The 456586-nt window shown below is 63.8% G+C and carries 427 protein-coding genes, 9 tRNA genes and 5 pseudogenes (2 of these 441 only partly in view); 234 read left to right on the top strand and 207 right to left on the bottom strand.

Annotated features, from left to right (window positions below):
* The 8 genes from nuoL to L0963_RS07375 all read left to right on the top strand — a co-directional run.
* Window positions 1-924, top strand: partial view of an NADH-quinone oxidoreductase subunit L gene (gene nuoL / locus L0963_RS07410; RefSeq protein WP_234178989.1) — the 3' portion only. 1110 nt of this gene lie to the left of the window's left edge; the window shows 924 of its 2034 coding nt (coding positions 1111-2034); its start codon lies off the left edge, out of view; its stop codon occupies window positions 922-924.
* A complete protein-coding gene (locus L0963_RS07405; RefSeq protein WP_234178988.1) occupies window positions 921-2486 on the top strand; it encodes an NADH-quinone oxidoreductase subunit M in 1566 nt (521 codons plus the stop codon). The genes nuoL and L0963_RS07405 overlap by 4 nt, the downstream gene beginning before the upstream one ends.
* The gene (gene nuoN / locus L0963_RS07400; protein ID WP_234178987.1) at window positions 2483-3913 is read left to right on the top strand and encodes an NADH-quinone oxidoreductase subunit NuoN; all 1431 of its coding nucleotides are present in this window, start codon (window positions 2483-2485) and stop codon (window positions 3911-3913) included. The genes L0963_RS07405 and nuoN overlap by 4 nt, the downstream gene beginning before the upstream one ends.
* Complete coding sequence (locus tag L0963_RS07395) at window positions 3835-4638, top strand: biotin--[acetyl-CoA-carboxylase] ligase (protein WP_234178986.1); 804 nt, start codon at window positions 3835-3837, stop codon at window positions 4636-4638. The genes nuoN and L0963_RS07395 overlap by 79 nt, the downstream gene beginning before the upstream one ends.
* A 2-nt stretch (window positions 4639-4640) precedes the next feature.
* Window positions 4641-5426: a type III pantothenate kinase gene (locus L0963_RS07390; RefSeq protein ID WP_003051630.1), complete on the top strand. Its 786-nt coding sequence runs from the start codon at window positions 4641-4643 to the stop codon at window positions 5424-5426.
* A complete protein-coding gene (locus tag L0963_RS07385) occupies window positions 5423-7057 on the top strand; it encodes a ribonuclease J (RefSeq protein WP_234178985.1) in 1635 nt (544 codons plus the stop codon). Before L0963_RS07390 ends, L0963_RS07385 begins: the two co-directional genes overlap by 4 nt.
* A gap of 3 nt (window positions 7058-7060) precedes the next feature.
* On the top strand, window positions 7061-7321 hold the full coding sequence (locus L0963_RS07380; protein ID WP_003051636.1) for a DUF1467 family protein: 261 nt from the start codon (window positions 7061-7063) through the stop codon (window positions 7319-7321).
* Window positions 7322-7461: 140 nt separating this feature from the next.
* Window positions 7462-7776 carry a hypothetical protein gene (locus L0963_RS07375; RefSeq protein WP_062902423.1) on the top strand — a complete coding sequence of 105 codons (315 nt, stop codon included), beginning with the start codon at window positions 7462-7464 and terminating at the stop codon, window positions 7774-7776.
* Window positions 7777-7866: 90 nt separating this feature from the next.
* Here the strand turns inward: L0963_RS07375 and L0963_RS07370 are convergent, their stop codons facing one another.
* On the bottom strand, window positions 7867-10224 hold the full coding sequence (locus L0963_RS07370; RefSeq protein ID WP_234178984.1) for a hypothetical protein: 2358 nt from the start codon (window positions 10222-10224) through the stop codon (window positions 7867-7869).
* Window positions 10225-10292: 68 nt separating this feature from the next.
* Here L0963_RS07370 and L0963_RS07365 point away from each other — a divergent pair, with 68 nt between their 5' ends.
* Both L0963_RS07365 and L0963_RS07360 read left to right on the top strand, forming a co-directional pair.
* The gene (locus L0963_RS07365) at window positions 10293-10589 is read left to right on the top strand and encodes a hypothetical protein (RefSeq protein ID WP_003051763.1); all 297 of its coding nucleotides are present in this window, start codon (window positions 10293-10295) and stop codon (window positions 10587-10589) included.
* A 160-nt stretch (window positions 10590-10749) separates the two neighbouring features.
* Window positions 10750-12042 (top strand): tetratricopeptide repeat protein, encoded by a 1293-nt coding sequence (locus tag L0963_RS07360; protein ID WP_234178982.1) that lies wholly within the window; start codon window positions 10750-10752, stop codon window positions 12040-12042.
* Between the two features lie 61 nt (window positions 12043-12103).
* On the opposite strand, the gene L0963_RS07355 is transcribed toward L0963_RS07360, so the two are convergent.
* Complete coding sequence (locus L0963_RS07355; protein WP_003051752.1) at window positions 12104-12577, bottom strand: Lrp/AsnC family transcriptional regulator; 474 nt, start codon at window positions 12575-12577, stop codon at window positions 12104-12106.
* A 167-nt stretch (window positions 12578-12744) separates the two neighbouring features.
* Here L0963_RS07355 and L0963_RS07350 point away from each other — a divergent pair, with 167 nt between their 5' ends.
* The 6 genes from L0963_RS07350 (at window position 12745) to L0963_RS07325 (ending at window position 19126) form a co-directional block, all read left to right on the top strand.
* The gene (locus tag L0963_RS07350) at window positions 12745-14364 is read left to right on the top strand and encodes a histidine kinase dimerization/phospho-acceptor domain-containing protein (protein ID WP_234178981.1); all 1620 of its coding nucleotides are present in this window, start codon (window positions 12745-12747) and stop codon (window positions 14362-14364) included.
* A 119-nt stretch (window positions 14365-14483) separates the two neighbouring features.
* On the top strand, window positions 14484-15425 hold the full coding sequence (locus L0963_RS07345) for a polysaccharide deacetylase family protein (protein WP_231292951.1): 942 nt from the start codon (window positions 14484-14486) through the stop codon (window positions 15423-15425).
* Window positions 15426-15435: 10 nt separating this feature from the next.
* A tRNA-Ile gene (locus L0963_RS07340) sits at window positions 15436-15511 on the top strand.
* A 60-nt stretch (window positions 15512-15571) separates the two neighbouring features.
* Entirely contained in the window at window positions 15572-17047 is a 1476-nt protein-coding gene (locus L0963_RS07335; protein WP_234178980.1) for a M20 family peptidase, read from the top strand.
* Between the two features lie 38 nt (window positions 17048-17085).
* A tRNA-Pro gene (locus L0963_RS07330) sits at window positions 17086-17162 on the top strand.
* 104 nt (window positions 17163-17266) lie between these two features.
* On the top strand, window positions 17267-19126 hold the full coding sequence (locus L0963_RS07325; protein ID WP_234178979.1) for a CshA/CshB family fibrillar adhesin-related protein: 1860 nt from the start codon (window positions 17267-17269) through the stop codon (window positions 19124-19126).
* A 113-nt stretch (window positions 19127-19239) separates the two neighbouring features.
* On the opposite strand, the gene L0963_RS07320 is transcribed toward L0963_RS07325, so the two are convergent.
* Together L0963_RS07320 and L0963_RS07315 are read right to left on the bottom strand one after the other, a co-directional pair.
* A complete protein-coding gene (locus L0963_RS07320) occupies window positions 19240-19491 on the bottom strand; it encodes a hypothetical protein (RefSeq protein ID WP_003051737.1) in 252 nt (83 codons plus the stop codon).
* A 146-nt stretch (window positions 19492-19637) separates the two neighbouring features.
* Window positions 19638-20999, bottom strand: coding sequence for a M28 family peptidase (locus tag L0963_RS07315; RefSeq protein WP_234178978.1), 1362 nt, complete (start codon window positions 20997-20999; stop codon window positions 19638-19640).
* 134 nt (window positions 21000-21133) lie between these two features.
* Between L0963_RS07315 and ettA the strand changes: the two genes are divergently transcribed.
* From ettA to L0963_RS07300, 3 genes are all read left to right on the top strand, one after another.
* The gene (ettA, locus tag L0963_RS07310) at window positions 21134-22813 is read left to right on the top strand and encodes an energy-dependent translational throttle protein EttA (RefSeq protein WP_003051732.1); all 1680 of its coding nucleotides are present in this window, start codon (window positions 21134-21136) and stop codon (window positions 22811-22813) included.
* A gap of 5 nt (window positions 22814-22818) precedes the next feature.
* Complete coding sequence (locus tag L0963_RS07305) at window positions 22819-23262, top strand: PaaI family thioesterase (RefSeq protein WP_003051729.1); 444 nt, start codon at window positions 22819-22821, stop codon at window positions 23260-23262.
* Window positions 23263-23368: 106 nt separating this feature from the next.
* Complete coding sequence (locus L0963_RS07300; RefSeq protein WP_202988283.1) at window positions 23369-23659, top strand: hypothetical protein; 291 nt, start codon at window positions 23369-23371, stop codon at window positions 23657-23659.
* An 83-nt stretch (window positions 23660-23742) separates the two neighbouring features.
* On the opposite strand, the gene L0963_RS07295 is transcribed toward L0963_RS07300, so the two are convergent.
* The gene (locus tag L0963_RS07295) at window positions 23743-25086 is read right to left on the bottom strand and encodes a chloride channel protein (RefSeq protein ID WP_234178977.1); all 1344 of its coding nucleotides are present in this window, start codon (window positions 25084-25086) and stop codon (window positions 23743-23745) included.
* A gap of 48 nt (window positions 25087-25134) precedes the next feature.
* Window positions 25135-25773: a carbonic anhydrase gene (locus tag L0963_RS07290; protein WP_003051719.1), complete on the bottom strand. Its 639-nt coding sequence runs from the start codon at window positions 25771-25773 to the stop codon at window positions 25135-25137.
* A 36-nt stretch (window positions 25774-25809) separates the two neighbouring features.
* On the opposite strand from L0963_RS07290, the gene lipA reads away from it, so the two are divergent.
* Both lipA and L0963_RS07280 read left to right on the top strand, forming a co-directional pair.
* Window positions 25810-26763, top strand: coding sequence for a lipoyl synthase (gene lipA, locus L0963_RS07285; RefSeq protein ID WP_003051716.1), 954 nt, complete (start codon window positions 25810-25812; stop codon window positions 26761-26763).
* A gap of 7 nt (window positions 26764-26770) precedes the next feature.
* Entirely contained in the window at window positions 26771-27250 is a 480-nt protein-coding gene (locus tag L0963_RS07280) for a type II toxin-antitoxin system RatA family toxin (protein WP_062902435.1), read from the top strand.
* Here the strand turns inward: L0963_RS07280 and L0963_RS07275 are convergent.
* Window positions 27193-27750: a CinA family protein gene (locus tag L0963_RS07275; protein WP_040590758.1), complete on the bottom strand. Its 558-nt coding sequence runs from the start codon at window positions 27748-27750 to the stop codon at window positions 27193-27195. The two genes, L0963_RS07280 and L0963_RS07275, sit on opposite strands and share 58 nt — an antisense overlap.
* Before the next feature lie 3 nt (window positions 27751-27753).
* Window positions 27754-28938 carry a 2-C-methyl-D-erythritol 2,4-cyclodiphosphate synthase gene (ispF, locus tag L0963_RS07270; RefSeq protein ID WP_234178976.1) on the bottom strand — a complete coding sequence of 395 codons (1185 nt, stop codon included), beginning with the start codon at window positions 28936-28938 and terminating at the stop codon, window positions 27754-27756.
* 96 nt (window positions 28939-29034) lie between these two features.
* Here ispF and dusB point away from each other — a divergent pair, with 96 nt between their 5' ends.
* The 7 genes from dusB to hflX all read left to right on the top strand — a co-directional run bounded on the left by dusB (window position 29035) and on the right by hflX (window position 38278).
* Entirely contained in the window at window positions 29035-30033 is a 999-nt protein-coding gene (gene dusB, locus L0963_RS07265) for a tRNA dihydrouridine synthase DusB (protein ID WP_062902437.1), read from the top strand.
* Window positions 30030-31133, top strand: a complete 1104-nt coding sequence (locus tag L0963_RS07260; protein ID WP_234178975.1) for a two-component system sensor histidine kinase NtrB — start codon at window positions 30030-30032, stop codon at window positions 31131-31133. Before dusB ends, L0963_RS07260 begins: the two co-directional genes overlap by 4 nt.
* A complete protein-coding gene (locus L0963_RS07255; protein ID WP_234178974.1) occupies window positions 31130-32551 on the top strand; it encodes a sigma 54-interacting transcriptional regulator in 1422 nt (473 codons plus the stop codon). The genes L0963_RS07260 and L0963_RS07255 overlap by 4 nt, the downstream gene beginning before the upstream one ends.
* Before the next feature lie 105 nt (window positions 32552-32656).
* Window positions 32657-34948 carry a sensor histidine kinase gene (locus L0963_RS07250; protein ID WP_234178973.1) on the top strand — a complete coding sequence of 764 codons (2292 nt, stop codon included), beginning with the start codon at window positions 32657-32659 and terminating at the stop codon, window positions 34946-34948.
* Window positions 34938-36317, top strand: a complete 1380-nt coding sequence (ntrX, locus tag L0963_RS07245) for a nitrogen assimilation response regulator NtrX (protein ID WP_003051693.1) — start codon at window positions 34938-34940, stop codon at window positions 36315-36317. The genes L0963_RS07250 and ntrX overlap by 11 nt, the downstream gene beginning before the upstream one ends.
* A gap of 117 nt (window positions 36318-36434) precedes the next feature.
* Window positions 36435-36929, top strand: a complete 495-nt coding sequence (gene hfq / locus L0963_RS07240; protein WP_003051691.1) for an RNA chaperone Hfq — start codon at window positions 36435-36437, stop codon at window positions 36927-36929.
* 8 nt (window positions 36930-36937) lie between these two features.
* Entirely contained in the window at window positions 36938-38278 is a 1341-nt protein-coding gene (gene hflX, locus L0963_RS07235) for a GTPase HflX (RefSeq protein ID WP_234178972.1), read from the top strand.
* Here the strand turns inward: hflX and mazG are convergent.
* The 10 genes from mazG to L0963_RS07185 form a co-directional block, all read right to left on the bottom strand.
* Window positions 38256-39029 carry a nucleoside triphosphate pyrophosphohydrolase gene (gene mazG, locus L0963_RS07230; protein WP_234178971.1) on the bottom strand — a complete coding sequence of 258 codons (774 nt, stop codon included), beginning with the start codon at window positions 39027-39029 and terminating at the stop codon, window positions 38256-38258. The two genes, hflX and mazG, sit on opposite strands and share 23 nt — an antisense overlap.
* 76 nt (window positions 39030-39105) lie before the next feature.
* Entirely contained in the window at window positions 39106-39282 is a 177-nt protein-coding gene (locus L0963_RS07225) for a hypothetical protein (protein WP_186403311.1), read from the bottom strand.
* Window positions 39279-40043: an MBL fold metallo-hydrolase gene (locus L0963_RS07220; protein WP_062902442.1), complete on the bottom strand. Its 765-nt coding sequence runs from the start codon at window positions 40041-40043 to the stop codon at window positions 39279-39281. Before L0963_RS07220 ends, L0963_RS07225 begins: the two co-directional genes overlap by 4 nt.
* Before the next feature lie 13 nt (window positions 40044-40056).
* A complete protein-coding gene (locus L0963_RS07215; protein WP_062902443.1) occupies window positions 40057-40833 on the bottom strand; it encodes a TatD family hydrolase in 777 nt (258 codons plus the stop codon).
* Window positions 40833-42401: a methionine--tRNA ligase gene (gene metG / locus L0963_RS07210; protein ID WP_186403312.1), complete on the bottom strand. Its 1569-nt coding sequence runs from the start codon at window positions 42399-42401 to the stop codon at window positions 40833-40835. The genes L0963_RS07215 and metG overlap by 1 nt, the downstream gene beginning before the upstream one ends.
* Window positions 42402-42439: 38 nt before the next feature.
* Window positions 42440-43432 (bottom strand): DNA polymerase III subunit delta', encoded by a 993-nt coding sequence (locus L0963_RS07205; protein ID WP_234178970.1) that lies wholly within the window; start codon window positions 43430-43432, stop codon window positions 42440-42442.
* Window positions 43420-44046 (bottom strand): dTMP kinase, encoded by a 627-nt coding sequence (tmk, locus tag L0963_RS07200; protein ID WP_186403314.1) that lies wholly within the window; start codon window positions 44044-44046, stop codon window positions 43420-43422. Before tmk ends, L0963_RS07205 begins: the two co-directional genes overlap by 13 nt.
* Window positions 44043-45155 (bottom strand): D-alanyl-D-alanine carboxypeptidase family protein, encoded by a 1113-nt coding sequence (locus L0963_RS07195; RefSeq protein WP_186403315.1) that lies wholly within the window; start codon window positions 45153-45155, stop codon window positions 44043-44045. Before L0963_RS07195 ends, tmk begins: the two co-directional genes overlap by 4 nt.
* 117 nt (window positions 45156-45272) lie before the next feature.
* Window positions 45273-46283, bottom strand: a complete 1011-nt coding sequence (locus L0963_RS07190) for a septal ring lytic transglycosylase RlpA family protein (protein WP_234178969.1) — start codon at window positions 46281-46283, stop codon at window positions 45273-45275.
* A complete protein-coding gene (locus L0963_RS07185) occupies window positions 46267-47259 on the bottom strand; it encodes a lytic murein transglycosylase (protein WP_186403316.1) in 993 nt (330 codons plus the stop codon). Before L0963_RS07185 ends, L0963_RS07190 begins: the two co-directional genes overlap by 17 nt.
* 226 nt (window positions 47260-47485) lie before the next feature.
* Here L0963_RS07185 and L0963_RS07180 point away from each other — a divergent pair.
* Window positions 47486-47575, top strand: a tRNA-Ser gene (locus L0963_RS07180).
* Window positions 47576-47588: 13 nt separating this feature from the next.
* On the opposite strand, the gene L0963_RS07175 is transcribed toward L0963_RS07180, so the two are convergent.
* Window positions 47589-48287 (bottom strand): 2OG-Fe(II) oxygenase, encoded by a 699-nt coding sequence (locus L0963_RS07175; protein ID WP_186401722.1) that lies wholly within the window; start codon window positions 48285-48287, stop codon window positions 47589-47591.
* Between the two features lie 183 nt (window positions 48288-48470).
* Between L0963_RS07175 and L0963_RS07170 the strand changes: the two genes are divergently transcribed.
* From L0963_RS07170 to L0963_RS07155, 4 genes are all read left to right on the top strand, one after another.
* On the top strand, window positions 48471-51674 hold the full coding sequence (locus L0963_RS07170) for an autotransporter outer membrane beta-barrel domain-containing protein (protein WP_234178968.1): 3204 nt from the start codon (window positions 48471-48473) through the stop codon (window positions 51672-51674).
* A gap of 96 nt (window positions 51675-51770) precedes the next feature.
* On the top strand, window positions 51771-52454 hold the full coding sequence (locus tag L0963_RS07165) for an RNA polymerase sigma factor (RefSeq protein WP_313906801.1): 684 nt from the start codon (window positions 51771-51773) through the stop codon (window positions 52452-52454).
* Window positions 52444-53385 (top strand): FecR family protein, encoded by a 942-nt coding sequence (locus L0963_RS07160; RefSeq protein WP_234178966.1) that lies wholly within the window; start codon window positions 52444-52446, stop codon window positions 53383-53385. Before L0963_RS07165 ends, L0963_RS07160 begins: the two co-directional genes overlap by 11 nt.
* Window positions 53386-53387: 2 nt before the next feature.
* Window positions 53388-55772 (top strand): TonB-dependent receptor domain-containing protein, encoded by a 2385-nt coding sequence (locus L0963_RS07155; RefSeq protein WP_234178964.1) that lies wholly within the window; start codon window positions 53388-53390, stop codon window positions 55770-55772.
* A gap of 22 nt (window positions 55773-55794) precedes the next feature.
* Here L0963_RS07155 and L0963_RS07150 read toward each other — a convergent pair whose 3' ends face one another.
* Together L0963_RS07150 and L0963_RS07145 are read right to left on the bottom strand one after the other, a co-directional pair.
* Window positions 55795-56934: an acyl-CoA dehydrogenase family protein gene (locus L0963_RS07150; RefSeq protein ID WP_058811631.1), complete on the bottom strand. Its 1140-nt coding sequence runs from the start codon at window positions 56932-56934 to the stop codon at window positions 55795-55797.
* A 111-nt stretch (window positions 56935-57045) separates the two neighbouring features.
* Entirely contained in the window at window positions 57046-58239 is a 1194-nt protein-coding gene (locus L0963_RS07145) for an acyl-CoA dehydrogenase family protein (RefSeq protein WP_003051642.1), read from the bottom strand.
* 170 nt (window positions 58240-58409) lie between these two features.
* Here L0963_RS07145 and L0963_RS07140 point away from each other — a divergent pair, with 170 nt between their 5' ends.
* Window positions 58410-59486: an MBL fold metallo-hydrolase gene (locus L0963_RS07140; RefSeq protein ID WP_062902455.1), complete on the top strand. Its 1077-nt coding sequence runs from the start codon at window positions 58410-58412 to the stop codon at window positions 59484-59486.
* Between the two features lie 66 nt (window positions 59487-59552).
* Here L0963_RS07140 and L0963_RS07135 read toward each other — a convergent pair whose 3' ends face one another.
* The 6 genes from L0963_RS07135 to L0963_RS07110 all read right to left on the bottom strand — a co-directional run bounded on the left by L0963_RS07135 (window position 59553) and on the right by L0963_RS07110 (window position 65403).
* Complete coding sequence (locus L0963_RS07135; protein ID WP_186401726.1) at window positions 59553-59918, bottom strand: hypothetical protein; 366 nt, start codon at window positions 59916-59918, stop codon at window positions 59553-59555.
* Window positions 59919-60031: 113 nt separating this feature from the next.
* Window positions 60032-60832 (bottom strand): PAS domain-containing protein, encoded by an 801-nt coding sequence (locus L0963_RS07130; RefSeq protein WP_234178962.1) that lies wholly within the window; start codon window positions 60830-60832, stop codon window positions 60032-60034.
* 190 nt (window positions 60833-61022) lie between these two features.
* On the bottom strand, window positions 61023-62645 hold the full coding sequence (locus tag L0963_RS07125; RefSeq protein WP_186401728.1) for a TadG family pilus assembly protein: 1623 nt from the start codon (window positions 62643-62645) through the stop codon (window positions 61023-61025).
* Window positions 62646-62647: 2 nt separating this feature from the next.
* Window positions 62648-63007, bottom strand: coding sequence for a TadE/TadG family type IV pilus assembly protein (locus tag L0963_RS07120; protein WP_082819954.1), 360 nt, complete (start codon window positions 63005-63007; stop codon window positions 62648-62650).
* A gap of 261 nt (window positions 63008-63268) precedes the next feature.
* Complete coding sequence (yghU, locus tag L0963_RS07115; protein ID WP_003044038.1) at window positions 63269-64147, bottom strand: glutathione-dependent disulfide-bond oxidoreductase; 879 nt, start codon at window positions 64145-64147, stop codon at window positions 63269-63271.
* Between the two features lie 77 nt (window positions 64148-64224).
* Window positions 64225-65403 (bottom strand): CaiB/BaiF CoA transferase family protein, encoded by a 1179-nt coding sequence (locus tag L0963_RS07110; protein ID WP_234178960.1) that lies wholly within the window; start codon window positions 65401-65403, stop codon window positions 64225-64227.
* 142 nt (window positions 65404-65545) lie between these two features.
* On the opposite strand from L0963_RS07110, the gene L0963_RS07105 reads away from it, so the two are divergent.
* From L0963_RS07105 to hspQ, 3 genes are all read left to right on the top strand, one after another.
* The gene (locus L0963_RS07105; RefSeq protein ID WP_186401730.1) at window positions 65546-68782 is read left to right on the top strand and encodes an amidohydrolase family protein; all 3237 of its coding nucleotides are present in this window, start codon (window positions 65546-65548) and stop codon (window positions 68780-68782) included.
* 91 nt (window positions 68783-68873) lie between these two features.
* Window positions 68874-68963, top strand: a tRNA-Ser gene (locus L0963_RS07100).
* An 89-nt stretch (window positions 68964-69052) separates the two neighbouring features.
* Entirely contained in the window at window positions 69053-69436 is a 384-nt protein-coding gene (gene hspQ, locus L0963_RS07095; protein ID WP_062902462.1) for a heat shock protein HspQ, read from the top strand.
* 33 nt (window positions 69437-69469) lie between these two features.
* Here hspQ and L0963_RS07090 read toward each other — a convergent pair whose 3' ends face one another.
* Window positions 69470-70354 (bottom strand): ABC transporter permease, encoded by an 885-nt coding sequence (locus tag L0963_RS07090; protein WP_003044048.1) that lies wholly within the window; start codon window positions 70352-70354, stop codon window positions 69470-69472.
* 108 nt (window positions 70355-70462) lie between these two features.
* Here L0963_RS07090 and L0963_RS07085 point away from each other — a divergent pair, with 108 nt between their 5' ends.
* Both L0963_RS07085 and L0963_RS07080 read left to right on the top strand, forming a co-directional pair.
* Window positions 70463-71158, top strand: a complete 696-nt coding sequence (locus tag L0963_RS07085; RefSeq protein ID WP_062902463.1) for a GcrA family cell cycle regulator — start codon at window positions 70463-70465, stop codon at window positions 71156-71158.
* Window positions 71155-71553, top strand: coding sequence for a PaaI family thioesterase (locus tag L0963_RS07080; protein ID WP_186401731.1), 399 nt, complete (start codon window positions 71155-71157; stop codon window positions 71551-71553). Before L0963_RS07085 ends, L0963_RS07080 begins: the two co-directional genes overlap by 4 nt.
* A 57-nt stretch (window positions 71554-71610) precedes the next feature.
* Here L0963_RS07080 and L0963_RS07075 read toward each other — a convergent pair whose 3' ends face one another.
* Window positions 71611-72456, bottom strand: a complete 846-nt coding sequence (locus L0963_RS07075) for an outer membrane protein (RefSeq protein ID WP_186401732.1) — start codon at window positions 72454-72456, stop codon at window positions 71611-71613.
* A gap of 182 nt (window positions 72457-72638) precedes the next feature.
* Here L0963_RS07075 and parE point away from each other — a divergent pair, with 182 nt between their 5' ends.
* The 4 genes from parE to L0963_RS07055 all read left to right on the top strand — a co-directional run bounded on the left by parE (window position 72639) and on the right by L0963_RS07055 (window position 77175).
* Window positions 72639-74618 (top strand): DNA topoisomerase IV subunit B, encoded by a 1980-nt coding sequence (gene parE / locus L0963_RS07070; protein WP_186401733.1) that lies wholly within the window; start codon window positions 72639-72641, stop codon window positions 74616-74618.
* An 82-nt stretch (window positions 74619-74700) separates the two neighbouring features.
* Window positions 74701-75225, top strand: a complete 525-nt coding sequence (locus tag L0963_RS07065) for an RNA polymerase sigma factor (protein WP_186401734.1) — start codon at window positions 74701-74703, stop codon at window positions 75223-75225.
* Window positions 75222-75815, top strand: a complete 594-nt coding sequence (locus tag L0963_RS07060; protein ID WP_186401735.1) for a hypothetical protein — start codon at window positions 75222-75224, stop codon at window positions 75813-75815. Before L0963_RS07065 ends, L0963_RS07060 begins: the two co-directional genes overlap by 4 nt.
* A gap of 1 nt (window position 75816) precedes the next feature.
* The gene (locus L0963_RS07055; protein WP_234178958.1) at window positions 75817-77175 is read left to right on the top strand and encodes a serine hydrolase; all 1359 of its coding nucleotides are present in this window, start codon (window positions 75817-75819) and stop codon (window positions 77173-77175) included.
* Here the strand turns inward: L0963_RS07055 and L0963_RS07050 are convergent.
* From L0963_RS07050 to uvrC, 7 genes are read right to left on the bottom strand one after another with little or no spacing between them, the layout of a single operon-like run.
* Complete coding sequence (locus L0963_RS07050; RefSeq protein WP_058811395.1) at window positions 77144-77935, bottom strand: LysR family transcriptional regulator; 792 nt, start codon at window positions 77933-77935, stop codon at window positions 77144-77146. The two genes, L0963_RS07055 and L0963_RS07050, sit on opposite strands and share 32 nt — an antisense overlap.
* Window positions 77932-78333, bottom strand: coding sequence for a Co2+/Mg2+ efflux protein ApaG (apaG, locus tag L0963_RS07045; RefSeq protein WP_040590068.1), 402 nt, complete (start codon window positions 78331-78333; stop codon window positions 77932-77934). The genes L0963_RS07050 and apaG overlap by 4 nt, the downstream gene beginning before the upstream one ends.
* A 17-nt stretch (window positions 78334-78350) precedes the next feature.
* Complete coding sequence (locus L0963_RS07040) at window positions 78351-79556, bottom strand: trans-sulfuration enzyme family protein (protein WP_186401737.1); 1206 nt, start codon at window positions 79554-79556, stop codon at window positions 78351-78353.
* 6 nt (window positions 79557-79562) lie between these two features.
* Window positions 79563-80609 carry a 3-isopropylmalate dehydrogenase gene (gene leuB, locus L0963_RS07035; protein WP_186401738.1) on the bottom strand — a complete coding sequence of 349 codons (1047 nt, stop codon included), beginning with the start codon at window positions 80607-80609 and terminating at the stop codon, window positions 79563-79565.
* A gap of 50 nt (window positions 80610-80659) precedes the next feature.
* Complete coding sequence (recO, locus tag L0963_RS07030) at window positions 80660-81397, bottom strand: DNA repair protein RecO (protein ID WP_186401739.1); 738 nt, start codon at window positions 81395-81397, stop codon at window positions 80660-80662.
* On the bottom strand, window positions 81385-81777 hold the full coding sequence (locus L0963_RS07025; RefSeq protein ID WP_082813210.1) for a PaaI family thioesterase: 393 nt from the start codon (window positions 81775-81777) through the stop codon (window positions 81385-81387). The genes recO and L0963_RS07025 overlap by 13 nt, the downstream gene beginning before the upstream one ends.
* Window positions 81778-81787: 10 nt before the next feature.
* Complete coding sequence (gene uvrC / locus L0963_RS07020; RefSeq protein ID WP_186401745.1) at window positions 81788-83722, bottom strand: excinuclease ABC subunit UvrC; 1935 nt, start codon at window positions 83720-83722, stop codon at window positions 81788-81790.
* A 66-nt stretch (window positions 83723-83788) separates the two neighbouring features.
* On the opposite strand from uvrC, the gene L0963_RS07015 reads away from it, so the two are divergent.
* On the top strand, window positions 83789-84508 hold the full coding sequence (locus L0963_RS07015) for an SDR family oxidoreductase (RefSeq protein ID WP_058811863.1): 720 nt from the start codon (window positions 83789-83791) through the stop codon (window positions 84506-84508).
* 76 nt (window positions 84509-84584) lie between these two features.
* A complete protein-coding gene (locus L0963_RS07010) occupies window positions 84585-85022 on the top strand; it encodes a surface-adhesin E family protein (RefSeq protein WP_003044095.1) in 438 nt (145 codons plus the stop codon).
* Window positions 85023-85085: 63 nt separating this feature from the next.
* Here L0963_RS07010 and L0963_RS07005 read toward each other — a convergent pair whose 3' ends face one another.
* The 8 genes from L0963_RS07005 to L0963_RS06970 form a co-directional block, all read right to left on the bottom strand.
* The gene (locus L0963_RS07005) at window positions 85086-85637 is read right to left on the bottom strand and encodes a F0F1 ATP synthase subunit B family protein (RefSeq protein WP_003044099.1); all 552 of its coding nucleotides are present in this window, start codon (window positions 85635-85637) and stop codon (window positions 85086-85088) included.
* Window positions 85630-86130, bottom strand: coding sequence for a F0F1 ATP synthase subunit B family protein (locus L0963_RS07000; RefSeq protein WP_003044101.1), 501 nt, complete (start codon window positions 86128-86130; stop codon window positions 85630-85632). Before L0963_RS07000 ends, L0963_RS07005 begins: the two co-directional genes overlap by 8 nt.
* Before the next feature lie 87 nt (window positions 86131-86217).
* The gene (locus tag L0963_RS06995) at window positions 86218-86445 is read right to left on the bottom strand and encodes a F0F1 ATP synthase subunit C (RefSeq protein ID WP_003044110.1); all 228 of its coding nucleotides are present in this window, start codon (window positions 86443-86445) and stop codon (window positions 86218-86220) included.
* A 40-nt stretch (window positions 86446-86485) separates the two neighbouring features.
* Window positions 86486-87271 carry a F0F1 ATP synthase subunit A gene (locus L0963_RS06990; RefSeq protein ID WP_003044113.1) on the bottom strand — a complete coding sequence of 262 codons (786 nt, stop codon included), beginning with the start codon at window positions 87269-87271 and terminating at the stop codon, window positions 86486-86488.
* Window positions 87272-87339: 68 nt separating this feature from the next.
* On the bottom strand, window positions 87340-87660 hold the full coding sequence (locus L0963_RS06985) for an AtpZ/AtpI family protein (RefSeq protein ID WP_003044116.1): 321 nt from the start codon (window positions 87658-87660) through the stop codon (window positions 87340-87342).
* Window positions 87661-87864: 204 nt separating this feature from the next.
* Window positions 87865-88260, bottom strand: coding sequence for a YdbL family protein (locus L0963_RS06980; protein ID WP_058811390.1), 396 nt, complete (start codon window positions 88258-88260; stop codon window positions 87865-87867).
* Between the two features lie 15 nt (window positions 88261-88275).
* Complete coding sequence (locus L0963_RS06975) at window positions 88276-88437, bottom strand: YnbE family lipoprotein (protein WP_371830003.1); 162 nt, start codon at window positions 88435-88437, stop codon at window positions 88276-88278.
* Window positions 88438-88490: 53 nt separating this feature from the next.
* Window positions 88491-91619, bottom strand: coding sequence for a YdbH domain-containing protein (locus tag L0963_RS06970; RefSeq protein ID WP_234178956.1), 3129 nt, complete (start codon window positions 91617-91619; stop codon window positions 88491-88493).
* Between the two features lie 224 nt (window positions 91620-91843).
* Between L0963_RS06970 and radC the strand changes: the two genes are divergently transcribed.
* Together radC and rnk are read left to right on the top strand one after the other, a co-directional pair.
* Window positions 91844-92536, top strand: a complete 693-nt coding sequence (radC, locus tag L0963_RS06965) for a RadC family protein (RefSeq protein ID WP_186401911.1) — start codon at window positions 91844-91846, stop codon at window positions 92534-92536.
* A 229-nt stretch (window positions 92537-92765) separates the two neighbouring features.
* On the top strand, window positions 92766-93194 hold the full coding sequence (gene rnk, locus L0963_RS06960; RefSeq protein ID WP_082657299.1) for a nucleoside diphosphate kinase regulator: 429 nt from the start codon (window positions 92766-92768) through the stop codon (window positions 93192-93194).
* Window positions 93195-93263: 69 nt separating this feature from the next.
* On the opposite strand, the gene L0963_RS06955 is transcribed toward rnk, so the two are convergent.
* A complete protein-coding gene (locus tag L0963_RS06955; protein ID WP_186401912.1) occupies window positions 93264-93767 on the bottom strand; it encodes a calcium-binding protein in 504 nt (167 codons plus the stop codon).
* A 215-nt stretch (window positions 93768-93982) separates the two neighbouring features.
* Here L0963_RS06955 and purB point away from each other — a divergent pair, with 215 nt between their 5' ends.
* The 8 genes from purB to L0963_RS06915 all read left to right on the top strand — a co-directional run bounded on the left by purB (window position 93983) and on the right by L0963_RS06915 (window position 101477).
* On the top strand, window positions 93983-95296 hold the full coding sequence (purB, locus tag L0963_RS06950) for an adenylosuccinate lyase (protein WP_186401913.1): 1314 nt from the start codon (window positions 93983-93985) through the stop codon (window positions 95294-95296).
* Window positions 95297-95382: 86 nt separating this feature from the next.
* Window positions 95383-95730: a lipopolysaccharide assembly protein LapA domain-containing protein gene (locus tag L0963_RS06945; RefSeq protein ID WP_058811860.1), complete on the top strand. Its 348-nt coding sequence runs from the start codon at window positions 95383-95385 to the stop codon at window positions 95728-95730.
* Window positions 95727-96401 carry an orotidine-5'-phosphate decarboxylase gene (gene pyrF / locus L0963_RS06940; protein WP_234178954.1) on the top strand — a complete coding sequence of 225 codons (675 nt, stop codon included), beginning with the start codon at window positions 95727-95729 and terminating at the stop codon, window positions 96399-96401. Before L0963_RS06945 ends, pyrF begins: the two co-directional genes overlap by 4 nt.
* A 139-nt stretch (window positions 96402-96540) precedes the next feature.
* Complete coding sequence (locus L0963_RS06935; RefSeq protein ID WP_062902479.1) at window positions 96541-97173, top strand: phosphoribosylanthranilate isomerase; 633 nt, start codon at window positions 96541-96543, stop codon at window positions 97171-97173.
* 99 nt (window positions 97174-97272) lie between these two features.
* Window positions 97273-98493, top strand: a complete 1221-nt coding sequence (gene trpB / locus L0963_RS06930; RefSeq protein WP_062903211.1) for a tryptophan synthase subunit beta — start codon at window positions 97273-97275, stop codon at window positions 98491-98493.
* Window positions 98490-99281: a tryptophan synthase subunit alpha gene (gene trpA, locus L0963_RS06925; protein ID WP_186401915.1), complete on the top strand. Its 792-nt coding sequence runs from the start codon at window positions 98490-98492 to the stop codon at window positions 99279-99281. Before trpB ends, trpA begins: the two co-directional genes overlap by 4 nt.
* The gene (accD, locus tag L0963_RS06920) at window positions 99278-100129 is read left to right on the top strand and encodes an acetyl-CoA carboxylase, carboxyltransferase subunit beta (protein ID WP_003044151.1); all 852 of its coding nucleotides are present in this window, start codon (window positions 99278-99280) and stop codon (window positions 100127-100129) included. Before trpA ends, accD begins: the two co-directional genes overlap by 4 nt.
* 31 nt (window positions 100130-100160) lie before the next feature.
* Window positions 100161-101477 (top strand): bifunctional folylpolyglutamate synthase/dihydrofolate synthase, encoded by a 1317-nt coding sequence (locus L0963_RS06915; RefSeq protein WP_186401916.1) that lies wholly within the window; start codon window positions 100161-100163, stop codon window positions 101475-101477.
* On the opposite strand, the gene L0963_RS06910 is transcribed toward L0963_RS06915, so the two are convergent.
* The 3 genes from L0963_RS06910 to L0963_RS06900 form a co-directional block, all read right to left on the bottom strand.
* A complete protein-coding gene (locus tag L0963_RS06910; RefSeq protein WP_234178953.1) occupies window positions 101474-102871 on the bottom strand; it encodes an MFS transporter in 1398 nt (465 codons plus the stop codon). The genes L0963_RS06915 and L0963_RS06910 overlap by 4 nt on opposite strands.
* Before the next feature lie 80 nt (window positions 102872-102951).
* Window positions 102952-103689: a DUF1223 domain-containing protein gene (locus tag L0963_RS06905; RefSeq protein ID WP_186401917.1), complete on the bottom strand. Its 738-nt coding sequence runs from the start codon at window positions 103687-103689 to the stop codon at window positions 102952-102954.
* 58 nt (window positions 103690-103747) lie between these two features.
* On the bottom strand, window positions 103748-104185 hold the full coding sequence (locus L0963_RS06900; protein WP_003044165.1) for a response regulator: 438 nt from the start codon (window positions 104183-104185) through the stop codon (window positions 103748-103750).
* 157 nt (window positions 104186-104342) lie between these two features.
* Between L0963_RS06900 and L0963_RS06895 the strand changes: the two genes are divergently transcribed.
* On the top strand, window positions 104343-105197 hold the full coding sequence (locus tag L0963_RS06895) for a pseudouridine synthase (protein WP_040590028.1): 855 nt from the start codon (window positions 104343-104345) through the stop codon (window positions 105195-105197).
* Entirely contained in the window at window positions 105197-105739 is a 543-nt protein-coding gene (rsmD, locus tag L0963_RS06890; RefSeq protein ID WP_186401918.1) for a 16S rRNA (guanine(966)-N(2))-methyltransferase RsmD, read from the top strand. The genes L0963_RS06895 and rsmD overlap by 1 nt, the downstream gene beginning before the upstream one ends.
* On the opposite strand, the gene L0963_RS06885 is transcribed toward rsmD, so the two are convergent.
* Together L0963_RS06885 and L0963_RS06880 are read right to left on the bottom strand one after the other, a co-directional pair.
* Window positions 105736-106842, bottom strand: a complete 1107-nt coding sequence (locus tag L0963_RS06885) for an aspartyl protease family protein (protein WP_186401919.1) — start codon at window positions 106840-106842, stop codon at window positions 105736-105738. The genes rsmD and L0963_RS06885 overlap by 4 nt on opposite strands.
* A gap of 131 nt (window positions 106843-106973) precedes the next feature.
* Window positions 106974-108212 (bottom strand): MFS transporter, encoded by a 1239-nt coding sequence (locus tag L0963_RS06880; RefSeq protein WP_082819959.1) that lies wholly within the window; start codon window positions 108210-108212, stop codon window positions 106974-106976.
* 235 nt (window positions 108213-108447) lie between these two features.
* Between L0963_RS06880 and L0963_RS06875 the strand changes: the two genes are divergently transcribed.
* On the top strand, window positions 108448-109251 hold the full coding sequence (locus tag L0963_RS06875) for an enoyl-CoA hydratase-related protein (protein WP_003044180.1): 804 nt from the start codon (window positions 108448-108450) through the stop codon (window positions 109249-109251).
* A gap of 89 nt (window positions 109252-109340) precedes the next feature.
* On the opposite strand, the gene L0963_RS06870 is transcribed toward L0963_RS06875, so the two are convergent.
* The 3 genes from L0963_RS06870 to L0963_RS06860 form a co-directional block, all read right to left on the bottom strand.
* Window positions 109341-109943: an HD domain-containing protein gene (locus L0963_RS06870; RefSeq protein WP_186401920.1), complete on the bottom strand. Its 603-nt coding sequence runs from the start codon at window positions 109941-109943 to the stop codon at window positions 109341-109343.
* Between the two features lie 71 nt (window positions 109944-110014).
* Window positions 110015-110728 carry a hypothetical protein gene (locus tag L0963_RS06865; RefSeq protein ID WP_186401921.1) on the bottom strand — a complete coding sequence of 238 codons (714 nt, stop codon included), beginning with the start codon at window positions 110726-110728 and terminating at the stop codon, window positions 110015-110017.
* Complete coding sequence (locus tag L0963_RS06860; RefSeq protein WP_058811854.1) at window positions 110712-111275, bottom strand: hypothetical protein; 564 nt, start codon at window positions 111273-111275, stop codon at window positions 110712-110714. The genes L0963_RS06865 and L0963_RS06860 overlap by 17 nt, the downstream gene beginning before the upstream one ends.
* Window positions 111276-111437: 162 nt before the next feature.
* On the opposite strand from L0963_RS06860, the gene L0963_RS06855 reads away from it, so the two are divergent.
* On the top strand, window positions 111438-111884 hold the full coding sequence (locus tag L0963_RS06855) for an RrF2 family transcriptional regulator (RefSeq protein WP_058811379.1): 447 nt from the start codon (window positions 111438-111440) through the stop codon (window positions 111882-111884).
* 74 nt (window positions 111885-111958) lie between these two features.
* On the opposite strand, the gene L0963_RS06850 is transcribed toward L0963_RS06855, so the two are convergent.
* Window positions 111959-112034, bottom strand: a tRNA-Ala gene (locus L0963_RS06850).
* A gap of 121 nt (window positions 112035-112155) precedes the next feature.
* A complete protein-coding gene (locus L0963_RS06845) occupies window positions 112156-112476 on the bottom strand; it encodes a TIGR02300 family protein (protein ID WP_003044196.1) in 321 nt (106 codons plus the stop codon).
* A gap of 124 nt (window positions 112477-112600) precedes the next feature.
* Between L0963_RS06845 and aroA the strand changes: the two genes are divergently transcribed.
* The 6 genes from aroA to L0963_RS06815 all read left to right on the top strand — a co-directional run bounded on the left by aroA (window position 112601) and on the right by L0963_RS06815 (window position 117964).
* On the top strand, window positions 112601-113929 hold the full coding sequence (aroA, locus tag L0963_RS06840) for a 3-phosphoshikimate 1-carboxyvinyltransferase (RefSeq protein ID WP_234178951.1): 1329 nt from the start codon (window positions 112601-112603) through the stop codon (window positions 113927-113929).
* A complete protein-coding gene (locus L0963_RS06835; protein ID WP_062902490.1) occupies window positions 113926-114582 on the top strand; it encodes a hypothetical protein in 657 nt (218 codons plus the stop codon). Before aroA ends, L0963_RS06835 begins: the two co-directional genes overlap by 4 nt.
* Window positions 114579-114854 (top strand): CBU_0592 family membrane protein, encoded by a 276-nt coding sequence (locus tag L0963_RS06830; protein WP_231737183.1) that lies wholly within the window; start codon window positions 114579-114581, stop codon window positions 114852-114854. The genes L0963_RS06835 and L0963_RS06830 overlap by 4 nt, the downstream gene beginning before the upstream one ends.
* The gene (locus L0963_RS06825) at window positions 114851-115480 is read left to right on the top strand and encodes a (d)CMP kinase (RefSeq protein WP_186401923.1); all 630 of its coding nucleotides are present in this window, start codon (window positions 114851-114853) and stop codon (window positions 115478-115480) included. The genes L0963_RS06830 and L0963_RS06825 overlap by 4 nt, the downstream gene beginning before the upstream one ends.
* Window positions 115481-115773: 293 nt before the next feature.
* Entirely contained in the window at window positions 115774-117486 is a 1713-nt protein-coding gene (rpsA, locus tag L0963_RS06820; protein WP_003044206.1) for a 30S ribosomal protein S1, read from the top strand.
* A gap of 199 nt (window positions 117487-117685) precedes the next feature.
* Window positions 117686-117964 (top strand): integration host factor subunit beta, encoded by a 279-nt coding sequence (locus L0963_RS06815; protein ID WP_003044209.1) that lies wholly within the window; start codon window positions 117686-117688, stop codon window positions 117962-117964.
* 86 nt (window positions 117965-118050) lie between these two features.
* On the opposite strand, the gene L0963_RS06810 is transcribed toward L0963_RS06815, so the two are convergent.
* Genes L0963_RS06810 through L0963_RS06800 form a run of 3 tightly spaced genes read right to left on the bottom strand, consistent with a single transcriptional unit; the run spans window position 118051 to window position 120472 of the window.
* Window positions 118051-118716 carry a hypothetical protein gene (locus tag L0963_RS06810; protein ID WP_186401924.1) on the bottom strand — a complete coding sequence of 222 codons (666 nt, stop codon included), beginning with the start codon at window positions 118714-118716 and terminating at the stop codon, window positions 118051-118053.
* 44 nt (window positions 118717-118760) lie between these two features.
* Window positions 118761-119528, bottom strand: coding sequence for an ABC transporter permease (locus L0963_RS06805; RefSeq protein WP_003044212.1), 768 nt, complete (start codon window positions 119526-119528; stop codon window positions 118761-118763).
* Complete coding sequence (locus tag L0963_RS06800) at window positions 119525-120472, bottom strand: ABC transporter ATP-binding protein (protein WP_062902493.1); 948 nt, start codon at window positions 120470-120472, stop codon at window positions 119525-119527. Before L0963_RS06800 ends, L0963_RS06805 begins: the two co-directional genes overlap by 4 nt.
* 90 nt (window positions 120473-120562) lie before the next feature.
* Here L0963_RS06800 and L0963_RS06795 point away from each other — a divergent pair.
* From L0963_RS06795 to L0963_RS06780, 4 genes are all read left to right on the top strand, one after another.
* Window positions 120563-120649, top strand: a tRNA-Leu gene (locus L0963_RS06795).
* 28 nt (window positions 120650-120677) lie between these two features.
* Window positions 120678-122186 carry an ABC transporter substrate-binding protein gene (locus tag L0963_RS06790; protein WP_062902494.1) on the top strand — a complete coding sequence of 503 codons (1509 nt, stop codon included), beginning with the start codon at window positions 120678-120680 and terminating at the stop codon, window positions 122184-122186.
* Between the two features lie 41 nt (window positions 122187-122227).
* Window positions 122228-122650: a DUF4112 domain-containing protein gene (locus L0963_RS06785; RefSeq protein WP_003044221.1), complete on the top strand. Its 423-nt coding sequence runs from the start codon at window positions 122228-122230 to the stop codon at window positions 122648-122650.
* Between the two features lie 66 nt (window positions 122651-122716).
* Complete coding sequence (locus L0963_RS06780; RefSeq protein WP_186401925.1) at window positions 122717-124825, top strand: prolyl oligopeptidase family serine peptidase; 2109 nt, start codon at window positions 122717-122719, stop codon at window positions 124823-124825.
* Window positions 124826-124833: 8 nt separating this feature from the next.
* On the opposite strand, the gene L0963_RS06775 is transcribed toward L0963_RS06780, so the two are convergent.
* The gene (locus tag L0963_RS06775) at window positions 124834-125601 is read right to left on the bottom strand and encodes a COG4705 family protein (protein ID WP_062903216.1); all 768 of its coding nucleotides are present in this window, start codon (window positions 125599-125601) and stop codon (window positions 124834-124836) included.
* A 91-nt stretch (window positions 125602-125692) separates the two neighbouring features.
* Here L0963_RS06775 and L0963_RS06770 point away from each other — a divergent pair, with 91 nt between their 5' ends.
* Window positions 125693-126235, top strand: a complete 543-nt coding sequence (locus L0963_RS06770; RefSeq protein WP_186401926.1) for a helix-turn-helix transcriptional regulator — start codon at window positions 125693-125695, stop codon at window positions 126233-126235.
* Window positions 126236-126512: 277 nt separating this feature from the next.
* Here L0963_RS06770 and L0963_RS06765 read toward each other — a convergent pair.
* Window positions 126513-127322: pseudogene (locus L0963_RS06765) on the bottom strand (IS3 family transposase); the annotation flags it as partial.
* A gap of 75 nt (window positions 127323-127397) precedes the next feature.
* Between L0963_RS06765 and L0963_RS06760 the strand changes: the two are divergent.
* A complete protein-coding gene (locus L0963_RS06760) occupies window positions 127398-128504 on the top strand; it encodes a 2OG-Fe(II) oxygenase (protein WP_186401928.1) in 1107 nt (368 codons plus the stop codon).
* A gap of 15 nt (window positions 128505-128519) precedes the next feature.
* Here the strand turns inward: L0963_RS06760 and L0963_RS06755 are convergent, their stop codons facing one another.
* The 5 genes from L0963_RS06755 to L0963_RS06735 all read right to left on the bottom strand — a co-directional run bounded on the left by L0963_RS06755 (window position 128520) and on the right by L0963_RS06735 (window position 135871).
* A complete protein-coding gene (locus L0963_RS06755) occupies window positions 128520-128936 on the bottom strand; it encodes a helix-turn-helix domain-containing protein (RefSeq protein ID WP_186401929.1) in 417 nt (138 codons plus the stop codon).
* Between the two features lie 258 nt (window positions 128937-129194).
* Window positions 129195-131444, bottom strand: a complete 2250-nt coding sequence (locus L0963_RS06750) for a BamA/OMP85 family outer membrane protein (RefSeq protein WP_234179116.1) — start codon at window positions 131442-131444, stop codon at window positions 129195-129197.
* A 64-nt stretch (window positions 131445-131508) separates the two neighbouring features.
* Window positions 131509-132774, bottom strand: coding sequence for an HlyD family type I secretion periplasmic adaptor subunit (locus L0963_RS06745; RefSeq protein ID WP_234178949.1), 1266 nt, complete (start codon window positions 132772-132774; stop codon window positions 131509-131511).
* A 95-nt stretch (window positions 132775-132869) separates the two neighbouring features.
* On the bottom strand, window positions 132870-134666 hold the full coding sequence (locus L0963_RS06740; protein ID WP_186401932.1) for a type I secretion system permease/ATPase: 1797 nt from the start codon (window positions 134664-134666) through the stop codon (window positions 132870-132872).
* A gap of 2 nt (window positions 134667-134668) precedes the next feature.
* A complete protein-coding gene (locus tag L0963_RS06735) occupies window positions 134669-135871 on the bottom strand; it encodes a helix-turn-helix transcriptional regulator (RefSeq protein WP_186401933.1) in 1203 nt (400 codons plus the stop codon).
* 377 nt (window positions 135872-136248) lie between these two features.
* Between L0963_RS06735 and L0963_RS06730 the strand changes: the two genes are divergently transcribed.
* From L0963_RS06730 to L0963_RS06685, 8 genes are all read left to right on the top strand, one after another.
* On the top strand, window positions 136249-137820 hold the full coding sequence (locus L0963_RS06730; RefSeq protein ID WP_186401934.1) for a TolC family protein: 1572 nt from the start codon (window positions 136249-136251) through the stop codon (window positions 137818-137820).
* A gap of 282 nt (window positions 137821-138102) precedes the next feature.
* Window positions 138103-140292 carry a calcium-binding protein gene (locus tag L0963_RS06715; protein ID WP_267960525.1) on the top strand — a complete coding sequence of 730 codons (2190 nt, stop codon included), beginning with the start codon at window positions 138103-138105 and terminating at the stop codon, window positions 140290-140292.
* Between the two features lie 462 nt (window positions 140293-140754).
* On the top strand, window positions 140755-141741 hold the full coding sequence (locus L0963_RS06710) for a M23 family metallopeptidase (RefSeq protein ID WP_234178946.1): 987 nt from the start codon (window positions 140755-140757) through the stop codon (window positions 141739-141741).
* A gap of 459 nt (window positions 141742-142200) precedes the next feature.
* Window positions 142201-150414, top strand: coding sequence for a DUF5801 repeats-in-toxin domain-containing protein (locus L0963_RS06705; protein ID WP_234178944.1), 8214 nt, complete (start codon window positions 142201-142203; stop codon window positions 150412-150414).
* A gap of 99 nt (window positions 150415-150513) precedes the next feature.
* Entirely contained in the window at window positions 150514-151911 is a 1398-nt protein-coding gene (locus L0963_RS06700; protein ID WP_234178942.1) for a TolC family outer membrane protein, read from the top strand.
* Window positions 151908-154094 carry a type I secretion system permease/ATPase gene (locus L0963_RS06695; RefSeq protein ID WP_234178940.1) on the top strand — a complete coding sequence of 729 codons (2187 nt, stop codon included), beginning with the start codon at window positions 151908-151910 and terminating at the stop codon, window positions 154092-154094. The genes L0963_RS06700 and L0963_RS06695 overlap by 4 nt, the downstream gene beginning before the upstream one ends.
* The gene (locus tag L0963_RS06690; RefSeq protein ID WP_234178939.1) at window positions 154091-155152 is read left to right on the top strand and encodes a cell wall hydrolase; all 1062 of its coding nucleotides are present in this window, start codon (window positions 154091-154093) and stop codon (window positions 155150-155152) included. The genes L0963_RS06695 and L0963_RS06690 overlap by 4 nt, the downstream gene beginning before the upstream one ends.
* A complete protein-coding gene (locus L0963_RS06685) occupies window positions 155149-156426 on the top strand; it encodes an HlyD family type I secretion periplasmic adaptor subunit (RefSeq protein ID WP_062902508.1) in 1278 nt (425 codons plus the stop codon). Before L0963_RS06690 ends, L0963_RS06685 begins: the two co-directional genes overlap by 4 nt.
* Window positions 156427-156528: 102 nt before the next feature.
* Here the strand turns inward: L0963_RS06685 and L0963_RS06680 are convergent, their stop codons facing one another.
* The 3 genes and pseudogenes from L0963_RS06680 to L0963_RS06670 all read right to left on the bottom strand — a co-directional run.
* The gene (locus L0963_RS06680) at window positions 156529-157269 is read right to left on the bottom strand and encodes a response regulator transcription factor (protein WP_234178938.1); all 741 of its coding nucleotides are present in this window, start codon (window positions 157267-157269) and stop codon (window positions 156529-156531) included.
* Between the two features lie 520 nt (window positions 157270-157789).
* Window positions 157790-158893, bottom strand: a complete 1104-nt coding sequence (locus L0963_RS06675) for a transglutaminase-like cysteine peptidase (RefSeq protein WP_234178936.1) — start codon at window positions 158891-158893, stop codon at window positions 157790-157792.
* A 247-nt stretch (window positions 158894-159140) separates the two neighbouring features.
* Window positions 159141-159380, bottom strand: a pseudogene (locus tag L0963_RS06670) (SDR family oxidoreductase); the annotation flags it as partial.
* Window positions 159381-159409: 29 nt separating this feature from the next.
* On the opposite strand from L0963_RS06670, the gene L0963_RS06665 reads away from it, so the two are divergent.
* The 3 genes from L0963_RS06665 (at window position 159410) to L0963_RS06655 (ending at window position 161486) form a co-directional block, all read left to right on the top strand.
* Window positions 159410-159649, top strand: a complete 240-nt coding sequence (locus L0963_RS06665; protein ID WP_267960524.1) for a GNAT family N-acetyltransferase — start codon at window positions 159410-159412, stop codon at window positions 159647-159649.
* A 166-nt stretch (window positions 159650-159815) separates the two neighbouring features.
* The gene (gene asd, locus L0963_RS06660; RefSeq protein WP_234178932.1) at window positions 159816-160679 is read left to right on the top strand and encodes an archaetidylserine decarboxylase; all 864 of its coding nucleotides are present in this window, start codon (window positions 159816-159818) and stop codon (window positions 160677-160679) included.
* A 195-nt stretch (window positions 160680-160874) separates the two neighbouring features.
* Window positions 160875-161486 (top strand): flavodoxin family protein, encoded by a 612-nt coding sequence (locus L0963_RS06655; protein ID WP_062902513.1) that lies wholly within the window; start codon window positions 160875-160877, stop codon window positions 161484-161486.
* 107 nt (window positions 161487-161593) lie between these two features.
* Here L0963_RS06655 and L0963_RS06650 read toward each other — a convergent pair whose 3' ends face one another.
* Window positions 161594-162145 (bottom strand): GFA family protein, encoded by a 552-nt coding sequence (locus L0963_RS06650; RefSeq protein ID WP_234178930.1) that lies wholly within the window; start codon window positions 162143-162145, stop codon window positions 161594-161596.
* Between the two features lie 133 nt (window positions 162146-162278).
* On the opposite strand from L0963_RS06650, the gene L0963_RS06645 reads away from it, so the two are divergent.
* Window positions 162279-163073 (top strand): class I mannose-6-phosphate isomerase, encoded by a 795-nt coding sequence (locus tag L0963_RS06645; RefSeq protein WP_234178928.1) that lies wholly within the window; start codon window positions 162279-162281, stop codon window positions 163071-163073.
* Window positions 163074-163106: 33 nt separating this feature from the next.
* Here the strand turns inward: L0963_RS06645 and L0963_RS06640 are convergent, their stop codons facing one another.
* Genes L0963_RS06640 through L0963_RS06635 form a run of 3 tightly spaced genes read right to left on the bottom strand, consistent with a single transcriptional unit; the run spans window position 163107 to window position 164529 of the window.
* The gene (locus L0963_RS06640) at window positions 163107-163967 is read right to left on the bottom strand and encodes an ROK family protein (protein WP_442800553.1); all 861 of its coding nucleotides are present in this window, start codon (window positions 163965-163967) and stop codon (window positions 163107-163109) included.
* The gene (locus L0963_RS19875; protein ID WP_442800552.1) at window positions 163852-164364 is read right to left on the bottom strand and encodes a CinA family protein; all 513 of its coding nucleotides are present in this window, start codon (window positions 164362-164364) and stop codon (window positions 163852-163854) included. The genes L0963_RS06640 and L0963_RS19875 overlap by 116 nt, the downstream gene beginning before the upstream one ends.
* Window positions 164365-164382: 18 nt before the next feature.
* A complete protein-coding gene (locus L0963_RS06635; protein ID WP_234178927.1) occupies window positions 164383-164529 on the bottom strand; it encodes a hypothetical protein in 147 nt (48 codons plus the stop codon).
* A 199-nt stretch (window positions 164530-164728) separates the two neighbouring features.
* Here L0963_RS06635 and L0963_RS06630 point away from each other — a divergent pair, with 199 nt between their 5' ends.
* Entirely contained in the window at window positions 164729-165244 is a 516-nt protein-coding gene (locus L0963_RS06630; RefSeq protein WP_186401948.1) for a DUF421 domain-containing protein, read from the top strand.
* Complete coding sequence (locus L0963_RS06625) at window positions 165241-165618, top strand: DUF202 domain-containing protein (RefSeq protein ID WP_186401949.1); 378 nt, start codon at window positions 165241-165243, stop codon at window positions 165616-165618. The genes L0963_RS06630 and L0963_RS06625 overlap by 4 nt, the downstream gene beginning before the upstream one ends.
* 143 nt (window positions 165619-165761) lie before the next feature.
* On the opposite strand, the gene L0963_RS06620 is transcribed toward L0963_RS06625, so the two are convergent.
* The 6 genes from L0963_RS06620 to L0963_RS06595 all read right to left on the bottom strand — a co-directional run bounded on the left by L0963_RS06620 (window position 165762) and on the right by L0963_RS06595 (window position 171234).
* On the bottom strand, window positions 165762-167012 hold the full coding sequence (locus L0963_RS06620) for a cation:proton antiporter (RefSeq protein WP_234178925.1): 1251 nt from the start codon (window positions 167010-167012) through the stop codon (window positions 165762-165764).
* Between the two features lie 469 nt (window positions 167013-167481).
* Window positions 167482-167739: a hypothetical protein gene (locus L0963_RS06615; RefSeq protein WP_234178923.1), complete on the bottom strand. Its 258-nt coding sequence runs from the start codon at window positions 167737-167739 to the stop codon at window positions 167482-167484.
* Window positions 167740-167939: 200 nt separating this feature from the next.
* Window positions 167940-168920: an NAD(P)/FAD-dependent oxidoreductase gene (locus L0963_RS06610; RefSeq protein WP_234178921.1), complete on the bottom strand. Its 981-nt coding sequence runs from the start codon at window positions 168918-168920 to the stop codon at window positions 167940-167942.
* Window positions 168917-169612, bottom strand: coding sequence for an MgtC/SapB family protein (locus L0963_RS06605; protein WP_062902521.1), 696 nt, complete (start codon window positions 169610-169612; stop codon window positions 168917-168919). Before L0963_RS06605 ends, L0963_RS06610 begins: the two co-directional genes overlap by 4 nt.
* Window positions 169605-170486 (bottom strand): NAD(P)H-hydrate dehydratase, encoded by an 882-nt coding sequence (locus tag L0963_RS06600; protein ID WP_234178920.1) that lies wholly within the window; start codon window positions 170484-170486, stop codon window positions 169605-169607. Before L0963_RS06600 ends, L0963_RS06605 begins: the two co-directional genes overlap by 8 nt.
* On the bottom strand, window positions 170479-171234 hold the full coding sequence (locus L0963_RS06595; protein ID WP_234178918.1) for a histidine phosphatase family protein: 756 nt from the start codon (window positions 171232-171234) through the stop codon (window positions 170479-170481). Before L0963_RS06595 ends, L0963_RS06600 begins: the two co-directional genes overlap by 8 nt.
* A 309-nt stretch (window positions 171235-171543) precedes the next feature.
* Between L0963_RS06595 and L0963_RS06590 the strand changes: the two genes are divergently transcribed.
* The 3 genes from L0963_RS06590 to L0963_RS06580 all read left to right on the top strand — a co-directional run bounded on the left by L0963_RS06590 (window position 171544) and on the right by L0963_RS06580 (window position 173537).
* The gene (locus tag L0963_RS06590; RefSeq protein ID WP_062902524.1) at window positions 171544-172290 is read left to right on the top strand and encodes an HAD-IIB family hydrolase; all 747 of its coding nucleotides are present in this window, start codon (window positions 171544-171546) and stop codon (window positions 172288-172290) included.
* Between the two features lie 231 nt (window positions 172291-172521).
* Complete coding sequence (locus L0963_RS06585; RefSeq protein ID WP_234178916.1) at window positions 172522-172665, top strand: hypothetical protein; 144 nt, start codon at window positions 172522-172524, stop codon at window positions 172663-172665.
* Between the two features lie 293 nt (window positions 172666-172958).
* The gene (locus tag L0963_RS06580) at window positions 172959-173537 is read left to right on the top strand and encodes a DUF1989 domain-containing protein (protein ID WP_186401955.1); all 579 of its coding nucleotides are present in this window, start codon (window positions 172959-172961) and stop codon (window positions 173535-173537) included.
* Between the two features lie 62 nt (window positions 173538-173599).
* On the opposite strand, the gene L0963_RS06575 is transcribed toward L0963_RS06580, so the two are convergent.
* The 6 genes from L0963_RS06575 to L0963_RS06550 form a co-directional block, all read right to left on the bottom strand.
* The gene (locus L0963_RS06575; protein ID WP_234178915.1) at window positions 173600-173935 is read right to left on the bottom strand and encodes a hypothetical protein; all 336 of its coding nucleotides are present in this window, start codon (window positions 173933-173935) and stop codon (window positions 173600-173602) included.
* Window positions 173936-174064: 129 nt separating this feature from the next.
* The gene (locus L0963_RS06570; protein WP_234178913.1) at window positions 174065-175282 is read right to left on the bottom strand and encodes a zinc-dependent alcohol dehydrogenase; all 1218 of its coding nucleotides are present in this window, start codon (window positions 175280-175282) and stop codon (window positions 174065-174067) included.
* A 27-nt stretch (window positions 175283-175309) separates the two neighbouring features.
* Window positions 175310-175981, bottom strand: a complete 672-nt coding sequence (locus tag L0963_RS06565) for an SRPBCC family protein (RefSeq protein ID WP_234178912.1) — start codon at window positions 175979-175981, stop codon at window positions 175310-175312.
* Between the two features lie 244 nt (window positions 175982-176225).
* On the bottom strand, window positions 176226-176861 hold the full coding sequence (locus L0963_RS06560) for a PRC-barrel domain-containing protein (RefSeq protein WP_326490180.1): 636 nt from the start codon (window positions 176859-176861) through the stop codon (window positions 176226-176228).
* A 213-nt stretch (window positions 176862-177074) separates the two neighbouring features.
* Window positions 177075-177272: a hypothetical protein gene (locus L0963_RS06555; RefSeq protein WP_062902527.1), complete on the bottom strand. Its 198-nt coding sequence runs from the start codon at window positions 177270-177272 to the stop codon at window positions 177075-177077.
* A complete protein-coding gene (locus L0963_RS06550; RefSeq protein ID WP_186401958.1) occupies window positions 177269-178018 on the bottom strand; it encodes a Crp/Fnr family transcriptional regulator in 750 nt (249 codons plus the stop codon). The genes L0963_RS06555 and L0963_RS06550 overlap by 4 nt, the downstream gene beginning before the upstream one ends.
* Window positions 178019-178352: 334 nt before the next feature.
* On the opposite strand from L0963_RS06550, the gene L0963_RS06545 reads away from it, so the two are divergent.
* From L0963_RS06545 to L0963_RS06515, 7 genes are all read left to right on the top strand, one after another.
* Window positions 178353-180566, top strand: coding sequence for a catalase (locus L0963_RS06545; RefSeq protein ID WP_234179111.1), 2214 nt, complete (start codon window positions 178353-178355; stop codon window positions 180564-180566).
* 4 nt (window positions 180567-180570) lie between these two features.
* Entirely contained in the window at window positions 180571-181710 is a 1140-nt protein-coding gene (locus tag L0963_RS06540; protein WP_234178910.1) for a glycosidase, read from the top strand.
* 192 nt (window positions 181711-181902) lie between these two features.
* On the top strand, window positions 181903-182190 hold the full coding sequence (locus L0963_RS06535; protein WP_234178909.1) for a hypothetical protein: 288 nt from the start codon (window positions 181903-181905) through the stop codon (window positions 182188-182190).
* Between the two features lie 11 nt (window positions 182191-182201).
* Complete coding sequence (locus tag L0963_RS06530) at window positions 182202-182531, top strand: hypothetical protein (RefSeq protein WP_234178908.1); 330 nt, start codon at window positions 182202-182204, stop codon at window positions 182529-182531.
* Window positions 182528-183283 (top strand): SDR family oxidoreductase, encoded by a 756-nt coding sequence (locus L0963_RS06525; protein WP_234178907.1) that lies wholly within the window; start codon window positions 182528-182530, stop codon window positions 183281-183283. Before L0963_RS06530 ends, L0963_RS06525 begins: the two co-directional genes overlap by 4 nt.
* Window positions 183284-183303: 20 nt before the next feature.
* Complete coding sequence (locus L0963_RS06520) at window positions 183304-183882, top strand: hemerythrin domain-containing protein (protein ID WP_234178906.1); 579 nt, start codon at window positions 183304-183306, stop codon at window positions 183880-183882.
* A gap of 121 nt (window positions 183883-184003) precedes the next feature.
* On the top strand, window positions 184004-184264 hold the full coding sequence (locus L0963_RS06515) for a DUF6894 family protein (protein ID WP_186401964.1): 261 nt from the start codon (window positions 184004-184006) through the stop codon (window positions 184262-184264).
* Between the two features lie 14 nt (window positions 184265-184278).
* Here the strand turns inward: L0963_RS06515 and L0963_RS06510 are convergent, their stop codons facing one another.
* From L0963_RS06510 to L0963_RS06495, 4 genes and pseudogenes are all read right to left on the bottom strand, one after another.
* Entirely contained in the window at window positions 184279-185586 is a 1308-nt protein-coding gene (locus L0963_RS06510) for a glycoside hydrolase family 130 protein (RefSeq protein ID WP_234178905.1), read from the bottom strand.
* Window positions 185540-187888: a glycosyltransferase family 4 protein gene (locus tag L0963_RS06505; protein ID WP_234178904.1), complete on the bottom strand. Its 2349-nt coding sequence runs from the start codon at window positions 187886-187888 to the stop codon at window positions 185540-185542. The genes L0963_RS06510 and L0963_RS06505 overlap by 47 nt, the downstream gene beginning before the upstream one ends.
* Window positions 187889-188839: 951 nt before the next feature.
* Window positions 188840-189526 carry a guanitoxin biosynthesis heme-dependent pre-guanitoxin N-hydroxylase GntA gene (gene gntA / locus L0963_RS06500; protein ID WP_234178903.1) on the bottom strand — a complete coding sequence of 229 codons (687 nt, stop codon included), beginning with the start codon at window positions 189524-189526 and terminating at the stop codon, window positions 188840-188842.
* A 159-nt stretch (window positions 189527-189685) separates the two neighbouring features.
* Window positions 189686-189793: pseudogene (locus L0963_RS06495) on the bottom strand (nucleotidyltransferase); the annotation flags it as partial.
* A gap of 535 nt (window positions 189794-190328) precedes the next feature.
* On the opposite strand from L0963_RS06495, the gene L0963_RS06490 reads away from it, so the two are divergent.
* Window positions 190329-190556, top strand: a complete 228-nt coding sequence (locus L0963_RS06490; protein WP_062903226.1) for a helix-turn-helix transcriptional regulator — start codon at window positions 190329-190331, stop codon at window positions 190554-190556.
* Window positions 190557-190645: 89 nt separating this feature from the next.
* On the opposite strand, the gene L0963_RS06485 is transcribed toward L0963_RS06490, so the two are convergent.
* Window positions 190646-190969 (bottom strand): DUF736 domain-containing protein, encoded by a 324-nt coding sequence (locus L0963_RS06485; protein WP_217372236.1) that lies wholly within the window; start codon window positions 190967-190969, stop codon window positions 190646-190648.
* A 704-nt stretch (window positions 190970-191673) separates the two neighbouring features.
* On the opposite strand from L0963_RS06485, the gene L0963_RS06480 reads away from it, so the two are divergent.
* On the top strand, window positions 191674-193029 hold the full coding sequence (locus L0963_RS06480) for an RHS repeat-associated core domain-containing protein (RefSeq protein WP_234178901.1): 1356 nt from the start codon (window positions 191674-191676) through the stop codon (window positions 193027-193029).
* Between the two features lie 193 nt (window positions 193030-193222).
* A complete protein-coding gene (locus tag L0963_RS06475) occupies window positions 193223-193546 on the top strand; it encodes a hypothetical protein (RefSeq protein ID WP_234178899.1) in 324 nt (107 codons plus the stop codon).
* Window positions 193547-193655: 109 nt separating this feature from the next.
* Here the strand turns inward: L0963_RS06475 and L0963_RS06470 are convergent, their stop codons facing one another.
* Entirely contained in the window at window positions 193656-194036 is a 381-nt protein-coding gene (locus tag L0963_RS06470) for a TrbC/VirB2 family protein (protein ID WP_234178897.1), read from the bottom strand.
* A 177-nt stretch (window positions 194037-194213) separates the two neighbouring features.
* Here L0963_RS06470 and L0963_RS06465 point away from each other — a divergent pair, with 177 nt between their 5' ends.
* From L0963_RS06465 to virB11, 8 genes are read left to right on the top strand one after another with little or no spacing between them, the layout of a single operon-like run.
* Window positions 194214-194528 carry a TrbC/VirB2 family protein gene (locus tag L0963_RS06465; RefSeq protein WP_442800551.1) on the top strand — a complete coding sequence of 105 codons (315 nt, stop codon included), beginning with the start codon at window positions 194214-194216 and terminating at the stop codon, window positions 194526-194528.
* Between the two features lie 3 nt (window positions 194529-194531).
* Entirely contained in the window at window positions 194532-194816 is a 285-nt protein-coding gene (locus L0963_RS06460; protein WP_234178895.1) for a type IV secretion system protein VirB3, read from the top strand.
* A complete protein-coding gene (locus L0963_RS06455) occupies window positions 194795-197164 on the top strand; it encodes a VirB4 family type IV secretion/conjugal transfer ATPase (RefSeq protein WP_234178894.1) in 2370 nt (789 codons plus the stop codon). Before L0963_RS06460 ends, L0963_RS06455 begins: the two co-directional genes overlap by 22 nt.
* A complete protein-coding gene (locus L0963_RS06450; RefSeq protein WP_234178892.1) occupies window positions 197164-198387 on the top strand; it encodes a type IV secretion system protein in 1224 nt (407 codons plus the stop codon). The genes L0963_RS06455 and L0963_RS06450 overlap by 1 nt, the downstream gene beginning before the upstream one ends.
* Window positions 198384-199142: a virB8 family protein gene (locus tag L0963_RS06445; RefSeq protein ID WP_234178890.1), complete on the top strand. Its 759-nt coding sequence runs from the start codon at window positions 198384-198386 to the stop codon at window positions 199140-199142. Before L0963_RS06450 ends, L0963_RS06445 begins: the two co-directional genes overlap by 4 nt.
* Entirely contained in the window at window positions 199139-199837 is a 699-nt protein-coding gene (locus L0963_RS06440; RefSeq protein ID WP_234178888.1) for a TrbG/VirB9 family P-type conjugative transfer protein, read from the top strand. The genes L0963_RS06445 and L0963_RS06440 overlap by 4 nt, the downstream gene beginning before the upstream one ends.
* A complete protein-coding gene (locus tag L0963_RS19815; protein WP_326490179.1) occupies window positions 199834-200928 on the top strand; it encodes a TrbI/VirB10 family protein in 1095 nt (364 codons plus the stop codon). Before L0963_RS06440 ends, L0963_RS19815 begins: the two co-directional genes overlap by 4 nt.
* Window positions 200925-201926: a P-type DNA transfer ATPase VirB11 gene (gene virB11 / locus L0963_RS06430; RefSeq protein ID WP_234178886.1), complete on the top strand. Its 1002-nt coding sequence runs from the start codon at window positions 200925-200927 to the stop codon at window positions 201924-201926. Before L0963_RS19815 ends, virB11 begins: the two co-directional genes overlap by 4 nt.
* 169 nt (window positions 201927-202095) lie before the next feature.
* On the opposite strand, the gene L0963_RS06425 is transcribed toward virB11, so the two are convergent.
* Both L0963_RS06425 and L0963_RS06420 read right to left on the bottom strand, forming a co-directional pair.
* Window positions 202096-202392, bottom strand: a complete 297-nt coding sequence (locus tag L0963_RS06425) for a hypothetical protein (protein ID WP_234178884.1) — start codon at window positions 202390-202392, stop codon at window positions 202096-202098.
* 1 nt (window position 202393) lies between these two features.
* The gene (locus L0963_RS06420; protein WP_234178882.1) at window positions 202394-207103 is read right to left on the bottom strand and encodes an RHS repeat-associated core domain-containing protein; all 4710 of its coding nucleotides are present in this window, start codon (window positions 207101-207103) and stop codon (window positions 202394-202396) included.
* A 342-nt stretch (window positions 207104-207445) separates the two neighbouring features.
* Here L0963_RS06420 and L0963_RS06415 point away from each other — a divergent pair, with 342 nt between their 5' ends.
* The 3 genes from L0963_RS06415 to L0963_RS19805 all read left to right on the top strand — a co-directional run bounded on the left by L0963_RS06415 (window position 207446) and on the right by L0963_RS19805 (window position 208296).
* Window positions 207446-207733, top strand: a complete 288-nt coding sequence (locus L0963_RS06415) for a helix-turn-helix domain-containing protein (RefSeq protein ID WP_053553476.1) — start codon at window positions 207446-207448, stop codon at window positions 207731-207733.
* A gap of 68 nt (window positions 207734-207801) precedes the next feature.
* Window positions 207802-207990 (top strand): hypothetical protein, encoded by a 189-nt coding sequence (locus L0963_RS19810; protein WP_326490178.1) that lies wholly within the window; start codon window positions 207802-207804, stop codon window positions 207988-207990.
* Window positions 207991-207996: 6 nt separating this feature from the next.
* Window positions 207997-208296 carry a HEPN domain-containing protein gene (locus tag L0963_RS19805; RefSeq protein WP_326490177.1) on the top strand — a complete coding sequence of 100 codons (300 nt, stop codon included), beginning with the start codon at window positions 207997-207999 and terminating at the stop codon, window positions 208294-208296.
* A 268-nt stretch (window positions 208297-208564) separates the two neighbouring features.
* On the opposite strand, the gene L0963_RS06405 is transcribed toward L0963_RS19805, so the two are convergent.
* From L0963_RS06405 to traA, 5 genes are all read right to left on the bottom strand, one after another.
* Window positions 208565-208807, bottom strand: coding sequence for a hypothetical protein (locus L0963_RS06405; RefSeq protein WP_234178880.1), 243 nt, complete (start codon window positions 208805-208807; stop codon window positions 208565-208567).
* A gap of 694 nt (window positions 208808-209501) precedes the next feature.
* Entirely contained in the window at window positions 209502-213668 is a 4167-nt protein-coding gene (locus L0963_RS06400) for an RHS repeat domain-containing protein (protein WP_234178878.1), read from the bottom strand.
* Window positions 213669-213710: 42 nt separating this feature from the next.
* Entirely contained in the window at window positions 213711-213926 is a 216-nt protein-coding gene (locus tag L0963_RS06395) for a hypothetical protein (RefSeq protein ID WP_234178876.1), read from the bottom strand.
* Between the two features lie 340 nt (window positions 213927-214266).
* Complete coding sequence (locus L0963_RS06390; RefSeq protein ID WP_234178874.1) at window positions 214267-214728, bottom strand: hypothetical protein; 462 nt, start codon at window positions 214726-214728, stop codon at window positions 214267-214269.
* A gap of 9 nt (window positions 214729-214737) precedes the next feature.
* Window positions 214738-217674, bottom strand: a complete 2937-nt coding sequence (traA, locus tag L0963_RS06385) for a Ti-type conjugative transfer relaxase TraA (protein WP_234178872.1) — start codon at window positions 217672-217674, stop codon at window positions 214738-214740.
* On the opposite strand from traA, the gene L0963_RS06380 reads away from it, so the two are divergent.
* Together L0963_RS06380 and L0963_RS06375 are read left to right on the top strand one after the other, a co-directional pair.
* Window positions 217673-218170, top strand: coding sequence for a conjugal transfer protein TraD (locus tag L0963_RS06380; protein ID WP_442800549.1), 498 nt, complete (start codon window positions 217673-217675; stop codon window positions 218168-218170). The two genes, traA and L0963_RS06380, sit on opposite strands and share 2 nt — an antisense overlap.
* 16 nt (window positions 218171-218186) lie before the next feature.
* Window positions 218187-218417, top strand: coding sequence for a conjugal transfer protein TraD (locus L0963_RS06375; protein ID WP_234178870.1), 231 nt, complete (start codon window positions 218187-218189; stop codon window positions 218415-218417).
* Here the strand turns inward: L0963_RS06375 and L0963_RS06370 are convergent.
* From L0963_RS06370 to L0963_RS06355, 4 genes are all read right to left on the bottom strand, one after another.
* Window positions 218389-218613: a hypothetical protein gene (locus L0963_RS06370; protein ID WP_234178868.1), complete on the bottom strand. Its 225-nt coding sequence runs from the start codon at window positions 218611-218613 to the stop codon at window positions 218389-218391. The genes L0963_RS06375 and L0963_RS06370 overlap by 29 nt on opposite strands.
* A gap of 3 nt (window positions 218614-218616) precedes the next feature.
* Window positions 218617-219546, bottom strand: coding sequence for a HEPN domain-containing protein (locus tag L0963_RS06365; protein WP_234178866.1), 930 nt, complete (start codon window positions 219544-219546; stop codon window positions 218617-218619).
* Window positions 219547-219609: 63 nt separating this feature from the next.
* Window positions 219610-219858 (bottom strand): sigma factor-like helix-turn-helix DNA-binding protein, encoded by a 249-nt coding sequence (locus L0963_RS06360; RefSeq protein WP_234178864.1) that lies wholly within the window; start codon window positions 219856-219858, stop codon window positions 219610-219612.
* Window positions 219855-220748 (bottom strand): ArdC family protein, encoded by an 894-nt coding sequence (locus L0963_RS06355; protein ID WP_234178862.1) that lies wholly within the window; start codon window positions 220746-220748, stop codon window positions 219855-219857. The genes L0963_RS06360 and L0963_RS06355 overlap by 4 nt, the downstream gene beginning before the upstream one ends.
* A gap of 558 nt (window positions 220749-221306) precedes the next feature.
* On the opposite strand from L0963_RS06355, the gene L0963_RS06350 reads away from it, so the two are divergent.
* Window positions 221307-221534 carry a helix-turn-helix transcriptional regulator gene (locus L0963_RS06350; protein ID WP_234178860.1) on the top strand — a complete coding sequence of 76 codons (228 nt, stop codon included), beginning with the start codon at window positions 221307-221309 and terminating at the stop codon, window positions 221532-221534.
* Window positions 221535-221599: 65 nt separating this feature from the next.
* Here the strand turns inward: L0963_RS06350 and L0963_RS06345 are convergent, their stop codons facing one another.
* Window positions 221600-221923 carry a DUF736 domain-containing protein gene (locus tag L0963_RS06345; protein WP_217372236.1) on the bottom strand — a complete coding sequence of 108 codons (324 nt, stop codon included), beginning with the start codon at window positions 221921-221923 and terminating at the stop codon, window positions 221600-221602.
* A gap of 362 nt (window positions 221924-222285) precedes the next feature.
* Window positions 222286-222960 carry an excalibur calcium-binding domain-containing protein gene (locus L0963_RS06340; RefSeq protein WP_234178858.1) on the bottom strand — a complete coding sequence of 225 codons (675 nt, stop codon included), beginning with the start codon at window positions 222958-222960 and terminating at the stop codon, window positions 222286-222288.
* Between the two features lie 409 nt (window positions 222961-223369).
* Between L0963_RS06340 and L0963_RS06335 the strand changes: the two genes are divergently transcribed.
* Entirely contained in the window at window positions 223370-223966 is a 597-nt protein-coding gene (locus L0963_RS06335; RefSeq protein WP_062902553.1) for an Npun_F0296 family exosortase-dependent surface protein, read from the top strand.
* Between the two features lie 111 nt (window positions 223967-224077).
* On the opposite strand, the gene L0963_RS06330 is transcribed toward L0963_RS06335, so the two are convergent.
* Complete coding sequence (locus L0963_RS06330; RefSeq protein ID WP_234178856.1) at window positions 224078-226315, bottom strand: sialidase family protein; 2238 nt, start codon at window positions 226313-226315, stop codon at window positions 224078-224080.
* 290 nt (window positions 226316-226605) lie between these two features.
* On the opposite strand from L0963_RS06330, the gene L0963_RS06325 reads away from it, so the two are divergent.
* The 6 genes from L0963_RS06325 (at window position 226606) to L0963_RS06300 (ending at window position 233464) form a co-directional block, all read left to right on the top strand.
* Window positions 226606-226857: an XrtV sorting system accessory protein gene (locus tag L0963_RS06325; RefSeq protein ID WP_186401999.1), complete on the top strand. Its 252-nt coding sequence runs from the start codon at window positions 226606-226608 to the stop codon at window positions 226855-226857.
* A 161-nt stretch (window positions 226858-227018) separates the two neighbouring features.
* Window positions 227019-228434: an exopolysaccharide biosynthesis polyprenyl glycosylphosphotransferase gene (locus tag L0963_RS19800; RefSeq protein ID WP_234178854.1), complete on the top strand. Its 1416-nt coding sequence runs from the start codon at window positions 227019-227021 to the stop codon at window positions 228432-228434.
* Window positions 228435-228463: 29 nt separating this feature from the next.
* Window positions 228464-229891, top strand: coding sequence for an O-antigen ligase family protein (locus L0963_RS19795; RefSeq protein ID WP_234178852.1), 1428 nt, complete (start codon window positions 228464-228466; stop codon window positions 229889-229891).
* Between the two features lie 6 nt (window positions 229892-229897).
* Entirely contained in the window at window positions 229898-231322 is a 1425-nt protein-coding gene (locus tag L0963_RS06310) for an oligosaccharide flippase family protein (RefSeq protein WP_234178851.1), read from the top strand.
* Window positions 231315-232286 (top strand): glycosyltransferase, encoded by a 972-nt coding sequence (locus tag L0963_RS06305; RefSeq protein WP_234178850.1) that lies wholly within the window; start codon window positions 231315-231317, stop codon window positions 232284-232286. Before L0963_RS06310 ends, L0963_RS06305 begins: the two co-directional genes overlap by 8 nt.
* Window positions 232283-233464: a glycosyltransferase family 4 protein gene (locus tag L0963_RS06300; protein ID WP_234178848.1), complete on the top strand. Its 1182-nt coding sequence runs from the start codon at window positions 232283-232285 to the stop codon at window positions 233462-233464. Before L0963_RS06305 ends, L0963_RS06300 begins: the two co-directional genes overlap by 4 nt.
* A gap of 57 nt (window positions 233465-233521) precedes the next feature.
* Here the strand turns inward: L0963_RS06300 and L0963_RS06295 are convergent, their stop codons facing one another.
* The 5 genes from L0963_RS06295 to L0963_RS06275 are packed head-to-tail and all read right to left on the bottom strand — an operon-like array spanning window position 233522 to window position 238691.
* Window positions 233522-234589, bottom strand: a complete 1068-nt coding sequence (locus L0963_RS06295; RefSeq protein WP_234178846.1) for a glycosyltransferase family A protein — start codon at window positions 234587-234589, stop codon at window positions 233522-233524.
* The gene (locus L0963_RS06290; protein ID WP_234178845.1) at window positions 234586-235374 is read right to left on the bottom strand and encodes a CpsD/CapB family tyrosine-protein kinase; all 789 of its coding nucleotides are present in this window, start codon (window positions 235372-235374) and stop codon (window positions 234586-234588) included. The genes L0963_RS06295 and L0963_RS06290 overlap by 4 nt, the downstream gene beginning before the upstream one ends.
* A 19-nt stretch (window positions 235375-235393) precedes the next feature.
* A complete protein-coding gene (locus L0963_RS06285) occupies window positions 235394-236833 on the bottom strand; it encodes a GumC family protein (protein ID WP_234178843.1) in 1440 nt (479 codons plus the stop codon).
* Window positions 236833-238044, bottom strand: coding sequence for a hypothetical protein (locus L0963_RS06280; protein WP_234178841.1), 1212 nt, complete (start codon window positions 238042-238044; stop codon window positions 236833-236835). Before L0963_RS06280 ends, L0963_RS06285 begins: the two co-directional genes overlap by 1 nt.
* A gap of 26 nt (window positions 238045-238070) precedes the next feature.
* Entirely contained in the window at window positions 238071-238691 is a 621-nt protein-coding gene (locus tag L0963_RS06275; protein ID WP_234178840.1) for a polysaccharide biosynthesis/export family protein, read from the bottom strand.
* A 233-nt stretch (window positions 238692-238924) separates the two neighbouring features.
* Between L0963_RS06275 and L0963_RS06270 the strand changes: the two genes are divergently transcribed.
* Both L0963_RS06270 and L0963_RS06265 read left to right on the top strand, forming a co-directional pair.
* On the top strand, window positions 238925-240439 hold the full coding sequence (locus tag L0963_RS06270; RefSeq protein WP_234178838.1) for a tetratricopeptide repeat protein: 1515 nt from the start codon (window positions 238925-238927) through the stop codon (window positions 240437-240439).
* Entirely contained in the window at window positions 240436-241227 is a 792-nt protein-coding gene (locus L0963_RS06265) for a WecB/TagA/CpsF family glycosyltransferase (RefSeq protein WP_234178836.1), read from the top strand. The genes L0963_RS06270 and L0963_RS06265 overlap by 4 nt, the downstream gene beginning before the upstream one ends.
* On the opposite strand, the gene L0963_RS06260 is transcribed toward L0963_RS06265, so the two are convergent.
* Together L0963_RS06260 and L0963_RS19870 are read right to left on the bottom strand one after the other, a co-directional pair.
* Window positions 241184-242347 (bottom strand): glycosyltransferase family 2 protein, encoded by a 1164-nt coding sequence (locus L0963_RS06260; RefSeq protein ID WP_234178834.1) that lies wholly within the window; start codon window positions 242345-242347, stop codon window positions 241184-241186. The two genes, L0963_RS06265 and L0963_RS06260, sit on opposite strands and share 44 nt — an antisense overlap.
* Entirely contained in the window at window positions 242344-242670 is a 327-nt protein-coding gene (locus L0963_RS19870) for a hypothetical protein (protein ID WP_442800554.1), read from the bottom strand. The genes L0963_RS06260 and L0963_RS19870 overlap by 4 nt, the downstream gene beginning before the upstream one ends.
* Between L0963_RS19870 and L0963_RS06255 the strand changes: the two genes are divergently transcribed.
* Window positions 242554-243438 (top strand): UDP-glucuronic acid decarboxylase family protein, encoded by an 885-nt coding sequence (locus tag L0963_RS06255; protein WP_367652038.1) that lies wholly within the window; start codon window positions 242554-242556, stop codon window positions 243436-243438. The genes L0963_RS19870 and L0963_RS06255 overlap by 117 nt on opposite strands.
* Here the strand turns inward: L0963_RS06255 and L0963_RS06250 are convergent, their stop codons facing one another.
* Window positions 243439-244521 carry a glycosyltransferase family 4 protein gene (locus L0963_RS06250; protein WP_234178832.1) on the bottom strand — a complete coding sequence of 361 codons (1083 nt, stop codon included), beginning with the start codon at window positions 244519-244521 and terminating at the stop codon, window positions 243439-243441.
* Between the two features lie 152 nt (window positions 244522-244673).
* Window positions 244674-245468 (bottom strand): FkbM family methyltransferase, encoded by a 795-nt coding sequence (locus tag L0963_RS06245; protein ID WP_234178830.1) that lies wholly within the window; start codon window positions 245466-245468, stop codon window positions 244674-244676.
* Between the two features lie 533 nt (window positions 245469-246001).
* On the opposite strand from L0963_RS06245, the gene L0963_RS06240 reads away from it, so the two are divergent.
* Both L0963_RS06240 and L0963_RS06235 read left to right on the top strand, forming a co-directional pair.
* Complete coding sequence (locus L0963_RS06240; protein ID WP_234178828.1) at window positions 246002-247195, top strand: hypothetical protein; 1194 nt, start codon at window positions 246002-246004, stop codon at window positions 247193-247195.
* A complete protein-coding gene (locus tag L0963_RS06235) occupies window positions 247192-248253 on the top strand; it encodes a glycosyltransferase family 2 protein (RefSeq protein ID WP_234178826.1) in 1062 nt (353 codons plus the stop codon). Before L0963_RS06240 ends, L0963_RS06235 begins: the two co-directional genes overlap by 4 nt.
* On the opposite strand, the gene L0963_RS06230 is transcribed toward L0963_RS06235, so the two are convergent.
* A complete protein-coding gene (locus L0963_RS06230) occupies window positions 248149-248583 on the bottom strand; it encodes a GtrA family protein (RefSeq protein WP_234178824.1) in 435 nt (144 codons plus the stop codon). The two genes, L0963_RS06235 and L0963_RS06230, sit on opposite strands and share 105 nt — an antisense overlap.
* Before the next feature lie 294 nt (window positions 248584-248877).
* On the opposite strand from L0963_RS06230, the gene L0963_RS06225 reads away from it, so the two are divergent.
* Together L0963_RS06225 and L0963_RS06220 are read left to right on the top strand one after the other, a co-directional pair.
* A complete protein-coding gene (locus tag L0963_RS06225) occupies window positions 248878-249513 on the top strand; it encodes a PEPxxWA-CTERM sorting domain-containing protein (protein ID WP_234178822.1) in 636 nt (211 codons plus the stop codon).
* Complete coding sequence (locus L0963_RS06220; RefSeq protein WP_234178820.1) at window positions 249513-250169, top strand: L,D-transpeptidase; 657 nt, start codon at window positions 249513-249515, stop codon at window positions 250167-250169. The genes L0963_RS06225 and L0963_RS06220 overlap by 1 nt, the downstream gene beginning before the upstream one ends.
* Window positions 250170-250360: 191 nt before the next feature.
* Here the strand turns inward: L0963_RS06220 and L0963_RS06215 are convergent, their stop codons facing one another.
* Window positions 250361-250633: a hypothetical protein gene (locus L0963_RS06215; protein ID WP_234179125.1), complete on the bottom strand. Its 273-nt coding sequence runs from the start codon at window positions 250631-250633 to the stop codon at window positions 250361-250363.
* Here L0963_RS06215 and L0963_RS06210 point away from each other — a divergent pair.
* A pseudogene (locus L0963_RS06210) lies at window positions 250541-250831 on the top strand (CAP domain-containing protein); the annotation flags it as partial. The gene L0963_RS06215 and the pseudogene L0963_RS06210 sit on opposite strands and share 93 nt — an antisense overlap.
* A gap of 137 nt (window positions 250832-250968) precedes the next feature.
* Here L0963_RS06210 and L0963_RS06205 read toward each other — a convergent pair.
* Window positions 250969-251964: a cell wall hydrolase gene (locus L0963_RS06205; RefSeq protein ID WP_234178818.1), complete on the bottom strand. Its 996-nt coding sequence runs from the start codon at window positions 251962-251964 to the stop codon at window positions 250969-250971.
* 185 nt (window positions 251965-252149) lie between these two features.
* On the opposite strand from L0963_RS06205, the gene xrtV reads away from it, so the two are divergent.
* Genes xrtV through L0963_RS06190 form a run of 3 tightly spaced genes read left to right on the top strand, consistent with a single transcriptional unit; the run spans window position 252150 to window position 254601 of the window.
* Entirely contained in the window at window positions 252150-253055 is a 906-nt protein-coding gene (xrtV, locus tag L0963_RS06200) for an exosortase V (RefSeq protein ID WP_234178816.1), read from the top strand.
* Window positions 253048-253752 carry an exosortase-associated protein EpsI, V-type gene (epsI, locus tag L0963_RS06195; protein WP_234178814.1) on the top strand — a complete coding sequence of 235 codons (705 nt, stop codon included), beginning with the start codon at window positions 253048-253050 and terminating at the stop codon, window positions 253750-253752. Before xrtV ends, epsI begins: the two co-directional genes overlap by 8 nt.
* A 12-nt stretch (window positions 253753-253764) precedes the next feature.
* Window positions 253765-254601: a SurA N-terminal domain-containing protein gene (locus tag L0963_RS06190; RefSeq protein WP_234178812.1), complete on the top strand. Its 837-nt coding sequence runs from the start codon at window positions 253765-253767 to the stop codon at window positions 254599-254601.
* Window positions 254602-254625: 24 nt separating this feature from the next.
* On the opposite strand, the gene L0963_RS06185 is transcribed toward L0963_RS06190, so the two are convergent.
* Window positions 254626-255981 (bottom strand): hypothetical protein, encoded by a 1356-nt coding sequence (locus L0963_RS06185; protein WP_234178811.1) that lies wholly within the window; start codon window positions 255979-255981, stop codon window positions 254626-254628.
* Window positions 255982-256040: 59 nt separating this feature from the next.
* Between L0963_RS06185 and L0963_RS06180 the strand changes: the two genes are divergently transcribed.
* Window positions 256041-256520, top strand: coding sequence for a hypothetical protein (locus tag L0963_RS06180; protein ID WP_234178810.1), 480 nt, complete (start codon window positions 256041-256043; stop codon window positions 256518-256520).
* Between the two features lie 306 nt (window positions 256521-256826).
* Window positions 256827-257885 carry an acyltransferase family protein gene (locus L0963_RS06175; protein ID WP_234178809.1) on the top strand — a complete coding sequence of 353 codons (1059 nt, stop codon included), beginning with the start codon at window positions 256827-256829 and terminating at the stop codon, window positions 257883-257885.
* A 450-nt stretch (window positions 257886-258335) separates the two neighbouring features.
* On the opposite strand, the gene L0963_RS06170 is transcribed toward L0963_RS06175, so the two are convergent.
* On the bottom strand, window positions 258336-259013 hold the full coding sequence (locus L0963_RS06170) for a PEPxxWA-CTERM sorting domain-containing protein (RefSeq protein WP_234178808.1): 678 nt from the start codon (window positions 259011-259013) through the stop codon (window positions 258336-258338).
* A gap of 391 nt (window positions 259014-259404) precedes the next feature.
* Between L0963_RS06170 and L0963_RS06165 the strand changes: the two genes are divergently transcribed.
* On the top strand, window positions 259405-260184 hold the full coding sequence (locus L0963_RS06165; RefSeq protein WP_234178807.1) for a helix-turn-helix domain-containing protein: 780 nt from the start codon (window positions 259405-259407) through the stop codon (window positions 260182-260184).
* A gap of 277 nt (window positions 260185-260461) precedes the next feature.
* Window positions 260462-261175: a PEPxxWA-CTERM sorting domain-containing protein gene (locus tag L0963_RS06160; RefSeq protein WP_234178806.1), complete on the top strand. Its 714-nt coding sequence runs from the start codon at window positions 260462-260464 to the stop codon at window positions 261173-261175.
* A 117-nt stretch (window positions 261176-261292) separates the two neighbouring features.
* On the opposite strand, the gene L0963_RS06155 is transcribed toward L0963_RS06160, so the two are convergent.
* On the bottom strand, window positions 261293-261451 hold the full coding sequence (locus L0963_RS06155; protein WP_186402028.1) for a hypothetical protein: 159 nt from the start codon (window positions 261449-261451) through the stop codon (window positions 261293-261295).
* Between the two features lie 210 nt (window positions 261452-261661).
* Between L0963_RS06155 and L0963_RS06150 the strand changes: the two genes are divergently transcribed.
* Window positions 261662-262222 (top strand): J domain-containing protein, encoded by a 561-nt coding sequence (locus tag L0963_RS06150; RefSeq protein WP_234178804.1) that lies wholly within the window; start codon window positions 261662-261664, stop codon window positions 262220-262222.
* A gap of 153 nt (window positions 262223-262375) precedes the next feature.
* Here the strand turns inward: L0963_RS06150 and L0963_RS06145 are convergent, their stop codons facing one another.
* Window positions 262376-262750 (bottom strand): glycine zipper 2TM domain-containing protein, encoded by a 375-nt coding sequence (locus L0963_RS06145; protein ID WP_062902567.1) that lies wholly within the window; start codon window positions 262748-262750, stop codon window positions 262376-262378.
* Window positions 262751-263108: 358 nt separating this feature from the next.
* On the opposite strand from L0963_RS06145, the gene L0963_RS06140 reads away from it, so the two are divergent.
* The 3 genes and pseudogenes from L0963_RS06140 (at window position 263109) to L0963_RS06130 (ending at window position 263924) form a co-directional block, all read left to right on the top strand.
* The gene (locus L0963_RS06140) at window positions 263109-263375 is read left to right on the top strand and encodes a hypothetical protein (RefSeq protein WP_186402030.1); all 267 of its coding nucleotides are present in this window, start codon (window positions 263109-263111) and stop codon (window positions 263373-263375) included.
* A 21-nt stretch (window positions 263376-263396) separates the two neighbouring features.
* Window positions 263397-263480 (top strand): annotated as a pseudogene (locus L0963_RS19660) (Fic family protein); the annotation flags it as partial.
* Window positions 263481-263537: 57 nt separating this feature from the next.
* On the top strand, window positions 263538-263924 hold the full coding sequence (locus L0963_RS06130) for a hypothetical protein (protein ID WP_234178803.1): 387 nt from the start codon (window positions 263538-263540) through the stop codon (window positions 263922-263924).
* A 137-nt stretch (window positions 263925-264061) separates the two neighbouring features.
* Here L0963_RS06130 and L0963_RS06125 read toward each other — a convergent pair whose 3' ends face one another.
* Together L0963_RS06125 and L0963_RS06120 are read right to left on the bottom strand one after the other, a co-directional pair.
* The gene (locus L0963_RS06125; RefSeq protein ID WP_234178802.1) at window positions 264062-265285 is read right to left on the bottom strand and encodes a tyrosine-type recombinase/integrase; all 1224 of its coding nucleotides are present in this window, start codon (window positions 265283-265285) and stop codon (window positions 264062-264064) included.
* Window positions 265286-265444: 159 nt separating this feature from the next.
* A tRNA-Tyr gene (locus L0963_RS06120) sits at window positions 265445-265531 on the bottom strand.
* Window positions 265532-265610: 79 nt separating this feature from the next.
* On the opposite strand from L0963_RS06120, the gene rlmB reads away from it, so the two are divergent.
* On the top strand, window positions 265611-266378 hold the full coding sequence (gene rlmB / locus L0963_RS06115) for a 23S rRNA (guanosine(2251)-2'-O)-methyltransferase RlmB (RefSeq protein ID WP_234178799.1): 768 nt from the start codon (window positions 265611-265613) through the stop codon (window positions 266376-266378).
* Window positions 266379-266474: 96 nt separating this feature from the next.
* Here the strand turns inward: rlmB and L0963_RS06110 are convergent, their stop codons facing one another.
* Complete coding sequence (locus L0963_RS06110) at window positions 266475-266792, bottom strand: 2Fe-2S iron-sulfur cluster-binding protein (protein ID WP_003043571.1); 318 nt, start codon at window positions 266790-266792, stop codon at window positions 266475-266477.
* 99 nt (window positions 266793-266891) lie between these two features.
* Between L0963_RS06110 and L0963_RS06105 the strand changes: the two genes are divergently transcribed.
* Window positions 266892-267509: a DNA-3-methyladenine glycosylase family protein gene (locus tag L0963_RS06105; RefSeq protein WP_003043574.1), complete on the top strand. Its 618-nt coding sequence runs from the start codon at window positions 266892-266894 to the stop codon at window positions 267507-267509.
* Window positions 267510-267630: 121 nt separating this feature from the next.
* Here L0963_RS06105 and tig read toward each other — a convergent pair whose 3' ends face one another.
* Window positions 267631-269217: a trigger factor gene (gene tig / locus L0963_RS06100; RefSeq protein WP_062902569.1), complete on the bottom strand. Its 1587-nt coding sequence runs from the start codon at window positions 269215-269217 to the stop codon at window positions 267631-267633.
* An 88-nt stretch (window positions 269218-269305) separates the two neighbouring features.
* A tRNA-Leu gene (locus tag L0963_RS06095) sits at window positions 269306-269390 on the bottom strand.
* A gap of 169 nt (window positions 269391-269559) precedes the next feature.
* On the opposite strand from L0963_RS06095, the gene L0963_RS06090 reads away from it, so the two are divergent.
* Together L0963_RS06090 and L0963_RS06085 are read left to right on the top strand one after the other, a co-directional pair.
* A complete protein-coding gene (locus L0963_RS06090) occupies window positions 269560-269769 on the top strand; it encodes a hypothetical protein (protein ID WP_062903227.1) in 210 nt (69 codons plus the stop codon).
* Window positions 269770-269830: 61 nt separating this feature from the next.
* The gene (locus tag L0963_RS06085) at window positions 269831-271525 is read left to right on the top strand and encodes an amidohydrolase (protein WP_234178797.1); all 1695 of its coding nucleotides are present in this window, start codon (window positions 269831-269833) and stop codon (window positions 271523-271525) included.
* A gap of 37 nt (window positions 271526-271562) precedes the next feature.
* Here L0963_RS06085 and gatB read toward each other — a convergent pair whose 3' ends face one another.
* The 4 genes from gatB to L0963_RS06065 all read right to left on the bottom strand — a co-directional run bounded on the left by gatB (window position 271563) and on the right by L0963_RS06065 (window position 276918).
* Complete coding sequence (gene gatB, locus L0963_RS06080) at window positions 271563-273029, bottom strand: Asp-tRNA(Asn)/Glu-tRNA(Gln) amidotransferase subunit GatB (protein ID WP_062902571.1); 1467 nt, start codon at window positions 273027-273029, stop codon at window positions 271563-271565.
* 97 nt (window positions 273030-273126) lie between these two features.
* Entirely contained in the window at window positions 273127-274608 is a 1482-nt protein-coding gene (gatA, locus tag L0963_RS06075; RefSeq protein ID WP_186402034.1) for an Asp-tRNA(Asn)/Glu-tRNA(Gln) amidotransferase subunit GatA, read from the bottom strand.
* Window positions 274609-274735: 127 nt separating this feature from the next.
* Window positions 274736-275038: an Asp-tRNA(Asn)/Glu-tRNA(Gln) amidotransferase subunit GatC gene (gatC, locus tag L0963_RS06070; RefSeq protein ID WP_058811578.1), complete on the bottom strand. Its 303-nt coding sequence runs from the start codon at window positions 275036-275038 to the stop codon at window positions 274736-274738.
* Window positions 275039-275139: 101 nt separating this feature from the next.
* On the bottom strand, window positions 275140-276918 hold the full coding sequence (locus L0963_RS06065; RefSeq protein ID WP_234178796.1) for a DUF4153 domain-containing protein: 1779 nt from the start codon (window positions 276916-276918) through the stop codon (window positions 275140-275142).
* Window positions 276919-276997: 79 nt separating this feature from the next.
* On the opposite strand from L0963_RS06065, the gene L0963_RS06060 reads away from it, so the two are divergent.
* The 8 genes from L0963_RS06060 (at window position 276998) to L0963_RS06025 (ending at window position 284398) form a co-directional block, all read left to right on the top strand.
* Window positions 276998-278287: a DUF3089 domain-containing protein gene (locus L0963_RS06060; protein ID WP_234178794.1), complete on the top strand. Its 1290-nt coding sequence runs from the start codon at window positions 276998-277000 to the stop codon at window positions 278285-278287.
* A 58-nt stretch (window positions 278288-278345) separates the two neighbouring features.
* Window positions 278346-278804 carry a Holliday junction resolvase RuvX gene (gene ruvX / locus L0963_RS06055; protein WP_062902574.1) on the top strand — a complete coding sequence of 153 codons (459 nt, stop codon included), beginning with the start codon at window positions 278346-278348 and terminating at the stop codon, window positions 278802-278804.
* Window positions 278805-278845: 41 nt separating this feature from the next.
* Window positions 278846-279196, top strand: a complete 351-nt coding sequence (locus tag L0963_RS06050; RefSeq protein WP_186402038.1) for a DUF1294 domain-containing protein — start codon at window positions 278846-278848, stop codon at window positions 279194-279196.
* Between the two features lie 13 nt (window positions 279197-279209).
* On the top strand, window positions 279210-280205 hold the full coding sequence (locus tag L0963_RS06045; protein ID WP_062902575.1) for an aspartate carbamoyltransferase catalytic subunit: 996 nt from the start codon (window positions 279210-279212) through the stop codon (window positions 280203-280205).
* On the top strand, window positions 280196-281410 hold the full coding sequence (locus L0963_RS06040) for a dihydroorotase (RefSeq protein ID WP_234178792.1): 1215 nt from the start codon (window positions 280196-280198) through the stop codon (window positions 281408-281410). Before L0963_RS06045 ends, L0963_RS06040 begins: the two co-directional genes overlap by 10 nt.
* Before the next feature lie 108 nt (window positions 281411-281518).
* Window positions 281519-282910, top strand: a complete 1392-nt coding sequence (locus tag L0963_RS06035; RefSeq protein WP_082819980.1) for a peptide MFS transporter — start codon at window positions 281519-281521, stop codon at window positions 282908-282910.
* 31 nt (window positions 282911-282941) lie between these two features.
* Complete coding sequence (locus L0963_RS06030) at window positions 282942-283193, top strand: hypothetical protein (protein WP_234178790.1); 252 nt, start codon at window positions 282942-282944, stop codon at window positions 283191-283193.
* Window positions 283184-284398 carry a sulfotransferase family protein gene (locus tag L0963_RS06025; RefSeq protein WP_234178789.1) on the top strand — a complete coding sequence of 405 codons (1215 nt, stop codon included), beginning with the start codon at window positions 283184-283186 and terminating at the stop codon, window positions 284396-284398. Before L0963_RS06030 ends, L0963_RS06025 begins: the two co-directional genes overlap by 10 nt.
* A gap of 20 nt (window positions 284399-284418) precedes the next feature.
* Here the strand turns inward: L0963_RS06025 and L0963_RS06020 are convergent, their stop codons facing one another.
* The 9 genes from L0963_RS06020 to L0963_RS05980 all read right to left on the bottom strand — a co-directional run bounded on the left by L0963_RS06020 (window position 284419) and on the right by L0963_RS05980 (window position 294007).
* Window positions 284419-284790 carry a tRNA-binding protein gene (locus L0963_RS06020; protein ID WP_186402043.1) on the bottom strand — a complete coding sequence of 124 codons (372 nt, stop codon included), beginning with the start codon at window positions 284788-284790 and terminating at the stop codon, window positions 284419-284421.
* Between the two features lie 91 nt (window positions 284791-284881).
* A complete protein-coding gene (locus L0963_RS06015) occupies window positions 284882-286903 on the bottom strand; it encodes an acetyl-CoA carboxylase biotin carboxylase subunit (protein WP_234178787.1) in 2022 nt (673 codons plus the stop codon).
* On the bottom strand, window positions 286903-287295 hold the full coding sequence (locus tag L0963_RS06010; protein ID WP_186402045.1) for a lysozyme inhibitor LprI family protein: 393 nt from the start codon (window positions 287293-287295) through the stop codon (window positions 286903-286905). Before L0963_RS06010 ends, L0963_RS06015 begins: the two co-directional genes overlap by 1 nt.
* A complete protein-coding gene (gene bioB / locus L0963_RS06005) occupies window positions 287292-288302 on the bottom strand; it encodes a biotin synthase BioB (RefSeq protein ID WP_186402046.1) in 1011 nt (336 codons plus the stop codon). Before bioB ends, L0963_RS06010 begins: the two co-directional genes overlap by 4 nt.
* The gene (locus tag L0963_RS06000) at window positions 288299-289579 is read right to left on the bottom strand and encodes an O-acetylhomoserine aminocarboxypropyltransferase (RefSeq protein WP_062902582.1); all 1281 of its coding nucleotides are present in this window, start codon (window positions 289577-289579) and stop codon (window positions 288299-288301) included. Before L0963_RS06000 ends, bioB begins: the two co-directional genes overlap by 4 nt.
* Window positions 289576-291723 (bottom strand): methylmalonyl-CoA mutase, encoded by a 2148-nt coding sequence (scpA, locus tag L0963_RS05995; RefSeq protein WP_234178785.1) that lies wholly within the window; start codon window positions 291721-291723, stop codon window positions 289576-289578. The genes L0963_RS06000 and scpA overlap by 4 nt, the downstream gene beginning before the upstream one ends.
* 111 nt (window positions 291724-291834) lie before the next feature.
* On the bottom strand, window positions 291835-292275 hold the full coding sequence (gene mce / locus L0963_RS05990) for a methylmalonyl-CoA epimerase (RefSeq protein ID WP_186402048.1): 441 nt from the start codon (window positions 292273-292275) through the stop codon (window positions 291835-291837).
* Window positions 292272-292463: a hypothetical protein gene (locus L0963_RS05985; protein ID WP_186402049.1), complete on the bottom strand. Its 192-nt coding sequence runs from the start codon at window positions 292461-292463 to the stop codon at window positions 292272-292274. The genes mce and L0963_RS05985 overlap by 4 nt, the downstream gene beginning before the upstream one ends.
* An 11-nt stretch (window positions 292464-292474) precedes the next feature.
* Window positions 292475-294007, bottom strand: coding sequence for an acyl-CoA carboxylase subunit beta (locus tag L0963_RS05980; protein WP_062902586.1), 1533 nt, complete (start codon window positions 294005-294007; stop codon window positions 292475-292477).
* A 210-nt stretch (window positions 294008-294217) separates the two neighbouring features.
* Here L0963_RS05980 and L0963_RS05975 point away from each other — a divergent pair, with 210 nt between their 5' ends.
* Entirely contained in the window at window positions 294218-295627 is a 1410-nt protein-coding gene (locus L0963_RS05975; protein ID WP_062902587.1) for a helix-turn-helix domain-containing protein, read from the top strand.
* A gap of 42 nt (window positions 295628-295669) precedes the next feature.
* On the opposite strand, the gene L0963_RS05970 is transcribed toward L0963_RS05975, so the two are convergent.
* From L0963_RS05970 to pgi, 3 genes are all read right to left on the bottom strand, one after another.
* Entirely contained in the window at window positions 295670-296686 is a 1017-nt protein-coding gene (locus L0963_RS05970) for an NAD-dependent epimerase/dehydratase family protein (protein ID WP_234178783.1), read from the bottom strand.
* Window positions 296687-296743: 57 nt separating this feature from the next.
* The gene (gene gor / locus L0963_RS05965) at window positions 296744-298090 is read right to left on the bottom strand and encodes a glutathione-disulfide reductase (RefSeq protein ID WP_062902589.1); all 1347 of its coding nucleotides are present in this window, start codon (window positions 298088-298090) and stop codon (window positions 296744-296746) included.
* Between the two features lie 98 nt (window positions 298091-298188).
* Window positions 298189-299694: a glucose-6-phosphate isomerase gene (gene pgi, locus L0963_RS05960; RefSeq protein ID WP_234178781.1), complete on the bottom strand. Its 1506-nt coding sequence runs from the start codon at window positions 299692-299694 to the stop codon at window positions 298189-298191.
* 205 nt (window positions 299695-299899) lie between these two features.
* On the opposite strand from pgi, the gene lepB reads away from it, so the two are divergent.
* Genes lepB through L0963_RS05940 form a run of 4 tightly spaced genes read left to right on the top strand, consistent with a single transcriptional unit; the run spans window position 299900 to window position 302698 of the window.
* Complete coding sequence (gene lepB / locus L0963_RS05955; protein WP_186402054.1) at window positions 299900-300778, top strand: signal peptidase I; 879 nt, start codon at window positions 299900-299902, stop codon at window positions 300776-300778.
* Window positions 300775-301458, top strand: a complete 684-nt coding sequence (rnc, locus tag L0963_RS05950) for a ribonuclease III (RefSeq protein WP_234178779.1) — start codon at window positions 300775-300777, stop codon at window positions 301456-301458. The genes lepB and rnc overlap by 4 nt, the downstream gene beginning before the upstream one ends.
* Window positions 301455-302348 (top strand): GTPase Era, encoded by an 894-nt coding sequence (gene era, locus L0963_RS05945; protein ID WP_062902591.1) that lies wholly within the window; start codon window positions 301455-301457, stop codon window positions 302346-302348. Before rnc ends, era begins: the two co-directional genes overlap by 4 nt.
* A gap of 8 nt (window positions 302349-302356) precedes the next feature.
* The gene (locus L0963_RS05940) at window positions 302357-302698 is read left to right on the top strand and encodes a hypothetical protein (RefSeq protein ID WP_234178777.1); all 342 of its coding nucleotides are present in this window, start codon (window positions 302357-302359) and stop codon (window positions 302696-302698) included.
* Between the two features lie 33 nt (window positions 302699-302731).
* Here the strand turns inward: L0963_RS05940 and topA are convergent, their stop codons facing one another.
* The 5 genes from topA to plsY form a co-directional block, all read right to left on the bottom strand.
* A complete protein-coding gene (topA, locus tag L0963_RS05935) occupies window positions 302732-305290 on the bottom strand; it encodes a type I DNA topoisomerase (RefSeq protein WP_186402057.1) in 2559 nt (852 codons plus the stop codon).
* Window positions 305291-305392: 102 nt separating this feature from the next.
* Window positions 305393-306274, bottom strand: coding sequence for a hypothetical protein (locus tag L0963_RS05930; protein WP_234178776.1), 882 nt, complete (start codon window positions 306272-306274; stop codon window positions 305393-305395).
* Window positions 306275-306508: 234 nt separating this feature from the next.
* Entirely contained in the window at window positions 306509-308077 is a 1569-nt protein-coding gene (locus tag L0963_RS05925; RefSeq protein ID WP_234178775.1) for a VWA domain-containing protein, read from the bottom strand.
* Window positions 308078-308165: 88 nt separating this feature from the next.
* Complete coding sequence (locus tag L0963_RS05920; RefSeq protein WP_234178773.1) at window positions 308166-308372, bottom strand: hypothetical protein; 207 nt, start codon at window positions 308370-308372, stop codon at window positions 308166-308168.
* On the bottom strand, window positions 308369-308971 hold the full coding sequence (plsY, locus tag L0963_RS05915) for a glycerol-3-phosphate 1-O-acyltransferase PlsY (protein WP_186402061.1): 603 nt from the start codon (window positions 308969-308971) through the stop codon (window positions 308369-308371). The genes L0963_RS05920 and plsY overlap by 4 nt, the downstream gene beginning before the upstream one ends.
* A gap of 126 nt (window positions 308972-309097) precedes the next feature.
* On the opposite strand from plsY, the gene murI reads away from it, so the two are divergent.
* The 4 genes from murI (at window position 309098) to L0963_RS05895 (ending at window position 312685) form a co-directional block, all read left to right on the top strand.
* A complete protein-coding gene (gene murI, locus L0963_RS05910; protein ID WP_234178771.1) occupies window positions 309098-309904 on the top strand; it encodes a glutamate racemase in 807 nt (268 codons plus the stop codon).
* A 107-nt stretch (window positions 309905-310011) separates the two neighbouring features.
* Window positions 310012-311232, top strand: coding sequence for a 5-aminolevulinate synthase (gene hemA / locus L0963_RS05905; RefSeq protein ID WP_062903231.1), 1221 nt, complete (start codon window positions 310012-310014; stop codon window positions 311230-311232).
* Complete coding sequence (locus L0963_RS05900) at window positions 311229-311918, top strand: nitroreductase family protein (protein ID WP_186402062.1); 690 nt, start codon at window positions 311229-311231, stop codon at window positions 311916-311918. The genes hemA and L0963_RS05900 overlap by 4 nt, the downstream gene beginning before the upstream one ends.
* 56 nt (window positions 311919-311974) lie before the next feature.
* Window positions 311975-312685, top strand: a complete 711-nt coding sequence (locus tag L0963_RS05895) for an NAD(P)H-dependent oxidoreductase (protein WP_186402063.1) — start codon at window positions 311975-311977, stop codon at window positions 312683-312685.
* Here L0963_RS05895 and L0963_RS05890 read toward each other — a convergent pair.
* The 5 genes from L0963_RS05890 to L0963_RS05870 form a co-directional block, all read right to left on the bottom strand.
* On the bottom strand, window positions 312682-313284 hold the full coding sequence (locus L0963_RS05890) for a GNAT family N-acetyltransferase (RefSeq protein ID WP_186402064.1): 603 nt from the start codon (window positions 313282-313284) through the stop codon (window positions 312682-312684). The genes L0963_RS05895 and L0963_RS05890 overlap by 4 nt on opposite strands.
* Window positions 313285-313326: 42 nt before the next feature.
* Complete coding sequence (locus L0963_RS05885) at window positions 313327-313968, bottom strand: class I SAM-dependent methyltransferase (protein WP_186402065.1); 642 nt, start codon at window positions 313966-313968, stop codon at window positions 313327-313329.
* On the bottom strand, window positions 313965-315191 hold the full coding sequence (locus tag L0963_RS05880) for a DUF3419 family protein (protein WP_186402066.1): 1227 nt from the start codon (window positions 315189-315191) through the stop codon (window positions 313965-313967). Before L0963_RS05880 ends, L0963_RS05885 begins: the two co-directional genes overlap by 4 nt.
* Window positions 315192-315350: 159 nt before the next feature.
* The gene (locus L0963_RS05875) at window positions 315351-315806 is read right to left on the bottom strand and encodes a hypothetical protein (RefSeq protein WP_186402067.1); all 456 of its coding nucleotides are present in this window, start codon (window positions 315804-315806) and stop codon (window positions 315351-315353) included.
* Between the two features lie 56 nt (window positions 315807-315862).
* Complete coding sequence (locus L0963_RS05870) at window positions 315863-316852, bottom strand: threonine ammonia-lyase (protein WP_234178769.1); 990 nt, start codon at window positions 316850-316852, stop codon at window positions 315863-315865.
* 67 nt (window positions 316853-316919) lie between these two features.
* On the opposite strand from L0963_RS05870, the gene L0963_RS05865 reads away from it, so the two are divergent.
* The 5 genes from L0963_RS05865 (at window position 316920) to L0963_RS05845 (ending at window position 322189) form a co-directional block, all read left to right on the top strand.
* On the top strand, window positions 316920-318128 hold the full coding sequence (locus L0963_RS05865) for a saccharopine dehydrogenase family protein (protein WP_186402069.1): 1209 nt from the start codon (window positions 316920-316922) through the stop codon (window positions 318126-318128).
* A gap of 103 nt (window positions 318129-318231) precedes the next feature.
* Entirely contained in the window at window positions 318232-319320 is a 1089-nt protein-coding gene (locus tag L0963_RS05860) for an alpha/beta fold hydrolase (protein ID WP_062902607.1), read from the top strand.
* The gene (locus L0963_RS05855) at window positions 319317-319667 is read left to right on the top strand and encodes a DMT family protein (protein WP_003043688.1); all 351 of its coding nucleotides are present in this window, start codon (window positions 319317-319319) and stop codon (window positions 319665-319667) included. The genes L0963_RS05860 and L0963_RS05855 overlap by 4 nt, the downstream gene beginning before the upstream one ends.
* Before the next feature lie 13 nt (window positions 319668-319680).
* On the top strand, window positions 319681-320853 hold the full coding sequence (locus tag L0963_RS05850) for a carboxynorspermidine decarboxylase (RefSeq protein WP_186402070.1): 1173 nt from the start codon (window positions 319681-319683) through the stop codon (window positions 320851-320853).
* Between the two features lie 145 nt (window positions 320854-320998).
* Window positions 320999-322189, top strand: a complete 1191-nt coding sequence (locus L0963_RS05845; protein WP_062902609.1) for a type III PLP-dependent enzyme — start codon at window positions 320999-321001, stop codon at window positions 322187-322189.
* A 79-nt stretch (window positions 322190-322268) separates the two neighbouring features.
* On the opposite strand, the gene L0963_RS05840 is transcribed toward L0963_RS05845, so the two are convergent.
* Together L0963_RS05840 and L0963_RS05835 are read right to left on the bottom strand one after the other, a co-directional pair.
* A complete protein-coding gene (locus L0963_RS05840; protein WP_234178768.1) occupies window positions 322269-322700 on the bottom strand; it encodes an EF-hand domain-containing protein in 432 nt (143 codons plus the stop codon).
* A 91-nt stretch (window positions 322701-322791) separates the two neighbouring features.
* A complete protein-coding gene (locus L0963_RS05835; protein ID WP_186402071.1) occupies window positions 322792-323301 on the bottom strand; it encodes a hypothetical protein in 510 nt (169 codons plus the stop codon).
* A 172-nt stretch (window positions 323302-323473) separates the two neighbouring features.
* Here L0963_RS05835 and L0963_RS05830 point away from each other — a divergent pair, with 172 nt between their 5' ends.
* The 5 genes from L0963_RS05830 (at window position 323474) to L0963_RS05810 (ending at window position 327730) form a co-directional block, all read left to right on the top strand.
* Window positions 323474-324184 carry a response regulator gene (locus tag L0963_RS05830; RefSeq protein WP_186402072.1) on the top strand — a complete coding sequence of 237 codons (711 nt, stop codon included), beginning with the start codon at window positions 323474-323476 and terminating at the stop codon, window positions 324182-324184.
* Window positions 324177-325463: an ATP-binding protein gene (locus tag L0963_RS05825; protein ID WP_234178767.1), complete on the top strand. Its 1287-nt coding sequence runs from the start codon at window positions 324177-324179 to the stop codon at window positions 325461-325463. The genes L0963_RS05830 and L0963_RS05825 overlap by 8 nt, the downstream gene beginning before the upstream one ends.
* A 138-nt stretch (window positions 325464-325601) precedes the next feature.
* Complete coding sequence (locus L0963_RS05820) at window positions 325602-326762, top strand: CaiB/BaiF CoA transferase family protein (RefSeq protein ID WP_186402074.1); 1161 nt, start codon at window positions 325602-325604, stop codon at window positions 326760-326762.
* A gap of 91 nt (window positions 326763-326853) precedes the next feature.
* Window positions 326854-327285 (top strand): MAPEG family protein, encoded by a 432-nt coding sequence (locus L0963_RS05815; protein WP_058811540.1) that lies wholly within the window; start codon window positions 326854-326856, stop codon window positions 327283-327285.
* A 10-nt stretch (window positions 327286-327295) separates the two neighbouring features.
* Entirely contained in the window at window positions 327296-327730 is a 435-nt protein-coding gene (locus tag L0963_RS05810; protein WP_186402075.1) for an MAPEG family protein, read from the top strand.
* On the opposite strand, the gene L0963_RS05805 is transcribed toward L0963_RS05810, so the two are convergent.
* The 8 genes from L0963_RS05805 to L0963_RS05770 are packed head-to-tail and all read right to left on the bottom strand — an operon-like array spanning window position 327731 to window position 337555.
* Window positions 327731-328930, bottom strand: a complete 1200-nt coding sequence (locus L0963_RS05805; RefSeq protein ID WP_442800548.1) for a class I SAM-dependent RNA methyltransferase — start codon at window positions 328928-328930, stop codon at window positions 327731-327733. It abuts the gene before it with no gap.
* A 14-nt stretch (window positions 328931-328944) separates the two neighbouring features.
* Window positions 328945-330303, bottom strand: a complete 1359-nt coding sequence (locus L0963_RS05800) for an NAD(P)H-hydrate dehydratase (protein ID WP_234178766.1) — start codon at window positions 330301-330303, stop codon at window positions 328945-328947.
* A gap of 34 nt (window positions 330304-330337) precedes the next feature.
* Complete coding sequence (locus tag L0963_RS05795) at window positions 330338-330724, bottom strand: hypothetical protein (protein ID WP_058811537.1); 387 nt, start codon at window positions 330722-330724, stop codon at window positions 330338-330340.
* Window positions 330721-332580: a dihydroxy-acid dehydratase gene (gene ilvD / locus L0963_RS05790; RefSeq protein ID WP_186402078.1), complete on the bottom strand. Its 1860-nt coding sequence runs from the start codon at window positions 332578-332580 to the stop codon at window positions 330721-330723. Before ilvD ends, L0963_RS05795 begins: the two co-directional genes overlap by 4 nt.
* A 60-nt stretch (window positions 332581-332640) precedes the next feature.
* Entirely contained in the window at window positions 332641-333372 is a 732-nt protein-coding gene (locus L0963_RS05785; protein ID WP_186402513.1) for an N-formylglutamate amidohydrolase, read from the bottom strand.
* Window positions 333369-334217: a 4-(cytidine 5'-diphospho)-2-C-methyl-D-erythritol kinase gene (locus L0963_RS05780; protein ID WP_234178765.1), complete on the bottom strand. Its 849-nt coding sequence runs from the start codon at window positions 334215-334217 to the stop codon at window positions 333369-333371. The genes L0963_RS05785 and L0963_RS05780 overlap by 4 nt, the downstream gene beginning before the upstream one ends.
* Before the next feature lie 7 nt (window positions 334218-334224).
* A complete protein-coding gene (locus tag L0963_RS05775; protein WP_234178764.1) occupies window positions 334225-335856 on the bottom strand; it encodes a hypothetical protein in 1632 nt (543 codons plus the stop codon).
* A 43-nt stretch (window positions 335857-335899) separates the two neighbouring features.
* Window positions 335900-337555: an electron transfer flavoprotein-ubiquinone oxidoreductase gene (locus tag L0963_RS05770; RefSeq protein WP_186402081.1), complete on the bottom strand. Its 1656-nt coding sequence runs from the start codon at window positions 337553-337555 to the stop codon at window positions 335900-335902.
* A gap of 118 nt (window positions 337556-337673) precedes the next feature.
* On the opposite strand from L0963_RS05770, the gene L0963_RS05765 reads away from it, so the two are divergent.
* The 4 genes from L0963_RS05765 (at window position 337674) to L0963_RS05750 (ending at window position 341917) form a co-directional block, all read left to right on the top strand.
* Window positions 337674-338459 (top strand): uracil-DNA glycosylase family protein, encoded by a 786-nt coding sequence (locus L0963_RS05765; protein ID WP_234178763.1) that lies wholly within the window; start codon window positions 337674-337676, stop codon window positions 338457-338459.
* A gap of 3 nt (window positions 338460-338462) precedes the next feature.
* The gene (locus L0963_RS05760; protein ID WP_234178762.1) at window positions 338463-340235 is read left to right on the top strand and encodes a lytic transglycosylase domain-containing protein; all 1773 of its coding nucleotides are present in this window, start codon (window positions 338463-338465) and stop codon (window positions 340233-340235) included.
* A complete protein-coding gene (moaB, locus tag L0963_RS05755) occupies window positions 340225-340749 on the top strand; it encodes a molybdenum cofactor biosynthesis protein B (protein ID WP_186402082.1) in 525 nt (174 codons plus the stop codon). The genes L0963_RS05760 and moaB overlap by 11 nt, the downstream gene beginning before the upstream one ends.
* Window positions 340750-340828: 79 nt before the next feature.
* Entirely contained in the window at window positions 340829-341917 is a 1089-nt protein-coding gene (locus tag L0963_RS05750) for a PA0069 family radical SAM protein (protein WP_186402083.1), read from the top strand.
* A gap of 125 nt (window positions 341918-342042) precedes the next feature.
* Here L0963_RS05750 and L0963_RS05745 read toward each other — a convergent pair whose 3' ends face one another.
* The 7 genes from L0963_RS05745 to mutL all read right to left on the bottom strand — a co-directional run bounded on the left by L0963_RS05745 (window position 342043) and on the right by mutL (window position 352653).
* Window positions 342043-343647 (bottom strand): long-chain fatty acid--CoA ligase, encoded by a 1605-nt coding sequence (locus L0963_RS05745; RefSeq protein WP_442800547.1) that lies wholly within the window; start codon window positions 343645-343647, stop codon window positions 342043-342045.
* 68 nt (window positions 343648-343715) lie between these two features.
* A complete protein-coding gene (dnaE, locus tag L0963_RS05740) occupies window positions 343716-347204 on the bottom strand; it encodes a DNA polymerase III subunit alpha (protein ID WP_217372329.1) in 3489 nt (1162 codons plus the stop codon).
* 181 nt (window positions 347205-347385) lie between these two features.
* Complete coding sequence (locus tag L0963_RS05735) at window positions 347386-347862, bottom strand: glutathione peroxidase (RefSeq protein ID WP_186402086.1); 477 nt, start codon at window positions 347860-347862, stop codon at window positions 347386-347388.
* A 47-nt stretch (window positions 347863-347909) separates the two neighbouring features.
* On the bottom strand, window positions 347910-348587 hold the full coding sequence (locus L0963_RS05730; RefSeq protein ID WP_186402087.1) for an ABC transporter ATP-binding protein: 678 nt from the start codon (window positions 348585-348587) through the stop codon (window positions 347910-347912).
* Window positions 348580-349830 carry a lipoprotein-releasing ABC transporter permease subunit gene (locus L0963_RS05725; RefSeq protein ID WP_062902626.1) on the bottom strand — a complete coding sequence of 417 codons (1251 nt, stop codon included), beginning with the start codon at window positions 349828-349830 and terminating at the stop codon, window positions 348580-348582. Before L0963_RS05725 ends, L0963_RS05730 begins: the two co-directional genes overlap by 8 nt.
* A 528-nt stretch (window positions 349831-350358) precedes the next feature.
* Window positions 350359-350694, bottom strand: coding sequence for a hypothetical protein (locus L0963_RS05720; RefSeq protein WP_234178760.1), 336 nt, complete (start codon window positions 350692-350694; stop codon window positions 350359-350361).
* A 144-nt stretch (window positions 350695-350838) separates the two neighbouring features.
* On the bottom strand, window positions 350839-352653 hold the full coding sequence (gene mutL / locus L0963_RS05715) for a DNA mismatch repair endonuclease MutL (RefSeq protein ID WP_186402089.1): 1815 nt from the start codon (window positions 352651-352653) through the stop codon (window positions 350839-350841).
* Between the two features lie 199 nt (window positions 352654-352852).
* Between mutL and L0963_RS05710 the strand changes: the two genes are divergently transcribed.
* The 5 genes from L0963_RS05710 (at window position 352853) to rodA (ending at window position 358406) form a co-directional block, all read left to right on the top strand.
* On the top strand, window positions 352853-353899 hold the full coding sequence (locus L0963_RS05710) for a rod shape-determining protein (protein WP_003043744.1): 1047 nt from the start codon (window positions 352853-352855) through the stop codon (window positions 353897-353899).
* 17 nt (window positions 353900-353916) lie between these two features.
* Window positions 353917-354816: a rod shape-determining protein MreC gene (gene mreC, locus L0963_RS05705; RefSeq protein ID WP_062902629.1), complete on the top strand. Its 900-nt coding sequence runs from the start codon at window positions 353917-353919 to the stop codon at window positions 354814-354816.
* Complete coding sequence (locus L0963_RS05700) at window positions 354813-355334, top strand: rod shape-determining protein MreD (protein WP_234178758.1); 522 nt, start codon at window positions 354813-354815, stop codon at window positions 355332-355334. Before mreC ends, L0963_RS05700 begins: the two co-directional genes overlap by 4 nt.
* 61 nt (window positions 355335-355395) lie before the next feature.
* Complete coding sequence (mrdA, locus tag L0963_RS05695) at window positions 355396-357303, top strand: penicillin-binding protein 2 (protein WP_062902631.1); 1908 nt, start codon at window positions 355396-355398, stop codon at window positions 357301-357303.
* On the top strand, window positions 357300-358406 hold the full coding sequence (gene rodA / locus L0963_RS05690) for a rod shape-determining protein RodA (RefSeq protein WP_186402090.1): 1107 nt from the start codon (window positions 357300-357302) through the stop codon (window positions 358404-358406). Before mrdA ends, rodA begins: the two co-directional genes overlap by 4 nt.
* Before the next feature lie 33 nt (window positions 358407-358439).
* Here the strand turns inward: rodA and L0963_RS05685 are convergent, their stop codons facing one another.
* The 4 genes from L0963_RS05685 to L0963_RS05670 are packed head-to-tail and all read right to left on the bottom strand — an operon-like array spanning window position 358440 to window position 363083.
* Window positions 358440-359639: an ABC transporter permease gene (locus L0963_RS05685; RefSeq protein WP_062902633.1), complete on the bottom strand. Its 1200-nt coding sequence runs from the start codon at window positions 359637-359639 to the stop codon at window positions 358440-358442.
* Entirely contained in the window at window positions 359639-360361 is a 723-nt protein-coding gene (locus L0963_RS05680) for an ABC transporter ATP-binding protein (RefSeq protein WP_003043762.1), read from the bottom strand. The genes L0963_RS05685 and L0963_RS05680 overlap by 1 nt, the downstream gene beginning before the upstream one ends.
* Window positions 360358-361662: an efflux RND transporter periplasmic adaptor subunit gene (locus tag L0963_RS05675; RefSeq protein ID WP_186402091.1), complete on the bottom strand. Its 1305-nt coding sequence runs from the start codon at window positions 361660-361662 to the stop codon at window positions 360358-360360. The genes L0963_RS05680 and L0963_RS05675 overlap by 4 nt, the downstream gene beginning before the upstream one ends.
* Window positions 361659-363083 carry an efflux transporter outer membrane subunit gene (locus tag L0963_RS05670; protein ID WP_186402092.1) on the bottom strand — a complete coding sequence of 475 codons (1425 nt, stop codon included), beginning with the start codon at window positions 363081-363083 and terminating at the stop codon, window positions 361659-361661. The genes L0963_RS05675 and L0963_RS05670 overlap by 4 nt, the downstream gene beginning before the upstream one ends.
* 343 nt (window positions 363084-363426) lie before the next feature.
* On the opposite strand from L0963_RS05670, the gene L0963_RS05665 reads away from it, so the two are divergent.
* The 6 genes from L0963_RS05665 to L0963_RS05640 all read left to right on the top strand — a co-directional run bounded on the left by L0963_RS05665 (window position 363427) and on the right by L0963_RS05640 (window position 368243).
* Window positions 363427-363502, top strand: a tRNA-Lys gene (locus tag L0963_RS05665).
* Between the two features lie 626 nt (window positions 363503-364128).
* Window positions 364129-364863, top strand: a complete 735-nt coding sequence (locus L0963_RS05660) for a LytR/AlgR family response regulator transcription factor (protein ID WP_234178757.1) — start codon at window positions 364129-364131, stop codon at window positions 364861-364863.
* A gap of 110 nt (window positions 364864-364973) precedes the next feature.
* Complete coding sequence (locus tag L0963_RS05655) at window positions 364974-366419, top strand: acyl-CoA thioesterase/bile acid-CoA:amino acid N-acyltransferase family protein (protein ID WP_234178756.1); 1446 nt, start codon at window positions 364974-364976, stop codon at window positions 366417-366419.
* Between the two features lie 87 nt (window positions 366420-366506).
* Complete coding sequence (locus L0963_RS05650; protein ID WP_234178755.1) at window positions 366507-367430, top strand: AraC family transcriptional regulator; 924 nt, start codon at window positions 366507-366509, stop codon at window positions 367428-367430.
* Window positions 367423-367872: a DUF4199 domain-containing protein gene (locus L0963_RS05645; RefSeq protein ID WP_234178754.1), complete on the top strand. Its 450-nt coding sequence runs from the start codon at window positions 367423-367425 to the stop codon at window positions 367870-367872. Before L0963_RS05650 ends, L0963_RS05645 begins: the two co-directional genes overlap by 8 nt.
* A complete protein-coding gene (locus L0963_RS05640; RefSeq protein WP_234178753.1) occupies window positions 367869-368243 on the top strand; it encodes a hypothetical protein in 375 nt (124 codons plus the stop codon). The genes L0963_RS05645 and L0963_RS05640 overlap by 4 nt, the downstream gene beginning before the upstream one ends.
* Before the next feature lie 13 nt (window positions 368244-368256).
* Here L0963_RS05640 and L0963_RS05635 read toward each other — a convergent pair whose 3' ends face one another.
* On the bottom strand, window positions 368257-370185 hold the full coding sequence (locus L0963_RS05635) for a S9 family peptidase (RefSeq protein WP_234178752.1): 1929 nt from the start codon (window positions 370183-370185) through the stop codon (window positions 368257-368259).
* 74 nt (window positions 370186-370259) lie between these two features.
* Between L0963_RS05635 and L0963_RS05630 the strand changes: the two genes are divergently transcribed.
* Window positions 370260-371114 (top strand): helix-turn-helix domain-containing protein, encoded by an 855-nt coding sequence (locus L0963_RS05630; RefSeq protein ID WP_234178751.1) that lies wholly within the window; start codon window positions 370260-370262, stop codon window positions 371112-371114.
* A 13-nt stretch (window positions 371115-371127) separates the two neighbouring features.
* Here the strand turns inward: L0963_RS05630 and L0963_RS05625 are convergent, their stop codons facing one another.
* From L0963_RS05625 to L0963_RS05615, 3 genes are all read right to left on the bottom strand, one after another.
* Window positions 371128-371577, bottom strand: a complete 450-nt coding sequence (locus L0963_RS05625) for a VOC family protein (RefSeq protein ID WP_234178750.1) — start codon at window positions 371575-371577, stop codon at window positions 371128-371130.
* Window positions 371574-372200 carry a LuxR C-terminal-related transcriptional regulator gene (locus L0963_RS05620; protein ID WP_267960521.1) on the bottom strand — a complete coding sequence of 209 codons (627 nt, stop codon included), beginning with the start codon at window positions 372198-372200 and terminating at the stop codon, window positions 371574-371576. Before L0963_RS05620 ends, L0963_RS05625 begins: the two co-directional genes overlap by 4 nt.
* 68 nt (window positions 372201-372268) lie before the next feature.
* Window positions 372269-372460 carry a hypothetical protein gene (locus L0963_RS05615; RefSeq protein WP_234178748.1) on the bottom strand — a complete coding sequence of 64 codons (192 nt, stop codon included), beginning with the start codon at window positions 372458-372460 and terminating at the stop codon, window positions 372269-372271.
* A gap of 133 nt (window positions 372461-372593) precedes the next feature.
* Here L0963_RS05615 and L0963_RS05610 point away from each other — a divergent pair, with 133 nt between their 5' ends.
* From L0963_RS05610 to L0963_RS05595, 4 genes are all read left to right on the top strand, one after another.
* The gene (locus tag L0963_RS05610; RefSeq protein ID WP_234178747.1) at window positions 372594-373418 is read left to right on the top strand and encodes a MerR family transcriptional regulator; all 825 of its coding nucleotides are present in this window, start codon (window positions 372594-372596) and stop codon (window positions 373416-373418) included.
* A gap of 3 nt (window positions 373419-373421) precedes the next feature.
* Window positions 373422-374420: an acyl-CoA thioester hydrolase/BAAT C-terminal domain-containing protein gene (locus tag L0963_RS05605; RefSeq protein WP_234178746.1), complete on the top strand. Its 999-nt coding sequence runs from the start codon at window positions 373422-373424 to the stop codon at window positions 374418-374420.
* A 112-nt stretch (window positions 374421-374532) separates the two neighbouring features.
* On the top strand, window positions 374533-375240 hold the full coding sequence (locus tag L0963_RS05600; protein ID WP_234178745.1) for a hypothetical protein: 708 nt from the start codon (window positions 374533-374535) through the stop codon (window positions 375238-375240).
* Window positions 375241-375454: 214 nt separating this feature from the next.
* Window positions 375455-376102: a VOC family protein gene (locus L0963_RS05595; protein WP_234178744.1), complete on the top strand. Its 648-nt coding sequence runs from the start codon at window positions 375455-375457 to the stop codon at window positions 376100-376102.
* Between the two features lie 268 nt (window positions 376103-376370).
* Here L0963_RS05595 and L0963_RS05590 read toward each other — a convergent pair whose 3' ends face one another.
* The gene (locus tag L0963_RS05590) at window positions 376371-376601 is read right to left on the bottom strand and encodes an AlpA family transcriptional regulator (RefSeq protein ID WP_234178743.1); all 231 of its coding nucleotides are present in this window, start codon (window positions 376599-376601) and stop codon (window positions 376371-376373) included.
* A gap of 203 nt (window positions 376602-376804) precedes the next feature.
* On the opposite strand from L0963_RS05590, the gene L0963_RS05585 reads away from it, so the two are divergent.
* Both L0963_RS05585 and L0963_RS19655 read left to right on the top strand, forming a co-directional pair.
* Window positions 376805-377368, top strand: coding sequence for a hypothetical protein (locus L0963_RS05585; RefSeq protein ID WP_442800546.1), 564 nt, complete (start codon window positions 376805-376807; stop codon window positions 377366-377368).
* Between the two features lie 142 nt (window positions 377369-377510).
* Window positions 377511-377897 (top strand): STAS domain-containing protein, encoded by a 387-nt coding sequence (locus L0963_RS19655; RefSeq protein ID WP_326490182.1) that lies wholly within the window; start codon window positions 377511-377513, stop codon window positions 377895-377897.
* 2 nt (window positions 377898-377899) lie between these two features.
* On the opposite strand, the gene L0963_RS05575 is transcribed toward L0963_RS19655, so the two are convergent.
* Both L0963_RS05575 and L0963_RS05570 read right to left on the bottom strand, forming a co-directional pair.
* On the bottom strand, window positions 377900-378379 hold the full coding sequence (locus L0963_RS05575; RefSeq protein WP_234178741.1) for a hypothetical protein: 480 nt from the start codon (window positions 378377-378379) through the stop codon (window positions 377900-377902).
* 303 nt (window positions 378380-378682) lie between these two features.
* On the bottom strand, window positions 378683-380038 hold the full coding sequence (locus tag L0963_RS05570; protein WP_003168745.1) for an IS1380-like element ISKpn23 family transposase: 1356 nt from the start codon (window positions 380036-380038) through the stop codon (window positions 378683-378685).
* 693 nt (window positions 380039-380731) lie between these two features.
* On the opposite strand from L0963_RS05570, the gene L0963_RS05565 reads away from it, so the two are divergent.
* From L0963_RS05565 to L0963_RS05550, 4 genes are read left to right on the top strand one after another with little or no spacing between them, the layout of a single operon-like run.
* Entirely contained in the window at window positions 380732-381370 is a 639-nt protein-coding gene (locus L0963_RS05565) for a TetR/AcrR family transcriptional regulator (RefSeq protein WP_234178740.1), read from the top strand.
* Window positions 381363-383045, top strand: coding sequence for an MFS transporter (locus tag L0963_RS05560; RefSeq protein ID WP_234178739.1), 1683 nt, complete (start codon window positions 381363-381365; stop codon window positions 383043-383045). Before L0963_RS05565 ends, L0963_RS05560 begins: the two co-directional genes overlap by 8 nt.
* Window positions 383042-384187 carry an HlyD family secretion protein gene (locus tag L0963_RS05555; RefSeq protein WP_234178737.1) on the top strand — a complete coding sequence of 382 codons (1146 nt, stop codon included), beginning with the start codon at window positions 383042-383044 and terminating at the stop codon, window positions 384185-384187. The genes L0963_RS05560 and L0963_RS05555 overlap by 4 nt, the downstream gene beginning before the upstream one ends.
* Window positions 384184-385563, top strand: a complete 1380-nt coding sequence (locus L0963_RS05550) for an efflux transporter outer membrane subunit (RefSeq protein WP_234178735.1) — start codon at window positions 384184-384186, stop codon at window positions 385561-385563. Before L0963_RS05555 ends, L0963_RS05550 begins: the two co-directional genes overlap by 4 nt.
* 194 nt (window positions 385564-385757) lie before the next feature.
* Here the strand turns inward: L0963_RS05550 and L0963_RS05545 are convergent, their stop codons facing one another.
* Together L0963_RS05545 and L0963_RS05540 are read right to left on the bottom strand one after the other, a co-directional pair.
* Window positions 385758-385988, bottom strand: a complete 231-nt coding sequence (locus L0963_RS05545) for an AlpA family transcriptional regulator (protein ID WP_234178734.1) — start codon at window positions 385986-385988, stop codon at window positions 385758-385760.
* Between the two features lie 46 nt (window positions 385989-386034).
* On the bottom strand, window positions 386035-386496 hold the full coding sequence (locus L0963_RS05540; protein ID WP_234178733.1) for a transcriptional regulator: 462 nt from the start codon (window positions 386494-386496) through the stop codon (window positions 386035-386037).
* Between the two features lie 350 nt (window positions 386497-386846).
* On the opposite strand from L0963_RS05540, the gene L0963_RS05535 reads away from it, so the two are divergent.
* The 18 genes from L0963_RS05535 to L0963_RS05450 are packed head-to-tail and all read left to right on the top strand — an operon-like array spanning window position 386847 to window position 404939.
* Window positions 386847-387176: a hypothetical protein gene (locus L0963_RS05535; protein WP_011445803.1), complete on the top strand. Its 330-nt coding sequence runs from the start codon at window positions 386847-386849 to the stop codon at window positions 387174-387176.
* Window positions 387177-387202: 26 nt separating this feature from the next.
* Window positions 387203-387490 carry a type IV conjugative transfer system protein TraL gene (traL, locus tag L0963_RS05530; protein WP_020819170.1) on the top strand — a complete coding sequence of 96 codons (288 nt, stop codon included), beginning with the start codon at window positions 387203-387205 and terminating at the stop codon, window positions 387488-387490.
* Window positions 387491-387501: 11 nt separating this feature from the next.
* A complete protein-coding gene (locus L0963_RS05525; protein WP_234178732.1) occupies window positions 387502-388074 on the top strand; it encodes a type IV conjugative transfer system protein TraE in 573 nt (190 codons plus the stop codon).
* A complete protein-coding gene (locus L0963_RS05520) occupies window positions 388074-388829 on the top strand; it encodes a type-F conjugative transfer system secretin TraK (protein WP_234179102.1) in 756 nt (251 codons plus the stop codon). Before L0963_RS05525 ends, L0963_RS05520 begins: the two co-directional genes overlap by 1 nt.
* Window positions 388822-390162: a TraB/VirB10 family protein gene (locus L0963_RS05515; RefSeq protein WP_234178731.1), complete on the top strand. Its 1341-nt coding sequence runs from the start codon at window positions 388822-388824 to the stop codon at window positions 390160-390162. The genes L0963_RS05520 and L0963_RS05515 overlap by 8 nt, the downstream gene beginning before the upstream one ends.
* The gene (locus tag L0963_RS05510) at window positions 390159-391073 is read left to right on the top strand and encodes a DsbC family protein (RefSeq protein ID WP_066554244.1); all 915 of its coding nucleotides are present in this window, start codon (window positions 390159-390161) and stop codon (window positions 391071-391073) included. The genes L0963_RS05515 and L0963_RS05510 overlap by 4 nt, the downstream gene beginning before the upstream one ends.
* Window positions 391074-391077: 4 nt before the next feature.
* The gene (locus L0963_RS05505; RefSeq protein WP_234178730.1) at window positions 391078-391887 is read left to right on the top strand and encodes a conjugal transfer protein TraV; all 810 of its coding nucleotides are present in this window, start codon (window positions 391078-391080) and stop codon (window positions 391885-391887) included.
* Window positions 391887-394430 carry a type IV secretion system protein TraC gene (gene traC / locus L0963_RS05500; protein ID WP_234178729.1) on the top strand — a complete coding sequence of 848 codons (2544 nt, stop codon included), beginning with the start codon at window positions 391887-391889 and terminating at the stop codon, window positions 394428-394430. The genes L0963_RS05505 and traC overlap by 1 nt, the downstream gene beginning before the upstream one ends.
* 29 nt (window positions 394431-394459) lie before the next feature.
* Complete coding sequence (locus L0963_RS05495; RefSeq protein WP_234178728.1) at window positions 394460-394852, top strand: hypothetical protein; 393 nt, start codon at window positions 394460-394462, stop codon at window positions 394850-394852.
* Window positions 394849-395256: a type-F conjugative transfer system protein TrbI gene (locus L0963_RS05490; protein WP_234178727.1), complete on the top strand. Its 408-nt coding sequence runs from the start codon at window positions 394849-394851 to the stop codon at window positions 395254-395256. The genes L0963_RS05495 and L0963_RS05490 overlap by 4 nt, the downstream gene beginning before the upstream one ends.
* Window positions 395243-395779: a S26 family signal peptidase gene (locus L0963_RS05485; RefSeq protein WP_234178724.1), complete on the top strand. Its 537-nt coding sequence runs from the start codon at window positions 395243-395245 to the stop codon at window positions 395777-395779. Before L0963_RS05490 ends, L0963_RS05485 begins: the two co-directional genes overlap by 14 nt.
* Window positions 395776-396423: a type-F conjugative transfer system protein TraW gene (traW, locus tag L0963_RS05480; RefSeq protein WP_326490176.1), complete on the top strand. Its 648-nt coding sequence runs from the start codon at window positions 395776-395778 to the stop codon at window positions 396421-396423. The genes L0963_RS05485 and traW overlap by 4 nt, the downstream gene beginning before the upstream one ends.
* Window positions 396420-397448 carry a conjugal transfer pilus assembly protein TraU gene (traU, locus tag L0963_RS05475; RefSeq protein WP_234178720.1) on the top strand — a complete coding sequence of 343 codons (1029 nt, stop codon included), beginning with the start codon at window positions 396420-396422 and terminating at the stop codon, window positions 397446-397448. Before traW ends, traU begins: the two co-directional genes overlap by 4 nt.
* Complete coding sequence (trbC, locus tag L0963_RS05470) at window positions 397445-398209, top strand: type-F conjugative transfer system pilin assembly protein TrbC (RefSeq protein ID WP_234178718.1); 765 nt, start codon at window positions 397445-397447, stop codon at window positions 398207-398209. The genes traU and trbC overlap by 4 nt, the downstream gene beginning before the upstream one ends.
* Window positions 398206-399933, top strand: a complete 1728-nt coding sequence (locus L0963_RS05465; RefSeq protein ID WP_234178716.1) for a conjugal transfer protein TraN — start codon at window positions 398206-398208, stop codon at window positions 399931-399933. Before trbC ends, L0963_RS05465 begins: the two co-directional genes overlap by 4 nt.
* Window positions 399914-400765 (top strand): conjugal transfer protein TraF, encoded by an 852-nt coding sequence (locus tag L0963_RS05460; RefSeq protein WP_234178714.1) that lies wholly within the window; start codon window positions 399914-399916, stop codon window positions 400763-400765. Before L0963_RS05465 ends, L0963_RS05460 begins: the two co-directional genes overlap by 20 nt.
* 1 nt (window position 400766) lies before the next feature.
* Entirely contained in the window at window positions 400767-402203 is a 1437-nt protein-coding gene (locus L0963_RS05455) for a conjugal transfer protein TraH (RefSeq protein ID WP_234179099.1), read from the top strand.
* A gap of 33 nt (window positions 402204-402236) precedes the next feature.
* Window positions 402237-404939: a conjugal transfer protein TraG N-terminal domain-containing protein gene (locus tag L0963_RS05450; RefSeq protein ID WP_234178713.1), complete on the top strand. Its 2703-nt coding sequence runs from the start codon at window positions 402237-402239 to the stop codon at window positions 404937-404939.
* A gap of 10 nt (window positions 404940-404949) precedes the next feature.
* Here the strand turns inward: L0963_RS05450 and L0963_RS05445 are convergent, their stop codons facing one another.
* A complete protein-coding gene (locus tag L0963_RS05445; RefSeq protein ID WP_216313633.1) occupies window positions 404950-405168 on the bottom strand; it encodes a hypothetical protein in 219 nt (72 codons plus the stop codon).
* Between the two features lie 389 nt (window positions 405169-405557).
* On the opposite strand from L0963_RS05445, the gene L0963_RS05440 reads away from it, so the two are divergent.
* From L0963_RS05440 to L0963_RS05405, 8 genes are all read left to right on the top strand, one after another.
* Window positions 405558-406889: a DNA cytosine methyltransferase gene (locus L0963_RS05440; RefSeq protein WP_234178712.1), complete on the top strand. Its 1332-nt coding sequence runs from the start codon at window positions 405558-405560 to the stop codon at window positions 406887-406889.
* Window positions 406890-406917: 28 nt separating this feature from the next.
* Window positions 406918-408723 (top strand): DUF262 domain-containing protein, encoded by a 1806-nt coding sequence (locus L0963_RS05435; RefSeq protein WP_216313637.1) that lies wholly within the window; start codon window positions 406918-406920, stop codon window positions 408721-408723.
* A gap of 1 nt (window position 408724) precedes the next feature.
* Window positions 408725-411574 carry a Z1 domain-containing protein gene (locus L0963_RS05430; RefSeq protein ID WP_234178711.1) on the top strand — a complete coding sequence of 950 codons (2850 nt, stop codon included), beginning with the start codon at window positions 408725-408727 and terminating at the stop codon, window positions 411572-411574.
* Window positions 411571-412647, top strand: coding sequence for a PD-(D/E)XK motif protein (locus L0963_RS05425; protein WP_234178710.1), 1077 nt, complete (start codon window positions 411571-411573; stop codon window positions 412645-412647). Before L0963_RS05430 ends, L0963_RS05425 begins: the two co-directional genes overlap by 4 nt.
* Before the next feature lie 366 nt (window positions 412648-413013).
* On the top strand, window positions 413014-413655 hold the full coding sequence (locus L0963_RS05420) for a S24 family peptidase (protein ID WP_234178709.1): 642 nt from the start codon (window positions 413014-413016) through the stop codon (window positions 413653-413655).
* A 12-nt stretch (window positions 413656-413667) separates the two neighbouring features.
* Entirely contained in the window at window positions 413668-414093 is a 426-nt protein-coding gene (locus L0963_RS05415) for a thermonuclease family protein (protein WP_234178708.1), read from the top strand.
* Window positions 414090-414395 (top strand): DUF5818 domain-containing protein, encoded by a 306-nt coding sequence (locus tag L0963_RS05410; protein ID WP_234178707.1) that lies wholly within the window; start codon window positions 414090-414092, stop codon window positions 414393-414395. Before L0963_RS05415 ends, L0963_RS05410 begins: the two co-directional genes overlap by 4 nt.
* Window positions 414395-414592, top strand: a complete 198-nt coding sequence (locus tag L0963_RS05405; RefSeq protein ID WP_234178705.1) for a DUF6961 family protein — start codon at window positions 414395-414397, stop codon at window positions 414590-414592. The genes L0963_RS05410 and L0963_RS05405 overlap by 1 nt, the downstream gene beginning before the upstream one ends.
* A 23-nt stretch (window positions 414593-414615) precedes the next feature.
* Here L0963_RS05405 and L0963_RS05400 read toward each other — a convergent pair whose 3' ends face one another.
* The 5 genes from L0963_RS05400 to L0963_RS05380 form a co-directional block, all read right to left on the bottom strand.
* The gene (locus L0963_RS05400) at window positions 414616-414855 is read right to left on the bottom strand and encodes a hypothetical protein (RefSeq protein WP_234178703.1); all 240 of its coding nucleotides are present in this window, start codon (window positions 414853-414855) and stop codon (window positions 414616-414618) included.
* A 70-nt stretch (window positions 414856-414925) separates the two neighbouring features.
* Window positions 414926-417853, bottom strand: a complete 2928-nt coding sequence (gene mobF / locus L0963_RS05395) for a MobF family relaxase (protein WP_234178702.1) — start codon at window positions 417851-417853, stop codon at window positions 414926-414928.
* 37 nt (window positions 417854-417890) lie between these two features.
* On the bottom strand, window positions 417891-420287 hold the full coding sequence (locus L0963_RS05390) for a type IV secretion system DNA-binding domain-containing protein (RefSeq protein ID WP_234178700.1): 2397 nt from the start codon (window positions 420285-420287) through the stop codon (window positions 417891-417893).
* Window positions 420277-420609 carry a hypothetical protein gene (locus L0963_RS05385; RefSeq protein WP_109798783.1) on the bottom strand — a complete coding sequence of 111 codons (333 nt, stop codon included), beginning with the start codon at window positions 420607-420609 and terminating at the stop codon, window positions 420277-420279. The genes L0963_RS05390 and L0963_RS05385 overlap by 11 nt, the downstream gene beginning before the upstream one ends.
* A gap of 230 nt (window positions 420610-420839) precedes the next feature.
* The gene (locus L0963_RS05380) at window positions 420840-421049 is read right to left on the bottom strand and encodes a hypothetical protein (RefSeq protein ID WP_234178698.1); all 210 of its coding nucleotides are present in this window, start codon (window positions 421047-421049) and stop codon (window positions 420840-420842) included.
* On the opposite strand from L0963_RS05380, the gene L0963_RS05375 reads away from it, so the two are divergent.
* Window positions 421048-421242, top strand: a complete 195-nt coding sequence (locus L0963_RS05375; protein ID WP_120218992.1) for a hypothetical protein — start codon at window positions 421048-421050, stop codon at window positions 421240-421242. The two genes, L0963_RS05380 and L0963_RS05375, sit on opposite strands and share 2 nt — an antisense overlap.
* A 102-nt stretch (window positions 421243-421344) precedes the next feature.
* Here L0963_RS05375 and L0963_RS05370 read toward each other — a convergent pair whose 3' ends face one another.
* Window positions 421345-421581 carry a hypothetical protein gene (locus tag L0963_RS05370; RefSeq protein WP_234178696.1) on the bottom strand — a complete coding sequence of 79 codons (237 nt, stop codon included), beginning with the start codon at window positions 421579-421581 and terminating at the stop codon, window positions 421345-421347.
* Window positions 421582-421937: 356 nt separating this feature from the next.
* Here L0963_RS05370 and L0963_RS05365 point away from each other — a divergent pair, with 356 nt between their 5' ends.
* Complete coding sequence (locus L0963_RS05365) at window positions 421938-422135, top strand: DUF6437 family protein (RefSeq protein WP_234178694.1); 198 nt, start codon at window positions 421938-421940, stop codon at window positions 422133-422135.
* Window positions 422136-422250: 115 nt separating this feature from the next.
* Here the strand turns inward: L0963_RS05365 and L0963_RS05360 are convergent, their stop codons facing one another.
* The 7 genes from L0963_RS05360 to L0963_RS05330 all read right to left on the bottom strand — a co-directional run bounded on the left by L0963_RS05360 (window position 422251) and on the right by L0963_RS05330 (window position 428809).
* Entirely contained in the window at window positions 422251-422640 is a 390-nt protein-coding gene (locus tag L0963_RS05360; RefSeq protein ID WP_054587174.1) for a single-stranded DNA-binding protein, read from the bottom strand.
* Between the two features lie 359 nt (window positions 422641-422999).
* Window positions 423000-423425: a DUF6915 family protein gene (locus tag L0963_RS05355; RefSeq protein WP_234178692.1), complete on the bottom strand. Its 426-nt coding sequence runs from the start codon at window positions 423423-423425 to the stop codon at window positions 423000-423002.
* A 10-nt stretch (window positions 423426-423435) separates the two neighbouring features.
* Window positions 423436-423897: a DUF6878 family protein gene (locus tag L0963_RS05350; protein ID WP_234178690.1), complete on the bottom strand. Its 462-nt coding sequence runs from the start codon at window positions 423895-423897 to the stop codon at window positions 423436-423438.
* Between the two features lie 121 nt (window positions 423898-424018).
* Window positions 424019-424972 carry a DUF2493 domain-containing protein gene (locus L0963_RS05345; RefSeq protein ID WP_234178688.1) on the bottom strand — a complete coding sequence of 318 codons (954 nt, stop codon included), beginning with the start codon at window positions 424970-424972 and terminating at the stop codon, window positions 424019-424021.
* Between the two features lie 305 nt (window positions 424973-425277).
* Window positions 425278-425700, bottom strand: a complete 423-nt coding sequence (locus L0963_RS05340) for a hypothetical protein (RefSeq protein ID WP_234178686.1) — start codon at window positions 425698-425700, stop codon at window positions 425278-425280.
* Window positions 425701-425711: 11 nt separating this feature from the next.
* A complete protein-coding gene (locus L0963_RS05335) occupies window positions 425712-426653 on the bottom strand; it encodes an ArdC family protein (protein WP_234178684.1) in 942 nt (313 codons plus the stop codon).
* 167 nt (window positions 426654-426820) lie between these two features.
* The gene (locus L0963_RS05330) at window positions 426821-428809 is read right to left on the bottom strand and encodes a ParB/RepB/Spo0J family partition protein (protein ID WP_234178682.1); all 1989 of its coding nucleotides are present in this window, start codon (window positions 428807-428809) and stop codon (window positions 426821-426823) included.
* Between the two features lie 189 nt (window positions 428810-428998).
* Between L0963_RS05330 and L0963_RS05325 the strand changes: the two genes are divergently transcribed.
* The 3 genes from L0963_RS05325 to L0963_RS05315 are packed head-to-tail and all read left to right on the top strand — an operon-like array spanning window position 428999 to window position 432520.
* Window positions 428999-430249 (top strand): CBASS cGAMP synthase, encoded by a 1251-nt coding sequence (locus L0963_RS05325; RefSeq protein ID WP_234178681.1) that lies wholly within the window; start codon window positions 428999-429001, stop codon window positions 430247-430249.
* Window positions 430242-432026, top strand: a complete 1785-nt coding sequence (locus L0963_RS05320) for a ThiF family adenylyltransferase (RefSeq protein WP_234178680.1) — start codon at window positions 430242-430244, stop codon at window positions 432024-432026. Before L0963_RS05325 ends, L0963_RS05320 begins: the two co-directional genes overlap by 8 nt.
* Complete coding sequence (locus L0963_RS05315; RefSeq protein WP_234178679.1) at window positions 432026-432520, top strand: Mov34/MPN/PAD-1 family protein; 495 nt, start codon at window positions 432026-432028, stop codon at window positions 432518-432520. Before L0963_RS05320 ends, L0963_RS05315 begins: the two co-directional genes overlap by 1 nt.
* Before the next feature lie 85 nt (window positions 432521-432605).
* On the opposite strand, the gene L0963_RS05310 is transcribed toward L0963_RS05315, so the two are convergent.
* Together L0963_RS05310 and L0963_RS05305 are read right to left on the bottom strand one after the other, a co-directional pair.
* Window positions 432606-433340: a hypothetical protein gene (locus L0963_RS05310; protein ID WP_234178678.1), complete on the bottom strand. Its 735-nt coding sequence runs from the start codon at window positions 433338-433340 to the stop codon at window positions 432606-432608.
* On the bottom strand, window positions 433337-433828 hold the full coding sequence (locus L0963_RS05305) for a diadenylate cyclase (RefSeq protein WP_234178677.1): 492 nt from the start codon (window positions 433826-433828) through the stop codon (window positions 433337-433339). Before L0963_RS05305 ends, L0963_RS05310 begins: the two co-directional genes overlap by 4 nt.
* A 178-nt stretch (window positions 433829-434006) precedes the next feature.
* Here L0963_RS05305 and L0963_RS05300 point away from each other — a divergent pair, with 178 nt between their 5' ends.
* Window positions 434007-434519, top strand: coding sequence for a DUF6933 domain-containing protein (locus tag L0963_RS05300; protein ID WP_234178676.1), 513 nt, complete (start codon window positions 434007-434009; stop codon window positions 434517-434519).
* Between the two features lie 50 nt (window positions 434520-434569).
* On the opposite strand, the gene L0963_RS05295 is transcribed toward L0963_RS05300, so the two are convergent.
* The 4 genes from L0963_RS05295 to L0963_RS05280 all read right to left on the bottom strand — a co-directional run bounded on the left by L0963_RS05295 (window position 434570) and on the right by L0963_RS05280 (window position 440981).
* Window positions 434570-435304, bottom strand: coding sequence for an RES family NAD+ phosphorylase (locus L0963_RS05295; protein WP_234178675.1), 735 nt, complete (start codon window positions 435302-435304; stop codon window positions 434570-434572).
* On the bottom strand, window positions 435301-435714 hold the full coding sequence (locus L0963_RS05290) for an MbcA/ParS/Xre antitoxin family protein (RefSeq protein WP_234178674.1): 414 nt from the start codon (window positions 435712-435714) through the stop codon (window positions 435301-435303). Before L0963_RS05290 ends, L0963_RS05295 begins: the two co-directional genes overlap by 4 nt.
* Window positions 435715-435767: 53 nt before the next feature.
* Window positions 435768-440009: a strawberry notch family protein gene (locus tag L0963_RS05285; RefSeq protein ID WP_234178672.1), complete on the bottom strand. Its 4242-nt coding sequence runs from the start codon at window positions 440007-440009 to the stop codon at window positions 435768-435770.
* 75 nt (window positions 440010-440084) lie between these two features.
* A complete protein-coding gene (locus L0963_RS05280) occupies window positions 440085-440981 on the bottom strand; it encodes a DUF7146 domain-containing protein (protein WP_234178670.1) in 897 nt (298 codons plus the stop codon).
* 125 nt (window positions 440982-441106) lie between these two features.
* On the opposite strand from L0963_RS05280, the gene L0963_RS05275 reads away from it, so the two are divergent.
* Window positions 441107-441763: a lytic transglycosylase domain-containing protein gene (locus L0963_RS05275; RefSeq protein ID WP_234178668.1), complete on the top strand. Its 657-nt coding sequence runs from the start codon at window positions 441107-441109 to the stop codon at window positions 441761-441763.
* Between the two features lie 86 nt (window positions 441764-441849).
* Here L0963_RS05275 and L0963_RS05270 read toward each other — a convergent pair whose 3' ends face one another.
* Window positions 441850-443121, bottom strand: coding sequence for a tyrosine-type recombinase/integrase (locus L0963_RS05270; protein WP_234178666.1), 1272 nt, complete (start codon window positions 443119-443121; stop codon window positions 441850-441852).
* Between the two features lie 289 nt (window positions 443122-443410).
* Window positions 443411-444787, bottom strand: a complete 1377-nt coding sequence (locus tag L0963_RS05265) for a spinster family MFS transporter (protein WP_186402208.1) — start codon at window positions 444785-444787, stop codon at window positions 443411-443413.
* Between the two features lie 190 nt (window positions 444788-444977).
* Here L0963_RS05265 and L0963_RS05260 point away from each other — a divergent pair, with 190 nt between their 5' ends.
* Window positions 444978-447119 carry a TonB-dependent receptor gene (locus L0963_RS05260; RefSeq protein WP_234179097.1) on the top strand — a complete coding sequence of 714 codons (2142 nt, stop codon included), beginning with the start codon at window positions 444978-444980 and terminating at the stop codon, window positions 447117-447119.
* 59 nt (window positions 447120-447178) lie between these two features.
* Window positions 447179-447649 carry a DUF3237 domain-containing protein gene (locus L0963_RS05255; protein ID WP_186402210.1) on the top strand — a complete coding sequence of 157 codons (471 nt, stop codon included), beginning with the start codon at window positions 447179-447181 and terminating at the stop codon, window positions 447647-447649.
* Between the two features lie 61 nt (window positions 447650-447710).
* Here L0963_RS05255 and L0963_RS05250 read toward each other — a convergent pair whose 3' ends face one another.
* The 4 genes from L0963_RS05250 to tpiA all read right to left on the bottom strand — a co-directional run bounded on the left by L0963_RS05250 (window position 447711) and on the right by tpiA (window position 451447).
* The gene (locus L0963_RS05250) at window positions 447711-448397 is read right to left on the bottom strand and encodes a Crp/Fnr family transcriptional regulator (protein WP_003043848.1); all 687 of its coding nucleotides are present in this window, start codon (window positions 448395-448397) and stop codon (window positions 447711-447713) included.
* Between the two features lie 24 nt (window positions 448398-448421).
* Window positions 448422-450053, bottom strand: a complete 1632-nt coding sequence (locus L0963_RS05245; protein ID WP_040589978.1) for a CTP synthase — start codon at window positions 450051-450053, stop codon at window positions 448422-448424.
* 109 nt (window positions 450054-450162) lie between these two features.
* Window positions 450163-450594: a preprotein translocase subunit SecG gene (gene secG, locus L0963_RS05240; RefSeq protein ID WP_040589980.1), complete on the bottom strand. Its 432-nt coding sequence runs from the start codon at window positions 450592-450594 to the stop codon at window positions 450163-450165.
* A 100-nt stretch (window positions 450595-450694) separates the two neighbouring features.
* Window positions 450695-451447: a triose-phosphate isomerase gene (gene tpiA, locus L0963_RS05235; RefSeq protein ID WP_186402532.1), complete on the bottom strand. Its 753-nt coding sequence runs from the start codon at window positions 451445-451447 to the stop codon at window positions 450695-450697.
* Between the two features lie 180 nt (window positions 451448-451627).
* Here tpiA and L0963_RS05230 point away from each other — a divergent pair, with 180 nt between their 5' ends.
* The 4 genes from L0963_RS05230 to L0963_RS05215 all read left to right on the top strand — a co-directional run.
* Window positions 451628-453574, top strand: coding sequence for a peptidylprolyl isomerase (locus L0963_RS05230; protein ID WP_186402211.1), 1947 nt, complete (start codon window positions 451628-451630; stop codon window positions 453572-453574).
* Between the two features lie 5 nt (window positions 453575-453579).
* The gene (gene trpE / locus L0963_RS05225; protein WP_234178665.1) at window positions 453580-455097 is read left to right on the top strand and encodes an anthranilate synthase component I; all 1518 of its coding nucleotides are present in this window, start codon (window positions 453580-453582) and stop codon (window positions 455095-455097) included.
* Window positions 455098-455133: 36 nt separating this feature from the next.
* A complete protein-coding gene (locus L0963_RS05220) occupies window positions 455134-456195 on the top strand; it encodes an alpha/beta fold hydrolase (RefSeq protein WP_234178663.1) in 1062 nt (353 codons plus the stop codon).
* 68 nt (window positions 456196-456263) lie between these two features.
* Window positions 456264-456586, top strand: partial view of an anthranilate synthase component II gene (locus tag L0963_RS05215; protein ID WP_003043867.1) — the 5' portion only. 268 nt of this gene lie beyond the right edge of the window; only the first 323 of its 591 coding nucleotides appear in the window; the start codon lies at window positions 456264-456266; the stop codon falls past the right edge of the window.

The raw sequence follows: 456586 nt of genomic DNA, 5'->3' as shown, positions 1-456586 counted from the left end.
GGCGGCCTTCGGAAGCATATCCCGCTGACCTATTGGGCGATGATGATGGGGACGCTGGCAATCACCGGCGTCGGCATTGCGGGCGTGGCGGGTTTCGCCGGTTTCTATTCGAAGGACGGGATCCTCGAGGCAGCGTTCGCTGCTGGCGGTGGCGGCCAGATCGCCTTCTGGGTCGGTATTTTCGCCGCGTTGCTGACGAGCTTCTACTCATGGCGTCTCGTCTTCCTGACCTTCTATGGCAAGCCGCGGTGGGAGCAGAGCGAGCATATCCAGCATGCGGTGCACGACGATCATGGCCACGGCCATGACGATCACGCCCATGCGCCTCACCAAGACGCGCACGGCGATGGCACGGCGGGCTATCATCCGCACGAAAGCCCGATCAACATGCTGATCCCGCTGGGCGTGCTGTCGCTCGGCGCGGTGTTTGCGGGGATGCTCTTCAACCACCAGTTCATCTACCCGGAAGAGGGCGCGGCTTTCTGGAAGGGCAGCTTGGCGTTCAACGAACATTTGATGCACGCGGCGCACGAAGTGCCGCTGTGGGTCAAGTGGATGCCGTTCACGGTGATGGCGATCGGCCTGTTCCTTGCCTGGAACAGCTATATTCGCAACACGACGCTGCCTGCGCGGTTCGTGGCGCAGTTCTCGCTGCTGCACAAATTCCTGTTCCACAAATGGTATTTCGACGAGCTCTACAACTTCCTCTTCGTCAAGCCGGCGTTCGCGATCGGCCGCTTCTTCTGGAAGCGCGGGGATGAAGGCACCATCGACCGTTTCGGTCCCAATGGTGTGGCGGCACTCATCCAGGGGGGCACCCGGCTCGCGGTCCGGCTGCAATCGGGTTATGTTTATGGATATGCGTTCGTGATGCTGCTCGGTCTTGTCGGCCTCGCCAGCTGGGCCATGGTGAAGTTCCAGTGAGCGGTCTTCCGATCCTTTCGCTGATGCTGGCGGTCCCTGCGGTCGCCGCCATCGCCTGTGTCTTCGCCGGCGATCGCAACGCGCGCCTGATCGCGCTCGCGGCGACGCTGATCGACTTCGCGCTCGGCGTCATGCTGTGGGCGAATTTCGATATCGGCGGCGCGCAGTGGCAGTTTCAGGAGATGCATCGCGGCATCTTCGGCCCGTTCAACTATGCGCTCGGCATTGACGGCATCGCGCTGGTGCTGATCATGCTCAGCGTCTTCCTGATGCCGTTGTGCATCCTGGCGAGCTGGCAATCCGTGACGAAGCGCGTCGGCCTCTACATGGCGATGTTCCTCGTCATGGAAGTGGTGATGATCGGCGTCTTTGCGGCGCAGGATCTGCTGCTCTTCTATATCTTCTTCGAAGCCGGCCTGATCCCGATGTATTTCATCATCGGCATCTGGGGCGGCGCGAACCGCATCTATGCGGCGTTCAAATTCTTCCTCTACACGCTGCTCGGCTCGGTGCTGATGCTGATTGCGATGATCGCGATGATCCGTGAAGCGGGGACCACCGACATCCCGACGCTGCTCGTCTACAATTTCCCGCCGGAAATGCAGACGTGGCTGTGGCTCGCCTTTTTCGCCAGCCTCGCGGTGAAGATGCCGATGTGGCCGGTCCATACCTGGCTTCCCGACGCGCACGTCCAGGCGCCGACGGCGGGTTCGATGATCCTGGCGGGCGTACTGCTCAAGATGGGCAGCTATGGGTTCATCCGGTTCATGATGCCGATGTTCCCCGATGCCTCGGCGCAGCTGATGTGGATCGTCTTTGCGCTGTCAATGATCGCGGTGGTCTACACCAGCCTCGTCGCGCTGGTGCAGAGCGACATGAAGAAGCTGATCGCCTATTCGTCGGTCGCCCACATGGCGATCGTGACCGCGGGCCTCTTCGCCTTCAACCAGCAGGGCATCGAAGGCGCGATGATCATCATGCTCAGCCATGGGATCGTTTCGGCCGCGCTCTTCTTCTGCGTCGGCGTGATCTATGACCGGCTGCACACGCGCGAGATCGACCGCTACGGCGGCCTCGCGGTGAACATGCCGGCCTATGCGCTGTTCTTCATGCTCTTCACCATGGCGTCGATCGGCCTTCCGGGGACCAGCGGCTTCGTCGGCGAATTCCTGAGCCTCGCCGGTATCTACGAAGCGTCGAGCTGGGTCGCGCTGGTTTGCACGACCGGGATCATCCTGGGCGCCGCCTATATGCTTTACCTCTATCGCCGCATCGTGTTCGGCGAACTGACCAAGGACGATGTGAAGGCCATGCCCGACATCAATCCCCGCGAATGGGCGATTTTCGTGCCGCTGGCCGCGGTGGCGCTGTGGATGGGCGTCTATCCCGAAAGCTTCCTCGCCCCGATCCGCGGCGACGTGACCACGGTGGTCGCGCGCCTTGCGCCCGCCAAGCCCGCCGGCGATGCCCACGTCACCGCCGGCAAGCCCAAGGCGGCGCACGACGCGCATGGAGAGGCCGCCGCCGCCGGCGAAGCGCATCATGCGGGAGGCGTCCAATGACCGCCGATCTCGCCCTCATCTGGCCCGAACTGATCCTGACGATCGGCGGGCTCGTTACGCTGCTGCTCGGCACCTTTGGTGGTGACCGTCAGGTTGGCCTTTATCAGCTCGCGGCGCTCATCACGCTCGCTGCCGCGGCGGCGGCGGTCGTCGCGATGTTCGGGACGCAGGCTTCGGTCTTTTCGAATACGCTGGAAGTCGACGCCTTCGGCGGCTTTGCCAAGCTGCTCATCTATGCCGCAAGCTTCATCTGCATCCTGATCGCGCCGCGCTTCTTCAAGGACGCGATGCGCGCCGAATATCCGGTGCTGATCCTGTTCGCGGCGCTCGGCATGGGTATCATGGCGTCGGCGCGCGACCTGATGACGCTCTACGTCGGGCTCGAGCTCAACAGCCTTGCCGCCTATGTGCTTGCCAGCTTCATGCGGTCGGACGACCGGTCGAGCGAGGCGGGGCTCAAATATTTCGTCCTTGGCGCGCTGGCTTCGGGGATGCTGCTTTACGGCATTTCGCTGCTCTACGGCTTTTCGGGAACGACGCAGTTCGCCGGCATCGCGCAGGCGATGGGCGGCGGCATGAACAACGGTCTGCTGTTCGGCCTCGTCTTCGTGATCGCCGGTCTGGCGTTCAAGATCAGCGCGGTGCCCTTCCACATGTGGACGCCCGACGTCTATGAAGGCGCGCCGACCCCGGTGACGACCTTTTTCGCCAGCGCTCCCAAGGTCGCGGCGATGGCGCTCATGACGCGCGTCGTCATCGAAGCCATGGGTCCGGCGACCGCGGCGTGGCAGCAGATCATGATCTTCCTCGCGCTCGCGTCGATCATCCTCGGCGCTGTCGGGGCGATCGGGCAGAAGAATATCAAGCGCCTGCTTGCCTATTCGTCGATCAACAATGTCGGCTTCATGCTCGTCGGCCTGGCCGCCGGCACCCAGCAGGGGGTCGAGTCGGTGCTGACCTATCTGCTCGTCTATGTCGTGACGACGATCGGCAGCTTCCTCGTCGTGCTTCAGCTGCGCGATACCGAGGGCAATCCGATCGAAAGCATCCCGGCGCTCGCGGGCTTTTCGCAGCGGCGCCCGGGGCTTGCCGCGGCGATGGCGGTGTTCCTGTTCAGCCTCGCCGGCATTCCGCCCCTCTTTGGCTTCTGGCCGAAATATCTGGTGTTCCAGGCCGCGGTCGACGCCAATCTGCTGCCGCTGGCGATTGCCGGGATCGTCGCGTCGGTGATCGGTGCTTTCTATTATATCGCGGTGATCAAGACGATGTACTTCGACGACAAGTCGGAGGTCGAATTCGGCACCGGCGGCGTCGTGGTCGAGGATGCGGTCATTACCGCCAGCGCCCTGTGGCTGTCGGTCGTCGGCTATTTCTTCATTCCGGTGCTGGCGGTCGTCTCCGCCACCGCGGCTGCGGTGCTGTTCTGATCCCGCCGATCGAGCGGATCGCGCAGACAGGTTCGACCAACGCCGACCTGCTGGCGCGGCTGGCAGCAGGCGAGCATGTCGGCGAAGGGCATTGGCTTGTCGCCGACCGCCAGACCGCCGGGCGCGGGCGACTGGGCCGCGCATGGGGCGATGGTCTGGGCAATTTCATGGGATCGACGGTGGTGCAGCTGCGCGCCGGCGACCCGCTCGCCGCGACGCTCGCGCTGGTCGCCGGGGTCGCGCTGGCGAAGACGATCCGCGCGCTCGCGCCGGCGATCGACTTCCAGCTCAAATGGCCGAATGATGTCCTGGCCGACGGTGCCAAATGCTCGGGCATCCTGCTCGAACGCAGCGGCGACAGCGTGGTGACCGGGATTGGCGTCAATCTGGTTTCCGCGCCCGATCTGCCCGACCGTGCCACCGCATCGCTCGCCGAAAAGGGCGCGGTCATCGAGCGTGACCGCTTTGCCGATGCGCTGGCGGTCGCCATGGCCGATGCGCTCTGGACCTGGCGCCAGGAAGGCGTCGAAAGCATCGTGCGCGCCTGGTTGCCGCTGGGGCATCCCGTGGGCACGCCGCTACATGTGTCCGAACAGGCACTCGACGGATATTTCGACGGCCTCGCGCCCGACGGAGCGCTGCGCTTGCGCCGCGCCGACGGGGAGGTCATGCTGGTGCATGCGGGTGACGTCGAATTGCGGCGACCCGTAGAGGAGGGGACATAACCGTGCTGCTCGCGATCGATGTCGGCAACACCAACGCGAAATTCGCTGTTTTCCGCGACTCGATGGCGGTCGCGCGCTGGCGCATCGCGACCGACGACCGGCGCACCGCCGACGAATATATGGTGTGGCTCGATCAATTGCTGCGGCTCGAAGGGCTCGACCGCGCTGAAATCGACGCCGTGATTATCTCGACCGTCGTGCCGCGTGCGCTCCACAATCTGCAACTGCTCGCCGACAAATATTTCGGTGTCGAGGCACTCGTCGCCGGGCGCGAACCGGTAAGCTGGGGCATCGCGCTCAAGGTCGACGAGCCGCAGGCGGTGGGCGCCGACCGCGCCTGCAACGCCATTTCGGCGCAAGCGATCGAGCCGGGCAGGGACAAGCTGGTCATCAGCTTCGGCACTGCGACGACCTTCGATCATATCGGGCCCGACGGTGCCTATCTCGGTGGCATCATCGCGCCCGGGGTCAATCTGTCGCTCGAAGCGCTCGTCAATGCCGCCGCCAAGCTGCCACGCATCGCGATCGAAGCACCGGCGTCGAACAGCGTCATCGGCCGCACCACCGAAAGCCAGATGCTGATCGGCGTCTATTGGGGCTATGTCGGGATGATCGAGGGGCTTATGCACCGCATGAAGGCGGAAATCGGCAAGCCTGTCACCGTCATCGCGACGGGCGGGCTCGCGATATTGTTTCAGGAACAGGCGCATCTGTTCGACCGGGTCGAACCCGATCTGACGCTCAACGGGTTGATGCACCTCTATAATCAGAGAGGCATTTCGGCATGACCGTTCCCGGCAAGGAACTGCTTTTCCTCGCGCTCGGCGGCTCGGGAGAGATCGGCATGAACGCCAATCTCTATGGCTGCGACGGCAAGTGGATCATGCTCGATCTCGGCGTCAGCTTCGGGTCGCAGGATTATCCCGGCATCGACATCGTCATGCCCGACCTTGAGTTTATCGAGGATCGCAAGGCCGACCTGCTCGGCATCATCCTGACCCACGGGCATGAGGATCATATCGGCGCGATTCCCTATCTCGCCGCCGACCTTGGCGTGCCGCTCTATGCCAATCGCTTCACCGCCGGCCTGATCGCGCACAAGCTCGCCGAGGAAGGGCTGGAGAAAGAGGTCGAGCTGAAGGTTGTCGATATCGATGCGCAGTTCCGCATCGGCCCGTTCGGCATCCGCCTGATGCCGCTCGCCCACTCGATCCTCGAGATGAGCGCGGCGGTGATCGACACACCCTACGGCCGCGTCTTCCACACCGGCGACTGGAAGCTCGACGACGATCCGGTCATCGGCACCCCGTCGAGCGCGGCAGCGCTGACCGCGGTGGGCGATGAAGGCGTCGATGTGCTCGTCTGCGATTCGACCAATGCCTTCAATGCGCAGGCGTCGGGCACCGAAGGCGGTGTACGCGACGGGCTGCTCGCCGCCGTCGGCGCGGCAAAGGGCAGGGTGGTCGTCACCACATTCGCCTCCAACGCGGCGCGTCTCGACACGCTGGGGCAGGTCGCGAAAGCCACCGGGCGCACCCTGTGCGTCGCGGGGCGGTCGCTCGATCGCATTTTGGGCGTTGCACGCACCGCGGGGTATCTCAAGGATTTCCCGGCGACGGTCGACTTCGACGAAGCGATGCGGCTGCCGCGCGACAAGGTGATGATCGTCGCGACGGGCGGGCAGGGCGAACCACGCGCCGCGCTCGCGCGCATCGCCGAAGGGATTCACCAGATCAAGCTCGAGGCGGGCGATACGGTCGTCTTTTCGTCGAAGCAGATCCCCGGCAACGAGATTGCGATCGGACGGATCATGAACCAGCTCGCCGCGCGCGACATTCTGACCGTGACCGAAAAGCAGGCGCATATTCACGTCAGCGGCCATCCGGGGCAGCCGGAACTTGCGGCGCTTTATGGCTGGCTGCGCCCCAGGCTGATCGTCCCGGTGCATGGCGAGATCCGCCATATGCACGAACAGGCGCGCTTCGCTCTCGAACAACGCGTCCCCGACGCGCTGGTGCAGGAAAATGGCGATCTGGTGCGCTTGGCCCCCGGTTCCGCTCGTATCCTCGAGCGCGTGCGCTCGGGCCGACTGATCCTCGACGGCGACGTGATCCTGCCCGCCGATGGCGAAACGATCAATGAGCGGCGCAAATTGTCCTTCTACGGCCAGATTTCGGTCGCGGTCGTGCTGTCCAAGGGCAAATTCGCGGACAGTGCGATCCAGTATCGCGGCGTACCGGTCGAGGACGAGCGCGAGGTCTTTCTCGACGAAATGAACGCCGCTGCAGAAAAGGCAGCCAAATCCCCGGCGCGCGACCGCGACGCCCTCAAGGAAGCGATCCGTCTTGGCGTCCGGCGCATCGCAACCGACTGGACCGGCAAAAAGCCGATCGTCGATGTGCTGATTCTGGATATCTGACCGATGAAATGGACCTCGGCGCTCGCCATCTACCTGCTTATCTGGGCGTTCAGCACCTTCTTCGTACTGCCCTTCCACGGCCGCCGTGCCGAAGATGATGCCGTGCCCTTGATCGATGGCCAGGAACCGGGCGCACCCGCGCGCTTCCACCCGCTGCGCATTCTGATCCAGATCACGATCGTCGCCACGATCGCCTTCGGCCTCTTCTATGTCGCCTATATCAACGGCTGGACAAACCCTGACGTCCTGAGCGGCCGCGCCTGACGCGACGCGGGCAGCGGCTTCGGGTCGAAGGGCCGGTTTGGGGTGGAGAGCAGAAAGGCGGCTTTCGGCCTTAGATCGGTGCAAAGGGGACGTTAAGACTGATTGCCTATGCCCCTACCGAGCCGCTTCGGAGCCAGACCGTGTTTGACGTTCATCTAGACATATCACTGTTCACCACGAACGCCGCGTTTGGCATGATCTCAGGCAGCATGCGCTTACCCCTGATTCCTCAGGTCGGCGATGTATTGTCATTCCGGATTACAAGGTCGGTCGAAGCCTTCTGCGACACCCACCCATTCACCGGAGTTTTGCGAGTCACTAATCGGATCATCAGCCCAGATGGGGTCAGTGTCGCTCTGGAGGATTTGACCGCCGCGACACCCGGAGATGCTCAGTCGATAATTGAAATTTTCGAAGAAAATCACGGGCTAAAGGGAGATGTTTGGGAAAACTAACGACGGCTATTAGGATCGTTGGTACCTTGGAATGACGACCAAAATCGGTCGTAGCAGGCCCATCCACTGCCGCGCGCCCCGGTTCCGCAATCAGCTCCGCAGGCGGTCGATCGCCTGTGCCAGTGCCACGTAAAGCTTGCCGATGTCCGACGACAGCAGCGTCACGCTGATCGCGGATCCGTCGCGCGCGCCGATCAGCAGGCGCAGCATCGCTTCGAAGTCATGGATGAACTGATTGACTGCTGCGTGGAAACCATCGTCATTCTGGTAGAGGCGCAGAATTTCCTTGGTTTCGCTGTTGTCGAGCAGCTTCACCGCGCGCCGCGCGAAGATGCCGCGGTCTCCCTTCAGATAGGCGTCCCACGCGGCGTCGCTGACCTCGCTCGACATCACCTTGGTAATATCGATCGCGCTAGATTTGAGCGCTTCGGTGAGGATACCGACCTGCTTTGCGAGCGAATCCCGGTCCGATGCGGCGATGGCCTGCTCGGCTTCGGCGACGCGCTGTTCGACGCTGGCGCTGGTGTCCATGATCGTAATGAGCTGGCGCATGAGCCGATCGGCGGCGCCATTCGCCGCTTCCACCGCGCGCTGCGAGGCATCCTCGACCGCCTTGAGCTGCGCCGTCACTTCGGTCTTGAACGCCGCGTCGATGGCCTCGGTCGCGGTCGCCTGCATCGCATCGCGGGCATTCCCGACCAGTCGCTCGAGCGTCTGCCGCGCTTCGTCGGCTGCGGATTCGGCGGTGGACTTAACTTCGGCGAGGGTAGCGATCATGCGCGCGCCGCCCTGATCGGCAAAATCGTCCGCCCCCGCACGCAGCCGGGCCAAGGCCGCATCGGCGTCGGCAAGCGCTGCGTTGACCCGGTCGGTCAGCGCCTGTTGGCTTTCGCCATGCTCGGCCATCTTGGCTTCATTCGCCTGCAACGTCGATTTGACTGCGTTGACGTGTGACAAGGTCGATTGCGCGACAAGTTCGGAGGCTTCGAGCAGCGGCTTGATCTGCCCGAGCGCACCTTGGGTCGCCTTGCCGTGCGAGGCCATGCGGTCGAGCGCATGCGGCAGCGTTTCGTCGAGTTCGCGCGTCACCGCATCGAGCGCGAGCAACAGCGACTCGGCGTGAGTGATAAGCTGATGCGCCGAATTATTGCCGGTCTGCACATCGGCGATGAAGGCGCCCAGTTGGGCCTTGGTATCGTCGATCGCGCGACCGATGACACCGGTGCTGGCCGATACGCTGACATCGAGCACCTCGAGCTGCTGCCGCGTTTCGGTGACATGCGCCGTAATCCGCGCCGCCAGTTCCTCGCTCGCCGTGCCATGCGCCGCGAGCTGGTCGCCAAGCGCCGCGCCGGCTGCTTCTGCCGACGCAAGACGTGCATCCATCTGGTCTGCGGCGGCATCGACCCGGTCGCGATATTGCTGCCAGGTGGTATCGAGGCGCGCGCCCAGATTATCGACCGTCGTCTGTAGCGTATCGCGGATCGAGGCCGAGGATTGGGTGATTTGGGCCAGCGCGACGCCATGCGCGTCGGTGACTTGCGACGCCGCGGCAATCAGCCCCGATTCGGTTTCCTGCGTCTGCTGTTGCAGCGCGCCGAGCGCTTCGTGGAGGCCCGCTGCGGCGGCTTCGCCGGTCCGCGCGGCCTTGGCCGCCTCTTCGCCGAGTTCGGCGAGCTTGGCTTCAAGATTCGCGCCCTGCTGATGTGCGACGAGCCCCGCTTCGCGGAAATTGACCGCGAGCCGCTGCGCCACATCGTCGATGCGCGGCAGCCCGGCGAGCAGGCCGTCCATGCGCTGCATCGCGACGTCGCCCGATCGCGCGAGCTGATCGTGGGCATTGGCGATGACCGACGCATTGGTTGCGAGCTTGTCGCTGCTGTCGTTGAGCCGGAGCACGGCATCGACGCCCAGCTGCTGAACATTGCGCGCCTGTTCGGAAAGCTGACGCTGAGCCTCGCCGAGTTTCTCGCCAAGCACCGCCATCGATTGCGCAAGCGCATCATTTTCATGGCGCAGCGCCGCGGCGAGGCGAGCAAAGCGCGCCTGTTCGGACCGGCTCGACCGCAGCAACGCCATCCAGAGCAGAGTCAGCAAAACGAGCGGCATCGACAGGGTCGCGACAAGCGCCGGCCATTGATCGAGCGCGACCGGACGCGCAAAACCCTTCGTCGCGGTAAACAGGGCGAACAGGCACCAGCCGAGGCCGATGATTACCAACAGCGTCGGCATCAGCCGGTCGCGCCACGCGCCGCTCTGCGGATCGGGCATATCGTCGTCATCGGTCGCGAGCGGCGTCATATCGAGCCATTCGCGCTCGACCGGAACCTCGGCTTCGAGGGCGGACGCGGCTTCACTCGCCGGTGCATCGGTCTGCGCCGGCTGCTCATTCTCCCGGTTTGCCGCGGACTCCCGCCACAGACCGACGATTTTCTTTTCCCCCGTCATCAGGCCATCTTAGCATCAAATGCCCGCCATGAAACGGAAACTTAACCATGGGCTGTCAAGGCTGTGGAATGTCGTTCGACAGCGGCCCTCTCGATCGCTTTCTCTCTTCGGCCATCGGCGACGATGCGGCGATGGCGATGGATCTGCGCGCCGTTTTTGCCGACAGCGCCCGCGAGCTTGCCGACCTGATGCGCCGGTCGCGCTGCGATGCCAACTGGCATATGGCGGCGCTGCGGCTCAAGAGCCTCGCCGCGACCTTCGGGGTCATCTCGCTGATCGAGCTAGCGGAAGGCGCGATGGCCGGGGTCCCGGGCGATCCGGCAGTGCTGCGCGATATCAACGCCGCCATCGACGCCATCGGCTGACCCGGTTTCGGGTTCAAACGCCGTTCAGGCGGCAATCTCCATTGGAAATATCGACCGTGCTCGTCTTGCCATGGCAACGCGACGGGGCTAGCCGCGTTGCTGAACGTGGCCGGACCTGTTCGTGCGGGAAACCGGCGGCCGATACAAAGGAGAGATTTCGATGTTCAAGCGTTTCCGCCAGACGTCCGCAACCGCCGTTGCCGCCGTCCTCGGCTGCGCCCTGATTGTCGCCGCGCCCGCCGCCGCGAAGGAAAAGCCGAAAAAGGAAGAAGAGGAGAAGGGCGCGCAGCTCAAGCCCAGCAAGGAATTCAGCCCTGCGCTCAAGAAGCTGACCGAGGCGGCGAAGGCAAAGGACATGGCGGCCCTCGAAGCCGCATTGGCCGAAGGGCAGGCGAGCGCGACAAGCCCCGACGACAAATATCTCGTATCTTTCTACGAACTCCAGCTCGGAATCGGCAAGAGCGACAAGGCGATCCAGGGCAAGGCGCTCGACGGCATGCTCGAATCGGGCCTGACGCCGCCGGAAAGCCTGGCCGCCTATAATTTCTTCTCGGGCAATTTCGCCTATGGCGACAAGGATTATGCGAAGGCCGTCAAGCGTCTGGAAGCCGCAAAGGCCGCCGGTTCGACCGAGCAGGGCCTGCCGGTTCTTCTGATGGACAGCTATCTCAAGCTGAACCAGGTCGATCAGGGGCTTGCTGTTGCGAAGGAAGCGATCGCTGCGGCGCGTGCCGCGGGCCGTGTGCCGTCGGAAGAACTTTATGTTCGTCCGGCAGGCGCCTTGCAGGCGGCGAAGCGCAATGGCGAACTGCTCGATATGCTGGCGATGCGCCTGGAGGACTATCCGCAGCCGGTGATTTGGCGGAACACGCTTTTCATCCTGCTGCAGCAGGAAGCGAGCGACAAGGTCATGAACCTCGACACGTTCCGCCTGATGCGTGCAACCAAGTCGATGACGCAGCGTCCCGAATATCTTGAATATGCCGCGCTGGCGACCGAGGCGGGCTATCCGAGTGAAGCGGTTGCCGTGATCAAGGAAGGTCAGGCTGCGAACGTCATCCAGACGTCCGACGAGCGTTTCAACACGATCCTCGAATCGCAGGAACCGCGGGCCAAGGCCGACGCCGTCGCGCTCAAGGCGGACGCGGCCAAGGCCGCAACCGCGGCGAACCCCAAGCTGGCGCGCCAGACCGCCGACGGCCTTGTCGGCATCGGCGACTATGCGACCGCGATCTCGCTGTATGAAAAGGCGGCTGCCGGCGGCGACCCGCTTGCGCAATATCGCCTCGGCGTGGCGCAGGCTCTCGCGGGACAGAAGGATGCGGCGATCGCCAGCTTCGCGAAGGTGCAGGGTGACCGGGCGCGTCTCGCGAATCTGTGGACCATCCACCTCTCGGCCAAAGCGCCCGCTGCAGCCGCAGCAGCGGCTCCCGCCGCCGCACCGGCGAACTGATCGGACATAAAAAGGGGCGCCCTCCCGCTGGGGAGGGCGCCCCTTTTCGTGCGCGTCGCGATTATGGCTCGACCGGGATGCCGGCGAGTTGTTTGGCGGTGCGAATCGTAAGCGACGTCTTCACGCTCGTGACATTCGGTGCCGAGGTGAGATGCGCCGTCAGGAACGACTGAAAGCTCTGCAAGTCGCGCGCGACGACCTTCAGCAGGAAGTCGATTTCGCCGTTGAGCATGTAACATTCGCGCACTTCGGCCAGTCCGCCGACATAATCCTCGAACGCCTTGAGGTCGGATTCGGCCTGACTGCGCAGGCTGACCATCGCGAAGACGGTGATCCCGTAACCCAGCTTCGCGGCATCGAGATCGGCGTGATAGGATCGTATCACGCCCGACTCCTCCAGCGCGCGGACGCGGCGCAGGCACGGGGGAGCCGTCAGCCCCACCTGCTGTGCCAATTCCACATTGGTTATCCGCCCGTTTTTCTGCAGCTCGTTGAGGATCTGCAAATCAATTTGATCGAACTTCTGGCTTGCCATCATTGAAACATCCGCTTTCCCCGATTGCCCTCACCATAATATTATTTCAGGCGATTGCAATTGTCCCACAATGTGACGTGGTGCCCTTACCCTCTTTCGTGAGCGATTGATTCACGCTAGCCGCTAAGCTTCCGCTAACCAACAAAACGGGAATGGGCTGGCCTCGCGTGACCGCTGACTCGATGATCGCGACCATCTTGCGGCAAGCGCCGGCGGACCGCCGTGCGAGCACCGCCGCGTGGCGCCAGCTCACCGATATTCTGGCGCAGCGCGGCAATCAACTGGATACGACCGATATACGTCGCGCCTTCCACGCGCTCGCGGTGCTGCGCCGCGATGTGCCTGAAAAGGTGCGGCGCGATTGCGCCGTTGCGGTGGCCCGCCACGGGCGCTTTGCGCCGCTGGTCGCTTTTTACGCGAATGACGTTCCGGCCGTCTCCGCGACGATGCTACGCCGCGCGCGGCTGGCGGAGGCGGACTGGTTGGCGATGCTGCCGACGACCGCCGCCACCGCGCGTTCAATCCTCGCCGGGCGCAGCGATCTGCCCGTGAGCGTGCGCCGCGCGCTGGACAGCCTGGGCGCGGGATCGGTCGCACTGCCGCAACCCGCCCTCGCGGCCGCCGACGTCGCAGCATCGGACGTCGTCGACGAGGCACCTCCGAGCCAGATCAGCGAACTGGTACGGCGGATTGACAAATATCAGTCGTCGCGCAGCAAGCCCGCTCCGGCACGGCCGCGCACGAGCTTCCTGTTCGAAACCGGACCCGACGGCGTGATCCGCTGGGTCGACGGAATAACCCGCGGCGCGGCGATCGGTCTGTCGATCGCCGAGAGCGCCTTGGGCGGCGAGCCAGGGACCGATGGCGCCGCAGTGGGCGCGTTTCGCCAGCGTGCCGAAATCGTCAACGCCCGTATGATCCTTGAAGGGTCGGCAGCTGACGCCGGCGAATGGCGCTTTTCGGCATTGCCCTGGTTCGATCCCGCGACCGGCCAGTTTTGCGGCTATCGCGGCACCGCTCGGCGGCCGCAGCACAATGAATTGCCTTATGGCCGCCCGGAATCGAGCGATTCGGGCGACTCTATCCGGCAGTTGATCCATGAACTGCGCAGCCCGCTCAATGCGATCTCGGGCTTTGCCCAGATTATTTCGGGACAGATGTTCGGTCCGGTCAGCGGCGCCTATCGCAAGATGGCCGATTCGATCATCGCCGACGCGGGCGCGGTTCAGGACATCATCGACGATCTTGACGTCGCGGCACGTTCGACAGGCGTCGTTGAGACGAAGGCGAGCGACGAGGTCGCCGACCTTGCGACGGTGATGGCGCAGATCGAAGGCGACCTCGCGCCGCTGCTGGCCGACCAGCGGATCGATCTCAGCATTTCGCGCGTCGGCGGCCCCTTCCTGGCCCATGCCGACGATGCCAATTCGCGGCGGATGGTTGGCCGACTGCTCACCGCACTCGTCGATATTTGCGAAGCCGGTACGACGCTTGTCGGGCAACTGGTTGCGGAGGCCGGTCCCGATGACATGCTGCAACTGCGCATCGTGCGTCCCGCCGCGATCCGCTTCGCATCGGCGGCCGATCTGCTTGATCCGGGCTTCAGCCCCGAAGGCGAGGCGCCCGGCGCCGCGATCCTCAGCCTCGGCTTTTCGTTGCGACTGGTCGACAGCCTGGCGCGCGGCGCCGGGGGACGACTCGATATCGGTCATAATGCCTTGACCTTGTATCTTCCCTCGGCCAACCCAAGGGCCGACACCGAACTAGGTGCCCAACACGGCGAATAGCCGAACCGCATAGGGGCGGGGTAAAGGGGAATAAGGTGGGTTCTGCGGCCAATATTCAGGCCTATCCTCCGGAATCCGGTCAAATTGCACTCAAGGACGGTGAGGCGCCGCGCTTTTGGGTGACGATCGATACCGAGGAAGATTTTGACTGGAACGGACCATTTTCTCGGACCGATTTCCGGCTCGATTCGGTCCCCGCGCTGTCCGCCTGCCAATCCTATTTCGAACGGGCCGGGGTGCGTCCCATCTATCTCGTCGACTGGCCGATCGTGCAGGACGACCGGGCGGTCGCCATTCTAGCACCGGCGCTGGCGTCAGGCCGCTGCGACATCGGCGCCCAACTCCATCCCTGGGTAACGCCGCCGTTCGACGAGGCGGTGAACGATCGCAACAGTTACACCGGCAATCTCCCCGAAACATTGCAGCGCGCCAAGATGCAAACGCTCCGCGATGGCATCCGCGACCGGTTCGGCACCGCGCCGCTCGCCTATCGTGCGGGGCGTTACGGGCTGGGACGCAGCAGCGCCGCGATGCTCGCCGATCTCGGCTTTCGGCTCGACACCTCGGTCCGGTCGGGCTTCGACTATCGTCCCGGCCATGGTCCCGACTATCGCTGCGCGCCGCTGCGGCCCTGGTGGGTGGGGCAGGGGAGCGATGCCATTCTGGAAGTCCCCGTCACAACCGTCTTCGGGGGCGCGCTCGGCCGTCTCGGTCCGCCGGTCTATCACCGGGTGGCGCGCGATGGCCTGCGCGCCGGCGCCGCGCTCGCGCGCCTGGGGCTCGTCGAACGCATCGCGCTGACGCCCGAAGGAATTCCCGCCGACAAGGCGTGCCGCGCAATCGACATCGCGATCGAGCAAAGCCTGCCCATCCTCAACTTTTCGTTTCACTCGCCCTCGCTGCAACCGGGAAACACGCCCTATGTGCGCAGCGACGCGGACTTGGACCTCTTCTACCGCTGGTGGGACGTGGTGCTCGACCATCTGGCGCGGCGCAGCATCGCCGCAATCGATACCGACGGCATATTGGCAATGGCGACGCGCTCGGCTATCGCCCGCTGATCCCTCTCGGGGGCCTGTAGCTCAATGGTTAGAGCTGGCCGCTCATAACGGCTAGGTTGCGGGTTCGAGTCCTGCCGGGCCCACCATTTCCCTTGCAAATTGCAACCGGTCGCTGTCCATTGGGCCGAGTTGAAAGGGAGAGGGACATGGCAAGCAAGAAGACGATCCTGCTCGGCGGGCTGGCGGTCATCGTGGCGGTCGGGGCTGTCGTCGGCGTGCGAACCGCGACCTTTGCGCCCAAGGACATCGCCGACGGCAGCGACGTGACGCTCGCGCCCGCGCCTACGTACGACCTGCAGGCCGCCGTCCGGCACCTCAGCGAAGCGGCACAGATTCCGACCGTCTCGCATCAGGATGCCGCCGACAACGACGGGGCGCAGTGGGACCGGCTGCACGGCTGGCTCGCGGCGAGCTATCCGGCGGCCCATGCGGCGATGACCCGCACCATCCTGCCGAACAAGACGTTGATCTACCAATGGCAGGGCAGCGATCCCGCCGCGGCGCCGATCATCGTCATGGCGCATCAGGATGTCGTGCCGGTGACCCCGGGGACCGAGAAGGACTGGAAATATCTGCCCTTCGCGGGGACGATTGCCGATAACGCGGTATGGGGCCGCGGCACCGTCGACGACAAGGGATCGCTCGTCGGCCTGTTCGAGGCGATCGAGGCGCTGGCAGTGCAGGGTTTCAAGCCGGGGCGCAGCATCTACCTCATCTCCGGCCACGACGAGGAGGCGGGTGGATCGGGTGCCATCACCGCGGCGGCGCAGCTCAAGGCGAAGGGCGTCAAGGCGATCTTCACTATAGACGAAGGCAGCATCGTGCTCACCGACACGCCGGTCATCAACGGCCCGGCCATCCTGATCGGCGTCGGCGAAAAGGGCTATGGCACGCTGAAGGTCACGACCAATGCCCCCGGTGGGCATAGCTCGATGCCGCCGGCCCAAACCGGGGTCGAAACGCTGGCCAAGGCGATCCTCGACATTACCGGCGATCCCTTTCCGATGGAGGTGCGCGGCCCCGGTGCCTCGATGATCGAAGTGCTCGCCGCGAAGAAAGGCGGCGTTACCAAGATGGCGGTCGCCAACCAGTGGCTGTTCGGGCCGATACTCAAGCGCCAGCTCACCGGCTCGCCGTCGACCGCGGCGGCGTTTCACACCACGATCGCGCCGACGATGCTCGAGGGCAGCCCCAAGGAGAACGTACTGCCGCAATCGGCCAATGCGCTCATCAACTATCGCATCGCGCCGTGGAACCGGTCGTCGGACATCATGGCGCGCGCGAAGGCGGCGGTGGGCGATGCCAAGGTCGATCTCGCCTGGGTCAAGCCGCCGCGCGAACCGTCGCGCATCTCTTCGTCAACGTCGCAGGGCTGGAAGTGGATCGCTGCAGCGGCACGCGCCGACGCGCCCGAGGCGGTGCTCAGCCCGATGCTCGTCGTCGGCGGCACCGACAGCCGCAGCATGGAGGGCGTGTCCGAGGACGTCTATCGCTTCATGCCGATGCATTTCACGCTGAAGGAATCGGCAATGATCCACGGCACCAACGAGCATATGGCGATCGACAGCTTCAAACGCATGATCGATTTCTATGCGCGGTTGATCGCGACGTCAGCGGGATAGACTTGCGCCCCAAGCCTGTCTAAGGCGCCTTCCACGGTCGGGGAGTAGCGCAGCCCGGTAGCGCGCCTGCTTTGGGAGCAGGATGTCGCAGGTTCGAATCCTGTCTCCCCGACCAATGCTTCACCGCAGCGCCCCCTCTGGCTGCGCGCGGCCATGCTTAACCCGCTGCTAAACAATCCTCTCTATGCTCGCGGGTCGAGATAGGGACCAGATATCGAGATGACCGGCGGCCGTCTGAAGAAACTGTTCGCGGCGCTGGCGGCGCTGTTTGCGGCGCTGTGCGCTGCAAGTCCCGCAATGGCGGCCAATTGCTATTACGCGACCGCTCAGGGATCGACCGGGCCTGCCGATTGGCAGACCTATTGCTGGCTCGACTTTACCGGTTACAGCGAAACGACGGCGCGATCGGCGTCCGGACAGAATTTTTCCTTCACCCTGTCCGACGGCACGGTGATGAGCTTCAATCTCAAGGTGTCGGGAGCGGCGATGACCGCCGCTACATCGCCGTCCTGGTCGGGCAGTGCGGTCGGCAATACGGCTTTTCTTGGCATCGCCGGGCGTCCGATCATGTATCAGACCGCGGCCGGGACAACGACCATCGCGATCAGCAGCATCGCGCTGACGCCGCCCGCAGCCGGGACGATCAGCGCCTATATGTTTGTCGCCGCCGACGGCGAGTCGAGCAACGAAGGCGAATCGCTGCGATTCCAGACCAATGGCGGCAATTGGCAGGAGCTCGATCGCGCCGGGCCGATCAGCGGCAGCACCTATCCGACGACGACCGGGACGGGAACGAACAGCTTCACCGAAACGGGCGCTGCGGGAACCGTGGGCGCCTATATCATGGGGTCGACATCGCCGACGTCGGTAACGACGACTTTGGTGGGCGGGGGGCTGCAAGGCGCGATGTTCGCGGTGCGCTTCGCCTCGATCCGGCTGAACACGCAGATTTCGGGCGCACGCGCCAACCCGGCCGACCAGTTCACCTTTTCGGTCAACACGACGGGAACGGGATCGACGCTGGCAACGGGGACGTCGAGCGGCACCGGCCTCGGTCCCTTTACCTCGGCCGCGCTGTCGAGCTCGGCGGCGATCCCGCTGACGCTGAACCAGACGATGGCCGCCGGCAGCGTCAACAGCCTGTCGCATTATCGCTCGGCGCTGACCTGCACCAATACGGCAACCGGTTCGAGCACGCCGCTGCCGACCAATGTCGTCACCACCGCCTATAATTTCGGATCGCTCCAGTTCGGCGATGCGGTGCAATGCACCTTTACCGAGACGCCTTATCCGCATCTGACATTGACCAAGGCTCTGGCAGCGTCCGGCCGTCAGTTCAGCGGCGACCAGTTCACCTTGACGATCGCGCAGGGTGCCACGGTGGTCGGCACCACCACCACGACGGGCAGCGGGGCGACCGTGTCGAATGGTTCGACGCCGCAGGTGCAGCTCAGCGCCGGCACGGCGTACAGCCTGTCGGAAGCGGCCGCAGGGACGACGACGCTGGGCCAGTATACGGCGACGATGAACTGCACCAATGCCGCCGCCTCGTCGACGCCTCTGCCGACAAGTCCGGGCGGCAGCGTGACGCCGCAAATGGGCGATGTGATCGCTTGCGTCATCACCAATACCAAGCGCGGATCGAACGCCACGCTGGCAATCGCCAAAAGCTCGACGCTGGTATCGGATCCGGTCAACGGCACGACGAACCCGAAAGCGATACCGGGGGCGGTCGTGCGGTACAGCTTCACGGTTCAGAACAGCGGACCGACCGCGACCGACAGCAACAGCGTGTTCATCGTCGACAGCTTGCCGGCGCAGATCAGCGTCGGGACCGCGGCATCGCCGGTCTTCACCCAGGGATCGCCGACGAGCGCGCTCAGCTTCAGCGCCGCGAGCGATATCCGCTATTCCAATGCTGCAACCGCGCCGGCCAGCTTTGCCGCCTGCACCTATTCGCCGGTCGCCACCTACGACCCCGCGGTCCGCTATGTCTGCCTGCGGCCGCAGGGCAGCATGGCGGGATCGACCGGCACGCCCACCAGCTTCACGCTGAGCATCGAGGGCGTGGTCAACTGAGCTGTGCGCGCACCCAGGCTGACAGAGGTGAAAAAGCAGCGCGCAAAGAAAAAGGCGGCCTTCCCGAAGGAAGACCGCCCTTTGTTTCGGTCATTGCCCCGAAGGGCTGTGACTTACTTCTTTTCTTCTGCCGTGGCAGCGGTCGCAGCCGAGTCAGCAGCGGCAGCGGCGGTGTCAGCAGCCATAGCAGCCGTATCGGCAGCAGCAGCAGCCGAGTCAGCAGCCATAGCGGCGGTGTCCGCACCAGCTTCAGCGGCGGTGTCAGCAGCCGGAGCTTCGGTGGTCGCTTCTTCAGCAGCCTTTTCACCGCAAGCGGCGAGGGCGAACATGCTGGCAGCAACAGCGATAGCAGCAAACTTCTTCATGATGTGTGGGCTCCCTAAAATGCCATTCCGCGCTGGGGAAACTTTCCCGTCCCGCGAGCGGCGGGATTTAGACGTTCCGTACCAATCGTCAACAAAAATAATTGAGATGGCAGGCGCGCCCTGTTCTGATTACCCCGCGCTGTCCGTCATGGTAGCTCGGCATCGGCGCTATTTGCAAGCAGCCCGATCGTGACCGTCCAGGCGACCACATTTTGGCGGATTTGCGCGGGATCCACCTTGTCGAACGTGTCATCGGGCGTGTGGTGAATATCGAAATAGCGTGTCCCATCTTGTTGCAGGTCGATGGTCGGCACCCCCGACTCGATCAGGGCGCCGACATCGGCGCCGCCACCCGCAGGCTGCTTTCCGCGGGTGATTCCATAAGGCGCGAGTGCCGCGGCGATGCGGTCGGCAAGCCCGGCTGCGCCCTCGGGCAGCTTGAAATCGACGCGCCAGACGCGGTCTGCACCGAAATCCGACTCCATGGCGACCGCGTGGCGTTCCTTGCCATGGGCATCGAAATAGGCCTTGCCGCCGAACACGCCGACTTCTTCGGCACCGGCCCACAGGATGCGGATCGTCCGCCGCGGCTGCCCCGCGGCCATGATATGCTTCGCCGCGGCCGTTATGATGCCGCAGCCCGCCGCATCGTCGATCGCGCCGGTGCCGAGATCCCAGCTGTCGAGATGGCAGGCGATGATGACCGGGCTCGCCTTGGGATCGCTGCCAGGGACTTCGGCGATGACATTGCCCGACGGCTGGTCGCCCAGCGTTTTCGGGGTCAGCAACAGCTTCAGGCCCAGCGGCTTGCCGTGCTGCCACTGCCGGACCAGCAGGTCGGCGTCGGGATTGGAGATGGCACCCGCGGGGATCGGCGTGACACCGGCTTCGAAATTGGTCACGCCGGTATGCGGATTGCGATGGCTGTCGGTGCCGATCGATCGGATGACGATGGCGATGGCGCCCTTTTTGGCGGCCGCGTTTGGCCCGACGAAGCGCCCGCGTCCGAAATAGCCATAGCCGCTGCCGTCCTGCGCCGCCTTCATCTGGTTGTCGATGAAGACGATCTTGCCTTTGACCGCGGCATCGGGCGCGGCCTTCAGCGCGTCGAAGCTCGGGAAATAGGCGATGTCGCCCTCGATGCCGTCGGCTCCGGTCGAGCCGCTGTTGCCCAGCGCGGCGATCGCGAGCTTCTGGGGGTGGAACGGTCCGGTGAGTTCGGCCGTCTCGGCGCCGCGGACCCAGACCGGCATGGTATAGGCTTCTTCACGAACATTGGCGAAGCCCATTGAACGCAGCCGTTCGACCGCCCATTTACGGGCAGCGGTCTCGGCTTCGGTCCCCGCCATGCGCGGTCCGATCTCGGTCGTAAGGTCTTCGGTGATCTTGAGCGCCGGGTCTTCGCCCGTTTGCGCCATCTCGACGGCGCTCGGCGCGGCAAAGGCGGCGGTGGACAAAAGACAGGCGGCGAGGCCGGTCAGGCGAGCGATTGTGCGGCGATGTGTCATGCCTCTGTCCTAACCAGCCAATACGCCCTGCCGCAAGCGTCGATTGCCAAGCGCGCGCCCATTCGCTAACCGGCCCGCGACCTCATTCTCTTCCGGCCGCGCGCTGCGCGGCTCAGCCAGTTTCGGAGCATTTCATGGCCGCCCAATATAGTTTCGTGATGAAGGGTCTGACCAAGACCTATCCCGGCGCGCAAAAGCCGGTGCTCAACGGCATCAATTTGCAATTCTATTCGGATGCGAAGATCGGCATCGTCGGGCCCAACGGCACCGGCAAGTCGACGCTGATGAAAGTCATGGCGGGCATCGATACCGATTTCACCGGCGAAGCGTGGCCGGGCGAGGGGATTACCCTCGGCTATCTGGCGCAGGAACCCGAACTCGATCCGACGAAGACGGTGAAGGAAAATGTCATGGACGGCGTCCGCCCCGTCGCCGACATGCTCGACCGCTTCAACGAGATCAGCGCGCTGATGGCCGATCCGCCCGAGGATGCCGATTTCGACGCGCTGATGACCGAAATGGGCGAGTTGCAGGAAAAGATCGACGCGGTCGACGGCTGGACGCTCGACAACCAGCTTGAAATCGCGATGGAAGCCCTGCGTTGTCCGCCGGGCGACTGGGGCGTCGAAAGCCTGTCGGGCGGTGAAAAGCGCCGTATTGCGCTGACGCGCCTGCTGCTCGAAAAGCCATCGATCCTGCTGCTCGACGAACCGACCAACCACCTCGACGCCGAAAGCGTTGCCTGGCTCGAAAAGCATCTCGTTGATTATCCGGGCAACGTCATCCTCGTCACCCACGATCGCTACTTCCTCGACAATGTCGTGAACTGGATCCTCGAACTCGATCGCGGTCGCTATTTCCCCTATGAGGGCAATTATTCGACCTATCTGGAAAAGAAGGCGAAGCGCCTCGAACAGGAATCGCGCGAGGAAGCGGGCCGCCAGAAGGCGATCCGGGACGAACTCGAATGGATCCGGCAGTCGCCCAAGGCACGCCAGGCCAAGTCGAAGGCACGTATCAAGAGCTTCGACCAGCTCGTTGAAGCGCAGGAGAACCGCACCCCCGGCAAGGCGCAGATCGTCATTCAGGTGCCCGAACGTCTGGGCGGCAAGGTGATCGAGGTTCACAATGTCTCCAAGGCCTATGGCGACAAGCTATTGTTCGAAGATCTGTCCTTCACCCTGCCGCCGGGCGGCATCGTCGGCGTCATCGGGCCGAACGGCGCGGGTAAGTCGACGCTGTTCAAGCTCATCACGGGTCAGGAAACCCCCGACAGCGGCGAGGTCGTGATCGGTGACACCGTGCGCCTCGGCTATGTCGACCAGAGCCGCGATGCGCTCGACCCCAATAAGAATGTCTGGGAAGAAATCTCGGGCGGGCACGAACTGATGACGATCGGCAAGCATCAGATGCAGACCCGCGCCTATGTCGGCGCCTTCAACTTCAAGGGCGGCGACCAGCAGAAGAAGGTCGGCATGTTGTCGGGCGGCGAACGCAACCGCGTTCATATGGCCAAGATGCTGAAGGAGGGCGGCAACGTCCTTCTGCTCGACGAACCGACCAACGACCTCGACACCGAAACGCTCGCGGCGCTTGAAGAAGCGCTCGAAAATTTCGCCGGCTGCGCCGTGGTCATCAGCCACGACCGCTTCTTCCTCGACCGTCTGGCGACCCACATCCTGGCGTTCGAGGGCAACAGCCACGTCGAATGGTTCGAAGGCAATTTCGAAGCCTATGAGGAGGACAAGATCCGCCGCCTCGGCGACGAAGCGACGCGCCCGCACGCGACGACCTACAAGAAGCTGTCGCGCTAAAAATCGTGGCGGGGGAGGCGCCTATCTCGGCGAGCGCGATCCGCATGGATGCGGACGCGCTCAACGCCTTCATGGCCGAAGCCTTCCCCCACTCCGAACCGGGGTCGCGTGGCCATGTCGTTGCGGCCGCGCCGGGCCATATCCAGGCGCGCATCGATCCCAACGACAAGGCGCTGCGCCCCGGCGGGCTGATTTCCGGCCCGACGCAGATGGGCTTTGCCGATATGGCCGCCTACGCCCTCGTCCTCGCCCATATCGGCCCCGTCGCGATGGCGGTGACGAGCGCGCTCAACTATCAGTTCCTGCGCCCGTGCCGACCGGGCCCGGTCATGGCCGACGCCTATATGCTGCGCCTTGGCAAGCGGCTCGCGGTGATGGATGTCCGCGTGTGGACCGACGATCCCGACAAGCCGGTCGGACAGGCGAACGTGACCTACGCCATTCCCTAGGCGGGCGTGCATCCTGGCAAATGGCCGGTTACGACCAATTGTTGCCGCTTAAGGCGAATTGTTCGGCCGCCATTGCAGACATTGTCGAGGTATGAGATTAGCAGCTATGGGCGCTCTCTATTCCATCACTTTCGACCCGAGAAGCGGCAGACCTATTCCCCCTATGTGGTGGAAACTCGTTCCGTTCTTTACAGTTCAGGCTTGGGTTGTGGCCGCCCTGATGGCATTTGCGGTCGGCCTAGCCATTCGTGATGGCCAGACAGATTGGATCGTCGGGCCGTCTGTCGCCGGGGTGGCGGTATTGCTGTTCACTTATTGGCACCGAGCGTGCATTGCCCGAGCAAAGCTTCACTTTGCCGATCTGATTGCGAGATACGAATCTGCGCTGTCACAATAAGGTGATGTCAGCTTTGGCGGTCCGATTATTCCATAGCTGCCGGTCGCCTTCCCACCCCAAAGCCGCCACCTGGCGCCCGGAATTTAGCCCTCCGATGGCGCCGCTGTTGCTTTCTGCTTCGTCGGCATCATCCGCTTCGACAGCCCATGATAGAGGCGGGTGGGGCAGACCTGCGCGCTTGTCCAGTCGGCGATCAGCGCCGTCGCGAACAGCGACAGGATCACGCCGCGCGCGGCGGTCGCCTCGATCAGGATGATGACGGCGGTCAGCGGCGCGCGCACGACCCCGACGAAATAGGCGACCATGCCCATCATCACCACCGCGCCGGTCGGGCTATCGGGGAAGGCGGGCGTCAACAAATTGCCGAACCCGGCGCCGACCGCGAGCGAGGGCGCGAAAATGCCGCCCGGCGCGCCGCTCAACGTCGAGGCGAGCGCGGTCACGAACTTGGCGGGAAAGAACCACAGCTTGCCGTGGTTGCCTTCGACCAGGAATTTGGTGACGTCGTAGCCGGTGCCCCACGTCGCGCCGCCGGTCGCGATGCTCACCCCCGCGACGACGAGGCCGCAAACGGCTGCGAAAAGGATCGGGCGCGCCGCCGCCTTGCGCGCCCAGCCGGCGGACCGGTCGCTCGCCGCCAGCACGAGCCGCGCAAAGAGCCCGCCGGCCAGGCCGCCGCCGATCCCCGCGATTGGCGCGATCAACAGCACGTCGGCCACGGGGAGCGTTTCGCGCATCGCGCCGAAATAGACATAGTCGCCCGCCACCGACAGGCTGACGAGACCGGCGATCATCACCGCCCCCATCGTCAGCACCGCGACGCGCTGTTCATAGGCGGATGCGAGTTCCTCGATTGCGAAAGCGATCCCGGCGAGCGGCGTGTTGAAGGCTGCGGCGACCCCCGCGGCACCGCCGGCGATGAACACCCCGGCGGAAATGCGGACCTTGAGCAGCCGATGCATCGCGACCATGATCGCCGCGCTGACCTGAACCGTCGGCCCCTCGCGTCCCACCGATCCGCCCGCGGCGAGCGTCGTCAGCGTCAGCGCAAGCTTGGCAAAGGCGGTCTTGAGCGACACCAGCGGGCCGTCGGCCGCCTGATCGGGATAGCGACCCGCCGCGATGATCTGCGGAATGCCCGACCCGCGCGCGTCGGGGACATAGCGGTTGGTCAACCAAACGATCAGCGCGAATACCGATGGCGTGATGAGCAGCGGCAACCACCAGGCGACCGCCGATATCTGAAAGATCAGCCGCTGAACCTTGTCGCCCGCCGCTGCAAAGACGAGGGCAACGAAGCCGAGCAGCAGCGCCCCGCCCACCATCGCGACGCGCCGCCGGATATCGACGACCTCGCTGCGCGCGCGCCGGCCGGCGCGCAACTGCCACAGACGCATCCAGCGCGGCAGGTTGGGCTTGGAGAGCATGGCGCGCCTGTTGGACCCCCGCGCGGGGGAGCGCAACCCCTGGCGGGGTCAGGCGGGCGAAAATTCTCCAGTTTTTTCATCGAGAATGTGGAGAACGCCGTCGCTGATCGCAAAAAAGGCGCCGCGCAGCCGCAACGTGCCGCGCTTTTCCTTCTCCTCGATGCACGGGAAGGTGCGCAGATTGTCGAGGCTGACCTTCACCCCCGCCATCTCCATCGCACGGCCCGCTACGCGATTGTCATAGTCGGGATGCGCCGCACGCACGTCGGCGCTCGCATCGTCGAGCAGCGCGATCCAGTCGGCGATGAAACCGCCGCGGCCCGGTTCGGCACCCTCCATCGTCCGGTGCAGCGCCGCGTGGCAGCCGCCGCACATCCCGTGGCCCATCACGACAATTTCCTCGACCTTCAGAAACTGCACCGCAAATTCGAGCGCGGCCGATACGCCGTGACGGCCCGGCGTCGTTTCAAAGGGCGGGACGAGCGCGGCGACATTGCGCACGACGAATATCTCGCCCGGATTGGTGTCGAATATCTGCGACGGTTCGACGCGGCTGTCCGAACAGGCGATCACCATCACCTTCGGCGACTGGCCCTCGGCCAATTCATCCCACCGGTCGCGCTGTTGCTGCCAGCCGGTGGCGCGGAAACGGCGATAGCCGTCGATCAGTTCTGCAAAGCGAGTCATGACGCGCGCTTTAGCACAGGATGGACGGTTGAGAAGATGTGCGTGTGCGCCTATGTGGGCGCCATGAACGCTCCGCTGCAAAAACCGTCCGATCGCGCCCGCAAACCCGACTGGATTCGCGTCAAGGCGCCGACCAGCCCCGGCTATGCCGAAACACGCAAGCTGATGCGCGATCTCAATCTGCATACGGTGTGCGAGGAAGCGGCCTGCCCGAACATCGGCGAATGCTGGACCAAAAAGCACGCGACGGTGATGATCCTCGGCGATACCTGCACGCGCGCCTGCGCCTTCTGCAACGTCAAGACCGGCATGCCGCGCCCCGTCGATCTGCTCGAACCCGAACATACGGCGGCCGCGGCGGCGAAGATGGGGCTGACCCATATCGTGATCACCTCGGTCGACCGCGACGACTTGCCCGATGGCGGCGCCAGCCAGTTCGTCAAGGTGATCGAGGCGCTGCGCCGCGAAACGCCGCAGACGACGATCGAGATTCTGACCCCCGATTTCCGCAACAAGCCCGACGATGCCGTCGCCGCGATCGTCGATGCGCGGCCGGACGTCTACAATCACAATCTGGAGACGGTTCCGCGGCTCTATCCGACGATCCGTCCCGGCGCGCGCTATTATGCGTCGCTCCGCTTGCTCGAAAGCGTCAAGCGCCGCGATCCGTCGATCTTCACCAAATCGGGCATCATGCTCGGGCTCGGCGAAGAGCGGATGGAAGTGCATCAGGTGATGGACGACATGCGCAGCGCCGACATCGACTTCATGACGATGGGGCAATATCTCCAGCCGACCCCCAAGCATACGAAGGTGATCGACTTCGTGACGCCGCAGGCGTTCGATGCCTATGCCCAGATCGCCCGCGCCAAGGGCTTCCTGCAGGTCGCTTCTTCGCCGCTGACGCGGTCGAGCTATCATGCGGGCGACGATTTCGCGAAGATGCGCGCCGCGCGCGAAGCCCAGCTCGCGCGCGCCAAGGCGGACTGACGCCGCATTGCCGAGGCATCACGAAACGCGCGAGCTGCCCTATAGCGCCGAACAGATGTTCGCGCTCGTGACCGATGTCGCGCGCTATCCCGAATTTCTGCCGTGGGTGGTCGCGCTGCGTGTCCGCGCCGACAGCGATCGCGAGGCGGTGGCCGACATGATCGTCGGCTTCAAGGGATTGCGCGAAAGCTTTTCATGCCGCGTCCACAAGCGCGCGCCCGACAAGGTGGTCGTCGATTATATCGACGGCCCGATGCGCCACCTCAACAATGAATGGCATTTCACGCCGCTCGACGGCGGCGGGTGCAAGGTCGACTTCATGGTCGATTTCTCGTTCCGCAGCCGCGTCTTCGAGGCGCTGGCCGGGCAGATGTTCGACAAGGCGCTCCGTAAGATGATCGCGGCGTTCGAAATGCGCGCCGATGCGCTTTACGGTGCGGGAAGCGTGACATCCTCCGACGGACGCAGCGCGTCCTTGTCGGGCTGAAGCAGGTCGAGCGCGAACATCGTCGCGTGATGGCGGATCGTCGCGCGATCGGTCGAATCGAACTGCACCCGCTGGGTGAAATAATCATCGGGATCCTGGCCGCGCAGCGCGCGCGCAAACACGACGATGCCCACCGGTTTCTTATCCGATCCGCCGCCGGGACCCGCGATGCCGGTGATCGATACCGCAACGTCGGCATCGCTGTTCGCCAGCACGCCCGCGGCCATCGCCCAGGCGGTCGCCAGCGACACCTCACCGAAGGTTTCCAGAATTTCGCTACTGACGTCGAGCTGGCGCTTCTTGGCGTCGGCCGAATAGGTAATGAATCCGGCGCTGAAGACATCGGAACTACCGGGAATGTCAGTGAGCGCCACCGACACCATGCCGCCGGTGCAGCTTTCGGCGATGGCAACGCGGCGCCCCGCCGCGCGATTGGCGGCAAGAACGGACGTGGCGGCTTCTTCGCGCGCGGTCTGGCGCGTTTCGACGGCGGACGGCAAGGTTCAATTCTCCGGAAGTTCTAAAGTCGCGATGGCCTGTGCGGCGATCCCTTCGCGGCGGCCCGTAAAGCCCAGCCGCTCGGTGGTTGTTGCCTTCACACTAATGGTTTTAATCGAAATCGCAAGAATTTCGGACAGGCGCGCGCGGATCGCGGCGCGATGCGGGCCGATTTTCGGCGCTTCGGCGATGATCGTCAGATCGACATGGGCGATCCGTCCGCCCCGGGCCGCGACCCGTTCGGCGGCAAAGGCCAGGAAGCGCCATGACGCCGCCCCGCGCCATTGCGGATCGCTCGGCGGGAAATGGTCCCCGATATCGCCATCGGCCAGCGCGCCGAGGATCGCGTCGGTCAGCGCGTGGAGCGCGACATCGGCATCGCTATGCCCTTCAAGCCCATGACTATGCGCGATTTCAATCCCGCCGATCCACAGCGGCTTGTCGGGAACAAGGCGGTGAACGTCATAACCCATGCCGACGGCTGTACGCATCGCGGCTTTGCCTCCTCCGAGCAGGGCGGACAGAATGATGAGATCGTCGGCATAGGTCAATTTGTGCAGCCGCGCGTCGCCCGGAACCGTTGCCACAGCATGACCAAGCCGGCGGACGAGTTGCGCATCGTCGGTCGCCGCCTCGTCGCCGGTACCCGCGTGAGCACGGCGCAGAGCACCGAGCCGGAAGGCCTGCGGCGTCTGGACGCGCGCGAGTCGGCTGCGGTCGGTGACGTCACCCGCCACCCCGTCAACCTCGCTTATCAGCGTATCGGGAACGGGCAGCGTCGGCGTCGCCGCGACAGCCCCCTCCGCCACGGCGGCGAGCAGCCGGTCGATTACCGCCGCCGAAACGCCGGGGCGCGCCGCATCATGGACGAGGAGGATCGCATCGTCGCTCCAGTCGGCCAGTGCGCCCAGCGCATTCGCGACCGACTGCTGGCGTTCGATGCCCGGCGCAGCGGTCGTCCAGCCGGCGGGAAGGGGGCCTGTCGCCGCCACGACGTCATCATCGCCGACGAGCACGCCCGCACCGATGGCGGGGTGCGCGGCGAACGCATCGAGGCTCCAGCGCAGCACGGATTTGCCGCCGATCGGGACAAGCTGCTTGGGAAGCGCAAAGCCAGCGCGCGCGCCGACGCCGCCGGCGAGCAGCACGACAGCGACGGAGCCGGACGGCAGGGGCGCGGAGTCGGTCATGACGCGCGCCGGTTAGCGCAGCCGCGGCTTGCGGAAAAGCGCCTTAGCGTGTAGTGGCTGCACAAAATTTAGGCAATTCAACGAAAGCTCCCCGTTATGGCGCCGCTCCGGCCCATCCAGATCGGCAATATCACCATCGCGGATCCCGTGATCCTCGCGCCGATGACAGGCGTCACTGATCTGCCGTTCCGCAAGATCGTCCGCTATTACGGCTCGGGGCTCAACGTCACGGAGATGATCGCGAGCCAGGCCGCGATCCGTGAGACGCGGCAATCGATCCAGAAAGCTGCCTGGGATCCGGTCGAGGAACCCGTTTCGATGCAGCTTGTCGGGTGCACGCCTTATGAAATGGGCGAGGCCGCGAAGCTCAATGAAGAGCGCGGCGCGGCGATCATCGACATCAACATGGGCTGTCCGGTGCGCAAGGTCACCAACGGCGATGCCGGATCGGCGCTGATGCGCGATCTCAAGCTGGCTGCGGCGCTGATCGAAGCCTGCGTCAAGGCGGTCAGCGTGCCGGTGACGGTCAAGATGCGCATGGGCTGGGACCATGACAGCCTCAACGCCCCCGAACTCGCGCATATCGCAGAGGATTTAGGCGCGAAACTGGTGACCGTCCACGGCCGCACGCGCAATCAGATGTATCGCGGCAGCGCCGACTGGGCCTTCGTGCGCCGGGTCAAGGATGCAGTATCGATCCCGGTGATCGTCAATGGCGACATCTGTTCGGTCGACGATGCGCGCTCCGCGCTCGATCAGAGCGGCGCCGATGGCGTGATGATCGGCCGCGGCGCCTATGGCCGGCCGTGGTTGCTGGGGCAGGTGATGGCGGCGCTGCGCGGCGAGGGCGAGCGCCCCGACCCTGGCATCGACGAACAATATGACGTTATTACATCGCATTATCGGGCGATGATCGACCATTATGGCGAAATGACCGGCGTCAATATGGCGCGCAAGCATCTCGGCTGGTATGTAAAGGGGCTCCACGGTTCGGCGGAATTCCGCAACCGCGTCAACCAGATCCCCGACAGCAAGGGCGTACTCGATGCGCTCGAGGAATTTTACGCGCCCTATCTGAGCAAGGCGGCTGCGTGAGCGCGTTGACGTCGAGCATCCCGACGTTCGACCATGACGAAATCATCCAGTCGCATCCGGTCGCGACGCTGCTGATCGACCGCGGGGCCGTCGTCCTGTTTGTCAACGCGGCCGCCGAACAGCTTTGCAATATCAGCCGCTCGGCGATGGTCGGGCGCGTCGTCTATGACGTCATCGGCATGGACCGCGGCTATCGTCAGCGCATGAACGATCCCGACACCTCGGCATTGTTCGCCCATCGCGCCGAAATCCGCATCGGCGGCGGCAAGTCGATCTTCGTCGATATGCAGATGGTGCCCTATGGCAGCAACGGGCACCGCATCCTCGCGCTCGTTCCGTCGCAAAGCGAAGCCGAACTGATGGGCGGCGCGATCGGACGGTCGGGCCGTGCGGCGGGGGCCGCCGCTTCGATGCTGGCACACGAAATCAAGAATCCGCTCGCCGGGATCAAGGGCGCCGCGCAGCTTCTCGCGCGCAAGACCGATGCAAGCGGCGAACGCTTCACGACGCTGATCTGCGCCGAGGTCGACCGGATCACGACGCTGATCGACCAGATGGAGCATTTTTCGCGCGGGCAGCCGATCGCCTGCACGCCGATCAACCTCTATCAGCCGATCCATCAAGCGCTGGAGGCGGTGCGCGCGCGGCAATTGCCCGGGGTCCGCTTTTCAGAGGATTTCGACCCTTCGCTGCCGATGGTGCAGGGCAACCATGACGCCATGGTCCAAATATTGCTGAACCTCGTCACCAATGCCGGCGAGGCGCTCAGCGGGCGTGACGATGGCGTCATCCGCATCGCCACCGCCTATCGCCACGGCCTGTCGATCGACAATGGCGACGGTCGCGGCCGCATTGCGCTGCCGATCGAGGTCAGCGTCAGCGATAATGGCCCCGGCGTGCCCGCCGACATCCGCGACGACCTGTTCGACCCGTTCGTGACGACGAAGCGCGAGGGCAGGGGACTCGGTCTCGCGCTCGTCGCGAAGCTCGCGCGCGACATGGGCGGCACCGTCCAGCATGTCCGCGATGGCGAGTGGACGCGCTTTCGCGTTAATCTGCCCGCCGCACAGTCATCGGCGCGCAAGGAGCCGCGGCCATGACCACCGACAAGACGATCCTGCTGGTCGAGGACGATCCCGCGATCTCGCTCATCATCCGCGAGACGCTGGATGACGAATGCGCCCTGTTCGCCGCGGTCGGCAGCATCGCCGAGCGTAATGCCTGGCTCGCCGATCATCGCCCCGACCTCATCATCACCGACGTCGTCCTGCCCGACGGCGACGGCATCGATTCGCTGCCCGGCGCGGGCGTGGCGCCCGAAACACCGGTGATCGTTCTCTCGGCGCAGAACACGCTCGACACCGCGGTCCGCGCGCAGGGGATCGGCAGCTACGACTATCTGCCCAAGCCCTTCGATCTCGAGGAGTTGACCGCCAGCGTCCGCGCCGCCCTGGCACGGGGCCGGCAACCGCTCGGCAAGGTCGACGCGGCCGAAACCGACAGCCACGGGCTGATCGGCCGCGCCCCGGCGATGCAGGCGGTATATCGCACCATCGCGCGGCTCGCCTCGAACGACCTTGCTGTCCTGATCCTCGGCGAATCGGGGACGGGCAAGGAGGTCGTCGCGCGCGCGATCCATGCGACGGGCCTGCGCCGCAATGGCCCCTTCGTCGCGATCAACATGGCCGCGATCCCGCGCGAACTGATCGAGGCCGAATTGTTCGGTCACGAAAAGGGCGCCTTCACCGGCGCACACAGCCGCAGCGCCGGGCGGTTCGAACAGGCGTCGGGCGGCACCCTGTTCCTCGACGAAATCGGCGACATGCCGCTCGAGGCACAGACGCGGCTGCTGCGCGTCCTGCAAACCAACGAATATTCGACCGTCGGCGGCAGTCAGGCGCTGAAAGCCGATGTCCGCGTCGTCGCCGCGACCCACCGCGAGATGCGCAGCCTCGTCGCCGAGGGGCGCTTCCGCGAAGATCTTTTCTATCGCCTCAACGTCATTCCGGTCAGCCTGCCGCCACTCCGCGACCGGCGCAGCGACATCGCCGCGCTCGTCCGCCATTTTGTCGAGACAGGGCGCCAGTCGGGGCTGCCCGACCGCGAATTCGCGCCCGAGGCGATGCAGTTGCTCGAACGCCACGACTGGCCAGGCAATGTTCGCGAACTCGGCAATGTGGTCCAGCGTCTCGCCATTCTGGCGCGCGACACCGTCGTCACCGCCCGCGATGTCGAGACAGTGCTGCGCGAAAGCGGCGGCATGGCGCCCGCCTTCACCGCGCCGGCGGACCTGATCGCGCACGCGGTCGACGATTGGGTGCGCGAACGGCTGGCGGGCACCGACGGCGACGGCGCCATCCACAGCGACCTAGAAGCCATCGTCGAGGCGGCGTTGTTCCGCCGCGTGCTGCGCGAAGTACGCGGCAACCAGCTCGAGGCAGCCCGACGGCTCGGGATCAACCGCAACACGCTGCGCAAGCGATTGGGGCAACTCGACATCGATCCGGCGCATCCCTAGGCGCCGCATCGCACGTGCTCCCGTTGACCGGAAAAGCACACTTATCGGCGCGCCGGCGCATATTGTGTGTTTTCTATGCAACAGGATTGTCGTATCGCAGCCACAATGACGCAGCCTTTCCCCTCGGCTCTTGACGGCGAACCCGGTGATACGGACGCGCGGAGCGGCTGGTGGCGGTTCGGCGCGCCCGAATATTATACGCTCGCCCTGATCGCGAGTGTTGCGATCGGCACCTATATCTTCGTCACCGGCGACGCGCAGAGCGAGCGGTTGCTGACCCCGGCGCTCGTCGCGGCAATCATGGTCGCCAACCTCGTTCCCGCGATGGCGCTCATCGTCCTGATCGGCAGCCGCGTGGCCCGTGCGCGCGCCGAACGGACGATGAGCGGCGGCAACGGGCGGCTGCACGTACGCCTCGTCGCGCTCTTTTCGCTGATCGCGGCAACGCCGACATTGCTGGTGGTGATATTCGCTTCGCTGCTGTTCCAGTTCGGGGTCGATTTCTGGTTCTCGGACCGCTCGCGCGGCATGTTCGAAAACGCGGCCAATCTTGCCGAAGGCTATTATCAGGAGAACCAACGACAGGTCGGGGCCAACACATATGCCATGGCGACCGACCTCGGTAAGCAACTGACCCAGTTTCCCGTCGATAGTCCCGGCTTCTATAATTACTATCTGCAACAGGTCGTGGTGCGCAGCCTCAATGAGTCGGCGATTATCGAAGTCGGAAAGGACGGGGTCGTCCGGACCGCCGCAGCCATCGATCCCGACAAGCGCGCGGCCGAGAGTCGCCTGACGCCGACCATGGTGAACCGCCTCAAGGCGGGTGAGGATGTCGTCGTTGTCCGTCAGGCCGACCGCGTCGAGGCAGCCGCCCGCTTGCCGGGAACGGAGAGTGCCTACGTCTATGCGTCTCGCGACGCCAATGTGCCGGGCTTTCAGCAATCCGCGCGGGCGGGGGCCGTGCTTGCCGACTATAACGACCTGTTCCAGCGATCGCAGCAGCTCCAGTTGCAGTTCAACGGCGCGCTCTATCTCGGTTCGCTTCTGTTGCTGGCGCTGGCGGTGGTGGCCGCGATCGTCGTCGCGGACCGCATCACGCGGCCGCTCGGCACCCTGATCGGCGCGACGCGCACCGCGGCGGGCGGGGATCTGTCGGTGCGCGTCACGCCGCCGGCCCGCGACGACGAGATTGCCGTGCTGACGCGCGCCTTCAACCGCATGACCGAGCAGCTCGAGGGGCAGACGAGCGCGCTCGTCAACGTCAATGAGCAGCTCGAAACGCGGCGCAGCTTCATCGAAGCAGTGCTGAGCGGCGTCTCATCGGCGGTCGTCTCGGTCGATGCGCAGCATCGCATTCTTCTCGCCAACGCCGCCGCCGAAAGCCTGATCGGGCAAAGCGCCGAAACCTTGACCGGGCAACCGCTCGGCGATGTCGCGCCCGAACTGGCCGCGCTCCTGAGCGGCGGGGAGCAGGAAGGGATCGTTCAGCTGGCCCGCCGCGATGCCGAACCCGCGACGCTCGCGGCGAAGGCGGTCGCGCAAGGCGACGGCTTCGTGCTGAGCTTCGAGGATATAACCCAGCAATTGCTCGATCAGCGCCGCGCCGCCTGGTCTGACGTCGCGCGCCGCATTGCGCATGAAATCAAGAATCCACTGACCCCGATTCAGCTCGCCGCCGAACGATTGCAGCGCCGCTTCGGCGAAAAGATCGAGGGCGATGCCGCCACTTTCCGCAAATTGACCGACACGATCGTACGGCAGGTTCACGATATGCGCCGCATGGTCGACGAATTTTCCAGCTTTGCACGGATGCCGAAGCCGACCTTCGGGGTCGAGGATATCCGCGACATCCTGCGCCAGGCGGTGTTCCTGTTCGAGGTAGCGAAGCCCGACATCATATTCAGCGTCAAGACGCCGAACGAGATCGAGCCGCTCGTCTGCGACCGCCGCCTGCTATCGCAAGCGCTGACGAACATCGTCAAAAATGCTGTTGAAGCCATCGAGGAAAATACGAAAAAATCGGATGGCCCGGTTTCGGGCCATATCCGCGCCGAACTCGACATCGGCCCGCAGGATGCGGTGGTCATCCGCGTCACCGATGATGGCATCGGGCTGCCCGAGGCGCGCGACGCGATCGCCGAACCCTATATGACCACGCGGCAGGGCGGGACGGGGCTCGGCCTTGCGATCGTCAAGAAGATCGTCGAGCAACATTATGGCGAGCTTGAATTTTCGGACAATCCGGAAGGGCGGGGGACGCAGGTCACGTTGACGCTGCACGCCGATCGCCTGCGGCCATTGGCTGGCAAGGGCGGGGGAGTTCCAACAGGGCAGATCGAATCGGTGCCGGGGCGCATCAGAAACCGGCAGGACAGAGAAGAACATGGCGCTTGATATTTTGATCGTCGACGACGAACGCGACATTTGCGAACTGGTCGCCGGCGTCATGGAAGACGAAGGCTATGAAGCGCGGACCGCCTCCGACAGCGATGCCGCACTCGAAGCGATCCGCCAGCGGCGCCCGTCGCTCGCGCTGGTCGACGTGTGGCTGCAGGGGTCGCGGCTCGACGGATTGGGGCTGGTCGAGGCGATCAAGGAATTCGACCCGACGCTGCCGATCATCGTCATTTCGGGCCATGGCGGTCTCGACACCGCCGTCGCGGCGATCCGCCGCGGCGCCTACGACTTCATCGAAAAGCCGTTCGAGGCCGAGCGTCTGTTGCACCTCGTCGCGCGCGCGACCGAAAGCGAGCGGCTGAAGTTCGAATATGAACAGCTTCGCGAAAAGGCCGGTCCCGCCGACGAACTCACGGGCAGCAGCACCGCGATCAACAATGTCCGCGCGACGCTGAAACGCGTGGCGGGAACCGGCAGCCGGGTGCTCGTCACCGGCGCTCCCGGCGTCGGCAAGGAGGTTGCGGCGCGCGTCCTCCATGGCTGGAGCGGGCGACAGAATGCGCCGTTCCGCGTCATCTCGTCGGCCCGGATGGACCCCGAAACGGTCGAGATCGAATTGTTCGGGTCGGAAAGCGACGACGGGGCGATCCGCGTCGGTCTGCTCGAACAGGCGCATGGCGGGACGCTCTTCCTCGACGAAGTCGCCGACATGCCGCTGACGACGCAGGGCAAGATCTTGCGCGTCCTGACCGACCAGAGCTTCACGCGTGTCGGTGGGCGAACGATGATCCGCGTCGATGTGCGCATCATTTCGGGCACCGCGCGCGACTTGATGAGCGAAATCGCCGAAGGGCGCTTTCGCGAAGATCTCTATTACCGGCTCAATGTCGTGCCCGTGCATATTCCGCCGCTGCGCGAGCGGCGCGACGATATTGCAAGCCTCTGCGACCATTTCGTCGGCCGTTATGCCGCCGAACGGCGCGTGCCGCCGCCCGAGATCAGCTCGGAGGCGATGGCGGCGCTCCAGGCGCATGAATGGCCCGGCAATGTGCGCGAATTGCGCAACGTGATCGAGCGGGTGATGATCCTCGCGCCGAGCGATCGGCTCGGCCGGATCGATGCCGATATGCTGCCTTCGGAGCTGGTCCGCGGCGGCACCGACATCCTGCCCAACAGCGAATCGATCACCGCGATTCCGCTCAAGGAGGCGCGCGAGAATTTCGAACGCGAATATCTGCGCATCCAGATCAACCGTTTCTCGGGAAATATCTCGCGCACCGCAGCCTTTATCGGGATGGAGCGTTCGGCTCTCCATAGAAAGCTGAAGCTGTTGGGATTGACCGAGAATCAGGACGGCGAAGGGTAGTGGCTTTACCCTAGACCTGATCCGCTCTTTGCCGCATATTGCGGCTGCGAAGACGACAAGGGGCTCATCGTCGGCGCATCGAACCCGCGGCTCGGCCGCCAAAAACAGGAGGCAAATGTGTCCGATAAAAACCAGAATCTTCAGGATCTTTTTCTCAACGCTCTGCGTCGCAGCAAGACCCCGGTGACGATGTTTCTCGTCAAGGGCGTGAAGCTGCAGGGAATAATCACCTGGTTCGACAATTTCTCGCTCTTGCTCCGCCGCGACGGCCAGTCGCAGCTCGTGTACAAGCACGCGATCTCGACGATCATGCCGTCGCATGATTTCGACCTGGCCTCGCTCGGCGCCGATGTGCGCGAAGTTCCCACCGCCAAGGGCAAGGCGCTTCAGGACGTTTTCCTGAATGCGGTGCGCCGTTCCGAAGAGTCGGTGACGATGTTCCTTGTCAACGGCGTCATGCTGCAGGGCGATATCGTCGCCTTCGATCTGTTCTGCATGCTGCTCGAACGCGAACGCCAGGTGCAGCTTGTCTACAAGCACGCCATTTCGACGGTTCAGCCCAACGGCCCGATCAATCTGACCGACAATGGCGAAGCCGACGGCGACGCCTGATCGACCCGATGTCCGATAGCGCCGAAGAGGTAACGCGCGGTGCGCCCGCGCTGCTTGTCGTGCCCGAATGGCACGGCCAGCGCCTGTCGCGCGATCTCGACGCGCGCGTTGAGGAAGCAAAGGGGCTCGCGGTCGCGATCGGGCTCAAGGTGGTGGCAGCGCATCCGCTGCGCCTCCGCCAGACGCGCGCGGCAACGCTGATCGGCGTCGGTCAGATCGAGGCTATCAAGCCCGCGATTGCGGCGCACGACGTGCAACTTGTCATCGTCGACGCCGCGCTGACCGCGATCCAGCAGCGCAATCTGGAAACCGCCTTCGGAACGAAGGTGATCGATCGCACCGGCCTGATCCTCGAGATATTCGGCGAGCGCGCCGCGACCGCCGAGGGGCGGTTGCAGGTCGAACTAGCGCATCTCGACTATCAGGCGGGACGGCTGGTGCGAAGCTGGACCCACCTCGAGCGCCAGCGCGGCGGCTTCGGCTTCCTCGGCGGCCCCGGCGAGACGCAGATCGAGGCCGACCGCCGGATGATCCGCAATCGTATGGCGCGCATCCGCCGCCAGCTCGACGATGCGCGGCGCACGCGCCAACTCCAACGCGCCAAGCGGCAGCGGGCACCTTGGCCCGTCGTCGCGCTCGTCGGCTATACCAACGCCGGAAAATCGACGCTTTTCAATCGCCTGACGGGAAGCGACGTCATGGCGGAAGATATGCTGTTCGCGACGCTCGATCCGACGATGCGCGAAATCCGCCTGCCGGGGATTGACAAGGCAATCCTCTCCGACACGGTCGGCTTCGTCTCCGACCTTCCGACCGAACTCGTCGCCGCCTTCCGCGCAACGCTAGAGGAAGTGACGACGGCCGATCTGATCGTCCATGTCCGCGACATCGTCCATCCCGACAGCGACGCGCAATATGACGACGTCAAGGCGATCCTCGACTCGCTCGGGGTCAATGGGCCGCAGGACGGGGAAGGGGAGGACGCCGCCGACCCGATTCCGCAGATCGAAATCTGGAACAAGATCGACACTGCGGGGCCCGAGCGGCGCGCCGAGATCGTCGAGATTGCCGCACGGCGCAGCGACGTCGCGGTCATTTCGGCCTTCACGGGTGAGGGCGTCGAGGCGGCGCGGACGCTGATGGCGGCGCGGCTAACCGAAGGCCACGAAATACAGCAGATTTTTCTTGGCTTTGACGAAGGGGAGGCGCTTGCCTGGCTCCACGCCCGCGGCGAAGTCCTTGATAACAGGGCAGAGGGTGAGGGGCATGTGCTCACCGTTCGGCTCGATCCCGCCGATCAGGCCCGCTTCCGCCGCCTCTGGCCGGCTAAGGGGCTTCCGAAGCCTTGACCGCCTGCCAATGCGCTTCGAGCGCATCGAGCGGCATATGCGCCATGTCGGCGCCAGCGCGTGCTTCGACGGCCATGAAGCGGCGCGCGAACTTGGCGTTGGCGTCACGGAGTGCGCTTTCGGCATCGACGCCGAGGTGCCGCGCATAGTTCACCACCGCGAAGAGCAGGTCGCCGACTTCCTCCGCCCGCGCTGCGTCGTCAGGGGCCGTTTCGACTTCTTCCAGTTCTTCGGCGATCTTGGCGCGCGGTCCGTCGGCATCGGGCCAGTCAAATCCCGCCCGCGCAGCGCGGCCTTGCAGCTTTTGCGCGCGCAGGAGCGCCGGCAGTGACAACGCCACGCCGTCGAGCACGCTTTTGGCGCCGTCGGCGCTGCGCTCGGCCGCCTTGATCTGTTCCCATTGCTGGCGAACGTCATGCGTCGTTGCATCGCCGAAGATATGCGGGTGGCGCCGTTCCATCTTGTCGCTGATCGCATTGGCGACGTCGTCGAACCCGAACAGGCCTTTGTCGGTAGCGATCTGGGCATGAAAAACGACCTGGAGCAGCAAATCTCCAAGCTCGTCGCAAATCGCATCGGGCGATCCGGAGGCTATGGCGTCGGCAACCTCATAGGCTTCCTCGATCGTGTAAGGTGAGATCGTTGTGAAGTCCTGCGCCAAATCCCACTCACACCCACCATCGGGATTGCGCAACTGACGCATGATCGCGAGCAGTCGATCGATGGGGGACAGCGAAGGCGTATTCGACATAAGATTATCCGATAATATATATTATGTTAACTTCAATATAACAGGGAGACCCGTTTGCCCCCCTCTCGTTGAATCGTCAGGCAAAAAGCTGCCACGTCCGAACGACGAGAAATACGAGCGCAAAGATCGCCACCCACGTGAGCGCCATCTTCAGGCCGTCGGCCAGATTGAGCCGTCTGGCCGCGAGCGAGCTCAAGACCAGCGCAAAGGCCCCGACGAACCAGATCATCGGCACCGTGGTATCGCCGTTCACAATTCCACCTCCAGCCCGTCGTACCCAGGCTCGACGCCGTCAGGCAGCTCGCCGGCCAGATCGTCATAATCCATCGTATTGTCCATATGCGTGATAATGGCCCGCGGCTGGCCGACCTTGGCGAGCCCTTCGAGCGTCATCGCGAGATGCGGATGCGTGGGGTGCGGATAGCGGCGGAGCGCGTCGATCACGAACAAGTCGACCCCCTGGAAGAAATCGACCATTTCCTCCGTAAATCGTGAAAAATCCGTCGCGTATCCGATCTTGTGCGCACCGTCGCTGAAGATCAGGCCGCTGGCCTTTATCGGGCCGTGCGGCATTTCGAGTGCCGATACTTCGATCGGTCCGATCCACTGATGATCGGCCAGTTCGATCGGATCGACCGATGCCGGATAGCCTGCGTTGCCGGCAAAGGCATAGGTGAAGCGCCATTTCAGAATATCCAGAACATGCGCGCGGGCGTAGGCCGGCACGGCCGAACCGCGCAGATGCATGATCTGACGCAAATCGTCGAGGCCGTGCGTATGATCGGCATGTTCGTGGGTCCATATCACCCCATCGACCTCGCCGATCCCGGCGTCGAGCAGTTGCAGGCGCATGTCGGGGCTGGTATCGACGATCAGCCGGTATCCGCCGAGCGAAATCATGATCGAGGCCCGGCTGCGCAGGTTCCGCGGATTGTCGGGGTCGCATTGCCCCCAGTCGTTACCGATCCGCGGTACCCCGGAAGAGGTACCGCACCCTAGAATGCGAACCTTCATGGCGCGTGTGACGTCATGGCGCCGCCTTGTTGAAAAGCGCGTAGAAATTCGCGCTTGTCGCCGCTGCCAGCGCTTCGCGATCATCGCCGCGCAGGTCGGCCAGAAAAGCCAGCGTATCGGCCACAAAGGCCGGCTCGCCGGTCTTGCCGCGATGCGGGACGGGGGCAAGGAAGGGGGAATCGGTTTCGATCAGCAGCCTGTCCTGCGGCAGCCATTTTGCCGTGGCCTGAAGATCGGCGGCATTTTTGAACGTCACGATCCCCGAGATCGAGATGAACAGCCCAAGGTCGAGCGCCGCTTTGGCGAAGTCGTCGCTCGCGGTGAAGCAATGAATCACACCGGTGTAAGACGCCCTTTCCATCTCTTCGCCGAGCAGCGCCAGCGTGTCGGCTTCGGCATCGCGGGTGTGGACTATGATCGGCAGGCCGGTCTGCTGCGATGCGTGGATATGGCGGCGAAAACTTTCCTGTTGCCGCACGCGATCGCTCTTGTCGTAATAATAGTCGAGCCCCGTCTCGCCGATCCCGATCACGCGCGGATGCGCGGCGCGCTCGACCAGCTTGGCGGTGTCGACATCGGGATGATGATCGGCATCGTGCGGATGGATGCCGACGCTAGCCCATACATCGGTATTGGCTTCGGCAGCAGCCAGGACGTCGTCCCACTCGCTCTCGCGCGTTGCGATGTTGAGCATCGCGGTGACGCCGCGCGCCCGCGCGCGCTCCAGCACTTCACCCTGCTGCTCGGCAAGCCCCTTGTAATTGAGGTGGCAGTGCGAATCGACGAGCATCAGGCCTCCCCTTCCCCTTCGGGCAGTTCAAGGCGTGGAAAGATAGGAACCGGCTGGCCGACCGCAAAACCGCTGGCAGCAAGCTTCGCAAACCATTCGGTGTCGGCAAGCGCGGCGAAGTCGCGCGCATCGTCGGCGATTCCCATCTGGTTGAGCAGCGCGTCAGCCGCGGACGGCACCACCGGACGGATCGCAATCGCGAGTGTGCGAATAGCCCGAAAGAGAGTCATCAGCACAGCACGCATCCGTTCTGGATTGGTCTTGCGCAGCGCCCACGGGGCCTGCGTATCAACATACTGGTTGCAAGCAAAAACTGCGCGGAGCCATTCCTCAATGCCGACGGAAAATGACAGCTCTTCAAACTCACGAGGAAGCAAATTTACTGCGGCGTCGCGAACGGCGCTCCTAAGAGCCAAATCCTCCTCACTCGGAGAGTAATCGTTCGAAATCTCGCCGTCCAAATTCTTGAAAATCATCGACAAGCTGCGCTGCGCAAGATTGCCGAAGCTGTTGGCGAGGTCGGCATTCGCGGTGCGCACGATCGCTTCGGCCGAATAGCTGCCGTCCTGCCCAAAGCTGACTTCGCGGAGCAGATAATAGCGCAGCGCATCGACGCCGAACTGTTCGGCGAGCGTCATCGGATCGACAACGTTGCCGAGCGATTTCGACATCTTCTCGCCGCGGTTGAGCAGAAAGCCGTGACCGAACACCTGGCGCGGAAGCGGCAGACCGGCACTCATCAGGAAGGCCGGCCAGTAAACAGTATGAAAACGAACGATATCCTTGCCGATCATATGAATGTTCGCCGGCCAGAATCGTGCAAAATCGCCGTCCATGTCAGGATAGCCAATGCCCGACAAATAGGTCGTGAGCGCGTCGACCCAGACATACATCACATGCCCGGGGCTGCCCGGCACCGGGACGCCCCAATCGAAACTCGTGCGCGATACCGACAGATCCTTTAATCCGCCCTCGACGAAGCGCAGCACCTCGTTGCGGCGGCTTTCGGGGCGGATGAAGTCGGGATTGTCGTTATAGAGCGCGAGCAAACGGTCCTGATAGGCCGACAGGCGGAAGAACCAGCTTTCCTCGACGGTCCATTCGACCGGCGTCCCCTGCGGCGACAGGCGAACGCCCCCCTCCCCGTCGGTCAGTTCGCTTTCATCATAGAAAGCTTCGTCGCGAACCGAATACCAGCCTTCATAGCGGTCGAGGTAGAGGTCGCCATTGGCTTCCATCGCCCGCCAGATCGCCTGCGATGCGCGATGGTGCGCCGGGTCCGACGTGCGCATGAAATTGTCATAGCTGATATTCAGTTTTCTATACATCTCACGGAAATATCCCGACATTTCGTCGGCAAGATCGATCGTCGCACGGCCTTGGTCGCGCGCGGTCTGATACATTTTCAGCCCATGTTCGTCGGTACCGGTGATCAGGCGCACGTCGCGGCCGCGCATCCGCTGGAAGCGCGCCATCACGTCGGTCGCGATGGCCTCGTAGGCGTGACCGATATGCGGACGGCCGTTGGGATAGCTGATGGCGGTGGTGATATAAAATGGTTCGGACATGCGCGCGCCTTAGCCGCTGGCGCGGCCAAGGGAAAGCGTCAGCGTGCCGCCTGCCCGCCGCGCGGCGCGAGTTCGGCGAGGCAGTTGCCGATCTCGAACCCCACCATCGCCCCGTCATATGACCCGCGCACCGCATCGCGCACCGTCCGCTGGATGCGGTCCCATTGACCGAGCACCGGTGCGATCTCTCCCAGCGGGCGTTCGCGCGCCAGCCGTGCCAGCAGGCCCGGCACGATGTCGATCACCAATTCGAGCCGCGCCCGGTTGCTGGTGCCGCCGACTTCGCGCGCCAACGCTTCGCGTAGCCGGTTGTCGCGATCACCGCCGGTCGCGATCGCCAGCAGTTTCTTTTCCATGACCGCGACGTCGCTGTCGATGAGCGCCAGCGCCTTGCCGGGAACCCCGCCCGACGCCACGACGATCGCGCGCACCTCGGCCATGTCGAGCATCGGGCGCAGCTCGTGCAGCCACGCCGTCATGACGTCACGCTCAACTGGTTGAAAACGCAGGATTCGGCAGCGTGACCGGATCGTGGGCAGCAGGCGTCCCGGCGAATGACTGACGAGCAGGAACAAGGTTTGCGCCGGCGGCTCTTCGAGCGTCTTGAGCAGCGCATTGGCGCCGTCGGTTTCCAGATCGTCCACCGCATCGATGACGACGACGCGCCACGCGCCGAGCGACAGCGACAGATGCAGGCGGCGGATCATGCCGCGCACTTGATCGATCGTGATGTTGCGCGCGAGATCCTTGCTCTTGTCCTTCACCTGCCGCGTCAGATGGATGATCTCGGGGTGATTCCCCGCCGAAACGAGCCTGCCCGCCTGCTCATCACCGGGATCGTCGAGCGACAGCGGCGCCCCTCCCTCGCCCGCCCGGTCGTGCGTGACCAGAAAGCGGGCGACCCGTGCGGCAAAGGCGCCCTTCCCCATTCCCTGCGGGCCGGCGAGCAGCCAGGCGTGGTGGAGACGGCCGCTTGTCCAAGGCTCAAGAAAGGCCTTCTCGGCGTCGTGATGTCCGATCATGGCAGCCATTCGGCAAGCTCCGACAACAGGGCCGCGGTAACGGCGGTTGCCGGCGCATCGGCTTCGACCAGACGCCAGCGTAGCGGCTCCGCCGCTGCGATCTCCGCAAAGCGCGCGGCGAGCCGGGCCTGATAATCGGCGGGCTTGCTGCCCATGCGATCGGCGCCGGCGGCATCGCGCGCCGCCAGTCGCCGGCGCGCCTCTGCCGCGGAAACGGTCAGGAGGAAGGTCCGGTCGGGCAACAGTCCAAGCGAGCCGAAGCCGTGCAGCATCATGATATCGGCGTCGGTGATCCCGCCTCCGGCCCCCTGATAGGCGCGGGTTGAATCGACAAAGCGATCGCAAAGCACCCAGGCGCCACGTTCGAGCGCGGGCCGGATCGTGCGCGCGACATGATCGGCGCGCGCGGCGGCGAAGAGCAGCGCTTCGCTACGCGCGTCCCACCGATCGTCGTCTCCCTCCATCAGCAGCGCGCGGATCGCCTCGGCGCCGGCGCTGCCGCCTGGTTCGCGTGTCGCGACGACGTCGATCCCGCGTTCGGCAAGCGCCGCGGCCAGCGCGCGAATCTGCGTCGATTTGCCAACCCCTTCGCCGCCCTCGAGCGTGATGAAACGCCCCCTCATCGCCCGGCGAGCCGATAAAAACCGCTGCGCAGCCGTGTCCAGACGCCATCGACCGGCGCCACGTCTTTCGCCGCCAGCAATGGCGTGGTTTGCGGCGGCAGGCCGTCGGGCGTCACGATCAGACGCGCGATCGGAGTGCCGCGTTCGATCGGGGCGTTTTGCGGGCTGCGGCTCTGCATCGCGGCGCGATAGCCGCCGGCATAGCCCTTGGGAACCGTCATTCGGACCGCAATACCAGCTTCGGCCATCACGCTCGGCCGTGCGCCGCGTTGCACCTCGACCGCCCCGACCTTGGTGCCCGCGGGCACCAGTTCGCGGCCTTCCCAAGCGTCGAAGCCCCAGCGCATCAGCCGTTCGGCCTCGTCGCGCCGCGCCTTTTCACTCTTCATGCCCGCGACCACCATAATCAGGCGCCGGCCATCGCGCTTTGCCGAACCGAGAAAGCAATAGCCCGCTTCAGCGGTGTGGCCGGTCTTGAGGCCGTCGGCCCCGGCAAAGCGCCCCAGAATGGGGTTGCGGTTCGGCTGGACGATCGGCTTGCCTTCTGGCGACACGCCATGCTGCAAGCGCGGGATCGAAAAATAGCGTGCATAACCATCGGGATGGTCGCGGATCAGCCGGTCCGCCAGCGTGATAAGATCGGCAGCGCTTACCTTGGTCACGCCGCCATCGGGCCAGCCGTTCGGCGTTCCGAACTTGCTCGACGTCATGCCGATTTTGGCCGCCATCGCATTCATTCGCTTGACGAAATCGGCTTCGCTGCCATCGATCCCGACCGCCAGCGCCGCGGCTGCGTCGTTCCCCGACACGGTGATCAGGCCCTTGAGCAATTCATCGACCGAAATCTTCTCGCCGGCGCGCAGGAACATCGTCGACCCGCCGTTGCTGCCGTTCCATTTGCGCCAGGTCGCTTCGCTGATCGTGAAGACCTTGTCGCGCGACAACTCGCCGCGCTTGATCAGGTCGAGCACGACATAGGCGGTCATAACCTTGGCCATCGAGGCCGGCGCGAAGCGTTTGCCCGCGCCGCGGGAAAAAAGGATCGCGCCCGAATCGAGATCCTTCAACATCACGATCGGCGCTTCGGTTACGTAGAGCGGCCTGCTCACTGCGCCCGGCTTCGGCTTGTCATTCCCCGCCGAAGCCGCCGGAAAGGTGCTTGCAAGCGCCGTTACCGCCAGTCCGGCGCCTATAGCACGCGCGATTCCGTTGCGACGCTGCACGGCTTAGCGGTCGCGCAGGACGGTCGCGTCGCGGAAGCCTTTGGCTTTCGCCTTGTCCTGTGCGGCTTTTGCTTCGCCGTCACTGGCAAAGGGCCCCATGCGGACGCGCCACAATTTGCCGGCTTTGTCGACATGGCCGCCGACCGATTTCGCTGCGACATTGGCCCGCGCTTCGCTGCTAAACGCGCCGACCTGAACGACGAAGCTTCCCGCAACCGCTTTGGGTGCCGGTTCCGCCTTCTTTTCGGGTGTAGCCGGCTTGGCCGCCGGGGCCGGCTTGGAAGGTTCGGGCTTTTTGCTGCTGGTTACCGCCATCCGGTCGTCGCCGGGTTTGGCCTGAGCCGATGCCGTCGGCGGCGCCGGTTGATCGGGAACCGTGGCGGCCGCCGCTTTGGGCACGGGCACCTGCTTGATCTTGGTCCGCAGGATCGACAGCAGCGATTCGGGCGTTGCCAGCCGCTCGGGTACCGGCCTGCCAGCGCGAAGCTGCGCGCGCTCGGCGGCGGGCGGATTGGTCCGGCGCACGCGAACCGCGCTCACCGCATCGGTCAGCCCGAGCTGTGCGGCGGCGCCGCGCGAAAGGTCGATCAGCCGGTCGTTGCTCGTGGGTCCGCGATCGTTGACACGAACCAATATCGTGCGCCCGGTATCGAGCGCCGTTACCTCGACATAGCTGGGCAACGGCAGCGTCTTGTGCGCCGCGCTGATACCGTCGGGGTTGTATATCTCGCCATTGGCGGTCGGCTTGCCCGCCGCTTCATCACCATACCAGCTTGCATAGCCGACATCGTCATAATCGGCGACATCCGCGGGCGTGTAGGTCGTGCCCGCGATGGTATAGGGATCGCCGAGTTTCACCGGCACGTCCGATACGCCATTGTCGGCAGGTGCCGTCGCGGGCGCAGCGGCGACCGCCGTATTGCTCTTGCCGTCAAAGCTGCCGCATGCCGCCAGCGCCAATGCCGTTCCTGCGACCAGCGTGGCCGCGCCCCCGCCCCTAACGATCGATTTCATCCGCCAGCAACCCCACAGAAAGTGCGTAAAAGTTCGAACAATTATAGTCGAGTATCGCACGATAATTACCGGTCAGCAAATAGGCGGTCTTTCCCGGGCCGTCGGGTTCGAGCAAGGTCGCCTGAATATGGTCCGCCGGCCAGCGTCCGCTCACTGGCTGGAACCCGGCGGCGCGCCATTCAGCCATCGACCGCCAGCGGCTGTAGCGGGCGAAAACGCGCGGGCAGCGTGTCGGCTCGAGCCGGGTTTCCATTGCCGAACGGTCGAAGCCGTCGGGAACGCGTACGGCAACGCCCCATGGTTCGCCCGCATGCCAGCCTGCCCGGCGCAGGTAGGAACCGATCGACTCGACCGCGTCGGCCTCGCTCGACCAGATGCGGGCAACGCCGTCGCCGTCGCCGTCCTCGGCAATCTTGAGATAGACCGAGGGGAGGAATTGGGGATAGCCGAACGCGCCCGCCCAACTGCCCCTCAGGACGTCGCGCGGAACGCCCTTTTCGACCATTTCGAGCGTCGCAATGAATTCGGGTTCGAACAGGCTGCGGCGGCGTCCCTCATAGGCAAGCGTCGCCAGCGCTTCGGGCAGGTCGAAATTGCCGGTTACCGCCCCATAAGCGGTTTCATGTCCGAAGATCGCGATCATGATGCTCGTCGGGACGCCCGTTCGCTCCTCGATCCGCGACAGCAGCGGCAACAGGCGATCATGCACGCGGCGTCCGCCATTGATGCGCGCGGCATCGACATGCTTCGCCTTGTACGGCGCAAAAGCCGGGATCGGCGTATCGGGACGCGGCGGCGCCCCCAGATTGTCGCGATCGAGCGCCACGACGCGCGCATTGAAGCGCAGCCCGCCCGTCACCCGATCGAAGGTCGCACGCGAAACACCGCGCGCCTGTGCCTTGGGCCATAGCGACTGGACATAGGTATCGAAGCCGGGATCGGCCGCCTGTGCGTGCAGCGGTGCCGACGCGGCCATGGTCCAGGCGGAGAGGAGGACACCGATCCGGGCGAGGAGGCGTCCGATTCTGAATGGTTTAGCGTGCATATGTCCCACCCTATAGGGCGTGTCTGCCACGGATACAGCCCCCTTGGCCAGCCGCCGGCGGGACAGGACGAGTCATTCGCGCGCCGGACCGTTCGCACCGCGCGCGCCAAAGGTTTCGCTTGCCGCGCGCCGCCGCCGCGCTATGTCGGCGCCGCAAGGACAGGTGGCCGAGTGGTTTAAGGCAGCGGTCTTGAAAACCGCCGTGGGTGCAAGCTCACCGTGGGTTCGAATCCCACCCTGTCCGCCATCGCCGCACGCGCCTAACGCGCGTCGTGAAATATGATGCCGAGCGTTAAGCGCTCGCCTCTGCGAATTTCGCTGACGCCGTGGCGCATTTTGACGCGGTAGGTGCCGCGTGTTCCGGCTCGCGGTGCTTCGTTGACCGCGAACACGACCGCGTCACCCATCCGCAGCGGCACGACATGTGCGCGCGACTGCATTCTCGGGCGCTGTTCGGTCAGGACGAATTCGCCGCCGTCGAAATCGACTTCCGGCTCGGACAGCAGGACCGCCACCTGAAACGGAAAATGGAGGTCGCCGTAAAGATCCTGATGGAGGCAATTATAGTCGCCGGCGCGGTACCGTAGCAGCAGCGGCGTCGGCCGAACCTGACCCGACGCGTGGCAAAGGCGTGTGAAGGCCGACAGATCGGCGGGAAAGGAAGCGCTCGCTCCCAAACGCGCCGCCCATCGGTTCGCAAGCGGCGCCAGGCTTTCATACAGGCGCTGCCGCAACCGTTCGAGGACAGCGGGAAAGGGATAAGCAAAGTAGCGATATTCGCCGCGGCCGAAACCATGACGCTGCATCGTCACCGTGCTGCGAAAGCGCTCGTCGGCGTCGAACATCGCGCAAAGATCGGCGCAATCGGACGGGGTGAGCAGCTTCGGAAGCCGGTGCCACCCCTGCCCTTCCAGATCAGATTCAGGCTGCGGCGTCCGTATTTCCGGTTCGGCGGTCATTGGCATTCTTCCCCTTCGTCGTGCGGTGAGAGGCGGCGAATAGCGGGACCGTGCATCCGATCCGTTCCGTTTCTTGCGGCCAAAAGCCGGCGCGCGACTTTTTTCCAAGGTCGCGCGCGGCGCGCTCCGTCTTGTGTTCGGTTCCGGGCCATCGACCCGGGGGGACATCAAAAGAGGAACTCCATGCGCAAGACCCTGCTGGCATCGACCTGCCTGGCGACGATCATCGCCATGCCTGCATACGCCGAAACGAGCATCACCACCGCGACGACAACGCCGGTCAGCACCTCGACCGTCAAATCGGGCGCAGCCGACGATATCAAGATCGGCTCTGCAGGCTCGATCAAGCCGACGAGCGGCACGGCGGTCACGATCGACAGCAACAACAAGGTCACCAACGACGGCACGATCCAGATCACCAATTCGGACGGCGCGCGCGGCATTTTTGCCAATGCGGGCGTGACCGGCACGATCACCAATTCGGCGACCGGCAAGATCATCATCGACGAAAGCTATACCCCCACCGACATCGACAATGACGGCGATCTCGACGGGCCCTTTGCGGTCGGATCGAACCGCGTCGGCATCGCAACCGGCGGCGCCTTTACCGGCAATATCGTCAACAGCGGCGAAGTGACGGTCGAGGGCAATGATTCGGCGGGCATCCGGCTTGGCGGACCGCTCACCGGCAATTTCACGACCGACGGCAAGGTATCGGTCATCGGCGACCGCGCACTCGGCGTCGGACTGCAGGATGTCACCGGCAATGTCCGCCTCGCCGGCACGATTACCGCGCAGGGCGTGGATGCAGTCGCCGCGCGGCTTTCGGGCAACATCAACGGCGCGCTTGTCGTGCAGGGCACGCTCACCGCCACCGGCTATCGCTACACGGCGGCGCCATCCGACCCGGCGAAGCTCGACGCCGACGATCTGCTGATCGGCGGCCCGGCGCTGTCGATCGAAGGCGATGTCAGCGGCGGCATCGTCCTGGCTGTCCCGCCCAAGGACACGAACGCTGCCGACAAGGATGAGGACAAGGACGGCATCGACGACGACAAGGAAGGATCGGCGGTCGTCCGCTCCTTCGGTTCGGCCCCCGCGATGCGGATCGGCTCGGCGGACCGCGACATCGCGATCGGTGCCGTTGCCGGAACGGGAACCGGCTTCGGCCTGATCATCGACGGTTCGGTGCAGGGAAACGGCCTTTATGCGGGCAAGGACGCGACGGCGATCCAACTCGGCGGCATGGGGCATAATGTTACCATCGCCGGCGGCGTGGGTATCAGCGGCAGCGTTCAAGCCACGTCGAAGGATGCGTCGGCAACCGCGATCCGCGCCGGTGCGGGAACGATCACGCCGGAAATCCGCAACGCGGGCAAGATCGAGGCGACGGGCGGCAGCAGCGCGACCTCGTCGATCACCGGCATCCTGGTGGAAGCGGGCGCCGACGTGGCGCTGATCCGTAACAGCGGGTCGATCTCGGCCAAGGCCGGCGGCGATGCCGCGACCGCGCGCGCGATCGTCGATCTGTCGGGCAATGTCGACATGGTCGAGAACAGCGGCGCGATCAGCGCCAGCGGCGCGCTCGCGTCGTCGGATCGCAATGTCGCGATCGACCTGTCGGCCAACGGCGGCGGTGCGACCGTCAAGCAGACGGCGGTTGCATCGGGTGTCACCGCGCCGTCGATTACGGGCGACGTCCGCTTCGGTACCGGCAACGATATCTTCGACATCGCCGACGGTTCGGTGAAGGGGAACAGCTATTTCGGCGCCGGCGACAACCGCCTCGCGCTGTCTGGCGACGCCACCTATGCCGGCAATGCGCGCTTCGGCAGCGGCAATGACACGATGGCGCTGACGGGAACGTCGGTGTTTACCGGCAATGCCGACTTCGGCGGCGGCACGGACATCTTGTCGATCGGCGGCACCGCCCGCTTTGCGGGGCAACTCGCCAATGCGCAGGGTCTTGCGGTGTCGGTCGACGGCGGCACCTTCGACATTGCCGGCGCGGCCACCATCTCGTCGCTCGCGGTGACCAACAAGGGCATCGTCGCGGTCACGCTCGACAGCGGCAGCACCGGCACGGCGTTGCAGGTGACCGGCACGGCCAGCTTTGCCGCCGATTCCAAGTTGGCGCTGAAGCTGTCGAGCATCGAGGATGCCGAGGGTGACCACGTCGTCCTGACGGCAGGAACGCTGACCGGCGCGGACAATCTGACGGCCACATCGACGCTCGTGCCCTTCCTCTACAAGGGCACGCTGACCTCGACGGCGAACGAGCTGCGCGTCAACATCGCGCGAAAGAGCACGAGCGAGCTTGGCCTCAACCGGTCGCAGGCGTCGGCGTTCAACGCGGTCGTCGATGCGCTTTCGGCCGACCAGGTGGTCGAAGGCGTCTTCCTCGACATCGTCGATGGCGACCAGTTCCGCAATCAGCTCAACCAGATGCTGCCCGAACATGAAGGCGGCGTCTTCGAAACCGTCACCTCGGGCTCGCGCGCGCTCGCACGCTATCTGCAAGACCCCAACGCGCCGTTCCAGGACGAGGGCAAATGGGGCTATTGGGTCAACCAGGCCGTATGGGGCACGTCGAAGAGCATCGGCGATACCGCGGGTTATGATGTCAGCGGCTGGGGCATTTCGCTCGGCGCCGAGATCAAGAGCGGCATCGGCAATTTCGGTGCGTCAGCGGCCTTCCTCAGCGGTAAGGACGGCAACAGCAGCAACGACAGCGAGGTCAGCTCGACCCAGTGGGAAGGCGCGCTCTACTGGCGCCTGAATTCGAACGACTGGCTGGCCCATGCGCGCGTTTCCGGCGCTCCGATCCGGCTCAAGGGCACACGCGTGTTCAGCGCCGAAGCCGGTGCCGAGGATATTCGCGAAACGATGCGCGGCAAATGGGATGCGACGCTGTGGTCGGCATCGGGCTCGATCGCGCGCGACGCGCAGCTTGGCGGGATCAGCTTCCGGCCCACGCTCGCGGTGGATTATTTCAAGCTCAAGGAAGACGGCTATGCCGAAACCGGCGGCGGTGACGCGCTCGATCTGACCGTCGCCGGCCGCAGCAGCGACGAATTGTCGGTCAGCGGCACCGTCGCGCTTGGGCTCGAGTTCGGGGGCGCCGACGAATATGACGGCTGGACACGCTTCGAAATCGAAGGTGGCCGCCGCCAGATCGTCAGCGGGTCGCTGGGTGCGACGGTCGCGTCGTTCAAGGACGGCACGCCGTTTACCCTGGTCCCCGATGATCGCACGAGCGGCTGGGTCGGCCGCATCCGCGGCATCGTCGGCAATTCGGCCTTTCAGGCCGGCGCCGAAGTGTCCGCGGAAGAACAGCAAAGCCATATCGGCTGGGCGTTCCGTGCAAGCCTGCGCGTCGGCCTCTAAGCCCCCCATCGGGGCCGGTCGCAGCCGCAAGGGGGAGGCACTCCCTACCCCCGCCTCCCCCTTGCAAAGGCCGACAGAATGACAACCCCCGGAACCATGCCGATGCGCGCGTTCGCACTGGTACCGGTGCGTGGCCGCGCTCGACCGCGGTTGCAAGCCTCCTCGCTGCCGCTATATGGCGGCATCAGCGGGGGGGCGTATGGTGCCGGTCGGGCGGGCCGGGATCGAAAAGGAATGGCGTTCCGAAACAAGTTCAGAATGACCGAGGCAAATGACCGATCCGACGCGGCCCACGGCATCGAGGGCGTCCTGCTCGCCAACCGCGACCGGATCATCCGGTTTCTGACGGTTCGCGGCGCGGGCGATGCTGCCGAAGATCTGTTTCAGGATTTGTGGATGCGCCTGACCGAACGCCACAGCGGCCCTGTAGCCGACCCGCTCTCTTATGTCATGCGCGCGGCCAATAATTTGATGCTTGACCGCTATCGTTCGGTGCGTCAGAGCCAGTTGCGTGACAAGGCGTGGGGCGAAGCGAGCGCAGCGCAGAAACCCGGCGCCGAGGCGGTGCTTATCTCGCGCGAGCAATTGGCAATGACCGAGCGCGCCATCGCTGCGACCGGCGATCGCCCGGCACAGGTCTTTCGTCGATTCCGCTTCGACGGGGTATTGCAACGCGATATCGCCGCCGAAATGGGCATCAGCATAAGTACGGTGGAGGCCGATCTCCGCAAGGTCTACGCCGCGCTCGCTGCCGTCAGGAGGCAATTCGATGCCGGCTGACCATGTGACCGCGAGCGAAGCCCAGGCGATCGACTGGATCGTCCGCCAACGCGCGCCCGACTTTGCCGATTGGGACGGCTTTGCCGACTGGCTTGCCGAGGACCCAGGACATGCCGAAATCTACGACGCGTTGGCGAGCCTCGACCTCGATCTCGATGCGTTGCCCCCCGCTGCGCCGTCGGTATCCCCGGCGAATGATCCGGCTGAACTCGATCGGGGCATGCCGCGTCGCTGGTGGCTTGGCGGAGCGGTCGCCGCGGCGATCGTCGGGGTCGTCGCCCTCCCCTCGCTCGACCTGTCGGGCGGCCGGAACGTGATCCAGACCGCCGCGGGTGAGCATCGCACGATCACCCTTGCCGACGGCTCGCGGATCGAGATCAACGGCGGCTCGACCCTGCGGCTCGACAAGGACCATCCGCGCTTTGCCCGGCTGGAAAGCGGCGAAGCGATGTTCCATGTCGTGCACCGCACCGACAGCCCTTTCGTCGTCGAAACGGGCGGAACGCAGATCATCGATCTCGGGACGGCCTTCAATGTGGTGCGCGCCGGCAATCGGACCGCGGTCGCGGTTTCGGAGGGCGTCGTGCTCTATTCCCCCGATCGCAGCAAGCTGCGCCTGGTGGCTGGGCAAGCGATCGACGCGCGCGACGGCGATACGCAGCCGCCACGCATACGGCGCGTCGGTACGGTCACGGTCGGTGGATGGCGGAGCGGCCTGCTGGTCTATGACGGCGCGGCGCTTCAGACCGTCGCCGACGATCTGAAGCGGACGGCTGGGATATCCGTGCAGATCGATCCCTCGGCGTCGCGCTTGTCGTTCCGCGGTACCCTCGTCGTCGACAAGGCGAGCGATCGCACCGTGGCCGACCTTGCGGCGCTGTCGGGCGCCAAAGCCGAGCGGCGCGGCGATGGCTGGGTGGTCAGCCGCTGACGATGCACGCGCGCCTGTCTCTTGCGCTGGGACTCGCGACTATCATCCTGCCCGCGCAGGCGATGGCGGCTGAAGAACGCGCGTTCGACGTGCCCCGCGCCAGTCTTTCGACCTCGCTTCCGTTGCTCAGCCGTCAGGGCGGTGTCAGCATCAGCGTCAGCGACCCGGCGCTGTGGCGGACGCGGATGCGCCCGGTGCGCGGGCGGATGTCGGTCGACGAAGCGATCCGGCAGATGCTCGACGGCACGGGCGTGCGCGCAGTGCGGGTCAGCGCCACAAGCTGGCGAATCGAGAAGCAGGTCGCCCCGCGCTCCGTACGTCGCCCGCCCCCGCCTGCGGTGCCTGCGGCAGCGCCGCCGCCCGAAGCGCCGCCGTATGAATTCATCGTGACCGCGACAAAGGCCGACCTGCCCTATTCCAGTTTTGCGGGCGTCGTCACCCGGATGGATGGCGACGATCTGGCATTCGGCGGCGAGCGCGGTACGGAATCCATCCTGTCGCGAATGGCCACCGTGTCGTCGACCCATCTGGGCTCGGGCCGCAACAAGCTGTTCATCCGCGGAATCGCCGATTCCAGCTTCACGGGGCCGACACAGGCAACCGTCGGGCAATATTTCGGCGACATTCGGCTGAGCTACAACGCCCCCGACCCCGACCTGCGCCTCTATGACATCGACAGCGTCGAGGTGCTCGAAGGGCCGCAAGGCACCCTCTACGGCGCGGGATCGCTTGGCGGCATCATCCGCGTCGTGCCGCGCGCACCCGACGCGCGAGAGGCGAGCGTACAGGCGATCGCCGGTCTGACCGCAACCCAGCATGGCGAACCGGGCGGCGACATCGGCTCCATCGCCAATGTCCCGATCGGCGACAGCGGCAGCGCACTGCGCCTTGTCGGCTATATGATCACCGATGGCGGCTATATCGACAATTCGCTGCTCGGCCAGAATGACGTCAATCGCGTCACGGTGCGCGGCGGCCGCGGGACATTGCGCCTTGTCCCGGCGGCCGACTGGACCGTCGATATCGGCGGCGTCTATCAATCGACGACCGCCGACGATGCCCAGTATGCCGACAAGGATGCACCGCCGCTGACGCGCAATTCGCTCGTCGAGCAGAATGCGCGCGGCCGTTACGGGATGGGCACGCTCGTCGTTACACGCGACTGGGACAATCTGCGCCTGCAATCCTCGAACGCCTATATCGATCACCGGCTTTACGAGCGCTTCGACGCCACCCCCGCGGGCGGCGACCCGCGCGTTCTGGACCAGTTCAACGATACGCGCATGTGGGCGAGCGAGACGCGATTGTCGCGCCCCTATAGCGACGGTTGGGGTTGGGTGGTCGGCGCGAGCATCGTCGACAATGAAACGCAGCAGCGCCGCGAATTCGGCGGCATCCAGATGCGGTCGGCACTGACCGGCGTCACCAACCGCGTTACCGAATATACCGGCTATGGCGAGCTGACGGCCGAACTTTTGCCCGATGTGATTGCTATGGCGGGGCTGCGTTACTCGCACGCACGCTTGGGCGGAAGCGGCGAAGACGTCGCCCTCGCTCTGGCGCTCGCAGCGTCGGGCAAGGCGATCACCGCGCATCGCAACGAAAGCGACCTTCTTCCTTCCTTCGCCATTCTCGCGCGGCCGCTATCGAACCTGACGCTTTATGCGCGGTATCAGGAGGGGTTTCGGCCCGGCGGCCTTGCCGTCGACGGCAATTTCGTCCGCCGTTATCGCAACGACCGGGTTCATACGTGGGAAGGCGGCATAAGGCTCGGCGAGCGCGGCCGCACCCCGTTCGATGCCAATATTTCGGTATCGCACACGCGCTGGTTCAACATTCAGGCCGACTTCATCGACGGCAACGGCTTTCCGACGACCGCCAACATCGGCGATGGGCGTATCACCAGCATCTCGGGTTCGCTCGCCGTCCGCGTGACGCCCACTCTCTCCTTCGATCTGGGCGCGGTCTATAACCATAGCCGCGTCGATGATCTGGCTCCCCAAATCGCGCTGGTTGCCGATTTTGCGCCGGGCCGGCTGGGGCGGATCCCCAATGTCGCAAGCCATGCGGTGCGCGGAGCGATCACCTATGCGGCGCCCGTCGGCGACGACGAGGAAATCCGGATCAACGGCTGGGCCAACTATATCGGACCGTCGCGGCTCGGGATCGGGCCGGTGCTTGGCGAGGGCCAGGGCGATTATGTCGATACCGGCCTTGCGATGCGGCTCGGCAACGGGCGGCGCGGCCTGTCGGTGACGCTGACCAATCTGCTCGATTTAAAAGGGAATCGGTTCGCGCTCGGAACGCCCTTCGTCGAGGGGAGCCCCGGCTATCTGACGCCGCTGCGGCCGCGGACGCTGCGGGTCGCCGTCGACATCGCTTATTGAGCGCGATGCCGACGGCACACCCTCATTCGGCGAGGGTCAGTTGCTCGAACCTGTCGAGGTGATAGTCAGCGCTGCCGAACTGCCCCTCGATCATCGTCGCACGCTTGAAATAATGGCCGATCGCCAGTTCCTGCGTGATGCCGATGCCGCCGTGCGTCTGGATCGCATTCTGGCCGACGAATTTCGCGCCGCGGCTCACCTTCGACTTGCACGCAGAAACAGCCGCCTTGCGCGCATCGGCCGCGAGGTCGAGCTTCAGCGTGCCCATGATCGTCATCGACCGCGCCTGTTCGACTTCCATGAACATGTCTACCATGCGGTGCTGCAGCACCTGGAACTTGGCGATCGGAACGCCGAACTGCTTGCGTTGCTGGGTATATTCCAGCGTGCCTTCGTGCAGCTTCTGCATCACGCCGGTCGCCTCGGCACAGACCGCGACGGTCGCTTCATCGACGATCTGTTCGATCAGCGGCAGCGCGGCGCCTTCGCCGCCGAGCAGCGCATCGCCCGGGACCGCGACATTTTCGAAATAGATTTCCGATGCGCGGTTGCCATCGACGGTGGGATAATCGCGGCGCACGATGCCGGGAAGATTGGCGTCGATCAGGAACAGCGACACGCCATCCTGGTCGCGCTGGCCGCCGCCGGTCCGCGCCGTGACGAGCAGATGGGTCGCCCAAGGTGCGGCATAGACGACGCCCTTGTGACCGTTCAGGACATAGCCCGCTCCATCCTTCTTCGCAGTCGTGCGTAGATTGGCGAGATCATAGCGCCCCTGCGGTTCGGCGTATGCAAAGGCAACGATGGCGTTGCCGCCGATGATTTCGGGGATCATCGCATCGGCCTGCGCGCCGCCAACGGCCTTCAACGCGCCGCCCGCGATCACGACGGTCGGCAGATAGGGCTCGATCCCGATGACCTTGCCCAGTTCCTCCATGACGATCGCATTTTCCAGCGCCCCGCCGCCAAGGCCGCCCTGTTCTTCCGAAAAGGCAGCGCCAAGCATTCCGAGTTCCTGCGCCAGCGCCGTCCAGATCGCCGGATCGCGCCCGCTGTCCGAATTGATGAACTTCTGACGCGTCTCGAAATCATAGGTGTCCGAGAGGAAGCGCGACAGCGTGTCGCGGATCATGTCCTGCGTTTCGGTATAGGTGAAATCCATTGTCGTTATCCTCGATTTCATCGTCATCCCGGCGAAAGCCGGAATCTCACTGCCGCATCATGGCAACAGGTCGAGATCCCGGCCTCCACCGGGATGACGTTGATTATGTGATCAGAGTCCCAGAACCATCTTCGCGATGATGTTGCGCTGGATCTCGTTCGACCCGCCATAGATCGTGGTCTTGCGCATGTTGAAATAGGTCGGCGCGGCGCGGTGTGCATAGTCGGGACCGATCGGGTGCTCGTTATCGCCTTCCCCGAAGCCGCGGAAATAGGGCGCCCCGTAATGGCCGACCGCTTCCAGCGTCAGTTCGGTGAGCCGCTGCTGGATTTCGGACCCCTTGATCTTGAGCAGGCTCGATTCCGGTCCCGGTCCCTTGCCGGCATTGGCGCCGGCCAGACTGCGCAGTTCGGTGAATTCAAGCGCGGTCAGGTCGATCTCCAGTTCCGCGACCTTGCGCTTGAAGAAGGGGTTCTGAAGCAGCGCCTTGTCGCCGTCGAGTTCGGTGCGCGCGATCGCCTTGACGCGTTCGACGCCGCGCTTCGACGAGGCGACACCGGCGATGCCCGTGCGTTCGTGCGCGAGGAGGAATTTGGCGCAGGTCCAGCCTTTGTTCTCCTCATAGACGCGCTGCTCGACCGGCACGCGCACGTCTTCGAGGAAGACTTCGTTGACCTCATGCTCGCCGCCGAGCGTGATGATCGGACGCACGGTGATGCCGGGCGACTTCATGTCGATCAGCAGGAAGGAAATGCCCTCCTGCTGCTTGGCGTCCTTGTCGGTGCGAACTAGGAAAAAGCCCCAGTCGGCATGCTGCGCCATCGTCGTCCAGGTCTTCTGGCCGTTGACGACATATTCATCGCCGTCCCGCACCGCGACGGTACGCAGCGAGGCAAGGTCCGATCCCGAACCGGGCTCCGAATAGCCCTGGCACCACCAATCCTCGCCCGACAGGATGCGCGGCAGGAAGCGCGCTTTCTGTTCGGGGGTTCCGAAGGTGTAGATGACCGGGCCGACCATCGACAGGCCGAATGGCATCAGGCGGATACAATCGGCGCGCGCGGTTTCTTCCGAAAAGATGAAACGCTGCGTCGGGGTCCAGCCGGTGCCGCCATATTCGACCGGCCAGGCCGGCGCGACCCAGCCCTTTTTGTAGAGAATCTTGTGCCACGCAAGGAAGTCTTCCTTGGTCAGTTCATCCCCTTCGTCCTGCTTGCCGCGCAGCTCGGCGGGGTAATTTTCGGCGATGAAGTCGCGCACTTCCTTCTGGAAAGCGAGATCTTCGGGGCTGAACTCCATGTCCATTTTCTGATTCTCCCTTGGGCTATGGCGCCCTTATAGAAAGCGCTCACGTTTACGTAAAGGTAAGTTGCGCGACGAAACGCAGTCGTCCGGAGACTGCGCCGAACATCGGCCCTTGTCCAGACGCCCGCGTCGTCGCATGAAAGGAGCGGACCAAGGGGCGGGAGAGGAAAATGCGGAAATCTTTGCGGCTGCTCGTCGCGCTTGCGGTGCTGATCGCGCTGTGCGGCGGCGCGGCAATGCTGTTCCAGCAACAGATCGGCATGTGGGTGTTCAAGCGCGGCGTCGAGCGCGGCGTCGGCCGCGACCATCTCGCCGGTCTGCCCGACGGTCTGCATGTGGCGCTGTGCGGCACCGGATCGCCGCTCCCCAACCGCGATCGTGCTGGCGCCTGTACGGTGGTGATTGCCGGCAAGGCGATGTTCGTTGTCGATGCCGGCGAAGGCGGCGCGCGCAACATCTCGCTGATGGGGCTGCCCAATGGCCAGATCAAGGCGCTGTTCCTGACCCATTATCATTCGGATCATATCGACGGCATGGGTCCGATGATGCTGCTGCGCTGGACGGGCAGCGGCAACAAGGCGCCCCTGCCCGTCTACGGCCCGACGGGACTCGATCAGGTGATCGGCGGCTTCGACGCGGCCTATGCGCTCGACAATGGCTATCGCACAGCGCACCACGGGCCGGTCGTGACCCCGCCCGCCGCGGCGGGTGCGACGGCCCTCCCCTTCGCGACGCCCACCGAACCGGTCGTCGTCTATGAAGCGGACGGCCTCCGCGTGACCGCCTTCCCGGTCGATCATCGCCCGGTGCAACCCGCGGTCGGCTATCGCTTCGATTACAAGGGGCGCAGCGTCGTGCTGAGCGGCGATACGGCGCCATCGAAAATGGTAGAACGGGTTGCCAAGGGCGCCGATCTTCTGGTGCACGAAGCGCTGCAACCCGAAATGGTCAAACTGATCGCTGCGCAGCTCAAGGCGTCGGGCCGACCGCAGACCGGGCAGATCATGGACGACATCCTCGATTATCACGCCAGCCCCGCGCAAGCGGCGGACAGTGCGAAGGTCGCCGGGGTGCGAATGCTCGTCCTCAGCCACATCGTCCCGCCCTATCCGTCGCGCTACCTTGACGCCGCGTTTCTAGGTGATGCGAAGCGGCGCTATCCGGGGCCGATCGTCGTCGGCGAAGATGGCGACTTTTACTCGCTTCCCGCGGGCAGCACCGCGATCACGCGGGGGAACTGGTTCTAGCAAATCGGGGACGGGAGTCGGAATGGCGGAGAGCGACCGGTTGCGGACGATGCGAGATGGCCGCGCCTATCGCCTCCGCTGGTGATACATCACGATAACCGATTGTAGCTTGCCGTCATCTGTCCAGCCGTATCGATCTACCATGTTCTGCGGCTGCGGGAGCTCGTTAAGAAAGTGGGCCACAACTTCAAAAGAGCATTCCGGCGCGGCGATGTAATAGTCGCACCGCACATTATTCACAGACACTAAAACGGGCTTCTGCGACGGGCGAGACGCAAATCGAGCAAATCGTGGGCCGTAGTCCGTTTCCCACTGCAAGCGGATATAGGCGGCAACCTCGTCAGACGTTGGAAGCCTCTCTTCTGCACGAGCCTGCTCCATCGAGATTGCATAATTTGCACACCCGGAAAAGCAAAGCAGGGCGAGGACCATTGGGACACTCTTCATTCGCCTAGATGTAGCAGGCATAGGCCGACTTTCCACCCAGTAACCGCCGTTCGCCGCCGATTTGGAGGGAATGACCGGAATCGATCGTTATCGACCGCTCACCCCGCCCGCGGCGACCTTGGTACCGCCACGACCACCGCGCCATCGCTGGCATAGGCGCCGCGCCGTTCGGCGATCGACAAGGTTACGGGCACCGCCTCGCCTTCGCGGCTGATCAGCTCGGCCTCGACGCGCGCGGGTTCGCCGGTGCGGAATACGGTTTCGAGCGCTTCGGCAAAGCAGCGCCGCGTCGCGATCGACAACAGCGCCGAAAAGCGCACGCGCCGGATCGCCAGCGCGTCGACGCCTACCATCGAAATCAGCGCAGAATTGGCGTCCTCGATCGCCTCGCGCACCGAAAGGCGGGCGTGGCCGATCATTCCCTGCGCCTCGATCGCCGCAATCGTCGCGGCGCGCGTGTCGCCTTCGACCGCCCCCTCGAAGGTCGCGCTTGTGTCGCGAAGGATCATCGCGCCGCCCGCGGGAACCGGCACCAGGTCGACGCGCAGCCACTGGCGCGGATGCAAAAGACCAGGCACCTCGCCCGCAAAGCGTTCGCGGCATTCGATCAGCCGGGCGACATGGCTCGCCGCCAGACTTGCCCCGAAACCCGGAAATATATCGACCAATTGGCGCCCGAGCAGATCGTCATCACCGGCGACCAAATCGCGCGCGGCGGGGTTGAGCGCCACGATACGCCGGTCGCGATCGAACAGCAGCACCGCATCGCGGATCGCCTCGACGAGGTTCGCAAGCGAGGCCTGCAGCGCGTCGACCGCTTCGCCGCTCGCGGGCTTGCGCAGCCGCCGGTAATCATCGTGCGAGATCAGAACGTGCGCGTCCTTTCCATGGTGTGTCACTACAACCGGACGCCGCGCCGACCGGAGCCGCCAGCTTGCAAATCCCCGGATGAAGTCCGCCGCCGATACCCGTTCGGGTTCCTGTGCCGTCGCCAAATTCGCCTCCCCTTCGAAGCCATGGACATATTATGGGAGGAACGCGGGGCGGCTGGCGGCGCGGCGTACCGGCAATGGCGCTGAAACGGAGCGATCAGACCAATCGCGCCTTGCCGCACCGCAGCGCGTTGACCCGCGCATCCGCCTCGCCCAGATGCAGCCCCAGCGTCGCGGTGACGCTCTCAAGCACGCCGTCGAGCACGGGCGCGGCCAGCCCGACCGTGTCGCCGACAAGGCTGGTCAGCGCCTTGGCGTTCAATCCGATCCCGAGGATGTTGACCGACAAATCCATCCGATCGGCGAGTGATTTGGCGGCGCCCGATACCAATCCGCCGCTTTCGACCGTCTTGACGCGGCCAACGTCGATGTCGTCGCGCGTGAAGCGTGCGGGCTTTTCGGAAAGATCGGACAGCACCAGTTCGGCCTTTGCGTTTACGCTCGCGAGCGGCAGGCTGAGCAGCTTGACCGGCTGCGGGTTCAGTGGGCGCTGTATATTCTGAAAATCGATCGCATTGACCTTGCCGATCGACAAGGTTGCGGGGGCCGTCTTGATCCCCAGTGTTACCGCGTCGCTGCCGTGGTGGCAGTCGATGTCCGAAATGCGCGCTTCGGCCGATCCCAATTCGGTATAGACCGGGATATCGATTGCGGCGAGCGGCGTGTTGACGCTCGCCGCCAGCTTGAGCCTGACCTGCGCAGTGCGCACGATGACGTCCTGCTTTTCGGTCACCGCGATCAGCGGCGAGTTGGCCGGCGGCTCGCCGATCATCAACGCCACATCGACCCCCGAACCCCCGGGAATGGTGACGCCGGTCGCAAGATCGAGCTGGCGATTGGCGTTGGCGAGCAACAGCATCGTTCGCACCATGCTGAGCGCGTTGACCTTCACCGGATTGGCTGGGTCGATCCGGATGCTCGATGCGCGCGGGCCGAGGTCGATTGCGCGCGACGGCAGGAGGCTACGCGGCAGTGCCGCATCGGCGAGCGTGCCGATCGCTTTTGCCGCCTGCCCGTCGCTTGCCTTGGCGAGCGCGCCCAGCACTTGTGGTAAGGTCGCCTGGGTATCGAGCGTCTGGCCAAAGGTCAGCACGTCGGCATCGAGTTCGGTGCGCAGCGCGTCGGAAAAAGCGAGCAGATCGATGTCGGCATCGGCCAACGCCTTATAGTCCATTAGGTTCAGATTGACCTGACTCCCGGTGAGCGCCGACAGCAGCGCATTGCGCAGACCGCCGTGCACCGCGGCGACGCGCGAGCCGAGCGAGAACGCGGCATAGCCCTGCCGCGCGGCGGTGGCGCTGGCATATATGACGCTATGGTCGCGTCCGGTCAGAAAGCGCCCGAAGAACAGCGGACGCTCGCGGGTGAGCACGACATGGATTGCGTTGGGAGTGTAACCGCCGCGGGCGAAGCGCTGTTCGGCGGCTATGCCGGGATCGGCGGTATAGGTTCCGGCTTGGAAGGCCGATATGGTGATCGCGCAATTGCAGTTGGCGGCGATGATCCGGTCGGCCGCCGCCCGTTCGTTGCCGGGGCGTCCCGCCGCCGCCAGCGCGGCGGCATCGGCGATGCCCTGAAGCTTGCGGCGGTCGAGATAGAGCGATCCGAAGTCGACCGCCAGCGCCGCCGAGCCGATCAGCATCGTCATCGCCAGCGCCGATGCGATGCTGATCCCGCCGCGCGTATCGCGCGCCAGCTTTGCGAGGATGCGCCGGCGCATCGTCAATCCGCCGGCAGTTCGAAGGTCGCGCGGGCGCTGATCACATGGCCGGGCGCCGGAACGAAGGAGGAGCGGAGGAAATGGTCGGCGGGAACGGTGTAGGTCAACGCGACGGTCACCGCTTCGCTTGTCTCACTGACCGCTATCGTGCGGTTGGCGGGGCTGTAATCGCCGATGCTCGCCATGCTGCGATCAACCGCGCGGATCGCCACCGCCCGGCGATCGGCGGCGTCGAGGCCGACAATCGCGGCGCGCGCGCCATCGTTCGCAGCTTGCTGCACATTATGTGCGAGGAGGAAATATTGCCCGTAGATCAGGATGCCGATGAGCAGCGTCAGAAACAGCGGCAGCACCAGCGCCATTTCGACGACCGCCGCCGCCCGCTCGTTGCGGGCCAGACGCAGAACCTCGCGAATGACCGTCGGGCGGCGGGCGATGTTTTGGGGGGTATGGACCTGTCATGCGGCCAACATGACCGCTGCGCGTCAAGCATCGCTCAAAGGCGGCGTGTGGGAATTTTGCGCAATTTACCGAATATGGGCGCAGCGGTCGGCGGCGAAATGCACGGCACGCGGGCAGAAGTTAACGATCGCCCGCGCGCCCCGCATGCAAAATGCGCAAAATTATCCGTTCGCTGCCTGCAGCTTGTCCTCAGTGCGGAGGTCGAAATCCGACGCATCGTGGCGTTCGCGCAGCTGGGACGCGGGGTCGCCCATCACCCGATTGACCATGCGCCCGCGCTTGACGGCAGGGCGCGCCGCAAGCTGATCGGTCCAGCGCTGGACATTCTTGTAGTCCTGCACCTGCAGGAACTCGCCGGCGTCATAGATCAACCCCTTGGCAAGCGCGCCGTACCAGGGCCAGATCGCCATATCGGCAATGCTGTAATCGCTGCCGGCGATATATTCATTGTCGGCCAGACGGCGGTCGAGCACATCCATCTGGCGCTTCACTTCCATCGCATAGCGGTTGATCGGATATTCCTGCTTGAAGGGCGCATAGGCATAGAAGTGGCCGAAGCCGCCGCCGAGAAAGGGCGCGCTTCCCATCTGCCACATCAGCCAGGACAGCGTTTCGGCGCGCTGCGCGGGATCGGTCGGCAGGAAAGCTCCGAACTTTTCGGCGAGATGGATCAGGATCGCGCCCGATTCGAACACCCGGATCGGCGTGTCGCCGCTGCGATCGACGAGCGCCGGGATCTTGCTGTTCGGATTGGCGTCGACGAAACCGCTCGAAAACTGGTCGCCCTCGCCGATGTTGATCAGCCACGCATCATATTCGGCGCCCGAATGACCCGCCGCGAGCAATTCCTCCAGCATGACGGTCACCTTCACCCCATTGGGCGTACCCAGCGAATAGAGCTGGAGCGGATGCTTGCCGACTGGCAAATCCTTGTCGTGGGTTGGGCCAGCGATCGGGCGGTTGATGTTGGCGAAACGTCCGCCGCTTTCCTTGTCCCAGCTCCACACTTTCGGCGGCACATAGTCATTCTGGTCGGCCATCGGACACTCCTGCGCTAGATTTCGGTTGTGGTTCGCAACTTAGGAAGGCGATGTTACCCCGTCCACCGCAAGGCGGATCAAATAATCCTTTGCGCGCGCAAAGCGGAAATGCTGGCTTCATCATAACCAAGCTCCGCAAGGATCGCGTCGCTATGTTCGCCCGCCTGCGGTGCGCGCTGCGCTGTGACCTTTGCCGCATCCGACATCCCGATCGGCGCGCGAATTACCGGCGCCGGCGCGGGAGAGCCGGGATAGGCAAGCGGCTCGATCAGGCCCATCGCGGCCACCTGCGGGTGCGCCAGCGCTTCGCCGGGCTTCAGGATCGGCGCGGCAGGAACGCGCGCGGCGCCAAGCTCGGCAATCGCCGCGTCGGTGCTGCGTTCGATGCACCAGCTCTGCATGATCGCGCTTAGTTCGGCACCATTATCGCCGCGGTCGATGTCGCTTGCGTATCGCGGATCGTCGACCAGTTCGGGGCGCCCGACCAGCGCCGCCCAGCGCGCGAAGATCGCGCCGCCGACGATCTGGGTAACAATCCAGCCGTCGCGGGTGCGAAACAGATCGGTGGGCGCCGAGCTGAAATTGCGATTTCCCATCGGCTGACGTTCGATCCCGTTGATCGCATGATCGATCGTCAACGCGTTCGAAAAGGCCAGCGCGGTGCCGAGAAGCGAACCCGAAACGCACTGCCCCCGCCCCGTCCGCTCGCGTTCACGCAGCGCCACCATGACCCCGAAGGCGCAGTGGAGCGCAGTGCCGAAATCGACGTAATTGACCTGCGCGCGATAGGGCTGGTCGGGCGTGCCGGTCAGGTGAATCGTCCCCGACATTGCCTGACCCACCGCGTCGAAGCCCACGCTCCCCGAAAGCGGCCCCTCGCTGCCGAAGGCCGACGCGGTTGCAAGAATGATGCGGGGATTGATCGCCGACAGGCTTTCATAATCCAGTCCAAGCTTGCTCAGCACATCGTGCGGCAGGTTGGCGATCACGACATCGGCGCCGGCGACCAATTTGCGTACGATCTCGCGGCCCTCGGGCGTTCCGGGCTTCAGGCTCAGGCTCCGCTTGCCGCGCGCCATCTGCATGAACATCGCGCCCGATCCATCCTCGGCGACGGGCACGGTAAAACGGTCATCATTGCCGCCGGGCGCCTCGATCCGGATGACATCGGCGCCATAATCGGCGAGCAAGGCGGCACAATAGGGGCCCGCAATATAGCGCCCGAAATCGAGCACGCGTATTCCCGTCAGCGGCACAAATCTCTCCCAGTCCTTTATTGCTACCTATCGCGCTAGCAGCCGTCCGTCGACGCCGCCAGCGGCTTCGTCGAAAGCGGCGGCTTGCGCTTTGCGGGGAGCGCCATATGCTCACAGCATAATTACAACAGGGGATAATTTCATGGCGCGCATTGCACTCGCCCTGGCCGCGACTCTGGCCTGTTCGACATCGGTTTTCGCTCAACAAGCAGCCACGCCTGCGGCCGACGCAAAGCCCGAAAAATGGGACGTCAACGCGCCGCCCGGAATGGTAACGCACAAAGTGCCGATCGCGGTCGACGAAGGCAGCTGGATGAACATCGATGTCGCGCCGGATGGCAAGACGATCGCCTTTGACCTCCTCGGCGATATCTACACCATGCCCATCGCGGGCGGCACGCCCACCCGTATCGCCGAAGGGCTCGCTTATGAGCATCAGCCGCGGTTCTCGCCCGATGGCAAGCGCATCGCCTTCGTCTCCGACCGCGGCGGCGGCGACAATATCTGGATCATGAACCGTGACGGCAGCGACAAGCGCCAGCTGTCGAAGGAAGAATTCCGCCTGCTCAACCAGCCGAGCTGGAGTCCCGACGGTGAGTTCATCGTCGCCAAGAAGCATTTCACCACCGGGCGCTCGCTCGGCACCGGCGAAGTCTGGCTCTATCATGTGTCGGGCGGGGCAGGCGTTCCGCTGGTCAAGCGCCCGAACGAGCGGCATCAGAAAGAGCTGGGCGAACCGATTTTTGCGCCCGACGGCAAGCATGTCTATTACACGCGCAACGTCACGCCGGGGCCGATCTTCGAATATGCGCAGGACAGCAACACCGACCTGTTCCATATCGAACGCTATAATCTCGACACGGGAGAGGTCGACACCGCCGCATCGGGCGATGGCGGCGCGGTGCGCCCCACCCCCTCGCCCGACGGAAAGAAGCTCGCCTTCGTCCGCCGCGAGGGCGCGCAGTCGAAACTCTACGTCAAGGATCTGACCTCGGGCGCCGAGAAGAAGGTCTATGACGCGCTCGATCAGGATGTGCAGGAAACCTGGGCGGTCACCGGCGTCTACCCGAATATGGCGTGGACGCCCGATAGCGGAGAAATCCTGTTCTGGGCCGGCGGAAAGCTGCGCCGCGTGGCCCCCGGAGGTGGCGATGCGCGGATCATTCCCTTCCAGATCGACGATGATCGCGTGATCATCGATGCGACGCATCCCGTGGTCAAGGTCGCACCCGACAGCTTCCAGACCCAGATGCCGCGCTGGGCCGAAGTCTCGCCCGACGGCAAGCAGGTGGTTTTCGAGACGCTCGGCAAGCTTTGGGTCAAGCCCGCGACGGGCGGCACCGCGCGCCGGTTGACCGCGGACAAAAGCGCCGCGTTCGAACTCTGGCCGAGTTGGTCGTCCGACGGCAAGCAGATCGTCTTCGTGCGCTGGACCGACGCCGGTCTTGGCGAAATCCATACCATCGCTGGAGGCGGCGGCGCGTCGCGCAAGGTGACGAGCGTCCCCGGCCACTATGCCGAACCGCGCTATTCCCCGGATGGTAAGCTGATCGCATTCGAGCGCCGTTCGGGCGGCGGCTTGACGTCACAGCGCTGGGGCGACGACCCCGGCATCTACAGCGTCGCAGCGACCGGGGGCGCCCCCGTCCGGATCACCGACAATGGCGCCAAGCCGCAGTTCGGCACCGATAGCGACCGGATCTTCATGGTCGCGTCGGGCGACGGCAAGAACCAGCTGGTCAGCACTGACCTCAACGGTCAGGACAAGCGCGTTCATGCCAGCGGCGACCTGGTCAGCGATTATGAAATTTCGCCCGACGGCCGCACCCTCGCCTTCCGCGAGAATCATGATGCCTATGTCACCCCGCTGATGCCCGGCGGTCAGGACGTATCGCTTTCGACCAAGAGCGGCGCCCTGCCCGTCACGCGGATCAGCGGCAGCGGCGCCGACTATATGCATTGGTCGGACGGCGGCCGGCGTCTCCACTGGACGCGCGGCGCAACGCTGTTTAGCGCCGACCTGGGCGCAATGTTCGCTGACGCTCCCGGCGACGACCGCGCGGTGAAATTCACGCCGCCCACCGAAGGCGTTTCGCTTTCGATGACCCAGGCTGCAGCGAAGCACAAAGGCGTCGTGGTGATCACCGGCGCCAAAATCGTGACGATGGCGACCAAGGACGGCGGCATCATCGACAATGGCGCGATCGTCATCGACGGCGACCGCATCGTTTCCGTAGGGCCCGCGGGCGCCGTGACCGTTCCGGCAGGCGCGGTGACGGTCGATGCGACGAGCAAAACGATCGTTCCGGGCTTTGTCGATGCCCATGCCCACGGCCCGCATGGCGATGACGAGCTGGTGCCGCAGCAGAATTGGTCGGAGATGGTCAACCTCGCGATGGGAACGACGACCAGTCACAACCCGTCGTCGCGCGCGTCCGAAATCTTCGTGTCGTCGGAAATGCAGCGTGCCGGCCTGATCCTCGCGCCGCGCATCTTCTCGACCGGCGAGATCATCTACGGCGCCAAGGCGGCAGGCATCTATGCCGAAATCGACGGCTATGAAGACGCTCTGGCGCATGTCCGCCGCCTGAAGGCCCAGGGCGCGCATAGCGTCAAAAACTATAACCAGCCCCGCCGCGAACAGCGACAGATGGTGGTCAAGGCCGCGCAGGCCGAAAATATGGCGGTCGTGCCCGAGGGCGGCTCGCTCTACACGATGGACCTGACGCTCATCCAGGACGGCAACACGACCGTCGAGCATAATATTCCGCTGCACACCTTCTACAAGGATCTGGTGCAGCTGTGGGGCCAGACGAAGACCGACTATACCCCGACGCTGGTGGTGACGTACGGCGGCCCTGCTGGCGATCCCTATTGGCGCGCGCATACCAATGTGTGGGAACAGCCGATCCTCGCGCGCCACATCCCGCCTGCCATTCTGGCGGCGGACAACAAGCGCCGCGTGATTGCGCCCGAAAGCGACTATGTCGACGATGATTCGGCGCGCGAGGCGGGCAAGATCGCCGCGGTCGGCCGCAACGTGTCGATCGGCGCGCACGGCCAGCAGGCCGGCGTCGGCGCGCATTGGGAGATATGGTCCTTCGTACGCGGCGGTTGGAGCAATATCGATGCATTGCGCGCCGCAACGATCATGCCGGCCACGGCGCTCGGCTATGCAAAGGACGTCGGCTCGCTCGAGGCCGGCAAGCTCGCCGACCTGCTGATTCTCGATGCCGATCCGACCGAAAATATCCGCAACACCGAACAGATCCACCGCGTGATGCTCGGCGGACGGCTCTACGACCCGATGACGCTCAACGAAGCCGAAACCGGCAATCGCAAGCGCGATCCCTATTGGTGGGAGGCCGACCGGCCCTGATGCACCGGTGAAAAATGGCGGCGGGACGCAATTTTGTGACGAAGGGGTTGCAACATATGCGGACCGCCGCTAGGGGCAACCGCCTCAGCGAGGAGAGTTGGCTGAGTGGTCGAAAGCGTCGCACTCGAAATGCGAAGTGCCGGCAACGGTACCGAGGGTTCGAATCCCTCACTCTCCTCCATTTTTCCCCATGTTTCGACCCGTGGCGCGGGCCGTCGCGGGACTGGGGAATGGACTTGAATCCCCCGCGGATCGTCATAAGTTAACGACATGACGATCAAGAATACTTCCCTGCCCGATACGCCCGCCGCCGCTATATCCGCGCCGCTGATCGAACGCGCGCGCTTTGCGCCGGGCGATATCGTGCGGCACCGGATGTTCGATTTTCGCGGCGTCGTGTTCGACGTCGATCCGGTCTTCGCGAACAGTGAGGAATGGTATCAGGCGATCCCCGAGGCGATCCGCCCGGCCAAGGAACAGCCCTATTACCACCTACTCGCCGAAAGCGAGGACAGCGCCTATATCGCCTATGTCAGCCAGCAGAATCTGGTGGCCGACGGCGACGAAGGGCCGGTCGATCACCCGCAGGTCGAGGCGATGTTCGACGGGCTCGATCGCGGTCGCTACCGCGTCCGCTCGATCCACCGCCACTGACCTGACCGGCCCTCGCGGGTCGGTGCGGACTCTTCAGGCCTTGAGCTTCCAGCCTGACGCCAGAAGACGATAGGTGATGACGCCCAGCAGCGCATTTACGCCGATAAGGAACAGCGCTGCGGTCGCGACCGGATTGGCAATCGTCGAATCGACCGTGCCGATGAAGCCGTACCGGAACCCCATGATCGCATAATAGACGGGGTTGCCGTGCGCGACCGACTGGAACCAGGGGGCGAGCTTGTCGACCGAGTAGAACGTCCCGGACAGCAGCGCGAGGGGCGTGACGACGAAGTTGGTGACCGCGGCGGCATGATCGAATTTTTCGGCCCACACCGAGGTCAGCAGCCCGAGGAAGCCCAGCATCATCGCCCCGAGGACGCCGAACAGCGCGACCGCCCATGGATGCTGCGGGGCGACGTGGACGCCGGGCCAGAACAGCATGGCGGCCCACAGCGCGATACCGACGAGGATCGCGCGCGTCACCGCGGCGCCGACAAGCGCGATAATCAGCTCGCCCACGGCGAGCGGCGGCATCAGATAATCGACGATGGTGCCCTGAATCTTCCCGACGAGGAGCGAGAAGCTCGAGTTGGCGAAGCTGTTCTGCAGCATCGCCATCATGATCAGGCCGGGGGCAATGAAGTCGGCAAAGGGAACGCCGATGACGCGGCGACCCGCACCGCCCAGCGCGACGGTAAAAATGACGAGGAAAAGTAGCGTCGTGACCGCCGGAGCCCAGATAGTTTGGAGCTGGACCTTGAAAAAGCGCCGCACCTCCTTGACATATAGCGCCTGCATCCCCGGAACATTGAGCGTCCGGATATGCGGGACACCGGGTTCCGCGAAATGCGGCGCGGCACGGAAATCGCCTGAGCCTGTGCCCGACTCCGGGCGCGAAATTTGGGGCTGGTCGTTCATGGCGTTCTCGCCTATCGCCTCCCCGATCTTACCGCAAGCTGGGCTGTGACTGCGCGCGTCCTTTCGGGAATGCGATCCGCCCGCGGCGTGGAATGATGAGGAATAAAGATGTCATGGACTGATGAGCGCATCGAACAGTTGCGCAACATGTGGGAAAAGGGCCTGACCGCCAGCCAGATCGCCGACGAGCTCGGCGGGGTCAGCCGCAATGCCGTCATCGGCAAGGCGCACCGTCTGGGGCTGAAATCGCGCCCGTCGCCGGTCAAGGCCACCGACAAGCCGGTAAAGGCGCCCGCGCCCAAGGCGGCGGCGCCCGCTGCACCCAAGCCGGCGGCCGCGCCTGCTGCACCCCGTGCTGCCGCACCGGCGGCTCCGCGTCCGGCAGCTGCACCGCCCAAGGCCGAACCGAAGCCGGTTGCCTCCGATGCCTCGGCCCCGGAAACCGACGCGCCATCCAAGCCTGATGCGCCGCGCATCGTCTCGATCGGCCCGGGAGGCTTCATTCGTCAGGGACCCGGCGACCAGCAGGCTCCGATTCCGCCGGCGCCGCCGCGCCGCCTGGTGCCCGCGAAGCCGAGTCCCGAGATCGCCGACAAGACCAGCCTGCTCGATCTCAACGATCGTATCTGCCGCTGGCCGATGGGCCATCCGGGCGAGCCCGATTTCCATTTCTGCGGTGAGGCGGTGAACCCCGGCTTCCCCTATTGCGTCGAACATTGCGGACGCGCCTATCAGGCGCAACTGCCGCGCGGGACGCGCCGCCCGCCGCCGCCGCCGCCCTTCGGGGGGCCGCGCGTCCGGTGAGGCCGTTCGGACAGGATTTCGAATTCGCGCGCTTCATGGGGTTCGAAATGGTCGAGCGCGGCGATGGTCGATGCCGGATGGCGATCGACATCGACCGCGCGCGGCACTTCAATCCGCAGGGCGTTGCGCATGGCGGCGTCGCCTATTCGCTCGCCGATACGGCCATGGGCGGCGCGCTGACCAGCCAGATGCCCGACAGCAAATGGTGCGCGACGCTCGAAATCAAGTTTAACTATCATGTCGGCGTACGCGAGGGCCGGCTGATCTGCGATGCGACCGTGCTGCATCAGGGCAAGCGCATCGCCAATATCGACGCGCGTCTTTATCAGGAAGATCGGTTGGTCGCGAGCGCGAACGGCAATTTCGCCATCTTCGACGCGCCGCTCGGCCAGTAGGATGACTTAGGAAAAGGCGCCGGATCGCTCCGGCGCCTTTCCTTTCCTTACCTCCTATTAGAAGCGGAAGCTCAATGTTCCGCGAACGCTGTGCGTCCGGAAATGCGGATCGCTGCGCTGGATATTGGTGCCGCCGCCGTTGAGGAGGAACGGGTTGGTTGCGGGGGCGCTGCCCGCGCCGACGTTCACCACATAATCATCGTCCTTTACGTCGGTGTAGAGATATTCGAGCCCGACCGCGATGTTGTTCGTGACCATCACCTCGGCCCCGCCGCCGGCGGCATAGCCCCAGGCGTTGGTCTTACCATTGTCGGCAAAGCTGTTGGCGGTGTTGGTCGTCGTAAAGCGGTTGTCGAGCCGCGCATAGGCGGGGCCGCCGGTGACATAGAAGAGCGCGCCACCGCCGGGCGTGTAACCGGCGCGCAGGCGGGCGCTGGCCTGCCAATCGGCTTCGCGGCTCATCGTATAGCTCGCGGGGGTGGTCGAAAAGCCGCTGACGCTATCGCGGGCGACGCTGTGACCACCCTCGATCAAAGCCCCGACGACGAAATTGCCCATACGCTTGTCGAGGCCGACGCGACCGAAGAATTCGGGTCCGTCCTTGTCGTTGCGGCAGCCGCCGTTCGCGGTGCCTGTCGCGGCGCCGTTGCAGAAACCAGGCGAGAAGGCGTCGGCGCCGGTCGAGGTCGTGACCTGATCGCCGTAGGTGCCGTCGCGATCGGTATCGAAGACGAGCGTTTCGCCGCGATCGCTGCCCTGCAGCGTCGCGCCGCCGCCGACCGAGACATAGGGGCCGTTGAAATCCTGCGACCTGTCGCGCGCGGTGGATCCGCTGTCTTGGGCCATGGCCGGGACAGCCAGCATCGTCGCCGCCGAAGCGACGAGGAGAGAGGCGAGTTTCATATATTTTCTCCACTTTTTGAGTGACTTTGCAGTCACCCGATCAACCCGCCGGCTATCGGCGAAGTTCCTGCCTGTGCTGAAAACGGGATGAGCCGAGCGGCAGGAAATCGGTCCGCGCCGCGCCCTGGATCGCCCGAAAACCGCGCTTGCCAGCGCCCTTCCCGGCCCCCTATAGCAAGGCCATGAGTCACGATTTGTTCGACAGCTCCGCCCCCGCTACCGAAAGCTACAACGCCTCCCAGATCGAGGTGCTGGAAGGGCTCGAACCCGTCCGTCGCCGTCCCGGCATGTACATTGGCGGCACCGACGAGCGGGCGCTGCATCATCTTGCAGCCGAAGTCATCGACAACAGTATGGACGAAGCCGTCGCGGGCCACGCGACGCGGATCGAGATCACGCTCGACGTCGGCAACCGGCTGACCGTAGTCGACAACGGCCGCGGTATGCCGGTCGATCCGCACCCGAAGTTTCCGGGGAAATCGGCGCTCGAAGTCATATTGACCATGCTCCATTCGGGCGGGAAGTTCGAGGGCAAGGCCTATGCGACGTCGGGCGGCCTGCACGGCGTCGGGGTCAGCGTCGTCAACGCGCTATCGATCGAAACCATCATCGAAGTTGCACGCTCCAAGAAATTGTATCGACAGTCTTTTTCTCAAGGCCTGCCCTTGGGCGCGCTCGAGGAACTGGGGCCGACGCCGAACCGCCGCGGTACCAGCGTGACCTTCGTGCCCGATCCCGCGATCTTCGGCGAACATGGCCGGTTCAAGCCGCAGCGGCTCTATCGCATGGCGCGGTCGAAGGCCTATCTTTTCGCCGGGGTCGAAATCCGCTGGAAATGCGCGCCCGAACTGATTGGCGACGACACGCCCGCAGAGGCGGTGTTCCAGTTTCCGGGCGGACTCGCCGACCATCTGAAGGAACAGATCGGCACACGCGAGTGCGCCACTGCCGAACCTTTCGTGGGGCGGCAGGAGTTCCCCGACGAACAGGGACGCGCCGAATGGGCAATCGCCTGGCCGCTGTGGTCGGACGGCAGCTATAGCTGGTATTGCAACACCATTCCCACCCCCGCAGGCGGCACGCACGAAGCCGGGCTGCGCGCTGCACTGACCAAGGGGCTGCGCGCTTTTGGCGAGTTGATCGGGCAGAAAAAGGCGGCGCAGATAACCGCGGAAGATGTCTTCAACGGCGGCGAGATGATGCTGTCGGTCTTCATCCGCGACCCCCAGTTCCAGAGCCAGACCAAGGATCGGCTGTCGAGCCCGGAGGCCGCGCGCCTCACCGAAAATGCCGTGCGCGACCATTTCGACCATTTCCTCTCGGACAATATGGATCGTGGCCGCGCCCTCCTCGGGCTGATCCTCGAACGGATGGACGAGCGGCTCAAGCGCAAGGCGGAACGCGAAGTCAAGCGCAAGACGGCGACCAGCGCGCGCAAGCTGCGCCTGCCCGGCAAGCTGACAGATTGTTCAAACAACGGCCCGGAAGGCACGGAATTATTTATCGTTGAGGGCGACAGCGCCGGCGGCAGTGCCAAACAGGCGCGCGATCGCAAGACGCAGGCGATCCTGCCCATTCGCGGCAAGATATTGAATGTCGCCAGCGCCAGCGCGGACAAGATCCGCGCCAATCAGGAAATCGCCGATCTTGCGCTCGCGCTCGGCTGCGGGATGCGCAAGGATTGCGATGCCGACCGCCTGCGCTACGACAAGATCATCATCATGACCGATGCCGACGTCGACGGCGCGCATATCGCGACGCTGCTGATGACCTTTTTCTTCCAGGAAATGCCCGACATCGTCCGCACCGGCCATGTCTATCTGGCGCAGCCCCCGCTTTATCGCATCACCGCCGGGGCAACGTCGGCCTATGCGCGCGACGACGCCCATCGTGCCGAACTCGAAGCGACTCTGTTCAAGGGCAAGCGCGTCGAGGTCGGACGCTTCAAGGGGCTGGGCGAGATGAATCCCAACCAGCTCAAGGAAACGACGATGGACCCGGCGACGCGGTCGTTGCTCAAGGTCACGCTGCCGCAGGAATATGAGGAGCGGCAGATCGTCAAGGATCTGGTCGACCGGCTGATGGGCAAGCATCCCGAGCATCGATTCCAGTTCATTCAGGCCAATGCCGCAACACTGGACGAGGCGGCGATCGACGCCTGAAGCGAATTTTTCGCCTCCCCTGTCAGAAACACGCGCCGCCGGCGACTAACCGGATATTGGCACGGGATTTTGGGAGATCGGGGTGACCGGAAAGGCGCAAGACAGGCTGTTCGAAGAGGCGATCGACCGCTTCGGCGGCGCTATCGCCCGCATGGCGCGCGGCTATGAAGCCGATCCCGAACTGCAACGCGACCTTCTCCAGGAGTTGCAGGTCGCGCTTTGGCAGAGCTTCGCCCGCTTCGATGCCCGCTGCGCGATGAGCACCTGGGTCTGGCGCGTGGTGCATAATCGCGCCGCCTCGCACGTCGCCGCCCAAGCCCGCAAGCGTCGGCGGCCGTGGGTCGATATCGAGGATCTGGCGCTTGCCGATGACGCCCCCTCGCCCGCCGAGCGCGCCGAGACCGACCAGGCGCTGGCGCTGATGCTGGCGATCATCGACCGGCTCGGGCCGCCCGACCGGCAGATATTGCTCCTTTATCTCGAGGGGCTGGCGGCGACCGAAATCGCCGAGGTCACCGGCGTATCGTCCGAGACCGTCGCAACCAAGGTCCATCGCTTCAAATCCATGCTCACGCGCCGTTTCGCGAGCCCCGGAGACGCATCATGACCGATTATTCCGACGACATGACCCTTCACACCCTGTGGCAAAGCGATACGGCCGCGTTCGACCCGATGCCGGTCGAGGAAGTCAGGCGCCGCGCGTCGCGGCTCGGCGACATCGTCGCCCGGCGAAATCGCCGCGAATATATGGCCGCCACCATCGTGATTGCGGGTTTTGCCGTCTATGCCGTGGTCCTTCCCGGCCTGCTGTTCAAGCTGGGCAGTCTGCTCGTGATTGCCGGGACACTGTTCGTCAGCTGGCAGCTAACCCGCCGAACCTCGCGTCCCGATCCGGCGGCCGAAGCCGCGGACATCCGGTCCTATTACCGCGCGCGCCTCGTTCGTGAAGAGCATATGCTGTCGCGCGTCGGGCGCTGGTATCTTGCACCTTTGCTGCCCGGTCTGCTGCTGTTCATGACCGCACAGGCGCTGGATGACCGTTATGGCATGGTTGGTAGCACGCTGCTGATCGGCGGGCCGTTGCTGCTTTTCGGGGCCATCTGGCTCCTCAACCGGCGCGGCGCCGCGATGCTGCGGCGCCAGATAGCGCGCATCGATCGCGATCCGCCTGCCCCTGCCCCCGAACAAGGAGAATGATATGAACCGCCTGCACCGCCTTGCTGCAGCTGCCCTGCTCGCCGTCCCCTTGGCCGCGCTGCCTGTCGGGACCGTCCACGCTCAGCCGGGCACAACCGCACGCGCCGAACAGAGCGCCTTCGACCGCCGCGCCGGTCAGCTCGTCGCCCTGTTCGAAGGGCGGGTGCCCTATGCAGACTATTTTGCGCCTTCCTTCCGCGCGGCGATCCCGGAAGCGCGGTTTGGGGAGATCAGAGAAAATCTGGTCGGCCAATATGGCAAGCCGGTCGCGGTCAAGCGAGCGACATCAGACGACGGTCAATCGAGCACGATACTGCTCCGCTTCGAACGCGGGACCGCGACGATCCGCCTGGATGTCGGCCCGGCCCCCGAAGCGCTGGTGCTGGGACTTCGAGTAACCGGATTTGTGGCTGCCAACGATAGCATCGCCGCAGTTGCAGCGGAAATCGCTGCTTTACCGGGCGATACCGGGTTTCTTGTCGCCGAAGTTGACGGCGACAACATTCGTCATATTGCGGGTTCGGGCACCGATCGGCAGTTTGCTGTCGGATCGATATTCAAACTCTATGTTCTCGATGAGCTCGCTGCGCAGGTCGCGGCGGGGAAGCGGCATTGGGACGATGTCGCCCCGCTTGCCCATCCCAGCTTCTCGTCGGCGGCGACCGCCAACTGGCCGCTGAATACGCCGGTGACGCTACAAACGCTGGCGAACTGGATGATTTCGGTCAGCGATAATGGCGCCGCCGACACGCTGATCCATCTGCTCGGCCGCGAGACGATCGAAGCGCGGATGCGGGCGGCTGGCAATAGCGCACCCGCACGCAACACGCCCTTTTTGACGACGGTCGAGGCCTTCGCGCTCAAGGGCAACAATTTCGCTGATCTCCGTTCAGCCTTTCTCTCCGGCAGCGAAGCGGAGCAACGCAAGATCGTCGATGACAATGCCGATCGCTTAACCCTCGCCAATGTTGACGGCGTCAGCTTCGAAGGAAAACCGCGCTTTATCGACAGCCTCGAATGGTTCGCCTCGCCGATGGATGTGGCGCGGGCCTTTGCCGATCTGCGCGCGCGCGGTTCGGCGCCGACGATGGCGGCGCTGGCGATCAACAATGGCGTCGGCCCCGCAGCGGCGGCGGACTGGTCCTACCTTGGCTACAAGGGCGGGTCGGAGCTTGGCGTGGTGTCGATGAGCCTGCTCGGCCAGCGCAAGGCCGACGGCAAATGGTTCGTCGTCACGGCAAGCTGGAACAATGCGGCCTTGGACCTCGACGGCAACAAGTTCGCCGGTCTCGTCACCCGGCTGCTCGCGCTCGCAGCCAAGGAGGGCGTTACGCCGTCAGCGCCGCCACCAGCGCCTTGACCTTCGCCTGCCGCCATTGCGGGGTCGGCGCGACGAGCCAATAGCCGCGTTTCGTATCCATCGCCTCACCCACTTGGCGCACCCGCCCGGCGGCAATATCGGCCTCGGCGAGCATGGCCGGGACGCAGGCTTGCCCCAGCCCGTTGGCCGCGGCGTCGATCGCCAGCCCGGCATCGCCAAGCCGCAACGCGGGCTCTCCCTCGGCGACGGGGCATCCCGGCCACGCAATCCGCGTGTCGCTGCCGCCGCCAGGCCCCGCCACGGTGACCATCGATGCCGCCGACAGAGCGACCCCTTCATGGTCGCCGGCCCCGTCGGTCCAGAAAATCGCGAGATCGAGATTGGCCTCGGTAAAATCAATGCCGCTATCGGCCGACACAAGCGTGAACCGCACGTCGGGCGCCTGTTGGCTGTACCGGGCGAGACGCGGCGCCAGCCATTTGGCGGTCAGGTCGCGCGGCGCGGCGATGGTCAGCGATTGCGACGACTGCCCCGCCTGCATTGCGCGGACCGATTCCTCGAACTGCAAAAAGCCCTGCCGCAGCGCGTCGAGCCCGGCATGTGCTTCCCCCGTCAGTTCAAGACCCTTAGGGGTGCGGCGGAACAGGACGACGCCTAGCATGTCCTCCAGCGCGCGGATCTGTTGACCGACCGCCGCCGGGGTCACCGCCAGCTCGTCGGCGGCACGGGTAAAGCTGAGATGGCGGGCAGCGGCGTCGAAGACGCGCAGCGCGTTGAGAGGCAGATGGGTGCGCTTCATGACGCGGTCGCGGGGGCCACGAGCGGAAAGGCCGGAATTGCCGCCAGCATCTGCGACCCGTCGGTCATTTCCATCACATAGGTGCCGACCATCCCGCCTTCGGGCGTCGGCAGCGGGCATCCCGAAACATAGTCGAACGACCCGCCGGGCGCGATGAGCGGCTGTTCGCCGACAACGCCTTCGCCCTCAACCTCGCTCACCTGCTCGCGGCCGTCGGTGATCCGCCAATGCCGCGTCAACAGCTGCACCGCGGCCTCACCGTGATTTTCGATGCGGACATGATAGGCCCAGAACCAGCGCCCCAGCGCCGGATGCGACTGTTCGGGCAGGTAGCTGACCGACACGCGCACCGTGATCGGCCCGGTTGTCGCGGCAAAGGGGAAGAGGGAGTCGATCATCGCGCCGCCAGCGTCGCTCAAAGCCCGACCTTGGTCAATGCCTGGTCCAGATCGGCGATCAGATCGCGCGGATCCTCCAGCCCGATATTGATGCGCAGCATCCCCTCTTCGATGCCCATGTCGGCGCGCGCCTCGGCGCTGACGCCGTAATGGGTGGTCGACGCAGGATGGCAGCACAGGCTGCGCGCATCGCCGATATTGTTCGAAATATCGACGAGTTCGAGCGCGTTCAGAAACGCCATCGCCTGCACCCGGTCGTCGAGGAAGAAGGAAAAGATAGGACCACAGCCATCCATCTGGCGCATCGCCAGATTATGCTGGGGGTGGCTGGCCAGGCCGGGATGCAGGATACGCCGCACGCGCCCCTCGATCGCCTTGCCGACCGCCAGCGCATTCTCCGACTGGCGGCGGGCACGCAGGTCGAGCGTTTCCAGCCCCTTCAGAACAACCCATGCGTTGAACGGCGACAGGTTCGGCCCGGTATTGCGCTGGAACGGCAGCAGCACCTCGTTGATGAATTTTTCCGTTCCGCACACCGCTCCGGCGAGGACGCGGCCCTGCCCCTCCATCAGCTTGGTCGCTGAATAGGCTACGACGTCGGCGCCGAATTCCAGCGGGCGCTGAAGCGCGGCGGTCGCGAAGGCATTGTCGACGACGGTCGTGATGCCATGCGCCTTGGCGAGATCGCACACCGCCTGCAGGTCGACGATATCCATCGTCGGATTGGCGGGGGTTTCGAAAAAGAAAAGCTTGGTGTTCGGCTTGATCGCTGCCTTCCACGCGTCAAGATCACGGCCATCGACGACGCTCGTCTCGATCGCGAAGCGCGGCAGCAACGTATCGACGAGCCAGCGGCACGACCCGAAGGCCGCTTTCGCAGCAACAACATGGTCTCCAGCGGACAATTGGCAGAGCAGCGCCGTCGTCATCGCCGCCATGCCAGTGGCCTGCGTCCGGCACGCCTCGGCCCCCTCCATCAACGCGATGCGTTCCTCCAGCATCGCGACGGTGGGGTTTTGCAGGCGCGAATAGGTCATGCCCTGCGCCTCGCCGGCAAAGCGGGCCGCGACTTCCTCGGCGCTGTCATAGGTATAGCCGGAGGTCAGGAACAGGGCCTCGGACGTTTCGCCATGTTCGCTGCGCCACGTCCCGCCGCGCACCGCCTGCGTCGCCGGACGCCAGTTCCTCGTCTTGCTGCGATCGAATCCCGTCGTCTTTTTCATCTCGCTCTATCCGTTCAAAGCCGCGACAACCGCATCGCCAAGCGCTGCGGTGCCCATCGATCCGCCCAAATCGGCGCCGCGGCATCCGTCGGCAAGGATTTTCGCTACCGCACTCTCGATGCGCGCCGCGCTCGCCGCGTCGCCGCCCGAATGGCGGAGCAGCATGGCGAGCGACAGGATCATCGCGAGCGGGTTGGCGATCCCTTTACCCGCAATATCGGGAGCGCTGCCGTGAATGGGCTCGTACAGCCCCTCGCGGCCTTCGCTCAGCGAGGCCGATGCGAGAAGACCGATCGAGCCGACGCACATCGATGCCTGATCGGACAAAATGTCGCCGAACAGATTGCCCGTGACGACCACGTCGAACTGCCCCGGATTGCGCACCAACTGCATCGCGGCATTGTCGACATACATATGACTGAGCTCGACGTCGGGATAGTCGGCCGCAACCTCGATCACGACGTCCCGCCAGAGCTGCGAGGTTTCAAGGACGTTCGCCTTGTCGACGGAGCACAGCCGCTTCCGGCGCCCTTGCGCGGCGCGAAAGGCGACATGCGCGATGCGCCGCACCTCGCTCTCGCTATACGCCATGACGTCATAGCCTTCGCGCTCGCCGGTCGCGGTCGTGCGCATGCCCTTTTCGCCGAAATAGACGTCGCCGTTGAGTTCGCGCACGATCAGCAGGTCAATCGCCGAGGCCACTTCGGGGCGCAGCGCAGAGCTGTCTTCGAGTCCCGCGAACAGCTTGGCCGGACGAAGATTGGCGAACAGGCCGAGTTCCGACCGGAGGCCGAGAATAGCCTGCTCGGGCCGCAAATGACGCTCGACAGCATCGAAGCGCGGATCGCCGACCGCACCGAACAGGATCGCATCGGCCGCCTTGGCCTTTGCGAGCGTCTCAGGCGGCAGCGGGTGGCCGGTGGCGGCATAGGCCGCGCCGCCGACAAGCGCGCGGTCGATCGTGATGGGCAGCGCCAGCGCGGCGAGGACCTTTTCGGCCTCGACCATAATCTCCGGTCCGATACCGTCGCCAGCCAGCAGCAGGATTTGCACGTGCGTCGCCCTTTCCTATCTTCGCGAGCCGCTTAGACAGCGGCGGCCCCTCACGCAACCGCCCTGCCCAGCCTGCCGAGCAATCTTTCCCTCACCGCCAGCAAGTCGCGGTTTCGGCCATCGAGAATGTCGCGGTCGAGGAAATGTCCGGTGATGGCAAGTCCGGCGATGACGTCGGCAATCGACGGATCGGCATCGCGGCCGCGCAAAAAAGGCGGCAGTGGCATCAGCCGCGCTTCATATCCAGCCGCGGCGGCGCGGCCGACCGCCCCGCCTGACTTGGGGCTGACAAAGGCCAGATCGTCGGCGGTGCCGGTCGCCACGCATTCGTCGAGGCTGAGCCCGAAACCGAGCTCGGCAAGCAACAGCAACTCATAGCGCGCGAGCGCCGCTGCCCATAGCCGCGCCGCCGGCGCCACCGCAATCGCCTCCAGAAGCGCCGACAGCGCGGCGTAGAGCGACGGATAGGGCTGGCTTTCGGGAAGCGCCGCCGCGGTCAGGCTGGTCGCCCAGTCGATCGCGGCGGCCGCCAGCGGTTCGAAGAGCAGCGGCGCGCGGCTGGCGATCATTTCAACCGTGGCGCCGCCAAGCTGATCCTCGGTCCGCGCCCGCAGGTCGAGCGCGACGAGGTTTCCCGGCATAAGTATCGGGCGCAGGCGCCGCGATCGCCCCCCGCGCACATAGCCGGCGACAAGGCCGGCACGCTCGGTCAGGGCGCGCAGGATCGCGCCATGTTCGCCATGCGCCCGAACCGCGCAGACGATGGCATCGGCGGTCAGGCCGGCCAAAGCACCATCTGCGTCTGGGTGACGAGCGCGACCTCTTCGCCCGCTTCGGTGCGGATACGCGTCTGCCAGACCGACAGGCGCTTCCCGATCTTGACCGGCGTCGCTTCGCCGACGAGCACCGACCCGACGGGGCCGGCGCCAAGGAAATTGGTCTTGCTTTCGATCGTCGTCGTGCCGCTTGCGCCGTCGGGCAAGGTCAGGAAGGCGCCGACCGCGCCCAGACAGTCGGCAAACGCCATGATGGCGCCGCCGTGGACGATATTGCCCGCGGTGCAGATGTCGGGCCGCACGGGCAACCGCCCGGTAACGCGCTCTTTCGTCCCTTCCTGTATCGTCACGCCCAGCGTTCCGGCGAGCGGCATGGCGGCTGCGAAATCCACGTTCTTCTCCTCAGCTTCCCGGATTGTAGAAATCATAAACGGCCTGCGCGACCGCCGCGCTGACGCCCGGCGCCTTTTTCAGATCGTCGAGGCTGGCGCTGCGGATCGCCCGCGCCGTGCCGAAATGCATCAACAGCGCCTTCTTGCGCGCCGGTCCGATGCCCGGAACCTCGTCAAGCGGCGAGCTGCCCATCGCCTTCGCGCGCTTCTGCCGATGCGCGCCAATGGCGAAGCGATGTGCCTCGTCGCGCAATCGCTGAATGTAGAAAAGCACGGCATTGTTCGGGGGCAGCGTGAATTCGCGGCCGTCGGGCAAAAAGAATGTCTCGCGCCCGGCATTGCGATCCGGTCCCTTGGCGACGCCCACATAAGGAAGATCGTCGATACCGAGTTCCGCGAGCACGGCGCCCGCTGCGGACACCTGCCCTTTGCCGCCGTCGATCAGCACCAGATCGGGCCATTCGCCCTTGTTGCGTTCGGGATCCTCCTCGAGGGCACGCGCGAAGCGGCGCTGGAACACTTCGCGCATCATCGCGAAATCGTCGCCCGGCTGCGTTTCCGGGCGCTTGATGTTGAACTTGCGATAGGCGCCCTTGATCCAGCCTTCCGGCCCCGCGACGACCATCGCGCCGAGCGCATTGGTGCCCTGAATATGGCTGTTGTCGTAGATTTCGATCCGCTGCGGCGGTTCGTCGAGATCGAACAGATCGGCAAGTTCACGCCCCAGTTTCGCCTGACTGCTGCTTTCGGCAAGGCGGCGGTCGAGTTCTTCGCCGGCGTTACGCACCGCCTGTTCGAGCAGTCGCTTGCGATTGCCGCGCTGCGGGACGCTGATCTCGACCTTGCGGCCCGCCGTTTCGCCGAGCGCTTCGGCAAGGACCGCGGCGTCCTCGGGCTCGCGATCGACGAGGATCAGCTTGGGGGGCGGCACGCCCTCGTAAAATTGCATGAGGAAGCTCGCCATCACCTCAGGTTCGGGCACCCCCGCGACATGCGCGGGAAAGAAGCTGCGATGCCCCCAATTCTGCCCGCCGCGAATGAAGAAACCGGCAATGCAGAGCTGCCCGCCCTTCGCGGCCAGCGCAAAGACATCGGCATCGCCCAGCCCGTCGGCATGCACCGACTGGCTACCCTGGATGAAGGTCAGCGCCTTCAACCGGTCGCGGAGCACCGCGGCGAGCTCGAAATCCATGGCTTCGGCCGCGCGCGTCATCGCGTCGCCCAGTCGCTTCTGCACCGCAGTCGAGCGACCCTCCAGAAAGTCCTGCGCATCGCCGACGAGTTCGGCATAATCGGCCTTGTCGATGCGATCGACGCACGGCGCCGAACAGCGGCGGATCTGATAGAGCAGGCACGGCCGCGAACGATTGGCGAAGAAGCTGTCGGTGCAACTGCGCAACAGAAAGGTCTTCTGGAGCGCGTTGAGGGTGCGGTTCACCGACCCCGCGCTGGCGAACGGGCCATAATAGCGTCCCTTGGCACGGCGGGCGCCGCGATGCTTTTGTACCCGCGGGAAGTCATGATCCATGCGGAGCAGGATGAAGGGGAAGCTTTTGTCGTCGCGCAGCAGGACATTGTAGGGTGGACGATAGCGTTTGATGAGCTGTGCCTCGAGCAGCAGCGCCTCGGCCTCGCTTGTCGTCGTCACGATCTCCATAGCGCGCGTCTGCGCGACCATGCGCTGCAACCGCTGCGGCAGCCGCGCGACCTGGGTGTAGTTGGTGACGCGGTTCTTCAGCGCGCGGGCCTTGCCGACGTACAGAACGTCGCCGCGCGCATCGAGCATCCGATAGACACCGGGGCGCACCGGCAGCTTGCGCACGACGCCGCGAATGACCTCGGCACCGCGCTCCAGATCGGGCTTGTCGGCCCCCTCCCCCTCGCCGCGGACGACATAGGTGGCCTTCTCTTCGTTGAATCGTTCGGGAGCGTTGGGACGGACCATCATTTCCATGTAGGCGATGGCCGCGCGGCCCGCCATAGTGTGGCAGGTAAAAGCATGGAGGGGGCGATGGAATTACACGGCAAACTGGCGCTGGTGACGGGCGGAAGCGACGGAATCGGGCGCGAAATCGCACTGCAATTGCAGGCGGCGGGCGCCGAGGTGGTCGTGACGGGCCGCTCACCCGAAAAACTGGCGGGGATGCGGGCGCTGGGTTTTGAAACGATCGCCGGCGATCTGTCCGAGCCGGCGGGAATCGATGCCGTCGTCGCGGGGGTCGCAGGGCGACCGCTGGCGCTTCTGGTCAACAATGCCGGGGTCGGCAGCGATTATGAGCTGGACGAGCCGGCAACTCTCGACAGCGCGGCGCAGTGCATCCGTACCAACCTCGACGCGCCGATCGCACTCTGCACGCGGCTGCTGCCGATCCTGCGCGCCCAGCCTGCCGCCGCGATCGTCAATGTGACCTCGGGGCTCGCGATCGCACCGCGCGCCGGCGGTTCGATCTATTGCGCCACCAAGGCCGGGCTGCGCGCCTATACGCAGGCGATCCGCCACCTGCTGCGCGACAGCAATGTGGCGGTGATCGAGGCGCTGCCGCCGGTGGTGGAAACCAATATGACCGCGGGTCGCGCCGGGAAGAAGATGAGCGCGCACGATTGCGCCGCCGAAATCGTGCGCGGCATCCGCACCGGCAAGCGCGAGGTGAATGCGGGGGCGGTGAAGCTGTTACAACTCGTCAACAGCGTCTCGCCCGCCCTCGCCCGCCGGATCATGATCAAATATTGAGGCCGCCAATTTCGGCTTTGCGCGCCCGAACGGCTGTGGCAGGCCGTGCACGGGGCGCACCATAAGGGGGGATATTATGCGCATGATTTTTGTGGCGGCCACGCTGTTGCCGCTCGCCACGCCGGCTGCCGCCGCCGAATGGTATCTGGTGGGCGGCAATGATTCGACCCGCACCTATGTCGACCTTGCGAGCCTGCGCGCGCTGAGCGGCAAGATCGTCGGCGACGTGCTGAGCGTCTATGCCAAACCGCTCAACGGCGGACCGATCGTGGGTGCAAAAATTCGCGAGGAGCTCGATTGCGGTGGCAATTATTTCCGCACGCTCGAATATAGCTATTATCGCGCCGACGGCAGCTTCATCGAGAGCGAACCGTCCGAGACGATCACCGAGCACAAGACGCCCGCCGCCAACAGCATCAACGAGGCGATCATGGATTTCGCCTGCTATCGCAAAGGCGGCACCGCGGTCAGCGATCCGTTCAGCGATGCGGCCGACAATTTCGACGAGTATTGACGCGAAAAAGCGGCCGTCTCGCTTAGACGAGACGGCCGCTTTTCATGGCCCGATCGGGAAAGATCAGCTCTTGGCAACGGCCGCGATCGCCTGATCGATCAGCGCCTTGTCGGCGCCCGCGTCATGCTTGGCCGCGATCAGCGCTGCGGCGGCATCGGTCGCCGCCTTGGCCGCCGCGGCACGAACCTCGGCAACCGCGTTGGCTTCGGCCGCTGCGATGCGGTCTTCGGCCATCTGCTTGCGGCGAGCGATCAGCGCGGTCGCATCGCCCTTCGCCTTGGCGACGAGCGCTTCGGCCTCGGATTCGGCGCGGGCGCGAAGCTCGTCGGCTTCCTTCGCCGCATCGGCAAGCTTGGCCTCATATTCGGCCTTGAGCGATTCGGCATCGAGGCGAAGCTGTTCGGCTTCGCCGAGCTGCTTCGAAATCTCTGCGATCTTCTTGTCGAGCGACGCGCCGATCATCGCAGGCACCTTCTTCCAGACAAGAATGCCGAGGAAGGCGAGCATCGCGATCGACACCCACACGGTGGCGTTAAGCCCGAAAGCCGTCGGATCGGCATGCGCCTCCCCGGCAGCGCCGGCAGCTTCGGACAGGATCATCAGGAAATCAGCCATGCAGCACCGCCTTCACCGCAGCCTTTGCGTCGGTTGCGGCAACTTTCACGCCCGACAGCTTGGCCACTAGGTCGGTCGCCGCTTCGGCAGCGACCGATTCGATTTCCGCCATTGCCGAGGTACGCGCAGCGCCCACATCGGCTTCGGCCGCTGCCAGCTTTTCCGAAAGCTCGGCATCGACCTTTGCCAGACGCTTTTCGGCGTCGCGAGCGGCCTTGTCCTTGGCGTCCGAAACCGCCTTCTGCGCCGCAGCGCGGCTCGCCTCGCTCTGCTGGCGATAGCTTTCCTCGAGGCCGTCGGCGGCCGCGTGTGCGGCCTTGGCCGCCGCCAGATCGTCGGCGACCTTGCGATCGCGCGCGTCAACCGTCGCCTCGATCTTGGGCAGCATGCCGCGGCCGATGACGATGTAGATGCCGGCAAACACGACCAGCAGCCAGAAAAGCTGCGAGGCGAGGTACCAGTTATCAGCGGTTAGCTGGGCTATCTGGGGCATGAAAGGCGAACCTTAAACTTATGAAAAACCTGCAAATCGGTGCAGCCGGTCCCCATCCGAGGACCGGCCACGCCGGATCGTCCGAAATCAGACGACGAAAAGCAGGATCATCGCGACGACGAACGCGAGCAGGCCGAGAAGTTCGGCAGCCGCGAAGCCGATGAACAGGCGACCCTGCTGGCCGTCGGCGGCCGCGGGGTTGCGCAGCGCGCTTTCGAGGAAGCTGCCGAAGACGTTACCCACGCCGATGGCGGCCATGCCGGCACCGATAGCGGCGAGACCAGCACCGATCAGCTTTGCTGCTTCTGCGTCCATTGTAATACTCCTTGGGTGTAAGCGTTTGATATAAACGGGATTAGTGAAGGTTGACCGCGTCGTTGATGTAAAGCGAGGTCAACAGGGCGAAAACATAGGCCTGGATACCGGCAACGAGCAGTTCGAGCGCGCTGATACCGATCATCAGGATGAAGCTGAGGACCGAGACGATCGAGCCGAGCCAGACGGTTTCGGCGTTGAAGCCGTTGATGACGAAGCCCGACAGCACCTTGAGCAGAACGTGACCCGCCGTCATCGCGACGAAGAGACGCAGGCCGAGGCTGAAGGGACGGACCATGAAGGACACGAACTCGATGGGCGCGATGATCGGAATCATCGGCAGCGGCGTGCCATGCGGCACGAAGAGCGAGAAGAAGTGCAGGCCGTGGCGCCAGAAACCGACGACGAGCACGATCGCGAAACTGACAAGCGCGAGAACGCCGGTGATCGCAATATGGCTGGTCACGGTGAAGGGATGGATGCCGAAGACGCCGAGCGGCAGCATGCCGAGCAGGTTGCAGAACAGGATGAACATGAACAGCGAGAAGACATAGGGCGTGAACTTGCGCCCTTCGCTGCCGATATTCTGGGTCATCATGCTCGAGATGAAGCCCGTGAAGCCCTCGACGGCAGCTTGCCAGCGACCGGGAACGAGCTGACGGCGCATGCCGCCCCACATGAAGATGCCGAGCGTGATGGCCGCGACGACCATCCACAGCGCGCTGTTGGTGAACAGGATTTCGTGCCCGCCCAGATGGAAACCGCCGCCGAGCGGGGTCACCTCGAACTGGTGCATCGGGTCGATCTTGCCGGATTCCGCCGCCACTCTTCACTCCACGCGCATTGCGGGGCGGCTCATCGGGCCGTCCCGCCAGAAATTCCCTTTGATCCGCGCTACTTGCGTGGACCCGAAGCGATGCGAATGATGTTCCGGAACGCCACGACGATCCCCATGAACAACATTCCCAACAACCCCCAGGGCGACGTGCCCGCGATGCGGTCGATCAGCCAGCCGAACAAGGCGCCACCGATCAATCCACCCAGCAGTTCCGCCAGCACCCGGTTCCCGAGCCGGTAATTGGCATCGGATTCCGGACTGGCGGTGCCTGCGGTCCGTTTCGCTTCTGCGGCTTCGGCCCGGTCCAATCGCTCTTCGAGCGAGACCAGGCGCGAATCCTCCGAAGTTTGATCCGGATCGCTGCCCTTCCCCGTCATCTTCCGCCATCCTCCTGAAACAGAACCGAAAAGAATCGGTGCCGCCCGCGAAAAAGGCCCGGAAAAAGCCGGGGGACCCCTAAGGCGCGGCCCGTTTAGGAACGCCGCCCGATTAAGTCAATGCCCGTGCGCAGGCGCACAAAAATGCCGCCGCGTTTAGGGGCGCGGCGGCATAATGAGGCACGAAGGCCTGCTGCTAATTTGTCAGTTGGCGGCGCACCGCGGATCGCGCACCGGCGGGCTGCTGTCGCGCGTCAGCCACTTGCCGTCGGGCGTGCGGTATTTCTCGCCCGGCGCGGTTTTCAGGATCAGGTTGCAGCCCGTCACAAAGGCGAACTGTTCGATCGTGCTGCCCGCCGGCGCGTTGCGCGTATAAGCATCCTTGCGCTTGATATTGAGGTCGCTGACCAGCTTGCGCACCGCATCGGTCGGCGTGGTCACAAAGCCGAGGTAGCCGTCGGGTTGTTCGCCGATCAGGCCCGCAGCGCGCGCATTTTCATAGGCGGGGTCGCGCTGCGCCAGCGCCGGCGTGACCAGCGCGGCGACCGCTCCGGCGGCGGCCAGTGCGGCGATTGCGGGTTTGAACATCTGCTTCATCATCTTGTTTCGTCCCTGTCAGAAGATAGAGCCATTTTGTTCGATCAGCTTTTTCGCGTCGCCGTCGATCCTGTACACCACTTCCTGCTGGATGCGGATGTTCAGGTTGATCTCGATCGGCTTGTCGGGCGCCGACACCTGAACGCAGCCGCCAAGGCCCATCGTTCCGATCGTCAGCAACAGACACCGACCGCCTATGGCCGCTCTCCTCATCTTTCCTGTCTTCCTTACCGTCATTGCACGGGCTCGCTTGCTGGAGGCTGAACGGGCGCCGCCTTCGCCGCTGCGGCGGCTTCGGCGTCGCGCTGCGCTTGCAAGAGCTGCGACAAATTCTGCTCCACCAGGACCGATGGATCGTAAAAGCTCTTTGCAGAGAATATCAGGCCGCGGAAAGGCCCTTCGACACGAATGTTGAAGATCAGCGGGATTTTGGCGACCTGATCGACCAGGAAATTGCGCTTCGCGCCGACGCCCTGCCCAATCCCGCCAAAGCGGATTTCCGTCACCATTTCGCCGTCGAGGTTGCCGTTGAGGACAATCGTCAGATCGTCATATTTCAGCGACCGCAGCGCGCCGAACGCAAAATTGGCCATCGTGCCGAGGTTGTGATTGGAAAGCTCGCCAACATAGGCGAGCGTCCCGCCGCCGTCGCGCGCATCGATCCGCCCATTGACTACGCGCCCGCCAAGCCCGTCGAATTCGACCGGCAGCGTCCCGTCGAACTTGCCCGTCGCGTTGATATTCTCGAACCCGAACTGCTGAAGGAAAACCGCGGCATCGACGCCGACCACATCGAACATCAGGCGGCGCGGCTGGGTGGCGCTGAAATCGAGCGTGGCGGGGTGAAGCAGAAGCTCGCCGCCCGCGAAGGGCCAGCGCCCGCCCTCGATCCGCACCCGATTGCCGCCGAGCAGCTGATAGTCGATCTTGCCGTCCACGACGGGAATGCCCGGATTGACCTCATTCAGCGCGACGGTCTGCCCCGGCGCCGAATGGAGCCCCAGCAGATCGTCGAACGTCAGCGTCGACGTCAGCCCGGTCACCGGGCCAAACGCAGCGGCGAGGTCGGTATTGGCGGTCGCAAAAGTGCCCCGGCTCGTCACGCCGTCGGCGTTCCATTCGATCCGCCCGTCGCCGACGACCGAGCCCTGGACATTGGCAACGACGCCTTGCGCAAGCGTCGTGAGCTGTTCGGGCTGGAAATTATCGTCGAACCGCAATTCCTTGACGATCAGATCGGCGGCGCCGCTACTGTCGGCAAAGCGATGGCGGATCACCGTATCGAGTATCTTCCGGCCGCTCTCGCGCTCGTCGAAACCGGCCCTTGCGTCGATCACGCCGTCGGCGAAACGGAGATGCGCGTCGCGGCTGATCAGCGGCGCAAAGCGCTTGTCCGCCGCCGCATCGGTCAGCACCAGCCCGCCGTCGAGCGTCAGCGCGCCGTCGGCCCAGCGCCAGTTGCCGGCAATCTCGCTCATGTCGAGCGGGACGGCGCCGATCTTGCCCTGCGCATCGGCAAGCGTTCCGGCCATCCCCTGTCCCCCCGCCACGCCCGAAAGGCGTCCGGCGGCGAAATGCGTCACGCTGTCCCCGGCCCCGATCCGGACATCGGCGTTGGCAAGCGACCAGCGCCACCGCGCCAGATCGATCTCGCCGGGACCGCTGTCGAGCGCAAAGGGCGATGCCCCGCTGGTGCCGCGCAGCTTGAGGCCCGGAAGCCGCACGGCGCCGCGCACCCCCGCCGGTCCCACGCTGAACAGCGGCGCGCCGGGGGCGCTGCACAGATCGACACCGTTGTTGACAAGACGCAGCCCCGATACGTCGACCTTATTCGCGGTGACGCGGTGGCAGCCGCCGTTGAACGCCATCCCGCCAGTTGCCGCGAGCCCACCGGCGATCGGCACGCGAAGCCCCTCGACCCGCCCACCCGCGAGCGGTCCGGACAAGGTGGCGCTGGTCGAAAAGCGCATCGCGGTGCCTGGCGCGCTCGAAAAGCGCACGGAATCGAGCACCAGACGCGCGCCCCCCGCCTGATAGGCGTCGATTTGCGCCAGCCCGGTCATGCGGCCGTCGGCACGGCGGTCGAGTTCCATCGCGCCGACCGGAAGGCCGCCGCCGCCGAAGGTCCAGCGCCCCGTCGCAATGACTTCGGGGCGCGGTGCCGCGAAGAGGTAACCGATGCGGCTGTCGGCGCTGCCCGCGAAGCGTGCGCCGCTACGGCTCGACAGGCTGGGCGCGGCAAGCTCGAAACGGAGCGCCTCGCCCTGTCCGGTCAGCGCGACCGCCGCTTCGCCGCTCGCACCCGCCAGCGCCGCGGCAAAGGCGCGCGCCGCCCGGTCGCCGAGCGGGCCTAGCGGGGTGCCGTCCAGCGCCGCGGCGCTGTCCGCGACCGACCGGCGCAGACGCGCGCTCGCGCTTGCATCGGCGAAGCGCAGCCGGCCTTCGAAATTGGGCGTGACGCTGCCGACCGCGCCCTTGCCTTCGAGATGGACGCCGCTCGCTGCGAAGTCGCGCCCGGCCAGCTTGGCAACATCCGCTGCCAGCGTCAGCGCGGTGCGATCGGCCGTGCCGGTGAAGCGGCCCTTCACGCCGACCCGCTCGGCGGCGAGCGCGGGCATCGTCAGGCGCTGGACCAGTGCGTCGGCGGTGCCGTCCCATTGCTGCAGATTTTCGGCAAGCGAGACGTCCAGCGCGATCTGCGGCGCGGCGACCGCGACCGGCTGCGCGCCGCCGCAAGTCACGGCCGCGCCGCGCAACGGCCCCGTCAGCCGCGGGCGCACATCGCGCACCGCGAGTTTGCCGTAGAAAGTGATTCCCGTGCCGCGGCAATCGCCAGCGGCGATATGCGGGGCCACGAGCGCGAGGGTTCCCGCAAAATCGCGGCGCAAATTGCCGCCGCCGTTCAGCGCCGCGCCGACATTGCCCCACGGCGTTTCGATGCGCGCCCGCGCATCGCTTAGTCTGACCGCCATATCGGGCAAGGCGAACGGACTCTTGTCGGTCGGGTCACGAAATTTGTCGAGCGCGCCGAGCGACAATTGTCCATCGACGAAGCGGCCGTAGAGCCGCAGGCCGTCGGCGCGCACCGATGCGACGTAGGGACCGGACAAGCCGAGCCCGACCGACACCTCAAGCACCCGCGCGGTCAGGTCGGGATGCGCCGGATTACCGATAACGACGTTGCTGAGCCGCTGGGTCGACAGGCCGATGCATTCGATCGCGTAGTGCGCCGGCACGCCCTTTTTCGCAAGCTGGTCCTGAATGAAACGGTCGGCGATCGGGGCGCGGACAACCCAAAGCCCGAGCGCCAGCGCACCGAGCGCGCCGCCGACGATCCACGGCGCCTTGCGCCGCCGCCGCACGCGGGCTGCCTCCGCCTCGCTCACCCGCGACCGAACCCGTCGGCCGCCTGTGACGTCACGCCGTCATCATAGGTCCGGCCAAAGCTCACTGCGCATACCATTGCTGTTCCATGCCCATCGGCAACGCAGGGCAAGACCATTCGATGCAGGAAAAAGCGCCGCGACATAGGCGCTTGTGTCTATGAGCGTTGAGTGGTGCCCACAAGGCGGTTATTGCCTTGACGATGGCCGACGCGCCCGCCCCCCTTCCCGATCATGCGGGCCACCGGTCGCGGCTTCGCGCGCGCCTGCTCGGCGGCGATGCCGACGGTATGGCCGATTACGAACTGGTCGAATATCTCCTCGCGCTTGCGATCCCGCGGCGCGATACCAAGCCGCTCGCCAAGACATTGCTGCGCGAATTCGGTTCGTTCCCACAGCTCGTCAGCGCCGATCCCGAATCGCTGCGCCGGGTCGACGGCATGGGCGACGGCGCGATCGCCGCGCTCAAGATCGTCCAGCAGGCCAGCCTCCGGATGCTGAAAGGGGAATTCCGCGAAAAGCCCCTATTGTCGAGTTGGGATGCGCTGCTCGACTGGCTGCGCGCCGACATGGGACCGATCGAGGTCGAGCGGGTGCGGGTGCTGTACCTCAACTCGCGCAACATGCTGATCCGCGACGAGGTCGCGAGCGAGGGGTCGATCGACCAATCGGCGATCTATGTGCGCGAAGTCGTGAAGCGCGCACTCGAACTCGGCGCCGCGGCGATCATCATCGTCCACAATCACCCCAGCGGAAACCCCGAACCGAGCCGCCAGGATATCGCGATAACGCGCGACCTCGCCGATGCCGCAGGGCGGCTGGGCATCGCGCTGCACGATCATATCATCATCGGCGGCAGCGGCCACCGCAGCCTCCGCGCGCTCGGGCTGCTCTGAATCAGGAGGCCCAAAAGGCCGGGCTTTACTTGCCCGGCCTCAGGCGACATCATCGCGTCATGCAGATTCGGCAGCGCCATCTTCGCTTCCGCCTTCACGCGGGTCAGCTTCTCGCGGGCTTCTAGCCCCGGGCTGTGGCGTGCCATGCCCCGGACCGGGGCTAGATTTCCGAACCATCCCGACAGGAGCGCGGCCGCGCCCTGCCCTTTCCATGCGGAAAGCAAAAAGAATGACAGTAGCCAAGACCACCTCGACCAAGGCAAGCAAACGCCCGCCCATTCACATGATCGACTCGGAGGCCGATGCGCTGACCGATCTCGCCCTCGGCATCGAAAAACGCATGCCGCAGGTCAGCGAACTGCTGATGCGCGAGATCGGCCGTGCGACCGTCCACAAGGAGCGCCACGTCCCGCGCGACGTCGTGACGATGAACAGCGAGGTCGATTTCGTCGACGAAGCGAGCGGCGCGGTGCGCAGCGTCCGGCTGGTCTATCCGTCGGATGCCGACATCGCGTCGGGGCGGATTTCGATCCTGACGCCCATTGGTGCCGGGTTGATAGGGATGCGCGCCGGCAGCGCGATCCTGTGGCCCGATCGCGACGGCCACGAACGGGCGTTGACGATCCGGGCAGTCATGCAGCCGCCGCGCGCGGCATGACGGTCATGGCAATGCAGCCGCCGGATCGCTCCGACGGCTGCATCGCCCCAAGCGGGGAGGACTGCGAAATCAGGCGCCGCGCGAAAGGAACGCGACCAGTTCTTCCTTGGTAACGCTGCCCGACTTGTCGGCGTCGGCCGTGCCATAAGCCTGATCGATCCAGCTCTTCACATCGGCCGATTCGGGATCGACGGCGGGATCCTGCGCGGTGCGCAGCTTCTTCATCCATGCGCCGAATTCAGCGGAGCTAAGGTCGCCCGACTTGTCGCCGTCATAGGTCGGAAATTCGGTTTCGACGATCTGGGCGATTTGCGCGGGGGTCGCGGCTGCGCTGCTCGACGGGGCGGGCGCGGTCTGCGCAGGCGCCTCGCTGGCCGGCGCCATCGTATCGGTGGCCGGCTCGGTGGGGGCCGGCGGAGCCGTCGTGTCGGTCGGTGCCGGCGCGCTATCGGGCATCGGCGCAGCCTCGGGCTGCTCGGTCGGCGGCGTGGTGCCCGGCGACGGCGGTGCTTCCTGGGCCAGCGCGGGGAAACTGATCGCGGCGGCGCCGATCAAAAGAACTTGCTTCAACATTATCTATCTCCTGTACCGGCGGCGGACCTGCATCTGTTTGCGATCCGCCGCCTTTTCTGAAGGGGCATGGGGGCAACCGTCCGCGTTCGCTGGAAGTTGCGGAGCGCGGGTGATTGGCGAAGCGGTCGACCCCTGCTAGGGGGCGCCCCATCGTGATTCCGTCGCGGTTTTGCGACAAGGCGCCGAACAGCGGCGCACAAAAGGAAGGTACATCAATGGTTCCGCGCTACGCCCGCCCGGACATGACCGCCATCTGGTCGCCCGAGAATCGCTTTCGCATCTGGTTCGAGATCGAGGCGCATGCGACCGAGGCGCTCGCGGAACTGGGCACGGTTCCCCAGTCCGCCGCGAAGGCGCTGTGGGACTGGTGGGCGACGAAACCCGTCATCGACGTCGACGCGATCGACGCCATCGAGGCGGTCACCAAGCATGACGTCATCGCCTTCCTGACCTGGGTCGCCGAAAATGTCGGCGAAGAAGCGCGCTTCATGCATCAGGGCATGACGTCGAGCGACGTGCTCGACACCTGCCTCGCGGTGCAACTCGCGCAGGCTGCCGACATCCTGCTCGCAGACCTCGACGCGCTGCTCGAGGCGATCAAACGCCGCGCATACGAACATAAGCTGACCCCGACGATCGGGCGCAGCCACGGCATCCATGCCGAGCCCGTCACCTTCGGACTCAAAATGGCCGAAGCCTATGCCGAGTTCGCCCGCTGCAAGGCGCGGCTGGTCGCAGCGCGCGCGGAAATTGCGACCTGCGCGATTTCGGGCGCGGTTGGCACCTTTGCCAATATCGACCCGCGCATCGAAGCGCATGTCGCGGCGAAGCTGGGCCTCGCGATCGAACCCGTGTCGACGCAGGTCATTCCGCGCGACCGCCATGCCATGTTCTTCGCAACGCTCGGCGTGATCGCCTCGTCGATCGAACGCCTGTCGGTCGAGGTCCGCCACCTTCAGCGCACCGAAGTGCTCGAAGCGGAGGAATATTTTTCGCCGGGGCAGAAGGGCTCGTCGGCCATGCCGCACAAGCGCAACCCGGTGCTCACCGAAAATCTGACCGGGCTTGCGCGCATGGTGCGCAGCGCCGCCATCCCTGCGATGGAGAATGTCGCGCTGTGGCACGAGCGCGATATCAGCCATTCGTCGGTCGAACGCTTCATCGGTCCCGACGCGACGATCACGCTCGACTTCGCGCTCGCGCGACTGACCGGCGTGGTCGACAAGCTGCTCGTTTACCCCGAGCGTATGCAGAAAAATCTCGATCGCATGGGCGGCCTCGTCCATTCGCAGCGCGTCCTGCTCGCGCTGACCCAGGCAGGGGCGAGCCGCGAGGACAGCTATGCGCTCGTCCAGCGCAATGCGATGAAGGTTTGGGAAAGCGACGGCGAGCTTTCGTTGCTCGAACTGCTGAAGGGCGATACCGACGTGACCGCGCGACTGTCGGCGGAGCAACTGACCGCGCTGTTCGACCTCGACTATCATATGAAGCATGTCGACACGATCTTTGCGCGGGTGTTCGGCGGCTGAACGCGCCGGGCCTCGCCCAGAGACTCGCATCGTGCGCCAAAGTCGCTTAGGGTTCGATGCAGAGGCCGGTAAAGGAGCGCAATAACGTGGGAATCGTGCGAACCGTCATCTGGGTGTTGCTGACCATCATTCTCGTCGTCTTTTCGATGGCCAACTGGAATCCGGTCACCGTGACCATATGGCCGGGACAGGTGCTCGACACCAAATTGCCGGTGCTGATCTTTGCCGCCTTTCTGATCGGCAGCCTGCCGCTGTGGATCGCGCTGCGTACCTCGCGCTGGTCACTGAAGCGCCGTATCGAAACGAGCGAACGGCAACTTGCCGACTTGCGCGCCATGGCCAACCGCCCCGCCGAGACGCCGCTCACGCCCGAACCGGCGCCGCAGTCGAAGCCCGTCAACGACATCCCACCCTCGCCGCTGGATCCGCAATGAGCTCGCCTGTCTATCTTGCCATCGACACCCCCCACCTCGATGCCGCGCTGACGCTGGCGCAGCGGGTGCGCCACCATGTCGGCGGGCTGAAGCTCGGCCTCGAATTCTTCTGCGCCAACGGTCATCACGGGGTGCACGAAATGGCGAAGCTCGGCCTGCCGATCTTCCTCGACCTCAAGCTGCACGACATCCCGAACACCGTTGCCAAGGCGATCCAGGCGCTGCGTCCGCTCGAACCCGCGATCCTGACCGTCCACGCCGCGGGCGGCCGCGCGATGATGGAAGAGGCCAAGGCAGTCGCGGGAAGCGCGACCAAGGTGGTCGGCGTTACCGTGCTCACCAGCCTCGACGCGCCCGATCTCGATGATATCGGCGTCGGCGGCACCCCGCACGACCAGGTCGTCCGCCTCGCCGCGCTGGCCCGCGAATCGGGTCTCGACGGCATCGTCTGCTCGGGCGAGGAAGTGAAGGCCGCGCGCAAGGCATGGCCCGGCGGCTTCTTCGTCGTACCGGGGGTGCGCCCTGCTGACGGCCGTGCCGGCGATCAGAAGCGTATCGTTACCCCGGCGCAGGCGATGGCTGACGGCGCCTCGATCCTCGTCGTCGGCCGACCGATCAGCCAGTCGCAGGACCCCGACCTCGCGGCGCGCGCGATCGAAGCGACGCTGTAAACACACTTTCATTCAACCATCGTAATTGCGAGGAGCCGAAGGCGACGAAGCAATCTCCAGCTATCGGGATTGTGTTACGCCGATGGCTGGAGATTGCTTCACTTCGCTCGCAATGACCTAAATGATCGAACCCTGATATATGCCCCCACTTGTCAAAATCTGCGGCCTCTCTACGCCCGAAACGGTTGACGCCGCTATCCGGCTCGGCGCGACGCACATCGGCCTCGTTCACTATGAACCGAGTCCGCGCCACGTCGATCTGAAGACCGCTGCCGCGCTTCGCCAGCGCGCCGGGGGGAAAGTGAAGGTTGCGCTCCTTCTCGTGAATGCCTCGCGACAGGTGACCGGCGAGGCGCTCAGCGCGGTGCGCCCCGACATCGTCCAGTTTCATGGCAATGAAACACCCCAATGGCTCGCCGCGGTCAAACGGCTCGTTCCCGCCGAAGTCTGGAAGGCGGTCGGCCTGAAGGATGCCGGAACGCTGGAACGCGTCCGGCAGTTTGAAGGTGCGGCCGACCGCATCTTGTTCGATGCGCCGGCAGCGGCGTTGCCCGGCGGCACCGGCGCCCGCTTCGACTGGTCGCTGCTCAAGGGCCATCGCCACTCGATCGATTGGGGCGTCGCAGGCGGACTGACCCCGGCCAATGTCGCACAGGCGATCGCCGAAACCGGCGCGCCGCTCGTCGATGTGTCGTCGGGGGTCGAAAGCGCACCGGGCGTCAAGGATATGGACAAGATCGCCGCTTTCCTTAAAGCGGTCGGCAGATGCTGACACCGCAGTTCCTCATGATGCGCATCGGAAAACGATGGCGCTGACCGCTTGAGACCCGATCTTCAAGTGCGCGCCCACCCGTAACCGATGGAAATGACCATGACCGAAGCACCGACCCTGCCCAACAGCCTCCGCACCCAGCCCGACGCGCGCGGCCATTTCGGCGCCTTCGGCGGCCGCTATGTCGCCGAAACGCTGATGCCGCTCATCCTCGACCTCGAACGCCATTATCGCGCTGCGCAGGCCGACCCTGCCTTCAAGGCCGAGTTCGACTATCTGCTCAAAAATTATGTCGGCCGCCCGAGCCCGCTGTGGTTTGCCGAGCGGCTGACGAACGATCTGGGTGGCGCGAAGATCTATTTGAAGCGCGAGGATCTGAACCACACCGGCGCGCACAAGATCAACAATTGCATCGGTCAGATCCTGCTCGCCAAGCAGATGGGCAAGACCAAGATCATCGCCGAAACCGGCGCCGGCCAGCACGGCGTCGCGACCGCGACCGTGGCAGCGCTCTTTGGCCTGCCCTGCACCATTTTCATGGGCGCGGTCGACGTCGCGCGGCAGCAGCCGAACGTCTTCCGCATGAAGCTGCTCGGCGCCGAAGTCGTCGCGGTCGAAAGCGGCGCGAAGACGCTGAAAGATGCGATGAACGAGGCGCTCCGCCACTGGGTCGCGAACGTCGAGGACACCTTCTACATCATCGGCACCGTCGCGGGGCCGCATCCCTATCCCGAACTGGTGCGTGATTTCCAGTCGGTGATCGGCGAGGAAGCGAAGGCGCAAATTCTCGAAGCCGAAGGGCGCCTGCCCGACATGCTGATCGCCCCCGTCGGCGGCGGGTCGAACGCCATCGGGCTGTTCCATCCCTTCCTCGATGACACAGACGTCGAGATCGTCGGCGTCGAAGCCGCGGGCGAAGGATTGGGCGGCAAGCACGCCGCCAGCCTCGCCGGCGGCAAACCCGGCATCCTCCACGGCAACAAGACCTATCTGCTGCAGGATGAGGACGGCCAGATCACCGAGGCGCACAGCATCTCGGCGGGGCTCGACTATCCGGGCATCGGCCCCGAGCATAGTTGGCTGCATGACATCGGCCGCGCGCGTTACGAACCGGTCACCGACGAAGAGGCGCTCGCAAGTTTCCAGAAACTGACCAAGCTCGAAGGCATCATCCCCGCGCTCGAAAGCGCGCACGCGATCGCCGCTGCCGAACGCATCGCGCCGACGCTGGGCAAGGACAAGATCATCATCGTCAATTGCTCGGGTCGCGGCGACAAGGACATCTTCACCGTGGCGGAAGCATTGGGGGTAAAGCTGTGACCCGCTTCGCCGCCGCCTTCGCCAAGCCGCGCCCTGCGCTCGTCGCCTTCATCACCGGCGGCGATGGCGACACCGCCGCGAACCTTGACGCGCTCGTCGCGGGGGGTGCCGATGTGATCGAACTGGGCATGCCCTTCACCGATCCGATGGCCGACGGCCCCGCGATCCAGGCCGCAAACCTGCGAAGCCTCGCCAAGGGGACGACCACCGCCGACCTGTTCGGTATCGCCGCCGCCTTCCGCCAGCGCCATCCCGACACGCCGCTCGTGCTGATGGGCTATGCCAATCCGATGACGATCCGTGGCGCCGACTGGTTCGCCGCAGAGTGCGCGAAAGCAGGGGTCGACGGCGTCATCTGCGTCGATATTCCCTCGGAGGAAGATCCCGAACTCGGCCCCGCGCTCCGCGCTGCCGGGGTCGACCTGATCCGCCTCGCAACGCCGACGACCGACGCGGCGCGCCTGCCAGACGTGCTGAACGGCGCGGGCGGCTTTCTCTATTATGTTTCGGTTGCCGGGATCACCGGGATGCAGCAGGCCGCTCAGGCGAGCATCGAGGATGCGGTTGCGCGCCTGAAAGCCGCGACCGACCTGCCGGTCGCGGTCGGATTCGGCGTTCGCACCCCCGCGCAGGCGGCCGACATCGCCAAGGTTGCCGACGGCGTCGTCGTCGGATCGGCCTTCATCGACATCATTGCCGAGCATGGCGACGCCGCGGCGGCGCATGTCGAGGCCTTCACCCGTTCGCTCGCCGATGCTATCCACAGCGCAAAGGAGATCGCCGCATGAGCTGGCTCGACCGCGTTCGCAACGCCCTGCCCTTCACCGCCAAGCGCGACACCGCCGACAACCTCTGGCACAAATGCCGCCAGTGTCAGCAGATGGTGTTCGTCAAGGAGTGGGAAGACAATCTGAACGTCTGCCCGCGCTGCGACCATCACGACCGCATCGGCGCCAAAGAGCGCTTCGCGCAGCTTTTCGACGGCGGCCTGCACGAGTTGATCGCCGCCCCCGCGGCACCCGAAGATCCGCTGAAGTTCCGCGACACCAAGAAATATGTCGACCGCATCAAGGCCGCACGCGCGCAGACCGGCGACCGCGACGCTTACCAGAACGCCTTCGGCCGCATTTCGGGCCAGGGCGCCGTGATCGGGGTGCAGGATTTCGCCTTCATGGGCGGATCGATGGGCGTCGCGGTCGGCGAAGCCTTCGTCGCCGGGGTCGAGGCCGCGATCAAGCGCGGCGTCCCCTACATCGCGATCACCGCCGCGGGCGGCGCGCGGATGCAGGAAGGCACGCTGTCGCTGATGCAGATGCCGCGCGCTACGGTTGCGCTCCAGCGGCTGCGCCGCGCGGGCCTGCCTTATGTGGTGCTGCTCACCGACCCGACGACGGGCGGCGTGACCGCGAGCTATGCGATGCTGGGCGATGTGCAGATCAGCGAGCCCAATGCGCTGATCGGCTTTGCGGGCCAGCGCGTGATCGAAAATACGATCCGCGAAAAGCTGCCCGAAGGATTCCAGCGCGCCGAATATCTGCTCGATCACGGGATGATCGACATGGTGGTGCATCGCAAGGAGCTGCCCGCGACGCTCGGCCGCCTGATCGGCTATCTCGCGCCCGAAAAGGCGGCTTGATCCCTCCTCCTGACGGACGGAGGGAGAATCCATGCCCGACCACGCGCACAGTTCCGATCCCGCCGTTCAGGCGCAGCTCGACCGCCTCGCGGCGCTGTCGCCGGGTCGCGACATATTGGGGCTGGAACGCATCGGCGAACTGTGCGCGCGCCTCGGCGATCCCCAAGACCGGCTGCCGCGGACCTTCCATGTCGCAGGGACCAACGGCAAGGGATCGACCTGCGCCTATCTGCGCGCAATACTGGAGGCGCAGGGGCGCAGGGTCCACGCTTATACCAGCCCGCACCTCGTCCGGTTTAACGAGCGCATCCGACTGGCGGGCACCCTGATCGATGATGCGGCGCTCGCGGCCTTGCTTGGCGAAGCCCTCGACGTCGCGGAAGGGCTGCACGCAAGCTTTTTCGAGGTGACGACTGCGGCGGCTTTCCTTGCCTTTTCGCGCATCCCCGCCGACGATTGCATCATCGAGGTCGGGCTGGGCGGACGACTCGATGCGACCAATATCATCCCGGCGCCGGCGGTGTGCGGCATCGCCTCGCTCGGCATCGACCATGAGGCCTTTCTGCTCGCGCCCGAAGACGGCACCCCGACGCGCCCTGCCGAACGGATCGCGTGGGAAAAGGCCGGCATAATCAAGCGCGGCGCCGCGCTGGCGACGCTCGCCTATCCGCCGCCGCTGGCGCGGGTAATCGCGGACCGGGCCGAGGCGGCGGGCGTGGTCCCGTTCGTCGAGGGCGAAACCTGGTCGGTCGAAGCCGTCGGCGACGCCTTTCGCTGGCGGTCGATGGACGGGGAACTCCCCGCCTTGCTGCGCCCGCGCATGGCGGGCGGGCATCAGATGCGCAACGCGGGCCTTGCGATTGCGATGCTCCATCTCGCGCCGGGACCGAAACCCGATGCGGGCGCGATCGAGCGCGGCATCGCCGCGGCTTACTGGCCGGCGCGGTTGCAACGACTGGAGAGCGGACCGCTCGCAAAGCTGCTCCCGCCCGCCACGACGGTGTGGCTCGACGGCGCCCACAATGCCGATGCAGGGCATCAACTCGCGCAGCATTTTGCGGGCGATGCGCGCCGCATCCATCTGGTCACCGGGATGCTCGCCAACAAGCATCCCTCGGCGTTGATCGATCCCCTCGCCGGCAAGCTCGCCTCGATCACCGTCGTGCCGGTGCCCGGGCACGAGCATCATGGCGCCTCAGCCTTCGGGCCGGAAGCGCTCGCGGCCGATACCGTCGAGGCTGCGCTGGCCGGATTGGCCGTAGACCCTGTGACCGAGATCGTCCTGATCGCCGGCTCGCTTTACCTTGCGGGCGAGGTGCTGCGCGCGAACGGCGAATTGCCCGATTAGGCCGACGCCTCGCGCGCATGCCGGGTACCCGCCGTGCCGACCGATTGGTCAACGAGCCCGCTGCGCATCATCAGCCAGAATAGGACAATACCCGGCAGGGCTGCGGCGACGGTGAACAGATAGAAGTTCACATTGCCCATATTGTCCATCATCGCGCCCGCCGTGGTGCCGGTCAGGAAACGACCGACAATGCTCGCTGCGGAGGAGATCAGCGCATAATGCGCCGCAGTGAAGCGCAAGTCGCAGAGTGCCGAGAAATAGGCGACGACAACGACGCCGCCGATGCCGCTCGCAATATTTTCGAACCCGATCGCGCCGGCGAGGCCCCAATTGCTGTGGCCCGCCGCCGCGAGCAGCGCGAAGCTGAAATTGCTCACCGCCATCAGGATCAGGCTGAGCAGTACCGACTTTTTCATGCCCATCCGCGCGTAGAGAATCCCGCCGATGAAAATGCCGATCAGATAGGCCCAGAAGCCGATACCGACGTCGTAGATCGCAATCTCGTCATTGCTGAAGCCAAGATCGTTGAGCAGCAGGCGCAGCGTCAGATTCGCGAGCGTATCGCCGATCTTGTGGAGCAGGATGAACAGCAGCACCAGCCAGGCGCCATGGCGACTGAAAAACTCGCGGAAGGGACCGATGATACCCGCGACAAGTCCTGGTTTGCCTTCGCGCGAGAGTGCCGCGCGGTGCCGCTCGGGCTCGCCGACCCAAAAGCCCGCAATGACCGCCGGCAATGCAAAAAGCGCACATGCCAGATAGGCCGCCTCCCATCCTTGCCGCGCGGCAAGATAGAGCGCGAGCGCACCGGCGCCCGCCGATCCGATCCGCCAGCCATATTGCGACATGCCCGATCCGACACCGAGTTGTTCGGGCTTCAATATCTCGATCCGGTAGGCGTCGATCACAATGTCGAACGTCGCGCCCGCTGCACCCACGAGAACCGCACCGACCGCCATTTCGAACAGCGCGGCGAATTCGCCTTCATGGCCAAGCCCGAACCGCTGCATGAGGTGCCCCACGGGGGACTGGCCGACCTGCTGCGGATCGACCAGCGCGAGATTGCCGACCGCCAGCATGACGAGCATGGCCGTCAGGATCAGCCAACTGATCCGTTGGCCGACCACCCCGGCCCCCGGAAGGCGGATCGTATCGACGATCCAGGCCCACAGCGGTTTGAAATTATAGACGAGAAAGGCGAGCGAAAAGGCGGTGATCGATGATTTTTCGAAACCGTCCTGCGACAGTCGCGTCGTCAAGGTGGCACCGATCATCGCATAGGGAAATCCCGACGAAATGCCGAGCAGCAGCGCCGCCAGCGGCGCGCGTTCCAGATAGGGCCGGAGGCTGTCCCACCAGCTTTGCGGTGGCGGCGGCGCCATATCTGCCTGCATAGATCCTCCCTGTCGCGCTCGGCTGACCGGCGACGCATCGAACCGTTCGGCCTAAAGCAACAGGACCAAATTGGAAGCATCTATTTGGCGGGGCGCCCGATCCAGCGGACGGCGTGCACGCGCCCGCCGGCGCGGTCCTGCAACAGCACCGCCCAGCGGTCGGCGCCGCGCTGGCCCGCGATCGCTGCGGGTATTGCAGCCGCGCAGGCGCCGCTTGCGGGGCAAGGAACCGCCGCCTCGGCCAGCACCACATTGGTATAGCCCAGCGTCCGGTTGCCATTCTCGCCGCGGGCGACGTCGACCGAGGCGCGGTGCGCGATCGCCACGAAGCGCAATTCGGCACCCGCTGCGGACCGCGAAGCGACCACACGGCCGCCGTCGAGGCGAAGCGCCGCGTCGCTTGGCGCGGCGCCGAGCATCCGGCGCAGCGCCCGCTCGTCCGATCCGACGGCGGCCGCGCTCCCCTGCACGACGGTTTCGGGGGTATAAACGCCCGCCCCCGGCAGCCCGCGCCGCGCATAGCGGTCCTGAAGCGCATCGTTCGCGGCGCGCGCGAGCGTATCCTTCCATCCCAGCCGGTCCCAATAGGTAACGGGGCGGCTGACCGCGACCACGGAGCCTTCGGCATCCAGTCTTTCGAGCAACCGGTCGGCGGGCGGACAGGAGGAACAACCCTGGCTGGTGAACAACTCGACCAGCACGGGCGCCGCGGGCGGCGTCGAAGCCGCGATGGCGGCGGACGGTCGATCGGATGGCCCGAACAGGAGCGCGGCGGCCGCCCCCAAAGCCAAGCTGAACAGCGGAAGCAATATCTTCAACGGGATCCTCCTCGCGCATCGGCACTCAACCGCCGGTTCGGTGGAGGCAGCGGGCCGGTTACGCGGCCTCGGGACGCCAATAGGTTTGCATCCCGCTCACCTTGCGCGGCATCTTGTGCTTGCACACCATCGTCTCGACGGCGCGAACCGCGTGGAGAAGCGCCGCCGCCCCGTGCGGCTTGGTCAGGCAGGCGAGCGCGATGTCGCCCGCATCTTCGGGACATTGCCCCGTTACCAGCAGTACGGCAACGCCGCGGTCGCGCGCGAGCCGCGCAACCTCGCGTCCCGTCATGTGCCCCGCGAGCTTGAGGTCGAGGATCAGCGCATCGATCGTCTTGTCTGCCAGCATCGCGACAGCCGCTTCGCCCGAATCGACCGTCGCAACGACGTCATAGCCACCATGCTTCAGGGTCCGCTCATTGTCGAAAGCGACCAGCGGATCATCCTCGACGATCAGCAGCCGTTTGAAGCAGGACGGGCGGGACGCGAAGAGCATTTTACCTACCTTCCGTCCGCCGCATGACTCTGCGTGCGCGTCCTCGCAAGATTGCTTTTGCTTGCCATCGACGAAGCGACACTTTTCCGGCTATGAGCGTGGCCATATTACAACATCCCTTTTCCCGAATAACGATATGAAAGCCGCATCCGTTCCGATGACGACACGCCGCCCACCCCGTTCGCCGTCCCGCCCGCCCGCTTCCCCGCAGGGCGACGCTCCGCGTGGCCGCCGCAGCGCGCGCGCTGCACAACCGCCGCGTAAGGCTCCGCCGAAGGAAGAGGAGCGCGAGGACGGGCCGCAGCGCATCACCAAGCTCCTGGCGCGCGCTGGCGTCGGGTCACGGCGCGATGTCGAACGAATGATCGAGGAAGGCCGCATTGCACTGAACGGCGCGGTGATCGTGCAACCGGCGCCGCTGCTCTCATCGCTCGAGGGCTTGACCGTCGACGGCAATCCGGTCGCAAAGCCCGTATCGACGCGCCTCTATCGCTTCTACAAGCCGGTCGGCTGCCTGACCGCGGCGCGCGACCCCAAGGGACGCAAGACGATTTATGACGTGCTGCCCAAGGGGCTGCCGCGGCTGATGCCCGTCGGGCGGCTCGACTATAATACCGAGGGCTTGCTGTTGCTGACCAATGACGGCGAATTCAAGCGCCAGCTCGAACTGCCCGCCAGCGGGGTCGAGCGCACCTATCGCGCCCGCGCGTTTGGCGACATCAGCCAAGCGCAGCTCGAGGAACTGGTCGAGGGGGTCGAGATCGACGGGGTCCGCTATGGCAAGATCGACGCCAATCTCGAACGGCGGACGGGGCGCAACCAGTGGATCGAGCTGACGCTGACCGAGGGCAAGAATCGCGAGGTTCGCCGCGTGCTCGAACATCTGGGGCTGCAGGTGAGCCGCCTGATCCGGACGCGATATGGCGCTTTCGAGCTCGACGGCCTCGATGTCGGCGCGGTCGAGGTCGTACCACGCGATGCCTTGTTCCAGTTCCGGCGGCGGATGAGCTGATGCGCGTCATTTCCGGCAAATGGCGCGGTCGCAAGTTGATCGCGCCCAAGAATGATGCCACTCGCCCGACCGCCGACCGCACGCGCGAGACACTCTTCTCCATGCTTGCAAGCCGGCTCGGTAGTTTCGAGGGCTTGTATGTCGCCGACCTGTTCGCGGGGTCGGGCGCGCTGGGGATCGAGGCCTTGTCGCGCGGCGCCGTGCAGTGCCTGTTCGGTGAGCAGGATCGCGAGGCGATCGACGCCCTGCGCAAGAATCTGGCGGCGCTCGGTGCGGCCGGACGCGCCGAGGTGCGGGCCGGTTCGGTCCTCGCACTTGGGCCAGCGCCACGCAGTTTCGATCTGCTGCTGCTCGATGCGCCCTATGCAACCGGCGCGGGCAGTGTCGCACTCGACAAGCTGGCGCGGCTCGGCTGGGTCGATACCGATAGCTGGATCTCGATCGAAACAGGCGAGAAAGAAAGCGTCGACGTCGCGGGCTTCGCGATCGAAGCGGAGCGAAAGGTCGGAAAAGCTAAGCTGACGCTGCTCCGTGCCGACTAAAGATAGGGCTTCAGATTGAACTGCGCGTGACCGCGCTTCCCGTCGCGTTCATAATCGAACGCGACTTGATCCCCGGGCTTGCCGCCCAGCCGGCGCAACATCGCGTTCCATTCGACCCCCACAAGCGTATCGCCCGGTTGCAGCCCGGCGTCCTTGGCCGGGCTGCCGTTGCCAACATCCTCGATCACGATACGCGTACCTTTGCGGTCAAGCCAAAGCCCCGACATCGGATAGCGCTCGGTTCCTGCAAAATCGAGTCCGTTGGGCGCCATCCATAGCTGTTTGCGCTTGGGATCCGTCGACAGGTGGAAATGGCGGATCATGTCCAACCCGACCAACCCCTCGACATTATCGAAATTGCCGTTCCGCGGGCCGGGCTCAGCAAGTGTGACCAGCGCGCGCGGAAAGGCGAATTTGTGAAGAAGGACCTTGTCCGCCCGGAACATACGGGTCCGCAGACTTCCTTTGCCGAAGCCGCTTGCACGCACGGGAACATAGGGTCGTTCGCTATCCCACCAACCGATGTCGCGCGCCGCCTTGCCATCGAGCAGGATGTTGCGGGGTGCGCCTGTGTCGATCAGGAAGCGCCCGGAAAAATCGCCGATCTGCACGGGCGTGGTCAAACCGTAGCTCGCCCGGCGGGGCATATAGCTTTCGGGTATCAGATACATGCCAGGCCGCTCGCTACGGCCATCGGGATAGATGCGCCACTGGTTCGCCACGAAATCAAGATCGCTGTCCATATCGGTAAACAGCGGCGCGCCGATCAATCCCCGGGTGCTCGAGTCGACGACTGACTTGGTGCCGTGAAATTCCATATAGGGGATGCGAAAGGTGCCGCCGATCACCACATCCTCGACGCGCAGGACCGACGTCCGCTCTACCCCGCCCAGGCCGCCGATAATGCTCGCGCCGCGTTCGCGCAGCTTGACGGAGTTCGCCCAGCTATCCGAAATCAGGCTTTCGGTGGTACCGGTGTCGAGAATGAACGGTTCGGGAGGCAAGCCTTCCACCGACACATCAAGCCAGACGCGATTGCCCTGCAGCCTGATCGGTGCGGCGAAGACCATTGGCGCCAAAGCGGCCGCGGAACCCGGCAGCATGAGGCTGGCGATGACCGGCCATGAGGCGATGAAAGAACGGCGTGCGATCAAGGACATGGGCAGATCTCGCGGTGGTGGGAGACTATCCGTTTGTTAGAGATTCAATGATGACGCCGCAATGACATTGCGCCTCACGCGTCACCGCGTTCAATTTTTGTCACCAAGGCCAGGCCGCAAAAGCTGACCAGTCCGGCGAGCGCCAGATAGAGGCCGACGACCTCGGTTCCGCGCCAGTCACCGAGCGCCTGCGCCGCGATCGGCGCGGCTGCGCCGCCTAATATGCCGCCGACATTGAAGGCGACCGACGCGCCGGTGTAGCGGACGCGCACGGGGAACAGGCCGGTCAGCCAGCTCCCGAGCGGGCCGTAGACGAGGCCCATGACGAACAGCGATGTGGCGAGACCTGCGAAGATCGTCAGCCAGCTCCCCGAGGCCAGCGCCGGACCGAACAGCAAGCCGACGAGCATCGTCGCGCCGCAGCCCCAGCGCAGCACGCGCTGCGCACTCGACGCATCGCTGGCATAGCCCGCAAAGATAATGCCGCCCGCCATGAACAATATCGCACCGAGCTGGATGAGCAGAAACTCCTCCTTCGGATAGCCGAGCGTGGTGGTGCCGTGCGCAAGGGCGAAGCTGGTCGCGAGATAGAAGATCGCGAAACAGGCGACGACCGCGAAGGTGCCGGCAAGCGTCGCGACGAAGTGGCCGCGCAGCAACTCGCCGATCGGCACGCCGACAGGCGCGTCGCGCTCCAACGCCTCCGAAAAGGCCGGCGTCTCACCGATCTTGAGCCGCACCCACAGGCCAAGGCCGACGAGCACGGCGGAAACAAGAAAGGGGATACGCCAGCCCCACGCCGCAAAATCGGCATCGCTCAGCCAAAGGCCGAGGAGCAGGAACAGTCCGTTGGCGGCGATGAACCCGACCGGCGCGCCAAGCTGCGGGAACATGCCGAAGCGCGACTGCCATCCCGGCGGCGCATTTTCGACCGCGAGCAGCGCCGCACCGCCCCATTCCCCGCCCAGCCCGAAGCCCTGCCCGAACCGCAAGATGCACAGCAGCAACGGTGCGACCCAGCCGACCATCGCATAGGTCGGCAGAAAGGCGATAAGCAGCGTCGAGGCCCCCATCAGCATCAGCGAGGCAACGAGCGTCGACTTCCGCCCGATCCGGTCGCCGAAATGGCCGAACACGACGGCGCCGACCGGCCGCGCGAAAAAAGCGAGCCCGAAGCTCATGAAGCTGAGCATCAGCTGCGCCGACGGCGATTCCGAAGGAAAGAAAAGCGGCCCGAAGACCAGCGCAGCCGCGGTGCCGTAGATATAAAAATCATAAAATTCGACTGCGGTGCCGACCAGACTTGCGGTCAAAATTCGGCGATGTCTGCGATATGGCTCCAGATTCACAGTCGCCCTCCCCCCCGGTCAAATCACCCCAGTTATCATCTGTTCCGGTGTGCGATTGCCGACGCGATGTCAAACCGGCGCGGGGCATCGGGGCCCGAGCGCACTGTCGCTACCGTGCAACGCCCCTTGCACTCATCCTCCGAATCGGTCACACCTTTACGTGAACGTAAAGGTAAAGACCGCGAGAGGATTCTTCCCCATGACCGACATACCGACCTTCGACACGATCAAGCTCGCGTGCAGCGACAATGTCGCGAAGATCACGCTCAACCGTCCCGAACGGCTCAATTCGATGCCGCCCGCGATGGCCGACGATATCCGCGCCGCGCTCGACTGGATGGGCGTCCTTGGCGCGCGTGCGCTGCTGATTACCGGTGAGGGTCGCGGTTTCTGTTCGGGCGCGGATCTGGCGGGCGATCGCAGCGCAACCGCTGTCGGCGGCGGCGCGAACAGTCGCAAGGCGCTGCGCAACCATTATAACCCGATGCTGCTCGCGCTCGCCAATCTCGACATTCCGGTCGTGACCGCGGTCAACGGCCCCGCCGCAGGGGTCGGATGCAGCTTTGCGCTGTCGGGCGATTTCGCGATTGCTGGCAAAAGCGCCTATTTCCTCCAGGCTTTCGTCAATATCGGCCTCGTCCCCGACGGGGGATCGTCGTGGCTGCTGCCACGGCTCGTCGGCCTGCCGCGCGCGACGCAGATGATGATGCTCGGCGAGAAAATCTCGGCCGAACAGGCCGCCGATTGGGGACTGATTTACAAGGCGGTCGAGGATGACGCGCTGATGGCTGAAGCCGAAGCGCTCGCAAAGCGGCTGGCCAGCGGACCGACGGTTGCGCTCGGCACGATGCGCAAGGTGCTGCGCGGCGGGTTGACGCAAAGCTATGCCGACACGCTCGACGCCGAGGCGATGGGCCAGTATCTGGCCGGCAACAGCGCCGATGCCGCCGAGGGCATCGCGGCCTTCCTTCAGAAGCGCAAGACCGAGTTCAAGGGCAAGTGAACTACTAGTGCTCCCCGGCGAAAGCCGGGGTCCTTTTGCGCGCCTTCTGACCCCGGCTTTCGCCGGGTATTACCCATGAACGCTGGGGCTTACTCCGCCGCTTCTTCGACCATAATCTTCTTGTAGATGCTCGTGCGCGGATAGGAGCAGAGACGCATCACCATCGGCTCGAAGAATTCCAGCGGCTCGCTTTCATAGTCGGGGTCGAACGCTGGCGCGTCATATTTTTCGCAGAATTCGGCGCACGCCGCGTAATAGGGATGGTCCTTGAACTGGTCGCGCATGTCGCGGTCGAGCCCGAGATAGTGGAAGAAATAATGGCCCTGGAAGATGCCGTGGTGCTGGACGATCCAAAGATTTTCTTCCGACAGGAAGGGCTTGAGGATCGCCGCCGCGACATCGGGATGGTTGAATGCGCCCAGCGTGTCGCCGATGTCGTGGAGCAGCGCCATCACCACATATTCCTCGTCGCGCCCATCGCGATGCGCGCGCGTCGCGGTCTGCAAGCAATGCTCGAGCCGATCAACGGGAAAGCCGCCATAATCGCCGCCAAGCAGTTTCAGATGATCGAGGATGCGCTTGCCGTTCTGCGGCGCGAATTCCTTCTGCTCGCGCGCGATGATATCCCAATCTTCCTGTGTGCCGTCGATCATCGAACGGAAGGACGCGTGATCGTGCGTCATGTCGGTCATGGCTGGCTCTCCCATATATCGGCGGCCAGTCTATGCGTTTCGTTGCGATATGCAACGCTGTTCAGCCGTCGCTATTCTACCGCGTAGGTCACGCCATATTTCAGCGCTTCGTCGAGCGTCAGGCAGCGGCGCGTCGATTTGTCCGGGCCGCTGCCCTTCACCGCCTTCTGCCGATACATGATGTCGGTCAGCAATTTGCGCGACACGCCCATCTTGATCAGGAAATCATTGTCCTCGCTCGCCAGCAGCGCGCTGTCCTGTTCGACGTCGCCGATCAGCTCGGTCGTCGCATCGGTGCCCATCGCCACGCTTTCGTCGATCAGCGAGCGGTCGCCGGTGCTGGTGAACATATGGACGATGAACTCGCCGCCCGGCTCGATCAGCCGCGGCGCACCGCCCATGAAGACGAAATTGCAGGCGCTGAAACAGGCCCAGCCGCTCGGTATGCGCGTCGCAAGGCCGGGGTTCGACCGGATGATGCGCCCCGCGGCGTTGCCGGCGCGCGCATCGCCGCCGGGCGAACGCAGCCATATCTCGGATACGTCCGGATTGGCCTTCAGCGCGGCGCTCAGCCGGTCGGGCAGTCCCGAATCAACGCGGCCTTCGGCGAGCATCACCTTCATCGCGCCGCGCTTTTCGACCGTCAGCTTCATCGTCGGATTGGCCGACCAATTGGGGTTGAGCGGACAGGTCGGATTGATCGGGTCCATCTCGGTCGCCGCGGTCAGGCTGACGACCGCAAGCGCCGTGAGGGCGAGCTTCGGCAATTCAGGCCGCAAGAACATAGCGCGTATCACCCGGCCCCTTGCACATGCGTTTCGACACACGGGTTTCCTCGCCATCGACGATCACGAAGTCGTTGACGGTCATGCACTTCCTGCCGCCGTCCTCTGTGTTGATCGAAGCCACGGTCGACGACCCGCTGACATTGTCGCGCGTTTCGCTGGTCCAGTTCGACGTCGTGCCGACCGCTTCGCCGCGTGTCACCTCTTCGGTGGCCTTGGCGGCCTGCACCTGTTCGGCGGGGTCGAGGCGGCAAGCGATGGCGTCGGTCAGCGTTCCGCTGACCTCGGCGATCGGGACATAGGAATAGACGCCCGCCTTGCTGGCCGCGTCGCCCACCGCATCGCGGATCACACCGCCCAATATGCCGCGGCCGACGCTGCTGCCCTTCTTGCCCTTGGGACAACCGCCGTTGTCGCTTTCGCTCGACGTCGGGGCGGGGGTCGGCGTCGTGACCTTGCGCAGCAGCCCGCCGAACTGTGCCTGCGCGGGCGCCACCGCCAGCAGGGTGACGGCGGCCCAGGCGGGGACCAACATGATTCGCTTCATATGCGGCTCCAAAAAACCCGTGCCAAAACCTGTGATCGCGACCCCGCTTATCGCCGCGAAACTACGCCGCGCTGTGATTTCAATCAATGGGGCTGGCGCTGAGGCGATAATTGTCATGTCGGGAGGTTGAAATTATCGGCAAAGTGGATCAGACAGCGCGCCATGCTCTCGCAGAAGACCCGCTACACGATACGTGCCTTTCAGCATCTTGCCGATCATTGGGGCAAGGGTCAGGTCCAACTCGCGGACATTGCCGAGGCGCAGAATATCCCGCCCAAATTCCTGACCGTCATCCTGTCGGAAATGGCGCGCGAAGGGTTGCTCATCTCGCAGCGCGGACGCGATGGCGGCTATCAGCTTGCGCTGCCGCCGGTCGACATCAGCTATGGCGATCTTGTCCGGCTGACGCGCGGGTCGCTCGCGCTGGTCCCGTGTGCCAGCCGCAATGCCCACGAAACCTGCAAGAATTGCCTGCCCGAAGCCGAATGCCGGATGCGCACGCTGATGCTGAAGGTGCGCGACGATACCGCCGCGATCCTCGACCGGATCAGCCTGGCCGACCCGATCGGCTTCGAACCCTTGTTCGAAAAGGAAGAAATGGCGCTCTGACGCGCCACGCCAACCGGCACGGCAAAGAAAAAGGCCCGAACGCCGGTGCGTCGGACCTCTTGTTTTCGAGGAAATGGTGGAGCCTAGCGGGATCGAACCGCTGACCTCTACAATGCCATTGTAGCGCTCTCCCAGCTGAGCTAAGGCCCCGTGCCATTTCGTCTGGCCGCCCTGGGTGGTGCGACCGGGACGCCGCCTTTAGCAGCGCCTGCGTTCGATGCAAGGGGCCAAATGCATCTCCGCGATGCTTTTTTGGCCCCTCGCCGAAAAATCAGCTTTCGTCGTCTTCGTCGTCGCCGGTGGCGACGCCCAGATCGTCATCGCCGCCCAGATCGACATCGTTATCCGGCGAATCGCTGTCTTCATCGACATCGACGTCCAGATCCAGATCCTCGTCGATGGCCTCTTCCTTGACCTTGGTCGGCTTCTCGACTTCCTCGAAGGGCATCGGCTGCTTCGATTTCAGCACCGATTCCGGAATCCAGGAATAGCCGCAATTGATGCAGCTGACCGGATCATCCTTGGTCAAATCGTAGAATCGGGTGGCACATTTCGGGCAGCTACGCTTCGTGCCCCATTCAGCCTTTACCATATAAGCCTCGTAACCTTTTGGAAATCGGTTGATATTTCGGAAAAAGATGGGCGCCGGGCCGGCGATCCGTCAAATCGGCGTGCGCCTTGCCAGATTGTCGGGCCGCTGTCAAAAGCCGCACGCCATGACTGACCAGAATGCCCGCCCCCACAGCTTCGCCGCGTCCGCTCCGCTTAAAGGTAGGATCGCGATTCCCGGCGACAAGAGCATTTCGCATCGCGCCCTGATGTTGTCGGCGCTCGCGGTCGGCACCAGCCACGTGAGCGGGCTGCTTGAGGGGCATGATGTCCTCGCCACCGCCGCGGCCATGCGCGCGATGGGCGCGAATATCGACTGCACCGGCGACGGCGAATGGGTCATTGAAGGCGTCGGTGTCGGTGGCCTGCTCCAGCCGCGCGAAGCGCTCGACATGGGCAACAGCGGCACCTCGACGCGCCTGCTGATGGGCCTTGTTTCCAGCCATCCGATCACGACCACTTTCGTCGGCGATGCCAGCCTGTCGGGACGCCCGATGGGGCGCGTCATCGATCCGTTGTCGCAGTTGGGCGCTGACATCTCGGCCTCGCCGGGTGGCCGCCTTCCCTTGATGGTGCGCGGCCTCGCGCCCGCGGTGCCGATCGAATATCGGCTTCCGGTCGCCTCGGCGCAGGTCAAGTCGGCGATCCTGCTCGCCGGCCTCAATACGCCGGGAATCACCACCGTGATCGAACCCGTGCCGACGCGCGACCATAGCGAACGGATGCTCAAGGGCTTCGGCGCCACGCTGGACGTCGAAGTAGAATCCGACGGCACCCGCTGGATTTCGGTGATGGGCGAAGCCGAATTGCGGCCGCAAACGATCGTCGTTCCGGGCGACCCCTCGTCGGCCGCTTTCTTCATCGTTGCGGCGCTGCTCGTCCCCGGATCGGACGTCACTATTGCCAATGTCGGCCTCAACCCGACCCGCGCCGGCCTGGTCGAGGTATTGAAGGCGATGGGCGGGGATATCGAACTGCTCGATGCGCGCGAAGTCGGCGGCGAGCCCGTCGCCGACCTGCGCGTCCGCCACAGCCTGCTCCGCGGCATCGCGGTCGATCCGGCAGTCGCGCCGAGCATGATCGACGAATATCCGATTCTCTTCGTCGCCGCCGCGCTTGCCGAGGGGACGACCGTGACGACCGGCCTCGACGAGCTGCGCGTCAAGGAAAGCGACCGGCTGTCGGTCATGGCCGCGGGCCTCGCGGCGATCGGCGTGCGGGTCGAGGAGAGCGAGGACGGCCTCGTCATCCACGGCACCGGCGGCGACCCGCTGCCCGGCGGCGCGACCATCGCCGGCCACCTCGACCACCGCATCTGCATGAGCTTCGCCATCGCGGGCCTCGTCAGCAAGGCCCCCGTGACGATCGACGATATGGCACCGGTCGCAACGAGCTTTCCCAATTTCGAGGCGTTGCTGGAGGGCCTGCAGCGATGAACCGTCGTCCCATCCTGTCCATCGCGGCCCCGATCGCGCTCCTCGGCCTAAGTGCCGGCGCGGCCGGCGCGCAACAGGGCGCCACCCTTCCGACAACCGCCGACACGGCGGGCGCCTTTGCCGATACAGCGCGCGCGCCGGACCCGACGGCATCGGTCACCAGCGCGACGTGCGACGGCGACGTCGAATATTGTCCGAGCGGTGCGCAGCTTCGGGTCGACCGGAGCTTTTCCGATTATCCGATCGATAGCCGTGCGGCAGACGCCGGCAGCGGACTTCGGCCGATCGACGACGAGCCCTGCATCCCCGACGAGGGCTGCGAACGGCGCGACGCCGCCGGTGTGCGTCATTTTCTGTACGGAGACGGCGCCGACGACCTCCGTGTCATGATCAAGACGGTGGAGGCAAGCGAGTTCGAAGGGCGACCGATCGGCGCGCTCGATATCGGGGCGGCGCGCGACCAGTCCGAGGTGAGGGCCCGGGTTCGCCGCTTTCTGCCCGATGTGGCGTTCGACTGCGACCCGTCGCTCGTGTCGGGAAACGTCGGCCCCGTCGAATGCGGCGCGACGCTCAACCCCGGCTGGGTCGAAATCGGCTTCGACCACGATGGCCGGCTGCTCCGCGTGCGATTTGACGGCTATCAATTCGTATGAGCGCCTATATCTCCTCCTTTGCCGCGAACGCGATCGGCATCATCGGCAGCATCCTGTTCATCGCTGCGTTCGCCTATGCAAACATGGCCAAGACGCTGGATCAGTTGCTGTTCAATGCGGTGAACCTTGTCGGCGCGATTTTGCTGCTGATCTCGCTGTCGGTTCATTTCAACTTGGCGGCGTTTCTGCTCGAAGCGGCTTGGGCGCTGATCGCTTCCTGGGGCTTGCTGCGCGCCCTTCGCGCGCGCCGTACCCGCGGTGATTCGGCATGATTATCGCGGTCGACGGCCCTACTGCGTCGGGCAAGGGCACTATCGCCAAGGCGCTTGCCGAGCATTTCGGCCTCCCCGTGCTCGATACCGGGCTGCTCTATCGCGCTGTGGGCTATCAGACGCAGCTCAATCATGGCGATCCGGACAAGGCGGCCGACGCCCTCGTCGCCTGCGATTTTCCGGACGCCTTGCTCGACGATCCCGCGCTTCGCTACGAAAGCACGGGCAGCCTCGCCAGCCGCGCGTCGGTGCATCCTGCGGTGCGCAAGGCGCTGTTCCAGCGGCAGGTCGATTTCGCCAACCAGCCTGGCGGCGCCGTGCTCGACGGGCGCGATATCGGCACCGTGATCGCGCCGCACGCCGACGCCAAACTGTTCGTGACGGCAAGTGCCGAAGAACGCGCCCGCCGCCGCCATGCCGAGATGCTGGGGCGCGGGGTCGAAATCGGCTATGACGCCGTGCTCGCCGACATCCACGCCCGCGACGCCCGCGATATGGGCCGTGCCGACGCCCCCCTGCTCCGCGCCGACGATGCGATGCTGCTCGACACCTCGGCGATGGACCGCGATGCCGCGATCGCCGCCGCCATCGCCTTCGTCACCGAACGGACAAAGGCGCGCGGCTGACGGGAGTCCGCGGCCGACAGGGCTTTTCGCCTTGCCGAAAGCCGCGTTCGCGACTATACGCGCGCCGTCCGACGGGCCTTGTGGCCGGTCGAGGCACGGACGAACCGTCGCTCTCTATCGAGCGTCGGGCGTGATGGGCTATCCCCGTCGCGCCCTTTTTGCTTTGCCCGTGCTTCTGCCGCCAACCGGTCTTGAGGATGTTCTGCTTCGCATTCGGCGGGCAGGACGGATCGGCCACAAGACCAGCGGAACCAACCGCTTGGCCGGAACAAATGAAGTAAGGAAGAACCCATATGGCCTCTACGGCTTTTCCGTCGCGCGACGATTTCGCCGCGATGCTCGACGAATCGCTGGGTGGTGCTGATGGCGGCTTTGAAGGCCGCGTCGTCAAGGGCACCGTGACCGCGATCGAAAATGACCTGGCAGTGATCGACATCGGCCTGAAGAGCGAAGGCCGCGTGCCGCTTCGCGAATTCGCGATGCCCGGCCAGAAGGCCGACCTCAACGTCGGCGACGAAGTCGAAGTCTATGTCGACCGCGTCGAAAACGCCAATGGCGAAACCATGCTGTCGCGCGACCGCGCTCGCCGCGAAGCCGCCTGGGACCGCCTGGAAGAAGAATTCAACAAGGAAGCCCGCGTCGAAGGCGTTATCTTCGGCCGCGTCAAGGGCGGCTTCACCGTCGACCTTGGCGGCGCCGTGGCGTTCCTTCCCGGCAGCCAGGTCGACATCCGCCCCGTGCGCGACGTCGGCCCGCTCATGGATCTGCCGCAGCCGTTCCAGATCCTCAAGATGGATCGCCGCCGCGGCAATATCGTCGTGTCGCGCCGCGCCATCCTTGAAGAAACGCGCGCCGAACAGCGTTCGGGCCTGATCCAGAACCTGGAAGAAGGTCAGATCATCGAAGGCGCGGTCAAGAACATCACCGATTATGGTGCGTTCGTTGACCTCGGCGGCATCGACGGCCTGCTCCATGTCACCGACATGAGCTACAAGCGCGTCAACCACCCGAGCGAAGTCATCAACATCGGTGACACGGTTAAGGTGCAGATCATCCGCATCAATCGCGATACGCAGCGCATCAGCCTCGGCATGAAGCAGCTCGAAAGCGATCCGTGGGAAGGCGTCGCCGCCAAGTATCCGGTCGGTGCGAAGCTCACCGGCACGGTCACGAACATCACCGACTATGGTGCGTTCGTCGAACTCGAACCCGGCATCGAAGGCCTGGTCCACGTCAGCGAAATGTCGTGGGTCAAGAAGAACGTCCACCCCGGCAAGATCGTTTCGACGAGCCAGGAAGTCGACGTCATCGTCCTCGAAGTCGACAGCGACAAGCGCCGCATCTCGCTTGGCCTCAAGCAGGCCCAGTCGAACCCCTGGGGTGCCTTCGCAGAAGCGCATCCGGTTGGCTCGGTTGTCGAAGGCGAAGTCAAGAACGCGACCGAATTCGGTCTGTTCGTCGGCCTTCCGGGCGACGTCGACGGCATGGTTCACATGTCGGACATCGCGTGGGGCATCTCGGGCGAAGAAGCGCTGCACCTCCACCGCAAGGGCGAGAATGTGCAGGTCGTCGTTCTCGACGTCGACGTCGAGAAGGAACGCATCAGCCTCGGCATCAAGCAGCTTGAAAAGGGTGCTCCGGCCGTCGGCGGCGGTGTCGCCGCTTCGGGCTCGCTGAAGAAGAACGATGTCGTCACCGTCTCGGTCCTCGAAGTCCGCGACAACGGCCTCGAAGTCCAGGCCGGCGAAGATGGCGCCACCGGCTTCATCAAGCGCGCCGACCTCGGCCGCGACCGCGACGAACAGCGTCCCGAACGCTATCAGGTCGGTCAGAAGTTCGACGCGATGGTCACCGGCTTCGACCGTTCGAAGAAGCCCAGCTTCTCTGTCAAGGCGATGCAGATCGCCGAAGAAAAGGAAGCCGTCGCACAATATGGTTCGTCGGATTCGGGTGCGTCGCTCGGCGACATCCTCGGCGAAGCGCTGAAGGCCGGCAAGAAGGATTAATCCTTCCCCGCTTTTGCGGTGAAACAAAAGGCCCGCAGAGTGTCCCTCTGCGGGCCTTTTTCTTTCAGCGATATGTTTTGAAAGAACCCTGAATCATGATAGGTTCGATGCCGCGTTGGGAGGGGTCCTCACGCTGTGGAACCGGCAAAGACCGGATGGCCTGCGCCCGTGGGGCGCGCGTGATAACTAGGGGAAGCTGATGATCCGGTCGGAACTGGTTCAAATGATCGCGAGTGAAAACAGCGATTTGCGCCTCGAAGAGGTGGAACGCATCATCGATGAATTCTTCGACGCCATCGTCGAGCAGCTTGCGGCGGGGGGCCGCGTCGAGCTGCGCGGCTTCGGCGCCTTCTCAACCCGCGAACGCGAGTCGCGCACCGGGCGCAATCCGCGCACCGGCGCGCCGGTCGCGGTAAGCGCCAAGAGCGTGCCCTATTTCAAGCCGGGCAAGGAAATGCGCGAGCGGCTGAACGGCTGAACGGCCAAGCCAAAGCCAGCCGCAGAAAAGACCGGTTTCGCGGGATTTTTCTGCGGCCTTCCTGTCAATCAACGGAGCGCGGGGGCTCAATGCTTGCGCCGCGCTTCCTGCTTGCCGACATCCCGACAATGCGCACTCCCATATGCTTCCTGATATGGTTGCCCAATGCAGGCGATCAATCCATCGACCACATCGAGATTCTGCGGCCAAGACGGCGGGACACTGACCTGCGATCGATCAAGTGTATCGAAACCCGGCGGCATGGGCGAGTTGGCAAGACGGTCCCGCGCCTCCTTCAGCGCATCCATGTCTCCCTCCAGAAAGGCGATCGTTGCCAAGACATATTGGTTCCAAGGCAGCGCGTAGTCGGTCCAGCCTTCAAAGCCCTCGGGGCCCTTCTCCGGCTTGATCGACTGGCGCATCAGGCGAGTGGCCTGCGAAACCTGTCCCGCCATAGCGCGGAGCTGCGCCTCGTGCCATTTGAAGGAAGGCAGCTGCCACTGTCGCACCAATGTTTCTCGGTGACTTTCGATATATAATGCGATCGCATCAGCGGCGGCAGCTTGGCATCCGTCTCGATTGGCGAGCTCTCGCCAACCGGCCTTGTCATCCTGATCGAACATATTCGGATCAAGTTGCAGTATGGCGTTTCGGTCATAGGCACACGCCGCGCGTTCTTCGGCCTCTACGTCGGCTGTTGTAGGAACGAGGAAGAACGCCAAACCTGCCAACAGAATCTTTGGAGTTTTCATCTCCGCTTACTCCTTAGCGATCTTGACGCTCGCCATGCACGCCCTCAGTTCTTGAGCCGGTAGCCCGTGCGGAACATCCAGAAGATCAGGCCGAGGCACAGCGCCAGAAAGAGCGCCACCGCGCCCATGCTGACCTCGATCGCCACGTCGCCCTGTCCGAAAAAGGTCCAGCGAAAGCCGCTGATCAGATAGACGACGGGATTGAACAGCGTCACCGCGCGCCACGCGGCGGGCAGCATGTCGAGCGAATAGAAGGCGCCGCCCAGGAAGGTCAGCGGATAGACGACGAGCAACGGGATCACCTGCAGCTGTTCAAAGCTCTGCGCCCAGATGCCAATGATGAAGCCGAAGAGGCAGAAGGTCACCGCCATCAGCACCATGAAGCCGACCATCAGCAACGGATGCGCGACCTGAATGTCGACGAACAGATGCGCGGTCGCGAAAATGATCGCGCCGATGATTACCGATTTGGTTGCCGCCGCGCCGACATAGGCGATCAGCAATTCGAGCGGCGACATCGGCGAGGACAGCATCTCGTAGATCGTCCCTGTCCATTTGGGCATGTAGATGCCGAAGCTCGCGTTGCTGATGCTTTCGGTGAACATTGTCAGCATCATCAGCCCCGGCACGATGAACGCGCCATAGGGCACCGAGCTGACGTCGCTCATCCGGCTACCGATCGCCGATCCGAAGACGACGAAATAGAGCGTCGTGGTGATGACGGGCAACATCAGGCTGGTCCACACCGTGCGCCCGAAGCGCGCCATCTCGAACATGTAGATCGCGCGGATACCGCGGACGTTGCCGATCATGTCGCCGCTCCTTCGCCATCCCTGGGTTCGTGTACCAGCCCGACGAAAATATCCTCGAGCGAGCTTTGCCGTGTGTGCAGATCCTTGAAGGCGATGCCGATATCGGTCATCCGACGTAGCAGTGACGGCACGCCGGTCGCCTCGGCCTGGCTGTCGAATTCATAGACAAGCTCATGCCCCTCCTCCGCCAGTTCGAGCGTCCAGTCGCCGAGTTCGGCCGGAATGGCATCGAGCGGTTCGGCAAGATTGAGCGTCAGCGTCTTGCGCCCCAGCTTCTTGATCAGCGCGTTCTTCTCTTCGACGAGGATCAGCTTGCCGCGCGTGATGACGCCAACGCGGTCGGCCATTTCTTCGGCCTCTTCGATATAATGGGTGGTCAGAATGATCGTCACCCCGCGCTCGCGCAGGCCCCGCACCATATTCCACATGTCGCGGCGCAGTTCGACGTCGACCCCCGCGGTCGGTTCGTCTAGGAAGAGGATTTCGGGTTCGTGGCTCAGCGCCTTGGCGATCATCACGCGGCGTTTCATTCCACCCGACAATTCCATGATCTTGCTGCCGCGCTTGTCCCACAGCGACAGATCCTTCAGCAATTGCTCGATGAACGCCGGATCGCGCGGTTTGCCGAACAGACCGCGCGAAAAAGTCACGGTGGCCATCACCGTTTCGAACGAATCCGTATGCAGTTCCTGCGGCACCAGCCCGATCATCGATCGCGCCGCGCGATAGTCGCGGGCATGATCGTGACCACCGACCGTCACCCTGCCCTCGCTCGGCGTCACGATACCGCAGACGATGCTGATAAGCGTCGTCTTGCCTGCCCCATTGGGGCCGAGCAACGCAAATATCTCGCCCTTCTCGATGCTGAGGTCGACACCCGCCAAAGCGCGATGCCCGCTCTTGTAAGTCTTTCCCAGACCGGAAATTTCCAGAACCGCTGTCATGCGCGTCGGTCTAGCCGAGGAGCGCGCCGGGACAAAGCGGCAAAGATGACTTGACCTCCCCTCACCCATCGGCATGACAGGCCGCGGTGCGCGGACGTGGCGGAATCGGTAGACGCAGCAGACTTAAAATCTGCTATCCGAACGGGTGTGCGGGTTCGAGTCCCGCCGTCCGCACCAACCGCTGGCACAGGGGAGGCACAGGGATATGACGCGCCGCAGCCTCCGTTCGCGCCGCGGCGCGCGGTTCGCGGGCACCGCGCTGCTGGTCGCCGCGCTCGCCGGATGCGGCCTTTTCGGCGGTGGCGGGGGTCCGGTGCGGATCGCCGCGATGGGGCCGCTCAACGCCGCGGCGAGCCCGCTCAACGGCGAACTGTCCTCGCCCAATGCAGCGCTGCTCGAAATGACGGCGCAGGGGCTTGTCGGCTATGACGCCGACGGCCAGATCGACACCGGTCTTGCCGAACGCTGGACGGTGACCGGCGACGGGCGCAGCTATATTTTCCGGCTGCGCGAGGCAAAATGGTCGAACGGTCGCGAAGTCACGGCCGACGACGTGGTTTCGGTGCTGCGCGGCTATCTTGGCACGAACAGCCGCAACCTGCTGAAGGACGATTTCCCGGAGATCGAGACGATCCGTGCGATGACCGATCAGGTCATCGAAATCCGGCTCGCAGTGCCGCAGCCCAATATGCTCGAACTGCTCGCGCAGCCTTCGTTGACGATCGTCTACAAGGGCATGGGCTGGGGGCCGATGCGATCGCGCAAGGCCGGACGCGCGCTGCTGCTGACGCCCGCGCCCGACCCGCTCGCCGACGATCCCGAGGCCGCCGAAGCCGCCGCAAACGATCCCGCCGCGTCGGTCGAACTCGTCGGCACGACGCCCGCCGGGGCGCTGGCCCGCTACAATAATGGCTATGCCGACGGGGTGATCGGCGGCCGCTTTTCGACCCTCCCCTATTTCCTCGTGTCCAGCATCGGCCGCTCGCGCCTCATCGTCGATCCGGTGCCGGGGCTTTTCGGCCTTTCTTTCACCAGCGCCGAAGGGTTCCTCGCCTCCGACATCAACCGCGATGCCCTGTCGCGCGTCGTGCGGCGGCAGCGCCTGATCGACGCCTTCGGCCTTGCCGAATGGCAGCCGCAGCGCGCGCTTCGGCCGGCAGTCTACCGCCGCGACGGCGGCCCTGAACCCTTGCAACCCGCCTGGGCCGACTTCGACAATGATTCGCGCTTCGCCCAGTCGAAGCGCGTGGTCGACAGTTGGCGCGCCGCCGGGCGAGAGATTGCGCCGCTCCGCATCGCGGTCCCCCAGACGCCGGGCGGCCGCATCCTCTTTGCCTATGTCGCCGCCGACTTTGCCCGCATCGGTATCGAAAGCCGCCGCGTCGCTATGGATGCGGCATCGGACCTGCGCCTGATCGACGAGGTGGCGCCGAATGACGACGCCCTCTGGGCGCTCCGCCGGCTGTCGTGCCAGCGCGACACGCTTTGCAACCGCGAGGCACAGGCGAAGATCGATCAGGCCGTGCTCAATATCGACAGTGGCCAGCGCGCGCGCCAGATCGGCGAGATCGAAACGATGCTGGGGCGCTACACCCCGTTCATTCCGATCGCCACGCCGCTGCGCTGGTCGGTCGCGTCGCAGCGGCTTACAGGGTTCAAGCCGAATGCGCGGGCGGCCCACCCATTGAATCGCTTGCTCGCCAAACCCAACTAATAATAAGCGCACATCGTCGTGCGCGGTTGGAAAGGACGCCGATGCCCCCCTCGACGCCCAATACGGACGCGATTTTCGAAGCCTTGGTTGCCGATCGCAACAATCCTGCGGCGCTGCGCAAGCGCATCGAAACGCTGGAGCTTCTCCTCGAACGCAGCTTCACCATTCCCGGCATCAACCGGCCGGTCGGGCTCGACGCGATCGTCGGGCTGGTGCCCGTCGTCGGCGATGTCGTGACCGCCGTCATGGGGGCCTATATCATCTGGGAAGCGCGCAATCTGGGCATGCCCAAATGGAAGCTGTGGCGGATGATGGGCAATCTCGGCGTCGACACTGCGCTTGGGGCCATCCCGCTCGTCGGCGATGCCTTCGACTTTCTGTTCCGGTCGAACACGCGCAATCTGCGCATCATCCGGAAACATCTCGACAAGCATCACCCCGGAACGATCGTCATCGACCAGTAGGCGGTTCCCATCGGGTGTCTGATAGTGCTAGCACAGCAGCTTCAGACCCTGCTCATGGAGACCGAGATGATCCGCGCCCGCCTTGCCGCGCTCGCCCTTGCCTGTTCGCTGTCCGCGGCGGCCTTCGCCGCGACCGAGACCGACCCTTGGTTGTGGCTGGAGGATATCGACGGGGCAAAGGCGCTGGCGTGGGTGAAGGCGGAAAATGCCGCGGCCGACAAGCTGATCCTAAATCGCCCCGGTTTCGAACAGGATCGGGCGCGCGCGAAAGCGATCCTCGACGACGACCGCCAGATTGCCGACCCCGGTCAGGTGATGGGCGATACCATCACCAACTTCTGGCGCGATGCGGACCATCCGCGCGGCATCTGGCGGCAAAGTCCGCTGAGTGCCTATCTCGCCGGAACGCCCGAATGGACAACGCTGATCGACGTCGACGCGCTCGGCAAGGCGGAGGGGCAAAGCTGGGTCTGGCACGGCGCCGACTGTCTTGCCCCCACCTACACGCGCTGCCTCGTCTCGCTCAGTCCCGGCGGCACCGATTCGGACATCGTGCGCGAATGGGACCGCACCACCGGCCGCTTCGTGACCGACGGCTTTGCGCTGCCGCAGGCGAAGAGCGCGGTCGTTTGGGAGGACGCAAACACGCTGCTCGTGGCCACCGACTATGGCGAAGGCAGCATGACCGCGTCGGGCTATCCGCGCATCGTCAAACGCTGGAGGCGTGGCACGCTGCTTGCCAGCGCAGCGGTCGTCGCCGAAGGCGAAGCGAGCGATGTCGGGATCAACCCGATCGCGATCGACGACGGCAAGACGCGCTGGATCCTCATCGCCCGCAACAAGAGCTTCTATACCAGCGACTACAGCATCCGAGCCGCCCACGGCGCGGACTTCGTCCCGGCGCCGATTCCCGACACCGCCGACCTACGCGATGTCATCGGCGGTCAGGCAATCATCTTCCTCAACAAGCCCGCCGACGGCTTCGGCGAAGGCTCGCTCGTCGCGCTGTCGCTCGCCGACGCGGCGGCCGGACGCCCCGCGAAAATGGCGGCGGTGATGGCGCCGACCAAGGCGCAGGCGATTGAGGAGGTCAGCGCGACCGACAATATTCTCTGGGTCAAGGCGCTCGACGATGTCGAAGGCAAGCTGTTCGCGCTGCGCCGCGATCCCGCGAGCGGCACCTGGACCCAGCGCGAGGTGCCGCTGGCGGCCAACGCTATGGTGCATCTGGCCGGCGCGATCGCCAAGCGCGACACGATCTTCGCGACTGCCGAAACGATGCTCGACCCGCCGACGCTTTATGCCGTCACCGACAACGCCGCGCCGCGTGTCGTGCAAAGCCTGCCCGCAGCCTTCGACGCCAAGGGCATGACGGTGGAAAAGCGCTTCGCGACGTCGAAGGACGGCACCAAGATCCCCTATTTCCTCGTCCGCAAAGCCGGCGCTAAAGGCCCCGTGCCCGCGCTGATCCACGCCTATGGCGGCTTCCGCGCCGCGCAGACGCCGGGCTATCTGACCGGTCAGCCCTATCGCGCCGGTCCGCTCGGCCTGTTCTGGGTCGAGGACGGCAACGCTTATGTCCTCGCCAATATTCGCGGCGGCGGCGAATATGGCCCCGCCTGGCACCAGGCGGCGCTGCGCGAAAAACGCCAGAACAGTTTCGACGACCTCCACGCCGTCGCGGAGGATCTGGTCAAGACCGGCATCAGCAGCAAGGGCAGGATTGCCATTTCGGGTCGCTCGAATGGCGGCGTGCTGGTCGGCGCCGCGATGACGCAGCGCCCGGATCTCTATGGCGCGGTCATTGCGGGCTCGCCGCTCGAGGATATGAAGCGCTATAACAAGCTGCTCGCGGGCGCCTCGTGGGTCGCTGAATATGGCAATCCCGACGATCCCGCCGACTGGGCCTTCCTGTCGAAATATTCGCCCTATCAGAATGTCCGCAAGGGCGTGAAATATCCGCCGATCTTCCTGTACCTTTCGACGAAGGATGACCGCGTCCATCCCGGCCACGCCCGCAAATTGGCCGCAAAGCTGCAGGATTATGGCAACCGCGTCTATTATCACGAATATCTGGAAGGCGGCCACTCGGTCGGCGCCGACCATGCCGAGGACGCCGTGCGCGCGGCCATGCTCCACGCCTTCTTGCTGCGCGAACTGGTCGAGCGGAAATAGCCGGTCGCTCAGCCGCCGCGATCGTCATGCGCCGCGGCGGCGCGCTGCGGCAGCGCGAGGATCAGCGTGACGATCGCGATGGCAAGCACCGCCGATGCACCGGCGCGGCTCAGCGCCAGCCCGCCATGATCGACCGGCTTGTCCAGAAAATCGCCGACCACGGCGCCGAGCGGACGGGTCAGGATGAAGGCCGCCCAGAACAGTGCGACATGGCTGATCGCGGTGCGATAATAAGCGATGGCGAGCAGCGCGAGCAGCGCACCGAAGATGATCGCCGACCCGAGGTAGCCGAGCGGGCCGTCGGCAATCCAGTCGCCGAGCGCGGTGCCCAGCGTCTGCGAAAAGGTGATCGTCAGCCAGTAATAGAGCTCGGCCCGCGGTTCGTGCACCGACTGGATCGAGATGCTGCCCAGCGCGCGGTGCCAGACCGCGAGCGAGGCCAGTACCGCACCGAGCAACAGCAGCGAACCGCCGGGGTAACCGATGCCGAGCGAGCGCGTCGCAAAGTCGGCCATCGTCGTTCCCGCCGTCGTCGAGGCGATGATCGTCGCCCAATAGAGGAAGGGATGAAAGGCGCGGGCGCGAATCTGCCAGACGATCAGGATCGCCAGCACCGCCGCAAAAATCGCGGTGCCGACCAGATAGCCCAGATTCATCGACATGCTCACCGTGTCGCCCGCGGTCTCGCCAAAGGTGGTCGCCAATATCTTGATGATCCAGAAACCCAGCGTCACCGCCGGCACCTTGGTCAGCACCTGCTTTTCCCTATCGGTCATTTGCATCTCCTTGTGTGGCGCACGATTAGCGCGGCGGAGCGTTTCGCCCTATAAGCAGGCGCTTATTCCCGTCCCGATAAGCGGAAGTGCCATGCCATCTATCCAGTCTGCGCCCGGTAAAAGCCGCTTTTCGTCCCGTCTGATCGGCCCGATCGCCGTGGTGGCGCTTCAAGCCGTCGCCGCGAGCTATTTCGTCGTCGACGGGATCGACGATCTGATCGAACAGGCCGGACGCGGCTTCAGCGTCGAGGTGATGATGGAATGCCTCGTCGCCCTCGCACTGCTCGCCGGCGTCGTACTCGGCGCGCGCCACCTGCGCCGGATCGCAGCCGATCTCGCACGCGCCGACGATGCGCTCGCCCGCGCTCGCGGCGCACTCGCCGACCATATTGCCCATCGCTTCGATGCCTGGTCACTGACGCGCGGAGAGAGCGACGTCGCGCTGTTCGCGCTCAAGGGCTGCGACGTCGCCGAAATCGCTCGACTCCGCGGCGCTGCGTCAGGCACCGTGCGCGCGCAGCTCAGCCAAGTCTATGCCAAGGCAGGCGTCGGCAGCCAGGCCATGCTGATGTCGCTGTTTCTGGAAGACTTGCTCGACACTGATCCCGCCGCGGGGCCGCGACGCGGCAAGTGAGGATCGTCGTCAAAAGCGGTGGTGGCAGGGCTTGTATCGAACCGCACGCTTAGCCATTGATATTTAATTCTTTATTCTTCGATGTCCGCGTCCTACCCCCACATATTTCCCCACATGCTTGGGGCCATAACTGTAGTTCGACTAACAAAATGGTCCAATTTGATATCGATGGAGAGGGCATTTTGACCGCGTTTCGATCGCACAGTTTGGGCCAGGTCATCAAGAGCTACACCCCGTTTCTGGACCACCCTGCTGGCGGCTTTCCAGCGTGCGGGCATCAGGGCGGGCCATGTGCCGCTGACGCCAACATAAGCGATATCGGTGGTTTGTTGCCGATCGCGCTGTGCGGTCGTATCTCGTTGTAGTCTCTACGCCAAGCCTCGCATTTTTGGACCGCATTATCCAGGCTCATGAACCAGTGGGCGTTCAGGCATTCCGCCCGGAACTTCCTGTTGAACGCGTTGTCGGTGGGCTTGCCAAGCCGCAAGAAGCCGAGCGTCACGCCTTTCATGTAGGCCCACAGATCGAGCTCGCAGGAGATAAATTCGATGCCACTGTCAGCCCATATCGAGGCGGGATAACCCACCTGCCCGCAGACCCGTTCCAGCATTTCGACCACGTCCGGTGCCCGGAACCGGAACCGCGGAACCACTGCCGGCGAGAACCGGCGGAAGGTGTCGACCACTGTGAGGATCCGCAGCTTCGGTCCTGTCGCCAACTGGTCCTGGACGAAGCCCTTGGCCCATACATCATTAACGCGGGAGGCCGCACAGCGGCCTTCCCTCAGCTTCGCCTTCACCCGCCGTTTGGACGGCTTATTGCGCAGCCCAAGGCCCATCTCCTTGTAAAGCCGATAAACCTGCTTGCCGTTGATCGCCCAGCCTTCGCGTTGAAGCAGCATATGAATACGGCGATAGCCGTACCGAACCCGCGTCTCCGCGAGCTCCTTGATCCGCTGCTTGAGGTCGGCCTGATCGGCACCCTTGCCACGATAGTGGTAGCTGGATCGTTCTGACCGGAGCACGCTGCAGGCCCGCCGGATGCTGACCTGCCAAGTGCTGCGAATATCATCGACGAGTTGGCGCCGCGCCCGGCGCGCTTGTGCCCATTTCTCCCAAATGCTACAAGGTTCGAGCATCACGCGGGGGCGGGGGGCGGTATCATGGCACGATCTGCGACGCGGGAAGATTCCATACCGAAACCGATCGTCGGATCGGCAGCGCCATGGTTCAAGACGCATGTACTGGACGTAAACCCGCAATATACGTTCCATACGGTTGCCGGACGTGCAGTCTTGCTGTTTTTCATGGGCTCAGCGACCGTCGATCGGGTCCGCGCCGCCCATGCCAGGCTGATGGCCGATCCCGATCGTTTCGACGACAGTCGCTGTTCGTTTTTCGGAGTCATTCTGGATGTCGCGGACCATGCGGCCGGGCGGATCACTACGCGGATTCCCGGGATCCGCTACATCCTCGACAGTGATCGTGCGGTCAGCAACGCATATGGCGCCTCTTCGGCAGACAGCAACCATTACGAACCCTATATCATCGTGCTGGATCGCCAGTTACGCGTTGCCGGTCGCTATCATCTGGCCGACGCCGACAAGGCGCTGGCGCTGACCGATCGCCTGACCCAAGAGGGCAAGCCCGAAGACTGGGCGCCGGTACTGTCCGTGCCGCGTGTCTTCGACCGCGCGACCTGTCGGCGGCTGATTGAGCTTTATGACGCCGAAGGCGGGCAGGATTCCGGCTTCATGCGAGAGGTTGACGGCAAGACGATATCGGTCATCGATCATGGCCACAAACGCCGGTCGGACGTCACAATCAAGGATCCGGCCTTTTGCCGCGCGCTCAGTGCCCGGGTGAACCATTGCCTTCGTCCGGTGATCCAGCGCGCCTTCAACTTCGACGCGACCCGCATGGAGCGGTACATTGTCGCGTGCTACGACGCATCGGTCGCCGGTCACTTTCGGGCCCATCGCGACAATACGACAATGGGCACCGCGCACCGCCGCTTTGCGGTGACGATCAACCTCAATGATGATTTCGAGGGCGGCGAACTGCGTTTTCCCGAGTTCGGTGCGCGCACATACCGCCCCGCCCCCGGCGGCGCGATCGTGTTTGGCTGCGGCCTGCTGCACGAGGCCACGCCGGTCACGCAAGGGCGGCGCTACGCGTTTCTACCCTTTCTATACGATGACGAGGCGGCCGCGCAGCGTGAGGCGAACAATCAGTACCTCGGCGAAGGGGTAGGCTCTTACCGGCAATAGCCGTGGCGGCGCATTTCAGAGCTCGATCGAAATTTTCACATTCTGCGCCTTGATCCCGGCAAGCGCCGCAATGCTGAGCTTGGCGGCATAGATCATGATGCTGAGCCGCTGCGGATTGGCGATCCCTGCGGGCATGTCGCCATGTTCCCACCCCGTCGCCAACATCGCCTCGACTTCGTTGTCAGGAACCGCTGCCTCGAGCCCGCCGACAAGCTCGAGCTGCGAGATACCGAGGACGTTCGCCAAAACGCGCAGGTTTCTAAGCCGCGGCCGGGTCTTGCCCGATTCCCACGCCCATATCGTCGGCCGGCTGAGACCCGTCCGCAGCGCGAGCTCCGAGCGGCTGATGCCGCACAGTTCGCGAAAACGACGAAGCCGCGTCGGAAGAGGTTCGGTCGTGCCATAATAGACGGGGCCGGCCGAGGCACTCATGAACGGCGCAGCTTCCAACCGGTGCGGCCGAGAACGCGGAGCCGCGCGCATCGGCCAAGAGCCGGTTCGATGCGGATCGACAGACGGTCGTTCGTGCCGGTGACGTTGCAATTCATTATCGCCCCCAAAGTCCGCCATCATAATCGACCTCACTTGCCAGAAGCGCCGGTTTTCCATCATTCCCAGATGGGGACATCCGAAAATCCGCCGGTCCCGCGATTGTACAGATATGGAGGCTGCGCGCCTTGCGCTCGACCGCTAGAAGGCCGTTCCCAAGGAGATGGAGAATTTCCTTGAACGATCGCCTTCCTGGCGCACGACAGGCTGGGCGAGACTGAACCGCAATTGCCCTGGCCCAGCGTTGAATGCCAGCCCCAAGCCGACCGCCACGCGTGGCTTCGCTGAGTTTCCGATCAGTCGCTCGCCGGTAATCAGCTCGTTCTTCGACGCGCCGAACACGGACCCGGCATCAACGAAAACGCTGGGGATGACACCGAATTTTTGCATCGCGCCTTCCACCCGAAATGCCACTTCCAACCGCCCGGCATAATAGGCACGGCCGCCGATCGCCGTCGGCGGGGCAACGGGCGCCTTCAGCGGAACGACCTTGGGTCCGATCCCGCGCAGGTCGAAACCGCGCATGCTGTTGCCGCCAATATAGAAACGGTCGAACAGCGGGATTGTCCGCCCCCCGATCGGTTCCATTATCCCCCCCTCCAGTCCCAAGGACACATCAAGCATGTCGCCGATACGGCGGTGGAAGTTACCGGCTGCGCGAAACCGGAAAAAGCGCGACGTGCCCCCCGGTCCGGCAATTTCCGGCGTAAGCCGAAGCTGAAATCCGCGCGTCGGACCGACCGCGCGGTCGCGCCGGTCGAGCGTGAGTCCAACGCTCAATACCGAACTGGTCGACCGGCCCAGCGCATTGCAGAACGGGCTGCCATGCAGGCCGACGTCACATCGCGCATTCTGCTGGCGAATCAGGAAATCCTCGTCCGAATAGCGGTAATTTGCGGCGACCCGCAGGCCCCGGCCGAAGGATTTCGCGGCATAGAAATTAACGCCGCGTGCGGTCTGCCGAAACACAGACGATTTGCTTTGAGCGTCGAAGCCTACCGCGGTGGATCGGGAATAGAAAAATGTCGGCGCCAGCAACAATTTTCTGCCCATGAAATTAGCATCAGCGAGACCAAATTCGAACAGGCGCTGAATTTTCGAGTAGCGCACCGATGCGTTGATGTCGCGGCCCGGCGCGCCGATGTTGGTGCGCGCGATCTTGACGGTACCGATCGGCCCTTCGAGCGACGAATAGCCACCCGAAAAAGCGATCCCTCCCCGCGGCAGCGTCTTGATCGCCAAAAGATCGGTCTCGCTGGCTTGGCCGTCAGCGCCATCAATGCCGGTGACGGCCTCGGACGGCAGGACAGCGCCATCGTCCTCGACGTTGCCGGTCGGCTGCGACGCCATACCCAGCTTCGAAGCTTCGGGCCGCGCGAGGAGCGCGGCCCGGCGCCGCCCCCCGTCGCCGAGCCAGGGGGCGGCAGAGACATCGGCCTCGAAGGCGGGGAATCGGCCCATGCTTGCCGTCGCATCACGGCCAACGCGATTGGCGCTGCCGACGGAAAAGCACGGCGGCCCGGCCCGGTTCTGGGCAGCCACCACGCACGCCAGATTTATCATGTCTGAAGGCAGCGCTGGCGGATCGAAAGTGGTGACGGGAGCGGACGGACCGAAGCGAATAGCAATGCCCGGCCTCAAGCTGTTCGGAATTGCGTTCACCGCGCCGCGTGGAGCCCGGCCGCGCTCCGCCCCTGTCGGGCCGCGCGCGATAGCGGCCGTCTGCCGCACCGCGCGCCCCCGCATATCCGCGAACTTGCCGTCCCGATGATCGAGGCAGTCGCCACAAATGGCCCCATCCGTGACAGACGTCTCTGCGCGCGCGATCACCGCCCGTCGGCGAAGCCCGGCATTACCCAGCCAATCCGCGCCGCCGACGTCAACATCGACATCGACATTGAGATTGGCCGATGTTTCGCCGATCGCCGTCTTCGAGGCGGTGTCGAAGCCGACATCGTCAGCCTTTCGCGCGCTGGCCAACGACGAAGGCGAGGCAGCGGCAGTCCTTGGTGAGATCGGCGCGTCCCAGTCGATAGCCAAGGGCGTGGCCTGTGCATTTTTCCGATGCGCATCCGGCGCTTCGGTCGGCGGTCCGGCTGCGGCCAAACCTGGCGCAATCGGCGCCGACAAGAAAAGGGTGCCCGAAGCGTCCGCCCGCGCCACGTTGGAAGAATCGGCATCCGCGGGCTCGGGCGGCCAACCTTCCTGGACCGCCAGAACACGCGCCATCGCCGTCGAGTGGCGAAAGGGGGCATAAGGTGGCGCCTGAACGATCGCGCGCTCACGCGCATAGAGCGGCGCGGATTCGCCGACGCAGAATATCGCCGCGACGCCCAGCGCGGCGCCTTGCACCGTCTGACGAAGGCTGCGGAACGATATTCCAGATTCCACCAAGCTCTTCCCCCCATTATGCTGGCCGACCCCGGCGTTCGCAGTGGACCAAGCCGCGTCGGGGTCATCCCTCGCGGAAGGACCGATTGAAACTGTCGATCATCGGCTGGAACAGATATTGCATCAGCGAACTGGACCCGAGGTCGATATAGACCTCGGCGGGCATTCCCGACATCAACTGGACATCGGGGTATTTCCTGAGCTGCGCTGCCGATACCTCGACAATCACCTTGTAGTAGATTTGCTGCGCGTCCTTGTCGTAGATCGCATCGGGACTTACTTCCTTGACAGTCCCGAGGAGGTTGGGGATCACCCGTGCCTTGTACGGCGTCAGCTTGATCTCTGCCTTCAACCCCTTGTGTACCACGTCGATGTCGATCGGACGTAACCGTGCCGACACTACGATCTTTTCAGACGTGGGCACAATGTCGAGGATCGGCTGGCCGGCTCCGATCACGCCCCCGGGCGTAATCAGCCGCAGATTGGCCACGCGCCCGGCGATCGGCGCGACCACCTGCTGACGCGCGCGAATATCGCTGCTGACCGTCAGCTTCTCGCGTACCTCGGCTATCTGCAATTGCACCTGGCGCTGCTGTCCGGCTGCTTCGAGCACGGCCTGCCCGCGCAGCGACACCATCTGGGCACGCGTCTCGCCAATTGTGTCGCGTAGCCGATCGAGGTTGTTAGCGAGCTTGCCCCGCTCACCGTCAACCAATGCCCTCTGGCGTTGCAGCGCGAGCAGCCGCGATTTTCGCTCCAACCCCTCATCGACAAGCATGTCGACGCTGATCTGTTCATCGTCGAGCAGTTTTGCCTGATCGGTCAGCGCCGCGATTTGCGCTTCTGAGCTGCGGATATCGGCATTCGACTGACCAACCCGCTGTGAGAGGATCTGCGTCTGTTCGGCAAGACCACGCCGCCGCGAGGCAAATTCCGCATTGGAGGCGGCAATGATCTCCCTCACCTGGGGATCGTCCGCCGCCTCCAGCAATTCGGCCGGGTAGCGGACCACCGACAGGCCCAACCGCTCGGCGGTGAGCCGCGCGTCTTGTGCGAGCAGGCCGTACAAGCTGGTCCGCATGGCCACGTCCGATGCCTCGCTCTGCGTCGCGTCGAACAGCACGAGCGGTTGGCCGGCGCGCACCTCCTGCCCTTCCTTCACCAGGAATTTGCGCACGATGCCGCCTTCCAGATGCTGGACCGTCCGGCGCCCTCCGCCTTCGGCCTCCAGAAATCCACTGGCGATCGCCGCGCTGTTCAGTGGCGCAGCCCAGCTCCAAGCCGTGAAAACGACCACGAACAGACCGATCGACACCAGCGCGAGACGCATCGATCCTCTCACCCGCGGACCAGCGACATCATGAGCGGGGGGCGGCAGCGCCAGGCGCACCCGATCTCCGTCCTCGCGGAAGCGAAAAGGGATGTTCATGCCTCCATTCCCCCGTGTTTGAACATCGCTGGCTTGGCGTTGCTGGGATCGGCTGGAGGCGCGGCCTCGCCGGGCGCGATGGACCGCCGCTTACCGGCCATCTCTTCGACCACGGTCCGGGCATCGCCGAATTTCGCAACCTGACCGTCCATCATCAGTAATATCTTGTCCGCCAGTTCGAGCAGATTGGCGCGATGCGAGACGATGATCGTCGTCATGTTGAGCGCCTTCAGCTTCTTGATCGTTGCCAGCAGCGCCGCGTCGCCGCGCGCATCAAGGCTGGCGTTTGGTTCGTCGAGCACGACTAGCGGCGGCAGCCCGAACAGCGCACGTGCCAGCCCGATGCGCTGACGCTGACCACCTGACAGCTGATGCCCGCCATCGGTGAGGACGCAGTCATAGCCGCCATCGAGGTGCAAGATCATATCGTGGCAATCTGCCAGCTTTGCCGCCGCGATCACGTCAGCATCACGTGCATCGGGACGAAAGCGCCCGATATTCTCGCGGATCGATCCGGGCAGCAGTTCGACGTCCTGCGGCAGATAGCCGATGTTCGGGCCAAAATCGCTGCGCATCCAGTCGAAGGTATCGGCGCCGTCGAGCCGCACATGCCCTGACAAAGGCTTGAGTACTCCGACGAGCAACCGCGACAAGGTAGTCTTGCCCGACGCTGACGGACCAACGATCGCCAGCGACGTTCCTGGCGCGATCGCAAAGCTGACGTTTTTCAGGATCGCACCCTTCATGCCGGGCGCCGAGTAGGTCAGCTTTTCAACGGCCATCGCGCCCGACGGCTTGGGCAACGCCATCTGCGACGGGCGCGGCGTGGGCAGGTCACAAAAACGTGACAGGCGTTTTAGACTTTCACGCGCCAGCACGAACTGTTTCCAATAGCTCATCGCCGCCTCGATTGGTGCGAGCAGACGCGCAATCAGGATCGATCCGGCAATCATCGCGCCCCCGGTGAGCTGCTGGTCGAGCACGAGCAACGCGCCGATGCCGAGGACGGCGATCTGAACGAGGTTGCGGACAAACTTCATCCACGCCAGGATCTTGCTAGACTGAAACTGGGTGCGGTCGACCGCGTCGGTTTCGGCGATGTAGCGCTCGCGCCAATGTGCGATGGTATCCGGGCCCATCCCCATGGCGTCAATGACTTCGCTGTTGCGGACCAGCGATTCGGCATATTGCATGTTGCTGCTGGCGAGTGACTGGGCCCTACTGATCGCCGCGCGCGTGATCCTTTCATTGTACCAGGTGAGGCCGAACAACGTTGCTGCGCCGACCGCGGACAGCAGGCCGAAGACCGGGTGCAGCAAAAAGACGACCAGCAGGTAAAGCGGCACCCACAACATGTCGACGACGCTGAATACCGTCGGGGTCGAGATGAAATTCTTGACCTGCATCATTTCGCGGAGCGCTTCGAGCCGGACGTTCGGCGCGACCAGCCTTTGTTCAAGCGAGCGCAGCAGCAGCGTCGGGCCCAATTGCTGCGCCATCCAGGTGCCAACCCGGTTCGCAACCTGTTGCCGAATGCCGTCGAGCGTCGAACCCAACGCAACGACGAGAGTGATTGCCAGTGCGAGGAAGAACAGCGTGTCTTTGCTCTGGCTGGTCAGGACGCGGTCAAAGACCTGCATCATGAATAGTGACATGGCCAGCGCCGCCATGTTGGCGATCGCAGAGAACAGGATGAGCCGAACCGCAATCGGCTTTTGCGGGATCAAAAGCTTTTTGAGCAGATTGTCCGGATTGGCAGACGCCCGCCCAGCGGCGAGAGGGTTCCAAGACATGTCTATTGTCCCAGTCGCGCAGAGCCATCCGCAGCGTTCAGCGGCAGCACCAGACCCGAGATCAATCCGGCCAACTCCATCTGGCGATGAACACCCAACTTTGCGCGCACGCGCTTCAGATACGTCCGCGCCGTCTCCTCCGACAGCCCGCACCCTTCCGCCGCAGTGCACAGGCTGCTCGATTTCAGGAAGTGTCCCAAGAACCGCTGTTCGGACGGCAGCAAGCCGAGCGCTTCGAGCAGCGATGTCGGTGCATCGACCTTGCCCGGACCCATTATGATCACCATGGCACAGCGCGTCATGTTCTCTCCGTTACGCGATTTGGCCGAGATGACGTAGGCGAGTCGCCATTCACCATCGCGGCAATCGAGCCGGAAGACATCTTCGACCGGCGCATCGGGCGATGCGGTGGCGGCGCGGCGTATGCTTTCGCGCAATTGCTTGGCTTGCCTCGGATCTGCGGCGAAAATCGCGCCGTCGGCGGCGCGGATCAGCCATTTTCGCTGTTCGACCAAACTGGTGGCCGCACTGTTTAAAAACAGGGGCTGTGCGTCGGCCGACAACAGCGCCATCGCCATCGAAACCCGGTCAAACATACCCTCCAGCATGGCAGAGCGTTGCGACTGCTGTGCCAGCTGCGCCACCCCGGTGGCCGACTCTGCAAGCAGCGGCGTGATCAGCTGCAGTGATGCCGCATCACGATCGCTGAAATGCGCCTCGCCATCCTGGCGAAAAAACAGCGCGCGAATGTCCTTGCCATCACGCTTCATCTGGATCGCAATGCCGTTGTGGAGCGGACTGTCGACGTGAGCGTCAATCGGTCCAGCTGCCGCGCGGAACAGGGCGCCGGAAAACTGGAAATGATGCACCGGCTGCGCGCCGATCCGCCCCCAGATATCCTGCATCATTACCAGCAGATGCCGAGTAGCGGTGGGGTCGCCGCGCATCTGGTCGAAGCCGATCAAAAAGGAGTGACGTTGACGCCTCGTTCCCGGCAGTGTGACGGTCAAAATCGCCGACCTCACATCAAATTGCAGCAAGTAATCGTGCCAGAGCCGCCGAGTGTTGGCGGCGGCATCGTCCGACAGGCAATTGTCCGCCATGACGTCATGATCTTCGCCCCCTGCCAACGCCTCAAACAGGTGGACATCGCCGCGGATCGCTTTGTCGCGCGTCGCCTCGTGATATTGGGTTGGAAATTCCATGGTCGCAGACATTAGGGCCCCCAAAAAACATCGTCCCCGAAGCGAGGCCGAGGCTCGCAACAGGCGTTTCACGCGCGACCATGATGTCTGGCGCAATGCTCTGGTTACGGGCCAGAACCTATGCGCCCACCGGGATTGCCCGAAGCAATTGTCACCCGGCGTTGGCTTTCGATTGACGCGAATCTCTCGATAGCGTCGCCGGCCGTGACGGATGCTGGCGACGCACTTTGTCTATTTCGATTCGGCCGATCGAGTCTATTATCCCCTCGGACATATCCGTTAGAGTAGTTTCCCGTTCCGCCGCCGCACATTACTCTTTGATAGCTACGAAAAGAGGGGGTCGGCACTCGAATCTGGAATGATTCAGGAGGGGTGACGTGCGGAAATCAAGGACGTTTTGGGCGAGCACGCTCGGCGCACCCGCTGCCGCCGCGGCGTTCGCCATAGCTCCGACTCCACTGCTCGCGCAGTCGGCGTCGTCCGCGGTCGCGCCATCGAGCACGATGGCCGCGCTCGCGCGTCAAGTCGTCATCTCCAACCCCGAAATCGCGGCACAGCGCCATCAGGTTCGCGTCGCGGCCGCACGGCTACAAGCGGCCGAGGCAAGCTATTTGCCAACGATCGAAGCGAACGGCGTGGTGCAGCGGCGTGAGATCGACATCAAAAACGGTAGCAGTACGAACGACGCGCGCTACACCGCCGGACAGGCCGGGATCGAGGCGCGGTTGCGCTTCTATGACGGCGACCGCACTTACAATGGAGTCAAAATCGCCAAGGCCGAACTGGAAGCGACCAGCGCGGGGCTGGACGCTGTCATTTCGGACGTACTGCTCGAACTGCTGACCAGCGCCGCGGACGTCCAGCTCAACCGCAAGATCCTGCGATTCACCGAGGCACAGACTGAGGCAATCGGAGAGCAGCTACGCGCGACGTCGCGTCGGCTCGAATTTGGTGAGGCCACCCGTACCGATGAAGAACTGGCGCGCGCGCGGTTCGCGACCTCGCAAGCCGGGGTCCTTTCCGCGACCGAAGAACTGGGCGTCAACGGACATCGGTTTCGCAATATCAGCGGGCAGTCTGGAACGATGGTGCCGCCTCTGCCGCCGCTCGCGGAGGTTCCCTTATCGCTTGCCGCGGCTCAAAGAATTGCCCAGGATGCGGCGCCGCGGCTCCGAGCAGCGCGGCTCAACGCCCAGGCGGGCAAGTCGGGGGTGCAATTTGCCACTGGCGCATTGCTCCCGCAACTCGATGCGGTTACCGGCTATGATTATCTGACCGGCGGCGCGACCAATACATTTACGGGCAAATATCCTGACGATCGCTCGTCGCTCTATTACGGGCTTGAACTGCGCGTGCCAATTTTCCTGCCGCGCGATCATGCCGAGGTTCGCCGCGCTCGCGCGGTCCGCGATCAACGCCTTTCGCAAGTTGATATGGCGGTACGAACGGTAGCGGAGGAGGTCGCGAACGCTTGGGCGCGCTGGCAGTCGGCAAAGAGCACGATCGTCGCAGCTGAGGCGGCGGTCGCGGCCACGCAAGAAGCGGCAGAGGGCATCAAGAAGGAAGCGGTCGGTGGCAACCGGACCCTCACCGACGTTCTGAATGCGCAGAATGAATTGCTGAACGCGCGCGTCACCCTGGAGCGCGCCCATCGCAACGAATTTGTCGCGCGCGCGAGCTTGCTGGCAGCGACAGGGCAGCTCGACACCGAGGCCATTCTCGACGGCCGCTGCTGCAGTTCCGACACGAGCGAGCGCCCGACGATGTCGGCGCTCGGCCGACCTCGCGTGGCCGACGTTAACAAGGCCGTTGCCGGTCCCGCAACAGCGCCTCGCCCGCAGACGTCAACGCTGGGTCAGACGCCCGATCGCGACCCCTCCGACACTGCTGCGCCTGCGGGAAGCTCGGGACGCCCGGCAAGCTCGACGCTCGGTCAAAAACTTAACTAGCAAGCACGTTTTCTTTTCGGATTGTGCTGTTTCGGCAAGTGCAGAAAGTGGTGAAAGCCGCGCAGCTCGGGAAAAATCGCGGCATGCGTGCGGCGCCGATCTGCCCCAAAATGAACCACCTCATAAATATATCCCCCATGTCCCCAAGCAGGAATGTCCGGTCCCCCTGCCCCGCCATATCCCATTGTCATGGCCTCGAGTTTTCGGGGTCATTTGGGGGGATGGCAAAGCCGAGTCGGCGAAACCGCATCCCTGCGACCCACCAATGAAGAGGATAGCGAAATGCCTACAGTTGGATCATCTAACGCACCGACCAATCCCAAAAATCCCACGGCTCGTGGCCAGGTATTGGGAACCAATGCGGTCGACTTCATCGATCTGAACACTCTCGTCCACACCGCGAACCTGCCTTATAACGCGCGCGGCAACGGCGGGGCGGACACCGTTTTCGGCAATAATTTCGACAACGATCTTTACGGCGATGCGGGTGACGACAATGTCATCGGCCGCAGCGGCAATGATCGCATCGACGGCGGAAACGGCAACGACACGCTGATCGGCGACCAGGCGAGCGTCTCGGTCCCCGCGCCGGGCCAAGTCCTTTACACCGGCGACGACAACGGTGTTGCGGATGGCAACGACACGCTGCTCGGCGGCGCTGGTGCCGACACCGCGTGGGGCGGCGGCGGGAACGACTTCCTCCGCGGCGATGCCGGAGACGACGTGCTTTATGGCCAATCGGGCGATGACCGCGCCGACGGCGGCGCTGGCAACGATATCGTCGATGGCGGCACCGGCAACGACAATCTCTACGGCGGGACCGAAACCGACGTGGTGACCGGCGGCGACGGCGACGACTATATCGATGGCGGCACAAACACCAATGGCGTCGACCTGCTTTCGGGCGGCGACGGCAACGATGTGATCTTCGGTGACAAGGGCGTCAATCGCAAAGCCGACGAAGATTATGCCTATAATCAGAGCAACTATAACCGTGGCATCGGCCAAGCCGACGAAATTTCCGGCGGCGCGGGCGACGACCAGGTCTTCGGCCAAGGCGGCAACGATCTGATCGACGGCGATGCCGGCGATGACCTGTTGTGGGGCGATGATGGCGACGACACCATCTTCGGCGGCAACGGTTATGACCAGCTCGACGGCGGCGAAGGCGACGACTCGCTTTCCGGCGAAAATGGCGATGACGAACTTAACGGCGATGCGGGCAACGATGTCATCCGCGGCGGCGCGGGGTTCGACTTCGTCCAGGGCGGTGCCGACGATGACGACATCGGCGGCGGCGACGACGACGATACGCTGAACGGCAACGACGGCAACGACCTTGTCCACGGCGACGACGGCAACGACGTGATCGCTGGCCAGGGCGGTAACGACACCCTCTATGGCGATGACGGCGACGACGTGATCCGCGGCAACGGGGATCCCTTCTTCGACCCGCTTGATCCGGAGAATACCGATGCCGATTTCATCTCGGGCGGCAACGGCAACGACATCGTCAACGGTGACGAAGGCGATGACGTTATCGAAGGGAATGACGGCGACGACCTGCTCGCGGGTGATGACGGCAACGACAGCATCGCCGGCGGCGATGGCAACGACAACATCACCGGCAACGACGGCAACGACGTTGTTTCAGGCGGCGACGGCGACGACGTCATTCAGGGCAACAACGGCAACGACAACCTCGCCGGCAACGAGGGTGACGACCTGATCTATGGCGGAGCCGGCAACGACCTGGTCGATGGCGGAGACGGCAATGACCAACTCGCCGGCGACATGGGCGCCGATACCATGTTCGGTGGCGACGGCGATGACGTCATGTATGGTGACACGCTGTACGAAAACCTGGGCAACACCCCGGGCGGCAACGACACCATGTCGGGCGGTGACGGCAACGACTATATGTCGGGCGGCATGGGCAACGACAAGATGAACGGCGATGACGGTGACGACACCATTCGGGGCGACACCGGCAACGACACCATCGACGGTGGTCTTGGCGATGACAATCTGGAAGGCGAAAGCGGCAACGACAAGATCACTGGCGGCGAAGGCGATGATCATATGTCGGGTGGCGCGGGCAAGGATCTGTTCCTGTTCGACGCGACCGATTCATCGCCCGGCTTTGGCGACGACGTCATCGGCGCACCGTTCAGCCTCGGATCGGGCCGCGACTTCAACCTCGCGAACCGTGACACGCTGGTATTCGATGTCGATGCCGGCTTCGATCCCGCTGCCGACATGTTCGTCATCACCGGCGACTGGGACGGCCAGGGTGACGCGCTCGACGTGTACATCTTTACCGCGGTCGGCTCGGTGCTGATCGAGGACTTCTGGGAAGGCGCCTCGGCCCCGATCGCGGCGATCGCTGCGCTCGGTGGTTATGACACGGTTGATGCGCTCAACGCGTACAGCCAGGGCAATGCGTCCTACGACATGATCACGTTCGTCTGAGGACAAGGCTTCGTACGGGGAGCCACTCCTCGACGGACCTCTGCAAACTGGAGGGCAGGCCGCGGCCTGCCCTCCTTTTTATGTTCTTAAAAATCCGCATATCGCCAATGCCACAATGAATTCGGATGGTCACCGAGCGGCAATTTTTTGCAATGTCCCCATCAGGGAATGGCAAGAAACCGCGCCTTCCGCCAATTTTGACGCAAGGATGACAAGCAAGAATCATCCGGACGACGCCTGCTTCGATCGAGCAGGTCTGCAGAGATTGGGTATAAGAAGAATAGGTTTCTGTCGATATTCGGGCGGCAGTTTCGTCCCTCGGCATTCGGCGGAATTTAGTTCGGTCAGCTCCCGCTGGCTAGCCGTGTCCGCCGCCATGCCCCCTGGCGGCGGCCGGCATCGATTTTCCACCCATTGTCACGTTTGCGCCGCGAACGGCCTGCCCGAAACCTGAGCCCAACCATGATGCACATGTTCATCCTGCCTTTGTCGATGGCGTTCGCGGCATTGCAGCCGCTGCCGCCTGACGGCGCCCCTGCACTCAACCTTCCCGTTGACTGCATTGTCGGCCGTTCCTGCCTTATCCAGAAACTGTTTGATCACGACCCGGGGCCGGGCCGCCGCGACTATCGTTGCGGCCAGTTGACGACGAACGGGCATGACGGAATCGACATTCGCCTGCGCACCATGGCCGACATGCGGGCTGGATTTGCAGTCCTGGCCGCGGCACCCGGCACGGTGCTCCGCACGCGCAACGGCGAACCGGACGTCAGCGTCAACAACCGAGGGGCACTCGATGGCAGGGACGCCGGAAATGCGGTCGTGATCGACCATGGCGGCGGCTGGCAGACCCAATATAGCCATCTTCGCCAAGCCAGCATCGCTGTGCGCCCGGGCCAGCACGTCAGCGGCGGGGAGCGGATCGGGTTGATCGGTTTGTCGGGAAATAGCGAGTTTCCGCATCTGCATTTCACCGTCCGGCATCTCGGTAGGGCCGTCGATCCGTTTGTCGGCACCGCCCCCCTTCCGCCCTGCAATTCCGAAGTCCGCACGACGGGGCTGTGGACAGCGGTGACGGCGCATTTGCTGGGGTACGAGCCCAGCGCCGTGATCACGGGCGGCCTCGCCTCGGCAGTACCGCCCAAGGCAGTCACCGATCGCGACCCGCCCCCTATGCCGAACGGACGACACGCGCCGCTGATCCTGTGGGTCGATGCGATCGGCGCGCGCGCCGGTGACTATCAGGCATTTTCGATCGCCGGGCCCGACGGACAGATCGTGCATGAACAGCAATCGGTTGTCGAAGGCGGCGGGCTCAGCTGGTTCGCCTATAGCGGCAAACGCGCACCGGCGGCGGGCTGGCCCGCGGGCCGGTACACCGGCCGATATGTGCTAAAGCGCGAAAATGCAATTGTTGCCAGGATCGAAACGACCGCCATGATAAAATGAGATTTTCCATTTAGAAAAAGTATCCAATTCTAGAACTAAACAATATAATCATATTTGCAATTACATATTCAATCATCAAATATTGTTACTAGAAGAGATTGAATTAAAACATCTTTCCAGATAATATTCAACATGAGACAACTCATAGGGACATATTTGATATTTTTAGTAATATAAATGGAAAATTAATCCATAAGATATTGTTTTAATACAAAAGTATATGTGCCCATACCGGAAATTGCCATTGCAGAATCGCCCCCCGGGGTTTGTATTTCCCGGTGAGTGACAAGACGTGGGCACAGGTCGCCAAAGAGAACCCAGCACGATCACAAGAGCTTGCATTGTGGCTCCGCCCTATATCCGGCGCGGAAATGCGGTGCAGTTCGCCGGTGTGCGCAGCGGCCCCGTACTGGCTGCTGACCCGTGACCGGCGAACAAAGGTGCAGGGGGCTTTAGGCGATGGGGTTGAAGCGGAACGAACAGGCCGGCGAAATCGCCACCCCCGCGCGCGTCACCCCGCCCGGCGCGGCCTCGATCCTGCCTGTCGATGGCGTGATCCAGCTTCCACCCGAAACACGCCTCGATGCAATCAAGCTTTCGGGAAACGACCTCGTCGTCACGCTGCCCGACGGGCAAGTCCTGGTCATCGTCGACGGCGCGCTGCGTATCCCGCACATCAAGGTCGGCCCGATCAACATCCCGGCGCCCACCGTTGCCGCCCTGATCGCAGATCAGGAGCCCGAACCCGCCGCCGGGCGGCCGCAAAGCTCGGGCGGCAATTTCGCTCAAACCCCAGGCGACATTGGCGATCCGTTCGCGCTCGGCAACCTGCTGCCGCCGACCGAGTTCGGCTTTCCGAAAATTCCTGCTCTCGAAGTCATTCCCGACGCGCTCGACGACAAACCCCGGGTTGTTATCACGACCCCGGACCAGACGGTCGGGGTCACCGCCGCGACCGCCGTGGTTTCTGAAGCGGCGCTGCCCGCGCGCGACGCCGAACCGGCCGGCAGCAATCCAGACTCGCCGGGCGAAACGACCAGCGGGACAATCCAGATAGCCGCACTTGACCAGCCGGTCGTCGTCACGGTCAATGGCACGGCCGTCACCGCGGTCGGCCAGCTTATCCCGACCCCGCTGGGTCAGTTGACCATCACCAGCATCGCCCCGGGGCTGATCGGGTACACCTACACGTTGACCGACAACAGCACCGACCCCGCCGCGACCGATACCGTAACGATCACCGTTACTGACAACGACGGCGACGTCGGGAGCGCGACGCTGACCCTGACGCTCGAGGACGATGCTCCCATCGCTCGCGCTGACATCGACGATACCGAAGCCGGAAGCCGCCTGCCCGAGTCGGGCAATGTCATCACCGGCGCGGGAACCGCAAGCGGTGCGGACGGCGCCGATACGCCCGGCGCCGACGGGGCAATCGTCACGGGTGTCCGGGGAGGATCGGCGACCGAGTTCGGCCCGACAGGAACGCCGGTGCAGGGCCAATATGGCCGTCTGGCAATCGCGGCCGACGGCACCTACGCCTATGTCCGGTCCGCCGGTACGCCCGGCGGAGTCAGTGATGTCTTTACCTACCAGCTCACCGACGGCGACGGCGATGTATCGACGGCGACACTGACAATCCGCATCGGCGACAGCGCGCCCGCGCTGATCCTGCCCGCAGCGGGCGACGACGGCACCCTCGTCGACGAAGCCGGCCTGCCTGAACGCGATGGCGAAAGCCCCGGTTCGCGTTCGGGCGACGATTCCAACTTCACGTCCGGAACGATCCAATTTTCTGCCGGCGACGGTCCCGCCGCGCTGACGATCAACGGGGTCGCGATCACCGAAGAGGGCCAGGAAATCGCGCTCACCACCGGGACTTTCTATATCGTCTCGATCAACCCCGATTCGATCGAATATTTATTTGCGCTTACCGACAACACGCTCGGCGCCGCGACGTCGCAGCCGATCACCGTCGGCATCACCGACCTGGACGGCGACACCATCTCCGCCAGCTTCGACATCGATATCCTCGACGACGCGCCCGAAGCGGTCGCCGATTACGACAGCGTCGCTGCGGGCAGTTTTGCCCCGGCCACCGGCAACGTAATCACCGATGCCGAGAATGACGGCGGGCGGGACATCCCCGGGGCCGATGGCGCCAGCGTCTCGTCGGTGTCGGGCGGCGGCGCCGCCGTGGCGGCGGGTGACCCGGTTGCCGGCCTGTATGGCGTGCTGACGCTGAACAGCAATGGCAGCTACAGCTATGTCCGAAATCCCGACACGCCGGGCGGCGTGTCCGAAACCTTCACCTATACGCTGACCGACAGCGACGGCTCCGTCGCCACGGCCACCCTCAACATCGCGATCGCCGACGACAGGCCAGACGCCGTGGCCGACGAAGGAGAGGTCGGCGAAGGCCAGACGCTCGAGGTCGATGCCGCGGGCGGGTTGCTCGCCAACGATGACCTGGGCGCGGACGGCACCAAAATCCTGGGCGTGCGCGCCGCTGGCGCAGACCCGTCGGCGGCGGCAACAGGCGGCGTCGGCGCGGTCATCTTCGGCCTGTACGGTGAGCTGACAGTCGCCGCCGACGGGAGCTATATCTATGTCGCCAATCCGAATATTGTCCCACCCGGCACCGCCGAAGATGTTTTCGTCTATACGCTTGTCGATGGAGACGGCGATCAGTCGACAACCACCCTGACGATCCGTCTGAGCGACTCGGGATTGTATGCGGACGTCGTTCAGTTGCAGGTCGACGAGGCAGCACTCGCCGCCGGCAGCGATCCCGAGAGTGACGCGGAAACAGCGTCGGGCGACCTCAATGACAATGTCGTCGGCGGCACGGGGCCATTCGAATTTGGCTTGGTCGGCAACGGCGTAGGCACCCATGGTGTATTCACGCTCAATTCCGATGGAAGCTATTCCTACACGCTGACCGGCGCGATCGACGGGCCGAAGGATGACGATGGCACCAACCTTGTGCCCACGGTCGAAAGCTTCACCTACACTATAACCGACGCGTTCGGGAATGTGACGCAGAGCGAAATCGTCATCGACGTGCTGGACGATGTGCCGGTCGCACGGCCGGCACCGTCGATCACCGTCGCTGAAGACGCCGCTGCAATTTCGGGCGATTTGCTGGCGAACGATACGCTGGGCACGGACGGGGCCATGGTCACTTCGGTCACGATCGGCAGCGCGATCGTAGCGGTCGCCGCAACCGGCATCACCAGTTACAACACCGCCAACGGCACTTACACATTTCAGGCAAACGGCGCTTGGAGCTTTGATCCGGCGCCGCAGGTCAGCGTGTTCCCGATCCACGCCGACTTCACTTACACGATCACCGACGGTGACGGCGACCAGTCATCGGCAGTACAGCAAATCCGTCTCGCCGACGGAAGCCTGCCGACCGCAAGCGGTCCGATCCAGCTGACCATCGATGACCAGCATCTCGAAACCGGATCGAGGCCGTCGCCAGCGCAACCCGTCTCGGCCAGCGGCAACATCCTTTTCACACCCGGTTCCGATGCGATCGCGTCGATCGGCTTTGGCGACATTTCGGCGCTGGACGGCGGGCTCAGCTGGACTCTGGGATCGGATAACCAGATCATCGGCTGGGACGCCGACGAAAACCCCGTCGTCGTGATCGACCTCAGCGTTTCGGGCAATGTGGCGACGGTGACCGCCACCCTGCAATATAACTACGCGCTGCACCCCGATACGACGATCGACGATCTGGTCGATCTGGGGTCGATCGAGGTTGTCGCGATCGACGCCGATGGCGATATAGTCGCAGGAACGGTCAGTATCTCAGTTTCCGACGACGTTCCGTCGATCACTGCCCTGTCGCCCACGACGGGTTTGCTCACGGTTGACGAAACCGACCTTGGCTTCGATGCAACCGCCGATTTCACCAAGCTTTTCAAAATCGTGATGGGCGCGGACGAAGGCACTGTCGGCTATAGTTTCGAAGTGACCACCGCGAGCGGGCTGGTCGATGTCGCGACGGGGTCGAAGATCATTCTGCAGGCGTTCGGCAATGTCGTCGAGGGACGATTGCAGGATTCGCCAACGACCGTCGCGTTCCGCTTGACCGTAGCCTCCGATGGGCAGGCGACGCTCAACCAGATCCGCGCCGTCCGGCATCCCGATGATATGAATCCGGACGATGCGATCACGCTCTCGCCGACGATCATCCGGCTGACCGCGACGGTCACCGACGCCGACGGCGACCATGCATCGGCGCTGGTCGCGATCGGCAACGCGCTGGTGTTCAAGGACGATGGGCCGTCGATCGACGCCACCAACGTCGACACGAATGCGATCACGCTCACCACGCAGGACGCCAACACACGCGGCGACGCGTTCGACGTGGCGACCGCCAATTTTTCGGCGGCCTTTTCGACGTCTCTGGTTAATTTTGGCGCCGATGGCTCCGCGGATGCGGGCACGGTGACCTGGACCTATTCCCTCGCGCTGGGCTCGGCGGCCGCGACCTCCGCCCTGACCAGCCACGGCGTGCCGGTCACGCTGGCCATTATCTCCGGCGAGATCGTCGGCAGCGCGGCCGGTACGCCCATTTTTTCCATCGCCGTGAACGCAGCGACCGGCGTCGTCACGCTGACCCAATTTGCCGAGATCGACCATCCGTTACCGGGTTCGCCCGGCGATTATGCCGCGCAGCTCGTCGAACTGGCGGCCAATCTGGTCGAACTGCGCGGCACCGCGGCGATCGTCGATCGAGACGGCGACAGCATTTCGGATACGGTGGCGGTGGATCTGGGCGGCAATATCCGCTTTGCCGACGATGGCCCGTCGATCGCCGCCGGCGGGACCGCGTCGCCCTTGACGGTCGATGAAAGCAATTTTGCCGCCGATGCGACCGTCGATCTGTCGGGCCTTTTTGCCGGAACGACCGACTCCGGCGCCGATGGCCCGGGCGCTGTGACCTATGAACTTGGCGTTGCCGCCGGGGCCAGCGGCCTCATCGATTCGCTGACGGGCGAAGCGGTGATCCTGTCGATCGAGGGCGGCGTCGTTTTCGGGCGCACCTCGACGCACGAAGTCTTCCGCATTTCAGTGGTGCCCGGCGGCCTCGTCACTTTCGACCAGTTGCGCGCGATCCTCCACACGCCCGACAGCGGCCCCGACCAGGCGCTTTTCCTGGCGGGTAGCAATCTGATCACGCTGACCGCGATCGCAACGGACGGCGATGGCGACACCGCGCGAACGACGACCGACATCACCGGGCAATTTGCGATCCGCGACGATGCTCCGAATGCGGTGGATGACCAGGACAATGTATCGCGCGACGGAGAGGTTTTTGCCGACGGCAATGTGCTGACCGGACTTGGCGGGACCGACGCCAATGGCATGGACGGATCGTCCGACAATGCAGGCGCTGATGGCGGGCTGATGGTTGTCGGCGTGGCATTCGGAGCATCCACGGGAACGCCGGGGGCCGTCCTTTCGGGCAACTATGGCTCGATCGTCATCGCCGCGGACGGCAGCTACCGCTACGACCTCGATCCCAGCGATCCAGCGGTTGTCGCGCTCAATCCCGACACGACGCTGACCGAAAGCTTTGAATATACGGTGCGCGACGCCGACGGCGACACGTCGGTCGCGACGCTCACCATCTCTATCACTGGGATCAATGATTTCCCTGTTGCGCGCGGCGATACCAACTGGGTGCTTGACGGCGTCAGCGGTTCGGACCCAATCGCTGCCGGTAATGTGTTGCAGGACATCGCGCATTCCGGTGCGCCCTTTGGCAGCTTTGCCGATGTCGCGGATAATGATCCCGACCTGGAGGTGATCACCGTCACGTCGGCAGGAACATATGTGGGCCTCTACGGCACGCTCGTGATCGATGCTGGCGGCAGCTACACATACACGCTCGACGAGGACAAGCCCGTCGTCAACGCGCTCGACAGCGGACAGACACTGACCGAAAGCTTCGCCTATACGATCAGCGACGGATCGCTGTCGGTCGGCTCCACCCTGACCATCACGGTGTTCGGAAACAACGATGTACCAACGATCGGCACCGCGATCGCGCGGGTGTCGGAAGAAGGCCTGCCGAGCGGGCTGCCAGACACGGCACCGAATGCGACGCTCGACACCACCAACAGCGCCGTAATCAGCGGTACGCTCGCCATAGCCGACGCCGACGCCGGTGAAACACTGACCGCAACCCTCGGCGATCCCGGTGCGGTCCTGACTGCGGGTGGCAGCGCGGTCGCCTGGACCGGCGTCGGCACCGGAACCTTGATCGGTTCGGTCGGCGGATCGGAGGTTATTCGCGTCACGCTGGCATCGAACGGCGCCTATACGGTCACCCTGTTGCGCGCCGTCGACCATCCCAATGTCACGCTCGAGGACCTTAAGGGTTTCTCCGTGCCCGTGTCGGTGTTCGACGGCACGACGACGACGACCAGCGCATCGGCAATCCAGATTGTGATCGAGGATGACGCCCCGACCGCCACCGGCGAAACCGGATCGTCGTCGCAGCCGATGCAGGATGTGAACACGCTCTTCATCCTCGATTTCAGCGCCAGCATCGACGATGGCGAACTCAACACGATGCTCGATGCCGTTCAGGGCGCGCTGACGCAGCTTGATAGCGCCGCGTCGGGCGCATTAGCGATCAAATTCGTGATCTTCTCCTCGGGCTCGTTCGCATCGGAATCCTTTTCGACCGCGGCCGACGCGAATGCGTATCTCGACTCGCTCAATCCGGCAGCGGGCGGCGAGCGGCCGTCGGAGGACGATATCGGGCTCAATACCAATTACTCTGGCGCCATCCAGACGGCGCTGGCCAATTTCGCCGCGATCCCCGGCGCCAGTAACCAGGTCTTTTTCCTTAGCGACGGCAACCCGAACCAGCAGATCCAGTTCGGCGGCATTCCGCCATCGGTTATCAATTCGCTGACGGCAGCCACGGCGACAGCCTGGAACGACTTTGTCGACGGCAATGGCGTTAATGTTACCGCGATCGGTATCGACAACAATCCATTGCAACCGCTCAACATACAGCGGTTGCAAGACATCGACCTGAACGCGGCACCGGGCAATGCCCCTATCCTGGTCGACGATTTCGAAGATCTGGTCCCGACCTTGCTGTCGGTCATCGTCCCGTCGGCGGTGTCGGGCGATCTCGACGCGAACGATTTCTTGGGTGCCGACGGCGGCCGCCTGCTTTCGATCACCGTCGGCTCGACCACCTATAACTGGGACGGCGCTTCGAGCATCGCCGTATCGAGCGGCGGCAGCATTGCTGGGACGACCCTGAACGCGATAGCGACCCCGATGGGCGGCACACTCACCCTGAACTTCGCGACGGGCCAGTATAACTACCAGCCGCCCAGCCCGATCACGGTGACCGCGACCGAAGTGTTCACCTATGTGCTCACCGACCGCGACGGCGACACCGCAACCGCTAACCTGTCGGTCACCATCACCGCACTCGCGCCGCCGATCGCCGTCGACCTCGACGGTGACGGGGTGGAATTTGTTTCGAACGCGACCGGGGCCAGCTTTGACTATGATGGCGACGGCATCGCCGAAACCACTGCATGGGTCGGCGCCGATGACGGGCTGTTGGCGATTGACAAAAATGGCGACGGCAAAGTCAACAACGGATCCGAGCTGGTCTTCGGCAGCGGCGTGCTGTCCGACTTGCAGGGGCTAGCCGCCGCCTATGACAGCAACGGAGACGGCAAGCTGGACGCCGCCGATGCCGAGTTTTCGAAATTCGGGATCTGGCAGGATGCCAACGGCAACGGCATGACCGACGCGGGCGAATTCCGCTCGTTGGTCAGCGAAGGCATCATCGCTATATCGCTGACGCCAGATGGACGCGCCTATGTCGCCGCTAACGGACAGGTCGAGGTCCGGGGCGAAGCGCTTTATACGCGCGCCGACGGCAGCACCGGCAAGCTGGCGGATGCAGCTTTCGCGACCAACTTCGCCGATCAGCAGCGGATTGCCGCAATCAATGGTACGGCGGGGGTTTCGACTGCAATGCTGGTCGCAGGGCTTGCCGCAACGGCCCCGCTGGCCGCTTACCCACCGGGAGCACCCGACGGCGAAATCTCGGTTTCCGGCCCGCAGGTCCAGGTGCCGAGCGAAGCGGCGGAACAATCACTGACCCTGCCCGAAGCAAAAGCCGACGGCTTGGTCCACGAATTCTATTCTGGCCCCGAGATCGCCCGGATCGAGCGCGAGGATACCTCGTGTCGGATGAGCGACGACGACCGCGATGCGGTGCATGACGACACAGCCGATACGGCGCCGCCCGATCCGGACTACGTCGGGTTGCTAGCGGCAACCGAAATCGACCTTCCACCCGAACCGGCGAGTTCTTCCGCATCGGGCGATCAGATACAGTTGACGACGACGCCGCAACCAGTGACCGCTCCCGATGCGGCGCAGATCGGCACAATCGTCGCCGCTGCCCTGGAGGGGCCGGCGGTCGAACTCGACGCCTTGCTGGGACCCGTGGAGCCTGCCGAACCAGTACTCGCCCGCATCATGCTGGGCGTCGGCGGGATCGGCGACGGGATCGGCGGCGGCGCATCGGGCCACTCGTTCATCGCCGATCTCACACAGCAACATGTCGTGGTTCAGCTCGAGCAGATAGCGTCGGCCGGGCACGCCTGAACCACAGGCGGCGATGTCGGTCAGGACGAAACACGGGCGCAGACCAGAGATCACGCAGAAGGATATTCGACTTCGACCGGACAATGCAGGGGAATGATGATGTCGAAATTTCGCACCGCAGCCTTGTCGCTCACCGCCGTGGCGCTTGCCACGACGCACGACGTGGGCTGGGCCCAGCGGATCGAGCTGAAGACTGCAGTCGAGACTGCGGTCCAGACCAATCCCGAAATCAACCAGGCGATCGAGAACAAGACCGCGATTGAATTTGAACGCGAGCAGGCGCAGCGCCTGTTTGCCCCGCGCATCTCGGTCGAGGGATCGGTCGGCATCCGCCGCCTTGAAAATGGCACGCGCCGCGCGCTCGGCATCGCCGATGACGTGCTTTATCCGATGGAAGGCAGCCTCAACGTCGAACAAACCTTGTTCGACGGCGGCGTGCGCCGCAACGAGGTGCGGCGCCAAGCCGCGCGTACCGACGGCGCCGCGTTCCGTGTCGAGGAACGCTCGCAGTTCATTGCGCTCCAAGTTACGCGCCAGTATCTCGACTATCTGTTGCAGCAACGGATTGTCGCGGCATCCGAAGACAATATTGATTTCCACAGCAAGCTGGTGACCGACCTGCGCGAAGGCGTCGCGAAAGGCTCGCTCAGCATCGCCGACCAGCAACAGGCCGAGGAACGCCAGCAGGCCGCCCGCGCGCGGGTGACCGAAGCAAATCTTGACCTTGTCAATACCTCGGCCTCATTCCGCACCCTGACCGGCCTCGACCTTGTTGACGGTGCGGCCTTGCCGCCGTCTCTGGCAGACAGCATTCCAGCCACGCTCGAAGACGCGCTTGCCCGTGCCCGCGAACGCAACCCGCGCGTGCTTGAAGCGCAGGCGGACCTTGATGCCGCGCATTTGCTGCTGCGCAAGGCAAAGGCCGAATTATCGCCGACACTGGCGCTTGAAGGCAATGCGCGGATCGGCGACGACATCGACGGTTTCCGCGGCGAAACCAACGACCTGCGCGCCGGGGTGGTGGTGCGTTGGGATATCTTCAACGGCGGCCTCAAGCGATCGAAGGTGCAGGAAATGCATCGGCGCGAAAAGGAAGCGCGCTATCGGGTGGATCAGATGATCCGCGAAGCCGAAGAGGATGTGCGCGTCGCGTGGAACACCTGGGATGCACAAGGCAAGCTGGTTAAAGAGCTGGAAGAGCAGAGCCGGGTTTCGGACGAATTGCTGCGCTCGTACCGCGCACAGTTCAATGTCGGTCGCCGCTCGTTGCTCGATGTTCTCGACGCGCAGAATACGCGCTACAACGTCCAGGTTCGTGCCGAGACCGCGAAGTTCGCGCAATTCTATTCGGAGTTCAAACTGCTTGCGGCGCTCAACGACCTGCTTGCGGCGATGGATGTCCAGCCGCCCGCGGCGGCCGCCGCGACCGCACGCGAGCGCTTCAAGGTTCAGCCAACCCCGGAAATGAACCCCGAAGCGATGCGGGATCCCACATGAACTATCCGGCCGACGCCCGTGGGGCGCGACAGTCGCGCCGAACGTCCCCCGCAACGGGTTTCGAAGCGTGGCGCAGTACCCCGGCGCAAGGCGACGAAATGCTTGCGTCGGTGGCGGCGATTGCCGCGCTGTTCGAGCGCCCTTTTTCTGACCTGAGGGCAAAGAAAGGACTGGCGCTCGACGACGACGGTCTGCTTCCGCTCGATCAGATCGATCATGCGCTCGACGCCGTCGGCCTCCGCTGCCACTTGGTACGGCGACCGCTGTCTGCATGGAATTCGCACGACGTCCCGGCCATTCTGTTGCTAGCCGACGACCGCCCGGTGGTCCTGACCGCGATGGAGGGCAATGACTGTTGGATCCGCCTGCCAGGCGACCCAAGCGACCTTCAGATCGAATGCAGGCTGCTTAAGGCCGACTATTCGGGACGAGGGGTCATTGTGCGCCACAATCCCGCCAGCGAAGCCGTGCGCGAACGCCCGTGGGACGAGGTTACGAGACAGCACTGGTTCTGGAGCGAGGTGTGGAAAGAGCGGAGCCAATTTGGCTATGTGATGTTCGCGTCGCTGCTGATCAATCTGCTCGCTTTCGCGATGCCATTGTTCACAATGAACGTGTACGATCGCATTATTCCCAACAAGGCGGCGGCCAGCCTGTGGACGCTGGCACTCGGCGCGTTGTTTGCCATCGCGGTCGAATATGGGCTGCGGCTGGCGCGCACCGGACTGATCGACGAGGTCGGGCGCGGGATCGATGCGCGGCTGTCGCAGCGCCTGCTCGACAAAGTTCTCAACCTGCCGATGGCGACCCAGCGCGGCAGCACCGGCGCGCTCGCGCGGCGGGTGACCGATTACGAACAGGTCCGCGATTTCTTTGCCTCGACGACCATTGTGCTGGTGACCGACATCCTGTTCCTGGTCGTGTTCGTTGCGCTCATCGCGGTGCTCGGCGGCTGGCTGGCAGTCATTCCGATGGTGGCGATGGTCGTCATGCTCGCGATGGGCTGGGTGTTGCAGCGTCGGATGAGCGCCGCCGTTGCGGACGCACAGGTCGATTCCAGCATGCTGCAGACAACGCTGGTCGAAACGATTGGAAGCCTGGAAACCGTCAAAGCCTGCCGCGCCGAGGGCCGGATGCTCGGCAAATGGCGGCGCTTGTCGGCATCGAACGCCTATACGCAGGAGGAAATGCGCAAGCTGACTGCAACCGCGGTCAACTTGGCGACACTGTGCCAGCAGGCGACTAGCGTCGCCCTGATCATTGGCGGTTTCTATCTATTCAACGCGGGAATCATTTCGATGGGCGCGATCATCGCGATCGTAATGCTAGCCAGCCGCTCGCTCGCCCCGGTCGGCCAGCTCGCCTTCCTTATGACCCGCGGACGGCAGGCGTTTGTTACGCTGAAAAGCCTGCAACAGTTGATGGATCAAGAGGACGAGCGGGACAAGGGCAGCCGATCGATCACCCCCGAAGTACGCGAGGGACGGTTGCAGCTCGACCATGTCAGCTTTCGCTATCCCGACACCGAACGGGAATCGCTGGCCGACATCAACCTGGTCATCGAGCCCGGCGAACGCGTCGGGCTGATCGGCCGCGTCGCCTCGGGTAAATCCACGCTCGGGCGCGTGCTGTGCGGCCTCTATGATCCCACCAGCGGTAGTTACCGCATCGACGGGCTGGAAAGCCGCCAATATGATCCGCACGACCTGCGTTCGACTTTGCGCTTCGTCGGCCAGGATGCCGAGCTGTTCAGCGGCACTGTGCGCGAAAACCTCTTGGTCGGCGCCAGCGAGGCCGACGACGCCAGCATCATCGATGCCGTTCGCCGGTCGGGCGCCGATGAATTTCTAGGCCGAGACACGGCGGGTTTTGATTTTCATATCGGCGAACGCGGAGCGCGCCTGTCAGGCGGTCAACGCAGCTTTCTCGTCCTTGCGCGCGCGCTGATGGGCCCGGCAAATTTGATGTTCCTCGACGAGCCGACCGGCGCGATGGACAGCCAGACCGAAAAGCATTTCGTCGACCGGCTGAAGGCGGCTATACCTGCCGACCAGACGATGATCATCGCGACCCACCGGATGACCGTGCTGGGTCTGGTCGACCGTCTCATCGTCATGGATCACGGCCGCATCGTCGCGGATGGACCGCGCGACGTAATCCTGGCGCAGCGAGCGGTATCATGACAGCTGCAACTGCCCGGCGATATGGGACCGTTGCCCGCGACGACAGCCGGCGCACCATATTGTGGCTCGTGGTCATGGCGGTGGTGGTGACCCTGCTGACCTCGCGGACGATGTGGAACCAGCTTTTCGACTTCGCAGGCAGCGATACGCCCGAGGCCGAGTACGACAGCGCCGACACCCCCGTGATCACCGACCGGGAAATAGCGCGGCTCATCAAGCTGACCGAAGAACCCGCGACGACACCGATTCTGGCACCCGATACGGCGATGACGCGCAATCAGGCAATCCCCTTTTACACCGGGCCGGTTGCATCGGCGCGACCCTTTCATCCGATAACAGTCGATCGACAGGCGGCGTTGACCGCGCTGCGCTGTCTGACCCAGGCCGTCTATTTCGAGGCGGCGTATGAGCCTATCGCGGGACGACGCGCGGTCGCGCAGGTCGTGATCAATCGTGCTCGGCACCCCGCTTTCCCCAAATCGATCTGCGGTGTGGTCTATCAGGGGGTCAACCGCCCCGTGTGCCAGTTCAGCTTCACCTGCGACGGCTCGCTGAGCCGGCGGCCCGATCCAGCCAAGTGGCGAGAGGCTGAAGATGTGGCACGCGCCGCGCTGGCGGGCTATGTCGAGCGTTCGGTCGGTCATGCGACCCATTATCATGCCAATTACGTGTCGCCCTATTGGGCACCGAAGCTGGTCAAGATCGCGCAGCTGGGCGCGCATATCTTTTATCGATGGCCCGGAAAATGGGGTGCCCCTGGGGCGTTTTCGGGCCGCTACAGCGGCGTCGAAGCCATCCCGACGATATTGGCGCGCAGCGCGGTCAAACGACCGCCCGAAGCCGGCGAAGGCGGCGGGAAGATCGAGGGATCAACGGCCAGCGCGCGCGAAGCCATGCAGGACCGCCGCGCAGACAACGACGCCGGCGGCCGGCTCGACCCCGCGCTGGGCTGGCAACTAGCGATTCCCGAAGCCGAGCAGACCAGCCGCGCTTCGCGGATGATGGCGCGGCAACAGGCCGGCGAATTCGATGTCGCCATTAAGGAGAGCGGACCATGATCAGATCACGGCCCTATGTGGGCACGCGCCGGGTCATTCTGGCGTCAGGCGTCGGCATGTTCGTCTTCGTCAGCTGGGCCAGCTTTGCGCAGGTCGATGAAGTCACTCGCGGCCAAGGCCGTGTCATACCGTCGAGCAAGGCGCAGATCGTCCAGTCAGCCGAGCCGGCGACGATATTGGACATCGTGGTGCGGTCGGGGCAGCCGGTTCGCAAAGGCCAGTTGCTGGTGCGGCTCGACGATACTGAATCTTCATCACAGCGGGGCCAGATCGAGGCTGAAAATCGCTCGCTCGCCGCGCGCGCTGCACGGCTGGACCGGGAGGGCAATGGTGGCGCGGCAGCCGATTGCGCCCCGGACCGCCGCGGCATCCGCCCTGCCGAGTGCAGTCAGGAAGCCGATCTGCAATCGGTGCGCGCCGCGACCCAGCGTAGCCGCCGGATGGCATTGTCCGCAGCGGTCGAGCAGCGTCGCCGGGACTATGGCGAGGCGCAGGCGACGATTGCCTCGCTGCGGTCGAGCCTGTCGCTGGCACAAGACCAGGTCGATCTGCTCGCGCCCCTCGCAGCCAAATCGATCGTGCCGCAAACCGAATTGCTCAACGCCCAGCGCGAGGTGACCGAGGTACGCGGCAAGCTTGCTGCCGCAGAGCAAGCGGCTTCGCGCGCCGCCGCCGCGATCAGTGAGGCACAGGCACAGGTTGCCGCGGCTGGGCTGGAGTTTCGTCAGGAGGCGCTCGACGAACGCAGCCAGATCGTCGCCAAGTTGGCAGTCAATTCGGAGTCGCTTCGCGGCGCCGCGGGACGCCAGCAACGCAGCGAAATCCGCTCACCCGCCAATGGCATCGTCAACGACGTCCAGGTAACAACGGTAGGCGGGTTCGTGCAAGCCGGGCAAAAAATCATGCAGGTCGTGCCGGTCGGCGATAAACTTCTCGTCGAGGCACGCGTCGCGCCGCGCGACATCGCCTTCATCAAGGTCAACGACCGCGCCAACGTCAAGGTCACCGCCTATGATTTTGCGATCTATGGTGGTCTGTCGGGACGCGTCGTCCAGATTTCGCCCGACAGCTTGTATGACGAGACAATGAAGGAAGCCTATTTCACAGTCGTCGTCGAAACCGACGTTGCCTATCTGAAGAGTGGCCGTCGCAAGTTACCGATCACGCCAGGGATGGTTTGCGATGTCGAGGTGCTGACGGGCAAGAAGAGTGTGCTCAGCTATTTGTTCAAGCCGTTCCTGCGTGCGCGCTCGGAGGCGTTTACCGAACGCTGACGAATGCCCGAGACAATTGCGAATGGCGGAGACAGTTGCGGCAAGGGAGCTGCGATAGCTGGCGCAATCCCCTTTTTGATATCGCCGCCGAGCTCGATCGCCTCAGGCGGCGCGTCCGGGCAGCGGCGGTGGCCTAAACGGCGCGCGAACGGGTCTTACCTCGCGGAGGTTTAACTGAACCGGCTCCCCCAGGCCATTCTTGACCCCCCAGGTTGCCGCTTGAGTACGATTCTCCACCCCCAGCTTGCGCAGGATCGCCTTGACATGAACCTTGACCGTGGCCTCGCAAATGCCGAGCTGCCGAGCGATGACCTTGTTCGCCATCCCGGCCATGATGCTTTCGAGGATCTCGATCTCGCGGCCGGACAGCCCCACCGAGGCAGCGCTGCTTTTCCAGTCTCCGCCGAGCGCTGCCGGAACCCAGCTGGTCAAATTGTTGACCAGCTGTGATGGGAAAACCTTCTCGCCCAGCGCCGCCAGCTTGATCGATTCGACCAGCGGCGCGCACAGGATTTCCTTGATGATGACGGCATCGACACCAATCTGAAACGCCTCGACTACGTCCTCAAAGACATAATGGTCGAACAGTAACGCCAGGCGCGCATGGTCTTTTTTCGTGGCCAGCCGCCGACAGGCGTCGAGGCCAAAGCCGGTATCGCCGCCATCGACGACGATCACGTGAATATCGACATCATCCGCTACTCGCCCCAACGGGTCGAACAGCGCCGAAGCATCGGACACCGATGCCTGGATCTGAAAGCTTTCGCCGGAAAGGATGTTGCGTAACCCCTCCCTCGCGATCTCATATCTCGCCAATAAAGAAATCTTGATCAACTGCGACATTTCCGCCTCCGCTGAATTACCAGTCAAGGCGACCCCACCGGTCTGGGCCTCGGTCTAAACTCCAGATCCGCTTCGATATTCGTCGCGGTGGATTCCCCGCGTTAAAAAGTTAACTTTTCCATTCTGTTGCCCAAAGATTAACCGAAAGGTTATACAACTAAATGACAGAATCTACGACAATTTTGACAACTACCCACAAAGAGTGATGGTTGATTTCGCGGCAAGGTTGCTCGCGACTGAACCAGATGGCCCGAAGCGACAGTAAGTGCAGGAAACACAAAGGTTTAGGGTTCACTCGCAATGCGGCCATGTCACTAGCCTTTCGAGTGATCGGGATGGCATCACACGGCCGGGTCGCGACTACAAACCCTAACGATTCTGGTTAATGCAAAGCCCTCGGACGATCAATGTTTGGATTCTAACCCATCATAGGCGCGAATCGGCTTTGTTGCGGACTGATTGGGGCGTTTATCTTCTGGCACCCGGCGATCAAGGCGCGAACATTCTTGGGTCAAGACCATTAATTCCCGATCGAAGCGTCGAAATTGCGAAGATATCGGGGTTGGGAAGGTGGCGCGGGTTGCATCGCAACCCGCAAGGCCGCGAGGGAGAAGGCCTTCGCCGACGCCTTTGGCGCCGCTGCGGCGGTCCTCACTACGCCCGCCCCCGTGTCCCGGTAGCCGTGAACCCAGCGCCGATCGCCGCTGAACGACATCATGGGGCGCATAGCGATGGCCTGTCGCCCATCCAAGATGCGGTCAGTCATGTTATCGAGCACCACCCAGCCCGCCGCCGATCGCACGAGTAATAATGCATGGTCGGAGCTGACCGCCATGTCGCGCAGCAGGACAAGCTTCATCCGGTCATCGTCGATACCGGCTGCCCGTAACATCTGCATTTTCAAGATCGCGAAATCTTCGCAATCGCCTCTGCCCCGCGCCACCGTCTCTTCAGCGGTCGCCCAAAAGTCTCGTTGCCGATAGTTGCTCTCGTCGTCGGCATAGGCGATCTGGCGATTCACCCATTGATTGACACGCTCGAGCGTCGCCTCCTCGCTCAATTCTTGTGTTACCGCAGCGCGATCGAGTTGCGCCCGCATCACGCGCACGGAAGGCGCCCGGCGAACACGCAACCAGCGATCGTCAAAACGCGTTGTTTCAACAGGGATTGCGATGGTCCCAAGCTCGCTGCTGTCGTCCGCCAGCCCCCTTTCCATCGCTGCTAGCGGCGTTGTGCACTCGACGCGAATAGATACAGCAACCGCTCGATCCGCCCCGAACACAGGGTCGGCGCCCCGCGTGAGCGCGCGATCGGCGATCGAATTGCCGGGGGCAGGAACAGCGCCGAGCGTCGCCGCGGGTCGCTCCTGACTCATCCGAACGCGGCTGAGCGCGCTGGGAGCGCCGGCCTCCGACGCACGCTCGCCACCGAAATCCGGACCCGCCGGTGCCAGCAGGGCGCTCCTGCGGCAAGTGTCGGCGATCGCAAAAGCTTTGGCATTGCCAATCTTTGTCGCGGACGATTCAATTGCGGCATGCGCCGTGTCCGGCGCCATCGCCGCACCTGCGGTCAACGCCAGTGCGGTTACGCTGGCGATGGTGGAAGAGCGAGACCATCCGAACATGCCGACAGCAATGCCGCAACACCGTGAGAATTCGCTTCATCATCATGGTTAACGTGGCACTTCTTTCCCAACCGGTTCCAGCGATGCACGGCTGGGAAACCGCCGGAATTAACTTGGCGCACTCCTCAACGCATTCCCGTCCCCCAAATGGAAATCCGCAAAATGTTTGTCGAGGGACCAAGGGGCCCCGTCATTGCCGTCATCCCCTCCACCTCAAAAGATGAGAAAAATTTAAGCCGCCATCAACCTATGGGTCTTGTACCACCGTGCGGCCGTGCGGATGGAGAACCTGGCCTGGCATGCAGCTGCTGTCATCGCAGGCGAGAAAGAGGAAGCTTGGCGCCACTGCATTCGGCTCGCCGGGCCGCTTCATCGGTGTGGACTCGCCAAAGCTCGCCATCTTGTCGGCTGGCGGACCGCCGCGCGGGTTGAGCGGAGTCCAGATCTGGACGGGGGCGATCGCATTTATCCTAATGCCGTTTCGGACAGATTTTCGTTCCGACGCTGCAGCACGGCTTGGTCGGCCGAGTGACCCTGCTGGTGGTCGACGGCGACTATCGCCGCCGGTGGATTGGAACGGCGCTTCTTGCCGCGGCCGAGACGGCGCTCGCCAAGGCCGGATGCGCCCTGATCGAGGTCATGAGAGACATAATGATCGACAACGCCACCAATTTCTTTCGCGCGTTGAAGTTCGAGCAGAAGAGTTTCCGGCTCGTGCGCGCGGCAGGATCGCCGCAAAAGCCCCGGCGCGGCTGAGCGCGCGCCAGCCGCCAAGTCTCAAGGCTTTCTGGGACCTTCAATCGCTCAATTCTTGCCTTACGACATCACGACACGGCATCATCGCGGGAACGAAGCGCCGAGCGCCACGTCCTTTTTCCATGCGGCCTACCGGGTCTTCGCATGATCGACCAATGGATGAGATATGTTCGAGCGCCTGAGAATCCTTACCCAGCACGCGATACCGAAGCGGCGCCTTACCGAATTGGCCGGCCGCGTCGCCGCCTCGTCCGGCCGCCACACTCCCAGGCTTATCCGGTGGTTCGTTGCGAGATATGGCGTCGACATGAGCGAGGCCGAAAATCCGGATCTTCGCAGCTATGCAAGCTTCAACGACTTCTTCACGCGCCCGCTGAAGGCCGGCGCCCGGCCGCTCGCCGACGCCGATTTCATCTGCCCGGTCGATGGCGCCATCAGCCAGTTCGGGTCGATCGACGATCATCACATCGTCCAGGCCAAGGGCCACCGCTTCACTACCGCTGACCTGTTGGGCGGCGACAGCGCGCTCGCCGCGACCTTTCGCGACGGCAGTTTCGCAAACCTCTATCTCTCGCCGAAGGATTATCACCGACTGCACATGCCCTGCGATGGCGAGCTTACACGCATGGTCTACGTCCCCGGGGCGTTATTCTCGGTCAACCCGACCACGGCGCGCGGGGTGCCCGGTCTCTACGCGCGCAACGAGCGCGTCATATGCCTGTTCAAGTCCCCCTCCCACGGGCGCTTCGCGATGATCCTCGTGGGAGCGACCATCGTCGGCAGCATCGCGACGGTTTGGCACGGCGCGGTAAATGCGAAGCGATCCGGCGAGATATCCGAGTGGTCCTACGCCAGCTCTGAAGTCGTCCTGCGCAGAGGCGAAGAGATGGGACGCTTCCTCCTCGGCTCCACGATCGTGATGCTGTTCGAGAAGGACGCCATCGCTTTTAACCCCGAGTGGTATCCCGAGCGACCGGTGCGGCTCGGCGAACCCATGGGCAGCGCTTCTCCGGGCAACCGTAGCCTATAGCCGGCTCTTTGTCGCAAACGGCCTGCATGTGAGCAAACGGCGGCGTGCCTCTTCGATGCCGGACGAGACCGGACGAGACCCGAAGATCGCCGACGATCCGTTCCCGGCACCGAAGCGTTTCGAACCCGCCGACACGACAGGTCGGAACCTCGCCGCCGTCCCGATCATTTCGCCTCGGGGGCCCGAGGAGATGTCATGCCCGATCCGCTCACTGCCACCGCCATCAATTGCACCTTGTCGGCGAAAGGCCGCAAAAGCTCGACCGACGCCATGATCGCGGTGCTCGCCGAGCATTTCGCGAAGCAGGATGTCGTCGTGGGAAAGCCGATCCGTATCGCGGCGCATGACGTCAAATGGGGTGTCTCCTCCGACGAAGGGGACGGCGATGCGTGGCCGCAAATTCGTGAGCAGATCCTCTCGGCCGATATTCTCATCTTCGGGACGCCGATCTGGATGGGCCAGCCTTCCAGTGTTGCGAAGCTCGTCCTCGAACGTATGGACGCGTTCTTCGACGAGACGGACGAGGCGGGCCGCATGCCAAGCTATTCCAAGGTAGCGGTTGCCGCGGTCGTCGGAAATGAAGACGGCGCGCACCATGTGTGCGCAGAGCTTTTCCAGTCGCTCAACGACACCGGCTGGACAATCCCCGCGATAGCCGGCTGCTATTGGGTCGGTGAGGCGATGGGTTCCACCGACTTCAAGGACCTCGAACATCGCCCACGGATGATCACCAAGACAGCGAGCATGGTCGCGAGCAACGCCGCCCATCTCGCCCGGCTGCTGAGGCGCTCGCCCTATCCCGGCTGAACGATCAGGAAAACACCTATGGGCCGACGCGTGCGCCGCGCCTGATGCAATCGACCGATCGCACGGCCAGCTCGGCCGCCCGGACCCGCAACAGCTCCAATCCCGCGTTAGTCGACCCAAAGGCCTCGCGCCCGGTGCCATTCCTCCAGTGCCTCGTCCGGATAGTCTTCGAAGCACTGGTCTTGCGGGCGGATCAGGGGCTCGACCCACGGGGCTTTCGACCCCAGCATCATGTGCACGCTCGACGGAGCCTTAGGGAGGTCGCTGTCGATCGCCGAGGCGAAGGGATGAAAAAGGTCCGGGTACTCGGGGCTGAACACCCATAGCGCGCTGGCGCAGAGGGCGCAGAAATGGCGTTCGGCCGAACTCAGCTCGCAGCCGCCGCGCCCGTCGCCGAGACCGGCATGAAAAACCGCCGTCTCGCCATCGACGGTCAGCGTATTCCTGTCGGCGTGGAGATTGATCGCATATCCCCCGCCGCCGGCGGTTTTCCTGCAGATCGAGCAATAGCAGAGCATGAACGGGACCGGCGCATGACTGTCGGTGGAAAAACGAACCGCTCCACAGCGGCACGAGCCTTCGATCCTCAGGGGCATATCGATATCCTCTCGCGTCGAGAACTTGCGAAACGGGACGGGGTTGCGTTCGATTCGCGCCAACACCAGCGACCGGCGGGTTCAAGTCTATCGCGGTCCGGGTCGCGCGCGAGGGAAGTAGCGGCCCAATGTCGTTGCCCTCAGGCAAATTACCATGGGCGGCGCAACTGGGCCTCGTTCCGTTCGTTTACATCGAATGACCAGACTGACGCCAATTGCAGTCGAGAAGCCTTGGGGCCGAACAAGCCTGCCGGCACCATTCGACAGGATGCGAGGCCGCCGCATCGGGGAGATATGGTTTCCGGGTCCCGAGGGGCAGCGGCTGCCGCTGCTAATCAAATATCTGTTCACGTCGGAGAAGCTCTCGGTTCAGGTGCATCCCTCGGATGCACAGGCCATCGCCCTCGGCCTCCCTGCCGGCAAGGAGGAATGTTGGTACATCCTCGACGCGAAACCCGGGGCGCGGCTCGGCATCGGCGTTCGGACGCGGCTATCGAAGGCGCGCTTGCGCGAGGCCGCGCTTTCGGGTGAGATCGAGACGCTGATGCAATGGCACCTCGCGGAGCCCGGGATGTTGTTCCATATTCCGCCGGGTACTATCCATGCCATCGGGGCGGATATCTCACTCATCGAGATCCAGCAGAACATCGACGTTACCTATCGCCTCTACGACTACGGCCGCCCGCGCGAGCTCCATCTCGCCGAAGGCGTCGATGTCGCCGACCCTTCACCCTACCCGCCGTCGCGTCAAACCTCTGTAGATCCGTCGCGCAGCGCTATCCTGCTCCACGCCGAGCACTTCACGCTCGCCCACATTACCGGTGACGACATGTCCTTCATACCGCGTGATGCTTGTCTATACATCGCTCCGATCGAGGGTCGCATTCGCATTGGCGGAAAGGCAATCAGTGCGGGCGAATGCGCGCTGGCTGCTTCAAACGCAGAAATTGACTTGCGCGATTGCGCGCGCGCACTCGTAGCGTGGTCATGACACCCAAAGCCGGTGGTCGTTCGCTTCCGCCGGTCAACTTTCAGCCCAGGAAGCAGTCCTGCTAATTGCCAGTGCGCCAAGCAGGCCAGAGTCGTTTCCGAGCATGGGGGGAACAATGACCTTTTGCGCATCGCCAGCGAAATAGCCGTTTGATCCGGCGGACGCCTCGTCGCGAATACGCTCGATCAATCCTGGGGTCTCCATCACGCCTCCCCCAAATATGATGCGTGCAGGCTCAAGGATCGCTTGAAAAGTTGTCACCGCTTGCGCGAGGTACCAGGCGATCATCTCGTGACCGACATGATCGGACGGCAAGTGGGACAGAGAGCTCCCCCAACGCGCCTTGATCGATGGACCCGCAGCCAGTCCCTCAAGACAGTCGCCGTGAAATGGGCAGTGTCCGGTAAAATCCCTGTCGGCCGGGTGGCGCGGCATGCGAATGTGCCCCATTTCGGGGTGGCTGACGCCGCGGATTAATTGCCCGCCGACTATCGCTCCGCCGCCGATACCGGTTCCGACCGTAAGGTAGAGCGAGGATTGTGTCCCTGCGCCGGCGCCCCACATCCATTCGCTGAGCGCGGCGCCGTTGACGTCCGTATCGATCGCGACGGGACAGCCAAGCGCGCGGCCGAACGGTCCTGCCATATCGGTATTGCTCCAGCCGGACTTGGTGGTCCCGGTGATATGTCCCCATTTCGGCGATGCGGGATCGAGATCAAGCGGGCCGAAGCTCGCAATCCCCGCCGCGCGATAATTGCCGCTCTGCTGCCGAAGCCACTCAATCGCCGCCGGGATCACTTCCTGCGGACAGGTGGTTTCGATGCGCGTCCGCGCCAAGATCCGACGTGAGCCATCCGCGACCCCGACGACAAATTTGGTACCTCCCGCCTCGATGAGTGCGAATTTGCCGTCCATGACCTCGGTAATCCCTGTCCCATTCTCTCGTGACCGAAACCGCGACATCGGCCCCGCCCCTCGCCAGCGCCCCGGCCGCTATCGCGGTGGCCCCTTCGGGGTAAACTACGCAGTAGCGCACGTCGCCGGCGCGCAGCACGTCCAGCATATCGCATTTTGCGTCGATCGGATAAGGCGTAAAGCAGCGTTCGAAGCGCGGACTCGGCGCGACCTCCGCGGCGCCAAGCGCCGCCAGCTGTCCGACGGTGCAGCGTTCGGCCCTGACGGAGCGTTGCGAGCGACATCTGTTCCGACAGCACCGTGACCTGGGCTTCGGAAAACGCGTCGTCGGGCCCGGAGGCAAGGATATCGTTGATGAGCTGTTTCGCGCCGTCATGCTCGACATAGGCCTCCTTCAAGAGATCGTCGTCGATCTTGCCCTTGAGCGCCGATAAAAGACCTCCTCCTCGATCTGGGCGTGGATCATGAGCTCGGTGCAGATTGTGTCGGCGATTTTTGCCTTGCGGTCGGTCCCTTGCGCCTTCTCGAATTCCTCGAACAACGCTTCGACCGCGAGATGATCTGCTGCGAGGATATGAGTGGCGTGGTCGCCCCCTGCACCACGGAGCCAAGTCCAAGGCGTCGGCGCGCAAAAATGTGAAACACTGCCAACACCTCGGGGCGCATCCCGGTTTTGTGGCCGACGCGAAACTCTGCCTGCCCCGGGGCATTGGGATAAAGGGGGAATTGAGAGGTTTATCATGATCTTTGACACATGGGACGAGGTGTTGCGCGTCTTATTCCTGGGCGCCTCGGCTTATATCGCGCTGATTGCGATATTGCGGTTCAGCGGCAAGCGCACCTTGGCGAAGATGAGCGCGTTCGATCTTGTGGTGACCGTTGCGCTCGGTTCGACCCTCGCCACCATATTGCTAAGCCGCGACGTTGCTCTGGTGGAAGGCGTAACCGCCTTGATGACGCTGGTCGTACTGCAATATGCGATAGCGGCTCTTGCGGTCCGCTGGCGCTTTGCCGAGCGATTGGCAAAATCGGATCCTCGGACGCTGCTCAAGGACGGCGTGATCGACACCGAAGCCTTAAAGCGCGAACGGGTCACCCGGGATGAAGTCCTTTGCGCTATACGAAGCCAAGGTTTTGGTGACATCGCGGACATTGCGTCCGTGGTACTCGAGACGGATGGTAGCTTCAGCGTCGTGTCCCGCGTGCGCGCTGGCACGCGATCCGCGCTACCAACGGCCGGAAGCCGTTCGACATGAGCGCGCAAGAGCGAACCGACCTTGCCCAAAATCGCACCGAGCTGGCGGAAGACCGCACGGTGTTGGCGCATGAGCGAAGCTTCGCGGGATGGGTACGCACCGGGATGGCAGCGGTGGGACTTGGACTCGGCTTCAACGCGCTCTTCAGGACGATGGAGCCCAGCTGGATGCCGAAGGCGATCGCCACGAGCTTTCTACTGACAGCCATTTATGTTTTCGTTTCGGCCGAGCGGCGCGCGCGCACGATCATTGCCAAGCTGGAGCCGCATAATGTGACTGTCTTGAGGCCCATGCGCATCCGGCTACTCGCTTGGGCCTTGGCAGCGGCCAGCGCAGCTCTCGTCGCTGCGCTCTGGCTTGCCGCTCTAAAATAAAGCTCGTCGTCCCTTAGCGGATGCTCGAAATGCCCGCTCGCCAGGCCACATCTATACACTTCGCGGTTTGGCCACCGGTCGCAACCACTCTCGCGCAGACCGGCGTATTGCGACGTCGCGCTTTCTTCTACGAAGATCGTCGATCAAGCTTGTCGGCGGCGCACGATATAGTCGACGACGGGACCCGCGGTGAAGCCGTGGACGACGGTCGATAGCAGGATCGTGAGCGCGATTGTCGCCCAGATTTGCCCCTCGTTCACCAGCTCCAAGTGGCTGGCCGCAAAGGCAAGATAGTAGATCGAGCCGATGCCCCGCACTCCATAGAAAGCGATCACGAGCCGATCTGACCATGGGAGTCCGGTTCGCAGCAGGCTAATCCAGCCGGCCCCGGGGCGCACGATGAACAGCAGCGCAACCGCAATGGCCGCATGCGCCCAGTCGAGTTCGCCGAACAAGCGCGGAAAGGTAGCGCCGATGAGAATGAGGAGCATCGCGGTCAGCGCAAGTTCGATGGCTTCGTTGAAGCCGTGAAGCTCGGCGTGGAATGCGTGTTCCACTTCGACCCGGCGAAGAACGACGCCCGCGACGAAACAGGCGATGAAGCCATAGCCTTCAGCAAGCTCGGTAGCGCCGTAGCAGAGGAGCACTGCAGCGATGGCCAAAACGCCGGACGCTGTGTCGGCGAGAACATTGTCGCGCGGGATAACGAACAGCACGCGCGCCAGACCCCACCCGACCAAGGCACCGCCCGCAACGCCGACGCCGATCCGATACACAACGTCGAGCAGGAGCCATTCGCCGAGCATGGCGGCCGAGAGGCCCGACGTGCCGGCGAGCAACGCAAGATAGACGAACGGGAAGGCAAGCCCGTCGTTCAGGCCCGCTTCAGTCGTGAGAGCAAAGCGCACCGGATGCTCTCCGCCCTCGGTCGGCGGCCCGACCTGAACCTCGCCCGCGAGCACAGGGTCGGTCGGCGCGAGCACCGCGCCTAGGACAAGCGCTCCCGCGAGGGTCATTCCGGCAAAGGCGAATCCCATAACGGTCACCGCGCCAATTGTTAGCGGCATCGCGATCACCAGAAGCCAGATCGTCGGCAGCCACCGCCGATAGTCGGTCACATTGTCGATTCGGATGCCGGTACCGAACAGGGCAACGACGACCGCCATCTCGCTGACCAACTCCCAAAACAGCGGCGCTTCGCGCGGATCGAGGGTCCGCGATAAATCGGGGAGTATCCAGTGGATCGCGATGCCGAACAGAATCATCAGCGCCGACGCCGCCGGCTCGCGCCCGGAGAAGAAGCGGGGAAGCCAGAATGCGGCGATAATACCCGCCCCGACAAGCGCCATCGCGAGATGATAGCCGTTAGCACCAAAAAAAGGTTGCTCGTTCATTTATCCCGCGCTGGCATTGAAAGAGAACTGGAAACGATGTGCCGACCAAGACTGTTCCCCAAGATGGGGCAATTTTTGGTCCTTGCGACCGGTTCGGCCAACCGTCGAAAGCGTCCAGGGGGCCGTGCATGCGAGGGAAAGAATGATGTCGATCGGGGCAAGGGCCGGCGACACGCCGGTCGACAGGACAGGATGGCAGCGCAGTTCATCGGCTTGGATGCGACCAGCGGAGCAAGGCACGACGCGGCGCGCGTGTCGATCTTGACGCCGAGGCTTTTCCGATAAGCCTCGCATCTACTGCGCGCGGGAGCTAGGCTGGCTCAGCCCCGCCCGCGGGAAGTGCCTCTCTTGGCGCCCCTCTCTCAACACCCTTGGCTGTCCGCGTCCCTATCGCTCGTTGCCCGTGCGAGCGCGCGGCGCGACGCTCCTTCGCCCTCACCACCTTGGCGGCGCCAGATAAAGCGTGCTTTCAGCCTGCTGCCGTCGGCGGATGAAATGATGGCGGCGCGTTCGCACTATCTGGCGCGGCGCCGTGGAGCTTCCAGAGATTGGCTTCGGTCTTGCTCATCCGGACCAGGAGCTTCTCGCCATCCCACAGTTCGACTTCGCTGCTCCCACGTTCGTTGAGCGCAGCCTGAAACGCCTGATAGGGATCGTCGGCCCGCAATTCGATGCGGCGCGGGTCCGCTTCGCCGCCTTCGAGCAGTACGAGTTGGTAGTGGCGCATATCAGTTCCTTCCCGCCGTGAGCGAGCGCGACCCTGCTCCCGGCACAACGCACCGGCAAAGGAACGCGAAAATATGGAGCGCGGCAATCTGCCGAAATCAAGGGATGCGGACCATAATGGCTCCGACGTCGAGCCTCACTAGCAGATTTGGGCGGTGCTAACGAGAAATTCGTGTTGATCGAGATCAACCGGCGCAGCTTTCAGCGCTGATCTGCCATGGCATGGCCTTCGCCTTCCCGCAGCCAGTTGTGAAGCCGCGTGGCCGCAGCAGCGCCCTGGCCCGTCGCGGTGCTGATCTGGTCGAGCCCAGCGAGCACGTCGCCGGCGCCATAAACGCCGGGCATCAGCGGCTCGGCAAAAGCGTCGGCGGGAAGGCAGCGATTGGCATCGCCGTCGAGCCCCAGCCCTGCGAGCAACTCGCTGCGCGGCTCGGACCCAAGCGCGGGGTAGAGGGTGTCGAAGATCAGCGGCTCGGCCACACCAGCCAGCACGACCTCGATGCGTCCGCCGCGGTGGGCGAGACGCAGCAACTGGCGCTCCTCGATCCGGACGTCGCTTGCCGCAAGCTCGGCGCGCTGTCCGGAGGTCAGCGCAACGCGCCATTTGGGAATCAGCGTCACATCGTCGCTATATTGCTTGAGGAACATGGCCTCGGCGGCGCCGTGAAGGTCTGAGCCGAGCACCGCGATCCTGCGGCCGCGATGTTCGAACCCGTCGCAGATCGGGCAATAGCGCAGCGCGCCGGTGCGAACGGCTTCGTCATGCTCGCCCTCCGCAAGCATGGCCTCATTAGTGACGACCCCGGTCGCGAGGATCAGCCCACGCACCCTATAGCGGCCGCCGTCCGCCAATACCGCCTCGAAGAGATTGCTCTCCGGAATCCGGGCGAGCCTCTCGACCCGGGCGCGTTCGATGATCGCACCATAACGCTCCCCCTGTTCGGCGAGGCGCGCGACGAGCTCGGCCCCCGATATCCCTTCCGGAAAGCCGGGCACGTTCCAGGCCATCGGCGCGCCGAGCGCACGCGAGCGACCGTCGTGAAGCATGCGCACGCGGCGGCGGTAGCGCGCGAGATAAAGCGCCGCCGTAAGTCCCGCCGGCCCAGCGCCGATGACGAGCGCGTCGCAATCGGGTGCCGGGCGCGCGCCGCCCCCGGGCCTGGTGCCGCCCGCCGGCGTCATCCCTGCTGCGGCCTGATGCCGAAGGAGACGATGCGATCATCCTCAGTGAGCGCCGCCGCCAGCGCGTCGGCGCGCGTCTCGCGGTAGCCTGAGGCGACCGCGGTAAAACCGGGCGCGCCGCAAGCGCGGCGCTGATCGACGGTGATCGCCTTCAGCCCATGGTCGTCGAGAAGGGCTCTGACCTCGTCCGAAGCAATGCTCGTCCCCGCCCGATAGTCGAGGGTAACATGGGCGATCCGGCGCTGCGGCGCGTGGCGCTCGGTAAAACTGACCGCCGCGAGCACAAGGAAAGTCGCGGTGCCACCGAAGATCGCCAGCTCGTGGAAGCCGACCCCGAACAAAATACCGAGCGTTGCGGTCATCCAAAGCGATGCCGCGGTTGTGAGGCCGCGGACGTTGAAGCCCTCGCGAAAGATCACCCCGCCGCAAAGAAACCCGATGCCGGTGAGCACGCCATGCGCCATGCGTACCGGATCGATGCGCACGACATCGGTCGGGGTGTCGGTCAGCCATTCCATCTGGTGGACGGCGGAGAGCATCAGCAGGCAGCAGGACAGCGCAACGAGGATATGGGTACGCAGGCCCGCGGGGCTTGCGCGATATTCGCGCTCGCCGCCGATGATCGCGCCGGCGAGCACCGCGCCCACGATCGGCCAGAGCAGGTCGGGGTCGAGCAGGTCGAGTTCAGACACCGCGCATGAGTCCCGGAACCAGCGGCGGAAGTTCACGGGCGAGATAGCCGAGCGCCCCCATGGTTTCGGAGAGGCGCCGGCCCGCTTCGCCATGCAGCCAAATGCCCCATGCCGAGGCCTGCAGGGGCGAGAGACCCTGCGCGCCGAGCCCGGCGACGAGCCCCGCCAATATGTCGCCCGACCCGCTTGCCGCGAGGCCGAGCCCGCCGCCGGCATAAGCGAGGCGGCGCCCCTCCGCGATGAGATGGCTCACCGCGCCTTTCGCCATGACTGCGGCGCCGAAGCGCTCGGCGGCCGCGTTCAGCGCGGCAAGCGGGTCGGCGGCGACCACCTCCTTGTCGATGCCCAGCATAGCGGCGAGTTCTCCCTCGTGCGGCGTGAGCACCGTGTGCGCAGCGCGCGCGCGGATCGCATGGCGATGCTCGGCAGCTGCGCGCAGCGCGAGCGCGTCGAGCAGCACGAACATGTCCTCGGGCAGTGACGACAGCAGGGCTCCCAATAGCGTCCGCACACTCTCGGCATCGCTCATTGCGGGACCGAAGACGATGGCGTCATGAAGTGCCATCTCGGGGAGCAGCAGCTCGGTCGCTCCGGGGGCGATCTCGCCCGCGTCGGTCTCCGGCAGCGCCACCACGGCGCAAGAGGGACAGGCAATGCCGATCGGAACCACCGCCGAGGCTATCGTGCCGATCGTCACCTTGCCCGCACCAGCGCGGAAGGCGGCCTCGGCGGTGAGCAGCATGCCGCCAGGAACGCGGCGCCCGCCGCCGATGACGAGCACCCGGCCTCGGCCATTCTTGTCGACATTGTCTTGATGATCGGGGAGCGGGTTCGCCTTCAGCCAGGCGGTGTCGAGCGGGACCACCTCAGCCACGCGCCGCCACCATCGCATCGGGTTCGCGGGTGATCGGGACGTCATCCGGCGCGGTGACATTGTAACGCGAGAGAACGAGATTGCCGTCGCGGCCCGCATCGGGGTCGAACCGGTATTCGGTGATCGCGCAGTTGGCGACATCGCCCTCGCGGTCGATGGCGAGGATTTCCTCCTCACCGAGATTCTCGATAATGGTACGCAGACAAAGCACGACCACCTGGTGGGCGACGATCATCACCCGTCGCCCGCCATAATGAAGCGAGACCGTGTCGAGCAGGGAGCGCAGCCGCAGGATGACGTCGCACCAGCTCTCGCCGCCCGGCGGGCGGTGATAGAATTTACCCAGCGCCAAGCGGAATTCGGCCTGCTCGGGGTGAACATCCTCGATCCCGAGCCGCGTGAGACCGTCGAGGATACCGAACTCTTTCTCGCGCAGCCGCTCGTCGATGCAAATTTTCTCGTCCCGCGAGCAGCCGCCAACGTTGCGGAAAATCTCGGCAGTCTGCACTGCGCGAACATATGGCGAGGCGAGCATGATTTCGGGGCGGTGATCCCTATCGCCCGCGGCGAACCAGGCGCCGAGTGCGCGCGCCTGTTCCTCGCCGAGCGGCGACAGCGGGACGTCGACGTCGCGGTGGTCAAGCGCAATGCGAAGATCCCCCGCCGCGTCGGCGGCATCGCGCGCGACGTTGCCGGCGCTCTGGCCGTGGCGTACCACCCAGAGGAGAGACGGCCAGCGCGGTGTCATCGAATAGTCTCGTTCGTCATCGAGACGCTAACGCCTCTGGCGGCGGACTCGTTGCGTGGCTCCTTCCCCTCGCCGCCCCCGGCGATCGGCCCTCATGCGAAGGAGCCCGCACGGCCCGATCGCCGGGTCCGGTCCGGATTGGCCCGGCCCAAGCGTCTCGTCCCGGGCGACGCGAGTCCCGGCCGGGGGCTGCGCGCCGACCGCGGAACACAGCGCCCTCGGAAAAGGCCGCCGGAACCACGAGCGCCGCCGAGCGATTGTGTGGCTTTGCCCGCTGCGGGCCGGCGGCAGCTTTGAGAGGAGATCATCATGAAGAAACTCGTCGCCTTCGATCTTGACGGCACCCTCGCCGAGAGCAAGCAACCGCTCTCCCACGAGATGGGCGCCGCGCTCGCGCGGCTGCTCGGCGTGGCCGATGTCGCGGTGATCTCGGGCGGCGACTGGCCGCAATTCGACAAGCAGGTCGCGAGCCGACTACCCGCCGAAGCCGATCGCGCAAGGCTCTGGCTGATGCCGACGACGGGAACGAAACTCTATGTTTACCGTGCGGACGGCTGGACGCCCCTTTACGCCGAGCTTTTCGGCGAGGAGGAGAAAGCGCGCATCCTCGCGGCCTTCGATGCGTCGCTCGAAGCGACGGGCTTCGTGCCGCAGGACGTCTGGGGCGAGCGGATCGAGGACCGCGGCAGCCAGATCACCTTCTCCGCGCTAGGCCAGCAGGCCCCGATCGAAGCCAAGGAAGTCTGGGATCCGGATTTCGCCAAGCGCCGCGTCATCCAGGCCGATCTGCGTACCCGGCTTCCCGGCCTGTCGATCAACATGGGCGGCGCGACCTCGATCGACATCACGCGCGAGGGGGTCGACAAGGGCTATGGGCTGAAGAAGCTCAGCGCTGCGAGCGGCACTGCGCTCGGAGAAATGATCTTCATCGGTGATGCGATCTTCCCCGGCGGCAACGACTATCCGGCAAAACAGCTCGGACTCGACACGGTGCGCGTGCGCGATCCGCAGGAGACAATCGCGGTGATCGAGGGCATCATCGCCTGCCTCGCGTGACTGCACGCTGGAGGATGCCGCAAACGCCCGGCCTGCCCTGCAACTTTTGGCACGGCCGTCCGCCCGTTCTGCTTCCCCCGCCCGGGCGGCGCGCCGAGCCGCAGCTGAAACGAGGGGCCGATCCTCAAAAGCGTATAATCTCGATCAATCGGCGGCGTCGCCGCGCAACAAGCGCAGTGAGCGCGGGGTTTCCGCAGTGGTCCGATCGGGGCCGAGAGGAAAGGATGCGTCATGGCACAGAATGGCAAGAAAGACGGCACGCAGCAGGGCGGTTCGTCGGGCAAGGGCGGCCAGCAGCAGCAGGACGGCAACAAGAGCGAACCGGGCTCGGGAAAGCAGTCCGGCAGCAAGGATCAGGGCAAGCAAAGCCGCTGAGGTGTGCCCCCTCCCGCATGCAAGACCGGACCGCGCCAGTCGCGGTCCGGTCTTACGCGCCCGCGATTGGGGAAACGCGTAAACATTCGCGGCGCAACCCCGAGAAGATCGAGGAAAGACGAGATGAAAATTTGGATCGGAGCCGCTGCGACTGCCGCGCTCTTTGCCGCGAGCGGCGCATCCTGAAAAACACCAAGCCGGCACGTTCCGTCCCACCGGGCGGGCATCCGCCCGGTCGCCTTTTCGGCATCCCCGCCCATATTTCGCCTATCCCTTCCCATATGAGGACCAGAATGACCGAACGGATTCCCCCCCGCAGCGGCGCCGCTTTCCAGCTCGCGAAAGGGGCGACGCTGTGCGTTATCGACCCCGAGGGCGGCCAAGTGAGCGATCTCCTTGCATTCAGCGCCGACGATCCGCGCGAGGTCGTTTCCAACGGTCGCACCTTCGATTATGAAGAGACGATCCGCCTCACTGCCGGAAATCGCCTCTGGTCGAATCGCTCGAACGCGCTGCTCGAGATCGTCGAGGACAGCTGCGGCGTTCATGACTTCCTGCTGACCCCGTGCAGCGAGGCTACCTTCCGTCATTTCTACGCCGACAAGCCCGTTCATCGCGGCTGCTTCGGCAATCTCGCCGAGGCGCTCGCACCCTATGGCATCGATGCCGACGCCATACCGGTCGCGTTCAACCTCTTCATGAATGTGCCGGTCGACGGCGAAGGTAAAATCCGCGTTCTTTCGCCGACGACAAGGGCCGGCGACTTCATCCGCCTGCGCGCGCTCACCGACCTTATCATCGGGCTGACGGCCTGCTCAGCGTATGACAGCTGCGGCGGCAGCTTCAAGCCGATCGACTTTCGGATCGAATGAGAAGACAAGGGCCAGCGAAACGCGGCACTACCGCACTCGCCGCCCCCTCTTCGCCAAACGGCCTAGCGGCTGCCCCCAACAGGGGCGTCTGCGCCCTTTCCGGGCGGCGGCGTGTCAGTATCGGCCGCCCGTCCGCCCCCGCCCTGCGGGTCACTGTCATAATCCTCGGCATTGCCCTTGCCGCCCGCGCCGGCGCCGCTGCCGCTCACCGGACCGCTGCCCGTACTGCGACGATGGCCGCGGTTGGCGGCGCCTGAGACGTCGCCCGCCTGCCGCTCAGCGGCGGGGTAGCGATCGGGGGTGGTCGTCCCGACATTTTCGCGCCGCTCGACGGGCTCCTGGGGGAGCGAGCCGGCGCCGGCGGACACGCTGCTTTTGCTTTCCTTCGCATCGGTCATGATTATTTCCTCCTCATGGTCAGGTGCGGGACCGGCGTGTGAGCCCTTTTCCCCGATCCCGGTTTGGCGAGCTTGCGATGATGCATATCGCCGGTGGTCGTCTCGCCGGTGACGGTGGCTAGTTTGTGATCAGGCATGTGCCATCTCCAGCCGGGCCTCGATCGCGCCCTTCTTCCATCCTGGTTTGAGGACGATTTTGGTGTAGAGGTCCTGCTCGTCGTGCCAATGCCGGTACATGTCGGCGGCATCCTCGAGCGGGGCATGGTGCGAGATCAGCGAGACCGTATCGAACTTGCCGTCGCGGATCTTGCTGAGAAGGTCCCCGGTATACCGCTGGACATGCGTCTGCCCGCTCTTGACGGTCAGCCCCTTTTCCATGAGCTGGCCGAGCGGGAATTTGTCGGCGAAACCGCCATAGACCCCGGGGATCGAGAGGCGCCCGCCCTTGCGGCAGGCGAGGATCGCCTGGCGCAACGCGTGGATGCGCTCGGTCGACGAGAGCATCTTCACCTTCACCTGGTCCAGAATATTGTCGGCGGTAAAGCCCTGGCTCTCCATGCCGACGCAATCGATGCATGCGTCGGGCCCGACCCCGCCCGTCATCTCGTCGAGCGCCTCGCGGACATCGACCTGCGTGTAATCAAGGATTTCGGCGCCATATTTGCGCGCGAGCGCAAGCCGCGTGGGGAAATGGTCGATCGCGATTACGCGCCCGGCGCCGAGCAGCAGCGCCGACTGGATCGTGAACAGACCGACCGGACCGCAGCCCCATACAGCAACCGTATCCCCCGGCTCGATGTCGGCATTGACCGCCGCCTGCCAGCCAGTCGGCAAGATATCGGAGAGAAAGAGGACATCATCGTCGGCGAGATCGTCCGGGATGACGACCGGACCCACGTCCGAATAGGGGATGCGCACAAATTCGGCCTGCCCGCCGGCATAGCCGCCGGTCAGATGCGCATAGCCGAAGGCGGAGCCCATCGCATGCCCCATCAGCAGTTCAGAGGCATCGCGCGTCTCGACGGGATTGGCATTGTCGCAGGCGCTATATTGCTGCTTCTCGCAGAAAAAACATTGGCCGCAGCTGATCGTGAAAGGCACGACAACGCGTTGGCCGCGCTTCAGCGTCGAGGAAGCGCCGGTTTCGACGACTTCGCCCATGAATTCGTGCCCGACGATGTCTCCCGCGCGCATGCCGGGGATATAGCCGTCGTAAAGATGGAGGTCCGATCCGCAGATCGCGGTCGATGTGACGCGGATGATCGCGTCCCGCGGATTGACGATTTCGGGGTCGGGCACGGTCTCGACGCTGATCTTGTGGCGTCCTTGCCAGGTGACGGCGCGCATGGCTTTCTCCTTCGAATTGGATTCCATTCAGATATGGGGTTCGGTCGCTGCTTCGGAGGGGCGCGCCGAGGGCGAAGCGTTGCTCGTCACCTCGCCGGTTTCCATGAGCTGCTTGAAGCGATGAAGGTCTCGTCGCGCCTGTACCTCGGGTTCGCGCTGAAGCAGCTTCGCTGCGAAGCGCCCAATCTTCCCTGCGGGCGGATCGTAGGCAAGGATCAGGGTCACGAAGGTGCCGCGTCCGTTGGGCACCTCGGTGAAGCGCACCTCGCCGCTGTTGACGATGTCGGACTCGGGCGTGCTCTGCCAATAGATCGACTCATTCTCGACGCGCTCGGTGATGCGGTTGACCAGCGTCACCTCGCGGCCTGCCGGCGCCTTGATCGTCCACTGCGACACATCGTCGCCAAGCTCGTCGACCGCGACGACATTCTCCATGAATTCAGGGAAGCGCTCGGGCCTCCAGGCCGCGTAAAGTTCGGCGCGCGGGCGGTTGATGAGCACCGACTTGCCGAACAGCGCGCGCGCCGATGGCTTGCCGAGAGTCCAGTGCGGCGCATCGGTTGCAATCGGCGCATCGTCCTGCACCCTGGCCTGCCTGCGGCGCTGCCAGATCGCTGCCCCGGTGGCGAGCAGCGCGATGCCGGCGCCTGCGGCGGCAAGCAAAAAGGGGGAGGACAGAGGTTTTTCGCTTCGGGACATGGTTCATCTCCCGCCCGGGCGCGGCCCGGACGTCTAGAGGGGAGCGGCGGCTGGGGACGCCGCGGGGTGAGGAAGAGCGGCCCCCGCGGGGGCGACAATCGACTGACGCCCGCTCCCCGCAATTGTTCCGGCCCAACTGATAAAATCTGCGAACTGCGCGACATTGCCGCCGAGCGGCCTCGGCCGCCGCTCATCCAGCGCCCGTCGACGCCCGCTGCAGACAGCAGCTGCCGGGCGACAGGAACTAGGTTCCCTGAGCCGCGACATGCGCCCGCTCCGTTGCCAGCACTGCATCGTGTCGCCTGGTCTGCGGCGGGCGCGCAGGCCAGGCCGCGCTGTCCAGCCTGTCGCGTTTTTCGAACTCCGCCGCGCTCATGAGGAGCACGAGCCCATCGGCATGGCACTCAAACAGCGATGCGGGTACCGCGCGCAAGCTCTCGTCGATACCGCCAATGCCGCCCGAGCTCACGACGACGTAGGAGAGACAGCCGCTCTTGCACTCTATCATCGCGTCGACCGTCTTGCCGATTTCTTCGCCGCGGATGTCGCTCACCGGCAAGCCGGCGAGCGCGCTCGCGGCGAATAGCGAAGGTGCGGCGGCGTCGCGGCTTCGTTCCGCGGCACGCCGCGCGCCGTCCTCATATCCGCGCTGGCGGCCGAGCCAGCGCCAGATTCCGACGAGATTGACCATTGTGAGAAAGAGATTGGTCAGGAGCAGATTCGTCTGGCCGGAGGCGAACCCCACCACCGACCAGGCAAGCGAGCCGAGCGTGAAGACGACGAAGCCCGAACCGGTAACGCGCGCGCCGAGGTTGGCGGCGGTCATCATGGCGGCGATCATTGTCGCGGCAGGCGCAATCAGTCCGGCGGTTTCTTCCACAGGCGGCGTCTCCCTCGCGCTACGCCACGCCGGTCGGCGCAGCTGCCAGGAAAACCCGCCGCCGCGGCGCGGCGTTCCCCTGCCGCTCGCCAAAGCAACATCGATCAATGCGATTTCGGCCGCGCGCGGGGAAGGCGAGGCGCCGTGGGACAGGGACGAAGCGTCATCGCCGCGCCGAAAAGCGCGACCGGCTGATCCCCGCGGAGAACGCGCCTAGCTTTGCTCGCCGGTGAGCTGTTCTTCGGCGAGCGCGGCGGCCGCGATGAGACTCTGACCGGTGCCGCGCGCGGCGGCGGCGGTCATCGTCGCGGCGATGCCGTCGGGTCCGTCGAGCATCACGACGCCACGCTCGGCGGTCGCAACGCCGGGCTCGGTTTCGGGACGCGGCGGAGTGGGCAGGTCAGTCGTCATCGTCGAGGCCTTTGGTCATCGGGCGGGGAAGAATCGGGATCGTCAATATAGAGATAGGAAGGATCGAACTGCCCGCGGCGCGCCAGCCTTGCCGGGTCGAGGATTTCGACTTTGCCATTGCGGAACGTGCATAGCCCCTCTTCGCGGAGATGGCGCACGACCCGGTTCACATGAACTGTGGTGAGACCGCAGATCTCGGCGACATCGGCCTGCGTCAACCCGAGCATGAACTCCCGCCCGTCGCTGAGGCCCGCCGACTGGAGCCGGACATTGGTCTCGCAGAAGAAATGCGCGACGCGCCCGATCGCGTCGAGGCGGCCGAGCCGGAAGAGCCAGGCTCGATGGATCGCTGCGTCGAGCAGCGTCGCGAACCAGAGCTTGCGCGTAAGTTCGGGCATTTCCTCGGTAATCGCGTCGAGCGAGACATGCGGGACGATCGCGATCGACACCTGGGTCATCGTCCCGACGTCGTGATCGAGCCTTTTGAGCGGGTAGGCATGGAGGTCGACGAAGTCGCCCGGAAGATGGATGGCAACGAGCTGGCGAAGGCCGTTCCGATCGTCGAGATAGCGCGACATGATGCCCTCGACCAGCAAGGTGCTCTGACCGAGCCAATCGCCGGCGCGCGCGATGATCTTGCGCGCGTCGACTGTTTTCGTTTCGCTGATGGATGCTTCGAGGCGCGCGCGCTCGCCGGCTTCGAGGCGTACCCCGCGACGGTCTCTCAAGAAGCGATCGGTTAACATGACTGACGTTCCCTGTGCGTCCGAAATGCATGGGCGGACCTGCCCAACTGCGATCGTCCGAAAGCCCGGCAAGCGCCCTCAAGGGAAGCGGAATCGTCATGATCGAGGTTAACTGCAAGCCCGGTGCAGCAACTTTCAAATCACGAACTCGTTCCATGCGTGGGATCGGAGGGGCCGACGCGTGCGCCCTCGAGCTCTCCTCGTGCCGCTGCAACCAGACCGAAAAGCGAGATCAGACATGGCCAAGACCCCCGCCCCCGCCCGCAATTCAGTCGGGAAAGCGAAACAGAAGGCGCGCTCCGGACAGGATGCTGCCTCGGTCGCGGGCAAGGATATGGGCGGAGAATCGCCGCGCAAGGCGGCGCTCTTTCCGGCCGATGCGCCGATCACACAAAGCTTTGCGGAGAATCGCGGGAAAGGCGGCGAGACCCACCAGCAAACCGGCGACACCCATGCGCCGCTAACCACGCAACACGGTGTCCCGGTAGCCGACGATCAGAACAGCCTGAAACAGGGCGGACGCGGTCCGACCCTTCTCGAGGATTTCCACTTTCGCGAGAAAATCTTCCATTTCGACCATGAACGCATCCCCGAGCGCGTCGTCCATGCCCGCGGTTATGGGGCGCACGGCTATTTCGAGCTGACCGACAGCCTCGCCGACGTCAGCCGCGCCGACATCTTCCAGCGGGTGGGCGAGCGAACCCCGGCCTTTGTCCGCTTCTCAACCGTCGCGGGTTCGAAGGGCTCGTTCGATCTCGCACGCGACGTGCGGGGTTTCGCCGTCAAACTCTATACGAAGGAAGGCAATTGGGATCTTGTCGGAAACAATATTCCCGTATTCTTCATCCAGGATGCGATGAAGTTCCCCGATCTTGTTCATTCTGTGAAGCCCGAGCCCGACCGCGCCTTTCCGCAGGCGCAGTCGGCGCACGACAATTTCTGGGACTTCGTCAGCCTGATGCCGGAGAGCTTCCACATGATCATGTGGACGATGTCCGACCGCGCGATCCCGCGCTCGTTCCGTACGATGGAGGGCTTCGGGGTCCACACCTTCCAGTTGATCGATGCCAAGGGCAGGTCGACCTTCGTCAAATTCCACTGGAAGCCGAAGCAGGGTTTGCAGTCGGTGTTGTGGAACGAGGCGGTCAAGATCAACGGCGCCGACCCCGATTTCCATCGCCGCGATCTTTGGGATGCCATCCAGAGCGGCGACTTGCCTGAATGGGAGCTCGGGGTGCAGCTTTTCGACGATGCCTTCGCCGACAGTTTCGAGTTCGACGTGCTCGACGCCACCAAACTCATTCCTGAGGAGCAGGTGCCGATCCGCCCGATCGGGCGCCTCGTTCTCGACCGCGTCGTCGACAATTTCTTCGCCGAGACCGAGCAGGTCGCTTTCTGCACCCAGAATATCGTGCCCGGCATCGATTTCTCGAACGATCCGCTGCTTCAGGGCCGCAACTTCTCCTATCTCGACACGCAGATCAAAAGGCTCGGCGGGCCCAATTTCACCCATATCCCGATCAATGCGCCGAAATGCCCGATGGCGCATTTCCAGCAGGACGGACATATGGCGATGCAGAACCCCGTCGGACGCGCCAATTACGAACCGAACAGCTGGGGCCCCACCGCTGGCGGACCGCGCGAGACCCCGGCGCTCGGCTTCACCAGTTTCGCCGACGAGGCCGACGGCGCGAAGCGCCGCATCCGGCCCGAGAGCTTCGCCGATCATTACAGCCAGGCCCGGCAATTCTACATCAGCCAGACGCCGATTGAGCAAAAGCATATCGGCGACGCGCTAGTCTTCGAACTCTCCAAGGTCGAACGGCCCGATATCCGCTCAAGGACCGTGTCGCATCTCATCAACATCGACCGCGGCCTTGCGGCAACCGTCGCAGACGGACTAGGATTGCCGCTTCCGGCCCCAGCCAAGGCGGCGAAGAAGCCCCTGACCGACCTTCCCCCTTCCCGGCCGCTCAGTATCCTGCTCAACGGCCCCGCCAGCATCGCCGGCCGCAAGATCGGGATCCTTGCGACCGATGGCGCCGATGCAAAACTTTTCAAGGCGCTGATAAAGGGAGTCGATGCTGCGGGTGCGGTCTGGGAGCTCGTCGCGCCGAAGATCGGCGGCATTATTTTGTCCGACGGAACGAGCATCGCCGGCCGCCACAAAATCGATGGCGGCCCGTCGGTGCTTTTCGATGCGGTAGTGCTACTTGCCAGCAACGACGGCGCGGAACTCCTTGCCGGCGATGCCGCGGCCAAGGATTTCGTCAGTGACGCTTTCGCGCATTGCAAGTTCATCGGTTACACCGCCGAGGCAGCGCCGCTCTTCGCGGCCGCCGGGATCCAAGACAAGCTTGACGAGGCCTGCATCGCACTGGCCAAGCCCGGCGATGTCACCACTTTTCTCGACGCCTGCGCTGCGCTGCGCCACTGGCCGCGCGAGGCGGAGGTTGACCTCGATGCGAAGCCGAAAGCGGCCAAGCCACCAGCAAAGACCGGCAGCGAGGCACCCGACGCGACAACGGGTTCGAAGGCCTCGCGGTAGCGCGATGCGAGAGGAAGGAGCCGGGACGGGTTTCGCGGTCGACCGGCTCGTTTTCGGTCCCGATGATGTCGACCTGTCGCGCTCGCCGCTCGCGGGGCAACTCGGACGCGAGACCTACGTGCTCGGTGCGTTCAACCCTGGGCTGTTGCGACTGGGCAATGGCAATCTGCTGATGATGGTGCGGGTCGCCGAAGCGCTCCGCCGGCCGGTCGAGAATGGTCATGTCCATTCGATCCGGTGGGAAGCGGGCCGCTACAAGCTCGACGCCTGGCCGCTTGAGCTTTGCGATACATCGGACCCCCGAAAGTTCTTGGTGAACGGCGGCAGTTGGCGCGTCGTGGCGCTGACCTCGCTGTCCTGGCTGCTTCCCGTCGAGCTCACTCCCGACGGGCTGAAGGTGGTCGCTGTACATTATGACAAGGCGGTCGAACCGGGCGTGGACTTTCAATGCTATGGAGTCGAGGACGCCCGCATCAGCCGCGTCGGGCAGCGCTGGCTTATGACGACCTGTTCGGTCAGCCCCGAGCGGCATTCGACAACGCTCTACAGCTCGTCAAACGGCCTCGATTGGACACTCGAGGGTATCGTCCTCGATCATCAGAACAAGGACATGCTGATTTTCGAGGGACTGATCGATGGCCGCTACTGGGCACAGACGCGCCCGCTCGGCGATCTCTATTTCGCCTATCCGCCGGGATCGCCGTGGCGCGCGGGACCTTCGATCAACCTCGCGACGTCGCCCGATGCGCTGCACTGGAAGCCGTATGAGGCACCGGGGATCCGTCCGCACGCCGACACGGTGGCGACCGCGCGGATCGGCGGCGGCACACCGCCCATCCGCACCGATGCGGGATGGCTCACGCTCTGGCACGGGGTCGAACCCAAGGAGCTTGTCGGCATTTACCGCACCTACTGGTCGCTCCTCGATCTCGACGATCCCTCGGTGGTGCTGCGTACCGATCATCGCCCGCTGCTCGAGGCGGCCCCCGAACTCACGCGCCCGCTCGAGGCCAAGCTCTATATTCGCGATGTCGTCTTCACGACCGGCATTACCGATGGAGGCGACCATTATGTCGTCGCCTCGGGCGAAGCCGATCTTGCCTGCCGCATCACCCATATTCCGAAGACATGTTTCGGTAACTGACCAGCGCGTGAAGACCCGCCGCGACATTCGGTCGGCGCCCGATCTTGTCCTCCGCTGAGATCGAGGCGCCCGCCGCCGGCACCGGAAAATGCGCAACATTTGTTAATCGGCGCATTGCGGCGGCAACTCTCGCGCCGTCCCCCCGTTGCCCTCACAGGCTCCCGGATATTCTCGCAACGATGGAGACAGACCATGGCACACGCATTGACGTCACGCCGGCGCTCGTCGGGGTTTGGAAAACTTCTCAGCATCGGCGTTCTCGGGGCGCTCTTCTGGTTCACGCGCAAGTCGTCCCGCGCACAGGCGAAGGATGAAGACCACTCGGCCGCTTTCGCCGATGGCGAGACGCACGCTGAAAATTTCGACCAGACCCGTTCGGCCGGGCCGGACGGCATGCGCGACGGTGTCCGGCGCGAATGGGACCGCATCGACCAGGCAGCCGACGAGTCCTTCCCGAGCAGTGACCCGCCGGCCTATTGAAGGCAGTGACAATGAGCCCCCCTCTTTCGGACGAGTCCGCGGCACCGGCACCTGGCGCCCACCCGGCGCCTCTGCAAAAGTCGACACTCGTGCTGCACTATGACGATGACGGTATCGGTCTGGAGAAGCGCCTCTTCTTCGAGGCCGCGACCCCGGCGGCAGCGCTCGAAATCGCCGCAGGCGAAGCGGCGGGCCGCCATGCGCGCTTGTTCGTCGACGGCAGGCCGCTCTGCAGCGTGGTGAAGGCCGACGAGGATCATCCCTTCTGGGTCATCGCCGTTTCGGCGGGGCGACCGATCTATGCCCCGACCCCCACATTGCTTCCCGAGGATCTGCCATGATCGATGAAGCAGACGCGCATACCGGGGCCCCCGAGATCAAGGGCCGGCGCGCGGTCGTCACGGGAGGTACCACCGGGATCGGCCGCGCTATCGCCGTTCTTCTCGCAAGCTACGGCGTGAAGGTCTTTATCTGCGGCCGTACGCCTGAACATCTGCACGATGCGCTGCAACGCATCCGCGAAGTGGGCGATGGTGACGGCATCAATGTCGATCTATCGGTGGCCGAGGACGTCGACCGGTTTTTCGAAAGCGCTAGAGACTATCTGGGCGATATCGACATCGCGGTGATCAACGCCGCGGTGCCGGCGGCAGGTCTGGCCGATGCGAGCGAGAGCGAAGCGCGGTATCAGCTCGAGACCGACTTCACCGCCTATCTTGTCTGTGCGCAGAAAGCGGCGCGCTGCATGTCGGCGGGTAGCGACATCATCGTGATCGGATCGATGACGGCGGTTTCGCGCGGCCCCGGCAGTTCGATCTATGTCGCGGCTAAAAGCGGCATACAGGGCTTCGTTCAGGCGTTTCGCAAGGAACTCGCCGAGCAGGATATCAAGGTCGGGCTTATCGAGCCGGGATTCACCGGCGCCGACTTCCAATATCCCGAATTTCCTCCCGAAAAGCAGAAAGAGCTGATCGGCAAGCATCAGATGCTACGAGCCGAGGACATAGCTGTCTCCGCCCATTTCATGCTCGTCCAGCCGCGGCGCGCCGCGGTCTCGCTGATCCGCGTCGAGACCCGGCTCGACCACCCCTGACGTCCCGAAGGAGCCTTCCCATGAACCCCAACATATTCAAGACCATGCGAGGCCCACTCGACAACACCGCGGCCCTACTGGGTGCGGCAGCGGCGGGTTTCGCCGTCGGCCTCGTCGCGAACCTCGGCCGAAAGGCCGCAGTGCAGAGTTTGACGACGCTCAAGGGCCAATGGGACGAGGGCCTGAAGGCCGAACACCGACTGACGATGAAGCTCTTCGATGCGCTCGAATCCACTGACGAGAGCGATGCGCGAAAGCGCAAGGCGCTCCTGGTTCAGCTCCAGCATGCGCTCGCGAAACATGCGTTCGAAGAAGAGAATGTCGTCTATCCGGCGATGCGCGACCATGGCCAGATCGTGGAAGCCGACCAGCTTGTCCACGATCATGGCTATGTGAAGCAATATCTGTTCGACCTTTCGGAAATGGATGCCGCCGATCCCGCCTGGATAGCGAAAGTCCGCGAATTTCGCGCCGAGATCGAAGCGCATGTCGAGGAAGAGGAGCAGCGTCTGTTCCCTCGCCTCAAGACGGCGCTGGGCGACGAGGGCAATAAACATGTTACCGCGGTGATGAACAAGGCTGGATTTGCCGCCGCCTGAGCGCCATAGGCGGGCATGAGGCTCGCCGGACCGCCATGTGTCGTGGTGCAGTGACGAAGGTGCGAGGGCCGTAACGAAACCCGAGGCAGACTTGTGAGTTGCCGAAGGTGGGAGAAGTTGGATGCCCCGTTATTATTTCCACAGCAGCAGCGGCCAGCGCGAGCTCGACGATGAAGGCGTCGAGTTATCGGATACGGCCGCGGCACGGGTCGAGGCGGCCCGCTATGCGGGCCATCTGCTTGGCGATAATCCCGAACTCATCAACGATGTGGACACGCTCCGGATAGAAGTGACCGACGAGGACGGCTGCCTTTGCTGCGCGGTCCTGATCGCGTCGGTCGACGCTCGGCGGAAGATCGAGCGTCCCGCACCTCCCAAATAGGCCCGCCTCGCCTCCTAGCTCATGCTTGCGAGGAGCCGCTCGATCGGCGTCGTGGCAAAACCGATAGCGCTGTCCGAAATACCGTAGGGTATGAACAGGTCGCCGCCAATGCGCATCGCGCCGCAGGTGTAGACGACGTTGGGCACATAGCCTTCGCGGTCACTCTCGGCGGCCGAGAGGATCGGGCATTCGGTGCGCGCCAGAAGCTTCGTCGGATCGTCGCGATCGAGAAGCGCTGCGCCCAAGCTATATTTTCGCATCGCGCCGACGCCGTGGGTGAGGAGGATCCAGCCCTCGTCGCATTCGATCGGGCTCCCGCAATTGCCCATCTGCACGAGCTCCCAGGCGAAATTCGGCCGCATGAGGATCTGACCCTCGTCATCCCAGTCGGTCAGGCTATCGGAGGCGATGATCGTGACATTCTTCCCGTCCTGCCGGGCGATCATGAGATAGCGGCCGCCGACCTTGCGCGGAAACAGCGCCATGCCCTTGTGGCGCGCGGCGCGGCCTCGAAGCGGTTCGAGCGAAAAGCGCGAGAAATCGGTAGTGCGCAGCAGTTCCGAACCGATCGCCTGTCCCGAATAGGCGGTATAGGTACCGATATATTCTCTCCGGCCGTCGTCATGGACGAAGGGTACGAGCCGCAGATCCTCGATGCCGCCGCGCTGCGCCTCGGTCATCGGGAACAGGACGCTGTTCGAGATGGCGCTATCGGGTTGGCGGTGAACTGTGACTCGGTCGGCCGCCCCCAATTGGTGCCGGTCGTCGGCGACCGCGGCCATGGCGGGGCCCGACTGCGGCCAGAGCATGAAGTCCCCGTTCTCACCGATGATCCCCTCGCGGAAGGCAACCGAGCTGATATGCCCCTCGCCGACCGCGCGCATCGACATGATGAAGCGCTGCTGATCGGGCGCAAGCCCGCTCTGGTCGGGATGCGGGACGACGCTCGGGTTCATGAGCGCGGCGGCGGCGTAGCTATATTCATGGCAGAAATAGGCGCCGATCAGCCGGCGCTTTACCGGCGAAACGCCGGCGGGATCCAGTGCGAGATCCTCGGCCACCTCGGCGAAGCGCTGGTCGAAAATGCGCCCGATCTGCCAGTGGCGTTCGGAAAAATCCTTCCAGACAAGCCCGAGGTGGGCCTCGGCCTCCTCCTCGTCCATCGCCAGGATATCACCGACGAGCTGCGCCGCGCGCGAGGGCTCGGAGACATTCGATTGCCAGGCGAGGTGGAAAGGCCTGAGCACGACCCGCGCAGGGTCGGCGGCGAGCTTCTCATGAAGAATGTGCAGCGGCGTGTGGTCGGGATTGCAGATCAACATCGCTGGCGCTGGTATCCTTCGTTGTCCCCCGCTTCCAGAATGTATCGGCCATGGCGCGGTGTGCAAGGTGAAAAGCCAGCGCGGATTCGGCGCCGACATTCGAGTTAACCCCGTGACGGGTCAGCCCGTCGCAGCAGCGTCCCGTTGCCGAGCTCGCTATCACCGCGCCCCGGTCGTTCGCGCCGAAGAACCAGCCATAGGCCCGCTCGGCGCGGTCGTGCCAGCGCAGCTTGCCGGTCAGCCGGAAAGCCGTGGCGGCGGCATCGACCGTCGCCCAGGCTTCGAGCGGCTGCTGGTCGAAGGGAAAAAGCTCGTGCTCGACACCGAAGCCCTCGCAGCCCATCGGGCGAAAATATCCATCGCTGCTCGTCTGAATGTCGCACAGCCAGTCGAGCGCCGCGATGCCGGCTTCCTCGAGCGGGACCGAGCCGAGCCGCCGGCCCGCGCGCAGGAGCGCCTCGGCGAGCCGGGCGTTGTCATAAGCTAGCACGGGTTCGAACCAATCCCAGCCGCACCGCCGCGCGCTTTTCCACAGCGCATGCAGAAAGGCGCCGCCGCGCTCGACGATCGCGCGCGCCTCGCTATGATCCGGTTCGCGCACCAGAAGTTCGTCGGCTCCCAGCAGCGCGAAAGCAATCGCCCGCGGGCTCTTGAGGTCGGCCGCGAGCGGCGCGGCGCGCGTGAATAATTCTGCGCACCACTTCCTGAGCCCCTGCGAGCGCGCGTGCTCCGCGCCATGGCCGAGCGCCCAGAGGGTGCGGCCATTGCTATCTTCGGAGCCTTCTTCCTCGAGCCAGCGCCGGTCATAGCCCATGAAATTGCGGAACCGTCCGCGATCGGGATTCCAGCCATGATGAAGGAAAGCGGCGTAGCGCGCGAAGAGCAGTCCATATTCCTCCTCGCCGAGCGACGGGCTGGCGTTGACGAGCATCAGCGCGCGCGCATTGTCATCGATGCAATAGCCGTGGTTCCGGTCGGGGATGAGTCCTGTTGCATGCTGTAAGATGCCGACATCGTCCGACAGCGCGCGGATCGCGGCGAAAGAGGGGAACATCCGCCTCGGCTCGCGCCGCGCGGGCGCGGCCGCCACATTTTCGATGAGCGTCGCGAAACGCTCCGCGATGGCCGGCCAGGCAGTCAGCCGGCCCCGCGCATAGGCGCGCTCCTGCATGGAGCGCCGCTCGCCGGGATGCGCGAGCAGCAACAGCACCGCCTCGGCGATGGCGTCGCTGTCGGTGCCACCGAGCAGGATGCCGATATCGCCTGCGAGCAGCTCGCGGGCATGAACGAAGGGAGTAGAGACGACCGCGCGGCCAAGCGCCACGGCATAAGCCAGCGTGCCCGATGTGATCTGCGCGAGATTGGGATAGGGCGCGAGATAAATGTCGCATAGCTCGATCTGCTCGAGAAGTTCGGGCAGGTCGAGGAAGCGATTCTCCCATGCGATATTGTCCGCGACGCCGAGATCCTCGGCGAGGTCTGCGAGGCTTTGCCGATAGATCTCGCCCTCGGCGGCAACCAGATTGGGATGGGTCGCGCCGACGATTCGATAGAGCATGTCCGGATATTGCGCGACAATTGCCGGCAGCGCGCGGATCGCGGCTTCGAGCCCCTTGCCAGGACCCAAGAGCCCGAAGGTCGAGACGACCGGACGGCCCGCGAGACCCAGCCGCTCACGAAGCGGCGAACATTCGGTGAAGACGCGGTCGGGGGTGCCATGCTCGATGAGCTCGATGCGATCGGCCTTCGCGCCATAGACGCGGATCAGTGTCTCGCGGCCGAACGCGCTCATCACCACAAGTTTCGCCGCCTTCGCGACGAGATGCTCCATCACGCGCCGCTGGTCGGCGCCGGGCTCGGCGAGGATGGTGTGGAACGTTACGATCAGCGGCGCAGCCAACCGGTCGACGAGCCCCAAGACTAGATCGCCTGCCGGTCCGCCGAAGATGCCGAACTCATGTTGGAGCCAGACCGCGTCGGCCCCGCTCGCATTGATCGCCTCGGCGGCGGCCCGATAGCCGTCAGCATCGTCTTCCCTGACGCCGGCAACGGCCGCAGCATCGCTCGCATCGCCCGCTCGCGCCGCCATTGCATAGACGTCTATCGCGATATCAGGGCGCGCGGCTTTGAGATGATCGTAAATGTCGGCGGTGAAGGTTGCGATCCCGCACTGGCGCGGGCGGAAGCAGCCGATAAGGGCGAGGCGGCGGGCTCGCGCGGCAATGCCCGCGACGGGACCTGCATGGCCGCTATCTTCACTGTCAAACGCGGTAAGGAAGCTGGTCTCGCTGTCGAATTTCATCGTCGTGCCTTCTGTCCGGTCCCCCCGAATGAAGATCAGGCGCGCGCATCACCCTTGCCTTTACCCCCCCGCCAAGGGCGTCGTTCCGGGGAAAGGCCAACCCCGAAGGGCGCGCCCGATGTGGCAGGAGAAGCGTGTTGCCTGAACGCCCAACGCTCCCCTCGGCGCGCAGTTGCCGACCCGCCGGCAACAATCGCCATGATCCAGGTTAATTCCGGTCACCGTGCATCAGGCGCTCGCGCTGGGAACAGCAGGACACCAGCGAATGACAAACATGCGCCGCGCCCTCTTCTCCCCTTCCCGCCCCGCCATCTCCCTTCCCACCGCCGGGTCCGCGACCGCTGTCACGGCAGTGTTATCGCTGCGACGGCCAAGGCCAGCGCATTGACCTCCGCTCCGCTGTGCGTTGTTGAACCCTCGGTATATTCGGCTCGCAACCTCTACGGCCGGCGTCCGATGAACCGAATCCGCATCGATCTCGGAATGCTGGACCGCTTTCGAGCGATTACTTGACCGGCTCTCAGATCGCTGCTTCCCGGCCTCGCCCACCATCGCTGCAGCTATGGCGAAGCTGGCGGCGACGAAACGCCGCGTCTCGGCGGCAACGAACCCGTGCCGGGGCTCGGGCCGATCCCGCCAGCATCATCGACCAGCATTTCGCCGAGTGCGGTCGTATCGGGCGGCTGTCCGCCACAGTCGCCCATCGTCCCGATCGTCTCGGAATCGGGATCGACGAAAACACGGCGCTTCGCGTCGAGGGTTGTATCGCGCGGGCTATCGGCAGCGGCGGGGTGAAGATCGCCGACGCATCACGGGCGAGCCATAGCAATGCGGCGGACGCCAACCCGGCGACATATTTTCGCTCCACGGCCCGACTCTGCACGCATCGGGGAGCGGCGACTGCTTCGACCTGGCCGCGCGCCGCCCCGCAACATGGGCTGTGCCGAAGGCTCAGCGTGCCGCGCTGCGCCCCGAGAAAGGACAACGCCAATCGGGTCCGACGGCCCGCCCTGAATATTGCCGGGCCTCCGACACATCGCCGTGACGCGCGAGCATCGGGTTCACGCTGCCGGCGAGCGCAACGTCGCGCGCGATGATCTTGCTTCGCATCGTCTCGTAGATGTTTGCATCGCGCAGCTTCTCGAACTGGTCATGGAGATTGAATACCAGCGCCGGGCGCTCGAACCGTCGCGCGGGACGGCTCGCGCGTGGATGAAGGCCAACGACGAAAAAGGCCTCGCCGCCAAAGCTCAAAGAGAAATGTGGATCATCGGGACTGTGGTTCACGCGCGGATCGGGTGGCTGCCCGGCCCAATCATCCTTCCGGCTCAGCGATTCAAGCCGGTGCCAGAGCGAGGTTTCGAACCCTGCCTCGTCGAGCCCGCCATCCTCCTCGAAGATCACGACGAGTGAGTGGAACAGGCTCGGTTCGCGGGCGTAGCTCCAGGCAAGATCGAGGAGATTGGGATAGATGCGCAGATCGTCCCAGGCCGAACGCATGTCGCGGCCGACGACGAAGCGCATCTGGTCGCGCGCCAGCGCGGACTTCGCGCCGACGCACGGGAAGTCCGCGGCGCGAATGAACGCCTGGAAGCGTTGCGCGAGCGGATGGGAACTGTCGTCGGTTGGCGGAAGCATGCCGCTGAAACAAACACATGCTGTCGCGGTTGCAGTCGATTAACTTGGGTTGGATCGATTTCCGGGGAGAGGCTTACCGTTTGCTCCTGCGGCTTTCGTCACGCAACGTGTCGGGTCGTCATCAGCAAATGCAGCACCGCGATATGGGCCTGCAGTGCATTACTTCGCTTGCGTCTCCAGCAGCGCGATGCGCTCCGAACAAACGGCATGAACCGCGCGGCCCAGCTCTTCGACGCGTTCGCCGAGCCAGCGCAGTTCTTCCTCGGTGAAGGGGCGCAGGGGGGCGGCAGGAAGGAGCCGGAAGACCCGCATGATCGGGCGGGCTGCATCCGCAGGATCGTAACGCAGTGGAGAACCCGCAGCGCGGGTTGCGGCCCGACCGGGCGGGGCTAGAGGCGAGTGACGCCCGCCTGCGTCCCTCCCGTGCCGGGACCAAATGACGCCGCCGCGAAGCGGCGACTGCTTGCCCGCCAGCGGCATCTCATATCCTGCGAATCGGACCGACTCCGCGCCGCTCGCGGCGCGTCATTTTGGGCGCGGCCGTCGCAGACGGCCTCATTGTCCCGCTTCAAAGCCGGGGGCGAGACGCTTTGAGAAAAATATGTTCGCCTACGCCACAGCACGCCACAGCCCTCCAGGATACGCCAGCGTACGCCAGCCTACGCCAGCGCACCTACGCTAAACTACGCTAAACTACGATCCAATAAATGGCGCTTTTCTGCGGTGTTGACGATGCCCCTCTCAATGCCCTTCAATGCTCTCACGCCGGAACATGATCCCCCGAAACATGGAGAAGCATCACATGGCATATCAGTCCCCCCTCCGCCTTATGCGGCTCACCGAAGTCCTCAACCTGACCGGGCTCAGTCGCGCTACCCTCTATCGGAAGATCCGCGCCGGCACCTTTCCGCCGCAGCACAAGCTCGCGACGCGCTGCTGTGGTTGGCGCGTCGGGGAAGTCGACATCTGGCTTCGCAATCCCATGTCCTTCACGCTCGCCGATCTCGAGCGCGCTCGCGACGCTGCGTGACGATTGAAGTGCCCCGGGCACGAAAGGTGTAATGCCCGAGGCACGACAGATCCCCGCGCCGCGGATTGCGGCGCGGGGCGGGTGTAGTCTCAGTCGACCGCATTCCAGATGATCGCATAGGCGTCGTCGCTCTCCTGACCGGCAGCGCGGCCGAGGTTCGCATAAAGCCGGCGCGGCCCAAACTCGGGCGCCGCGAGGCTCAGCGACACATAGCGTTCGCCTGACTGCTGGCCGACGCGGATCCAGCCGGCACCGATCTCGACGCCTTCGGAATAGACCCGGTAGTCGGGCTGGACGTCGCCGCTCTTCGAGCGGTTGGTGCGGATCTCGATCGCCGCGCGGATCGAGAGGGTCTTGAGCTGGCCCACGAAACCCTTGTCGATGGTGCCGTTCACAAAGCCGATAGCTGCCATTGGTCGTCTCCTTCACTGTGCCGCGGGACCATGCCTGCGGCATGGGCGGACCAGGGACCGGCGCTTGAGGCGCCCCCGCGAACCTGCAAGGGCCGCAGCGCAGCGGAGGAGTGCGGGCGGCGTGATTATGTGAAGCGAAGCGGCCGCGAGGAGCGTGCACAGCACGCGGGGACATAATCGCGCCGCGCGCACTTTCGCGGGGCGCCGCGCCGGTCCAGGTCACATCGCCCGCCGCCGGGGATGTCGCCGAGGTCGGAAGGAAACGGAAAGCAGATTTCCGAAGGACAGGGCCATCAGATTGCGCTTCAGGATCGCAAATACTCTCCTCGCCCGCTTCGACGGACTGAGCCCACGCCATCTGCGAAAAGCCGCCATTGACCGACTGGTCCGGCTACGAAGGCCCACCGGGCGGTCACCCGGCTTGGTACGGGTACGGTGTGCAGTGCGCGCGTGTGTTCCCGGGCGCTCAAACTGGGTAGCGCTCACGCGCGGAGAACTGCGGCCGAACGCTCGCTTGAGCTCAAAGCGGGCAAAGCGATTCGGGTTCGGCGATTCGTCCAGATCGACACGCATGAGACCTCAGGACCGGCCAAAATTATGCACCACCGCTCAGAAAAAGTGGTGGAAGAAATGGTGGGAGAGAAACAGCGTCTGTTAGATTATCTATTAAAAACAACCACTTAAGCAGAGGTTGTGGATGCCCCGTGAACAGTCGAAGCTTTGGCTACGACAGCGTCGATCGCCTGACGCGCGCGGACAGCGCGGGCGGCGCCTACCCACGTGAGGATTATGTCCATGACAAGAATGGCAAACGCACCGTGGTCGAGCGGCGCGTCAACATAGCCGACACGGTTCCGACGGAGAGCGATAGTTACACCCGCACGAGCGGAACGAACCGGATCGCGTCCGTAGCGCTGGCTGGCGGCGGAACCCGGAGCTTTACGCACGATGCGCGTGGCAACCTCACTGCCGAGACGCGTCCCGGCGGCCCGAGTATCACGATCGGTTATGATGGTTATGCAAGGCTCGCGAGCTATTCGATCGCGGGCGCCGAAACACAGGCTATGCTCTACAACGGCATCGATGAGCGCGTGGGTCTGACGATCAGCTTGGACGGCAGCACGTTTGCGGAGCGACGCTACATTTACGACATCGGCCATCGCATCACTGGCGAATATGGTGCCACTACCGCGGATCTCCGCGCCGAATATATCTGGTTCCTGCCCGAGGTCGGCGATGCGTCGGCGTTCGGCGGTGGTGATGGCCTCGGCGGATACATGCCGTTGGCGGTCGCGGTGCCCGACGCCGTCGGCAGCAAGCTGCAATGGGTCCAGGGCAACCACCTTGGCACATCGGTAGTCACGACCGACGCGACCGGCACCGTGATCGCGCCCTCCGGCTACGATCGAATTGGGTTCCCCGGGCAAACGCAGCAGCACGCCGACCTCTACTACAACTACTATCGTGATTATGATCCTACGCTCGGTCGCTATGTTCAGGCCGATCCCATCGGACTGGATGGGAATCAAAATCCCTATCTTTACGTCGGCGCCAATCCACTATCTCGGATTGATCCCTTAGGATTGGAATTCTTGAATGTGCTTCCAGGGAACGAGGCCATAGCATACTCTCCCTTCTGGGAATACGCGAGGCTGCCTCAGGCCAAAAGAAAGGAAGGCCTATACATCGCCGCGCATGGAAACCCGGATATCATTTGTGTATCTGAAAATGGCGTCGGCAAAAAGTGCATGGGGCCAGACAGATTCGCGATCTGGCTAAGAGCGCGATACGATCTGAGCAAGTTCAAATACATTGAGCTTTGGTCTTGCAGAACTGGACAAGAATCCGATGGATTTGCGCAAATACTTTCCAATAATTTGAAAATTCCAGTGGTCGCTCCCACAAAATATGGATGGTTTACTACGACGCCGGGAAGAAGTGGATTTCGGTCTATACAAGAGCGGGGTTTTTGGGGGGGCGGCACATACGGAAAGATGCCCGACAACTCGGTAAACCCGAATGATCCCGGCTTGTGGCGCCGATTCACACCTAAGGAGTAATCCGCTCATGTATAATAGACGAAAGCTTCATATGACATTCTATCCCCTGATGCTCGGATCCTCAATGTTGACGGTTTCGGGGTGTGGAGAATCCACGTCCCCGGAAAAGGTTCGAGGGGCGGTGAATGGTCCGAAAAATGCACTTCCCTCCAAAGTGATAATAGAGAGCCCAAGCACGTCAATCGCACCCAAGGTGGCTAATCTTGACGAGATTGAGCGCCGAGCCAATACGGGAAATAGGGAAGCGCTGGACCAACTTTACGTGCAAGCATCCATGTACAAGTCAGACGCTGAAGCGATGGCAGCCTTGAAGAGGGCCACCGTTGCTGGAGCCCCCATGGCTTCTGAAATTTCTGCGGGAAAACTCTATTCTCAGGCGCTTGGCACCCAGAGCTCAGAGCGTAAAGCTCTTTTGGTTAAGGCAAGAAATATCGTTCTTAATGCTCTGAAATTCTACCCAGACGATACTGCCCTTCAAGAACAGTTTACAAAGATTAACGAGAAATTGCGAGCTTAACGATTGCCTTGCTCCCCTGATTGTTACGCGTCAGGGGTAGAGTTAGGGTGGCAGTCAAAGCCATTACTGCTGTCAGACGGATATTTTCCTGGAAAATCGGATGTTGCGCTCAATGGTGGCGCGCCTGCGGGACGGAGGCTCCGGCATAAGGATCGTATGCAGCGGGCGACGGCGCGGACCGCGCTTGATTCGACAACGGGTCGGGGCGGGGCGTCGGCTGCAGGACTGGTGCGTCGTCAGCGCGCGCTATGCCGGTCAGCGCCATTGCGACACCTCCCGCGCCGAATAGGGTGAAACACCCGATAATCACTGCAATGCCGCGCTTCAATTCGAGCCGTCCCGACAGCATTAGCAGCCCAACAGCTGCAACCGCAGTCACCGAAATTACCGTAGCCGTCGAACCCAAGGCCGCAGCTTGAATCCACGCGACCCCATCCGCGATCGGACTATCCAGCGGTGGATCGGTCAGAGATGTGGTTGGAAAATACATCGCGGGCTCTCTGGCGGGGTGTCACGCGCAACTAGACCACGGCGCCTCCCGCCAAACAAGCATCCATTGTGGCAGTAATGGATCAATTACACCTTGGCAGCCGCGCCGCGCGCGGGCTATCCCTTGGGACGGCAATAGCCGAGACAGTTCAGGGGGATGCGGGGTGATCGGGTGAGTGTGAAGTCGCGGATTGCCGGGAGCATCGCCTTTGCGGGAGGTCTTTTTCATGCGGGCATCGCCCAGGCCCAGGAACTTGCCGATCCGGCGGGTTCGGGCGTGCTGGTTTCGGCGGTGCGCTGGCTCGAAGGAACGCTGCTCGGAACTATCGCGACCGTTGTGGCCGTGATCGCGGTCGCGACCGTCGGCCTGCTGATGCTCACCGGGCGCATCAACTGGCGCTACGGCGCCACGGTGATCATCGGCTGCTTCATTCTCTTCGGGGCCGCGAGCATCGTCGCGGGCATCCAGTCCACCGCCAGCCTGGGCCGCTAGGCCATGAACGGGGTCGAGCGCGACGCGGTGTTCGTGGCATTGACGCGCCCGCAGATGTTTGCGGGCGTCACCTATAGCTATTTCGTGGCCAATGCGATCGTCGCGACCGAGCTATTCCTGATCTTTCGGACGGTCTGGGCGCTCGTTGCCGCGCTCGTCATTCATTTCGCGGGCATGCTGCTGTGCCTGCGTGAGCCTCGCTTCTTCGACCTTTGGCTGACGCGGCTCGGTCGCTGTCCGCGCATCCGCAATTTCTCGATCTGGCGATGCAACTCCTACCGGCCCTGACATCCTCGCCCAAGGTCGTTGCCCGCGAGGCGCCCGCCGGGCGCCACCTGCCCTACAGCCACCATGTGAACGATCACACGGTCGCGACGCGCGACGGCCTGCTCATCCAAGTGATCGCAATGCGCGGCCTGCTGTTCGAGACCGCCGATACCGACGAAATCAACTATCGCAAGCGCCTGCGCGACGCGATGCTGCAAGCGATCGGCTCATCGCGCTTCGCCGTCTACCACCATATCGTCCGCCGCCGCGTCGATGCCGGCCTCGGCGGCGACTTTCCCGACGACTTCTCCGCGCGCCTCGATGCTGCCTGGAACGGCCGCCTCGCGCGGCGACAACTCTTCGTCAACGACCTCTATCTCACCTTGGTGCGCCGCCCGTTGCAAGGCCGCGTCGGGCTGCTCGACGGACTGCGAGAGAAGCTTGGTCGCACCACCGCGCCGGTCGAGACGGCGGCGCAGGACCTGCGCCAGCTCGACGCCGCGCGCGAAGCGCTGATGGCGGCGCTCGGCAGCTATGAGCCGCGGCTGCTGTCGGTTTATGATGGCGGCGTCGGCCCCTGCTCCGAACCGCTCGAGTTTTTCTCAACGCTCTTCAATGGCGAGACACTGCCGCGCCGCTTGCCGATGCAGGATGCCGGCGCCTATCTGCCTGACCGGCGGATCAGCTTCGGGCAGGAAGCGATTGAGCTTGCACCCGCGGGCGATGCGGAGCGCAGCTATGTCGGCATCGTCTCGATCAAGGACTATCCGGGACAGACCAGTCCCGGGATGTTCGACGAGCTGCTGCGCTTGCCGTTCGAGCTGACCGTCACCCAGTCCTTCGGCTTCGTCGAGCGGCAGGCTGCGCTCGGCCGCATGAACCTGACACTGCGGCGGATGCGCTCGGCCGAGGACGAAGCGCTCAGCCTGCGCTCCGAGCTCTCGCACGCCAAGGACGAGGTCGCGGCGGGGCGATCGGGATTTGGCGAGCATCACATGACGATCGCGATCCGCGCAGGCTCGCCCGGCGACGTCGATGCCGGCGTCGCGGAGGCGCAGGCGGCACTCGCCGATCTCGGCATCATCGCGGTGCGCGAAGAAATCGCGCTCGAGCCCGCCTTCTGGGCGCAGTTCCCTGGCAACTTCAAATATATCGCGCGGCGCGGGCTCGTCTCGACGGGCAATTTCGCGGGGCTTGCGAGCGGGCATAATTTCGCGCTCGGGCAAGCCGAAGGCAATCATTGGGGCGAGGCGGTGAGCTTGCTCGAGACCACCGCCGCAGGGCCGTATTTCTTCAACTTCCACCAGGGCGATCTTGGCAATTTCACGATCATCGGCCCCTCGGGGTCGGGCAAGACGGTCGCGCTCAACTTCCTCCTCGCGCAGGCACGCAAGTTCGATCCGCGCATCATCTTCTTCGACAAGGACCGCGGCGGCGAACTCTTCATCCGCGCGATCGGCGGGCGCTACGACGTGCTGCGACCGGGGACGCCCTCTGGGCTCAACCCGCTGCACCTCGAAGACAATGCCGCCAATCGCCAATTCCTGATCGATTGGCTCGCGCTACTCGCGGGCACCGCCGATGTTGAGGAACTCGCCCAGATCAAGGACGCGGTCGACGCCAATTTCGCGCAGCCACCGCACCATCGGCGGCTGCGCCATATCGTCGAGCTGTTCCGCGGCGGGCAACGTCCGCACGCCGGCGACCTCTGGTCGCGGCTCCGGCCCTGGTGGGGCGACGGCGAGCGCGCCTGGCTCTTCGACAATGAGGTCGATGCGACCGATCTCGACGCGCGCTCGGTCGGGTTCGACATGACGCAGATTCTCGACGATCCGGCGGTGCGCACGCCCGCGATGATGTATCTCTTCCACCGCGTCGAGGAGCGGCTCGACGGCAGCCCGGCGATCATCGTCGTCGACGAGGGCTGGAAGGCGCTCGACGACGATGTGTTCGTGCGCCGGATCAAGGATTGGGAAAAGACGATCCGCAAGCGCAACGGCATCGTCGGTTTTGCGACGCAAAGCGCGCAGGACGCGCTCGAAAGCCGGATCGCGAGCGCGATCATCGAGCAGGCCGCGACGCAGATCTTCATGGCGAACCCCAAGGCGCGCGCCGATGATTATGTCGATGGCTTCGGGCTCACCCCCCATGAATATGAGCTTGTGCGCTCGCTCCCCGACAGCGCGCATTGCTTCCTCGTCAAACATGGCAATGAAGGCGTCGTCGTCCGCCTGAACCTTGCCGGCGAACGCGAACTGCTCACCATCCTGTCGGGCCGCGAGCGCACCGTACGCCTGCTTGACGAGCTGCGCGCTGTTCACGGCGATGCGCCCGAGGCGTGGTACGACCACCTCATGGAGCGCGCCTGATGGCCGCGGCCTGCAACGCGATTCCGCCCGCCGAGAGCTTTGCGCCAAGCGCGATCCGCTTCCTCGACTGCCAGGCGCAGATGCTCGGCGCCGAGGGGTACAAGGCCCTCGCCGCGCCAGGATCGAGCGCCTCGATCCTGCTGACGGGCATGGTGACGCTGTTGATCGCCTTCTTCGGCTATCGCATGCTGCTCGGCCACACGCCCGGGGTCCGCGAAGGCGTGCTGACCTTCGTCAAGCTCGGGCTGGTGCTGCTGCTGGCGACGAGCTGGCCCGCCTACCAGGCGATCGTCTATGATATCATCCTGCGCGCGCCCGCCGAGCTGGCCGCAGCGATCGGCACTCCCGCAGGGCTCGCGGGGAGCGGCGGTGGGCTGGTCGGACGGATCGACGCCGTTGACCAGGCGCTGAAGCTGCTCGCGATCGACGGCGTCGGTGCACCGCCGCTCGGGCCCAATGGGCAGCCGATGATGCCCTCGGTGCCGCCGCCGCCTTTCCTCGGGTTCGACAGCTTCGCGCTAGGCTTTGCGCGGGTGATTTTTCTAGTTGCGACGATCGCCTCGTTCGCGCTGGTGCGGATCGGGGCGGGACTACTGCTCGCGCTCGCGCCGGTGTTCGCCGCCTTCCTGCTCTTCGACGGAACGCGCGGGCTCTTTGAAGGCTGGCTGAAGGCGCTGCTCGGAACCGCGCTCGGCAGCCTTGCCATTGCCATCACCCTCGGCATCGAACTCGCGTTCGTCGAGCCCTGGCTTGCGAGCCTGCTCGCACGGCGCGCCGGCGATCTCGATATCATCGGCGTGCCCGCGCAGCTGCTCGCGGCGACGACGATCTTCGCGCTCGCGCTCGCCGGGGTCCTGCTCCTCGTCGCGCGCACCGCCTATAGCCTGCGCATCCCGGCGTGGATGGGCTCGCCGAGCGGGAGCGGATATACATCAGCCGCGCCGCGCGCCGAGGGCGAGCGTCCGATCCGGGCCGCGCATCCGCCGATCGAAAGCCGCTCACGCGCCGCCGCGGTCGCCGACGCCATCGCGATGAGCCAGCGCCGCGAGGCGCTCGCGGCCGACGGGAACGGCGGCGGAAGCAGCCGCGCGCGGCAGATCGCGCGCAGTACAGCAAGGATCGACGACCATCGCGGCACGCGCGCGCCGGCGGCAAGCGCTGCCGACCGGCGCATACGGCCGCGTATTTCTTCGCGCGCGATCGCCAGGGACAAACGCCTATGACCAAGACCAGCCGCGAAGCGCTCGACGCTTATTATGCCGAGGCCGACAGCTGGGCGAAGGATCGCGGCGACGCGCTGCGCGCGTCGCGCCGCATCGCCTGGTGGGTTGCCGGGGGCGCCGCCACGATCGCGGTGTGCGAGGCGCTGGCATTGCTCTTCCTCACACCGCTCAAGACCGTCGAGCCCTATACGCTGCTCGTCGACCGCCAGACGGGCTATGTCCAGCAGCTGCGGCCGCTCGAGCCCGATACGCTCACGCCCGACCGCGCCCTTACCCAGTCCTTCCTCGTCCAATATGTCATCGCGCGCGAGGGGTTCGATATCGACCTCCTGCAAAAGGATTATCGCAAGGTCGCGCTCTGGTCGGCAGGCTCTGCGCGCGAGGCCTATCTTGCCGGGATGCAGGTATCGAACCCCGCCAGCCCGCTCGCGCGGCTGCCGCGCTCCTCTTTCGTCGATGTCGAGGTCAAGAGCGTCACTCCGCTCGGCCAAGACACGGCGATGGTGCGGTTCGATACGCAGCGCCGCGACGCCAATGGTCGCACCTATCCTTCCGAGCCCTGGGTGACGGTGGTGCGGTACAGCTATAGCGGCGAGCCGATGAGCGTCGCCGACCGCATGATCAACCCGCTCGGGTTCAAGGTCAGCAGCTATCGCAAGAGCGCCGAGGCGCTGCCGCAGGCGTCTGCGCCCGAAGCAGCGTCGCAAAGCGGTACGGGCGCAGCGACGCCGCCGTCCGCGCAGGCGGCGCCATGATCGGGCGCCTTGTCTTCCTCGGTAGCGCATTCATCGGCTTGCCGGCGGCAGCGCAGGTGCAGCCCGCCCCCAATCCCGGTGGCGACCAGCGCATGCAGACGGTTGACTACCACCGCTATCAGGTCGTCGAGGTGCGCGGTGCGCCCGGCTACCAGACGCTGATCGCGCTCGCGCCCGACGAGCGCATCCAGAATGTCGCGGTCGGCGACAGCGGCGCCTGGCAGGTCGCGGCGAGCCAGAGCGGGAACATGTTGTTCGTACGCCCGGCGCAAGAGGGCGTCGCGACGAACATGACCGTGATCACCAGCGCGCGCTTCTATGCCTTCGACCTCGTACCGACCTATGGCACGCCGCCCTACGAGATCCGCTTTCGCTATCCCGCCGAGCCGGACTCCGGCGGCGCAGCAGGCGCGGCGATGGGCGAGCCCGTCGGCCAATATCGGCTGAGCGGCACCAAGACGCTCTGGCCCGCCAGGATGAGCGACGACGGCGCCAAGACCTTCATCGAATGGCCCGCCGAGCTGCCGCTTCCCGCGGTCTTCTTCATCGACGATTATGGCCGCGAGCGGCTTGCCAATGGCAATATGCGCGCCGGGCATTACGTGCTCGACGGCGTGCATCGCGAGCTGCTCTTCCGTATCGACCGCAAGACCGCGCGCGCGAAGCGCTATATCCCGAAGGAGCCAAAGCAGTGAGCGCGGCCGATACCTCCGCGGCCGAGGCGCCCGCCGAGCGCGGCGTGCTGCCCCGCGTCGCGCGGCCGAGGGGCGGGGTGCCGATGATCGTCATCGTCATCGGTGCGCTCATCGCTGCAGGCCTCCTCTTCTCGGTGCTTGATGCGCGCCGCCGCGCGCTGAGTGCCCCCGCCGTGAAGCCGGTGCGCGCCGATCTCGCCGCGGCAACGTCCGATGCACCTCCTCCGCTCTATATCCCGCCAGGCGTTCTCGCCGCACCGCCGGCGCTTGTTGCCGAGGCACCCACGCCGCAGCCGACACCGCCCGCGCCGCCCCCGCGCACGGCGCTGCCCTCCAGCAGCGCACCGAGCTATCCGGCCCCGCCGCCGATCAGCTACGCACCGCCGCCACCGCCCGCAGCCCCGCCGCGGACCGCCAGCGGCGCGATCCTCGTCGTCGACGGCGGGCAGCCGGGCGCTGCATCGGAGCGCGGCGAGGGGGCCAAGGACGGCGGCGCACTCATTGTCGATGTCGCGGCCCGCAGCCGAGCGGGCGCGATGTCCGAACGCGCAACGACGGTTCCGCAAGGCAGCCTCATTCCCGCGGTGCTGGAGACGGCGTTTAATTCGACGGGATCGGGCTATGCGCGCGCGCTCGTCCAGCGCGACGTCTATGGGTTCGACGGCACCCGCGTCCTCATCCCGCGCGGCAGCCGTCTCATTGGCGAATATCGCTCGGACACAGCGCCCGGCCAGAAGCGCGCCTTCGTGACCTGGACGCGCCTCATCCGCCCCGACGGCGTCACCATCGCGCTCGCCTCGCCGACGACCGATCCTGTCGGCGTGGGCGGGGTGCGCGCCAAGGTCGACAGCCATTTCTTCGAGCGCTTTGCCGGCGCGATCCTCCAGTCGGCGCTGATGATCGGCGGTAATCTCGCGGCGCGGTCGGCAGGAGACTCGGTGGTGGTCGCGCTTCCCGGCTCCTTTCCCGGAACAACCACGACCATGCCCGCGACCCAGATCCCGCCGACCCTCAGCGTTCGGCAGGGAACGAGCATCAGCGTGTTCGTCGCGCGCGATCTCGACTTCACTTCGGTCGAGGCGCGCCGATGAGCGTCGCAGCCATCGCCGACCGCGTCTATCTCGGCAGCTACCTCGCCCCGCTCGCATTCGCGCTCGAACGAGCCGACGTCACCGACATCTATATCAACCGCCCCGGCGAGCTCTGGCTCGAAACCCTGGGCGGATCAATCGAGCGCCATGACGTCCCCGCGCTCGATGCGGCGCTGCTGCCGCGGCTCGCGCGGCAGGTCGCCGCGCTCAGTCACCAGGGCATCAGCCGTGCGCACCCTCTGCTCTCGGCAAGCCTTCCCGGCGGCTCGCGTATCCAGGTCGCTGCCCCGCCCGCGACCCGCGGCGACTATGCGATCGCGATCCGCAAACATGTATCGGCTGATCTGACGCTCGACGATTATGTGCGCGCCGACGCGTTCCGCGACGTGCAGGCGGGCATCGCCAAGCAGGATGTCGCGCTCGAGGAGGTCCGCGCACTGATCGATGCGGGCGATGTCGCCGGCGGCCTGCGCGCCGCGGTGCAAGGCCGGCTCAATATTCTCATTTCCGGCGGCACGTCGTCGGGCAAGACGACGTTCCTCAATGCGCTGATCCGCGAGATACCGACGGATGAGCGGCTGATCCTGATCGAGGACACGCCCGAAATCCGCTTCACTCACGAGAATGCAGTCCGGCTGATCGCGGCGCGCAGCGCGCTTGGCGAAGCGGCGGTGACGGCGAATGACCTCGTGTCCGCGTCGCTGCGCATGCGGCCTGATCGGATCATTCTTGGTGAGCTGCGCGGGCCTGAGGCCTTTGCCTTTCTGCGTGCGATCAACACCGGTCATCCGGGGTCAATGACCACCATCCACGCCGATAGCGTCGACCGAGCATTCGAGCAGCTGGCGTTGCTGGTTCTGGAAGGCGGCTCAACGCTCCAGCGCGAGGATATTTTGGCTTATGTGCGGACCACGGTGGATGTGGTGCTGCAGTTGAGCCGAGAAGCGGGCGGGCGACGTGTGTCGGGCACCTATGTGCGGATAGCAAGCTTATCGTAATTCATATTGTCTGGACAACAGAACTAAATCTGCTGGGCTCCAATCTCGGCCGGTGGAAAGCCGGAAGGCACCTCACCATTTCTCCTCGGTCTGAGCAAAATCGCTTCAAACCTCGAGCGCGGAATTAACGGGCCCTGACCCTAAATCAATTTATCGATTTTAATAAATTTTAGCCGATATAGAATGTTTCCATTTTAGCATCTGAAAAATACCTTACATCTGCGTCTTTAATTTCGCTCTTAATGGAACGGGCTATAGAAACTCCTTGCTCATCAAGATCAGATATTATTTTAAGGTCCGGGTATCCCTCATTGTGCTCATATTCATATTGTTTCTTCCAAGAACATATTTGCGATATCAAAGATTCGGAAATTGGCAGGTCGGTTAAATTTACGTATCCTCCATTTAACCCGTCCCTAATTCCTGTTCCTGACATCATTCCATCTACTATTAATATTGGCTTCATGTTAATCAGGCCTAAAAAATCTGTGATTTATAATTCCGGTTTTAGTGACACCTATTTCATATACACCTCTCGTTTTATTCATGAATCCAGGATGTCTGTACCTCCTATATCCATTATTAAGTATTTGAGGATTTCCCTTTAGAATAAGCTTATCGAATGAGTATGGGAAATTGTGGCTTACGGGATCTTGGAGCCCCCGCATTCTGACGTACCGTGCATACTGAACCGAACGCCAAACACGAACACCTTTAGCGAATTGCCAGCAAGCGGCCACTCCTCGCTCCGCCGGAATTAACCATTGTTCGGGGTAAATTTCCTCAATGGGCGGATCACAAAATCGGATCTTGCCTGTATGATCTCTAATGCAACCCATTGGTGGCGCCGGATCGATGGCCCACCGGACTGGCTGCTCAGGAACGAAGCTTGGACTTGGGTCCCAAGCGCCAACTTGGAGACCGTCAGGATCAACGTTATTCAGTGGGCTAGATTCCGCATACAAATATGGATTGCTGCCTCCTTCCAGTCCGATCGGATCAGCCTGCACGTATCGACCTGTCGATGCATCATAATCACGGTAATAATTGTAATAGAGACCGGCGTGCTGCTCGATCTGCCCTGGGAACCCGATCCGGCCATAGCCACTTGGTGTTACGACCGCTCCGCTCGTGTCAGTGGTCACCCCCGGAGTGCCGAGGTGATTTCCCTGCGTCCAAAGCAGCTTCGTGCTAGCGACGTCCGGCACCGCGACCGCAAGCGGCATGTAACCACCGAGACCGTTGCCGCCGCCGAAAGAACCAGCCTCGCCAACCGAGGGCTGCATCCAGATATACTCGGCGCGAAGATCTCCTATGATGGACCCATACTCGCCCGTGATGCGATGGCCTTCGTCATAGACAAAGCGCCGATCATCGACTGCACTGCCGCCTAGCATGGTAGTCAGCCCGACGCGCTCGTCGAACCCATTGTAGAGCATTGCCTGCGCCGAAGCACCCGCCTCGGCATAGCTGACGAGGCGCGCATGACCGTCATAAGTCAGCGTCAGTGCAACACCGGGCTGCACTTCGCCGATCAGATTGCCGCGCGCGTCATGCGTGAAGTTGCGGGTTCCGCCGGTACCCAGCGCGACCGTCGCGATACGGTTCGTTCCGCTCGTGCGCGCGTAATTGTCGCTCTCCGCCGGAGTCGTGTCGCCGACGTTGATGCGCCGCTCAACCGCAATGCGGTTGCCATTCTTGTCGTGGACATAGTCCTCACGTGCGTAGGCGCCCCCCGCGCCGTCTGCGCGCGTCAGGCGATCGACGCTGTCGTAGCCAAAGCTTCGACTGTTCGCGCTGGTAACCAGATCGGTGATCAACGTGATATTATCGTCATCATCATAGCTATAGCTAAGGTGCCATATGTCGGCACCTGTGCCCGTATGCAGCCGCTTGGCCGCAAGCCGCCGGTCGCTTCCCCAGTCTTGTGATAGCTTCAGCCCATTGCCGAGGTCGGCCGATTTCATAGGGCCGAAGGGCTCGTACGTGATGTTGGAGGCGAGCTGCGTCCAGGCGGAGCCGGGATCTGCCCGGGTCTTGACCTCGATTATCCGGCCTTTGCTGTCGCGGACATAGGCAACATCACGGCCGCTTGGATAGCGCATCTCGACGATGCGGTCGGCAAGATCGTAAGTCCAGCTCAACGTTCCAACCGGCTGCGCTTTCACTGTCAGATTGCCGCGATGATCGTAGCCGAAGTTTGTCGTGCCGCTGGCGTCGGTCATACTGGCAAGGCGCCCGACACAGTAACAGCCAGATGCCCCGCCGCTATCGTATGAATAAGTGATAGTTTCCGAAGCGGGACGGCCAACCGGCGTCTTCGCCGTGACGCGCCCCAATATGTCGCGCGTATAATCGACACGCTGGCCGCGGCCATCGATCGCCGCGACGAGATCTCCGGCGACATCATAGTAATAGCTGCTGGTGCCACGGTCCGGACTGGTCTCCTGGATTACCTCGCCAAAACCGTTGCGCACAAAGCTCGTCTGTACGGACACCGCGTCGGTGAACTGCGTCATCTCGTCGCGCGCATTATACTGTGTGGCGGTCGAGCCGGTGTCAGGCGCAAGCGTGGAGGTCAGGCGATTGAGCGCGTCGAACGCCATGTCGGTTGCATAGCTGCGCGGCGACGTCGTGCGCACCGGGTTGCCGTTCTTGTCATATTCCCACGCCGTCGTGCGGCCTGGGCCAAGCGTTTCGGTGAGCATGCGGCCAATGCTATCGAAGGTTCGCGTCGTCGTGCCCCGCACCGCACCGTCGGCCCGCAAAATCTTTTCCTCGGTGACATTACCCATGGCGTCGTGCGAGAAGCTGATCTTCTCGCCATCCGGGGCCGTCATCTCAAGGAGCTGGCCGGCAAGATCATAGGTGAAGCTCAATGTCCCGGTGGCGGGCAGGGTGATGCCGGTCACGCGCCCCTCTACATCATAGTCATAGCTCGTGGTGGCATCGAGCGCTGGCGTCGTTGGATGCTTTACCGTGTTCGACTGTAAGCGTCCGAGCGCGTCATAGGCGAACTGCGTCTCCACGCCATTGGGGTCGGTCATCGACCCCGGACGGCCATTTGCGTCATAGTCGGCGAAGGTCGTGACCTGGCCGAGGCCATTGGTCATTGAGAGCAGATTCCCGGCGCTGTCATAGGTAAAGCTCGTAATATCGTCGAGCGTACCCAATGCCGCTTTCGGCCCGTCGATCGACAGGAGGCGCCCTCCCGGCCCCCAGCTATAGCTTTCCGTTCGCGTTTGTCCCGCGGTGGCATAGGGTAAGCTGTGGGTGGTCGTATCGGTAAGGGTCCGCGTTAAAAGTTTACCTGTCGATCCATAGGTAAATTCGGTACGCAGGCCGGGAACATCGATCCGCGTGGGCAAGTCAAGCGTGGGGTGCCACTGGATTGTCCGTGTTCGTGTCACTCCGGTGCCGGCTGCTTCCTGGATCGACGTGGGACGAAGCTGACCTGCATCGTTTGTGAAGTTCGTCACCGTTCCGCGCGCATCGACCGCCTTCGTCAACAATACGATGCGGCTCCAGCTGCTGGAGAAGGCATAGGTATAGGCGCGGGTTTCGGCGGGCACGCTAGCCGTTGCAAAGCCATCGAAACGCGCCAGTGCGCTCGGCACATTTCGCAGCGCCCCAAGGTTTCGGTAGAATTCATATTTCTCTTCGCGCCCTAGCGGATTGGTGACGGCGCGATAGGTCCGAGAGTTCGGCGCATCGCGGCTGTATTCGATATCGATCCGCCCAAACCCTCCCGCGCGCTCGGAGCTCTTGACCAAGCCATAGGGGTGGTAGGTGTATGTCGAGAGCCGCTGCCCGTTCTGGTCCACCATGCCGGTGAGCGCATAGGGATGGAGGCTATCCTCGTAGAGATATTCCCGGGCCCACAATTCCGTGCCGAGGGCATCCTGCCGGCTGACGCGGGTCAGCTTGTCCTCGCGGCCAATCCGGCTTTCCGTCGATGTGCTGCCATAGCTGTAAACGAGCTTGGTGCCGTCCGGCAGAGCAATCTGACTGATTACCTTGATCTTCGTCGGACCGTCATAAAGAATGTTGCTGCTCGGCCCGCCGCCCGTCGGGACATACACGGTCTGCAATTGGGCTTCTGTCCAGCTCAGCGTCATCTCGCGCCCGAAGCTGTCGGTTATCTTGGTTGGATATTCGCCGGTGTCATCATAGTCGAAATAGCGCGCATAGCCGGTGCTACTGACCTGTTCGATCGGCACCAGATAGCGCATTTCGTCGCCAGCATTATAAGCGCCTGCCCGGCGATACAGCGTATAACTGCCGTCAGCTTCGCTCAGCTTGAATTCGGCGGGGCCATCGACCACGGCCGCGCCCGAGTTGAAGAATGTCGTCCGGTCCACCGTGGGCGTCGTCGTGACCTCGAATTTTCGGCGGGTGCTGCCCTCGGGATGGAGCCCGTCATTATTGTCCGGAACGAACGTCCAAACGGATCGATTTACAGTGTTGGCCGCCTTGAACATGTCATAGCCACCGGTGACCGGCAGATACTCGACCTTGTGTGTATAGGACCCGTAGACAGCGATGCGGCCGGGGAGGATCCCGTGCCAGTTTGGCCCGAAGCCGGGGATGGGCGTTGTCGATTGCCGGTCGGCATTATGCTGCAGGCTCCTGTAATATCTGGCAACCTGAAACAGGCCGTCTGCGGATTCATAATCAACCTGATACTCGGTTTTTGAGCCGGTCGCGATCGACACAGGATTGCCGATCAGCGGGTTCGGCAGCGTCCCGACCGGTTGACTGAGTTCCGTGCAATCGCATTCGGGCTCATTCCCGGAATCCGGGCGGCAGCCGCTTGCTCGGCTGCGGACATAGCCACTCGGGCAGGTAAGATAAACGCTGCCAGGTAGAATTGTGTTGGATCCGGGAGGCCCACCGGATTGACTCGCGATCCAGTTGCATCTGAACACCCAATATGCCCCATAAGTCGGCGGCTGATAGGTCGCTCCCGGGTTATAGGCCTGATGTTGTCGGCGGCACGCTAGGTCGGGAGTTGGGAAATATTCAGTGGCGGACCCCGGAACGCCGGTCGACCATTGGCCCGGCGGATTTGGAGTCGGCGTGGTGCCGGGAAGCGGAGTTTGCGCAAGGCTCGGGCATGCAGCCAGCATCGCCAGAAAGATGGAAACTGCCCGAAAAATTTGCGCAAGCCTAGCCATCCACAGTTCCCCGTGTTGCGAAGGGCTGCTGGAATTGGCCCTTCAAAGCGTGAGATGGAAGGCTAAATAGACCATGAGCGTCGTCAATATGTCAGTCTTCGAATGGCTAAGTTATACGTTTGATTTATTGGATCCAATTTGGTTGTTTCGTTCGAATAACCGATTCTGAAACAGATTTCATTGATTGGGTACGCCTTCAGGTGTGTTACGCATGTTCATGGGTATTGGCGGCCGATAATTAGGGTCAGGATCTGCAATTGCAGAGCTAGGCGGTACAGCACCTTGACGTGACCAGTCGTAGCGCAGGCGGTTTTCCCTGGTCGCAACTTATGGAGATCGCAGATGAGCGCTTATGAGAGCATCATGCAGGGATTGAACGAAGCGCTGGACCATGCCCAGGGTAAGGATGTCGGCGCGCGCGTTCACCGGATCGAGGTGCCCAGCGTTGATGTCGCCGCGATCCGCGCCAGCACGGGCCTGTCGCAGGGCGCCTTCGCGCGCAGTATCGGCGTCGCCAAGGGCACGCTGCTCAACTGGGAGCATGGCCGCAGGCATCCCAGCGGCCCCGCCCAGGTGCTGCTCGCCATGCTCGCGAAGAAGCCTTCGCTGGTGAGCGAACTGCTGCGCTGATCCGCGCCTACACGATCGAGAAGACGCTGCGCACGCCCGTCAACTTCATCGTCCATTCGCTCCATGAGGTGAACGACGGCCTCGCCCATGGCCGCCTCTTCTTCATGGAGATCAAGAAGGACGGGATCGCCCTCTACGAAGCCGACGACACCGATCTGCACACCCCCAGGCCCAAGACGCCCGCGCAGGCGCTGGAGGCGGCGAGGGAGTATTTTGAAGACCACTATCCCGGCGCCATCGTCTGGCTGAACACATAGCGGGATTTGGCGAAGCAGAAGCGCCCCAAAGAAGCCGCCTTCCTCCTCCACCAGGCCACCGAGCGCCTATACGCCGGTCTCCTGCTCACGCTCACCTATTACACGCCTTACAACCATAATATCGCCTTCCTCCGATCGCTCGCCGAAGGACTCTCTCGCCGCCTCTACGGCATCTGGCCCGAAGCCTCCCGCCGCGAGCGCACCATGTTCCAAAAGCTGAAAGAGGCCTACACGAAGGCAAGATACTCAAAACATTACAGGATCAGCGAAGAAGAGCTGGCGTGGCTAAGTGAGCGTCGCGAATAACTTGGTCGTACCATTCACACCATATGCGCCGAACGCCTCCGGCAACTCGAGCAGGAGGCCGGCGTCAGCGGCGTCTGTCCAAAAAGCGTAACCGGACGACCCAGATTTCGATGACACCACCATGGTGTCATCGCTGCACCTGCGGTGCCATCCGCGAGCTGCCTCAAAGCGCTGTGTAGACAACCGCTGATGGCGCGCCCGACCAAGGCCAAGATGCCATAGCTCCCATTGCTGTCAGCCATCCACACACGGCACACAAACGGCGCGATCAGTCTTCGCCGAACCTCCTCCAAATCAAGCCCTTGATCAAACGGCTTATATAGAAGAGGGCTATAGAGAATATGATGAACGCAACAGCTATAGCCGCCAAGGTTCCAATCGCCGGTCCATCGCCAGCGTTCGCCTTTTCCACTGCAAGTGAAATGATCACGCCAAATATAACTAAAAGAGCAAAGGCTAAGTGAAAGAGCGTCCTCCTCCACCTTTTTGATATTTCTTTCCTGGTTATCATAATGATCTACATCCAATGGGGCCTGTGGAAACCTTACCCTCGAATCGAGCTCCAATCGCTCCGTAGGCACCGGCGGCAAGTCGTCCCATCGCGCCGCTTACGCTCAACGGTGAATTTAGATCGCTGGTGACCTCGACACCTCCACCGTCGCCAGCGCCCCCTTGAATAACCGGAGTAACTGAACCGCTCACATTGCCTGCAGCCCCATTCGATCCGCCCAGCGAATAGTTTGGCCCAATTCCGGCGAACAACCCAAGGCCAGCAAGTGGCGTGATCGAACCAGAACCGGAAAATTGGGTGCCACGGAAACTCCCATCACCAACGAGCGGGAGGGATGCGGTGGGCACCGAAACTCCCCCACCGAGCCCCGCTGACACGCCAAGAATTCCCAAAAAGCCGGTAGCCGATACGCCTTCACCAAGATTCGCTCTGGGACCGGTCGGACAGGGTCCTTCCTTTTGCGGCGATTATTCTGTTGACCACCGCACCCAGCCTCTCCACGAAAACCTCATCGCGAGACCAACTAAGAATAACAGGAAAAAAAATGGGATGTCATGAACGGCGCTACGGAACACCTCATATAAGTTAAATCCTTCTGAAAGGATGGCTTTTACTAAAACTATAGCGATAAGGAGAATGAGAAAGTATGCCCAATTTTCCTTCATATCTCTTGAGATTTCTTCTTTATTTATTTTTAGCATGATCCATCTGCCTTTGCTTTCAGCTCATCAATTCGAGCTTGGATATCATTAGCGAACTTCTCATACATTTCCTGCTGAGCAGACAGGAGTTCCCCTAGGCCTACGCCTCCGCCGGCGGTGGCGACCCCAGCCACCCTAGATTGAGGAAGCAAAGCTAACGGCACCGACGCCCAGCTTACAAGCTTTCCTGCGACCATCGAATCGCGGGCATTGTCTTGATATCCGAGCTGGAAGAATCTCAGATGCGCGATGTTGTTCCAAGCGCTTGGCCTTGTGACACGTGCTGTCAGCCTCGATTTTGCCGCCGCCGCTTTATCGCTCAAGTTTTTACAGAGAGGTGTTTGTTCCTTTTGCGGCATCCGCCGCGCGAGGCCGCCAATATTTCCTGCAGCTCCCCTGGCAAAGGCCGGCGTCTTCTCAAAGCTGATCGTTCCGCAGCGCCACCCACTCCTCTCCCGAATATCGCGTATCCATTCCTGGCCTGCAGGACAACGATATCCGGTTACTACAATGTCGTCGGCGCCCAACCCCGACGGATCAACGAAGTTCACCGGATCACTTCCGACATAATTGTACCAGTTCATCCCGTCGGCGTAGCCGATGGGGTCGGTTTGCAGGAACCGTCCGAGGGTGGGGCTGTACATGCGGGCCTTGTAGTACCACATGCCGACCTCGGGTAGCCAGGTTTGCCCCGTGTAGCCGAACCGCCCGGCGTTGCCGGCGCCGGGGATGCCATATTCGTCATAGGCGTTGATCGCGATGGTTGCGCCTGCGCTATCGGTCACGCTCACCACGCTGCCGCGCTCGTCGGCCATCAGGAACCGCCGCGTCGTGCTGCTGATCGCACTGCCTTCATACCAGGCGATCGGGTTGTCGATGCCGGGGCCATGGACATAGCGCCGCTGCACCGCGTTCGATCCGTCATATTCTCCAATCAAGTCGATGCCGTCATAGAGGAACCGCGTCGTCGTGGGCGACTTCACCGTCTGGTAGAGCCGCCCGAGCGGATCATAGGCAAGCGTCGCGCCGCCGGGCGCGGTCTTGAGCAGGTTCTCGCTCGTATAGCTGAAGCTGTTCGTCCCGTCGCTCGTCAGGTTCCCGCGCCCGTCATAGCTGAAGCTCGTCGCCCCGATCGACGCGATCCGGTTCAGCCCGTCGAGCGTATAGCCGCGGTCGACATTATAATGATTGCTCCACGCATAGGCATCGTTGCTCCGGCTCACGCTCGCGATCTGACCCGCCGGGTTGTAGCTGAACGTCTGCGTCAGGTCGTGCGTCGTCGCTGCGCCGCCGAGGTTGTTGGTCAGCGTGTCGAGCCGTGAGGCTGCGTCATAGCCGAAGCTCTGCACGCTGCCGTTGCCGAACGTCACGCTCGTGCGGCGACCGAGGTTGTCAAAGGCATAGTTTGCCAGCACCCCGACGCCCGACGTCGCGCCATTCTCGCGGATCTTCGTGACATTGCCCGCCGTGTCATAGTCGTAGTTGATCGTCAGCACCCCGCCCGGATAGCTCATCGTGAGCCGCCGGCCCGCCGCGTCATAGGTATAGCCGGTCGTCCCAAGCGGGCCCGTCTGGCTGGTCAGGCGCCCAAGTGCGTCCTGCACGAACGTCAGGCTGTGGCTTCCCTGTGTCACGCCGGTTGCGCGGCCCATCAGGTCATAGCTGTAGCTGACATCGCTCTCGCCGCTCGGCAGGTCCTTCGCGGTCAGGCGCCCCAGGTCGTCATAGCTGTAGCCGATTGTGGTTCCATCGCGCAGGCGGCGCTGGGTCACGCTGCTCCGCGCATCATAGGTCAGCCCTTCATAGTCGCTCGCATTGCTGCTGTTCGCGCCCTGCGTCGTCACCGGGTAGCGCGTCTGCGACAGGCGATCGAACCCGTCGTAAACATAGGTGGTGCGGTTATCCTCGGCGTCGATCACATAATCGACCTGGCCGTTCGCCGTATAGGCGGTGCGTACCTCGTTCGCGGCCGCCGCCGCGCCCACCGCGCTCTCGACCTTGGTCACGCGGCCCAGGCTGTCGTAGGAGCTCCGCGTGATCCGGTCGGGGCCATCGGAACCCATCGTCGCCAAGGTGCACGCGCTCGACGGCAGCGAGCTCCACGTCGCCGGGTTCATCCGTAGCGCCGTGCAGAGCAGCCGGTTGTCGCTGTCATAGCTGTACTGCGCAACGCTCACCGCGCCCGCGGTGCCCGACAGCGTCTCCTTCACCTTGTTGCCATTGGCATCATAGACAATGTCGACCGTCAGGGCCGGAACGATCGCATTGAGACTGGCGATCGTCGTGCCGGTCACTGTGCCGGTCTCGGTCTTGGTGACGCGGCCGTTGGTGTAGCTGTGGCGCATCGCCTGGCGCTGGCGTGCGCCCGCCCCATCGGGATCGGGGCCGATCACCCCGCGCAGACGATGGTTCAGACCATAGAAATAATATGTTGTGTCCTCGGTTCCCGCGAGCGGTCCGTCGACGCTCGCGACATTGCTCATCACATCATAGGTATAACCGGTGGTCGCGCTGACCGCCCCATTGCCCGACGCGGTGGTCACGCTGCTCGGCATCAGATTGGGTGTGGCATAGGCGATCGTGACCTTCGTCTCGTTCGCGCTGCCCGAACAGGTGGCCGCAGTCGCGCAGGTCGTGATTTGCGTCACCTTGTATTCGCCATCGGGCACATTGACGAGCGTGCCGCTGCTGTTCCTGATCTGCGCATAGAGCAGCGAATAGACATAGTTGATCTCGGGCCGGGTGCCGCCGCTCGTAGCGGCGGGAAGCTGGATGCGCGTCACCCCGCCATGCGTCGCGTTGTAGGTATAATCAGTGCGCTTGCCGCGTTCGTCGATCGTATAGTTCGGCTTGTTGCACTTCTTGACGTTCGCGCAGCTCGCATCGAATGACGCCGTGGTCACGATGTCGGCAAGCCCCGACCCCGGTTTTGCAACCCGCCGCACCTCCGTCACATTGCCACGAGCGTCATAGGTCCACTGTGAATAATTGCCCTCGGGATAGGTTTCGCGGGTTTTCCGGCCCGACGCATCATATTGATAGGTCGTGGTGTCGCCGGTCGCGTTGGTGACAGACGTCGGCCGCGAGATGCTCGTGTCGACGACATAGGTTTCGGTCGTCGACCCCGGTCCGGTCACCGTGGTCGTCTGCGTGCTCCCGCTCGTCGCATAGCTGTAATCGAAGGCCCCCTCGTCGGTCGTCAGTTGATCGACCCGGTCGCTGCCGTCATAGGTCGCCTGCGTCTGGCCGGGATTGTTCGCTGGTGGGGTCAGGTCGGTGACCTGCTGCGCGACGGTCTCGACCGTGGTGGAGTTGCCGTCCTGATCGGTGATCGTCTGCGTCGTCGTACTGCCGCTCGTCGATTCCGAAATCGTCTGCTCGGCGTAATCGTGGGTGAGGCCGGTGCAGCTATCGGCGGCCGGGTTACAATAATCCTGGCTCTGGTTGAGCGCCATCACGCCAGTCAGCTTATTGAAATCGGGTCCACCAGTTGCCGAAGCATAGCTTGCTTTCAGCATATAGCCGTCGCTGCTCGTGATCGATTGCGTTCGAAGATATTTTACCACTGCGCAGGTCGTACCGATGCAGATCGTTTCTCCGTCGGCGCCCTTGTAATTATATCGCAGCTTGCGGCCGTCGGGCCGGGTGACGCTCCAGAGATGGGCCCGCACAAAGGCCCATTTGGGCTGAAAGAGCGTCACATTCATGATGCGCTCGAAATAATAGACCGTCCCATCCGCTTCCGTATAGGTATACGCTTCGGGTCCTGTCGTCATCACCAGCGTCGACCCGTCGCCGTTTTCGGGGACATAAACGCCGCCGCTCAGCGTGAACTTGACGGTCTTCCCGTGAATGAAGACCGTCTTGTTTGCGGTGCCGTTGCCGGTCACATAGGCATAGAATTTGGAGAAGTTGGTGATACCCGACCAACTGCTTGCAGAACCGAGATCGCCGATGGAAACCGGTTCGGTCGTCACGTTCAGACCGCCCGTCTTTACATCGACACCGCGCGAATCGACGATGGGACGCGTCTCGGTCAGTAGGTCGGCAATAGATTGAGCGTGCGCTGCGGCCGGAATCGTCGACAACACGAAAAGCGTGAATAATACTGCCAGCCGCGCGCCGAACCAGGCGCCGCTCGATCGATCATGCTCCGCCACTTATATCTCCCCCGTTTGCCGTAGTCCCCTCGATGGTTGCGATCAGGGCGGCGCATTGGGCGAGTTTGTCACCTTCACGCGGGTACGGTTGTCGGCCTTGTCATGGGCATATTCGACAGTGACATTGTTGTTCACCGTACCCGTGCGCACGACCTTCACGAGGCGCCCCTTGGCATCATAGGTATAGGTGATGGTTTCCGTGGCAGCAGCGCTTCCCGCCATACCGACCAAGGCAATAGCCAGCATCAATCGCCGCATCGCGCCCCTCCACTTGCGCGCAGCGCCGACGGCGACCGCGCAGATGGGCCGAGGCTATCCCACGGAAATCAGAGGTCAATGCGGCAACAACCAAAACCGACGCACTTCCGTCGGATTTATTATATCCGATTTGGCAGTTTCTATTTCCTCTGCGCAGCCCTTGACGGCATGGCGTGAACGATCCCTGCACCAACGGTGCTGTGCAATGATGCGGCCGTCGTAGGTCCACGTCTAGGAGCCGCCACATGAAGCAAGAGGTTGCCATCGTCGGATTGGATTTGGCGAAGAACGCCTTTCAGGCGCGATGCCGCCGCACCTCCGTCAGCGCGGGGCGCTGCTCCTAAGAGGAGAGGACTATTCCCACGAGGGCAAAGAATGTCCCGCACAGGAACCCTCCAGTCCCCGCCCAGGTCACCCGCCACTCCTGCTCGGCGGTTGACCGTCGCTGCTTGATCATGCCCTCAACGCAGCCAAGCGACCGCGCCAGCTCCTCGCGGGCTTGCTTGACCGATCTGCGGTCCTCGGCGCCAAAAGACCTCGATGCGTCATGGTTTTCGGCGGCAAGGGTCAGCGGCGTGAGACGCATGGCGGGTTTGTCATGGAAGCTTTCGATTTGTTGATCGATACGGTCGAGACGGTCCGCCATATTGCGAAGCGTGGGGGAGTAGTCCGGCATCTTCTCCTTCGCTGCCGTGAGGCCTTCGATCGCCGCGTGCAGGAGCGATATTTCGTCGCGCAGCTTGTCGAAGGCTTCGGTGGCATTCGCGGAAGCCGGGGTCGAGCGAGGGCGTTTTACTGTCATGGCATCGGCCTACATCGATATCCCCATCCCGCGCGAGCGGCCGAGATGCTGCTGAAGGTCGCGAGACAGCGATGCTGTCGCGGCGGGTTTCAGGCCGAGGTCCGCGCGCCGGTTCTGGAGCAGCGACTCAAGCTGCGGGTCGCGTTGCAGGCTCTTCGCCATGTCGTTGAGGTTGGCGCGGGCCTCATTGCGCGCGGCATAGGTCGGGGCCTTGCGCGCCTGCACACTCTCCTTCTGCCAGGAGGCGACGAAGAGCTCGGCGCGCTTCTCTAAATCGGCGGCAAGCCGCTTCTCCGCAGCCGCCTGCCGCGCCTGCTCGCGCGCCGCGCGGTCAGCGGCTGCCCGTTCCGCCGCACGCTCGGCGGCCCGCGCCGCGACCGCGCCGTCCATCGCCGCAATTGCGCCCGCGGTTCGTCCTCCCGCCGCATCGCTGGTGAGTTTGTAGCTCTTCCCGAACGCCTCGCGCAGATCGCTCGCGCCGCCGGTACGCAGCGCATCGAGCGCCTGGTATGCTTCGCGATAGCGCTCGAGCTCGTGCGGCAGCTCCTTGCCGCCCGCGCGACGCACATCGACGATCTCCTTCGTTAGGCGCGCGAAGCGCACGACCGCCTTGTCGAGTTCGGCGCGCGCAGGCGCCCGCTTGATTTCCAACACGGGCTTTTCCGTGGGTTCGCGTGAGGTGGTTAGCTTGAGCCCGTCGAACATGCCACGCTTGGGCTCGGCTGCCTTCGCCCGTTCAGGCACCCGGTAATCGCTCGCCATATCCTTGCCGCGCTCGCGCGAGGCAGCGCGGACGAGCTTGCTCTGGTTCGCAAAGTCATCGCGGCCATAATATAGGTCGACAGCCAAGCGATGCCTGGACAGCGCGACATAGGTCGAGTGGCTGTCTATCCCCGGCGTCGCGAGCACCTGCACCAGATCGACCGTCATGCCCTGCGCCTTGTGGATCGTCGCGGCATAGCCATGGTCCACGTGCGCATAGTCCTTTAGACCGAACGCGACGCGCCGCCCGTCGTCGAGCGCCACGGCTATGCGCGCCGGGCCCACGCTCTCGATGCTGCCGAGCGAGCCGTTCTTCACGCCAAGTTCGCGCTCGTTCTTCAGGAACATGATGCGGTCGCCTGCCGCGAACGTCCGCTCGCCGCGCTCGACGGTGATCGCGACTTCATTGCCAAGCCCACCGCCCGCCTTCAGCCGCTCGCGCACCGCCTGGTTGAGCTCTTCGCGCTCGTCATTCGTATGGGTGAGGATAATACGGCTGGCACCTGGATGCGTCTGCCGATCACGATCCCACGCATCGACCAATTCGGCGCGCGCCGCCTCGCGCGTATCGGCTGCATGCACAAAGCCTGCGTCCGCATAGCGCCCGATCGCTTCGCCTGTCTTTCCCGTAGCGAGCTCGCGCGTCGCCTCACGTTGCCAGTCTTCCTGCTGGCGGCGGATGTCCATGATCTCGACGGCGCCGTGGCGCTCGGCGGCGGCGCGGAACGCCGCGCCGGCTTCGATCGCTTGGAGCTGCTGCGGATCGCCGACGAGAACGACCTTCGCGCCCTGCCGCTCAGCCTCAGATACAACGCGCTCGAGCTGGCGCGTACCGACCATCCCCGCCTCGTCGATGACCAGGACGTGTTTGTCGGTCAGCCGCTCGCGGTCGTTCGCCCATTGATGTTCAAGGCTCGCCAAGGTTCGCGAGCCGATGCCGGAGCCTTGTTCGAGCCCTTCCGCCGCAATACCCGACAGCGCTGCTCCCTGCACCCGATAGCCAGCCGCCTCCCAGGCTTCGCGCGCGACACCGAGCATCGCGCTTTTCCCCGTTCCCGCGTAGCCGATGACATTGCTGACGCCGCGTGCGGACGTGACATGTTCGAGTGCGCCGCGCTGTTCTGCGGACAGGTCGAGCCCGCGCGCCGATGCGCGCGCCAGCGCTCGCTCGCGACGATGTTCGGCAACACCATGATTGCGGCGTGCATCGAGCGTCGTGGTCGCGCGTTCGAGCCGCTGCTCGGTCTCGATCATTGATTTTGAAGTGAAGCGATCATCGCCGCTTCCGTCCCTGCCCAGCGCGACCAGCTCGGGCGAGGATTTGACGGCCGTCATCACCGCGTCGAACTGCTCTTTGCCATCGCTGTTCCGGTGGGCGAACATGGCAAGATCGCGGGTCGTAAATGTGGCCTGACGATGCGTGATTGCGTCGATCGCGATCGACGGGTTGGCGAGGATCTTCTCGCCGTTCGAGCGCGCAATTTCTAGATGTTCGGCGAGCCGGTCGGCCTCGAGCCCCTGCCCCGCCATCCGCGACGCCGCGGCACCGATCTTGTGCTGCGGCTCAAGGTCGATGCCTTGGGCTTCGAGACTGCGATGATCGATGCGTGCGTCGATATCGAGCTCGGCCAAGCGGGTGTTCACATGCTCCGCCCATGCTTCGCGCCAATGCGAAAGAAGCTCCGTGCGGTTCCAGTCGCGCACCTTGGCGCCGAACTCGGCGCTGCCGTCCTCGCCGATACGGATCTCGCGCATCGTCAGCATCACATGCGCGTGCGGCTTTGCGAGGCCGTCGGCGCCGATATCCCAATGGACGTTGAGATCGGCGATCATGCCGCGGTCGACGAACTCGGCTTGCACAAAATCGCGGGCCAGCGCGATGCCCTGCGCTTCACTCATCTCCCTCGGAATGGCCAACTCGATTTCGCGGGCGAGCTGGGCGTCCTTGCGCACCTCCGCCGCCTCGACTTCGTTCCACAGTTTTTCGCGGTCTTGCCATGCCTCGGGCGCGCCGTCGGGTAGCATCACCTCGCTATGAACAACGCCCGCCTTGTTGGAGAAGTCATGCGCACGGCCGAGCCGCTCGTCGTGCAGCCGGTCGGCCGAGCGATAGGCCGCAGCCGCAACCGCGCTGCTGCCGACAGCGCGGGAAATCACTTTTGCCGAGAAATGGTAGATCGCCATGAGGGCTATCCATTTACAGCAAAACGAGCACGTCGGCACGACGTATAAGCGCGCCCTTGCACGATTTGATCGCGCTCGGGACCGTAACATCTCAAGTCATTCCAACGCCTTGCTGGGCTTTGAGACTTCGCATAACTGGTTCGTCCGCTCCCCTCAAACGGAAGGACAGACGATGCGCAAACCGCGAGATTTTGACGCCGAACTCCAGGCCCTCACCGACAAGGCCAAGGCGCTCAAGACGAGGAAGCAAGGCCAGCTCGGCGAGCTGGTGATCACAACAGGCGCCGACGCCTTGTCGATCGAACAACTCGCCGGCGCACTCATCGACGCCGCCGCGGCGGACACTGTAAGGAAGGAGGCGTGGCGCAAAAGCGGCGCGGCCTTCTTTCGCGACGGAGGCGCCCGCGCTCGCAAAGGGGCTGGCCGTAACGCGGTCCGCGCTGCGGGGGACAATACAAGCCCGCAATCGGCTTCAGGCGAAGCGGGCACGGCATGACACGCGGGCGTGGAAGGTGAAGCGCCGCGAACGCACGCGTCAGCTGATCGAGCTTGGTGGACTCGTCGCCAAGGCGGATCTGATCGAGCTGACCGGCGACGATCGCGCAGTCATTCTTGGGCTACTTGTGGAAGCCGCCGCGACGCTGCGAAGCGAAGCGCGCGAGCGGCAGCTCACGCTGTGGCGACGGCGCGGGCAGCGCGCGTTCGCCGATGACCTCAGCGCCGATGCGACGTCGAGTCCTTGACCGAACCGCAAAGTCCGCAGGGGCGCTTCTCGCGCGCGTAGCCGCCTGCGCCGCCGAGGCCGCGCGTCACCACATTGGCCTGTGAGCGAACCGACAGGTTGAGCCTGTCCGTGACGCAGTCATCGCAAATCGCGACGCCGTCGAGGCGCTGGATCAGCGCCTCGATCTGGCCAGCTATTGTCGATCGGCGTGGCAACGATCAGCCGGATTTCTTCGTTGCGATCTCGAGCGCAGCAATCCGCTCGGAACAAATGGTATGCACAGCGCGGCCCAGCTCTTCGACACGTTCGCCGAGCCAGCGCAATTCTTCCTCGGTGATTTTATAGTGCTTCGAGTAGCGCGCCTTCACATAGGCTTCCTTGAGCTTCTCGAAACGCGCGCGATCGGCTTTCAGCTCGCGCGGCCAGGCATCGACGAGGCGCATGTCGATGCGCTCGGCCTGGGTGCGCAGGAAACCGAGGTTGTGAACGTGCGGGGTATAGAAGGTGCAGACCAGAAGGACGCAGTGATAGAGGCGCTCGGTTGCTTGGTGGGTCAAAAATGCGGCATCTTTGAACCTACCGGAAGCGCGGCTAAAATTGGCGGTTTCGAGCATACCTGATGCCGCGGGCATCCACTCGTCAAAATACTCCCGCGCCATCGCCAGCGCCTGCTGCGGCGTCTTGGGCTTCGGCTTGTGCAGTTCCTTGTCGTCGCTCTCGTAAAGCGCGATCCCGTCACGCGCGACGTCCATGAAGAAATAGCGCCCGTGAGCGAGCCCGTCGTTCACCTCCTGCAGCGTATGAACGATGAAGTTCACCGGAGTTTTGAGGGTCTGGTCGATCAGAAGTTCGCGGGCGAACCGGTCATCGAGTTTCGACCAGACATCGACCTTGTCGGTGAGCCTTTTGTCGTTGACGATGATGAGCAGGTCGAAATCCGAGCGATAGCCCTTCGCCGTGTGCGGCTCATCGACCCAGCCGCCGCGCGCGTAGCTGCCGTAGAGGATGATCTTGTCGATCCGCCCCTTCTTCTTCCAGCTCATCGTCGCGAGCGCGATGCTGTCGGCAAATTCCTCGAAGATGATCGCCTTCACGCGCTCGAGTTCGCGCTGCTTGGCGGCCGGAAGATGATCGAGGTCGGTACGCATGATTGGTATCACCCTGTAATCGCGCGGGCCGGATGGCAAGCGCCATCCGGCCCGCGCGCCTCCCTAAAGCCGGAAACGCCACCACCACGGATCCTTTTCGTCCATCGCGGTCATGAGGACGCGAAGGGCGCCCGCAAAATGCCATTCGACGTCGGCGACCGAGATGCCGAACCGGGCGGCGATTTCGGGATAGCTCAGTTCCTCGACGCGGATCGCGAGGAATATCTTGCGGTCCATCTCTTCCAACCGATCGACCGCGCGCTCGGCGCGCCACAGGCGAAGCCGGTCTTCGCGGAACATGCGCGCGCTCATTGTTCGTCCCCTACAAAGGCAAGCAGATAGTCGCTCGCTTTGCTGGCCGCGCTCGCAGCGCGGAAGATCGCCTTCTCGTCCCCGCGCAGAACCGACAGCCACGAGCCGATATAATCCGAATGGCGAACTGTCGGCGCGATGCCGAGCGATGCGCAGGTAAATGCCGCCGCCATCTCGGCGACAAGTTCTTCGCGGGCGTAGGACTCCGATCCGAACCCGCCCTTCTGGTCGCGATCGAGCCTGCTGCCGTGCCCGGTCCAATGGCCAAGCTCGTGGAGCGCGGTGCGATACCAGTTGATGGGCTCATGAAAGGCCGCTTGCGGCGGCACCTGCACAAAGTCATGGCTCGGGCTGTAAAAGGCTTCGCCACCCCCAACGTTGAAGCGCGCACCGCTCGACGTGATGAGCGCATCGGTTTCGGTAATGGCGAGCACCGGATCGGGGCTGACCATGGGGGCGATATAGTCTTCGGGCAGTCCCTCGCACTGGTCGACATTGAAGACGACAAAGCGCTTGAGGAATGCCACCTGCCGCGCCTCGCGATCTTCGCCGCGTGCTGCCTCGGCTTCGGCTTTCGGGGTGAACCGGTCAGCGTAACAGACGACCGTGCCCTTCTCGCCGCGCACGACATTGCCCCCTGCGGCTTCGGCCTGCCGATAGGTGAGCCAGCGCTGCGACGCATAACCCTTGGCAATGCCCTCGGCCCAGAGGATCAGCACATTGATGCCGCTGTACCGCCGCGCCGTTCCCGCATTCTGCGGCATCGTGCATCCACAAGCGGCGCGGTCCCACGGCTGCACCCAAGGCAACCGCCCTTCTTCGAGCTCGGCGATGATCCGGCTCGTGACTTCGGCATAGAGGCTCTGCCTCTCGACTTTCTGATGTTTCATATCCCTTCTCCTTCCAACCGCGGCCCGGCCCGGAAGGGGCGCAGGGGGGCGGCAGGAAGGAGCCGGCAGACCCGCATGATCGGGCGGGCTGCATCCGCAGGACCGAAACGAAGTGGAGGACCCGCAGCGCGGGTTGCGGCCCGACCGGGCGGGGCTAGAGGCGAGTGACGCCCGCCTGCGTCCCTCCCGTGCCGGGACCAAATGACGCCGCCGCGAAGCGGCGACTGCTTGCCCGCCAGCGGCATCTCATATCCTGCGAATCGTACCGACTCCGCGCCGCTCGCGGCGCGTCATTTTGGACGCGGCCGTCGCCGACGGCCTCATTGTCCAGCTGCGACGCCCACGGGCGAGACGCTTTGAGAAAAATATGTTCGCCTACGCCACAGCACGCTGCAGCCCCCTCAGATACGCCAGCGTACGCCAGCCTACGCCAGCGCACCTACGCTAAACTACGATCCAATAAATGGCGCTTTTCTGCGGCGTTGACGATGCCCCGCTCAATGGCCTTCTATGCTCTCACGCCCAGACATGATCCCCCTCAACATGGAGAAGCATCACATGGCATATCAGTCCCCCCTCCGCCTTATGCGGCTCACCGAAGTTCTCAATCTGACCGGGCTCAGCCGCGCCACCCTCTATCGGAAGATCCGCGCCGGCACTTTTCCGCCGCAGCACAAGCTCGGGGCACGCTGCTGCGGTTGGCGCGTCGGCGAAGTCGACATCTGGCTTCGCAATCCCATGTCCTTCACGCTCGCCGATCTCGAGCGCGCTCGCGACGCTGCCTGACGATTGAATTGCTCCAGGCACGACAATCCCCGCGCCGCAGATTGCGGCGCGGGGCGGCTGCCGTCTCAGTCGACCGCATTCCAGATGATCGCATAGGCGTCATCGCTTTCCTGACCGGCAGCGCGGCCGAGGTTCGCGTAAAGCCGGCGCGGACCGAACTCAGGGGCGGCGAGGCTCAGCGACACATAGCGTTCGCCCGACTGCTGTCCGACGCGGATCCAGCCGGCACCGATTTCGACGCCTTCGGAATAGACCCGGTAGTCGGGCTGAACGTCACCGCTCTTGCTGCGGTTGGTGCGGATCTCGATCGCCGCGCGGATCGAGAGGGTCTTGAGCTGGCCCACGAAACCCTTGTCGATGGTGCCGTTCACAAAGCCGATAGCTGCCATTGGTCGTCTCCTTCACTGTGCCGCGGGACCATCCCTGCGGCATGGGCGGACCAGGGACCGAGGATTGAGGCGCCCCCGCGAACCCGTCAGGGCCGCAGCGCAGCGGAGGAGTGCGGCGGCGCGATTATTTGAAGCGAAGCGGCCGCGAGGAGACTGCGCAGCAGGCGGGGACATAATCGCGCCGAGCGCACTTTCGCGGGGCGCCGCGCCGGTCCAGGTCAGATCGCCCGCCGCCGGGTTGGCTCCGGAAGGGTGGAGCTCGCCACTCGGCATCGACGTAAACGATCACTCTCCAGCAAAATGAGGGGCTCAGCCCATGGAGATGACTGCGACCGCAGGGTCCGGTGCGAATTCCCAACTGTTCAGCGGGGCCGATAAGGCTCGCATGCTATGCCGTCACCGTCGCCGTCCATCTCCGGACGGTAACCAGGCTGACCGCGATAAATGGGCGCAGCTCCCGCAGCGCGGGCCGCCTGGCAATTGGGATAATAGACCGAAGATCGAGGGGTTTGCCGAGGAACAGCCAACGAACGCGGCGGCTGCGACTGCGCCTGAGGAACGCGGTGCACCGATCGCCATTCTGAGGGAGCGACGAATTCTCCCGCCCAAATCCCTCTCGCCGCTTCACGGGCCCGCGCTTCGTCTAATACATAAGCGTCGCTATACCGCCTGAAGGCTAGCGCCATGCCTGCTTCGACCATCGCTCGACCCAGGTCGGTGCCGTTGACAGTGCAGACTGCGACGTTGCGACCATAATCATCGATATCGCGCTGCTGGCAGCGAACCGACCCCCGGGCAACGAGTTCGCCAAGCTTCGCGGCAGCCGCTTTCCCGCAATCCCAGGCTTCTCCGCCGCGCGTACATTTTTGATCATATTCCGGCGCGTCAATTCCATAGAGGCGCACCGATATGCCCGAAAGCGACAGACCGTCGCCATCAACCGCCTGAGCCGGGCCGCTGATATCCTGGGCCAATGCCGGTGCAACCGCCCCGGCCAGAATATTTGCAAGAGCTAGCCGTATCAGCAGCGTGACCATGACTTGATCCTGAATTTGGGCCTTCCAGCGATATTGAGGCGCGCACGAAAGGCAAAGCGCGCTCGATCGACTTGCACGCCCCTCCCTTTCTGTATTCGCATAACATGGATTAATTTCTTGTAACATTGCCCCGCTGTGGCAAAAGAGCAGCCTCGTTGCGGTGACGTAGCGCTCAGAGGGCGCTTTCTAGGTCGGTCCCCACGCGCATTGCTGGCAAGATCAGCAGGTTGCACCATTCTGGGACAGACTTTTGCACGCAAAAAAGACTCGCATATCAAGCGATTCGAGTTAAGAATTCCTAATAATTAACATTGCAGGGCGAGTCGCGGGCCTGCCACCACCAAGGAGGATACCGACGATGAGAAAATTTCTTTCCAAAGCGCTTCTAGTTTCGGCTGCGGTCTTGGCCATGCCGGCGGCGGCAAATGCTGCGGTTACGCTCAGCACCGTTACGCCTGGCACCGATCCCTATTCGGGCCCGGCGCCGACCTATGATTTCGAAACCCCTGCCCCGGTCAGCGGCGGGCTTGTGACGACTGGCTCGGCAAGCGGTATCCGCGCGCAGCCCTTCGGCAGCACCGGAAATTACTGGACGGTCGGCCCCAGCGACGGCTCGCCGGGCATCCTCGACCTTTCGTCGATCGCTGACATTTTCAACGTCAGCTTCCTCTGGGGTTCGGTCGATGCCTACAACCTCGTCGAATTCCTCGACATGGACGGCAATGTCATCGCCAGCTTCACCGGCAGCGACATTTTCAACCCGGCCAACGGCAATCAGACCGATCCGAACCTCAACCCGGTCGTTCGCTTCGACATCACCGGCAATGATGTCAGCAATCTGAAGTCGCTGCGCCTCAGCTCGACGGGCAATGCGTTCGAGACCGACAATTTCACCATCAATGCGGTTCCCGAGCCGGCAACCTGGGCGTTGATGCTGCTCGGTTTCGGCGCGATCGGCTTCGGCATGCGTCGTCGGCGTGGAACGGGCGCGCTTCAGTTCGCCTGACGCTCAAGGTTCCAGCAAAGGACCAGAAGAGGCGGCCTTACGGGCCGCCTCTTTTTTTAACCATGCGTCTTAGAAACGACGATTTTGTTGACGAAGTGGCATTTGCGCCCTTCAGCCAGCCCGCAGATTTGCCTCGCTAACGGCACGAAACAGTCCGGATCCACCCAGGCCGAGATAGACCAGCCCGACCTCCTGCATATCCGCGGCCAGTACGGTTCCATTATCCATGCTCCCGCCCGGGTAGCGGCCAATCGTTTCCCATTTTGCGGCACCCGGACGACGCGGGTCAAATTCGATGCAGCGATGGAGGCCTCGCACGCCGGCCAAACCGCCCCAGGCATAAAGTGTCGGATAATCGCTCCCGGGCGCGGCCTTGCCGAACGCGAAGTCGAGCGGTTCGCGCACGCCGGCAACCCGCGCCCAGCTTGAGCCCTCGTCTGCACTGAAGAAGATTCCAATGTCAGAATCGCTGTCGTTTGCATCGACGTCGCCGACGCAGAAGAACAGATGCGGGGAGCGTCCTGGCGGCATCTTCAATTTGCAATTGAAGGCGTCGGTTCCGAAAATCGGTCCGATCAGATCCTTGCGCATGCGTTGGAAATTTCGCCCGCCATCGTCAGATTTCCAGATCCCGCGGAAGCGCCGGCTCGCGTCATCATGACGTTCATTGCCGACATGGTAGAGAAAGAAGGTTCCGGGACGTTCCTTGTCGGCGAGAAGCTGGATGCGCTGATAGGAATATTGGTTATGCCAGCGCATTCCGCTGTTATCGGGCTCGGCCCCCTCGAAAAGGCAATAGGCCCAACTCGCGCCATCATCGAGCGTCACGCTCGGCTTATTGTTGCCGGTAGGCAGCCAGACCAGATTTCCTGGAGGGCCCACAGCGATGTTGCCGCCGAACCCCGTGCCTTCGGTTGCCGGCTGCGGCGCGGTGGCACGGACATTTTGCGGAACCGCGGCGACGGGCGCCCAGCTCTTTCCGCCGTCCCGCGAAATATTGCAGCAGCCATTCTTGCTGCCAACCACGGCAAGATAATCCTCATTGCCCGCGGCGTGATCGATGCCGCCGCCATGATCGAGCGGTACCGCATTGCTGACGCCGATGTTGGCGGGATATTGTCGGAACTGCCACCAGTCGCGGGTCGCGACGTTACGGTCCTGCGTGACATAATGGATCCGGCTGTTCTGCGGCGGCACCATGATCTGCATCGACACGAGATTTTCGATTCCGACGCTGTCTTCGAGATAGACCGGGACGCTGCCATCATGCGGCGGGTTGATACATTTCCAGCAGCCTATGCCTTCCGCAATATAGAGAATATCCGCCTCCGTATCCCACACGCAGGCGCCGTTCGACATGTAATTCTCGTTGGTGGTCTCGTGCCAGCCGATATGGACCGCCTTGCGCCGGATCCGCGGTGTCAGCGGACCGAAGGTGGCGCCCCCGTCCAGCGAAAGCCGATAAGCGCTTGAAGCAATCATCGACACAATCCGCTTGCCGTCGGCAGATATTGCAATGTGTTTTGCGTCGGGGACGCCAGGTACTGACTTCCAGCCTCCCCGCTCGGTCCAGCGGCGTAGCGGCGCGCCGTCACCGCGGGAAGTTCCTCCAGTCCATAAATTGCCGCCGCGCGCCGCCATATGACCGATGTCGGCAGGGCTTCCTTCAATAAGATCGAAATGGCCTTGAATTCCGGAAATCGACCGAAAGATGCCATGGCCATAAGACCAAATATAGACCAGCCGGGTTCGCTCGCCATTGCTGCCGCTGTCAGGGTCAAATGCGATCGCCATCCCGCGATCGGGGGCACTTGGCGCGGGGATTTGGGGATGCGCCGCCCAGCTGTCCCCGCCGTCAAAGCTGATATGGAGCCCACCACGGGCGCCCGTATCGGGATTGCCGATGCCCAGGACCAGATGATTGGCAGGATCGACTGCCATTCTTTCGTTGGTCATTCTCGAGCTGCTGTTGGCGCCATAGCCGTCATAATAGGGAAGAGCGGTCCGTCGCCACGTCCTGCCCCGGTCGCCGCTTGCATAGACGAAGCCGCCTTGGCACACATAAATGCAATCAGTCCGGCTCGGCGCTACGGCAACATCGTAACAGCCCGCACCGCGCGGATAATGGTAGCGCATCAGCTCGGGATCGATGTTGATCCCCGCCTGCAGCAGCGGCTGCCACCGGCTTTCCTCGGAAGCCCAGATAAAGCCTCCGGCGGTGTCGGTGCGGCAAACCCGGACCTTTTCGGAGCCCCGCCCCGCGATCCGCATTCCGGTCACATATCCACCACCACCGATCGCGACGCGCTCGTACCGCCAAGTGCCGGATTGCCTGTTTTCTGCGTCCACGCTTCTGCTCTTCCCTTTACCGCGCCAAGGCTTTTGCGGGGCCGCCAACGCGCTCGACATCTGCACCGCGTGATGCAGCTGGAGCCGGATGCTGGCAAACGGACCGGCGAAGGGCAGCCTCGCGCAAGCGCTGCACCATTACAATACAATATAAGCATTTATCGCTTAGGATGGCTTACAAGGCCGCTACCGCGAATATGCATTCGCTGCTATGCTGCGGCCCGGATTTAAAGTCGAGAGCGACCGCGGAAATCCGGGGTTGAGAGCCGGCGAGGGTTCGGGAGGGACATGTGGAGACGATTTGGGACTGGATCACCGTCATTGCCTTTTCAGGCCTGGTGACCTTGCTGCTACAGCGATCGGCCGAGGAAACGCCGCGCGACAAGCTTTGGCAATATGCACCGCCGGCGGTCGGCTGTGCCGTCGTCAACTATATTGGCAATGAAGGCTATCCGCTATTTGCCGCAATTCTACTGGTCGGCGTGATCATCTACATCTTTACCGTGCTCAAGGTGCCGAACCCTTTCCAGCAATCGCGTTAAGCTTTGCCAAGAGGCCTTTCCCCATTCGGGACGGCGTGCCGCGAGTCCCGGAATTGCACTGTAAACGCTGTCGATTTCTCCGCCATTCTGCTATTTGCTTTGGCTGGCGGTGATGCCGATAGGTCAACTCGGATCGGGCTTGAAGGGCCGGGTGCCAAGTGGTGAAGGGCGGGAATATCTACAGCAGGCCTGATCATGACCTGTCGCTCGCGACACCGCCGAACCCGTCGAGCGAGGGCGGCCTCTTTGCGTCGGCGCGCGACAAGCGGACTTTTCTCTATATCTTCTCGCTGGCCCTCGACCTTCTGGCACTGGTGCTCGGCTATGCTTGCGCGCTGCAAACCCGCGACGCGCAATGGCTCAGCGCCGGCGGTCATTCCATTCTCTTCATAGCCCTTCCGCTGTTCCTGATGTTCGAAATCGCGCGCGAAACTCAGGACGCCGAAACCTTGCAGAACCGGTTACTCGGTACCAAACGCGCGCTTGGCGCGCTCGGGGCGACGGCCTTTGTGATCGTCGGCATCAGCTTTCTTTTCAAGGTCGACGAAATCTCGCGCATCGGCTTTGCGATCACTTTCGGTACGGCGGCCATATTTCTGATAGTGTCGAAAATCATCCTTGATCGCGTCGTGAAGCTCGTGATGGGCGACGTGGTGGTCGCCACGATCCTGTTACTCGACGGTCTCGATGCCGTTCCCGAAGGATCCGCCGTGGTTGTCGATGTCGGCGCCCAGGGCCTTTGGCCCGATCTTGATCGCCCGGACATGATCGATGCGCTCTCGCGGCTGATAGCGCCCTTTGACCGGGTGGTAGTAGCCTCGCAATTTGATCATCGCGCGGAATGGTCGACCTTTTTGAAGGGTCACGATGTTGGCGGCGAGATCATGCTCGACCGGGACCTTCTGCACGGAGCAGTCGCGCTTGGTCGCTATGATCGGCGCGACACGATCGTTCTCTCGCGCGGGCCGCTCAATCTGATGAACCGGATACAAAAGCGCGGGCTCGACCTCGTCACGGCCAGCGCAGCGCTGATTCTGCTCGGCCCTCTGCTCCTGCTTGTCGCCTTGGCGATAAAGCTAGACACGCCGGGGCCGGTCTTCTTCCGGCAATTGCGCGTGGGCCAGGGCAACCGCCAGTTCAGCATTTACAAATTCAGGTCGATGCGCGTCGAAGCGAGTGACGCGATGGGCGACAAGTCCGCCTCGCGTGCGGACGATCGCGTAACGCGGGTGGGTCGCTTCATCCGCCGCACGAGCATCGACGAGCTCCCGCAGATATTCAATGTTCTCAAGGGCGAAATGAGCATGGTGGGACCGCGTCCGCACGCGCTTGGCTCGACCGCGGGCAATGAATTATTCTGGCATGCTTCGCAGAAATATTGGCTGCGTCATGCGCTCAAGCCAGGCATTACCGGTCTTGCCCAAATTCGTGGTTATCGCGGATCGACCGAGAGAATTGAGGATCTGGAGCTCCGGGTGCGCTGCGACCTTGAATATCTGTCCGAGTGGTCGCTGTGGAGCGACATCATGATCCTGCTCAAGACCGTACGCGTGGTGATGCATAAAAATGCATATTGATCCCGTCTCGCAAGGGAGCTGACCGCGCGGTGCGCATTCTTGGCATCCTCCTGATTCTCGCATCGCTGCCCGGTCTGATCTGGTGGGTACGGGCATTCCCGCAGCACCGCAAATGGGCCTATTTCGCGATCGGCGCCCTGCCCTTCACCATGAGCTTTGCCAATCTTGATGTCGCCTTCATCAACTGGGCGACATGGCCCGGTTTTGCGCGCGGGCTTATCGTCTCCATTCTCGACACGCTGGCGATAGCCATCATCCTGGCGGCACGCGCGCCTTTCCGCAGGCTGCCGCTGCTCGGCGCTCTCGGCGCCTATCTGGCTGCGGTGACGGTGTCGGTCTTTGTGTCGCATCAATGGGAAAGTTCGAGCTTCTACGTTTTTCAACTCCTGCGTGTCATTCTGGTTTTCGTTGCCGTCGCTTCGGTTGCCGGCAAGCCGGGCGCGGTTCGCTGGATTGCCTTCGGGCTTGCTGCAGGCGCGATTTTCCAGGGACTTGTGACGATCGAACAACGCATGTCGGGCATGGTCCAGGCCACGGGCACCATGGCTCACCAGAATCTGCTGGGGCTGATGCTGCACTTCGTGACCCTGCCGCTGCTTGCCCTGCTGCTTGCTGGAGAACGCAGCAAGCTGATCATGGCTGGCGTCGTCGCCTCGCTCGTCGCGGTGGCGCTCGGCGCGTCGCGCGGTGCGGTCGCCTTCGTAGCGGTGGGGATCGCATTGCTGCTCATCCTTTCGCTCGCAAGGCGGATGACGCCGCACAAGTGGAAAATCGTTGGACTGGCGGTCTTGTCGCTGGGCATCGTCGGCCCGGTTGCTGCCACGAGCTTCGGGGAGCGCTTTGCGAGAGGAGCGTCAACCGCGCTTGGTCCCGACGGCGAACGACAGGCCTTCGAACGCGCTGCGAAAGCGATTTGGCGTGACCACCCGATGGGTGTGGGCGCGAACCAATATGTCGTGATCGCCAATTCGCAGGGCTATTCGCAAAAGGCCGGCGTCGTCTGGAACTACAACAGCCGTTCGGCGCATGTGCACAATATCTACCTGCTCGCTGCGGCCGAGACCGGCTGGCTCGGCCTTCTGACGCTCATTTTCCTGTTCGCCTGGAGCGTCATTCGCGGGCTCGCCTTCGCTTTCATGCATCGACGTGATTCACGCGGCGATATCGTGCTCGGGGCGAGCGTCGCCATTCTCGTGACGGCGCTTCACAGCCTGTGGGAATGGGTCTTCATCGTCTATTTTACCCAATATGTGTTCGCGATCGCGCTTGGCATCATCGCGGGATGCATTAGGCAGGCAAAGCTCGAACGCCGACATAAGACGATCCGCAAGCCACCTCCCGCCTCGTCCGGCGGACAGCAGGACGGCTTGGTCGATACTCCAGCCGCGGCCCTCACCATGGGGCGCGGGAGCGCGCGTCGGCGCGGTTCGGGCGCGTTGCGCCCGGCGCGGCGATAAGCCGCGATGGAAAGCAGTCCCACCGATATCGGCGCCGCCACGCCGCCGACCTCGCGGCGCTGGCTGCGGCAGATGGCGGGATGGACCGGCCATTTTGGCTCGGTCAGCTGGATTGCCGCGACCTATGCGATTCAACAGGTCGTGCGGCTGGCCTCAAGCATTCTCTTGGCCTGGCTTCTCGCGCCAGCGCTTCTCGGCACGATGCTGCTCATCAACGCGCTGCGGACGGGCGGGGAACTGCTCACCGACGTCGGCGTCGGTCAGAGCATCGTCAACAATCGGCGCGGCGAGGAATCCGACTTCTTCAACACCGCCTGGACGGTGCAGATCGTGCGCGGCCTGCTGCTCTTCGCGGCCGCCCTCGCCCTCACCGCGCCCATCGCTCATGCCTATGGCAAGCCGGAGCTTCTATACCTGCTGCCTGCCGCTGCCCCGATCTTTCTGCTCACCGGCCTCACTTCGCCGTCACGCTTCCTCCTTCAGAAGCGACTGGAGGTTCGCAAGCTGGCCTCCTTCGACCTCGCAATGGCGATCTTCGGCTCGGCGATCCAGATCATTCTCGCCTATTTCATGCCAACCATCTGGGCGCTCATCATTGCGCTCCTGATCAGCATGGCCGTCCCAGCAATCGCGAGCTTCTTCCTGGTCGACTGGCGCATGCATCGCCTCCGCTGGGAACGGACGGCGCTGCGCGACATTGTTCATTTCGGCAAGTGGGTCTTCCTGTCCTCATTGATCTACTACCTCGCCATGAATTTCGATCGTCTCTATCTGCCAAGCGCGATACCGCTCGCGCTGCTCGGGATTTACGGTATCGCGCGGACATTCGCCGACGCAGCCGCGGAACTTTTCCAGCGCGTCGGCAGCTTCCTTGTGTTCCCGAAGATTTCGGCCACCAACCTGCGCGGGCATGATCTGCGCGAGGCAATCGGACCGATGCGCCTTGCGCTGCTTGGCTTTGTCGCGGTCGGGCTCGCGCTCGCTATCGCACTTGCCGATCGCTTCATCTACCTCGTCTACGACGCGCGCTATCACGATGCCGGCATTCTGCTGACCGTTCTGCTCGCTGGCAGCTGGTTTGCGATTCTTGCTGCCATGTCGGATGCCATCATGATGGGACTTGGAAAGCCATCGGGCGTGGCGTTCGGCAATGGAGCCAAGCTTGCCGTTGTGGCGATCGCCCTGCCCGTCCTTCTCCCACGCTACGGCCTCAATGCCGCGATGCTCGCTTTCGTCGCGGCAGAAGCCGTACGCTATTGCATCCTCGTCTGGCGCAAGCGAGCTGCAGGGATCAATTTCGTGCGGCAGGATATTGGGCTGACGCTGCTATTCTTTGCCTTGATCTTCCTGTTCCGGGAGGCGAGCTATCTGGCCGGATTGACGGGCAGCATCGGCGATTGGCTGATCGAAGGGCAGAGGATGCATGGCTGACGGGCAGCAGAGCCGCATGGGAGTGGTGGCGATAGGCCGTAACGAAGGCGAACGGCTGCAGCGCTGCCTTCGCTCGATCCCGCCCGGCATTCCCATGGTATATGTCGACAGCGCATCGATCGACGACAGTGTCGCCTTTGCTCGCTCGGTCGGTGCCGACGTCGTCGAACTTGATATGCGCCTCCCCTTCTCGGCCGCGCGCGCGCGCAACGAGGGTGCAGCCCGGCTTACCGCGCGGCATCCCGAACTGGCCTTTGTCCAGTTCGTGGACGGCGATTGTGAGTTCGAGCCCGGCTGGCTCGCCGAGGCGACCCGCTTTCTTGAGAACGAACCCGAATTCGCCGCGGTTTGCGGTCGCCGGCGCGAGCGCTATCCCGAGGCGAGCTTCTACAACAGGTTGTGCGACGCCGAATGGAACACGCCGCCGGGGGAAGCCGCGGCGTGCGGAGGCGACGCCATGGTTCGTCTCAGCGCTTTTGCTTCGGCAGGCGGCTATGATGGCGCTGTCATTGCCGGCGAGGAACCCGAATTTTGTTCGCGGCTTCGCACGCGCGGCTGGAGGGTCTGGCGGCTTGATGCGCCGATGACGATACACGACGCCGACATGCATCATTTCCGCCAATGGTGGATGCGCGCGGTGCGCAGCGGCTATGGCTATGCGCAAGTCTGGTCGAAAACGCGGCGCCTGGGTGCGCCGCTCTACGGGCGCGAGCTTGCGCGCGCGATCGGCTGGAGCGCAGCGCCCATAGCGCTGGCACTGTTCTTGACAGTACTCCTCGGACCGATAGGTCTGCTTGCTGCACCATTGTTGTGGGCGGCCCAGTTTGTTCGGCTCGCACGGCGAGACGGCGGCATGCAAGCCGTGCATCTGCTCGCCGGAAAATTCGCCGAGACCTGGGGAGCGCTGCGTTATGGCGCGGCGCGCGCGGCGAGGCGCCGGCAAGGAGCGATCTACTACAAATGAAGATCGCCTATCTCGTTAGCGACTATAGCGCCCCATCGCACACATTCGTGCGCCGCGAAGTGGCTGCCCTGCGCCTGCGCGGGGTTGAAATCGCAGCGTTCAGTGTCCAGCCGGTCGCGCGCGAAGGCGAAGCAGAGAGTCTGCTCGGGCGCCCGCTTTTGGCCTATTTCGCGGCAATTTGCGTTATTCTCGCCACCAGACCTGGACGCTTTGTGTCGACCTGGCGGCTGGCGCTCCGCCACCGCGTCGGGGGCCTACGCGCGCTGCTTTGGTCGCAATTTCACTTCGTCGAAGCGCTGCTGCTTGCGCGCCGGCTGCGCGCAGAGCGTGTCGGTCATCTTCATAATCATTTCGCCAACAGCGGCGCCACCGTGGGCATGCTGGCCGCGCATTGCGCGAACGTGCCGTGGAGCCTGACGCTGCACGGCATTTCCGAGACCGACCCACCGGCAGGAGCGCTGCTCGCCGGCAAGATCGAGCGGGCGCGCTTCGTCGCCTGCGCGTCCTATTTCATGCAGGCCCAGGCGATGCGGCTCGTGGAACCGGCTCAGTGGACCAAGATGCACATCATCCGCTGCGGCATCGATCTGGCGGCACTTCCCAAGGCACAAAAAGCTCGTTCGGCGCGCGCGTCGACACCGCCGCGCCTTGTGTCGGTGGGACGGCTGTCGCCCGAGAAGGGTTATGCGGGCCTTCTATCAGCGCTTGCGGCGCTGGTTGCCGAGGGCCGCGATTTTTCGCTGACCATTGTGGGCGGCGGGCCGGCGGCAGATGCGGTCCGGGAACAGGCCGCGACACTCGGGCTCGCTGAGAAAATCGAATTTACCGGACCGCTTCCCGAACGCTCGACGCTCGCGCGCATGGCCGAGGCCGACATCTTCGTCCTGCCGAGCCTGATGGAAGGTCTTCCGGTCGTTCTCATCGAAGCGCTCGCGCTGCAACTTCCCGTCGTAGCGAGCCGCGTTGCGGGTATTCCCGAACTGGTCGAGGACGATGTCACGGGCCGGTTGTTCACCGCGTCGGACTGGGACGACCTCAAGCGCGCGCTCGGCGCGCTGATTGATGACCGCAAGGCGTGGATTCGGTTAGGCGAGGCCGGGCGCCGGCGCGTGGCCGACGACTATCAGGCGCATAGCGCGGCCGCGCGCATGTCACGTCTGTTGACCGGCCTCGGCTGAGACGCCCCCCGTTTTTGACCGGCGCCGCAGACCGCCCGTTCCGGGCGGCCTGCCGCCCTACCAGTGGCTCGCCGCGCCGCGCCGCTTGATGAGGCGATTGGCGGCGATGCAGGGGCCGAGGTTCAAAAATGTTGCGGCGAGCGAGAATGGCGCCCGCGCCAATGCCTTGCGCCAGCCGACGCCCTTGAGATTGTGCAGTCGCCAGCTGAGCATCCGCGGGGGCAATGCCCACCATTTGCCCGCGACCTCGCGCGCGATGATCCGGTCGATCCAGTCGGGTTCATCCTCGTTCCAGGACCGGATGCGCTCGCCGACATGATCGCGGTGTTCGCCGGCCCACATATGTTCGAATATCCATCCGTTGATCGTGGTGCCGAGCGTCATGCGCCGCTCGTGCGCGAAGAAGCCCGCGATACTATGGGCTTCAAAATAATGCGTCGGATGCGGCATGCGCGCGATCGTCTCGAACCGCGGGGGATGGGTAAAACCGCCGGTGTGGATCATGGCGCTGAGCGCGCCATCCTCTCCCGGAGTCGGGACCGGGAGCCAAATCTTGCGCAATTCCGACATGCGCGCCGCGTAGAGCGAGCCATTGATCGCGTGCGGCGCCGGCGTCTGGCTCGAAATGCGCAGCGAGAAGCGATCAATGAGCGTCTTGTGCGCCTTGCGGGCGATATTCTTTAGCGGAAATCCTGAAACCGCAAGCAGCACCGGATCGCCCGCGAGCCGATCGACGAGTTCCGCCAGCACATGCTCGCCCGCCAGTTCGATATCGGCATCGAGAAAGATCGCAATGTCGAGATCGCCATCGAGCAGTTCATGAACCGCGAGATTCCAGCTGCGGGCCTTGCCGCCGATCGGCGTGTCGTGGACACTCCAGATCGGTCCACCGTCGGCAAATCCCCGCGAGAGCGCTGCCGAGGCCTTGGCCGCAGTCGCGTCACTCGACCCATTGCTGACAACGAGGATTCGGGAGACGCCATCGACGCTTACCAGCGACTGTTCCGCCAGCTGATCGATCAAACCGCCGATCGTGTCGGCCTCGTTGCGCGCAATAATGCAGATCGCGACGCGATTGCCCTTACGCTCGGCGAGCGCCGGCTCCGCTTCCGCTTGGCGGGTCACGACGGATCGTAATATTTCCCGTAATCGGGCCCGCCATAGCCATAACCATAGCTGTCGGCGAAGCCGCCGCTGTAGCGGTTGAGAATCGTCCCGACGCACGGCGTCGGGTGAAGAACGGCCAGCACGTCTTCGACATGCTTCCTGGTAGTTTTGCCGCTGTCGACGACGAGCACATAGCCGTCGAGCAATTCAAGGCTGATCATCGCATCGTCGCTGGCGAAGGCTGGCGGTAAATCGAAGAGGATGATCGCTGCATCGCTGCGGTTGCGGAAAATGTCGATCATCTGCGCAAAGCGTTCGCTGGCGAGAAGCTCGGCGGTGTTACGCTTGCGGCGAACGGCGGGAAATATCCCGAGTTCGCTGCCGTCGACATGCCGACCGAGCGCTGCAAGATCATCGGCTTCGCCTTCGAGGAAGCTCTCGATCCCCCGATCGAGAGTCAGGCCGATCTCTTCGGCGACCGATGCGCGGCGAATATCGAGATCCACCAGGAAAACGGGTTGCTCGGCCACGCGCGCGAGCGACGAGGCCAGATTGAGCGAAAGATAGGATTTGCCTGCCGCAGGCGTTGCAGAGGTCAGGCCGACAAGCCGAAACCCGCTTTCCTTGAGCTTCTTGCTCAGGCTCGAACGGAGGAGATTGAAGGGACGCGCGCGAATGTCGCGGCTGTCGAAGCCAACGAGCTTGTGCGAGTTGAGCTCGGCGCGCTCGGGAGTGAAAAGCGGAAGGTCCGCGAGCCGGAGCAGGTCGCGGACGCCGGGAGAGGAAAAATCGCGGTCGGCCATGGTCGAACCTTTATTGGTATCAGGAGCGGCGAAGCGGAACGAAACGCTGCCAACCGCGCTTGGGAACGCGCGTTGACTCGATCACGGGGATGATACCGATCGGCGAGGCACCGAGGATCGCCTTGAGCGCCCCAGGATCCCGGATCGGCCGCAGGAAGAGCTCCACCGCAAAGGCGAGTACAAAACCGAGCCCGAGGCCGCCACCGATGCCGAGGGCAGCGAGTAGGATGCGGTTAGGCCAGCTGGGGCTGTCGGGAATGACCGGCGGCTCGACGACCGACAGGCGCTCGGCCATTTGCTCGTCCTCGGCGCGCACGCCCGCGCGCGCGGTCATCAGCTGCTTTTGCACCTGCTCATATTGCGTGTTGAGCGCCGTCAGACGTTGCTGGAGTTCGCCGAGCTGCTGCTGGACGAGCGGAGCCCGCGCCTGCGCGGCGAGCCGCGAGCTGACCTCGGCATTCTCCTGCGCCTTTGCGGCGCGCAGGGCCGCGATCTGCTTGTTATTGAACGCGATCTGGTCATCGATCGTGTCGAGCGGCAGCTTTTGCGTATTGTCCTTGGCAAGCCGCCGCGCCTCGGCAAGCGCCTGCTTGGCGATCACCACGTCGGGATGTGTTTCGGAATAAAGCGCCCGCGCGGCAGCAAGCCGTTGCTCGGCTGCCGCAACCGTGGGATCGCGTTCGTCGCTCGTCTGCGCGACATTACGCTGCATGAGGAGAGTCTGGTTGTCGCGCTGGAGCGCGGCAATCTGTACGTCGTAGCTTCCTGCCCCCGAACCGATGACCATGCCGCCGGAGGCCAGCACATTGCCGTTGCGGGCGTTGACGCCAGCGATCTGCGATTGAAGGTCGCCGATCTGCGATTCAAGGCCCGCGGCCTGATCCGAAAGAAACTGGACAGTATTGGTCGCCTGCTCGGTATTGCCGCGCGCGTCGAGCTGCAGGACGCGATCCATCAGCGCCTGCGCTACAGCCTGTGCCTGCGCGGGCTGCGAATATTCAAAGGCAAGTTCGAAGGCGATGGCCCGCTGATCGGGGCGATTGGGCTGCGAGCCCGCATCGGTTGGTGTAAGGCTGATGGATTCGCGCATTTTCTCGAGAATTTTCGAGAGGGGCTTGCTCTTGCGGTCGCTCGCATAAAGACCGTTGCGTTCGATCAGTTCGATAAGATCGGGACGCGATGTGATCTGCTGCTGAATGGCCGCGATCCGGCGGTCGATCGCATCTCCGCCGTCGAGCCCGATAACCTCCTGCGGCAGCTGTGGCGACTCGACGAGCATGATGGCATTGGCTCGGTAGGTCGGCGGAATGAACAGGATACCCGCCAGCGCAGCGAGCGCGCCGACGATCGTCGGGACGATGATCCACCAGCGGCGTTGCCACAGGATTGCAGGCAATTGGCCGATGAAATCGGACCCGCCTTCACCTTGTTCGCCGGCCATATCGTCGAACTGATCCATCAGCGAAGCTTCCCGAAGCGCACCGTTACACCGACCATCAGCGAATAATTTGCATCGCGCCGGCCCTGGGTATCGCCATAGAGCTTGGTATAGGCCGGTGTCACGTTCAGACTGACGCGGTCGCTGAGCTTGCGACTGTAAGTGGCGCTGGCTCCGACGATGTCGGTGATGCGCGTCTGCAGCGGAAAGCCCGCAGCACCGCTTTGATCGGTGCGGCCATAGCGCCCGGAAAAGGCGAGACGGTCCTTCTCGGACAATTGCGCATCATAGGTCACCGCAAAGGCGGTGACGTTCGAGACGCCCCCGAGCGCGGTGGGCTGCGCGGAGCGATTTGCCGAAACGCACAAGGTGCGATTGAGCCCCTGGTCGCACAGCCCGATATTGCCCGAAAAGCTCGTGCGTCCAACCCTCGTGCCGGTCCCCACGTCCGTCCTCACATAAGATATGCCTGCCCCCGCGACGAGGCTCAGGCGCGAGTTGATCCTCTGTCGCAAACCGATCTGCGGACTGACGATCGTGCTGTCTCCGATCCTGCGACCAAGATAATTGACGCGTCCCACCGAGACGCTGGCGGTCAGCGCGGTGCGCTCGGTCAACTGACGCTGATAGCCGACGTGACCAGAGAGATCCTGATAGTCGAAGCCGACGTTGCGGTCGACAAAGGCGGCATCGAGCGAGACGCCGGCATCAACCGAGCTACGCTCGTCAATGGCATGGCTAAGACCGATCGACGCGCCGGCATTCTGCCGGCGTGTGCGCACGCCCGCGATCGACGTATCTACCGGCGGAATGCTGGGATCGGGAATGCTTCCTGGATCGAGCGGTGCCTCGATCGGGAAGAAAAAGCCATCCTGCACCACCGAGCGCGAAGTCTGATAAAATCCCGCCATGCTGAGCGTCGTGCGCTCATCGAGCTTCTGATCACTCGACACGCCGGCGCGCCCCGAAAAATCATTGCCGTAGCGTTGGGTATATTGCGCAAGGCGCAGCGTGCCGTCGAGGCTGGTCCGGCCCGATTCATTTTCCCAGACGATCATCGGACGCACTTCGAGCGTCGCTGCGGCGGCGGCCTTGCTATCAACGTAAAGAAAAGGATTGGTCGACACCGATGCGCCCGCCGACACATCGACGGTCACCTGCGGCTCCTGTGCCTGCGCGGTGCCGAAAAGGCCGCACGCCAACATCATTATCGATGAAGCAATTTTCCGCATCATGCCCCTCCTGCCCCACCTGCGCCTCACGGGACGATGACCGTGTCGCCGGTTTCGATGCGCAGAATATTGGCGCGCGCGATATCGCTGCTGTCGCCGCCCATCTTGAACAGGGGCGCCAGCCGGACCCGCATCGTGCGCAGCTCGTCACCGGATTTGCGAATGATGAGCACGTTGTCGAGATTGGCGAATTCGCTCGGTCCGCCCGCCATGCTGAGCGCTTCGAGCACATTGACGTAGCGCCCCGGCGTGAAGGTGCCCGGCGAACGGACACGTCCCATCACCGAAAACTGCATCCCCGAAGGCTGCACCACCGACACCGTCACCTGCGGAACCTGGCCGCGATACTGATCGCGCAGGCCGTTGGTGATCATCGCTTCGACTTCGGACGGCAAATAGCCCTGGGCTACGACCTTGCCGACAAGCGGGAAAGCGATCGTTCCGTCGGGAAGCACCTTCACCTTGCGCTGCAGTCGCTCCTCGCCCCACACGTAGATCTCAAGCTCGTCGCCCGCATTGATGCGGTAGGCACCCGCACGCGGCGTCGGCGCAGCGGTGGCGGCAGGGACCGGAGCGGCCTCGGCCGGCGCGGAAGACTGAACGGGCTGCGGCGCGGGGTCTGCCTGCACGGCGGCCGCGGGTGCCATCAATAGCAGGGAGAACCCGATCGAAAGCAAAAATCTGCGCATGGGGATAAAACCTTTACGGCGCCGACTCTATCGTTGCCCGGCGTCAGCCAGCCCGATCAGTCGACAGAAGAAGTTGCAACAGTATAAGGATGCCTATGATCCCTGACTATCACGTTAACCCTGAAAGGCAAAAGCAGCTGTGTCGCCGCGGCACAAAAACGCGCGCCGGCTTCACGCTTGTTGCTGCCCTCATGGCGAGCCTTTTGATGTCGGGATGCGGCCGTTCGGACGCCGCAGCGGCGCGCGATGCGATGCGCGCCCAGGAATTGCTGGGCGAGCGCCGTTTCGCCGAAGCCCGCATGGCGATCAAGGAAGCTATTGCAGAGCGCGACGACGAACCACAATATCATATACTTAGGGGGCGTATCGAATATGCCGTCAAGGCTATTCCGCAAGCCTTCGACGCGTATAGCAACGCCATGGCACTCGACCCGAGCAATATGGAAGCACTGCAGGCGGTTTCGCAACTGGGTCTCCAGACCGGCAATCTGCGGGAATCGCTCGCGGCCACCGAAGCGATACTCTCACTCGAACCCGACGATCCGAACGCGCTGCTCGTCCGCGGCCTCCACGCGATCGTGCGCAACCGTTTCGACGATGCGGTCGGCTATGCAGACAAGATACTGGCGCGCGACTCAGCAAATGAGGGCGGTGCGATTCTCAAGGCGCGCGCCCTGTTTCGCAAAGGGGAAGGCAAGGAGGCGCTGGCGGTCCTCGATCTTTTCAGTGCCAAGAAGACTGATACCAGCGGTATCGCGATGACCCGGCTCGAAGTCTACCGCGCCCTCCATGATTCCAACGGCATGCAGGCCGAGTTTGCGAAGCTTCGGAACCTTGCGCCCGCCAATGATGCGTTGCGGATCGACGAAGCCAATTTTGCTTACAAGCAGGGCCGCACCAAGGATGCGGACGCGCTCCTCGCGGCGCTGTTGGCCAAGAGCGAACTTGCTCGGGACGATATCCCGCAAATCCTTGTCCTCTGGCGGGAATATCACCCCGAGGCTCCGAGTGATGCCGCTGTCGGCTCCATTGCCGCGTCCGGCACGCCGGCAGCACGGATCGCAGTGGCAGCCTATCTTGTCGAAGCAAAACGCCTCGCCGCGGCAGATCGCCTGATCGCGACCCTGTCAGGCACCGATCGGGCGACATTGGAAGCGGCCGCCCTCCTTCGGCGCGGCGATCGGGCCGGGGCGCTGTCACGCGCGAACGCAATCCTTGAAGAGGATTCGACCAATTGCCGCGCGCTTGTCGTGCGGGCGAGCGCGCGTCTCGACATGCGGCAACTTGATGGAGCGCTACGCTCGGCGCAGGAGGCGGCCAGCCAGTGTCCCGAGAGGATCGACGCATGGCGTCTGGCCGCTATCAGCTATTCCGAACGCGGCGATCCTGAGAATGCCAATCGCATGTGGCGTCAGGGCATGGATGCAAATCGTCAGAGCTCGGTGCTCGCAGCGCAGTTCATGGGCTGGCTCGAAGCGAATGGAAAGCAGCGCGAGTCGATCGCGGTGGCCCGGCGACTGACCCATGATGCACCCGCGCTGATAAGTGGCTGGCGCCTCTATGCTGCGGCTTGCGATCGCGCGGGAGATGATTGCAGGGCGGCAGCGCAGCGCGGGCTTGAGCGTGCGCGTGAGCTTTACGGAATCGATCTTGTGCCCGGTGAGGCGCCGCCGAACGGGCTCTTTGGCCGGATCGTCACGCGATGAGAGAAAAAATCTTTACAAGACAGGAGTTTCTGGGACTTTCCTTCGATCCCATCGATATCGATTGCGCGCGGCGGGCGGTGGTAAGCCGCGCTGGCGGCGAGAGCTTTCACTATGTCGTCACGCCGAATGTCGATCATATAGTGGGACTTGACCGATCGCCAAATCCCCAGCTGCTCGCTGCCTATGAGGGCGCCGCGCTCTGCCTTTGTGACAGCCGCATCCTGGCGCGCCTCGCCGCGCTCGCGGATATTCGCTTGCCGGTCGTTCCGGGAAGCGATCTGACGCGCGACCTGCTCGCCTACGCGCTCCCGCGCGGCCGTATCGCGGTGATTGGCGGCGATCCGCTTATGCATGCGGCCCTTGAACAAATTTACCCGCGTTTCGAGTGGCTGTTTCATGCGCCGCCTATGGGATTGCGGAGCAATGCCGACGCCCGACGAACGGTCGGCGACTTTGTTGTGAGCAGCAAAGCTGATGTCATCCTTTTTGCCGTTGGCGCTCCCCAGAGCGAATTGCTGTGCGCGGAGATCGCGGCGCGTGGCGGAGCCCGCGGGGTAGCGCTGTGCATCGGAGCCTCGCTCGAATTCCTGACCGGCGCGAAGCGCCGGGCGCCGAACTGGATGCAGCGGGCGAGCCTTGAGTGGTTATTCCGCCTGCTCAGCGAACCGCGCCGTCTTTGGCGACGCTATCTTGTCGAGGGACCCCGAATAATCGCCATCTGGCAACGTTGGCGAACCGCGCGGGCTAGTCGCGACCTGTCCGGTTCCACCCCGTCTGCCGGCGGGTGAAGAAGGCAAGATAGACGGGCAGCTTCCAGAGCAGATAGAGCGGGGCACGCAGAAGATCGCGCGCCGGAAGCAGCGCCCGCGCCTCGCGCCACCAGGCGGCGAGCAGGGCGAGCGCAACAAGCGCGAGGAGCACAAGCAGCAACATGGCGGGCCGACTGTCAGCGCCCGACAGCGCGAGACCGGTAACAAGCGCCAGGTCGAGCGCGGCTGCGAGCAGCAGCAGGGCGAGCGGCGGCACGAGCAGATGCGCACCAAGAGCGGCCAAATGCCGCGAGCGGCGCCGCCTCGCTGCGCCCAGCAGCGGCCCCGCCTGCCTTCGCGCAGTGTCGAGAAACCCATGTTCCCACCTGCTGCGCTGCCCGCGGCTACTCGCAAGGCTGGCTGCGGGACTGGTCACGCGCGCGCCATCGTCGAAGCCTACCTTGATCCCCTCGCGCGCGAGGCGCAGCCCGAGCTCAAGGTCCTCGACCGCATTGGCGCTCGCGAGCGGAAGCCGCGCGAAGAGCGACCAGGGAAAGGCCATGCCGGTTCCGAACAAGAGCGCCCCGCCGCCAATCCGCAGCAGCCCGCGCGCCCGGACGACATTCTTCACCAGCATCGCGAAATTGGAGATGGAGACGAGCGGCGACACACCGGGAGGGGACGCCAGCAAATTGCTGGCCTGAACCGGCGCGCCCGAGATCAGCGCTGCGGCCGCGAGCCGTTCGGCGCTTCCCGCATCCATGCGGCAGTCGGCGTCGACGACAATCACGGCGTCTGGTGGGGCGCCGGCAAGATGATCGCGTCCGAAGGCAAGTGCAAATCCCTTGCCCCGCCGCTCGCGATCGTTGCGCTCGATGGCCTCGGCGCCCGCTGCGCGCGCACGTTCGGCGGTATTATCGGAACAATTATCGGCCACGACGAGGATGTGCGCGGTTGGTGAGGCTGCCGCCAGCCCGCGCACCGTCTCCGCAATCGAAGCGGCCTCATCATGCGCTGGTATGAGCAGCACCATATGCGCTGGCGGAGTGTCAGGATCGCGCGGCGCGAGGCGCGCCAGGCCGGCGGTCAGTTCGACCAGAAGATAGGCGAGGAGAAGGAGAAAGGGGGTCGCCAGGACCCAGGCGAGAAGATCGATCACCGCGCCATCGCTCCGGACGAAAGAGTTGGAGCGCGCGCTGTTTCAAAGTGCAACGCTGGCGCGCTGCGGAGCGCCGCGAGCTTGCAACATTCCTCAGTGCCGATAGAGAATGGAAAGCAGAGGGGAATTTCGGTATGGCGCGTGACTATTTTCTGGCCCGCAGGGTCCTGGTTACCGGAGGCGCCGGCTTTGTCGGTTCGCATCTTATCGACAGGCTTATCGAGCGCGGCGACGAAGTATTGTGCGTCGACAATCTCTTCACCGGTGCCAAGGCAAATATCGCTCATCTGCTTTCGCATCCGCGCTTCGAATTCATGCGCCACGATGTGTGCCATCCCCTTTTCGTCGAGGTCGATGCGATCTTCAACCTCGCCTGCCCCGCATCGCCCATCCATTATCAGCACGATCCGGTGCAGACCACCAAAGTCTCGGTGATCGGCTCGATCAACATGCTTGGCCTTGCAAAGCGCATCAAGGTACCGATCCTGCAGGCGTCGACGAGCGAAGTTTATGGCGACCCCACTCAGCATCCGCAAACCGAAAGCTATTGGGGCAACGTCAATCCCATCGGACTGCGCAGCTGTTACGACGAAGGCAAGCGCTGTGCGGAGACGTTGTTTTTCGACTATCACCGTCAGCATGGCATCGACGTGAAGGTCGCGCGCATTTTCAACACCTACGGTCCGCGCATGCATCCCGCCGATGGCCGTGTCGTCTCCAATTTTGTCATGCAGGCCCTGCGCGGCGAGGATATCACCATCTATGGCGATGGTTCGCAGACCCGCAGCTTCTGCTATGTCGATGATCTGGTCGAAGCGCTGCTGCGCCTGATGGAAACACCTACCGGCTTCACCGGCCCCGTTAATCTCGGCAATCCGGTGGAGTTCACGATCCGCGAACTGGCCGAGCTTGTTATCGAACTCACCGGCGCGCGTTCGAAGCTGGTCCAGCTCCCCCTGCCCTCCGACGATCCGACGCAGCGTAAGCCCGATATCAGTCTCGCGCGCCGCGAGCTCGACTGGGAACCGACAATTCGGCTGCGCGAAGGGCTCGAGCAGACGATCGCTTATTTCCGCCGCCTCGCGAACTGATCAGCGCCGCGCCAGCAGTGCCGAGATAAATTCGCGATACTGCGCGGCGATCGTCGGCCAGCCAAAACGCTCGATCCCGCTTGCGACGCCTTCGGTCCGGCGACCCTGCGCGAGCGCCCGGCGGATTGTCTCGACCAGCGCTTCACTTTGCTCGGTGTTGCACAGATATGCGCTGTTCTCACCCAGGATCCACCGCAGCCTTTCGCTGTCATGGCCGACAACCGGAAGGCCGCTCGCCCAGGCTTCGAGGAAAACATTCCCGAAGGATTCAAGAAGCGAGAGGTGCAGAAAGATATCAGCCGATCGGTACAGCGCCGGCATTTCGGTCGCTGGCAGGCTCACCCGCTGATAGCGACCGGGCAATATCTCGGCAGCGAGCGCTGCGGCTTCGTCGCGGAGCGGACCATCCCCCGCCACGACGAGATGCGCATCTTCAAGCTGCGCGACGGCGCGAATGCCGTCGAGCACGCGCTTTGTTGCGATATGCGCGCTGACCATGAGCACGATCGGTCGGTCCAGCGGGAGTCCGAAACGTGCGCGCTCCCCCTCGCCGGTATGGAAACGCTCGAGATCGACGCCGTTTGGAATGAGCGCCGAGGGCCATTTGAACCGGTTGCGTTCGAGATAGTCGGGATTGGTGCAAACCAGGCCATCACAGCGAAAGCTGCGATATTCGGAATTGGTGGCATAGGCTGGCCAGTCGCCGTTCTGGGTCACGAACAGGCGCAGCGGCCGCTTGCTCGCGGGCCTTCCGAGCGCCCAATGGGTGAAGGGAAAGGAGCAGGTTATCACCGCGTCGAAGTCGCCGGGCCGATAAGCCGCAAGGAGACCGGGAACGAAGCTCGCATCTTCCCATGCGGTTTCGCTACGAAGCGGCGGAAAGAAGGGAAAGGCTTCGAAGCGCTCACGGCGCACGGCACCGACGCGGCGATACGTGTAAGGCAGACCTTCACGTGGTTCGCCTGAACCCATTACGGTAACTGCGTCGCCGCCGCGCGCGAGTTCCGTCGCCACCGACAGCAAGGCAACCTCTGCGCCGCGGTCGAAACGATGAAATCCCGGCAAGGCAAACAGCAGCTTCATGAATTTCCCTGGTCAGCTTGGGTGCGCACGGCGCGCGCAATACAGTGGAAGGGCGGCGCTACCAGCGGCGCCACCCTTCCGCCCACTGTCATAGCGAAAAACTTGTTGCGAAGCGGTGAAGACCCTGCGGTGGATGATACGAAGAGAAATGCTCAGGTCCGCACGGCGAGATAATCATTGTACCTGCAGTCGCCGCTCGAAACGATCGGAACGAGCCGCGTACGCAGCAGACGCTTGTCGATTCCGAAGACGGTGTAGCGATGGCGGTGCAGCAGCGTACCTATCGCTTCGGCTGCCCCTGCCCCCTGATCCTCGAACAGAATTGCGCGCGGCGCGAGGCGCGCAAGTTGGACATCGATGGCACGAAAAACGGTCTCCTCATGACCTTCGACATCCATTTTGATGAGGTCGAGACGCGGCAGACCGGCAAGCAATTCTCCGGCATGCATCGCGGGCACGGCGAACTCTCCGTCCGCGTCTATGCGTGAGGCACCCCGATTGGCCTGATCTATGCGAAAACGGACTTCGCCAGCGGCGTCGGATAGCGCAACGCGGTGGATGGCGACTCTATCGCCAAAGGGCGCCATATTCGCTTCGAGCAGATCGACAATTTCGGGTTGAGGTTCAACGCAAATTGCACTTGAGTCCGCGATCCGGCTCAGGAAGCAGGCCGCGACATAGCCGATATTCGCCCCGATATCGAGAAGCACGTCGCCTGGGCGCGCGTGATCCAGCAGGACCTGGACGACCGAACGATCGAAGCGGCCTGTGAGCAGAATATGCCGTCCGATCAGGTCATCGGCGCGAACGCGCAGCGCAAATCCGTCGCTCGTCTGCGCCAATCTTTCGCCCTGTCCCAGATCGACCCCGCGTGCGAAGCGGTCGATGATCCGCCCCGACCCGTTCGCGAAGGGCCAATAGCGGGCGGCAAGAACGGCGGGGGTCATGATGCGGGAATAGCAAAACTGGCGCCGAGGGCAATGCGCGCGTCATACGTATCAAAAGGACACAGGCTGGGCTTGGCAACAGTGGACCTCGTGCTCAGGCTATCCTACGCCTTGACGGGCAGTTCGCGGATTCGCGAACGAAATCATAGGGGCATCGATTGGTGCGACGTCTGCCGAGGATCGGATTATGGGCAGCGCTGGTGCTGCTCTACGCATGGCCGGCCCTGCTCAACGGCGCCCCCTTTTTCTTTCCCGATACCAGCCATTACATCCGAGCCGCGGATGCGGCGGTGGTGTCGCTGACGGGTCATCGTTCGAGCTGGTCGGATCGGCTTCTCGAAGCACCTTCAGCCCCGGCAGCAAACGCCTCTGGTCCAGACGCGGCGTCGCCCCCTGGCGCTGACCCAGCATTGGCCACCGCAACGGCCATCCCTCCTCAGATCCGCCCGGCGCGGACTGTCCTCACCGGGCGATCAATCTATTATGGCGCCTTCCTCTATGCCGGGCTTGAAGGGCTCGGGCGGTTCGGGCCCGTGTTTGTGCAGTCCGCGATCGCGGTCGGGACGGTTGCGCTGTTCCTGTTCGGCGCGACGGCATCGCTCACGCCCGGTCGCCAGCAACGCTGGATTTGGGGCGGGCTGATCGCAGTGGGGCTTCTCAGCCCGCTGCCCTTCTTCGTATCGCGCCTCATGCCGGGCGCTTTCACCGGCCCGCTCATTCTGGCCTTTGTGTCATTGATCCTGTTCGGCGCGCACTATGGCCGTCTCGCGCGCACATTTCTATTCATGGTAGCAGCAGCGGCGATCACCTTTCATATTTCGCACATCCTGCTCATCCTCTCGGTCGGCGGCGGCGCCTTGCTCCTCAACCTCGGGCAGCGGCAGGGCTGGACGCTCCGGGTTCTGCTGCCGACGAGCCTCATTCTCATCGCTATCGCGGCACAAATGCTCTTCTCGGCAGCGGTAACGCGCACGCTCGGCGCTCCGCCGACCGCCCCGCCCTTCCTTTCCGCGCGGCTGATCGCCGATGGCCCCGGCTACCGCTACCTCGAGACCCACTGCAATCCGCCGAAGTTTCTTCTGTGCGGCTACCGCGATCGGATGCCGCAACCAAGTGACATCATGCTGTGGAGCGAAGATCCGCACGAGGGAATATTCAGCACGCTCGGCGAGGATTCGAAGCGCCAGCTCGGTGGCGAAGATGTCCGCTTTTACCTTGCTGTCCTTCGCGAATATCCAGGCGAAGTGATCGGGTCGATCATCCGGTCAAGCGGCGAGCAGGCACTGGCTTTCGATCTTGATCACTTCAATTATGTCGCCGAGCATCGCGAAGGGGCGCGGAGCCATCTCCCCCCCAAGATATTTTCCTGGGTCGAACGCTCGGCCGCGTACCGCGGCACCGTTCCGGTCGCGCCCACGATTTTCGTGACGATCGCGGTGACACTGCTCTCCCTCATTCTGCTTGCGGCCGGCTTTGCCTCCCGGACCGGCCGCGCGTCATGGCGGTCTCCGGGCGCGGCCGCGGCACTTTTGATCCTGCTCGCGCTCGCTGCCAATGTCGTCATATGCGGCGGCATGTCGACCCCGCATGCCCGCTATCTGATGCGCATTGTCTGGCTGCTGCCGCTTGCCGTCATCGCTTTTGCGGCCGCAATGCCGAGGCGGCGCGGCGATCATCAGCACGTGCCGGTATCGGACGCGCCGCCAGCATTGGAGAGGACCGCATGAAGCTGATCATCCAGATCCCATGCTACAATGAGGCCGATACTCTTCCGGCCACTATCGCCGATCTGCCGAAACAGATCGATGGCATCGATATAATCGAATATCTCGTCATCGACGATGGATCGGCCGACGGCACCGACGCGGTGGCGCGCGCGTGCGGGGTTCACCATATCCTGCGCAATCGCCGCAATATGGGCCTTGCCAGAAGCTTTCGGCGCGGCCTCGATTACGCGCTCGGCGCTGGTGCCGACATTATCGTCAACACCGACGGGGACAATCAATATTACGGCGCTGACATTGCGCGCCTCGTGGAACCGATCGTGGCAGGACGCGCAGACGTGGTCATCGGCGATCGCCAAACCCAGACGATCGCCCATTTCAGTCCCGCCAAGCGCATGCTGCAACGCTTTGGGAGCTGGGCGGTGCGCCATTTCTCGGGCGTCGATGTGCCCGATGCTGTAAGTGGCTTTCGCGCCATTTCCCGCACTGCTGCCTTTCAGGTAAATATCGTCTCGTCGTTCAGCTACACGATCGAGATGCTGATCCAGGTCGGTCAGAAGGCGATGGCCTATGAAGCAGTCCCCGTGCGCACCAACGCCAAGACCCGCGATTCAAGGCTCTTCAAATCGGTGTTTCGCTTCATGGAGCGCTCGGGGACGACCGCGCTGCGCATGTACGCCATGTATCAGCCGCTGCGCACTTTCGCAGTCATCGGCGCGGTCATCGCGTTCATCGGCGTGCTGCCGATGCTGCGTTTCCTCTATTATTATTTCTTCGTCAGCGGTGAAGGCAAGATCCAGTCGCTGGTGATCGGTTCGGCACTGCTCACCGTGGGCGCGCTGACCTTTCTCCTCGGACTGATGGCCGATCTCATCGGCCGCAATCGCCAACTCACCGAGATGACCCTCGAGCGGGTCAAACGCATCGAACAGATCGCCCTCGCCCGCGGCGCCCTTTTACCTCCCGCCGCCGAAGAGCCGGCGATAGGCGAAGAATTTGACCAGAGTGGAGACCGCCAGCACGAGCAGCAGCGCGGCGGCGTAAGAGAGGATCGCGGCTGATCGTAACGCGGAGAATGCGAAAAACTCGGCAATCCGGAACAGCGCATTGACCAGGGCGTAGCGCCACAGATCGCGTCCAATACTTGCTTTGCTCGCAAACACCAGTCGGCGCAGCGTCAGAAAATTGAAGGCATAAGCAATGGCGAAGGACAGGCCGACCGCGGTTCGTTCGCCCAGCCCTGCCCACTCATGCAGCAGGATCGGCAATAGGAACGAAAGCGACGCACTTGCAAGTGTCGCCACCGCGAAGCGCGACAAGGCGGTCAGCAACGGCACTCTGGCTCCCATTTCGGCGGCGCGTGCGCGAAGGGAGACGGCCGCGCGTCCCATCACCGCATTCCCCAAATGAAGCGCAGCGCCTGCATGGACGGCGTCTAGCGCGCGCGGCATGCGATGCGCAAGCGCACTTCGCGCGCGACTCGGCAAGCGCCGGGCTGGTAACGGCGGTGGTTAACCATATGCAAGTTTTGCCTAATTTATGTAAAATCCCGCGATTCTGACCTCCGGCGTCCCGTCGCGGCCCATAAAGCCCAGTTTCCTAGGCCTTTTGAGATGCCATAATGATACTGCGCGAACGGCAGAATCCATGTTTCGCGACCGAGCAAATTACTATAATTAGGTCAAATGGCAGGGGTCATAACATTTCTTGCGTCCAAAAGACGGATCGCCGCGGGTGCAGCAGCACTCGCCGTTCTTGCAACGACGTCGGTCACCGTGCCGCTGTTCAGCGGCGATGGCGGCCTTCTCCTGGCGCAAGCATCGGACGCGCTGCAGCGCTTCGTCGACCGCTCGCCCGGCGAGCGCGGCGAAACCGACCTCATCAAGACCAAGGTCAAGCGCGACTTCGGAGCCCCGGCGAGTGCCCGCGCGCTTGGACCGCAGCGTGATGCGCCCGAAGAGCGGGCGCTCGGCAAAATTTTCGATACGCCGCCTGAAGAGGCGGTGGATCAGTTGAGCGAGAATCCGCTCGGCCCGCTGGCGCTCGCCGATCCCGATCCGTCGCTGCTCCCGCTCGGCGACGCCGGGACGATTGGCGGCACGCCGTCCGGACCGGGGTTCCCGGGCGGTATCAGCACGGTCGTCCCGCCGATCGCGACCGACCCCGGGGACCCGACCACCCCCGTCGACCCTGAACCGCCGGTGACGGGTGCCGTGCCCGAGCCTGGGACCTGGGCGTTGATGATCCTCGGATTTGCGCTCTGCGGTGCGGCGCTTCGTCGCCGCAACGGCCTTTCGCAAGGTCGTCCGGGCGTCGCCTGATGCGCGGCTGGATTGTCGGCCTTCCCCTCGGCGCGCTCGCGCTTGCGACGGTTGGCTATAATCATGATGCCGCAAGCTCGGTGGCTGCCGATCAGGCGGCGCGAGCGGCACCTCTCCATCCGGCGCAAGCCGGGCGTACCTTTCTCTCGTCTCAAGAGGCTGCGGCAGCTGCGCAAGCCGGGCTCGTGCCCGCCGGAACCAAATCGCTGCTCGACACAAAATACCGGCTTCGGCACGGTGAGTATGACTGGAACGACACCAACATCCCGGCAGGGAAGCTAAGTGTATGGGTTGATCTGCGCCGGCAGATGATTTCCGTTTTCCGGGGCGGGCATGAGATTGGCACAGCGGTGATTGTCTATGGCGCCGAAGGGATGCAGTCGCCGCTTGGTACCTTCAAGATTCTCAACAAGGATGCCGATTATCATTCGCGCAGCTACGATGCGCCGATGCCCTATTCGATGTTCATCACCAATACCGGCATTGCGCTCCACGGCAGTCCGATGTCGAGCCGGCGCGCCACCCATGGCTGTATCGGCCTACCCGTCGAATTTGCAAAGCTGCTCTTCGCCGCCGCCCAGCGCGGCGACACCGTCGAAGTCGTGCGCACCGATCCGCGCAGCGTCGCGGCCGCCGAAAGCAGACGCTTCAGCTAGTCAGGCGTCAGCGATAGGTGGAGACAGCCTGCACTGCCACTGCCTGTCGGATCCTCGCCCCGCGGTTTCTTTGGCAGTTTGGTCCGGGTTAGGACCTTCAAAAAAAGTCGACCGTTGACCGCTGCAGGCAACGCGGCAAGGCAAGCCTGAAAATCGTTAGGACGCCGTTTACCGCCCCCGTAAACCTTGTTTTAGCGGGCTTGCGATAGCTTTTCCCTGGTTTCGGGGATTTGCGCATGAAGCACATCAGCCTCAAGGCAGGAAAAATCGCGCTTCTGGTAACGGTTGCGCTCGTTTCGACAGGCGCGCAGCCGCGCCTCGGCGCCCTCGATGATCGCCTCCTTGCTAGCCATAACCGCGAGCGCGAGCTGATGGGCGTGCCCGAGCTGCGCTGGAACGATGAGCTTGCGCGGGGCGCTCAGGCCTGGGCCGATCATCTTTCGGCGACGGGCCGGTTCGAGCATTCCCCCAACGTTCCCGGCAAGCCGCTCGAAGGCGAAAACATCTGGGGCGGAACCCCCGGTGCATTCCGTCCCGAAGACATGATCGGTCTCTGGCTCAAGGAAAAAACCTATTTCACGCCCGGTACCTTCCCGCTCAACAGCACGACGGGCCGTGCCGAGGATGTGTCGCACTATACGCAGCTGATCTGGAGCCGCTCGGGCGAAGTGGGCTGCGGCGTCAGCGACATCGGTCGCGAGGAAATTCTTGTCTGTCGCTATTCGGAACCCGGCAACGTCCGCGGCCGCGACCCGCTCGCGCCGAGCAATGCGGCCCCCGCGCCGCGTCTGCGCCGCGACTATTCCCCCTTCAGACGCCCGCTCGTGGCGTCGGCAGCCGGCGCCGTCCGGTTGGCATCGGCAGCGAGCGGCGATACTGCCGGCGCCGTCGCCACGCCCTCGCCTGCATCCCCGAGCGGCGCGCCTGCATTTTCGTCGGCGAGAAGGCGCGGCGATTTCAATATGGCGCTGGTATTCGGCGGGATTCCGTTTGCGGTGAAGCCGGTTTCGCCAATTGCCTCGATCTGCGGCTGGTCGACGAGCGGCTGCTCCTGGCTCACCGATTGAGTGAAGGCGGCGCGGCGGCCCCAGCCGCCGGTCCATCGATAGAAAATATGATGATCGAGCTGCGCGATCTTGGCGAGCGAACTCGCCCAATAGGGCACGACATAATCGGCATGATAATGCGTCGCCATGCCGACGCTTGGCTCGACGGCACCCGATAGCGCGGCAACCGCAATGCGGCGCGCAGCCTCCCATCCCTGCCGGGTCGGAATCCGCGCAAGGCTTCCATCGCAGGTGAATGTGAACTGGCAGCCCGTCGGCCTTTCCGACCCCTGGTACACCACCCCGCAGATGCTGTTAGGAAAAGCCGGATGGCGGACCCGGTTGAGCACGACCTGCGCCACGCCGCGCTTGCCCTGATCGCTTTCCTGGCCCGCTTCATAATAGATGGCGGCGGTAAGACAGTCGATCGACGAACGCCGCCCGGCGACGTCCGACGCGTTGATCGGCAGGACCAGCGGCGGCGCACGCTCGATTGGTGCCGTCGAAAACGGAAGCGCGGCATTTTCCGCGCGCGCATCCTCGGGCGCCAGTTCCTTGTAGAGCTGCGGTTGGGGAACGGGCGGCCTCGCCATGGCGACGGGTGCTCGTTCGGCGAGCTGGCGCGGATTCTGGCCGCGATGAAGCAAGGCCCAGGCGGCGAACGCGAGCGCTGCAACTGCTGCAAGGACAAGCAGAGCCGCGATCAGGCGATCACGTATCAGCCCGCTATCGGTTCGAGTCCGGACCATATCCGCTCACCATTTCGGCACTCGCGCGGCTCTATGACAAAGCCCGGTCCGCGTCCAGTGGCTGCAACCGATGCCCGGCCGATTGTGCCTTGCTGATACGGTTCGACCGGGAGGCGCGTCGCCCATTGGCAGGTGCCGCGCTTTGCTCTATCGGATATTCATGACTGCCGATGCCGGAAAATTCGATGGCAACGCTCGCTGAGCAATCGCGAATTGCGCCGCCGTCGCTACCGACGCGCCTGTCGCCCGGCGCGTGGGCCTTGATCGTCGGGCTTGCGCTCTTTTGCATTCCCACCTTCATCTTCGTTGTCCGCGAATCCTGGTCAGGCGAAGCCGGCGCACATGGCCCGATCGTGCTCGCAACCGGGCTCTGGCTTCTGCACACGCGCTGGCTCGAAGTGCGGGATATGCGCTCCATCCCCGCGCAGGGACCGGTCTGGGCAATGCTCGCGGTCCTCATTCCGCTGACGATCTTTGCCCGGATTACCCAGATCGTCGAGATCGAAGGCTATATGATGTACGCGACCGTGCTCGTCGTACTCTACAGCCTCGTCGGCCTGCGGGTCATGAAGGGGCTGTGGTTTCCGCTCTTCTATCTCGCCTTCATGTTTCCGCCGCCCGAGACGCTCGTCGCTGCGGTCACCGTGCCGATGAAGATGTGGCTCTCGCAGGCAGCCGTCGGCTTTCTTCAGTTGTTCGGCTATCCGATCGGCGGCGAAGGGGTTCGCATCTATATCGGTCAATATGAGTTGCTTGTCGCAGCAGCCTGCTCGGGGATCAATTCGATCGTCTCGCTGGCAGCGATCTCGCTCTTCTATATCTATATGCGGCATCAGGCCGAATGGCGCTATGCGCTGCTGCTCGTGCTGTTCATCGTGCCTGTCGCGCTAATCGCCAATTTCTTCCGCGTGCTCATCCTCATCCTCCTGACCTATCATTCGGGCGAGGCAACGGCGCAGGGCTTCCTGCATAATTTCGCAGGGCTGGTGATGTTCGGGATCGCACTGCTCACCATTTTCGGGATCGACGTGGTGCTCAAACCGCTCTGGGATCGTTTCACCGCGCGTCGCAGCGAGCCGGCCCATGGCTGATGACAGCGCCGCCTCCGGCCCGGCGATCTCGCGGCGAAGCGCCCTGATCGGCGGGACGCTGGCCGCCGCATCGGCTTTCGCTTTCGTCCGCCAGCCGGCGGTCGCCAATCCGATCGTTCCGGAGAAGACCTTCGAGACCTGGGTACCCCGGCAGTTCGGGCGCTGGACGAGCATTTCGGAGAGCGGCGTGGTGCTCCCGCCGCCCGATGCGCTGCGCGACCGGCTCTACGACAATCTCGTCACCCGGGTGTACGCTTCGGCGAGCGGCGTGTCGGTGATGATGCTCCTCGCCTACAACAATGCGCAGGACGGCGTACTGCAACTCCACCGGCCCGAGACATGCTATCCGGTCGGCGGTTATGCGCTGAGTGACACCCGCGAGGTCGATATTCCGGTTGGCGGACGGCGCATCCCCGCCAATTTCTTCACCGCGACCGGACCCGACCGGATCGAGCAGGTGCAATATTTCACGCGGCTGGGCGACGCCTTCCCGCGCAGCTGGGCCGAGCAGCGGATGGCGGTCATTCGCGCCAATATCGCCGGCGACATTCCTGACGGCATGATGATGCGGGTCTCGACGCTCGGCATGGACGCGCCCGAGGCGGAAACATTGCTCGACGAATTCTCTCGAAGTTTCATCCTCCATTCCAATGCCCGCCTGCAGCATCTGCTGCTCGGTGCGACCAGCAGTACGTAAAAGGACCTATCGATGCGCACCAAGAACCTCACCGCCATTGCCCTGGCCTGTCTTTCGCTTGCCGCCTGCGACAAGGAGCCGACCGGCCAGGTCGCCGCCGTGGTCAATGGCGAGGAAATCACGCTCCAGGAAGTCAACGCCGAGCTCGGTAACGTCAATATTCCCGACGGCGTCGACAAGAAGGTGGTGCAGCAGGCAGCGCTCGAGCGTGTGGTCGAACGGCGTTTGCTGGCGCAGGCCGCGCGCGACGAGGGGCTCGACAAGACCCCCGATTATCTGCTGCGCGAACGCCAGCTGCGCGATGCCCTGCTCGTCCAGCTGATGGGTCAGAAGGCGCAGCGCGCGCAGCGCGTTCCCGAGCAGGCCGAGATCGACAAGTTCATCGCCGACAACCCCGACATGTTCGCCGATCGCAAGATTTTCGCAATCGACCGCATCCAGTTCCCGCTGCCCAAGGATATGGGAGCGCTGAAAGCGCTCGAGAACGACCATTCGATGGAAGCGGTTGCGGCGCATCTTCAGGAGCTCGGCATCAAGTTCGCACGCACCGACGCGCAGATGGATTCGGCGCAGGTCGGCAAGCAGCGCATGCAGCAGATCCGCGCGCTGCCGGCGGGCGAGCCGTTCATCGCGCCTGAGAATGGCATGGTCACGGTTGCAGTGATCAAGAGCGAACGCGCCGTTCCGCTGACCGGCGACGCGGCGCGTCCGTTGGCGGTCCAGGCGATCCAGAATCAGCAGCTGACGAGCGCGATGCAGGATCGCCTCAAGCAGGCCCGCGCCGCTGCCGAAATCAAATATCAGCCCGATTTTGCGCCCAAGGGTGCGGCGAAGCCTGCCGCCAAGTAGCGCCGACCTGGCGGCGGCCTTCGCTTAGGCCGCCGGCGTGCGATCAGGCGCTGCGTCTTTGGGTGTGCCGCCTGAGAGAGCAGCCCCCGCGATCGCGGGATAGAAGAGAAAGCTGTTGAACAGCGCGTCGATCGCGGACAGCAAGAGGAGCAATATGGCGAGCCGCGCGCCCGCCGCGTTCGGTCCGCCCGAACGGGCGATGGCGGCAAGACGCACGAGCGCGCCGCCAAACGCCGCGCCAAGCAGCGCAAGCCCAACGAGGCCGTAGGCACCGAGGATGAGAAGCGGGAGCCCCCAGGGGCGCGTGCCCGCGGGCCGGAACCAGTCCCATCGCCCGGTGCCCCAAAATATATCCCTGCGCAGGAGCGGCAGGGTCTTGAGATCCTGGCTGACCCGCCAAGTTGCCGAGCCGCGCCCGCTCGCGCGCAGCGCACCGACAATTGCCTTGCCTGGCGCGGTGTCGGTGGCGATGCTTCGCAGCGGTACGGCGCCGCTGACATGGAGCGCGCCGACCGCGAGCGCGCCAGCGAGCGCCATCGGCAGGGCGATGCGGAGCGTGCCGAACAGGCGCGGCATGAAAAGAAGCCCCAGCCCCGCCGCCAGGAGGATGATCGCCCCCGCCGATTGCGCGGCAAGCGTTGCGGCCGCAAGCAGGACGGCGGCGACGCGCCACCGCGCTGCCGTCCCCTCGCCCGCCGCATCGCGCCACTGCCAGGCCGCTGCGAGCGCTGCCCCGGCAATCCACAATCCAAATTGATTGCCATGTTCGAAGAAGAGTTGCGGCCGGAAGCCGATGTAGCGCTCGATGCCATCATGCGCGAAGGGATTCGCCCCGTAGATCAGCGTTTGAAGACGAAAGCGCGTCAAACCCTCGATCAGCGCGAAGGGAAGAATGAGCAGCGTCAGCCCGGCCAGCAGTCCCGCGAATGTGCGGGCATCGTCACGGCCGCGAAGATAGAGTTTGCCCGCAAGCCATGGCAAGCCCCAGGCGCCCAGAAGATAGAGCGAAGCAACCGGCGGCGCGGGCGACGCGCTCCCGACGAACGCCCCCTGGAGGAGCGGCCAGAGGCAGAAACCGGCGATCGGCAGGTCCCACCAACGCAAGGCAAGACCGCCCCAGCGCGCGCGATCGAACAGCGCGGACGCCAGGAGGGCGATTGCGGGGGCAGTCCATTGTTTGGTGACGAGCTGCGCCGAGGGCAGCCCACTGCCCACGATGGTGAAGGTGAAGCTGCCGGGCGGCGGCAGCGGGCCATAGGCCGCCGGGGGCAGCAGTAGCCACCCGCCGATCAAGGCCGCCCAGAATGCCTGGCGCGATGGCGCCGTGCGGAAGAGGAGGATGGCGACGACGCCCCAGAGGATATGCGCGGCGATCAGCACAAGCTGGTCTTAGTCCCCTGCGAGGGATATTGAAGCCCCTTTGAAGGGTGGGAGGCTTGATGGACGCGACCCAATGGGCGGGCGTTGTGGCTTTCGGCGGCGCGGCGGCCGCCTGCCTGTCGCTGCGCGTTCCGTCGGGCCGGATACTCGCGGCGGTCAATGGCTGCCTGGCTGTGGAATGCGCGCTCGGCTCCCGCCACGGCCTCCACGACCAAGTGATAAGGCTGCTGGGCGATTATTATCCCGAACGTCAGCCGTTCCAGATCGCGCTTGTGCTGATCGCCGCCTTTACGGGACTGACCCTCCTCGCGCGGCGCTGGCGGCCCGCCCGCATGACTTCGGCAAGTGTCCCGCTGATCGCGACCGGGGCGGCTCTCTTCCTCTTTGCAGTCGAGACGATTTCGCTGCACGCGCTCGATCGGTTGCTCTATCGCCCGGCGGGCCCGGTGCTGGTGATCGGCTGGCTATGGATCGCGATCGGCACGGTGACGCTGATCGGCACAGCGCGCGATTACCACCGCGCGCGGCTATCTTCCTGACTTCCCAGACACCGTCACCATGCCAACAGGTTGACCTTGGTGCGCACGCAAATCAAGCGGCGCAAGCGGCAGGCGGTGCCGACCTGCAGGGAGTGCCGCCATCACCACCTATCTCGGGAAGCGGCGCATGCTCATGAAGGATTGGGCGAACTATTGCGACCGGAGGAACAGTTGAGCCGCTATACCCGCGCCAAGCGCCACCTGCTCCGTCGGCATGCGCGTGCTGTCGATCGCATCAACGAGAGGATCGGAGCGTTTAGCGCGAAGCATGCTTACAAGGTGAGGAAGTCGTGATAGCAGACACCAATGAACGGGGCCCAGCATAAGCGAATTGGATATCTAGACGGATGGCGCGGCCTCGCGATCCTGTTTGTACTACTCGGTCATTTCGGCAGTGCGGTTGCGCCTGCGCTCGAGAAGATGGGCGGGTTCGGCGTTGAGTTCTTTTTCGTGCTGAGCGGTAGGCTGATGGCGGAAATTCTTTTCGTCCAGCGCATGCCACTTCCGACTTTTTTCTTCCGCCGATTCTCGCGCATCTTTCCTGCGCTGTTGGTGTTTGTCGCGGCAATGTGCGCTGTTGGCGTCCTCCTCTGGATGGCAAGGGGGCGCACCACTGTCGAACCTTGGATGGCCGCGTCGGCGCTGACCTTCACCATTAATTACGCCCAGGCGCTCGGCCAAACGGACGCGTCGGTGCTCACCCATGTCTGGTCACTTTCAGTAGAAGAGCATTGCTACATTCTGCTCGCACTAATTGGAGTTGCACTTGCGCGTAAGCCAGCATCCGCACGCGTTGTGATCGCTGCGATCGGCTTTCTCGCTCTAGCCAATGGATTAAGGCTGGTCGTGCAAGGCGGGGGTGTCCATGAGGTGTATTGGCGCACCGACGTCCGGCTAGCCCCTGTTTTCCTATCGGCTGCTCTGTATCTGACCATTGGAGTAAGCGCCGACGTGCCTGCTCGTGTGGCATCAATTCTGGGCTGGCTTCCTCTACCCTGCGTCGGACTGACGATCGTCCTTTTCTACCTGACCCCGATCGAGGTTCATTACACGGCATCTGCTATTCTTCTCGCAGTCGCGGTAGTGACGCTGGATTACGCCCCTATGTCTCTGCGGAAATTCCTCTCGATGCGCGCGTTCACGACTTTCGGCATGCTCTCATATTCGATCTATCTCTGGCAGCAGCCCTTTTACTTAGTGCAGGCAGGAGCGAGCTTCTGGTTCGCGATGCTCCCCGCCGCGATGGTCGCTGGCGCATTTAGCTATCTGATTGTCGAACGCCCCTCGCGGCATTGGCTCAATTCTTGGTTTGCCCAACGATTGGCCACCATCAAGACAGAGTCCCGCATGCCGAGCCCACGATAACGCATCGTTATCGTGATGCGGACACCAATTGTGCAAAATGCATAAACCCAAGGCCTCCGTCTTTGCACAGTCGCGTTCCAATAATTCGGCTATTCCTCCGGTACGGGGGGTGGGCGCCGCGGGTAGCCATCCGGTGAAGGCCGCGGTTCGGCCTGTCCAGGAGTTGCAGCGCAGCAGCGCACTGGCGGGCAACCTCCGAAATGGCTCTGGAGCGCTGCGGTGACCAGGAGAATTGAACCTGCCCTGGTCCAGCGCCGCGAAGGCTTGACACGTACCGGGGTAGTGGCAAGCGCCGGGCCCTGCAGCGTTTCTCGAACTGGCGAATATGCGCCCGACCTGCGTCCCCACGGGAGCGATCAGATCGTGCGCTGCGAAACCGGGACGACAATGCAGCAAAAGGGCCGCCGATCAACGAGATCGACGGCCCTGCTCAATTTCAGGTAAGCTGGATCAGCCGAACGAGACGCGCACATTCGCGTCCTTGCGACGCGACCGCATCGCTCCGCCAATCAGGCCGAAGCCGAGCAGCATGAGCGCCCAGGTCGCCGGCTCGGGAACCGCGGCGGCGAGCTGGCCGACACCGCCGAGACGCACTTGACGCATGTCATGGATGCCCGTCGTCGACGGATTGGCAATAAAGCCGGCGCTGGTGAAGACTTCGCCCGCATCACCGTAAATGCCGAACCAGTTGTTGCCGTTGGTGGCAACCGACTTGGTGATCGAGGCAGTCGTGCCGTCGGAGAGAAGATAGGTGAGAAACACGCTCGTCGCTTCGTTCAGCGCGTTGCCAGGGACGGGCGAGAGATTGAAGATTGCCGATTCGAAGCCATAGCCGCTCTGAATGGTGAAAGTCAGGGCGTTAAGAAGACCGTCAACCGATTCAACGCGCGCCTGGCCATTGGCACCACCGACCAACGTCGAATCGGTGCTGCTGCTAAAGGTCAAGCCAACGCCGCCCACGCTGCCAGTGACCGTCGAACCGCTGCCGCTGTTCACAAGCACATTGCCGTCGGTGCTGACGCAGTTTGCGCTGGTGCAGATGAGGATGGCAGCGTTAGCCGGCGTTGCCGAAAAGGCGAGCGCGCCGAGGACGGCCGGAGCCACAAGTGATTTGAGTGCGAACTTCATGACAAACGTCCCTTGAGAATTGAGATGCGCGACCCACGCGCCTTCGCTCGTCATCCGAGTCGATTTAGGCGTTCTTAACATTTTTTAGGCGCTGCAACATGATTTTTCCGGGCGCTTCGGCGCGCTGCCTGTCTCAAATTAACACATCATAAGAATCGGCTAAGTCATGCCGAAGGGCGTCGCGGCCGAGGCGAGCAATCCAAGGAGAGCACCGCGTCGAGCTGAGGCATCCCCGTACGACTGCAAGCCGGCACGGTGGCATTGATGCGACATTACCGAAGCGGGTGCCCCGCACGAAGCGGTCGGCCTATGTTCCCGCGCGCCAAACCGCGGCGCCAAAGCCACGGCCTGCCGCATCGGCGACGTCCCACCTTGCGGGACCGGAGCGAGCTTGTATCGCCACGCCCGCACCCCGCCGAGCCCGCCTTCAATCCTTGCCACCGTCACAATCCTGCTGCGGCTCGGAGCTGCCAATAAGGAAGTCTTAACCCAATCTCTCCACTCTATGATCCCAATGGCCGACCATCTTTCCCCCGATCCGAATTTCGCGAGCGAGCGCCGAAGCGCTCGCCGCAATCTCCCGCTCCTTGTTGAAGGCCGCCTTAGTGACGGCGAACGGCTCGCGGTTCAGATATACAATATCTCCGAAACCGGCCTGCTTATGGAATGCGACGCCGACCCCAAGGCCGGCGACCGGATCGAGGTGGATTTACCGCATGCCGGGCTGGTTTCAGCCAAGATCGTGTGGACGAGCGGCCTCCTCTTCGGCTGTCAGTTCCGGAAGCCGCTTTCGGCTGCGGCGTTGAGCGCCGTTCAGCTGCGCAGTGCAGCTACGCCGCATCTCGACGCGCTACCCGAAGAACGCCGCACGATTGCCCATTTCGGCGCGCGCTTACAAAGGCTGCGTGTCCGCAAGGGCCTAAGCCAGGCCGATATCGCGGCGCATCTCGGCGTTAGCGCGCCTTCGATCTCGGGTTGGGAAAAGGGCCGCGCTCGCCCCAAGAACGCGCGCCTTGATGCGCTTGCGGACCTGCTTGGCGTATCGCTCGACGAGCTGATCGACGAACCCGAACCGGAGTCCATCCAGACCGTGATCGATCGCAGCCGCGAGGAGATCGCGCGTGCCGTCGGGACAAGTCCGGAAAAGGTGAAGATTAGCGTCGAGCTTTAACCAGGCGCTCGGCTTCCGCGCCTTCCGAAAGTTTGTTCGTTGCGTGGTCTGCCGCGTCGGCAGGCACCTAATCCTGCGCGCCCAATCCGCGCGCGCCATTCAGCGCGCTACTCTGCGGCTGTGATCGACCTCTGCGTTCCCATCACCAATCAAGCGCGATGCCCAATATCGCCCCCCCAATGCCCCGTTTTGGCACAGCTGCGCAGCGTGGCGAACTGATTGACTCTCCGCGCAATATTTCTTAAGTTTTGTTAATCATATTCAGGGGGAATAGACGATGCGCATCAAGACTCTGCTTTGCAGCGCGGCCCTCGCCGCAAGCTCCGTGCTTCTTGCCGCGCCAGCGTCGGCAGCGACCTCGGTCGATACAACGCAGCCCTTCACCGGTGCGTGGAGCCCGTTCGGCGACCCTGATACCTCGGCCTATGGCCAGACCTTCACCGTCGGCGCTGACAATGTCCTCGACAGCTTCTCGCTGTATCTCACCGGAGGGGTCACAAACCCGGTCGATTTCCGCGCCTATATCTACGGCTGGGACGGATCGAAGGCGACGGGCGCGCAACTGTTCGCCAGCAGCCTGCAATCCTTTACCGGATCGCTCTACGACAATCCGACCGAGTTTCTTTTCTCGACCGGAGGCCTTGGCCTGACGACCGGCGCCCAATATGTCGCCTTTCTCTTCGCGGATTTCTCCGGCGCTGAGAGCACCGCATCGATGCCCTATTCGGGTAGCTTCGGCAGCGAACAGATGCCGGGGGGCGGCTTTGTCTACTATAATGCCGGCGACAATTTTGGCGCGCTGACCAGCTCGACTTGGAACAAGGCCTCAGGAGACGACGACGTCTGGTTCAAGGCGAGTTTCTCGCAAGGCGACGTGGGCGCTGTTCCCGAGCCGGCAACCTGGGCGCTTTTCCTGTTCGGCTTCTTTGCCGTCGGGGGCTTGATGCGTTCGGCGAAGCGCGAGCAGAAAGTTCGCGTAACCTACGGCTGAAGCCCTAAGGCCGCTAGCGCTGTCGGGTTCCCTGCTGACCTTCGACAGGGAATATCGGGAAATCATATTGCCGGAAAATCCGGCCGATCTTGATGTGGGGCTATGGCGAGATGGCGCCTAATGCCCCGCATTTTCGATCGCCACATCATGCAGCGTCATCCGCGCCCCCTTGCTTGGGGCCAGCGCTAAATCGGCGGGCGCGATTGCTGGCCGCCAGGTATCCAGATCTGCAAAAATCTCTTCGGTAATCCCGTGCCCGAGTTGGCCGCGCTTCAAAGACGCGCAAATGCGGTCGCAAGCTTGAACTCTGCAAGCAAAGCATAGCGACCGTTCGCGCGAGGGGTCGTTGCGCAACGCCTGGCTATCGCCTAGCCAACGCAAGGGCGCGATAGAAAGGCGTAATCCGCCGAACTGTCCGGGCAGAAATCCGGACTATCGATCGCGGCAATGCAGCGATGCATCAGGACGCAGACTTCACCGACTATTATGAAGATATTGCGTGTCGATTGGCGCCGCGACGCCAAGGCACTTGAGACGGCCTATCGCTCACTCGCCAAAATTTATCATCCCGATCATCACGAGACGGCTGATGTCGTCAACTTGAACCAGGTGATCGAAGCCTATCGCAAGCTGCTTGATGCTGAATTGCGTGCAGAATATGATCTACTCCACAAGGCCCATCGTCCCTGGGCTGACGGCGTACAATCGGCGAGCGCCGGCCTTGATATCGGCACCCAGGCAGCACTGGACGATGCGGATGCCCAAAGCCGTATCCTGCGCGAGCTGTACAAGCGTCGCCGACAAAATGCGCAGGACGCCGGCGTCGCGCCCTTCTTCCTTCAGGAAATGCTCGGGTGCAGCGACGAGCATTTCGATTTTCATCGATGGTATCTGAAATCCAAGGGACTGATCGAGACAAACGAGCGCGGAACGCTGGCGATTACAATCGATGGGGTCGATCATGTGATCGCCACGTCGCGCACGACGGCCGCAGAACAATTACTGATTGCCCAAACGCGCGAGCGCAAGGGTGAACCAAGGCCATAATTGCCGACGTCAGTTCAGCGTCCCCTCCGCATTTCCGAAGCTGCCGACGACGCGACCGCCAGCGAGGCGGGCAACAACTCTCGATGACTTGCGAACGAGCTTCAGGCCGACCCGTCGGTGTGGCCGGCCGTCCGCTCTGCTTCGCCTATCGGTTCAGCGACACTTCAGCTCCCCGCGGTCAATGGCACGGCCCAGCAGCCCGCCGCCTGCAGCGCCGATGATCGTTCCTACGGTCCGGTCGCGCCCGCTGGCGAGCTCACGTCCCAACAATGCGCCGACCGCAGCGCCGATAATGAGACCGGTTGTTCCGTTGTCCCGTCGGCAATAATAGCGCCCATCCCGGCCGCGCCACACACGATCGCCGCGCGACAGTCTGCGCGGCTCATAATATCGTCCGTTGCTGTCGTAGAGGCTGCGCTCCTTGGCACGTTTGCCATGGGCCGGCGCCCAGGGCGGAGGTTCGGCAAGAGAAGGTGTTGCCGGCGCTACCAGGCTACCGAGCAGAACTGCTGCAATAATCTTCTTCATACTTCAGCTCCCAATCGAGCAAGGCGGGTATCTGCCCCGGACGAGCCGGGCTGTGCTTCGTTGAAGCTAGTACCCGACAAACGTAAGACCGAACGCGCACGCCCGACCATTTTGCGATGGTCCTGCAACGGCCAATCCGCCGATAGGTTGCCAGCAGCCGAATGCCTTGTCCCAAGCGGCAGATGGGCACGGCGATACAAGCTGAGGCCGCGTGTTACGGTCTATCGAAAGCAGCCAGGGCCGGTCAGACGTCCCTTGAGGCTTCGCTCTGACATCGATCGTCGATGCTTTGAATGCGCCGGTGGGACGACAATCCTGACGATTTCTGGTAATTTCCTCGCCACGATATCAGCATTGAATGACCATTAGGGTGGGGGCGAAGCGGATGACGGAAAATTTTGGAGCGCTAGTAGGCTGGGCCCATCATGATGCGGGCGACAAGATCATGCTCCGGCTCGAGAGCGTCAAATCGTCAGAAGCCGCAAGAAAGCACGATCCTGATCTTAGCCGTTTTGTGATGACGAAGCAGCAAGCTGCCATTCTTGGCAATTACCTCATTCAGATTTCCGGACTGTCGCCGCATCATCATGGAAGGCGCGGATGGGCCCGGCGCCTTTTCGGCTGATGGCCCCTCGGTCTTAGCGCACTGGCTCGGTCGGGTATTGCTCACCTGTGGTTTGAATCCATTCACCCTTTCAAAGACGGCAACGGACGTCTCGGTCGCGCCATTGCCGAAAAGGCGCTAGCTCAAGGCCTCGACGCGCCGGCGATTACCGCTCTTGCGGAGATGATCCAGCGGCATCGCAAAGATTATTACACGCAACTTCAGCGAGCGAGCGTGCCGAACCGTATAGACGAGTGGCTCGACTGGTTTTTCGATATTGCCCTTGCGGCTCAACAACGCATGCTCGAGCGGGTTCACTTCCTGATTGCAAAAACCAAGCTGCTTGATCGTCTTCGCGGTCGAATCAACGTGCGACAAGAAAAAGCTCTTTTACGAATGTTCGCGGAAGGGCCGGATGGCTTCAGAGGAGGTCTGAGCGCCGCAAATTATCGTACATTAACAGGTGCGGCCACGGCCACAGCCACGCGAGACCTTGCTGAACTGGTGCTGCTAGGCGCGCTTCGAAAAGATGGGGAATTTAAGCACACGCGATATCGCCTGCGCACTTAAGGCGAGCAGGCGGACAAAGCCGACGCTCCGCCGCGAAGTAGAGCATAATGGCCTACAAAGGCTGCAGTTTGCGCGACCGCCGGCTGCGGTGTGATGCCGCCGACGCGCGCCTAATCGAGGCTGCTTCCATTTGGGACCTACAGCATCGCCTCAGCAGGGCCTCCGGCACAATAGCTTCCCCACGCGTCCATCAGCCTGACGCGCGCGCCGGGCCGGCCCGGCGTACCAAGATAGGTTGTGCGCCGATAAGCCGCCTCCACGGCATCGGGTGTCTTGTGAGCCAGCGCCGCGTCTACCACCGCATCGGCGAAATCATCGTTCGCCGCCCAGTCGGTAAAGGTGGAACGGAAGCCATGGACATGGAAGGGCACCTCCATGTCGCGTAACACCTTTAGCAGGGTCATGTCGGACATCGGCTTTCCGGCCGCGCCCGGGAAAACGACATTTGTATCGGGAAGGCGAAAGGCATTCGCTTTGGCCAGCACCGCGAGAGCCGCGTCGGACAGCGGAACCATATGTGCCTTGCCCCGCTTCATGTGGTCGGCTGGTATTGTCCAGAAGCGCTCCTCAAGATCGAACTCCGCCCACGTCGCGAGCCGAACCTCCTGGCTGCGCACGCCGGTAAGGATGAGCAGTTCGAGCGCCAACCGTCCGAAAGTCGGCTTTCGCCGCAGGGTTGTGATGAAGTCGGGCAACGCGCTGTAAGGCATGGCCTTGCGATTCTCTCGCGATTTCATCTGACGGGGCAACCCTCGCCCGGCTTTCAGGCTTCCACTGCCCGACGGAGCTTCGGTAGAGCGCCAGCCTTTCGCGTTCGCATAATCGAGAACAACGCAGATACGGTTGCGGATCTGACGCGCCGTATCGGGAATCTCCTGCCAGATCGGCGACAACACCTCGATAATATCGGCGGCAGTGATTTGCCCGGTCGGAAGATCGCCCAATTTAGGAAAAGCGTAGCTCTCCAGAGCCGCGAACCACTGGCGCGCATAGATGGCGCTTTTCCAGCTGGCGGCATTCTCGCTATGATATTTGCGCGCCGCTTCGCGGAACGTCACCTTGGCGGCGGCTTCGGCCTTCCTCTCCGCCAGCACATCGCGTCCGTCGATCTTGACTGCCTTGCGAATTTCATGGGCTTTCAGCCGTGCCTCTATAAGCGGAAGCAGCTTGGCGCTGCCCAGGCCGATATCATGGCGTTTGCCGTCGCGTTGCAGCCGGAGAAGCCACGAGGCGCCTCCCCGCTTATCGACCTTCAGAAACAGCCCGTCACCGTCCTGATAGGTCCCAGGATTTCCCAATGCTGCCTTGACCGCCAAAGCTGTTAGCTTTTTCATAGGTTTAATCCAATTTTTTTCCCCCACACTTCATTTAGGGGTCGAAAAACCTTCCCCCACATTTTCCCCCAACTTTTTTTCGCGCTGCAGTGATATGGCATGGGATGCAGAGGACCGACAAAGGGATAATACCCCAGGTTTTCTGCGGCTTCCAGCGATTTCAGGAGATGCCCTCGGACCGGAGGGTGGTGGACAGGGCTGGATTCGAACCAGCGTACGGGAAACCCGGGCAGATTTACAGTCTGCTGCCTTTAACCACTCGGCCACCTGTCCATGGGGTCCGCGTTGGGAAGCGGTCCAATGGCGAAAGGAGTCTTGCCTGTCAATGGCAGTCATGGGAAAGGCCGCCGCTATGAGACAATTTTCCCGTCATCGCCGCCCACAGGGGCAGACTCCGCGCGGTCAGGGCGTCCGTTTCTGGGGACGCCACGCCGTTCTGTCCGCGCTCGCGAACCCCGAACGTCGCGTCAAGCGAATCTGGGGGACGCGCGAAGCGCTCGGCCAGCTCGATTTGCCGCCGGTTGTTCCCATCAGTTTTGCCGACGTTGCCGACTTGGCGCGGCTCGTCGCGCGCGATGCCCCGCATCAGGGGCTGGTGATCGAGGTCGATCCGCTCGACGAGATCTATCTCGGCGATCTGTTGCAGGACGAAGTCGATGCGGAGAGCAAGCGGCCGATCGTCGTCCTCGACCAGGTCACCGATCCGCACAATATCGGCGCGGTGCTGCGCTCCGCCGCGGCTTTCGACGCCGCCGCTATCGTCACGCAGGACCGCCACAGCCCGCCCGAAAGCGGCGTGATCGCACGCTCGGCATCGGGCGCGCTCGAAACCGTGCCGTGGGTTCGCGTCGTCAATCTGTCGCGGGCGCTCGAGGAAATCGCCGAAGCGCAATATTGGCGAATCGGCCTGACGGGCGACACCGAAACGACGCTGGGAGACACGCTGGACGGCAGCAAGGTCGCGCTGGTGCTCGGGTCCGAAGGCGACGGCATGCGGCACAATGTCATGGAACATTGCGACGTGCTGGCAAAGCTCCCCATCTCGCCGCGGATGGAGAGCCTCAACATCTCGAATGCTGCGGCGATCGCGCTCTACGCGGTCGCGACGGCTGGAGCCTGAGCCCATGAGCAGTCACCCCGGCGAAGGCCGGGGTCTCAACTTCGCGTTATAGCTGAACCGTCGACGTCCCGGCCTTTGCCGGGATGACGAATGGAATCAATCCTCGGCGGCGATCCGCACCTTCAGCCCGTCGAGCGCGTCGCTGAACGGAATCTGGCACGACAGGCGCGAGGTGTCGTCGCGGTCGCTGGTCGAATCGAGCAGATCATTCTCGTCCTCGCTCATCGCCGGAAGCGCCGCGGCGTCGCCCGCCTCGACATGGACGTGGCAGGTCGCGCACGAACAGCAGCCGCCGCACAGCGCGAGCAGTTCGTCGAAACCGGCGTCGCGGATATTTTCCATCACGGTCAGGCTGGTATCGCCCTCGATTTCATGTTCGGTTCCGTCGCGCGTCACGACAATCAGCTTGGCCATGCTCGTCCCCATAGTTTCGATTCGGCAGGGCTATGTCGTGCGTTGCGTGGCAAATCAAGCGTTGCTAATGACGGCAGCCGGAACAAAAGGAGAATATCAATGGGGCTGTCGCAGGAGCAATTGAACGCCGGGATCGATGCGCTTGCGGCGCGCGAGCCCAATTTCGCGCGCGCGCTGGGCAATGCTGGCTATCCCGAACCGCGCATCCGCGAGCCCGGCTATACGACGTTGCTGCGTACCATCGTCGGCCAGCAGGTCAGCGTCGCAGCGGCAACCTCGATCTGGAACAAGCTGGAAGCGGGCTTCGGGGCGGGTTGCCCCGCCGAGGTGATGGCGGCCGCGGAGTTCGACGCCCTTCGCGCCTGCGGCCTCTCGGCGCAAAAGCAGGGCTATGCCAAAAGTCTCGCGCAACTCGTGCTCGATGGCGAGCTCGATTTCGCCGCCCTCCCTGCCGATGATGAAGAGGCGATCGCGCTGCTGACAAAGGTCAAGGGCATCGGACGCTGGTCGGCCGAAATCTATCTGCTCTTTGCCGAGGGGCGTCCCGACATCTGGCCCGCCGGCGACCTGGCGGTCCAGGAGGCCGTGGGCCGCATCCTCCGCCTCGACGCACGCCCGAGCGAGAAGCGCGTCCGCGAAATCGGCGAGGCATGGCGTCCCCACCGCGGCGCCGCCGCAATCTTCAGCTGGCATTGCTACAATATGGATGTGATTTAGCCACGCGGTCGGTCCCCCACCCTCGTCATTCCCGCGAAAGCGGGAACCGGGTAGCCGCGCCAAACAAAAAGGCCGGGCGGAGCATCCTCCACCCGGCCTTCATTGTTTCATCGCCGCAGGATCAATCCTTGGCGGCAGCCTTTTTGGCCGGAGCCTTTTTGGCAGGCGCCTTCTTGGCGGCTGCCGGCTTTTCCTCGGCATCGGCCTTGGCCGCAGCCTTCTTCGCCGGCGCCTTCTTGGCCGGAGCTTCGGCCTTTTCGGCCTTGGCTTCGTCCTTCACCGCGTCCTTCTTGGCAGCGGGCTTTTTCGCGGCCGCCTTTTTGGCGGGCTTGGCGTCATGATCATGGTCGTGGCCACAGCCCGGACCATGGACGTGATCGTCATCGGCTTCGATCGCGGCTTCCAGCTCTTCGCGGGTCACTTCGCGATCGCTGATTTCCGCCTTTTCAAACAGGAAGTCGACGACCTTGTCCTCGTACAGCGGAGCGCGAAGCTGCGCCGCCGCGAGCGCGTCCTGCTGGACATATTCGACGAAGCGCTGGCGGTCTTCGGGGCGATATTGCTGCGCCGCCTGCATGACCAGACGCTGCATCTCCTGCGCGCTGACCTGCACGCCATGCGCCTGGCCGATCTCCGAGAGGAGCAGGCCAAGGCGGACGCGGCGCACCGCGATGCTGCGATATTCGTCGCGATCCTTTTCGAGTTCGGCCTTCGCCGCTTCGGGATCGGCTTCGTGGCTCGCTTCATGTTCGAGCTGCTGCCAGATCTGTCCGAATTCGGCTTCGACCATCGTCGGCGGCACATCGAAATCGTGGCTCGCGGCGAGCTGGTCGAGCAGCTTGCGCTTCATATAGGTGCGCGTCAGGCCATTATGTTCCTGTTCGACCTGGCCCTGCATAAGCTCCTTGAGCTTTTCCAGGCTCTCGAGGCCGAGCGACTTGGCGAACTCGTCGTCGATCGCGGTCTTGGCGGGAACCTTCACTTCCTTCACCTTCACGGCGAATTCGGCGGGCTTGCCCTTCAGATTTTCGACCGGATATTCGTCGGGGAAGCTGACCTTCACGGTCTTTTCGTCACCGACCTTCACGCCGACGAGCTGATCCTCGAAACCGGGGATGAGCTGGCCCGAACCGATTTCGACCGCCATGTCTTCGCCCGTGCCGCCATCGAAGGCGACGCCATCGACGCTGCCGGCGAAGTCGATGATGACCTGATCGCCGGTCGCGGCTTTCTTGGTCTTGGGCGCCTCTTCGAAGCGCTTCATCTGCGCGGCGAATTCCTCGATCTTGGCCATCACGGCCGCATCGTCGGCCGCGACGGTCAGGCGCTCGAGCTTCAGCCCGTCGATCGACGGCGCCTCGATTTCGGGCAGCACTTCGAGCGCGACCGTCAACTCGGCGTCCTTGCCGCGTTCATAGCCGTCGTCCAGGCTGACGGCGGGCTGCAGCGCCGGACGAAGCTTTTCCTTCGTCATCAGATCGCGCACGCCGGCATCGATCGCCTTGTTCAGCGCGTCGGCCGACAGCGCTTCGCCGTGCATCTTGCGGATCAGGTTCGGCGGCACCTTGCCGGGGCGGAAGCCGGGCATGCGCACGGTCGGCGCGATCGCCTTGACTTCGTCATCGACGCGCGCGTCGATGTCCTTCGCGGTGATGGTCAGGCGATATTCGCGCTTCAGGCCTTCGTTCAGCGTTTCGACGGTCTTCATTGCCTTGGTCTTATCCTTGCTCAAAATCTCGTATCGCAAACCCGGCCCGAAAGCTGGGTTCTTCTATCCGACCTCGCTCTTACGGAAGTGGTGCGGGCGAAGGGACTCGAACCCCCACATCTTGCGATACTGGTACCTAAAACCAGCGCGTCTACCAATTCCGCCACGCCCGCATGAGCTGTCGGCCGGGTGCACGAATCCATGCGCTGTGCCGCGCACGCCCGTGCGGGCCGGGCGGGGCTATAGCAGACGCGTGGCCGAGGGCAAGGGCGGAAAGCCGCGATATTCCGTGAGCGGAACGATGAACGCGGCTATAGGTTGTTGGAGTCCAAGGAGACGATCATGACCAGCGGCACCAACAGCCTGCCTGACCCCCTTCCCAAGCCCAAGCCCGATATCATCGAGCCGCAGTCGCCGCCCGAAAGACCGGCGCAACCCACGCCACACGAAGACCCCGCGGGGCAGCCGCAGGAAATACCCGGAAGCCCCGGCGGCGGCGATATCGACGAGCCCGGCCGCGGCCCCGATGAAGCGCCGCCGCAGCACATTTAGTTTGCTAAGCGCTTGACCGTTCCCCTTCCCCGCCGCCAAGAAGGCCGCGGGAGAGAGGGCTATGAAAAAGACCATTGGGGCGTTCGCGCTTTTCGCCGCGCTGACCGCGCAGTCCGCTGGCGCGCAGGATCGTCCGACCATCTATCGCGGCGGACCGATTGTCACGATGGACGGCGACACGCCGCATCTGGCCAAGGCCGTCGTCGCCAGCGACGGCAAGATAATTTTCGTCGGCGATGAAAAGGGCGCGCGCCGCGCCGCCGGCAAGGACGCCGTGATCCACGATCTCGCCGGTGCAACGATGCTGCCGGGCTTCGTCGATGCCCATTCGCATTTCGCCGTCGCGCTCCAGATGTCGGGCGGGCTCGACCTGTGGGACAAATCGCTACCCCCCGTGACCGACATCGCCAGCCTGCAAGGCGTGGTCCGCGATTTCATAGCGCGGCGCGCCATTCCAAAGGGCGGCTGGGTGGTCGTGTGGCAATATAATGACGAAGCGCTGAAAGAGCGGCGTCATATCACCCGCGCCGAGCTCGACGCGGTATCGCCCGATCACAAGATCGTCGTGCTGCACATCTCGCTCCACGGGCTCGTCGCGAACAGCGCAGCACTCGCCGCAGCGGGGCTGTCGGACGCGAGCCAGCCGCCGCCGGGCGGGCTGATGTTGCGCGACGACGCCGGACGGCTGAACGGCGTGCTGCTCGAAAAGGCGATGTACCAGATGCTGCCCGCGATGCCGCAGCCGACGGCGGAGCAGAAGCTCGCGATGCTCGATGCGGCGCAGGCGCGCTATTTCGCCGAAGGCTACACCCATGCGCAGGACGGCGCGACCTCGCCCGCCGACCTGGGCTTTTTCACCAGCGATGCGGCCCGCGCGCGGCTTAAGATCGATCTGGCGCTGCTGCCCATCTATACCGGACTCGACGCGTTGCTCGCGAACCCTGACATCCGCTCCCGCACCTACCAAGGCCATGTGAAGATCGAGGGGGTCAAGTTCATCCTTGACGGCAGCCCGCAGGCACGCACCGCCTATTTCACGCGCGATTACGAACGCGGCAGCCCGAGCGGCGACCACCCGTGGCACGGGCAGCCGATCGTCAGCCAGGAAGAGTTCGACACGCTGGCCCGCAAGGTCTACGACCGCGGCTGGCAGATATTCGTCCACGCCAATGGCGACGCCGCGATCGACATGGCGATCAAGGGCTTCGATGCACTGGGGATCAAGGCCGCCGACGATCGCCGCCCGATTGTCATTCACTCGCAGTTCCAGCGCCCTGACCAATTGCCCGCCTATGCCCGCATCGGTGTCGGCCCGGCCTATTTCTCAAACCACACCTGGTATTGGGGTGACGTCCACCGCAGCAATTTCCCGAAGGAGGTGGTCGATTTCATCAGCCCCTTCCGTGCCGCGCGCGAAGCCGGCCTCATCGCGTCGAACCACAGCGATTTCAGCGTTACGCCGCTCGACACGCGTTTCATGCTCTGGACGTCGATGGCGCGCGTCTCCCCCACCGGCGTCGTCGCCGGCGCCGACCAGCGGCTTGACGCCTATGAAGGATTGCAGGCGCTCACGACCGCTCCCGCGTGGCAGGTTTTCGAGGAGAATCGCAAGGGTCGCATCAAGGCCGGGCTGCTCGCCGACTTCGTGATCCTCGACAAAAATCCGCTGGCGTCGCCGGTCGATGCCATCAAGGACATCAAGGTGCTGGAAACGGTGAAGGAAGGCCGGACGGTGTGGAAGGCGTCCGCCAACTAAGGTTGGCCGCCCTCCCCTACCAACATTGCCAGCGCCTTCAGGAAAGCGCCTTTTTCAGCAGCTCGTTCACGACCTGCGGGTTCGCCTTGCCCTGCATCGCCTTCATCGTCTGACCGACGAAGAAGCCGAACAGGGCTTCCTTGCCCCCCTTATACTGCTCGACCTTGTCGGCATTGGCGGCAAGAACCTTGGCGATTTCGGCCTCGATCGCGCCCGTGTCGCTCGTCTGCTTGAGGCCCTCGCGATCGACGATCGCGGCTGCGCCGTCGCCGGTTTCGAGCATCTTTTCGAAGACCTGTTTCGCAATCGTGCCCGAAATCGTGCCGTCGGCAACCAGGCCGAGCAGTTCGCCCGCCTGCGCCGGGGTCACCGGGCAATCGCCGATGTCCTTGCCGAGACGGTTTAGTGCGCCGAACAGCTCGCTGGTCACCCAGTTCGCCGCCGCCTTGGGCTCGGCGCCGGTTTCGAGCAGTGCGTCGAACCAGCGCGCGTTTTCGACCTCGGCGGTCAACACGTCGGCATTATAGGCCGAAATGCCCAGCCCCAGGTAGCGCGCGCGCTTGGCGTCGGGCAGTTCGGGCAAGCTGGCGCGGCACTCGGCGAGGAAGTCATCGTCGAGTTCGAGCGGCAACAGATCGGGATCGGGGAAATAGCGATAGTCGTGCGCGTCTTCCTTCGACCGCATCGTGCGCGTCGTTCCCGTGTCGGGGTTGAAGAGGCGCGTTTCCTGGTCGACCGTGCCGCCGGCCTCCAGCACCTCGACCTGGCGCTTTGCTTCATATTCGATCGTCTGCATGACGAAGCGCACCGAGTTCACATTCTTCGTCTCGGTGCGCGTGCCGAATTCGTCGCCGGGCTTGCGGACGCTGACGTTGACGTCGGCGCGCATCGAGCCTTCTTCCATATTGCCGTCGCACGACCCGACATAGCGCAGGATCGCACGCAGCTTGCGGACATAGGCCCCGGCCTCGGCGGGCGAGCGCATGTCGGGCTTCGACACGATTTCCATCAGCGCGACGCCCGAACGGTTCAAATCGACGAACGACATCGTCGGATGCTGGTCGTGCATCAGCTTGCCGGCATCCTGCTCGACATGGATGCGTTCGATGCCGATCACCTTGTCGGCGGCGATTCCGGCCTTCTCATCGGCCTCGATATGCAGCGAGCCTTCGCCGACAAGCGGATGATAGAGCTGGGAAATCTGGTATCCCTGCGGCAGATCGGCGTAGAAATAATTCTTGCGGTCGAAGCGCGACCATTTGTTGATCTGCGCATCGATCGCCATGCCGGTGCGCACCGCCTGGCGGATGCACTCGCGGTTCGGCACCGGCAGCATGCCCGGCATCGCGGCGTCGACAAGGCTCACCTGCGTATTGGGTTCGGCCCCGAAGGCCGTCGCGGCGCCCGAGAACAGCTTGGCGTTGGAGGTGACCTGCGCATGGACCTCGAGGCCGATCACGACCTCCCACTCGCCGGTTTCGCCCTTGATGCGATAGTCAGACATCTTCGTTCCTTCTTGTATCCCCGCGAAGGCGGGGATCCAGTGCGGGGCAGCGCTAGGCCGCTCTGGGCTCCCGCCTTCGCGGGAGCACACCGCTAAATCACCACCACTTCTCCGCCCGCGCGGTGAAACCCGCGCGTTCCTCGATCGCCAGCCCGGCGTTGAGTACGCCCTGCTCGTCGAACGCCTTGCCGATGATCTGCAAGCCGAGCGGCAGCCCTTCGCGGTTCAGCGCCGCGGGGACCGACATCGCGGGGAGGCCGGCGAGGCTCGCGGGCACCGCGAATACGTCGTTCAAATACATCGACAGCGGATCGGCGGTTTTTTCGCCCAAACCGAACGCCGCCGACGGCGCGGTCGGCGCGAGGATCACGTCGCACGTCTCGAACGCCGCGGTAAAGTCGCGCGAGATCAGCGCCCGCACCTTTTGCGCCTGCGTGTAATAGGCGTCGTAGAAGCCCGCCGAGAGCACATAGGTGCCGATCATGATGCGGCGCTTGACCTCGGGACCGAAGCCGTCGGCACGCGTCGCGGCGTACATGTCCTGCAAGCCCGCACCCTGCGGCAGATCGCGCAAACCATAGCGCACGCCGTCATAGCGCGCGAGGTTCGACGAGGCCTCGGCCGGCGCGATGATATAATAGGTCGGCAGCGCATATTTGGTGTGCGGCAGGCTGATCTCGACGACCTCGGCCCCCGCATCCTTCAACATCGCGATGCCGGCGTCCCACATTGCGTCGATCTCGGGATCGATGCCCTCAAGGCGATATTCTTTGGGAATACCGACCTTTTTGCCTTTGAGATCGCTCGACAAGGCCGCTTCCCAATTCGGCACGGGCAGGTCGAGGCTGGTCGCATCCTTCGGATCGAAGCCCGCCATATTTTCGAGCATGATCGCGCAGTCGCGAACATCGCGCGCCATCGGCCCCGCCTGGTCGAGCGAGCTGGCGAAAGCGACGATGCCCCAGCGCGAGCAGCGGCCATAGGTCGGCTTGATGCCCGAAATGCCCACGAAAGCCGCAGGCTGGCGGATCGAGCCGCCGGTGTCGGTGCCGGTCGCCGCAGGGCAGAGCCGCGCCGCTATCGCTGCAGACGAACCGCCCGACGACCCGCCCGGCGCGAGCGCGGCATTACCGCCGTCGTTGCGCTTCCACGGGCTGATCACATTGCCGAAATAGCTCGTCTCGTTCGACGAGCCCATCGCGAACTGGTCGAGGTTGAGCTTGCCGAGCATCCCGCAACCCGCGTCCCACAATTTCTGGCTGACGGTCGATTCATAGCGCGGCACAAAGCCTTCGAGCATATGGCTCGCGGCGGTCGTCTGGACGCCGTTCGTCGCGAACAGATCCTTCATGCCGATCGGCACGCCCGACAGCGGCTTCAGCGTTCCGGCCGCGCGGTCGGCATCCGCCACTTTGGCGGCCTCGACCGCGCGGTCGGGCGTTTCCACGATGAAGGCATTGAGCGCCTTGGCCGCGGCGACGTTCGCGTTGAACGCCTCGGCCACTTCGACGGCCGAAAAATCACCGGCGCGGTGGCCGTCGCGAATTTCTGCAACGGTGAGATTCGTAAGATCTGTCATTTCCCAAACCCGCTCGTGCTGAGCTTGTCGAAGCACCGTTCTTCATTTTTCGAACGGTGAAGAGAAGAACCGCCCGTCTCCCGGACTTGATCCGGGGTCAGGGCAAACGGAAAAAGAGCAAGGCGTATCATTCGATCACCTTCGGCACGCCAAAGAAGCCGTGCTGCGGTTCGGGCGCATTGGCAAGAATATCGTCGCGGCGGCCCCCGCCGGTCAGCGGGTCGGCATCAACCACATCGTCGCGCAGGCGCAGCGTGTTCGGGATGACGGCGGTCATCGGCTCGACGCCGGTCACATCGACCTCGCCCAATTGCTCGACCCAGCCGAGGATACCGTTGAGTTCGCCTTCCATCGCCGCCGCTTCGTCATCGGTGATGGCGATACGCGCGAGCGACGCAATTTTCCGGACTGTTGCTTGATCGATTGCCATGTCTGTCGCCTTATCGGGAGAAGCAGCGCCGCTAGCACCCTCGCCGCACCGCATCAACTATGATCCTGACCGCCGCGGCGCGGCTAGATCGAGTGACGCCCCTATTCGAAATTGCCGCCCACGGCCTTGCCGCCAACGAAAAGCTGCCGGCGCTGGACCGTGCGCAGCTCGACCGGCGCCTTTACCAGATCGTCGACGGTCAGCGCCGTGTCACCGCGCGATGCGCTGTCGTCCAACGCATAGTTCGGGCTCCAGCGGCCGTTGGCGTCGCGTTCGAGCATCATCACCCGCGCCTGCCCCCGTCCGATCACCGCGACGCGCTGATCCGACAGCCAGTAGAGAATGCAGGGTGCATCGCGGCACCATTGCTGCTCCTCGATCGCTTTTTCGAAATCCGGAATCAGGGTCCGCCCGGCCGGCAGGACGCGAACCTTGTCGGCGAGCGGCGTTGCGCGATAGGCGACTTCCGCCGCATCGCCGTCATCGCCGGGGCCCAAGTCCCAGCGGTTCTTCGCGCTCATGGCGATTTTCGCGCGGTTCGCGCGTGCCTTGTCCGGCGACTTGGCGAGACGCGCCAACGCCTGCCGCCCGCTCGGCCCAAAATCGAACGCCAGCGCCGCCCAGTCGAACTTGTCCGCACCGACCTTGCCGCTTTCCAGTCGTGCAAGCTGATCGCGCGTTGCGATCGCGCCGAAATCGACGATAGGAAGCGCCAGAAAACCTGCAAGCAGGACCAGCCCGATCGCCAATTTCTGTTGCAGCGGCCGCAACAGATCGTCGAAATCATGCCGTCCCCGGACGACCGACCACAGCCCCGATATGCCATAGGCGACGGCGATTACCGCCGCGATCACGCCCCACAGCCGCTCGGGCGTCCAGCCATATTGGAGCACGCGCAGGTGCATCGAATAAAAGGCAATGACCGCGAGCGGCAGAACCACCGCGACCAGCGCCGCCGCCGCGACGTGCAGCAGCAGGTTGCCCGCACGCTCTTCGCGGCCATTGCCGATCGCCGCATTCGCGAGCAACACGGCAAAGGCAGCCGCCGCCATCATCAGCGCCGCAGTCGAAAAACCCGATCGCCACAAGGGTTGCAGGCCCGTCCCGACAAGCGACAGCAAAAAGATCAGCAACGCCGCGGCGAGCACCGGGGCGAGCACCGAAAGCACGATCATCACCAGTCGCTGCAGTGTCGCGACGAGCTTGTCGCGTTCACGCAGCAGCCCCACTGCGCCGCCGAACGCCGCCCCTGCGAGCATCCATCCGAACCATTCTCCCCGCAGCAGTTCGCGGATCAGATCGATGCCGATCAGGTGGAACATTTCGCCGATCAGCACGGTGAGCAGGAAGGAAAGGCCGACGAACGCCAGCGATGCCGCCCCGATCACCGCATCGGTCCAGGCGTGGCTGTGCAGCCTGTCGTAGGGCATCTGCCACAGCTTCCAGAACCGTCCGTCGGGCGCGACGTCACGGCGCGTCTGAAAGAGCGGCGTTGCGACCAGGACCGCCAGCAGCCCCGACCAAAAGGGCCATTCAAAGGGCGAGGCATCGAAATTATAGCCTGCCCCGTTCCACACGATCAGCGCCATGATCGCGCCCCACAGGAGCGCGAAGCCCGCGGCCCAATGCACGCGGCGGATTTCCATGCCGAGCGTGAACACCAGCGTTGCGACCGCGACGAAGGTCGCGAGCGCCATTCGCCAACGGTCAAGCGGATCGCCATAGTCATGGTCAACGCAGGCGTGGAAAAGCAGGCCCGCGGTCGCGCAAAGCGCCGCCATGACCCAGGGGCGCTGAGGCCACGGCGGGTCACTGTCGTCGAGGCGAGTGGAAAGCATGGGCGAATCGGGCGCGGCGCCGCTAGCGATGCTGTCGGTCATGCCCCACATCTGGGCTTGTTTGATGGCGCCGCGCAAGCCAGATAGCACACCCATATCTCCCGCCGCATGGAGCCCCGACTTGGCCCGCAAATTCCTTTATTTCATCGCCGCGATCATTCTGATGATACTCGGTGTCGGCATTGCCTATCAGCTCAATCCCGGCTGGTTCGGCCGCGTTGCCTTCGTTCCGAACACCGAATTCAAACCGCAAGCGGCGGTGGCGGCCAACGCCTATGACGATCCCAAAATGTGGATCGCCCGCCCCGGCCTGCCCGACGACCCGTCGGCCTGGCGTCCGCCCGCCGCCGAAGCGGAGGCCGGAGGCGGCGAAGGCGAGGCAAGTGCCCCTGAACCGAGCGCGCGTCCGCTGATTGCGCCCGCAAAGGCGGCCGAAGCAGCGGGAGCGGCACCGATCGCGCCGCTCGGCGATGCCGCGGTCTTTTTCGTCCACCCGACAAGCTATTACAGCAAGGCGAGCTGGAACGCGCCGCTCGGCGATGCCGACGCCGATTACCGCGCCACGCTGTTCGTGCGCGGCATGGCAAGCGCATTCGGCGATGCGGGCGCCATATGGGCGCCGCGCTATCGCCAGGCGACGCTCGGCGCGTTTCTGGCCGAAGACCGCGTCACGGCGAGCAAGGCGATCGACGCCGCCTACCGCGACGTCGAACAGGCATTCGACGCCTTTCTCGCGGCGATCCCCAAGGACAAGCCGATCATTCTCGCGGGCCATAGCCAGGGCGCGCTGCATCTGACGACGCTGCTGAAGAACCGTATCGCGGGCACGCCGCTCGCGAAGCGTATCGTGGCCGCCTATGTCATCGGCTGGCCCATCAGCCGCGATACCGATATGGCCGCGCTTGGCCTGCCCGCTTGCGACAAGCCCGATCAAAAAGGCTGTATTCTGTCATGGGCAAGCTTTGCCGAGCCCGCCGATACGTCGATGGTCACCGGCGCCTATGACGGCACGATCGGCTTCGACGGGCGGCCGCGCGCCGGCACGCGCATGCTCTGTACCAACCCGCTCACCGGCACGCCCGATGCCGCCGCAGGACCGGAGGCGAACATCGGCACGCTCAAACCGTCCGATGGCTTCCGCAAGGGCGAGCTCATCACCGGCAAGGTTGGCGCCAAATGCGACGACGATCGCGGTTTCCTGATGATCGGGGACGCAGACGCTGCGCAGCATTTCGTCGTTGCGGGCTATGTGCTGCCCGGCAACAATTATCATGTCTATGACATCACCCTGTTCTGGGCGAACGTCCGGGCCGATGCGCTGCGGCGTCTCGCTGCGTTCGAGGGGAAGGCGTCGCCGGTGTCGCCCCCGGCAGCGCCGGTTGTGGCGACGACGCCCACCTCTAAATCCTAACATCGTCATTGCTTCGCTTCGCTCGCAATGACGCGGCTTTAGGGTTAAGGGCAGCCCGATGATTACCACCGCCGCCTCAGATTTTGCTGCCGCCCTGCCCCGCGGCGGCCGCCTGATGGGCCTCGATGTCGGGACCAAGACGATCGGTGTTGCGCTGTGCGACGCGGGGTGGAGCTTCGCAACGCCCGACAAGACGATCGTCCGCAAGAAATTCACGGTCGATCTGGAGGCGCTCAAGGCGCTGGTCGCAGCACAGTCGGTGGTCGGCATCGTCGTCGGCCTGCCGCTCAATATGGACGGTAGCGACAGCCCGCGCACCCAAAGCACCCGCGCCTTCGCCCGCAACCTCGCGCCGCTTGCGCTACCTCTGTTGCTCTGGGACGAGCGCTGGTCGACCGCCGCGGTCGAGCGCGCGATGATCGCGGCCGACGTCAGCCGCGCCAAGCGCGCCGAGCGCGTCGACAGCGCGGCCGCCGCCTTCATCCTGCAGGGCGCGATCGACGCGCTGGTGCGCTGACCTTAACATTTCGCGGGTATTTCGGAGTTATACGGCCGAAAATGACCGCCTATATTCTCTATTGGCTTGTCGCGGCCAACCTGATCGCTTTTGCGCTGATGGTAATCGACAAGCAGCGCGCCGACAAAGGGCTTTGGCGCATCCGCGAAGCGACGCTACTCGACTGGGCAAGGATCGGCGGCGCGATCGGGGCCGTCGCGGCGTCACGCCTCGTTCGCCACAAGACGCGCAAACAGCCTTTCGCCGACGATATGCATTTTCTGTTCGCGATGGAACTCGTGCTCCTGGCCTTGTGGGCGCTCGGCCTCTTCGATCCGCTCCTGTCCGAAGCGGCAAGCAAAGTCGGTCCCTCCCTGTCTACGGCGCTTGCCTATTTGCGCGCTGCGACCTAAAGGCTCGGCTTTAATGACAAGCGCAACTCCTCGACCCGCCAGCGACTATCCGCCCGGCGGCGATGCCTTTCGCCATCGCCACCTGACCGGCATCGCCCAGCTCACCCCGTGGGAGATTTCCTACATCCTGGATGCCGCCGAAGAGTGGGTCGAACTCAATCGCAGCGGCGCGGCGAAGCATGACGACCGGCTCAAGGGGCTGACGATCATCAACGCCTTTTTCGAAAATTCGACGCGCACGCTCCTATCGTTCGAGATCGCGGGCAAGCGCCTTGGTGCCGACGTCGTGAACATGCACGCCGCGCAGTCGAGCGTGAAGAAGGGTGAGACGCTGATCGACACGGCGATGACGCTGAATGCGATGCGCGCCGACGCGATGGTGATCCGCCATGCGTCGTCGGGCGCGGTGCAGCTGATTGCCGACAAGGTCGATTGCCCGGTGCTCAACGCGGGCGACGGGCGCCACGAACATCCGACGCAGGCGCTGCTCGATGCGCTGACCATCCGCCGCCGGCTCGGACGCGTCGAAGGGCTGACGATCGCGATCTGCGGCGACGTATTGCACAGCCGCGTCGCGCGTTCGAACATCCTGGCGCTCACTCTGCTCGGCAATGAGGTGCGCGTCGTCGCGCCGCCGACGCTGACGCCGCCCGCGATGGAACGGATGCATGTCGCGACCTTCACCGACATGGACGAGGGGCTGAAAGGCGCAGACGTCGTAATGATGCTGCGTTTGCAGAACGAACGCATGGACGGCGCCTATCTGCCGAGCGCGCGCGAATATCACGCGCTCTACGGCCTGACGCCGCAGCGGCTGGACAAGGCGAAGCCCGATGCGATCGTCATGCACCCCGGCCCGATGAACCGCGGGGTCGAGATCGACAGCAATGTCGCCGACGATCCCGCGCGCTCGACGATTACCGAACAGGTCGAAATGGGGGTAGCGGTGCGCATGGCCTGCCTCGACATATTGACGCGCCGCAAGCGGGAGGTGCCGGGATGGAACTGAAGCCCCTTCTGATCGCCAATGCGCGCCTGCTCGGCGGCGAACCGGGTAGCCTGCTGGTTGCGGGCGGCCGCATCGCGGCGCTGAACCCGTCGGAAACGCCGGAGGGCACCGAAACGATCGACGCCAAGGGCCAATGGCTCGCCCCCGGCATCATCGATTTCGGCGTCTTCGCGACCGACAAGCCGGCCTTTCACTTCGGCGGCATCACGCGCGCGGCGCTGATGCCCGACAGCGGCCCGCTCGACGGCGCGGGTCTGGTCGAACGCGCCGCGAAGGGCGGCAAGCCCGACCTATGGGTTCACCCGCTCGCCGCCGCGACCAAGGGCCTCGCCGGCGCCGAACTCGCCGAGATCGGCCTGATGCAGCAGGCGGGCGCGCGCGCGGTCGCCACCGGACGCGCACGCATCGCCGATGCCGGCGTCATGCGCCGCGTTCTGTCCTACGCCGCGTCGCTCGGCCTTACCGTTATCGCTCATTCCGAGGACGAAGGGCTGACCGCCGGCGCGGTTGCGACCGATGGCGAGATGGCGACGCGGCTCGGCCTTGCCTCTGCGCCCGCGATCGCAGAGGCGATGGCGATCACACGCGACATCATGCTTGTCGAGGAAACCGGCGCGCCGATCCACTTCCGCCAGGTCACCACGGCGCGCGGGCTCGAAATTGTCCGCGCCGCCAAGGCGAAAGGCCTGCCCGTCACCTGCAGCATCACGCCCGCCCACCTGTTCCTGTCGGACACGGCGATCGGCGATTTCCGCACCTTTGCCCGCCTGTCGCCGCCGCTGCGCAGCGAGGATGACCGGCACGCCTGCCTCTCCGCCATCGCCGACGGCACGATCGACGTGCTCGCGTCGGGCCACGATCCGCGCGGCCCCGAAGACAAGCGCCTGCCCTTCGCCGAAGCGCTCCCGGGCATGGCGGGCGCCGAGACGTTGCTCGCGATGGGGCTGCAACTGGTGCGCGACGGTCATGTCACCCCGGCGCGCCTGTTCGATCTCCTCGCCGCGACGCCGGCGAAGTTGCTCGGGCTCGACGCGGGGACGCTGACGGTGGGTAGTGATGCCGACCTGATCCTGATCAACGAGGGCGCGCCGTGGCAGGTCGATGCGAAGCGGATGGCCGCCTGGGCGGGCAACACGCCCTTCGACGGCATGCCGGTGCAGGGCCGCGTCACCGCGCTATGGAAGGGCGGCCAGCGGATTCGCTGACCGCTCCACCGCGCCGGGTCGCAGGAGAGCCCGCCGCCGTTCGTCGATTGTGTCTGGAAAGTTTCATTTGCAACATTAGGGTCGCCCGAAATTTCGGGGAGTGACCATATGACGATTGCCGAGGCGACGCCGGATTTCGAAGAGGGCATGGACCGCGCCGACCGCGCCTTTCTGGGCCATCCCAAGGGACTCGGATATCTGGCTTTCGTCGAAGGGTGCGAGCGTTTTTCCTATTATTCGATGCAGACTTTGCTCGTCCTTTACATGGTCAAATATCTGCTGCTGCCCGAACATGCGAGCGGGGTCTTCGGACTGGAATGGTTGCGCGGCTGGTACGGCGGGATCGACGGCCAACCCTTCGCGTCGAAGATTTTCGGCGATTATACCTCGCTCGTTTATCTGACTCCGATCGCCGGCGGCTTCATCGCCGACCGCTGGCTCGGACGGCGCGCGACGTTGATCGCCGGCGGCCTGATCATGGCGATCGGTCATTTCCTGATGGCGTTCGAGGGCGCCTTCCTCTTCGCCCTGCTCGCGCTGATCGTCGGCGTGGGACTGTTCAAGGGCAATATCGCGAGCCAGGTCGGCGAACTTTACAAGCCCGGCGATCTGCGCCGTGCGATGGCGTTCCAGATCTTTTACATCGCGATCAACGTCAGCGTCATCGCCGCGCCGCTGATTTCGGGTACGCTGGGCGAAAAGGTCGGCTGGCATTGGGGGTTCGGCACCGCGGGCGTGGTGATGGTTATCGGCCTGATCCTCTATATCATGGCGGGACCATGGCTGCCCGCCGACAATCGGCCTGCGAAAGGCGCGGCTGCGAAAGCGAGCGAACCGATGTCGCGGCAGGACTGGCTGCGCGTCGTCGCGGTGCTGACGCTGGTGCCGGTGATGGCGGTCGCGCTGCTCACCAATCAGGAAATCTTCAACGCCTATCTGGTCTGGGCCGATCAGCATTTCCAGCTCACCTTCTTTGGTGAGACGCTGCCGACGAGCTGGATGATCACCATCGACGCGGCGGCGAGCTTCTCGATGCTCGCCGCGGTCGCCGCCTTCTATGTCTGGTACGGCAAGCGCCACCGCGAACCCGACGAGTTGGGCAAGATGATCATCGGCAGCGTCTTCACCATCGCCGGCGGACTCTGCCTCGTCATGGCGGCGGCGACGCAGGGTGACGGCAAGATCGGGCTGTTCTGGCCCGTGATGTTCCATCTGCTCAACAGCGTCGGCTTTGCGCATATCCTGCCCGTCAGCCTCGCGCTGTTCACCAAGCTGGCACCGAAGGCACTCAACGCGACGATCGTCGGCATTTATTACCTCGCTTTCTTCGGCGCGAACAAGATCGTCGGCGAGGTGGGCACGTGGTATTCGTCGATGCCGACGACCAGTTTCTGGCTGTTCCACGTCGCAACCGCCGCGGTCGGGCTGGTCGCGTTTATCCTCTTCAAGCTGTTCCTCGCGAAAAGGCTGATGGGTGGACCCGTTAAGCATGTGAGTTGAGCCCGGCATGTCGTCGACCAACCTCACACGCATGCGGACGCTGCTCTCTCAAGGCCGTTTTGCGGAGGCGGAACTTCAGGCACGAGATATTCTGGCAACCTCGAACAATGCGTATGAAGCACACGCATTGCTCGGACAATTCGCAGCGCGTCGTGGCGAAACGGCGTTGGCCCTGTATCACCTTGACCGGGGCACGCCGCCAGGTGAAGAACCTCACCCAGATCTGCGCGCGGCGCTGCACTTGCCCGCGCCGGGCAATACGAACTGGCGGCGATGCAGTTAACGGCAAGCATAGACGGGAGCAGCGACCCGCTTGGGGTATTGCTCCGCTTAGGTTGGGTATTCGAAAGGCTTGATCGATTCGACGATCTCCGTGCAATTTTGGAGAGGGCCGACAAACTCGCAGCGCAATTGGGGCAGGATATCTCAGTTAGGACTGCGATTCTGAAGATGCGCACGGACGAATGGGAAACGGCGCTCGACATACTCGACCGAGCAAGTTCGATTTCCGGATCCGACAGGTTGGCACGCGGTCGACTGCGGGATCGCGCGGGCCGTTACGACGATGCGTGGGGAGATTTTGTCGCCGGCAAAGCGGAGATCGCGGCCTCAGAGAAGTTATCATATCCTGCTGCTCGCCTGACGGCACATCACGATCGAGTCATCGATATATTTTCAGCAGACTTTATCAATGCATTGCCCCGCGCACCGAAGAATGATCGCTTGCCTCAGCCGATCTTCGTCACGGGGCCGCCGCGGTCGGGCACGACGCTTTTCGAACAGCTGATAAGCGCTGATCAAATGGTCAGTGCGCGTGGCGAACTTCCCTTCGCGTTCCATCTCGTTCAACATATTTCTACGCAGTTCGGCAGCTATCCCGATGGCTTGGCGTCGCTCGGAAATGTTACGAAAGATCGCTTGGCTGTCGCGCTTCGCGACCTCTATTCAGGACTAGCCTCCGCCGACGCAGATACGGCTCAGGCGCCACACTTCGTGGATAAAATGCCGTTCAACGAACAGTTTTTGCCTCTTCTCACGATGGCGTTTCCGGAATCGCCGTTCATAGTGATGACTCGCCATCCCCTCGACGTTGTCGTTTCAATGATGTCGCATCATCTGACGCAGGGATATAATTGCGCACTCAACCCGCTCAATGCAGCACATCATCTCGCGGCTATCGATAGACTTACCGCACATTGGGAAGCTGCCGGGTGCCTGCTGTATCGTCAGTCATATGAGCAACTGGTCGCCGATCCAGTAACGGCCGGAGAGCGGCTCAGAGTTGCAACCGGCCTCAGCTTTCCCGCGGCCAATTCCGTCGAAGTTACTTCAACGCCCGCAACGCCCGCAACGCCCAGCTATGCGCGCGCGCGCGGCCCGGTTAGCAAAGATGCGGTGTTTCGCTGGCGAAACTATGGACATCATCTAAGTGCTGCGATGCCGATTATTGCGCCTCTGGTCGCCCGCCATGGATACGATCTTGATTGAACATATTGTGTTAAGCTCATTCAGAACAGCCGAGCTCCATCGGGTACCACACGATCGGGAGCAAAGAGGATCACCTCGCCCGCCGCGTCGGCGAAACCCAGCGTCAGCACTTCGGACATGAACTTGCCGATCTGGCGCGGAGGAAAGTTGACGACCGCCGCAACCTGCCGACCCGGCAAATCCTCGAGCGCGTAGCGCGCGACGATCTGCGCGCTGCTCTTCTTGACGCCGATCGCGGGGCCAAAATCGATCTTCAGCTTGAACGCCGGCTTGCGCGCTTCGGGAAAAGGCTCGGCCGCGACGATCGTGCCGACGCGGATATCGACGCGCAGGAAATCGTCGAAGGCGATGGGCTCCGCAGCGGGGGCTGCGGCGTCGTGATTCAGGTGCATTCCAACTCTCCGTCATTCCCCCCCAGGCGGGAATCCAGCTTCCTCACTGCCTTAGCTGGATTCCCGCCTGCGCGGGAATGACGAAAGTGGATTATTCCATCTCCAAAATCACCGCATCGACCGCCAGGCTATCGCCTTGCGCTGCGTTGACCGTCTTCACGACACCCGATTTTTCGGCGCGCAAGATATTCTCCATCTTCATCGCCTCGACGGTCGCCAGCGGCTGACCCGCCTCGACTTTGTCCCCTTCGCCGACATGCAGCGCGACGAGCAGGCCGGGCATCGGGCAGATGAGGAATTTCGACAGATCGGGCGGGATCTTTTCGATCATGTGGCTCGCCAGCGGCGCGACGTGCCAAGGCAGCACGCGCACGTCGTGTATTGCGCCGCGCGTCGTCATGCGCCAGCCCGTACGCGTCTTCGCGACCTTCACCGCCAGTTCGCCGTCTCCGATCTCGGCAATCACCAACCGGTCGCCTGGCGTATATTCGAGCGCGATGTCGATCTTGTCACCGTCGACCTTGATATGCTTGTGGCCGAGTTTGACCTTGTGGCTCGTGCCGTCGATCGTCACCTGCCATTTCGCGGGCGGGTCGAGCCGGTCGCCGAGCTGACCGTCGGTGCGCCGCGCGCGATCGGCCTCGGCGCTCGCCATGAAGCCCGCGATCGCCGCGAGCGCGCGGGTCACCGCTTCGTCGGTCGGCGCGCCGTGGAAGCCCTCGGGATATTCCTCGGCAATGAAGCCCGTGGTCAGCTCGCCCGAGCGGAAGCGCGGATGCTGCATGATTGCCGAGACAAAATCGATATTGTGGCCAAGCCCCTCGAGCTCGAAGCGGTCGAGCGCCGCGACCTGCAGATCGGCTGCCTCGTCGCGCGTCTCGCCCCAGGTGATCAGCTTGGCGATCATCGGGTCGTAGAAAATCGACACTTCGCCGCCATCGTAAACGCCGTCGTCGACGCGCACGCCGTCGACACCCCGGCGGCCGTTTTCCTCGCCATCGTCGGTCCAGCCAGGCACCGGCGGTTTATAGCGCGTCAGGCGCCCGGTCGAGGGCAGGAAACCGCGATAGGGATCTTCGGCATAAACCCGGTTCTCGATCGCCCAGCCGTCGATCTTGATGTCGTCCTGCGTCATTTCGAGCTTCTCGCCCGCCGCGACGCGGATCATCTGTTCGACCAGATCGATGCCGGTAATCGCTTCGGTCACGGGATGCTCGACCTGAAGCCGGGTGTTCATTTCCAGGAAGTAGAAGCTCTCGCCCGTCGGGTCGGCGCCCGACACGATCAGTTCGACCGTCCCCGCGCTGTAATAGCCCACCGCCTTCGACAGCGCGACGCACTGCTCGCCCATTGCCTTGCGCATCTTTTCGGTGACGAAGGGCGACGGCGCTTCCTCGACGACCTTCTGGTGGCGGCGCTGGATGCTGCATTCGCGCTCGTTGAGGTAGAGGATGTTGCCGTGCTGATCGCCGAGAATCTGGATTTCGATATGGCGCGGATTGAGGATGAATTTCTCGATAAACACGCGGTCGTCGCCGAAGCTGTTCAGCCCCTCACGCTTGACGCTCTCGAAGCCTTCGCGGACGTCCTTTTCGTCATAGGCGAGGCGCATGCCCTTGCCGCCGCCGCCGGCGCTGGCCTTCATCATCACCGGATAGCCGATCTCGTTACTGATCTCGACGGCATGTTCGGTGTCGCGGATTTCACCAACAAAGCCGGGGACGACGTTGACGCCCGCTTCCTTTGCAAGCTTCTTCGACTCGATCTTGTCGCCCATCGCCGCGATCGCGTTCACCGGCGGGCCGATGAAGGCGATATTTTCCTTGGCCAGCGCCTCGGCGAAGCTGGTGCGTTCCGACAGGAAGCCGTAGCCCGGATGCACCGCCTCGGCGCCGGTCGCCTTGCATGCGGCGATGATCTTGTCGGCGATCAGATAGGATTCGGACGCAGGCGACGGCCCGATATGCACCGCCTCGTCGGCCATCTGCACGAAGGGCGCGCGCGCGTCGGCGTCCGAATAGACGGCGACCGTCGATATGCCCATGCGCCGCGCGGTCTTGATGACGCGGCAGGCAATTTCGCCGCGATTGGCGATCAGGATTTTCTTGAACATCAATATTCCTCGACAAGTGCCTTGAGTTCGGCGGTCCGCGCCTTGGTCAATCGTTCCATGCATCCGCTGTGGAGCATCGGTGCCATGCTACCGCCGCGCGCGGCGAAGCTTTCGGAGAGGCACTGCTGATCGCGATAGGTCAGCCACGCGCGCTGCGCGGCGAGCAGCGTGTCATAATGCTTCGGTTGGCTGTCATAGCGGCGATCGATCATCTTGTCGCGCGTTCGCATCTCGGCCACGGTCAGCTTCCACTGCGCATTGAGCGTAGCATCGGCGACCTCATAGGCCTTTCCGGCACAATGGTTCATCTCGACCTGATATCGTTGATTGTCGCAATCGACGGGAGGATCCTCCGCGACTGCTACCGCCAAATAGAAAAGGGCGAGGATCACTCCGCGGCCTCCGTCAGCATCCCTTGGCGCATCGGCTCTTCGCTTTCCATCGGCCGCAGCCCCAGCTTTGCGAAGAGCGCCGCGTCGGCATTGTCGCCCGCGTTCGCGGTCGTCAGCAGCTTGTCGCCGGTGAAGATGCTGTTCGCGCCCGCCATGAAGCAGAGCGCCTGCGTCGCCTCCGACATGCTCTCGCGTCCCGCCGACAGGCGGACCATCGATTTCGGCATCGTGATACGCGCGACCGCGATCGTGCGGACGAATTCGATATCGTCAATCTTCGCGAGCGGGGTGCCCTCGAGCATGTCGCCGAGCACGGTGCCCTTCACCGGCACCAGCGCGTTGACCGGCACGCTTTCGGGATGGCGTTCGAGCGTTGCGAGCGCGTGGATGAAACCGACGCGGTCGGCGCGCGTCTCGCCCAGCCCGACAATCCCGCCCGAGCAGACGTTGATCCCGGCATTGCGGACTTCCTCCAGCGTGTCGAGCCGGTCCTGAAAGGTCCGCGTGGAGATGATATTCTCGTAATTCTCCGGGCTCGTGTCGATATTGTGGTTGTAATAGTCGAGCCCCGCGACCGCGAGCGTCTGCGCCTGTTCCTTGGTCAGCATGCCCAGGGTCATGCAGGTTTCCATGCCCATCGCGCGCACGCCCTCGACCATCTCGACGATGCTCGCCATGTCGCGGTCCTTGGGGTTGCGCCAGGCGGCGCCCATGCAGAAGCGCTTCGACCCGGCATCCTTCGCCTGCGCCGCAGCTTGCAGCACCGCGCGCACATCCATCAGCTTGGTGGCCTTGAGCCCGCTGTCGGCATGTTTTGATTGCGAGCAATAGCCGCAATCCTCGACGCAGCCGCCGGTCTTGATGCTCAAGAGCGTGCAAAGCTGCACCTCGCCGCGCGCGTGATGGCGGCGATGGACGCCCTGCGCCTCCCACATCAATTCGTCGAACGGCAGGTCGAACAGTGCGGCGATTTCCTCGCGCGTCCAGTCGGTACGGGTTTCGGTCACGCTTCGGTCTCCAATGCCTGTGCCAGGTCAGCGATGATGTCGTCGATATGTTCGATCCCCACCGACACGCGGACGACGTCGGGCCCGGCGCCCGCTTCGACCAGTTCGGCCTCCGAAAGCTGGCTGTGCGTCGTCGATGCCGGATGGATGATCAGCGAGCGGGTGTCGCCCAGATTGGCGAGATGGCTGAACAGCTTGACCGCGGAGACGAGCTTGACGCCAGCATCGTAGCCGCCCTGGAGGCCGAAGGTGAACACGGCGCCGCCGCGCCCGCCGAGATATTTGTGCGCGAGGTCGTGATAGGGGCTGCCCCGCAGCCCGGCATAGGAGACCCAGCTCACTGCCGGATGATCCTGCAACCATTTGGCGAGCGCGAGCGCGTTGCTGCAATGCCGGTCCATGCGCAGCGCGAGCGTCTCCATGCCGGTGAGCGCAAGAAAGGCGTTCATCGGCGCGAGCGCGGGGCCAAGGTCGCGCAGGCCGAGCGTCCGCGCGGCGAGGATGAAGGCGAGCGGCCCGAACGCCTCGGTGAAGGTCAGCCCGTGATAGGAGGCATTGGGTTCGCTCAGCGCGGGATATTTGCCGCCCTTTGACCAGTCGAACGTCCCGGCATCGACGATCAGGCCGCCGATCGCATTGCCATGACCGTTCAGGAATTTGGTCGCCGAATGGACGACGATGTCGGCGCCATGCTCGATCGGGCGGCAGAGCATCGGGGTCGCCATCGTGTTGTCGACGATCAGCGGTACGCCGGCATCGTGGGCGACCTTTGCAATCGCCGCGATATCCTGCACGACCCCGCCCGGATTGGCGAGGCTTTCGATGAAGACCGCGCGCGTCCTGTCGTTGATCGCGGCCGCAACATTCGCCGGATCGTCGGCATCGACGAAATGCGTCGTCCACGCCATCTTGCGAAAGCTCTGCCCCAGCTGGTTGAGGGAGCCGCCATAGAGCTTTTTCGCCGCAACGATCTCACACCCCGGCTCCATGATCGTATGGAAGGCCAGAAACTGCGCAGCATGGCCCGACGCCACCGCGAGCGCCGCCTGCCCGCCCTCCAGCGCCGCGATCTTGCCTTCGAGCGCGCCGTTCGTCGGGTTCATGATCCGGGTGTAGATATTCCCGAATTCCTGCAGGTTGAACAATCGCGACGCATGATCGACATCGTCGAACACATAGGATGCGGTCTGGTAGATCGGCGTGATCCGCGCCTTGGTCGTCGGATCGGGCGCGGTGCCGGCGTGAACGCTCAGCGTTTCGGGTTTATGGTTGCTCATGCAGCATCCTCCAGCGGGGGCATATTGTGGCCGAGCAGGCGCAGGACGTCGGCGGCGCATTCCACCACATTGCTACCCGGGCCATAGATGCCCTGCACGCCCGCGTCGCGCAGATAGTCGTAGTCCTGCGGCGGAATGACGCCGCCCGCGATCACCTTGATATCGCCGCGCCCCGCCTCGCGCAGCCCCTTGATGAGTTCGGGGATCAGCGTCTTGTGCCCGGCGGCAAGGCTCGACGCGCCGACCGCATCGACCCCGCTTTCGAGCGCGAGCACGACCGTTTCCTCGGGCGTCTGGAACAAGGGGCCCGACACCACGTCGAAGCCCATGTCGCTGAACGCCGAGGCGATGACATTGGCGCCGCGGTCGTGTCCGTCCTGCCCCATCTTGGCGACGAGCAGCTTGGGCGCGCGGCCCAGACGGCGTTCGACCGCCTTCACCCCGTCGACGACCTGCGCCCAGCGGTTGTCGCCCTGATAGGGCGCGGCATAGACGCCTTTCACCGGCTTCGGCACCGTGCCGTAGCGCCCGAAGCTGACCTCCATCGCGTCCGAAATTTCGCCCAGCGTCGCGCGCGCGCGCGCCGCATCGACCGCGTGCGCGAGCAGATTGGTCTCGATCGACTGCGGAGCCGCCGCCGCGCGGCGCAGCGCGGTGAGCGCGGCCTGGCAAGCGACCTCGTCGCGGCTCGCCTTGACGCGGTTGATCCGTGCGACCTGCGCCTCGCGGACCTTGGTGTTGTCGACCTCGAGCGTTTCGAGCAGATCCTCGTCCTTCAGGCGATATTTGTTCACCCCGACGATGACATCGTCGCCGCGGTCCACCCTCGCCTGTCGGGCGGCGGCGGCTTCCTCGATCATCGCCTTGGGCCAGCCGGCGGCGACCGCCTTGGCCATGCCGCCTTCGCTTTCGACCCGGTCGATAATCTCCTGCGCCTTGTCGACGAGCTGCTGCGTCAGCGCCTCGATATAATAGCTGCCGCCGAGCGGATCGACGACGTTGCACATGCCCGTTTCTTCCTGGATCACGATTTGGGTGTTGCGCGCGATGCGGGCCGAAAAGTCGGTGGGCAGCGCGATCGCCTCGTCGAGCGCATTGGTGTGCAGCGACTGGGTGCCGCCCAGCATCGCCGCCATCGCCTCGATCGTCGTGCGCATGACATTGTTGTAGGGGTCTTGCTCGGTCAGGCTGACCCCCGACGTCTGGCAATGGGTGCGCAGCATCTTGCTGCGCTCGTCCTTCGCGCCCAGCTTCGTCATCGCGCGGTGCCACAGCACGCGCGCGGCGCGCAGCTTGGCGATCTCCATGAAGAAATTCATGCCGATCGCGAAGAAGAAGGACAGGCGACCGGCAAACTTGTCGATGTCGAGGCCGCTCGCCACGCCATATTTAACATATTCGATGCCGTCGGCGATGGTGAAGGCCAGTTCCTGCACCTGCGTCGCCCCCGCCTCCTGCATATGATAACCGGAGATCGAGATGCTGTTGAACTTGGGCATTTCTCGCGACGTGTAGCCGAAGATGTCGCTGATGATCCGCATCGAGGGTTCGGGCGGATAGATATAGGTATTGCGGACCATGAACTCCTTGAGGATGTCGTTCTGGATGGTCCCGTCGAGCAGCTTGCGCTCGACCCCCTGCTCCTCGCCCGCGACGATGAAAAAGGCAAGGATCGGGATGACCGCGCCGTTCATCGTCATGCTGACGGACATCTGGTCGAGCGGGATGCCGTCGAAAAGGATCTTCATATCCTCGACGCTGTCGATCGCCACCCCCGCCTTGCCGACGTCACCGACGACGCGCGGATGGTCGCTGTCATAGCCTCGGTGCGTCGCAAGGTCGAAGGCGACGCTGAGACCCTTCTGCCCCGCGGCGAGGTTGCGGCGATAGAAGGCGTTCGATTCCTCGGCGGTCGAGAAGCCCGCATATTGCCGGATCGTCCACGGCCGCCCCGCATACATCGACGCCCGCACGCCGCGCGTGAAGGGCGCGAAACCGGGCAGGCCGGGATCGGTCTGGACGTCCTCGGCCGTGTAGAGCGGCTTGACATCGATCCCCTCCGGCGTGTGCCAGATGAGGTCTTTACCCTTTACTTCCTTGTCGGCGGCGGCGGCCCATTGGTCGAGGGTCGGTTTGTCGGTCATATGCGTATCTCTACTCTCTTTTCGTCATGCCGGACTTGATCCGGCATCCGTTCCTCGCAGCGACGCAAGAATCGACCCCGGATCAAGTCCGGGGTGACGAGGAAAAATGGGTCAGTGCGCCCCCTTCGGCGTCTCCATGATCTCGGTCAGCACGCCGCCCATGTCCTTGGGGTGCAGGAAGAAGATCAACGTCCCGTGCGCGCCAATCCGCGGCTCGCCCAGCACGCGCTTGCCCATCGCCTCGAATTCGGCCTTGGCGGCGTGAATGTCGGGGACTTCGTAGCACATGTGATGCTGCCCGCCCGCCGGGTTCTTTTCGAGGAACCCCGCGATCGAGGTATTGCCCGGCAGCGGCTCGATCAGTTCGATCTGGGTCCCGTCGAGCGCCCCGCCCGCGCCGGGCGTATCGACGAAGCACACTTTGACGCCCTGATCGGGCAGGTCGAACGGCTCATGGATATTCGTCGCGCCCATCACGTCGCGATAAAAGACGATGCTGTCGGCGATCGACGGCGTCGCGACGCCGATATGGTTGAGGCGGCCGAGTTTCATCGGGAACTCCATCCAAGATAAATCAGAGCGGCGATAACGAGACCATAAACCGTCAATCCGCCGTAACGCCGAGCCGCTGCGGGCTTTCCCGAAAACAGCGCGGTCGCGAGAGAAGGTCTCTCATTGAAGTTGAGCCAGCCATCCACCAGCAGGAAGCCGACGACGAGGATCCAAAGCGCGGTGTTCATCGCAGCATTCCCTACAGCGGAATATTGTCATGCTTCTTCCACGGATTTTCGAGCTGCTTGTTTCGCAGCTTCCTTAACCCCAGCGCAATCCGCTTGCGCGTCGAGTGCGGATAGATCACCTCGTCGATATAGCCGCGCTGCGCCGCGACAAACGGATTGGCGAAGCGGTCCTCATATTCCTTCGTGCGTTCGGCGATCTTTTCGGGGTCGCCGATGTCGCTGCGGAAGATGATCTCGACCGCGCCCTTCGCGCCCATCACCGCGATCTCGGCAGTCGGCCAGGCATAGTTCAAATCGCCGCGCAGATGCTTCGACGCCATCACGTCGTACGCACCGCCATAGGCCTTGCGTGTGATGACCGTGATCTTGGGCACCGTCGCCTCGGCATAGGCGAAGAGAAGCTTCGCGCCGTGCTTGATGATGCCATTATATTCCTGCGCGGTACCGGGCAGGAAGCCCGGGACGTCGACGAAGGTAACGATCGGAATTTCGAACGCGTCGCAGAAACGGACGAAACGCGCCGCCTTCTTCGACGAATTGATGTCGAGCACGCCCGCAAGCACCAGCGGCTGGTTCGCGACGATGCCGATCGTGCGACCCTCGATGCGACCGAAGCCGCAGATGATGTTCGCGGCGTGCGCGGGCTGCACCTCGAAGAAATCGCCCTCGTCGACTGTCTTTCGGATCAGTTCGTGCATGTCATAGGGCTGGTTCGCATTGGGCGGGATCAGCGTGTCGAGGCTCATTTCGGCGCGATCGTAGGGATCGCTCGTCGGGCGCACCGGCACGCCGCTGCGGTTGTTTTCGGGCAGATAATCGAAGAAGTCGCGCGCCGCGAGCAGCGCCTCGATGTCGTTCTCGAACGCCAGATCGGCGACCGAGCTTTTCGTCGTGTGGGTGATCGCGCCGCCGAGCTCTTCTTGCGTCACCACTTCGTTGGTCACCGTCTTCACCACATCAGGTCCGGTGACGAACATGTAGCTACTATCCTTCACCATGAAGATGAAGTCGGTCATCGCCGGGCTGTACACTGCGCCGCCCGCGCATGGTCCCATGATCAGGCTGATCTGCGGCACGACGCCCGACGCCAGCACATTTTTCTGGAACACGTCGGCATAGCCCCCGAGGCTGGCGACGCCCTCCTGGATACGCGCGCCGCCGCTGTCATTGAGGCCGATGACCGGCGCACCGACCAGCATCGCCTTTTCCATCACCTTGCAGATTTTTTCGGCGTGACGCTTGGACAGCGAGCCGCCGAAGACGGTGAAATCCTGGCTGAAGACATAGACGAGGCGGCCGTTGATCGTTCCCGATCCGGTAACAACGCCGTCGCCCGGAATCTTCTGATCCTGCATGCCGAAATCGACGCAGTCATGCTCGACATAGGTATCGAGTTCCTCGAACGAGTCTTCGTCGAGCAGTACCAGCAACCGCTCACGCGCGGTCAGCTTGCCCTTGGCATGCTGCGCATCGATGCGCTTCTGCCCGCCTCCCAAAGCGGCAGCGGCGCGGCGACGTTCCATTTCGGCAATATTGGCGGACACTCGGCTTCTCCGGTTTTCTGAGGCCTGCCATCTGCGCCCACGGCGCCCGCTATGCAAATGCGAATTTGCAAAGTTGCAAAGTGATAGTTTGCAAAGTAGAATTACCAGCTTCCGTTCGCCCTGAGCCTGTCGAAGGGCCGTCCTTGCCTTGGAGGAAGCAAAACCGGTGCTTCGACAAGCTCAGCACGAACGGAACAAGATGGGGCGCCTATGACCCGCCAACGCATCTTTGCCGGTACGCGCCTGCGCCAGCTCCGCCTTGAGCGCGGCGTGAGCCAGGCCGATTTCGCCGAAGCGATCGGCATCTCTGCCTCTTACCTCAGCCAGATCGAGCATGACGACAGGCCGTTGACCCCTGCCCTGCTCGACCGGCTGCAAAGGCTTTTCCCGCTCGAATGGGAGGAGGTCGCCGCCGATGCCGGTGACCGCCGTGCCGGGGCGTTGCGCGAGGCGGCGGCCGATCCGCTGTTCGCCGCCGCACCGCTGGCGCCCGAGCAGCTCGAGCGCGCCGCGCTGCAGCAACCGCAGCTCGCCGACCAGTTCGTCGCGCTCCACGCCGCCTATCGCCGCGCGGGCCAGCGGCTCCAGATCATCGACGAAGCGATGACCGGCGGCACCGCCGAGGGCAGCCGTCTGCCGTGGGAGGAGGTACGCGACTGGTTCCACGACGCGGGCAATTATGTCGATAGCATCGACCGCGCCGCCGAGACGCTGGCGGGCCAGCTGCGCGGCCGCGATCCGTCGCCCGCGATCGAGACGATCGAACGACGGCTGCGCGAGGCGCTGGGCATTTCGATCGTCTATCGCCAGCACCAGGTGCTGCGCGATTTCGACGCGACGATGCGCCACCTGATCATCGATCCGTCGCAGCCCGCCGAAACGCGCCGCTTTCAACTTGCGCACCAGCTGGCGGCGCTGGCGCTCGCGCGCGAGATTGCTGCGGTGATCGAGGCGTCGCCGCTGCGCACCGCGGCGGCGCGCCAGTTGCTCCACGTCGGCCTCGCCAATTATGCCGCGGGCGCGGTTTTGATGCCCTATGCCGCCTTTCGCGCCAGCGCCCGCGCGGTGCGGCATGACATCGACCGGCTGCGGCTCGACTATGGCGTCAGCTTTGAACAGGCGTGCCATCGCCTCTCGACGCTCCAGCGCCCCGGCGCGCGGGGCATCCCGATGTTCTTCTGTCGCGTCGACATGGCGGGCAACATTACCAAGCGGCACAGCGCCACTCGCCTGCAATTCGCGCGCTTCGGCGGCGCCTGCCCACTGTGGATCGTCCACGAGGCGGCGGCGATCCCCGACCGCATATTGTTCCAGCTCGCCGAGACACCCGATGGGCTGCGCTATGTGTCGATGGCGAAGGGGCTCGTGAAACCGTCGGGCAGCTATGCGCGCTCGCCGCGCCGCTATGCCGTGGCGCTGGGGTGCGAGGCGCAATATGCCGCCGATTTCGTCTATGCCGACGGGGTCGATGTGACCGCGCCGCACGCCGCGACGCGTATCGGATCATCGTGCCGCATTTGCCCGCGCGACGACTGCGACCAGCGCGCCTTTCCGCCGAGCGACCGGCCGATTCTGGTCGACCCCGACCGCCGCGACGTGGTGCCCTACCGCATCGGTTAGCAAAATGTCATTGCAAGCGGAGCGAAGTAATGACGAAGACGCTCACACCTTCACGATTCCTCGCTCGATCAGGCTGTGTGCCGTCGCCAGCACCGCCTCCTCGGGCGTCCGCATCGTCCAGCCGAGCGTCTCCATCGCGTGACGGCTGTCGCCGCCGCGAACATTGCCCAGCTCGGCGACGAGTTGCTTGAGTTCGGGGCGGAAGATCGCGAAGCCTTTGAGCAGCCAGTCGGGCATCCGCCGCGTCGGCACCTTGCGCGCCTGCTCGTCCAGGTTCGCGGTCAGGATGTTGGCGACGTCGATCATCTTCAGGAACGGTCCCGAACAGACATAGCGCTCGTCCCGGATGCCCGGCGCGGCGAGCGCGCGATAATGAAGGTCGGCAACGTCGCGCACGTCGATGATGCCGAAGCCGACGTCGGGACACATTGGCACCTTGCCCTCGAGCAATTGTTTCACGACCTCGATCGACGTCGACAGATCGTCGGACAGCAACGGCCCGAACACCGCTGCTGGATTGACCGAGGCGAATTCCATGTCGCCGCCCTCGGCCGCCACCCAATCGCGCGCCGCGCGCTCGGCGACGGTTTTCGAGCGCGGATAGGGCATGACCGCCGGATTATCGAGGTTCGTCCAATCGGTTTCGCTGTAGATGCCGCCACCGTCGCCATGCCCATAGGCGATCGCCGCCATCGACGAGGTCAGAACGAAGCGCCGCACCCCCGCTGCCCTCGCGAAACGCAGCGCGCGCAACGCGCCTTCGCGCGCCGGAACCACCAGTTCATCGGCATGCTGGGGAACCCCCATCGGAAAGGGCGAAGCGACATGCGCGACATGGCTGCATCCGGCGATCGCCTCCGCCCAGCCGAGATCATGCTCCAGATCGGCCGCGAAGAACCGAAGCCGGTCGTTGTCGACCGCCAGCGAGCTGCGCACTTCGGCCTCGCGCTTCAGGCTGCGCACCGTCGTGTGAACCGTCCAGCCATTGTCGATCAACTGCCGGATCAGGAAGCCGGCGATATAGCCGCTGCCGCCTGTTACCAATATCCTGCGCGTCATCTGCACCTCTCCTCGCCGCATTTGCGAAGAATAGCAGACAGGCCGCGCGGTCGCCGCTTATTTCAGCAGCACCAGTTCCTCGGCCATGCTGGGGTGCAGGGCAACCGTGGCGTCGAAGTCGGCTTTCGTCAGCCCCGCCTTCACGGCGACGGCGGCGGCCTGCAAAATTTCGGGCGCGTCGGGACCGATCATGTGAAGGCCGACGACCTGGTCGGTCGCCGCATTGACGACCATCTTGTACAGCGCCCGTTCGTTGCGGCCGGCAAGGACATTCTTCATCGCCCGGAAATCGCTGGTGTAGATGCGCACAGCGCCCAGCTTGTTGCGTGCCTCTGCCTCGGTCATCCCGACCGCGCCGATCGGCGGATGGCTGAACACCGCGCTCGGGACATTGGCATAATCGACGGTCGTCGGCTTGCCGCCGAAGACGCTGTCGGCGAACGCCTGCCCCTCGCGGATCGCCACCGGCGTCAGCTGGATGCGATTGGTCACGTCGCCGACGGCGTAGATGCTCGGCACCGACGACTGGTTATTGTCATCGACCTTGACCGCGCCAACCTTGTCGAGTTCGACACCCGCCGCTTCCAGACCCAAGCCCTTTGTGTTCGGTACCCGTCCGGTCGCGACGAGCACGGCATCGGCCGCGATCGGATCGCAATTGTCGAGATGGACCATCAGCGATCCGTCGTCCTGCTTCTCGATCGATTTGAACGGCGCATTGAAACGGAATTCGATCCCCTTGGTCATCGAAATCTGGAGCAGGCGGTCCCGGATCTGCTCGTCATAGCCGCGCAGGATCGCGTCGCCGCGGTTGACGATCGTCACCTTGCTGCCGAATTCATTGAAGATACCCGCAAATTCGTTGGCGATATAGCCGCCGCCGGCGATCACCACACGCTTCGGCAGGCTGTCGAGATGAAACACCTCGTTCGAGGTGATCGCATGCTCGCTGCCCGGAAATTCGGGAACGAACGGCCAGCCGCCGGTCGCCACCAGGATGCGTTCGGCGGTGAGTTCGGTCCCATCGGCGAGCCGCACCTTTTGCGGACCGACGATTGTCGCGCGCGTCTTGAGCAGCGTAACCTTATGATTGTCGAGCGTCTGACCGTAGAGACCTTCGAGACGCGTGACTTCGCCGAGCACATTGTCGCGCAGCCGCTGCCAGTCGAAATGGCAATCGGGAACGTCCCAACCGAAATGCCGCGCGTCCTTCAGATCTTCGGCAAAATGCGCGCCGTAGACGAGCAGCTTCTTGGGCACGCAGCCGCGAATGACGCAGGTGCCGCCAACGCGATACTCTTCGGCGACCGCGACCCGCGCGCCGTGCGACGCCGCGACCCGGCTCGCGCGAACGCCGCCCGACCCGGCGCCGATGACAAACAGGTCATAGTCGAAATCGCTCATGAAACACCCCTGGCAATCGTCGCTGACATTCGCGGCGAGGACCTATGTGGTTACGCCGCGCCGTCTTGCCAATCGAATATTTGGATTAGCCTGATCGCCTAGTCCCCCAGCGCGGCCTGCATCAGCGCTTCGGTGGCCGGATCGAATTGCACCGTTCCTTCGGCAAGGCCCTTCGCCATTTCCTTGCCTAGCTCGACCCCGAACTGATCGAAGGGATTGATGCCGAGCAGCACGGCGTTGGCGAAAACGCGATGTTCGTAGAAGGCAATCAGCGCACCCAGACTATGCGGCGTCACCTGTTCGAGCAGGATCGTCGTCGATGGACGGTTGCCGGGATAGGCGCGCGCGCCGTCCTCGCTCGCACGGCCGGTCATCAACGCCGCGCCCTGCGCGATGCAGTTCGCGACCAGCGTCTCGTGGTGGGCATCGTCAAGGATATGATCGGGCTCGCGCGCGACGACGAATTCAACCGGGGCCAGATGCGTGCCCTGATGCAGAAGCTGGAATACCGCGTGCTGGGCGTCGGTGCCGACGCCGCCCCAGGTGATCGGCGCGCTCTGCTGTGCGAGCGGCGCGCCGTCGAGCGTCACGCGCTTGCCGTTCGATTCCATTTCGAGCTGTTGCAGATAGGCGGGCAACAGCCGCAACCGTTCGTCATAGGCAAAAACTGCGCGGGTCTGGCAGCCCAGCCGGTTGGCGTAAATCTGGTCGGCGAAAGCGGCGAGCAGGCAGATATTGTCGGCGCCGTCGGCGAGCCGGAAATGGCGGTCCATCTCCGCCGCGCCTTCGAGCATGTCCTGAAAAGCGTCCCAGCCGAGCGCCAGCGCCGCCGGAAAGCCGATCGACGACCAGAGCGAATAGCGCCCGCCGACGGTTTCGCTGAACGGCAGGATGCGCGTTTCGTCGATACCCCATTCGACCGCGCGTTCGGGATTGGCGGTCAGCGCAATGAAACGGCCGACCGGATCATCGACGCCCGCTTCCTCCAGCCATTGAAGCGCCGAGGCCGCGTTGAGCAGCGTCTCGGTCGTCGTGAAGGTCTTCGACGCGACCGCGACAAGCGTATAGGCTGGATCGAATTTGGCGAAGACTTCGGCGAGCGCGGCCCCATCGACATTCGAGACGATGGCGACGTCGTAGCGCGAGCCATGCCGCCCCAGCGCATCTATCAACAGGTCGGGGCCAAGCGCCGAGCCGCCGATGCCGATGTGGAGCAAATGGCGGATTTCGCCGAACGCATCGGCCTCGATCGCGTCGATCAGCATCCGCATCCGCTGATGCAATGCCTGCGCGACATGGACGGACTCGGGCGCCCCTTCGCCGCGCTCGGCGCTGTGCTCTGCAGCACGGTCTTCGGTCGGGTTGGCGATGCCGCCCGCGAAAAGCGTCTTGCGGCGGCCGGCAAAATCCTGCGCTTCGGCAAGCGTCGAAAGGATCGCCAGCGCCTCGCCATCGAGATGCGTCTTTGCGAAGTCGAAGCGAATGTCAGCGACGTTGCGAACGAGCATCTGAAGCCGCGCCTCCGGATCGGCGGCGATCAGTTCGGCGATTGTTTGCGGTTGCCACGCGGAGAGCGCCTGCCACGCTTCGGAGGAGGTGGTCATCGAAAACTTCCTTCTAAGGTCCGTTCGTGTCGGGCAAAGTCGAGACACCCCAAGGCGCGAACGACCGATGGGCATCTCGACTACGCTCGATGCGAACGGGGATGGAGATGTTCGCCCGTTTCATAAGCGCGCCACCGCTCGTACGCCAGCGTCATCCGCCGATATTTACTTGACGCGCAGACCTATTCACCGTCAATGCGCCCCCATGACCGACGCCAGCATCCCCGCCGAAAATCCCGCCCCCGCGACGCCCGAACCCGCGCCCGTATCCGCCAAGGAAGAGGCGGTCGACACGATCCGTTTTCTCGCGCTGCTCGCGATCGCGGTGCTGATCTTTCGCAGCTTCTTTCTGTCGCCCTTCAACATTCCGTCGGAATCGATGCAGCCGCGCCTGCTGATCGGCGACTATCTGCTCGTGAACAAGATGGCTTACGGCTATTCGAAATACAGCCTGCCGTTCAGCGTGCCGCTGATCCCCGGCCGTATTTTCGCGCGTACGCCCGATCGCGGCGACGTTGTCGTGTTCAAGGCGCCGCCGGTCAACGACAACGACTATATCAAGCGCGTGATCGGCCTGCCCGGCGACACGATCCAGGTTAAGGACGGCATCGTCTGGCTGAACGGCAAGCCGCTGAAGCGCGAACCGATGGCCGATTTCGTCATTCCGGTGACGCAGAATATGATCGACGCCTCGCGCGCCAACGGCACCCTGCCCTGCTATTCGCCCGAGTTCGAAGAGATCGGCGCGAACGGCCAGCGTCAGTGCCGCTACAAGCGCTTCAAGGAAACGCTGCCCAGCGGCAAGAGCTACGCCATCCTCGATATCACCTCGATCCCCGAGGATAATACAGCGCCCGTTACGGTGCCCCCCGGCCATCTGTTCCTGATGGGCGATAATCGCGACCGCAGCGCCGACAGCCGCTTCCCCGCCGTCGAGGGTCAGGGCATTGGCCTGGTGCCCGAGGAAAATCTGGTCGGCCATGCGCTGGTGACGATGTTCTCGACCGACGGGTCGGCAAGCTGGCTCAACCCGATCAGCTGGTTCACCGCCGCCCGCTGGAGCCGCGCCGGGGAAGGCTTTTGAACGAAGGTGTATCCGCGGAAACGCTTGCCGCCATTACCGGCGCAACGCCCCGCGACCTTGGCCTCTACCGCGAGGCGCTGACCCACGGCAGCAGCGGTGCGGGTGATTATCAGCGGCTGGAATTTCTGGGCGACCGCGTGCTCGGCCTGGTCATTGCGTCCGAATTGTTCGCCCGCTTTCCGAAGGCTGCCGAGGGTGAGTTATCGTCGCGACTGCACGCGCTCGCGTCGGGCGAAACCTGCGCGCGGATTGCGCAGGCGCTCGACCTTACCGCGCATGTCCGCTTCGGCGCGCAGGCGATCGGCGATGGCGGGCGGAATAGCGACAATATCGCCGCCGACGTGCTCGAAGCGCTGATCGGCGCGCTGTGGCTCGACCTTGGCCAGGACGCCGCGCGGGCATTCATCGTCCGCAATTGGGGCAGCATGATCGAAGGCCAGGTCGCCGCGCCCAAACATCCCAAAGCGGCGCTTCAGGAATGGGCGCTCGCCCGCAAGCGCAAGCCCCCCGAATATCGCCTCGTCCGCCGCGACGGCCCCGACCACGCCCCGCGCTTCCGCGTCGCCGTCGCGATCGGCAAGCTCGCCGAGGCCGAAGGCGACGGCCCGTCCAAGCAGGCTGCCGAGAAGGCGGCCGCCACCGCCCTGCTTGAAATCTTGACCCAGGAAGACGTGAAATGACCCAGCGCTGCGGTTTCGTGGCGGTCGTCGGCGCACCGAACGCCGGCAAATCGACCCTCGTCAACGCCCTTGTCGGCCAGAAGGTCGCCATCGTCAGCCCCAAGGCGCAGACGACGCGCACCCGCCTGATGGGCGTCGCGATGGACGGCGACACGCAGATCATTCTGATCGACACGCCGGGCATCTTCGCGCCCACCCGCCGGCTCGACCGCGCGATGGTCGCCGCGGCGTGGGGCAGCCTCGAGGAAGCCGAGGCCATCCTTGTCATGGTTGACGCCGCGGCCAAGCTGACGGGCCGCGTCGAACGCGTGCTGGAAGGAGTCGCGAACCGGCCCGAGAAGAAATATCTGGTGCTGAACAAGGTCGACCTGACCAAGAAGGACAAGCTGCTCACCATCGCGACCGAGCTCAACGCCCGGCTCGCCTTCGACGAAACCTTCTTCATCGCGGCGAGCAGCGGCGACGGCGTGCCCGAGCTCAAGGCGCATCTCGCCGCGCTGATGCCCGAGGGGCCGTGGCATTTCCCCGAGGACGAGGTCAGCGACGCGCCCGAACGGATGCTCGCGGCCGAGATCACGCGCGAGCAGCTCTATCGCCAGCTCCATGAGGAATTGCCCTATCAGTCGACGGTCGAGACCGAATTGTTCAAGACCCGCCCCGACGGCAGCGCCGAAATCCACCAGCAGATTTTTGTCGCGCGCGACAACCAGCGCGCCATCGTGCTTGGCAAGGGCGGCTCCCGAATCAAGGAAATTGGCGCAAAGGCCCGCGCCGAACTTGCCGAACTGATGGGCCGCAAGGTCCACCTTTTCCTGCACGTGAAGGTCAAGGAAAATTGGGACGAAGACCGCGGCGTCTATCGCGACATGGGCCTCGACTGGGTCGATTGAACGGCGAAATGGCGCACGATCCCTTCAACACCCCCGGCGACCGGTTCCGAGCGGTCTTCCGCTATTGGCAGGCCTATCTGCTCATCGCGGCGCTGATCGCGCTCGTCATCGAGCGCGATCGTTTCGCGAGCAGCGGCAAGGATCATCTGGTCGCCGGCGAGGTCATGCGGATTGAAACGCCGCCCGGAAAGCCGGAGCAGGCCGTCGTGCGCGTCAACAGCCTGCAGCAGGCGACCGTCGCGCTTCCCGCCAACGCGCATTGCCATAGCGGATCGAAAATCCGCCTCGTTCGTCACGACGACGTCGCCCAGCACGACTTCCGCGCCGCCGACCCGCCCTGCGCGGGATAGGCGATGGAGCTTGGGCCGGTCGCCCAAGCAACATCACGCGTCCTTCGCGGCCTTCTTCTTTGCCGGCGCCTTCTTTGCGGCCGGCTTTTTGGCCGCAGCCTTCTTCGCGGGCGTCTTCTTCTTGCCCTTCGCCGGTCCTTTCGCGGCGCGGGCGTCGATCAGGGCGACAGCTTCCTCGACAGTCAGCGCGTCGGGCTCGACCGTCTTGGGCAGCGTGGCGTTGGTCGTGCCGTCGGTCACATAAGGCCCGAAACGTCCGGCCATCAGCTTCATTTCGCCGCCGCTCGTCGGGTGCGGGCCGAAAGTCTTCAATGGCTCGGCCTTGGCGCGCGCGCCGCGGCCGCCGCCATTCGCCGCATCGGCGATACGCGCCACCGCCGCGTTCATGCCGATGTCGAAGATTTCGGCGGTGCCGGTCAGCTTCGCATATTTGCCGTCATGGAGCAGATAGGGACCATAGCGCCCCAGTCCCGCGACGATCGGCTTGCCACTTTCGGGATGCGTCCCGACGTCGCGCGGCAGGCTCAGGAGCCGCAGCGCATAGTCCAGATCGAAATCCTCGGCCGGAATGTCCTTCGGGATCGACGAGCGCTTCGCCTCCTTGCCATCGCCGAGCTGGATATAAGGTCCGAACCGGCCGCTGCGCTTCGTCACCTCGAGCCCGCTTTCGGGATCGGTACCCAGCGTTTCGGGGCCGCTGTCGGCGCCGTCGCTGCCGCCCGGCTGCGCGAATTTTCGCGTGAATTTGCACTCAGGATAGTTACTGCACGCGATGAACGGACCGAAGCGCCCGCCGCGCAGCGCGAGCCGCCCGGTGCCACAATTCGGGCAGACGCGCGGATCGCTGCCGTCGCCCTTGTCGGGGAAGAGATAGGGGCCGAGAAACTCGTCGAGCGCCGCGGTAATTTCCGACGGCTTCTGCTCCATCACCTCGCCGGTGCGCGGCTTGAAGTCGCGCCAGAAGCGTTCGAGTACCGCCTGCCACTGGGCGCGGCCGCCCGACACGTCGTCGAGCTCTTCTTCGAGGCCCGCGGTGAAATCATATTCGACATAGCGGCCGAAGAAGCGTTCGAGGAAAGCGGTGAGCAATCGCCCGCTCTCTTCCGGCAGGAAGCGGTTCTTTTCGACGCGCACATAAGCGCGGTCCTTGAGCACCTGAAGGATCGAGGCATAGGTCGACGGGCGCCCGATGCCGAGTTCCTCCATCTTCTTGACCAGGCTCGCTTCCGAATAGCGCGGCGGCGGCTGCGTCTCGTGGGCTTCGACCTCGACGCCGGTCTTGGCGGGTGCATCGCCCTTTGCCATCGCGGGAAGCAAGCGCGCATCCTCATCGTCGGCGCTGTCGTCGCGGCTTTCGTCATAGAGCGCCAGGAAGCCGGGGAATTTCACAACCTGACCTGTCGCGCGGAGCATTGTCTTGCCGGTGCCGTCGCTCAGATCGATGCTCGTGCGTTCGAGCCGCGCCGAGGCCATCTGGCTCGCCAGCGCACGCTTCCAGATCAGATCGTAGAGGCGCGCATGATCGCCGCCGCCGACCTTGTCCTTGCCAAAATCGGTCGGACGGATCGCCTCGTGCGCTTCCTGCGCGTTCTTCGCCTTGGTCTGATACTGGCGCGGCTGATCGGGAACATAGCCCCCGTCGTAGCGGTCAGCAATCGCCCGCCGCGCGGCGCTTATCGCGCTGCCGTCCATCTGAACGCCGTCGGTACGCATGTAGGTGATCGCGCCGTCCTCGTAGAGATCCTGCGCAACCCGCATCGTGTGGCTGGCCGAGAAACCGAGCTTGCGCGCGGCTTCCTGTTGCAGGGTCGAGGTCGTGAAGGGCGGCGGCGGATTGCGCGTCAGCGGCTTGGTTTCGACGCTGTCGACGGTGAAATGGCCCGCCTTCACATCGGCTTCGGCGGCGCGCGCATCGGCCTCGTTGGTGATCGTCAAACGCTCGATCTTGTCGCCGCGCCAGCGCGCGAGCCGCGCCTTGAACGGCGTGCCGCCCATTTCGAACTGGCCGGTGATCGACCAATATTGCTGCGCAACAAAGGCTTCGATTTCGCGTTCGCGTTCGACGACGAGGCGCAGCGCCACCGACTGGACGCGGCCCGCCGATTTGGCGCCGGGCAGCTTGCGCCACAGCACCGGCGAGAGGGTGAAACCGACGAGATAGTCGAGCGCGCGGCGCGCGCGGTACGCGTCGATCAGATCGTCGTCGAGACCGCGCGGATGCGCCATCGCATCGGTCACCGCCTGCTTGGTGATCGCGTTGAAGGTCACGCGGTCAACCTTTTGCGGCAGCGCCTTTTTCTGGCGCAGCAATTCCTGCACGTGCCAGCTGATCGCCTCGCCCTCGCGATCGGGGTCGGTCGCGAGAATCAGACGGTCGGCCTGCTTCGCGGCATCCTGAATATCCTTCAGCCGCTTCGCCTTGTCCGGATAGAGCTGCCACTCCATCGAAAAACCGTCATCCGGATCGACAGAGCCGTCCTTGGGCGGCAGGTCGCGGACGTGGCCATAGCTGGCCAGCACCTTGAAATCACGGCCGAGATATTTCTCGATCGTCTTCGCCTTGGCGGGCGATTCCACAATCACCAATTGCATCGAAAATTCGTTTCCCCGAAAACTCTTACGTACGTACGCGCGAGGGTGGCGGGCGCCGATCCCTTCCGTCAAGAGGGGAAATAGAGCGCCCGCCGTCGGGGATCAACGCAATGCGCCAAGTCTTCCGAGCAGCAATTCGTTTGCCAGGCTCGCTGCTTTCGCCGCGCCCTCCTCATAATTTCCTGGCTTTGCAGTGAACTGGAATTTACGCGTTTTGCCGAACATCGGCAGGCCGATGTTCGCCGCCGCTGCAAGGCCGCCTGCAACATTGGCAGCCGATTGCACGGCCTTTTCTGTACCGGTCGACGCATCGCTCTTGTCGATGAACTCGCCTTCGACGCCAATTGGGGCCTTGACCGTTATGACAGCCTGCTTGCCCGAGGGCGCAATAAGCGTCATTCGCGAATAATCCGCGCTGACAGACAGGCCGCTGTTTACATTGACCCCGCCGCCGAAGCTGAAAAAGCCCGGGCGCTTCTGATCCGAAAAGTCGATAAGATAGACGACATCAATCACGCCAACACCTGTTTGCCTGGCATAGTTTGACAGGGCCATATTCGCCTGCCCTGCCGACATATTGATCCCCATGCTGCTCATTCCGGAACCCGTAAAGTCCCCCGGGATCATCAACAGCGACGGGAGCGCACTCGGCTTGTAATAGGTTGCCTTGCCCTTGCTACCCTTCTCGAGCGCAATATTGACATCGAGCGGCGCTTCCAGCGACTTGGTCTTTGCAAGGGCCGCATGATCGAACAGGTCGGCGGCGGATTGAACGACATAACCGCGCGCACCCAGCTGCGACACGAAATCGGCATAGGCGGCATCGGTGATGGCCTGCATCATCTCAGGCGTGACGCCGACCAGTTCGCTCTTGGCCTTTGTGGTGCCGCCAAAGGCACCCATCAGACCACCCGTCTTCTTGATCTGGTCCGTAGACTCAAAGATGAAGCCGACATTGAAGGCACCGATCGTTACCGTCGTCACGCCCCTTGCATTGGCCGGCCCCGAAATCTTGACGGGTTCCTGATCCTTCGCAGCGACGACGACAGGCTGAAACAGCATCGCCGCAAGGGCGATGGCCGACAGCAATTTTTTCATGAAAACAAACCTCCGACCTCCCGCGGCCGGAATCGGACCAGCGACGGGAGATTTCCCGACGCAACCCACACCCCTGCATCGGTCAGATGCAGGAGGGTGTCAATGGCTGACGTCCAAGCGTCAGTTGCTGTCCCATTTGAAGTCGGCAGGCAGTACGCATTTGCCGCCGTCATATTGCCCCACGCTGCGGATCACCTCGTCCTTGTCGGGTTCGATGCGGCGGCCACTGATCTGGCTGTCGATCACCCGGCGCACCAGCGCGTCGAGCCGGGTCACGAGATAGCAGTCGATCGCCGGCGGTGCGTGCGGATTGCCCACGCCGCTGTCGTCGGTCAGGAAGAGGTAGCGCGACTGCGTTGCTGCAGCCATTGCGCGCATCGCATATTCGGCCTCGTCCGCAACGCCCGAAGCGGCGACCGGGGTGATATGGATCCGCTTGGCGCGAGCCGCTTCGGCGGCGGCCCAGGTGCGCCCGAACTTGTCGTCGTGCGGCGGCGCATCGGCGACGAGCAGCAGCGATTTGACCGCATCAGGACGCCAGGATTGCCCCACCGCGCGGATCATCGCCTGATCCATCGCTTCGGGATAGTCGCCGCCGCCGTTCGCGTCCTGCTGCGCCAGCACGCCTTGCGCGCGGCCGATATCGCGGTCGAAGCCGATAGTGCGCGTCACATAATCATCGCCGAGGTCGCGGTAGAAGACAAAGCCGACACGGATGTCGAGATCGCGGTGCCGCGTCGTGATCGCATTGATGATCGAACGCAGTTCGGACTGAAGATAGCGGATCTCGTCGCCCATGCTGCCGGTCGTGTCGATCACCAGCATCAGATCGAGCTTGGTGGCCTTCGCCGCCATCTGGTTAGCGGTCAGGCCGACAAGCTGGCCGCCCGGCGCATCGGCGACGAGCACCGGACGCGCGTCGGCAATCGTCCGTCCGCCCTGGCGCGCCGACACCGTAATGCGCTCGCTCAACCGGTCGAGCCCCGGAAAGAAGACTGCGCCGCCGTCGGCCTGCGTCGCCATGGTGATGCTGTTGCCGTCGCTGCACGTCACCACGACATCGGCGAAGGGAATGGGCTGCCCGTTGCGGTCGTTCACCTTCACGGTGACCAAGCGCATCGTATCGACGCGCGGAAGATCGCGGATCTGCTGGCCCAGATTGCTGCGACCGACATAGGCCGCGTAAAGTTCCGGATTGAGCAGATCGTCATGCTCGCCGGCGGTCAGGATGCCCGACTGCGGCTGCGGCTGCGGATAGGGACGCGGCGGCATCACGGCGCCCGGCGCGCGATCGAAATCGGCCGACGATCCCTTTTCCATGGCGACGGGCTCGGCTGCACCGGCGCTGGCGTCACTGCGCGAGCCGGTGACGACGACGTCGCTCGCCGGCGGCGATGCCGCTTCGGCAGCCGGCGCCATCATCGGCGGTGGTGGCGGCGCAGGCGGCGGCGGTGGCGGCGGCGCGGCCATCACCGGTGCCACACTGTCATAGCGTCCACCCTTGCCGCCCGCGGCGGGAACGGGCCGCGGCCGCGTTTCGGGATCGAGCTGCGGCAGCGGCTCGGCATTGCGGCAAAAGCCGTCATTCCAGCCGGGCGCCGCCGCTTGCGCCGCCATGATCGGCAAGGGCGCCGGGCCGGAGGCCAGCAGCGCCGTTAATGTCACACCTGTCAGAAACCTGTTCCGCATCACCCAACTCCCCGCATGTGATACAATATCATCAGCCTGTCGCCGCGCCGCTGAACCGTGGCTGAACCGCGCCGAGCCGTTGCGGACCCTAAAGCAGCGCCCCCCGCGGGCCCATATGCCGCGCCAGCCCCCCGGCGCGTTCGAGTTCGAGCAGGACCGGTTGCACCGACGCGGCGGGATGTCCCGGCTGGCGAACGATCGCGTCGGTCGCCACCGGCGGCGGGCCGAGCCGGCTGGTCACGACATGCGGCGTGCGGATCAGCCGGATCCGCGCCGACCGCTCTGGGTGCGTCACGCAGCGCCCTTCTTTGCGCCGACGCGCGGTTCGGTTCCGGCGCGCAGCCGCGCGATATTCTCCCGGTGGCGCCACAGCACGATCACCGCCAGCCCGGCGAGGCCGACTGCATAGACCGGATAGCCGAAGGCAAGCGCCGCGACCGGCGCCGCGACCGCTCCCGCCATCCCGCCGAGCGACGAAATGCGCAGCAGCAACACAGTCCCCAGCCACACAGCTGCGAACACCAGCCCGACCGGCCAGGCGAGCGCCAGCGCGAGGCCGAGCAGTGTCGCAACCCCCTTGCCGCCGCGAAACTTCAGCCAGACTGGATAGCAATGACCGATCATCGCCGCCGCACCCGCGATCATCGCAGCATGATCGCCGAGCTGGGGAACGAAATGACGCGCGAGCAGCACCGCGACCGCGCCCTTCGCGCCGTCGAGGATCAGCGTCGCCGCGGCGAGTTCCTTGCGTCCGGTGCGCAGCACGTTGGTCGCGCCGATATTGCCCGATCCGATCTGCCGCAGATCGCCGGCGCCGAACGCGCGCGTCAGCAGGACGCCGAACGGAATCGAGCCGAGCAGATAGCCGGCGGCGGTCAACAATAAGATGGTCATGGCGCTCCCGGGCGTTGGTTCGGGAATATTGTGGCGATGTTGCAGCGGGCAATCAATGGATTCGATGAATCTGGACGCCGCAAAGGACCGGATTGACGCCGGGCGGGCGCATGCTAACCGGCTCGCATGCAGACTCCCGCGCCCGACGCGCCTATTCTCTTTTTCGACAGCGGCCTTGGCGGACTGACCGTCCTCGGACCGACGCGTGCGCTGCTGCCGACCGCGCCGATAGTCTATGCCGCCGACTACGCCGGCCTGCCCTATGGCAAGAAAAGCGACGCCGAACTCGCGGCACGCGTGCCGGCGCTGCTCGGCCGGTTGGTCGAACGCTACCATCCCCGGCTCGCCGTTATCGCCTGCAACACCGCCTCGACCATCGCGCTCGCGCATGTTCGCGCAGCACTCGATCTGCCGATCGTGGGAACCGTGCCCGCGATCAAGCCGGCGTCCGAACTGACGCGCAGCGGCGTGATCGGCGTGCTGGGGACCGAGGCGACGGTGCGGCAGCCCTATGTCGATGACCTCAGCGCCAAATTCACGCGCGACAAAATCGTGCTCCGCCACGGCAGCCCCGAACTCGTCACCGCTGCCGAGAGCAAGCTGCGCGGCGAACCGGTCGATCCCGCCGCGATTGCACGCGCGCTCGCCGGGCTGACCGATCAGGCGGGCGGCGGTGCCATCGACGTCATCGTCCTGGCCTGCACCCACTTCCCGCTGCTGCAGGACGAATTGCAGGCGGCGGCCGGACCCGGCGTCACGCTCATCGACGGCGCTGCAGGGATCGCGCGGCGGATCGCGCACCTCACCCAAGGGCAGGCGTGGCCCCAGACGGCGGCGCCCGGCATCGCGGTCTTCACGCGCAGCGACGATCGCCTGCCCCCGCCGCTGGCCGCGCTGGCGCCTTATGGCATCGGGCGAATTGAGACAATTTGACCCAGATCTGCGAATCGTTCGCACTGGATTTCACGGAAAATCGCGCGTATTGCCGCCCGGTTATCGCGCCGGCGGGGGCCGCGCACCCGAAACTGCGGGGCATGCAAGTGAACTACGACGATATTTTCGCCCGGGCCATCGACCGCCTTCACGAAGAAGGCCGTTACCGCGTGTTTATCGATATTCTGCGCAACAAGGGGGCCTTCCCCAACGCGCGCTGCTTTGCGGGGCATAACGGGCCGAAGCCGATCACCGTCTGGTGTTCGAACGACTATCTCGCGATGGGCCAGCACCCGAAGGTCATCGCCGCGATGGAAGAGGCGCTGCACGACGTCGGCGCCGGATCGGGCGGCACGCGCAACATCGGCGGCAACACCCACTATCACATCGATCTCGAAGCCGAACTCGCCGATTTGCACGGCAAGGAAGGCGCGCTGCTCTTCACCTCGGGCTATATCTCGAACGAAGCGACGCTCGGCACGCTCGGCAAGCTGCTCCCGAACTGCATCATCTATTCGGACGAACTCAATCACGCCTCGATGATTGCGGGTATCCGCAATTCGGGCTGCGAAAAGCGCGTTTGGCGCCACAACGACCTCGCGCATCTCGAAGAACTGCTCGCCGCCGACGATCCCGACGCGGCGAAGCTGATCGCGTTCGAAGGCGTCTATTCGATGGACGGCGACGTCGCCCCGATCCACGCGATCTGCGACCTTGCCGACAAATATAACGCCCTCACCTATTGCGACGAGGTCCATGCAGTCGGCATGTACGGCCCGCGCGGCGGCGGTATCACCGAACGCGACGAAGCCGCGCACCGCGTAACCATCATCGAAGGCACGCTGGGCAAGGCATTCGGCGTGATGGGCGGCTATATCGCTGCCGACAAGAATATCGTCGATGTGATCCGCAGCTACGCGCCGGGCTTCATCTTCACAACCAGCCTGTCGCCGGTGCTCGTTGCCGGCGTGCTCGCCAGCGTCCGTCACCTCAAGGGGTCGAGCGAGGAACGCGATGCGCAGCAGGCCGCCGCAGCTTACCTTAAGCGATGCTTCCGCGATGCCGGCCTGCCGGTCATGGATTCGGTGACGCACATCGTCCCGCTGATGGTCGGCGATCCGGTGCGCGCAAAGAAGATCAGCGACATATTGCTCGCCGAATATGGCGTCTATGTGCAGCCGATCAATTTCCCGACCGTGCCGCGCGGCACCGAACGCCTGCGCTTCACGCCCGGCCCGGCGCATGACGAAGCGATGATGCGCGAGCTGACGCAGGCGCTGGTCGAAATCTGGGGCCGGCTCGAACTCGAATTCAAAATCGCCGCGTGACGCAAGTCGAAGCGTATGACGCGGTCGTTCGCGGCCGCCGCTCGATCCGCGGCTTTCTCGACAAGCCCGTTCCGCGCGAACTGATCGCCGAAATCCTCGGCGTCGCGATGCGCGCGCCCTCGTCGTTCAACAACCAGTGCTGGAATTTCTCGGTCGTCACCGGCGACGCGCTCGCCGAAATCCGCCGGGGCAACACCGAAGGTATTCTTGCCGGCAAGCCGGACAGCCGAGAGTTTCGGCGTTTCGACGGCATCGCCGAGGAGCATCGCTTCCGGCAGATCGAAATCGCCAAGCAGCTCTTCGGAGCGATGGGGATCGCGCGCGACGACAAGGACGCGCGGCAGGATTGGGTGCTGCGCGGCTTTCGCCAATTCGACGCGCCGGTCAGCATCGTCGTCACCTATGACCGGGTGCTGCTCGGCAGCGATATCGCGCCTTTCGATTGCGGCGCCGTGACCAATGCGCTGGTCAACGCCGCCTGGTCGCGTGGGCTGGGGTGTGTCATCAACAGCCAGGGGATAATGCAAAGCCCGGTCGTGCGCGAACATGCGCAAATCCCCGACGATCAGGTCATCATGATCTGCGTCGCCATGGGCTGGCCCGACGAGGCGTTTCCCGCCAATGCCGTGGTATCGAACCGCAAGAACATCGACGAGGCGGTGCGCTTCGTCGGCTTCGACGATTGATCGCAAGCGCCCCGCCTTTCGAGAGCCCTCTGTAACGTTGGAGCCGCAGGCGCCGAATGACGGCCATGCGCATCCTGATCGTCCACGCCCACCCTGAACCCCGCAGCTTCAACGGCGCGCTAACCGATAGCGCCCGCGCATTATTGCCGACAATCGGTCACGAACTGGTCGTGTCCGACCTCTATGCCATGGAGTGGGATCCGGTATCGGATCGACGCAATTTCAGGATACGCGCCAATCCGGAGCGATACGATCAGCAGGCCGAAGAGCGTTTCGCCGCATCCGCCGGCAGTTTCTCAAGCGACCTGCGCGCAGAGATGGACAAATTGCTGTGGGCCGACACGGTAATCTTTCAATTCCCCATCTGGTGGCTGGGAATGCCGGCAATCATGAAAGGGTGGATCGACCGCGTGTTCGCCGTGGGCGTCGCCTATGGCGGCGGCAAATGGCTTGACCAAGGGCGCCTGGCGCCGCGGCGAGCGATGCTGTCGGTTACGACCGGCGGCGGGGCGGCACCCTATTCGGATGACGGACTCTACGGCCCGATCGATCCCATACTCTATCCGATCCATCACGGAATTTTGCGGTTCTCGGGTTTTCAGGTGATCGAACCATTTATCGTATACGGTCCATCGCGAATGACCGAGCTTCAGCGCGCGGCGACGCTTGCCCAGTATCGGTTGCGACTGATGAACCTCGCGTCGGCGCCCACACTCCCTGTCATACACGCCGCCGACTATGAGAATTTCGTCCGACGCCAGGGCTAGGTCAGGACCGGTTGCCGCATCATGCCCCAGAAATGGGGGCCGCCGCCCGCAACGTCCCATTCGGCCTCGATCACGAAGCCAAGCCGCTCGTACAGCGGCACATTCTCGGGCGTCGCCGTTTCCAGCCAGCAAGGAAGGCCATCGGCATCGGCCACCGCCGTCTGCGCCCGGATGATCCGCCCGCCGTGCCCCTTTCCCTGATGATCGGGGCGCACGCCAACATAATGGAGATACCAGAAGCGCCGCCCTTTGGGCCGGTGCGCGTCGATGCTGCCCTGAACCTTCAGTCCGCGCGGGAGCGCCGTGCCGAAGGTTGCGATGAGTGGCAGCACGGTGCGCAAGAATTCCAGCCCGCCGCTGTGCGCTCGTCCCGGCCCACGCCACAGCGCCGCCGCCTCGCCCGCATCGGATCGCAGCGCTACGCCCGCGCGCATATCTGCGGGGACGAGCGTGCGGAACAGTCCGCGCAAGGCCCGCGCGCGATGGGCGGGGTCCGGCAGTATCCACGACAAGGCGGGATCGGTCTGGAATGCCTGCGCCAGCGTTTCGCCCACAACCGCTGCATCGCCGAGCCGCGCCGTCACGATTGCCTGCTCCATCGCCCACTCTCCCCCTGTTGCGCGCATGGGGATAGCAGTTTTTCAGCGCCGCGCGAGGCCCGCGCGGATCGCATATCCACGATAGAGCCGATCGCAGTTGACCCGTGCGGCGTCGGCCTCCCCCGCCAGGTTCGCGACCGCGATCGGCAGATCGGCGCGCGGCGCGACGTGAAAATGCGACAGCCAGCCGAACAGCAATCGGCGCCACAGGCCGGGCAATTCGTCCTGCTGGCCGAAATCGACAATCTCAAGCCGTCCACCCGGTGCGACGCAGCGCGCCGCTTGGGCGAGTGCCGCCCGCCAGTCGGGGATCATCGAAAGCGCATAGCTGATGAAGACGCGGTCGAAGGTAAGACGACCGAACAGCGCCACCGGGTCGAAATCGCACGCGTCGCCCCGAACGAGCGATGCCGCAATCCCGGCCTTTGCAAGCGATGCGTTGGCCTTTTCCAACATGGCCGCCGATATATCGATCCCGAACAGCTCGGCCTCGGGCCATGCCCGTCCGACGGCGATCAGATTGCGGCCCGTCCCGCAACCGATCTCGAGCACGCTGCCACCCGCCGGCGGCGCCAGATCGGCGATCAGCGCATCGCGGCCGAGCAGATAATATTTGCGCGTAGCATCATAGATGTGGCGCTGACCGCGATAGACGCGGTCCATCAACGCCCCATGGCCGCTCATATGCCGGCGTCCCGAAGCACATAGAGATGCACGCCGCCATATATCGCCGAGCGATCGCGGCGCGTGAAGCCCGCCGAGTCCTCGGCCCGATAGTCCCAGCGGCGCAGCAGATCGTCGGGCAGGCGCCCCGGCAGCAGGCTGGGTTCGGCCGCGGTGCGGAACAGCACGCGCGCGCCCGGCCGCGCGGTGCGCGTAACCTCGGTCCACAACGCCGCAAGCTGCGCGTTGCTCATCCAGTCCTGCGCGTCGAGGAAGACATAACGATCGAAGCTCGCGGCGTCCGACGCTGCCAGCATGTCGGTCATATTCGCGTGGAGCATCCCCACGCGCCCCGCCCGCGCCTTGACCGCATCATAATGGCGGGCCTGAAGATAGGGCGGCAGCGGCGCCCTATCATCCTTGGCGTAGCCGCGCCCGAACGCCTGCCAGGCGAAATAATTTTCGGCGAGCGGGAAATCGCAGGCCAGCTTTTCGAGCCGCGCGCGCAGGACGTCGGCCATCGGCTTGCCGCCCGCCAGGGCATCATATTGCGCCGGCGGAATGCCGAGCCCGAAAAGAGATGACCGCTGTGCCGTGACCCAGCGAATGAAGCCGCGGTCGAAAAAGGGCGCGAATTTCGCGTCGAAGATTGCCCGCTGTTCGGCGACGCTTTCCGCGGTCAGCAACACACGCGGATCAACGCCGTTCAGCCGCGCCGCCAGATGCGCAAGGCCGATGAAACTGCCGAGCAGGCCGCGCCGATAGACCCCGCGTGCGAAGCCCCCGATCCGGCGCCGTCCCGCGAGATCGCGCCCCTCCCAATAAGCCCGGCTGACCGCGTCGAGATGCGGCGCGATATAATGCTGGTAGTCGGCGATATTCAGCTTGCTGTCGGCATCGCCGAAAAAGCGGCGAAGGCTGGCATGATCAGGCAGACGCTCGACCGCCGTGCGCTTCAGATGATTGAGCGCGACATGCGCGGTGTTGAGATCGACCGCGACGATCTCGCCGGGGTCGGCGGTCAGATAGGAGAAGACGTTACAACCGCCGCTTGCGATCGTCGCGATCCGGTTGCCCGGTTCGATCGCAAGCGCCTCCATGTCGACCACCGGGTCTTCCCATATCTGGGCATAGACAAGGCCCTTGAAGGCCAGCGCAAAGGCGCGGTCGAGCAGGCGCTGTTTCTGGTCGGCATCCTCGCGCACGACGGCGGTGGCGATCTTGAGGTTTGCTTGGCTGGCCATCGGTCATGGTCTCCCGGAAAAGCAATGCATCCGGGGCCGCGCATGGCAGCCTATGTTGCGATTCCCGCGTCGTTTCGATGACAAATCGGCGACACGGACGAAAATTATGATCCTATCCCGACATCCCGGCAGAGGTCGGGCTGCCGGGATGGAGGCCAATTAGTCGCGGCAATAGCCCTCGCCGCTTTTCACGATCAGGCATTCCTTCTTGCCCGCCAGATATTTGAGGCCGGTATCGTCGCCGTTGCCGCGATGCAGGCTCAATTCCTCGTCGCCGCGCTTGAACTTGATGCCATGCTCGCTGTCCCAACCGTCATATGTGCCCTTGGTGTCGAGATCGGATTGCATCTCCAGCTTGTAATGCTCGGGTTCGGTCGGGGTGATGGTGACGTACATGCCCTCTACCCCCGTCCACTTTCCAGCCCAACTGGCAAAGCGGTGCGGTGCAGTAGCCGGATCGCTCCCGGCTGCGGTGTCAGCAGCATCGGCCGGCATTGCGGTTTCGACCGGAACCTCGGTCGTTTCGGTCTGTGTCGGGGCGGGCGCTTCGGCCTTCTGACAACCCGCGAGCAGGGCCATCGCCGCGGCGCTGGCCAGAACCATGGTCTTCGTCATCTTGCGTCTCCTTCGCCTTCGTAAACGCGCCAGCGCCGACAAATATCCTTGATGGCTCAGCCGGCAATGATCTCGGCATATTTTTGCGGATCGACATTGCCGCCCGACAGTGTCACCAGCGTCGCCTCGCCCGGCTCGACCTTTCCCGCAAGGACCGCCGCCAGCGCCGCCGCGCCGCCGGGTTCGACGACGAGATGAAGCTTTTCGAACGCAACGCGCATCGCGCGGCGCACTTCATCGCGCGTCACGACCACGCCGCGCACGCCCCGCGCCTGCAGCACCGCAAAATTGATCGGCCACGTCTGCGGCGTCTGCAACGCGTCGCATTCGGTCGGCGCCGCCAGATCCTCGACCGACAAGATTTTGCCGGCGGCGAGGCTGCGGGTTACATCGTCCCATCCTTCGGGTTCGACAGCGACGATCTCGGCATCGGGACAGGCGAGCGCCAGTCCCGCCGACAAACCGCCGCCGCCGCAGCAGGCGACGACCTTGTCGGGCCCCACAATGCCGCGCGTGGCCAGCTGAGCGCGCGCCTCGATCCCCACGCTCCCCTGCCCTTCGATGATCCACGGGTCCCCATAGGCATGGACGAGCGTGCCGCCGCGCTCGTCGAGCAACCTTGCGGCGACCGCATCGCGCGATTCGGTAACGCGGTCATAAAGCACGACGTCCGCGCCGAGCGCGCGTGTTGCCGCGAGCTTCATCTGCGGCGCGTTGCTTGGCATCACAATCGTCGCCTTGATCCCCAGCCGCTTCGCCGCCCAGGCGACACCCTGGGCATGGTTGCCGCTCGATACGCCAACCACACCTGCCGCCGCCTGATCTGGGGTCAGGTCGGTCAGCCGGTGCCACGCGCCGCGAATCTTGAACGCGCCGACCGGTTGCAGGCATTCGGCCTTGCACCATATCGTTCGGCCGCCAACATCGAGCGGCAGGAGCGGCGTTTGCGGCAGGAGTGCAGCGACTTTCGCCGCCGCGCGTTCCACTCCGGCGAGGCTCGGCGCGCGGTCAGGGCTGGGCAAGGGATCGGGGCTTTGCTGTGTCATGGCTTCGTCCTATAGGGCGCGGCATACAAGACAAGCGGCGATGATCGCCGCGACAGGAGATTTTCGAATGACCAAGGTTCTGGTGATCGGCGCCGGTGGCGTCGGATCGGTTGCGGTTCACAAGATGGCGATGAACCCCGATATCTTTCCCGACATCACCCTTGCCAGCCGCCGCAAGTTCAAATGCGATGCGATCGCCGAATCGGTCAAGGAACGCACCGGCGTAACGATCAAGACCGCCGAGGTCGACGCCGACCATATCGACGCGACCGCCGCGCTGATCCGCTCGGTGGGGGCGACGCATGTCGTCAACCTTGCCCTTCCCTATCAGGATCTCACGATCATGGAGGCGTGCCTGTCGACCGGCGCGCACTATCTCGACACTGCCAACTACGAGCCGCGCGACGAGGCGAAGTTCGAATATCACTGGCAGTGGGCCTATGACGACCGGTTCAAGGACGCCGGCCTGATGGCGCTGCTCGGCTCGGGCTTTGACCCGGGGGTGACGAGTGTGTTCACGACCTGGCTTCGCAAGCATCATTTCGACCGCATCGACACGCTCGACATTCTCGACTGCAACGGCGGCGACCATGGTCAGCATTTCGCGACCAACTTCAATCCGGAGATCAACATCCGCGAAGTGACCGCGGTCGCGCGCCACTGGGAAAATGGCGACTGGGTCGAAACACCGCCGATGTCGGTGAAGCAGCAATTCGACTTCGAGGCGGTCGGCCCGAAGAATATGTACCTCATGTATCATGAGGAAATCGAAAGCCTCAAAACCCATCTGCCCGAGATCAAGCGCATCCGTTTCTGGATGACCTTCGGCGATGCCTATATCCAGCACCTGACCGTGCTTCAGAATGTCGGCATGACGCGGATCGACCCGGTGATGTATGAAGGCAAGGAAATCATCCCGCTGCAGTTCCTGAAGGCCGTTCTCCCCGAACCGTCGAGCCTCGGCGAGACGACGAAGGGCAAGACCAATATCGGCGTCATCGCAACCGGCCTTGGCAAGGACGGCAAGGAAAAGACGCTCTATCTCTACAATATCTGCGATCATGAAGACGCCTATGCCGAGACGGGCAATCAGGCGGTCAGCTATACGACCGGTGTCCCCGCGATGATCGGCGCGGCGATGATGGTCACCGGCACCTGGTCCGGCAAGGGGGTGTTCAACATGGAACAGATGGACCCCGACCCCTTCATGGACATGCTGATGAAGCACGGCCTGCCCTGGCAGGTGAAGGAACTCGACGCGCCGCTGGATTTCTGACGCCACGTCTTTCAATTTCGTCATTCCCGCGACAGCGGGAACCCGGTAGCAACGTCTGAACTGGGTTCCCGCTTTCGCGGGAACGACGAGGGTTGGATCATCGATGAGACTTCGAATAGCCGCACTTGCTCTGCTCGCGGCCTGCGTCGCCCCCGCTGCCGCCCAAACCGACGACGCCTATGCTCCCGCGCGCGCCATTGTTGCCGACATCGGCAAGATCGTCACGCCGAACGGTGTGCAGGAGACGTTCGAAGCGACGCTGGGCGGCGCGCGGCAGGTTGTGAACGTGCGCGGCGCGGACCGCGACAACCCGATTCTCGTTTTCGTTCACGGTGGCCCCGGCGCCGTCGAAATGCCTTTTGCATGGGCATTCCAGCGGCCGTGGGAGGACGTTTTCACGGTCGTCCAGTACGACCAGCGCGGCGCCGGGCGCAGCTATCCGCTGAACGATCCGGTGGCGCTCGCGCCGACGATGACGCCCGAGCGTTACCGCGACGACGCCATCGAATTGATCGAACTGCTGAAGACACGCTATGGCAAGCGCAAGGTCGTCCTGATGGGCCACAGTTGGGGCTCGATCGTCGGCCTGTCGGTTGCGGTCAAACGCCCCGATCTGCTCTACGCCTATGTCGGCGTCGGCCAAGGCATAGATTTTCGCGAGGGCGAGAAAGCCGGCATGGCCTGGACACGTGCAAAGGCGCTGGCCGCCGGGAACAAGGAGGCCGTTGCAGCGATCGACGGCCTCGCGCCCTATCCGCAGGGCAACTTCACGATCGAGAAAGCCGATGGCTGGCGCAAATATGCGATCCCCTACGGCTCGCTGATCTACAACAAGCCCGATCTGAAATATTATTTCCAGACCCCACGGCTTTCGCCCGAATATTCCGCCGCCGACGTTCAGGCGTGGGGCAAGGGCAGCGAATTTTCGGTAAAGACGCTGTGGCCGCGTCTTGCCGATGTGAGCTTCCGGGGTGTGCACAGGATGGACGTCCCGGTGATCTTCCTGCTCGGCCGCCACGACTATACCGTTCCTTCACCGGTCGCCGCCGACTGGTTCGCGCAGGTCAAGGCGCCGTCGAAGACGCTCGTGTGGCTCGAACATTCTGCGCATATGCCGATGGTCGAAGAGCCGGGACATTTCTTTGCCGCATTGCTGAACGACGTGCTGCCGCTGACGAAAGAGAAGAAATGATCGCCTATCTTCTGCCGATCGGCCTGCTGTTCGTCTCGAACATCTTCATGACCTTCGCCTGGTACGGCCACCTCGGCGACATGTCGCGGCCGATCTGGCTCGCGGTGCTGCTCGCCTGGGGGCTGGCCTTCTTCGAATATTGCCTGGCCGTTCCGGCGAACCGGATCGGCTATAGCGTCTACACCGCCGCCGAACTCAAGACCTTGCAGGAAGTGATCACGCTCATCATCTTTGCGGGCTTCGCGGTCTTCTGGCTCGGCGAGAAGCTGACGGTGAATCATCTCGTCGGCTTTTCACTGATCGCGGCGGGCGCCTTTTTCATCTTCAAGGGGCCGATCGCGGCCTGACAGGAACGATATCATGGAAACCCGTGCCGGCGACCCCGGAGCCTTCGCCCATTTTGACCTAAACCGCGTCCCTTCACCGGCCTTCGTCGTCGATGCGGCGAAGGTTCGCGCGAACCTGTCGGTCCTCCGCCACATCGGCGACGCGTCGGGCGCGCGGGTGCTTGCCGCGCTCAAGGCCTTTTCGATGTGGCCGCTCGGCCCGACGGTTGCGCACTATCTCGACGGGGTGTGCGCCTCGGGGCTTTACGAAGCCAAGCTCGGCCGCGAGGAATATGGCGGCGAGGTTGCAACCTATTGCGCAGGCTACAAGGAAGTGGATCTGCCCGAAATAGCGGCGCTGTCCGATCATCTGATCTTCAATTCGCCGGGACAGATTGCACGCTTCCGTCCGCTGCTCGCCGAATTGCGCGCCAAGGGTGTGACCTTCGATGTCGGGCTGCGCATCAATCCGCAGCATAGCGAAGGCGATGTCCCCAAATATGACCCCGCGGCGCCGTGCAGCCGGCTCGGTTTTCCGATCAGCCAGCTTTTGCCCGAACATATGGACGGTGTGGATGGCGTGCATATGCACACGCTGTGCGAGCAGGATTTCCCTCCGCTCGCGCGCACCTGGGCGGCGGTCGAACCGATGCTGCGTCCCTTTTTCCGCCAGCTCAAATGGATCAATTTCGGTGGCGGCCACCATGTGACGCGCGCCGACTATCAAACGGATGACCTAATCGCCTTCCTGAAGCAGGTGCGCGCATCGACCGACTGCGACGTGATGATCGAACCCGGCGAAGCCGTCGCGCTTGATGCGGGCATCCTCGTCGGAGAAGTCCTTGACCTGTTCGACAATGGGATGGCGATCGGCATCACAGACATTTCCGCAACCTGCCACATGCCCGACGTCATCGAGGCGCCCTATCGCCCGGCGATGCTGGGGGAGGAAAGCACGGGCAAGCCGGTTCGGCTCGGCGGCCCGTCCTGTCTCGCCGGCGATGTGATCGGCGATTACCGGCTGCCCGGTGGCGCGCGCATCGGCCAGCGCTTCGCCTTCCTCGATCAGGCGCATTATTCGATGGTGAAGACGAACAGCTTCAACGGCGTCCCGCTGCCATCTATCTGGCTGTGGGATAGCGAGAGCGACGAACTGACGGAGATACGGCGCTTTTCCTATGAGGATTTCAAAGCGCGGCTCGGTTGAACGCCAGAAGTTAACGCGCGGTCCGATAAGGGTCTTTACAGGGGGGCCCCCCCGCCATATATGCGCACCCCGCTGCCCCAGGGGGACTTCCAATAACCGCAAGGCAGCCTTTGATGTTTAACGTTAATTTTGGGGGTCCCTTGAGTTGCACCAGCATCATAGCGCCCACGGGCTGATTCAGGCACTTTCGCCGGTCGAACCTGTTACGCTTGTCCGCCCGCACGCCGCGCGGCGCGCAGCGCGTTTCTTCATCGAGCGATTTCCCGGCACGACCATGTATGCGGTCAAGGCGAATCCGTCGCCCGATCTGCTGCGCGTGCTGTGGGATTCGGGCGTCACCCATTTTGACGTCGCCTCGATCGCGGAAGTGCGTCTCGTTGCCCGCACGCTGCCCGGCGCCACCTTGTGTTTCATGCACCCGGTCAAGGCCGAAGAAGCCGTCCACGAAGCCTATTTCAAATATGGCGTGCGCACCTTCTCGCTCGACACGATGGACGAACTTCAAAAGATCGTCCGCGCGACCGAGGGCGCGCAGGATCTCAACCTGCTCGTCCGTCTGCGCGTCTCGTCCGATCATTCGAAGCTGAGCCTCGCCGCCAAATTCGGTGCCGAGCCCGAAGATGTCGCCGAACTGCTGATGGCGACCCGTCAGGCGGCCGATGCTCTGGGCATCTGCTTCCACGTCGGCAGCCAGGCGATGACGCCGCACGCCTATGCGCAGGCGATGGAACGTGTGCGCGCGGCAATCGTGGCGGCCGCGGTGACGGTCGATATCATCGATGTCGGCGGCGGCTTTCCGTCGTCCTATCCGGGCATGGAGCCTCCGCCGCTCGACGCCTATTTCGACACGATCCACCGCAGCTTCGAGAGTCTGCCGATCAGCTATTCGGCCGAGCTGTGGTGCGAACCGGGCCGCGCGCTGTCGGCTGAATATAGCTCGCTGATCGTGCGCGTGGAAAAACGCCGCGGCGAAGAGCTTTATATCAACGACGGTGCCTATGGCGCGCTGTTCGATGCCGCGCATGTCGGTTGGCGCTTCCCCGTTTCGCTGATCCGCGAGACGGCGAGCGACGAGATGACGGCGTTCAGCTTCTATGGTCCGACGTGCGACGACCTCGACCATATGGCGGGCCCCTTCTATCTCCCGGCCGATGTGAAGGCCGGCGATTTCATCGAGATCGGCATTCTCGGCGCCTATGGCTGCGCGATGCGGACGCGGTTCAATGGCTTCGGTGCCGAGGAAACCCACGTCGTCAGCGACGAACCGATGGTGAGCCTCTACACCGGCGAAGTCGAGCAGGAACGCCGCAGCGCGACGGTGACCAAGCTCTTCTGAGCCAGCGGAAAAAGCCAAACGAAAAAGGGCTGGCGCAGCGATGCGCCAGCCCTTTTTTCCATTGCGCCCGCAGGTCGGGCTACCGCGCTTTCGCCTTTGGCCCCAACGCCTGCAGTTCGGCCTTGCTGACCTGATTGTCGCGGTTGCTGTCGGCGGCATCGAACATCGGCATCGGCCCGCCGACGAACTCGGCGCGCGAGATGCGACCGTCGCGATTCTTGTCGAAATCGCGGCGCAGCTGCGTCATGCGGTCGCCATCCCAGCGCGACCGCGCCAGCGCGGGCAAGTCGTCCCTGCTGAAATAGCCATCGCCGTTGCGATCCATCTTCGCCCAGCGGCCGACGCGATAGTGCTGAAACTCTGCGCGGCTTACGGCGCCGTCGCCATTGCGGTCGGCGTCGCGCAATTCCTGCGCAGCGCGTTCGAAATCGCCGCCGGGCGCGGCCAGCGCACCCATTGCCGGAAGAAACGCCGCAAAGGCGGCAAGCGGCAAGACAGTCCTGATTCGCATAAATATCCTGATAGCGTCTCGATGCCGTTACGGGAGGGGCGATGGGGACGCCCCTCCCAACCGGGGTGGGTCTGGAGGGGGGAGGCCCCGGTTAACGGCAGGGGATGACGGCGCCCGACGCGTCGGTGCAAGTTCCGCTGTGAACAGGCTTGCCCGTCGCGGGATCGATCGTCGTCGATCCCGAATAGCTGGTGCCGGTTGCCGAATTGGTGGCGCTCGTCGAACGACCGCCCGACCAGCTTCCGTCGGCTGCGCGCGCGACGGCGCCGCTGCTGTCGAAGGTGCCGCGCGCGCCGGTGGCCGACGCGCTGCCGCTGTGGGTCAGCGAACCGTCGGGTTTTACCGTCGTCGTCGACTGGCGCCTGCCCTTGCTTCCATTGGCACCGCGGAACGCACCGCCCGAGCGCGTGGTCACCGATCCATCGCCGTTCTGTACAGCGCCGCGGCCGCGGATCACGCCGCCCTTCGGCCCTGCGCTGCCGGCGACGACGCCGTTCGAACCGCGGGCGCGGAACGAACCCTGCCGAGCATCGGCGGTGGTAACGGCGGCAAGCGCAGCGGTCGCGACGAAGGCGGTCAAAATGCGGGAGGGGGTGTTCATCGGTTTCATCCTTCCTGATGGTGAAGACCAGCGTCCAATGCCCCTGCCCTGTATCGCGGCGATGTCGGCCAAACGCGACTGTGCGGCAAAATGCGACACAGGTGCCGCTTCGACATGCTTTGTCACATCTTTGGCTCTGGCGACGGTGCCACCGGGCTGGCATGTCGGGTCCATGGACGCCAAGCCACCCCGCATCCTGATTGTCGACGACGATCCCGAACTGCGCGCATTGCTCCAGCGCTTTCTGGCCGAGCATGGTTTTGCCGTACGCGCGGCCGACGGCGGCAAGGCGATGGATATCAGCCTGACGCGCGATCCGGCCGATCTGATCGTGCTTGATCTGATGATGCCGGGCGAAGACGGGCTGGCGATCGTGCGCCGGCTGCGCGAGCGCGACGAGACGATCCCGATCATCATGCTGACCGCGCGCGGCGATCCGGTCGATCGCGTGCTCGGCCTGGAAATGGGCGCCGACGATTATCTCGGCAAACCCTTTCTCCCGCGCGAACTGGTCGCGCGCATCAATGCGCTGCTTCGCCGTCTTTCGACTGACCGGGCAACGCTGCGCGACGAGGTGGTGACCATCGGGCCCTTCGTCATCAACTTTTCCGCCATGTCGGTGCGCCGCGAAGATCAGGCGCTGACGCTCTCGTCGCGCGAATTCGCACTGCTCGCCGCGCTCGCGCGGAGCGCCGGACGGCCGCTCAGCCGCGCGCAGTTGATCGACCGCGCGCTCGGGCGCGACGCCGAAGTGACCGACCGGGCGATCGACGTGCAGATCGGCCGTCTCCGCAAGGCGATTGGCGATGATGCCGCCAATCCCCGCTTCATCCGGACAATATGGGGCGTCGGCTATGTGCTGGCGCCGGGCACCGATGCTTAGGCGGCTGTTCAGTCGCAACGTCGCGATGCTGATCGGCGTCGTGCTCGCGGGGCAACTGCTCGCCGGGCTGCTGGTGCAGATATGGGTGATCGGCCCGCAAACGACACGCGTCGCCGACGTGACCGCCGACATGATCCATGCGCTGTCGACGACAGTGGGAAATCTGCCAGCCGATCGCCGCGCAGCCGTGATCGCCGACCTCAGCGACGGATCGCATTTGCTGATCCGCCCCGTTTCCGCTCCCCCGACCGACGGGCAGCGTTTTCCCACCTTCATCGAATATAGGTTCATGCGGGCGCTCGCCGCGCGCCTGACGACACAGCACAAGCTCGACTGGATTACCGACACGCGCGGGCGGCTGTGGATCAGGCTTGCGCTCGGCCCCGATGATTATTGGGTGAGCGTGACACCGCCGCGTCGGCGCAGCGCGATGACCAGCCTGCTCGCCGCGCTTGCGGCGGCCTTCCTCGTCGCGACAATCGCCGGCCTGTTCCTGCAGCGCCGGCTCGATCGCCCGCTGCGCCGTCTCGCCGCTTCGGTCGACGCCTATGACCCCGAACGCCTGTCGCCGCTCGTTGCGACCGACGGCCCGGCCGAGGTCGCGGCGGTTGCGACCGCCTTCAACCGGCTGACCCAGCGCCTGGCCCGCAACGATGCCGACCGCGCGTTGATGCTGGGCGGCGTCAGTCACGACCTGCGCACCCCGCTTACCCGTCTTCGCCTGTCGCTCGAGATGATCCGCGGCGACGACGAGCTCAAAAATGTCGCGGTGCGGCAGGTCGACCGCATCGAAGCCATGCTCGGCCAATTTCTCGATTTCGCGCGGGGGTTCGAATCCGAAACGATCGCGCGCACCGATCTCGCGCCGCTGCTGCGCCAGATCGTCGCCGATTGCGGGGCAACGGACGGCGCGACAATATCGCTCGGCGACAATATCGTCATCCGTACGCGCCCGCACGCGCTGGCCCGTGCTGTCGCCAACCTGCTCGGCAACGCGCTGCGCCACGGCGCCGCACCGATATCACTTACCGCCCGGATCGCGGGCGACCGGCTGCGCATCGTGGTCCGCGATGCCGGGCCGGGGCTGTCCGCCGGCCAGGCCGAAGCGATGCTGCGCCCCTTCGCCCGCGGCGATAGCGCACGCGGCGGCGACGGTGCGGGGCTCGGGCTGGCGATCACCGACCGCGCGGTCCGGGCGATCGGCGGACGCTTGCACTTTGCCCGCGACAGTGAGGGCTTCGCCGCGACCATCGACCTTCCGCTCGCAATAGACAATTGATCCGCTGGCGGATTTGCCCTTCCGTTTTGTTCCGCAACCATTCTATCGTGGCGGCGCAAAGCAGATGGGAGGACAAGCAATGCGGACGTCATCAGCACGATCGAGATGGCGGCGTGCGCAGGCAGGGCGCGCGCGGGCATGACCATGTTGTCAGGCATCCGCATCATCGACCTGACCACGGTCATCTTCGGCCCCTATGCCACGCAGATGCTCGCCGATCTTGGAGCGGAGGTCATCAAGGTCGAGGCCCCGGGCCTCGGCGACGTATCGCGCTATCTGGGGTCCGCGCGCAGCGACCCGACGATGGGATCGATCCATCTGACCGTCAATCGCGGCAAGCGCTCGATCGCGCTCGATCTCAAGCAGCCCGCCGATGCCGCCGTGCTGCGCGATCTGATCGCCGGGGCTGACGTCTTCTTCCACAACGTCCGCAGCAAGGCGATCGAGCGGCTCGGTTTCGACTATGCGAGTTGCAAGGCGCTGAAGGACGATATCATCTACGTCCATGGCACCGGCTTCGGCCAGAATGGCCCCTATGCCGACCTCCAGGCTTATGACGACGTCATCCAGGCGGCGACGGGGACGACCAGCCTCTTGCCGCGCGTCGATGGCGACCCGCGGCCCCGCTATTTTCCCTCGCTGATCGCCGACAAGATCGCAGGCCAGTTCGGCGCGCAGGCGATTCTCGCCGCGCTGGTCCACAAATTGCGCACTGGCGAAGGCCAGGCCGTCGAAGTCCCGATGTTTGAATGTTTCGCGGCCTTCATGCTCACCGAACATCTGCGCGATGCCGCGCTCGACCCGCCGATCGGACCTGCCGGCTATCCGCGCCAGCTCGATCCGAGCCGCCAGCCCTTCCCCACCGCCGACGGCTATCTGGCGATCGTACCCTATACGCCCGAATCGACCGCGCGGCTGATGACCTTGCTGGGCAGCGAGGCGCTGCTCGTAAGTCCGGCGTTCGAGGCGGCGCGCGCCGCCGGAACCCATATGTCGCTCGTCTATGCCGAAATCGCGCGCAAGACGCCGGCGAAGACCAGTGCCGAATGGCTGGAAATCTTTGCCGCCAACGATATCCCGGCGATGGTGGCGCGCGATCTCGACGATGTGATCGACGATCCGCATTTGCGCGCCTCGGGCTTCTTCCACCGGCGCGAGCATCCCGACGTCGGCTCCTTTTTCGAGATGCGCTCGCCCGTGCGCTATGGCTCCGCGCCGCATGTCGAACCCCGCTTCGCGCCGCGGATCGACGGCGACGGAGCCGCGATCCGCGACGAATTGGCGCGCGGCGCTCCCTGACATCAGTTTCCGTTGCATATTGCGACGCACGCCCTAGCATCGCGCGCAGGCGGCCAGGTCGTGAACGAGCCGCGAGGACAAGGGGGACTTTATGCCAGGAAATCTGCTGGCGGCCGGCGCGGTGCTCGTGCTCTGGACGCTCATCATGCTCGTCTGGGTTGCGGCAACGCGCTTCCCGGCGATGGCGAAGGCCGGAATCGACGTCAAAACGGCGCAGCCCGGCGGTCGCGGCGCCGATCTGGAGCCGGTGTTGCCGCCCGGCGTGAACTGGAAATCGCACAATTACACGCATCTGCTCGAACAGCCGACGCTCTTCTATGCGGTGATCGTCTTTCTGCACCTGTCGGGTGGTGACACGGCGCTGACGCAGGGCTTCGCCTGGGCTTATGTCGTGCTGCGCATCGTGCACAGCCTGTGGCAGGCGACGGTCAACCGGGTTCCGGTGCGTTTCGCGCTGTTTGCACTATCGACATTCTGCCTGCTCGCGCTGTCGGTGCTGGCCGTTATCGCAACCTTGGGCTGAGGGGGATATCATGGACACGAATGCAATATTGGGGCCGGTCGCGACGCTCGCGCTCTGGTCGATGGCCATGTGGGTGTGGATGTATGCGACGCGCATCCCCGCGATGAACCGCGCCAAGATCGACGCGAAGAATCTGGTCGGTACGACCGGGCGCGGGCTCGACGAGGTGCTTCCGCCCGAGGTGCAGTGGAAAGCCCATAATTATAACCATCTGATGGAACAGCCGACGGTCTTCTATGCCGTCGCGCTAGCGCTCGCGGTCGGCGGCATGGGCGGCGGGCTGAATGCCCAGATCGCCTGGGCCTATGTCGGCCTGCGTATCGTCCACAGCATTGTGCAGGCGACGGTCAACCGCGTGATGTGGCGCTTTGCCATCTTCGCGCTCGCCAGTCTCGCGCTGATCGCGCTATGTCTGCATGCCTTCATGGGTTTCGTGCTGCATTGATCAGCGACTGAACCGCGCGGCCAGTTCCACATGGGTCGACCAGCGGAACTGGCCGACGGGTTGCACCCAGTCGAGTCGATAGCCGCCCGCGACAAGCAACTTCGCGTCGCGGGCAAAGCTCGCCGGATTGCAGCTGACATAAGCGATCACGGGCGTCGCCGCGGCGGCAAGCTGCTTCACCTGCTCCTCGGCGCCGGCGCGCGGCGGGTCGAGGATCACGGCGCCGAAGCGGTCGAGCTCCGCAGGCACCAGCGGCCGCCGGAACAGGTCGCGATGCTCGGTCGCGACCAGCGCCCGCGCGCGGTTTGCGGCCCCCGTCAGCGCAGCGATCGCATCGCGCGCGCCCTCGGCGGCGTAGACTTTCCGTCCCGCCTGCACCGATAGCGCGAAGGTGCCCACGCCCGCGAACAGATCGGCCACCGCAGGCGCATCGCCGATTGCCTCGCGCACCGCGCCGAGCAGAGCCGCTTCGCCCGCAGTCGTCGCCTGCAGAAAGGCAAAGGGCGGCACTTCCACGGCAATGTCGCCGAAGCACACCGTCGGCGGTTCGGGTTGCCACAGGATTTCGAGCCCGTCGCCCTGATCGATGGCGAACCGCGCGAGCGCATGGGCGCCGGCAAAATCCTGCAGCGCCATCGCGGCATCGAGCCCCTCGGCCTTCACGCCTTCGAGGATGAGTTCGACGCCCTGATCGAGCCGTTGCAGCTTGACCTTCACCGGGCGCCGCTGCGGCGCGATAAGTCCGAGCAGATCGCGGATCGGAGCGATCAGCGCGAAGAGTTCCGGCGCGAGCAACGGACATTCGCGCATGTCGACGATCTGATTGCTCTGCGCGGCGTTGAAGCCGATCGCGACCTGTCTGCCCGCCTTGATCGCGGTGAGGACCGCGCGGCGGCGGCTATGGGGCGGCGACAGACGCGCGAGGCGGACATCGCCCGCCGTCACCTGCTGACCGGCGAGCGCCCCGGCAACGCGCTCGCGCACGAAATCCGCAAGCGCCGCCTCGCTGACATGCTGGAGGTGGCAGCCGCCGCATTTGCCGAAGTGTCGGCAGACCGGAACCGCGTGGTTCGGCCCGGCGACGAGCGTTCCGTCGGCGGCCACTTTGTCGCCCGGAACTCCGCCCGCGACATGGCGACCGTCGGCGGTTACGCCGTCGCCGCGCGCGGCGATGCGGACAATCAGGTCGGTTTCGGTCACGGGTATAGCTTTCGTCAGAACGGCGCGGCAACAAGATCGTCGGCGACAAGGCCGGCGCCTATACGCCGCGCCTGCGCAATATGCCAGCCGACGGCTGCGACCGCGGCATCGAAGGGGTCGCCGCCGCGCGCCAGCATCGCGCCGCACGCCCCCGCCAGGACATCGCCGGTCCCCGCCGTCGCAAGCCAGGGGCTCCCGGGCCAGGCCGCGCATATCCGCCCATCGGGCGCGGCGACCACCGTGTCGGCGCCCTTGTAAATCACGACGGAGCGCGCCCGTGCCGCCGCGGCACGCGCTCGGTCGATCTTGCTGCCGGTCGCTTCCGGAAAGGCGCGCGCGAACTCGCCCGCGTGCGGGGTCAGGATCGCGCTCCTGTCTCCGCCTTCGAGATTCGGAAGCGCGGCCGGGATCGCCGCCGCATCGAGCACCACCGGCGTCCGGCTTGCCAGCGCGGCGGCTAGTTGTTCATCGAGTGCATCGCCGGCGGGAAAGCCGGGGCCGATGACGAACGCGCCGACACGCGGATCGCCGAGCCGCCGGGCAAAGGCGTCGCCCTCTTCGGCGATGATCGCCGACAGCGGCGCCGGGCGATCGCTTTCGAGCACGACATAGCCCGCCCCGGCGCGCAGCGCCGCCGACGCACTCAGCGCCGCCGCGCCCGGCATCGGACCGGACGCGACCAGGACCATGCCGCGGCTATATTTATGCGCATCGGCGGCGGGCGCCCCGCGCGTCGGAGCAGGCAGCGTCTGCATATGGCGGTCCGCCGCAATCCCGATCGGTGCCAGCAGACAGCGCCCGCAGGCGGGTGCGGTCGGCAGCAGCACATGCGCGGGCTTGAGCGCGCCGAGCGCCAACGTCACGTCGGCAGCGAGCGGCGGCAGCCAGTCGGCGTCGCCGTCGCTCGCAACCCCGCTCGGCACATCGACGGACAATATCCGCCGCTCGGAAAAGCGCCGCAACATCGCTGCCAGATCATCGGCCAGCGGCCGCGTCAGCCCGGAGCCGAACAGCGCGTCGACGATCAATGGCGCCGCAGCCGTTTCGTCGCTCAGGCTTTCGACGGGTCCGTCCCAGGCATCGCGCGCGGCCTTGGCCAGATCGGTGGTGGGCAGGCCAAGCGCGGCAACCCTCACCGCCGCGCCGCGCGCCTTGAGCCGGCGCGCCGCGACATATCCGTCGCCGCCATTATTGCCCGGCCCGCAAAGGATCAGGATCGGCGCGCCTGCCGTCATGCGCCAGGCGAGATCGGCGACCGCGGCGCCCGCGCGCTCCATCAAATCCCCAAGCGACACGCCCGCGCGCACCGTCGCGGTCTCGGCCTCGCGCATCGCGGCAGCGGTCAGGATCGGTGCATCGGCGGGAACGGACATGCCCTTTCCTACCATGCGAGCGGGAAAAGTCGCGCTACTTCGCTCCGCCGGTGTTGGCAGGCAGCCGGTAGCGGTCGGGGCCAACCGCAACCTCTATCACCCCGTCGCCGATCACCGTCACCTTCGCCGGATCGACGCCATCGGCCGAAACGACCCCGCGGCCATCGGTTGTCACCTGCAGGCGGCGGTAGCCGCTGTCGCTGCGGCCGACGATCAGGATGGTGCCGTCGGCGCTGCTCATTTCGGCGATGGTGCAGGTGCGGTCGAACAGCTTGGCGCCGCCAAGCGCGCAGTCGATCCGTCCGCTGATCGCGGCGTCCTTCGACCCCTGCGCTTCGGCCTCTGCCAGCGCGCCATTGTCGGGACCGGCATTGCAGCCCGCCAGAACGAGCAGCAGCCCTGCCCCCGCGATAGATTTCATCCCTTGCCCTTCAACTGCGACAGGTCGCGCACGGCGCCGCGCGCCGCACTCGTCGTCATCGCAGCATAGGCCTGAAGTGCTACCGAAACCTTGCGCGGGCGCGCCTTTTCGGGTTGCCAGGCAGCCTCACCTTTGGCCTCCATCGCGGCGCGTCGCGCCGCCAGTTCGGCGTCGGGGACCGCCAGCGTGATTGTGCGGCTCGGGATGTCGATCTCGATCCTGTCGCCATTTTCGACCAGTCCGATCGTGCCGCCTTCGGCCGCCTCGGGCGACACGTGGCCGATCGACAGCCCCGACGTGCCGCCGGAAAATCGCCCGTCGGTGATCAGTGCGCATGCGGCGCCCAGCCCCTTCGATTTGAGGTAGCTCGTGGGATAGAGCATTTCCTGCATCCCCGGCCCGCCCTTGGGCCCTTCGTAGCGGATGACGACGACGTCGCCCGCCTCGACCTGTCCGGTCAAAATGCCCGCTACCGCCGCATCCTGGCTTTCATAGACCTTTGCCGGGCCGGCAAATTTCAGAATCTTCTCGTCGACCCCGGCGGTCTTCACGATGCAGCCGTCGAGCGCAAGATTGCCCGATAGCACGGCGAGGCCGCCATCCTTGCTGAACGCGTGGGTGGCTGAGCGGATCACGCCATTTTCGCGGTCGAGGTCGAGCGAATCCCAGCGCCGGTCCTGACTGAACGCCGTCTGCGTCGGCACTCCCCCGGGCGCCGCGAGGTAGAAGGTCTGCACCGCCGGATCGTTGGTGCGCGCAATGTCCCATTTATTGAGCGCGTCGCCCAGCGTCGCGCTGTGCACCGTCGGCAGATGCGCGTGGAGCAACCCCGCGCGTTCAAGTTCGCCAAGGATCGCCATGATCCCGCCCGCGCGGTGAACATCCTCCATATGGACGTCGCTCTTCGCAGGCGCGACTTTCGACAGGCACGGCACGCGGCGCGACAGCCGGTCGATGTCGTCCATCGTGAAATCGACTTCTGCCTCATGCGCGGCGGCAAGCAGGTGGAGCACGGTGTTCGTAGATCCGCCCATCGCGATGTCGAGGCTCATCGCATTTTCGAACGCCTCGAAACTCGCGATGCTGCGCGGCAATACCCGCTCGTCCCCTTCTTCATAATAGCGGCGGCACATGTCCACGATCATCGCGCCGGCGCGCAGGAACAGGGCCTTGCGATCGGCATGCGTCGCGAGCTGCGATCCATTGCCGGGCAGCGACAGGCCCAGCGCTTCGGTCAGGCAGTTCATCGAATTGGCGGTAAACATGCCCGAACAGCTGCCGCAGGTCGGACAGGCGGACCGTTCGACCGCCGCAACCTCTTCGTCGCTATAGGCTTCGTCGGCTGCGACGACCATCGCATCGACCAAGTCGAGCGCGACCTCCTTGCCCTTCAGAACCACCTTGCCGGCCTCCATCGGCCCGCCCGACACGAACACCACGGGAATATTGATCCGCAGCGCCGCCATCAGCATCCCGGGCGTAATCTTGTCACAGTTGGAGATGCAGATCATCGCGTCGGCGCAGTGCGCGTTGACCATATATTCGACGCTGTCGGCGATCAGGTCGCGGCTCGGCAGCGAATAGAGCATGCCATCATGCCCCATCGCGATGCCGTCATCGACCGCGATGGTGTTGAATTCCTTGGCGACACCGCCCGCCGCTTCGATCTCGCGCGCGACCATCTGCCCCAGATCCTTGAGGTGGACGTGGCCGGGCACGAACTGGGTGAAGCTATTGACCACCGCGATGATCGGCTTGCCGAAGTCGCTGTCCTTCATTCCCGTTGCGCGCCACAGGCCGCGCGCGCCCGCCATGTTGCGGCCGTGGGTGGTGGTTCGCGAACGATAAGAAGGCATTTTAGCGTCTTTCTGATAATTTTATTTCATAAAATGGCGACAGAAGGCGCCTCTACACGCCTAACGCGGTAGAATCAAACCCAGTTTCCGGCCCATATTGGACAGCCGCTGCGCCCAGAGCGCATGCCCCGGCGGATCGCCGACCAGGTCCTGCCGCATCTCGATCCCGACATAGGGGATGTCATTCGCCTCGGCGTGGCGGTTCATCGTCGCGTTGAGCAGCTTGCCCGAATAGGGAAGCTGGTCGCCGACGATCAGCCCCTCGTCGCCGAGCGCTGCGATCGCTGCGGCCGCCAACCGCGCGTCCTCGTTATAGAGAACGCCGACATGCCACGGCCGCGCCTGCGCCGGATCGCTGGCGAGCGTGGGGGTGAAGCTGTGCAGCGAAAGGATCATCGCGGGCCGGCGCGCGGCGATCACCGCCGCGATATGATCGTGATAGGGGCGGAAAAAGCGCGCAATCCGTGCCTCGCGTCCGGCATGATCGAGCGCGTTGCCGGGGATCGCATGGCCGTCGCTGGCGATAGGCACCGCGCCCGGCGCATCCTCGTCGCGATTGCAGTCGACGACCAGCCGCGACACGCCGCCCAAAATCGCCGCGTCGACCGCGCCGTTCCGGACGAGCAACGCCGCGACTTCCGCAACGCCGATGTCGATCGCGATATGCTGCGACAGCAGCGCGGGGTCGATGCCGAGGTCGATGTCCGCCGGCACGGCCGCCGACGCATGATCGCCGATCAACAGCACCCCGCCGACGCGCGGCGTACCTAGTTGTTGCCACGCCTCGCTCATCGCAGCGCCCCCGTCATCTGCCACCAGCCGGGATGGCGCACGGCGATTGCCGCCGCCGCGGCATTGCGTTCGGCGGGCGCGTCGAACAGCGCGAAACAGGTTGCCCCCGATCCCGACATGCGCGCGAGCCACGGGCCCAGCCCGCCAAGCTCGGTCAATATGTCGGCGATCGCCGGGCATTGCGCGATCGCCGGGCGCTGCAAATCATTGCGCGCCGCAAACAATTGCGCGCGCAGGTCGGCGCCGGTGAACAGCGGGCCGCGATCAGTGCCGTCCCAGGCCGCGAACACCGGCCCGGTCGCGACGGGGGCGCGCGGATTGACCAGCAGCACCGGAGTCCCGCCCAGCGCCAGTTCGGGCACAGGGCTGAGTTCGGCGCCGGTCCCGACGCCAAGGCAGGTCGCGCTGGCGACGCAGGCGGCAATATCGGCGCCGAGCGTGCCGACGAGCCGCGCGAGCGCCGCATCGCCGACGTCGGGCAGAAAATGCGCCCGCACCAGCCGCGCCATCGCCGCCGCATCGGCCGAGCCGCCGCCGATCCCCGCCGCAACGGGCAATGTCTTGGTCAGGCGGACGGCAAGCGGCGGCACGCGAGCCGCGCCATAGCGATCACGCAGCAAGGCGAGCACGCGCAGCACCAGATTGTCGGCGCCGGCGCTCAGCCCGTCGCCGAACGGCCCTTCGATGGTCAGATCATCGGCGTCCGACACCGCCGCCGCAATCGCATCGCCGCCGTCGACGAACGCGAACAATGTCTCGATCTCGTGATAGCCGTCGGCGCGCCGCGCCCGCACGTGCAGCGCGAGGTTGATCTTTGCCCAGCCGGTCTCGTGGAACAGGGTCATGGCGCGATCAGGGCGCGGTCGTCTGCGGCGTAAGCCCGCCTTCGAGCTTTGCCGCGACGCGCGCCGCCATATCCTCTTCGGCGAGCAGTGCCGCGGCCCGCCACGTATAGCGCGCGCGGAAGCGTTGCCCCGCCTTCCAATAGGCGTCGCCCAGATGCTCGACAATCACGGCATTTTCGGGCTCGCCCTGCTGCGCCTGTTCGAGCAGTTCGACGGCCTTGTCGGTGCGTCCGGTCAGAAAATAGGCCCAGCCGAGCGAGTCGGTGATGCTCGCATTCTGCGGGTCGGCCTTCCATGCCGCCTCGATCTGGCCGAGCGCGCGATCGACATCGATCCGCCGCTCCAGCGCGGAATAGCCGACAAAATTCAGGATCGTCGGGTCGTTTGGGCGCAGCGCGAGCGCGCGTTGCATCAGCGGCGCCGCCCAGTCCCAATCCTTCGCCTGCAGCCGCAGTTCGGCGCGCGCCACAAGCAAGGTCGCACGCAGCGGAGCGCTGTCGTCGCCATCGCCGAGCGCGGCTTCGAGCCGCGTATAGGCCCGCTCGGCCGCCGCGGCATCGTCGCTCTGCCGCGCCAGATCGGCGAAACGGACGAGAAGGCTGCGCGGCGCATCGCCCGCGACGGCGTCCTCGGCCATCTTCACCGCCGCCGCACGATCACCCTCCTCCGCCGTCAGTTCGGCAAGGCGCATCCGCAACACCGGCGGCAGGGGTCCGCGAAGACCGGCAAGAAAGGCAGCGCCGTCGGCGGCACGATCGCTGCGCGCCAAGGCGTCGGCGAGCGCGCTGCGCGCGGTCCAGTCCTGATCGTTGAGCCAGGTCGCAGCGCGCGCGAAAGTCAGCGGCAGGCGTGCATTGCTCTTGGGTAACCGCGCAAGCGTGTCGGCGACGAGCGCCAGCCAGTGGGCGGCGCCGGCCCGCGGGTTGGTCACCGCCTGTTCGGGCAGCAAGAGCAGAGGATCCTCGCGCTCACCCGCCGCCAGTGCAATGCGCGACCGCAGCGTCCCCGCCGCATCCTTCTCCCGCGCAGCATCGAGGCTGGCGACAAGGCGCAGCGCGACGAGCTGGCTCAGCCGGTCGGTCGGGGTTGTTTCCAGGGCAGCGGCCACGGCGGCATCACTTTGTCCGGCCGCAAGCTGAACCAGCGCCGCTTCGAGCGCATAGGCGGGTTCGGGGCGCCCGCGCGTCGCAGCGGCCACCAGCGCGCGTTCGGGCTGGCGCGCGCGCTGCCCGGCATCAACCCATGCGCCCAGCGCCGGATCGATCAGGCGCGATATCGCATCGCCGCCCGACTTGTCGTCCTGCGCCGTCCCCAGAAGGGCGCGCGCGCCCTTCCAGTCGCTGCGCCGCATCGCGTCGACGACGAGCACGAGCCGCGCGTCGAACCGCTGCTCGCCGCTCGCCCACAGCGCCGCCGCTGCACTGCGCGCTGCGATGAGGTCGCCGGCGTCGATGGCGCGCTCGAGCATTTCGGCGCGCAAGCCCGGCAGATCGGGCGCCTGGCTTGCGAGCGATTGCAGCGCCGCCAGCGCCTCGGCGGGATTGCCTGCTTCTTCGGCAAGCCGCGCCCGGACAAGCGCGTCGAGCGCTGCCTGATCGGGATCGACCGCCGCCATCGCAGCGGGCGCCGCAGCCACCATCAGGGTGGCCGCCAGCGGCGCGAGAATCGATCGGCGAGCGAACTTACATATTGGGATAATTGGGGCCTCCGCCGCCTTCGGGGGTGACCCAGTTGATATTCTGGGTCGGATCCTTGATGTCGCACGTCTTGCAATGCACGCAATTCTGCGCGTTGATGACGAAGCGCGGTTCGCCCTCATCCTGACCGACAACCTCATAGACGCCGGCCGGGCAATAACGCTGCGCGGGCTCGTCATACATCGGCAGATTATATTCGATCGGGATCGTCGGATCCTTGAGCTGCAGGTGGATCGGCTGATCTTCCTCATGGTTGGTGTTCGAGAGGAACACCGAGGACAACCGGTCAAAAGTCAGCACCCCGTCGGGCTTCGGATATTCGGGCTTGGGCATCATATCGGCGCGATAGAGCGTCGTGTTGTCGGGGTGATGCTTCATCGTGAACGGCATGCGGATGCCGAAGCTTTCGAGCCACATGGTCATCCCCGACAGGACCGTCCCCGCCAGATCGCCGAATTTTTCGACCAGCGGCAGCACGTTGCGGACGACACTCAGCTCCTTCTTCACCCAGCTGTCGTCATAGGCGTCCTGATAGGCGGTCAGCGTATCGCCCGAACGACCGGCACTGACCGCAGCGAAAGCCGCTTCGGCCGCCATCATCCCCGACTTCATCGACGTGTGCGTGCCCTTGATGCGCGGCACGTTGAGGAAGCCGGCGCTGTCGCCGATCAGCGCGCCGCCCGGAAAGGCGAGCTTCGGCACCGACTGGTAGCCGCCGTCGCTGATCGCGCGCGCGCCGTATGAGATGCGCTTGCCGCCCTTCAAAATCTTCGCGATCTCGGGGTGCGTCTTCCACTTCTGCATCTCCTGGAAAGGGGAGATGTGCGGGTTGCGGTAGTTGAGCCAGGTCACGAAGCCCAGCGCTACCTGCCCGTTCGCCTGATGATAGAGGAAACCGCCGCCATTGGCGTTGGCATCGAGCGGCCAGCCCTGCGTGTGGATGACGCGGCCGGGGGCGTGATTTGCGGGATCGATGTCCCACAATTCCTTGATGCCGATGCCATAGACCTGCGGCTCGCAATCGGCGTCGAGTGCGAACTGCGGCTTCAGCATCTTGGTGAGGTGGCCGCGCACGCCTTCGGCAAAGAAGCTATATTTCGCATGGAGCTCAAGCCCCGGCGCATAGTCGGGCTTGTGGCTGCCGTCGCGCGCGATGCCCATGTCGCCGGTGGCGACGCCCTTCACCGACCCATCGTCGTTGTACAGGATTTCCGCGGCGGCAAAGCCGGGGAAGATTTCGACGCCCAGCCCTTCGGCCTGTTCGGCCAGCCAGCGACAGAGATTGCCGAGGCTGCCCGTATAGGTGCCCTTGTTGTGCATGAAGCCGGGCGTAATCAGATGCGGGACGGAGATTTTCTTCTTCTTCGTCAGCACCCAATGCTGATTGTCGTTCACCGGCACGTCGGCGAGCGGACAGCCCTGGTCGCGCCAGTCGGGAAGCAGCTCGTCGAGCGATTTGGGATCGATCACCGCTCCCGACAGGATATGCGCGCCGACTTCGGACCCTTTTTCGAGCACGCAGACCGACAGCTCACTGCCCGCTTCGTTCGCGAGTTGCTTCAGGCGGATCGCCGCCGAAAGGCCCGCCGGCCCTGCCCCGACGATCACCACGTCATAAGGCATCGATTCCCGTTCGCTCACCTCAAAGCCCTTTCTGCCGTCCCCGCCGCGATCATTCATCGTAAGCGGCGCTCATTCTGTCACGATTTGCGATGCCTTCCAATTGACGCGCGCGTCAACCTCCTGTTTCAACATTTTCATGGGTGGGCGGAATTCAGCCTTGCTGGCGGAAAGCTATTGCGACTGGTGGTCGCTGGCCGGCGTCGATGCGCTGGTCGGCGAGGTGCCGGCCGGCTGGCTCGACGTGCCCATCGCCAATGACGCTGCGGCACCGCGGCGAAGCCCCGTCCTTGCCGAACCCGAGGCCGCCCCGCTGCCCGCCGCGCTCCAGCGCGTCGAAGCGCCCCAAAATGACGAACCCAAGGGGCCGGTCGCCTTGCCGGGCGAATGGGACGAATTCCAGCTTTGGCTCGCCGAGCACCCCGACGTGCCGGGCAGCCAGTGGGACGCGCGCCGCGTGCTGCCGCAGGGAATGCCGGATTCGGCGCTGATGGTCCTCACCGCGTGGCCCGAGGTCGATGATCAGCGTGACGGGACGCTCTTTACCGGACCGGCGGGTCCGTTACTCGACGCGATACTGCGCGCGATCGGGCTGACGCGCGGCGACTGTTATATCGCCAGCCTCGCAGTGACGCGCCCGGCGGGCGGCCGCTGCGACGAAAGCGACGCTGCAGAGCTCGACCGACTGCTGCGGCACCATGTCGCGCTGGCGCGGCCGCAGCGGTTGCTGCTCCTCGGCAGCGACATGCTGCGCATTGCGACGGGACGCCCGCTCGCCGATGTGCGCGGAAAGTTACTCGATCTTAACCATGATGGCGGCAAAGTGGAGGCGGTGGCAATCGCGCATCCCGCGATGCTCCTCGCCCGGCCAGCGCACAAGGCGGCGGCCTGGGATAGTCTCAAACTGCTCAACAGGGGACGTTGACAGATGACAAATGCGAAATGGGCGCTCGGCGCCTCGATCCTGATTTTCCTTGCGGCCGGAACCGTCCCGGCGATGGCCGCCGACGCGCCCGATCGCGATTTTTCGGCTCCGTCGCAAACGGTGCCCGAAATCCTGTCGGCGAAGCAGAAGCAATTTTACACGCAAGTGCTGACCGCCATTCGCGGACAGCGCTGGGCCGATGCGAAATCGATGCTCGACGGCGCGGACAAGGGCCCGCTCAACGATTTCCTGCGCGCCGAATTGCTGCTCGCGGCAAACAGCCCGCGCGCCGAAGTGTCGGACCTGATGCCGGTTCTCGCACGATCGCCCGAACTGCCGCAGGCCGACCGTCTGGCAAGCCTTGCCGCGAAGCGCGGCGCCACCGACGTGCCGGTCCTGCCCAACCAGAATCGCCTGAGCTGGTCGGGCAGCGCCCCGCGCCGGCTCGGCGCCGACAGCGTGGGCGGCGATCCGGTCGCCGCCGGGCTGGCCCGCACCATCCCGGACCGTATCAAGAACGACGATCCCGCCGGCGCCGAGGCGCTCTATGCAGCGGTCGCCGACCAGTTGACGCCCGAGGCGCGCGACGAATGGCGGCAGAAGATTGCCTGGTCCTATTATATCGAGAATGACGACGCCAATGCGCTTCGCCTCGCGGCGGAATGCAGCGCGAGCCAGGGCGCCTGGCCGGTGCAGGGCGCGTGGGTGCAAGGCCTCGCTTCGTGGCGCCTGCGCGACTATCGCACCGCACTGGGCGCCTTCGACCGCGTCGCCAAGGAAGCCCCCGACAGCGAGCAGCGCGCCGCCGCTTATTATTGGGCCTCACGCGCGGCGATCGCATCGGGCGAGCCGCAGCTTGTCGAGCCGCGCCTGCGCGCCGCGGCGAGCAATGAGGAAACCTTCTACGGCCTTCTCGCCGCCGAAACGCTGGGTCTGGAAACCAATATCCAGCGCGAGAATGTCCGCGCCGACCGCAGCGCCTTCCGCGCGCTCGAGGAACTGCCCAATGTCCGCGCCGCGGTTGCGATGGCCGAGATTGGCGAGGACGGCTACGCCGACACGCTGCTGCGCCAGCAGGCGCGCATCGGCGACCCGCGCCAGCACGAACAGCTCATTGCCCTGGCCCAGGCGCTCAGCCTGCCCGAAACCCAGCTCTATCTGGCCCACAACACGCCGCGGGGCCGCAAGCTCGCCGCCGCGACGCGTTATCCGCAGCCGCGCTGGGAGCCCAATGGCGGGTGGAAGGTCGATCCGGCGCTGGTCTTTGCCCACACGCTGCAGGAATCGCGTTTCCAGCGCACGGTGGTCAGCCCGGCGGGCGCCTATGGCTTGATGCAGGTGCGCCCCGGCACCGCCAAGGATCTGGCGCGGTGGCGGGGCGAAAGCGTCAATCCTGCCGATCTGCGCATCCCCGCGGTGAATATGGATTTCGGCCAGAGCTATCTGCAGTATCTGAGCAAGGATTCGTCGACCGACGGCCTGCTGCCCAAGGTGATCGCCGCCTATAATGCGGGCCCCGCGCCGGTTGCGCGCTGGTCGACCGAAGTGCGCGACAATGGCGATCCGCTGCTCTTCATGGAATCGATCCCCTATTGGGAAACGCGCGCCTATGTCGGCATCGTGCTACGCAATTACTGGATGTACGAAGCCGAACAGGGCAAGCCGTCGATCAGCCGCGCCGCCCTCGCGCAGGGCAAATGGCCGCGCTTTCCCGACAGCAAGGACCGGGTACGGCTGACCTACGCCGGTCCCGCCGGTCTCGCCAATGCCGATTGATCCGGCGCGCCCGTTCAAGCCCGTTCGCATTGCCATACTGACGATTTCGGACAGCCGCAGCAGCGACGACGACACATCGGGCGACAAGCTCGCTGAACTGCTGACCGGCGCGGGGCACGAGCTTGCGGCGCGCGCGATCATTCGCGACGAAACCGATCTTATCGTATCGCGGTTGCACAACTGGATTGACGACCCTGCGGTCGATGTCGTCATTACGACCGGCGGCACGGGCCTGACCGGCCGCGACGTGACGCCCGAAGCGCTGCACCGCCTCGATGGCAAGGATATTCCGGGCTTCGGCGAACTGTTCCGCTGGATCAGCTTTCAGAAGATCGGCACCTCGACGATCCAGTCGCGCGCCTGCGCCGTCGTCGCACGCGGGACCTATATTTTCGCGCTGCCCGGGTCGACCGGCGCCGTCACCGATGCCTGGGAGGGCATTTTGGAAAGCCAGCTCGACAGCCGGCACCGCCCCTGCAACTTCGTCGACCTGATCCCGCGCCTCACCGAATAGCTCAAATGTCGCCACCGGCTTCACGCCGGCAACGATTTTTGTTCTTTATATGTTCTCGATGTTCCACTAGATTGCGACAGTGGAACCGACCCGTCCCCTTCCCCCGATTTCAGGCCGCGGCGCCCCGACCAACCTCCGCCCGACGCGGACCGGATCGCTCGACCGCGCGGCCGATGGCGACTGGCTCGACACGGCCGAAGACATCGACGGCACCGCGCCGGCGCTGCGCACCACCGTCACCGTCGAACATCCCAGGACGATCATCGCGCGCAACAACTCGCCCGATATCGGTTTCGACCGTTCGATCAATCCGTATCGCGGCTGCGAACATGGCTGCATCTATTGCTTCGCGCGCCCCACCCACGCCTTCCACGACCTGTCACCGGGGCTCGATTTCGAAAGCCGGCTCTTTGCCAAGCCCGATGCCGCCGCATTGCTGCGAGGGGAACTGGCCAAGCGCGGCTATGTGCCCGCCCCGCTTGCCATCGGCACCAACACCGACGGCTATCAGCCGATCGAACGCGAATGGGGCGTGACGCGCGCGGTGGTCGAGGTGCTGGCCGAAACGCGGCATCCGCTGATCGTCACGACCAAGTCCGATCGCATCCTTCGCGATATCGATCTGCTCGCCGACATGGCGCGCGACAATCTGGTCGGGGTAGCGATTTCGGTCACGACGCTCGATCCCGCAGTCGCCCGTACATTGGAGCCGCGCGCGCCGCATCCCAAGCGGCGGCTCGCGGCGATCCGCAAGCTGATCGACGCGGGCGTCCCGACGCAGGTCAATATCTCGCCGATCATTCCCGCTATTACCGATCACGAGATAGAGGCGATCATGGCTGCGGCGGCAGAGGCCGGCGCGATCCGCGCCTCCTATATCCTTCTCCGCCTCCCCCACGAAGTCGCGCCGCTGTTCCACGCCTGGCTCGACGCCCATTATCCCGACCGCGCCGCCAAGGTGATCCACATGGTGCAGGACATTCGCGGCGGCCGCGACAATGACCCCGACTATTTTTCCCGCATGAAGGGGCGAGGCGTTTGGGCGCAGCTCATCCGCACCCGTGTCAAGCGCGCGGCGCGCGAACATGGCCTCGACAAAAGCTTTCCGCCGCTCCGCAGCGACCTGTTCAGGCCGCCGGAACGCGACGGACAGATGGAATTGTTCTAACCGGCTGCAAAAGCCAATCGTCATTGCGAGCGAAGCGAAGCAATCCCCAGTTATTCGCTTGCCCTGTCGCGGTTGGCTGGAGATTGCTTCGTCGCTGCGCGCCTCGCAATGACACCCATAGGGGGTTACGCCTCCGCCAACGACTTCAGCTTGTAATCCTTGTAATCGTCGCGGATCTGGCGCTTCAGGATCTTGCCCGTCGCGGTGTGCGGCAGTTCTTCGACGAAGACGATCTCGTCGGGCAGCCACCATTTCGCGACCTTGTCCTTCAGATAATCGAGGATGCTCGCTTCGGTCGCCTCGGCGCCGGGTTTCCTGACGATCAGCAGGATCGGTCGTTCGTCCCATTTGGGGTGGAATACGCCGACCGCGGCGGCTTCCTGAACGCCGGGGGCGCCCACCGCGGCATTTTCGAGTTCGATCGACGAAATCCACTCGCCGCCCGATTTGATGACATCCTTCGCCCGGTCGGTGATTTGCATGACCCCGTCGGGATGGATCACCGAGACGTCGCCGGTATCGAACCACCCGTCGCTGTCGGCGGCATCGGCGTCAGCCTTGAAATAGCGCTGGATGATCCAGGGGCCCCGGCATTGCAGCCGCCCGCTCGTCACCCCGTCGCGCGGCAGGACATTATCCTCCTCGTCGACGATGCGCAGTTCGACGCCAAAGGGCGGGCAGCCCTGGCGGCAGACGATATCGACGCGCTCGTCGAAGCTCATTTCGTCCCAATTCCACGGCCGCTTGCCCATCGTTCCGATCGGCGAGGTTTCGGTCATGCCCCATGCGTGGCCGACGTCGATCCCCGCCTTCATGAAGCGTTCGATCATCGCACGCGGCGCCGCCGAGCCGCCGATGATGACGCGGTAAAGCTTGCCATAGTCGATCCCGGTCGCATCCATATGCGCGAACATCGCGAGCCACACCGTCGGCACGCCGGCGCTGTGCGTCACCCCTTCGGCGTGCATCAGTTCGCAGAGCACCTGCGCATCATTGGTCGCCGAAAAGACGAGCTTCGTCCCCACCGTCGCGGCGGCGAAGGGAATGCCCCAGCTGTTGGCGTGGAACATCGGCACGATCGGCAGGATGACGCTGCGGTTCGACATATCGAAGACATCGGGTTGAATCTCGGTGATCGCATGGATGACGTTCGAGCGATGTTCGTAGAGCACGCCTTTCGGATTGCCCGTCGTTCCGCTGGTATAGCAGAGGCCCACCGGATCGCGCTCGTCGAGATCGACCCATTCGAAGCTGCCGTCTTCGGCGTCGATCAGATCCTTGTAGGAAAGATAGCCGTCGCGCGCCGGCGCATCGAACAGCACGAAATGCTCGACGGTGGGAAGCTGATCGCGCAGCCGTTCGACGATCGGCAGAAATGCCGCGTCGAAGAAGAGAATGCGGTCCTCGGCATGATTGACGATATAGACAAGCTGTTCGTCGAACAGCCGCGGGTTCACCGTGTGCAGCACCCCGCCCATGCCGGCGGTCCCGTACCAGCTCACCAGATGATGGCCATGGTTCATCGCGAGCGTTGCGATACGGTCGCCCTTCGTCATCCCCAGCCGCGTCATGGCGGCAGCGAAGCGGCGGGCGTCCTTGCCGACCTCGCCCCAGCTCGACCGCGTCATGCTGCCGTCGGCCCAGCGCGAGACGATTTCACGTGCGCCATGTTCGCGCGCCGCATGATCGATCAGGCTTGTAACGAGCAGCGGCTGGCCCTGCATTCCCATATGCATCTCTCCCGTGTCTTTCGTCAGGGATAGGGCCGGAAATGCGCGGCGCGCAAGAGGGGGCGAGCCTAGCGGACGCGAAAATCGCGCGGCGGGACCAGCGAAAGCGCCACATCGGTTACGCCTGCAACCATTTGGAGCCGCGAGACGGTGTCTGGGCCGAGCGCGAAGCCGCGTCCCAGCTCGATCCGGATGTCCTCGCCCGTCAGCGGATCGGTCGTCGATACGATCACCCGCCCGCGCGCATCCTCGCGCCGTTCGAGATAGCGGAGCATCTCGCCCGGCGCCTCGGCGAGTTCGACGCGGCAATCGAGTTGCAGCGCGGCACTCGCCGCAATGTCGGCGAGCGACTGCGCCCCGCGCACCGTCACGCGCGGCGTTTCCTCGCCCTCGAGCAGATCGAGTTCGACGTTGAGCAGCGCGCAGCCGCCGTCGACCGCCAAGGCCTCCAATATCTTGCCCGTCTGCTCGTCGAAGCAGCTCGACTGAAATTGTCCGCTGCGGTCCGACAGCGTCAGGTTGAGGAAGCGATTGCCGCGCTGCGACACGCGCGGGCGCGCGCTTTCGACCATCGCCGCCATCACCATCGGGATGCGGGTTCCGGGCGTCATTTCGACCGTTTCGCAGATATTGCCGTAGGTCCGCGCACCGCGCGCCGCGATCACCGCCTCATATTGTTCGACCGGGTGAGCCGAGAAATAAAAGCCGAACGCGTCCTTTTCCTTCGCCATCCGCTCGGCAAGCGTCCAGGGTTCGGCAGCGGACAGCTGGAGCACCGGCGCGATCGCGACATCACCGCCGAACAACCCGCCCTGCCCCGTCGAGCGTTCGTGCGCCGAACTATTGGCGCAGGCCAGCAACGCCTCGGCTCCAGCAAAGGCGCGCGGTCGGTCGGGTTCGACGCAGTCGAACGCGCCGCCCCCCGCCAGCGCCTCGATCTGGCGGCGGTTGAGCAGCTTGGGGTCGATGCGCGCGGCAAAATCGTCGAGACTCGCAAAATCGCCCTTGGCTTGACGCTCGGCGACGAGAGCCTCCATCGCCTTTTCGCCGACACCTTTGAGCGCGCCGAGCGCGTAGCGGACCGCGAGCCCGTCTTCGCTGCGCCCGACCGAAAAATCGGCCTCGCTGTCGTTGATCGACGGCGGCGCGATCGCGATGTCGAGGCGGCGCATATCGTCGATGAAGATCGACAATTTGTCGGTCTGATGGCTGTCGAACGACATCGACGCGGCGAAGAATTCGTGCGGATAATGCGCCTTCAGCCACGCCGTCTGATAGGAGAGCAGCGCATAGGCCGCCGCATGGCTCTTGTTGAAGCCATAGCCCGCGAATTTGTCGATCAAGTCGAACAGCTCGTTCGCGGCCTTGGCGTCGATGCCATTATGCTCGCCGCAACCTTTGACGAAGGTGTCGCGCTGCGCGTCCATCTCCGCCTGCACCTTCTTGCCCATCGCGCGGCGCAACAGGTCCGCGCCGCCGAGGCTGTAGCCGGCCAGGATCTGCGCCGCCTGCATCACCTGTTCCTGATAGACGAAGATGCCGTAGGTTTCGGCGAGGATGCCTTCGAGCAGCGGGTGCGGATAGGCGATCGGCTCACGCCCGTTCTTGCGCGCGCCGAACAGCGGAATATTGTCCATCGGCCCTGGCCGATAGAGCGCGACGAGCGCAATAATGTCCCCGAAATTGGTCGGCTTCACCGCCGACAGGGTGCGCCGCATCCCTTCGGATTCCAGCTGGAACACCCCGACGGTGTCGCCGCGCTGGAGCAGCTCATAGACCGCGGGATCGTCCCAGCCGAGCGTATCGAGATCGACATCGATCCCGCGCAGCGCGAGCAGGCGCCGCGCTTCCTTGAGCACCGACAGCGTCTTGAGGCCAAGAAAGTCGAACTTCACCAGCCCCGCCGTCTCGACATATTTCATGTCGAACTGCGTGACCGGCATATCCGAGCGCGGATCGCGATAGAGCGGGACAAGCTGGTCGAGCGGCCGGTCCCCGATCACGACCCCCGCCGCGTGGGTCGAACTGTGCCGCGGCAGGCCTTCGAGCTGGCGCGCCATGTCGAACAGGCGGCGGACGCCGTCATCCTGCTTATATTCGGTCATCAGCTCGCTGACGCCGTTCAATGCGCGTTCGAGCGTCCAGGGATCGGTCGGATGGTTCGGTACCAGCTTCGCGAGCCGGTCGACCTGCCCATAGCTCATCTGGAGCACGCGGCCGGTGTCCTTCAGAACCGCGCGCGCCTTCAGCTTACCGAAGGTGATGATCTGCGCGACGGTGTCGCGACCGTATTTCTCCTGCACATAGCGGATCACCTCGCCGCGGCGGGTTTCGCAGAAGTCGATGTCGAAGTCGGGCATCGACACGCGCTCGGGATTGAGGAAGCGTTCGAACAGCAGCCCGAGCTTAAGCGGGTCGAGGTCGGTGATGGTCAGCGACCAGGCGACGAGGCTGCCCGCACCCGATCCACGCCCCGGCCCCACTGGAATATCGTGCGCCTTCGCCCATTTGATGAAGTCGGCAACGATCAGGAAGTAGCCCGGAAAGCCCATCTGCGTGATGACGTCGACCTCGAAGTCGAGCCGCGCGACATAGGCCTGCTTTTCTTCCTCGGTAAGGTCCGGATAGAGCGCAAGCCGTTCGGCCAGCCCTGCGTGGGCATCGACCTTGAGCTGCGCCGCCTCGCCCTCGCGGTCGCCGGCAAGGCTCGGCAGGATCGGTTTGCGCTTGGGCGCCATGAAGGCGCAGCGCTGCGCGATCACCAGCGTGTTGCGGATCGCCTCGGGCAGGTCGGAGAAACTGTCCTCCATCGCCTCGGCCGATTTCAGCCAGGCTTCGGGGTTGGACGAGCGGCGATCCTCGCTTTCGACATAGGCCGACTGCGCAATGCACAGCATCGCATCATGCGCGGGATGAAATTGCGGATCGACGAAATTGGCGGGATTGGTTGCAACCAGCGGCAGCGCGCGCGCATAGGCCAGCTCGATCAGCGCCGCCTCGGCGGCCTTTTCAGTCGCATCGCCCCGCCGCGACAGTTCGATATACAACCGCCCGGCGAACAGCGCTTCCAGCTGCTCGACATACTCGTCGGCAGCCGTCTTCTGCTCGCCGGCCAGCAAGCGCGCCAGAGCGCCCTCGCCGCCCCCGGTCAGGCAGATGAGCCCGTCGGTCTTGCCGGCGAGGTCCGAAAGCAGGACATGCGGCTCCTGCTCGACCGGTCGGCCGAGGTGCGCCGCCGACACCAGCGCGCAAAGATTATTGTAGCCCGCATCGTCCTGCGCATAGAGCGCAATCCAGTCGATCAGCGGTGCGCCGCTCGCCAGCCGCTGCCCCGGCCGCGCCACGCTCAGCAGCGCACCGACGATCGGCTGGACACCCGCCGCCTTGCACGCGTCGCCAAAGGCCATGACACCGTACAGCCCGTTGCGATCCGCGACCGCTATCGCCGGAAAACCCCGCTCGCGCGCCGCTTTCGCGATCGCCTTGGGCTCGATCGCCCCCTCCAGCATGGTGAAACTGGAAAAGACGCGCAGGGGAACAAAGGGGCTGTAGGCCATCGGATGACGCTAGGCACATGTGACGATTCGGGGAAGCGTCCGTGTGCAAAATATGCACATTGGCCGCGCACCCGACCCGTTCGTTCTGAGCTTGTCGAAGCACCGTCCTATTCTTCACCGCCGCAAAGTGAAGAACGACCCTTCGACAAGCTCAGGTCGAACGGCTTTGGCTTGGGGGTTCCTAACCCAGCAATTCCTCGATCTCCTTGCGCAGCTGCTCGGGCTTGGTTGTCGGCGCATGGCGCGAGACGACCTTGCCGTCGCGGTCGACGAGGAATTTGGTGAAATTCCACTTGATCCCGCTGCCGAGCAGGCCGGTCTTTTCCTTCTTCAGATGCTTGAAGATCGGATCGGCGTCGTCGCCGTTGACGTCGATCTTCGCCATCAGCGGGAAGCTGACATCGTAGGTCAGCGAGCAGAAATTCTTGATTTCCTCGGCATCGCCCGGCTCCTGCGCGCCGAACTGGTTGCAGGGGAAGGCCAGAACCTCGAACCCACGATCCTTGTAATCGCGGTAGAGCTCCTCCAGCCCTTCATATTGCGGGGTAAATCCGCATTTGGAGGCGGTGTTGACGATCAGCAGCACCTTCCCCTTGTAGTCGGCAAGCGCTTGCGATCCGCCGCCCGGCAGTTTCGCTGAGAAATCGTAGAGCCCCATATTCGCTTCCCCTTCGGCTGGGCGTCGGCAATCGCTTCCAGCTTTGCCTACGCCTCGATCTGTCCTTCGTGCAAGCGCCACACGCGATCCATCCGCGCCGCCAGCCGTTCGTTATGCGTCGCAACCAGTGCGGCAGAACCATGATCGCGGACGAGTTTGACGAACTGGTCGAACACGCGGTCCGCCGTCGCTTCGTCGAGATTGCCCGTGGGTTCGTCGGCGAGCACGAGCAGCGGCCGGTTCGCCAGCGCGCGCGCCACCGCAACGCGCTGTTGCTCGCCGCCCGACAGCTTGCTCGGCTTGTGGTGCAGACGCTCGGCGAGTCCGAGCCGGCCGAGCAGGTCGGCAGCGCGCTCTTCGGCTTCGGCCTGGCGCGCGCCGCGAATGAGCTGCGGCAGCACGACATTCTCGACCGCGCTGAAATCGGGGAGCAGATGGTGGAATTGATAGACGAAGCCGATCTTCTCGCGCCGCGTGGTTGTCCGCGCGCTCTGATCGAAGCGCGTCACATCCTCGCCATCGATGCGGATTGTGCCCTCGAAACCGCCTTCAAGCAGGCCGACCGCCTGCAGCATCGTCGACTTGCCCGATCCCGACGGGCCGAGCAGCGCGACGATTTCGCCGCGCTTCAGCGCCGCATCGATACCGCGCAGCACATGGATGGTAACGTCGCCCTGCGTAAAGCTGCGCTTCAGGTCGACAAGCTCGAGGACGACATCATTCATAGCGCAGCACCTGCACGGGATCGGTATTCGCGGCCTTGAGCGCCGGATAGAGCGTCGCGAGGAAGCTGAAGACGATCGCCATCACCGCAATGCCGACGATTTCGAACGGATCGGGCTTCGACGGCAATTCGGTCAGAAAGCGGATCGACGGATCCCACAGCGGCTGCCCGGTGATGAATTCCGCTCCGCGCAGCACGCCGGCGCGGAAGTAAAGCAGGCTGAAGCCGATGATCATGCCGACAATGGTTCCCGCAACGCCGATCGACAGGCCGATCGCCATGAAGATGCGCATCACCGCATCGCGCGGCGCGCCCATGGTGCGCAGGATTGCCATGTCGCGCGTCTTGGCGCGGACGAGCATGATGAGCGAAGAGATGATGTTGAAAGCGGCAACGAGCACGATCAGCGACAGGATCACGAACATCGCGACGCGCTCGACCGACAGCGCCTCAAACAGACTGCTATTCATCGACCGCCAGTCCGAAATCACCGCCTGCGCCGCGACCTTTTCGGCCAGCGGCTGCAGTATCTCGCCCACCTTGTCGGGATCGGTCGTCTTGATCTCGATCATTCCCACCTGATCGCCGGTGAGCAGCAGCAGCTGCGCATTCTCCATCGGCATCACGACATAGGCCTTGTCGAAATCATAGACGCCGATCTCGAAGATCGCCGACACGCGATAGGCAATCTCGCGCGGCACCGTTCCGAACGGCGTCGACCGGCCTGCGGGATTGATGATCGTGATCATCGACCCGACCGTCGCGCCCAGATTACGCGCCAGTTCGCTGCCGATCGCGACATTGTCGGTGCCAGGCTTCAGCGAATCAAGGTTGCCCTGCAAAACCTTGCCGTTGAGCACGCCGTTGCCGCGAATGTCGGCGACGGTCATCCCGCGCACCAGCACCCCCTCGACGCGCCCGTTGAAGGTGGTGAGCAAGGGTTGCTCGATCAGCGGGGTTGCCGACACGACGCCCGGCGTCGCCTTCACCTCCTTGAGCAGATCGCGCCAGTCGTCGAGACGGCCGCCGAAGCCCTGCACCACCGCATGGCCGTTCAGCCCGACGATCTTGTCGAACAGGTCGGAGCGGACACCGTTCATCACGCTCATCACGATAACCAGCGCCGCGACCCCCAGCATCACCGCGGTAAAACTGAACGCCGCCGCGACGAAGATGAAGCCTTCGCCACGTTGCGGAAGCAGATAGCGTTTGAAGATGGCGCGTTCGTAAGGACGCAGGATCATCGGGCGGACGCCCCTTCATGCGCGGTGCGCGTTGCGGTCATGCCGCCGCTTTAGGGGGCGTCCGGGCCGCTGGCAATGGTCACCGTGGGGCACAATTCGCTGCGAATGATTCGCAGAATATGTTGCCAAACGGCCACAGGGCGGTGCAAAAGCGCCGCAGCCTGTCGACGAATGGGTGACAAAGCCCGGCGCGGCGCATAGCCCAATGGCTTCTGGTTCAACGCGGCGCAAGGCCCGGTTCCAGGGAGTGCAGGCCGGTCGCCTGGCCTGTGCACAAGGGGGATGGCGACGTTCGTCACAGGCGCCCGGGTCTCGCATGAGGCCCGGGCGTTGTGATTCCGGGCCATCGTGCTGCCGGACCTCCGCGCCGCCCTAATTTGCGCCCGCACAGCTTCTCCACATCGTCCATCGCCAGCTTCACCCCAGCCAACCCACAAGAGGTGCCAGCTTTTCCGCCGAAGCTGGAGTAGAAATTCCCGATATGGGGATAGGAAGCGGACGAGAGACCGTCCCATTCGGCATTGGCGGCTAAGCCTTGATGCCATCCAGTATCGACTGTGCTTCGGCCCGGATTTGCTCCATTTCAGCTGCTGCGAGCATGGCCTCGGCATCACCGGAAGTTACATCGACGAGGTCGCAAAATCTTTCCGCAAGAGCCATGATCCGCGCATCCCAATGACCGAATACCGGTCTTCCGGACTTGAAATTCAGCGCCAAGTTGCTGCTGAACCGAATGGAATGGCATAGCTCTTCAGGAACGCATACTACGCTCTGGTCTCGCCCCATCCAGTAGTATTCTTGAAAGCCTTTGTCGCTTAGCTCTCTAAGAGCCTCTAAAACTATTCCCTTGTTTGGTTTAAACATGTCGGGGAATGCCTGCTACGATGATCGGTAACGACATCTTGGCAAATTGAGCCAAAGTCCGCAATGTCGGTCTTTTGCAGTCATCAATCATAGTCGTCCAAGCTATCAACAATGATCAATTAAAATAGCAACACGCTAACCCGTTCATTTACGGCCAAAAAGTCGCTCTACGTCCGCCATCTGCAGTTTCACCCAGGTCGGACGGCCGTGGTTGCACTGGCCCGAATGGGGCGTCACTTCCATCTGGCGGAGCAAGGCGTTCATTTCGGCGACATTGAGCGGACGCCCGGCGCGCACCGACCCATGACACGCCATCGTCGCCGCCACGAGTTCGAGCCGCTCGGAGAGGCCCAGCGCTGCGTCATAGCCCGCCAAATCGTCGGCGATATCGGTGACGAGTTTGTGGCAGTCAATCGCGCCCAGCATCGCGGGCGTCGCGCGCACCATCACCGCCGCGGGGCCGAAGCGCTCTATCTCGACCCCCAGCGCGGAAAGCTGACCCGCAGCCGCTTCGAGGCGATCGCACGCCGGCTCGTCGATCTCGACGATCTCGGGCAGCAGCAAGCCCTGCGACGGCACCGCCTGCCCCGCCATGCCGCGGCGCAATTGTTCGAGCACCAGCCGCTCGTGCGCCGCATGCTGGTCGACGATGACCAGACCGTCCTCGGCCTCGGCAACGATATAGGTGTTGGCGATCTGTCCGCGCGCGATGCCTAGCGGATGGTCGGCGGCGACCGGCGGCGGCGCTTCGGCCACTTCGGCTCGCCCTGCGATCGGCGCGGCGGCGCCCGCAAAGGTCATCATCCGGTCATAGACGCGCGCCGCGTCGGCGGGCGGCGGCGCGGCATCGGCGCCGAACAGATGCACCGCGCGCTCGCTGCGCTGGCCGAACAGAAATCCGGTCGTCGGCGCCGGTGCGGCCGGTTCCTGCTGCCACGCCGCGAGCGCGGCTTCGGCAGGGCGCTGGACGCTGCGAAACCCCTGTTCGTCGAGCGCGCGGCGCAGCCCGCCGACGATCATCCCGCGCACAAGCTGCGGATCGCGGAACCGCACTTCGGTTTTCGCCGGATGGACGTTCACATCGACCTCGCTCGTCGGCAGATCGAGGAAGAGCGCGACGACCGGATGGCGATCACGCGCGAGCAGATCGGCGTAGGCGCCGCGCAATGCCCCGACGAGCAGCCGGTCCTTCACCGGACGGCCGTTGACAAACAGATATTGATGGTCGGCGATACCGCGGTTGTAGGTGGGCAGGCTGATCACGCCGCCGAGCCGGACCTCGCCGCGCTCGACATCGACTCCGATGCTGTTCGCCGCCAGGTCGCGCTGGGTCAGTGCCGCGACACGGCTGAGACGATCCTGGCCGCCCTGGACGTCGAGCACGCGGCGCCCGTCATGCTCGACGGTAAAACCGACGTCGGCGCGCGCCATAGCCAGACGTTTCACGACATCGAGGCAGGCGGCATATTCGCTGCGCGCGCTACGCAGAAACTTGCGCCGGGCAGGCACGCGCGCGAACAGATCCTCGACCATCACCCGCGTGCCCTTGGCGAGCGCCGCCGGCCCTTCGGCGATGAGGCTGCCATTATCGATCACACGGCGCCACCCGTCCGCGCCCGCAACGCGGCTTTCAAGCGTCAACCGCGCAACGCTGGCAATCGACGGCAAGGCTTCGCCGCGAAAGCCCATTGTCGTCACTTCCTCGATCGCATCGGTCGGCAATTTCGAGGTCGCATGGCGCTCGAGCGCGAGCGCCATGTCGGACGCGGTCATCCCGCACCCGTCGTCATCGACTTCCAGCCGCAGAATTCCGCCCTCGGCGATTCGCACCGCAATGCGAGTCGCCCCCGCATCGAGGGCGTTTTCGACGAGCTCCTTGAGCGCTGCGGCGGGTCTTTCGACCACTTCACCGGCTGCGATCCGATTTACTAGCTTTTCCGGCAGGCGGCGTATTGACATGGGGGCTGTCCTAGCGCAGTCGGACGCAAATCGCGACCCATCCGCTCAGCCCTAATCATTTTGTCCAGCCACCCCGTCCGGGAAGAGCCGGAATCTCCCCCTGATTGGTCCTGTGCCGGTAGGCGCGCGGGTTCACATTCGATGGCGGCAGGACCAGACCGACCCGGCTGGCACGTGCCGATGACAGGAAGCAGTATCGATGTCCTTCTTTTCCCGTTTTCTGAAGTTCAATTCCCAAGACATGGCAATCGACCTCGGCACCGCGAACACGGTCGTTTACGTGCGCGGCAAGGGCATCGTGCTCAATGAGCCCTCGGTCGTCGCGGTCGAGACGCTGAACGGGATCAAGCGGGTCAAGGCGGTCGGCGACGATGCCAAGCTGATGATGGGCAAGACGCCCGACAGCATCGAGGCCATCCGCCCGCTGCGTGACGGGGTCATCGCCGACATCGATGTCGCCGAACAGATGATCAAGCACTTCATCACCAAGGTGCACGGCGGCAAGGCCAACGCGTTTCGCAGCCCCGAAATCGTGATTTGCGTGCCGTCGGGTTCGACCAGCGTTGAACGCCGCGCGATCCGTGACGCCGCATCGAACGCCGGGGCAAGCCAGGTGTGGCTGATCGAGGAACCGATGGCGGCCGCAATCGGCGCCGACATGCCGGTTACCGAACCGATCGGCTCTATGGTCGTCGACATCGGCGGCGGCACCACCGAAGTCGCGGTGCTCTCGCTGCGCGGCCTGGCTTACACGACCTCGGTCCGCGCCGGCGGCGACAAGATGGACGAAGCGATCGTCTCCTACGTTCGCCGCCATCACAATCTGCTGATCGGCGAATCGACCGCCGAGCGGATCAAGAAGGATTTCGGCATCGCGCGCGTGCCCGCCGACGGCGTCGGCATGACGATCCACATCAAGGGCCGCGACCTCGTCAACGGCGTGCCGAAGGAAATTTCGATCAATCAGGCGCAGATCGCCGAAGCACTGTCCGAACCGATCGGCACGATCGTCGAAGGCGTGCGCATCGCGCTCGAAAACACCGCCCCCGAACTCGCAGCCGACATTGTCGACCAGGGCATCGTGCTCACCGGCGGCGGCGCTTTGATCCGCGAACTCGACGAATTGCTGCGCGACGCAACCGGCCTGCCGGTGACGGTCGCGGAAGACCCGCTGACCTGCGTCGCGATCGGCACCGGCCGCGCGATGGAGGATCCCGCCTTCCGCGGCGTGCTGCAGCAAGCCTGATCGCGGACAGACGGTCCATGGTTCGCCCGGCACATCGGCGTCCGGGGCAATCCCGAAAGGCCCAGTACAGCCTGTTCGCCGCCTATGTTATTGCGATAACGGGCGCGCTTGCGGGGCTGCTTCTGGCGATCCTTTCGGTCGCCGACCCCGTCGGCTTTGCCGCCCTGCGCGTCGCCAGTCAGGAAATAACCGCGCCGATCGCGCGCGGCACGCGGTCGGTGATCGGGTCGATCTCGGGCGTCGACGACACTGTGTCGGCCTACGTCGGCGCGGGATCGCAGAACCGCCGCTTGCGCAAGGAACTGGCCGAGGCGCGCCGCCGTCTCGTCGCGACCAGCGCGCTCGAAGAGGAAAATCGCCAGCTCAAGTCGCTGCTCGGTCTGCAGCAGACCGATCGCTCGGCGCTCGCCCATGGCTATCTGCTCACCTCGACCTCGACGAGCAGCCGCCGCATCGCGCTGCTCAGCCTCGGGCGCAACCGGGGTGTTTTGGCGGGCCAGCCGGTACGCGGCGCCGACGGCCTGATCGGCCGCGTGCTGACCGCCGGGCCATCGGTGTCGCAGGTGCTGCTCCTTACCGACGTCGAAAATGTCGTGCCGGTGCGCCGGGCGCGTGACGGCCTGCCGGCGCTCGCAACGGGCCGCGGCAACGGCGATCTCGACGTTCGCACGCTCAACATCGCGAACAATCCCTTCAAACCCGGCGACATCCTTGTGACGTCGGGAACCGGCGGCCTTTATCCTCCGAACATTCCGGTCGCCATCGTCGTGCGGCGCCAGGACGATGGCGCGCTCGCGCGTCCGCTGGCCGACCCGGCAAAGGTCGATGCGGTAGCGGTGCTGCGGCCCTATACGCCCGATAATATCGAGGCGCAGGCGGTGCCCGCCCAATCCTCCACGGCGGCCGGCGCGCCATGAACCGGCACGGACAGCGGATCGGCGAGCCAGCCTCGCGCTGGCGGATGCAGGTCGTGCCGATCGCGACGGTGATGATCGCGTCGGCGCTGCCGTTGATGCTGCCGCTCGTCGCCAGTTCGCCCGTGCTGCCCCCGCTCGGTCTCCTCTTCTTCCTGAGCTGGCAACTTCTGCGTACCGAAATGTGGCCGGTGTGGATCGGTCTGCCGCTCGGCCTGTGGGACGATCTGTTCAGCGGCGCGCCGATCGGCACAGCCATCGGGCTGTGGACCGCCGCGAGCATCGCGATCGCCTATCTCTCGCAGCGCATCTATTGGCGCGGCTTCCTGCACGACTGGGCGATCGGCGCGCTGCTCGTCGCCGCTGTTCAGGCGCTTGCGGTGCTTATCACCTTTCCACACGCTCCCGCCGGGCATATGCTCGGCCTCGTGCTGCCGCAGATCATCATTTCGGTGCTGCTGATGCCGCTGTTCCTCCGCCTGACCGGCAAGTTTGACAATTTCCGTCTCAAGCGCCGATAATCGCCCGCCTCCCGCCCCCGCCTTAGCCTTCGCCCCAGATTGCCAACGAATTTCCGCTTTCATGTCCCGCAAGAAAAGTCCGCCCATTACCGAAGCCTGGAGGGGCCTCACCTTCACGCGCCGCACCCTTGTCGTCGGCGGCGGACAAATCGCCGTGGGCGCCGCGCTCGCGGCGCGGATGGGCTATATCTCGATCATCGACAATGATCGCTATGTCCTTGAATCCGAAAGCAACCGCGTCAATCTGACGCTCATCCCGCCGCGTCGCGGCTGGATCGTCGACCGCCACGGCAAGGCGCTTGCCAACAACCGCGTCTCGCTCCGCATCGACATCATTCCCGATCGCATGCACAGCAAGGAACTGGTGCTGGGCCAGCTCCGCACGTTGTTGCAGCTCGACGGCGACGCAATGGCGCGCATCGAACGCGACCTCAAGGCGGCATCGGGATTCCAGCCGGTTGCGGTTGCGGAGGACGTGACCGAGCAGCAATATGCATCGATCCTCGTCCGCCTCCCCGACCTCCCCGGCATTGCCCCGACGCGCGGTTTTGCCCGCAACTATCCCACCGGCGCCGCGGTCGGCCACCTGATCGGCTATGTCGGCGCCCCGACCGCCGAGGAATATGAAAAGGTCAAGGATCCGCTCTTCATCACCCCCGGCTTCAAGACCGGCAAGGACGGGCTGGAGAAATATTTCGAGGAATTGCTGCGCGGCAAGGCCGGCGCCAAGCGCGTCGAAGTCACCGCGCGGGGCAAGGTCGTGCGCGATCTCAGCACCCAGCCCGACACGCAAGGCAAGACCGTCCACCTGACCATCGACGCCGATCTGCAGGAATATGCCGCGCGCCGCATGGGCCCCGAATCAGGGGCGGCGGTCGTCATCGACTGCCTCAATGGCGACATCCTCGCCTTCGTTTCGATGCCGTCTTTCGATCCGAACAGCTTTTCGGACGGGATCAGCAATGCCGAATATGGCTGGCTGCGCGCCGACGATCACCAGCCGCTGATCAACAAGGCGACCCGCGGCCTCTACCCCCCGGGATCGACGCTGAAGCCGATGGCCGCGATCGCCGCGATCGAACATGGCATGGACCCGAGCGAACGCCACACCTGCATCGGCGGCTATCGCCTCGGCAACCGTTTCTTCCGCTGTCTCGGCACCCACGGCAGCGTCGACATGCCGACCGCGATCATGAAAAGCTGTAACAGCTATTTCTATTGGGTCGCCGACCGGCTGGGCTATGACGCCATCGCGCCGACCGCGAAGATGATGGGGCTGGGCGAGGAATTCCAACTTGCCGGAAGCAACCAGCGATACGGCACGATTCCCGACAGCGCGTGGAAGATGAAAAAATACGGCCAACCCTGGTCGGCGTCCGATTCGCTGAATGCGGTGATCGGCCAGGGCTATGTCAGCGTGAACCCGCTCCAGCTCGCCGTCATGGCGTCGCGTATCGCCTCGGGCCGCAAACTCTACCCCCGCCTCGTCAGCCGGCAATTCTCGAACGAGCCTTTGCCCTTCTCAGCCGAAGCCTTTGCGACCGCGCGCGAGGGGATGAACCGCGTCGTCAACGCCCCCGGCGGAACCGCGGGGCGCAGCCGCCTGCCGCTCGACGGCATCCAGATGGCGGGCAAGACCGGCACGGCCCAGGTTCGCGGCCTCAACACCGGCAACGGCAAGGGCGGCACGTGGAAATTTCGCGATCACGGCCTGTTCATTTGCTTCGCGCCGGTCGAAAATCCGCGCTATGCCGCGTCGGTCATCATCGAACATGGCATGGGCGGCAGCCGCGCGGCGGCGCCCGTTGCCAAGGACATCTTCACCTTCCTCTACGACCGTGAAAAGGCGATGGAGGCACTGACCGCCTTTGAGGCCGGCTGGGGCGGCACGATCAAGGAGCGGATGGACCGCGACTATGCTGCGTGGAAGGCGGGTATCGCGCGCCCCGATCCGGGGCTCGCGCAATGATCCCGGTTCCGCCCGCCGTCCAGCGCATCCCCTGGAAGCTGATCGCACTCCTGTCGGCGATCACCGGCTTCGGCCTGCTCGTCCTCTATTCGGCCGCCGGCGGCAGCGTGACGCCCTGGGCGCTCCAACAGGGGGTGCGCTTCATCGTCTTCCTGCTCGTCGCGCTCGCGATCGGGCGCATGCCGATCCGCATTTTCGAAGATTTCTCTTACCTTGGCTATCTGGGCGTCGCGCTGCTTCTGCTTGCGGTCGAAGCGCTGGGTTTTGTCGGCGGCGGCAGTCAGCGATGGCTCAATCTCGGATTCATGAACCTCCAGCCGTCGGAACTGATGAAGGTCGCGATCGTCCTCGCTCTCGCGCGCTTCTACGCCCAATTGCCGCCGGGCAGCACGCGCACCTTCAACGCCTTGTGGCCCGCGCTGGTGATGATCGGCATCCCCGCCGCGCTCGTGATGCTCCAGCCCGACCTCGGCACGGCGCTGGCGATCTGCGCCAGCGCGGCGATCGTGATGTTCGTCTCGGGCCTTCCGCTGTGGTGGTTCGGCAGCGCCGCGCTCGCGGGACTGGCCGCGTTGCCGATCCTCTTTTCGATGCTGCACGACTATCAGCAGAAGCGCGTGCTGATCTTCCTCGACCCCGAAAGCGATCCGCTGGGCGCCGGCTATCACATCAGCCAGTCGAAGATTGCGATCGGATCGGGCGGACTGTTCGGCAAGGGCTTCCTCAACGGGTCGCAAAGCCACCTCGATTATTTGCCCGAAGGGCATACCGACTTCATCTTCGCCACCATGTCGGAGGAATGGGGGCTGGTCGGCGGGCTGTTGCTGCTCCTCGGCTTCTTCTTCCTGCTGCGCTGGTCCACGCGCGTCGCGCTCGACGCGCGGACGCGCTTCGGCCAATTGACCGCGACCGGCCTCACCATGACGATCTTTTTCTACATCGCGATCAATCTGGGAATGGTGATGGGGCTGGCGCCGGTCGTCGGTATCCCGTTGCCGCTCTTCTCCTATGGCGGATCGTCGATGCTGACGATCATGACCTGCATCGGCATCATCCTCGCGATCGAGAGTGACAGCAAGAAGCGGCACAGCCGGCTGAGCTGACGACGCCAGCGGCGCCGCGACCGCGCGTGCCGCTTATTCGTGCCGCAGCGCGTCGATCGGATCGAGCTTCGACGCCCGGCGCGCCGGATAATAGCCGAATGTTATCCCCATCAAGGCGGAGAATAGGAAGCTCATCACATTGACGACCGGATTGAAGATGAAGGGCACGTCGATCACGCTCGCCATCCCCCAGGACAGGATGAAAGCGAAGGCGATGCCGACCGCACCGCCGAAACAGCACAGCACGACGGCCTCGGTCAGAAACTGGAGCTGCACCTCGCGCGCCAGCGCCCCGATGGCGAGACGGATGCCGATCTCGCGCGTCCGTTCGGTGACCGAGACAAGCATGATATTCATGATCCCGATCCCGCCGACAAGCAGGCTGATCCCCGCGATCACCGCAACCATCGCGGTCAACGCGCCGGTTGCCGCACCGAGCGCCTGATTGACCTGCGCGGTATCAACGATGTTGAAGTCGTTGGTGGCCGCGCCCTGCAACAGGCGCCGCTCGCGCAGCAGGCCGACGAGCGAATCCTGAATGGCGGTGCTGGCGTAGGCGCTGTCATATTTGATCACGAAATATTGGATATCGTCGCTGCCGGTGAAGCGGCGCTGCGCCATTTTCAGCGGGACCATCACGACATTGTCGCTGTCCTGATCGGGACCGCCGCCCTCGCCGCGTTCCTTGAGAACGCCGATCACGGTGCAGGACACGTTGTTCAACCGGATATTTTCGCCGAGCGGACTGCTCCCGGCGACGAATATCGCCTTTTGGACCTTGGGCCCGATCAGGCACATATTCTTGCCCGCGCTTTCCTCCTCGTTCGTGAACGCGCGGCCGCTTTCGATCTCAATCGACCGGGCGCGCAGGAAGTCATTGCCGACGCCCTGCACGGTCGTGCGCCAGCTCTGCCCGTTATGAAAGGCCGTGACGCTGGACGACACGCTGCCCGACACATCGACGACGCCGGCGATCTGCCTGCTCACTGCATCAACATCGGCTTGCTTGAACGGCCGCGGCCTGCCGCGATCGCCCTGCACGGGAAAGACGATCAGCACGTTAGACCCCAGCGAGGATATCTGGTCCTTGATCGATGCCGTGACGCCATTTCCGAGCGTCACCATCGTGATCACCGCCGCGACGCCGATGATGATGCCGAGCGTCGTCAGGAACGAACGCAGCAGATGGCGCCGTATCTCGCGAAAGGCGAGCAGGAGCGTTGCGCCGAACATCAGGCGGGTTCCTCGCTGCGGGTGCGCCTGCCGCGTTCGACCCGTTCGACCAGCCCGTCGCGAAAGCGCACGATGGTGTTGGCAAAGGCTGCCATTTCCTCCTCATGCGTGACCATCAGGATGGTGATGCCTTCGCCGTTCAGGCGCGTGAGCAACTGCATGATCTCGATCGAGCGTTCGGTATCGAGATTGCCCGTAGGCTCGTCGGCGAGCAGCACGTCGGGCTGGGTGACGAGCGCCCGGGCGATCGCCACCCGCTGCTGCTGGCCGCCCGACAATTCGGCCGGCGTGTGATCCGCCCAGGGCGCAAGACCCACCTGATCGAGCGCGCGCATGGCTGCGGCGTGGCGCTCGCTCTTCTTTTCGCCGCGATAGAGCAGCGGCAGTTCGACATTTTCGACCGCGCTGGTGCGGGCAAGGAGATTGAAGCCCTGAAAGACGAAGCCCAGATAACGCCGCCGCAGCAGGCTGCGCTGATCGCGATCGAGCGCCTGCACCTCGACCCCGCGAAAGCGGAACACGCCGCTCGTCGGGACATCCAGGCAGCCGAGGATGTTCATCGTCGTCGATTTGCCCGAGCCCGACGGCCCCATCACCGCGACGAAATCGCCGCGCTCGATCCGCATGTCGACGCCCTTGAGCGCCTGAAAGGCCGCCTCGCCCCGGCCGAAGGTCTTCGTTATCCCTTCGAGTTCGATCAGCGGGATCTCGGGGGGCGTCACTGGCCCGTCGCCCCCTTGCCCGTCACCACCTTCATGCCGGGCCGAAGCCCCTTGGCCGTCACGGCGGTCAGGCGGCCGTCGCTCTGCCCCGTCACAACGTCGACGGGCTTCAGCGTCCCGTCGGCCTGAAGCACCCAGACGCGCTGCTGGCTGCCCACGCCGATCGTCGCGCGCTGTTCATTCTTTTCCAGCCCGATTTCGGGATTGAGCACGCCGCCCTTTTCCTTTTCCTTCGCATCGGGCTGAAAGCGCAGGGCCCCGTTCGGAACCAGCAATTGTTTGCCGGTGCTGCCCGTCGCAATGGTCGCCGTCGCGGTCATCCCCGGACGCAGCAGCCCGTCGCCGTTGGCGACCGCCAGCCTCGCCTCATAGCTGACGACCGCATTGGCGGTTGCGGTGGCCGTCTGCTGGCTCGCCTGCGAAGCCGTGTTGCTCGACGCCTGATCGACGCGCTCGACGACCGCGGGAAAGCGACGACCGGGATAGGCATCGACCGTGAAGTCGGCCTTCTGTCCGGTCTGGACCTGTCCGACGTCGGCTTCATCGATCTCGACGCGAAGCTGCATCGCCGACAGATCTTCGGCGATGATGAACAGGGTCGGGGTGTTGAAACTTGCCGCGACAGTCTGCCCGGGCTCGACCTGGCGCGCGAGCACGACACCCGAAACGGGCGAACGGATCTCCGCGCGGTTGCGGTTGGTCACCGCCGACGACAATTGCGCCTCGACAGCGCGGACATTCGCCTGCGCCGCGGCAACGACGGCGGTATCGCGCTTCACTGCCGCGCGACCCTGATCGAGTTCGACCCCTGAGGGAACCTTGCCGCCCGAGATCTTGAACACATTTTCCAGCCGCGCGAGCTGCGCCTTGTCGACGTCAAGCGTCGCCTGCGCCTGCGCCACCTGCGCGCGCGCCGCGTTGAGATTGGCCTCGGCCTGGGTGATCTGGTCCTCGATCACGTCGGTGTTGATCTGGGCGAGGACCTGCCCCTTGGAGACGCGGTCGTTCACATCGACATAAATGTGATCGATCTTGCCCGACACTTCGGACCCGACCTCGACCTGATTGGTCGGCCGCAGATTCCCGGTCGCCGTGACGCTGAGCGTCAGCGACTTCTCGGTCACCGGCTCGGTGATATATTTGGCCTCGCCTTTCCCGCGCGAACAGGTTGCCATCGCCAGCAATATGAAGAGTATCAGCGCCGCCGGCAGCCAGTATTTCATCCAGCGCCGCCACTTGGGGCGCGGCTTCGCGCCAAGAAAATCCTCGAGTTCCTGCGTCGCAGTGCCGGTATCGGTCATTCGCTAGTCCCCTGTGTCCGAACGCCGGCATCCGGATCGAGATTGGTCCCGTCCCAACCGCCGCCGAGCGCCTGGTTGAGGCTGATAAAGGCGTTGGCCCGCTCGGCCTCGCTCGCCGCCAGCGCGTTGCGGGCCGCGAGCAACTGGTTCTCCGCAGTCAGCAAAGTCTGAAAGTCGATCAGGCCCGCCTGATACTGGCTGCGCGCCAGCAGCGCGGCATTGCTCGCCGCATCGCGCGCCGCTGCGAAAAGGACAACGCGCTCGCCCGCCGCGCGCTGGGCGGCGGCGGCGCTCTCGACATCTTCCAGCGCGCCAAGGATCGCCTTTTGCCATGCCGCAAGCGAAGCCTGCGCGGCTGCATTGGCGGCGTCGACACCCGCGCGCGCGCGGCCGCCGTCAAAGATCAGCTGGCTGATCCCCGCAAAGAGCCGCCCGGTTATCACATCGAACAGATTGCCGATCCCGAACGAGGCGGTGCCGAGGTTGCCGGTAAGGTTGACCAGCGGCAGCATCTGCGCGCGTGCAACGCCGATGCGCGCCGTGTCGGCGAGCAGCGTCGCTTCCGCCTGGCGGACGTCGGGGCGGCTGCGCAGCACGGCGGCCGGCGCATCGAACCCCACCGCGTCCGGCGGAGCCGGAATTGCTTTTGCTTCGCCCTCGATCGCCGTCCGCACCGGGCCGGGTGCTTCGCCGATCAGGGTCGAAATGCTGTTCGCCGCCTGCGCGAGATCGCGTTCAAGCGCCGGAATGCTCGCCGCAGTCTGGGCCCGCTGCGCGGCGGCCTGCTCGACATCGAGGCTCGATACGAGGCCGGCCTCGCGTCGCCAGCGCGCGATCTGGAGATTATCGTCCTGAATGGTCAGCGTTTCGCGCGCGATCGCGAGTTGTACCGCGAGCGTTCGCGCCGAAACGGTGGTCTGCGCCACCTGTCCCACGATCAGGCGCTGCAGGTCGGCAAGGCCATAGCCTGCGGCGGCAAGATCGGCCCGCGATGCGGCGACATTGCCGCCGATGCGTCCGAAAAGATCGATCTCCCACTGCGCGTCGGCGCCGAGCGAATATTGCAGCCGCTCGTCGGCCAGATCGCCGACATCGCGCTGCACGCCTCCGGAGGCCGTGACCTGCGGGAAATAGCCCGCGCGCGCTGCGCGCACACCCGCACGCGCCTGCACCAGGCGCGCCGCCGACTGGGCAATATCGCGATTATTCTCCAGTGCGCGCGCGACATAGGAATCGACCAGCGGATCGTTCAGCCGCGTCCAATAGGACGCAGTGGCGGCCGGGCGGCTTCCCGATTCGACCGACCATTGCTCGGGAACGGGAAGGCCCGGCCCGGACGGATATTCGGTCGGCGCCGAAACGCAGCCCCCAAGACCGCCCGCCATCAGGGCTATTGTCAGCCAGCGCCGTCCCGTCTGCATGCGCCCCTCAAAGTCCCACCGCGGATGCAAAAATTACCGCGCTTGCCGGACGGCAGACCATAAATTGCTGGAATACGCAAGCTTTCGGGCGCCGCGCAAGCCACCCGATGCCTCCATTTTGGTCGCCGACGCTCCCCCATTCCCGACATTTCCCGGCGCCGCCGTCCGACGCCCTCAACGCAAAAGCCCGATCGCACGCCTTACCCAAGCAACGTAAATTGCCTTTTGCGAAAAAATATTGCCGAAGCCCATTGCCATGCCTGAACGAGCATGATAGCGGGCCGCTCTCTTCGCAGCACAAAGCCTTTTTGGCCGCCGCGAAGTCCGCCGAAAACCGGCATGTGGACGCATAGCTCAGTTGGTAGAGCAGCTGACTCTTAATCAGCGGGTCCTAGGTTCGAGCCCTAGTGCGTCCACCAATTTTTACATATTTGCGAATTACTTAGAGAGCTCGCGAAGTTTGGCGAAGGCCGCCATGTGCGTACTAGGTAGCTCTCTAGGTAGCAGCATGCGAACTTACCATCGAGCATGGTCAAGCTACTTTTGGGCGATTCAGGAGCCGCCCTGCGGGCGAGCCAGGAGGACGTCAGGCCTTGAGCGAGTCGTGGCTAAAACTGACGACCGTGGCTAGGGCTAATTCCAAGCTGCTCCGAACCAGTATGCTCCCTTTTAATGGCCACCACGAGCTGCTGTCTTCGACCGGGTTGTCCTATCCGCCTAAGCACTCAAGACCCGTTCGATCACTCGATCTAGGATGTCTACACTCTGGCGCTGGATGCCAAGCGAGTTAAGGTTTACCGAGTGTTCCGTGAAAATTGACAGACGGTTCTTGATGGGGTCGATCATCATTCGCCGTTGAAAAATTTTGGAGGGGGCAACCTGATATGAAGGTCTCCGCGCAAGCCTTGTTCGACTGTTGCTGCGCCTTTTTTGATACTACGATCCAGAAGAATTTATCAGGATGATGCAGCGTAACGTGTCAGTAGCAAAGAGGCTTGGAAGCTCACCGGTCCTTGCATGGTCTTTTTTTTGCATTTGCTTAAGCTTGGCGTATGCAATTGTTTTCCTTCTGACAGAAACACTTATTGGATGGCGCGAGGCGATTTTGTGGGCGATCTGCAATGCTGCCCCCCACGTCATCCTGGCCGTGCCTCTCGTCGACCGAATCGCGCCCCGACTGGTCATGCAACGAATCCCCATCGCGCTTGCCGCATCCACCCTCGCGATAATCGTTTATGCGCTGGCAGCCTACGGCGCGGCCGTCTTCCTGTTGGCCCTCACCGGCGGTGCGCGGACGGAGGGGATTTTCGTCCGGTTTTTCTCCGGGCCGGCCCTGCCCTGGCAGATATTCCAGGGGTCTGCCTACGGCACCATAGCCTTGCTCACGGGCCTCTGGCTCGATGCGCGCCGCCGCATCGATGCTCTGGAACGCGTGCCGGCATTGGTCGAGGCGAAAGTGCAGCGCTGGCTGGTCAAGACACCGGAGGGCATCGTCCCCATCGATCCGGCAGAGATCGTGCGCATTGAGGCGTCCGGCGAATATTCCCGAATCGTGCTGCCCACCGGCCCGATCCTCTCGCGGATCGGCATGGCGGCCTGCGAGAAGCGTCTTGAGGGGCAAGCCTTCCTGCGCGTGCACCGCTCCCACATCGTCCGCTCCGATGCTATCGCTCGGGCCGAGCCTGCCGGGAACGGGCGGCTCCAGCTGACGCTCGTCAACGGCGACCAATTGATCAGCAGCCGCGAGGGCGCACGCTTGATCCGATCTGCGGCGATCTGATTGCACATAGGCGTGTCGATTCATCCGCATTCGGTGTCGATTGAATGCATTTTTCCCGATCACCTCGCTCCGCGCTCCATCGCGGCGTCATCGCCTGATGGAGCCCCCCCTTGAGACCAGCATACCTTTTTGCCGTCGCTCTTTTCGCTGCCAGCCCCTTCGCCATCGCCGCTGAACCCGGTTCCGATAGCGAAGCGATCAGTCCTGCGCACATCAACGCGCGCGACACCTATTACCTCGGCGAGATACCGCGGATCACAATCAACGATCTGCGGCCGGGCGAGCTGGTGGGCGTGCATCTCTTCCGGGTGGTCAATCGCTGGCTGCCGGACGGAAAGGGTGGTTGGCGGAACGAGCCCACGCCGATGCATGGCTGGGCGCAGATCAGAGCCGATGCGCAAGGGCGGATCGATCTCGCCACCGCCATCCTGGAGGACGGTACGAGCAAGGCCGTGGGCCCCGCCACCCTGTTCTGGTCGGCGCGCCGGGCGAGCGATCCGCTGGTCGCCGCGCAGGCCTTCGCCCGGAAAGGCGTGACGCTCAAGGACGATGGCACGCACCTGCTGCGCGTCACGCGCGGCGATGCCGTCATTGCCGAGCGGCGGCTGCGCATCAATGTCGAACGCCCTGATGCCGCCATGACCCGGATCGAGATCCGCACGCCCGAACTGAGCGGTTTCTTCGCGGCGCCCGTCGGCGCGCGCAGGCTGCCGGTGATTCTCCACCTCCACGGGAGCGAAGGCGGCAGCACCGCCAAGGCCCGCGACATTGCCCAGCGCTATGCCGAAGCCGGGTTCGCGACGCTCGCTATCAATTACTTCGCGTGGGACTACGAGGCTGGCGGACTGCCGGTACCCAATGCCCATCGCAATATCCCGATCGAATTGCTCGATCGCGCGCGCACGTGGCTGGCAGATCGCCCGGAAGCCGACACGGCGCGGATCGCACTTGTCGGCAACAGCAAGGGCGGCGAGTTCGCGATGGTCGGCGCGGCAGCATACCCATGGGTGCGCGCGGCGGTCGGCTGCGTGCCGAGCGATGTGGTGTGGGAAGGCTATGGCGCCGCCACATGGGACGGCAGCGAGGTCCGCTCCCTCCCCGAGCCCGGCACCTATTCGAGCTGGTCGTTCAAGGGCAAGCCGCTCGCCTACATTCCGACCTATGCCGACCGGCGAGACGGGTTCCTCGACAACACGGACCGCTATGACCGCGCCCGGGCCGAATTCAGCGGCGAGGCCCGCGCCGCGCGCATCCCCGTCGAGCGGACCGGAGCAGCCCTGTTCCTCATCGGCGGCGAGCGCGACCGGACCTGGTCGAGCGGGGCCATGGTTCGCAGCCTCGTCAATGCAATGGACGCTGCCGGCAAGGCTTCGCAGGTGGAAGCCTTCGTTGCCCCCACCGCAGGGCATTTCCTGTGCGGCGACGGGCTCTATCCGCACCGCGCGTGGCAGGAAGACAACGCCTCATCCTACGCGCCCGATATCGATGCGCAGGGCGCAGCGGAGTTTGCCGCTTACGAAGCCAAGCTCGCCTTCCTGCGGCGGATCTTGCGCTGAGCATTTGCGCAAGAAGTGTAGGGTCGGCGGGTTTGACCTCTGCGCTCTGGGCTGCAAGGCGGGGGCAAGCAAACATCCGGGGCGAACGTGACCGAAGCTGGTGTCTACGGCGAGCGATACGAAGCGCGGATTGCGCGTGCCATCGCCCATGTCGAAGCCCATCCCGAAGAGACGGTGACGCTCGACCGGCTAGCCGCGATAGCATGCCTCTCGCCCTTCCACTTCCACCGCGTGTTCCGCGCGCTGACCGGCGAGAGCCTGCGAAGCTTTACCGAGCGCCGCAGACTGGAACGGGCGATCGGCCTTGCGCGGCGTGGAGCATCATGGAAGGTTGCGTCCGCTGCCTGCGGTTTCGCCTCACCAGTGAGCTTTGCGCGCGCCTTCAAGCGGGTTTACGGCGTGCCTCCCTCTGTCTTCGATCGCGAGGCGTGGTGGCGCAAGCGACCCGACCGTGGTGAGGCCAAGGCGATCTCGGCGTTCTTCCTGCGCGAGGCACCGCCGCTCGATCCCGCCTTCGCGGTGACGCTCGAGGAACGCCCTGCGGTGCGGCTGGCGGCCGCGCGCGTATGGGGCGGCTATCTTGCGCCGGACAGGCTGATCGCGGCCTATCGACGGCTGCGCGCCTGGGCCGACGAACAGGGGCTCGAAACCCGCGGCGGAAGCATTGTCGGCGCCTCACGCGACGATCCCGACCTGACGCCGCTGTCCCGCTGTCGCTATGATTTCATGATCGCGCTGCCCGAGGGTCTCGTCCCACCGCCGCGCTTTGCCGTGGTGGAGCAGGACGCAGGACTTTGGGCAAGCACGCGGGTGAAGGGCGATCTTGCCGCCGTCGATAGGGCGTGGTCGATGCTGTTCAAGAGCTGGCTTCCCGCATCCGGACTCGACCTGCGCGATGCCCCGGCCGAGGAGGCCTATCTCCGATTGCCCGAGGACATCGGCTGGGAAGCATTCGATCTCGAATGCCGCGTGCCGGTCGCCTATCCCCTAGACGGAGGTCATCATGCCTGATCCCAGAACGATCTTGCTTGCCGGGCTGCTGTCGGGCGGCGGCGCCATGGCGTGGACGCTGTTTGAATTCGCCATGGGCTGGCACAACCAGAATCTCGATGTGGGGGAGAAGACCGGCTTTGTCGCGATCATCTTCCCGGTCATTGCAATTGTCTGGGCCTTGCGCAGGTCGCGGCAGGCGGCGGGCGGGCAAGTGACGTGGCGCAGTGCGTTTACAAGCGGGCTGGGGGTTTCTGCCATCAGCGCAGCCATCGGCCTCGCCTTCTTCGCGGCTTACTATACGATTATCAATCCGGGGTTCGTGACAGCAATGCAGGCGCGCGGGGCAGCGGTCGACGTGCCGTCGCAGCTGGCTGCAGTGGTCATCGGCTCGTTCGTGGTGGGCATGGCGATCACCGCCGTTGCCACGCTTGTGTTGCGCAAGGGAGGGCGGAGGCCATGAGTGCGGCATTTCTCGAAATCTTCGCCGAGCTGCGCGCGATCATGCTCGAAGCCGCACCCGGAATGACAGTTGCCGAGGACAGCCCGGGCAACGTGACGCTCAAGACCCACTGGATCGAGGCACGCACCGGTCAGCCCGCCTGGTTCGGGTGGATCGCGATCAAGAAGTCCTATGTCGCCTACCATATCATGCCGCTCTACACGCTTGCAGCGCTGGAGGCGGCTGTGCCCGAGGGGCTTGCAAAGCGGCGGCAGGGCAAGACCTGCTTCAACGTCAAGAAAGCGGATGAAGCCGTATTCGCGCAGCTTCGGCAACTGACCGTGCTGGCGGCACGGATGGAACCAGACCTGCGCGCCGCCATCGGAGCCTGAGCCGCTGCCGCACTCAGCAGCGGATCGCCTTGCCGGCCGCGCGAAACGCATCGAGCGCCCGGGTCGCCGCCTCGGGCGGTTCGGCCCCGACCTCGCCGCCCAGATGCCGCGCGAAGAACACTTCGGTCGCGCGGGTGATCGCCAGCGAGGTTTCCTCGTTGGCGAAGCTGTGACCCTCGTTTCCGGCCAGCAGGTAATCGACATCGATTCCCCGTGCCCGCAGCGAGCAGACGATCCGGTCGGACTGGTCCTGCCGCACGCGGGGATCGTTGGCACCCTGGAAGATCAGCAGCGGTGCACGCATCGCTGCTGCATGGGTAAGCGGCGAGCGTTCGCGCATGAGTGCGGCATCCCCGGGCCGGTCGGGATTGCCGACGAAGCGATACCACGAGCGCGGCAGGAAAGGCTGCCAGCTTGGCGGAAAGGCGCGCACGAGCGTTTCCAGATCGGCCGGCCCGGCAAAGTCCACCGCGCAGCGGTAAGCAAATCCGCCTACGCGCGAAATGCCGGTGAGCGCGGCAAATCCGCCATAGGAGCCGCCCATGATGCACACCCGCGCCGGATCGGCCCAGCCCTTGCGGATAGCAAGCCTGACCGCATCGTCGACATCGTCGGACATCCTCGCTCCGAACTCGCCCACGCCGCCCTCGAACACTCGCTTGCCGAGACCCGTCGATCCGCGGAAGTTGACCTGGATGACGGTGTAGCCGCGGTTGGCATAGAACTGCGTTTCGCGCTCGAAACTGGCGGCATCGCGGGTCCAGGGGCCGCCGTGGACCGCAACGATGGTCGGACCGGGCCCGCGGCTTGCCAGCGGGCGGGTGACATAGCCGAGCAGCGGCAGCCCGTCGCGGGCGCGCAGCCGGAACGGTTGGGTCGGCGCGAAGGCGTAGCCGGCCAGCTCGGGCCGTGTTTCGGCAAAGACCGATGCCTTGCCGCCACTCACCACGATGAACCGCCCGGGCCGATTTCCGGCGTCGGTGTAGAACAGCGAGACCTTTCCATCGGCCGACCGCGACTCGAGGCTGAGGCTGTCGCCGGGCGCCACCCGGCGGGCCAGACGGACCGCTTCGGCGAAGCCGCCTTCCAGCGGCGTGAGATCGCTCGCGATACGCGTGCAGGCGGTCGCGATCGGTCCTGCGGCGTCCTGCAGGATGTCGTCGACATCGAAGCTGCCGCAATCGCCGCCGTTCAGTCGCCGGGGCCTGCCTCCAGAAAAGCCGATGAGCATTGCACGCTCCACGTTGCCGTCGCGATTGCTCCGCACGATGACGGAACGCCCGTCGGCATGAATGCCGAGGATCCTGAAGCGCTCTGCGGCGGGTGCCGTGTAAAGGCGAACGAAGGCACCGTCCGCCGCCGCACGCCCCCACAGCTCGAGCGATCCGTCCGGCGTGATTCGCCCGGCCGCACGCACGGCGCCCGACCCATCGGCAAAGAACTCGGTATAGCCCGCATCATTGCGCAGCACTTCGCGCACCGTCCCTGCCTCGGGGTCCACAGCGTAGACATCGGCGTATTCGGGATCGCGCCGGTTGATCGCGAGGAGCAGCGGCCCCGCCTGCCCTGCGGGCATGCGGAGAATTTCGGCATTCGCGCCGGCAAACGGCGTCAGGTCGCGCGTGCTGCCGGGGGTGGCGGGATCTATGCGGAACAGGTGGTAGCCTTCGTCTCCGCCGCTGTCCTGCAGGACCAGCAGCCACCGCCCGTCGGCCGACCAGCGCACATTGTCGATCGAACGATCAGGATTGCGCAGCACCAGCCGGCGCGGGCCTGCCAATGGGCCGACATGGACGGCACCGCGCCCGTCCACAGTCTCTATGGTCGCCACCTGCGTGCCATCGGGCGATACAACAGCGGCCGAGATCGCCGGTGCCTTTGCCAGAATGTCGAACGGGATCAGCGGGACCGCGGAAAGCGGTGTGGCAACGGCAAGCAGCATGCTCGAAAACATCGTGGCGGGCCTCTCCGGAAACATCTATGCCCTCCTCCTATGATGCGCGGGAAGCACTCGTCTTGAACGAAACGGAAGAGACGGCAACCAATTGGAGCAGCCCGCTCCAGCCAGCGCTGCGTCCGTGGATCCGCATGGCCATCCAGCGCCGTGCATCCGCTCCGCCGACGCAGTACCGCATCTTCCCGAACATGAACTGCGAGATCTTCGTCAATTGCGGCGCGCATTTCTCCAATGCGCGCAGCGGCGATCCGCTGCGCGCCCTGCCGCTGGCGAGCGTGTTCGGACCAAAGACCCGGTCCTTTGATCATGCCACCGGCGCGTGCTCGGACTGGTTCCTGCTCCAGTTGACCCCGCTGGGCGTGCGAGACCTGCTCGGTTGCCCGCTCGCCACGCTGGTTGATGGCGATCACCATCTTGCCGCAGTCGCGCCCCGGGCCGCCGGGCTGGCCGAACGCATCGCCGAAGCTCCGGACTTCGCCACCAGGATGCGGATAGTCGAGGACTGGGCGTTGGCGCGGCTCGACCCCGCTACGGTGTCGAGCCGGACGGGCGCCTTGTCCCTTGTTCATGCGATCATGCTGAGCCGCCCGACGTCCCCGGTCGCCGCGATCGCCTCCCGGCTCGGCCTGGGGACCCGGCAACTTCGCAACATTGCGCGCGACGAGTTCGGGATCAGTCCCAAGGCGCTGCTCGGTCACGCACGCTTCGAATACGCATGGACCACGCTGTACCGCACGGGCTCAATCAGCCAGGCCAGCGCCCTCTTCGCCGATCAGGCGCATCTGACGCGCGTGTTCCAGCGCTACGGGCAGCTCACGCCGGCCCAGTACCGTCGCCTGAAAACGAACGGGGACCCGGTTCGCAATGGCGTGGACCGGAGTTTTGCCGAAAGACTGGGGGTCACGCTCGACTGAAGGCCGACGGCAGTCAGCGCGGGACGAAGCCCATGATGGCGAGCATGTTTCCGTCGGGATCGGAAAACTGCTGAAGCCGCAGGAAGCCTGCCGGGGTTGACTGCACCGTCTCCACCGTCCCGACCAATGCGGCTTCGCTCGCCCCGAGACGACCGAGGGCGGCTGTGAAGTCATCGACATGGAAATAGAGAATGCCCGCCGGCCGCTCGGGCAGTTTGCGCGCGGTGTCGCGCGCCAGCATGAGCCGCGTGCCGGCGACATCGAAGAACAGCATATCCCCCGCTTCGAACAGCAGCGGCAGTCCGAGCCGGTCCCGGTAGAATACGCGCGCAGCGTCGAGATCGGTTACGGTCAGGGCGACCTGCTCGAACTGGGCCTTTGCCAGCACGGGAGATTTTCCGTCCTCTGCGCCGACAGCCATCGGCGTGACGGCAAGCGCCAGTGCTGCAATGCATTTCATCATCGGCCTTCTCCTGCATTGGGAGCCACCACGCTCATCAGCCCGAGGCTGCCGCCGTCGGGATCGGCAAAAAACGCCATCCATTCCTCACGCCCGTCGGGATGGACGTGGATGCGGTGCGGTGCGCTCAGGATTGTGACGCCTGCGGTGCGCAAGCGTTCGGTTTCGGCAGCGATATCACTCACGCGGAAATAGAGGATCGCGTTCGATGCGGCGTCGCCTGCAGACAGATAGAGACGAACGCCGCCGCAATCGAAAAAGACGGCGTTGGGAAATCGCATGACCTCTTCAAGGCCGACAATGTCGCGGAACCAATCCGCCATGGCATCGAGATCGCGCGCAGTCCGGGACACCTGCCCCAGCGACCAACCGTCTGGATCGGTGCCCGGCCTTGCGGTCGCCATGGCACTGTCGGCCCTCACGCCCGACCACTGTCGCAATTCGCGGCGCGACCGGAGCCCGAGCTTGCCCAGCGCATTGCTCACGTGAAACTTGACCGCATCGGCTGAGAGCCCGCAAAGGGAGGCGATTGCCGGATTGGTCAATCCGTGTCGGACGCCCTCAACCACCCGCCATTCGGCGGGCGTCAGGACGTCGGTGTGCGCTGGTCTGCCTCGCTTTGCCATGATGTCGGTCTTAACGGGTATTTACAGGGATTACCCTACCCGGCGGCAGCTATTCAGCTGTGGGCTGTTTAATCCGTTTCGACGGGTTCACGCGTTGGTCGGTTTGTCGCCAAATAGCTTACCGAGAATAATTCTTCCCGCGATTGCCCGTTTTGACGACCCTGATTGACCGCGTCCGGCTGAAGCTGAGATCCAAGGGCAACTGGCTGAATAACTTCCTCTGGGTCGACAGCCGTCACTGCAGAAATCAGGCCGCTCATGGAGGCTTTCCCCCGCTTCTAGGGAACTGCTGCCGTCCGGCTATCGACCCCAAAGCGGTCATCGGACACGTTCAGAGCCCTTACAGCAATCGCCGCTTGAAGTTGACCCTGCGTCAACCGCTACACAGGGGGCATGAGTGATTCGTTCCCCATCGATGAAGTCGTCCGCCGGACCGGCCTGACCTCGCGCGCGTTGCGCTTTTACGAAGCGCGCGGGCTGATCACGCCGCTGCGCACCGGATCGGGACGGCGCTGGTTCGGGCCCGAGGAGCTCGAGCGGATCCAGAGGATTGTGGCGCTCAAGAAGGCCGGGCTCAGCCTCGGCGACATCAAGCGCCTGTTCGATCGCAAGCCGATCGACCTTGCCGCCCTGCTAGGCGCGCAGCGTCAGCGTCTCGCCGAACAGGCCGAGGAGATCGCCGACGCGATCGACCTGATCGACACCGCATTGTCCCGCATCGGCCGAGGCGAGCCGCTCGATGCCGCGACGCTTTGCTCGCTCATTCGTGACGGAGAAAAGCTCATGACCGACCAGACAAAGGCCTGGCAGGACGTGGTGGATCAATATTACACCCCCGAAGAACAGGCCGAATGGCGCGAGCGCATGGCCGATGCCCCCGAGTTCAGCCAGGAGGCCTATCAGGCCCAGTGGCGCGAACTCAGCGCCCGGATCGAAGCGGCGCTGCCGCTTGAGCCGGACAGCGAGGCCGCGCTCGGCTTCGTGCGCGAATGGTTCTGCTTGCTCGAACCATTCAGCCGCAACGCGACCCCTGCGATGTGGGAGGGCACCACTCGCATGTATGCCGACATGGCGCGCTGGGAAGGCAAGGTCGATCCCGGCTTCAGCAAGCCGGTGTGGGACTTCGTCATGACCGCCACGCGCGCGGCGTTGGCGCGGGGCGAGGATATCGGCCCGATGCCAGCGTGGTTCGCGCGACCCACCGGGCAGGAGGGCTGAGCCATGCGCAAGGCATTGAAGCGCACCGCCATCGCGCTCGGCGTCGGGGCGGCTCTGGTCACGGCGGGCGGGGCATGGCTCGCGGCGCAGCCCTGGGGGCCGCCGGTCGAGCTGGTCGAGCCGGTGGCGGGCGGCACGCCGATCCGCCTGCCGGAACTGGTCGGCAACTACTATCCCGGAGTGGGCGAAGGGCCCCGCCCGGCGATCCTGCTTCTGGGCGGATCGGAAGGCGGCCTGGGCGCAGCCGCCGACGGGCAGGCGCGCTTGCTGGCGAAGGAGGGCTTCTCGGTCCTTGTGCTGGCCTATTACCGCCTGCCCGGCCAGCCCCAGCGCTTCGAGCTGATCCCGCTCGAGACCTTCACCCGCGCGCTCGACTGGCTCAAGGCGCACGAGGGCGTGGAGCCTGCGCGTCTTGCCATCATGGGCACCTCCAAGGGAGCAGAGGCTGCGCTGCTGGTGGCAAGCCGCAGAACCGATATCAGCGCGGTCGTCGCAGCGGTGCCCTCGCAGGTCGCATGGCAGGGCTTCGACTGGAGCTTTGCTCCGGTCAACACCTCGAGCTGGAGCGAGGGCGGCAAGCCCGTTCCCTTCCTTCCGATCACGACGGTGGGCTGGAACGGCGACATCTATGGTCCGGCGCTTGCCGACGCGGCTAAGCACCCCGAAGCGGCGATCCCGGTCGAACAGATTGCCGCCCCGGTGCTGTTGCTTTGCGGCGAGGAGGACAAGCTGTGGCCCTCGTGCCCGATGGCGCGTGCGGTCAAGGCGCGGCGCGACGGAGCGGCAGGGTCTCTGGCAACGACCTTACTGGCTTACCCGGATGCAGGCCATTTCGGCGTCGGCCCTGCGCTGCCTGAAGGCCGTGACGTGCTGGCATTGATCACGATGTTCGGTGGCAGCGCGCAGGGCAACGTCGCCGCGCGTGCGGACGGATGGCCGCGCACGATTGCCTTCCTGAAGCAGGCTATGGCCTCTCGCGCGATGAAGGTGAAGCGGCGATGACGATCAATCCCTAGGTGCTGCTGCTGGGCGCGATCATGTTGGAGGTCGTCTCGACCAGCCTACTCAATGCCTCGCCGCCCCTGAACTGGTGCCGTTGCCGCAGGATGCGCGGGTGGATTATCCCAGCATGACGCCCGATGGCCGAACGCTGCTGTTTTCCTGGGCGGCGAAGCGGCCCGAACTGCCGAACGTGAAGGTGAACGACAATTTCGATCTCTACCGGCTCGACCTCGGCAATCCCGCGGCAGCGCCCGAACTGTTGCGCGGCCCCGATCTCAACCGCATCCGCGAAGGCGCGGTGCGCACGCTGCGCTTCGTTCACAACGAAACCGCCCCGATCCTGACCGCTCCGGGCGACCTTTATTTCTGGAGCGAGCGGCTCGACGGGATGGGCGACCGCGACGTTTACATCGCACGGGCCGATGGCAAGGGAGGGATTCAGCGCCCAGAGCTCTTGCCTGCGCCAATCAATTCGGCAGGTTCCGATGACGGCGCTTGGGTGTCTCCCGATGGCAAGACCATGCTGATGACCTATTCCGACCGTGGGGGATGCGGCGGCAGTGACCTTTTTATCGCGAATTGGACCGGCAAGACTTGGACAGATCCGGTCAACCTCGGCTGCACCATCAATTCGCCCTGCGATGAAGATGCAGCGACGCTCATCCCCGGCACCCACACGCTTGTATTTGCCTCAGCCGTTCGAAGGCTCGACCGGGTATGCTGTTGCCTTATGGTCGGCACAACTGCCAGCCAGCACGCGGTGATAGTCGGCGGGTGGGAGGCGCATAAAGTGGCGTGGTGGCGAGTGTTGCAGGCATAGACCGCCATTCACCAATCCATCCACCTCCCGCCATCATAGGCGATCAGTCTCGTGCCCAAAACCCAACAGGAAGCTATGGCCTGCCCGGTTGCGAAGAACAGAAATTCTGAAAGCGACCCCATTTTGGACATTCGGGGTCGGTGGTACACCGTCTGCTCACAGAATGGCTTTGAGCAAATCGTCGTCGAGTTTTTACGGGAATAGGAACACGAATATGATCGACCACATCTTCATGTTTATCGATCCCGAAGGACCCGAGATCGAGCAAATGGCGAAGATAGGTTTAGTCGAAACCTATCGGCGGGAGCATCAAGGTCAAGGAACGCGTAATGTTTGTTATTGCTTTGATAACATGTTCCTGGAACTGTTGTGGATAGATGAACCAGATGCGGCACTGAGCCCAATGATCAAGAGGACGGGCCTTTACGACCGGTCAGTCTGGCGAAGGCATGATGTCTGCCCGTTCGGGATCGCATGGCGAGCATCGCGGTCCGGAGCTGAGCCCACGATAGCCACTTGGGCGTTCTCACCCCCTTATCTTCCGAAGGGTATGACGATTGCAGTCGCAGTGGATGGCGACGACCCGCGGCTACCAATGATGTTCCGATCACCGGGCTCATTGCCACCAACCGAGTGGCCACCAGAGAGGCGTGGAGAGCTTCAGCACGGCTCTTCATTGGGAGCGATCAAAGAGATCATTTTGACTATGCCAGTCTGGGCACCACGTAGCGAAGCACTCAGGACTATTGCCGCTGAATGCCAGCCTCACCTCAAACTGAAGCCGGGGAATGCCTGGCACTTGGAAATGCAGATTGAGGGTTTAAACGGACGTTCTGACCTACGGTTTGAGCTTCCTAGCTGACTTTGCAGCAACGGGTCCCGATCTTGGCACATAGGCGCCATCGGCGCATCTGTGCTGAATTCGACATATGCAAGAGGCGCCCTCTTTCTCCACCGCGCCATAACCCGCCATTCGGCAAACCAATCAGTTGTAGTCATCAGCAGGTTCGCGGCTCGATCCCAAAAGCCGTCTGGCGGCTTTCGGCGTAAGCAGACGTTCAACGCGGCTGCCGCCAAAGACGGGCTCTGGGTCGGAAGCCGCGCTTCCCACTTGAAATAGGCTAAGATAATCAGCTTGATACGATCTCGCTCATCCAGTCGTCGATTTCCGTTTCGACCCACACGACACATTTCGGCCCTAGCGATCGCGATCGTGGGAACCGCCCCTCGCTCATACGTTGATATATGGCGGAGCGGCGCAGCCCGACCCGCGCGATGACCTCCGGGAGGCGGAGAAATCGGGCGGGCACAGCTACGGCAAGCTGAGGGGGATTCGATGTGTCCTGAATAGAAAGCGGCATTGCTGATCTCATTCGCTTGGGTTCGGTCCCCTCCGAACTTTGGGATTTACCGCGACAGCGACATCGCGATGTCGCGCCCCACAAAATCATCGATGTGCTTGGCAAGCATTCGTGCCACGAGCTGTGAGGTGCCGTTGGCCCACCGAGGCCGCAGATCCTCAATCCGCCGTCCCAGGGTCCGCTGAAGATGGACTGGGAGGCTGGTGAAGAACTCTTCGCGCGGATATCTCACCGCCGACCAACTGGACGAGAGCAACTGGGAGCCCGTCGACGAGAACGAATTCAGGCGCCTGTGGCAGTTGGAGGTCGACGAGGCGGCATCGAGCCTAAAGCATGAGCGGCTCCATCTCGCGACCGGCCTGCTGCTGCCGGTCTGGGACAAGCTGCCAGCGGATTATGTGCGCGTCAGTCGGATTTGCGCGAGTGATGGCCGTTCGCTTCTCGGCCGCGAAGTTCCGATCCACTGCCTGTCCGAGCTTTGCCGCGCTCTCGGATTGGATCAGGGACCTGCTATCTCCGCCGATGAACTGGTGGCGTCGGTCCTGGCGACTGGCCGTTCGGTCGAGATCGGAGGCGGGGAGCAGCTGACGCTAAAACGGAGCCTCGTGAACGGGAGGCAGCGACTTGAGCTGACCGGATGGAGCGCCGCCCGCCTGGACTGGTACAAGGCGCAAGGCTGCTTCACCGAGATCATCCGTTACCAGACCCGCCTGTTCGTGCCGCTCGGCGACGGGGGCTCGATCATTTCGTCGCTGCGCTCGGCGTGACCAAGATGCGGGACCAGGTGACAAGGCGGACGAGTCACCCCGACGCGATGCGGCGACCGCGCGGCCTAGGCGCACTGAGACCTTCCGAGCAACCATCGTTCTGGAAATACTCTGACGGCGGCTTTGCGCCCCAACATCAGACATTCGAAGGCTGGCAGCGCGACTCCGAAACCCGCCATTCCTTCATCAACCTGAGCATATCTCGCGAAGGTCCGCCCTTGGGACAAAGCCGTCGCTCCAGAGCGAAAGGACGAACGACAGCTTTTGCGCGACATCCCCCACGCCGGTGCACCGAGTGGTGATTGCCGCCGAGCCGATCACCAGTGTCGATGTGACTTCGGCGGACGCTTTGGCGGAACTCGATGCCGCACTGAAGACGGAAGGCATCGAGCTGGACTTCGCCGAGCTGAAGGACCCCGTGAAGGACAAGCTGCGGCGCTTCGGATTATTCGATCTATTCGCCGAGGACCGCTTCTTCCCGACCAAGGAATCAGCCGTCAGCGAGCATATTCGCAGACAGGCCAGCTGATATCAGGCCAGCTTTCGATACAGGCGGACGATCAGCTCTTCCGCGATCACCATCGTCACGACAACGATGATTAGCCACACGATCCCGTGGAAGGCGCCTTCGAACTTCACCTTGTCATTAAAGGCGATCGAAAGCGCTTCGAGGATGACGAACTTCGATCCGAACAGGACGAGCCAGGCGCAGAAGAATCGCAGGGCCTTCCAGGCTGCGCCGGTCTTGCCCTTGAAGTGGCTTGCGACCCAATGCTCCACCTTGATCGTGCCCTTCAGCAGAAACTGAAGAAGCACCGCCGCGAGAAGCATCGTAGTGAAGGAGTCTACGCGGACCTTGGACGAATATTCGTCGAACAGGCCGAGCACGACGAGGTCGACTAGGGCACCGACGAAGTAGAGCATGAACAGCCGCTGGCGATCCGAATAGACCTTCGGCGCGGCCGGTAGGAAATCGTCCGTCGGCGTAACTGTCGCTGTGACTGCCGTCATGGCTTTGAGCCCCGCTGATTGGAAAACGGCCGCCCGCCTTCGATGAGGAAAGATCGGGCGGCCGTCGGTTCGGTCTCTTAAGCATACATTCCCCAAGTGGCATGCCGTCTGACGTGAGTTTAGCCTGAATCCGACCGCAGGACAATCATTTTCCGTCCCGAGCGGCGTCGTCGGGCGCGCAAGGCGCTGAGACAGGGCAGATCGGCCCGCGAAGCCGCCGTGTTGTGCCCTGGTGGCGGTGTTTTTCAGCGCAGCGGACAGACCCATCCTGCCGTTTTCGTTCAGTTTGGGCGTGGATGGCGGTCATGCGCATAGCGGAGGCGCTCGCAATCGGCGGATGGCGGCGAGGATGGCGCGGACCATCGGACCGGTGACGGCCACCTCGGCCAGCTGGAAGGTGATGGCGCGGGCATGGCGGACGACACGTGCCCCGATCTTGATCAGCTTCAGTTGCAGGCTGGTCAACGACCAGTCGGCCATCGTCTCGGGCAACTCGATGCAGCGCAAGAAGATGGCCAGGTTGTAGGCCAGCGCATGCAGTTGCAGTCGCACCTCATTGTCGCGGAACTTCCGGCATGACAGCCGCGTCCAGTGGAAGGCATATTTACCTTCCTTGATGTGCTGCTCGGCGGTGCCGCGCTGGTTATAGAACCGCACCACCCAGTCGGGCTCCATCGGCAGGTTGGTGACGATGAAGCCGACACGCGGGAACAGTTCGCCCGGATGCCATTCGATCTTGGCGATCACCCGGCGTTCCTTGTCCCAGGATGCCGCCTGATACTCGAAGTCTTCGTAGAAGCGCTTGACCTTGGTCAGCGAAGGTCGCCCGACAGGGCGCGTCAGCCGATGCGCGATCTTCTCGCGCAGGACGTTGTTCGCAGGCAGCCGGATGGCGTAGAAGAATCGGGCTTCTTCCAGCCGCTCATAGATCGCGGGGATCGCGTAGGCGGCGTCAGCCCGGAAGAACCGGCCGCAAAGGTCGCGCTCCGCGTAGCGGGCGATGACAGGGTCGAGAACGTCCCGCCAGCCATCGGCGCTGTGGACGTTGCCATGGCGCAAGGCGCAGCGCTCCAGCATGCCGAACTGGTTGAACAAAAAGTTCGGGTGATAGCAGGTGCAGTCGAAATGCCCGTTCCAGGCCGCGCCCTCCTGATCGCCATGGGTGGGGCTGACCGAACTGTCCATGTCCAGAACGATGTACTTCAGCCCGTTACGGTCATGGAACCGGTCGATCCATTGGCCATTCAGGTCGGCCAGCGCGGCACGGTTCTCGGGCTGTGCCAGTGTCTCGGTCTCGAACCGTCCCATCTGCGAGGCCGAGGCCGCTTGCGCATCGACAGCCCTTCCACCCACGACCTGGCGCATCACCGGATCGAGGGCCAGGCGGTCGGCGTCGTTCACATCCTCGTATCCGGCCAGTCGCCCGAACACCGATTGCCGGAACAACCCGTCAAGCCGGTGGACCGTGTTCTTGCCGCGCCGGGTGTCGCGCAATGCTTTTGCCGCCAGATCGGACAGCCCGAGCGCGTCATCCAGCTCGCGCATCACCAGCAGGCCGCCGTCGGAACTGAGCTGCGCACCTCGGAACTCCACATGCACCCGGCGGTCGAACTCGACCCGATCTGCCCGCTTCGAACCCGCACCCTCTGGGTGATCCATCAAACGCGCCCCTCACGGCCATCAACACCATGATTTATATCGGAAATATTGAGATCCTGACAGCAAAATCAGCGATTTACTTGGGGAATGTGGGCTTCGAGAAACTCGCCCATCTCGCCATGCATCCACTCGCAGGCGAGCTCTTCCTGCCCGGCAAGAGCAAGGATCATAGTTGCGCAGGGGTGCGCTCCACAGGGCTTGTACCGAACCGCCTCATTAAGTACTGTATTATATATATAAATAATGGATTTCTAGATCCATTCTCCCACATTTCCTCCCACATAATGGGTTCCTTGCGACGTACAGTCGTTCGCCTTAGGCGTTTTATCTGACCTCAGAAGGTGCGCAATCCATGTGACCGACCGGCTCAACCCAAGCGACAATCGCTCGCTCAAGCCCTGACAGAGCGTTACACGCTAAAGCCAGGTTGTGGGACAAAGCCGTCGCTCCAGAGCGAAAGGACGAACGACAGCTTTTGCTACAAGTCGGCATTGATCGCTGTCTGGCCGGCATCGCGGATGCCACAGAAATGGGCTGATGGGAGCTGACCTGTGCCGGCAACGGGTCGGCGGCTGGGCCGCCTAGTCGCGGCATCGGGTTCGGCAGACAATCCAGAGAATACTTGTTCATCAACAGTTGAATAACGCGGAACAGGGCATTAGATAGCGCACTCTTACTGGATGGATTTCTCCGATGATCGCCAAAGCTGCCCGTTCGCGAGGAAAGCCAAGCAACCACGTCGCTGGGCAATCGACCACGGCCATAAAGCGTGCCGCCCTCGACCTTTTCGCGATCCGGGGTTTTGATGGCGCGTCCACGCGAGAAATCGCGGCAGCCGCTGACGTCGACGCTTCGCTCATCTCCTATCAGTTCGGGTCCAAGCTCGGCCTCTGGAAAGCGATTGTCGCCGATGTCGGGCAAGCATTGATGAGCGCGCTGGATGCGGCGAATGCGGGCCCCGAAGCGTCGGCCGGCAATGAGCTTCAGGCAAGCATGACGGCCTTTGTCGATTTCGCGCTGCTCAATCCTGCGCTGATCCAGTTCCTGCGCCGCGACGCAGAGACCGACGTGGAGCATTCGCGCTACCTTGCCGAAACCCTTGGCCTGCCGATCTTCGACCGGCATCTGCCCTTGATGGAGGCAGCAAAGGCCGCCGGTAGTCTGCCCGGGATCTGTCCCGCCATGGCGGTCCTGCATTTCAGCCAAGGTGTGGCCGCCATGGTCCGTCGGCGCGAGCTGCTGATCAGCAGAGATCCCCGCCTTGCCGATGACGACATTTTCCGCGCCGCCCTGTGTGATACCCTGATTACCCCGCTGTTCCGCAATGACTGACGGTCAGGGCCGGCTCCGGGACGGCGACTACATCTTCAAGACGCATGAGCAGCCGTTCATGCCGGGCTCGCCAGCGACGCCCGATCACCCCACTTTGCGCCGGGTCGCCTATTTGCTGATCGGCGTCTACCTCGGCCTTGTCGGCGGGTTCCAGAACGGTCTTCTTATCGCGAATCTGACGAGCCTACAGGGCAGCCTGGCGCTGACCCCGGTGGAGTCAGGCTGGGTTACCGTGGCCTACAACCTGACCAATGCCTGCATGAGCATGCTGCTGTTCAAGGCGCGGCAACAGTTCGGCATCCAACGGTTCGTCCGGGTCGCGATGGCGTGCCTTCTTTTGGCAAATTTCGTTCATCTGTTTGACGCCGGATACGCGATGGAACTGATCGCGCGCGGCGTTTCCGGGATCGCTGCAAGCGGTCTCAGCGTGCTGGCAATATTCTATCTGATGCAGGGCTTGCCTCCAAAGGCCCGGCTGGTTGGCCTGCTGCTTGGCATAGGCCTGGCGCAGGTCGCACTCCCGCTTGCCCGTGCGGTTTCGCCGCAACTGCTGGTTGGGGGCGATATCGTACCGCTTTTCCAGCTGCAATTCGCCTTGTCGCTTGTCGCCTTTGGGCTGGTCAACATCCTGACACTTCCCCCTGGGCAGACGGTCGCGGCATTCGAAAAGCTCGATCTCCTGACCTTTCCGATGTTCGCCAGCGGCATCGCACTGCTCTGCGCATTTCTGGTGCAGGGACGCATCCAGTGGTGGACCACGCCATGGCTGGGGGCCGCACTGGCGGCGGCGATCGTGCTGATCGGGATGGCTGTCCTGATCGAAAGCAACCGGAAGAACCCCATGCTCCAAATCGGCTGGATGACAAGCCGCGAGATCGTGTCCTTCGCGCTCGTCGGAGCGATGGTACGCGTCCTGCTCTCGGAGCAGAATTTCGGCGCCAGCGGCCTGCTGGCGACGGTGGGGATGAACAATGACCAGCTGACATCCTATTACTGGATTCTGACCGGTGCGACGTTTCTGGGAATGGTCGTTTCGATTGTCCGGCTCAACCCGCAGGATCTGAGACGTCCGGTGATCGGGGCGATTGCCATCATCGCGGTGGCAGCCCTTCTCGACACCCATGCAAGCACCCAGACCCGGCCCGTCAATCTGTATTGGACGCAGGCGGCAATGGCCTTTGCTGCGGTCTATTTCATGGGCGGCGCGATCATGGAAGGGCTGCTGCGCGCGCTGTCCAAGGGACCTGCGTACATCATCAGCTTCTCGGCGGTGTTCGGTCTGTCCCAGACGCTGGGCGGCCTGTTCGGCGTGGCAGCCCTGTCAGCCTACCATACCCTGCGCACCAAGGCCCACCTGATGGCGATCGGCGACAGCGTGACGCTGACCAATCCGATCGTCGCACAGGCGGTGCAGCAGCGCGCCGCCGCCTATACCGGCACGATCGGCGATGCCGCCCTGTCGCAGGCAAGTGGAGCCGGGCAGCTGGTGCAGCAGGCAAGCCGCGAGGCAGCGGTACAAGCCTATAACGACGTTTTTCTATTGATTGGAATCCTAGCCTCTCTGGTGTTTGCAGCCATGTTCGTACAATGGCTCTACAATCGTCACCACGGGATCAACCCGCTGGCGAGTGAACTGCAAGCGCTACAGGCCATGATGAGCCGGAGCGATTCATGACTGATACCGAAAAGACCCGACCTGTACCGGCCGAGCCGCAAGCATCGGCACCGCCGCCAGCGGTAGAGTCGGTGGAAGAGGCGCCGCAGCAGGAAGGCTGGGCGCCAAAGGGGTCCCGTCGCCGCAAGATCGTGTTTGCACTCGTGATTCTTGTGGGCGCGCTGGCCGCACTCTACGCTTGGCGGCTGCCCCCGTTCGGCTCGTCCATCCAGACCACCGACAACGCCTATGTGCGCGGGCAGACGACGATCATCAGTCCGCAAGTCAGCGGCTATGTCACGGAAGTCCTCGTCAAGGATTTCGCAGAGGTCAAGTCCGGGCAGCCGCTCGTGAAGATCGATGACCGCATCTACCGTCAACGCGTGGCGCAGGGCACCGCCGCGATCAGCACGCAGACCGCCAATCTCGACAACTCGCAGCAGACCCAGCGTTCGAGCGAGGCGCAGATACGGCTTCAGGACGCGGCTGTCGCTGCCGCTCGCGCGCAGTTGTCCCGCGCCCAGGCCGACATGCGCCGCGTCAGCGAACTGGTGTCCGAAGGCTCGGTCTCGCTGCGTGAGCGCGACCAGACGCTCGCCGCGCTCCGTCAGGCGGAAGCCGCCCTGCGCCAGGCAGAAGCACAGCGCGCCATCGCGGTCGAGCAGAGCAAGACTGTCGTGGTGGGCCGCAGCGGATTGCAGGCGCAGGTCGCCAACGCCGTCGCGGCGCGCGACCTGGCCCGGATCGATCTCGACAACACGGTGATCCGCGCGCCGCGTGACGGACGGCTGAGCGAAGTCTCGGTGCGCGTGGGACAGTTGGTCCAGCCCGGCGCCCAGCTGATGTACCTCGTCCCCGGCAACGTATGGATCGTCGCCAACTTCAAGGAAGCGCAGACGGCAAAGATCCGCGTCGGCCAGCATGCGACGCTGAGCGTCGATGCCCTTGGCGGGCAAACGCTGAAGGGCACGGTCGAAAACGTGTCGCCGGCCGCCGGCAGCGAATTCAGCGTCATCAAGCCGGACACCGGATCGGGCAATTTCGTGAAAGTCCCGCAGCGGGTGGCCGTTCGCATCCGCATCAATCCGGGCCAGGAACTGGCAAAAAGGCTGGGGCCGGGCATGTCGGTGGTCGCCAAGGTCGATACGCGAGACGTGCCATGAAGCGGCGCGGGATGGCCTTGGTGGCGGCCACGGGACTGCTGGCCTCTTGCGCCCCCTCCCTCACCCAGCCGCCTGTGGCCAGCAGGGTCGCGGCGCCGCTGCAGTGGCGAACCCAGCTTGGATCGGACGCCGCAATCGAGGCCGACTGGTGGAAAGCGTTCGGTGACCCGCAGCTTAGCGAACTGGTCGAACTGGCGCGGGCCAACAACACCGATGTCGCCATTGCAGCGGCGCGGGTTCGCGAAGCGCGCGCGCAGGAGCAGGCTTCGCGTGCGCTGCTCTTGCCCAGTCTGGATTTCACCGGGCAGGGCGCGGAGTCGCGCAGCCTGAGCCCTTTCGGCAAGCCGGTGGAAAGCCTCGTCCTGCAACCCGTGTTCCAGGCCTCCTACGAGCTCGATCTGTTCGGAAAGAACCGGGCGCAGATCGATGCGGCACAGGCCAATGCCGGAGCAGCGCAAGCGGCCAGCGATGCCGTGTTGCTGTCGGTCACGGCGGCCACGGCCAGCGGCTACATCACCCTGCTCGCGCTCGACCAGCGGATCGAGACGTTACGAGCCACGCTCGCAACGCGTGGCGAAGCGCTGCGCATTGCCCGTGACCGGCAGGAAGCGGGTTATACCTCGCAGCTCGAACTGCGTCAGGCCGAAGCAGAATATCGCGCGGCCGAACAGCAAATCCCGGCGGCGGAGGCGGCGCTGGCGCGGCAGGAAAACGCCTTGTCAGTTCTGGTCGGCGAGCCACCCCGTGCCATCCGGCGCGGCACATTCGCGGCGCTCGGCAAGCCTGCCATCCCCCTGGTACTGCCTTCGGAATTGACGCGGCGAAGGCCCGATATCCTTCAGGCCGAGTACGCACTGGCAGCCAGCGATGCGCGGATGCGCGGGGCGCGGGCGCAGTTCCTCCCGCAAATCCGCCTGGCCGCTTCGGCCGGGACCATCGTTTCCTCGGCGCTTGACGATCCGGTCGCGATTTGGGCGGTCGGAGGCAGCATCCTTGCCCCGATTTTCAACGGTGGCCGCCTGCAAGGACAGTTCGATGCCGCCACGGCGCAGCGCGACCAGGCAGCCTTCACCTATCGTCGTACGGTCCTGACAGCGTTCCGCGAAGTCGAGGACCAGTTGGCCGTCATCTCCCGCCTTAACGAGCAGGAAGTCTCGTTGCGCGCGCAACGCGTGGCGGTCGCAGATGCCGTGCGGCACGCATCGAACCGCTACCGGGCCGGTTACTCTCCCTATCTGGAGCAGATCGACGCTCAGCGCACGCTCCTTTCAGTCGATCTCGCGCTGGTGCAGTTGAAGGCCGACAATCTGACGGCACTCGTCGCGCTATACCAAGCTCTCGGCGGTGCCTTGCAGACAGGCGGGGCCGATCAGTGAAGGGTTGAGTCCGCACAGATGTCCGGAAACTACGGTGAATCAAGCAAACAGCAGGGAAAAGGGCACATCGCCACCCGGCCGCCATCCAACTGGCGAATGACCGGGTTTCAACATGAGCCGACCTTCCACCGCGGCTTTGGAATGGCGTAAATTGGTCGGAAGCCGCGCTTCCCACATGAAATAGGCTGCGAGAATCAGCTTGATACGATCTCGCGCATCCAGTCGTCGATTTCCGCTTCGACCCACACGACACATTTCGGCCCTAGCGATCGCGACCGTGGGAACCGACCCTCGCTCATACGTTGATATATGGCGGAGCGGCGCAGCCCTACCCGCGCGATGACCTCCGGGAGGCGGAGAAACCGGGCAGGCACAGCTGCGGCAAGCTGAGGGGTATTCGATGTGTCCTGATTAGAAAGCGGCATTGCTGATCTCATTCGCTTGGGTTCGGTCCCCTCCGAACTTTGGGATTTACCGCGACAGCGACATCGCGATGTCGCGCCCCACAAAATCATCGATGTGCTTGGCAAGCATTCGTGCCACGAGCTGTGAGGTGCCGTTGGCCCACCGAGGCCGCAGATCCTCAATCCGCCGTCCCAGGGTCCGCTGAAGATGGACTGGGAGGCTGGTGAAGAACTCTTCGAGAAATTCGCCCATCTCGCCATGCATCCACTCGCAGGCGAGATCTTCCTGCCCGGCGAGTGCGAGGATCATGGATGCGCGGGGATGGGCTCCACAGGCGGAGAGCACACGTGCTGCTTCGTCGAGCCCGATAGGCCGCTCGCCGCGCGCAAGGCGAAGCAGGGTCTCGCGATGCATGCCGCATTCATTGGCAATCCGGTGGCGAGGTTTGCCAGCGGCTTCGATCGCATGGGCAAGGACGCGGGCCAAGCTTTCATTGGCCGGTCTGGCGGCGGCGGTTGGATGGTGCATGGTTGTCTCCTAGGTTCTGCACTGGTGCGACTCGCAGGCATAACGCGAAGCATCCCATGTAGGAAAACGAAAAGAACATACACAGAACATCTCGTTTAGAGGCGAATCAGTTCCTCTATCCGATTCGTCGCCAAATCCCGGCTGCCGTGACGGCCTTTACCGACAAAATAAGACTGAATTTACGTCGTTATCGTCGATTTCGGGCGCGGGCCTGGAAAAGATGCGTCCGCATCCTTCCACCTTCAGGCGGTATTGCGCCTGAACACTTTCCTACGACCATTTCCTAGATGCATGTGGAACACACAGCGAACACAAGAACGCTGTGACCACCCCTCCAACCGGAGCTTCACATGCAGTCTCTCACCCTCCCCAGGCGCGCCAGCGTCAAGGGTCTCGGCAAGACCCTCAACATTGCCATCCCGGTCGCAATCGCGGCGCTTGCGGCGAGCGCCGCCTATGCCGGCGCTGACACGACCTTCACCCCTGCCCTCACGAAGTTCACGGACTTTCTGGAAGGCTCGGGCGGCAAGATCATCACGGTTCTCAGCCTCGCTGGCGGCCTGATCGGTCTGGCATCCGGGCGTTTTTCGCTCGGCCAGGTCGCCGTTCCGGTGGGTGTCGGCATCGGTGTCGGCACGGGTGTTCCGATCGTCACCTCGGTCGTGACCGCGGTCATCTGAGCCCGGCTGGGGAAGGCGGCGTCGCCATGGCAGACCCTTACATCATTCCTCGGCGGCTCGATGACCCGGAGCTTATCGGCTTCTGGACCATCGACGAGTTCGCGGGAATGCTGGCCCCCTTCACCTGGGGGATCCTCACCCAGCATATCTTTATCGGCATCATAGTCGCCTTCGGCGCCTGGTTCGCATTGCGAAAGGCAAAAGCAGGACGCGCCAGCTCCTGGGTAGCCCACGCCGCATACTGGTATCTGCCTGCAGGATTTCTGGGCCTCAAGGCAACGCCGCCTTCCCACTGCCGACTACTCGCCGGTTGAGGGGCACTTCCATGTATTCCGACATATCTCACGAACGTCAGCAATCGCTGCTGCGCCAGCGCAACCTCTTTGCGCTCACTAGCGCTGGCCTAGGCCTCGCACTGGTCATCGCCGGGAGCCTTGCCGCTACCCGTGACCGCGAAGTGGTGCTGGTTCCGACTGTTCCCAAAGCGCTCACCGTGAGCAGTGCCGGGGTCGAGGCCGACTATCTCGAGCTAGTCACCCGCGATGCGGCTCTTGTTCTTCTCAATCGCAGTCCGGAAGGCCTCGATTACTGGATGAATGAGATCCTGAAGCTGGCAGATCCCGCAAGCTATGGCCGCCTCAAGGCCGAGCTCGTCCGGATCGTCGAAGAGCAGCGGGGCTCGGATGTCACCCAGGCATTCGTGATCCGGTCGATGACTGTCGACCCGAAAGGCCTCACCTCGGATGTGACGGGCACGCTCAAGACCTTCGTCGGCGCGCAGGTGATTGCGAGTGACGAACGCCGCTTCCGTTTCAGCTGGACTTACCGCGGCCTGCGCCTGGCGCTCTCCGGGTTTGCCCAGCTCCCCCCACAGGACAAATCGAAGGAGGCCCAGTGATGGCTTACCGAAAAGGGACCCATACACGGGGTCTATTTCTGAGCGCGGCCGCTCTGCTCACCGCAGCATCCCCAGCTCATGCGGCCGACCAGTTCAAGCAAACGGCTGACGGCGCCGGAATCGAGTGCAGCGTTTCAGCGCGAGAGCTGACCCGCTTCGCGTTGGTCGACGACCAGTTCGCCAGCGTCTCAAAGATCTCGACCGGCACGCCCTACAACGACTTTGCAGTGACCAACGAGCCGGTGCGCGGCGACATCTATGTGTCGGTGCCGGAAACTTACGCGGCACGGTCGATCAGCTTCTTCACCACCACGAAGAAGGGCTTCGTCTACAAGGTCGTGTGCCGGGTTGAGCAAATTCCGGCGACCCAGGTCTTCATCACCAACCCCGCTATCGCGAAGAACCGGGCGGCGGATTGGGAAAGCCAGACCCCGATCGAGACCAGCGCCGTCAGGCTCATCCAGGCGATGGCCAATGACCGGACGGTCGACGGTTTCGAGGTCCGCCAATCGACCGCCATACCCGCACGGGTCGGCGATCTCGAAGTCCAGCTCATCGCTGATTATCGCGGCGCCAGCCTCACTGGGAAGGTCGTCCGCATCCACAATCGCGGAGCGAAACCCGTGACGCTCGCCGAACGCGATCTCGCGCCGCGCGACACGCTCGCCGTCTCGATCGCCGAGCCAAAGCTCGAACCCGGGGCCAGCACCACGGCCTTTGTTGTCGGCGCAAGTGGGGAGACCGGCAATGACTGATGCAACCCATACGCCAAGCACTGCCCCTTTGCAGGCCGAGAGCGCGGCATCGTCCGAACTTTCCGGGCTCAACGCCCGCACCGCGCGCCGTCAGAAGCTGCTGCTGGGGTCGCTGGGAGCACTCGCCCTCATCGGCGGAAGCTGGTTCATCCTTGGCGGCGACGACAAGGACAAGACCGGCGATCCCAATGCGGCGCAGACGATCGACACGGCAGGCCTGGTCAACCGCGACTTGTCGCAGCGCGAGTTCGTCGCGACCTACGGCAACAGGCTCGATGCGGTCACCCGCGAGCAGAAGGCGCTTAAGGACGGCAGCGTTCCGCGGACGGAGATCGAGGCGCAGCTCGCGGCTCTCAAGGCCGAAAACCAGGCCATGCGTGTCGACGGACAGGCTGCGATCGATGCCATCTCGGCAGAGAACGCCGAGCTCAAGACCCGGCTTGCCGCGCAGCCTGCATCACCGGCACCGGCTGTTCTGCCACCGGCTTATGGGCCGCAGGCAGGCGGCTACGACGCGCGAGCCCGTTCGTCCCAGTCAGGAGCTGCGCCCACTGGGGGTGATCCGCAGGGCGGCATGATCTCGTCGCCTGGCGAGGTGAAGTTGATGAGCTTCAGCTCCGACAAGGCAGCGACCAATGGCCTCCGTGTGGGCCGGCCCGATGCGCCACCGGTCGTCGTCGAGGATTCGCCCGATTATCTGCCGCCCAACTCCTACGCTCCGGCACGCGTAATCGTCGGCGTCGATGCCTCGGCAGGCGTCGCCAGCCAGACCGATCCGCTGCCTGTGGTGCTTCGGATTACCGGCCCTGCTCGTTCGGTCATGCAGAACGGAAAGGTTCTGACCACCCGAATTCAGGGCTGCGTCGTCAACGGCGCGGCACGCGGGGATCTCAGCAGCGAAAAGGTCTATGTGAAGCTCGCCCGCATGACCTGCGATCAGCCTGGCGGCAGGGTCGCAGTGAGCGAGGTCAAAGGCTTCATAAGCTTCGCTGGCAAGTCCGGGGTCCGCGGCCGTGTCGTAAGCCGCGAAGGCAGCCTCGTCAGCCAGGCCCTGCTGGCCGGGATCGTCGGCGGCTTCGGGCGCGGCTTCTCGGCCAATGCCAACAGTGTCTTTTCCGGCGTCACGACCAACCCCGACGGCAGTCGCTCCAAGCTATCGGCCGGCGACATTCTCGGCGGCGGGCTTGGCCAGGGTGCCGCCGATGCGGCCGACACGGTCAGCAAATACCTGATCGAGCGCGCCGAACAGTACCAACCCGTCGTCGAGATGCCGACCGGCATCGATGTCGAGATCGTGTTCCTCGACGGCGTCTACGTGAGGAATTCCCAATGATCGAAAATACTCTCCTTGAGCAGGACAATCGTCGGCGCCGCTGGTTGCGTGCCAGCGCCGGACTGGCGGCGATCATCGCCGTGTCGGCCGCGACGGGATGGGGTGTGGCAAGCCTTGCTGCCCCTGCTGCCGCTCCGGACACGGCGAAGGTTCGAGAGGCGCTCAAGCTGCGCCTGCCCAAGACGCCGATCGACGCGATCAACTGCAAGGGCCTGGGCGGCCTGTGCGAGGTCGCGTCCAAATCGACGCTCTTTTACGTCGATCGGGCCGCAAAGTATCTGGTGATCGGCCGGGTCTACGACATGGAAGCCCGTCAGGACCTGACGGCTGCCCGCTTGCTTGCCCTCAATCCGGACTTGTTGGCAGCGGGGGCAGCGCGGCGCAGCAATCCCGAGACGCAAGCGGAAGGCGGCCCGAGCGCAGCCGCAGCTTCAGATCGAAACGCGGCACCGCGACATGTCCCGCTCGGCAAGCTTCCCGCCAAAGGCGCCATCACCTGGGGACCGGCCGATGGTCCACGTGTCGTCGTCTTTTCAGACTTCCACTGCGGCTATTGCAAGAAGCTCGAGGCCGAATTGAAGGCGATCGGGGCGCGGGTTGAAGAGCGGCCGATCTCGATCTTCGGGGCGGAAAGCCGGCGCGATGCCGAACGGGTTCTGTGCTCGCCGCGGCCTGAGCTGGCGCTGCATATGGCCTATTCGGGTCTGGCGCTCGCCAATCCCAAACCCTGCGACACGAGCGGTCTCGATGCCAACGAGGCCTTCGCGCGAGCCCACGGCTTTGGCGGCACCCCTGTGATCGTGCGCCCCGCCGATGGCGCCGTTCTCGAAGGCTTCCGGCCTGCCGCTGTGCTCCGGGACTTCCTGCGCGCTGGTCCCTCCCTGGCCCCCACCCCTGCTCCCAAAGGATAGACCCATGCTTTTTCCGACACGTCTCCTTGCCTGCGCCTGTCTGGCCGGCCTTGCCAGTGGCTGCGCCACGTTCGGCACCAACGTCGAGGGCGATTTCACCTGCCGCGCGCCGAAGGGCGACTGCGCACCGGCTCACGTTATCGATGCCAAAGCGACGGACACTCTGTCGAACGGCACGCTGCTCCATGCTGACGCGCGGCAGAGGTCAGGCGTCGTGGATGCCGACACCAGCCGCACAGCGGAACGCACCTTGCGCGTCGTCTTCCCGGCTCATGTCGATGAAGCTGGAACGCTGCATGACGAAGCGGTCGCCTGGACCGTCGTCGAAAATCCACGCTGGGCCACCGAGCTGCGCCGCAAGGCGGGTGAGGACCAGGGCGGATCCCTGATGCGCCAGGTCCGTCGGCAGCTGAAAGCCGCTCAGATCGCCCCTGCACCGGACGGCGCGGAGGGAGACCCGAACGTAGCTGACGAGGCGTCGCCTTTCTCGTCTGCACGCGACGACGCGGGTCAGGCTGGCGGCATCTCGGACGCCGATGCCCCCAGTCCCTTCAACGAAACTTCAGATGCCTCGCCGCTGGTCCTCCCCTCCACGGCGCGCGAGGCCGTTGCCGGTGCCAAGGCACCGGCGGTCGAGGGGTTCGACACGTCGCCTCCCCCGCGTGATCGAGCCCCTCGGCCTGAGGCGGGGCAGAGCGCTCCGGTGTTCCCGAGCGCAGCGGCGATTGAAGCCGCGAAAGCTGCAATCCGCCCGGCAGTCAGAAACGGCGAACAGCCGATCGTCAGCACCTCGCAGCCCAAGGAGCCCAAGTGATGGCCGAACAACTCAAGACCGTCGTCGATCGGCTGCTCAGCGGATTGCTGGGTGATGCCGAGCACGCCGACAAAGCCCGCCCGCAGCTCATGGTCGACATGCTCTCCGACTGGCTCCCCTACCGGGTCTACGATCCGGCAACCCGCCTTTACTTCAACGCACGCTCGAAGGGCTTTGTCCTTTCGGTTACGCCGCTGATCGGAGCCGACGAGCGCACCGGGGAAATCCTTGGTCAGTTCTTCTCGGAAGGCCTGCCAGCGGGCGCCTGCCTGCAGGTGCTCCACCTTGCAAGCCCGCGCATCAGCAGGATCATCGCCCCGTGGTTCGCCCCACGCTACATTCAGGGCGGGGTGTACGAGGCGATTGCCCGGCACCGGGCGCGGCGGCTCTATTCGCTCGTCTGGGAGTCCGGCTCGCCGGATGCGCCCTTCCATGCGCGGCATCACCAGGTGATCGTCTCGGTCGGGGTGCCGACCTCCAAGTCGGTCAGCAACGAGGATCTCAAGCAGACCCGCGATGGCCTGATGGCGATGCTCAAGTCGCTCAATCTCGGCGTGGTCGAAGTCGGGCCGGAAGCGCTCATCGCTGTCATTGATGATCTGACTTCGCCCACCACCGCCCCGCAGGACGATGCGGTGCCCTACAACCCGAATGATCCAATCGCCGCCCAGGCGATCCGCCACGACATCGAACTGGTGGTGGCTGAAGATCGCATGCGGCTCGTGACCGAGCGTTTCCGCCCCACTGGCAAGGTCAATGACGGCGTGCCCGAGATCGGGACCGTCTATCCCGATGCCTTCGATGTCCGGCATTTTGCCGTACGCAACATGCCATCGCGCTGGGCCCCGTGGGAATGCGCGCGGCTGATCGGCGACCTGTTCACCGACAAGCTGCGCTTCCCCTGCCCCGCTGCCACCATGCTGTGTCTCGTCTATCCGGACCAGGAGGCGGCTTCGGCGAAGGCCGGATTCAAGTTCATGCGGACGACCAGCCTCGCCGGGACCCGCAGCGCGCGGTTCCTGCCTCGGATCGGCGAACAGGCCGCCGAGTGGCAGCATGTTCAGGCCGAGCTCCAGGAAGGCCGCCGTCTCGTGAGGGTCTTCTACGGTGTCACGACCTATTCGCCGCTAGGCCAGGGCGACCGCCACGAACGCGCGATCAAATCGATCTACAAGGCGGCGGGCTGGGACCTTACCGACGAGCGCTACCTCCAGATCCAGGGGTTGCTCGCCGCGATGCCGCTCACCCTGGCTGACGGGCTCGGCGCCGATATGGAGCGGCTGAAGCGGTTCAAGACCGTGCTATCGACGACCGCTGCCAATATCGCGCCCATGCAGGGCGAGTATCTCGGCAGCGCCCACCCCCACCTGCTGTTCGTCGGGCGGCGCGGCCAGCCCTTCTTCTGGTCACCGTTCGAGAACGAGGCCGGCAACCACAATGTCGCGATCTGCGGCAAGTCGGGATCGGGCAAGTCGGTACTGCTCCAGGAGATGTGCGCCGCGCTGCGCGGTGCCGGCGCCCAGGTTGTCGTGATCGACGATGGCCGCAGCTTCGAGCACTCGGTCAAGCTGCAGGGCGGCCGCTTTGTCGAGTTCACAATTGCAGCGGGCTTCTGCCTCAACCCGTTCTCGATGATCGATGCGACCCGCGCCGCCGAAGACGAGGACTACCGCCTCGACTGCTTCGGGATGATCAAGGCCATCGTCGGGCAGATGGCTCGCCACAGCGCGAAGCTGACGGATACCGAGCGCGGATTGATCGACCGGGCGGTCAACCTCGTCTGGGCGCAGCACGGCGCGGCTGCCACAGTTACGACCGTCGGCGAGATGCTGGCCAGTCTCGGCCATGACACTGCCGCTGATATCGCAACCGCGCTTGCCCCCTACATGGCGGGCGGAACTTACGGCGCCTTCTTCGAAGGCCAGGCAAGCCTCGACCTCGATGCGGACTTCACGGTCTTCGAGATGTCCGACCTCGCGAGCCGGGAGGATCTGCGCAGCGTCGTGCTCTCAGCCATCATGTTCATGACCAGCCAGGCCATGACGCGAAGTCCGAGGTCGCTGCGCAAGCTTCTGCTGATCGATGAAGCCTGGTCGATGCTCAAGGGCGGCTCGATGGGTGAATTCGTCGAAACCTACGCCCGCACCTGCCGCAAATATGGCGGCGCACTGGCGACCGCTACCCAGTCGCTCAACGACTACTACAAGTCGGACGGGGCGACGGCGGCGCTCGAGAACAGCGACTGGATGCTGATCCTGCAGCAGAAGCCGGAGACGATCGCCGATTTCAAGGCGAGCAAGCGCCTCGATATGGACGATCGCACCGAGACGCTGATCCGCAGTCTCAAGCGCTCCGGGAGCGACTATTCCGAGGTGTTCATCAAGGGGCCGGAGACCGAGGCGATCGGGCGGCTCGTGCTCGATGACTATTCGGCAACGCTCTTCTCGAGTTCGCCCCAAACCTTCGCCGCCATAGATGCCGAGATCGCACGCGGGCACCAGCTCGCCGATGCGATCGAGCGCATCGCTCATCCCAACCGCTGACACCCCATCACCAAAGGATCCCTAATTCCATGCCTCTCCACCTCGTCACCCCCTTCGTCCGGACCGACCCGTCCGAAGACGAACAGCCCGTCAGCCCGCAGGTGCAGACCTTGCGCTCGCGCATGGCCGATGGCTGCTACATTCTGCTTCGCGGCTGCCTGTTTCTCGGCTCGTCCTACCTGATGGCGCTGGGCCTGCCGCTGCTGTTCTTCCTGCTGTTGTCGGGCGGCAATCCCGATGCCTTCTTCGCCCATGTCGCCAATCTCGGTGACCGCTTTCTGGCGGCCGACCTCGCACGGCGCGTGACATTCCTCGGCCAGTGCAAGTTCGTTCTGATCGTTCTCGCGACGCTCGTCGTCGTGTGGCGCATGCCGCGCTTTATCCGCGATCTCGACCGCGAGCTTTCGGGAGAAAAGCTGTGAAGAACATTCTGGCAACATCGGGCCTGCGGGGGCGGCTTTCAGCGATCAATCTCACCGCTGTCGTGGTCGGCGCTGGCATGGTCGGTCAGGTGCTGTGGGGTGTCTGGGCGACGGACAAGCTGCTCACCCTGGAAAAACGCGAGGTCGTCACGGTCCAGCTGAGCCGGATCATGGGCGACTTCATCGAAGCCGAAGCGCGTGCCGGTCGGCCGCCGGAAGAAACCAGACTGCGCGTCCAGGCCTACCTCAAGGCCGTGGAAGCCTCGGTACAGAAGCTCGGACGCGAAGGCCGGACAGTTTTGGTTGCCGAAGCAGTGGTCGCCGGGAGCACGCCGGACCTGACCGGGTCTGTGCGTGCCGACGTCATGCGCCGCATGGGAGCCCTTCCCGATGCTGCCCGCTGATCTCTTGATCCGCTCAGCCTCGGCGCCCAATTTCGTACAACGCCTCGCGCTTTGGGGCGGGCTCGGCGCCGGGGCACTGGCGCTCTCCTCGCTTGCCGCCTTCGCGCAGGGCCATGCGCTTATGATCAATGTGAGCCCCAGCCTGCCCTACTGGGCCATATGGGTCACGCGCGGGGCACCCGTGCACCGCGGGGACATCATCCTGTTCGACCCACCCACCTCGCCTTTGTTGGTCAAGCATTTCGGGGCGAAGCCCAAGCCGTTCGGCAAGCGGGTGAGCGGTGTTCCCGGCGACATCATCACCGAGCAAAACCGCATCTACTTCATCAACGGTGAGGCCGTGGCCAAGGCCAAGCTTGAGAGCCGCCTCGGCGAACCGCTGGCCCTTGGACCTACGGGGCGCGTGCCGAAAGGCTGCTACTTCGTTACCAGCGAACACAAGGATGGCTTTGACAGCCGCTATGCCGCGATCGGTTGGATCTGTGGGCCGCGCATTCTCGGGGTCGGGAGGCCAATCCTGTGAGGCTCCTCACTTTACCGGTTTGCGCCACTGCGCTGGCGCTGGCCATCGCACCACAGGCAATGGCCCGCGATTACGGCCAGCACGGCGCGGTATGGCCGGTCATTGAACCGGACCTGCTTCAGCAGATCCATGCCAGGCTCACCCAGCTTGAGAAGACCGGAGAAACGGCCCGCCTCAACGAAGAGCTGAAGCGGCGGACAATCGCCCGGGTCAACCGGCCAGAGCCGGTCGCTGGCCTTACCCTCGCCTCGGCGCTGCGCAGCTGGCGCTTCGATCCGACGATCACCGCCCCGCGCGACATTGCCGACGACAAGGGCCGGCTCATCATTGCCGCAGGCACGCGCGTCAATCCTCTGGATACCGTTCCGCTCCGGGCTCCTCTCGTCTTTCTCGACGGGGACGACCCGGCACAGATCGCCTGGGCCACCCGCCGCTTTGCCAGCACCAAGGCGAAGCTCATCCTCGTAGCCGGTGCCCCGCTCGAACTCATGAAGGCCCGTCAGCGGCGCTTCTACTTCGATCAGGGCGGCACGCTGGTGAAACACTTTGGCATTCGCGCGGTGCCCGCAACCGTCGAGCAGCAGGGCCGCGCGCTCATCATCACCGAACAGCCCGTGCCTCTCAAGGAGCGTGCGCCGTCATGAGCAAGAAAAAACGCCTTCTGTCATGGCTTTGCGGAGCACTTCTGCTCACCAGCCTGAGCGTCGTGTCCAGTGCTCCTGCCCAGGCTGCGGCCGGCCCCGGGCGCTGCACTGGCAAGTTCGTCAATCCGATCACGGACATCTGCTGGTCGTGCCTGTTTCCGATCTCGATCGGTGGCCTGAAGATCTGGCCGTCGGGCCGTCCCGATACGAGCAACCCGGCTCTCCCCGTTTGCCTCTGCGGTTTGCGGCCTGGCATCGCCATGGGGTTCTGGGAGCCGGTCCGGCTTGCCGACGTCAGCATGAAGCCATGGTGCTTCGTCAATCTCGGCGGGATGAAGCTCGATCCAGGATTCGACATCGGCTTCAAGTCGATGGCGGGGCCATCGGCGGTCGGCGGCGCCACGCAGTACAACTCGCAGTGGCATGTCCACTGGTATGCCTATCCGCTGATCTACTGGATGGAGATCGTCGCCGATTTCCTGTGCCTCGAGTCCGGCTCGATCGACATCCTCTACATCACCGAGATTGATCCGCTGTGGCAGGACAGCGAGCTAACCGCGATCATCAATCCCGAGGCGGTCCTCTTCGCCAATCCCTTGGCGCTTGCCGCCTGTGCAGCGGACTGCGTGGCGGCAACGGCCAAGCTGCCGACCGATGAGCTGTTCTGGTGCGCGGGCTGCCAAGGCACGATGTATCCGCTCAACGGCAATGTCTCGGCGACGATTGGCCATGTGCAGGCGTCGCGGCTCGCGCTCGCTCGCTTCTCCTACAAGCTCCACCGCGAGCTCGTCGCATGGGGGACGATGGGCAGCAAAGGGCTTTGCGGCAAGTACCTGATGCCGGTGATGCGCAAGCAGCAGTACCGCTTCCAGGCCACCAATCCCAATCCGCAGACCAAGGGCCGCTACGCCTGCGCGCCCATTGGTGCCTCCACCACCTTCATGTCGGCAGGCCAGGTCTATCCCGCCATTGGCGAGGACATGGGCTACCTGGTCTGGCGCAAGCGGAATTGCTGTGCGCTATGAACAAACTTCCTCATCTTCTTGTAGTCGCGTCACTTTCCAGCCTTGCCGCTTTGGCTGGCGCCTCGGCGCAGACGGCCGAACCGGACCTCGATCTGGCCGCTATCCGGGCGCGGGCCAGTGCTGGTGCCCCCGATGCCGACGCGCTGTCTGCCAATGCCCGCGCCAGAGCCGAAGCCCTGGCGCGGGAGGCGAGGACCAGCTCCGACGAGGCCGAGGCGCACGCCCGCCGCTACACGCGTGAAGCCGCCGCAAAGGCGAAGCCCGGTGAGGCCAGCACATTCGATTTTGACCGGATGGTGGCCGATGCAGGCGCCATGACCAGCGAAGGCATGGGCGAGGCGCCGAGGTTCATTGCCTTTGCTTCGCTATCGATGCCGCCTGCAGCGCTGCGTGCGATGATCGACGACGTGACCAAGGCTGGCGGTGTTGTTGCCTTGCGCGGGCTGCCCGGCAACAGCGCCAAGGCTCTCACGGCGGCATTGGCCAAAATTGCCAAGCCCGGCGAGCAGCTGGACGGCGTCGGCATCGACCCGCGGCTGTTCCGCGCCTTCGGGATCGAGGCGGTGCCCACCTACGTCGTCACCAGCAGCGACTTCGATCTGTGCGACGGGTTCGACTGCCGGACGCAAGTTCCGCCGCACGACCGGATGAGCGGCAATGTCAGCGCAGCTTACGCGCTCGAGACCTTCGCGCGCGGCGGCGGCCCCGGCGCTTTGCTCGCCGCCCAGCACCTCGCCCGTCTTGAAAGGCAGGTTCCATGAAGCGACCAGTCCTCTCTCTCGCTGGCGTGGGCGCGCTTCTTCTCGCCCTCGTCGGCCCGCTCCACGCCCAAACCACAACTGATGCTGCCAAGGCCGACGGCAAGGCTTTCGGACGGGACAAGGCAGCCTCGGCGCAAAGCGCGGCAACGACGAACCCCGATGCGAGCCGCATTCCCAATTTCCGCGGCACGCCGAGCCAGTCGGATTACTTCGACGATCCAGACCGGATGAGCCGCGAAGCGGCGAGCCAGGCGACGACCAACACAGGCTACAAGGCCATGCGGGATTCGATGGACCGGCGCGCCCGGTTTGCGCCGCAGGATCTCGATGCAACGATCGCGCGCAGCAATGTGATCAGCGATGACCCGCTCGCCTACACGAGCGGGATGGCCATTGGCGGCTCACAAGGGCGATGCGTGCCCTTGCCGCCGGCCAGCGGAACCGCGGCGCGCTACATCGCGACCTGCAATGTCGGCTATACGGCAACCCAGGAGGCGCGAACCTGCCCCGTGACATTGACGGCGCGTGTCGAGCAGCGGCAGGTCTACGGCTACTACTGCGTTGGCGGCAGCGGGGTCGATCCGGCTTCGGTCTACAATTGCAACCGCTACCCCGCTCCGGAATGCACGGTCACGCAGTCCTATCCGATCAACCTGTGCGATCCTTATTTCGGGATCTACTGGGGCTGTAACTCGGGCGATCTGAGGGTCGATCTCGTGAGTTGCACGGCGCCGGTCGATGGCGCGACGCCCTACACGGTGACAGGCGAGAACGTCGTCACGACCACGCGCGATGAAAGCCGGTGTGCTGGTCTTGCGGCTGATACCTCGTGCCAGCAGGACAACGAGACGTGCACGGACAGCGATCCCGTGACCCGCATCGTCGATGGCATCGCCGTGACGCAGCCTTGCTGGGCGTGGAGCCGCAGTTACAGCTGCGCGCAGTTCACCGAGGCACAGGACTGTCAGACACTTGAAGCCACTCCGGGCTGCAAGCTGGTGCGCGAAGACTGCCTCGCGGGTGAGCCCTGCCGCACCTGGGAGCGGGTCTATGATTGCCCGGTTCCAGACCAGCCTGCGAACACCAACCAGTTCATCTGCGACGGCGACGTCTACTGCATCGATGGCTCGTGCGAGACCATCCAGCGCGAGGCCAACGACGAGTTCAAGGACGCGGCCGTCGCCTTGAACGCGATGAACCAGGCGCGCCGCGAATTCGATCCGGACAACCTCACCCTGTTCAAGGGGACCCGAGAAAGCTGCTCGTCCAAGGTCTTCGGCGTGCTCAACTGCTGCAAGGGCAAGGGCTTCCCGCTTATCCCGGGCATCCAGCTGCTCGTGGCGCTGGGCTGCAGCCGCGAGGAGATGCTGCTGCATCAGAAGGATGCGCAGGGTCTGTGCGCCTACGTCGGCACCTATTGCTCGTCCTCGTTCCTTGGCGTGTGCCTGACCAAGCGCAAGGTCTACTGCTGCTTTGAATCCAAGCTTTCGCGGATCCTTCAGGAGCAGGGCCGCCAGCAGCTGAACAAGCCCTGGGGCAAGCCGAAGACCGAGCAATGCCAGGGCTTCACCATCGACGAGTTTGCCCGGCTCGACCTCTCGAAAATGGACTTCAGCGAGGTCTACGCCGAGTTCACCGACGCTGCTCGCCTGCCTGACGAGCTGCAGGCCACCCAGGACATCCAACAGAAGATCGAGGACTACTATGCCCGCGCCCGCCAGTAAGGCCGCGTGGTGGCTGCTTGCCGCCAGCGCGATTGCCAATTCCGTTTGCCAGTTGTCTCCGGCGACCGCCCAGTCGGTCGCAAGCCGGACCGATGCGCCGCCCAGCACACAATCGGCCGAGCGCCAGGATAGCTTCTATTGCGAGGAACGGCGGCTCGGATACTGGTTCTACTGCGAGCGGCCCAAGATGCCGGAGCAGAATTCGCCCTCGCCAGCACCTACGTCCAGCGCGACCAGCCAACTTGACGCGATCACGGCGACCTTGCGCGAACTGAAGGCCAAGGCGATCCTCGAGCCGACGCCAGCAAATGTGACGGCCTATATTCGGTTCCAGCGCGCCCAGCTCGACCGGGCATCGCTCTTCAGCGACGTCTGGCAGCGGGCGATCTGGCAGGATCCCGAGCTCGACTACACGCTGCAGCGCCCGGTCTCGACGCTTGGCAAGCGCCAGTGGCAGGATTCGCGAAGCGCGGAACGGAACGCCGCGATGGCCCAGCTTTCCGAGCGTTACGGGCTCTTCTACTTCTTCGCCCAGAGCTGCGGCGCTTGCGAAGTCATGTCGCCGATCGCGCAGAGCGTTGCCTCGACCTGGCATATCGCGGTGCGCGCGATTTCGACCGATGGCGGCCCGTCGCGGCATTTCCCGAACTACACGGTCGAGACCAACCAGCGCAGCCGCATGGGGCTCGAGCCCAAGATCACGCCAGCGGTCGTGCTCTGGGACGCGCAGACCGGCCGCCCCATCCCGATCGGCTACGGCGTCATGAGCGCCGACGAGCTGCAGGACCGGATTTACCTCCTCACATCGAAGGAAGCTGGACGTGACTACTAGGATGAAAAGAGCCGTCGCTGCGCTTCTTGCAGCCGCCCTCCCCTTCGCCCTCCCGCTGTCTGGCGCATCGGCCGACGTCGGCAGTTCGATGGACTCGTTTCTGAACGACGTCGGGGGGGCTGCCAACGTCAACGGACCGACCGCGTTCCAGGGGCAGTCTGCTGGCTATTACAGCCTCGGCAATGTCTGGACGCGATTCCCGCAGAAGACCACCAACATCGCCAATCTGCAGCTGCCGCGCGCCCGCGCCGGTTGCGGCGGCATCGACATCTTTGCGGGGTCCTTCAGCTTCATCAACGCGAGCGAAATCGTCGCGATGCTGAAAGCAGTCGCGAACAACGCGGTCGGTTTCGCCTTCAGCCTGGCGATCGACACGGTCTGCCCGGAATGCTCGAAGATCATGCAGGAGTTCAGCCAGAAGGCTCAGCTCATGAACAACCTCAACATCAACTCCTGCGAAATGGCGCAGGGTCTGGTGGGCGGGATCTGGCCGAAGGGCGACCTTGCCGACAAGGCGATCTGCGAAGCGATCGGCAACTCCGAAGGGATCTTCACCGACTACGCCGCGGCCAAGCATGGGTGCGGCACCAAGGGGCAGCGCTCGAGCACGACCGCGCAAGGCTCGGGCAAGTATGACGACGTCAATCCCGGTGTGCCGCGAAACTACACCTGGACGATCCTCAAGAAGTCGGCGTTCTTCTCGCCTGGCGGCCGCTTCGACGAGGAGCTCGCCGAATATGCGATGACGCTGCTGGGCACGATCATTTACGTGCCCCCCAAAGACGACGAGCCGGGCAAGTTCGTGCCGATCGTCGGTGAGGCATCGTCCACCCTCGTGACTTCGCTGCTGGATGGCACGACGAATGGCAACGTCCTCATCTTTGACTGCGACGAGCCGGAGAAGTGCCTCAACCCGGGCTTCAAGTCGCTGAGCCTGCCGACATCGAAAGCGCTGCGGCCGCGGGTGGCTGCGCTCATCGGCGGTATGGTTCAGGCCATCCGCGACGACACCGCGATCAGCGAAGAGCAGAAGGAACTGCTGCAAGTCGCGTCTATCCCGCTCTACAAGATCCTGACCGTCCAGGCGGCCTATGGCCGGGGCATGCCGACCGACGACCGGGAGACCCTGGCCGAGATCGCCAGTGTCGACCTGTTGTTTGCCGTGCTCGACCGGATCGTGAGCGAGGCGGGCCGCTCGATGTCGAGCTTCATCGGGGCCGACGAAGCCAAGATCGCGATGTGGCAGAATCAGGTCAATGTCGTGCGTCAGGCTCTCGCTGACCGGCAGGCCAACACGCACCTCAAGGTCAATGCGGTGCTGCAGATCATCGAGAAGACGGCGTTCATCGAGAACGTGCTGGCCGCCTCGATGTCCCCCGGAATGGCCGCATCGCTGGACTGGTCGCGCGGCGTCCAGAGCCGCGCCCTTACCCACTGACCGGGCCAACCACATCAAGGCGGGACAACAGACATGGTCGAGATTTTCACGGTCGGCGGCGGGGACTATCTGGTCAACGTCTTCCAGGCGGTCGCCGCCTGGACCGGCAATGGTGGCTACAAGAGCCTGCTCCAGGTGGTGATGGTAATGGGGCTTGGCCTGTCCGCCATCACCCTCGCGTTCAATCAGGACTGGCGCGCCTGGATCAACTGGTTCCTCGGCGCAACGCTCATCTACTCCTGCCTGATGGTGCCCCGGCTCGATGTCCATGTGACCGACCGGCTCAACCCGAGCCTTGCCCCGGCCAATGTCAGCAACGTGCCGTTGGGTCTTGCGTTGATGGCGAGCTTTACCAGCCAGGTCGGCGACTATCTGACGGGCTCGGCTGAAGTGGTGTTTGGCCTGCCCGGTGATCTCAACTATTCGAAAAACGGGATGATCTACGGCGCCCGGCTCTACGATGCGACCCGGTCCTTGCGGATTTCCGATCCCGAGTTTGCTGCCAATCTCGACGAGCATTTCCGGCAATGCGTGTTCTACGACGTCCTGCTCGGCCGCTACTCGATGAAGGAGCTGGCGGAAACCGGCGACATCTGGGCGACGATCGCGCCGGGCAGTCAGGCGCGCGCGCAGCGGTTCCTGACCCGGGATGCCACTTCAGGCCAGGTGAGTTCGAACATCGTGACCTGCCGCGAGGCCTATGACACGCTCAATGCGCAGTGGGCTGGCCTTGTCGATGCGATGGGATCGGTGTTTGGCCGTCAGCTTTACCCCAACCAGACGGCCGCGCTCGCCAAGGCGAAGCTCTTTGCCGACCTGCCGGTGGCCTATCAGTACCTGACCGGCGTCTCGGCCAACGCGACCGAAATCTTCAAGCAGACGCTGACCATCAACGCGATGAGCCAGGCCATGCATTCGATGTCCGGCAGCAGCGGCGCCGGCAATGTCGACGTCTACGCCCAGACCCGCGCCGACATTCAGACCGAGCGGACCTATGGCTCGATTGCGAGCAACGCCATGAAGTGGGTCCCGCTCCTGAACGTGGTGCTGACCGTGCTGTTCTATGCGCTGTTTCCGGTGCTCTTCCCGCTCTTCCTGCTCCCCAAGACGGGACCTGTCGCACTCAAGGGCTATGTGACGGGCTTCTTCTATCTCGCGGCCTGGGGGCCGCTGTTCGTGATCCTCCACATGATGCTGATGTACAAGGGCGCGGCCGACATGAGCGCGGTCACGGGCAGCAACGGCCTCAGCCTGGCGAGCTTTACCGGAATGGCCGACGTCAACAGCGATATCGGTCTGCTGGCCGGCTATCTCATCGCATCGGTGCCGTTCCTGGCAGGCGGTGTGGCCAAGGGCGCCATGGCGATTTCACATCACGCCACGAGCTACCTCAACCCGAGCCAGAACGCGGCCGAGGAAGCGGCCCGCGAGGCGAGTACCGGCAACGTCTCGCTCGGCAACACGAGCTTCGAAAACTCGAGCGTTCTCACTCGTCAGTTTGCACAAGGCACGATTGCGCCGAGCTTTACCTATGGCGCGCCGCAGACGCGGACCTTTAGCGACACCGGGGCAATGACCACGAGCTTTCCGGACGGCAGCTACGACCAGATCCCGACCTCCAGCTATCCCTTCACGCCGACGCTGGGCCAAGAGTTCACGGCGCGCCTTTCGACGATGGCATCGCAGGCCCGCGCCAACAGCGAGACTTATGCTAATGTCGCCACGGAATCGACGACCAGCGCTGTCACGAAGTTCCGCGAGCTCAGGGACCAGTTCAGCCGAGGCGCATCCTTCGAGAGCGCGACCGGCACCTCGAATTCCGACAGCATCCAGACCGCGTTCAGCGAGGTCGACCAGGCATCAACCAGTCTGCAGCGGCAATTCGGGTTGTCGCGCAGGGCAGCCGATGACATCTCTACCGCCTGGTTCCTCGGTGGCGAGGCCGGGGCAAAAGCAGGGATTTCAAATGGCGTGCTGTCTGGAAGCGTAGGAGCGAAGGGCGGTGGGACACGCACATGGACCGACAGCGACATCGGCATCGCGTCCGAAGACCGTTCCCGGATCTTTGGGAGCCTGTCCCAGATGTCTGACAGCCGCAATTGGTCGAGCACCCGCGATGGGTTCGTGCGCTCAGTCAGTACATCATCAAGCTCGTCGATCTCGAGCACCGCGAGCGGCATGAACGCCTCTCTGACCGAAGCTCAGAGCTTCACCATTGAGGCTCGCCGGGCCGAGGAGCTTGCCAATCGTCTCGAGAGCCAGGCGTCTTTCTTCGAAGGAAACAGCGCTGCAGGCAATCTCAATCTGTCCCAAGCCTACCGCGAATGGGGCCTAGCCGAGATCGAGAGCAACCGCGATTTCTATAGCAATGCGCGGTTTGACGATGTCACTTTCCAGCTCAGCCCCGAAGGCCAAGCATTGCAGGCAAAGTTCATCGGAAGCTATGCCGAGCAGCTTCGCAACGGGATCGACGAGCGCCTCGTACTCGTCCCCGGACAGCCTGTATCCCGTCCGGCAGTCTCTGGCGCAGGATCGGTGCGCCGCCAGGCACAGACCGGCGGCGGGGATTCCGGTTCAGTACCACGGGTGGGGGTCGGCGATGTCCGTGAAGATGTGCAAAGGGCTCAGGCGGCCGGTCGCCAGAAGATTACCGACTCTAGGGGACGTCTGGACGCAATCACCAAGGGAGCCCAAGGTGCCAGTGCAGAAGCAGCGGATGATGTAAAGGAGTGGTGACCTGCAACGGTCACCACAGGCCGAAGGATGCTCCAGCCAGAAACGCGAAAACTGCGCCAATGACGATAAGGCCGATTATCGTCAGCTTGCGCCCCCAAGGATCGGCCCACGACTTCTTGAGCCTGTACTCCATTAGGCGATTGTCGCTAATTGCCTGATCAAGCTCAGAGAGGCCTTCCCACTTGCGGGATCCGTGCGCCTCGGAGGTATCAACGTCGAAATTCGTCATGATGGTGGCCGTCTCATTTCAATGAGGAACATAGCGGAAACGCCGGCTTGGAGCGAGGAAATTCGGCCCACGCCTCCGGGTCACCAGCGAGAAAGAACCTACTCAGATCGAATGACGAGACGTGCGGAAGATCTCCGCCGATCAAAATCGACGTGCATACTAGTGCAATTTGGTGCATTCTGGTGCAGGGGAGTTTTCCTTATGTCATCCTTGCCGAAACAGAAGCGGTTTACCGTGTCAGTCGATCAAATCGACTATGACGCCCTCGTCGCGCTGGGACAGTCGGTAAACCCTCCGCTAAACCTGCAGTACATTGTCCGTTTAGCGGTTCGAAACCTGCTTGAACAATCCTCAGCTCAGCAACTTTCCTTCCCGCTGGAGCGCAAACCATGAAGTTCATCGACTTGTTTGCTGGCCTCGGCGGTTTCCATCAAGCGCTGGAAAGCTTGGGACACAAATGCGTCTTTGCGTCTGAACTTAATAGCGATCTGGCCGACCTCTACAATCGCAACTTCGGCGTGAAGCCGCATGGGGATATTCGCCAGGCTATCGAGGAAGTACCTTCGCATGACATCCTATGCGCGGGCTTCCCTTGTCAGCCCTTCTCGAAGGCGGGCGAGCAGAAGGGTTTTGACTGCCCCCAATGGGGCGACTTGTTCGACTATATGATCATGATCCTAGAGCGGCATGAGCCGAGCTACCTCATCATCGAGAACGTTCCAAACATCATGCGGCACGATAACGGGAACACTTGGCACAAGGTGAAGAAACGCCTGCGAGGTGTCGGGTACGACATCGACTCGGCGCTGCTTTCGCCACACATGTTTGGCGTACCCCAGCTTCGCGAACGTGCAATCATCGTTGGCGCTCGCCAAGGGCTTAACCACTTCGCATGGCCAGTGCCGACCCATGATGCAAGTGAGGTTGATATTCGGTCGATTCTGGACAAGTCACCGAACGACGCGAAGCCGCTCCCCCCTTCTTTCATTGGCTATCTCGACGCATGGCAGGCGCTCCTCGACGCACTACCATCGACCGCAGAGCTCCCCTCCTTTCCAATCTGGGCAATGGAGTTCGGTGCAACCTATCCTGCCCGAACAGGCTCCCCCGCCGGGCATGGTCTTATGGAGATTCAATCATTCCGAGGCGCATTCGGAAGACCTCTTCGCGGGTTGTCAGAAGCGGAGGTCCTTGATGCGCTGCCTCCGTATGCGCGCGACACGAACGTATCCTTCCCTGATTGGAAGATCAGGTTCATTGAACAAAATCGCCAGTTCTATCGGGAGCATAAGGCGGTAATTGACAGGTGGCTGCCAACCATCCTCAACTTTGCTCCCAGCTTCCAGAAGCTTGAGTGGAACTGGAAGGGCGGCCCACGCGACCTCAACCAATGCATAATCCAGTTCCGCGCATCGGGCATCCGAGCAAAGCGCCCGACTGCCGCGCCATCGCTGGTCGCGCTCACGACCAGTCAAGTGCCCGTCATCCCTTGGGAACGGCGCTACATGACCATGCGCGAGTGCGCTCGCCTTCAAAGCATGGGTGAACTGCAATTTCTTCCTGAAACACAGACCGGGGCGTTCAAGGCGCTGGGAAATGCTGTCAACGTGGACGTCATCAGGGCGGTTGCGGGGGCGCTACTCGGAAAGGACGATCCGAACGTTGGAAACCTCCAGCTATCAGTAAATTACCGCCCATCATCGCTTGAGGCAGCTGCCTGAGCCATAGCGGCCCAAAGGGGAAGATGCCTTGGAAGACTTGGATTTTGACCAGATTGCGACGCTGTTGTCGGAGTTGTCGCAGCCAAGCTTGGTTCCCAAGCTGGAAGGGGGACTCAAGGGTCCACGCTCGTTCGATGGCGCGGACATCGATTTCACCTCAAGCGCTTGGCTTGCCCGCGTCCTAGAGGTGGCGATCTGGCTCAACTTGGATACTACCTTCGATGACCAAGAGTCGCCCAAGGCCGCAGCCCTGCGGCTCTTCGATGAACTATCCCCCGGCAAGGCGGAAGCAAGCTTTGAGGTGAGTGACGGACATGTCCTCCTGACCGAGATGGGCGCTCAAACCCTGGAAGAGAGGCTCAGCCGCGCAGTCAGCAATCGTTCTGCCTTCCTTCAGATGCTAGAGGATGAATTGTCGGTGGCAGCCGCCACCGAAGCATGGATCGACGCTTGGAATGAGGCTCCAGCAACAGAGCCACTATCAATCAACGCTACGGTCGACAAATGGCGCATCTACGACCTAGCTGGTAGAGCGCAGCAGGGGCAGCTTGAGCTAAATCCGACCTACCAGCGCGACTTCGTCTGGTCGAACGCAGACTCGCAGATGCTGATCGAATCGATCCTGCGAGGCATTCCATTACCTTCAATTATTCTAGCTCGGGTTTCGAGCAGCCAGCGCTTCCAGATTGTAGACGGGAAGCAGCGCCTGACCGCGATTCTCCGCTTCATGGGCGCGCATCCGGAAGGCCGTGAAAATGCTAAGGGAATGAAAGACTATCAGATCTTTGATACGAACTTCAGCCAGTTTGCTCGACGCAACAACCTCAGAGCGACGGACATCCGGGAGAAGTATCTACCGTTTAAAACCAAAAAGTATACCGACGACAATGATCCGCTTAAGCCGCTTGGCGGGCGATACTATTGCGAGATCAAAGATAAGCAAGTCAGGATCGCCGGTGAGTCCATCACCGTGGCGGACCTGTTTGAGCGCGCCTGCGACTACTTTATCCCCGTCCTCATTTACCGCGATACTCAGGTTCGCGACATCCATAAGGTCTTCCGCCTCTACAACCAACAGGGGATGAAGCTGAATGCAGAGGAGATCCGCAACGCGGTTTTCAACCATTTGATGATCTCACGGCTCATGCTTTTCGTAGGCGGCGACCGTCCCGAACCCGAGATCGCCCCGGAACTCGTGAAGGCAGGGATCGACCCGACCGAAGCGCACGAGAACATCAAGGCGCTGGGATTTGGCATCACTCGGTTCAAGCGCACCAAGGTCCTGTTGTGGACCGTGGCGACGCTGATCCTTAAGCCCGCCCAAGGTCCCGATAAAGCTTATCGCACACCGTCCACAGCCAGCCATATCGACGAATTCCTGCGCTCCATCGACAGCGATCGCCTCGCGCAATTCCGGTCGAAAACGACGCTCGAAAACTTGGCTCGTGATCTTATCGCGGCCTTGGACCTTCACCAGCAGACCTCCGATGCTTGGCACCCAAAGTTCCGGCGCAAAGGCAAGAGTGAGATGGCCTCTCGGTGGGAGGAGTTGCCGGTCGTGGCCAGCGTGCTGGCCTGCCTCGTGCTCGTTATCACCGGCGAGAATCAGAAGCTGGAGGATGGCATTGACGCCGTCCGAGACCTGACCTCGAAGATGGTTGGTCCCCAGAGCACGCAAAACAAGACCCAGTGGGCGCACATCGCGAACGCCTCGACCAGCATCCTGGAGACTCTCGGGGTCAACATCGCTGACGCGGATGCCGCAGTGCGCGACCGATACGGAGATAGTGCAATCGAGGCACTTCTTGAGATCCGCAAGATCCCGATGATCTGATATGACCGTAGGCGAGCCCAGCGTCGGCCCAGTGACGATTGTCCCAGTAGGTGGGCTTGTTGACGCACATGACGTAAGCGCAGAAACATCGCGTGACGAAGCCTCTTGGTGGGCACGCTATCGTTCCAATGTTGCTGGTCGTCTGTCTGGAACAGCCTTGGCCGCACTGGAAGCTGACGCGCGTTACGTGGCCGAGAGAGCGCTGCCTGGCGTTGGCGGGGCGCTTGATGAAGCAGCCTGGCCGACCTCTCGGGTCCGGACAGGCATGGTCGTCGGCTCGGTGCAGTCCGGCAAGACCGCAAGCATGCTCGGTGTCGCTGCGCTCGCGCTCGATGCAGGAGTTGACCTACTGATCCTCCTCGCTGGCACCAGGGTAAGCCTTTGGTTGCAGACCTACGAGCGTTTGCTCGCGCAACTCGACGGTTCTACGCCGGAAAATGCCTACCGTCGGCGCAACCAGCGCCTGATTCTTCCCCAACCCGCCGACATCCTGCATGAGCAACGAGCGGACCCGGCCCGCTATCTGCAACGACCAATGGCTCGCCAAGCGTTGAAGGCGGGCCGGCCAATCATTTGCGTCGTGCCCAAGGAGGACGATCACCTCATCATGCTTCGGCGATTCCTCGCCGACGTCGTGACGCACGACCTCCTCGATGCACGAGACAGGCCCTACTCAATGGTGCTGCTCGACGATGAAGCGGACGACGCAAGCGTGCTAGATAGTGATCGGTCACAGAAGCTGACGCCTCGGCTCATCGCCTCATTGTGGAGCGGTGACCCGGACGAGGCTGCGACGCGACACCCCAACCTGCTTGCGACCTATGTCGCCTACACCGCGACACCGCAGGCGAACTTCCTGCAAGCGACACACAACCCGCTCAGTCCGCGTGATTTTAATGCGGCCTTGCGGACGCCCGGCGCTATCGGGTCGCTTGAGCCAAGATCACTGTCTTATGCAGAGTTGGCCGGGGTTCGCTCCTATTATTGCGGCGGTGAAATCTTCTACGAGAAGTTGCTGCACGCAGGAACCGGGGCGCTCTGCCAAACCTCGCTGTTCCCGGACCTGCGCCCCGGCGAGAGCGAAGCGGAACTTTCTGCCCGCCGCGATACGCTACGCTGGAACATGCTCTCCGATGCCATGCGCTGCTTCCTCGTGGGCGCTGCAGTGCGGAGCCTTCAGCCAGGTTGGGACGCGGCATATGATCACGATCGCCGCTACATCACGGAGGCGGACGCGCGCCAAGCTGCCCCTGGTCCCCACACCATGCTGATCCACCCCTCGGCCCGAAAAGAAGATCACTTCAGCACCGCGCAGGATATCGTTCGATGGGCCTTAGCCGAGCCAGGAAAGGAGGCGGATGTCGAACTCGACGATGAGGTTTCCGAACTGCTGGTTGTGCCGCGCGACGCGCTTGCTCGGCGGCTCAGCTTGGAGGAGGATCAGTGGTCAGCGTGGCTCGCTCGCTTTGAGGCAACTCGTATCGGTTTGGCCAGCCTTCCGCACACGCCGTATCAGCCAATCTCTCCAGCAAGCTGGCCACAGGTCAGAGCAGCGCTCGTCGATCATGTCTTTCCCAACCTGCGGGTCCGTGTGCTCAACAGCGATCCTGCCTCCGATGACCGGCCTCGGTTCGAGGTTGGCGAGGATGAGGCGGGATTCCACGTGCCGCCGGATAGCCTCTCGATCTTCGTCGCCGGCAACGTCCTGTCACGCGGACTTACGCTTGAGGGGCTCACGACCAGCCTTTTCTTGCGCGGCGCAGCTGAGCCTGCCGCTGACACTCAGATGCAGATGCAGCGATGGTTTGGCTATCGCGGTGACTTCCTGCCTTTCTGCCGCGTCTTCACCTATGAGGACCAGTTGCAGTTGTTCCGCCGTTATCATGTCAACGATAATGCACTGAAGTCCGAGATCATCTCCGTCATGGATGGCGATGACGAGGTTAGTGGCCCCGCCCTCGTGCTGCAGGGCGCAAGCTTCGTCGCCACCAGCAAGGTGGAGGCCCGGAAGGTTCCCCTGTCACCTGGGCCGCGGCCTTCGGTTCGCCTCGTCGAATCTGAGGACGACGACTTGGCACGTCACAATATCCAACTCGCGGTGGACCTGCTGGGGGACGGCGAATGGGTGCCGTTAAAGGACGATAATGGGTTGGAGCGTGGTATCATCCGCTCCGAGCCCGTAAGCGCTAGGGCCCTTGCCGACCTACTAGATGGGCTTCGCTACTCGCATCATGACCCTGACCTAGGTAACGAACTCAGCCAGCGCTGGGACCATTACGCTCGCTTGTTGGGGATCGATGACCCTCTTTTTTCGCCCCCCATGCGCAATTCTCAAGGTTATGGCACTGAACCGCAATCCTGCCCATATTCGATCGCGGCCTATCTCCGCTTATGGGCTTCGCTGACCGGCGACCACTCGGCTCCCGGCTTCTATCCTACCGACCGGCCGGAGGTTCCATGGAACTATTCCGACACGATGCACGCAAGCATGCCTGACTTTTACCTCGCCTTTCGCCACGGCCAAGCACAGGCGCGTGATCCGCGACTTGCGGCTCTTGGCATCCGGGCGGTAACTAGAGATCGCAACGAAAGCGGCGCAGCATTGCAAACCTTATGGGGCACGCGAGGCTATGGCGGCTCCTATCATGGCGACGAGTTGGTGGACTATTACTACCACCGCACAACGCCAGTCCCTGGCATCCAAGGTGGGGCTAGTTGGCGGCCTAGGGGGCATCCAGGCTTGGCTCTGCTTCATGTCGTCAGTGCGCCTGAGTTGCCGACCGATTTCTTGGCGATCGGCTTGGGGTTACCGCATGGTGGCCCAGACCATATCGCGGCGCTTCGCACATGAGTGACCTTCACTTCGAGGCGCTGCGAGCCGAATTGGAGGCACTGGACGTTCCTCAAGGGCAGGCCCGCAAGATGCGATGGCTCGCCGTACCCTTGGCCATTGGCCGTACGCCATCTGGGGACTTTGAGATTTTCATTCGCGGGGCCGAGGTGCACGCTTCGTCACCTCTCGTTCGCCGCCATCTCCAACACGGCGATTGGCGTCCAGAAGTAGGAGGTGAACCCTTTTCCGCTAGCCGGATCGTCTTGCCCGCGGCGCCGCACTTTGCCTCAGTGGCTGCATTAATCGCGATCGAGTTGTTGCGTGCAGGGATTACAGCTCCGCACGGTCCGCAACCCGCATTCAGCGACGTCGAGCCGATCATTGAGATGGCGATCCGCAGGGGCGCATTGCCGGAAAATGTGGTCATCGGCCTGATCGGCGAGTTGACCGTGCTTAGGCAGTTGCTGCTGACGCGCACAAATCGTCCCACTGAGATGATGCGAGCGCTGGAATATTGGCAGGGCTGGCAAGACGGTGGTCGTGACTTTCGTTTCGGTGACCATGCCATCGAGGTCAAGACGACGCAGTCGAGCATCTCTGCCCACGAGTTCAGTGGATTGCACCAGCTTGAGCCCACGATCCTACCTTCAGGGGCACGGGAGCAACTTCATCTACTTAGCATCGGCTTAGTCGCGTCGACCTCGGTTGGAGAAACACTTCCGGCAATCGTCGACAGTATTATTGGATTGTTGAGCCTATCAGCGGCTCCTGAGATCGTCGATGAGATGCTTCGCCGCGTCTCACTATATGGAAGCCAGTCTGGCGGGGGCTACTCGCACGAGTCAATGCATGGTTGGGGTGCGTATGGCACTCGCTACGCGCATAGTTTCCCGCCACGCCTCTACCGCATCGACGATCCCGCGATGCGCCTTCTCGATCGAGAGCTGTTGTCTCGCACGTTCGTTCAGCCAGAAGGCTTGGCCTTCACGATGCATCTTCCTAGCCAGGTCTCAGCCTTTAACCCAGCGCCAAGTTGGGAAGTTGAGATCGACGCCATAACGCAGGGCTTACGTGGCATCCCGAAAGGCTAGTCAACAGTGCCGGCGGTAACCCGTTCGTGCAGCTAACCTCATGTGAGCAGATTGGATTGTGAACGCTTTAGCCAGTTCGGCGTATTTCATCCAACTTGACTCAGATAGCCGCGCAGGCGCTCTTCCGTTCGTCGTCGCAGGCGTCTGCCTGATCTAAGGTCAGCAACGAGCCTTGGGTCTCCCGCAGCTAAGCGACCGAAAGTGCTCGGCGACGTCCGTGTTCGCGCTAGATATACCTCGATCTGCTCCAATAGCTCCATCGCCATAGACTCGCTTTAAGCTTGCGTTCCTGTTATGTTCTTACTAGGAAGGCTTCCTAGAGTCTAGGATCGATTTTCCTAGGTGCCCGCGATAGGACTGGCAGTCATGGACGACGCACGGAGAGCCCTGGACGAACTGATCCAGCAACGAGGAGTAAATTACTCCTCGGTTTCGCGCCTGTTGGGGCGCAATGCCGCTTACATCCAGCAGTATATTCGGCGCGGCAGCCCGAAGCAGCTGGACGAGCAGGACCGCTCGGTTCTGGCGCGATTTTTCGGGGTCGATGAGAAGGTTCTTGGAGCCCCTGCCCGCCGCTCAGGCCCGGTCGTCGAACTGGTCCATGTGCCTTTGCTCAATGTCGAGGCATCGGCCGGCCATGGCGCTCTGGCCGAAATGGAAGCCAAATCCGCGCAGTTCGGCTTCGACGAGAAGTGGCTGCGCCGACTGACCGCGAGCAAGGCATCGAGCCTCTCGATTATCGCGGTGCATGGGGACTCCATGGAGCCAACCCTCCACGATGGCGACGAGGTTATGGTCGATCTCGGGGATGGCCAGTCGCGGCTGAGAGACGGGATCTATGTCCTGCGGATGGACGACATGTTGAGCGTAAAGCGCATTGCCCTCGAACCACAGGGCAAGCGCGCGTCGGTTCTGAGCGACAACCCGGCCTATCCAAGCTGGCGCGGCCTCGAGAAACGCACGCTCAACATCGTCGGACGGGTTCTCTGGTTCGGACGGGCGCTCTAAGGTGGTTCTCTGATGCTTGCCCTCCTTGCCGCTTCGATCGTCGCTTCCGGACAGACCTTTACCTGCACACCGACTCATGTCTGGGATGGTGACGGTCCGGTCTGGTGTGCGGAAGGCCCTCACCTGCGGATCGCCGGCATCGCGGCCCGGGAAATGGACGGCACCTGCCGCACCAATCAGCCCTGCCCAAATGCCACGGCAATTGAGGCGCGCGACGCCCTTGTACATCTGATGGGCGGCGCGAAGGGAACAATTTCGACCGGTCATGTGGTAGTCAGAGGTCCGCGGCTGACATGCCGCTCCGAGGGGTCCGCAGGCGGAAACAGGACCGCTGCCTGGTGCCGTCTGCCGTCAGGTGCCGATCTGTCATGCGCCATGATCAAGACCGGCAAGGTCCTGCGCTGGGATCGCTACTGGAAAGGCCCGGCTTGCCAATGAGCAGCACCACGCATCTGACCGGCATCGTCGAATGGGCGGCAAACGGACCGGTGCTGCGCACCGATGGTGGCGGGACTTGGGAACTCGACAACACCCGCCAGGTACGGAAATTCATCGGCGCCCGCGTCGAAGTGGTCGGGGAGCGTTCAGGGTTCAACGGATTTGCCTGCGACCAGATATGGCCTGCCGGAAAGCCTCGACCGACTGCATTCAAACTCCGGCTCGAATTCCTTCTTGCCGCAGCCTTCGTCGCCTATGGCCTATATGCGACGGTTGGCGGGGTCGTCGGCTTGCTGCGCTGATGCTGAGCGAATGGGAGCTCTGGGCCTGCGCCCACCATGTCCTGCAAACTCATGGCGACAAGGCACCCTTGTACGTCGCCGAGCAGATTGGGGCTCTTGCACTTGCTGGCGACGAGGCAGGCATTCGGACATGGCAGGCTATCGCCGAGCGGATTGTCCAACTGAGCTCCAACGCCCCGGACCGGCCACTACAGTAACCCTCCTCGACAAGACTTCCAGTTCATCCGATCGGCGAGAGATCGCCTGGAAACAGGCATGGCTGCGCGCCTCGATCGCCATGGCTGTCGCCTTCGATGGTGAAACCGCGCATGCGCTCGACCAGATGACGAGCCAGATCGACCCTGGCGCTGCGCTGGGCGCGTGGATCATCGGCATTGAGACGGACGAGCGTGTGCTCCGGCGCAACCGCCAGTGCGACTTCGAGATGGGTAAGCAGGATATCCTCGGAGATTCGGGGCATGGGTCAATGAGAACAAATAAAGAACTTCGCGTCAACCGGCCATGTGCGGACGCATGGGGACAGCGGGACGCTAGATGCCGATCTCGAATGGCTTGGTGATCGACCGGTCAAGCTCTGGCGGCTTGCGTTCCGGTGCAGGCCCCACACGATCTTTGGCCTGCCCTTTGGCTGCCGCATCGCGGAGGAGATCGACCGTTTCAAGCGCCGAACGTTTCATGCCGGCTTTGCGCTCGACCGCCGCCTCGAGCTTGCCAGCATTATCGACATAAAGCGTGAGACCATCGCGCAGCCGTGTAACTGTCACCAGGAACGTCTGCTGATTGGCCAGATTGCGCTCGCGACTGTCCATGACAGCAATGCCGCGATCGGAGGTCAGCCCCTGTGCCATATGGGCATTGAGCGCATAAGCGAGATCGAGACGGCGGAGCATCGGGTCGCCCTGCTCCAGCCGGTGCTCTGAGCCCAAGGATGTCTTCATCACGACAGCCTCTTTGTCGACAGCGACAATGCGGGCCTGGTCGGCATTGAGCAGGCCCCGCTGGTGATCGGTCTCGGTCCACCGGATCTTGTCGCCGGTGTAAATGTCGAGGGCGCGGACTTCGAACAGACGCAGCGGATCCTGCTCACCTTGCGGCCTGATCTGACCGGGACGAAACTCGAACTGGCGGCCACGCGCGTTCTCCAGCGTGACACGCTCGCGTGTCACATCGGTTCCGACCACCCGGTATTCGCCCGCTGCAATAGCTTGGCTGCGCTGACGCCGCGCCACCTCGACCACCATGCCGTGCGCATAGGTGCTCGCATATCGCAGCTCCTCGCGGGTCACATTGACGCGCGACAGGGTCTGGAGCCGCATGGTTTCAGGACCAAGCTCGCCGCTCGCTTTAAGGCCTGTCTGAACCGCATCGTTTACGGCGCCGCGCAGGTTTCGGCCTGAGGCATAGATCGCGGTTGCTTCGCGCTCGGCAGTCGACAGGGACAGCCAGGCTGCGGCGGCTTCGACAGCCGCATCGTTCCCCACCTCGATCACCTGGGGTGCCAGATGGCGCATGGCGTCCTGGATACGCCCTTGTTGCGCCGCCTGTTGCGCTTCACGCAGGCCTTCACTGCGCGCGCGAAGATTCGTGCTCATGACGGCCGTCTCAATGCCGGCCTGCTGCATCACATCGAACGGCTTTCCAGCATCGACTGCGCCCAACTGCTTGCGGTCACCAATACTGGCAAAGCGGCCGAGTTCGAGCAGGTTTGCAAGCCGCACCAGCTTTTCCTTGTCGGCATTGCCGACCATCGATGCCTCGTCGAGCAGCACGACTGTGCCACGCATGTCAGCCCGAGCCTCGGCGAGCCGGTCCGCATCCGCCCCTTCAAGGAGATCACGGTGCTGGGCGAGGAACCGCGACACCGTCATCGATGGAATACCTGTATCGCGCTCGAGCATCTGGACCAGCGTGTTCTGCACCGCGAGCCCGAGCACACCCCTGCCCTCCTCGCGCAGGATATCGGCGACAGGTTTGAGGACCGTGCTCTTGCCTGCGCCCGCGACGCCCTGGATCGCGACGATGCGGTTGTTCGAGCCAAGCAGCAGACGCCCGGCCCCTTCCTGTCCCGCGTTCAAGGTCAGGCCGTATTTGATTTGGGACAGGGCTTGCAGACGGGCCCCGGCAAGGTCGGGAGAGACTATCGCCGGGGCTACGCCGCGCCCGTCTTCAACCCCGGCAATAATTCGCTGTTCGAGGCTGATCGCGTCGCGTGTCGTCAGCAGTTCCCGGTCCGCACCCTTGCCCTTCTCCAGATGTCCCTGGCGGAGCAGCTGCTCGACGCGGTGTTCGATGTCTGCAAGCGAAGTCGGGAGCGCAAAGCCAAGCGCTGCGCGGTATATCTCGGCCCGGGTGAAGGCCGCCTCCCGCTCACCGAGATGCCGGACAGCCGAGGCGACTGCATGAATTGCAGCGACCTGCTCGACACTGCGATTGGTCAGCCTGCTAGGTATTAGCGGATCACCTTCCCGCAGGCCAAGCCGTTCGGCAAAGGAGGTTGCGAGGGCCTGAACATTGCGGACGAGCGCGCGCATCGTGGACCCAACACCAGTCAAATTGCCAAGATCCTGCGCACTGCGAGCATTGGCCCTGGCAATCACCGTGGCGGGATCAAAGCCCAGCCTCGCGGACGCTTCCTGCCACTGCTGCGTTAGCGCATCGCGATCTTCGATCCGCCCTTTGTCCGCCCGGGTCATGAGGTTTGCTGCGCTGCGAGCGGCGAGCCCCCTCCCTTCCATCGTCGCCAGGCGGTCGAGAATCTCCGCCCGCCGCGAACTGAAGGCATCGCGCACATCTTTGGGCACACCGACGGCCTCGAAATTGCCGTGCTTGCCGAACTCCCCGACCTCGTAACCGAGCTTCTCGACGCTTAGCCGAAACCGCGCCATCGTCATGGCATTGAGCAAAGTATTGTGCTGCCAGAGCTTGTCATTGCGCAGCGCCCGCCATTTGCCATCGGCCCCTCGCGTCACATTGGCAATGACGGCATGGAAGTGGGCGTTGGGCTCCTGGTTGCGATTGGTGTCGTGCTGGAAGAGCGCGATCGCAAGGTTGCCGGTCTGGACAACACGCTCTCTGCCGCGAACCTCCATCCGGGTCTCGGCTAGGTTCTTCTCGGCCCAGCGCAGGGTTTCCCGGACAGCCGCAGCGTAGGCATCGAGGATGCGCTTATCGCCGCCCACCAGAGCGAGGACCGACCAGCTTTTCGGCATCGAAAAGGTGAGATCGGTCCCCGCCCGGTGCGCCCGGTTGTCACTGCCGACGCGGCTACCATCGGACAGCATTCCCTTAAGGACCGCCTCGAACTGCCGCGCGTCGACGGTCCCCTCAAGCCCGAGCGCGGCAGCGCCCTTCCCCATCCATTCACCCAAGCGATCGGCATCAGCGCGCGTGTAGTAATTGTCGGCAGCGAAGTAGTTGGCCGCGCCGCCGGCGGTGCGGACATTGGCTACCGACAGCATCGATCGCTCCGCCATCCCGAGGCAGTCAGCGCCATGCTCACATCTCCATGTCGCCAAGATCGGGACCAGTGATCGGCGGGGGCTCGTGCTCCCGCAGACCATCCTCGATCATCAGCTTGCGCGCGGCGGCATCGCTGGAGCTTTGGCTCTTCGGGTTATCCGGCTTGCCCTGTTGCAGCCCTTCTGTTCCCGGCGTGCTGGCCTGGGGCGTGCCCTTAGGCGAAGCCGACTGATCCGGGACTGCAGCGGCTTCGCCTGTCGGGAGAAGTGGGCGGGCGGAAGGTCCGACTTTTCGCGCACGCACATCGGTTCTGGTATTCGACTGCTCCTTCCTGGCCTTGCCCGCCTTGTCTTGCCCTGAGCGAGCTGCCGGTTCCCGCTCCTTCGACGTCTTGCCGGGTGGGTGTTCCACTGCTCGCCCAATATCCTTGGCTGGCGCGTTAGGCTCCTGTCTCGGCGCGGCTTTCGGTCCCTGATCCAGCGCCAGTTCGCCCTGCTTTGGGACGACCGGCTTGCCCGCTCCGTCATCGTTGGACGAGGGATGCTCGCTGCCTGTTGGCGCTGCCTTCTGCTCGGCCTGCTCCGCCGCCGGATGGGGCAACGTGACCCTTGCCTTCGGGCTTTCCTTGACCCTGGCAATGAAGGTCTCCGCCCGCTTGGGTCGGTCGACGGGCTTCAGCTTGATCGGTGCGGCGGGAAAGCCGTCGGGGAATTTGATGTACCCTGACAGGCGCGGCAGGTTCATCAGCTGGTCAGGCAGCAGGAGCGGCTCGATATGCTTGCGCGGGGTCAGGCTGACCGCATCGCGGGCATTGTTGTAGCCGTAAGTGTAGCCCTCTTCCATGTCCCTGACCTGGCGATGGCCGATGAAGTCGGAGCACCAGGTGGCCGTTTCGCGGTCAGCGGTTCCAAGGATCAGTTTGGTCCGGGCAAGCGATGCCAGCGTCATCGCCATGTTCTCGCCGTAGACCTCCTTGAGCTTGGCATAGGCGTGGAGGCCGAGGACAATCGCGCCGCCGAAATTGCGCGCCGTCTGCAAGCCTTTCTCGAGGGCTGGCAGGCGGTGCAATGCGCCGAGCTCATCGACGAAGAACCAGCACTTGAGATCGCGGGTGCGGGGCATCGTCATCAGCGTGTTCATGGCCGTGTCGAGCCAGAGCGTAAGCAACTGCGCGCAGACGCTCATGTCGACATAGCGGGCCGAAATGAACAGGATCGAGCCTTCGCTTCGGGCGCTATCGGCCCCATCCTCGATCCACTGGCGGACCGAGAAACGAGGACCGGCAGCCGGCAGCAGCTTGAGCGCCTTGGCGTTGACGTTGAAAACGGCCCGGATCGATTCCGCCATGCGGGCGGCTTCCGGCGCGGTCAGCGGATCGGCGATAGTACCGCGCATCATGGCATGCACGCGCGACAGGTCCGCAGTCATGAGCTCACGGGCCAGGGCGTCGTTGGTCGCCCTGCCCTCGGCCACAAGTTTGAGGCAGAATTCGACGAACAGGGCTCGTGCAGCGATCACCCAGAACTGGGCTTCTCCGCCCCCGTCATGGGGGACGAGGGCGTCCGCGGCGGCCCAGAACTCACCTTCAGAACGGCATTCGTCAAACAGGCTCCACTGGGGGCAGCGCGCATCGAGCGGGTTCAGGATGATGTCGCAATGGGCCGCATGGAAGTGCTCGATAAAAGCGCCGGTCAAATCGAAGACCACGCAGCGCTGCCCCTTGGCTCTGGCTTCCGCAATCATGTCGGAGATCGCCACGGTCTTGCCCATACCGGTGGTGCCAATGAGCATCGCATGGCTCTGTTCGAGCCGCCAGGGATAGGAGACCGTGGCGATGTGCGATGGCCGATAGGGAAAGACCTGGGCGATCTCTCGCGGCAGGCTGAGCCGCCATTTCCAGCCCAGCGCGGAATCGAGCTCACGGGTGCGCTCGCGCCGGTTGTGCGCGGTCAGTTCATCGACAAGCTCGGGGAGCGTGACGAGCATCGCGCCGCGCTCATGTTTGCGCTCCTTGGAGCGGCCACCGAACCGCTCGGCGAACCAGTAAAAGATGGCAAACGCAGGGACCAGCAGGAACCCGGAACGCCACAAGGCACTGGTCAGAAGCGCCATCAGCTTCTCCCACGCATGGTCCACCGGGGGGTAGTGGTCGAGCTGGGCAATCGGAAACTGGATGGTCGCGCCAAAGGCAGTTTCCAGAGTGATTCGTTTGGCGGGATCGAACTCCATGAAGCCGTAGATGGCAGCGTAGATCCGCATCCAGACGAGGTAGACTTCATGGTCGGTGAGGCCTGCCGAAATGGTCCACCAGGAGGTCCATGAGATCACGAGCGCGGCGACAATCAATGGGCCCTTGAGACCCGCCGCGAACATGAAGCCGAAGTGTCCGAGCAGCTGGCTGCCACGCGTGAAGTTGACGAGATTACGCTTCATCGGAGCCTCCCTCGCCAGCGGCTGTGGAAAGACCGAGTTCCTTGCATTTGCGCACGTAAGCCTGGTGAGCCCGACCGCGCAGCGCGTGGTCGGGGTGCCCTGCCAGCAGCGCGTCAACCCCGACCATGAGGAACACCGAGCGGCGGGAAATGCGTTCAATGGAAGCGTCGAGCCGCGAGGAAAGCTCGTCCTCGGTGCAGGCATTGGCGAGCAAGGCGCGAACCCACTCGCTCATGCTGATCCCCTTGGCCTTGGCAGCCTTGCGGATCAGCGAACTGAGCTCGCTGGAGATGTAAACCTGGAGACAGATTGGCCGTGTCATGCACGGACTCCTTGTGGTCAGGAGCCCGGTTCACACTGCGAAAGGCGAGGTTGAAGCTAAGTCAGATTCAAGAACATGTCAAGAACATATAGGACTGCGGAATTCCGCCATTCTCGGCCTCGCTTTGGTCAAATCCACGTAACTCCCCTCGCCCACGTCATTTTTGACGGAGAAGCTGCCATTTCGCCGAATTCGATCCATGAATCTGTAATTACTTGCTTTTCCATCAATCATTCCAGCGATTTGTCGCGTACGGTGTGCCCAAATGTCCCCAACTGCGAGGACAGGAACCAGCTATTGATCCTGTAGCGGATGATGCGATTTGCGAGCCCCGTTCCCAGGGTCCTCGGCAGGTAGCCGAGCTGCGGATCGCGATAGGCACAGACGGGACTGACGCCTATGTTGCAGCCAATATTCCAGGCAGAAAGGAGGCGCCGCATGGGCCAGGTCACACTGAGTGCGACACCGAAGGGCAACGGCTTCCAGGCGACAGTGACTTACCCGAACGGGGTGTCGATCAGTTCTTCCGAGGCTTTCCCGACACAGGCAGAAGCTATTGAGGCCGCGGCGTTGAAGGTTCTGGGTATGCCGGAACGGCTCGCCGATCTCGACCGTCCTGATACCGTCGACTGACGCTGTCGACCTGCCTCCCCGTACCGGCCGAGGGATGCCGAAACGGTCTGCGAGCAATAAGAAAGGAGGAAGCCCTGACGGACTTCCTCCCAAACTGGCGGATCAGAACTCATCGCTGAGACGGCCCGGCACGGTATCGATGACCCGGTCCAGCATGGCCTTGGGCAAGGCGCCGTAGTCGCCTTCATCGACCGCGATATACCCTGCCTCGTCATCGGTCAGGACGTACTGCGTGAAGTAGCTGTGAAAGGACCGCGCATGGGCCTGATCCAAGGCAGCAACGAAGGCTGCCTGATCGGCGACGGGACCAGCAGCGGCAATGTTAAGTGAAGCGTACATGATCTTTCCTCCTGATGTTCGATGCGTCGCATCAGGAGCTGCGAAAGATGTGGGTGACGGGCTGGGTCAGGGACCGCGATAGCGGCCGCGAAGCGGCGATGGGGGCAACGATTTTTGCCGGGCTTGCCCGGTAAAAATGGTGGGGCCCCGTCGTCCTTGACGCAGCCCCAAAGCCCGCATCACAATTGGTCTTTCTGCGAGAGAGACCTCTCCAACGTCAGCGCAGAAGCGCGACACCTGCCCCACAAACCATTTTCCTACATGCGCCCGCAGTGCCAAGATCGGCAGCGGAGGGGACCAACGGCCAGCAAGAAGGAAGCACTATGGCCAGGTCCAAACCTACTGCACGAGATGCCTTGAAGAAGCTGCGTGAACAGCGTGCCCAACTCGAGAACGAGGAGGCGCGTCTCCGCGAAGAGGCAGCGACCGAACTCGGAAAGCTGCTGATCGAGTGCAGCGCGGAGACGATCGATCCGGCGCAGTTGCGCCAGATCGTTCGCGCATCGATGGCGCTCGGGATCGAGGAAACGCTGAAGCGGATTGCTCCCGCGTAAAACCCATCCGGCGGCGGCAAGGGGTTCGATGCCCCGCGCCGCCGCATCGCCGGCGTACAAAATAAAAGGCCCCGATGGCGTCTGCCACCGGGGCCTTGTCGTGAGGCAAGGACATTCAGTCCTCATCGATATCGGGAGCACCTTCGTTGCTGCCGGAGCGGCCCTTGGTGAGGAAGTCGACCTTGTCGGCGATGATCTCGCAGCCGTAGCGCTTGGTGCCGCTCTGATCTTCCCACTGGGTGTAGTGGATGCGCCCTTCGACCGTCACGAGCTGGCCCTTGGTGCAGTACTTGGCGACATTCTGGCCGAGGCCGTTGAAGCAGGTGATCCGGTGGAATTCGCTGTCCTTGGCGGTGTAGCCGTTCTCGTCCTTGTAGGTCTTGCCTTCCTTGCGGGCGGGACGGTCGGTCACGACCGAGACCGAGGTGATGCTGGTTCCACCCTGGGTGGTGCGGGTTTCGGGGTCGCGAGCGATGCGGCCAACGAGGATAACGAGATTGGTCATGGGCTTTCTCCTGATCGAGCATTCCGGGTCCATCCCGGCTGCAAAACCCGAGCAGAAGCGCCCCGCGGCGAAGCGCACCGAAGGGAAACCCCGATCTGGTTCGGGTGGTGCGGGCAGTCGGGCACGCAGCATCGCGCCGAAAAGTGGGAACCGGTTTTCGGCACCAGCGATGCGCAAAATCGTGCCCGGCAACTCGGTCGGACCTGATCCGGGTTGCGCGTCTCGACGGGGGGTGATTCAGGGAAAGGTTTGCATCGAAGCCGGGTGGAGCTGGATGCCTTGAACAGGTTTGCCCTGACTCGTTTCCCTCCGGTCTTGGCAGGATCATCCACCCCGCCCCTTCACCGGAGAACCCCCTCTTAGATCACGGTACCGACCGCTTCAGCAGGTGGCACGCTCCTGGGCGCAACTGCTTCACCGCGGCCAGGCATGTCGATCGTCACCCCTTCAGCGCCGTCCAAAGGGTTGCCGCGCAGCATCCAGGCCTGCGGCGTGATCAAGCGCGCCCAATCGGCAAAGGAGGGGATCGAGCCCAAGTCTTCGCGCACGTGCTGTTCGCCGACCAGACGCACCGGAACGACCCGGCCATCGGCATTGACGAGGGTCTCGCCGAAGATCGCCTCCAGCATGAATATCCCCTCGGCATGGTGCCGCAGCGCGCGGTGCCGTGGGTCTGCCAGGATTGCCTTGGACTGGTCGAACCACTGGTGTAGCGGGAGATAGTCCTCGACCGCGCCGCCCCATTTCCGGACCGACGAGAGGGCGTGGTAGTAGCAGTGGGCCATGCCTGGTCTCCTAGAGCTCGGTCGAGTGATCATCGGTCGCGGTGAAGCGCAGACTGCAAGCCAGCACGAACGTCGCCTCAGCCACATCAATCACCAGTTCGCCGCAGGCACCGTCGTTGATCTCCCAGCCAGGATGGTGACGTTCGAGCGCCAGGTAGGTCAGCTGTTCGAGTGCCTGCCCGAGTGATTGCGGCTCTGCGGAACCAGTACGATCAACGCTGTCTGCTTCGCCTTCCATGAGGGAGACTTCCGGGCACGGGATCCCCGCGCCGGCTGTATCGAGGCATACACATTCTTCAACGGCACCGCTGTCGCCGCAGCCGTCAAAGCGGATCTCGACACGGGCGATGCCGGCTTCCTGCAAGCGCGGAAGAATGGCGACCTTGAGCTGCTGAATCTCTTCGACCACCTGGGTCTGCCGCTCGGCCTGGCGAACGGCAAAATCGGCCATCACAGCCTCGATATCGATCATGAACTGCCTCCTGTAGAAAGGAGCCAACGACCTCCGCTGGCTCAAACTGACAGGCGCGCGCCTTTCCTCTGAAGGACGACGCCAGCGCCGATCCGGCGCTGGCGCGAAGACCGACAGGGCCTTAGTCGGTCCTGACCGAAGAGTTCTTCGGATTGGTACCGAGGGGCCCGCGCCGATCGACCACGGTGATCCGCCGGGCCTTGGCTTCGATGACCAGACGTTCGAGCACGCCATTGCCTGGAAAGGCGATGACGTAACGCGGATCAAGCGAGAGCATCCGCTCGTTGCGCTTGAAGCCGGCCCGGGCGCCCAGCCGCATGTCGAGCGAGAACGTGACCTGAGGGATGCCTCGACGTTCAGCCCAGCTCGATGCCAGGCGGTCGACGCCCTTGGTGTCGCCGCCATGGATGAGCACCAAGTCGGGCACGCGGTCGCGGACCTTGTCGAGGGTGGCCCAGACGTTGTTGCCGAAGGTCAGTGCATCGTCTTCGGTCGCATGACGGGTGCGCCCGCCAGCGAAGACGACCGGGGTTCCTTCGGGCACGGCTGCACGGCGTTTGGCCTCTGCACGGGCGCGCAGGAAATCGCGACCTTCGACGAGCGCAGAAGTCATCATGGCGCTGTGATTGAAGCGCGAACTGGAGACCGGCTTCCACGATGACCCGAACTCGTTGAGGTACAGGGCTGCTGCGACCTCGCGCATCTCTTCAAGCGCCAGCATCGCACTTTCGGCGCACTGCGCCCGCTCGACCTGGGTCTCAAGGTCATGGGTGTGAACCTCGGATCCATCGGCCGTAGCAATCAGCGCGCGGACCTCGTCGGTCGCCCGGTCAAGGGCCGTCGATTTGCGTTCCGCCGAGCGGTGAAAGATGTTGACGAAGGCCCAGCCAAGATCCTCGGCGTCGGCTTCAAGAGCGGTCCCGGACACCATGGCGAAAAGATCGGACCAGACTGCTTCGAGGGTTTGGACAACAGCCTCCCGGACCGGGAAATCGCTGGTCGATACGGGAGCGGGTCCAATCGAGAAGCCGGCGAGATCGAGCCCGGCGAGTTGATCGGCGAATGACGTGTGCATGGGGTGTCCTCCTGACTGGCGTGAGGCCGACGCACCCGTTCATGGCTGCGCCAGCGAGAGCCCGTCAGGGCCAGCATTCAGGCAGGGTTGCGCACCCGTGAGGGGAAACCCGGCTTGGCGGGCTGGCGCGGGCAGGCCTTGAGCCCTAAGGGCCAAGGCCCACACGGGCCCGACCAAGCCGGGTTGCGCAAGACTGGCGGCTGGCCCAGGGCCTCTCTCGCATGGCACCAGGCCATGGGCGGTCGGAACAGATCCATTGGCAGGGGTGCGCCCTATGCCTCATCCATGCACCGCCCCGGCTCGGCTCAAGCCGCTCGCTTGGCGTAGACACCCTCTCCGTTCGACATATGCCCGAGACAGTCATATTCGCCGAACATGGCATCGAAACGGGATGCGATCTGCGACAGCCAGCGCTGTGCCCGCGGTGAGCGGGCCGTGCGCCAATCGGCGTCCCAATAGGCGCCGTCATCGCGTTCGACGATCCAGACGGCCACCAGCCCGCCGTAGACCGATACGCCAAAATCCGCATAGGCATTGCGCATGAGGATCCGGTCCTCCCGGCCGCGCCAGCCGTCATGCGGGATCAGCGACGGAAAGGCTCGGCCGGCCCGCTCGCGCAGGTCGTCGCGCAGCCAATCGTATTCGAATTCCCAGTCGTCCTCGGCTTCGACCTCAAGCACTGTGAAGGCGACGATTGCTCCGCTGGGATAGCTGACTGATCGGCCCATGGCATGCTCCCTCAGGCCGCAAGCGCAGCGTCGTCTGACGCGTCGTCAAACTGTTCGGGCATGACCCTTCCGCCAAGCTTCAGCAGCAGGGTCGACGCCTCCTCAGCCTTGGCGGCAGCGGTCAGAATGGCGCGATCGTCATCCTTCAGAAGCTTGAGCCAATGCTCGATGTAGCTCGCGTGGCTGTCGAGATGTGTGACGGGCAGGCCCAGCTCGGCGCCGAGCATGGCGCTCGATAGCTCGGCTACAAGTTCTTCGGCGGCATAGGCCGCCGTGCCGAAGCGGTTTTTGAGATCACGCCCCAGACGGCTGGCATGGCCGGTCCAGTGCGACAGCTCGTGGGCGAGCGTGGCATAGTAGTGGTCGAAGCCTGAAAACAGGCTCGTCGGCGGCATCGTGACACGATCCGCAGTCGGTTCGTAATAGGCCTCGCAGCCCTGGTGGCGCAGATTGACGGGGATGGCGGCGAAGAAGGCGTCGAGTTCGGCCTCGCGCCCTTCAGGCTGGACCAGCTCCAGCGTTGCAGCCGGATGGAAGCGCTCGGGCAGACCTTCGACCTGATCGGCATTGAAGACCGGATAGGCCTTGAGCACCCGGCGGGCCTCGTCAGTCTTTTCGCCGGTATCGGGCGCTTCCACCTCTTTGGTGTAGCTCTTGTAGAAGATCGCGATGGTCGACTTCTCGCCCTTGCGGACCTGGGCTCCGAGCGATTTTGCTTGGTTGTAGGTCATCCAGAACGGCGAAGCGTAGCCGCACATGTCGGCGACCATCCAAAGCCAGAACACGTTCATGCCCCGGTACGGAATTCCGCAGGCCCGCAAGGGCCGGGAGACCGGGACACCGCGCCATGGCTTGATCCACGGCTTCGTGCCTGCTTCCAGACGGGCGATGATTTCCTGGGTGATGCGGGTGGCGGGCGACAAGCCGCCGCCCTGCCCCTTGCGATAGGCCATGATGGTTCTCCTGATTGAGGCATCCGGACAGTCAGCGACAGCTTCGCCGGTCAGTGCCTGAGGCTCCCGAGCTCCCTCTGCTCTGCTTCCAAAAAGGAAGCGGCCCTCCGACGTAAGCCGAAGGACCGCTTCTCGAGGTGCGAGTGGCAGAGCCTGTCAGGAGGAGGTCAGGCGGCCAGCTCGCGGGGGGTATGAATTTCGCCGTCGACACCAGGCTCAGCGTCCGCCGCGTCTATGTCGGCCTCGCCCGCCCCCAGCGTAGGGCGAGCGAAGCGCATGACCTCAGGCACCCAGGCCAGGGCCTTTTCGCGAACCTCGACCTCGGTGATGTAGGTGCCGGCGAAGACGCGCTCGGCGCTCATCGCGAGGTCACCCTTCTTGACCGAGGCAAAGCGCGAGGAGAGCTCGAGACCGCCGACATTGGTCAGCGCGTCGAGGATCACCTGCTTCGACACCCGGTCGAAGTAGTTGGCCGCCGTCGGTCTCCACCACCTTGCCATGTCGACGCCGATCAGGCTGCCAAGGTGGTCCTGGAACGGCAGCTGACGCTCGCCGACCATGTTGAGGCTCGCCTCGAGCGACCGGGCGACAACGTAACCCAGCCAAGCCGCGCGGCTGTCATCGGGCAGCGCCCGAAACAGATCGAAGCGGGAGATCGCATCGTCACCAGCGCGCCAGCTTTCGTCGAGACTGAACCTGAGCTCGGCAAGCCCGCTGCTTGCCGGCGTATCTTTGGCTTCGAAGCCGATGATCGGGCCTGCAGGAACGGGGGCGCGCAGCGTGGTCGAAGGGCGCGTCCGCAAGTCGTGGGTATCGGCATCGGCCAGCGTGAAGACCATGATGTCGAGCGCGAGCCCGGGGTCGGATGCAACATGCAGGGCCAGAACATCGCGGCGCTGCATCGCGAGCTCGTCGACCAGACGCTTGGATAAGGTCGTCCGGCGCCTGTCCGAACCTTCTTCGCCAGCAACGACTTCGATCCCATCGTCGGCCTCGGCAGGATCAGCCTGACGCTCGCTGTAGAACACCGGCTGGAGAACCGGCGTACCATCGCGCGAGAGCACCAAAACCATGCCCGCTTCGGCTTTCAGTTCCGGCGAGATGACGGGAGGTCGGGCGCGGATTTCCTGGCATTCGCGTTCGATGGCCGCGATAGCGGCTTCGGCCGCAGCCACGGCCTCCTCGGCACTGTCCTCGTCTTCAAGGACCGCCGCTTGCTCGTCATAGGAGGCATCGAGTTCGTCGAGCCTTGCCACTTCAGCTTCGGTCAATGGCGCCGGTTCGGCGGGAAGCCTGACCAGCCCTTTGACCAGGTCGTGGCTGGCATAGGGATCGAGCGTCGGCTTGACCCAGGCAAGACCCTGCTCGGCGGCGAGGGCTTTGGCCTGTTCTTCCATCTTCGCGGCGGCGAGGCTTTCGAGCAGCGCAACATCAACCCAGGATTCGCTGTCGTCGTTGTCGAACAGCTCGCGCTCGATCCGCCCGCCGGCGGCGATGTAGGCGTCGCGGCCAACGAGGCGGGCACGTGGATCGCTGCCCCTGACAGTCCCGGACAGGACCATGCGCCGGACGCTGTCGGGGTTGGGCGCATAGTAGCCCGACGACACCTGCTCGAACACGCGGGCCTGAATCTCCTGATCCGAGGTGGCGCCGAAGGCCTTGGCAATATCGAGGGTGATCTCTCCGGCGGCGAGCGCCTCGAACACGATGGGCGCGAGCGTCGCGAGACGCAGCCGCCCCTCCACGAAGCGGACGGTCAGGCCGAAACGGCGCGCAACATCTTCGACAGTCGCACCGCCTGCCACGAGCGCCGCAAAAGCTTGGGCCTCGTCTGCTGGGTTCATGGCGAGGCGGTGGAAGTTTTCGGCGAGACTGGTCTCGACCACGGCTTCGGCACTGTCTTCGAGCACGAGGCACGTGACTTCGTGGTCACGCGCGAGGATCTTGTCGTCCGCGAGCGCGAGCAATGCGCGGCGGCGGCGCTCACCAGCTTCGACCTCGAATTTGCCCTTGGCTGCAGGTCTGACGATGAGGTTCTGCAGCAGACCGCAGGCTGCGATGCTGGCCTTAAGCTCAGCATCTGCTGCCGGATCACTGTGACGGCGGACATTGCGGGGAGACTGAACGAGTTTGTTCAGCGGGATCGACTTGATCATGGGACACACTCCTGATTGTGAGCCCGGCGCATCGACCGTCGACGCCCAAATGGCTCAATCAGGGCAAAGCCCACTCCCCTCTGAAGCATTCGGAGGGAACAACTTCTGTTCGCCCCTTGTTCTTGCCCGTACCACCCACTATTCTCCTTCTCAGATAAGCGCATGGCGCCCGACGAGGAGATTTGAAAATTGGGGGCAAACGCTCACAGGACGCTATTCAGTTCAGGCGAACATGACACGTACCTCAGAAGCCTGACGGTCGAAACCGAGCAGAGGACGACGCTGCAGGTCGCTCGCGAAGAAATACGCGATGAGATTCGTTCGGGTTTGCGCGAGTGGAGCGGGCATATCGAACGCAGGCAGTTATTTGATGCAAGGATGCTCGCATCGGTTTCCTTCGCCGATAGCGACCTCGCGCTCCGCCCAAAGTTCCGGATGCAGGGAAGCTGGTCTTACCACACACTAAACCGTGCGACCCATACCCCTCCCCAAGAGATCGACCTGGACGATGGCGTGTTCCTGCCAGTCTGCTTCCTGAGCCAGAATGGCACTACCCATCCCGTCGTCGTAAGCGCTGGATACTTCACGGCAGTGGAACGGATCCTTACCCCGTTGTGCGAACGTAAGGGATGGACCCTCGTCACAGACAAGCCTTCTTGCGTTCGGGTCGAGATTGACGACGACGCGCACATCGACCTTGCGCTATATGCCATTCCCGACGACGAGTTCGAGGAGCTGCTCGAAAAAGCCGCGACATCGATGCAATTCGACACCAGAATGCTCGATGAAAATGTCTCCTTCGCTGAGCAGATCTATCCCCGCCTACCTACCGACCAGATCATGCTCGCACATCGTGAAGAAGGGTGGAAGCCGTCGGATCCGCGCAAACTCGAAGACTGGTTTCAGAGCGCCATCAACGAACATGGGCAGCAACTTCGGCGCGTCTGTCGCTATCTGAAAGGGTGGCGCGATTACAACTGGACCTCCTGCCGTCTCAGTTCGATCGCTCTGATGGCGTGCGTCGTCACTGCTTATGACGAAGCCGTTGGCTCGATTGCCGAGAATCGTGACGATCTCGCGCTGCAAATGGTGGCTAACCGCCTCCCGGAATTGCTGGAGCGCCGAATTCCGAATCCTGTGGTCCACGGGCAGTATCTAGATGAAGGCTGGACGCGCGAATGCCGCGCGGACTTCATCGCCAAGGCGCGCAATCTCGTGATGAGGATCGACTCGGCGCTGGCCGCCAACCAATCCGGGACGGTGATCGAGCACCTGCGTGCCGCGCTGGGCGACTATCTACCCGACGATGAAGATCTCGTCGTGATAGATGCTTCGATCGGTGCGCCGACTATTCTCAATTCCGGAATCCTCAAAGACTTTGCAGATCATCCCGATGCCCGAGAAGCGGTCAAAAAGGGTGGCGACGGCCGCTATGGCTGAGACGCCTGGCGCGGATCGAACGGACATCGAAGCCAAGGTCGGGAACTGGCTAACGGCGAATACGAGTGCTCGACCGCTCACGGACAGCGAACTGCAACGCTACATTGCTAGCGGCGCGCGCTGCGGATGGCGCCTTGACGTAGCAATACTCGACCAAGCGGTAGCGTTGGATTTGGTTCTCGATAAACGGTTTCCGCGCAGCCGGCCGAGGGTCGCGCTGGCCCAACCGCCGACGTTTCCAAGCTACCCGCACGTCGAGGAAGACGGGCGGCTCTGCATTATCGAGGACTGCGACGAGTTCGACCACAGCCAACCGGTCGCCATCGTGAAAGCTGTACTCGGCGGAGCCGCTGAAATTCTGGAGCATGGCATCGCTGGCACCAATCAAACAGAGTTCCAAAGCGAGTTCCTTTCCTACTGGAACCCCACGACGAAAGGCGGCACGATCCAAAGCCTGATCGACCCGTGCGGCGACACCCGTCGGGTCAGACTATGGCGATCCCAGGCTGGCTATTTCGTCGCCGAAGATCGTGCGACGTTGAACGCTTGGCTCACCAATCGAGCAGGCAAGGGCCTGAAACGCGATGCCGAATGCTCGTCGGCCTTTCTTCTTTGGTTCGACCAGCCTCTCCTGCCGTCGGATTACCCGAATACCCCAGACGACGTTCGTGCACTGGCCGCACGGCTCGGCGAAGCAGTATCGCATGATTTTGACAGGTTCCTGGGACACGAACAGCAAGATTGGGTCGTCGTGCTGGGCGCTCAGACTGACGACGGCCCCTGCTTTGCGGCCGTGACGGTTAAAGCGCACAAGGGCCACGGACGAAACGGACCGAAACGCGCCAAGGGGTTCCGCAAAGGCAAGGCACCACCTGCGATCGTTTTGGAGCAAGCCCGGCATGGAGTTCTCATGCGGCACCGTGTTGAACGAGCTGATCCTTGGTGGATCCACGGACGCGACGGCAATAGCGATCTTTCGATGCTCCGCGCTTCGCGCGTAGTGATGGTGGGTTGCGGTTCGCTCGGATCGCCGATCGCCCGGTTGCTTGCCCAAGCCGGCTTGGGTGAGATCGACCTCATCGACCCCGATCTGATGAAGCTCGAAAATACGAGCCGGCATGTCCTCGGCGCGAGGCAGTATCGTCAGAATAAGGCAGCGGCGCTTGCGCAGCGTTTGCAGCACGACTTTCCTCATTCACGCGCCACAGGACATCCGTCTGATTGGCAGAAGGTCGCGACCAATCAACCCGAAATCTTCCAGCAGGCGGACCTGGTCGTTTCAACCATCGGGAGCTGGTCGCACGAAGCCGAGTTCAACGCTCGGCAGATTGAGGCGGGATACCCCGCGACAACACTTTATGCCTGGGCTGAGCCCCATGCGGTCGGGGGCCATGCGGCACTGATCGGCGATACCGGAGGTTGCCTCGCTTGCGGCCTTTCAATGACCGGCGAAGCGCTTTTCCAGGTGGCAGATTTTCCAAGATCAACGCTCCAGCGGGAGGCGGCCTGTGGCAACCATTTCCAGCCCTACGGGGCATCGGAGATCGCGGTTATCGCCAGTATGGCCGCCGATCTCGCGCTAGACTATCTGCTCGGCCGCGCGGCTAGCACTACTTATCGGATTGTTAGCGGACGCGAGGCTTCCATCGGCCGGATAGGCGGTGCATGGACCGAGGATTGGCGCACCGCGACGCAGAACCGGCCCTCTGCGACGATGGTCGAGCGCACATGGCGGCACAATCTAGCCTGTCCCGTTTGCGGCAAGAGCGATCGGTGATGCTACACTATCCGATCGGCACGTCGGGCGAGATAATCCATTTTGAGCCGGCTGTGCTCGCTCATTTTGCACAGCATCGCCAGCTTCGCTTTTGGCACCGTGAAGCCGGCGGCCAACTTTTCGCCCGGATCGACGGGCAGCGCATTGTGGTGAGCGAGGCGACCGCACCTAGACCCAACGACAGACGAGGGCGCTTCTTTTTCGCTCCCGACCGCGCTTGCGAGCAAGCCGAGATCGACGCCATGTTCGCTCGTGATCTGCACTATATCGGCGACTGGCATACTCATCCTGAGCGCCGCCCGACACCATCCAGCCGCGATCACAAAACGATGTCGAGCCGGGTCCGTTTGTCCCGACACCATCTCGCCGGCTTTGTGTTCGTCATCGTCGGGCAGTTGCCGCCTCCCTGCGGACTGACGGTGATCGTCCATGATGGCGCGTCAGGGCATGTGCTGCTGCCGCACTACGGCAATTTACCCACTAACCCGGCGTAGCGTCAGTTGGCTCGAGGTGCTGGCCCGTGCATACCATTGCCGCAGGACCATATCAGCCGACCAGTTTTTGGCGCTAGAAGCCGATTCAGTCCAAGCTCTTCAATGATATTTGGTGCCTGAGTCGGGCCAAAAGACTAGGCTTAGCGACGCGGCGCATAGTGATCGTTCCGGCAGTGTTTAACGCTGCCTGTGCCTTGCGGTTGGTCCAGTAGTGCCCTGACAACTCGCCTGTTCGTTCAATATACTCGACAATTCCAGCCCCGTAGTGTTGACGCGTATCCGTTGGGGCCAGAACAGCGTTGTCTAGCTGGGCATAAACGTAGCTAAGTTCCGGTCGGTCAGGTCTTGCCCAACGCGGCTGCACAAAACGTGTGCGACTGACTTTGTTGGTTCCGTCAGGTGCAATTTCAATCGAGATTTCGAACAAGCTCGATTGGATAGTTACTGAAGCCATTGTTACCAATTCATCGGCATCGGTAAGCGGTGCAGCAAGGGCATCGAACTTAAGGCCTTCACCCTTGGCTGCCAAGTACATGCGCTGAACTTTCGGCCAATTTGATCTAATTTCGGCACGCCACTCCCCGTCTAGCCATGGGAACCACCAATATTTTGCGAAAGTGATAAAGTGCAGTGCGCGCAATATCGGACGAATCCCTAGCAATACAATTATACCACTAATCAGAAATGCAATCTTCGACGACCAACCGAGCAGATCGTGAGGGGTCTCAGCGTAGCCAAAACTTAGTAGCCCCACGCAGATTGCCACGACCAACAGTACGAGCGCGCTTAGAATGAGGCTTCGGTTCAGGGCGAAGATCATTTAAGATCCCTCCCCACTTGGGGCCGCTTTCCGTTGGCCCCACGATGGAATTTCTCCTGCCCGTGTTGAAAAATCGCTATACCGAAATCGTGGCTAGAGATCCCTGTCGCGAGCACACCAGGAAGTTTTGAGCCAAACAAAGCGGCAAGATAACGCCCGCCAAAGAGCTTTCTACGGTCTATGCACACATCGGGAGCAATAGGAGGCGAGAAATATTGAGCTACTTTTTCAATATTTAGTTGGGGCGTTAGTACATGAAATCCATCATGATGCTCGTGTGAAGGATGCGAGATATTCGCGAGTGCCGTAGCCGTATCGCCACTCTCGAGTACATTATTTGTCGGACGCAAATTCACTATAGGCAGAGCCTCGGAGGTCTGGGTCACAATTATCCCAACCCCAGAGAAATCGGCACCGGCACGGTTCTCCACTTCCTCCAGAAGCTTCACCATCTGCTCGATAAGATCATGGGGCTTGGAACGCATCATCGCGTCGGATTGGACGTAGTGGCACCCGAATGCAAGACTGCGACTGAGCGGCAACCGGTTCCGATGGCTTGGCTCCAGTTCGCAGTTTTCAGCAGTTGAGTCACCGATTGCCATTCAGGCGGCGAGGCAGGTAGCGTCAATGGACGCGCCGAGCACATAACACTATCCTTCCGACGCGATGTTTCACCTCCACTGCACCAAGAAACTGCTCGATCGGATCAAACCCGAGATCGCTGAGCCCGGACAAAGCGACACCGTGCTGGGCAACTGGTATGCCACCGTGCTGTTCTGGAAGCCGCAAGTAGCTTTGCTGGTCTCTGAGCGCACGCTGCTTCCCGTGCTTATGCCGCTTGCCCCGGCGGCCACGCTTGCACGACGATTCCGGGCGCAGCTGGCGCTGGTCCTGAAAGAGCACGGAGTGCCGTCCGAATTCATCGCTCAGGAAGTCTGGCGGATGGACAAGGTCAAATATGCAAAGACCGCGAACCGGAGCGTCGTCGGCATCCTCAATGAGTTCGTTAAGCAGGCCGAATTTTGGCTGGCTGCTTATGCCTATGAAAAAGGTGATGATGACGACCTTTTGGCGATTTCCGTCAAGCTAGCGGAGACACCTTGTAGCCCGCTGTACAATAGCCCAGTTTCGCCGGACAGAGCGCTTCATGAGCTCGTGAAGGATCGTGCGCAGACTTGAAGCGGCTGGTCAGACCCTTTCCCGGAGATCCTACATCCCAACTCATGCGGTCAGACAGCATCGGGCGGCAAATCGACGATACGGAAAACGGCTCCTGATCCGGCGTCACGCACGAGGTCAACTCGCCTGCCATCCCAGTGATAGTCGAGGTGCCGCCCCTGGACCGGATTCGACGCGCAATCCGGATAGAAAAGCGCAACGCATTCCCCACCCGTATGCCGGGTGCTCGGGTAGGCAATCCCGTCCGATCCTGCTGTCCTGAGGGACTGCGCGAGCGCCTGAGATGCTGCATAGCTGTCGGGATCGAGCGCCGGAACCGGCTCCCCCGCCTGAGGCCGGAGATCATGCAGGTCTGCATCGACCGTCATGACGATCTCCCGGAACTGCGAGGTCCAGCCAGGCACTTCCTTTGTCCGTACCATGAAGCGGGCATGGTGGTGGATCGTCTCGAAGAGTGCAGTTTCGAACCGGTCGCCAACGTAGAGCACACCGCAGCTGCCATCGGTGAAGCGGCTGGGCCGGTCAGTGCTGACGTGGGTAAATGGCGCCATGAGGTAAGAGGCCCCGTTGCCGCCGACGCGCCGGTCAACCGGAACGAGGTCGAGATTGCCGATCGTCGCCATGATGCGAGGATTGGTCTTCTGCTCTGCCGAGATCAGCAGCGGCCAGTCCGCAGGATCAGCGATATCCTCGAACAGATCGATGGGCGGAAAGGCACTGCGGATGATCCTGACAGCGCCCTTCCACTCAACTCGAGAAACCGGGATATCTGCCGCTTCGCTCACCAGCCGCCGCGCTCGGCGTCGAGATAGCGACGCACCCGCATGATGTCAGTAAGCTCACCGCCCAGCATCACGTCGAGCGCACTGGCTCCGCCAAACGCTTCATTCCCTGCCTTGATCCAGGTGTACCCGCGGGTCGCCTCCGAGAAGATGATGCGAAGCGCCTTGTGGATCCCCATGAGGTTGGAAAGACGCGCGCGCCCATCACGCGAAACGCGCCCGGGACCTTCCGCCTTCCATCGGCGATAGGAGCGCACTGGCATGTCGAGCAGCGTTGCCGCCTGCTCGTCGGTCAACTCCCATTTGCCGAACAGATTGAGGACTGCCCGGAACATGGCAGCTGCCTCGTCCTGCGTAATCGGATCGGGTCGGAAGGCGGTAACGGCAGTATCAATGGGTTGCAGAGCCAGCATGGCAGTTCTCCAAATGGCAGCATATACAGCGAATAATGCCATTTGGCAAGTAACTATGCCGATGATGCCAATCTTGCAATCACGCCCGCCGCGCCCTCGATCGGCACGAAGAGCCGGGTCTGATAGCGGATGATCTCGGTGAAGCAGCCTTGGGCTTTGTACCAGTCGAGGCGGGCTAAGCTCCAACCGGTGAGCTCAATTCGCTGTGAGCCATTTACCAGGCTGCGCTTGACCATGAGCTGCTCGCGTCCCGCAAATTCCACAGCCCGGCCAGTAGCTAGAACGGTCTGCACGATTTCATCGGAGGACAGCGTCAGCTCGCGTTCCAGACCCAGCGCTCGGCACAGTTCGGGCACGCAGTGGACGGGAACCTCCCGGCCGAGGAGCGAACGGCCATCCACTGCCGAGATATGGCTGACTTTAACGAAATCCGATGGCAGCTTGTCCCAGACCGGAAGCAGGAGACCTGTCGCGAGATAGAGGCGCTCGCGCTTGTGGCTGGTCCGCGCTTCCTCAACCTCGGCTGCCCAGGCCTCGTGGAAAGCGTCGACGGAAATGGCATCCCAGCTGCTCTCAGCGAGCTGATCCTCGGTGATGTGAGTGCGCTTCAACGGGCGCAGCAGTTCGAAGCGGGAAACGCGGGTGCCGTCATCAGCAAGAATGCTGCGGGCAGGCACGAGCAAGGCAACCCGGCCTGAGCGGGCATTTCGAACCGGCCGTTGCCGCTGCCCAGCGAGGCCGTGAAGCTCCTTGAGCCGCTTCAGCGTCAGCGGCTTCAGGGCTCTGGCGATTTCCAGTTCCAGCAGATGGGTGGTCGCGCCCGAGGCTGGATCTGTGCGCAGCAGCGTGTCAGACAGGACCGCGAAGTCCTCGACTGCGATTGTCTCCAGGCCGAGATCAAGTGTACCGGCTTGCCGGGCGGCGTCGATGCGTGCTTCGACCAGTCCCATGAACTCATCGAAGATCGCGTTCTGCAGGGCAATGGGAAGAGCAAGGATGCGATTGAGCCACCGTTGGATTGAGGGCAGGTCATCAACCATTGAACCGTCGGGGGCTTCGATCCGGAGGCCCGTAAGCTCCTGAAAACGCCCGAGGCTAACGGCTTCAAGCTTGCCGGTGAACAACAGCCCGAACCAGCGATGCAGCGCTTCCTTCGCATAGGTGCTTTCGAGATTGTCGGCGGGATCGAAGAGGTTCTGGCCGCCGGTCTGGCGTTGCCCGCGCGTCAGAGCGCCAAGGCTGTCCAGACGCCGCGCAATCGTCGAAATGAAGCGACGCTCACCGCGCACATCGGTTGTCACCGGCCTGAACAGCGGGGCCGAAGCCTGATTGGTCCGATTGGTGCGGCCAAGCCCTTGGATTGCGGCGTCAGCCCGCCAGCCCGGCTCGAGCAGGAAGTGGACGCGGCGGGCCTGGTTCTTCGCGGCCAGATCGGCATGGTAGCTGCGCCCGGTTCCCCCGGCGTCGGAAAAGACCAGTATGCGCTTGGCGCCGTCCATGAATGCCTGGGTCTCGGCGACATTGGCGCGCGGCGACCGGGATTGGAGTTTCTGACGACCATCTCGGCCGACGATGAGCCGGCGCGTGCGGCCAGTGACTTCCGCCACCTGGTCAACGCCGAAGCGTTCGATGATGGCATCAAGCGCTGTCGCGATGGGCGGCAAGGCGCACAGCTGTTCAATCATCCGGTCGCGCGCGGCAAGCGCGGAACGGCACAGCACCGGTGCGCCTTGCTCGTCAGTCATGGGCTCGGAGCGAGGATTGCCGTTTTCGTCGGTGAACACCGCCATCAGCCGGACAGGAAAGCTCTTTGCGAGATAGTCGATCACATATTCCCGCGGGGACAGGTCGATCTCGAGAGCTTCGCGCTCCTCGTCTGACAGGTCGGCAAGCCGGCGGTCGAGCATGGCTTCTGCCGTTGAGACGAGCTGAACGACGACAGCATACCCATCGGCAATCACTGTGTCGATCGCGGGCAGCAGGCTCGGGAGCTTCATCGACAGAAGCAGCTGCGCGAAGAAGCGCTGCTTGGTCCCCTCGAAGATCGACAGCACTGCGGACTTGGCACCCGAGTTGAGCGTCCCGCCGGTTTCGCTGTCTACGATCCGCGTGGCCTCCAGCGCGTCGCGGAGGTTGGCATGGATGATCGCCCAGGCCTCGGCATAGGCATCGTAGACCATGATCTGATCCTCGGTCAGGCAATGCTCGAGGATTTCATACTCGACACCGGCGAACGAAAGGGCCCGGGCCGTGTAGAGGCCGAGCGATTTGAGATCGCGCGCGACCAGTTCCATGGCTGCAATTCCGCCATCGCGAATATCGGCAACGAAGGCCTCACGATTGGCAAACGCGGTCTCCGGACCCCAGAGCCCAAGGCGCGTGGCATAGGCCAGGTTGTTGACGTCGGATGCGCCGGTGGCCGAGGCGTAGAGCACGCGTGCTCGCGGCAGGAGATTCTGCAGGCGGACGCCAGCGATACCCTGCTCAGAGCCCTTGACCTTGCCCCGCGATCCTTCGCCGCCAGCGGCATTTGCCATCGCGTGCGCTTCGTCGAACACGATAACGCCGTCGAAATCTTCACCGGCCCAGGCGAGGATCTGGTCAAGCCGCGTTGCGTCGCTTCGGCCCGAACGCAGCGTCGGATAGGTCACGAAGAGGATTCCGTCGCGCATGGCGATGGGGGTGCCGAGTTTCCAGGACGCCAGCGGTTGGATGTCGATCGGGAGGCCGCCAAGCGCAGCCCAGTCGCGCCGGGCATCTTCGAGCAACGCCTCGTTCTTCGAAATCCAGATATGGCGGCGTTCGCCGCGCACCCAGCGGTCGAGAATGACGCTCGCAACCTGACGGCCCTTCCCGGCACCTGTTCCGTCCCCGAGGAAATAGCCCTGTCGATACACCTGACCTTCCGCCGAGGCCTTGAGCGAGCAGCCCTTGTCCTCGGGCTCGAACCGGCCGGGAAGATCGCGGGCGTGAGCGCTGGCGGCGTAGATCAGGGTCTCTGCCTGGGCAGCAGACAGCAACCCCTTGGCGATAAGCCCGTCGGGCAGCTGCGGCACCGCGTCGGGCTTGGGTGCGGCGATCGACCCCATGGCAACAGACTCGACGAGCGGCGTCGGATGCTCGGCCGCGCCATCGATCACAATCCTGCTCGGGCGATAGGGCAGATAGTGGCCAACCTGTGGGGCAAGCAGCGCAGGGGTTTCGAGCGACTGATAGGTGAGCGACCCGATGGCGGAGGCTCGGGGCGTGATCCTGGCTGGTGTCGGCAGCGGCCTGCGCGGCACCGCCACCAGGCGAAACGGCGCACGAGCCGGGAGGCTCGATTGCTCGGGAACGGCATCCAAGATGGCGCGATCCGGCAAGGCATCGACAATATCGACCAGTCGGCGAAAGTCTTTTGTGCGGATGGCGACAGGCTCATTGGAGTCTTCCACCTTGTCGAAGACCAACAGCCGCGTGGTAATGCCGGTGCCCTGCCTGACGAACGCACGTTCGACCGCGGCATTGAGCCTCAGCGAAACTGGCCCTTTCGCCCCGGCCAAAAACCGCACGCAGTCGAACCATTCAGGCATGATCGCGACAAGCCGCCCCCCGGACGCCAGACGGTTCCAGGCCGATCGCAGATGCCTCGCCCCAGTGCGGCCATCGTGGCCTCGCTCGATCCCGTGAGAATACGGCGGGTTCATCAGAACGACGCTGGGGCTGATGGCCGGATCGAGCAGTTCGTCGATCAGCTCGGCATCATGTCCGGTCACGCGGGCAGCCGGGAACACAGCAGTCAGACAGTCGCGGCGCAGCGGCGAGATTTCGTTCAAGGCAAGGCGCGTTCCGGCTTTTATAGCCCAGACTGCGAGCATACCCGTTCCGGCCGAGGGTTCGAGTACAAGCTCATCGACGCTCAGCGCGCAAGCCCGGGCAGCGAGCCAGGCGAGGCGCGGCGGCGTTGCGAATTGCTGCCATTCGATCTGCTCGTCGCTGCGATTGGTTTGGGTCGGAATTCGGTCATCAAGGCAGCAGAAGAACTGATCCGCCTCGTCGATCGGGCTCGAGAGCAGGATTTGATCTGATGCTTGCAGGTGTTGAACCTGCGCCAGCTCGAGCGCAGCGTGAGCATCACGGACTGACCATGCTCCGAGTGCATCGGTTCCGCCGAAGTGGTCCGTCATCGTGCGGTTGATGTCGCTGCGCGAAAGCGCGCTGCCTGCTGCCAATTGTACCGCCATTGCTGAGGCTGCCGTCACGACAAGCGGCGGAGATGGTGGATCGAATGCGAAAGCGAGGGAAGAGTTGGACATGGGAAACCTCCTGACGAGGTCCTGCGTCTCGCAGGCCTCAATCAGCCGAAGGCCCCCTCCCCTCTGGCATGCTGATCAGGTTTCGCGAGCGAGCCTTGCCTTGAGTTCGTCATTCCAGTCGAAACCGGCGGACGCTGGCGCTCGCGACTGGATCACCCGGCATGACGCAGAATATGCCTTTAGGGCGCGCTGATTTGCGAGCTCGCCACCTGCATCATTGTCGATGAACAAATGAAGCTCGCGCACACTCTCTGGAATCGCGACGAGGCCGAACCGCTCGTTACCAAGCGTTGCCCAACAAGGGACGCCAAACATCTGCGTGGCTGACAGGGCGCTTTCGATACCTTCGGCAAGGCCCAACCGGCCTGCGGCCGGGGGGGCAAGTCTGACTGCACCACAGCCGAGACTTCCCAGTGCACGCTTGGGCCGATCGAAACCGGCGAGCTTTGCGTTCGGCGCGTCGAGAAATGTCCTGTGTATCGCGATTATGCCGATGTCAGTCGTGACCGCCGCCAACATGGCCGGCAGGAATTGGACAGCCCCGCGCGGCCCGAGGGGCGTTCGCTCGAGATAACGGAGCTGATCAGAGGCACGCAGGATCCCGCGCTGCGCGAGGTATCCTTCGGCAGGGCCGTCGGAGATCGCCGTCGCCGAGTGCCACAAACGCCGCGCGTTGGAATTGAAGGTCCTTTTTTCCAGTCGATCAGCGGCAACCGCACCCGAGCCATCGAACAGGTCACGGCTGCGAACACCCTGGCGGTCAAGCGCGGCTATGACCTCCTCGTTCGAGCATCCCGCGAAGCAATGAAACAGGATCGCTTTGCGCCCCAGTGTCACGCTCAGCGAGGGAGTGCGGTCGTCGTGTGCGGGGCAGCAGCACATGCCTTTGCCCCGACTCCATGTACCCTGAAGGCTTTCGACGATCGTGCGGGCGCGGCGTTCGAGTTGATGAACTTTGTCTAACGGGGGCATCGACCTTCTCCGGTTAAGGTGCCCTCCCCGCGCAGCCTCCGCTCTGCACTCGCGCCATTCCAATTTTCCTACATCGCTTGTTCTTTATATGTTCTCACTCGATTCGGCTAGACAAGGATCGAGAAATGACAATCAGAACTCTCTTGATCGCGGCCATCGCGATCACTTCTGGTATCCCGGCCAGTGCTCAGGACATAACAGCGCCAGCTACGAACGGCGCTGCGGCCAGCCACTCCGAAGGCATTCGGATTGCGGAAGCATCAAACGGCTTTCAACTGGTCGAGCATGGGCTCTGGCGTTCCTCGCAGACCGCCCCAGCACCGCGCCTGTCAGTGGCGGACGATGGCCGGGTCAACCTGCCATACAGATACGAACCCAATGCCAAGCCAGCCCCATCCGGGTTTCGGCGAGCAACCTACTTGCCTCACATCTATGCCGCGGAGGCGAAGTACTCATTGCCCGCGGGCCTGCTTGATGCGCTCGTATGGACAGAATCTCGATACAACCCCTTTGCCGTCAGCCCTGCAGGCGCAGCAGGTCTTGGACAGCTGATGCCAGCCACGGCCAAAGAACTCGGGGTCTTCAATCGCTTCGATCCTATGGCCAACATCTTCGGCGCGGCGCGGTATCTGCGGCAGATGCTCGACAAGTTCGGCGTGGTTCACCTCGCGGTGGCTGCCTACAATGCGGGTCCCGGCGCCGTGGAACGCGCAGGTGGCATTCCCCGGAATGGCGAGACGCCCGGATATGTTCGAGAGGTCCTTCGACAATGGCGTTTCTAAAGATCGACCCACAATGGCCAGAGCACGGTCATCATGCTGCGGTCTCTAGCTGGACGGGTTCGTAGCGGTTGCGAACCCCTGTGAGATTAGCCGTCTTTGACTTCGACTGGGTACTTGGCTGCAATCTGCATTACCTCCTTACCCCACAGCGCCAACGCCTCCCGTTTCTCGTTGGTATACTGGTGACGGTGATAGACCCCAGCGACGCCAGCCATAGCTGATCCTGACTGGTGATTGAGGACCGCCTCAGAAACCACCAACGGTATACCAAGACGCTGGAGTCCGGTCGCCACCGTCCGTCGAATATCATGCATTGTGAAGTGTCCGGCCTCGTAGCCGAGCTTCTCGTCCACGCTTCCTCTGATCCGTTTCCAGGCCTTGGATAGTCCGCTGACACTGTTCGTATTGGTGACCTTCGAAGCCAACAGGATCTGGGATTGCTTATGAGCGTCATCGGGGTCAATCCCAGCAGCCCGGAATATCTCGGTGATCACTGCAAGAGCCTGGGCGGATATTGGCACCACATTGGCCTTGCCGTTTTTTGCTCGATCACCCGGGACAGTCCAGACCTTGGCTTTGAAGTCGAACTCGTCGCACGCCGCATCAAGCACTTCACCTCTGCGTTGAGCCGTAAGGATAAGCATCTGCACGAGATGGCCGAATGGATAGCCATCCTCGACCGCAGATTGCCAAAGCGCAGCAAGCTCACGGTCGCTGAGTACACGGTCGCGAGGCTCATTCCGCTTCGGCCGCCACGCATCTCGGCAGGGGTTGGCCGGCATATGCTCAAGTCTGGTGAGCGCCCACGTGTAGAAGGTCGAAAGATGGCGATACACGATGCGTGCCATCGTCAGGGTTTCCTTGCCCCGCTCGAATGCAATCTTCTCAACGAAGCGGCTCACGTCACTTCGGGTAATGGAGTCCGCGAGCCGGTCTCCAATCTCCGGCTCAATGTACTTTCGGAAGACCCGATCGAACTCCCTCGCGCTCCGTTTTTTGCCCTCGATCTGCTGAGCAAGGTACGTCTCGTAGAGCTCCGCGACTGTCCCGACGCCTTTTGATCCCTTCCTTTTTGCGCCCACTTTTCTGGCGATGCTCTTGCCCTGCTCGACATCGACAAGCAGATCGCGCGCCTTCTTTCGGGCATGGGCCAGTGTAAAGCTTGGCCCATGGCGTCCGATTGTCACATTCAACCATTTGCCCTGAACCCGCTTGCGCAGAATGTACGTCTTGATACCACTGGCACCCATGCGGAGCCTAAGTCCGGGTACGATACCATCGGCGAGCTCAATCTGACCCGCAGTCGGCGCCTTCAGCCCTGCGATCTTTGCATCCGTCAAACCTACTTTGTTCGCCATATGTACCTGCTACCTTAGGTAGCTTTTTATAGTGGATACTGGCGAACATTTCAAGAACAATGCGGATTATGAATCGCAGATTTCCGCCATTTCTGGACCCATGTGGACGCGCTAGGACCCTCTGATCATGGCTCTTAATCAGCGGGTCCTAGGTTCGAGCCCTAGTGCGTCCACCATTATCTCTTGAAATTGGTCCGACGGTTTCGCCGATAGGGAGCCGTGGGCGTCGCCTTCGACCTGAGGACGAAACCCACGCAATCACCTTCGAACATTCGCGGCCGTTCGTCCGTCACTCGGCGTCGGCCATCTTTTCGATGTCGCGGGCAAAGGCCGAGAAGCCGGCGGTCAGGATCACCGCAGCAAGGGGCAGCGCGATCCCCGTTACGAGCGCGATCGAATAGCGCAGTGCGCCATCGTCCATGAACAGATGATCGGTCAGCAATGCGATCAGCATCGGACCGAAACCCAGCCCGACCAGATTGACGACGAAAAAATAGAGCGCGGTCGCGCGCGCGCGATATTCGTTGGGCGTGATGAACTGCAGCGCCACCGTGCCGACGCCGTGCATTGTAAGCATGGGGAAAGCGACGGCGAGCAGGATGAAAGCCAGCGGCGGGTTCGGCATGAGCACAGCCGCTAAAAGGGGCGGCCCGCCCAGAAGGATAGAAAGGCGCATCACGCGCAGATGGGCGTCGGTCCGGCCCCGCGCGAACATCCGGTCAGCCAGCGTCCCGCCGAGCACGAGACCGGCCGCCCCGCCGGTCGCCATGATCAGGCCGAACCACAGGCCCGCCTGCGACACGTCCATGCCATAGGTCCGCGCGAAGAAGGTCGGCACCCACGCGATCACGCCGTACATGACGAGGCCGATCAGGGACATGCCGGCGAACAGCGCGCCAAGCGCGACCCTCTGTGCCCTGAGATGCGCCACAAAACCGGGCGCCGCCGCCTCGCGCGGCCCGGCGTCAGCCCTGGCCATGCCGCGCCGCAGCGGTTCGCGAAGCGTGAGCAGCAGCAGGCAGACGAGAATCCCCGGCGCTGCAACCCACAGGAAAATGGTACGCCAAGCCTCGACCGGACCGACCAGCGGCAGATGGACCATCGGCGCCGCAAGGACGGCCTGGACGACGAAAGAGCCGAGGATCATCGCAACCCCCGACCCCAGCGGCACGCCGATCGAATAGACCGCCATCGCGCGCGCGAGCCGATCACGCGGGAAAGTGTCGCTGAGCATCGAATAGGCGGCCGGCGACAGCGCCGCTTCGCCAACCCCCACCCCCATGCGCGCGAGGAACAGCGTCGCATAGCTTCCGGCGAAACCGCATCCCGCCGTCATCGCGCTCCACAGAGCGACGCCGATCAGGATGAGCTTCCGCCGGTTCCAACGATCGGCGATCCACGCGATCGGCAAGCCGAGCAAGGTGTAGAAAAGCGCGAATGCCAGCCCGATGAGCAGGCTGACCTGCGTGTCCGAAATGTCGAGCGCCGCCCGGATCGGCGCGACAAGCAGGGTCAGGATCATACGGTCGATGAACGACAAGGTGTAGGCGAGCAGCAGGACAGCAACGGTGTACCAGGCATAGGCGGGTCGCGGGAAATCGGCGGTATCGCCCGCGTCGGTCACGCGTCCGTGGAGATCACCCTGTCCCGCGTTTCCGCCCGCCATCGCACCCATCTCCCCGGCAGCCGCCCGCTCTTGCATCGCAAGTCAGCCTGTTATATAGAAACATATACTTAGAACACTAAGTAAATTTGTGACCGAGTCAAGCGCGATCGGGAAGCAAAATAACAAAACGGCTGGGAGAGTTGAGATGGCAAAAAACGGAAGGAAGCAGTCTGCCCTGTTTTTGACGGGCGTGGCCCTCGCCGCGATGCCCGCGGCGGCGACTGCACAGGATGCGGCAGCGGATAACAGCGGCGATATCATCGTCACCGCGCAGCGGCAGGAACAAAGGCTACAGGACGTCCCTGTGTCGGTCACCGCCTTCGGGGCCGAGCAGCTTCGCGACAACAGCATCGAGACCGTGCAGGACATCGCAATCCGCACCCCCGGCCTGGCGATCAGCGCGGTCGACCCGGTCAACACAAACTTCGCGATGCGCGGCATCGGCAGCGCGCCCGGGATCAGTCAGAATGCAGGCGGCGACCCATCGGTCGTTGTCTTCATCGACGGCGTTTACGCCGGCCGCGGCGGCACCCCCGATCTCGACGCGCTGGACCTCGAACGCGTCGAGGTGCTGCGCGGACCGCAAGGCACGCTGTTCGGGAAAAATGCAATCGGCGGGCTCGTCCAGTTCGTCAGCCGCAAGCCCACCGACGAAGAAAGTTTCCACTTCGAAGGCACCTATGGCAACTACAACCGCGTCGGGGTGATCGCGCGCGGCAACATGGCGCTCACCGACAAAATCTATCTGTCGGCGGGCCTGTCGCATAAACAGCGCGACGGCTTCGAATATAATGAAACCACGGGCAACGACGTCAACGATCTCAACCTGACGACAGGCCGCGCCGCGCTCCGCTTCGTGCCCACCGACACGCTCGACATCATCCTGCGCGCCGACGTCTCGCGTCAGGACCAGAAGGGCAACCCACGCCACAATAATTGCGATGCCACCTTTGCCGGTGGCATCCATTGCGTCGGTATCAACCCCGACCCGCGCGTCGTGAACGCCTATATCGACGGCGAGGTCAAACGGACGATCCAGACCTATTCCGGCGAGGTCAACCTCGACCTTCCGTTCGGGACGCTGACCTCGCTCACCGCGCTCCGCAAGGTCAAGTTCAACTTCGTCACCCCCTTCTTCAGCAACCCGATCAATCCGCCGGACCAGATCGAATCGACCAGTTTCGGCCAAGAAAACAACAGCCAGTTCAGCCAGGAACTGCGCCTCAGCTTCGATGCACTGGACGGCAAGCTGAAAGGCCAGACGGGCGTCTACTATTTGAAGGAAAACAATGATCGCATAGAGGGCCAGATCCAGGATTTCCCGACTCCGGCGGGATCGGGAACCGGCATCTACCCCCAGTCGGTCCATGCCCGCAGCATCGCGGTCTTCGGTCAGTTCGATTACGAAATCGTCCCGTCGCTGGTCGCGACGGTCGGAGCGCGCATGACGTGGGAGCGCAAGAGCGGCCGCTTCGCGGGCTACAAGGCCGACGACGGCCCGGGCCTTCCGCCGCCGCTCGGTTCGCTCGCCGGCTATGACGTGACCGGCAAGAAGAGCTGGAAAGCCTTCACGCCGCGGTTTGCACTCAACTGGAAAGCGACCGACGACGTGCTGCTCTATGGATCGATCGCGCGCGGCTACAAGAGTGGCGGCTTTCAGGGGCTTTCGGGCACTGCCGCGGGCGCATCGACCCCCTATGATCCCGAATTCGCGTGGAGCTACGAACTGGGTGCGAAGACCGACTGGTTCGATCGCCGCCTGCGGTTCAACGTCGCGGCGTTCCGCACGGATTATTCGGACCTCCAGATCTCGCAGCTCGTCCCGCTCTGCTGCGTCGTCGTCAGCAACGCGGCCAAGGCGCGGATCAAGGGCATCGAGGTCGAAACTGTCGTCAGGCCCTTCGACGGCTTCCAGCTTGACGGCAGCTATGCCTGGCTCGACGCGAAGTTCACCGAATATACGATCCCGGGGCAGAATTACACGGGCAACCGGCTGCCGCGCTCGCCGAAGAACAAGTTCAATATCGGCGGCCAGTATGAAGCCGCGATCGGCGACCTGTCGGCCAAGCTGCGCGTCGATTACAGCTGGGTCGACGATGCCTATTTCGAGGCATCGAATATTCCGCAGCAGCTGTGGCCCAGTCACGAAAATCTGGATGCGCGCCTCTCGCTAGGGGCGCCCGACAAGCGCTGGGAAATCTCGCTGTGGGGCAAGAATCTGACCAACGCGCTGGTCCCGACCTACGTCACCTACTTCGGCCCCTATCGCCAGACGCTCACCCCCTATGCCCCGCCGCGGACCTATGGCGTGACGCTGGCCTTCGGCATCTGAGTTCTGGCGCGGCGGGATCATCTCCCGCCGCGCCGACCGGTTCGACGAGAGGATGAACGATGGATAGTCCCGAATTCCGCTACCTTTGCTCCTACCGCGCCGCCTTTACCGAGCCGCAGCAACAGATTGGAACCGCCCATTTCGGGCGCCGGATGATCGCAGCGCTCACGGGCGGCGAAGTCGAAGGCGAGCGTTTGCGCGGCCGCGTGATGCCGAGCGGCGGCGACTGGGCGACGATCGACAGCAAGGACACGCTTCGCCTCGATGCGAGGATCACCTTCGAAACCCATGATGGGGCGTTGATCTACGTATCGTATCGCGGCGTCTTGCGACCGCTGTCGGTGGCGCATCGGCACGCCCGGAACGGCGGGCCGCAAACCGCCGACGAGCGCAAGGAAATCTATTTCCGCACGACTCCGATGTTCGAAACCGGCGACGAACGCTATGCGTGGCTCAACGACATGGTCGCCGTAGGCTTGGGCGCGAGTGTCGGCGGCGCCGTCCGCTACGACGTCTTCGAACTGCTATAATGTCCCGCGAGGCGGTGCCCGACCGAGCGCGCGCCGTCCGGCAGCGTGGCCGGAAAGCGCGCTAACCTTCGCTTTCGCTGATGTCCTCGAGCAGATCGGCGTCGAGGACGCGTACGCGCCCCTGTTCGAGCGCGATGATCCCCGATTCCTCCCAGCTGCGAAGCTGGCGGTTGATATGTTCGCGGCTCATGCCCGCGAAATTGCCAAGTTCGGTCTGGCTGAGTTCGACCTTATGCTCGGCATCGACGCTATCCTTGCGGATCAGGCGCTTGAGGTAGCGCGCCAGGCGCGGTCCCGAGGCATAGGCGCGGTCGCTTTCGATCGTCTGGTCGGCGGTGCGCAGGCGGCGCGCAAGCTGCTGGAGCAGCGACCAGGCGAAGTCGGGATGGCTGGCGGCGAAATCGCGCATCGCGTTGCGTCCGAGTTGCAGCGCGCTGCCGGCGCTGGTCGCGACCACCGACGCGGTGCGTTCGCCGCCGTCGAGTAACGCGATCTCGCCCAGGACGGCGCCCGGCTCGGCATAGGCCAGCACGATCTCGCGCCCGCCTGCGGTCAGCATCGACACGCGCGCCGTGCCTTCGGTCAGGATCAGCATGATGTCGCCCGGGTCGCCCTGGACGAGCAGTTCCTTGCCCTTGGCAAAGTTGATCTGCACCGCGCGGCTGGCGATATCGGACCAATCCTCCAGCGACAGGCCGGAAAAGATGCTGTCAGGCCCCTGAAGCTCGGCGAGTTTCGCGTGATCCATGGGCCCCCTTCCCCTGTTGATCCGTCAGACGAGCCGGCTCTGCTTCACCGCGGCCTCGATGAATCCCTTGAACAGCGGATGCGGATCGAAGGGCTTCGACTTCAGTTCGGGGTGAAACTGCACCCCGATGAACCACGGATGGTCCGGACGTTCGACGATTTCGGGTAACATGCCATCGGGCGACATGCCAGAAAAGACGAGACCGCCGCTTTCGAGCCGGTCGCGATAGGCGCCGTTGACTTCATAACGGTGGCGGTGGCGCTCGCTGATGTCGTTCGCGCCATAGATGGTCGCGACATGGCTGTTGGGCGACAGCTTCGCCTCATAGGCGCCAAGCCGCATCGTCCCCCCAAGATCGGTGTTTGCGCCGCGCTTCTGCAGTCCCTCGGCGCTCATCCATTCGGTGATCAGGCCGACGACGGGTTCGTCGGTCGGGCCGAATTCGGTGCTCGAGGCTTTCTCGATCCCGCTCGTGTTCCGCGCCGCCTCGATGCACGCCATCTGCATGCCGAGGCAGATGCCGAAGAAGGGGACGCCGCGCTCGCGCGCGAATTTGACGCTCTCGATCTTGCCTTCCGAACCGCGCTCGCCGAAGCCGCCGGGCACAAGGATGCCGTGCATCGGCTCGAGCTGCGCAGCGAGATCGTCGCCGCGCTCGAACATTTCGGCGTCGAGCCAGCGGATATTGACCTTCACCCGGTTCGCCATTCCGCCGTGCGCCAACGCCTCGTTGAGCGATTTATAGGCATCGGGCAGCGACACATATTTGCCGACCACCCCGATCGTCACCTCGCCTTCGGGGTGCCGCTTGCGGTCCATGATGTCGTACCAGGCGGTCAGGTCGGGTTCGCGCACGTCGTGCAGGCCAAACGCGCGCAGCACTTCGCTGTCGAGCCCTTCGCCATGATATTGCACGGGCACCGAATAGATCGAGTCGGCGTCGAGCGCCGGGATCACCGCTTCCTTCCGCACGTTGCAGAATTGCGCAATCTTGGCGCGTTCGCCCTCGGGCAGCGGCTTTTCGCATCGGCAGAGCAGAATGTCGGGCTGGACGCCGAGCGAAGCAAGTTCGCGGACGCTGTGCTGCGTCGGCTTGGTCTTCAATTCGCCCGCTGCGGCAATATACGGCACCAGCGTGACATGCACCGACAGCGTCTTGTCGCGACCCTCTTCGTTGCGAAGCTGACGGATCGCCTCGATGAATGGCAGCGATTCGATATCGCCGACGGTGCCGCCGATTTCGCACAGAACGAAATCGAGATCGTCGGTTTCGGCGCGCGCGAAGGCCTTGATCGCGTCGGTGACGTGCGGGACGACCTGCACGGTCGCGCCCAGATAGTCGCCGCGGCGCTCCTTAGTGATGATGTCGCGATAGATGCGGCCCGAGGTGACATTGTCGCTCTGCCGCGCAGCAACGCCGGTAAAGCGTTCATAATGGCCGAGATCGAGGTCGGTTTCGGCCCCGTCGTCGGTCACATAAACCTCGCCGTGCTGATAGGGCGACATCGTGCCCGGATCGACGTTGAGATAGGGATCGAATTTCCGAATGCGGACGCGATAACCCCGCGCCTGCAACAGAGCCGCAAGGCTAGCCGCCATCAAACCTTTGCCAAGGGAGGAGACCACGCCGCCGGTGATAAAAATGAACCGCGCCATGGGAGGAAAGACTTACTCAAAGGGTGGGTGACGGCGCAAGCCGTCGAATCGCATCCCGCGGAAAAAATTCCGCAGCATGCGGGGACGAAGCTGGAAGCCGAGCTTCCGGTTATTTCTTGGCGGGAGCCTGCTCGGCCGGAGCGTTCTGATTTGCAGCGGCAGCGGCGGCGGCAAGCGGATCGTCGCTTACCGGCGCGGCCGGAGCACCTTGAGCGGGCTGCTGCGCCGGGCCGGTCAGCGGCGCTGCGCCCCCGCTCGGCTGCTGCGCGGTCTTCGACAAAGAGGTGTCGAGCGCTGTAGTGCCGGCGCTGCCGACCGACGCCATGGCGGCCAGAACGATCGAAAGGCCGACGAACAGCGTCGCCAGCACGGTCGTCGCGCGGGTCATGAAGTCTGCGGCGCCGCGGGCCGAGAGCAGGCCTGCCGGGCTACCGCCGACACCCAGGCCGCCACCTTCCGACTTCTGCATCAGGATGACGCCGATCATCGCGGCGGCGACGAGCGCCTGAACGACGAGCAGGAAGGTAAAGAGGCTGGACATCGAATTTTCCCGAAAGCGTTGGTTGGCGCCGGATGGGCCGTGCTTGCGGCGCACATAGAGACGAAGCGCCTCCGCTTCAACCCACAGCGTGCGCCGCGCGTCAGCCGAGCGTCGCCGCCGCCGCGACGATCGGCAGGAATTTCTCCGCGGTCAGGCTCGCCCCGCCGACAAGCGCGCCATCGACGTCGCCCGCCCCAAGCAGTTCGGCGGCATTGTCGCCGTTGACCGAACCGCCGTAGAGCAGCCGCATCGCCGCCGCCGCATCGGCGCCGACCTGCGCATCGAGCTGCGCGCGGATCGCGCCGTGCATCGCCGCGACATCGCCGACCGTCGGCACCAGTCCGGTACCGATCGCCCAGATGGGTTCATAGGCGATGGCGAGCCGCGCCGGATCGAATTCGGCGGGCAGCGACCCCGCGACCTGCGCCAATACATAGTCGATCGCGCCGCCCGATTCGCGCACGCCGCGCGGTTCGCCAACACAAAGGATCACCGCAAGTCCGGCTGCCATTGCCGCCTCGGCCTTGGCCCGCACATCGACGTCGCTCTCACCAAAACCTTCGCGGCGCTCGCTATGGCCGACGATGACGAGTACGGCCCCGGCATCGGCCAGCATCGGCGCCGACACCGATCCCGTGTAGGCACCCGATGCCGCGCTGTGGCAATCCTGCCCGCCGACCGCCCCGCCCGGCGCCGCCGCCGCCATCGCGGCCACCAGCGTGAAAGGCGGGCACAGGGCGACATCGACCGCACCGTGCGCGCGCGCGCCATCGAATATCGCCCGCGCCTCGTCGATCGAGGCGGCAAGTCCATTCATCTTCCAGTTGCCGACCACATATTTGCGCCGTGCCATCATTTCCTCTCCTGCGATCGAGCCGTTGCGCCGAGCCCTAGCGGCGGTGGGGATCGAAAGGCAAGCCGCGCCTCACCACAGCGAGAAAAGGGGCTTTCCCGCCTTGATGCCCGCCGCCTCCCCGCCTAAAGCAACGCCGAAACCGCGCGCAATGCGCCACGCCGAAAGAAATGCTCCTCCATGATTACCGCAATCCGTCGCCTTTTCGGATCCCGGCTGGGCAAGGCCCTCGCATTGGGCTTCGTCATCCTCATCGGCGTCGGCTTTGCGCTTGCCGATGTGACCGGCAATTCGAGCTTCGGCGGGCTCGGCGGCGCCAATGTCGCGCGGGTGGGCAAGGAGAATATCGGCATCGGCGATCTGCGCGAGCGCGTTCGCAACGCCTATAATCAGGCGCGCCAGCAACAGCCCACGCTAACCATGGCTGCGTTCGTCGAATCGGGCGCGGTCGATCAGGTGCTCGACCAGATGATCGACGGGCTGGCGTTCGAACAATTCGCCGACAAGCTGGGCTTCGGCGTCAGCAAGCGGCAGATCGACGGGCGCATCGCCGATATCCCCGCGTTCGCCGGCGTATCGGGCAAGTTCGACCAGACCCGCTACGAAGCCTTTCTGCGCGAGAATAATCTGAACGAGGCGCAGGTGCGGACCGAGATCAAGCAGCAGTTGCTGCTCGAACAGCTGGGCGCGCCGATCGGCAAACTGCCAACGATCGCGCCGGGCGTTGCGCAGCCCTATGCCGCGCTGCTGCTCGAAAAGCGCGCCGGTCAGGCCGTCTACATCCCCTCTGCGCCCTTCGCGCCGACCGCCGACCCCGGCGATGCCGCGCTCAAGACCTTCCTGTCGAAAAACAAATCCAAATTCACCGTGCCCGAACGCCGCGTACTGCAATATGCGCTGTTCGACCGTAGCGCGGTCCCGGTTCCGGCAGTCACCGACGCCGAGATCGCCGCCGCTTACAAGGCCAATGCCGCCCAATATGCAGCGAGCGAGACGCGGCGCTTTGCGCAGGTCATCGCGCCCGATCAGGCGACCGCCAACAGCATCGCGGCGAAGGCGCGGGGCGGCGCCACATTGTCGGCAGCGGCGCAGGGTTCGGGCCTCGCGGCTTCGACCAGCGGCGAACAGACGCTGGCCGCCTTCACCAGCGCGACGTCGGACGCAATCGCCAAGGCGGCCTTTGCGGCCAAGCGCGGCGAAATCGTCGGGCCGCTGCAGTCCGGGCTTGGCTGGACCGTGCTGCGCGTCGAGGATGTCATTGCCAAGCCCGCGCGCACGCTGGCCGATGCGACCCCCGAAATTCGCGAGGAACTGGCCAAGAACAAGGCGAATGAAGCGATCGTTGATTATTACAACCAGGTCCAGGACGCCGTGAACAGCGGCGCGTCGATCGAGGAGATCGCAGCCGACCGCAAGCTCAAGCTGGTTCAAACGCCCGCCATCCTGCCGAGCGGCCGCGCGCCGAACGAACCCGGCTTCGCGCTGCCCCCTGAACTCGCGCCGATGGTTGGTCAGGCCTTCCAGGTCGCCGGCGAAGGCGAATCGCAACTTGCAACGCTGGTCGAGAATGAGAAATTCGCGGTCTATTCGGTTAAGTCGGTCGTCGCCGCGGCGCCGCCGCCCTTCGACCAGATCCGCAGCGCCTTGCTCGCCGAATGGCGCCTGTCCGAAGGCCAGAAGGTCGCGCGCGACAAGGCCCGTGCGATCGTGAAGGCGGTCGAAGGCGGCAAGAGCCTGGCCGATGCGACGCGCGCAGCCGGCCCCAATCTGGGCAATGTCCAGACCATCGGCGGGCTGCGCGGCGACATGGGCCGCGATGGCAAGCCGGTGCCGCCCGAACTCGCCCTGCTCTTCTCGATGGCGAAGGGCAGCGTCAAGACGCTCGAAATCCCCGGCAACCGCGGCTGGATGGTCCTGTCGCTGACCGAGGTGAACCGCCCCGATCCCAAGCAGATAGAGCCTGCGCGCATCGCCGCGATGGCGCAGCCGCTGTCGCAGGCCTTCGGCAACGAACTGGTCGAACAGCTCGCTGCCGAGGCGAAGCGCCGCATCGGCGTGAAGATCAACAAGGATCTCGTCACCCAGCTCACCAGGGAGCTGACCGGCGCGTCGCCGGTCGGCGAATAACCCCGGTGGCGCTGGAAGGCAGGGCCGCCGCGCTCGAAGCGCTGGCCGCAGGGCGCGGCGCCGTCGTGTGGCAGCGGATGATCGCCGACGTCGAAACCCCGGTTTCGGCAGCGCTCAAGCTTATCGAACCCGGCCGCGGCGACTGGGTGCTTGAATCGGTTGAAAGCGGCGAGACGCGGGGACGCTACAGCCTGATCGGCCTCGACCCCGACCTGCTTTTCGAAGTCACTGGCGACACGGCGCGGATCAACCGCGACTGGCGCCATGACCGCGAGGCCTTTCGCCCGGTCGAGGCGGGGGCGCTGCAAGCACTACGCGATCTGGTCGCCGAATGTCGCTTTGACGTTCCCGAAGCGCTGCCGAAGGCGCTTGCGACGCTCGTCGGCTTCTTCGCCTATGAGACGATCGGGCTTGTCGAGCGCATCCCGCGCGCCGCGGGGGCTGGGCTGGACCTGCCCGATATGGTGTTCGTGCGCCCGACGACGATCCTCGTCTTCGACCGCTTGGCCGACGAGCTGTTCCTGATTGCGCCGATCTGGCCCGATCCCGACGCGCCGATCGACCGGATGATCGAGGGCGCACAGGACCGGCTCGACACCATTGCGGCCCGCCTGTCGAGCGCGAGCGCGCACAGCGCGAAGGCAGAAACGGCACTGACCCCCGACATGGTCGCGGCGCAGCCGGCAACGACGCCCGAGCGCTTCGCCGAAATGGTCGCGGCGGCGAAGGAATTTATCGCTGCGGGCGACATTTTTCAGGTGGTGTTGTCGCAGCGTTTCTCGACACCCTTCGACCTGCCGCCTTTCGATCTCTACCGGGCGTTGCGGCGCATCAACCCCTCACCCTTCCTCTATTTCCTCGACCTGCCGGGCTTTGCGCTGATTGGTTCGTCGCCCGAGATATTGGTGCGCGTGCGCGATGGTGAGATCACCATTCGCCCGATCGCGGGCACGCGACCGCGCGGCCGGACCAGCGCCGAGGATGCCGAAAATCGCGAAAGCCTGCTCGCCGACCCCAAGGAGCGCGCCGAGCATCTGATGCTGCTTGATCTTGGCCGCAACGATGTCGGCCGCGCCGCGGTCGGCGGCAGCGTGACGGTTACCGACAGCTATACCGTCGAATTCTACAGCCATGTGATGCACATCGTGTCGAACGTCATCGGCCGCATCGCGCCCGGCAAGGATGCGATCGACGCGCTGTTCGCGGGCTTTCCGGCGGGAACCGTCAGCGGCGCGCCCAAGGTGCGCGCGTGCCAGATCATCGCCGAACTCGAGGCCGAAGCGCGCGGGCCCTATGCCGGCGGCGTCGGCTATTTCGCGCCCGACGGCAATATGGACAGCTGCATCGTGCTGCGTACCGCGATCGTGCAGGACGGGACGATGTACGCGCAGGCTGGCGCGGGCATCGTCGCCGACAGCGATCCCGCCTATGAACAGCGCGAATGCGAGGCCAAGGCGGGCGCGCTGTTCGCCGCCGCGCGCGAGGCGGTGAAGCTGGCCGGCACGCCGGGTTACGGACAATAGCTTGACCGGCGGGTGCGGTGCGTTAGCGTCGCGCTCATGCTGAAACGCCTCCTCCCGCTCGCCCTGCTGCTCGCCGCTTTTCCCGCTCAGGCCCAGATGGTCGAGGGCGCGACCGACGGCGATGCAATACTGAAGGATTTCACCTTCCGTTCGGGCGAAAAACTACCCGAACTCAAGATGCATTATACGACGCTCGGCAAGCCGCAGCGCGACGCGACCGGCGCAATCGTCAATGCGGTGATGATCCTCCACGGCACCGGCGGCACGGGAAAACAATTTCTCCAGCCCCAATTTGCGGGCGAATTATTCGGTCCCGGCCAACCGCTCGACACCGCAAAATATTACATCATCCTGCCCGACAATATCGGTCATGGCGGATCGTCGAAGCCGAGCGACGGGATGCGCATGGCTTTTCCCAGATATGACTATGATGACATGGTGGCGGCGCAGCACCGGCTGCTCACCGAAAAGCTGGGAATCGGCGAGCTCCAGCTCATCCTCGGCACCTCGATGGGGTGCATGCACGCCTTTGTCTGGGGCGAAAGCTGGCCGGGCTTTGCAAAACGGCTCGCGCCCTTCGCTTGCCTGCCCGTCGAAATAGCGGGCGAAAACCGGATGTGGCGGACGCTGATCATCGATGCGATCAAGGCCGACCCGGCGTGGAACGGAGGCAATTACACGCAGCAGCCTGCCGCGGGTCTGCGGACCGCCGCCTCGATCGGCCTGATTGCGGGATCGAACCCCTATGCGCTGCAGGCGCAATATCCGACCCGCGCCGCCGCCGAAGCCTATAAGGATGCCGCCTTTGCGCGCAGCTATGGCCGCAACGATGCCAATGACGTTATCTATCAGTTCGATGCCTCGCGAACCTATAATCCCTGGGCGGGGATCGAAAAGATCGACGTGCCCCTTTTGTGGGTCAATTCGGCCGACGATTTCATCAATCCCCCGGGCTATGGCATCGCCGAACAGGCGGCCGCGCGGATGCCCAGGGCCCGCTATGTCCTGATCCCCGCGTCACCCGAAACCAAGGGGCACGGCACGCATAGCTGGGCGAAATTCTGGAAGGATGATCTCGCGAAGCTGATGGCCGAATAAAGCCGGCTTTTTGGCCGCCGAAGCTTCTATCCCTTCCCCCCGCTACGCAAAAGCATTAGGGCCGCGCCATGATCCTGGTCATCGACAATTACGACAGCTTCACCTTCAACCTCGTTCATTATCTGATCGAGCTCGGCGCCGAGGTGCGCGTGGTGCGCAACGACGATCTGACCGCCGCCGAGGCGCTGGCGACCGGGGCCGAAGCGATGCTGATCTCGCCGGGGCCGTGCACGCCGAACGAAGCCGGGATCAGTCTCGACCTCGTTGCCGCCTGCGCCGCCGCGCGGCGACCGCTGCTCGGCGTCTGCCTGGGGCATCAGGCGATCGGCCAGCATTTCGGCGCAACCGTCCAGCGCGGGCATCTGATGCACGGCAAGACCTCGCCGGTCTG

The sequence above is a fragment of the Sphingopyxis sp. NFH-91 genome (genome assembly GCF_021401285.1).
GTDB lineage: Bacteria > Pseudomonadota > Alphaproteobacteria > Sphingomonadales > Sphingomonadaceae > Sphingopyxis > Sphingopyxis terrae_A.
This window is presented reverse-complemented; position numbering and strand designations above follow the sequence as displayed.

What these genes read in the sequence shown, in the direction of transcription:
- L0963_RS05880 (WP_186402066.1), bottom strand. Translation starts at nt 315,191, where the DNA reads ATGGCCAGCCAAGCAAACCTCAAGATCGCCACCGCCGTCGTGCGCGAG.
- L0963_RS06505 (WP_234178904.1), bottom strand. Translation starts at nt 187,888, where the DNA reads ATGAAATTCGACAGCGAGACCAGCTTCCTTACCGCGTTTGACAGTGAA.
- mutL (WP_186402089.1), bottom strand. Translation starts at nt 352,653, where the DNA reads ATGTCAATACGCCGCCTGCCGGAAAAGCTAGTAAATCGGATCGCAGCC.
- L0963_RS06865 (WP_186401921.1), bottom strand. Translation starts at nt 110,728, where the DNA reads ATGTTCTTGCGGCCTGAATTGCCGAAGCTCGCCCTCACGGCGCTTGCG.
- apaG (WP_040590068.1), bottom strand. Translation starts at nt 78,333, where the DNA reads ATGATCGACTCCCTCTTCCCCTTTGCCGCGACAACCGGGCCGATCACG.
- L0963_RS07155 (WP_234178964.1), top strand. Translation starts at nt 53,388, where the DNA reads ATGCACGCGCGCCTGTCTCTTGCGCTGGGACTCGCGACTATCATCCTG.
- L0963_RS06365 (WP_234178866.1), bottom strand. Translation starts at nt 219,546, where the DNA reads ATGCGTACCGACCTCGATCATCTTCCGGCCGCCAAGCAGCGCGAACTC.
- radC (WP_186401911.1), top strand. Translation starts at nt 91,844, where the DNA reads ATGGCCGACGCGCCCGCCCCCCTTCCCGATCATGCGGGCCACCGGTCG.
- L0963_RS06390 (WP_234178874.1), bottom strand. Translation starts at nt 214,728, where the DNA reads ATGACAGTAAAACGCCCTCGCTCGACCCCGGCTTCCGCGAATGCCACC.
- L0963_RS06555 (WP_062902527.1), bottom strand. Translation starts at nt 177,272, where the DNA reads ATGACGACTGACCTGCCCACTCCGCCGCGTCCCGAAACCGAGCCCGGC.
- L0963_RS05390 (WP_234178700.1), bottom strand. Translation starts at nt 420,287, where the DNA reads ATGAAGCGTAATCTCGTCAACTTCACGCGTGGCAGCCAGCTGCTCGGA.
- L0963_RS06190 (WP_234178812.1), top strand. Translation starts at nt 253,765, where the DNA reads ATGCGCACCAAGAACCTCACCGCCATTGCCCTGGCCTGTCTTTCGCTT.
- L0963_RS06380 (WP_442800549.1), top strand. Translation starts at nt 217,673, where the DNA reads ATGAGGGCTATCCATTTACAGCAAAACGAGCACGTCGGCACGACGTAT.
- L0963_RS05360 (WP_054587174.1), bottom strand. Translation starts at nt 422,640, where the DNA reads ATGACCAATCTCGTTATCCTCGTTGGCCGCATCGCTCGCGACCCCGAA.
- L0963_RS07015 (WP_058811863.1), top strand. Translation starts at nt 83,789, where the DNA reads ATGGAATTACACGGCAAACTGGCGCTGGTGACGGGCGGAAGCGACGGA.
- L0963_RS06685 (WP_062902508.1), top strand. Translation starts at nt 155,149, where the DNA reads ATGATCAGATCACGGCCCTATGTGGGCACGCGCCGGGTCATTCTGGCG.
- L0963_RS07000 (WP_003044101.1), bottom strand. Translation starts at nt 86,130, where the DNA reads ATGCCCCAGATAGCCCAGCTAACCGCTGATAACTGGTACCTCGCCTCG.
- L0963_RS06270 (WP_234178838.1), top strand. Translation starts at nt 238,925, where the DNA reads ATGGCGAGCCTTTTGATGTCGGGATGCGGCCGTTCGGACGCCGCAGCG.
- L0963_RS05495 (WP_234178728.1), top strand. Translation starts at nt 394,460, where the DNA reads ATGCCTCTCCACCTCGTCACCCCCTTCGTCCGGACCGACCCGTCCGAA.
- L0963_RS05345 (WP_234178688.1), bottom strand. Translation starts at nt 424,972, where the DNA reads ATGCACACGTCATTCGCCGATCAACTCGCCGGGCTCGATCTCGCCGGC.
- L0963_RS06350 (WP_234178860.1), top strand. Translation starts at nt 221,307, where the DNA reads ATGGCATATCAGTCCCCCCTCCGCCTTATGCGGCTCACCGAAGTTCTC.
- secG (WP_040589980.1), bottom strand. Translation starts at nt 450,594, where the DNA reads ATGTCCAGCCTCTTTACCTTCCTGCTCGTCGTTCAGGCGCTCGTCGCC.
- dusB (WP_062902437.1), top strand. Translation starts at nt 29,035, where the DNA reads ATGGCGCCGCTCCGGCCCATCCAGATCGGCAATATCACCATCGCGGAT.
- dnaE (WP_217372329.1), bottom strand. Translation starts at nt 347,204, where the DNA reads ATGGCCTACAGCCCCTTTGTTCCCCTGCGCGTCTTTTCCAGTTTCACC.
- L0963_RS06485 (WP_217372236.1), bottom strand. Translation starts at nt 190,969, where the DNA reads ATGGCAGCTATCGGCTTTGTGAACGGCACCATCGACAAGGGTTTCGTG.
- L0963_RS05555 (WP_234178737.1), top strand. Translation starts at nt 383,042, where the DNA reads ATGACTGATACCGAAAAGACCCGACCTGTACCGGCCGAGCCGCAAGCA.
- L0963_RS06335 (WP_062902553.1), top strand. Translation starts at nt 223,370, where the DNA reads ATGCCGGCGGCGGCAAATGCTGCGGTTACGCTCAGCACCGTTACGCCT.
- L0963_RS05290 (WP_234178674.1), bottom strand. Translation starts at nt 435,714, where the DNA reads ATGCTGGCTCTGCAACCCATTGATACTGCCGTTACCGCCTTCCGACCC.
- L0963_RS05605 (WP_234178746.1), top strand. Translation starts at nt 373,422, where the DNA reads ATGCGCAAGGCATTGAAGCGCACCGCCATCGCGCTCGGCGTCGGGGCG.
- L0963_RS05890 (WP_186402064.1), bottom strand. Translation starts at nt 313,284, where the DNA reads ATGGAGCAGGCAATCGTGACGGCGCGGCTCGGCGATGCAGCGGTTGTG.
- L0963_RS06105 (WP_003043574.1), top strand. Translation starts at nt 266,892, where the DNA reads ATGGGGCTGTCGCAGGAGCAATTGAACGCCGGGATCGATGCGCTTGCG.
- L0963_RS06065 (WP_234178796.1), bottom strand. Translation starts at nt 276,918, where the DNA reads ATGACCGACAGCATCGCTAGCGGCGCCGCGCCCGATTCGCCCATGCTT.
- L0963_RS06575 (WP_234178915.1), bottom strand. Translation starts at nt 173,935, where the DNA reads ATGACCGATGCGAAGGAAAGCAAAAGCAGCGTGTCCGCCGGCGCCGGC.
- gntA (WP_234178903.1), bottom strand. Translation starts at nt 189,526, where the DNA reads ATGCTTCCGCCAACCGACGACAGTTCCCATCCGCTCGCGCAACGCTTC.
- L0963_RS07315 (WP_234178978.1), bottom strand. Translation starts at nt 20,999, where the DNA reads ATGACACATCGCCGCACAATCGCTCGCCTGACCGGCCTCGCCGCCTGT.
- L0963_RS07085 (WP_062902463.1), top strand. Translation starts at nt 70,463, where the DNA reads ATGTCATGGACTGATGAGCGCATCGAACAGTTGCGCAACATGTGGGAA.
- ispF (WP_234178976.1), bottom strand. Translation starts at nt 28,938, where the DNA reads ATGACCGACTCCGCGCCCCTGCCGTCCGGCTCCGTCGCTGTCGTGCTG.
- L0963_RS06245 (WP_234178830.1), bottom strand. Translation starts at nt 245,468, where the DNA reads ATGACCCCCGCCGTTCTTGCCGCCCGCTATTGGCCCTTCGCGAACGGG.
- rnk (WP_082657299.1), top strand. Translation starts at nt 92,766, where the DNA reads ATGACAGTAGCCAAGACCACCTCGACCAAGGCAAGCAAACGCCCGCCC.
- L0963_RS05445 (WP_216313633.1), bottom strand. Translation starts at nt 405,168, where the DNA reads ATGACGAATTTCGACGTTGATACCTCCGAGGCGCACGGATCCCGCAAG.
- L0963_RS05300 (WP_234178676.1), top strand. Translation starts at nt 434,007, where the DNA reads ATGTTTCACCTCCACTGCACCAAGAAACTGCTCGATCGGATCAAACCC.
- rodA (WP_186402090.1), top strand. Translation starts at nt 357,300, where the DNA reads ATGATCCCGGTTCCGCCCGCCGTCCAGCGCATCCCCTGGAAGCTGATC.
- L0963_RS05985 (WP_186402049.1), bottom strand. Translation starts at nt 292,463, where the DNA reads ATGAACACCGCGCTTTGGATCCTCGTCGTCGGCTTCCTGCTGGTGGAT.
- L0963_RS06545 (WP_234179111.1), top strand. Translation starts at nt 178,353, where the DNA reads ATGGGCGGAGAATCGCCGCGCAAGGCGGCGCTCTTTCCGGCCGATGCG.
- L0963_RS06170 (WP_234178808.1), bottom strand. Translation starts at nt 259,013, where the DNA reads ATGAAGTTCGCACTCAAATCACTTGTGGCTCCGGCCGTCCTCGGCGCG.
- L0963_RS05835 (WP_186402071.1), bottom strand. Translation starts at nt 323,301, where the DNA reads ATGAACACCCCCTCCCGCATTTTGACCGCCTTCGTCGCGACCGCTGCG.
- L0963_RS06860 (WP_058811854.1), bottom strand. Translation starts at nt 111,275, where the DNA reads ATGAAGCGAATCATGTTGGTCCCCGCCTGGGCCGCCGTCACCCTGCTG.
- L0963_RS05275 (WP_234178668.1), top strand. Translation starts at nt 441,107, where the DNA reads ATGACAATCAGAACTCTCTTGATCGCGGCCATCGCGATCACTTCTGGT.
- ntrX (WP_003051693.1), top strand. Translation starts at nt 34,938, where the DNA reads ATGGCGCTTGATATTTTGATCGTCGACGACGAACGCGACATTTGCGAA.
- lepB (WP_186402054.1), top strand. Translation starts at nt 299,900, where the DNA reads ATGACCGACGCCAGCATCCCCGCCGAAAATCCCGCCCCCGCGACGCCC.
- L0963_RS05620 (WP_267960521.1), bottom strand. Translation starts at nt 372,200, where the DNA reads ATGGCAAAGCGAGGCAGACCAGCGCACACCGACGTCCTGACGCCCGCC.
- L0963_RS06140 (WP_186402030.1), top strand. Translation starts at nt 263,109, where the DNA reads ATGACCATTAGGGTGGGGGCGAAGCGGATGACGGAAAATTTTGGAGCG.
- L0963_RS06520 (WP_234178906.1), top strand. Translation starts at nt 183,304, where the DNA reads ATGAACCCCAACATATTCAAGACCATGCGAGGCCCACTCGACAACACC.
- L0963_RS06250 (WP_234178832.1), bottom strand. Translation starts at nt 244,521, where the DNA reads ATGAAGCTGCTGTTTGCCTTGCCGGGATTTCATCGTTTCGACCGCGGC.
- L0963_RS06815 (WP_003044209.1), top strand. Translation starts at nt 117,686, where the DNA reads ATGATCCGGTCGGAACTGGTTCAAATGATCGCGAGTGAAAACAGCGAT.
- L0963_RS06955 (WP_186401912.1), bottom strand. Translation starts at nt 93,767, where the DNA reads ATGTTGAAGCAAGTTCTTTTGATCGGCGCCGCCGCGATCAGTTTCCCC.
- L0963_RS05625 (WP_234178750.1), bottom strand. Translation starts at nt 371,577, where the DNA reads ATGATGAAATGCATTGCAGCACTGGCGCTTGCCGTCACGCCGATGGCT.
- L0963_RS05515 (WP_234178731.1), top strand. Translation starts at nt 388,822, where the DNA reads ATGACTGATGCAACCCATACGCCAAGCACTGCCCCTTTGCAGGCCGAG.
- L0963_RS05380 (WP_234178698.1), bottom strand. Translation starts at nt 421,049, where the DNA reads ATGCGGCGCCTCCTTTCTGCCTGGAATATTGGCTGCAACATAGGCGTC.
- L0963_RS06455 (WP_234178894.1), top strand. Translation starts at nt 194,795, where the DNA reads ATGCAACTCCTACCGGCCCTGACATCCTCGCCCAAGGTCGTTGCCCGC.
- L0963_RS06855 (WP_058811379.1), top strand. Translation starts at nt 111,438, where the DNA reads ATGCTCTCGCAGAAGACCCGCTACACGATACGTGCCTTTCAGCATCTT.
- L0963_RS05355 (WP_234178692.1), bottom strand. Translation starts at nt 423,425, where the DNA reads ATGGCCCACTGCTACTACCACGCCCTCTCGTCGGTCCGGAAATGGGGC.
- gatB (WP_062902571.1), bottom strand. Translation starts at nt 273,029, where the DNA reads ATGTCTGACTATCGCATCAAGGGCGAAACCGGCGAGTGGGAGGTCGTG.
- L0963_RS05310 (WP_234178678.1), bottom strand. Translation starts at nt 433,340, where the DNA reads ATGATCTTCGCCCTGAACCGAAGCCTCATTCTAAGCGCGCTCGTACTG.
- L0963_RS06715 (WP_267960525.1), top strand. Translation starts at nt 138,103, where the DNA reads ATGCCTACAGTTGGATCATCTAACGCACCGACCAATCCCAAAAATCCC.
- L0963_RS05375 (WP_120218992.1), top strand. Translation starts at nt 421,048, where the DNA reads ATGGGCCAGGTCACACTGAGTGCGACACCGAAGGGCAACGGCTTCCAG.
- L0963_RS06220 (WP_234178820.1), top strand. Translation starts at nt 249,513, where the DNA reads ATGCGCGGCTGGATTGTCGGCCTTCCCCTCGGCGCGCTCGCGCTTGCG.
- L0963_RS06540 (WP_234178910.1), top strand. Translation starts at nt 180,571, where the DNA reads ATGCGAGAGGAAGGAGCCGGGACGGGTTTCGCGGTCGACCGGCTCGTT.
- L0963_RS07160 (WP_234178966.1), top strand. Translation starts at nt 52,444, where the DNA reads ATGCCGGCTGACCATGTGACCGCGAGCGAAGCCCAGGCGATCGACTGG.
- plsY (WP_186402061.1), bottom strand. Translation starts at nt 308,971, where the DNA reads ATGACCATCTTATTGTTGACCGCCGCCGGCTATCTGCTCGGCTCGATT.
- L0963_RS06695 (WP_234178940.1), top strand. Translation starts at nt 151,908, where the DNA reads ATGAACTATCCGGCCGACGCCCGTGGGGCGCGACAGTCGCGCCGAACG.
- L0963_RS07320 (WP_003051737.1), bottom strand. Translation starts at nt 19,491, where the DNA reads ATGAAGAAGTTTGCTGCTATCGCTGTTGCTGCCAGCATGTTCGCCCTC.
- L0963_RS07300 (WP_202988283.1), top strand. Translation starts at nt 23,369, where the DNA reads ATGGGCGCTCTCTATTCCATCACTTTCGACCCGAGAAGCGGCAGACCT.
- moaB (WP_186402082.1), top strand. Translation starts at nt 340,225, where the DNA reads ATGCCGATTGATCCGGCGCGCCCGTTCAAGCCCGTTCGCATTGCCATA.
- L0963_RS05885 (WP_186402065.1), bottom strand. Translation starts at nt 313,968, where the DNA reads ATGAGCGGCCATGGGGCGTTGATGGACCGCGTCTATCGCGGTCAGCGC.
- L0963_RS05760 (WP_234178762.1), top strand. Translation starts at nt 338,463, where the DNA reads ATGACAAATGCGAAATGGGCGCTCGGCGCCTCGATCCTGATTTTCCTT.
- L0963_RS06710 (WP_234178946.1), top strand. Translation starts at nt 140,755, where the DNA reads ATGATGCACATGTTCATCCTGCCTTTGTCGATGGCGTTCGCGGCATTG.
- L0963_RS06775 (WP_062903216.1), bottom strand. Translation starts at nt 125,601, where the DNA reads ATGACCGATAGGGAAAAGCAGGTGCTGACCAAGGTGCCGGCGGTGACG.
- L0963_RS05875 (WP_186402067.1), bottom strand. Translation starts at nt 315,806, where the DNA reads ATGACGAAGACCATGGTTCTGGCCAGCGCCGCGGCGATGGCCCTGCTC.
- purB (WP_186401913.1), top strand. Translation starts at nt 93,983, where the DNA reads ATGGTTCCGCGCTACGCCCGCCCGGACATGACCGCCATCTGGTCGCCC.
- metG (WP_186403312.1), bottom strand. Translation starts at nt 42,401, where the DNA reads ATGTCCGAACCATTTTATATCACCACCGCCATCAGCTATCCCAACGGC.
- L0963_RS05245 (WP_040589978.1), bottom strand. Translation starts at nt 450,053, where the DNA reads ATGGCGCGGTTCATTTTTATCACCGGCGGCGTGGTCTCCTCCCTTGGC.
- L0963_RS05485 (WP_234178724.1), top strand. Translation starts at nt 395,243, where the DNA reads ATGCTGCCCGCTGATCTCTTGATCCGCTCAGCCTCGGCGCCCAATTTC.
- L0963_RS07295 (WP_234178977.1), bottom strand. Translation starts at nt 25,086, where the DNA reads ATGCTCTCCAAGCCCAACCTGCCGCGCTGGATGCGTCTGTGGCAGTTG.
- L0963_RS06645 (WP_234178928.1), top strand. Translation starts at nt 162,279, where the DNA reads ATGACCAGACTGACGCCAATTGCAGTCGAGAAGCCTTGGGGCCGAACA.
- L0963_RS06915 (WP_186401916.1), top strand. Translation starts at nt 100,161, where the DNA reads ATGCCCGACCACGCGCACAGTTCCGATCCCGCCGTTCAGGCGCAGCTC.
- L0963_RS06265 (WP_234178836.1), top strand. Translation starts at nt 240,436, where the DNA reads ATGAGAGAAAAAATCTTTACAAGACAGGAGTTTCTGGGACTTTCCTTC.
- traL (WP_020819170.1), top strand. Translation starts at nt 387,203, where the DNA reads ATGGCAGACCCTTACATCATTCCTCGGCGGCTCGATGACCCGGAGCTT.
- traA (WP_234178872.1), bottom strand. Translation starts at nt 217,674, where the DNA reads ATGGCGATCTACCATTTCTCGGCAAAAGTGATTTCCCGCGCTGTCGGC.
- L0963_RS06090 (WP_062903227.1), top strand. Translation starts at nt 269,560, where the DNA reads ATGACCAGCGGCACCAACAGCCTGCCTGACCCCCTTCCCAAGCCCAAG.
- L0963_RS07075 (WP_186401732.1), bottom strand. Translation starts at nt 72,456, where the DNA reads ATGAAACTCGCCTCTCTCCTCGTCGCTTCGGCGGCGACGATGCTGGCT.
- L0963_RS07055 (WP_234178958.1), top strand. Translation starts at nt 75,817, where the DNA reads ATGAACCGCCTGCACCGCCTTGCTGCAGCTGCCCTGCTCGCCGTCCCC.
- L0963_RS06595 (WP_234178918.1), bottom strand. Translation starts at nt 171,234, where the DNA reads ATGACACCGCGCTGGCCGTCTCTCCTCTGGGTGGTACGCCACGGCCAG.
- L0963_RS05560 (WP_234178739.1), top strand. Translation starts at nt 381,363, where the DNA reads ATGACTGACGGTCAGGGCCGGCTCCGGGACGGCGACTACATCTTCAAG.
- L0963_RS07050 (WP_058811395.1), bottom strand. Translation starts at nt 77,935, where the DNA reads ATGAAGCGCACCCATCTGCCTCTCAACGCGCTGCGCGTCTTCGACGCC.
- L0963_RS06985 (WP_003044116.1), bottom strand. Translation starts at nt 87,660, where the DNA reads ATGACGGGGAAGGGCAGCGATCCGGATCAAACTTCGGAGGATTCGCGC.
- L0963_RS06355 (WP_234178862.1), bottom strand. Translation starts at nt 220,748, where the DNA reads ATGAAACATCAGAAAGTCGAGAGGCAGAGCCTCTATGCCGAAGTCACG.
- ettA (WP_003051732.1), top strand. Translation starts at nt 21,134, where the DNA reads ATGGCCGCCCAATATAGTTTCGTGATGAAGGGTCTGACCAAGACCTAT.
- L0963_RS06305 (WP_234178850.1), top strand. Translation starts at nt 231,315, where the DNA reads ATGGCTGACGGGCAGCAGAGCCGCATGGGAGTGGTGGCGATAGGCCGT.
- pyrF (WP_234178954.1), top strand. Translation starts at nt 95,727, where the DNA reads ATGAGCTCGCCTGTCTATCTTGCCATCGACACCCCCCACCTCGATGCC.
- L0963_RS07355 (WP_003051752.1), bottom strand. Translation starts at nt 12,577, where the DNA reads ATGGCAAGCCAGAAGTTCGATCAAATTGATTTGCAGATCCTCAACGAG.
- L0963_RS07040 (WP_186401737.1), bottom strand. Translation starts at nt 79,556, where the DNA reads ATGAAAAAGACGACGGGATTCGATCGCAGCAAGACGAGGAACTGGCGT.
- L0963_RS06145 (WP_062902567.1), bottom strand. Translation starts at nt 262,750, where the DNA reads ATGAAGAAGATTATTGCAGCAGTTCTGCTCGGTAGCCTGGTAGCGCCG.
- L0963_RS07010 (WP_003044095.1), top strand. Translation starts at nt 84,585, where the DNA reads ATGCGCATGATTTTTGTGGCGGCCACGCTGTTGCCGCTCGCCACGCCG.
- L0963_RS06405 (WP_234178880.1), bottom strand. Translation starts at nt 208,807, where the DNA reads ATGATAACCAGGAAAGAAATATCAAAAAGGTGGAGGAGGACGCTCTTT.
- L0963_RS06415 (WP_053553476.1), top strand. Translation starts at nt 207,446, where the DNA reads ATGAGCGCTTATGAGAGCATCATGCAGGGATTGAACGAAGCGCTGGAC.
- L0963_RS05420 (WP_234178709.1), top strand. Translation starts at nt 413,014, where the DNA reads ATGGACGACGCACGGAGAGCCCTGGACGAACTGATCCAGCAACGAGGA.
- L0963_RS05725 (WP_062902626.1), bottom strand. Translation starts at nt 349,830, where the DNA reads ATGATCCTGCGTCCTTACGAACGCGCCATCTTCAAACGCTATCTGCTT.
- L0963_RS07060 (WP_186401735.1), top strand. Translation starts at nt 75,222, where the DNA reads ATGACCGATTATTCCGACGACATGACCCTTCACACCCTGTGGCAAAGC.
- L0963_RS06160 (WP_234178806.1), top strand. Translation starts at nt 260,462, where the DNA reads ATGCGCATCAAGACTCTGCTTTGCAGCGCGGCCCTCGCCGCAAGCTCC.
- L0963_RS05700 (WP_234178758.1), top strand. Translation starts at nt 354,813, where the DNA reads ATGAACCGGCACGGACAGCGGATCGGCGAGCCAGCCTCGCGCTGGCGG.
- L0963_RS06525 (WP_234178907.1), top strand. Translation starts at nt 182,528, where the DNA reads ATGATCGATGAAGCAGACGCGCATACCGGGGCCCCCGAGATCAAGGGC.
- L0963_RS05675 (WP_186402091.1), bottom strand. Translation starts at nt 361,662, where the DNA reads ATGACCGATACCGGCACTGCGACGCAGGAACTCGAGGATTTTCTTGGC.
- L0963_RS05455 (WP_234179099.1), top strand. Translation starts at nt 400,767, where the DNA reads ATGAAAAGAGCCGTCGCTGCGCTTCTTGCAGCCGCCCTCCCCTTCGCC.
- L0963_RS06290 (WP_234178845.1), bottom strand. Translation starts at nt 235,374, where the DNA reads ATGGCCGACCGCGATTTTTCCTCTCCCGGCGTCCGCGACCTGCTCCGG.
- L0963_RS05645 (WP_234178754.1), top strand. Translation starts at nt 367,423, where the DNA reads ATGCCTGATCCCAGAACGATCTTGCTTGCCGGGCTGCTGTCGGGCGGC.
- L0963_RS06470 (WP_234178897.1), bottom strand. Translation starts at nt 194,036, where the DNA reads ATGTATTTTCCAACCACATCTCTGACCGATCCACCGCTGGATAGTCCG.
- trbC (WP_234178718.1), top strand. Translation starts at nt 397,445, where the DNA reads ATGAACAAACTTCCTCATCTTCTTGTAGTCGCGTCACTTTCCAGCCTT.
- L0963_RS06235 (WP_234178826.1), top strand. Translation starts at nt 247,192, where the DNA reads ATGAAGCTGATCATCCAGATCCCATGCTACAATGAGGCCGATACTCTT.
- L0963_RS06780 (WP_186401925.1), top strand. Translation starts at nt 122,717, where the DNA reads ATGATCCGCGCCCGCCTTGCCGCGCTCGCCCTTGCCTGTTCGCTGTCC.
- L0963_RS06995 (WP_003044110.1), bottom strand. Translation starts at nt 86,445, where the DNA reads ATGGACGCAGAAGCAGCAAAGCTGATCGGTGCTGGTCTCGCCGCTATC.
- L0963_RS06510 (WP_234178905.1), bottom strand. Translation starts at nt 185,586, where the DNA reads ATGTTGATCTGCAATCCCGACCACACGCCGCTGCACATTCTTCATGAG.
- L0963_RS05850 (WP_186402070.1), top strand. Translation starts at nt 319,681, where the DNA reads ATGGAAACCCGTGCCGGCGACCCCGGAGCCTTCGCCCATTTTGACCTA.
- L0963_RS07220 (WP_062902442.1), bottom strand. Translation starts at nt 40,043, where the DNA reads ATGAAGGTTCGCATTCTAGGGTGCGGTACCTCTTCCGGGGTACCGCGG.
- L0963_RS06570 (WP_234178913.1), bottom strand. Translation starts at nt 175,282, where the DNA reads ATGCGCGCCGTCACCTGGCAAGGACGCCACAAGATCAGCGTCGAGACC.
- rlmB (WP_234178799.1), top strand. Translation starts at nt 265,611, where the DNA reads ATGAGACAATTTTCCCGTCATCGCCGCCCACAGGGGCAGACTCCGCGC.
- L0963_RS05820 (WP_186402074.1), top strand. Translation starts at nt 325,602, where the DNA reads ATGACCATGTTGTCAGGCATCCGCATCATCGACCTGACCACGGTCATC.
- L0963_RS05775 (WP_234178764.1), bottom strand. Translation starts at nt 335,856, where the DNA reads ATGGTGGCTGCGGCGCCCGCTGCGATGGCGGCGGTCGATCCCGATCAG.
- L0963_RS06735 (WP_186401933.1), bottom strand. Translation starts at nt 135,871, where the DNA reads ATGGAATTTCCAACCCAATATCACGAGGCGACGCGCGACAAAGCGATC.
- L0963_RS05430 (WP_234178711.1), top strand. Translation starts at nt 408,725, where the DNA reads ATGACCGTAGGCGAGCCCAGCGTCGGCCCAGTGACGATTGTCCCAGTA.
- L0963_RS05350 (WP_234178690.1), bottom strand. Translation starts at nt 423,897, where the DNA reads ATGATCGATATCGAGGCTGTGATGGCCGATTTTGCCGTTCGCCAGGCC.
- epsI (WP_234178814.1), top strand. Translation starts at nt 253,048, where the DNA reads ATGGCTGATGACAGCGCCGCCTCCGGCCCGGCGATCTCGCGGCGAAGC.
- L0963_RS05230 (WP_186402211.1), top strand. Translation starts at nt 451,628, where the DNA reads ATGATTACCGCAATCCGTCGCCTTTTCGGATCCCGGCTGGGCAAGGCC.
- L0963_RS05415 (WP_234178708.1), top strand. Translation starts at nt 413,668, where the DNA reads ATGCTTGCCCTCCTTGCCGCTTCGATCGTCGCTTCCGGACAGACCTTT.
- L0963_RS07120 (WP_082819954.1), bottom strand. Translation starts at nt 63,007, where the DNA reads ATGGCGCTGGTGCTGCCGCTGTTTCTGACGCTGCTCATCGGCATCCTG.
- L0963_RS05400 (WP_234178703.1), bottom strand. Translation starts at nt 414,855, where the DNA reads ATGCCCCGAATCTCCGAGGATATCCTGCTTACCCATCTCGAAGTCGCA.
- L0963_RS06360 (WP_234178864.1), bottom strand. Translation starts at nt 219,858, where the DNA reads ATGAGCGCGCGCATGTTCCGCGAAGACCGGCTTCGCCTGTGGCGCGCC.
- L0963_RS07385 (WP_234178985.1), top strand. Translation starts at nt 5,423, where the DNA reads ATGACCGTTCCCGGCAAGGAACTGCTTTTCCTCGCGCTCGGCGGCTCG.
- L0963_RS06810 (WP_186401924.1), bottom strand. Translation starts at nt 118,716, where the DNA reads ATGAAAACTCCAAAGATTCTGTTGGCAGGTTTGGCGTTCTTCCTCGTT.
- L0963_RS05745 (WP_442800547.1), bottom strand. Translation starts at nt 343,647, where the DNA reads ATGGGAATGCAGGGCCAGCCGCTGCTCGTTACAAGCCTGATCGATCAT.
- L0963_RS06830 (WP_231737183.1), top strand. Translation starts at nt 114,579, where the DNA reads ATGAGCGCCTATATCTCCTCCTTTGCCGCGAACGCGATCGGCATCATC.
- L0963_RS05785 (WP_186402513.1), bottom strand. Translation starts at nt 333,372, where the DNA reads ATGAGCGAGGCGTGGCAACAACTAGGTACGCCGCGCGTCGGCGGGGTG.
- L0963_RS06175 (WP_234178809.1), top strand. Translation starts at nt 256,827, where the DNA reads ATGAACGGGGCCCAGCATAAGCGAATTGGATATCTAGACGGATGGCGC.
- scpA (WP_234178785.1), bottom strand. Translation starts at nt 291,723, where the DNA reads ATGACCGACAAACCGACCCTCGACCAATGGGCCGCCGCCGCCGACAAG.
- L0963_RS07105 (WP_186401730.1), top strand. Translation starts at nt 65,546, where the DNA reads ATGGCGCGCATTGCACTCGCCCTGGCCGCGACTCTGGCCTGTTCGACA.
- L0963_RS06615 (WP_234178923.1), bottom strand. Translation starts at nt 167,739, where the DNA reads ATGCGCCACTACCAACTCGTACTGCTCGAAGGCGGCGAAGCGGACCCG.
- L0963_RS07150 (WP_058811631.1), bottom strand. Translation starts at nt 56,934, where the DNA reads ATGGATTTCACCTATACCGAAACGCAGGACATGATCCGCGACACGCTG.
- gor (WP_062902589.1), bottom strand. Translation starts at nt 298,090, where the DNA reads ATGAGCGATTTCGACTATGACCTGTTTGTCATCGGCGCCGGGTCGGGC.
- L0963_RS06760 (WP_186401928.1), top strand. Translation starts at nt 127,398, where the DNA reads ATGGCACGATCTGCGACGCGGGAAGATTCCATACCGAAACCGATCGTC.
- L0963_RS07140 (WP_062902455.1), top strand. Translation starts at nt 58,410, where the DNA reads ATGCGGAAATCTTTGCGGCTGCTCGTCGCGCTTGCGGTGCTGATCGCG.
- L0963_RS06980 (WP_058811390.1), bottom strand. Translation starts at nt 88,260, where the DNA reads ATGATGAAGCAGATGTTCAAACCCGCAATCGCCGCACTGGCCGCCGCC.
- L0963_RS05505 (WP_234178730.1), top strand. Translation starts at nt 391,078, where the DNA reads ATGCTTTTTCCGACACGTCTCCTTGCCTGCGCCTGTCTGGCCGGCCTT.
- L0963_RS06000 (WP_062902582.1), bottom strand. Translation starts at nt 289,579, where the DNA reads ATGAGCAACCATAAACCCGAAACGCTGAGCGTTCACGCCGGCACCGCG.
- L0963_RS05870 (WP_234178769.1), bottom strand. Translation starts at nt 316,852, where the DNA reads ATGACACAGCAAAGCCCCGATCCCTTGCCCAGCCCTGACCGCGCGCCG.
- L0963_RS05865 (WP_186402069.1), top strand. Translation starts at nt 316,920, where the DNA reads ATGACCAAGGTTCTGGTGATCGGCGCCGGTGGCGTCGGATCGGTTGCG.
- L0963_RS05535 (WP_011445803.1), top strand. Translation starts at nt 386,847, where the DNA reads ATGCAGTCTCTCACCCTCCCCAGGCGCGCCAGCGTCAAGGGTCTCGGC.
- L0963_RS05825 (WP_234178767.1), top strand. Translation starts at nt 324,177, where the DNA reads ATGCTTAGGCGGCTGTTCAGTCGCAACGTCGCGATGCTGATCGGCGTC.
- L0963_RS06275 (WP_234178840.1), bottom strand. Translation starts at nt 238,691, where the DNA reads ATGGCACCCGCGGCCGCCGTGCAGGCAGACCCCGCGCCGCAGCCCGTT.
- L0963_RS07205 (WP_234178970.1), bottom strand. Translation starts at nt 43,432, where the DNA reads ATGGCTGCCATGATCGGACATCACGACGCCGAGAAGGCCTTTCTTGAG.
- L0963_RS06550 (WP_186401958.1), bottom strand. Translation starts at nt 178,018, where the DNA reads ATGTTAACCGATCGCTTCTTGAGAGACCGTCGCGGGGTACGCCTCGAA.
- L0963_RS06875 (WP_003044180.1), top strand. Translation starts at nt 108,448, where the DNA reads ATGACCGACATACCGACCTTCGACACGATCAAGCTCGCGTGCAGCGAC.
- L0963_RS06035 (WP_082819980.1), top strand. Translation starts at nt 281,519, where the DNA reads ATGACGATTGCCGAGGCGACGCCGGATTTCGAAGAGGGCATGGACCGC.
- L0963_RS05425 (WP_234178710.1), top strand. Translation starts at nt 411,571, where the DNA reads ATGAGTGACCTTCACTTCGAGGCGCTGCGAGCCGAATTGGAGGCACTG.
- L0963_RS05460 (WP_234178714.1), top strand. Translation starts at nt 399,914, where the DNA reads ATGCCCGCGCCCGCCAGTAAGGCCGCGTGGTGGCTGCTTGCCGCCAGC.
- L0963_RS06425 (WP_234178884.1), bottom strand. Translation starts at nt 202,392, where the DNA reads ATGAAGCCAATATTAATAGTAGATGGAATGATGTCAGGAACAGGAATT.
- L0963_RS05780 (WP_234178765.1), bottom strand. Translation starts at nt 334,217, where the DNA reads ATGACCCTGTTCCACGAGACCGGCTGGGCAAAGATCAACCTCGCGCTG.
- L0963_RS06225 (WP_234178822.1), top strand. Translation starts at nt 248,878, where the DNA reads ATGGCAGGGGTCATAACATTTCTTGCGTCCAAAAGACGGATCGCCGCG.
- L0963_RS06620 (WP_234178925.1), bottom strand. Translation starts at nt 167,012, where the DNA reads ATGAACGAGCAACCTTTTTTTGGTGCTAACGGCTATCATCTCGCGATG.
- L0963_RS05830 (WP_186402072.1), top strand. Translation starts at nt 323,474, where the DNA reads ATGGACGCCAAGCCACCCCGCATCCTGATTGTCGACGACGATCCCGAA.
- L0963_RS05610 (WP_234178747.1), top strand. Translation starts at nt 372,594, where the DNA reads ATGAGTGATTCGTTCCCCATCGATGAAGTCGTCCGCCGGACCGGCCTG.
- L0963_RS07380 (WP_003051636.1), top strand. Translation starts at nt 7,061, where the DNA reads ATGAAATGGACCTCGGCGCTCGCCATCTACCTGCTTATCTGGGCGTTC.
- L0963_RS05450 (WP_234178713.1), top strand. Translation starts at nt 402,237, where the DNA reads ATGGTCGAGATTTTCACGGTCGGCGGCGGGGACTATCTGGTCAACGTC.
- traU (WP_234178720.1), top strand. Translation starts at nt 396,420, where the DNA reads ATGAGCAAGAAAAAACGCCTTCTGTCATGGCTTTGCGGAGCACTTCTG.
- L0963_RS06825 (WP_186401923.1), top strand. Translation starts at nt 114,851, where the DNA reads ATGATTATCGCGGTCGACGGCCCTACTGCGTCGGGCAAGGGCACTATC.
- gatC (WP_058811578.1), bottom strand. Translation starts at nt 275,038, where the DNA reads ATGGCAATCGATCAAGCAACAGTCCGGAAAATTGCGTCGCTCGCGCGT.
- L0963_RS05615 (WP_234178748.1), bottom strand. Translation starts at nt 372,460, where the DNA reads ATGAGCGGCCTGATTTCTGCAGTGACGGCTGTCGACCCAGAGGAAGTT.
- L0963_RS06340 (WP_234178858.1), bottom strand. Translation starts at nt 222,960, where the DNA reads ATGGTCACGCTGCTGATACGGCTAGCTCTTGCAAATATTCTGGCCGGG.
- L0963_RS05730 (WP_186402087.1), bottom strand. Translation starts at nt 348,587, where the DNA reads ATGAATGATGTCGTCCTCGAGCTTGTCGACCTGAAGCGCAGCTTTACG.
- L0963_RS06280 (WP_234178841.1), bottom strand. Translation starts at nt 238,044, where the DNA reads ATGCGGAAAATTGCTTCATCGATAATGATGTTGGCGTGCGGCCTTTTC.
- mrdA (WP_062902631.1), top strand. Translation starts at nt 355,396, where the DNA reads ATGTCCCGCAAGAAAAGTCCGCCCATTACCGAAGCCTGGAGGGGCCTC.
- L0963_RS06515 (WP_186401964.1), top strand. Translation starts at nt 184,004, where the DNA reads ATGCCCCGTTATTATTTCCACAGCAGCAGCGGCCAGCGCGAGCTCGAC.
- L0963_RS05795 (WP_058811537.1), bottom strand. Translation starts at nt 330,724, where the DNA reads ATGAAATCTATCGCGGGGGCAGGGCTGCTGCTCGTTCTGGCGGGCTGC.
- L0963_RS05280 (WP_234178670.1), bottom strand. Translation starts at nt 440,981, where the DNA reads ATGCCCCCGTTAGACAAAGTTCATCAACTCGAACGCCGCGCCCGCACG.
- L0963_RS06935 (WP_062902479.1), top strand. Translation starts at nt 96,541, where the DNA reads ATGCCCCCACTTGTCAAAATCTGCGGCCTCTCTACGCCCGAAACGGTT.
- L0963_RS05385 (WP_109798783.1), bottom strand. Translation starts at nt 420,609, where the DNA reads ATGACACGGCCAATCTGTCTCCAGGTTTACATCTCCAGCGAGCTCAGT.
- L0963_RS06585 (WP_234178916.1), top strand. Translation starts at nt 172,522, where the DNA reads ATGGCACAGAATGGCAAGAAAGACGGCACGCAGCAGGGCGGTTCGTCG.
- L0963_RS06785 (WP_003044221.1), top strand. Translation starts at nt 122,228, where the DNA reads ATGCCCCCCTCGACGCCCAATACGGACGCGATTTTCGAAGCCTTGGTT.
- L0963_RS06285 (WP_234178843.1), bottom strand. Translation starts at nt 236,833, where the DNA reads ATGGATCAGTTCGACGATATGGCCGGCGAACAAGGTGAAGGCGGGTCC.
- L0963_RS05305 (WP_234178677.1), bottom strand. Translation starts at nt 433,828, where the DNA reads ATGATGCGTTCCAAGCCCCATGATCTTATCGAGCAGATGGTGAAGCTT.
- L0963_RS05315 (WP_234178679.1), top strand. Translation starts at nt 432,026, where the DNA reads ATGCTACACTATCCGATCGGCACGTCGGGCGAGATAATCCATTTTGAG.
- L0963_RS05340 (WP_234178686.1), bottom strand. Translation starts at nt 425,700, where the DNA reads ATGGGCCGATCAGTCAGCTATCCCAGCGGAGCAATCGTCGCCTTCACA.
- L0963_RS05590 (WP_234178743.1), bottom strand. Translation starts at nt 376,601, where the DNA reads ATGCCGCTTTCTATTCAGGACACATCGAATCCCCCTCAGCTTGCCGTA.
- L0963_RS05940 (WP_234178777.1), top strand. Translation starts at nt 302,357, where the DNA reads ATGGCGCACGATCCCTTCAACACCCCCGGCGACCGGTTCCGAGCGGTC.
- L0963_RS07370 (WP_234178984.1), bottom strand. Translation starts at nt 10,224, where the DNA reads ATGACGGGGGAAAAGAAAATCGTCGGTCTGTGGCGGGAGTCCGCGGCA.
- L0963_RS19875 (WP_442800552.1), bottom strand. Translation starts at nt 164,364, where the DNA reads ATGACGGCGCGAAACAGCTCATCAACGATATCCTTGCCTCCGGGCCCG.
- L0963_RS06395 (WP_234178876.1), bottom strand. Translation starts at nt 213,926, where the DNA reads ATGCGGCGATTGATGCTGGCTATTGCCTTGGTCGGTATGGCGGGAAGC.
- L0963_RS06835 (WP_062902490.1), top strand. Translation starts at nt 113,926, where the DNA reads ATGAACCGTCGTCCCATCCTGTCCATCGCGGCCCCGATCGCGCTCCTC.
- L0963_RS05710 (WP_003043744.1), top strand. Translation starts at nt 352,853, where the DNA reads ATGTCCTTCTTTTCCCGTTTTCTGAAGTTCAATTCCCAAGACATGGCA.
- L0963_RS06700 (WP_234178942.1), top strand. Translation starts at nt 150,514, where the DNA reads ATGTCGAAATTTCGCACCGCAGCCTTGTCGCTCACCGCCGTGGCGCTT.
- L0963_RS05735 (WP_186402086.1), bottom strand. Translation starts at nt 347,862, where the DNA reads ATGGGGCTCTACGATTTCTCAGCGAAACTGCCGGGCGGCGGATCGCAA.
- L0963_RS07090 (WP_003044048.1), bottom strand. Translation starts at nt 70,354, where the DNA reads ATGAACGACCAGCCCCAAATTTCGCGCCCGGAGTCGGGCACAGGCTCA.
- topA (WP_186402057.1), bottom strand. Translation starts at nt 305,290, where the DNA reads ATGCAATTGGTGATTGTGGAATCGCCCGCCAAGGCGAAGACGATCGAG.
- L0963_RS05685 (WP_062902633.1), bottom strand. Translation starts at nt 359,639, where the DNA reads ATGTTCGGCGCAACGCTCCTGCTCGCCTTTCGCGAGATACGGCGCCAT.
- L0963_RS06025 (WP_234178789.1), top strand. Translation starts at nt 283,184, where the DNA reads ATGCAGTTAACGGCAAGCATAGACGGGAGCAGCGACCCGCTTGGGGTA.
- L0963_RS06310 (WP_234178851.1), top strand. Translation starts at nt 229,898, where the DNA reads ATGGAAAGCAGTCCCACCGATATCGGCGCCGCCACGCCGCCGACCTCG.
- L0963_RS06440 (WP_234178888.1), top strand. Translation starts at nt 199,139, where the DNA reads ATGATCGGGCGCCTTGTCTTCCTCGGTAGCGCATTCATCGGCTTGCCG.
- L0963_RS05510 (WP_066554244.1), top strand. Translation starts at nt 390,159, where the DNA reads ATGATCGAAAATACTCTCCTTGAGCAGGACAATCGTCGGCGCCGCTGG.
- L0963_RS06085 (WP_234178797.1), top strand. Translation starts at nt 269,831, where the DNA reads ATGAAAAAGACCATTGGGGCGTTCGCGCTTTTCGCCGCGCTGACCGCG.
- L0963_RS05895 (WP_186402063.1), top strand. Translation starts at nt 311,975, where the DNA reads ATGACGGCCATGCGCATCCTGATCGTCCACGCCCACCCTGAACCCCGC.
- L0963_RS05670 (WP_186402092.1), bottom strand. Translation starts at nt 363,083, where the DNA reads ATGCAGACGGGACGGCGCTGGCTGACAATAGCCCTGATGGCGGGCGGT.
- virB11 (WP_234178886.1), top strand. Translation starts at nt 200,925, where the DNA reads ATGAGCGTCGCAGCCATCGCCGACCGCGTCTATCTCGGCAGCTACCTC.
- L0963_RS05720 (WP_234178760.1), bottom strand. Translation starts at nt 350,694, where the DNA reads ATGTTTAAACCAAACAAGGGAATAGTTTTAGAGGCTCTTAGAGAGCTA.
- L0963_RS05800 (WP_234178766.1), bottom strand. Translation starts at nt 330,303, where the DNA reads ATGTCCGTTCCCGCCGATGCACCGATCCTGACCGCTGCCGCGATGCGC.
- L0963_RS05570 (WP_003168745.1), bottom strand. Translation starts at nt 380,038, where the DNA reads ATGGATCACCCAGAGGGTGCGGGTTCGAAGCGGGCAGATCGGGTCGAG.
- trpB (WP_062903211.1), top strand. Translation starts at nt 97,273, where the DNA reads ATGACCGAAGCACCGACCCTGCCCAACAGCCTCCGCACCCAGCCCGAC.
- L0963_RS05255 (WP_186402210.1), top strand. Translation starts at nt 447,179, where the DNA reads ATGGATAGTCCCGAATTCCGCTACCTTTGCTCCTACCGCGCCGCCTTT.
- L0963_RS06230 (WP_234178824.1), bottom strand. Translation starts at nt 248,583, where the DNA reads ATGGGACGCGCGGCCGTCTCCCTTCGCGCACGCGCCGCCGAAATGGGA.
- pgi (WP_234178781.1), bottom strand. Translation starts at nt 299,694, where the DNA reads ATGACCACCTCCTCCGAAGCGTGGCAGGCGCTCTCCGCGTGGCAACCG.
- L0963_RS05250 (WP_003043848.1), bottom strand. Translation starts at nt 448,397, where the DNA reads ATGGATCACGCGAAACTCGCCGAGCTTCAGGGGCCTGACAGCATCTTT.
- ilvD (WP_186402078.1), bottom strand. Translation starts at nt 332,580, where the DNA reads ATGCCTTCTTATCGTTCGCGAACCACCACCCACGGCCGCAACATGGCG.
- L0963_RS06910 (WP_234178953.1), bottom strand. Translation starts at nt 102,871, where the DNA reads ATGCAGGCAGATATGGCGCCGCCGCCACCGCAAAGCTGGTGGGACAGC.
- L0963_RS05220 (WP_234178663.1), top strand. Translation starts at nt 455,134, where the DNA reads ATGCTGAAACGCCTCCTCCCGCTCGCCCTGCTGCTCGCCGCTTTTCCC.
- L0963_RS05550 (WP_234178735.1), top strand. Translation starts at nt 384,184, where the DNA reads ATGAAGCGGCGCGGGATGGCCTTGGTGGCGGCCACGGGACTGCTGGCC.
- L0963_RS07125 (WP_186401728.1), bottom strand. Translation starts at nt 62,645, where the DNA reads ATGCGCCGGCGCATCCTCGCAAAGCTGGCGCGCGATACGCGCGGCGGG.
- L0963_RS06565 (WP_234178912.1), bottom strand. Translation starts at nt 175,981, where the DNA reads ATGTCCCGAAGCGAAAAACCTCTGTCCTCCCCCTTTTTGCTTGCCGCC.
- L0963_RS05765 (WP_234178763.1), top strand. Translation starts at nt 337,674, where the DNA reads ATGGGTGGGCGGAATTCAGCCTTGCTGGCGGAAAGCTATTGCGACTGG.
- era (WP_062902591.1), top strand. Translation starts at nt 301,455, where the DNA reads ATGACCCAGCGCTGCGGTTTCGTGGCGGTCGTCGGCGCACCGAACGCC.
- L0963_RS06030 (WP_234178790.1), top strand. Translation starts at nt 282,942, where the DNA reads ATGCGGACGCTGCTCTCTCAAGGCCGTTTTGCGGAGGCGGAACTTCAG.
- L0963_RS07175 (WP_186401722.1), bottom strand. Translation starts at nt 48,287, where the DNA reads ATGACCGCCGAACCGGAAATACGGACGCCGCAGCCTGAATCTGATCTG.
- L0963_RS06630 (WP_186401948.1), top strand. Translation starts at nt 164,729, where the DNA reads ATGATCTTTGACACATGGGACGAGGTGTTGCGCGTCTTATTCCTGGGC.
- L0963_RS05370 (WP_234178696.1), bottom strand. Translation starts at nt 421,581, where the DNA reads ATGTACGCTTCACTTAACATTGCCGCTGCTGGTCCCGTCGCCGATCAG.
- L0963_RS06655 (WP_062902513.1), top strand. Translation starts at nt 160,875, where the DNA reads ATGCCCGATCCGCTCACTGCCACCGCCATCAATTGCACCTTGTCGGCG.
- L0963_RS05595 (WP_234178744.1), top strand. Translation starts at nt 375,455, where the DNA reads ATGATCGACCACATCTTCATGTTTATCGATCCCGAAGGACCCGAGATC.
- L0963_RS06900 (WP_003044165.1), bottom strand. Translation starts at nt 104,185, where the DNA reads ATGCTCTTCGCGTCCCGCCCGTCCTGCTTCAAACGGCTGCTGATCGTC.
- mobF (WP_234178702.1), bottom strand. Translation starts at nt 417,853, where the DNA reads ATGCTGTCGGTAGCCAATGTCCGCACCGCCGGCGGCGCGGCCAACTAC.
- L0963_RS05440 (WP_234178712.1), top strand. Translation starts at nt 405,558, where the DNA reads ATGAAGTTCATCGACTTGTTTGCTGGCCTCGGCGGTTTCCATCAAGCG.
- L0963_RS06675 (WP_234178936.1), bottom strand. Translation starts at nt 158,893, where the DNA reads ATGTTCGGATGGTCTCGCTCTTCCACCATCGCCAGCGTAACCGCACTG.
- L0963_RS05270 (WP_234178666.1), bottom strand. Translation starts at nt 443,121, where the DNA reads ATGGCGAACAAAGTAGGTTTGACGGATGCAAAGATCGCAGGGCTGAAG.
- L0963_RS05465 (WP_234178716.1), top strand. Translation starts at nt 398,206, where the DNA reads ATGAAGCGACCAGTCCTCTCTCTCGCTGGCGTGGGCGCGCTTCTTCTC.
- L0963_RS07255 (WP_234178974.1), top strand. Translation starts at nt 31,130, where the DNA reads ATGACCACCGACAAGACGATCCTGCTGGTCGAGGACGATCCCGCGATC.
- nuoN (WP_234178987.1), top strand. Translation starts at nt 2,483, where the DNA reads ATGACCGCCGATCTCGCCCTCATCTGGCCCGAACTGATCCTGACGATC.
- rsmD (WP_186401918.1), top strand. Translation starts at nt 105,197, where the DNA reads ATGCGCGTCATTTCCGGCAAATGGCGCGGTCGCAAGTTGATCGCGCCC.
- L0963_RS06580 (WP_186401955.1), top strand. Translation starts at nt 172,959, where the DNA reads ATGACCGAACGGATTCCCCCCCGCAGCGGCGCCGCTTTCCAGCTCGCG.
- L0963_RS06050 (WP_186402038.1), top strand. Translation starts at nt 278,846, where the DNA reads ATGACCGCCTATATTCTCTATTGGCTTGTCGCGGCCAACCTGATCGCT.
- L0963_RS05565 (WP_234178740.1), top strand. Translation starts at nt 380,732, where the DNA reads ATGATCGCCAAAGCTGCCCGTTCGCGAGGAAAGCCAAGCAACCACGTC.
- mreC (WP_062902629.1), top strand. Translation starts at nt 353,917, where the DNA reads ATGGTTCGCCCGGCACATCGGCGTCCGGGGCAATCCCGAAAGGCCCAG.
- L0963_RS06150 (WP_234178804.1), top strand. Translation starts at nt 261,662, where the DNA reads ATGAAGATATTGCGTGTCGATTGGCGCCGCGACGCCAAGGCACTTGAG.
- L0963_RS06215 (WP_234179125.1), bottom strand. Translation starts at nt 250,633, where the DNA reads ATGCTCGAACCGGCCCGTCGCCGAAAGATGATCGGCCCAGGCCTGAGC.
- L0963_RS07290 (WP_003051719.1), bottom strand. Translation starts at nt 25,773, where the DNA reads ATGACTCGCTTTGCAGAACTGATCGACGGCTATCGCCGTTTCCGCGCC.
- L0963_RS06110 (WP_003043571.1), bottom strand. Translation starts at nt 266,792, where the DNA reads ATGGCCAAGCTGATTGTCGTGACGCGCGACGGAACCGAACATGAAATC.
- L0963_RS06770 (WP_186401926.1), top strand. Translation starts at nt 125,693, where the DNA reads ATGCCATCTATCCAGTCTGCGCCCGGTAAAAGCCGCTTTTCGTCCCGT.
- L0963_RS05575 (WP_234178741.1), bottom strand. Translation starts at nt 378,379, where the DNA reads ATGACGGCAGTCACAGCGACAGTTACGCCGACGGACGATTTCCTACCG.
- L0963_RS07145 (WP_003051642.1), bottom strand. Translation starts at nt 58,239, where the DNA reads ATGGACATGGAGTTCAGCCCCGAAGATCTCGCTTTCCAGAAGGAAGTG.
- L0963_RS07250 (WP_234178973.1), top strand. Translation starts at nt 32,657, where the DNA reads ATGACGCAGCCTTTCCCCTCGGCTCTTGACGGCGAACCCGGTGATACG.
- L0963_RS06130 (WP_234178803.1), top strand. Translation starts at nt 263,538, where the DNA reads ATGATCCAGCGGCATCGCAAAGATTATTACACGCAACTTCAGCGAGCG.
- L0963_RS06450 (WP_234178892.1), top strand. Translation starts at nt 197,164, where the DNA reads ATGGCCGCGGCCTGCAACGCGATTCCGCCCGCCGAGAGCTTTGCGCCA.
- L0963_RS06895 (WP_040590028.1), top strand. Translation starts at nt 104,343, where the DNA reads ATGACGACACGCCGCCCACCCCGTTCGCCGTCCCGCCCGCCCGCTTCC.
- L0963_RS06625 (WP_186401949.1), top strand. Translation starts at nt 165,241, where the DNA reads ATGAGCGCGCAAGAGCGAACCGACCTTGCCCAAAATCGCACCGAGCTG.
- L0963_RS05640 (WP_234178753.1), top strand. Translation starts at nt 367,869, where the DNA reads ATGAGTGCGGCATTTCTCGAAATCTTCGCCGAGCTGCGCGCGATCATG.
- L0963_RS06590 (WP_062902524.1), top strand. Translation starts at nt 171,544, where the DNA reads ATGAAGAAACTCGTCGCCTTCGATCTTGACGGCACCCTCGCCGAGAGC.
- traC (WP_234178729.1), top strand. Translation starts at nt 391,887, where the DNA reads ATGGCCGAACAACTCAAGACCGTCGTCGATCGGCTGCTCAGCGGATTG.
- L0963_RS05285 (WP_234178672.1), bottom strand. Translation starts at nt 440,009, where the DNA reads ATGTCCAACTCTTCCCTCGCTTTCGCATTCGATCCACCATCTCCGCCG.
- L0963_RS05810 (WP_186402075.1), top strand. Translation starts at nt 327,296, where the DNA reads ATGGACACGAATGCAATATTGGGGCCGGTCGCGACGCTCGCGCTCTGG.
- L0963_RS05635 (WP_234178752.1), bottom strand. Translation starts at nt 370,185, where the DNA reads ATGCTGCTTGCCGTTGCCACACCGCTTTCCGCGGTCCCGCTGATCCCG.
- L0963_RS07215 (WP_062902443.1), bottom strand. Translation starts at nt 40,833, where the DNA reads ATGCTCGTCGATTCGCACTGCCACCTCAATTACAAGGGGCTTGCCGAG.
- L0963_RS07165 (WP_313906801.1), top strand. Translation starts at nt 51,771, where the DNA reads ATGCCGATGCGCGCGTTCGCACTGGTACCGGTGCGTGGCCGCGCTCGA.
- L0963_RS05925 (WP_234178775.1), bottom strand. Translation starts at nt 308,077, where the DNA reads ATGCGGAACAGGTTTCTGACAGGTGTGACATTAACGGCGCTGCTGGCC.
- L0963_RS06745 (WP_234178949.1), bottom strand. Translation starts at nt 132,774, where the DNA reads ATGCGTCTCGCGCTGGTGTCGATCGGTCTGTTCGTGGTCGTTTTCACG.
- mce (WP_186402048.1), bottom strand. Translation starts at nt 292,275, where the DNA reads ATGAAACTCGGCCGCCTCAACCATATCGGCGTCGCGACGCCGTCGATC.
- tmk (WP_186403314.1), bottom strand. Translation starts at nt 44,046, where the DNA reads ATGAGGGGGCGTTTCATCACGCTCGAGGGCGGCGAAGGGGTTGGCAAA.
- L0963_RS05840 (WP_234178768.1), bottom strand. Translation starts at nt 322,700, where the DNA reads ATGCGAATCAGGACTGTCTTGCCGCTTGCCGCCTTTGCGGCGTTTCTT.
- L0963_RS07170 (WP_234178968.1), top strand. Translation starts at nt 48,471, where the DNA reads ATGCGCAAGACCCTGCTGGCATCGACCTGCCTGGCGACGATCATCGCC.
- L0963_RS05970 (WP_234178783.1), bottom strand. Translation starts at nt 296,686, where the DNA reads ATGACGCGCAGGATATTGGTAACAGGCGGCAGCGGCTATATCGCCGGC.
- L0963_RS05520 (WP_234179102.1), top strand. Translation starts at nt 388,074, where the DNA reads ATGGCTTACCGAAAAGGGACCCATACACGGGGTCTATTTCTGAGCGCG.
- murI (WP_234178771.1), top strand. Translation starts at nt 309,098, where the DNA reads ATGCAGACTCCCGCGCCCGACGCGCCTATTCTCTTTTTCGACAGCGGC.
- L0963_RS05975 (WP_062902587.1), top strand. Translation starts at nt 294,218, where the DNA reads ATGACCCGCCAACGCATCTTTGCCGGTACGCGCCTGCGCCAGCTCCGC.
- L0963_RS06020 (WP_186402043.1), bottom strand. Translation starts at nt 284,790, where the DNA reads ATGCACCTGAATCACGACGCCGCAGCCCCCGCTGCGGAGCCCATCGCC.
- tpiA (WP_186402532.1), bottom strand. Translation starts at nt 451,447, where the DNA reads ATGGCACGGCGCAAATATGTGGTCGGCAACTGGAAGATGAATGGACTT.
- lipA (WP_003051716.1), top strand. Translation starts at nt 25,810, where the DNA reads ATGTGCGTGTGCGCCTATGTGGGCGCCATGAACGCTCCGCTGCAAAAA.
- rpsA (WP_003044206.1), top strand. Translation starts at nt 115,774, where the DNA reads ATGGCCTCTACGGCTTTTCCGTCGCGCGACGATTTCGCCGCGATGCTC.
- L0963_RS05545 (WP_234178734.1), bottom strand. Translation starts at nt 385,988, where the DNA reads ATGCCGCTTTCTAATCAGGACACATCGAATACCCCTCAGCTTGCCGCA.
- L0963_RS05410 (WP_234178707.1), top strand. Translation starts at nt 414,090, where the DNA reads ATGAGCAGCACCACGCATCTGACCGGCATCGTCGAATGGGCGGCAAAC.
- L0963_RS06460 (WP_234178895.1), top strand. Translation starts at nt 194,532, where the DNA reads ATGAACGGGGTCGAGCGCGACGCGGTGTTCGTGGCATTGACGCGCCCG.
- asd (WP_234178932.1), top strand. Translation starts at nt 159,816, where the DNA reads ATGTTCGAGCGCCTGAGAATCCTTACCCAGCACGCGATACCGAAGCGG.
- L0963_RS07365 (WP_003051763.1), top strand. Translation starts at nt 10,293, where the DNA reads ATGTCGTTCGACAGCGGCCCTCTCGATCGCTTTCTCTCTTCGGCCATC.
- hspQ (WP_062902462.1), top strand. Translation starts at nt 69,053, where the DNA reads ATGACGATCAAGAATACTTCCCTGCCCGATACGCCCGCCGCCGCTATA.
- ruvX (WP_062902574.1), top strand. Translation starts at nt 278,346, where the DNA reads ATGATTACCACCGCCGCCTCAGATTTTGCTGCCGCCCTGCCCCGCGGC.
- L0963_RS06300 (WP_234178848.1), top strand. Translation starts at nt 232,283, where the DNA reads ATGAAGATCGCCTATCTCGTTAGCGACTATAGCGCCCCATCGCACACA.
- L0963_RS06845 (WP_003044196.1), bottom strand. Translation starts at nt 112,476, where the DNA reads ATGGTAAAGGCTGAATGGGGCACGAAGCGTAGCTGCCCGAAATGTGCC.
- L0963_RS05320 (WP_234178680.1), top strand. Translation starts at nt 430,242, where the DNA reads ATGGCTGAGACGCCTGGCGCGGATCGAACGGACATCGAAGCCAAGGTC.
- L0963_RS05540 (WP_234178733.1), bottom strand. Translation starts at nt 386,496, where the DNA reads ATGCACCATCCAACCGCCGCCGCCAGACCGGCCAATGAAAGCTTGGCC.
- L0963_RS06755 (WP_186401929.1), bottom strand. Translation starts at nt 128,936, where the DNA reads ATGAGTGCCTCGGCCGGCCCCGTCTATTATGGCACGACCGAACCTCTT.
- L0963_RS07325 (WP_234178979.1), top strand. Translation starts at nt 17,267, where the DNA reads ATGACCGGCGGCCGTCTGAAGAAACTGTTCGCGGCGCTGGCGGCGCTG.
- L0963_RS07335 (WP_234178980.1), top strand. Translation starts at nt 15,572, where the DNA reads ATGGCAAGCAAGAAGACGATCCTGCTCGGCGGGCTGGCGGTCATCGTG.
- L0963_RS06705 (WP_234178944.1), top strand. Translation starts at nt 142,201, where the DNA reads ATGGGGTTGAAGCGGAACGAACAGGCCGGCGAAATCGCCACCCCCGCG.
- mazG (WP_234178971.1), bottom strand. Translation starts at nt 39,029, where the DNA reads ATGTCGAATACGCCTTCGCTGTCCCCCATCGATCGACTGCTCGCGATC.
- L0963_RS06870 (WP_186401920.1), bottom strand. Translation starts at nt 109,943, where the DNA reads ATGACCGACATGACGCACGATCACGCGTCCTTCCGTTCGATGATCGAC.
- L0963_RS05405 (WP_234178705.1), top strand. Translation starts at nt 414,395, where the DNA reads ATGCTGAGCGAATGGGAGCTCTGGGCCTGCGCCCACCATGTCCTGCAA.
- L0963_RS06015 (WP_234178787.1), bottom strand. Translation starts at nt 286,903, where the DNA reads ATGTTCAAGAAAATCCTGATCGCCAATCGCGGCGAAATTGCCTGCCGC.
- uvrC (WP_186401745.1), bottom strand. Translation starts at nt 83,722, where the DNA reads ATGGTCCGTCCCAACGCTCCCGAACGATTCAACGAAGAGAAGGCCACC.
- L0963_RS07005 (WP_003044099.1), bottom strand. Translation starts at nt 85,637, where the DNA reads ATGGCTGATTTCCTGATGATCCTGTCCGAAGCTGCCGGCGCTGCCGGG.
- L0963_RS05265 (WP_186402208.1), bottom strand. Translation starts at nt 444,787, where the DNA reads ATGGCGGGCGGAAACGCGGGACAGGGTGATCTCCACGGACGCGTGACC.
- L0963_RS06805 (WP_003044212.1), bottom strand. Translation starts at nt 119,528, where the DNA reads ATGATCGGCAACGTCCGCGGTATCCGCGCGATCTACATGTTCGAGATG.
- L0963_RS05335 (WP_234178684.1), bottom strand. Translation starts at nt 426,653, where the DNA reads ATGGCCTATCGCAAGGGGCAGGGCGGCGGCTTGTCGCCCGCCACCCGC.
- L0963_RS05855 (WP_003043688.1), top strand. Translation starts at nt 319,317, where the DNA reads ATGATCGCCTATCTTCTGCCGATCGGCCTGCTGTTCGTCTCGAACATC.
- L0963_RS07135 (WP_186401726.1), bottom strand. Translation starts at nt 59,918, where the DNA reads ATGGTCCTCGCCCTGCTTTGCTTTTCCGGGTGTGCAAATTATGCAATC.
- L0963_RS06610 (WP_234178921.1), bottom strand. Translation starts at nt 168,920, where the DNA reads ATGACGCCGGCGGGCGGCACCAGGCCCGGGGGCGGCGCGCGCCCGGCA.
- accD (WP_003044151.1), top strand. Translation starts at nt 99,278, where the DNA reads ATGAGCTGGCTCGACCGCGTTCGCAACGCCCTGCCCTTCACCGCCAAG.
- L0963_RS06530 (WP_234178908.1), top strand. Translation starts at nt 182,202, where the DNA reads ATGAGCCCCCCTCTTTCGGACGAGTCCGCGGCACCGGCACCTGGCGCC.
- L0963_RS05525 (WP_234178732.1), top strand. Translation starts at nt 387,502, where the DNA reads ATGTATTCCGACATATCTCACGAACGTCAGCAATCGCTGCTGCGCCAG.
- L0963_RS06535 (WP_234178909.1), top strand. Translation starts at nt 181,903, where the DNA reads ATGGCACACGCATTGACGTCACGCCGGCGCTCGTCGGGGTTTGGAAAA.
- L0963_RS07185 (WP_186403316.1), bottom strand. Translation starts at nt 47,259, where the DNA reads ATGGCCGCGTCGGCACCGCTGCACGCACAGGCGGCCGATCCCGGCTTC.
- L0963_RS06180 (WP_234178810.1), top strand. Translation starts at nt 256,041, where the DNA reads ATGGACGCGACCCAATGGGCGGGCGTTGTGGCTTTCGGCGGCGCGGCG.
- L0963_RS06885 (WP_186401919.1), bottom strand. Translation starts at nt 106,842, where the DNA reads ATGCTGCCGGGTTCCGCGGCCGCTTTGGCGCCAATGGTCTTCGCCGCA.
- L0963_RS06490 (WP_062903226.1), top strand. Translation starts at nt 190,329, where the DNA reads ATGGCATATCAGTCCCCCCTCCGCCTTATGCGGCTCACCGAAGTCCTC.
- L0963_RS06445 (WP_234178890.1), top strand. Translation starts at nt 198,384, where the DNA reads ATGACCAAGACCAGCCGCGAAGCGCTCGACGCTTATTATGCCGAGGCC.
- L0963_RS06045 (WP_062902575.1), top strand. Translation starts at nt 279,210, where the DNA reads ATGACAAGCGCAACTCCTCGACCCGCCAGCGACTATCCGCCCGGCGGC.
- L0963_RS06205 (WP_234178818.1), bottom strand. Translation starts at nt 251,964, where the DNA reads ATGGTCCGGACTCGAACCGATAGCGGGCTGATACGTGATCGCCTGATC.
- yghU (WP_003044038.1), bottom strand. Translation starts at nt 64,147, where the DNA reads ATGGCCGACCAGAATGACTATGTGCCGCCGAAAGTGTGGAGCTGGGAC.
- L0963_RS05330 (WP_234178682.1), bottom strand. Translation starts at nt 428,809, where the DNA reads ATGATCAAGTCGATCCCGCTGAACAAACTCGTTCAGTCTCCCCGCAAT.
- gatA (WP_186402034.1), bottom strand. Translation starts at nt 274,608, where the DNA reads ATGACAGATCTTACGAATCTCACCGTTGCAGAAATTCGCGACGGCCAC.
- L0963_RS07190 (WP_234178969.1), bottom strand. Translation starts at nt 46,283, where the DNA reads ATGAAATCGATCGTTAGGGGCGGGGGCGCGGCCACGCTGGTCGCAGGA.
- L0963_RS06790 (WP_062902494.1), top strand. Translation starts at nt 120,678, where the DNA reads ATGACGCGCCGCAGCCTCCGTTCGCGCCGCGGCGCGCGGTTCGCGGGC.
- hflX (WP_234178972.1), top strand. Translation starts at nt 36,938, where the DNA reads ATGTCCGATAGCGCCGAAGAGGTAACGCGCGGTGCGCCCGCGCTGCTT.
- aroA (WP_234178951.1), top strand. Translation starts at nt 112,601, where the DNA reads ATGACTGACCAGAATGCCCGCCCCCACAGCTTCGCCGCGTCCGCTCCG.
- parE (WP_186401733.1), top strand. Translation starts at nt 72,639, where the DNA reads ATGAGTCACGATTTGTTCGACAGCTCCGCCCCCGCTACCGAAAGCTAC.
- L0963_RS06040 (WP_234178792.1), top strand. Translation starts at nt 280,196, where the DNA reads ATGGAACTGAAGCCCCTTCTGATCGCCAATGCGCGCCTGCTCGGCGGC.
- L0963_RS06680 (WP_234178938.1), bottom strand. Translation starts at nt 157,269, where the DNA reads ATGTCGCAGTTGATCAAGATTTCTTTATTGGCGAGATATGAGATCGCG.
- L0963_RS06740 (WP_186401932.1), bottom strand. Translation starts at nt 134,666, where the DNA reads ATGTCTTGGAACCCTCTCGCCGCTGGGCGGGCGTCTGCCAATCCGGAC.
- L0963_RS06420 (WP_234178882.1), bottom strand. Translation starts at nt 207,103, where the DNA reads ATGGCTAGGCTTGCGCAAATTTTTCGGGCAGTTTCCATCTTTCTGGCG.
- tig (WP_062902569.1), bottom strand. Translation starts at nt 269,217, where the DNA reads ATGAAGACCGTCGAAACGCTGAACGAAGGCCTGAAGCGCGAATATCGC.
- xrtV (WP_234178816.1), top strand. Translation starts at nt 252,150, where the DNA reads ATGGCAACGCTCGCTGAGCAATCGCGAATTGCGCCGCCGTCGCTACCG.
- L0963_RS06690 (WP_234178939.1), top strand. Translation starts at nt 154,091, where the DNA reads ATGACAGCTGCAACTGCCCGGCGATATGGGACCGTTGCCCGCGACGAC.
- L0963_RS06345 (WP_217372236.1), bottom strand. Translation starts at nt 221,923, where the DNA reads ATGGCAGCTATCGGCTTTGTGAACGGCACCATCGACAAGGGTTTCGTG.
- L0963_RS07360 (WP_234178982.1), top strand. Translation starts at nt 10,750, where the DNA reads ATGTTCAAGCGTTTCCGCCAGACGTCCGCAACCGCCGTTGCCGCCGTC.
- L0963_RS06800 (WP_062902493.1), bottom strand. Translation starts at nt 120,472, where the DNA reads ATGACAGCGGTTCTGGAAATTTCCGGTCTGGGAAAGACTTACAAGAGC.
- L0963_RS05815 (WP_058811540.1), top strand. Translation starts at nt 326,854, where the DNA reads ATGCCAGGAAATCTGCTGGCGGCCGGCGCGGTGCTCGTGCTCTGGACG.
- L0963_RS05860 (WP_062902607.1), top strand. Translation starts at nt 318,232, where the DNA reads ATGAGACTTCGAATAGCCGCACTTGCTCTGCTCGCGGCCTGCGTCGCC.